Consider the following 461,373-nt stretch of genomic DNA (forward strand, 5'->3'; position numbering starts at 1 on the left):
ATGGGCTGATCTGTTGCGGGTGGTCGGCGGGTAACAAAAAAGGATCCCCCGCCTCGGCATCTAGCTATCAATGAGGTTGTTATATTCGTTGGCGGGTGTTGCGGGTGTTTTTTCGGAAACTATGACCCTCTATATCACACGTTTTTTCTCTCTCCCTCTCTTATACGCATACATAGGAAAAAAAGTCTGTCGCACGATGGTGGGTTTTCTAAATTAACCCCCGCAACACCCGCCTCTCTGTTTTTTATTATTCATATCTGCTTAAATATAAATAAATAACAACGTTCTTCAGCTGGCGGGTGTTGTGTTTTTCATCCCCCGCCCATCCCCCGCCGTCCCCCGCCAACACCCGCCAATAAGACTATCCCCGTTAAAACAGGCGGGATTACGACACTCCTCCTCTGTTTCCGGTAAGTAAGAACCAGTATTAACCACCGGAGCAAAGTATGTTTCTCGAAGGCATCCGACATTTACTGGGGTCTAGCAATGACCACGATGAAGATAGCGAACAGCAGGCGCTGTACGTTTCTACCGATTTGAACGCGCAGGTACTCACACTCCAGGAGCAGGACGTTAACCATGACGGGCAAACCTATCGTCAGTTAACCCCCGACTATTTTGCTTGGCTCCGTTCCCGCATGCAGACCGCTCAGTCCGCGCACCGGAATAAACGGATCTCAGACAAAAACTGGAACATACTCCGAGAACGCTTCAATCCCATTCAGCACCATGCCATTGAGATGTTCGGGCAGGATGCTCTCAAAACGGCCTGTGAAAATTTCAACTCAAACCGTTATCAGCCTCCGCAGGATTTTCTGGAGGAACGGTGGATCTATCCACAAAACGAAACGCTTAAATTTTCTGCGGACGTTAAATCAAGCGCCGTCGCCAAAGTAGATGCAATTCGCTCACAAGCCATGGATCTCGGATGGACGGAACCTCAGCTTTATCAAAATCAAGGCCGCCACCGATTTCCCTGCGGCGGTGATTATGGACTCATCTGTTTTGTCGGTAGCGACCGGAAAATTGGCGAGGTGACCGAATCCTACATTGGGATTGTTCACGGCATAGGCACCGCCCGAGAGCGTGTGTTGAAATTTCATAACTCCAAGGTAATGCAACCATGGATGAAAAAGGTGGAGGTACCCCATGTCCACTAAGCCCTATGCAAACGCAGAAGACGTCCTGCCACTAGAATTGCTCCAAGAGATCCAGAAACATCATTCGGGTATGCTTTGGATTCCCGCCGCCGAGTCATTTTACCGCCAACGCCGCAAACTGGTGATTGCTCTCAAGGATGAAGGCATCAGCACGGAGGAGATTGCCAACCTTGCCGGAATTACACCGCGCCGGGTGAACCAGATTCTGGCCCAGCACAAAAAAGAGCAGGCCGTCCGACACATTGACCCGGCTTCCGGTAAGTAAGCGTTGAGGTTCGATACGGGGCTAAATTTCTCTCCCGCCCCGAACCCCGGATTATCAAAACGAAAATACAAAATCGGAGATTTACCGTTGGCCATTTCAAAAACAGATAAAGGCAGCTTGGATCGCTGGCACCGGAATGAGGGAAAAACCGAAATGTCCGACGCGATGAAAAAGAAAGCGGAATCCATGGAAGGCAACCTGCAGACCCTCAAGCACGGCATCTTTGCCGACCGCTGCCTGACGCCCGAAGAAAAGGTCATGTTCGACCACATCATCGAGAAGCTGCACGGCGACTTCCAGTTCAACAAATCCAGCGACTTCCTGCAGGTGGAACTGGTGGGTATCTATTCCGTAAAGCTGGTCCGGGCGCAGATTGAAGGTAACACACAGGCCGCCGAAAGTCTGGACCGGATGATCCGCTGTCACATGAAGGATCTTAAAACCACCAAGATTGCCCGGGAAGGCGAAGAAGCCAAAGGGCCGACCACGTCTCCCTCGGACTGGGCCACCGCACTATTGGAAAAGGTGGAGGAAGTCGCCGAGAAAAAGAGCGCTCCCCGTAAAAAGAGGAAAAAAACTGCGGATAACACCAAAGCCGCCAAAAAGAAGACCCCCACCAAACGGGGCGATGCGGAGGCTGAGAATGAGTGAAAGTGCGCATAACTCTGGTTCTAGGAAATTTTGCTTAACCAATATTTCCCGGAATGCGCCGCTGGGGACATTGTTTCATGGTTTCCCATGGTCCGGACATCGTCAGAGATCATCAGGACATGGTGAGTCATGGTCCAAACATGATCAAACATCATCGGGGAATCGTCGGGAATTATCAGCATATCGTCGGCTGGCATCGGGAATTGTGTGCTTTGAGCTATACTCTCTCATACTGTCTCTATGCTGTAAGCAAAAGAGAGCGGCCTCAACCGCTCCCGGAAACAATGCCGAATTGCCCAAGGTTACAGTCGCTCCAACGCATCCTCCAGCTGGCCATCAACCAGATGGGTGTAAATCTGCGTGGTGGAAACGTCCCGGTGCCCCAGTGCCCGCTGAACAACCAACAGGTCGTTGGTGGCCTCGTAAAGGTGCGTGGCGAACGTATGCCGCAATCCGTGAGGGGAAACCTCTTTCTGGATTCCGGCCTTCTTCATCCAATGCGCGATGCGGTTGGCCATCTGCCTTTTGCAGAGCCGCGTCTTTCGATTGGAGATCAGCAGCGCATTGCACTGCGGTGTGTTTTGCCGGGATCGTTCTCGCATATATCTTCTCAGCAGGATGCGGAGGTCGGTCTTTATGAATTTGACCTGTATCACATTTCCTTTGGCCCGCACCCGTAGCTGTTTGGCATCGAGGTCGATGTCGTTGACCGTCAGCGCCGCCAGCTCACCGATGCGGATCCCGGTGCCGAGCAGGATTTCAATCATCACTCGATCCCGCAAGCTCGCAAAGCCAGTCCTCGATTTGACTTCCTTCAGTAAGGCTTTCTTTTCCGCGCCAGTCAGGAAAACAGGCGGCTTCTGCGGGAGCCGCTTCATACGCAGGGACCGCGCCGGATTGTCCGGCGTGATACCCATGTCAGAGGTCCAGCCAAAGAATGAACGCACTGCCGCTTTCATCCGGTGCAGGGATGCGGGCGACCGCTCGCCTTTCGGGGACTGCAATACCGCGTCCGACGAAAAGACCCGATCCAGCAAAGCAGGCGTTGCTTCGGAGCATCGCGACAATGCGGCCACACGCGCCACAAGGCGCAGGTCTCTTCCGTATGCGGTAATAGTTCCTTCGGCACGGCCTTCGGCGGACAGGTGCGCACAAAAGGCCGCGATTGCGGCCTCTGCGGTTACTTCTGGTTGTAACGCGTGGTTATTCACCATCGCTGGCCTCCTCGGCCTTGTCGCGTCCCATCGGGGTGCTCTTCGGAAGCGGGAGGTCTTCAATCTTTCCCGTATCCTTCGCCCAGACCAGCATCATGCGAAAAACCCGCACGGTCTTGGCCACGGTGCGCTCGGCCCGTGCTTCGCCGTTGCCCCGTTTCAACAGCTGGTCGGATTTCAGGAATTTGCCGACCTGCGGAACGCGAAGGCTGGCCAGCTTTTTGTCGGAGCCGAAATACTCCTCAATCAGAGCGAGATCTTTCGCGTAGGTGTAGAGCGTCCGCTCCTTTTTGCCCAGCCCGCGCAAATGCTCGATAAAGGCTTCGGTTGCTTCGTGAATAGTCATCTCTGTCATGGCTTTGTCTCCTTTGTGGTTAAGTCGGGGCGGTTACCCCATGAATTCAATCACCTGCTGAAGAAGCTCTTCAACGTGCCCGAGCGAACCGACGTGCGCCCAATTGACCGTGTCGGTTTCCGCCGCCACGTTCACCTTTTCCTGAATGAGCTTCAGGCTCTCATCAATGTTCGCCTGCCGCTTCGCAAAGGCGGTCCGAGGGGTGTCGCTGTTCTTGATCTTCTGCATGGTGTTTCTCCGTTTTCTGCTCTCGCGGGCTTCTCCCGCAACGCCAGCACTAACGCTCTTATCCCGTTGCACATCAAGTCATTGAGACGAGTAATGTGCATTTAAAACAAACCATAAACCCAAGGAGACCAAGACGATGAAAAAGTTGATCGTACTCGTTGCCATCACCTGCGCGGCTGTCGGCCTGTTGGCCGGATGCACGACCTATGAGCCGCCTGAAAAGATAAAGTCGGCCACAGCGACGCTGAACCGCTACACGCCCGAATACGTCCGCGAGGCCAACAAGGCGCTCACGGAATCGAACCACCCGGATGCGGAGCGGTTGACCGGCATCGGCCAGCGATTGGAAACGGCGATTGATTCGCTCGACCGCTGGGCCAACGAAACTAATACGGAGGCGACACCGTGAAACAGATCCTCGAACAGAACAGCGATGCCGTGCAGCAGGCTGGTCAGGCGCTGGTAGATATCGGCTCCGAACTGGCCGCCGGAAAGATTGATTCCGCCTTTAACCGTTTGGCAACGGAGCAGCAGAAGTATGCCGAATGGGAAGAGCTGGATCAGGCTGCGTTGGACATTGAAGATGCCATCGCCAACCGTAAGAACTCGCTGGCGGTTCAGCAGGTGCTCACCGAACTGTTGACCGCTGTGCTGGGTTCTGCCCTGCGTGTGGGCATGTAAGTATGGCACTGACGGCCAGAGAACGTAAACTCGCGGAAACACTGCGTGATCCCGTGTTGTGGGGACAAGCCTATCTCCACAACCGGGACGGCTCTGGCCGTACCTATTGGGACCACCAACTCGAAGACCTGCGGAGTTCCCATAAAAACATCATCCACCTGGATGGTCGCGATGTCGGCAAATCCATAGTGCTGTCAACGGATGCGCTGCATTACGCATTCACGACCCGGGGTGGACAGGGCCTTATCGCCGCGCCGCACCAAGGGCACCTCGACACGTTGATTGAAGAGATCGAATTCCAGCTGGACCACAACGAAGACCTGATGAACAGCATCGCGCTGACCAAATACGGAAAACCGAAGATCCAGCGCAAACCCTACTTCCGAATCGAATTCACCAATGGCTCGGTGATCTATTTTCGTCCTGCAGGCGCGTATGGCGATGCGTTCCGTTCTCTCCACGTCAATCGCGTATGGGTCGATGAGGGTGCGTGGTTACCGGAACGGGCATGGAAGGCCCTGCGCCAATGTCTGAAAACTGGCGGGCGCTTAAAGATTTATTCCACTCCCAACGGTCTGCGCAACACGACCTATTATCGCCTGACGCTATCGGAGCAGTTCCAAGTGTTCCGCTGGTCATCTTGGCTGAATCCTCATTGGAACGCCGAACGCGAAGCCGAACTGCTGGAGTTCTATGGCGGGCGCGATACCTCCGGCTGGCAGCATGAGGTCGCGGGGGAACACGGCAAGCCGTCCTACGGCGCGTTCAATATCGAGCAACTCAACCTTTGCCGACAGGAGCTGCTGGAATATCAGAAGATCACCATTACCGACGCAGAGCTCCGGGACTGCGAAACCGAAGAAGCCGCCTATGACCGGCTGGAACTGCTGCTGAACCTCATGCCTCGAACCGGGCTGTTTTGGATCGGCGGCGACTTGGGCTATACGAACGATCCAACCGAACTGGTTGTTTTTCAGGAGGTGGAAGTTGGCGATCGCACCATCTTGAAGCTGGTGCTACGGCTTCACATGAAGCATGTATCCTATCCGCATATCGCTCAGACCATCGCCTTGTTGGAACGCTATTTCACTCCGGCTGGCATCGGCGTGGATAATGGCGGTAACGGCTTGTCCGTCGTCCAGGAGTTGCTGACGCTCGACAAATACAAAGAGTTACAGCTCGAAGAGCGCCTCAAAGGTTTTGATTTCGGCGGTATGACACGGATCACACTGCGTGATGGCAAGGAGATCAAAAAACGCACCAAGGAGCTGATGACCAACCTTATCAATGGGTCTCTCCAACGCAAGCAGCTTATCTTTCCGTCGGACGATCTGGAAATTGAAGACCAGTTCACCACGCAGACCTACACCTTACGCGACGGGAAAATCATCTATTCAAAGGGCAACGATCACATCATCGATGCCGTCCGCTGCGCTATGCTGGTTCGGGAACTCGGCGATCTGGATGCAGGAACCGAAGAAACCGTCTTTATCAAACCCGTCCTGACTGATCCGGTTTTTGTTTAACGCTCCCTCCGACACTTTTTCCGCCGCTCCGGTAAGTAACCGATCAAGGCATTGTTTCGCCCGTACGGGGCAAATGTGCACGATGAACCCCGCGACGGAGAACAGGATGGAAGCAACAGCAGAACAGCAATCTAATGGCGACGTGTTAACACCGATGGCTACGGCGGCGGCGCTGGACAGCTCAGCCTTCAGTACGATCAGTGCCAACAATGCGGTTCCGGCTTCATGGGAAGATCGAGCGCGAAAGGCGTGGGAATATTATCTGGAAGAGCCGCTAGTGAAAAACTGTGTTAACTCATGGCGCACCTTTGCTGTGGGGGATGAAATTAAAATCTCCAGTGATGACGACAAGCTGAAAGATGTCGCGTTGGACGTCGCAGGAAAACTGGGAGTATCGGAATTCATCAAAGATATGATTCTGCAATTACTGGTCAAAGGCGATGCGGTTGGTTTCAAACGATACGGCGAAACGGGCAATGATACGGAAGAGCTGGTTTGCGTTAACCCGGTATCCGTGAAGGTTAAATATGCCCAAGGCGAGCTGATTGAAGCCAAGCAACAACCGGAAAATAGTGGCGGCGACTCAATTGATCTTCCTGTTGATCAGACCATCCATCTGAAATGGGATGCACCAGCTTTTTCTCCCCGGGGTAATTCGCTGGTGCTTCCGGCGTTCCAATCCATTGAACTACTGCGAGACTATCGCAAGGCCGAACAGGCCATTGCCAAACGATGGACTACCCCGTTCCGAATGCTGAAGGTCGGCGGCGCATTCGGCCAAAAGATGGTGATGCCTGACCAGCGCATGCTCGAGCAGGTGCGCGACATGGTCAATAAGATGGATATGAAAAGCGGCCTCGTTGTTCCGTTTTACGTCAATGTTGAGACCCACGGGACCGACGGACAGGTGCTGAATGTCGAAGACAAGGTGAAGGAAGTCAAAGAGGATATTGTTGTAGCTCTCGGCCTTTCCCGCTCATTGGTAACCGGTGACGGCCCCAACTTTGCCACCGCCTCCGTCAGCATGCAGAAAATGATGGTGATGATCCGGGAAATTAAACAGGCCGCCCGGAAGCTGCTAGACTGGGTCTTCGACGATTGGATGGAGCAGAATGGATACGATGACAAATCGCTTCAGTTCATTTTTAACGATCTCGATCCCAGCGACGCCGTCGATTTCAAGAAGCTGCTTATCGAGCTGTATGACCGCAAATTGATCAGTCGCTCCAGCCTGCAGCTCAAGATGGATCTGGACCCGGCCATTGAATCGGCCAACCGGGAAAACGAACAGAAGGTCATTGATCTGCTGGATGAAAAGCAAGTGAAGCCGATTAACGATATGGTGGTCTCCGGTATCATGAGTGTTCCATCCGCCCGCAAAATGCTCGGAATTCCAAATGAAGAAGCCGATATGCCGGGCACGGAGACAGCTCAGGCGTCGCTAAATGCACAGGCCGACAGCCTTTGTGATGAATGCACCCACTTCAACTCAGAGACCAACCACTGCCGGGTACATAATGCAGAGCGGAGTTTTGACGCACCTGCCTGTCGGTTTATGGATTCACGGGAGGCTTAACCATGCCCTCCGATCTTAAACAGCGGATCCTGAAAGCTACGGAGAAGAGTCTGAAGACCCGCAACCGTTACAGCGATTCCGTCACCGCGCAACTTACGCAGGCACTGAAAAAGGCGGAGCAGGAAGTCGCGCAGGCGATTCTTAAATATAAATCGCTCGGCTCTCTCCCCGATAATCAACTGGCCCGGCTCTCCGGCCTTGAAAAACTGCAGGGCGAATTGGGAGACGTAACACGGACGCTCAAAAAACAGCAAACGCTGATCTTTCGCAAAAGCACCAAGGAGGCATTCAAGGGCGGCATTGCGGAAGGCATCGGAGAATTGACCTCTGCCCAGTTGCCGTTCTACGCCGACCTCACCCCCGGTGGTATCGACAAGTTGGCCACCAAAGCCTTCACCATTGTCGATACCAACGCGCTTGATTTTATGGCGCAATACAACCTGACGTTGGCAGGCGATGTAAACCGCGAGCTGGCTGACGGCATTCAGCGCACTATTTTGAATGGAATCGCCACCGGAAAAGGAGCGGATGATATTGTCCGGGATCTGGGTTCCGTAATTGTGGACAAGGATTCGTTCCGCCAAGCCGGAACCCGGGTATTCAGCAAAGCGCAGTACCGGATGGAAATGATCGCCCGGACAGAAATTCTGCGGGCGCATAACATGGGGCGGCTTAAATTTCATGAGCGGGTCGGTGTCCAGAAGCTCGAATGGATGACCATGGGCGACGAACGAACCTGCCCGGTTTGCGGGCCATTGAATGGCCAGACTTATCTTATCGACAAATTTCCCCAACAGCCTGCACATCCCCATTGCCGATGCACCAACATGGTCGCATGGCCCATGACGATCTGCGGTTCCGACATGTCAGCTCAGGCCGCTCCAACTGCGATTCAAGGCGATGCCTGCATTCTGCCCCCTCACGTTGTGGAAGGTATGGCCGATGCACAGGCTGCAGAGGAAAAGCAGCTCAAGCAGGTGTTTGAAAACGGCTCCGTGGATGGCCTCAAAGGACTGACGGCCAAACAGCTCCAAACGCTCGCCAAGGGAAACGGAGTGTCCGTCGCCCGTACTAAGGCCGATTTTATCAAGCTCCTCGATAAGGCCGACCCCGGCGTGGATCACAGCGGACTGGCTGGAGCTGCACTGAAGGCAAAACTGAAGGAGCACAAAATCGGCCTGCTACGCACGAAAGATGAGTTGATTGAACTGCTGTCCCAAAAGCAGGCGCAACTCAAACAGGCGCAGATGGTCGCCCAGCAAATGGCCAAGCTTCCGCCGGTCGAGGGGCTGGATGGCATGACAGCCAAACAGCTGAAAGAAATGGCCAAGGGCAACAGCATATCGCTGAATATGACCAAGCAGGAAACCATTGAACTGCTCGATAAACTCGAGCCTGGCATTGATCACACAGGGCTCAAGGGCCAGGAATTGCTCGCAAAGAAAAAGCAGCACGGCATCGGCATTCTGAAAAACAAACAGCAGCTGATCGACGCCCTCCAGAAGAAGGAGGGATCCGATCTAGCCGAATCGGCCAAACAGCAAGCGGTGGATGAAGCAAAAAAGCTGCTCATCAAAAAGCAGATGGAGCTGGTCAAAAATACCGTCTCCGGCGTTCAGGTACCGGATTCTCCACTCGATTACGGCCAGTTTATCAGTCAGCTGGGTGATGCAGAAAAAGCGCTATCCTCCGCGACGGATCTGTCTCAGGATCTGCTGGCAGGTCATGCAAAAGAGATCGCGCTCAAAAAAAAGCTATTTCAGGATCAGGTGACCAAACTCAAAGCGTCCGAGCTGAAAAATATTGCGAAGGAATCCAAACTGAAGCATTGGCAGTGGGCGGGCAAAGACGATCTGGTCACGATTTTTACCGAAACCGATCCAAGCAAAGTGGATTTTGCTAAGCAAAACATTGAAACCAAATGGTCAAAGTGGGCGGAAAAGTATAGCGGGAAGAAAAAGCTAAAACCCAAGGCTCCGGCAAAAGCACCGAACCCTAAACCCGAACCTCAGAAGAAACCCGTCTTTGCCAAGAAAGGCTCCGAATATGACGAAGCCGACCTGAGCTGGAAAAAGAAGCCCGCCAGTGCCTTTAAAAAATCTGGAAAAGCCGATGTCGGCGGTGCGCACGAAAAGGAATTCTGGACGGATGAAAACGGCGAGAAATGGCTATTTAAACCGGCGAAGAACTCCAGCGACAACTTTATCGCGCACGGAGAAGAAGCGGCGTACAAGATTGGCCGCCTAATTGACCCTGATGCCATTGAAGTACGAACCATTCAGCTCAACGGACGAACCGGCTCCATTCAGAAATGGCGCACCGACCTGAAAAGCGACTTTGATTTTCGCGGTGTACTTCCCGAAAACCTGTCCACGCTGGAAATTGAACAGCTCCAGCGTGAGCATGTGGTCGATTGGCTGATTGCGAATCACGACGGTCACTCTAAGCAGTTTATCCGTGCGACGGATGGACAGGTGTACGGCATCGATAAAGGTCAGGCGTTTAAGTTTCTGGGGAAAGACCAGCTATCACTCAATTACCATCCCAATCGCAACTGCGGTGAGGCAGAGCCGTTCTACAACACTGTTTTCCGTGCGGCCAAAGACGGCAAGGTTAACTTCGACCCCAACGTGACACTGAAATATATTCAGGAGGTTGAAAAATTTTCAGACGAGTCCTATCTCGATATGATCCGCCCCTACGCAGAGGGCCGATTCGGGAAAAACAAAGCCGGATTGAATCAGTTTTATGAACAGGCATTGGACCGAAAGCATAACCTGCACCGTGATTTTGAAAGCTACTATGGCGAGGTGCTTGGTCAAAAGGGATTCCGTTTTGACACAAAGAAGTCGACGGTCAGTGCAAAAAAACTCCTTCAGGCGGCAGATGAGGCCCTCATTGAGGATGCCGGAAAACTTGGCTGGCAGGGGAAAACACTGCCGTTCGACAGCGGCGACGTGGAAGACCAGAACGCATTGATCTTTACGGAAATGTTCAACGGCAAGCCCCGCACGGTCGTTAAAATGAAAATTCGCCCCGATACCGATGGAACCATCGTTTCCAAACTCCAGGGGCAACTGGACCGTGTTACGATTCCGAAAGGAAAGCCGCTTAAAGAAGATTCCTTTTACACGGATATTCTGGAGGCCGTTAAGAACGTGAATTACCACTCCACCCAAAGCGGAAAATACAATCAGACCAAGCTCGATAAGGCGATGATACTTCGGAACAAGCTGGGCCAGCTCGCGAAAAGCGATGATCCGAATGTTCGCAAGATGGCGGAAAATTATGTCAGCTGGCTGGATCAGCTCGATGATGCGGTTAAAAACAAAAAAATAACGAAGGGCACGTTTGAGCAATATCTGCCGGAAGCTCCCAAACCGAAGAAACAGAAGAAACCTGATTTCAAAGTGAAAAAAGGATCCGTTACGCACACCAAGCGCGAGATCAAGAATGGAGAGATTTTGGTGGATAAGGACGGGGTGAATAACTCCACTATATTCCGGGGCCGGTCTGTGAAAGGCGGCGTTCAATACACGGCGGAATTCGACGACGGAACCCGGATCAACTATCGCCCGTGGAAAGGTGACAACCTGTACGCCCAGCGTGGTGAAATGGAGATCACCATCGACGGGAAGGTTTCGCCCAACAAGATGGAATCGTTGATGGATAAGCTGGATCAACTGGGCATTGATGCTCGGGTAGCTTCGCCGGAAAATGCCGAACAGATGTATTTAGAAAAGATGGCATACATTCGCAAGGTGGATCATAAGGCTGACTTTAAACGGTTGCAGAAAGGACTGGATGATCGTGAGGCGTCCACCACCGAGCGGGTGCAGGCAATGCGGGAATATTGGCAAAAAGAACTGAAAGTCGACGATCTCACGAAACTTCCCGATTACGATCCAATGGGTGCGTATCAGGCCGGGTTTTTGGACCGAAAATTAAAAGGCGGTTACCGGAACCAATTCCGGTTCGACATCTCTGAACAGGAGCTGGAAGAAAAGATGAAGGGACACTCCCTTGTCCATAGTTTGACCAACAGCGAGAAAATGTCGGATTTCGTCGAGACGATCATGCAGAACAACGGTGCCATGGTCAGCACGGTTGAAAAGATGCGGATGGGGATTCCGCCGGGAGGCATGTCGCCGGTCGCTGATATGAATTCAGGCGGAGCTAGCTACTTTTTTACCCGTATCAAAAAGAATCCATCCAGCCACGCCCAACCCGCGCTCTATTTCAAAAAGAGTATGCTTCGCCGCATGGATGCGATCAGCTACAACCACGATGCCTACGGAAAGGTTGTTGATGGTTATGTCAAAACGCACCGAGGAAGCGACATCGCGGACTGGAAGCAATTCTCCAGCAACAGCGGCAATGAAACGATTTTTAAATATTCGGTGACGTTGCTGGACAACATTGAATACATCGTTACCCATTCAACAACAGAACAGAAAAAGGTGATTCAGAGTTTCGTCAATCGAGGCATAACCAAATTACCGGACGGACGAAAGATAGAGGATATGGTCCGAACGTCGGACAACTGGAGCAGCAGGAAATGAAAGAAGTGATCGCACAGGAAAAAGCCCGGATTCAAAACCTATTCCGGTTGTTTAATCAGAATGGCTGCAGGATGCAGGTCCGCGAACATGGAGGGGAAAACTTCATCGATACCATTGTCGCTGAATGGATCGTCACACGCATTGCCCCTCATTTTGATACAGCGGGGAAAATAACCCGAGTAGATTTCTGGCTGCTCTGGAAAGAACTCGGTTATTCCGAAGACCGGCGTTGCTGCCACACCACCAAGGTGATTGGTGTGGATGTAGACGATACGCTTCCTGTTGAAATTGACGGGCAAACCATCGATGCGTGGCTGATTGTTGAGCTGACCGATGAGCACAAGCGGATCCATCACATCGAGATGATCGAACCTGTCACCGAGCCGGACCATGCTGCCGATTGGAAACAATGGACAAAATACCGGTGTGACCATCCGGATCTGTTCAAACGAATTGACGAGAGCGTATTGGAAGAACACCTCGAAATTGCGGAGGATTGGGAATGAAGCTACGTTACATGATCGATTCCATTTTACCCGTTCCATCCAAGTCGGAATACCACCCAGTCGGAGTTTGGGTTCAGGGTTTCGGTGCCGGATTGGACATTGAAATGTTCTACCTGGACTCCAAGGATCCGGCCATCCTTGAGCGGCGAGAGGCTGCCGATTGGGTGATTAACCGCCTTGTCGAGAATGATATCAGGACTCTTCCTGATGATTTTCTGGAATACCACCAGCAACAACGCTCGCCGTATGACGGCACATTTTCTGAGATTTCCGAGACCTCAGAGTATCCATCCACTACGGCCTGTGGAGCTGCTTTGCTCGCCTCGATAAAAAAATAAGGCCACTCGTCCGACACTTTTCAAACTTCTCCGGTAAGTAACCGCTGAACAACCGGTCGCGTCTACACGCGCCGAACTTTACAGCGACTAACCGGAGATTTCAATGAAGACATTTGCGACCGACCTTGACCGGCTGGCGTTTCTCTTAGAAGCAGATGCGGCGCTCGCAATCGATCCCGAAGAATTGGGAACCGATGCCGCCGAACAGACAGCTCCTGAAGAGCAGGCTCCCGGGAAACGCCCGAAATACATCACCAATTACATCGGCAGTAAACAGAAGCTGGTGGATTGGATTTGGAAAAACACGCCCGACAAGGTCGGCTCGGTACTGGATGCCTTTTCCGGTTCTGCCGTCGTCGCCTACATGTACAAATCCAAAGGGATGCAGGTAACCACCAACGACCGGCTTCATTTTTGCCATCATGCGGCAAAGGCGATTGTTGAAAACAGCTCAGTCACCCTGACCGAAGCTGAAATGGATGCGCTGGTTGCCGACAACGCCAATGCCGGAACCTTTGTGCGCGACAATTTTAAGGGCATCTTCTTTGTTAAAGGTGTCCATGGGGTGATCGATGCGATTCGGGCCAACTGCGACAAACTTTCCGGCTATAAAAAGGATATCGCATTGTTTGCGCTGGGCAAAACCTGCGCCAGCGGCGGGTTCGGGCACTTTTCATCCTCTGCTGAGGGCGGCCAACGTAAGGATACGCCCGAACAGTTTAAGGCGCGGTACCGCAAGAATCTGGAGCGAATCAATGCGCTGGTATTCGACAACGGCAAAACGAACAAGGCTCACCATGGCGATGTGAACGCCATTCTGCCGAAGGTGAATGCCGATCTTGCCTATTTTGATCCGCCGTATGCGACTGAATTTTCGACCACCAACTATGAAAAAGCCTATCACTTTGTGGAAGGCCTCATGGTCTACTGGAAAGGCCTTGAAATCAACAAGGACAGTAAGACCAAGCATTATTCTACGGATCACCAGACTGTTACTAAAGGCAACTCCTCCGCCTTTTTTGAAACGTTCCTCGGTAACGCCAAACACATCAAACATTGGCTGATTTCCTATCGCGACCATGCTCATCCGAACGAATCGCAGATGAAAAAGATCATTGCGGGGCACGGTCGCTCATCCCGGATGCAGTCAAAGGATCACTCTTATTCAATCACGGCAAAGCGTGGAGCCGCATCATCGGCCAAGGAACGCCTGTTTGTTTGCGTGAAGGGAGCCTCGGCCAAAGCATCGGAAGAAAAGACCCAACCCATGGCCGCCGCTGCGAATTTCCACACATCTATTCCGGTGGAGCTTGCTTTGGACGAGGATGCTATGCGCTCAGAGGCGATGATGGGAGCTACTGGCGATCCCCAGTTCACCTTTATTCTTTGCCGAACCGGTACCAATCGGAATGGCGATCACTTTACTGCGGAAGAACTAAACCAACGTCACATGACGGCCATCAATAAGAAGGTCGACCTGCAGCACTCGCAGGATTTTGGCGATATTGTGGGCGGTATCGTCGCCGCAGATTATCAGGAAGATGAGCAAGGCGGGCGCATTGAATGTGTCGGCGAACTCTACGCAGCCGACACACCCAACGCGCAATTGGCCTACAAGCTCATGAAGCGCGGCATTATCACTCAGGTTTCGATGGAGTGTGATTACGAAGAAGGCGAATGCTCCGTCTGCCACAAGCGATTCAAAAGCAAAGCCGACTACTGCACCCACCTGCGTAAATTTAAAGGCCGCGAACTGAGCGGCAAACCCGTCTACGAAATCCTGCACGGCGTCACCTTTTCCGGACTAGGCCTTCTCGACCGAAAAGGAGCCGATGAGCAGGCCCGAATTCTACAGGTGGCGTCGGTTCAGGATCCATCTGATGAACAACAACCCCAAGGAGAATCCCTAATGGACGATAAAGACAAGAAACCCGATCTGTCGTCTTCCGATGCCGCGAAAAGCAAAGCTGCGGAAGAAACGCCGAATGCGGAGCTGGAAAAGGAAAACCGTGAGCTGAAAGCTAAGGTATCCGAACTTCAGAAGAAAATTGAGGAACTTGAAGCCGAGCAGAAAGCCGCTGCATCCAAAGCTCGTGCCAGCCAGTTGATCGGTAAGCTCGAAAAACAGGGCATGGACTTCGGCGAAGAGCGAGACAACGAACTCAACCGTTTGGCCGAACTCTCGGATGATGCCTTTTCCGCAACCGAGGCCGCCTATGCAAAAATGGCGAAAACGAACACTACAGAACCGCCGGATAAAGAGCCTCCTCCCAAGAAGGCCAAAGCCTCGAATGATTCGCCGATGCGAACGTCCGCCGGAGTCCGTCCGCACGATGTGGACGACCAAAAGCTCTCGCTCGAGGACCGCCTGAAAAACGGCTTCATGGCCGCCTATAACAACCGCGTCGGAAGCGAAGCAACCACCAACGCCTAACCCCAAGGAGAATCGATATGCCATTTATTAATCCAACCCATCCCGGCCTCGCATATGGCGATGGCTACATGCAGGGAAGCGGCGAGATCGGTCAGTTTGTAGCTGTGGCCGGAAACGACCAATTTGCCGTCAACACCGATCCGGAAGTTCGCTCGTTCGGAATGCTGATAAAGAGCTATGCCGACGGCGAAATGCCCGGCATTCACTGCAAAGGCGGCACGTATGAAACCGATGTTTTCGAAGGAACGATCAATCCCGGTGACGATTTGAAAGTTTCGGACCACGGTACGCTTGAGGGCGGAAACATTGCCGATGATGAACATGTGATCGCTCAGGCCATCTCCGTTCAGAGCGGCGTGCTGAAATTTAAACTGCTGATTTAACCAAGGAGCCTATTCAATGGAAAACGAACTTATTGATATTCACAGTCAGGAATACATGGAGACCATGGCGCAACTGATGACGGAAGCGCTGGAGTCTCCCGAGGGGATGCAGGCATTGGCCGCCGCTATCGCCGCGCCTATTGAGCAGGAAATCCGGCGTAAGGAGATTTCCTCCCTGTTGCTTACTCGTCACACCTTGCCCAAAGGTGAGCGTCCGCTGTACCAGAAAAAGCCAACCGTTAAGGCCCACTGGATCAGCAAAGATGGCGAAGCGCAGGAACAAGAAGTCGGTAGCGACGAAGTCGAATTCCCGACCAACCGAATCCACTCCAACCCGATGGTCGACATTTCCGTCCTCAAAAACGGCAACATCGGCACGCTGATGGATATTCAGACCAGCGCATCGGATGCCATTCGGAAAGAGATGGATAGCCGCTCAATCAACGTGTTATCCACTGCGGTTCCTCCAGAAAACACGGTGGAGGTAGTTGGCAATACGCTGACCGAAGAGGCGCTCAACGAAGCCATCTCTATTATTGAAGACCTGGAGCTGTCGGTAAAATATATCGTGCTGCGCGGTCGCCGTTTCAACGATCTACGCGGCTGGGATCTCGATCCTCAGACCAAGTTGGAACTACGCCAAAAGGGCGTGGTGAAAAACTATGGTACCGGAGGCATTCTGTTGACCGCCGCGATGCCGCTGGATGAAGTGCTGATCATTCCTGACAAGGAAGTTGGAAAACTCCCGGTCCGCGAAAAGCTCAAAGCGGAGTCGGTCGAAAAGAAAACGCGCTTCAAAACCGGCTGGCTGGTCTGGTCGGAAATCGGTCAGGGCATCACCCGCCCGGACATCATGGCGCGAATCAAACTGGGACTGTAGGAAAGGAGATCTTTATTATGGTTACGATTAAGAATGAACGCCCCGGCATCCTGATTATTCCGGATGCCGGACTGAAACTGCTGCCGGGAGAATCCATCACCGTTGAGCAGCGCACCGATCAGATCAAGCATGCCCTAAAGCAAAAGCTGGTGAAACGTTCAGAGGAAGAAACGGAGGCTCCGGAAGAAAAATCCGTCGACCTCAGCACAATGAACGCAACTGAAGCCATTGCCGAAGTCAATCAAATGGACGATCCCGATCTGCTTCAAGGGTACCTGCAGACTGAAAAGCGCAAAACCGTACTCGAAGCGCTGGGCGACCGGCTCGAAGAAGTGGGAAGCGAACGTGTTGCTGACTGACCTCATCAGCGATCTTCGTATTGACCTGTCCGATCCGGACGCATCGCTCTTTCAAGAGAACACCTTGGAGCGGTGCGTCCGGAAGGCGGTCTATAAGTTTTCTCGGGATGCGAAGCTAACGCTGACCATTTCCGGAGATAACATTTCACCGGATCCAGAGGGAGAAACGCGAGAGCTGCTTCTTTTGCTGGGCCAGATCCATGCCTGTCAGGTGATGCGGTCGGCCACGGCCAATGCTTTCTCTTTCTCCAGCGGTGACAAGAAGGTCGACAAATCCAAACAGCCGGAACACTGGGCCAAGTTGGAACTAGATCTACAAGCTGAATATGACCGTCGACTGGAAGCTTTAAATCCTGATATTCAGATTAATGACGATAACTACATGATCACGCCGGGACTACAACCTGTCATTTACGAACAAGGCATCTGCGTGGATGAGGGCTGTGAATGCTGCTGAGCGAGCAGGAAAAGGCGCAGGCCGTCCGTGATGTCCGCGAGTTGATCGTTTCTTCCGGCGTTACCGCCGCTGTGTTGCGCGTGGAGCCCTCAGAAAACCTGTATGGAAGCGATGACCAATCCTACAGCGAAAACGCCACCATCCCCGTGGAAATTGTCCACACGCCGCCCGAGGAACTGAGCGGTAAAATCGACGCGACCCTTTCCGTCCTTCCGGATGCCGATGTTTTGGCTGAAGATCGTCTTCGAATCGAGGATGTTGTTTATCGGATCCAAACCATTGCCGAAGAACATTTTTTCGGCACGACCACCCATCAATCCATTGAACTGGTAAAGCTTCATGGGCGTTAAACGAACCGGCGACTGGAATAAGGCAAAGGCCAAACTCAATGGTACGCTCGGTGCCCGTATCGCGGCGGCCCTGCAGCAGGCCACCATTCGCAACACCCTTTTCCTTGTTCGCGAAATCCAGCGCGGTATCCGTAGTCAGGCTCCTGGCGGCAAACCCTTCGCCAAACTGGCCGACAGCACCATTGACCGCAAAGGTTCCAGCAAAGCCCTCATCGACACCGGCTTTCTGATCAATTCCATCACCCAGAAAATCATGGCCGACAAAGCTTTTGTCGGCCTGCTCCGAGGCACCGTCAACAAAGACGGCGAGGATATGGTCAACATCGGCGCGGTAATGGAATACGGCGCGACCATCAACCATCCCAACGGCGCGACCATTATTATCCCCGCCCGCCCATTTTTGCACCCGGTTATGCAGAAGCACCGCAAGGCGATTGAGCAGAATTATCGGGAGGCTCTGCAGTCCCTTCTCTAAAGGAAATACTGGATTGACATTTGCTTAGCTCAATATAGGGTATACCCCTATACACTATTAAATTTGGAAAGGTATTCAGATGGCTCTCTGTGGAACAGATCAAAATAAAGAACGACTTATCAAGCGGCTCAATCGCATTGAAGGTCAAATTCGCGGTCTCAGTGGAATGATTGAAAATGATCGAGATTGCATCGATGTTCTCCGTCAAGTGGTTTCCGTATCAGGAGCCATTAAAGGTGTTTGGACTCAAATTGTTGGAGACCACCTGAAAGGGTGCATAAAAAACGCAACGCTTCAAGATGACAGTAGCGATCAGCTTATAGATGAGTTAGTCGATCATCTCAGCAAAATCAAATAATTGCCTCAAGGACATAAATCATGCACGAAAACGTATTAAAGCAGCTTCATCATGAGCACAATTTCGAAGGTGATGCTCAGGAAAATGAAAAAAAGACACTACAAGTAATTATCCTGACCGGGATAACGATGTGTGTAGAAATTGTTGCTGGAATCTTTACCGGTTCAATGGCTTTGCTGGCAGACGGCTGGCATATGGGAACTCATGCTTTTGCGCTGGGAATCACCTATTTTGCTTATGTCATGGCCAGAAAGTATTCCGGCTCTTCAAAGTTTGGTTTTGGCACCGGAAAATTCGGGATTCTATCCGCTTACACAAGCGCTCTGTTTTTGGGCGGAACAGCAATTTATATGATGGTTGAGTCGGTTGAGCGTTTTTTTCACCCCGTAAATATTGCATTTAATGAAGCTATTGGAGTCGCTCTTGTCGGGCTTATTGTCAACGTAGTAAGCGTATGGATGCTCCATGGTCAAGAAGGTCACCATCACCACCATGAACATGACCACCATCATGAGCATGATCATCACCATGATCACAACCTTCGAGCGGCATATTTGCATGTGATTGCAGATGCGTTGACTTCTGTTCTGGCGATTATCGCTCTGATTACAGGAAAGTATTTGGGATGGGTTTTCCTCGATCCCGTTATGGGTATCGTTGGAGGAGTCCTCATTGCCAAGTGGGCGTGGGGTTTGCTTCGGAGCAGCGCACTCATCCTGCTTGATGGAAACACTCAAAAAAACCTTCATAATGAAGTGGTCGAGGCGATTCAGTCTGATGGAGACAGTATTATTGGAGACCTCCATATTTGGCCGGTTAGCTCAAACGCTCTTGCCGCCACAATGACTATTGTCACAAAAGAAAAGCGTAGTCCCCAAGACTACCATTCGCGCCTATCAGAATTTTCAAAACTGAAACATACAACAATAGAGATTCATGACTGCACTGATGATTCATGCCGGTGCAGACAAATCTAATATTCAGATTTACAGTGTAGATCTTTGATAAGGAGAACGGTTCCCCTCAACAGGAAACCGTTCTCCTTTTTTGCATCAACTCTCCGACACATTCACGGCGTTTCCGGTAAGTAACCCTCCAGAAGCAACTGGAGAGCGCCGTGGGCACCATTCGAACCGTTACCGAAACCTTAATCAGAAAGATCAAAGCCGACATCCATCCGGGTGCGGTTTTGGTTTTGCCTGATGATCTGTTTGAGGTGCAGCGAACGCCATGCGTGATTCTTCAAGGCCCGAAGCTGACCGAAAATCGCCAACGGCGGAGCCTGAGCCGCCTGATAGATAAGGATATCGAAAACCTCTCCTATGAGGAGTGTGCTTTCCCGCGCCTCTACCACCTGGACTTCGACCTCATCATCACTGTGGACCGTGAATCCGAACTGCTGGATTTTCACGAAGCGGTTTCCCGATTTATTCAATGCACCCCGGTTTTGTCGATTGATGACAAGGGTGCCCTCAACCTGACCGAACTCGCGCCGCTTGGCGGCCTGATCCGGGTCAATCTTTCCAATCTTAAACAGAGCGCCGGGCGCATCCGCATCGAGGACTGCCCGGTATATGACGGCCAGATCCTCAACGGCCAGCTCATCAAAGACCGCACTTTCGAGTTTCACGGCAGCGTGAACGAAAAACGAACCTATAACCCTCAAGGAGATGTATTGTGATTGAAATCCATAACCTTCAGTTCCAACCGCTCACCTTCAATATGGCCGGGGAGAAAACCCTGCATCTCGGCTCGCGTGAGCGTACTGCGATTCCCGACAAGGAGGTGTCGCATGAAATCAGGCTGGCTGAAAAGCATGGCCTAATCCGCCTGCAGAAGCAGCCAGCCAAAAAACCGGCCCTCACTACAGAAAAGCCAAAAGCTGCTTCCACAGCAAAAACCACCAAGGGAGGAAAATAATCATGCCGAGCTATCTATCTCCGGGTGTTTATCCTCGCGAAACGGACTTCAGTTTTTATGTAAAGCAGATCTCCACCTCGTCTGCCGCCATGGTGGGCGTTGCTGAAAAAGGTCCGATCAATAAGCCGACACTGGTAACGAGCTGGGAGCAATTCCTGAAAACCTTTGGCGGCTACATCAACGAAGGATACCTTGCCTATGCGGCACGGGCGTTTTTTGATAACGGCGGATCTGTCCTGTACGTCTGCCGGGTGGCACACTATGCCGATCCAACGGACCGCAATACCCTGAGCGGTCAGAAAGCCGCCGCAAAGCTGGTCAGCCAAATGGACATGTATCTCTTGAATGGAGATCCGGACCCGCTCCCACCGCAGGAGGTGTATGATGTATTTGCAATCAATGAAGGCATCTGGGCCAATCGGCTGGAGGTCCAAATTGAAAACGTCGGCCTGTCCGGCGGTACGTTCCTCCTTTCGGTCATCTACAAAGGCGAGACCGTTGAGCGGTTTACTGATGTCAGCTCCGACGAAAACGCTACGGATTTCGTGGAACTGCGCGTCAATGGCGTCTCCGATTACATCACCATTCATGATATTTGGGAGCCTGTCGGAGATACGGGAATGGGAACGCCTCGTGGAGGAACCTATGCGTTGAGCGGCGGAGAAAACGGTGTAGTGGATATGGCCGACTCCGACTATATCGGCGATCCGTCCCAGCATACCGGCCTTTTTGCGTTTGATGAAGTCGATGCGCTGAACCTGCTGATGGTTCCTGGAGTGACTACCGTTCCGGTTATTAATGCAGGGATTGGCTACGCCGAAAGCCGCAAGGATCTTCTATTCATTGCCGACGCACCACCCATGTTGGAGCCATTGGATGTGGTGAACTTCCGTAAAGGACAAGGAACCTACACGCATGCGGCGTTCAATTCGTCCTATGCCGCGCTCTATTATCCATGGCTCGAAATCAGTGATCCGGTGACCGCTCAGAAAAAGAATATTCCTCCCAGCGGTGCGGTGGCCGGGTGTTGTGCGCGAAGCGATCAGAAGACGCATGTCTGGTGGGCACCTGCCGGAATCGACCGAGGCCGCATTTTCAACGCACTGACTGTTGCTTACAAAACCAGCCGGGGCGAACGCGATGTGCTGTATCCGGAAGGCATCAATACGATTGCCGTCTTCCCCGACACCGGCATCAACATCTGGGGACAGAAGACGCTTCAGAGCCAGCCGTCGGCTGTGGATCGAGTTAATGTGCGTCGTCTGATGATGTATATCGAAGAGGCGATTTCTGAATCCTCCCGTTTCGTGGTTTTTGAACCAAACAACCCGCAGACGTGGCGGGCGTTGGGTCGTTTAATCAATCCGTTCCTGCAGGACATCAAGGAAAAAGGCGGCCTGTACGATTACGCCTTCCAGTGCGATGAGGAAACCAATACACCCGTGGTGATCGACCGGAACGAAATGATGGCGCGGGTCTTCGTTAAGCCAACCAAGACGGCGGAATTCATCGAACTCAACTTTATCCTCTCCGGAACCGGAGCGGTCTTCAGCGAACTTATCCCATAAGGAGAACCGATTATGAATAGCGGAAATATGCCCAAGAGCCTCTATCAAAACTGGCAATTTGCCATCGAGGTAAACGGCTTTGACGTGGCCCTGTTCCACAAGGGACAGGAGCCGAAAACTGAATTTGAGGAGGTGGCCTTCGCCCCCGCCGGATCGATGTTCGATCAAAAAGTCGCCGGTCGGGTGAAGTTTGAGGATATCAGTCTCGAGAAAGGGATTCTCCAGGACGGCTCCGATGAAGCGGCCCGCGAATGGGTCAAAAAGCAGGTCGACGTGAACGCCGTCACCGGCGGACTGCCTGCCGACTATATGCGCGATGTCGATCTGGTGCGTTATGACCGGAGCGGTAACGAAACCCGCCGCTGGACACTGCACGGCGCATGGATCAAAGGCTTGGAATATGACGAGCTCGAAGGTGGCAACACGGAAAATACCTTCGAAAAACTCACCCTCTGCTACCAGTACTGGACTTAATCAGGAGTAAACCCATGTACACATTTGAATTACCCAGCGGCACCGAGATCGAACTCAAAGAGATGACCGGTGTTGAAGAAGAACTGCTGACCAATCAGCGCCTCATCCGAAATGGCGAGGCCATCAATCAGGTGCTGAAAAATTGCACCGTTCGGCTTGGTGATAACGACAAACCGAGCGTAAGCGATATGCTGGAACTACTGTCCGGTGACCGGCTTTTCGCTCTGGTCAAGCTGCGCCAGATTTCTCTCGGCGACGAGGTAGAACTGGAACTGGCCTGTCCGAACACCGGGTGTCGAATGAATAACTTTGTGACCGTCAATCTGGACGACTCGAAGGTTACGCCATACACCGATGAACGTGAGTTTTCATTCACGTTACCCGGGGCCAATAAAACGGTGCGGTTTGGACTCCTTGATGGTCACAAGGAAAAACGGCTGGCGGCGCTGCGTGAGCCGAATATTTCTTCGGCCATGCTGATTCGAATCCTTGAGATCGATGATAAAGCCCCGAGTAAAAAATCCCTTGCTGAAATGTCGATGCGTGACCGCAGTGCCCTGCGTCAGGAGATGGCGCGGGTGGATGCGGGGATTGATACGGCAGTGGAAGTCGAGTGCGACGGATGCGGTACCCGAATCCGTACCAGACTGGAATCCGAAGCGGCTTTTTTATTTCCCGGAGTTCGCTTGTAAGCGACAGCTTTTTTCTCGCTTACGGCGGACTCCACTGGAGCTATCAGGAAATAAGAGTGCTGCCGCTCCAGCTTCGGCAACAGTTTGTTGAAGCTTTGGAGCGGCAGCTTGATTTTGAACGGGAGCAAATGGATAAATCATGATGGGCAACGACCTCGGGCTGGGCTTGGTGGTATCCATGACGGATGCCTTTTCGCAAAACGCCCAGCGCATTGAAAATTCCATGGAAAGCCTCGACGGATCGGTCGCGGCGGCCAGCGAGCGCATGACCAAAAATCTGGATCGCATTCAAAAAGGTATGATAATGACCGGAGCCGGTCTTGCGCTTCTGGCCGCCCCCGCCGCGTTGGCTGCATCAACTGCTGCTTCCCAGAAAGCATTGGGCGAGCTTTCCTCGTTGGGAGTGAAAGACCTTGGAGCCATCGAGACCGCCGCCGAATCATTCACGAACAAATGGGCCGGATCCAATAAGGCGGAATTCATTACCGCTACCTACGATGTAAAGTCGGCTCTCTCCAGCCTCAGCGATGAGGCAGTCGGCGTTTTTACCGACATGGCCGGTCTCACCGCCAAGGCCACCAAGGCGACTACGCAGGAGATGGTCGGCACCTTCACCTCTGCCTACGGTATCTTCAAACCCATCATGACTGACATGACCGATATGGAATGGGCCACTGCCTTTTCCGGTGCCATGGCGCAGACCGTTGCCTCGTTCAAAACCAATGGCGGCCAGATGGCCGATGCCATCAAGAACATTGGTGCGGTCGCGGCGGCGAGCAAAGTCCCGTTGCAGGAACAGTTGGCAGTGCTCGGCCAGCTTCAAACCACCATGCCCGGTTCCGAGGCCGGAACGCTTTATAAAGCATTCGTCATGAAAGCTGCAGAGGCCGGTGATGAGCTGGGGCTGTCTTTCACCGGTGCATCCGGTCAGCTCAAAGGCGTGGTGCCGATTTTGCAGGAAATCAAAAAGCAGTTCCCCGACTTGTCGCAGGCCGCCGCACAGGTGAAACTAAAGAAAGCGTTTGGCTCCGATGAGGCTGTTAAGTTTGTGCTGCAGATGTCGGCGGGCATGGATTCGCTTGAAGGCAATATTCAGGCGGTTGGCAATGCTATGAAAACCGGAACGGTTGTCACCGAAAAGATGGCCTCCGCGATGAATCAGGACATCGGAGCGCAGTTTGGTTTGATCCGGCAACAGCTGTCCAACCTGCTGGAAATATTGGGAGCAACGCTGCTTCCCATTGTCTCACCGATCATGAACGGCATCTCGCGCATCATTCTACATTTTCAGAAAATGGCTAAATCAATGCCTGGAGTCACACGGGCCATACTCGCACTCTCCATGGCACTCGGTGCGGTGCTGGTCGTTGCTGGGCTGGTAACGTCGGCGGTCGGGCTGGTTGGACTCATGCTTCCGGCGGTGAAAGCGGGATTCCTCGCCATCAGTACCGCCGCCGCAGGAATGGGATCAACCATTGCCGCCAGCTTTTTTCCCGTTACCGCCGTGATCGCCGGAGTGGTGCTGGCGGTTTATCTGCTGAAAAAAGCGTGGCAGACCAACTTCGGAGGTATCCGCGATACGGTCTCCGGGGCATGGAACAAAATCAAACTGGTGTTTACGGGCATCAGATCCTTAATGTCCTCCCTCAGCGGTGGCACGGGCCAAATGTCGGCGGAGCTGGCTGAAAAGCTGCGCTCGGTTGGATTGCTCGGGTTCGTGGTGACGGTATTCAAAGTGTTCTACCGGGTGCGCGAAGGTCTCGCCGGACTCTGGGGAGCATTTGCTCATGCCTTCAGCCGAATCCGTTCGATCCTTGAGCCGGTTGCCAAGTCGCTGGGTTCGGCATTTGGCTCGCTCTTTAAGGCGATCTTTTCCGTCGGCGAAATTCTGGGTATCACCGCGAATGCTGCGGACGGATCAGGTTGGCGCAAATTCGGCGCGGTTATTGGTACCGTTGTCGGTGTGTTAATGCAGGGGCTGGCTTATGCACTTCGTATCGTCGCGTGGAATATCGGGATGATCGTCAAGGCGCTGACCATTGTCGTGCGGAGCGTCGTATGGGTTGGCAAAGTAATCGTCGGTTCACTGATTTACGCGATCAAATTTATCGGCAAATTCCTGCTGCCCGTTCGCATGATCGGGCAGGCATTTGTGGCTGCCGGAAAGATTATCTATTCGGTCTGGCAGATTCTGACCGGTGATGTCTCCCTGCTGGAAGGATTGAAGGCCATTGGTGGTGCGGTGTTTGGTTTTCTGGCGACACCGTTCCGTTGGGCCTTCGATGTGATTAAAGGTATCTGGAGCGGTATTGCCGGATTATTTCGGGGCATTGGACGATTTTTTAGCGCAATCGGATCCAGCATTCTGAGCACCTTTATGAACCTCCCGCTGGTCAGTACGATTCGGAATCTCTTTGCAACCGTGAAGGCGTTCTTTTCCGGTGATCTAACCTTTTTCGAGGCGGGTAAAAAATTGCTCGTCACGCTCGGAAAAGGGATCTGGTCGACTGTTACCTATCCGTTCAATATGCTCAAAAACGCACTCGGCAAACTGCGAAAGCTTCTCCCATTTTCTGATGCCAAAGAAGGACCGCTTTCCACGTTGACTACGTCAGGAAAAGCATTACTCGAAACATTGGCTGGCGGCATGGCCGCCGCGCAGAACGCGCCCACCAGTATATTCAAAACCGCGACCCAAGGGATTCTTGCATCGCTTTCCGGAGCGTGGAATGGGATACGGAATGTGGGTAAGGCTGCGATGATGCATCTAGCAGTTCCGATGAAAAACGGAAACTGGGGAGCATTAGCCGAAGGTGCGGTTCAGGCCGGAAGCCGAATCAAGGCCGCACTGAGTAATGTCATGCCGAAGTTGCCCATTCCTGACTTTGTGCGAAATATGCTCCCGCGCCCGGCACAACCTGCGATGCCGTCGACAAAGAATATTCAACCAGCCATGCCAATGGTCGCAACGCAAACGCCATCAATCATTCCTGCGACGCTTTCGGCAGTGCTGATGCTGACTCCGGTGTTGGCTTCCGCGATTCCGGATACGATGACCACCACGCTCTCATCCTCGGCTATTCAGTTGCCATCGCCGGATCCAATTGCCGTAGCCGCACAGGTAGACCCGCAGATCGGAGCCATTCCCTCCATCGAAACCCCGGGCGACAAACCGGCCACCGTGGGCAATGAAGTATTCCAGCCCATCCGTTTGCCGGAAGTCGAATCAAGGCAGCACAACCCCGAAAAGCTGGCCACCGTTCGGCAAAGCAGCAATACCCCACAAGCACAGGAAGGGAGCCGCCCGGATGTCGCGCAACTGCTCGAAGCTCTGCTGGGTAAAATCGATGCGCTGGCTGAACGCCCGATTGACGTATCGGTCGCCACCCATATCGATGGCCGTCAGGTCGCCGAGGCGGTTTACAAGAACCAGCGAGAACAGAAAATCAGAAATTATGGAACGTTGTGAGGTGATGTGTGAGTTGGGATAAACAACCGATCAAGGGCTATCTGGTCGATGCCGACACGGGTGAGCGACTGGAGTTTCAGTATAACCCGAATAATATCAGCGACGAAAAGTCGACCAGCTATGCCGCTGTCAAAATTCCGGGCATGAGCCATCCACGCTATCAGTATGTCGCCGGAGAGCCGCGTCGGATCGTTTTCAAGATCGAGCTATTCAAAGATTCGGTAAAGCAGAAGGTCGACTGGCTTCGCTCCCTGCAATATCCGGAGCACGCCGGAAGCATGCTTAAAAATGCCCCGCACCGTGTGATTCTCATTTTCGGCGATCTTTATCCCGGCGTGACCTGTATCGTTCGATCCGTAAAGGCCCGCTATTTCGGGTTATTCGATCAGACCAATCTTGCTCCGCAACGGGCCGAGGTGGATATCACGCTTGAAGAATACGTTGATCAATCCGTCAACGGATCGGAGGTGCGCTCATGATTCGCAAAGATTCCCGTTACGCCCAATCGATTCTCTATAAAAGCAGTGACGGCGATTCGCTCGGAATGCGTCGACGAATCGATACCACGCCCCGTTTCGACGACTGTTTTCATACCGTCATTGATGGTGATCGGATCGACCTTCTGGCCCACCGATACCTCGGCAATGCCAAGCTCTGGTGGATCATCTGCGATTACAACGATCTGTTTTTCCCGCTGGAGTTGGCGCTCGGGCAGGTTCTCCGTTGCCCCTCGAAAGATCACGTCAATATGCATATTCTGGACTGAGCACTTAATGGAGCGCTTCTCCCGCTCGCATATCAGCAGGAGACAACCGCTTCTTTTGATCGAACCGTCGTTTGTATTCCTCAACATCCCAGAGCCACGCTTCTTCAATCTCGTATTGGGTGTTGTAAAGAACCCAGATCAGGTAATCCCATTCGTAGTTGCTGGCTTTGCCTACCAATGTCACCTTTGATCCCGGTTTGCCACTGGGACGATTCGCTTTCACCTGATATCTCTTCCCGTCATGCACAAAATCACTTCCTCTAGAAACAGCGGTTTTGTCCTGCATATAAGCGGAATAATCTGCATCTGAGCATCCAACCAGCATCGCCGCATCATATTCAGACACGGTTGAAGTGATTGCTGGCGCGACCCCGTAGCGTTTTTGCCATTCCAAAGCAGTTGCAACTAATTGTTCGCGAAGTTCCATCCCTACATCTCCGTTTGTTGAAAGCAAAGCGGAGCTTATGAAATAACGCATTTCTTTTCAATGTTCACCAGCCCGAGATTGTATTCAGACACATCTCTTCCGTTTCCGGTAAGTAAGCAGAGAACGACCGGAGACGTGCATGGAACTCGATACTTTTAAACCAACCTATTTGATTCAGATTGAAGGGCAATCGCTCTCCAAAGACATCACGCAGGAAATCACCTCGTTTGTTTTTACCGACAACGAGGAGGAGCTGGATGTGCTGGAGTTGTCGATCAGCAACCGCAACCTGCAGTTTGTCGATGACCCGCTCTTTCAGGAAGGAAACGAGATCATTGCCCGTTTCGGTTATGTCGGGAACCTGTCTCCCCGCAAAAAGGCGGTCATCAAAGATATCGACTACGATTTCCCCGAAGGCGGTGCGCCCACCATTCGCATAAAAGCCTATGACAAAGGGTTCAAACTCGCAGGGAAAGAAAATCAAAAGGTCTGGCAAAAACCAGCTCCAGGCATTCTCTACTCCGAAATTGCCGAACAGATCGCCGCCGCGAACGCACTCAGCCCCGTCGTTACACCGACCGTTGGATATCACTTGCGTGTCATACAGAGCAATCAATCCGACGCCATTTTCCTGAAGGAGCTGGCGAGTAAAGCCCGCGATCAGAACGGTCAGGGAATTACGGGATACAGCTTTTTTGTGCAGGATGATGAATTGCACTTCCACCCCCGGGAGCTGGATAAAACTCCGTCTCTGACTCTGGAATACTTCACGGATCAAAAAGGCGTCCTGCGCTCATTTCGTCCGGAGACGCAGTCGCAGGGAGCCAAGGGCGCGGGCGTCGAAATAAAAACAGTCGGCGTGGATCCCCGCAAAAAAGAAGCGGTGGAGCATAAAGCCAACAATGAAACCACTCCTGAGCGAACATCGCTGGGCAAGCAGACCTATCTGGTGGACGGCAATACGGGCGAAGGCCGATTCAAAGAGCAGGAGACCGGTGCTGTTGTGCCGAGTTTTGAGCGTTCCGAGGGCTTTCATGAAGAACCGGCGCAGGAACCCGCACAGGACGTGGCCGAGGGGAAATTCAGGGAAGCCGAACTTAAGCAGGTGGAAGCGACTGCCGTGACCATCGGCATTCCCCGCTTACGGGCGAAAAATAACGTGGAGGTTAAGGGCGTAGGTCGGAAGTTTTCTGGTGTGTATTACTGCAACTCCGTCCGCCACAGCTTTGGTTCATCCGGCTACTCCTGCGAACTCAAACTCAAGAAAAATGCTCTGGGTAAAGGGGCTGGCGATAAGTCGGTGCTGACCACGGGCAAAACCAACGATCAAGAAGGTTCCGCAACCCCACAACCCGATGCCCCGGCGATGGTCACGGTCAACGCGGATTCTGGCGCAATCACATAGGAGTATATGACATGGAGAATGTTCAACAAATTATAACGACTGGCTCTCTTATTGGGTTTAATGATTCGCTGCAGGTGGAACTGTTGCCCGGTGGGCGGTGCGTCCGTCTAACGAATAACTTTAAGGTGACGTTGGCCGTTGGGCGAATGATCACAGTTCCCGCCGGATTCGAGACCGACTTTGCATCGGTTCCCCGCCTGTTCTGGCGAATCATTCCGCCATGGGGGCGCTATTCTGCTGCGGCGGTGGTACATGACTACCTTTATGCAACCGCATCGATCACCCGTTATGAGGCCGACCGTATATTCCTGGACTTGATGAAGCGGCTCGGGGTGCCGCTCTGGAAACGCCGTCTGATGTACCGAGCAGTTCGCCTCGGTGGCTGGGCTTCTTGGAAAAGGTTCCGGAGTCAAAACCGATGACTGCAACCAAGCCGTATTACGGCAAATATCGCGCGTTCGTGCGCGATAACCATGATCCTGAACGGTTGGGACGGGTACGGCTCGAAATCCCCGCTGTGTTGGGCACTGGCCGCGACAATTGGTCAGACTGGGCCGCTCCCTGTTTCCCGTATGGTGGGAACGACGATTGCGGCATGTTCCTCGTACCGGAAGAAGGTGCGTCGGTCTGGGCAGAGTTTGAAGGCGGCATCGTTCAATACCCAATTTGGAGTGGTGTATGGCTGGCGGGAAGCAATCCCGGCGAGCAACCGGAGGAATCCAAGCGCACCTGCAGCAGTGCATTCTGTAAAGATTGCGAGGACCAGCAGGAACACCAAGCGCATCCGCACGATCACCTCGAACATAAAAAATATCATAACCATCCGGAATATTACTGTCCGCGCTTCCGGGTGCTTCTGAAAACGGAGACCGGCCACACCATTCTCGCCGATGACCGTGATGGTGATGAATTGATGCGCCTGATTGATCGCGCCGGTCAAATCCTCACGATGGAGGCCAAAGTAAAGTCGGAGATGCAGCAAGGCAATGCCCTCAAGCGCGGAACTAAAGATGCTGAACGCGGCGACCAGCTCGACATTTCATCCCAGATTGTCGATGCAAAGGCGCGAATTCAACTGACCGATCTCTGTCGCCAGAAGATAGTTTTAGAAGCGTGGCAGGATGAGGAAAAGGTCCACATTCTTTCCTGCGACAAAGGCCGCTCCCGCTGGCAAAAGATTCTGATCGATACCACCAAGGGGCGCGAAAAGGTCCACATCTGGGGGCTTAACGGTACTCAGGAAATCCTGATCGACTCCACTGCGGGCCGGGAAATGATCCGTCTGAGTGATAAAGCAAAACAAACCGTCACGCTCAACGCCGCCTCGGGCACGGAGAGCATCAGCGCAACCGACAAAGCGGGCAGCCTCATTTTTATGGATGGAGTCGGCGGCAACATCATCATCCAATCCACCAGCCAAGTTTTGATTAACCCATAAGGAGTGTTTAAATGAACGAAACTAAACCAAGCGGACTAAGCGCGTCAGAAGAACTACTGGCCCGCACTTTTGAAACATGGCGAACGGAATTTCGCGGTATTCTCGAAACCCATCGTCAGGAAATTCAGGATCGTCTCGAAAAGATCGAACGCGAAATCGAGAAGAAATCCGATAAGGAAAATGTGGATGTACTGGTGCGCGGTATTCATTCGGACCTGCATCGCCATGCAGAAGAGATCGACCGTCTGCACAGCCGTATCAGCACAAAAGTGGGTGTGGATACCATGTGGAAAGTGCTCGGTCTCGCATTGGGGATCGGTACCGCTGTCGGCGGGCTGATTGGTTATCTCATCAATCTAATAATGAAGTTGAAATCATGAGCGCACCGCAGGCACGTCTAGGAGACAGCAGTAGTCACGGCGGTGTTATCATTTCAGCCGCCGTTCGCACCATGGTGAACGGCATCCCTGTTGCCCGCATGGGCGATCTACACGTTTGCCCAATTCCCGGTCACGGAGTTACGCCCATCGTAACCGGCAGCACAACTACGCTGACCGAAGGCAAACCCAATGCTCGACTCGGCGATCAATGTGGCTGTGGAGCTGTAATTGTCGCGGGTAGCCCAGACGATTTGCTTAGTTAACATCAGGAGTCAGCAACCATGAATCAACCGCCATCCATTGTTTACTGGGATGTTTTCCCGAAACTGATCCGTGTTTCCACATCCGATCTGCCTCAGTCCATTCCGCTTTCGTTACGGGGCGATGTGGAGGCGCCTCTGTTTTTTTCATCCAACCCCTTGATTGCCGATGTGGATGAATCCGGCGTTGTGATCTGTGGTATGCAGCCCGGTGCGGCGGTTCTGACGATCTGCCGCTCTGAGGAACTGGATAGCATCCGTTATGTGCAGGTGGAGGTCTACGGCGCACCGATCAGCAGTGGAGCGTTGCCAACATGAGTGAGTTGAATTACTGGGATATTTTCCCTCAGAGCATTCGTTTTTCAAAGAGCGATGAGATGCAGTTTATTCCGCTGTCGATGCGGGGTTCGGAGCGGTCGGTGGAGTTTGAATCCTCCAATCCTGCCGTGGCAGAGGTCTCTGAAGATGGTGTGCTGACCGCCGGAATGGAGGTCGGAAATGCAATGATCATGGTGCGGGACAGTGAAAATCGAAATACCCTGCGTTACCTGCAGGTGGAAGTGCGTGATTCGTCTTGGTTCGCCAATCATCCCGACTACGTTCTCGATCTTGGCGAAAATGTGACACTCCAAGGCTCTGTGATTGATGCCTTGAGCACAAATGCAGTTGCCGGTGTTTTGATGACCATTCGCCGCAATTCAGGGGGATCGATTGTCGCTCAGCAAATCACGGACAGTCGGGGTGAATATGAGGTGGAACTTTATGAAGGAGTCTATATTTACGAGGCAACCGCCCAGAATTATATCAGCTCCACCGGACTAATCAGTGTCGCGGCCAGTGGGAGTATTGGTCAGCACATCGTGATGTCTCCCGAACTAAACGGTCAGGTGGCCCGTATTGTTTTGCAGTGGGGAGAAACTCCCCGAGATCTGGATTCCCACCTGCGAGGCCCCCGACCTGGAGGAGGAAGCTTTCATGTCTCCTATTCAGATGACTATGTGGAAGATTGCGGCGAGTTGGATGTCGACGACACGTCATCGTATGGACCGGAAACGATCACGATGCTCCGGTTGGTAGCAGGGACGTATCTCTACAGCGTTCACGACTATACGAACAGGAATTCGTCAACCAGCACTGGGCTGGCGAATTCGAATGCGACGGTGAAGCTCTTTTTTCACGATGGTCAGGAACTAACTTTCAATGTGCCCGATCAGCCCGGGACACTCTGGAACGTATTCGAAATTGACGGCGCAACCGGAGTCATCACGCCTCTGAATGAAATGGAATTTGAATCCAATATCTAATGATGTTGGGCTATAGGAGAACACATGATCTCAGAAGAAGAACCCACTGGGCCATTGATTGAGCAGACCGATTCCGGCGAAAATCATTATATATTGAACACGCTGGCGGTTTGCCTGCACGGCATTCACACCGAAATTGCCGGAATAAGGACGCTGCTCGAGGCTTCATACAACGCGTCACAACTGCTGCAACAGCAGGCTCAGGAGGCGTTGGAAGCACACAAACAAAATACACAGGACTATCTGAGCCGGATCACAACCGAGCCAGCGCCCGATTTTTATCCGTTCGTTGACATGCCAACCGGAACAAATATTCGCGATCTCCCCGACGGGAACCGGCTCTTCACGCTGTCGGACGGCGTGATCTTAAAAACCAATGCCGACCATACACTTGCTGTAATCGTGGACGGCGAAGCTCGGCAAGTGATCCCTGACAATGGGGCTTGGGTTGAGATCACTCCCGGACAAGCCTTTGAGCTGCAGGGTGACTGGATAAAAACTACAGCAGCACAGGCGGGCATCGAAGGCTTGCCGTCAACCGCCCATGTTTCCCAGCTTGCTGAGAATCGTTTCAGCATTGAACTGCCGCCATACCGCCTCCTACTGGACCAATCGGCTCAAGCGCTTTCGGTTATCAATCCCTCCGGCACCATTGATCTGTTGGGGCTGGAGAGCATTTCGAGCGTGGGCGCGGAATCATCCATGCGCGTGTTGCCGGATGGATCAAAAGGCTTCACCTGTGCCGACAGTGGCCACGGTGGGCTGATTGAAAACGACGGTACCATCCGTCTCTCACTGAAAAGCGGCATCGATCTGATCATTCGATTTCCGCACGGCGATGCTGAGGTATTACCTGATTCCGAAAAAGAGAGGTTCTGCGAGCGATGAGTGACAACCATGATTTTCTAGGAACGGGGCTGAAATTTCCATTCAGCTTTAATACGCGCTCTGGCGGAGTAGATGTCTCATCCTCAACCGTGCGAGAACACGAACACATCCGCGAGAGCATCATTCAAATTCTCGGCACCCGACCCGGCGAACGGTTTATGAATCCGGAATTCGGATCAAAGCTGAAGGATCTGGTGTTTGAACAGAACGATTCCGTGCTGAAAGGTCTCATCCGCCACCACGTAAATGACGCGATCCGCCATTGGGAAAAGCGTGTCATCGTTACCGACGTTTCCTTTGATGACTCCAGCCAAAATACCGACAACCATCTGCTTCCAATCATTATCTCCTATCGAGTCATCCGCACTCAAGTGGAGGGAAATTTGGTGTATCCCTTTGTTCGTGAAGAAGTGGAAATATAACCCGACACTTAACTTGATGGTGTCCAACGTGTTGCTAATGTGTGAGTCGTAAAAACAAGGAGCTGCAACATGAAGAATACCAACGAATTACTCGAAAAGATTGCTCGCGACCACCTCGACATTGAAACCCTCGCCGAGCGCAAATCTGACACCCTTGATTTCCACGATATCAGCGTTTGGAACCTCAAAAATGCATTACAGGCCGCTTACGAAGCGGGACAACAAACCAGCGCGTCATAGAAACCCACGTCCGCCCTCCGACACATCCATTCCGTTTCCGGTAAGTAACCCGAGACGGAGGAATGATGAGTCGAGCAAGCATTGAATATAGCAATAAGGATTATGAATCGATCCGGCAGGAACTGCTGGCCAAAGTGCCGCAGTTGACGAATCGGTGGACGGATTTCAATCCTTCCGATCTCGGCATTGTACTACTGGATCTCTTCTGCGGGGTCGGCGACATGCTGGCTTATTATCTGGACGCGCAGGCTGCCGAGGCTTTTTTGCCGACCGCCCGTCAGCGTCAGAGTGTGATCGACCTTTGCAAGCACATTGGTTATCGGCTGGACGGCCCGGCATCCTCCACCACAACCATTCTATTTTTCCTGCCGGACACGCTGGATTTTGATCTGACCATCCCGAGGGGAACGTCATGTCGTGCTTTGGTTGAGGACGGCCACATCGATTTTGAAACAGCCGACAGCGTATTCATCCCCCGGGGAGAACATTCGGTTGAGGCTTTCGCTCGACAAGGGATTCGGAAAGTCCAGGAGCTGGAAGCAACCGGGCAACCGTGGCAGCAGTTTGAGCTGACCGGCAAGGCCATTGCTCAGGGAACCATCCGTGTAGAAATTGATGGTAAGCCATGGATGGAAGTTCGCCATTTTCAGGAAAGCGACGCAGACAGCTTTCACTTTATCACCGACTGTACGGCACTCGATGTCACCACGATTTCTTTCGGGGATGGGCAATTTGGAGCCGTCCCGCCCGCCGGGAAAACCATTTCTGTCAGCTGGCTTGAGAGTCTCGGCGCAGACGGAAACATTGCTCCCAAGCGGATCACACAACTGCTAACGCCGATCTACCATGAAAGCGTGCAGGTTCCCCTGAACATTTCCAATCCGGTGGCGGCAACAGGCGGTTCATCGCGGGAAACCATCCAGCATGCCAAAGTCCAAGCTCCCGCCGAGCTCAGTACGCTGTGGAAGGCCATCACGCTTCAGGATTACAAGGCATTGGCAGAAGGCTTCCCCGGTGTGGCCAAAGCCAAGGTGCTCGACACCAACGATTGCCAGAATATTCGTTATTACACCGTGCATCTGGCTGTTGCCCCCAATGGTGGCGGGCTGCCTTCCGGATTGTTAAAACTCGATCTGGCCGAGTTTCTGGAACGCCGGAAAGTGGCAACGGTTGAAGTTAAGTTGTTTGATCCGGTCTATCTTCCCATTCCCATTGATTGCACCGTTTATGTGTGGCCGGGCGAAGATCTCGCAGCCATTCAACGTCGAATCGAAACCGCGCTGGCTGACTTCTTTTCCTTTGACCGAGTCAATTTTGAGCAGGCTATCCACACCTCGGATCTGGTTGCCCTGATTGATGGCGTTCCAGGAGTCAGCCACCTTCATCTGCACACGCCTCCGACTGACATGGAACTGAAACGCGGTGAAATCCCTGTGCTTGGCACCGTGACGCTCGATATCCGGAGGGCGGAATAATGACGGAATGGTTCCAGCGCAACCTGATTGATCTGCTTCCGCCGCTTTATGCAGATGCGGATGAAGACCGCGACCTGCAGACCTTTCTTTCGTTACCGGCAGAAACGCTTGATGAATTGAAGGCTTCCATCGACCGTTTGCCCGGCATTTTTGATGTGGATCATTGCGATGAGCGGTTCCTTCCGCTACTGGCGTATTTGGTCGGCCACACTTACGATGGAACCGATGCGCCGAACAACCAGCGTCGCCTAATTCGTGAATCCATCGAAATTTATCGCCGAAAAGGAACGCTCCCGGCAATGGATCGAAGCCTTTCCGCTATTGGATGGGAAGGCAATATCGAGGAGACCTTCCGTCGGGCATTGCGCCTGAATGCCCGCTCCCGGTTAAACGCGGCCCGTTTGCCCGGTCAGGTATTCAGTCTGGGCGCTTACCGAGTCCACAGCTTTAATCTGGCAGAAGGTGTTCGTGAGGCGCTGAATTTTCATCACCCAGCAGGAACCCGAGCATTTTTCCTTCAATGGCTGGCTAGTTTTATTGAGCTGACCACCGATTTGAAATTTGAGAACGCAGCGCATATCCGCCGTGTGGCACTGGCCTTTCTGGATGACTCCTTTGTGTTGGGCCGCAGCCAACTTGGATCCTGCGACCACCTGACCAATAAGCAGCAGGTATTTAACGTGCTGCAGTTGACCAGCACGGTTGAAATGGCTCCGGAGATCGACCGGGCCGCCAATAAGGTATCTCGCTTCCATGGCCGTCAGGACAGACTCCGTCTGAATACTAAACGGTTGAACCGAGTAAAAACACCGAACCTTTCAGTCCGCGAGGATCGACTCTCGTTCTGCAATCCCATTTACACAGGGCGCAACTATTGGGCCGACATTGCCGAGGTAGGATTCCGCTTATCCGAAAACCATTTGAATCAACGAAAGATTCCCTTTGCTGAGGCTGAGGTGCGTTATTGTTTTCGACAGAAAGATATCTTCTCCGTTTTGCAGGCCGAATCCTCGCTGGTACTGCCGAACCAACAGGTGCTTGGAATCCGTTGTGAAGCAAATGCTCAGCCCCGCTTTAAACTCGGGCAGTCTCCCCTCAATCGTGAGATTCTGATCAACAGCATGGTCACCGGTACCGGAATCCACCTCATTGCATCCGTTGCCTGTCAGGCCGAAGTGACCGAGGCAACGGATCTGTTGAATCGGTGGTGCAGCCGCAAACCCTCCTTCGGTCTCAACGCAAACACACTGAACTCCCGTCGTTTGAGCAATGTGAATTTGACCGAAGAGCGGGCAACGCTGGAAGTTTACACGGACACGAATTTCGACCGCACCCGGGTCTCGCCCATGAGCCTGAACCAATGTGCTCTGAATACGACGGCTCTGCGTCTTTCCGTAGACCGTTCACGACCACTCAAGGTTGGGCGGGCAAAACTCAACCAATCGGGCTTCCGCCGCACGGAACCCGGATATCGCTGGCTGTTCCGTCAGCGGGATTTAAACGACGAACAAACCGCCTCTGTAGAGAGTGCAACGAATCAATACACCGTAACGAAATGGCCTGCTTAAGGAGGCATCATGGCAATTCACCTATATCTTGACGAACAACTGACTCAGCAGATTTCGGAAGGCGATTTCAGCAATCCGGACACCGATAATTATAACGGCACCGACGGTGAAATTAAAGACCGCCAGATCTTCGTGGCCAACGAACAATCCAAACTGGCCGCACCGATTGACGATAGTCAGACGGTCATCGAACTGGAGGAACCTCGCTTTGTCGATGCGGAATTTATCATTATCGGAACCGAACAGATGCAGATCCTCTCTGGGGGAGCAACCACCTCGCTGACCGTGCGCCGTGCGGTTTCCAATACCGTAGCCGCCGCTCACGCTGACGAAGCCGTCGTCTATTCTGGCTACGATTACACCGGGCTGGTCATGGACCCGATTGACGAATTCGAAACGGACGAATCGGTCTGGTACAAGCTCGCGCTGACACAAGCCGAACTCGATGCCGCCACGCAAAGCGCACCGCTCAACCTTGGAGCCAAAGCCCACGACCAAACGATTTCATTCTGGCGACGATGCACCGTGCTTCCCAACACCCCCGTCCAAAACAAAACCGACATCAAACTGCGTCTCACCGGAACCGAAAACCCCATTTTATAAGGAGCAACCATGGCTTATTTCAGCACTCAAGGAACCGCCAGCGGACGGCTGGATCTACTCAATCGAATCAAAGATTTTCTAGTCACTACGGTTGACTGGACATTGCACGATGATCAATCAGCCGACGCGAGGCCGTATTATGTGCTCAAGTCGGTCGGCGAATCCGGCGCAGAAGACATCTATCTAAGCTTTCGGATTGGAACCAGCTCTGGACGTATCGAAGTTTACGCATACCAGTATTGGGATAACACCACCCAGACGGGGGTCAATGGAGGCTATTCCAGCAGCTACACCTATCTCCGGGCTTCTGATACCTCCGATTTTATCTATTGGTTCTATGCCGATCTCGATCATCTGTTTGTGGTCAGCAAGATCGTCTCCACCTATTACGGCCACTACAGCGGCTCCATTAAACGCTTTTGGTCATCGGCGGTTGCCATAACCCAGTCCGCAATCGTCAGCGGAAGCGCCGTGGTTATGCCCGTTAATGACGCATCCATTTTTACGCCTGATCTGCATTACATCATCAAAGATAATGCCAATATTGAACGGGTTAAGATCACGGCAATTGATACCGCTTCTACCCCTAACACAGTCACCATTGAAGCACTCACGAAAGACTATGCAGCCGGATCAAAAATCGGAGAGGATCCGCAACCCGTCATCACCGGCTATTACAATATGCCATCGACCTTTTATGCCGTGAACAAATTCGACGGCTGGGCTTCCGCCACCGGACAAAAAGGACGCTGCGGAGCGGCTCACGGAAACCTGCAAGCAGATGCCGATCCGGAGCGCCGATATAACACCACGATTCTCTTTCCATGGCTGGTCAGCATGTACGGTTCCACCAGTTATCATGAACTACGAGGGGAACTCATTGAAATCTATTCCACCGGCGGCGGTAACGTAGCCTCCGAGGATACCATTGAAATCGGGCTGGATACCTATCGGGTGTTCAGCCTGTCCGGCGGTGGCTGGTGCGCAATTAAGGAGTAACTGCGATGGCAACCGCCCAAGGAAAAATCAAACGAACACTGACTGTAAGAGGCAGACGGATTCCTCGCTTTCAAATAACGCTTCCAAGAGGAAAAGCATTCAAGACAGGTGGGAGGATTCGCCGTGGCCGTGCATAAGGGAAAAATAATCCGGCCAGCTCCTGTAGGCGGCGGCATTCGACGGCCTCACTTCCTAGTGTCGCGACCGACGCTACAGGGAGCCTACTTTGACCTACTGGCCCCTCGGGATTCAAGGCGCTCGATTATGGTTCAAACCCAGACCTCCATCCGGGTCTCAAATCAGCGTAATTTGAAGGGCGGTGTGCAAAGCATCGTGATCAATCAGCTGAATCAGAATTCCGACGCATGGCAGGTTCTGGCGCAGGCGTTTCAGCAGTCATCTTCCGCAGCAGTGCGGATAACGCATCCCCGGCAACACTCATTGGACACCGCATTCCGGATCAGCTCTCCCCGGTCATTGGTTGCCGATTCCGCCCAGAACCTTAAGCAGACCGCCTCCTGTAAAGCAGAAGCCGGACTGACCGTTTTCAATGTGATTATTAACGAGCAACACGAGATTCAGACATAAGGAGAAAACCATGGCATTGGGACTCATTGTAAAATCAGGCCGCGTACTCACGGCCAAACTATTAATCGGACAGGTGGTGGAAGGCATTACCCACTGCGCAATCGGTGACGGAGATGAAACCTTCGTTGATCCGCAGAATCCGCCCGCACCAACTATCGAACAAACGGCCCTCAAAAATGAGCAGGTCCGTAAGCGGTACTACAAACGAACCTTCCTCAAGGAAGATGCAGAAGGCACATTGGTGGTTAATGGCGTTCGCTACCTGGAGACGGCGGAAGAGACCAATACCATCGGGATTTTCTTCCGTTTTGAGGAGGCCGAAGCCAATGGAATCACCATTCGTGAATACGGTTTTTTTGGCGGCGACGTGGAATATGTGGGCGGTGTAAGCGGTGATCTTGCCACGGGCGGCCCCTTTGATCAGGACTCCAACCCAATCGGCGAAGTGCTGCACCCGGGCTACCTCTATGAAGTGAAGAATATCCCTGATTTTAACAAAATTTCCGACACCCGCGTCGAGCTGGTCGGAATCATAAAAATCTAGGGCCATAGGCCCGTTTAAATTCGATCTGAGAACAGGCCTAACAACCAACAACTATTAACGATTAACTGGAGCAACGCGACATGAGTATCTCAAGAGAAACTTTCGACCCCACTAAAAATTATAAGCGAATTCGCTACCATCAGGACCGGGATCTGCTCGATTCGGAACTGAATGAACAACAAGAGCTGATCAACCTCGAGCGCCGCAAGATTGCCGACATCCTCTTTAAGGAGGGGTCGATTCTGAGCGGGCTAAATGTGACTGTGCAGGCCAACGAGCTGATTCTCACTCAGGGCATGATCTATATCGACGGCCATGTGGAAGCAATCAATGGAGGCACACTGACCTTTGATCCGGGTACCATAGACGGATCAGATTACGTTTATGCCGAACTGCTCAAGTATAACTATGGCTACACACAGGATGCCGCTCTGATTAATCCGGCGACCGGCGAACCGACAGCAGAGCGCGAAAAATGGGTGCTGGCCCTGAAGGCAACCGACACGTCCGGCCAGACGCTGCCCAACAATGTGACCGAGCGGAAGGTGGTGCCAATCTATAAGTTTGACCGCGCCAAGGGCGATGTAACAGCCACAGTGCAGGAAAAATCCAATCTCTTCCTGCAGGATCTGCTGGGCACGCTGCCCGGCAGCCGGATTACCGTTTCTTCCATCACCGAAGACCAGCTCTCTTTTGCCGCTGCAGAAGGATTGAACTCGCTCCTGCAAAACCTGGCGGAGCGTACCTTCGATCAGGCCGGGAGCTATCTGGTCGACGGCTTCGACAGTTTCCTCGGTGCATTGGATGAAAACGATGTGGAGGTAATTACCAACGCGGGCCGCGCCTATATTCAGGGTTTTCGGCATCAGCGAGATCTGCCGACCTCCACGCCGGTTCCGAAATCGGTCGCCATCAAATCGGTGCGCGGTGAACAAAAAACCTACAACATCAGCCAGCGGCAGTATCCGGTAAACTCCACCCCGCTCAAAGAGACGACGCAGGTGGAAGCCATCGTGGAGATGACCGCCAATGTGACCCGTGGTTCGGTTGGCGGAGGTGAAGACCTGCTCGATCCCAATCCGGTGGTTGATATTCTGGAAGTCAGCCAAGGTGCATCCATCTTTCAGGAAGGTGTGGATTGGCAGCAGTCCGGCAATCAGGTCGACTGGATCGGCTCTGGCAATGAACCAGCCATCGGCACCACCTATACCGTGCGCTGGACCTACACCAAGCAGATGATCAAAGGCGAAGATTATGTGGACGGGGGCTGGTTCGGCCTGAATGCTCATCCGGCGGCGGGAACGTATCATTACATTGTGACTGTATTCGATGGCTCCGGCGAAACGGCCTTTGATGCCGGGCGCGTACTTTCCCGGATGACGGAGGCCGGTGAGCTGAACAGCCTGTCATGGCTTCCGGTGAATGGAGCCAGCGGCTACAGAGTCTATCGGGCCACGATCAATGGTTCGCGTACTAGCTTTGAACGGATTAAAGAACTGGGAAGCGAAGCGGTTACCTACATCGATGACGGTGTGGATGAAGCTTCCGGCGTTAATCCTCCGTCGGCCAATACGGCGGCGGTTTCCATGTCTTCCTCTCAGATTGAACTGGGTAACCTCAACGTCGTCAACTTTGGGCGCGGCGCTTTAGGCGAGCAGCCGGTCAACGGATCGAACTGCAGTGTTGATTACGACTACTACCTCGGGCGCAAAGACATCATCTACGCCACCAGCCGTGAAATCAAACGCCTCGAAGGCGCACCGGCGGACTTCCCGAAACTGCCGATTGTCCCGGAGAACACGCTCGGATTGTGCAGCATCGACTGCCCGCCGAATTCGACAATCATGACCATTCGCAACTTCGGCCTGACCCGTATCACCATGGATCAGATCCACGAAATCATCAAAGATGTGGAGGATCTGAAATACAACGATGCGCAGTATCAGATGAATAACGAGCTGCAGAACCGCGATGCGCAGTCGAAAAAGGGAATCTACTCGGACGACTTTTCCAATACCGCGCAGTCGGATATTTATCACGCCGACTGGGATGCCCGGGTGAATGGCCTTGAAAAGTTCGCCTCTCCGGATCGAACGGCGGTTTCCGTCCCGCTTGAAGTGGATGAAGGCAACAGCGATGCCGAATTCTTCGGCAGCCTCGCGCTCCTGCCCGGAACGGAAGAAGTGCTGCTGGATCAGAGCGATTGGTCGGAGGAGCGCAACATTAACCCGTATGCGGTATTCGACAAACCGCCCGCCATGCTGCAGGTCACGCCGAACCTCGGTCGTCGCGGCCAGACCGGCGTTGCGGTGACCGGCATCAACTTCACGCCAAGCGGAACCGGCATTGTACTGCGGTGTGACGGACGGATCGTCGCCAGCAACCTGACCAGCGATGATGCCGGGCGCGTATCCGCATCCTTCACGATTCCGACGGAAACCCGCAACGGGAACCGGATCGTGGAAATGACGGACGGCCAGTACACCGCCCGCACCAGCCTGCAGGTGAACGATCCGCTGGTGATCACCCGTATTCAGCGTTTCATTCAAACCAACATCATCACCCGTATTGTCCGTGTTCCGGTGGTGCGGACGGTCTGGCGAACCCGCACGATCTTTGTGCGGCGCGATCCGTTGGCGCAGACCTTCAGCTTCACGGAAAACCGGGTGTTGTCGGCGATAGGCATTCAGTTCACGGAGCGTGACCCGTCTATTCCGGTTACGGTACAGATTCGCGGCGTTACCACGGGATTGCCGAACGACACCATCTTTGCCGAAAAGGTGATAGCTCCGGTGGAAATCAATCTCGGTGGCGAAACCAAAATCGCCTTCGATGATCCGTTCTATGCGGAAGCCAATACCAGCTATGCGGTCGTCCTGCTGACCAACAGCACGAACTACAAGGTGCGTACCGCCACTCTCGGAAAAACCGGTCGCTCGGGCATCATTACTCGTCAGAGCTATGCGGAAGGTGTGCTGTTGGAAAGCTCTAATGCCGAAACCTGGACTCCACTCAATGGTTCCGACCTCACGCTGAAGCTCTATGGTTATGAGTTCGAGAATGACGGCACAATTCAGTTTCAGCCGATCAACGGTGTGCAGTTCTCCGATCTGAATATTGATGAATATTCCGCCATCCCGGAAGGCACCAACCTTGTGTGGGAATATTCCACCGATGGCGGCCAGACGTGGGACGCGGTTGTTCCGGCAGAAGAGGAACGGTTGCCCAACCTGACGGACAGCGTATTGGTTCGGATTCGGTTCAGTTCCGGTATGAACAACGATACGCCAGCGCTCAACTTCCGCGATGTTAACCTGATCGGTTATCTCAACAAAACGACCGGCGTTTACCTGACCCGCGAGAACGAACTGACGCAGGGAGTGGAGTCGACGAAGGTGTATGCCCAAATGGATATCCCAAGCGGCACCAGTGTTCTGTGGTTCACCTCCAATGATGGCGGCGAAACATGGGAAGCTATGGCCATCGACGATACCCGGCCTATCGATGAAAACTGGACGGAATACACGCTGATCAGAACCTTCACCGATCCAGCGGGAACTAAAGTTCGCTATAAGGCAGAGCTAACTGGATCCGCGTTGGCTTATCCGAGGATTCACACCCTCGGCGCAACATTGAGCTAATGGAGGGCGCGAGATGATTGTTCAACGCCGGGGCGGGATGACCGAGTTCATCCCGTCTCCACAGGAAAAACGGGAAGGTTTGGTCCGAGATCACTCCTTCAATCTGATCGAGAACCTGCACAATCGGCTGCAGCGATTAGAAGCTGAACTGGACTTTCCGTTTGAAGAAGCCGAAGCCTGCTCCGCCTTTCTCGAAAAGCTGAAGCAGGATGAATCCCGCAACATCGCCATCCATAACGAGCTGCTATCGAAAGAGTAGCCATGCTTACCCGCTAACATATTTAATCCCAATGTGTTAGCGGGTTCTTTTCTGTGTTCTTTCACTTGCTATACCTCCGACACAGAGCGTGCATGCACACCACAAAGAGCGGGGTAACAGATTGCCCCGCAACGAGAAGAAACACGAGCGGAGGCACAGTATGGATTTGAGAGACCTTAGATTCGGGATTGAGATTGAAACCGTAAAACGAACCCGCGAGCAGATCGCTCGGGCAGTACACTCGGTGGTCGGCGGCACCGTCCGACACGTCGGTTATCCATCCTGCTACGACCCATGGGAAGTGAAAGACCTGCGGGGCCGTAAATGGAAAATCGTCAACGATGCATCCCTTTCCGGTGTTCCCAGCCACCTGCGGGCGGAGCTGGTCAGTCCGGTTCTGACCTACGACGACATTCCCCAGTTTCAGGAGGTGGTTCGGGCCGTCCGCCGAGCTGGCGGTCGGGTGAATACGCAGTGCGGCATCCACATCCATATCGATGCGGAACCGTTTGATGGCCGAAAACTGGGCAACCTCGCCAAGATGGTCTACAAGCAAGAACCGCTGATTCTTCACGCGCTCGGCATCAGCTCCAATCGCCTTAGCCAATATACCCGTCCGGTCTGCGACGACCTGATCCGCAGTATTGAACAGCACCGGCCAACCACCAAAGAGGAACTAAACCGCATCTGGTACGGCTACCACAACAGCCAGCCGCAACACTATGACCGAACCCGCTATCGAGGCCTCAATCTCCACAATGTTTGGTATCGCGGCACAGTTGAATTCCGCTGGTTCGAGTCCACGCTCCACGCCGGAAAGATCAAAGCCTACCTGCAGTTTTGCTTGGGCATCGCTGCCAAGGCCCTCAACGCCCGATCAGCATCCAGCCGAAAACGGGACTTCAATATTCAGAGTGCGAAATATGACTTTCGCGTCTTCCTGCTCCACCTCGGCCTGATCGGTGACGAATTTAAAACCGCCCGCCTGCACCTGATGAAAAACATGCCCGGCGATGCCGCTTTCAAACGTGGGCGACCACAGCCCACAGAAACCACAACCCAACCCACAGAGGCCGGATCAACATCCGGCCTCTCTGTTTAACAGGAGGAAACACCATGAAGATAAAGATCCATTCCATGGCTTTCGACGGGAAGCCGATCATCGACGACGGCAGAACCGTGCAGGCTCCGACCTGCCTCGAGGTCGCCGAACAGATGCACCATCAAACGCCGTTCACCACCGATCTGTCGCTGAGAGAATACCAGCTCAGGGTGCTTGCCAAAATCGAAGGCGACAACGCGAAGCCTCTACCGGACGATCCCGAGCAGGCCGCCGCTGAATTTTTCACCCGAATGGCGCAGCACGGCTGGGTGGAATTCCTGCCGGATGAGGACGCCATCGAGTCTCTGTATCCCGAGCTGTTTCAGGAGGCCGTGGAGACGGTGCGCGATTCCGGACGCACCAACATGTTCGACATTCCCGTGGCCATCGACCTGATCCGCGAGATGGGCTACCCCGAGGTGGCCCTCTGGATCACCGGCCACCTTGTGGAATATGTGGAGTTCATCATTGGGGAGCCGAAAATCTTCTTCCCTCAAACCGGCAACGGGAGCGACACACCATGTGCGGACAAGTAGGCATCATCTTTGGGAAGAAGCGCCGCCGGATCGCCGAGCGCGAATATTTGAACGAGGTATTCCGACGCATGTTGCTCAGCTCCGAGCGGCGCGGTCCGCATGCCTCCGGTGTCGCACTGCTTCAGACCGACGGCGACTTCCGGCTCTTCAAACGGCCATGGCGAGCGCATCGGGCCGTTCATGATCCGGCCTTCGGCGAAGTGTTAGACGAGGTGAATAATCGCACCACCGTCCTGATGGGCCACACCCGCTGGCGCACTCGGGGCAGTGAGTCCAACAGCCGCAACAATCACCCCATTCGGGCGGGAAGCATCATCGGAACCCACAACGGCACCATCTACAACGCCGACCAGCTGTTCTGCCGATTCCAACTGCCGCGTTATGCCGAGGTCGACAGCGAGCTGATTTTCCGATTGGCCGACTGCTTTGACTCAGAGCGTGGGTGGAACGATGTAGGCTTCCGCAAAGCCCTGCGCCGCTGTCGCGGGCAAATGAGCGCCGTGTTGGCCTCACGGTTCCGCCCCGGAACCATTACCGTACTCAAAGGGAACAAGCCGCTCACGTTGCGCTACAGCCGCAAGTGTCGGGCGGTGCTCTACGCCTCCGAGGCCGAGTTCATTGATTCTGCGCTCGATGACCGACGAGGCTGGCAGGATCTGGAAATTCCGCCGCTCACCATGCTGAGCTTCAATCATGAAAATCAGCAGGAGTGGGAGCGGCAGCCCTTCGAATTCATTTGTCAGGAACGAAAAGGAACATTACCTCAAGGAGTGATCGCATGAATACAAACCAACAGCTACGCCTATTTGTTTACGGAACCCTCAAACGCGGATACTGGAACCATGATCGGTTCTGCTCGCAGGCCGTCAGCATAGAACCCGCCACCACTTGGGGAAGGCTGTATCATCTGCCAGCCGGATTTCCCGCTCTGAAAATTCCTGACGGTTGTATTCTTGCACACGGAACCACCGATCCATTGGCCGATACTCAAATACTGAACAACATCAAATTACCGGAAACCGCCATGCAACGTCCGGATGGCGATTGGGATCTCATCCATGGCGAACTGATGACCTTTAACGAACCCGGCATTAATTTGCCGCCCATTGACCGACTGGAAGGATTCAATCCCCATGGGCACAGCATGTATAGAAGAGTTTTGGTGGCGATTAAAGAAAGGGATCGAATTTGTGCTGTGTGGGGTTATCAATACGTTCTTGATCACAAAGGCGTACGACTGGTCTCAGGAGACTGGACAGGGTTAGACATCGGCTAAACTCGGTCAAACTAGCAAAGATGAGTTGATTTTAGAGGCGCAATGCGTATCATCTATTCTTTTTAATAATTATTGAGTCGTGTTCTGGGTGGCCAGATCATGCCTGCTGGTAATGGAGCATATAATGGAAGACCGATGGTTATCTGTGGATGAGATTGGAGACTATCTCGGGGTTAAACGAGATACGGTTTATAAATGGATTGCGGACAAAAGTATGCCCGCCCACCGGATCGGTCGCCTGTGGAAGTTTAAAAAAGATGAAGTGGATGATTGGATTCGATCAGGTGGTGCAGGCACCGATCAATAAGATTAGTTCAAATCGCAAAAGTAATTCCATTTAAGGATGCTGAATGAAACAAAAACAACGAGCAATAGAAGTAATAGTATGAGTATTGCATCAGGAACGATTCAATACGAATTAGGGACGGAACCAGTGACTGGTTGCGGCCTGACCTATACTTCCGCCGAATTAGACACGGCTCTTTTAGGCCCCGTGTCAGAAGTTGTTTTTGATGATTCAGGGTTCGCAGAGATCTCGACTCTTTTGGCAGGCCTTGCTGAAACTGATTTTCACAAGAGTGAAGTTGAACGTATTTTATCGAACACCAAGCCTCCAGAAGACTGGCGCGTCGGCGAGGCATTGGCAGAATCTTATTTGACCCACCAAAAAAACTGCTTTTTTCCATGGCCGGATGGACGAGATGAACGAAAGACTGGTTCTAGTCTGCCTGGAGCTGATTTAGTTGGATTCCAATCAAACGGCACCGATGATTTTTTTGCATTTGGAGAAGTGAAAACCTCAACCGAGAATAAATATCCCCCTGGAGCCATGCATGGTCGTACTGGCTTAAAGCAGCAACTTGAAGACCTGAAGGATGATGTAAAAATCAGAGATGACCTTTTCAGATATCTTGGGTTCCGAGCGCAAAAATCGTCATGGGAAGATCGTTTTATTTCCCATGCCATTCAATCCGGCTGCGACCGAAAGGAGCTATACCGAAGCATCCGGCAATGGGCGGTCGACATAACCGTTGAACCTGCCTTGCTGGAAACCATTGACAAGGCTGCCTCCGAACCGCCTGCAGATTATGTCAACCAGCAGGGATGGGTGTTGATCGCTTTTCAAAACGCCCTGTACCAACTGCTTCATGCACCAAGCCTTGAGGCCGGAGTGGTCGATACCGTCATGGGCGGAGGCGACACCGATACGAATGCCGCCATTTGCGGGGCGCTATTAGGCGCTGTGTGCGGTCGGGAGGAGATTCCAGCCCAATGGCTCGATTGCCTGCAAAACTGCCGCCCAGAGGCCGGAAAGCCAAACGTCCGGCATCCCCGCCCGAAATGCTTCTGGCCCGTGGATGCGCTTGAGCTGGCTCAGGGCTTAATTGACTGCGCCAGACTTGCTCCCCGCAATAGCTGATCGTATTTATCGTTTTTTACTGAGTTATACCCTAAAGGGGTATATGGTGCGGACAGATAAGGAGATCGATATGGATGCACCTAAAACGACTCATCATGAAAATATGTCTCGCTTAGCTCGTGTTGAAGGGCAGGTAAAGGGCGTGTGCCGCATGATTGAAGCTGAAGAGTATTGCATTGATATAATTACGCAAATTGAAGCGGCGAGGTCGGCCTTGCATTCGGTGAGCAGGCTTATTCTTGAAAAGCATATTCGACATTGTGTCATGGATGCTCGTAATACACCGGAGCTGTTGGATCAACATATTGATGAGATTATGACAGCGGTAAAACGATTGTCGAAGTAGGAGATGGCCATGAATAAAAATCGGAGCATTGCGGAGAGCGTTCGACTTTGGATGATTGCGGTGGCAATTGCTCCTTTGATTATCATGGCGCTACAGGGCTACCATTGTGCCCGAGAGGCCGTCTTGGAGTTGAAGCATGAACAGCTTCAGGTGGTGGCGCAGGCTAAAGAACAGCGTATTCTCGATTGGATCCAAGAGCGTAGCCGAGAGCTGACGATGCTCAGCCGATTCGTTGCTCTGGACTTGCATGAAACCCCTTCCACAAACTGTCCTATCATTGAGGCCGCCATTGAATCCTCGATTCAATTAAATGATTCAGCATATGAAAGTATTGAGCTTTATTCCCGCGACTGGAAGCCGGTCTGGGGGCGCAGGAGTGAGTTGCATGATGAAAGCCTGCTTCTTCCTCCTTCATTTAGGGAAGAACTGGAAAAGTCGGAAGGAGCAGTTATTTCGAAGCCGCACATTCATGAGAACGGAATGATTGGCATTCATATCGGAGTGCCGCTGGATGTAGAACATGATTCTCTGGCTCAATATATTATCGCGGTACTTGAACTCTCCTCCACGGTTTACCCGGCGTTGGCTCCAGAGACCAGCAAGGCGACGGCGGTCCAATCATGTATTGTTTCTGAGGCCGGACTTTTATTAACGGGTGTTCCAGATGGAGTTGCTTCTGATGAAAGAGTGGTGAAACTACCTGAAGCGCTTATGAAGGCAGGAGATGAACCTACCATCTATCGAAATTTTGATCAGGAAACAGTAGTCGGAGTGGCAACCCAACTTGATGAATTAGGTTGGATACTGGTTACAGAAGCAAAGGCTAAGCATGCTTTCATGTGGTTGCACCACCTGAAAATCCGAGCCGTTCTTACCGGCATCATTGCATTAGCACTCGTGCTGGTATTGGCCGCAAAATCCGCTAGAAGAATCAGTAATCCGTTACGCCATATGGCAGACGTGGCACAATCTGTTTCTTTGGGGCAGCTTGATGCGCGAATGAAATATTTCCCGGGGCGGGAACATGTTCAGGTGGCAGATGCGTTTAATCAGATGTTGGATGAAATCGAGAAGGCCAAAGAGGCGCTGGCACATGCTGCCGCTCTGTCAGCTATTGGTAAACTGAGTGCGAGCATTGTGCATGAGATGCGGAATCCGCTATCCGCCGTAATGATGAACCTCAGTGTATTAAGAGGCGCGGTGCAGGATGATCCAGTTCACGCCGAACTGGCGGAAATCGCGGCAGATCAGGCGCAACGGCTGGAAACCATGCTGAATGACTTGCTGTTATTCGGAAAAAAAGTCGAACTCAATAAGCAGGCTGTTTCCGTCGATGATTTCTGCAAGGAGGTATCCGCATGTATTCGATCAGAAGAGGCCGATCACATTTCGTTTGAGGTCGTAAATAAACATGCCTGTCCGTTGTTTGTTGATAAGGAGCAGATGCTTCGGGCGGTGACCAATTTGGTCGACAACGCGCTGCAAGCGAGTCCAGTGAATGGCTCGGTGACCTTAACCGTGCGAGAGTCGGACACTGCTGAAATCCTTTTTGAAGTTCGCGATCAGGGCGAAGGAATTTCTGAGCGCGTTGGGGAAAAGCTGTTTGAACCCTTCTTCACCACGAAGAAACGGGGAACGGGGCTGGGCTTGCCCAACGTGAAAAAGATTGTGGAACTGCATGGAGGCGATATTTCATTTGTCTCTTCGCAGGAAGGATCTGTTTTTACAATACGTCTTCCCATGGGAGGTTCAGCGGATGAATAAGTTACTGATTATCGATGATGACGTGGCGTTGTGCCGTTCAATACAGCTCATTATGGGAGGCAAAGGGTACTGCGTTGAAGTGTGCTCTTCTGCAGAAGAAGGTCTGGCAACCATAAAGGAATTATGCCCAGACCTCGTTCTGCTGGACCTTGTACTGCCGGACGGAGACGGGCTTGAGGTGCTGGATCAAATCTCCAGCTCAAACCCGAATCTTCCAGTCGTGATTATCTCCGGACGACAGGACATGGCGGCGACCATCGAAGCGATGCGAAAAGGAGCGCATGATTATCTCCGCAAGCCATTCGACGTAAATGACGTGGAACTGGTTCTGGAAAAGGTAAAACGGGAATTCAGTCGTTCTCCAGAGGGAGAACAGACTGCACCCATCGAAACCAGAATCACGCAACCCGATGAAATCATTGGTAATGACCCCAAAGTTTTAGAGATCCTTAAGCAGGTCGGTCGTTTTTCGCGCAGTCAGGTAAACGTATTGATCCATGGAGAAAGCGGGACCGGTAAAGAGCTGGTGGCGCGGGCTATTCATGGAGCGTCCGCACCCGGAAAACCTTTTGTGGCGATTAATTGTTCCGCCATCGTGTCGACTCTGTTGGAAAGCGAACTGTTTGGGCATGAAAAAGGGGCGTTTACAGGAGCAGATCGGCAAAAACCCGGTAAGCTTGAGCAAGCGCAAAACGGCACCGTTTTCTTTGATGAAATTGGGGATATGGATCTAGACCTGCAGGCTAAGATCCTACGAGTACTCCAAGAAAAGCAATATGAACGGGTTGGAGGCAATCAGCCTTTATATTTTAAAGGGCGTGCTGTTTTTGCTACGCACCGTAATCTGGCCGAGATGGTTAAAGAAGGGACCTTCCGCGAAGACCTCTACTATCGCGTAGTCGTCGGAGAAATCCTTATTCCTCCGTTGCGTGAACGACAGGCTGATATCCCATTGCTGGCTCATCATTTTTTAAATCGGATCGGTCAAAACATGAACCGAACCATCGAGTGCTTTTCCGATCAAGCTCTTCAATTACTTTCGCAACATCCATGGCCCGGAAATGTACGAGAGTTGCAAAATGTCATTACGCGCGCTATTGCCTTGAGCGAGTCGCCTCAGATTCTTCCTGAGCATATTCATTTTTTAGGGGATTCTGCGTCTGAGACACCGTCTTCTGTAATCCAAAAACGTCCACTTCATTCATTGGCGGAAGAAGAGAAAGGGTACATCCAATATGTACTTGAAACCAAGGATTGGAACATCTCGCAGACGGCCAGAATTTTGGACATTTCCCCGACGACCTTGCGTAAGAAAATTAACGACTACAATCTAACGCGCCCCTCCAAATAAAAAGTAACCAGTTTCTGACGAGCTACTCCCCAGATTCTGACTACTTGGCCTATCCTGCTCGGGACTCTTTACGTGAAAAAACGTGGTTTTTCGAGCGTTTTACGCTGGCACACCTAGTGCTTAAGAGCTGGCAGGAGAAAGCTGATGAAAATAGTAATCATTGATAACGATACATCGATCCTGCGGAGCCTCGAGCTCGTGCTACGGGCCGACGGACATGAAGTGGTCACCTTTTCTAATCCAAAAGAGATGTTGTTTCATGTGATTAGAAAAGAGCGGGTCGATGTGTTGCTCACGGATTACTCAATGCCTGAAATGAATGGAGATGAGCTGATTTGCCGGTTGGAAAAAGATCCTTCATTCAGGTGCAAGATTATTCTGATGAGCGCCCATACCGATCTGGTCAATCAGATTGATTCCGAGGCGTTGCACATTGACCGGATTCTAGCCAAACCTATCGACATTCATCAGCTTAAAGATGCGATCTACAATTAGTCTAAAATAACCAAGGAGCAATCAATGAACCGTAACAAAGCAATCATCACGATCATGGCTATCGTCGTAACCGCAGGAGCAGGCGCATTCGCAGCCCCACAGACTGAATGCCCGGTAATGGGGGGCAAAATCAATAAATCGCTGTATGCGGATGTGAACGGCAAACGGATCTATGTCTGCTGCAAAGGCTGCATCACCAAAGTCAAAGCGGCCCCGGCCAAGTATATAAAGCAGCTGGAAGGCAAAGGCGTGGAATTCGATAAAGCGGCCCCGAAAAAAGAAGCCGCCTCCAGCAAAGGTGGATGCGGCGGCTGCGGATCCCATTAGAGAGTGTTTAATAGATATAAGTAACCAGTGAAGACAACAGGAGCTAACACATGAAACGCAGAAAAATTATGGCCATTCTTATTTCCACGATATTGGGCATTGGATTGATCTCAGCACAGGCGGCTGAAAAGAAAACGGAGCCTAAAAAGCAAACGACCTGTCCGGTGATGGGTGGAAAAATCAATAAAGCTCAATATGCGGATGTTCAGGGTAAACGCATCTATGTCTGCTGTCCCGGATGTATCGGCAAGATCAAAGCCGCCCCCGATAAGTACATTAAGCTACTGGAAGATAAGGGAATCGTCCTCGACGAAACTCCCAAGACGGGCAAGAATGAGAGCGAGAAAAAGAGCAATTCGCATGCTGGTCACCACCATTAACCAAGTTGGTTAAATTTGAGGGGGTTCCGCGAAAGCAGTTCCCCTTCATGATTGAACACAAAGGATGCCATGAAAACAAAAGCGATAGTCACATTCCTTCTTCTTTTCCCCCTGATTGTCCTCGCTGACAATCTCGGCTCCAACTTGACCTTGAGAGCTGTGTTACAGATTGGCGAAATGCAGAATCCCGGGCTTCAGGCCTCGCATAACCAATGGAAAGCAACTGAAGAGCAGATCGCGGTTAAAAAGGCACTTCCTGACCCAAGTATTTCGTATGGATATTATTTTGAACCGGTGGAAACTCGAGTCGGTCCACAAAACCAACGATTTTCTGTTTCCCAGAAGTTTCCCGGTTTCGGAAAACTTTCCTTGAAGAAGTCTATTGCCCAGCAGGAATCAAATGCCGTTCAGCAAAAGGTTCAGCAAACAAGATTGCGGCTAAATCATCGAATCACTAAAGCATACGCTGATCTCTATTATCTAAAACGCAGCATTGACGTGACGGAAGACCGCATTCGTTTGGTCCGGGATCTGGAGCAAATCGCCCGAACCCGTTATTCTGCCGGAGCACCACTGGGAGCCACTCTGCAGGCACAGGTAGAATTGGGGCGACTTGAAGATCAACTGGCAGCCTTAAATGACCAGCGAAAACCTCACTCAGCCCGACTTAACACATTACTTAACCGTCCCGAAAATGCGCCGTTGGCATGGCCTCAGAATGTTGACTACATGCCGGTGCTTTCATCGCCGGAAGAACTAAGATCATCGATTGCACGCTTTAATCCCGAACTTGGGGAATGGGATCAGCGCATTGAGCAGAGCGAACAACAAATCAAACTGGCGAAGCGCGAACGGTATCCAGATTTTTTTGTGGGACTGCAATATATACAAACGGGAGAGGCCGAGATGGCCGTACCCGATTCCGGGCAGGATGCGATTATTGGTTCTGTTGGAATAACCCTCCCGATATGGGCGGGAAAAAACCGCGCCCGCATTCAGTCGGCCTCCTATCAGAAAACGGCTGCCATGTTCAATCGTGTCGACCGTCAGCAGGAGTTGGAGTCCGCATTGCAGGAAGTCCTTTTTCAACTTCGGGATGCAGACCGTAAAATTAACCTTTATAAAGCGAGCTTGATTCCTAAAGCCCGCCAATCGTTAGAGGTGAACCGAAAAGGATATGAATCCGGCACCATGGAGTTTATCAACCTGATTGATGCGGAGCGGATGCTGCTCGAGTTTGAATTGTCCTATGAACGGGCACGCGCCGACCACCTGATTGCCCGAGCCAGACTCAGCCAGCTGACCGGGACTGATTTTCTGATTAACCAAAAGGAGGATTCCAATGAAAGCGTATCTGATTAGTGGTTTATTGGCTGCGGCACTCTTTATGGCCGGGTTGTCTTTGGCAGATCAGCCCACCCAGAGCACCTGCCCGGTGATGGAAGGGAATCCGATTGACCCTTCGTTTTTTGTTGATCATGAGGGTCAGCGTATCTATTTCTGCTGTAAAATGTGCGTCAACCTGTTTCAGGAAGCTCCTGAAAAATATCTTGCTAACCTCTCCGTGAATGAGGAGCTGCAGGAACAGCACTTAAGCGAAAAAGTTGAAGTGCATGACCACGCTACTGATCATCAAGATCATTCATCCTCATCCCGCTTGATCACATTTATTGGAAAGTTTCATCCGGTAGCGGTTCACATACCTATCGGACTTATTTTAATGGCCGCCTTGGCAGAAAGCCTATTTCTGTGCTTCGGATCCCACCCCCTCTTTCGAGGCGCGGCCCGTTTCAATTTACATTTAGCCCTGCTGGGAGCCGTGGCGGCTATCATCCTCGGCTTAGCTGCGGCTTCCGGGACCTCTTATCCTGCAGAATATGCTGAAGTACTGATGAAGCACAAAGTCGTGGCATTTATTACATTGGCAGCCTCCATCGTTGCCGCATGCTGCATGGAAATCGGCATTCGGAAAGAACGCCCGACATTCATTCTGGCCTATCGGGTATCATTAGTCTTAGCCGCTGTGCTAGTGGCGTTAACCGGCCATTTCGGAGGCATGCTGGTTTATGGACTCAATCATTTTTCGTGGTAGTTAATGGACAAAGGAATTCATATGAAACCAAATAAAACACAGATAAAGTTCGGATTGATTGCGGTCTTCGTTGTTCTGCTTACCTTTATGGTGGGTAGATGCAGCCGAGGGAAAGCGGTACACATAGAAGACGCTGGCGCTCATGAAGAGCATGTTTCGACTGAACCGGAAGTATGGACCTGCTCCATGCACCCCCAGATTCAACTGCCTAAATTTGGCAAATGCCCGATCTGTTTTATGGATCTGATTCCGCTTGAAGGCGGCGATGACGGCGGAGGAGAACGAGAAGTCAGGGTCAGCGAATATGCTGCTAAGCTGATGGAGCTGGAAACAACGCCTGCTGTGCGTCGTTTTGGAGAGGCAGAAATTCGGATGATCGGCAAGGTGGACTATGATGAAACAGGAACCTCCTACATATCTTCATGGATCGCAGGGCGCATAGACCGACTTTTTGTCGACTACACTGGTATCCCCGTTCAGAAAGGCGATCATCTCGCTGAAGTCTATAGTCCTGAATTATTCACTGCGCAGGAAGAACTCCTTCAGGCAATTCGCACGTTGGAAAGCCTAAAAGAGAGTCAGAGCAGCACGCTGATAGAAACCGCCAAGAAAACCATTGATGCCGCTCGTGAAAAACTGCGCCTTTGGGGATTCTCCGCAGAACAGATCGCTGAAGTGGAGCAACGCGAAACGCCTAGCGAACACATGACCATCTACTCTCCTGGAGCGGGCATTGTAATCCATAAAAATGCTCAGGAAGGAATGTATGTTCAAACAGGAACACGCATCTACACGATTGCTGACCTATCTACCGTATGGGTGCAGTTAGATGCGTATGAGAGTGATTTGAACTGGCTTAAATATGGCGGAAAAGTCGAATTTTCAACCGAAGCGTATCCGGGAGAAACATTCACCGGAACGATCTCATTTATTGATCCGGTTATTACTGCGTCTACCCGCACTGCCAAAGTTCGCGTGATCGTAGATAATCAAGAAGGTCGACTGAAGCCCGGAATGTTTGTTCGAGCACTGGCTCGGCCAAAAGTAGCAGCGGCTGGAAGAGTAATGGATGAAGGGCTCGCTGGTAAGTGGATCAGTCCAATGCATCCAGAAGTCATTAAAGATGAGCCCGGTCCCTGTGATGTCTGCGGGATGCCACTGGTGACGGCTGAATCCCTTGGATATGTTACCGAGAACGAAGGAAATGCTCCGCTACTCATCCCGGTGACTGCCGCCTTAAAAACCGGGAAACGAGCTGTAGTCTACGTAGAGATTCCGAATTCGGAAAAACCAAGCTACGAAGGGCGGGAAGTCGAATTAGGTGCGCGTCTGGGTGATTACTACGTGGTTGAAAGCGGTCTCGAAGAAGGCGACCTTGTTGTAACACGTGGAGCCTTCAAGCTGGATGCGGAACTGCAAATTCGTGCCAAACCCAGTATGATGAGCATGCCTAGTGAGAGCCAGAACGTTGATCATTCAACACATACCGATTCGCCTGTCGAAATCATCGTTCAGGAAACGCCTGAAGCCTTCACTCAACAGCTACAGCAAATGATTCAAAGCTATTTCACGCTACAGCAGGCTTTAGCGGGAGATGATCCCCAAGCGGCAACCATTGCGGCGGCTGCCACCAAAGAAGCGCTGGATGCCATTGATATGGGATTGCTTTCGGGCGATGCTCACATGATCTGGATGGATCATCTGAAAAATTTCAATGCGGCATTCCGCCCATTAAAAGCAGCGACGGAAATAGAGGACCAACGCGCAGCGTTTCTCTCTCTTTCTCAACAGTTGATTAAAACGGTTCAAACCTTCCCGGTCCCTGAAACTATATATCAGGCGTATTGCCCAATGGCATTTGATAATGCAGGCGCACAGTGGCTGCAATCTTCAGAAGAGGTATTAAATCCCTATTTCGGTGATATGATGCTTCGCTGTGGAGAAATTCAACAAACGTTTAACGACTCTACTCATAAATCTATGGAACAAGGCGCAACTGAGCCAGCGTCATCCGAACAGACACTTTGCCCCGTTATGGGCGGAGCCATCAATAAAGAGGTTTACGCCGACCATAACGGTTTGCGCGTATATTTTTGTTGCCCCGGTTGTGATACCACCTTCAAGGAAGATCCTGAGAAGTATATCAGCCAGATGCGAGCCGAAGGGGTAGAGCCAGCTAAAACAGAGGTTCCTCATGCTCACTAAAAAAGAACAGACTCGCGAACAAAAATCACCAGTAGGCCGTCTGATTCGGTTTTGTTTGGAAAATAAACTGATCGTAACCCTCTTTACGATGGCCGTTATCTTTGGCGGTCTACTCGTTGCTCCATTTGATTGGAAGGTCGGAGATCTCCAGCGATACCCTGTTGCGGTAGACGCCATTCCTGATATTGGAGAAAACCAGCAAATCGTCTTTACCGAGTGGATGGGACGATCCCCCGAAGATGTAGAGGATCAGATCGGTTATCCATTAACCGTTCAACTGCTCGGGATTCCGGGCGTGAAAACGATTCGTTCGTATTCCATGTTCGGCTTTTCCTCGATCTACATCATCTTTAAGGAGGATGTGGAGTTCTACTGGTCACGAACCCGCGTACTGGAAAAGCTGAATTCGCTACCTTCGGGAACATTGCCGGATGGTGTGCAACCGACGCTCGGCCCTGATGCTACAGCGTTGGGACAGGTCTATTGGTATACACTGGAAGGATTGGATCCAGACGGAAATCCAACGGGCGGATGGGATCCCGAAGAGCTCCGCACCACCCAGGATTGGTATGCACGATATTGGCTGTTATCTGCGGATGGCGTGGCTGAAGTGGCTTCAGTCGGCGGTTTTGTGCGCGAATACCAAATTGATGTGGATCCCGATGCGATGCGTGCCTACGGCGTGAGCGTAGATGAAGTCTACAAAGCGGTCCAAGGGGCCAATATGGATGTGGGCGCGAAAAACCTGGAAGTGAACCGGGTTGAATATTTTATTCGCGGCATCGGCTTCATTAAGAAAGTGGAAGACATTGAAAACAGCGTTATCAAAGTTAACGCCGATAATGTGCCTGTTTTAGTCAAACATGTGGCCAACGTGACGCTCGGCCCTGCCCAGCGTCGAGGTACGCTGGATAAAGGCGGTGCGCCAGCGGTCGGAGGGGTTGTTGTTGCACGCTATGGTGACAACCCGCTTCGAGTCATCGCCAATGTCAAAGAGAAGATTAAAGGCACTGCAGATGCACTCCCTTCCAAAGCCATCATCGATTTCAATAAGACAACCGATGAAGAGGTTATTGCATTTGGTATACAACAGGGATTTGACGCGTATAAGAACCATCAAATCAATCAACCGGAGTGGAAAGAGTATTTGCGCTCGGTTGAGCGTTCGGAATGGCCCGAATGGATAACACTCAGCAAAGTGACTGTGGTTCCATTCTATGATCGAACCGGACTGATTTATGAGACCCTCGGCACCCTGAATGAGGCAATCACGCAACAGGTATTGATCACTATTATTGTCGTATTGATGATGGTATTGCATCTACGTTCCGGGCTGGCTATCAGCACCATGCTTCCGCTAACCGTTCTATTTTGCTTCATTGGCATGAAGCTATTCAATGTCCAGGCCAATATTGTTGCCTTGTCAGGGATCGCCATCGCCATTGGAACCATTGTCGATATGGGGATCGTCATCTGCGAAAATATTCTTAAGCATCTCGATAAGGCCGATCCCGACGAATCCAAGCTTGAAGTCGTCCACCGAGCGGCTTCAGAAGTAGGAAGTGCTGTATTGACAGCTGTGCTGACTACGGTGATCAGCTTCCTGCCGGTCTTCACCATGATCGGCGCGGAAGGCAAGCTCTTCAAACCGTTAGCTTTTACGAAAACGGTGGCACTGGTCGCCTCCATTATTCTGGCATTAACTGTGTTGCCCGTGCTTTCACACACCCTGTTTTGCTGGAAACAGAAAAAGAAACAAAAACTCGTATCCCCCCGTGTTAAAAAACTCAAAAAAGGCATTCCTCTCATTGGGGTGATCACGGTCATTGCCTGTGTGGGTTTGTTGCTTACGCTAGAGTGGGAGCCACTGGGGCCAGAAAGAGGCACTTTCAGAAACCTGATTTTTGTCATCCTGCTCATCGGGGGCCTGCTTGGATTCTTCCAACTCTTCCAGCACTTTTATGCGCGCATCCTGCGGTGGTGCTTAGATCATAAGGCCTTATTCCTAATACTTCCTGTATTTCTATTTACCATGGGTATGACCAGCTGGCTGGGCTTTAGTAAAACCTTTGGATGGCTCCCAAATACCATCGAAAAAACAGCTCCAATTCAAAAATTGGCGCATTGGTTCCCCGGGTTCGGCAAAGAATTCATGCCAACGCTGGATGAGGGTTCCTTCCTCTTCATGCCCACCACCATGACCCACGCATCCATTGGTGAAGCTATTGACATTCTGGCCAAACAGGATATGGCCTTTGAGTCGATTCCAGAAATTGAGTCGGCGGTCGGAAAGCTTGGTCGCGCTGAGACGCCTCTCGACCCTGCGCCCATATCTATGATCGAAACGGTGATTAATTATATTCCCGAATATAGAACGGATAAAGATGGGCAGCGCATCAACTATAAATATTCAAAAGGAGAATTTGTCAGAGATGCTGATGGAGAACTTATAGAAGATCCCCGAGGTCGACCGTTCCGCCAATGGCGTGATCATATTCGTTCGCCTGATGATATTTGGGATGAGATTACTAAGGCCGCCAAAATACCCGGCACAACCTCCGCTCCCAATCTGCAACCGATTGCCGCCCGAATTGTTATGCTGCAAAGCGGGATGCGCGCTCCAATGGGCGTAAAGGTGCAAGGGCCAGATCTCGAAACCATCGAGGAAGTAGGGCTTCAGATTGAGAAATATCTAAAAGAAGTGCCATCCGTTGAACCGGCAGCTGTCATTGCCGACCGCATTGTGGGTAAACCTTATCTGGAAATTCATCCAGATCGAGAAGCCTTGGCTCGCTACGGCATTCCAATTCACAAGTTCCAGAATGTGGTCGAAATCGCCATTGGCGGAAAAAAGGTTACCGGGACTATCGAGGGAAGAGAGCGTTTCCCCGTTCGTGTTCGGTATGCACGTGAATTGCGTGATGATATTGAGTCTCTCGAGAAAGTACTCATTCCTGGCATGACCGGGCAGCAGATTCCGATTACTGAGTTGGCCGATATTCGTTATGTACGCGGCCCACAAAACATCAAGTCGGAAGACACCTTTCTCGTTGGCTACGTGGTCTTCGATAAAAAACCCGGCTACGCCGAAGTAGATGTGGTTGAACAGGCCCAAGCCTACCTTCAATCAAAGATCGACAGTGGTGAGCTTGAAATCCCCCGAGGTGTTAGTTATCGATTTGCGGGATCCTATGAAAACCAGCAACGAGCTTCTAAAACACTCGCGATGGTTTTGCCGATTGCACTCTTTGCCATCTTCATGCTCATCTACTTTGAGTTTAAATCCACGGCCACCACCTTGCTGATCTTTACCGGCGTCTTCATTGCATGGTCCGGTGGATTTATTCTGCTGTGGTTCTATGGACAACCTTGGTTCTTAGATTTCAGCATCTTCGGGGTTGAAATGCGCAATCTCTTTCAGGTGCACACCATCAATATGAGCGTGGCTGTCTGGGTCGGCTTCCTCGCACTCTTCGGTATTGCCACTGATGATGGCGTCGTCATGGGCACCTACCTCACACAACTGTTCAGGGAGAAAACTTTGCATACGAAACAAGAGGTCCGCGCCTTAGTCATCGAAGCAGGTAACCGACGAGTTCGAGCCTGTCTAATGACCACCGCGACCACGATTCTCGCTCTGTTGCCCGTTCTGACTTCAACAGGGCGAGGCTCTGATATCATGGTTCCCATGGCCATTCCAAGTTTTGGAGGCATGTTGATTGAAGTAATCACCATGTTGGTTGTTCCCGTGCTCTATTGCTGGATTCAGGAGCTTCGGGTTCGAAAAAACAAAAATGCATCGGAGGTATAAAGTGAAAGCGATACTACAAACAATAGCTCTATCTGCGTTTCTGATAGGCACACTTGGTTGCCAAACTTCAGGAGTTGTCCTGTCAGAAGAACAAAGCCCACACTGCCCGGACTGCAAATCAGTCACGACAACAGGCCCAATTAAAGGGACCCAAAAAACTGAAATGCACTGTCCGAGCTGCAAAACAAAATATATTGACAACAGCATTGGAGAATACGAGGACTATACAATCATTCACAGCTGCTCTAAATGCGGGATCAACGTCAAAGCATGCGAGCAGTGCAGCAAGGCATCTGGAATATAGCTAGTAATGTGATGCCATCTGCTACACTCCCGAATTGCGGAAGGTGGCAAATGGCTTTACAGAAACCGACAAGTAAAGAGCCAATAGCAATATATGAGCAATATGATCTTGTATTGCACGGAATACGGTGATATTAGATATGCAGATTATGAGAAAGTTAAGGGCCAATGTAGAAAAGATCGCGAGCGTCATGGTTATGGCGCTGTTGCTCTGCGTTTTCTTATGCCCTGTAGCTGATGCCTATGAAATGAGCCATTGTTCTGACAGCAGTCAGGAAATTGGACATTTAGATTCGCATAATGACCACCATCACCACGGCGGCCATCACCATCATTGCGAACTCGACGTTGCTCATCCTCACGAATTCTTTTCCAATACGACCTCAATAATGGTTCAGCAGGTCGAAAAAGTCGTTTTCGACTATATCGTGCAATTGTTTGAAAAGTCGGACTATAAAAGGACGTACTTGGATTCAATCGCCCGTGACAGTAGGCATACGTTTACAGTACGCCGCCTCAACAAAATTATACTCCGAGTGTGATACACATCGGCTGATTTTTTCCCATGGATTGAAGCTTTATGCTTTCAATCACCGAATGGGAATCAGTCCAGTAGTTGAAGAGTGAATAACAACTCTTCCTTCCCGCATCACACAATTTTACCGAAGACTCTGAACCTCAGCATTCAAGCAGAAATAAGCGCTGAGAATAACATCCGGTCAACCTGAACACCAGCTCCGGATCTAGAGTCGAAAATAATGAAACAAACGGAGTTTAATCATGTACAAGAATTATTTAGTTATAGCATTCGCGTCTCTTCTCGCACTGAACACTGCAATTGCATCCAATCATCAAGATTCAGAAAAAATAAAGATCGACGTAAACATCAATCCCGACAGAACGGTTCGAATTACCAATGCCTCTGCAATTCAAGAAGCTGGTGCGATAAAGGTTTCAGGGATTCTGCGGCCTAAAAGCTGGACCGCCAGAACCGTTGGACATGTGCATGTCAGCCTACTTGGAGCTGACGGTACTGTGGTGAAAACGTTTATCGTTGAGCCAAACAAAAAAGTATTCATGAGAAAAAGTTCTCACCGACCAAGGTTTAAGCTTTCCATTCCCGCAACTGATTCGACTATTACGGAGGTTGTTATGAAGCATCATAAAGCGACTTCCAGCAAGTGTTCTTGAAGCATTACATAAAGATCAGAGGTCAATAGTGATGAACGTGTTAACGCTGAAAATCACCGGCTTGGATTGTGCGGAGGAAGTAGGTGCGCTTAAAGCAACCGTTGGTAAGCTGGAGGGAGTCGATGAGCTTGCCTTTAACCTGCTAAATGGAACCATGACGGTTACCTACTCTGATGCCACCACCGCTGAAGAAGAGATCATCGCGGCGGTCTCTCAGGCCGGGATGAAGGTGCAACCATATCAACCTGGCATCGATCCAGATCAAAGCTTCTGGCAACAAGAGGGGCGCAAGATTATGTGCATCCTCAGTGGTGCTCTTGCTTTCTTTGGATTTGCCCTGCATGCGTTTCTTCACAAAAGCCTGCTCGACGCTTTGGCCGGAGGAGAAGGTGCTGAGCCTCACAGTATTCCGGTGGTCAGCATTTTCTCCTACCTTGGTGCGGTCATCGCCGGTGGATGGTATGTCTTGCCAAAGGCGATCAGTGCCGTGCGCAGGCACAGAGCGGATATGAATCTTTTGATGAGCATTGCAGTTATTGGTGCTATGTTGATCGGTGAATGGTTTGAGGCTGCTGCTGTCGCGTTCCTGTTTTCATTTTCTCTGCTGTTAGAATCTTGGAGCGTAGGTCGTGCCCGCAGGGCTATTAGGGCTTTGATGGATCTTACGCCTGCAACCGCCCGCTATATCTGCCCTTGCGATGGAGACATCATGGAAAAACCCATTGCCGATGTGCCCGTCGGTGTGACAGTGCTTGTGCGTCCGGGTGAAAAATTTCCGTTGGACGGGGTCATCAGTAAAGGAAGCACGACCGTCAATCAGGCTCCCATCACCGGCGAATCCATGCCGGTGGAAAAACAGCTGGGAGACGAGGTTTATGCGGGAACGGTGAATGAAGATGGTTCCGTTGAGTTCCGCTCGTCTAAACCTGCCAGTGAGACAACCATATCACAAATCATTCGTATGGTTGAAGAAGCCCAATCCCGCCGTGCCCCATCGGAGCAATGGGTAGAAAAATTTGCCCGCTACTACACTCCGGCGATGATTCTACTGGCCGTGCTCATTGCCCTCGTTCCCCCGGTCTTATTTGGTGGTGCATGGGGAGCGTGGTTCTATCAGGCACTGGTTATCCTTGTGATTGCCTGTCCGTGTGCTCTAGTGATTTCCACACCCGTCAGTATCGTGGCAGCGTTGGCGTCATCTGCCCGTGCAGGTGTATTGATTAAGGGCGGTGCCTATCTGGAGGCAGCCGGACGTCTTAAAGCCATTGCGCTGGATAAAACCGGAACCATCACGCACGGTAAGCCCGAGGTCCAGGAGATCGTTCCGCTCAATACCCATACGTGCAACGAACTATTGGAACGGGCCGCCGCTATGGAAGCGCATAGCGACCATCCGCTGGCACGGGCCATATTGCGTTTGGCGAAGAAGGAGGGAATTAATGTTCCTCCGGCAGAAGATTTTCAGGCAATCAAAGGTAAAGGGGCATCAGCAATCATTCATGGACGCGCCTTCTGGCTAGGTAGCCACCGCCTTCTACACGAAAAGAATATGGAAACCCCGGAGCTCCATCAGCAAATCGAGTCGATGGAAGATGCTGGTCATTCGATTGTGGTTATCGGTAACGATGAACATGTTTGTGGGCTCATTAGCGTCGCCGATTCGGTTCGTGAACATGCCGCCGAGGTCGTGAAAGGACTCAAAGCAGTCGGTCTTCAACATGTGGTGATGCTTACCGGTGATAATCAAGGTACAGCCGATGCCATAGCCAAAACAGTGGGATTGGATGACGTTCAGGCCGAACTGCTGCCGGAAGACAAGTTAAGGACGGTCGAAGGACTGGTACAACAATATGGAGACGTGGCCATGGTCGGCGACGGTATCAACGATGCCCCGGCACTAGCTGCCGCCAGTCTTGGGATTGCCATGGGTGCTGCCGGAACGGATGCAGCGATTGAAACGGCAGACATTGCCCTGATGTCCGACGACCTCACCCGCATTCCTTGGCTCATCCGGCATGCCCAGAGAACGCTGAATATCATTCGTCAGAATATCATATTTGCCCTCGGCCTGAAGTTAGTATTCATGGGGCTGGCCGTAGCTAATGTGGCGACCCTTTGGATGGCTATTGCGGCAGACATGGGAGCATCGTTGCTGGTAATCGGGAATAGCTTGCGATTACTCAGAATGAAAGCGGGGCATCAGAATGATCTCTAAACTAAACAAAGCCCTATCAGCAAAGAACATGGTCATGGTTCGATCTCTTGTGCTATTGATCGCTATGATGTTGGGGATGACTTCGCTGGGTCATTTTGAAAGCGATATCGATCACTCTCTTCAAACTGAATTGGGGCATGCTCTTGACTCGCAACGCCCGATGTCCTGCGAGTGTCATGAATGTGACAACCTTCCTTGTGGAATGGATGTTGAAATAGAATCAACATCACGATGTTCTGCGAGAATGGTAGCTATTCCAGAATCCAAAGTAACAGAACTCAGTTATAGAGAAGTCCCTCGGATAGCAATTCAGCCAATGCTCAGGGTTTCGGATAATATAATAGCCCTTCGAACGGTTCAGATGCTGATTTGATATCAGCGAAAATTCCTCAACCCAATACGTAAATGCACCTAACTTTTTAACAAAAGTTAACCAATTTTGATCAGGAGATTATATATGAAACAAATATACTTACTATTTTTCAGCCTAGCTTTAGCCAGTGTGGCGGCAGCTGAAGAATTAACATTGGACCGAGCTCTGGAACTGGCCCGGGAAAATTCGCTGCAATTAAAAGCGGATCAGAAACAAATTGAAGCCAATGAAAAAGCAAAGCTGGCAACCGGATTGTGGGACAGTCCTGAGCTGGAATTTGAGGCTGAAGGCGTCGGAGGCGATAACAACGGTTTCAATGATGCCGAGTACACGGTGGGACTGAAGCAGAGAATCCCGCTGGGAGGAAAAAACGACAAAGAACGTGCGGCTGCACAGGCGACGATTGATGTATCTACCCACGCATCGCGCCAAAACGTTCTGGAGCTGAATGAAAAAGTTCAGCGAACATTCATCGAGTTGATGAGCCAACAGGAAATCGGGAAAGTGCGCTCTGAACAGGAGCAGCTTGGGCGTGCATTTGTTGAGGTGGCTCAACGGAGGCTTCAGGCAGGAAGCGGTTCCGAACTGGAAGTAGTGCAGGCTCGGCTGGAGCTGAATAAGATCCGGCAGGCTCAATCGTGCTGTTTGGGAGATATAAAGGCGGCACAAGTAAAGTTGGCCTCGCTACTGAATGTTTCCACAAACGTGGTCTCGGAGGTAAGCATGCCTTACTACGAGCTGGAGTCCGTCGAGTCGCTCATGCTGGATAGGAACTTTCCGCTCCTCCGTCAGTATGAAGCTCAAGAAGAGAGAATTCGCGCTCAAGCCAGAAGGGCGGCGGCCAGCGATGTGCCTGATGTTACCTTTGGTGCCGGAGTCCGGTATGAAGCAGAGAGTGATATTAATTCATTTGTCTTCTCGGCTTCTATTCCGCTGACATTTAATCGCCGAGGCCGAACCCAGTCTGCTGCAGCGCTTTTAGAAGCCGAAGCGGTATGGACTGAACGGGCAGAGGCTCAACGCGAGTTGAACAGCGAGCTGAGTAGCCTTAAAGCCCTCTATCAGGGAACTGAAATGCAGGTCGATATTAGTAAGAAGGAACTGATCCCGGCTGCAGAGAAAGCCTATGAGCTAAGCCTTAAGGGATACGAAATAGGACGCTTCTCTTGGATGGAGTTGATTGCCGCTCAACAAAATCTGGCCGACATCAAAATCGCCTATATTGAATACCTGCGCGAAGCACAGCTCATCCGCGCTGACTTATCTAAATTTATAAAAGAAGGAATTTAACCATGAAAAAACTAACAATCATTACAAGCTCTCTTTTACTTGCCATGTCCGTTCTCGCTCAAAAACCCGCCTGTGACTGCGCCGACTGCAAAGAACAGGCTGCTGCGGCGGCGGCAGGAAAACAATTCACATTACCTGGCCTGCAAGGGCTAAACCAACCATCCACTGAAAATGTGAAGCTGCAGGAGCCTATATTGAGTAAAAATGCCGAACAGGAAAATGCAGAAGAAGCAACAGGTGCTGAGAAAAAAGGTGCCGAACCATGCGGAGACTCTTGTGATACTGACCATTCAGGTGTTGAGCATTCAGGCAATGAAGGCGAGCACGAGAACCATGAGCACGGAGCAGAATGCAGTCATGGCTCCGTAGCCGAAGCAACTGTACCTCATGACCACGATGGCGATGGCGTGCCAGATCACGATTCTCATGACGATGATCATGACGGTCATGACCATGGCGCGAACGATACGGATCATGATCCCCATGCAGGGCATGATCATGGCTCTAATGGCGATGCTGCTCATGATGACCACGCGGGGCATGATCATGGAGATCATGCTGACGGAGGCATTGAGCTTTCTGAAGACATGATCAAGAAAGTGGGCCTTAAACTTCTTGAGGCTGAAGGAGGAACCGTTGCGCTTTCATCCATATTTCCCGCAGAGATCAAGCTGAACCGGGACCAGTCGGCCTCTGTATCTCCTCGCTTCCCTAGCATTGTTCGGCAGGTTTTTGCTGAAATTGGAGACGAGGTTAAAAAAGGCGATGTACTGGCTTCTTTGGAAAATCGGGAAACCATGGCCGTTTATACGGTCTCGGCTCCACAGGATGGAATCATCATAAGTAAAGATCTTGCAGTTGGCGAAACTGCCGGGGTGGACTCGGTTCTATATAAAGTTGCTGATCTCTCATCGGTCTGGGCGGATATTAGTATTTTCCCGGAATATCAGCATTTAGTTCAAAAGAATACCGTCGCCACATTTGTTGCGCATGATGGCCACACAGCCAAAGGTAAGATTAAGTACGTCAGTCCGATTGTTTCGCACGAAACTCGTACGCTCACTGCACGCTGTGTACTAGAAGGCGCTACTGAAGATTTCAAACCGGGGGCTTTTGTGCGGGCTGAAATTGTGGTGAAGCAGGTCGACGCGAATGTGGTGGTCCCGCGCGAAGCAATACAGCGTATTGAGGGCGAATCCGTAATCTTTACGCCGAGTGAACATGGCTTTGTTGCAACGCCCGTTCAAACAGGAGCGGAAGATGACTTAAGCATCGAAATTCGCAGCGGTCTAAAGCCGAATGATCGGTATGTCGCCGTCGGAGCATTTGCCCTAAAAGCGCAGATGGTTACCAGCGGAATGGATCCCCATGCAGGTCATGGACATTAAATCATCTTTGACTGTTAACTGGAGATTTCCAAATGATTGAAAAAATAATTAATAGTGTTCTCAACAATAGAGGCCTCGTGCTTATTGCGCTGCTCGGCGTGATCGCGCTTGGCGTGTTCGAATACCGAAAGCTCGATGTCGAAGCGTTTCCGGATATTTCACCGATCATGGTGCCCGTTTTTGCTGAAGCCGAAGGTATGGCTCCGGAAGAAGTGGAGCAGTTAATCACGTATCCGATAGAAACCGCGATGAACGGCTTACCGGACGTGACCTTGATTAAGTCGACTTCGGCCTTTGGTATGGCTGTCGTGTACGTCTATTTCACCGACGATACCGACATCTATTTTGCCCGCCAGTTGGTTGCTGAACGGTTGGCATCTGCCGCTGCCGATCTGCCCGCCCTGCAGGAACCTCCCTCGCTGGGCCCGATCTCGACCGGGCTGGGTCAAATTTTCCTCTACTATCTGGAATTGGAAGAAGGAGCAGATACCAAAGGTCTTGATAAACTGACCTATCTGCGCGATCTCAATGACTGGGTGGTAAAACGGCAATTACAAACCGTAAATGGTGTGACTGATATTCTGAGCGCTGGAGGTTTTGTTCTTCAATATCAAATCCAAATCGACCCCTTCCTGCTGCATCAGTATGAGTTGGCCATTGAAGATGTAATGACCGCTGTCCAGCAAAACAACAGAAATGTGGGCGGGCAGTATTTGCAGATCAATTCGGAAGAGCACCTCGTCCGAGGTGTAGGATTCCTTAATGATTTGGATGATATCCGAGGGATTACACTCAAAACATTCGATGGAACTCCAGTCTCCATTGATGATGTGGCCGAAGTGGAATATGGCCACGAGTTGAGGCGGGGAATGGTTACTTTGGGAACGGGTGAAGAAGTCGTTTCCGGCATGGTGATGAAGCTTTTCGGAGCCAATGCCTCGAAAGTGATCACGGACCTGTATTCCAAGGTTGAAGAGGTTCAGGCAAGTTTGCCGGAAGGCGTAAAGCTGGTTCCGTACTATGAGCAGGCTAATCTGGTAAATAATTCAACCCGCACCGTAAATGTCGCCCTGCTTCAGGGAATGGTGCTGGTGCTGTTAGTGCTCTTTGCCTTCCTTGGCTGTTTCCGTGCGGCAACCATTGTTGCAATGGCCATGCCGTTCTGCGCCTTAGTCGCCATTATTGGCATGAACCATTTCGGCATTTCCGCGAACCTAATGTCTCTAGGCGGAATTGCCATCGCCTTAGGTATGTTGGTGGATGGATCCATTGTCGTTACAGAAAACATTCACCGGTTCCTCGGATTGAATCATGGAAAGAAAGCGGACCGGCTGAAATTGATTCATGCCGCAACGAAAGAGGTCGGTCGACCCATTGCCTTTGCGATCATGATCGTAATCGTTGTCTTCCTTCCAATTCTGTCCTTGGAGGCTACGGAAGGAAAAATGTTCAAGCCTTTGGCTTACACCGTCATGCTTGCTCTCGGCGGGTCCATCGTGTTTGCATTGGCGATTGCTCCGGTACTGTGTAGCTGGCTTCTCAACGAGAAACCCTATAAAGAGTCTCGTTTTTTCAAAGGGCTTAAAAACGGCTATCGCATCATATTAAGCGGCGCGCTTAAAGCTAAGATTCTGGTCTTTATACTGTTGGCCATGTTGCTGGCAGCATCTGGGTTCTTCCTACAACGTATTGGAACGGAGTTTATTCCCGTACTTGATGAAGGGGCAATCAGTATTGATGTGAGCATGGCCCCATCTATCGCGTTGGAAGAGGCAGAGCGAACAGTCCAGCGGGTGAACGCGGAAATCATGCAGGTAGAAGGAATAAAGGAGGCCATCGCAATGATTGGTCGACCGGAGGCGGGTAGCCACCCTCATCCTGTTAACTTTGCAATGATTCATGTGGAACTGGATAATCCGGAGGAAAAGCCTCGGGTCGTTGACGAGTTGCGAGAGCGACTGAAAGACTATCCAGGAATGCAGGTCAACTTTTCGCAGCCTATTCAACACCTGTTCGATGAAATGCTGTCTGGGTCTAGAGCTCAGCTCGCCATCAAAGTATATGGTGAAGGGTTAGATGAAATCCGAGAAACCGCTGAATCAATGCGCTCCGCACTTGAGGGTGTTGATGGACTTGTGGATTTATCTATCGAGCAAAGCTTCGGTCAGCCACAGTTTCAGGTGGTGTTGAATCACGACGAACTAGCTCGGCATAATGTGCCCGGCGAAAAGGTTCTGGAGCAGGTGGAAGCAGCAGTCGGAGGTGAGGTGATCAGCACCTTGTATCGTAATACTCGGCGCTACGGAATCCATGTTCGGCTTGCTCCGGAATTCAGGTCAACCCCTAAGCAACTAGCAGAGCTGTTCATTCGTTCTGATGACGGGGCGCTGCTTCGGCTGAATCAGCTGGCGGACATTCGGGAGGTCGATGGCCCATTGCAAATTAACCGGGAACAAAATCAGCGGCGCTGGATTGTGCAGGGAAATATTAGTGACCGCGCACTTAGTGCCGTACTCACAGATATTAAAGCAACCGTGGCAGAAAAAGTAGATGTCCCACCCGGTGTGTTCATTGAATACGGAGGTCAGTTCGAGCAACAGCAACGTGCCATGAAAAGGCTGATGATTATCGTTCCCGTCGTACTTGGGCTCATCTTCATCCTCCTGTGGATCACATTCCATTCCGTGCGACATGCCTCTATGATTATCCTGTGTGTTCCGATGGCTCTGATCGGAGGAGTCATTGGGCTATGGGTAACGGGACAATATCTCTCCGTCCCGGCATCCATCGGTTTCATTGCCCTGTTCGGGATTGCGATGCAGGACGCCATGGTGCTGTTGACCGACTTCAATGATCTCCGGAAGGAAGGACAAAGCATACACGATGCGGTTATCAATGGAGGTTTAATCCGTTTCCGGCCAGTTATTATGACAACGCTGACAACGTTGCTTGGCCTGACCCCATTGTTGATATCACAGGGATCTGGAGCAGAGGTTCAACGACCCTTGGCGGCTGTTGTTGTCTTTGGTTTGACCACTTCAACCTTTCTTACGCTATTCGTATTACCGTCAATTTATGAATTAGTGGAAAGGCGCATAGAACGAAGGGCACAGGGCTAAAAAAGAAGGAGGACAGGTAGGATTTCCTTATCTGTCTTTCCTCATTGTAATAATTATACCGTGATGGCAAGAGGGCCATTCGGTCTTTTGGTTAAAATAAAAATAAGGATAAGCAGATGAATAAACTCAGATTATTGTTGGTTGCGATGTTGGCCGTTAGCGCAGTGGCGCTAACTGGATGTGGAAAAAAGAGCGAGCCTTCCGCACCAGCAACTGAACACTCCGATCATGATGGGCACGATCACGGAGCGCATGATGATCACGCAGGACATGATCACTAAAAGTAGAGGTTGCTATATCGATTATCGATTCAAAGAGTAATCCGTATCATCAACGAACTAGGGGTAGAATCTAGGGCATCACTTGCCAGATTCTACCCCTTTTATTCGGCTTAAAAATGCGAGATACATGCGCAGCTTCTTGAACAGCATCCTTTCCCGTTCCGTGAGGAGGGGGCGAGTTATAAACGCGTAATCTGGTCACCGGATGAAGCGCATAAAACTTTCGGAGAAAACGGAGAAAGGAAATTTGGTTAAATGGCTTCCTGCGCCCTGAATTTCGGAGCCACGATCAAAAACTTGTAATCACATAATCTGGAACAATTTGCGAAAAGAGGTGGTTTATGGAGTGTTTCATGTTCGAGTCTCGCGACCTCCACCATCCTTCGCCAAGGCTTCGGCTGGCAAGCCGGAGAATTGGCGAAGGATGTCCGCTGAAGCTTTAGCGAAAGAGGACCTGGCAACCGTCTTCGCCAAGGCTGCCGCGGTCAAGAGCTCAGAAAGGATGTCATGCACTACGTTTATCTCATCCGAAGCATATCCAATCCCGATCAAACCTATATTGGCTTAACGGATGATCTCAAATCCCGCCTAAACAAGCACAATGAAGGCGGTTCGCCGCATACCTCAAAGTATAAACCATGGAACTTGGTGACCTATCTTGCATTTTCCACTCGAGAACAGGCCGCTGAATTTGAAGCCTATCTCAAATCAGGGTCTGGCCGCGCCTTCGCTAAAAAGCGGCTCTGGTGATTCATCCCGAGGAATAGCGATTAGGTTCGATTTCTCCTGGAGGGTGCGGATATTCATCCGCGCCAAAAATGACTGAAAAATCAGGGTGAAATGAATGTTTTGATAGCGACCGAGTAGGTCAACGAAGAGAGTTGAGAACGAAATTTGACGATGAGAGGCACGAAAACAGGTGAAAATATGCGATCCGGGCGCGAGGGAACGACCGTTCGATTTGAACGAAAGGTTCGGTTTTGCAGATAATCGGGCAGAGTTTAAGCTGCTGCGCGTTCGTACCACGCGAGTACGCCGCCGAGAGCTTCGTGCCGTACGATTTTGCCTTCGCTTGTGGGCGTGAAATCGGGGCGCAGAATATTGTTCCCGATGTCCTTGCCCTGATGCGGTCGCTCGTTGTTGTAGTAGCTCACCCATTTTCGGTTGATGTAGTCGAGCTGATCAAGGCTCAGGCAAAAGACAACGGCTTGCGCCAGCAAACGGTGAGCGAGCCGAATGGCGAGTCCCGAAGGGACGCTACTGTAAAGCAGAGCGCAACCTGGAAGGCACTGATGTTTGTACGTCCCAATGTAGCACTCGCAGAAGGCATTGGCCTGCGGCGAGCGTGGCGGTATTTTCAAGCACCTTACGCCCTCTGTTCGCCAAAACTCCTTAAACATCTTCCCGAATTTCTTGTCCCCGTCATGGATCAGGCATGTGGGTTTAACTCCGATTCCATCGAGCCACATCGCCGCGCTACGGATCTGAATCTTAAGCCAGTCATCATTGGGATGAAACGTGGGCGGCGTCATGAAAACGCGCCGACTACCGAGATGGATAAATACCAGCACGTAGGCGTCGAACTTGCCGAAAAGCGTGTAGATGGGCTTTGTGAAATAGTCGCAGGCAATCAACGTTTCCATGTGCGCCCCGATAAAGTCCGACCATGGAATCACGGGCTTGCTCTTTGTTTTCTGTGGCGAGGGTTCATGCCCCGCTCGCTTCAAAATATCGCGAATGGTCGTCAGCCCAATCTCAACACCCAGCTTCTTCAGCTCGCCCAGAATGCGCTTGTAACCCCACGCAATGTTTTCTGTAGCCAACTGAATCACCAGCTTTACAATTTCATCAGGGGTTTCCGGTCGGCCAGTCCTCTTTCCCTTATCCGGTTTGCCCGCCTTTTTGTTCAGCCAGCGACGGTAGGTGCTCGGCTTCACCACGCGTATCACATCCGCAATATCGTGATCAATTTTGGATCCCAAACGCAGCAATTCCGCTCGTTCGTCCGAAGATGGGATAATTCGCGGGTCATCAATGCGATCTCGGAGCATCTTGACCTGATACAACAGCAACTGAATTTGACCATCATGTTTGGGCATAAAACGGTGTGCCAAGAGCGTGTAAACCGCCCAAAACACATTAAACCTACCGCCAAATCTCTTCTTACTCATACCCAGCTAATCCCGCACAAATTCAACAACTTACGAGAGGTGCATACATTTCCGCACCCCTACGAATCCACAAAAACCGAAGATCATACGAGTTTTCGAGAAAGCGCACGACCAAAACATCCAACTTGCCCTATTCGGACTCGGTTTTTCAGCGTAAAAAATGGTGAGCGGAATGCGATCTACAACTCGTCCGAAAAAACGGAGAAAGGAAATTCCGTTAAATCGCTTCCTTTTTTTCGTTTTTGAGAAGGCCAAAAAATGTACCACAAACAACGTTAAATCAATGAGATACAAGGACGGTCAAAAACAGAGAACGGTTGTGTTTGGACTCCGCACCCTCCAGGCAAGGAACACTTCAAAGCGCTGGGCAATGATGTTGAGTTCACTGTGACCAATGCGTTCGAGGATTTTTCAGGGAAGTACGTTTAATCAAGTAGGAACCACGAATTGAACACCCATAGACACGAGTGATTTAACCGCGAAAAGCGTGAAATACACAAAAGGGTTTAATTTGAGATAATCGAAACGGCTGTTCAGGAAATCCGCTTTATTTTTCCCTTCTGGGTCTTATTGCAGGATAGTCGGTTATAGTAAAATAACGACAGTTCTTATTAGGTTTGAGGCGGGCTGGAGTTTGGCGTTGTTCAGTGCTTAATCCGCGAAGGAAGTATCCGGGAAGCTGCAGGGGGCGTGTTTTTCCGGCGTTTGAGAATTGCGATCATTTAAAATCGAGTCACTGGAGAACGTCTGTTGTATTTCCGGATGGTTGGGAAAGATGTTTGTTTTTTGGGGCCCCGGTGGAGAAACGCTGGAGTTTATGCCGTATGTCTGCGGTGCGTCGCCGGAATCCTGATGGCGGATTCAGTGGTGGTGTCGGGTTGATTTTCGTTGAATGGTGCACATTCGGGCGGTGTCGCACTGCTGATGAATCCGGGTGATTTTCCGGACCTGTTCGTCGGTCAGGTTGTTGATGGTGTGGTTCATCTGATCGACGGGCAGATGTCTAAGGGCATTGAGCGGGCAGTCGCTGAGTGCGCTGCCGAGCGGACATTCCAGGGTCAGTCCTTTGATCCAGATCCGCTTATCCAAGGGTGTAAATTTCATCATTCTGATCTCCTCTCCGACCTACAAGAGGAATTATAGATGGATTGTCGCGGCCGGCAAGAACGGAGTTTATGAAATGGAAAAGAAATATTTTGTGTATAAAACAGCTTAATAAGCGTTTCTGTTTTTCAGACGGCTGGAATCAGGCTTCCATAATCTCTTCGAGCATATTGAGAATTTCGGGGATATCGTCGCGGGTGACGGCAGAGAGCCAGATCTTCTGGGGATAGATCATAATATTGGGGCCGGCATCGCAGACGCCGAGGCATCCGGAATTGGAGACGCGGACAAAGATTTTCCAGCCGCGTTCGCGGATGGCTTCTTTGAGAAGGGGTTTCAGATCGGAATCGACGTCGTGTCCGCAGGATTTGCGGCCGTCGCTGCGTGTTTTATTACAGATAAAGAGGTGGGCTTTGTAGCGGGATTTTTTGATCTGCATGCTGTGTTTCTCCTGCTTGGTTTTAAATACCCGCTTATAATGATCACCATTTGTTGAAATAAAAGGTTAATACGTGTTTTTTTGGGGTGCGGCATGCGCTGGGCGGTTGACGCTGGATGGTGGAGCGGGTAGTTTGGCGCAAAACATGCATTTATGTAAATGCGATGGAACGGGAGATCCAGTTTTTAAGGTGCGCATGTTTGGTTGGAAAAAGACAGTGAGGGAGAATGCCATACCGCCGCCGATCGGGGTGGCGGAACTTGTTTTCTGTGTTTTTGACGAGAAAAAACGGATGAAGCACCGATTTTCTTCCTGTTCGGGGTCGGAGGCGGAACAGCGGTTCCGTTTTCTGAAGGATCCGGACGGTTCTATAGAGCATGCGTTACTGGTTGAGGCGGCGGAGAGCCGGCAGCCGGTGTCTATGCAGTTTGCGTATGATGCCGGGCGGAACAGTTATCTGCATATTCTTCCGTTTGAGCGGAAAACGGGAAAATGGTTTTTCGGCGCGGTTCAGGTCGGGATGGAGCGGCCGGATCCTGACCGGGGGGCATCGCAGTTTTCGGCGGCTCTGAGAGAACGCCGGGTCGGCCTGATTCTGGCGGATGGAAAACAGGCGGTTTTATCGGCGAGTTCGGTGCTGCCGGATGCCTTCGGGTATTCGGCCGAGGCGCTGAAGGGGAGGCCTCTTTCCGAGCTGTTCAGTGCATCGGATCTTCGGGAGCTGCAGCAGGGAGCAGCGAATACGAACCGGTCGATATTGAACGGGGCGTTCTATGCTCTGGACGGATCGAAGCGCGATGTTGAGGTGCTGAAATATTCTGCTTCGGATGATTGCGTGCTTTATGCGGTTATTGATGTGACGCGGGCGCAGCTGAATGAGGAGATTACGGCGGTTACGACGCGCGAGCGCCGGCGTATCGGTCAGGATCTGCATGATTCGATCGGGCAGGTTCTTACGGGGATCAGCCTGTTGAGCCGGTCGCTGGCGAACAGTCTGAAGCGAGCGGGCTGTACGGGGCATGAGGACGCGGTTCAGATTTCCGAGCTGGCGGATGATGCGAGCAATCAGATCCGCGAAATTTCCCGGGGGCTGATGCCGATGGAGGTGGTGAGCCGCGGGCTGATTCCGTCGCTTCGGGAACTGGCCCGGACGGTTCAGGAGAGCTGCGGCGTGGAGTGTGTAGCGTTTATTGATGAAGAGATCAGTTTCGGCGACGGTGCGGTGGAGACGCATCTTTTCCGTATTGCACAGGAAGCGGTGAATAATGCCGTGCGCCATTCCGGGGGAACCCGTATTGTGATCCATCTTTCCCGGGAGGACGGATATCCGCAGCTGGAGGTGCAGGACAACGGGCGTTGGCGGAATATCATGGAATCCGGAGGGGGGATCGGGCTCAAAACAATGGAGTATCGCGCTTCGGTCATCAACGGTCAGTTGAATATCGGTCGGGTTGAAAACGGGGGAACGAGTGTGGTGTGCCGGCTCGATGCGGATGAAGTGCTGGAAACTAAGGTGATGTAAGAATGGCGGCGAAAAATAAAAATAAACCGGGGCCGGGAAAACGTCAGGTATATCTGGTGGACGATCATCCGATCGTGCGGCAGGGACTGATTAAACTGATTGAGCAGGAGGATGCGCTGGAAGTGTGCGGTGAGGCCGGGAGTGTTTCAGCGGCGCTCGCTGCCATACAGGAACTTGAACCGGATGTGGTGCTGGTGGATATTTCATTGGAGGATTCCAACGGTCTGGAGCTGATTAAAACGATCGATGATCTCGGGCTGAAGATTCCGACGCTGGTGCTTTCGATGCACGATGAGTCGCTCTATGCCGAGCATGCACTGAAAGCGGGGGCCAGCGGATATGTCATGAAGCAGGCTGCGGCGACCACACTGGTGCAGGCGATTGAAAAAGTGCTCGACGGTGAAATTTATGTGAGTAAATCGATGTCGTCGCACATGCTGAAAATGGCCTTTCGCAGCGGCGGGGAAAAAAGCCGTGGGGGAACGGAGGCGCTGAGTCTGCGTGAACTGGAGGTGTTTGAGCTGATCGGCCGCGGCAACTCCACGCGGGAGATTGCCGAGCAGTTGAACCTGAGCGTGAAAACCATTGAGACGTATCGTGCGCATATCAAGGAAAAGCTTCATCTGCGCAGTGGTACGGAACTGATGCAGAAAGCGATTCACTGGGTGGAGAATGAATCGCACCGGTTCAACTGATTTGTTCGTGCTGCGCGGACCCGCGCGGTTTTCAATGCGGTATATTTTCGGGCTATCGGGGATTCCCCTATGGCCATACTTCCGTTTTCCCTAATTCATTTCTAGGGGTTTATACCATAGGCCTTTCAGCTGTCGCCTGTCTTGTGGAATTCTGCGGGTCAGGTAGCTTGAGAGACGTCAGCGGTTCCCGTAGTCCGGGACCGGCGGGGAGTTGGGCCTGATACGGGTTGCTGTCCGCATTCGATCGGGTGGCTTTGAGTGATTAAAGGACCGATGTGGCGCAAGTGACGGCCGGTCTGATGTGCTGCCTGCTCAACAAAAAGGAGAAAGTCATGGTTAAGCAGTTGAATAGGGTCCGTGTGCGCCTGTTTCCGGCAGGGTTGCTCGCGGTTCTTGTGTCGGCGCAAACAGGGGCGGTGGCGCAGGTGACTTCCGGGACCGCGGAGAACCGTACGCAGATTATTCAGCCGGAGGCGGAGATCAGGGCCTCCGAATATGTTTCCATTAATGTGAAAAACGCCAACATTGCGGAGGTGCTGAAAGCGTATTCGCTGCAGACGGGCCAGAGTATTGTGGTCGGACCTGATGTGGTATCCGACAGCGTGAACGTACGGCTGAATCATATTCCATGGAAAGAGGCGCTTGATGTTATCCTGAAACCGTATGGATTCGGTTATCGCGTGGTCGGTGATACGATTGTGATCAGCAAACTGGAAAATATTATCAGCGTGGAAGGCATTGAACCGCTGGTTTCGCAGGTCTTCCGTCTGGGATATCGCGATGCCTACGACATTCAGTCGATCATTGAGGCCCAGTTGAGCCCGCGCGGAAAATATACGATTCTGGAAACGAAGAGTCTGCCGGGCTGGGAGTTCGGCGGAGAGGGATCTTCAAGCGGAGCGGCCACGGAAGCCGGAGTACGTGCGCGCCGGGAGCGTAAGGAGATTCGGAAAAGTAAAACGATCGTGGTAACTGATGTGCCTTCGGCCATCACCAAAATTGAACGCATTATTGAAGAAATTGATGTGATGCCGGCTCAGGTTCTGATTGAGGCTAAGTTTCTTGAAATCTCAACGGGCGCCGGATCGGATATCGGACTGGATTATATTCAGGGGCTGGAAAATGTGGATGACTCGCTGCAGAGTTCCGGTTCTTCGCTTCAGCCGCAGGCGATCGATTCAGATGTGCTGAAAATGCTGAATGGTGTAACCGGGTATCCGAATCCGCTGAACACGGCGGCGGCCGGGGGATACGGTATGGATGAAGGGCTGCGCCTTTCGCATGCCATTCTGGGCGATTGGGGGGCAGAGATGCTGTTCCGTTTTATTGCCCAGGACGATGATTCCAACATTCTTTCCGCGCCGCGTGTATTGACGCTGAATAATCAGGAGGCGGCGATTCTGGTCGGGGAAAAGTTTCCGATCATTGAATCGCAGAACAATACCGGAAGCGGAAGTTCGATCACTTCCACCAGTCTGGATTATTATGAAAATATCGGGATCCAGCTGAATGTGATTCCGCAGGTTTGTGCGGATGATTATGTGAATATGATCGTGCATCCGGCCGTCAGCCAGATTCAGGGATATGAATCGGGACTGGTCACGGCCGGTTCGGGGGTGCAGTCCGGTACGCGTTATCCGATTCTGGATATTCGTGAAGCGGAGACGCAGATTATGATTAAAAGTGATCAGACGGCGATTATCGGCGGTCTGCAGGAGGAGCGCGATAAAGCGATCATCAGGAAGATTCCTTTCCTTGGCGATATACCGTTTCTGGGCCGTCTTTTCCGCCGCGAAACCCTTTCTAAAGAGAAAATCGATCTGCTTATTTTTATCAAGGCAACGGTGGTGGATAACGAATCCTACCAATTGAAATCGGAAGCGGAGCATGCCCGGCGGGTTAAGACGATGGACTTTGATCTGATGCAACCGGATGAGGCTGATTCCGTGGTGCCGGAACGCGTGACATCCGCACAGGACAGCGCGGATATTCTGGCGCTGGTTCAGGGTGGAAATTTTTCGGCGACCACCAATACCCCGGCTTCCCGATGACTGCACTGAAATCCTCTGAATTCACAGAAAAGGATTATACGGAATGATTATCGATCAACTCAGCGAAATGATGATTCGGAGCGGACGGGTCGGTGCATCGGAACTGGAGAAGGCCCAGGCGATTCAGGAAGAGACCGGCGAGGTTCTGACCGATATTCTGATCCATGAAAAACTGGCATCGCCGGAAGATATTGCGCTGACCTTTTCCGATCTGCTTAATATTCCGTATCTGGAACTGGGCGAGGATTTTCACCTGCAGCGGGATGAATATGACATGATTCCCGAGTCGGTGGCCCGCCGCTTCTGTCTGATTCCTCTGGTGAAAGAAGAGGGCGTTGCCATTACGTTGGTGATGAAAAACCCGCTGGATATGGATGCGGTCGATACCGTGCGTTCGCTGACCTCGTTTGAAATTCATAAGGCCGTGAGTACAGAGGAAAAAATCAAAGCGGTTATTGATAAGTGTTATCGCGAGGAGGCCTATGTTGAGGCCGGACTGCAGGACATTGTTGATGTTGAAGCCGCAGAGAAAAAGACCGGCGCTGAAACGCAGCGCGGAGACGTGGACCAACTGCTGGTTCATGCCAATGATGCGCCGGTGGTCCGCTATGTTAATCTGCTGCTGATGGAGGCGGTCCGCGACGGGGCGTCCGATATTCACTTTGAACCGGGTGAGCACAACTGCACGGTGCGTCTCCGGATTGATGGAACGCTGCATCCGGTTACTCCGCCGCCGCAATCGTTGTATCAGGCGATTATCACCCGCATCAAAATTCTTTCTGAGATGGATATTGCGGAACGCCGTCTGCCGATGGACGGGCGGTTCAAATTTAAATTTTCCGGACGTGTGGTTGATGTGCGTGTTTCTACTCTGCCGCTGGTTTTCGGCGAAAAAGTGGTGATGCGTATTCTGGATAAGCAGCGTCTGCTGCTCGATCTGGAGGACATCGGTTTTGAAGGTCAAAATCTCAAACGGTTCCGGGAGATTCTCGGCATGCCGAACGGGATTGTGCTGCTCACGGGACCGACCGGTTCAGGAAAAACAACGACCTTATACAGTGCGTTACAGATTCTCAAAAGCCCGGAGCGGAATGTCCAGACGGTGGAGGATCCTGTGGAATATCTGATTGAGGGTATCAACCAGATGCCGACGCGCCCCAAAATCGGTCTGACCTTTGCGGAATGTCTGCGGCATATTCTGCGGCAGGATCCGGATGCCGTGATGATCGGTGAGATCCGCGATGCGGAAACCGCCGAGATTGCCATGCGGGCATCGCTGACCGGTCATCTTGTTTTGAGTACACTGCATACGAATGATGCCACATCGTCATTCAGCCGCCTGCGCGATATCGGCATTCCGTCCTATCTCACAGCGGCAACGATGCGTCTGATTATTGCACAGCGGCTGGTGAAAACGATCTGTCCGAACTGTAAAACCGTCTATCAGCCTGATGATGCTGAGCTGGAGTGGGTGAAGCCGATCTATCCTGATGCGACGGACTGGACCTACTATCATGGAGCGGGCTGCAGTCATTGCCGTAACAGCGGGCTGAGAGGCCGCCGTGCGGTTTTCGAGTTTCTTGAGGTTTCTTCGGCCATTCGGGAGATGGTGCATGATGAGGTGGACGATCTTACGTTGCGCCGCAAAGCGGTCGAAGAAGGCATGCAGACGCTGGCGGAAAACGGATTTCAGCGTGTGCGCGAAGGGGTGACCACGATCGGTGAAGCGATCAATGTCTGTGTGGTTGAATAATCAGAGTCAGCATATGCCGTTATTTAATTATATTGCGAAAACGAAGGAGGGGCAGGAGGTCCGCTCCGCACTGGAGGCCGGAACACGCCTGGAGGCGTTGGAATCGCTTCGCAAAAAAGGACTGACGGTTATCGATTTATTTAATGCGGCGGAGGTTGAGTCTTCGGAGGCTGCTGCGGATGCGGGAACTGCGAGACGCCCGTTTGTCCTGCAGGGGAAACCGCACAGGAGTTTATCTTTTTCTTCCCGAGTAGGAATGACGGATCTGGCGGTGTTCTGCCGTCAGCTGGCTATTTCTGTAAATGCGGGGGTTCCGTTGCGCGATGCGATTGAAGGCATCGGTTTGGAACAGGAACATCCGGTTTTGAAGCGCGTGAGTAAAGATATGGTGCAGCAGCTGCATGACGGACAAAGTTTTTCTGAAGTGATTCGCCGTCATTCGAAGGTTTTCAACGAAATGTTCTGCGGGCTGATTAAGGTGGCGGAGGAATCGGGGAAACTGCCGGAAACACTGAGCCAGCTTGCCGCCTATCTGGAACGCACCGACCGTTTGCAGCGCCGCATCCGGGCCATGGCGGCCTATCCGGTTTTTATCGGCATTTTTTTTGTGGTGATCTGCCTGATTATGACTCTGTTTATTCTTCCGCGCTTCACCGAAATCTTCAGCGGACTGGGGGCGGATCTTCCGGTTTTCACGAAAATAATTTTTTCGGTGAATAATTTTTTTGCGGATCATTTCGCGGGGCTTCTGGTCGGCGTGTCGGCATTGATTGCAGGGCTGGTGTTATATGGCCGCACGCCTGCCGGTTCGTACCGTAAGGATCTGATCAGGCTGAAGCTGCCCTATGGCGGGAGCTGCCTTAAAAAATATATACTGGCCCGTTTCTGCCGGAGCCTGTCGATTATGGTGAACAGCGGGGTTCCTATTTCGAATGCACTTGAAATCTGTGCTGATGCAACGGGCAATCAGCTGATGAAGCGTAATGTGATGAAGGTGCGTGAACTGATTATGACGGGCAACCGGATTGCCGCCAGTCTGGATAAAACCGGTATTTTTCCGGGACTGGTTGTCCGTATGGTTTCAGTCGGTGAGGATTCCGGTCAGCTTCCGGAGGTGCTCGATAATGTGTCCGAACTTTATGAGGATCAGGTGGAGACCTCCATTATGACTTCCATGGCGCTGTTCGAACCTCTGATCATCTGTGTGTTCGGGGCCTTTGTGCTGATGCTGGTTCTTGCTATTTATCTGCCGGTTTTCACGGTTTCCATGAATATGAAATAAAGTAATGAGGGATATGATTTCCGGAGATAAGCAATGCTGAGATAGAGAGAAATAATGCGCCGGATTTAATCCGTGCGGGTATGGGGTCCCGCAGAGATGAACGTACGTAACGAAATGACAAGGAGAACAACATGAAGAATATGAAACGGAAAAAAGCAGGTTTTACGCTCGTTGAACTGATGGTGGTGGCCATCATTGTGGCTATTCTGGCAGCGGTGGCCATTCCGCTGATGACGGGTCCGACAGACCGCGCCATTGCCACCGAGGCGCAGGCGGGCTGCGGTACCATAGGAACAGCCATCCGGATGGCTTCTGTAGAGGGGATAGATATTTCTTCCATAGAGCGTATTAATGATCTGCCGGGAATCAGCGACGGGGATTTGGATGGGAATTATTATGATCATGCTGATTACAGCATTGTGGCCTATACTGCCAAAAACAATTATTCTGTCGCGGCGGCTGCGAATGAGGCGAAGGGCGGTGTTTTTGTTCAGATGAATGTTACACCTACGGGAACAACCTGGGATTACGAAGAACCCGAAGACGAGTGAATCGTTTAATTTTAACAGCCTCTCCAGCCCGGGATAGCCGGAGGACGGGGCTTTCTTAAAACCGGAAGCGGAGCGAATCTGTGAGTGGTGTGACCCGAGAAAACATTGCCGGCATTAATATTGCCGATGGTGTGGTGAGTGTGTCCCGGATCGTACGGAGGGGACGTCATAAAATTGCACTGACGCATGGGGGCTGGATGGAATATGCACCGGATGCCACGGAGGATGAAATTGTTCAGGTGATCCGTCAGCTCTGGAAAATGACCCGTATGCCGACCCGTACGGTCTGTGTCGGACTGCATACCCGTTCGCTCTGTTTGAAGTATTTTAAATACCCGGATCTTGCGCCGCGTGAGCTTGCCTCGGCATTGAATCTGGAGGCTGAGGAATCGCTGCAGCTTCCGCCGGAGGAGATTGCTCTGGACTGGCACCTGAACCGGCCGAAGAATGATCCGTATACCCGGTTGGGTGAACAGCTGCACGGGATGATGGTCGCGGTGGCGAAAAAGGAGGTCAACCGGCAGTTGAATCTGTTGAAAAAAGCAGGGCTGTTCCCGGTGATCACTGATGTGGGCTGCACGTCGCTTTGCAACCTGTTCCTGGCTTTGCGCGGGGATCGCGTGAACGAAAACAATGCGGTCTGTGTGGTTAATCTGGCGCGGTACAGCGCGGATATTTCCATTCTGTATAATGATCATTATATTTATCCGCGGACCATTATTTCGCGTTCCGCCGAGTGGTCGGGCAAGCTGCAGTATCTGATCGAGAATATTTCCGATGCACTGCTTTATTATCATGTGAAAGTTGATAAAACGCCGGTGGTGCAGTTAGTGCTTACCGGTTTTGTGCCGACGGAACCGGAGTTTGTTGCCCGGATACACGATACGATCGGACTGCCGACTGAAGTGTGGAGTCCGCTGAAAGATGATAATTTTATTGTATCGCACAAGGTGAGGTCGACGAAGCATCGTGATGTAATCTCCCCGCTGATGACCACCAGTCTCGGGCTGGGAATGAGGAATATCTGATGAAGCTGTTTATCAACTATACCTTCCGGAGCCTGGAAAAACCGGGTGCGGTTCCGGGCGTTGAATCCTGTGAACGGGAGGGTGTTTATGCCTGCTGATTTCAGAATCAATTTAGCCAAAGACCTGACGAGTACGCCTGAAGAGCGTGTCCGGTTTTATCATGGGATGCTGATCTATCAGATGATCTGCGCGGTGCTGCTGGTGCTGGTGGCTTATCTGGCCAGTCTGAATCTGACTACATTTCTGGAGAATAAAGCGCAGCAGCGTGAAATTCTGGCGACTACGGAAGCGGTTTACGGGGTTTCGAAGAGCGCTTTCAGAAATCCGGAGGCTGCTTATAACGAGCTGGATCTTTATTCCCGCCGAATTGAATCGCTGAAACGTCTACTGGGCCGGCGGATTCAACTGCTGCCGATTGTGCATAATCTGTTTCTGGAGCTTCCCGAGGGTGTGGCGCTGCAAAGTCTCTCGGCAGATACAGCCAAACTGTCCTTCGGCCTCGTTATGCCGTCGCCGACGGCTGAAAACGATGTGGTGAAGGAGCTGCGTGCGGGCTGGGAGCGTAACGAAGCGTTGATGCAGCGTGTGTCGAGTATCCGTCCGCTGACCGGAGAGCGCCGCATGGTGGGCGATCAATCGATGGTTTATATGCAGTTCGAATGTGTTTTAGAAAAGTAGGGTAGGAATGGACCTTGGAAAATTTAAAGCCGGCCGCAGAAGGCTGGCGGGATGGATTATTATCCCGCCGTTGCTGATTGTCGGGATTGGGCTGACCTCGTTTGCTTTGAAGCTGCAGTCGGAATGGCAGTTGGAGCGGACCCGGGTGCTGGCCGATCTGCTGCCACGGGTGGATGCGGCGCGAAAGGCGGCTGAGGAATTGATGGTTCGCTTCCGGACTTCGGAATCCGGATCGGTAAAAACCGAGGATGAGCTGATTTCATTTCTCCAGAATGCCGCTCAGCATGCGGGGTTTACGGTGGATAATCTGAAGGTGGAGCGCCGAGCATCGGAAATCAATGGGAGTGTTCCCGTCTTGTCGGCCAGTGTGCGGGGAACCGGAACGTTGCTTTCCGTGCAGCATTTTATGGGTGATGTCAGTTCGCGACAGCATCTGCTTTCGGAAACGTCGGTTCAGCTCAGTCAAAGTGGAAAGACGGCGGGGGAGGAGATATGCCGTGCTGATATAACCTTTGAACTGATTCTGTTCCAGACCGGGAAAACAGGCGGAGGGGTGTGATATGGGCATACGTGTTCAGGACATTCCGGAGAACGCTCCCTATAAAGAGGAAACGATCAAAGTGCCTGTGGTGCTTGCGGTTCTGCTTGTGGTGTTGATTGCTGTTCCGTTGGTTTTGTGGATCATCAGAATCAATGAAGCGGGGACGCGAGCCGCAAGTGGGGCCAGATATGATGCGCTTATTGCTGAAGTAAACCAGGGGATCCGGACGGTGAATGCGTTTCTGACCGATAATGAGGAGGAACTGGCCGCTATACGGGCTGCGCGGGAGCGCTCGGTGGTGACGCTGGTTGTTCCGGAAGTGGTGATGATGGAGGAACAGCAGAACCGCACTATACCGCCGCTGGATGTTGAGCTGAAAGGTATTTACTGGAGGGCCCGAGAGCCGCTCGCCGGCATTAATGGGGAACTCTATGGTGTGGGGGATGTGATTCAGGGATATGAAATCGTGCAGATTGATGAATTGTCCGTCCGGTTCCGGGGGCCGGATGGAACCCTTGTGGTGAAAGAAATCTATGACGGTCCGTTCAACAACCGGAACTAGAAAACGCTGCGGTTTTTCGCTGATTGAAATTATGGTGGCCGTGGTCATTCTGGCGGTGCTGGCGATCGGTGGCGCTGCATTGGTTCAGCGGGCGGGAATAACGGTTGCTGAGCAGAAAAATAAGCGCGTTGCGCTGGAGGCGGCCAATCGCCGGCTGGAGCAGTTGAGAGCGCAGCCGTATGATGTTTTAGATGATGGTCCTGTCGGTGCGGTGCGCTATGCATCGCGGTATGCGGATGGATCATTCCGCGTGGTGGATCAGAAGCCTGAGGAAACGGTTGCGATTAACGGTGTGCAGCGTCCGATATATGTGGAGCTGGAACGGGTCAGTGAAACAAGACCTGTCCGGGAATTTGTGCAGGCAACTGTATTTGTGGAATACCGGTCCGGTGAGGCGGTATCGCTGAGAACGATTCTGAGATAGCGTGACTATGAAACGGTTATGTCATGAACAAAAATGCGGAGCTGTCCTTCCGGCAGTCCTTCTTGTCATGATATTGACCAGCGTCATCGGGCTTGGACTAATGGGACTGGCCAACACCGCTGCCGTCGAAGCGGCCCGGCTCCGGAACCGAAACCAGGCTTTCTGGCTTGCGGAGGCCGGTCTGAGAGAGTTTGCGGCGGTTGTGGCGGAGCCGGAAAATTATAAACAGCTGGAGTATATCGGTTCGGGGCTGGTCGGTACGGATGTAATGAGCCGGACATTTCCGGGGTTCGGAAGGTATTCCATCGATATTTCGGCAGACGCGGAGAATCCGGCCGGAACGCTCAAACGATATACGGTTGTGTCTACAGGAACGGCGCTGGATGGGCAGGAGATCCGGATTGAGCAGCAGGCGGAAACGGCGACCTTCGGTATGTTTTCCTATTCGTCCCACAACGAGCAGGGTATTCGTTTTGATACCGATGATGTGATCGGTAAGGAGATGGAGGATCTGGATCAGAATGGGGTGCTGCATACAGACGATCAGTTGCACATTACCGGTTCGCCGGATTTCTGGGCGGCGGTCCGGTCTTCCGCCGGCAGTGTTGATTATAATGATTGGCGGCGGGGGAAGTATGTTGATCCCGAAGTATTTCATAACGGCCTGGATCTCGGTGTTGAAGAACTGGATTTCACACAGCAGAACTTCGATCAGATCCGAGAGCGGGTTCCGGCCTCCCTGCAGCTTACGGGTGATTATGCCATTACCTTTTCGGATAATCTTTATATGCTGGAAAATAAAGCAACCGGAAATGTTACCACCAATTATATTTCCGCACTTGGATCAGTTGATGAAGAGCGGGTTATCTATGTTACGGGCGATGTCGAGGTGAAAGGTGACGTCGGGACATCGGTCAGCGTGGCGGCTGAGGGATCGATCTACATTGTTGACGATCTGGTCTACACATCGTCTATTCCGTATGGGCATCATACGGAGTGGCCTTCGGGATATGAGCCGGATGAGGATGAAGTGCTCGGCCTGTTTTCGAGTAAGCGGGTTCAGGTTGCCGAGGGCTGGAAGATCGGCGATGTGGATATCCATGCCACAATTCTGGTTACGGAATATAAAGGGGGCAACGTGTATGGGGAGTGGGAGGAAACCTACGGCGGTTTCGGTGCAGCATGGGAGGGTTACGGCCGCTACGATTACAAAAGTGCATATGGAACGATTTATCTGTACGGAAGCCTGAGTAACTACCGTCGTTCGGCGGTGGGACTGGTTGGTGGAAAAGGATATATCAAGTCGTATCGTTATGATCCGCGCCTCGTTCGGGAACCGGCTCCCGGAACGCCGTTTACAGGTTATGAGTTTTCCGGATGGAGGATGTTGTGATGGGGGCGTTTTTCCGGCGGTACGCCCTTCTGATGTTTGTGATGGTGATCACTATCGGCTGCATGATTGCTGCCATTCAGACTTTTCTGGCCATTAATGTGCCGCAGGAAAAGCCGCCGGTCTTCGACAATCGGGGAATGGCGGAGCCCGAAACGGCTCCGGAACCGCCTGCCCGCAGATGGGAACCGGATTATACTGAATCCCGGCCGGAGGGGAGTGAACTGAGGTGAATGCAGGGAAGCACAGGTCGGGATTTACGCTCGTTGAACTGATGATGGCTATGCTGGCCGGTGTGGTTCTGGCGATGACGGTTTTTTCCATACTGATCTCGCAGCACCGCGCAATGGAATACAATGGCGAGTCGCTTAAAATACAGCGCGATGCATCAGTGGCACTGGCGATGATCGGTCGCGAGATCAGGCAGTCGCGCATTGAGGATATTCGGATCGATGGGGCCCGGTTCACAGCGGATCCGTATGCCTCCGGAAGCCGGCTTGATTTTGATGCCGGCGTAACGCGTAGTAATGCGGTTGCCGTATTTGTGTCCGGGAATAAGCTGATTGCTGATTCGTTAGACTTTCCTCTGGTTGAGGACCGGCTCACCGGTTTTACCGTCGATTTCACAGAAGGTCCGGCTGTTGATGTGGCCCTGCGGGTAAATGGTGGAAGCCGGGGAGGACAAACGCTGATACGCGGTACCTTTGTTCCCCGTAACTGAAGCGGTTACGGCCTAAAGCAAAACGCCTTCAGGCATAGCTCCTGCATCATCAGGATCCCACCATCGTCCCGGTTCGGTTCCGATATATTTAATGCTTTTGGTCGTCATTCGATTGCCGCGGCTTTTCACGCTTTTGACCGCGATGTCGGACGGATTGAATTTCTGCTGATGAATTCGCTGCCCTTTGGCCGGATTATATTTCACATAAATGGCCTCCGGAGTGCCGTCAGCCAGCAGTTTCAGTTTCGATTTCTCACCCTGGCTCATATAATATTCGCGGTTCATGATGGCCCCGCCGATTTTGAAGCGTTTCAGGTAAGTGATCCGGGCATCGGTATAGACACAGGTATACTGTTTATCGCGATCATAGATTTCAACGCGTTCCAGATTGCCGTCGATAAAGATTTTTTCCGGCGGCTGTATCACCTTGTACTGCCCGTTTTTCAGAATAACCAGCAGTTTATCGAGCGAGGAGCACTGCAGGATTTCCTCGCCCTTCACATTAGTGCCGATATAGCCGTTTTCATCCTGCTTAATCGAGAGTTCCGAGGCGGTCAGCTCGCGCACATCCGCCTCTTTGAAACTGGCGGCTTCCGTACGACGCGGATATTCATCCTTATAGGTTTTAATCAGGCGTTTAAGGTAGCGGATGGTATATCCGTTGAGGCCTTTAAGGTCTTTTTCCACCTGGGTGAGTTCTGCGAGAATCTCCTCGATATCCTTGCGGTTCTTCTCGATGTCGAACAGGGAGATGCGCTTGATGCGTACGCCCAGCAGCATTTCAATATCGTCGTCAACGACTTCACGCTTAAGCCGGTCTTTGAAGGGTTCCAGCCCTTTGTAGATCGCTTTATAAACCGCTTCATATGTTTTGCACTGCTCGATTTTTTTATAGATGCGGTTTTCTACAAAGATCTGTACCAGCGTCTTGTTGTGGAAATCATCGAGCAGTTTGGCCTGTTTCAGTTTCAGTTCGCCATCCAGGATCCGCAGCAGCTGCTGAACGTTTTCACGCAGCACTTCATCCACCGTCATTTCAACCGGGCGGTTTTCGCGCAGACAGATCAGGCGGCTGGAAACGGAAGTTTCGCACTTGGTGAAGGCATAGAGCGATTCAATGGCTTTTTCCTGCGATGCCCCCTGTGTAAGCGTCAGCTCAATTTCCACTTTTTCGGCTGTGAAGTCGTCAATGGCGCGGACCGGGACTTTCTTTTTCTTTACGGCATCCTCGATGGAGCCGGTCAGGGATTCCGTGGTCACACCATGAGGAAGAGCAGTGATGACAAGACGGTTATTTTTACGCGGCTCGATTTTGGCCCGCAGCTTAATTTTCCCGTTGCCTTTATTGTAGTCCGAAACATCCATGAGGCCGCCGGTCTGGAAATCCGGCAGCAGATTCAGTTCCGCCGACGCGCGTTTTTTCTCCCGGAGAATCTCAATTTCAGCTTCGAGCAGTTCGATAAAGTTGTGAGGAAGAATGCTGGTGGACAGACCCACAGCAATACCGTCCGCTCCCAGCATCAGCATGAGGGGCAGTTTACAGGGAAGGGTGACCGGTTCTTTGTTCCGTCCGTCGTAACTGGGAATCCATTCGGTCAGTTCTTTGTTGAAAATTTCATTGCGCGCCAGATTGGTCAGGCGGCATTCAATGTAACGGGAAGCGGCTGCGCGGTCGCCGGTGAAAATGTTGCCGAAGTTTCCCTGACCCTCAATCAGGTAACGCTTGTTGGTTAATGTTACCAGAGCATCGGCAATCGAGGCATCACCGTGGGGATGATACTGCATGGTATGGCCGACAATATTGGCCACTTTAATAAAGCGTCCGTCGTCTTTTTCCTTCAGCGCATGGAGAATACGGCGCTGCACCGGTTTGAGCCCGTCTTCCAGTGCCGGAATCGCCCGGTCGCAGATCACATAAGTCGCATATTCCAGAAAGTTGGAGCGAATCATCGTATTGAGCGGACCGTGTTCGGAATGTAACGGATCAAACTTACGGGGATCCTGCTCCGCTGATGTTCCGCTGTTTTGCGTCGGTTCGTTTTTTACCAGCTCCTTGCCGGAAGATTCAGGTTCAAACAGCTTTAATTCTTTGTCGGTATTTTTATTCATAATGGGCAGTACTCAAAGCGAAAGAAAAGGTATTCGATTTAAGAGAAAAGTCTACTCAACCCTGATTGTTCGCTCAATCCATTTCTAGGATCGGGTTGATTCGGCAGCGTTTCCTTATTATCAGAAGACAGCCGGTGGGCGTGCTGGAATTACTGAATGGATATTGGATAATTGTTATTAGACTTTTTATTTAAGTCTTATGGAATCGGTGTGTTCGTGATGTGCAACAAGTAAGACGCAATGTTGGGGTTGTTAAAAGAGGAAGGGGTGATAGTTTGTCAAACTCTAGATAGGCTTCCCGTTCGTTTTATTGTCAGGAGGCTGACAGATGGGAAGTTCATATGTAAATGCTTCATAAAGGTGAGGCATTCAAAAAAAGAAGGAGTGCATATGAGAAGGAAAGCTGCCGCAGGCGTTGTTGTCTTAGCAATGACGTCGTTCATATTTATTCAGTCTTCGGATGCGGGCTATAAGTGGGAAGGCTTCGACGGAGGCAATGCTCCGGGGTTCATTAAACTGGGCAATTATACGTGGAATGAACATAATTTTCCGGCTGACTATAAACAGTGGCGTGCCAGTGGATTCAGTTGGGGAGCCATTAAAATGTCTTCAAAAATAACCGTTCAGGGCCAGCGGTGCGAAGCTGGTGGATGGTGGCAGCAATGGGGGTGGAAAAACGCAACATTTGAGGCGCGTTGTCTTATTAGCGGTGCAACGGAGAGTTCCCGGAAATACAGCTGGGCCGCCTGGTGGGTGACCAACCTGAAGCAGACCTGGAACAACTATTATGAAGTTGATCTGATGGAATGTTGCGATACCGGGAACTATTTCAACTACTACTATCATTATGGAGATAATGGAGTTGTCGGTAAGCAGCGCATTATGCCCAATAGTTTTGACTGGCGCAACAGCTGGAATAACTATAAGTGCTGGCCCGGCCAGCCGGGAAATATGCATTACTACTTGAACGGAAGCTGGAAACAGATGCATGCCGGTGTTGACCGTCGGGGTGAGGAGGGGCAGCCGAAGTTCCAGAACCGTGTATGGCCGACCAGAGTTGTGGCCGATAATGCGGCTGTACAGAATGTCCCTGATCTTGTCGTGGATTGGTATCAGGTCTGGTACTAGGCGTAAGCCGGAATCACAATGGGTCTGCTTGGTGCAGGCCCGGTTGTACCCCTAAACTGATGTTTGAACCATCTGGGGATAAAGGGTGCAGTTTCGGTGTGGATATCGTGAAGCGCTATATAAAAAAATCCATTCTGGAAAAAGCATCTGTTGGATTAATGGTATTCATTTTTCTGAATGGCTGCCGGCCGGCGGATCAATCAAGTTCGTCTTCTGTATCCAAACCATCCATTCTGAATGGGCTGGATATTAATCAGATTGATCGGATTGTCATATCAGACCGAAAGGGAGGAGTGACCCTGCTCAAGAATGGGGCAGATTGGAACATAGGGCCGCCGGTCAGTTTTCCTGTTCATATTCCGATGCTGATTCAGTTTCTGGTTCAGCTGGAAGAAGCTGAATTAGAGCAACGGGTACATGTCTCGGAAATGGATTATGCCTATTTAAACCTGATTGATCCGGCAGCCGCAGGATCCGCTGAAAACCTTGACTCGATTCGGGTTGAGTTGTTTTCAAATTCAACCCATCTGAGCAGTCGGTTTATTCTGGGCGGCTTTGATATTCCGGACGACCGGAACACAGTGATGTTTTCCGGCGAGAAAGGTAGTGCGAGAAGGTTTATCCGACTGCTGAATGCCGCGGACGACGAAGTTTTTTTGAGTAAAACACCGCTCTTCTATGCTGTTCCCTCAAGTGATCTGTGGGTTATTCGAAAATTTTTTCCGTCCAACGGAATTCAGCAGATTGTCGGGTTAATGGATGGCAAAGAACTATGGTCGATATCTCGCGGTTCAGCTTTCGGGAAACTGAAAATTACGGGGTTACCTAAAGAGCGGAAACTGGATATCAAACAGGTGAACCTCTTCAACAGCTTTTTGAGTGGGGGAGTGTTCGCCGGAATCGTACCTCAAGGTCGTGAAGCCGAATATATGGAGCGGGATGAAAAACTGGAACTGCACGTTGTCAGCTTTGACGGCAGGCGACATCAGGTTGTGGTCGGAAAATTAATTGAGCCGATAGACTACCGCGATCCTTCACAAAATCTTGCAGAGGGTGTGATCACCTTTGCAACACCTCAAAGTCCTGAACAGGTTGGCGCATACGCGGTTCAGATGACGATAGATGCTCCGGATTCTATTCTGCAGGAGCGCGAGTTAATCCCCCTTTTTGAAGACCGTGTCATCATATTGGAAAGCCAGGATATTGCTCCTTTGTTGCAACTATTTCCTTCAGCTGAAAACTAGACACGTGGAAATAATTTATGAAACGAAAAACAATATATTTAACCGGATCTGTCTTTATTGCGTTGTTGGTCATTCTGCTGGGTGGAAACAGCTCTACACAGGGGCCTCATATCGAAGAGCCGGATGCTGAGGTAAAAGAGCGGACTTCGTCGAGGGCGTGGAAACAAAGCAGGTGATCGCTGAAAAGGGTTCGGAAGAGGAACTCATTGACAAAGAGGCGGAAGCAGCGGCTCTGCGGGAAGCCTGGATACGCGAACTGATGGTTCACTATGGCCAACCGCGGGAATTTTTCGATGAGCAGACGCTTTACATGATTGCTGCGTTTCAGATGGGCGATGAGGCGTTAGTGAATGCCCGCATGCTGGAGTTGTTGGAAAAGGATGTCTCTTCGGCGCTTTTGACAATGGCAAAGCTTGACGGCTCTTTTATGATCTTCGAAACAGAGCTTCCTTACACCGCGGTTTCTGACTACCTCCTGGATAATTATTCCCCGGATGAAGGAATGAATTTAATGGGTCAACTGCTGTTTTCTTCTCAATCGATCCGGGAGGTCGGTTCCTGTTTTTTTCAGGATTGGGCAAAGCGGGATCCGGACGGTCAGTTGAAATGGATTGCCGATAATCCCTCCTTTAACAGTGAATATATTTTTGTGGATTATCTAAAACAGGAGATGCCAGGTGAGAATGCTGCAAACATTGTAACGGCTATGTTAAATCTCCCGCTGGATGATGCTCGTGCCGATTTCCTGATTCGTGAGTCCATTCAGCTGATGGCGGTCGAGCAGCCCATGGCGGCATCGGAAATCTTAAATCAGCTCCCGGCAGATGACCCGCTTTATTTTGATGCTGTCGGACTCCTGGCCAGCAGTGCCGCCCGTGAAAATGGGTTGTTGGGAATGGAGTGGGCTTCCTCTATCCCTGATCCTAATATGCGGCTCGGTGCGCAGATTTCGGCAGGAAGCTCTTTTCTGGCAAACGATCCGGATGGGTTTTATGCGTGGTTTAAGAATGCTGAATTTGAAGATGCTCCGGAGACGCGTGATGAAATTTTGAAACAAATGGAAACGGCCGCTGAACTGGAGAAAAGTTATGTTCCTGACGATCCGGCCGCAGGTACAGACCGGCGAGGGTTGCCAACAGATCCGGAGTTGCGCGGCCCCGTGCCGGGCCCCCTGCGTGGAAACTTGCCGCCGACTCAGCAGTAGCCTTTGCGGGTTATTACCTTAAAACCCCCAAAGCAGCGGAGTGTTTCTGAGAAAATTTATGAGGATAAACGCACATAAGGTTTCTATGTGATAGGAGCATCACAGCCTGAATGTAAGGACTCATAAAAAAGGAGGATCGTATGAAAACGTTAAAGCTTAAATCAATAGCTTTACATACTGCAATTCTCATAGCTGCCGGGGCAGCACCTGTTGTACAGGCCGGCTATAAATGGGAAGGCTTCAACGGAGGCAATGCTCCCGGCTTCACCAAACTGGGTAATTATACCTGGAATGAAAAAAATATGCTGACCGACTGGAAGCCGTGGCGCGCGGGCTCTGCCAGCTGGGGGGGGCATCTCGATGTCTTCCAGAATCACAACTCCCGGAGTGCGCGGTGAAGGCGGCGGCTATTGGATGAACAGCGGCGGATGGGCTAAAGGCACCTTTGAGGCCCGGGCCTGTGTTTCAGGCAATACGGCCGGGAACAAGTATGTCTGGGCTGGATGGTGGATATATAATGATCGGCAGACCTACAATAATTACTTTGAAGTCGATATGATGGAAACGGGGCACACCGGGAACTTTATGAACTATTACTGCCATTGGTCGAATAACACCGTGGTCGGAACGTTTTATACCAACCCGAACAGCTTTAGCTGGAGAACCAATTGGCATAATTACAAGTGTTATACGGCTAATCCGACGCACGTTTATATGTATCTGGACGGGGTGTATAAAATCGGACATGTCGGAGCAAATCGTGTTGCCGAATTGGCCCGCCCGAAATTCCAGAGCCATGCGTGGCCGCCTGCGGCGATCGCCGACAATGCCGGCGTGCAGAATCTGCCGACCATGTTTGTCGATTGGTATCAGGTCTGGTTCTAGACGGTAAATTAACATGAACGTAATGGGCCCGAAGGTTTTTCGGGTCCGTTACCTTCGTCAAAGGATTGGCGACCCGATAGAGACTCTGCCATAAGGCTGGAAATGTGATGATAAAAGTGGAAAACCTATGCCAGACCTTCGGAAATAAGAAGGCTGTGGATAACCTGTCTTTCACAGTAGACAAGGGGCAGGTTCTTGGTCTGATCGGTCCTAACGGTGCCGGGAAGTCAACGACCATGCGGATGATTGCAGGCTACCTTCGGCCGGCCTCGGGCCGGGCTTCGCTCTGCGGAATTGATGTTTGGTCCAACCCGATTGAGGCGAAGAACAGGCTGGGTTATCTTCCGGAAAGCGCACCCTTGTTCGATGACTTGACCGTCAATGAATTTTTGCTTTATCTGGGTACAATTCGCGGTATGGGAAAGACGGAATTAATGAACGCCTGTGACCGTGTGGCCGATCTGTGTTTTCTTGGTGAGGTGAGGCACCAATTGATCGATACGTTGTCTAAAGGCTATCGCCATCGTACCTGTCTGGCGCAAAGTATTCTGCACGATCCTCCGGTTATTATCTTTGATGAGCCTACTGATGGATTAGACCCCAATCAAAAAGAAGAAATCCGCAATCTCATCAACCATTTCCGCCAAAACAAAGCCGTGATTCTTTCTACTCATATTCTCGAGGAGGTCAGTGCTGTCTGCACTGACATTCTACTAATCGATCAGGGGAAGAAAATCTTTGAAGGCACTCCGTCAGCATTTAAAGCCCTGACACCTTCCTATGGGAACTTACTCATCTGTTGCCGAAAACCCATTCGAGAAGAGATCCGGAAAAATCTGAGTTCCTTGAATGTTGTTAAGAGTGTGAAGTGGTCGGAAAACGTCCCGGCGCAGCTGATCATTGTCCCGGCTGAGCTTGCGGCGGAGGGTGTCGAACATTTAACGAGAGAAATCATCGATTGCTGCAGGCACTATAAAACGGGTGTGCTGGAAATTCGGCGGGATGAAGGCAGTCTTGAAAAGGTTTTTCGGGCCCAAACGGGGCATCGAACCCGGAAATGTATTGAACGGATTTAATTGATGAAGGTTTCTGTAAGGGCGCCAAGCGGGATTTTCCGCAAAGAGGTCAAAGGTTTCTTTATCACGCCGATCGCTTACGTATTCATTGTCGTATACGTCAGTTTATTGGGGCTTTTGACTTATGTTCAAGGGTGTTTTTTTGAAATTGGTGAGGCTTCATTAACGTATACTTTTTTTAAATGGCATCCGTGGCTCAACGCCTTTTTGGTTCCTGCTATTGGTATGCGGGTTTGGACAGAGGAGTCGAAGCAGAATACCTTAGAACTTCTGCTTACTCATCCTGTGACTCTTCCGCTTCTGATTCTCTTTAAATACCTGGCTGCATTAGTGCCTTTATTGACCGCACTGCTGTTAACCGCCGCCAATGTTATTACAGTTGAATATCTGGGCTCGCCGGATTACGGGCCGGTTTTAACGGCCTATCTGGGCAGTTTTCTTATGGCTGCCGCTTTTTTGGCCGTTGCCTGCTGTTGTTCATCCCTTACCCGTAGTTCCGTTGTTTCATTTATTATCTCCTGCTCGATCTGTTTTCTTTTTCTTATAATCGGTTCCCGCCAGATGGGGAATGGATTGGTCGATATTTTTCCTCAAAGTAAATGGCTGGTTGATGGTATTGCTTCGATTGGGCTGCTTCAGTATTTCGATACCTTTCAACGCGGAATATTGGATTTCACCTCGATTGCTTGTTTCGTGGCCATCATCTTTTTTGCGCTGACTGCAAACTATTATATTTTGGCAAGGCGTGAGGGGTTCGGAAAACGAAATATATTCGGCCGGTTCCCCTCTATCGTCATATTACTGCTTATGCTTTTCGGTATTGGAATCGTGTCATTGCTGTTTAAGCAGGTCGGACTGCGCGTTGATCTCACTGCAAATAAAATGTATTCGCTTTCGGAGGGTTCTAAAAAGATATTAAGTGCACTTGAGCGCGATGTAACGATCCGTTTTTACGTCAATGAATCCGCCAATATATTGTCGCCCAGAATGCGTAATTATTCTAGGCGTGTGGCAGATTTCATCAGCCTTCTGGAACACGAGAGCAAAGGAAAAGTTAAATTTGAGCGTTACGATCCTGTGCCTGATTCAGATGCTGCCGTTTCTGCAGAAATGGATAATATTCATGGGACTCTTTTGCCTTCAGGGGTTGAGGGCTATATGGGACTTGCTTTTGTTTGTCTGGATCAAAAAAGTGCAATCCCCTTTCTTGATCTATCCCGTGAGCCTTCTTTGGAATACGACATCATCCGAAAAATCCGGGATGTTTCGAAGTTATCGGGCCGGAAAACGATCGGCGTTTATGGAACGGTCCCCATTTTCGGGGTTCCGGATATGTTTCCGCAGTGGCAGCTACTCGATGAACTGAACTCATACTACAATATTATTCAGCTGTTCGGAAATGAAGCTGTCATTGATCCTGATATTGATGTTGTCCTGATTGTGCATCCTCTTGGTCTTAATTCGGTTTTTGAAAAAGCGCTGGACCGTTATTTGCAGGGTGGGGGGGATATGATGGTCATGTTTGATCCTGTCGCGCTTTCTTTCATGTTTTACCGCCAGAGTCTCGTTGAGCAAAATGCCTCATCTTCCTGGCCTCGGCTCGAGGCGGCGGTTAACCTGCACTTTTCTCATACAAACGCGGTGTTGGATATGACTCTACGCTCCGAAATGGACCGTGGCGAAGGTTTGGAAGAGCTCAATTTCATTCTTTCTCTGTCGGCACAGCAAATGAATGCAAAGCATCAAATATCGGATCGGATTAATCAGCTGATTTTACCGACCACGGGTTGTTTTCATGGAACCCCTCCGCGAGGAATAAAAAAAACGGTGTTGATGCAGTCGACCGCTGACTCGGCTTTGCAACACGTTCGCAGTCTCCTGAATGTGTCACGCATTGAAGCTGAAACAATGAATAGGACTTTTTCACCCGACCCGGAACAATACGACCTTGCGGTTTTGCTGGAAGGTCGCTTCCCTTCGTTAATGACAGGAAAGGTGGAGAGTGAGGCCCAACCTGCACGTATAATCGTTTGGGGGGACAGTGACTTTGTTTCTGATCCTTTTACCGGTGAAACTGTAACTATTCAGGGTAGAGAAGTGTTCTACCCCAAAAACAGCAATCTCACACTTGTGCAAAATGCAATCGACTATCTATGTGATTCGGCGGAATTAAATGCGGCGCGAAGCAAAACACGTAATGCACGACCGCTAACCAGATTGATCGAACTGGAGCGTTCTGCTGAAAAAAAATATATCAGCCGCATTCAGGAACTCGATGTGCTTTCTGCCGCCCTAAATAAAGAGCTGGAGCACTCCCGGCTGATCACTTCAGCCCGATTAGATGGCACCATTCGGGATAAGGCAACCCGGCAGCGCATTCAAACGCTCGAGAAAAAGATGAGGATTGCCAAAAATGAATTACGTATTTTACGTAAAGATCTCCGTCTGGAAATTCAGGGGATCCGCAATCGCGTCATTATTTTCAATGCCATACTTATTCCGTTATTCTGGTCGTTCGTGGGGGCTGGAATTTTGATGCGCCGGCACTGTAAAACGCGTCCTCGTGCGCTATCCCGAGAGTAACCTATACCCGATTCGAAATAAAAGAAGGACGATTCTTTATCCGTCGGGGTGCGGCAAGTGCTTTTTCTTCAAATCAACAGTTCCAGGAAAGCCGTTTGGGGGCTGAAAGGTCTGCTGGAGGCACAAAATTATTTTGGCGCTCAGTGCGGGTGAGGTCAGTTTAGCATCTCCGCATCGAGGACCAGATTATCCATGATAAAATCGCGGCGATCGGGAGAGTTCTTGCCCATATAGAAAGAGAGAATCTCCGGGATGGAATGATCGCCGTGCACGTTAACTTGCGATAGACGCATGTTTTCCTTGCTGATAAAATCTTTGAACTCACCGGGTGAAATTTCGCCGAGCCCTTTGAAGCGGGTGATTTCGGCACCACGTCCTAGTTTTTTGAGTGCATTTTTTCGTTCCTCTTCTGAATAACAGTAGATCGTTTCCTTCTTGTTCCGCACGCGGAAAAGCGGCGTTTCCAGAATCTTCAGGTGGCCATTGCGTACAAGCCCTTCGAAAAAGCGAAGGAAAAAGGTAATCATCAAATTACGGATGTGCAGGCCGTCAACATCGGCGTCGGTGGCCAGAATGACATGGTTGTAGCGCAGGTTATCAATATTCTCCTCAATATTGAGGGCCCGCATCAGGTTGTAGGTTTCCACATTTTTATAAAGGGCATCGCGTTTCAGGTCGCACACATTCAGGGGTTTGCCTTTGAGGGTGAAAATCGCCTGGGTGTTGGCGTCGCGGCAGGAGACCAGCGAACCGGCGGCGGACTGACCCTCGGTGATGAAAATCTGCGATTCGAGGCCTTTATTTTTGGCCCGGTTGTAATTATGTTTGCAGTCCTTCAGCTGGGGAATGCGGATGGAGACTGACTTGGAACGTTCGCGCGCCAGCTTTTTGACGGAGTTGAGTTCTTTGCGGAGTTTTTGCGTCTCTTCAATTTTACTGATCAGTTTTTTGGCTTCTGCCGTATTGCGGTGCAGACTGTCCGAAACCGCCTGCGAAATCTGTGCCACCAGATCGGAGCGGATTTCGGAATTGCCGAGTTTGTTTTTGGTCTGACTTTCAAAGATCGGTTCTTTCAGGCGGATCGCCACGGCACCAAGCACGCCCTCGCGCACATCGTCGCCGGAAAACTTTTTGCTGGCATAATCGTTAATTCCCCGCAGCAGACCTTCGCGGAAGGCGGAAAGGTGCGTTCCGCCATCAGAGGTAAACTGGCCGTTGACGAAAGAATAATACTCTTCGGAAAAACGGTTGGTGTGCGTGAACGCAAATTCCAGTGTTTTATCCGTGTAGTGGAAGGGCGGATAGATTTTTTCGTACTGGCTTTCGTCGCGGATGAGATCAAGGAGACCGCCTTTACAGTGATAGAGCTCACCGTTAAACCAGATTTTAAGCTGCGGATTCAGATAGGCATAAAACCGCAGGCGTCGGGCAAGGTGGTCCGTGTTGAATTTATATTTTTTGAAAATATCGGGATCCGGTGAAAAGGCCACAAAGGTGCCGTTCGGTTCTTTGGTTTTTCCCTTTTCTTCGCGTACCAGATTGCCTCGTTCAAATTCCGCCTCCACAAATTTTCCGTCGCGATGCGAACGTACAAGAAAATAAGTGGAAAGGGCATTCACCGCTTTGGTGCCGACCCCGTTCAGACCGACCGAAAACTGAAATACATCATCATTATATTTAGCGCCCGTATTAATTTTAGAGACGCAGTCGACCACTTTACCCAGCGGGATACCGCGGCCGAAATCGCGGATCGTTACCATATCGTCTTCAATTGAAACATTGATGCGGTCACCATGGCCCATAATAAATTCATCAATGCCGTTATCGATTACCTCTTTGACGAGAATATAAATGCCGTCGTCATAGTGTGCGCCACTGCCGGTACGGCCGATATACATACCGGTACGCAGACGAATGTGCTCAAGCGACGACAGTGTCTTAATTTTATCTTCTGTGTATTCGATCTTTTTTTTGGCAGCCATAGGCCTGAATTCCTCTAAAACCACAAGATATGGATATGAATTGACTTAAAACCCGCAAAATCTAGCAATTCACTGAAACTCCTTCAAGCGGATCACCCAAAATTCCGCCGGACGGGCAGGAGTTCACTTGCAGCTGGAGATCCGGTTGTTCGGGTAGGGGCTTTACTTCGGGTATCGGGAGCTTAGGATGCTTTTATAGATCCCGGGCGGGCCGGAGTTTTGGCTTATTCATGATGAGGACGGTATTTGCATACGTTTGGCTTCGGACGGAAATAAGCGGGATTTGATGTTGAGCAATGGGGCGTAAACGAAAACGTGGAATGTCGGTGGGGTGTCTGTTTTCCAGGTATTGGAAACGGATCGGCATCGCTCTGCTGATATACTGGTTTCTATTGGAGGGCCGGTTTTATTTTCCGAAGTTTCCGCGTCCGCCGAAAGGGGTTCAGCCCATCGAGGTGCAGATGAAAACAACGTCCTACTGTCATTGCCGGAAATGCTGCTCCTATAAGTGGTTTCTGTTTATACCGTACCGGAAAACCGGGGCATTCACGTTCCGGATCAAACAGGTGGGCGTTACCTCCTCCGGTGCGATTACGCGGCCGGGAACCCTTGCGGCCGACACTTCGATTTATCCCTACGGTACCGTGATGTACATTCCCGGATACGGTTATGGAGTGGTTGAGGATACCGGCGGAGCGGTGCAGGGGAAACACATTGATCTCTATCGACCGAATCATTGGTTGGCCCGCGCCTGGGGGGTGCGGCACAAAAAAGTGAAAGTGTGGCTTTCTCCGGCAGCGGAAAAAGCGGGGGAGGATGAAGAGAGGAATAAGATTGCTGAATGAATTCAATTGTTTTATAAAAAAAATTGAATACAAAAAAGAGAGGGATACCCATGAAGAAGAAATTCGCTGTAGTAGGATTGGCTACACTTATCACCGCGGCAACTGTGGCGGCCGAAACCCGTTTCCCGCTTCGTCTGGATATTGATGTGTCCAGCAGAACCAGCATGGATAAACTGGGTGCCGGAGCCGATGGCGAGGTGAAGGTTGAAAAAGTGCAGTTGCGCGTGAAGGTACGTCAGGCGGGAGGGAAGTCCTGGCCGGATCCGGTAACCGCCGAACTTTATGTGATCGGTAAGCAGATTCAGACCGGTTATTTTGCCGTGATTGATGTTGTTAAAGGTGAATATACTTTTAATTCGGCAAACGACAATGCCTTTGAGTTTCAGAGCAAGCAGTATTCGCTTCCGCGCACCAGCGGGAATATCAATATGGGCGGAACCTATGAAACGTATCTGGTGGTGATTGCTGATAAGGACGGAAATGTGATCGATAGCCGTTCCGGGCGGCACATCAGAGATAAAGGCATTGCCTTCATCCGTGAACAGGGTCCGAAGACGCTGTTTGATCGCGATTGTAACGTAATCGGTGAATTCAAGCCGAACCGTGAAGGCTTTTCGGCGGCCGCGGCCGCTGCAACGGATCCGGGCGACAATTATTAAACGAATTTTCAGATCGATGAAAAGCGGCTCATCGGGCCGCTTTTTCTGTATTCGGACTCCAGAAGAACAAAAGCGCTAAAGTCGCCTTGCGTTACCGGTGCCGGTTCCGGTATGAATACCGACCGCTTTTTTATGCTTTAAGGGCTCATAGCTCAGTCGGTCAGAGCAGGAGACTCATAATCTCTTGGTCGGGGGTTCAAGTCCCTCTGAGCCCACCAACATTCAAGGTCAGCCGAAAGGCTGGCCTTTTTTTGTGTTTTTAGGAACGCGAATGTGCGGGCCGGATTTGGCGGTGGATCTCTTTTTTCTTTTTCATTCCTCTTTATTTCAGCGCTTGTTACAATAATCTGATTTCGCTTGGAGGTGTGCGTGTCGGTGGGGTGAATGATCCTGATATCAGTTATACCAAACGTTAAAACTATCCGGTATAAATTTGATCCCTCGCAGAGGCGCTGAGGACGCAGAGAAATTCAGTCATAAATGGCTCCGCGCGCTCTGCGTCGCTGCGCGGAATAACGCTGTCGTTAAGACCGGAATGTTTTAGTAAATGGTATTATGTTCCATGCCCGTCGATAGGCCGGTGTGCAGGATCTATCTCCTGGCTGCTTTCAGAGGCTGAACGGGAATGGCGACATTGGAGGAGGGGCAGGGATGGTTGTCAGAATGGGCAGAGTGACTGCGGGCCGTGAGATAGGGGTTGAATAACAGAGGTATCCGATATGAAGTATAAATGGTTGTTTGCATGTTTGGGTTTGATGGCGGGAGTTGCGGTGATGGCGCAGGATGAAATTAAACTTTGGGACGGCGATATGCCGGGGGCGGTGCGGAAAAAGCGGAAGAGCTGGCACCGGATAAAGGGGATGGTGTGATCCGTCTGACGAATGTCAGTGAGCCGATGCTTCAATTGTTTCTTGTGGATTCCGAAAAACCGGTGCCTTTTGTGATTGTCTGTCCCGGCGGCGGCTATTGGATTCTCAGCATGAATTCTGAGGGAACGGAGATTGCGGAGTGGCTGAATTCCATAGGGGTTTCGGCGGCGGTATTGAAGTATCGGGTTCCGGACAATCGTGCCGGTGCGCTGGCGGATGCGAAACAGGCCGTGAAAATGGCTCGTGAACATGCTTCGGACTGGAAGATCAATCCGCACAAAGTGGGTATGCTGGGCTTTTCGGCCGGCGGGCATCTGACGGCGGCGTGCAGTTCTTCTGACGTGCGTCCGGATTTTTCAGTGCTGGTTTATCCGGCTTATCTTTTTAAAGAGGGCGGGATTGACCTGGTGGATGAGATTCCGGTTGATGCCGAAACGCCGCCGGCATTTGTGGTACAGGCGAAAGACGATAAAAAATATTATCGCAGCACGTTGGCGTATACAAAGGCTCTGGATGCGGCTGGTGTGGAGGTGGAATCGCATCTTTTTGCGCGGGGCGGGCATGGTTTCGGCATGCGTGATCGGGGGCATCCGGTGCATACCGTGTGGCCGGTACTGTGTGAAGCGTGGATGCGGGATATCGGAATTTTAGAGCCGTAAACGGAGAAAGAATATGAATCGCAGGTTTTTTATCGGTGCAGTGGGCGCGGCGTCCGCCGTTTTGGGAACGGGCCGGGTCGGCCGGATTTCTCCGAAATATGTTTTTTTATTGATCGGTGATGGTATGGGTGCGGCTCAGCGCGAGGTGGCGGAGCGGTATGTCCGTTTAAAATACCCTTCGCGTAATCCGGTTCTGTCGATGAATCGTTTGCCGGTGCGGGGGCTGACTTCTACCGAGGAAATTACGGGGAAGGTAACGGATTCCGCGGCATCCGGTACGGCGCTGGCCTGCGGGGAGAAAACGGTGAACGGTGCCGTCGGTATGGGACAGGACTTGAAGACACCGTTCCGGTCGATGGCATATGATGCGCAGACGGCGGGCAGAAGGGTGGGGATTGTAACGTCGGTGCCGATCGATCATGCCACCCCGGCCTGCTTTTATGCTCAGGTGCCGAAGAGGAATATGTATTACGAAATTACGGAGCAGCTCCCGCAGAGTGGGTTTGATTATTTTGCCGGAGAGCCGTTGCTGGGGAGGGGAAAAAGCGGGGATAAAGCCTCTCCGGATCAGCTGCTTGAGGCCGGGGGATATCGACGGGTTACGAGCCGTCAGGACTTCGATGCGCTTAAACCAGGAGATGAAAAGATCGTTGTTGAGCATAAAATGGGCTATGCCATTGATGGGAAACAATCGCTTTCGCTGGCTGACCTGACCCGTAAAGGTATTGAGCTGCTTGATGGCGAATCGGGTTTTTTCATGATGGTTGAGGGAGGAAAAATCGATTGGAGCGGTCATGCGAACGATCTGCCGACCAATATTCATGAAACGTTGGCGTTTGATGACGCGGTGACCGTTGCGGTGGAATTTTATGAAAAACATCCGGCAGAGACGCTGGTGGTTGTGACGGCGGATCATGAAACGGGCGGGCTTGAGCTGGCGTCTGACGCTCCGGATCTTGTTGAGGCCATTGATGCTCAGGAGTTCCGGGGACAGAAGTATATGGATGATGTTGCGGAATGGAAAAAGTCGGCTTCTGTTTCTGTGGGCGACGCTTATGAGCGGCTGGTGGATTGCTTTGGGCTTGCCGGTCTTTCGCCGGAAGCGTCCGGGCATATCCGCAAGGCGGTGGAGCAGACATTTAAGAACGGTGAAAAAGATGGCCGTGATCCGGAAATCCAGAAAATGTACGGAAAACGAAATGCGGCGGTAATCAGCTGTCAGCATGCACTGGCTGAACGCGCCGGAGCGCGGTGGACCAGTTATCAGCATACGAGTGCCCTGGTGCCGACAACCGCTGTTGGCAATGGCGCGGAGCAGTTTAGCGGCAGATACAGCAACGCGGATATCGGCCGGCGGTTGAAAGTGCTTATCCAATCCTGAATTTATTCGGGATTGGCGTTGTGCGGGTACAGAACATGTGAATCGCGACCGCAGTTGCGAGGAGATTTCGACGAAGGGGCATAATATGCCTTCTATGGGGGAGGGGTTCTGTTATCTCAAACGTTTGTGTTGACCTAATTGACAGGTAACTGTCTGTCCATTTTTCAGCTGGGACTCCGTCATCATAAAGAAGTGTTAATGTAAACATAGAACGGAGAAACTGGAGATGAGGGGTTTTATAATCAGTGTACTGCTGCTGTTGGCCGGTAGAGGGATGGCGGAGGAAAGTGTGTTTAATATTCTGGATTTCGGTGCGCAGAAGGGGCAATGGAATATGAGCACTGAGGCTATTCAGAAGGCAATTGATGCCTGCCATAAAGCCGGAGGCGGAAGAGTGCTGTTTCCGAAGGGCTATTATTCCACCGGCACGCTTTTTCTGAGGAGCAATGTGCATCTCGATTTTGAGGATGGGGCAAAACTTTACGGCAGTACCGATATTAAGGATTATGCGGAAGTACCTGTTGCTACTGAGGAACCGCAATTTTCAAAATGTCTGTTTTATGCGGAGGAAGCGGAGAATATAACGATCACAGGGGTGGATACCTCGGAGATCAACGGCCGGGGCTATTATTTTCGCTGGGCGCCGGAAAGACCGAAACTGTTCCGCTTTGAGCGGTGCAGAAATATTCGCGTGGAAGATATGACCATTAAAAATTCCGGTTCGTGGTGCATCTATTTCGGGGGCTGCGATACGGTCCGGATGACGCGGGTGTCTATTTACAATAAGGAAAATCATAACAACGATGGAATGAACTACGACGGGTGTTCCAACGTCTGGATCAAAGACTGTAATCTGCAGGTGGAGGACGATGCAATCTGCCTGAAAAGTTCAATCAATCGTACATGCGAAAATATCAATGTGGAAGGCTGCAGTGTGAGCAGTTATCATGCGGCACTTAAATTCGGTACTGCATCGGGATGGGGATTTAAAGATGTCACGGTCAGGAACTGCCGGTTTTATGATTGCCGTTACGGTACGATTAAATTGCTGATGGTTGACGGCGGCTATATTGATAATGTGCATATTTCCGATATTGATCTGTTCAACTGTGCTGGGCCGATTTTTCTGCGGCTGGGGAATCGGGGACGGGATTACACCCGGTCGATTCGTCAGGTTTATGATGCTGATGTGAAGCCTGAGGGCCGTCCGGTGGGTACGTTGAAAAATGTCTATATAGGAAATATCAGCGGTCGTCTTTATGGACGTAACGATGCGGTGGAGGGGATTATGTTTACCGGTATTCCCGGTCACTATATTGAAAATGTAACGCTGGAAAATATCGACCTCACTTTTTCGGGTCACGGTAATCTTGATGCCAATGTGGTGGTCCCGGAGGATGAGGCTCGGTATCCGGAACAGTCGTTTTTTGGTGCACTGAATTCATACGGTCTGTTTATCCGCCACGCAAAAAACGTAAAGTTGAATAACGTCAAACTGCGGTTGCGCGGCCATGATTCCCGTCCGCCCATTTATTTGGAGGATGTGCGTGGCGGGGTATTCAGTAACGTGAGTGTTGAAGTGAGCGGAAATGTCACGGATGTGGTGATGCAGAAAAATGTGACCGGTGTGAAAAAGCTGGATGCTGTTCGTGCCGTTCCTGTTGCGTTCTAATATTGATCAGTTCCATAGTTTTCCGGGATAAATTCCGCTTTCGTGCATGGATTTCAGGGCCTGGACGACGGCGGGGCGGTCTTCGGGATAGGTGACGCCGAACCACCGGGCATCGGAGCTGAGTATTTTAATCCGGGTTTCGCCGTTGTGCATCATGCGTGTGACGATATCGGGAATATACCATTCTGATTTCTGTTCGCAGCCTCTGTTCTGCAGGAACTCGATAAACTTTTCTTCCAGGGACTGGAAAAACTGCGGCGCAAATCCCCAGAAGTTCATGGAGACGATTTCATTGCCGGTCATATCGAAGGCGGTACCGTTTTCAATATATTGAACGGTGCCGGCTTTATTGGTGATAATTTCGGTGCGCTCGGTGATTTCAGAAAGATAGCCGTTGTCTGTTTTGCAGACGCCGCGTGAAACCGATCCGTTGGGGGAGAGCGTGTTTTTCAGCCGATAGCCAACCATGCAACTCTCGTTTTCTTTCAGGGCCGGGAACGCTTCTGTGATGGTCCTGTAGGCTTCGGCACCATAGAAATCGTCTGCATTCTGTACGCAGAAGGGTTCGCTGATGAGATCTTTGGCGCAAAGTACGGCCTGTCCGGTGCCCCAGGGTTTGGTGCGGCCTTCGGGAATGGAAAATCCGGCGGGCAGATCGCTCAATGACTGGAATGCGTACTGTACATCGATTTTTTCGGTGAATTTGCTGCCGACCTGTTCCTTGAAGGCGTTTTCGAAATCGCGGCGGATCACGAAGACGACTCTGCCGAAGCCGGCCTGGATGGCATCGAAAATAGAATATTCCAGCAGGGTTTCGCCGTTGGGACCTACGGGGTCGAGCTGTTTAAGCCCGCCGTAGCGGCTGCCCATGCCGGCGGCCATAATCAGTAGTGTCGGTTTCATAATCGTCCTTTCGTTCTGAATCTGAGTGTCGAAGGTTGAATGTCAGGACAGGCTAGCAGTAGTGGCCGGTTGCGGAAAGGCACAAGAGGTGCAAAGGTTTTCCAGAATTGGACTTGCCCGGAAGCAGGGAAGTTACTACGTTTTTGCCCTTCATTTTTAAGTGCACGGAGGAATGGCTGAGTGGCTTAAGGCGCGCGATTCGAAATCGTGTGGGCGGAAACGCCTCGGGGGTTCAAATCCCTCTTCCTCCGCCATTTTTCACCCCGCAGGTTCTGTCGAGCCGGCGGGGTTTGTTTTACCGGTGCCGGGGGGTGCTGTAGTAGGGATAGATCGCGGGGTCGGTGGCGGGCTTGATCTGTTTCCAGTGTTTGTAGGACCAGAGCCAGAATTCGGGGTGATTGCGGATTTGTGTGCTGATCACATCCATGATCTGCTGGGTAAGATCTTTAACGATTTTCCGGTGGTCGGCCTGTTTGTCAAAAACGGGCGGGGTAATGACCGGTCCGGTGTGTGCTTCATATTTTCCGTTGCCGACGGGATGGCTGAAGGCGAAAATGATGTCGGTACCGGTGCGGTAGGCCAAATAGGCCGGTGCAGAGGAAACGGGTGTAGGCATGCCCAGAAAGTCGACCCAGATTCCTCCGTCTTTTTCCGCAGTATTCTGATCGAGAACAAATGCGGCTTTGCCTTTGTTTCTGAAGCGATTGATGAGTGTGCGTGTGGCTCCTTTGCGGGGAATGACGGTCATACCGGTTTTTTCGCGGAGGCGGTTCAGTAGGCGGTCGACGGCTGCATTTTTGGTGATGGCGGCAATGCTGGCGACATCGATGCCCAGCAGCCCGCTCTGCAGGCCGATCAGTTCCCAGTTTCCGGTGTGGGCGGTGATGATGATGTGTGCACGCTTTTCAAAGTACGGGCCGTCGGCCGGTATGAAGCATTGGTATTTTTCTGTGCGGGATGGTGTGAAGCGTGAAAACCAGAAAATGTCGCCCATAGTCTGGGTGAAGCTGATGAATGACTGGATGAGAATACGTTTTTTTTCGGCGTCGGTTTTGGAATGGCCGAATACGGTGTTGAGGTTGGCCAGACCGATGGTCCGCTCTTTTTTTGCAACATAGTAGGTCAGGGTTCCGGTGATGCGGTAAATCTGTACGATGCATTTTCGGGGGAAAAGGGGGATCAACAGGGCCCCTGTCCGGAAGGCAAGAGTTTCCAGAGGTCTTCGGATTCGGCGTCGGATTTTTCTGCGGATCGTTTTTAGTGAGCTCATTTCGGGAGTTGTCAGGAATGGGTCATTCTGTTTTCAATACATATCTAAAGCGAACTGAATTGGTCTTATTATTTTGTGGTGAAATATTACCGGAAGACTATGCTCCGATGCAATCAGGGAGAATTAAAATGAAAAAGATTCAGTTACTGTTTGTGTATGTTTTTGGTTTTCTTCTGGCAGCTCCTGTTGTTGCCGCTTCTATCGAGTATTCCGTGGATGATGTGGTTTTCGAGGGATATATGGATCGGGCCGGTCCGGATGCGCCGCTGGTGGTGATTGTTCATGACTGGGATGGATTGACGGAATATGAAATTAAACGCGCAGGTATGCTCCGGAAACTGGGCTATTCTGTGTTTGCGGTCGATCTCTATGGAAAAGGGGTGCGTCCAACTGAGATTGCGGACCGTAAAAAATGTATGGCGATTCTTACGGATGACCGCCCGAAAATGCGTTCGTATATGAAGGGGGCGCTGGAATTTGCGGAGGCGCAGGGGCTGAATACGGATAACTGTGTGGTGATGGGTTACTGTTTCGGCGGTACCGCTGTGCTGGAGTTTGCCCGGTCGGGCGCGGATGTGAAGGGGTTTGTGACGTTTCATGGTGGGCTGGGTCTGCCGGAGGGACAGGATTATTCCAGGGCGACAGGAGAGTATCAGATTCATCATTCGATTACCGACGGTATGCCGCCGTTTGCTGCGCTGGCGGAGGCCCTGGAAAAACAGGGGCTTTCTGCGCAGTTGATATCGTACACGGGGGCGCCGCATGGGTGGACCGTGTTTGGAGGTTCCCGCTACCGTGAAAAGCCGGATCGGGAATCGTGGGCCCATTTTCTTCGGTTTTTGGAGGATGTATTGAAATAAACAGGAGCGACGCTGTCGCTCCATAAAACGAAAGAGATCGCATGAAAGCACATACAGCAAGTTTGATAAATGCACTGGTTTTAATCGCCTTCGGGCTTTGGGCCTATTTCGGCTCGGAAACACCTTCGCCAACGGCCTTTATTCCTGTCGGATTCGGGGTCGTTATTCTTGCTCTCTATAAGGGAGTGAAAAAGGAAAATAAAATGGTGGCGCATATTGCGGTGCTGCTGACGCTGGTGATTCTGATTGCGTTAATCAAGCCGCTTACGGCGGCGCTGGGACGTCATGATTCTGTGGCGGTGGTCCGTGTGGTGGTGATGATGCTGACATCGGCACTTTCGATGTTTTTCTTTGTTAAAAGCTTTGTAGATGTACGCCGTGCGCGTGCTGCAAAAGCTGGAGGAAAGGAGAGGTGATGCTGCCGTGTCCCGGTGATAGCTTCCCTTTCTGGCAATGTCTGTTGAACGGCGAAAGAGATGAATTAAGGGATTGCTGAGGTGGTGCGGGTCGAGACAGTCGCTGTCAGAATTTCATGAAACTGCTTCCGACGAAGTGACGAACTCATCTGCTTAATTGAGCGGGCCGCCTATCCGGGCGGTCTTTCTGTTTAAAAAACGTCTTACGTAAAATAGCATTTATGAGGGGGTTGTGAGAACGGTTAAAAATAAGTTCAAAAAACGGTTGCGAGAAGGGCAATTCTGACTACTATCCGTCGCCCTGTTCACAACACGTTAGCTGTTTATGAGGCTGACCGGTGAGCGGGAATTTGTTCTTTTTAAACCTACGAAGTTTTGGAATTCACCGAGGCGTTTCGTCTGTTCTGAATCTGCGCAAAACGAGCTGTTAGCCGTTCATGCAAGGATCAGAATTCCTTTTTGGGCAGTACAGATTTCATCATTTCAACGGGGTTTAAAATAATTTGATTTTCGGGTTGATCAGAAAGCTTTGATCGTTACTATAGCCCGCCTTGTTCGAAACAAGCCGGCCGTTGAGACACACGGTGCTGGCTGAGCAAGGGCCGCTTTTAAGTGGCGTAAAATTGTTCTTTGAGACATCTGAAAACTTCGGGATTGCCGAGCGGAATTGCAATAATGCAGACCGGCTGATGTGTGTTTTAACATGCTATGTTGAGTAGGTGGAATTGCTGTCGATCAGTTATTCTTATAGGTTTTCGGGGTGTTGAAAATAATTTGATTTTTGGGTTGATCGAAACATAACGATCATTATTATAACCCGCCTTGTTTGAAACAAACGGTTCGCCGGATGTGACAGACAATTGATCTTTGAAAACAGAATAACTCATAAGTATATGACAACATGTAAGAAGCATCGCTTCGATTCAGAAGTGGTGCGGTTTGTTATAGCCAATGCTTTGAAACTTTGTCGATTGCCCTCCGGGGCAAGCGAGTTTTAAATATGCGAATAATTATACGAAACAGGATTTGAACCTGATCATTTTTTAAACAATTTGATGGAGAGTTTGATCCTGGCTCAGAACGAACGTTGGCGGCGTGGATTAGGCATGCAAGTCGAGCGGGATTCCATTTTTTCAATTCTTCGGAAGAGAAGTTATGGATGAGAGCGGCGAACGGGTGAGTAATATATGGGTAATTTGCCTCTTTGTTCGGGATAGCCATCGGAAACGATGATTAATACCGGATGTGTTCAGGTGCTGCATGGCACCTTATATAAAGGCGGGGATTCTTCGGAACCTGTCGCAAGGAGATAAGCCCATATCCTATCAGCTTGTTGGTGAGGTAACGGCTCACCAAGGCTTACGGGTAGCGGGTCTGAGAGGATGATCCGCCACACTGGAACTGAGACACGGTCCAGACTCCTACGGGAGGCTGCAGTCGAGAATCATTGTCAATGCACGAAAGTGTGAACATGCGACGCCGCGTGGAGGAAGACGGCCTTTGGGTTGTAAACTCCTGTCAGCAGGGAGGAAGGATGGTTTCCCTAATACGGAGGCCATTTGACAGTACCTGCAGAGGAAGTCACGGCTAACTCTGTGCCAGCAGCCGCGGTAATACAGAGGTGGCGAACGTTGTTCGGATTTACTGGGCGTAAAGGGTCCGCAGGCGGTCCTGTGTGTCGGATGTGAAAGCCCACGGCTCAACCGTGGAATTGCATTCGAAACTGCAGGACTAGAGTACTGGAGGGGAGAAGGGAACACTTGGTGTAGCGGTGAAATGCGTAGATATCAAGTGGAACACCGGCGGCGAAGGCGCTTCTCTGGACAGATACTGACGCTCATGGACGAAAGTTAGGGTAGCGAAAGGGATTAGATACCCCTGTAGTCCTAACCGTAAACGGTGTGCGCTAGGCGTGGGTGGCTTTACCCCCATCCGTGCCTGAGCTAACGCATTAAGCGCACCGCCTGGGGAGTACGGTCGCAAGATTAAAACTCAAAGGAATTGACGGGGACCCGCACAAGCGGTGGAGCATGCGGCTTAATTCGATGCAACGCGAAGAACCTTACCTGGGCTTGACATTCAGCTGCATACGACCCGAAAGGGACGTAGCCTTCGAGGGTGCTGAACAGGTGCTGCATGGCTGTCGTCAGCTCGTGCCGTGAGGTGTTGGGTTAAGTCCCGCAACGAGCGCAACCCCTGTGTTTAGTTGCCATCAGTTCGGCTGGGAACTCTAAACAGACTGCCTGTGAAAGCAGGAGGAAGGTGGGGATGACGTCAAGTCAGTATGGTCCTTATGTCCAGGGCTGCACGCGTGCTACAATGGGATGTACAATGGGAAGCTAAGCGGCGACGTGGAGCAAATCCTCAAAACATCCCCCAGTTCGGATCGTAGTCTGAAACTCGACTGCGTGAAGTTGGAATCGCTAGTAAAGGCGTATCAGCTACGACGCCTTGAATACGTTCCCGGGTCTTGTACACACCGCCCGTCACATCATGGAAGTCAGTTGCACCCGAAGTCGTTGATCCAACCCGTCAAGGGAGGAAGGCGCCTAAGGTGTGATTGATAACTGGGATGAAGTCGTAACAAGGTAGCCGTTGGGGAACCAGTGGCTGGATCACCTCCTTTCTAAGGAGAAGGCCGGTCGTAAGACCGGACCTAGGGTATCATCCTTCGGGATGCGGTACGTCGAAAGGCATACCACAAGGTTTAGGCATAACAAACCGCACCATTTCTGGAGCGAAGTGCTTCAAAATCGATTCTCTTATGAGTTATTCGGCGAGAATATGGACCAAACTGGGGGTATAGCTCAGCTGGGAGAGCGCCTGATTTGCATTCAGGAGGTCATCGGTTCGATCCCGTTTACCTCCACCATTTTTGAAATGGGGCGTGTAGCTCAGTTGGTTAGAGCGCATCCCTGATAAGGATGAGGTCACAGGTTCGACTCCTGTCACGCCCACCATTTCCATGGTCCACTCGTATAACATTTTTCCGCATTGAGCGGAGTGTTCTTTGACAATTGCATAGTATTGAATAACTGCAACAAGCGCATGTATACTTTATATATGTTACTTATTTATTAGTAACCTTGATTTGATCAAGCTACTAAGGGTGTACGGTGAATGCCTTGGCTTCAGTAGGCGATGAAGGACGTGTTAAGCTGCGATAAGCGTCGGGGAGGGGCAAAAACCCTTTGATCCGGCGATCTCCGAATGGGAAAACCCGGCAGGTGTAATGACCTGTCATCTGCGTATGAATAAAATAGTGCGTAGAGGCGATACCCGGTGAATTGAAACATCTTAGTAACCGGAGGAAAAGAAAACAACAGTGATTCCGTAAGTAGTGGCGAGCGAACGCGGAACAGCCCAAACCATCCTGTTTACAGGGTGGGGTGTGGACCACAATGTGGGACTTTAATCGATAGCAGAATCAGCTGGAAAGCTGAGCCATAGCGGGTGACAGCCCCTTAAGCGAAATCGTGATGAGCCCTAGTGGTATCCCGAGTAGGTCGGAACACGTGAAACTCTGACTGAATACAGGAGGCCCACCTCCTAAGGCTAAATACTAACTGAAGACCGATAGTGAACTAGTACCGTGAGGGAAAGGTGAAAAGAACCCCTGGAGGGGAGTGAAACAGAACCTGAAACCGTGCACTTACAAACTGTGGTAGCCCTTCGGGGTGGCCGCATGCCTTTTGCATAATGAGTCTGCGACTTACCGTATGTGGCAAGGTTAAGCATCTTCGATGTGGAGCCGAAGCGAAAGCGAGTGTTAATAGCGCGTCATAGTCGCCTGCGGTAGACCCGAAACCTGGTGAGCTACCCATGGGCAGGATGAAGCTTCTGTAATAGGAAGTGGAAGACCGAACCAGTACGTGTTGAAAAACGTTTGGATGACCTGTGGGTCGGAGTGAAAGGCTAACCAAACCAGGTGATAGCTGGTTCTCCCCGAAATACCTTGAGGGATAGCCTTGAGTGGTAGCAGATGGAGGTAGAGCACTGAGTACTCGATGGCCCCTCCCGGGGTACTGAGAGTTTTCAAACTCCGAATACCATCTGTGGAATCTCAGGAGTCAGACTGCGGGGGATAAGCTCCGTAGTCGAGAGGGAAACAGCCCAGACCGCCAGCTAAGGCCCCTAAATGATAGTTAAGTGGAGAAGGATGTCAGATCTCGAAGACAGCCAGGATGTTGGCTTAGAAGCAGCCACCATTTAAACAAAGCGTAATAGCTGACTGGTCGAGAGGTTTGGCGCCGAAAATGATCGGGGCTCAAACTATCTGCCGAAGCTGCGGGTTTTAACTACTGTTAAAGCAGTAGGGGAGCGTTGTGTACCGGGCTGAAGGGAAGGTGGAAACCGACCTGGACTGTACACAAGTGATTATGCAGACATGAGTAACGATAAGTGTGGTGAGAATCCACACCGCCGAAATCCTAAGGTTTCCTTCGGAAGGTTCGTCCGCGAAGGGTTAGTCGGCCCCTAAGGCAAGGCTGAAAAGCGTAGTCGATGGGAAACAGGTTTAATATTCCTGTACCGCCGTACATGAGTGAAGGAGGGACGCAGCAGGCTAGGTCAGCCGGCGATTGGAAATGCCGGTCTAAGGATGTAGGGTATTGGATAGGAAAATCCGTCCATGTTCGCCTGAGATCCGATGGGACTCCGAGCCCTTTGGGCAAAGAGGATTGGCTGATGCTGTACTGCCGAGAAAAGCTTCTAAACGTTGAATGTAAGGTGACCGTACCAAAACCGACACAGGTGGGAGGGTAGAGTATACCAAGGCGCGCGAGAGAAAAGTTGTTAAGGAACTCGGCAAATTAACCCCGTATCTTCGGAAGAAGGGGTCCTCGAGTTGGCCAGCAATTTACTTGTGATGTTAATTCGAGGCGCAGTGAAGAGGCGAAGGCGACTGTTTATCAAAAACATAGCACTATGCGAACTCGCAAGAGGAAGTATATGGTGTGACACGTGACCAATGCCAAAAGGTTAAGGCAAGGGGTTAGATCCTGTATCGAAGCTCTGAACCGAAGCCCTGGTGAATGTCGGCCGTAACTATAACGGTCCTAAGGTAGCGAAATTCCTTGTCGGGTAAGTTCCGACCTGCACGAATCGTGTAACGATCTTCGCACTGTCTCAACAACAATCTCGGTGAAGTTGTAGTTCCGGTGAAAATGCCGGATACCCGCGGCAGGACGGAAAGACCCCGTGAACCTTTACTGTGACCTGACATTGGGTTTTGGTACTTCATATGTAGGATAGCTGGGAGGCTTTGAAGCGGATTCGTCAGGATCTGTGGAGCCATTGGTGAAATACCAGTTTTGATTTATTGAAATTCTAACGCTGAACCCCTGAATCGGGGCAGCGGACAGTGTCTGGGAGTCAGTTTGACTGGGGCGGTTTCCTCCCAAAGAGTAACGGAGGAGCACAAAGGTACCCTCAGCACGGTCAGCAATCGTGCGAAGAGCGTATAGGTATAAGGGTGCTTGACTGCGAGACCCACAAGTCGAGCAGGTGCGAAAGCAGGTCTAAGTGATCCGGCGGTAGCTAGTGGTAGCGCCGTCGCTTAACGGATAAAAGGTACTCCGGGGATAACAGGCTGATGATTGCCAAGAGTCCACATCGACGCAATCGTTTGGCACCTCGATGTCGGCTCATCGCATCCTGGGGCTGGAGAAGGTCCCAAGGGTTGGGCTGTTCGCCCATTAAAGCGGTACGCGAGCTGGGTTCAGAACGTCGTGAGACAGTTTGGTCCTTATCCGCCGTGGGCGCAGGAAGTTTGAAGAGATTACTCCTTAGTACGAGAGGACCAGGATTAACATGCCTCTGGTGTTCCAGTTGTCGTGCCAACGGCATCGCTGGGTAGCTACGCATGGGAAGGATAAGCGCTGAAAGCATCTAAGTGCCAAGCCCCCTCTAAGATAAGACTTCCCTTTGGCTTTATGCCATCTCAAGGCTCGTTCAAGACTAGGACGTTGATAGGCTGGGTGTGAAAGTGTGGTGACGCATGAAGCTGACCAGTACTAATTAGCCGTGAGGCTTGATCTTAATTTTTTCTTCCTTATGGAAGGGAAAGGTTTTATGCCCGCTGTTTGCAAAAGTCGGCGCGGCAGACAAACCGTAGAGTTATACATGTCGTTGTTGTCGTTATTTCAATACTATGCAGTTGCAGATTTTTTGATGATTTTCCGGTTGCCATAGCGAGGAGGAAACACCTGTTCCCATTCCGAACACAGAAGTGAAGGGCCTCAGCGGCAATGGTACTAGGGGGCAGACCCTGGGAGAGTAGCACGCAGCCGGATTTATTTTTTCTTCCGATATACAGGAAGTATTTTTCCTCCAATGTATTTGGAGCACGGGTATCAGGCGGCCCCGGCTGCTTAATACCAACCTTATAACACTATGAGCGTCCACTGATTATGGGCCGTAGCGATAAGGTTTGTTCTTTTAGAATTTATTTTTGAAATAACGGTTGACTCGATAGCGAAATTTGCTACCTTGTTCGGCCCTTCAGCAAAAAAAAAGCTGAAGTTGATCTTTGAAAACAGAATAACTCATAAGTATATGACAACATGTAAGAAGCATCGCTTCGATTCAGAAGTGGTGCGGTTTGTTATAGCCAATGCTTTGAAACTTTGTCGATTGCCCTCCGGGGCAAGCGAGTTTTAAATATGCGAATAATTATACGAAACAGGATTTGAACCTGATCATTTTTTAAACAATTTGATGGAGAGTTTGATCCTGGCTCAGAACGAACGTTGGCGGCGTGGATTAGGCATGCAAGTCGAGCGGGATTCCATTTTTTCAATTCTTCGGAAGAGAAGTTATGGATGAGAGCGGCGAACGGGTGAGTAATATATGGGTAATTTGCCTCTTTGTTCGGGATAGCCATCGGAAACGATGATTAATACCGGATGTGTTCAGGTGCTGCATGGCACCTTATATAAAGGCGGGGATTCTTCGGAACCTGTCGCAAGGAGATAAGCCCATATCCTATCAGCTTGTTGGTGAGGTAACGGCTCACCAAGGCTTACGGGTAGCGGGTCTGAGAGGATGATCCGCCACACTGGAACTGAGACACGGTCCAGACTCCTACGGGAGGCTGCAGTCGAGAATCATTGTCAATGCACGAAAGTGTGAACATGCGACGCCGCGTGGAGGAAGACGGCCTTTGGGTTGTAAACTCCTGTCAGCAGGGAGGAAGGATGGTTTCCCTAATACGGAGGCCATTTGACAGTACCTGCAGAGGAAGTCACGGCTAACTCTGTGCCAGCAGCCGCGGTAATACAGAGGTGGCGAACGTTGTTCGGATTTACTGGGCGTAAAGGGTCCGCAGGCGGTCCTGTGTGTCGGATGTGAAAGCCCACGGCTCAACCGTGGAATTGCATTCGAAACTGCAGGACTAGAGTACTGGAGGGGAGAAGGGAACACTTGGTGTAGCGGTGAAATGCGTAGATATCAAGTGGAACACCGGCGGCGAAGGCGCTTCTCTGGACAGATACTGACGCTCATGGACGAAAGTTAGGGTAGCGAAAGGGATTAGATACCCCTGTAGTCCTAACCGTAAACGGTGTGCGCTAGGCGTGGGTGGCTTTACCCCCATCCGTGCCTGAGCTAACGCATTAAGCGCACCGCCTGGGGAGTACGGTCGCAAGATTAAAACTCAAAGGAATTGACGGGGACCCGCACAAGCGGTGGAGCATGCGGCTTAATTCGATGCAACGCGAAGAACCTTACCTGGGCTTGACATTCAGCTGCATACGACCCGAAAGGGACGTAGCCTTCGAGGGTGCTGAACAGGTGCTGCATGGCTGTCGTCAGCTCGTGCCGTGAGGTGTTGGGTTAAGTCCCGCAACGAGCGCAACCCCTGTGTTTAGTTGCCATCAGTTCGGCTGGGAACTCTAAACAGACTGCCTGTGAAAGCAGGAGGAAGGTGGGGATGACGTCAAGTCAGTATGGTCCTTATGTCCAGGGCTGCACGCGTGCTACAATGGGATGTACAATGGGAAGCTAAGCGGCGACGTGGAGCAAATCCTCAAAACATCCCCCAGTTCGGATCGTAGTCTGAAACTCGACTGCGTGAAGTTGGAATCGCTAGTAAAGGCGTATCAGCTACGACGCCTTGAATACGTTCCCGGGTCTTGTACACACCGCCCGTCACATCATGGAAGTCAGTTGCACCCGAAGTCGTTGATCCAACCCGTCAAGGGAGGAAGGCGCCTAAGGTGTGATTGATAACTGGGATGAAGTCGTAACAAGGTAGCCGTTGGGGAACCAGTGGCTGGATCACCTCCTTTCTAAGGAGAAGGCCGGTCGTAAGACCGGACCTAGGGTATCATCCTTCGGGATGCGGTACGTCGAAAGGCATACCACAAGGTTTAGGCATAACAAACCGCACCATTTCTGGAGCGAAGTGCTTCAAAATCGATTCTCTTATGAGTTATTCGGCGAGAATATGGACCAAACTGGGGGTATAGCTCAGCTGGGAGAGCGCCTGATTTGCATTCAGGAGGTCATCGGTTCGATCCCGTTTACCTCCACCATTTTTGAAATGGGGCGTGTAGCTCAGTTGGTTAGAGCGCATCCCTGATAAGGATGAGGTCACAGGTTCGACTCCTGTCACGCCCACCATTTCCATGGTCCACTCGTATAACATTTTTCCGCATTGAGCGGAGTGTTCTTTGACAATTGCATAGTATTGAATAACTGCAACAAGCGCATGTATACTTTATATATGTTACTTATTTATTAGTAACCTTGATTTGATCAAGCTACTAAGGGTGTACGGTGAATGCCTTGGCTTCAGTAGGCGATGAAGGACGTGTTAAGCTGCGATAAGCGTCGGGGAGGGGCAAAAACCCTTTGATCCGGCGATCTCCGAATGGGAAAACCCGGCAGGTGTAATGACCTGTCATCTGCGTATGAATAAAATAGTGCGTAGAGGCGATACCCGGTGAATTGAAACATCTTAGTAACCGGAGGAAAAGAAAACAACAGTGATTCCGTAAGTAGTGGCGAGCGAACGCGGAACAGCCCAAACCATCCTGTTTACAGGGTGGGGTGTGGACCACAATGTGGGACTTTAATCGATAGCAGAATCAGCTGGAAAGCTGAGCCATAGCGGGTGACAGCCCCTTAAGCGAAATCGTGATGAGCCCTAGTGGTATCCCGAGTAGGTCGGAACACGTGAAACTCTGACTGAATACAGGAGGCCCACCTCCTAAGGCTAAATACTAACTGAAGACCGATAGTGAACTAGTACCGTGAGGGAAAGGTGAAAAGAACCCCTGGAGGGGAGTGAAACAGAACCTGAAACCGTGCACTTACAAACTGTGGTAGCCCTTCGGGGTGGCCGCATGCCTTTTGCATAATGAGTCTGCGACTTACCGTATGTGGCAAGGTTAAGCATCTTCGATGTGGAGCCGAAGCGAAAGCGAGTGTTAATAGCGCGTCATAGTCGCCTGCGGTAGACCCGAAACCTGGTGAGCTACCCATGGGCAGGATGAAGCTTCTGTAATAGGAAGTGGAAGACCGAACCAGTACGTGTTGAAAAACGTTTGGATGACCTGTGGGTCGGAGTGAAAGGCTAACCAAACCAGGTGATAGCTGGTTCTCCCCGAAATACCTTGAGGGATAGCCTTGAGTGGTAGCAGATGGAGGTAGAGCACTGAGTACTCGATGGCCCCTCCCGGGGTACTGAGAGTTTTCAAACTCCGAATACCATCTGTGGAATCTCAGGAGTCAGACTGCGGGGGATAAGCTCCGTAGTCGAGAGGGAAACAGCCCAGACCGCCAGCTAAGGCCCCTAAATGATAGTTAAGTGGAGAAGGATGTCAGATCTCGAAGACAGCCAGGATGTTGGCTTAGAAGCAGCCACCATTTAAACAAAGCGTAATAGCTGACTGGTCGAGAGGTTTGGCGCCGAAAATGATCGGGGCTCAAACTATCTGCCGAAGCTGCGGGTTTTAACTACTGTTAAAGCAGTAGGGGAGCGTTGTGTACCGGGCTGAAGGGAAGGTGGAAACCGACCTGGACTGTACACAAGTGATTATGCAGACATGAGTAACGATAAGTGTGGTGAGAATCCACACCGCCGAAATCCTAAGGTTTCCTTCGGAAGGTTCGTCCGCGAAGGGTTAGTCGGCCCCTAAGGCAAGGCTGAAAAGCGTAGTCGATGGGAAACAGGTTTAATATTCCTGTACCGCCGTACATGAGTGAAGGAGGGACGCAGCAGGCTAGGTCAGCCGGCGATTGGAAATGCCGGTCTAAGGATGTAGGGTATTGGATAGGAAAATCCGTCCATGTTCGCCTGAGATCCGATGGGACTCCGAGCCCTTTGGGCAAAGAGGATTGGCTGATGCTGTACTGCCGAGAAAAGCTTCTAAACGTTGAATGTAAGGTGACCGTACCAAAACCGACACAGGTGGGAGGGTAGAGTATACCAAGGCGCGCGAGAGAAAAGTTGTTAAGGAACTCGGCAAATTAACCCCGTATCTTCGGAAGAAGGGGTCCTCGAGTTGGCCAGCAATTTACTTGTGATGTTAATTCGAGGCGCAGTGAAGAGGCGAAGGCGACTGTTTATCAAAAACATAGCACTATGCGAACTCGCAAGAGGAAGTATATGGTGTGACACGTGACCAATGCCAAAAGGTTAAGGCAAGGGGTTAGATCCTGTATCGAAGCTCTGAACCGAAGCCCTGGTGAATGTCGGCCGTAACTATAACGGTCCTAAGGTAGCGAAATTCCTTGTCGGGTAAGTTCCGACCTGCACGAATCGTGTAACGATCTTCGCACTGTCTCAACAACAATCTCGGTGAAGTTGTAGTTCCGGTGAAAATGCCGGATACCCGCGGCAGGACGGAAAGACCCCGTGAACCTTTACTGTGACCTGACATTGGGTTTTGGTACTTCATATGTAGGATAGCTGGGAGGCTTTGAAGCGGATTCGTCAGGATCTGTGGAGCCATTGGTGAAATACCAGTTTTGATTTATTGAAATTCTAACGCTGAACCCCTGAATCGGGGCAGCGGACAGTGTCTGGGAGTCAGTTTGACTGGGGCGGTTTCCTCCCAAAGAGTAACGGAGGAGCACAAAGGTACCCTCAGCACGGTCAGCAATCGTGCGAAGAGCGTATAGGTATAAGGGTGCTTGACTGCGAGACCCACAAGTCGAGCAGGTGCGAAAGCAGGTCTAAGTGATCCGGCGGTAGCTAGTGGTAGCGCCGTCGCTTAACGGATAAAAGGTACTCCGGGGATAACAGGCTGATGATTGCCAAGAGTCCACATCGACGCAATCGTTTGGCACCTCGATGTCGGCTCATCGCATCCTGGGGCTGGAGAAGGTCCCAAGGGTTGGGCTGTTCGCCCATTAAAGCGGTACGCGAGCTGGGTTCAGAACGTCGTGAGACAGTTTGGTCCTTATCCGCCGTGGGCGCAGGAAGTTTGAAGAGATTACTCCTTAGTACGAGAGGACCAGGATTAACATGCCTCTGGTGTTCCAGTTGTCGTGCCAACGGCATCGCTGGGTAGCTACGCATGGGAAGGATAAGCGCTGAAAGCATCTAAGTGCCAAGCCCCCTCTAAGATAAGACTTCCCTTTGGCTTTATGCCATCTCAAGGCTCGTTCAAGACTAGGACGTTGATAGGCTGGGTGTGAAAGTGTGGTGACGCATGAAGCTGACCAGTACTAATTAGCCGTGAGGCTTGATCTTAATTTTTTCTTCCTTATGGAAGGGAAAGGTTTTATGCCCGCTGTTTGCAAAAGTCGGCGCGGCAGACAAACCGTAGAGTTATACATGTCGTTGTTGTCGTTATTTCAATACTATGCAGTTGCAGATTTTTTGATGATTTTCCGGTTGCCATAGCGAGGAGGAAACACCTGTTCCCATTCCGAACACAGAAGTGAAGGGCCTCAGCGGCAATGGTACTAGGGGGCAGACCCTGGGAGAGTAGCACGCAGCCGGATTTATTTTTTTCAGCCCCGATTATTTTAATGATTGGGGCTTTTTTATTCGTATACGTCTTTTCCGGAGTAAGCGTCTCTTCGGCGACCGCCTTGACAGGATTACGAAATCGTATTTGCGAGGATTGCTTGTATGCGTCTTTTCGATCACCCTATTGACAATGGCTATGCGGTTTGTTTCCGGGCGGCGGCCCAGCGGGCTGGTGTCCAGTTCGAAACTTCGGACTGCTGCATGGTCGGCAAAGCGTCGAGCAGTTCTTTGAAATATTCGGAAGGATTGATTCCCGGTTTTCGGCAGGTTTCAACGAGGCTGTAAATGACCGCGCTGGTCTGTCCGGAGCTGGGGCTTCCGAAGACAGAAAGTTCTTTTTCCCGATCGCTGCAGGACGGATGGCGTTTTAGACGAGATTGTTGTCGATTTTTAGGGTTTCGTGTCCGAGGTTCAGGTTGAGGGCGCCCGGCGGTAGAGTGAGTAGGTGATGGCGTTGCCGAAGTTGTGCGGCAGTTGCCGGAACCCTTCGGCTTCGAGAACAGGTTTAATCCTTTACAGAAAGGGTGCTGAGTATGTCTTGCGATAAGTGTTATGGTCGGGTTCGGGAGGGCACGCAGTTTGTTTTCAATCAGGTGAAGTTTCGCGATGCGTTGTACGGTGTGCTCTGCCGGCGGGTTTCCCGGAATGTTCTTGAACTTACGGCGGGCGTATACCCGGCTGGCTGCATGTATGATGGCCGCTTTTTCTTCGGCATGCTTTGGGCCATTAAGCCGGTCTGGGTTCGCTCCGTAGCCGTCGGTTTACAGCATCCGGTGTAACCGGAACGCATAGAGTAGAGATAGCTCGCGGAACGTATATGTTTTTTATGATCAGAGGAGCTTTGTTTGCAGTGTTTATGTATTCCTTTGCGGATCGGAATCATGATGCAGCATGACAGAATGTCTGGAAGGTATTCCGTTCGGCACCGGAGGTAGGCTCTTCTGCTTGGCGGATTGGTTTTGTGTATTTTTTAAGTCTTTTAACAAAGCGGCTGTTCAGTAAAGGGTTTGTTTGTCCGCACAAATGACTGTCTGTTGCATAAAAGCATGATATGTCTCTGTGCAGTCATTCGTTTTCTTAGTCTGCGACAATCTGCGGTTGTGGCTCCTTGGCAGCCTTCCAGAGGCTGGAGATGCAGGCGGCACTGGAAATTTCGAGGTTGATGTGGCTGAGGCCGTCGAGGCGCAATTGTGAAGCCACAGTCCGCAGAGCGGTGTCAGGCGTATTGCAGTCGGAGCTGAGGTGGGCGAGGAAGACATGCTCGAGGTGCTCGGTGGCACTTTCCGAAATCAGCCGTGCGGCATCCATATTGGAGAGGTGACCCTGGCGGCTGCGAATGCGCTGTTTCAGTGCCCAGGGGCGCGGAGCTTCGTGTAGAAGATCCTCGTCGTGATTGGCTTCAACAATGATGGCCTGGCAGCCGCGCAGTTTTTCGCGTACCAGCGCGGTGGGCATGCCGAGGTCGGTGACGGATGCAACTGAGACGCCGTTTGCTGTGAGGCGGAATCCGACCGGTTCATAGGCATCGTGCGGGACGGAGAAGGGTTCTATGGTCATATCGCCGATCCGGAAGGGGGATCCGGTCTGAAACACTTTTACGTTAATTTCATCGGATTTGGGCTGGCGACGGATGCCGTTGAGAGTCCCGGCGTTGGAATAGACCGGAATCCCATGGCGTTTCTGAAGTACACGAATACCGCCGATGTGGTCACCGTGCTCGTGAGATACGCAGATACCGTTAATGCTTTCGGGAACCACACCGATCTGATCGAGCCGGATGGCCATCTGTTTGGCGCTGAGGCCTGCGTCGATTAAAATACGGGTTTTCTCTGAAGCGATATAAATAGAATTACCAGAACTTCCGCTGGCAAGAACACAAACTTCCAAACTCATGAGGCTGTTACTCCAACTGTTTGCGACATGATAGCGAAGACCACACGCGTGACAAAATCATTCGGCGATTAATACGTGGTGTACAGGAAAAGTGACAGAGTTTGGAGGAGTGGGTGAATCCGGAAAGCTGTAAAACCGTTCTTTGCCCTTCATATTTTTTTCTAACATGGCTTGAGATATGCAAGTTAAACGGTACATTTCAACGCATGGCACAACCCGGACTAGTTTTAAGTCAGGAAATGAAGATGCAGCAGGTACTTGCTCCGCATCTCTTCCAGTCACTGGAAATCCTGCAAATGCCGCTTCTGGATCTTCAGCAGATGATCAAACAGGAGCTTTCTGAAAACCCGACGCTTGAAGCAACGGCAGAACAGGCTGATGCCCAGATAGAGATTGAGCAGGGCACCAAGGATGTCGACAGCGAACAGTTCGATAATGAATTTGAGAAGCTGGCGGCTCTGGGTGAGGAGTTCGATAGCTATCAGGACCGCGGTCAGGTTTCGGGCAGTAGTGATGCCGAGGAAAAATATCAGTACATGATGGATTCGCTATCTGAATCTTCGTCGTTGCATGATACCCTGCTGGACCAGCTTTCTCTTTCGAGTCTTGACGAATATGAGCGGAAGATCGCCGAGATCGTGATCGGCAATATTGATGACGACGGTTATCTGCAGCTGGATGTTGAAGATCTGCTGGCCTTGCCGAATTTTCCGGAAGAGACACTGACCAAGATTCTCGATACCATTCATGATTTTGATCCGGCCGGTGTGGGTGCACGTGACCTGCGCGAATGTCTGTTGCTACAGCTGAAGCGCCAGGGACGGGAAGAGACCCAGGAATACCAGATGGTGGACCGGTATCTGGATCTGGTCGGTCGTCATAAGTATGAGGATATCGCCCGCGCCATGGGACTGACGGTTGACCGTGTGAAAGAACTGGCGGCGTTGATTGGTAAATTGGATCCGAAGCCGGGGCGTAATTTTTCTGAAGAACGGATTGAATATGTGACGCCTGAAATCATCGTTGAGAAAAAAGACGGTGAATATGTCATTACGCAGAATAAGAAGCCGTATCCGAATCTCTTTATCAGCCAGAAATATCTGGCAATGCTCAAGGATCCGAATACCTCGAAAGAGGTGAAAAGTTATATCCGCGAGAAAATTGCGAAATCCAAACAGTTTATCCAGAGCATTGATCAGCGCATGGACACGATTTACCGGATTGCGGTCGAGATTGTCCGTATTCAGCGCGATTTCTTTGACTACGGAGTTTCCCGTCTGAAGCCGTTGAATATGAAAACGGTGGCTGAGCTGCTGGACGTGCATGAAACCACGATCAGTCGGGCAACAGCCGGAAAATATATGCAGACACCGCGCGGTCTGCTGAGTATGAAATATTTCTTTAAACCCGGTGTGAAAACGGCCAGCGGGGAATCCATTTCTAATGAAAGTGTGAAAGCCGCGCTGGCGGATATCGTCCGTGCCGAGGACAAGAAGAAGCCGTATTCCGATGCAAAGCTGGTAAAACTGCTGGAAGAGCAGGGGATTAAGATTGCACGCCGCACGGTTGCCAAATATCGGGACCAGCTCCGCATCCTGCCTTCACACCTGCGCAAACAGCACTGACGCATTTCAGTCTTTTGATGGGCGATTGTCGATTTCCGATGGAATAGTTCTTTTGTTCAACGGACCGGATATTGATCCTTTATCGCCAATCGCCAATCGCCAATCGCCAATCGCCAATCGCCAATCGCCAATCGCCAATCGCCAATCGCCAATCGCCAATCGCCAATCGCCAATCGCCAATCGCCAATCAGCAATTGGCAACTGCGTTAAGCTTCCTTATGTTTCTTCCGGTAATTGTATGCGGAGGTCTGGATAATCATCAGCACGTTACTGGTGGTCCAGTAGAGCGTAAGGCCGGACGGCATGCTGTAGAAGAGGAACAGCATCATAATCGGCATCATGTACATCATCATCTTCTGCTGTTGCTGCTGTTCCGGAGTGGCTGCCGCATTCGGTGTGGAAAGCTTCTGCTGGAAGATCATCGAGATCGACATCAGGACCGGCAGAATATTCAGTGATCCGATGAACGGAATGCTTCCGGCAAACAGGTTTTCCGGTTGGCTGAGGTCGGCAATCCACAGGAATCCGGCATAACGCAGTTCGATGGCATTGCGGAGTACGGTAAAGAGCGCGAAGAATACCGGCATCTGCAGCAGCATCGGCAGGCATCCGCCCATCATGGCCATGGGGTTGAATCCATGTTCCTGATAGACTTTCATGGTTTCCTGCTGGATGCGCTGAGGCTGGCCTTTATATTTTTCCTGAATCGCTTTGATTTTCGGTTGAACGACCTGCATCTTTTCCGAATTTTCGCGCATTTTCTGTGTGCTCTTATGGGTGAGCGGCCAGAAGAGGGTGCGCATCAGCATGGTCAGTAGAATAATGGCTAGGCCGTAGTTGTGTACAACGGCGTTAAAGAGGTTGAGAGCCCAAAGCAGAAACTGGCGGGCCGGCTCCATGATCCAGTTCATGAAGCTCCAGAATCCGATCGTCTGGAATTCCATTACTTTTTCGAATTTATGCCCGGCATTTTTGAGGATCGAAAAGTTTTTGGGACCGATGTAGCAGGTATATTTCAGGTTCAGGGTGTCGCCGGCACCGAGTGCAACGGGCTGGAAATCGAGGGAGGTGGCAATGCTTTCAGGAACGACGCTCTTCTGGGTGATATCCCGCCGGGCGAGGATCGACATGGTGGCCACCGGTTTATCCGGGCTGATGATCTGAACGAAAAATTTATTTTTTGCAGAAACCCAGTTCACTTTCTCGTTAAGCATGCCTTCGGGAATGACATCGATGGATTCCGGTTTTCCGGCTTTTTTAAAGATCTTCTGCACTGCCGTTCCGCCGAAGCCTTTGGCTTTGCCGTAGTAGCGGATCCCTTCGCTCTCGGAGTAGGAATCAGCTCCGATAATGCTCAGGCCTTTCATCGATTGGGTGTCATCCGGATTTTTCATATTTCCGGTGAGCAGACGCAGGGCGGGAATGTTCCAGGGATTGGATGTTTTATTGATGAACTGATCCTGCACTGTCAGCAGGTAGTTGTCGCCGATGGTGATGGTCCGGCGGAATTCCGAACCGGTGTTCCAGGCTTTGGAAAAAATCACGGATTTTCCGTCAGCGGATTTTGTGATATTGAGGGAGTCACCGGCGCCGATACCGCTCAGGCCGGTATAGGCGAGGGCGACGCGGTCGGAAAAGTCGAGGGTGACCGGTGCGCTGTTTTCTTCGTTCACTTCCGGATAGTTGACCAGCGTTGCCTGTTTGATTCCGCCGCCGATGGAACTGAGTTTAAGTTTAAGCTGTTCGTTTTCCAGCGTCTCGATGGTTTCGTTGAGCGGTACCGTGGTGTCGATTTCAGCAGCTTCTACCTTTTGAGACTGTTCGGAAGGCGCGGCGGCAGAGAGCGCGGCGGCTTTTCCGGTGGACGGCGTTTCCGCCGGCTGTTCAGCCGGAACGGGCTGCGGTGCCGGAAATTTAGGCGCGATGAAGGTGCGGTCGATAATCATCCACAGCGGGATGAGCAGGGCCAGCAGTATGACGGGGATCAGATCTTTTTTATTCATAAATTTCTCTCTGGATAATAGATGGGATGAGCGGATGCCTAAACGGTTGAGCTGGTTCTCAAACGTTCAGAAATCCTATCATCCGTTATTCCTGTTTTTTCTTTCGGGTACGGGGTCAATACCGCCGGGATGCAGCGGATGGCATTTACAGATTCTTATCACCCCGAGCCAAAGACCGTAAACCATACCATGTTGCCGCAGTGCTTCAATGCAATAGTGCGAGCACGTCGGCTGGAAACGGCAGCGCTGACCGAGCCAGGGGCTGATGATCAGCTGATAGCCGCGGATCAGCAGAATCGCCGTGCGGGCCGGCAGTTGAACAAAGCCGTCGGGCCGGAGGTGACGAGGCGTTTTTTTACGGGCGGATGGTCTGGCTTCAGTGGAGTTTCCATCCATTGGAAGCCTCCAGTTCGGCTTTGGCGCGGCGAATATTTTCAGGGGTGATCAGTCCGGCCCGCTGGATCAGTTTGAGCATTTCACGGACCACCTGGTTCCAGTCTCCGGAAAGAATAGGGCGGCGGGCCACAAAAATAACGTCGGCTTTTCCGGAGCAGTAAGGGCGCAAATGGCGCCAGGCTTCGCGCATGCGACGGCGGGCAAGGTTACGTTTATTGGCACGCAGATGCACCTTTTTGCTGGAAACGACGCCGATGCGCAGATCGGCATCGTCGGCTTCACGCAGCCAGAGCACCATAAAGCGCCCAACCCATTTCTTTTTCCCGGAAAAAGTTTCTGAGAAAAGGGATGAATGAGTGAGACGCTTCGACTTGTTCAAAGAACGATCAAGCCCGCTTCGAGGCGGGCTTGAGTCGATAGAACCATCCGACTCCCTCTGGAAGGGGTTCGGCATATCGTGTTCCGGTTAAACTGCGGTGAGGCGTTTGCGGCCTTTCTGGCGGCGGCGTTTCAGAATTGCGCGTCCATCTGCAGTGGACATACGCTTACGAAAGCCGCACTTGCGGGCACGCTTGATTTTAGATGGGTTGTATGTACGTTTCATCGCTCTAAATTCCTTTTTGTTCTGAAAAGCAGGGTAAACTACCAACAATTCGACGGTTGTCAAACCCTAACGCCGATGAAAAGCGGTGTGAAAGAGACTGTTGAGACGTTGAGGTTTCCGAATCCGGTTTCGTTCGTCGCGCCCTGTTTCCCGTTGCAATAGAGGGTAATCTGTTCCATCCTGCGCAGACTATGAAAAAAGAAATCAATTTAAGCGGGGGCATCGATCTCGATGCTGTAGTGGAAACTTCGGGGAAACGGATTGATGGGCGTGCAGCTGATGAGCTTCGTACTGTGAAGTTTACGAAGAATTTTATTACATCGGCCAAGGGGTCGGTGCTGATTGAAATGGGAAATACGCGTGTGATCTGCACGGCGAGCGTTGATGAGAATGTACCGGGCTGGATGCGGTTTCAGAAAGTGCCGGGTGGCTGGGTGACGGCGGAGTACAGCATGCTGCCGGGGGCCACGCAGGATCGAACGCAGCGTGAATCCGCCAAAGGGAAAATCGGCGGGCGCACCATGGAAATCCAGCGTCTGATCGGCCGCTCATTGCGGGCGGTTGTGGATCTTAAAAAACTGGGTCGCCGGCAGATTTATCTTGATTGCGATGTTATTCAGGCCGATGGCGGAACGCGCACGGCATCGATCACCGGAGCCTATGTGGCGCTCAAGCTGGCGGTTCAGCGCCTGATGAAAGACGGGTTGCTTAAAGAAGACCCGGTTACTGAGGGGCTTGCGGCGATCAGTTGCGGTATTCACAAAGAACAGCCGATTCTTGATCTGTGCTATCTCGAAGACTCTGCCGCCGAGGTGGATGCCAACTTTGTGATGACGGAGTCCGGAAAAATTATTGAAATTCAGGGCACGGCCGAGGAGACGCCGTTCAGCAAAGATGAGCTGCTGCAGATGATGGCGCTTGCGGAAAAGGGGATCGGTGAACTGACCGCTCTGCAGAAAGCGGTGCTGAACTGATTTCCAAGGTCTGGAATTTACAGCGCCCCGTCGAATAGGGTACGTATGATAGAGCATTAAGTAATGAGGTAACGGACACATGAAGATTTTGATCGCATACTCCAGTCGAACCGGCAACACGCGGAAAGTGGCTGAGGCCCTTCATCTGGAACTTCCCGGGGCGGATCTCTGCCCGATCAGCAGTTCACCGAATCCTGAAAAATATGACATTGTATTTGCCGGATTCTGGGTGGAGGAGGGCGATGCAAATGATGCCATGAAAGAGTACCTGAAACAGCTCGGCGGAATTCCGGTTGCATTGTTCGCCACACTGGGGGCCTATCCGGATTCGCAGCATGCCGCAGACTGTCTGGAGGCTGCGGCGGCGCAGATCCCGAATGGAAATGTTGTGGACCGTTTTATCTGTCAGGGCCGGATTGATCCGATGATGATCGAGTGGATGGAACAGCTTCCGCCGGATGATGAAAATGCACCGACCGATTCGCGGCGCCAGCTCTGGAAGGATGCTGAAGGGCATCCGAATGATCAGGATCTGGAGAATGCCGTGGCATGGGCGAAAGCCGTGCTTGAAAAAATGAAAGCCGGGGCCTGATATTCCGGGTTCCGGAATGCAGAAAGGCGCGCCCTGTTTGAGGGTCGCGCCTTTTCTTTTTTCGAGTGTGGAGTGGAATTACCACATGTTCACGATGACGGCGGTGGCGAACTCGGAACAGGTGAGCCATTTGGCGTCGTGCATCATACGGGCGAAATCGCCGGTCACGGTTTTGCGGCGGATGGCTCCGTCAACGCCTTCCAGCACGAGGTCGGCGGCTTCGGTCCAGCCCATGAAGCGCAGCATCATTTCAGCGGAAAGGATGAGCGAGCAGGGGTTGACCATATCTTTCCCGGCAATATCTGGAGCCGTGCCGTGGGTGGCTTCAAAGACCGCTTTGCCGTCGAGATAGTTGATGTTGGCGCCGGGAGAGATGCCGATTCCGCCGACACATGCGGCCAGTGCGTCGGAGCAGTAGTCGCCGTTGAGGTTGAGTGTGGCGATGACATCGTAGTCCTGCGGTTTGAGCAGGATGTTCTGCAGGAAGGCATCGCAGATGCAGTCTTTGATCTCGATTTCAAAACCGGTGCTCGGATTTTTCAGTTTGTAGGTTTTTGTTTTTTCGTCAAATTCCGCTCCGTATTCTTTTTCGGCCAGTTCGTAGCCCCATTTCAGGAAGGCGCCTTCAGTAAATTTCATGATGTTGCCTTTGTGGACAATCGTCACGGATTTGCGGTTGTTGTCGATGGCGTAGTCGATGGCGGCTTTGATCAGGCGGGTGGAGCCGTCGCGCGAGACCGGTTTGACGCCGATACCCGAGGATTCCGGGAAGCGAATATTGGTTACGCCCATTTCGTTCTGCAGAAAGTCGATGACTTTTTTTACATCGTCGGTGCCCTCCTGCCATTCAATACCGGCATAGATGTCTTCCGAGTTTTCGCGAAAAACAACCATATCGACTTTGTCGGGGGCATACATTGGAGAGGGGACGCCGTGGAACCAGGTGACCGGTCGCTGGCAGACATAAAGATCGAGTTCCTGACGCAGTGCTACATTCAGGCTGCGTCGTCCGCCGCCGACCGGTGTGGTGAGCGGGCCTTTAATGGCAACGCGGAATTCATTAATCGCCTTGAGAGTTTCGTCCGGAAGCCAGGTGTCGTTGCCGTAGATCGCGTTGGCTTTTTCACCGGCATACACTTCCATCCATTGGATTTTACGTTCGTTGCTGTAGGTTTTTTCAACAGCCGTATCGATCACTTTGATCATGGCCGCAGTGATTTCCGGGCCGACACCATCGCCTTCAATAAAAGGGATAATCGGGTTGTTCGGAACGGCGAGATGGCCGTCGGCTCCCATACCGATTTTTCCGCCGCCGGAAGGTACTGCAATCTTGTTATAACTCATTAGAAAATCCTCAATTTTGTATCCAGTGATTGGAAATAAACTAAATATGATAGTTTTGTGGATGTAAATGCATTTCGTTGGGCGGTTTTCGGCGGGCTGATAATAGCTTGGCTGGAATCGGAATCATCATTCATGGGTGTTGTCCAGCCACTGGAACATGACCAGGGCGTCCGCATAACCGTGAACGGGGTGATTGAAGGCGCTGGGCAGGCGGCCGACGATTTCAAAACCGAGTTTCAGCCAGAGGCGTACGGCCCTTCGTTAGTGGAGGCCACGAAATTAAACTGCATGGCTTTGTAGCCGGATTCCAGCGCGGTTTTTTTTGAGTGTCGGCACATGGCGGTGACCACCCCTTTGCCGCGTGCGTCGGGGGTAACCATATACCCGCAATTGCAGACGTGTGCACCGGGACCGGGATGGTTGGTTTTCAGGTAGTAGGTGCCGAGGAGGGTCCGTTTTCTTCAGCGACCCAGGTTTGACGCGGAAGTTCCATCCAGAGTCTGTATGCCGTGTCCCGGGAGATATCCCGCGGATAGGCATAGGTTTCGCCGGCCGCGGCGATGGTATGAAAAACAGACCGGATGGCCTCGAAGTCTTTGGGGGAGGTTTTTCGTATGCTCAGGTGCATGACTACCGCATCCGGTAAATCAGGGCGGTGCCGATAAAAAAGAAGGCGATAATGGCGGACCATGCACCGATCCAGGGTTGGATGTACAGCTGTTTGGCGAGGTATTCCATGGTGAACTGTGTGGCATAAAAGGTGAAAAAGAGGCCGATGGCCATCATGATGCCTGAGAGTGCGCCTTTGCGTCCGGTGTGTGTGCCTACGGGAATGCCGATCAGCACGGCAATGATGCAGATGAAGGGCATAGTCAGTTTGTGGTGCAGGTCGACGAGATCGCTTCTGATTTCGCGCAGAGAGAGATGTTGGTGGGTTCTGATATATTCGTAGAGTTCAAGCGATGACTGGTGGGCGGAGTCTTTGGCTTCGCGCATGAATTCTTCGGGGCGTTCTTTGAGATAACGCATTTCCAGCGTCTGAAACGTTTCGGGCGGGCCGAGTCGGGTGTTGTTTTCATCGAAACGCTGTATTTCACCATCTTCGAACCACCAGCGGCGGTCGAGCCAGTGGCCTTTTTTTGCTGTGATTTTTTCGCGGTCCGAGCCGTCTTCGCGTCGAATCCGCAGCGTGATGCCCTGCATGGTGTAGGAGCGGGTATCGAAGCCGACGATGTGCCATTCGTGTCCGAGTGTCGGGTTTTTATAGGCGATATTTTCAAAATAGACATCATCGCTGGCTTTGGTTTTGCTTTCCAGTAACTGATGTGCGCGGTAGGCATATTTCGGTCCGGTATACTCGTTCACCACCGCGGTGAACAGGAAGCAGAAGAAGCCTAACAGCAGGTAGGGGCGTACGATGCGGTAGATGCTGACCCCGCTGGCGCGCATGGCCACAATTTCGCTGTGGCGGGTCATTTGTGAGAGGCTGTAAAGGGTGGCCAGAAGCAGGCAGATGGGCACAATGAAAATGACCATGGAAGGCAGCTGCAGGCTGTAGTAGTGCAGCATAATGCGGCCGACGTCCCAGAATCCGGTTCCGCTGGAGGCGGACAGGATTTTGTTGAAATCCTTCATGGTGTCCATGAGATCGCCGATGATAAATAGCAGTGCAAACGCGATCAGCAGATAGATCAGCGGCTGAAACAGATTCATGAACAGGTATCGGGCGAGAATTTTCATACGATGGTCCCGATAACGTAGCGGATAAAACGGTGTGATCGCAAGCGTTGAAAAGGGCGGGACGTATGTGTAGGGTTTCTTCGTTTAACAGGAGTTTGATTTATGCTTTTTTCAGGATTCAGCGATCAGAGCCGTGCACATGATCCGGCGACTATTGTGATTTTCGGGGCGTCCGGCGACCTGACCCATCGTAAACTGATTCCGGCGCTTTTTGTGGCCTATATGCAGGATCTGCTGCCCGAACAGTTCCGCGTAGTCGGTTTTGCGCGGCGGGATTATAACGATGATATATTCCGTGATATGATGGCTGATTCGATTCGTAAATTCACCCGGCTTCCGGCCGGTGAAGAACTGATCCGCCGTTTTGTTGCACATCTTGATTATCATCGGGGCGACCTCTCCAGTCCGGATGCCTACGTGGCACTGAAAGAGCGCCTGGCCGGAGAGGCCTATCCGGAAAATCATCTGTTCTACCTTTCCATCATTCCGGATCTGTTTCACACCGCAGTACATAATCTTCAGGAAACCGGCATGATCCGCGATCCGGAGGATGAGCATTGGACCCGTGTGGTGATTGAAAAACCGTTCGGAAAGGATCTGGAATCGGCGATTGCGCTGAATAAGGAACTGCTCGAGCATCTGGATGAAACGCAGATCTATCGCATCGACCACTATCTCGGAAAAGAGACGGTGCAGAATATCCTGTCGTTCCGCTTTGCCAACGCCATCTTTGAGCCGGTGTTCAACCGTTCCTATGTCGACCATATCCAGATCACGGCTTCCGAGACGGTCGGGATGGAAAAAGGGCGGGGCGGTTATTACGACGAATATGGTGCGCTGCGCGATATGGTGACCAATCATCTGCTGCAGCTGCTCTGTCTGGTAACGATGGAGGCGCCTGGTGATCTTTCCGCCGAGTCGATCCGGAATGAAAAGGTAAAACTCCTGAATGCCACGAAGCTGGATATCCGGAAGGATATTTCCGATGCCGTCTGTCGTGGGCAGTATGCGGAGGGCGTGGATTCGGACGGAAATAAAATTAAGGGGTATCTGCAGGAAGAGCGGATTGATCCGCAGTCGAATACGGATTCGTTTACGGCTCTGCGGCTGAGTATTAACAACTGGCGCTGGGCCGGTGTGCCGATTCTGCTGCGGACCGGAAAGCGCATGGCCAAAAAAACCACGGAGATTGCGGTGCAGTTCAAAGTGCCGCCGCTGCAGCTTTTCCAGCAGGTGGAATGCGAGGGCGATGTCTGTGACATTACGCGCATTAAACCCAATACGCTGATTTTCCGCATTCAGCCCGATGAAGGGATTTTCCTTAAAGTGGGGACCAAACGTCCCGGTATGCGGTTTGTTGTGGAGGATGTCGATATGGATTTCTCCTATTCCGGAAAATGGAACCAGTCGCTGCCTGAAGCGTATGAACGGCTGCTGCTGGATACGCTGCATGGTGATTCCACGCTGTTCACCCGGTCTGACGAGGTGGCGGCCGAGTGGCGTGTGGTTCAGCCGATTCTCGATAATCTGGATCAGCTTAAACCGTTTGCCTATCCGCCTGGAGAGTGGGGGGTGAAAGAAGCGGACCGGCTTTTCGATGGCGTGGAAGGGATGTGGCGCAACGGTAAATCGGTGAAGGTTTCCGGGGCGAACTCGGCATTGGATAGCGCGAAGCTTTAGCATGAATGACCGCAACGTTTATATGGTGTATGTTACGGCCGGCGACGATGCTGAGGCCAAACGCATTGCCCGTGCGGTCGTGCAGGAGCGGTTGGCGGCCTGCGCCAATATTCTCGGCGGTATTCAGTCTGTCTATTCATGGAGAGGCGATATCTGTGAAGATCATGAAGTTGCGCTTATCCTTAAAACATCGGGTGAATGTAAAAATGAACTCATTTCCCGGATTCGAGAAATCCACTCCTATGAAACGCCCTGTATTGTCTTCCTGCCCATCAGCGATGGTCATCCCGCTTTTCTGGACTGGATAGACGGGGAAACCCGGGGGAATGGTTTCGGGGCGGCCGGGGATGAATCTATTCTGTTTTTCGGCTGCTGGAGCCGTCAATCGTCGGGGTATTGCCGTGCGGCAGCGGAGAGCTGGCGGGGCGGGATATAGCTTTCGGAGTTATGTACGGCATGCATAGCGCCCGATCCTGCTGGAAACCAGCGCAATGTATCGGCTTTTTTTCCCAGCGGCTGAAAATGCAGTCGGGCCAGTTTTTTGTAAAACCGGTCGGCCTCTTCAGGATACCGGTCTTTGAGCCAGACCCCGGCGCTCCAGAGTATCATGGCTTTCTGATGCCGGTTCCAGGCGAGGGCGGCGGCATCGCCTGCATGATCCGCCGCGGTTTGGCGGTAGTGAAAGCGGCGGTTCGGAATCGGTGCGGTTTCATCATAAAGCGGCCGCAGATTTTCCGGTGCGACGGCGGATTCGTGCTCAATTCCAATGGTGGAAAAGAAGCCCTCAACGATGGTGTAGTCGGGGTAGAGTTCGGTGCCGCAGAGTTCCATACCTTTCCATCGCATGATACGCGCCGCATGGTAAAGGTGTGCTGCACGAGTATTCCAGTTGTTCCAGAACGAGCGGCTTTCTTTCAGAGCATGCAGATAAGTCTGCAGCATATAGCCGATTTCCGTGGGGTAATAGGGCAGTGCATCTTCAGGACGCCCTTCGCGGAAGAGGCGTCGGGCCAGCAGATAGGAGAGGCGGAGCTCAATGGAACGGCGCGCGGTTTCTGTCTGCAGCCAGGGTTCGATCTGCCTGGCCGACTCCTGAGAGGCGGTGCCCCGGAAGGAATCCACATAACGTTGGAGGTCGGCGGTTTCCACATAGCGCTCGGCGATCAGTGCGGCATCCGGATAGGCTCCCGCTGCAACGAAGGATTCGAGGGCGTCAAGCATCTGACCCCGGTCGGCATACAGGGTACCCAGACTTCCATGCAGGGCTGATGCAGGGGAGACGGTTCCTGTATAATCGAAGTGATAGATGATGCGCCGGCTTTGTTCCAGTCCCTTCAGCCACTGCTGCAGTTTCCGGATGGCTTCGTCGGTCCGACCGCTGCGCTGGGCGAGACGGTAACGCAGCCAGTTGGCCAGGATGTCATTTCCCGGGCAGTGTTCAAGATAGGCCGATGCCTTTTCGGGTTCGCCGTTTTTATACATAAACCAGGCCAGACGAGGAGTGATTTTCAGAGCCGGATGATTTTCCAGCGTCCGGATAAATCCGGTTTTGCCGATGTTGAAAAGCGCCATGGTTTCGAGGACCGCCATGGAGGGGTTGCTGAGCTCTTCCAGCGAAGCCTGTATTACATCCAGCCGCAGATGATTCATACAGTGATTCAGACGTGCGGAATCGCCGCTTCGATGGTAATAGCCCGTTGCGGCCAGGCCCCGTTCAATGCGTTCCGCCAGATTGGTTTGGCAGAGGTAGTCACGTTTATACGAGGCATGGGCCAGACCGATGGAATGATGCGCCGGCATTTCGCGGGCGGCATTCCGGCATGCGGTGTAGCAGGTTGTCGCCCGCTTCGGTTCGCTCTGTACGCCGGCGAGGTTGCCGAGCATGTAGTAGACCCATTCCGTGCGGAACTGCCGGTTGCTGATATCGAGTCCGAGCAGTTTTCGCCAGGCCTGCGGAAAAGCAACGTCTTCATCGGCGCGGAATTCCGCAGTGCCTTCGAGGTAGAGCGTAAATTCCTGTAAATGTTCGGGTACATCGGGGGGCGGAACGTTTGTTTCAGCGGCCCGTACGGCTTGGGCATAAACCATATATTCGGTCAACAGGTTCTGCCTGCCAAACAATTCGGCCTGTTTCATGAAATCCAGTTCTTCCGCCTGCAGGGTGGTGTATGCACCTTCCGGAAAGGGTTCTTTATCAATCAGACCGTATTCCAGCGCAATCAGTTCGAGTTCTCCGGCCGGATTCAGGTCGGCTTCAAACCGGTCGTTGTAATCGCTCAGATAACTCGAAGGGAAAAAGGGGCCGCATGCAAAAACAGGGAGTGCAGCAGTCAGCAGCAGAAAAAGTGGTTTCATCATTTCAGGTGTACCTCAATATGCGGGAGTTGTCGGGTGGAGAACCAGCCGATCCGGATTTGTGATCCAGGTGCAGGAACCGGTGCGGTCAGTGTGGCCGGCAGCAGGCCGGCTTTTTTTGCGGGGGATGTTGCGGTGCGGTAGAGGTCGTACATTCCTCGCGGGTTGTTCCAGTTCAGTTCAAGTTCGGCTTCGTGCGAATGAATGATATTTCCGTTAACCAGACTGATTTCAAACGTGGTGTCGCTGATGGGAATAAATATGCAGGTCAAATCGTTCTGCGGGAGTCTGCCGTGCTGAATTTCGGCAAGTGCAGGGCGGGGCAGACAGAGCCGGTCGCCATCTACCGGGAGACGGAACCAGATGAGGCTGCGCGCATATTCCAGAGATCGGAATTGATGAAGCTGATGGATCAGGTCGCGGTGACGGGCGGCGATTCGGCGTTTTACGGTGTTGTGTCTGCCGGAAGGCCCTTCGGCAGTCAGATAGAGAAAACGCCCGGTGTCCGGATCAAAATTCAGTTCATAGGCGTAACACGGCAGGGCAATGGAGTAGGGGCGGCCGAGTTTTTCAGCGCGGCGAATGGCCCGGTCTGCCGTTGCGGGGTTCATCAGTTCTGCATGGCGGTTCATATGATCGGGAACGTCGAGGCCATGGACCTGAAGGACATAGTAGTCGCAGTTTAATGCAACGCGCTCAAAAGCGCGGTTGTCCAGATGAACCGGAAGTGCCGTGACAGACAGTATTTTTTCCGGCAGCTGCGGTCTGATTTTTCTGAGCAGATCGGCATATTCTGAAAGGCGGCTTTCCGGACAGTCGAGATCGAGCTGCAGTTCCTGGAAATCCGGAAGTTCTGTGCAGAGACGGATGAGTTCGGTTTCGAGATCGCTGCGGTTGAATGCGCTGAGCGGAACACGGATGACCGGCACAAAGGTATGTCGGGTCTGCTGAAGCGGTTTCCAGGGAATCGGAATTAAGGTGCTTTGCCCGGAGGCCGGAATTTCGGAGACGATCGGATAGAGTGTGGTCGGGGATTCGTTCGTGACCGCCATGAGCACATTGCTGCTCCACTGCTGCTGCCAGATATAGAATGCATCGGCGGAGGCGGTGTCCGTGAACAGAGCCAGCAGGGAAAAAAGGAACAGGAGCGGTTTCATGACGCTAAGCTAATTGCAACAACCGTGCATGGGGAGGAAAAAACTTGCTCAATGCTTCCAATGATTGGAAGTTATGCGGCCTTATGTCTACGCGCTATAAAATTACAGTTTCTTACGACGGCACCCATTATTCCGGCTGGCAGGTGCAGCCGGATCACCGGACGGTGCAGGGCGAGCTGGAGCGGCTGCTGGCCGAGATGACGAATCAGCAGCATGTTCGTGTTGAATCGTCCGGCCGGACTGACGCCGGAGTGCATGCCCGTGCGCAGGTGGCGCATTTTGTTCTGCCGAAAAAAGTGGATACCCGGTATTTTATGCGCGGCCTTAATGCGCAGCTGGACCGGGACATCCGTGTGACGTCGTTCCAGCAGGTGCCCGACGATTTTCATGCGCGCTTCAGTGCTGTCGGAAAAGAGTATCGTTATTTCATCTACAATGGATTGATTGTTCCGCCGACCAAGCGGTTGTACCGTCTGCAGGAGGGCCGCCCGCTCGATGTGGAGCGCATGCGTGCCGCGGCGGAACTGCTGGTGGGGGAACACGACTTCGCCGCATTTTCAGCCAACCCGAAACGCGAGCTCAATGGAACCGTTCGTACCATTCATTCGTTCAAGGTCCGCAAGCATGGTGCCGATATTACGCTCGAGGTGCAGGGCAACGGATTTCTGTATAAAATGGTCCGCAGTCTGGCCGGTATTCTGATTGATGTCGGGATCGGGCGCCGCGAACCCGGGATTATTAATGAAATTTTTGCGCACGGCAAACGGACCGCCGTGGTGCAGACCGCCCAGCCCCAGGGGCTGTTTCTCTGGAAAGTTTTCTATTAAGCATGTTTTGCAGGCAGGCCGCAGTAAGAGCCCTGTAGTGATTTCAGCTCGGCGTATTTCACCGGGAATCGGGTCCTGATGGTTTTTCTGATGTGTTGCTGAATGCCCGTCGCCGGGCGGAGTCGGCTCTGGCGGTAATGTTATTGAAGCAGAGGAGAAGTTCCGTGAACGGTTGCGCACTTTCATTGCATGAATCATCCGATTTTACCGAGGCCGGTTTTGACATGGGGGCAGGGGACAACTATGGTTTGCGACTTTGATTCGGGTCTCTTTGAGGCCGTTAAAAGTTAATGGTTATTGGTTATATGGTGAGAAAGCGATCCGAAAACGAATAACGATGTGCGATCAACCGGAACCGATGGGTTCCCCATACGGAGGATTTTGAGATGAGAGTTAAGGCATTCAAAGCGTGGCGTCCGGCGGAAGGTAAAGCGGAGCGCGTGGCATCGGTTCCCTATGACGTGGTGGATACGAAAGGCGCAGCGGCGCTGGCGGAAGGCAATCCGGAGAGCTTTCTTCATGTGGTCCGCGCAGAAATCGATCTGCCGGAAGGCACGGATCCGTACAGCGATGCGGTGTATGCGCAGGCCAAGGCGAACATTGAACGTTTTAAAAATGACGGGATTCTGATCCGCGAAGAAGAGCCGGCGTTTTATCTCTATTCCCAGCAGATGGGCGATCACCTGCAGTACGGTATTGTGGCGACCTGCCATTTCGAAGATTACGAAGAGGGAAAAATCAAGATCCACGAAAAGACGCGCCGGGTGAAAGAGGAGGATCGCATTAAATATGTGGATACTCAGAACGCCAACACCGGGCCGGTCTTTCTGGCCTACCGCGATTCCGAAAAAATCAACGCGCTGGTGGAAGTCACCAAAAGTACCGAGCCGCTTTATCACTTTACTGCGGAAGACGGCGTGATCCATACGGTCTGGAAAATGGGCAATGTGGCGGAGCTGGAAGCGGCCTTCGGCGAGATTCCGGCGACGTATGTGGCGGACGGGCATCATCGTTCGGCATCGGCCGCGAAAGTCGGTGCGATGCGTCGTGATGCGAACCCGAACCATACCGGTGACGAACCTTACAACTATTTTCTGGCGGTGATGTTCCCGGAAAGTGAACTGAAGATTCTGGCCTACAACCGGGTTATTCTTGCGCTGCCGGGTACGGAAGAGGAGTTTTTCCGTAAGCTGGAGGAAAAATTTACGGTTGAGAAAAACGGTAAGGCCGTTCCGGAGAAATCCGGCGAGATCTGCATGTATATGAAGGGGGAATGGTCGACGTTGACGCCGAAAAAGATGCCCGATGCCTCCGATCCGGTGGCGTCGCTCGATGTGAGTATTCTCCAGAATGATGTGCTGGCCCCGATTCTGAATATTGAAGATCCGCGTGAAAGCAACGACATCGATTTTATCGGTGGAATCAAGGGTACCGAAGAGTTGGAGAAATGGGTCGATGCCGGCCGTGCGGTGATGGCGTTTTCGATGTACCCGACTTCGATGGAGCAGTTGTTTGCTGTGGCCGATGCCGGCATGCTGATGCCGCCGAAGAGTACCTGGTTTGAACCGAAGCTGCGTTCCGGTCTGCTGGTGAATACGCTGGACTGATTTGCATGGTGCAGTCGAAAAGCCGCGGATGAAACGGAAAATTACGGATTGGATTCCGGATTGATGTTTAATCGGCGGCTTTTCTGGGTCAGGGCAGCGTCTGCCGAGGGGCAGGATGGCGTTGAATTTCCGGTCGGCAGGATCTATGCTGAAGTTCAATCTGCTAAATTAAGGGTGATTTATGAGAAGAATACCGAATGCTCTCGGGGCACTGATATTGCTGTTGTTTATTTCCGGCTGTTCCACGGTTCCGATTACAGGACGTAAACAGTTGAGTCTGGTTTCCGATGCTCAACTCATTCCTGAAAGTGCCGCGAGCTATGAACAGGTCATCAAGGAAGGTCCGCTTTCGAAAAACAAAGAGCAGACAGAAATGATCCGGCGGGTTGGTGCGCGTATTTCTGAAGCCGTCGAGCAGTATTTTGCAGAGCGGAATCAGTCGGATGTAGTGGCCGGTTTTGACTGGGAGTTCAATCTTATTGAAGAGGATGTACCCAATGCCTGGTGTATGCCCGGCGGAAAAGTGGCGTTTTATACCGGCATCCTGCCGTATACGCAGGATGAAACCGGCGTGGCGGTGGTGATGGGGCATGAAATCGCGCATGCCATTGCCCGGCATAGCAACGAGCGGGTCAGTCACCAGATGGCGGTGGCGGGAGGGGGCATCCTGACGGCCTGGATGGCGAAGGACAGCGAATATCAGGAAGCGATTCTGGCGGCCTATGGCATCGGAACACAGCTTGGCGGCATCCTGCCGTATTCCCGCCTGCACGAGAGCGAGGCCGATCACATGGGGCTGATTTTTATGGCGATGGCCGGATATAATCCTGAGGCGGCGGTTGATTTCTGGCAGCGCATGGCCGAAGCGGGCGGGGAGAAACCGCCGGAATTTCTCAGTACGCATCCTTCGGACGAAACCCGCGTCCAGGACATTCGTGAACATCTACCGGAAGCAATGCAGTATTATCGGCCGAGGCCGTAGCCTGATCCGGAACATTCTGTCGAATAACCGGATTGTGTTTGTGCGTGTACAGGAGCGGTAAAATCCTGTGCCGGGCAAAATGCATTAAAGTTCGAGCCCTGATGGTTGAGTCGGGGCTTTTTTGTTTTCCAATGTCCGGAAACCGCTATCATCCCGCGCATGTCACTTTATAATCCAGATACAATTGCAGCGATTGCCACACCGCCCGGGGAGGGCGGAGTCGGTATTGTGCGGATTTCCGGCCCTGATGTGTGGACGATTGCGGATGAACTTTTCCGGCCGTTGGATAAAACGCCGGTTTCGCGGCGCGACCACGGCACCTTTGCCTATGGGAAAATCATTGATTCCGCCGGAGCGGAAATTGATACCGGCCTGGCGCTGATCATGCGGGCGCCGAAAAGCTATACCTGTGAGGATGTGGTGGAAATTCAGGGGCACGGCGGAGCGGTCGGTATGCGCCGTATTCTGCGCCGTGCGCTCGAGGCCGGTGCGCGAATGGCGGAACCGGGTGAATTTACGAAACGGGCTTTTTTGAACGGGCGCATCGATCTGCTGCAGGCCGAGGGCATTTTTGATTTGATCCGTGCGCGGTCCGACCGTGCAGCATCGGCGGCGCTTGAACAGATGGAAGGGAAGCTGAGCCGGCAGTTTAATGTGATCTATGATGCATTTCTCGAAGTGGCTGCCAATCTTGAGACGACGCTCGATTTTGTGGAGGACGAGCTTCCGGATGATGTTTTTTCAGGAATTGCCGATCTGCTGGATCGCACGTTTCAGTCACTGGACTGTCTGCTGGATACGTGGGATGAAGGCCGTTTACTGCGCGAAGGTGCGCGGGTGGTGATTCTCGGGCGGCCCAATGCCGGTAAATCGACGCTTTTGAATGCGCTGCTTGGATTTGACCGGGCGATTGTTTCGAGCACGGCGGGTACGACGCGCGATACCATTGAAGAAGGGTTTGTGCTCAACGGTATTCCGCTGCGGATTATTGATACGGCGGGACTTCGGGAAACCGATGACGAAATTGAGGCTGAGGGTATTCGCCGCGCAGAGGCGCATTTGGAAGAGGCGCATCTTTCGGTGTATCTGATCGATGCGTCGCAGCCGCTGCATGATGAGGATAAGGCCCGGCTGAAAAAACTGGTTCCGGAACGCAGCGTCGTCATCCTCAACAAGATTGATCAGGGCAATCTGGTTTCAGATTACAGGTTTCCGGTTTCACGGGTTGAAACCTCGCTGAAAACCGGAGAGGGCATTGAGGCGTTGAAAAAGGCGATGGCTGAAAAGCTGGAGCTGGGAGCTGATTTGACGGCCCCGCCGCATGCGGTAATCTCGGAACGTCACCGTCATCTGCTGGTGGAATCCCATCGTGAAGCACAGCAGGCGCGGGCTTTTCTGAATGAAAATGTGGAGGAAAATGCGGTGCTGGCGGCGGAGCATCTGCGTACAGCACTGGAATATCTGGGTCAGGTGACCGGCCGGACGTACCACGAAGAACTGCTCGATAACATTTTTTCGCGCTTCTGTATTGGTAAATAAGGTTGAAAACTCGCCGTATAGGGGTAGATTTTGCACCCTTTGGAATTTATGAGGATTGAGTTATGAGCAGAAGTTTTGCACCGATAGTGAAATGGGGCACGGATAAAAAATATAAGAAGGTCGATGATTTTCTGTTGCGCCCGTCGGTTGAAGAAAAGGCCATGGAAGCGGCGGCGCGGATTCTGGCTGATGTGAAAGAGCGCGGTGACAAGGCCGTGATTGACTGCGCACGACTGTATGACGGTTCCAATATGTCGACCCGCCGTATTCGCGTGACGGACCAGGAAATCGCGGATGCTGAACGGCTGGTGGATGACGAGTTCAAGGCGGCGGCGCAGGAGGCGCATAAGCGCATTACCGAATTTTCGATCGGCGGTTTGCGTGAGGACTGGCAGATGGCTACGCCGAAGGGGGGGATGCTGGGCGAAAAGTTTGTGCCGTATGATCGCGTGGGAGCCTACATTCCGGGCGGTGCGGCGCCGCTGGCTTCGACGGCGCTGATGACGCTGACATTGGCGAAAGTGGCTGGAGTGCAGGAGCTTGTGGCCTGTTCGCCGGCGGATAAGGACGGCAATCTGAATCCGTATGTGCTTTATGCGCTGAATCTGGCCGGTGCGATGGAGATTTATAAGGTTGGAGGTGTTCATGCGATCGGCGCCATGGCGTACGGAACAAAATCCATTGCCAAAGTCCGGAAAATTGTCGGGCCGGGCGGGCCGTACGTGACGGCGGCGAAACGTCAGGTGTATGGAGATGTGGCGCTTGATATGGTGGCGGGACCGAGCGAAATTGCGGTACTTTGCGATACCTCTGCGAATCCGGCACACGTGGCGGCGGACCTGCTGTCGCAGGCGGAACACGGTACCGGTTCTGAAAAGGCCCTGCTGGTGACGACGTCGCAGAAACAGGCCGAAGCGGTCCGTGCAGAGGTGCTCCGGCAGGCGAAGGAGCTGAGCCGTACCGAACCGGTGGAACAGGTGCTTGAAAACGGTATGCTGCTTGTTGTGGTGAAAAGTATGAAAGAGGGCATGCTGCTGTGTAACCGGTTTGCGCCGGAACATATGGAGCTGATCTGTAAAAATCCGGAAAAATGGGCGGATAAGGTCCATAATGCCGGTGCGCTGTTTATCGGTGAGTGGACGCCGGAGTCGGTGGGCGATTTTGCGGCGGGGCCGAGTCATGTACTGCCGACGGGGGGTACGGCGGCCTATTTTTCCGGTTTGACGGTGGAGGATTTCCGCCGGCGCGTCAGCCTGATTCAGTTTACGAAAGAGGATCTGGAAGAGACGCTTCCGGTGGTTGAGGCCTTCGGGCGTATTGAAACTCTTGACGGTCATGCCCGTTCGGCAACGATTCGTTTTGAAAAATAAGAAAGCTGAAATGAGCGATTTAATCAGAAAATCAGTACAGGCAATGGAGGGCTATGTTCCCGGCGAACAGCCGAAGGAGGCCGATATTGTTAAGCTGAATACGAATGAAAATCCGTATCTGCCGTCACCGGATGTGCAGGATATTTTATCGATGATTGATATTTCGGTGCTGTCGCGCTATCCGGACCCGGTATGTCTGGAGCTGCGTAAAGCGATTGCGGAGCTGCATGGCTGCGATGTGGACCATGTGTTTGTGGGCAACGGTTCGGATGAAGTGCTGGCGCTCTGCATCCGGGCGTTTGTGGAGCGTGATGGATCGGTCGGTTATTTTGATCCGTCGTATTCACTCTATCCGGTTCTGGCGGATATTGAGGATGTGGAGAAAAAGCCGGTGCCGCTGGATGCGGAGTATGGCTGGCAGATGCCTGCGGATTATTCGGCTTCGCTGTTTTTTCTGACGCATCCGAATGCGCCGACGAGTTTTTCGTATGACCGGTCTTCGATTGAAGATTTTGTGAAGAATTTCGGCGGAGTGGTGCTGATTGACGAGGCGTATGCCGATTTTGCGGCAGAGAACTGCATGGATCTGGCACTGAAGTATGACAATGTAATTGTGGCGCGTACGCTGTCGAAGTCCTATTCACTGGCTGGGATCCGGCTGGGTTACTGCGTGGGTTGCGCGGAGCTGATCGGCGCGATGTATAAAATCAAGGATTCGTATAACGTGAATTACCTGACGCAGGAGATTGCACGGGTGGCAATTCTTGATCAGGCAACGATGAAGGCCAATGTTTCGGCGATTATCGAGACGCGCAGGATGGTGACGGAGAAACTGGAGGCGTTCGGTTTTGAGGTGGGGAAATCGGAGACAAATTTCCTGTGGGTTAAGCCGCAGGGCATCAGTGCGAAGGAGCTGTTTGAAGCGTTGCGGAAGAAAAATATCATTGTGCGTTATTTCGGGAAGGATGAGCGGACGAAGGATTATCTTCGTGTGACGATCGGCACGGCCCCGGAGATGCTGAAGTTTCTGGATGCGACTGAAGCTGTTCTGAATGGAGTTGAATGATGGCTGGAATCTGTGTGAACAGAGCGGATAATCTGAAACAGTGTACGTGTACCTATGATTGTGATAAAAAGGGCATGTGCTGCGAGTGCGTGGCATATCATCGGGCAAAGAATGCTATTCCGGGTTGTTTTTTTTCGAAGGAAGGCGAGGCCGGGTGGGATCGTTCGGTGGAAAATTTCTGCAGGGATTGCGGACACTGATTTCGAGGGGTCTGAGCGTTTCCGGTTGCTTGACTGAACCGGGGCTTCGGGCATAATGCAACGCTTTAATTAGACGGACGTTTATATGATTAAGGTATCTGGGGTTACGAAAAAATATCCGGCGCGACTGGCGGTGGATAATATTTCGTTTGAAGTGGGCCGGGGAGAAATCGTCGGCTTTCTCGGTCCTAACGGGGCGGGGAAAACGACGACTATGCGTATGCTGACCGGCTACCTGCCTATGAATTCGGGGACCATTGAAGTCGCTGGATTTGATATTTCCAGGGAGCCGCAGGAGGTCCGCCGGCGGGTCGGGTATCTTCCGGAAAGCTGTCCGCTTTATCCTGAAATGCGGGTGGATGAATATCTGAAATTCCGCGCGTCGCTCAAAGGCGTTAAAACTTCGATTCGTCGGAGCAAGGTGAACGAAGTCAAGGAGCTGTGCGGACTTACAGAGGTTGGAAAGCGGATTATCGGTCAGCTTTCCAAAGGATACCGGCAGCGTGTGGGGCTGGCCGACAGCATGGTTCATGACCCGGATCTGCTGGTGCTGGATGAGCCGACGGTGGGACTGGACCCCTTTCAGATCCGGCAGGTCCGAGATCTGATCACTCATTTGGCGGAGCGGCATACGGTGCTGCTTTCCACCCATATTCTCCAGGAAGTGGAGGCGATCTGTGAACGGATCCTTATCATTAACGAAGGGCGGATTGTGGCGTCCGATACTGAGGAGAACCTGCATCGGCAGCTGCAGGCCTGTTCGATTATTGAAATGGAGATCATGGCTGAAAAAGAAGCGGCGGTGGAGGCGGTGAGCCGACTGGATGGACTGGATGTGCGCAGTGCGAATGAGCTGGCCGACGGCTGGCTCTGGCTGGAAATCGAGGCTGATTCGGCAGCGATGCGTGTGGATCTCTATAATCTGGCGGTGGCCAGGGGCTGGGCTTTGCGTGAACTTTCGGAACAGCAGCATTCGCTGGAAGATACGTTTGTTCAGATTACGAGCAGGAAGGAGGGGAAATAATGAGTGTCTTTCTCTGCTTATTGAAGAAAGAACTGCGTACGTGTTTTTATTCTCCGATTGCCTATGTGGTGATGTTTTTTTTCTGGATTCTGACCGGCGGCAACTTTTACTGGCTTCTGATTAATCTGGCGCACGGGGAATCGCTGACTACGGCTTCGCAATGGATGTTCAGCGGTTTTGTGCTGCCGTTTGCGATTCCGGTGATTGTTCCGCTGATTACGATGCGTCTTTTTGCCGAGGAGCGTAAACTGGGTACACTGGAGGCGTTGCTGACCACTTCGGTGAAGGTCCCCGAACTGGTGCTGGCAAAATTTTTCGGAGCATTGGTTTTTTATATCGTATTGTGGCTTCCCTCAATAGCTTATACTTATTTTCAGATCAAAACGGCACCTGCTGAGGTGACGGGATTTCCGGACCTGGGTGCACTGCAGGCGGGTGCGTTGGGTGTCATCCTGGTGGGTGCGCTTTACATTGCGATTGGTTTGTTTATGTCCACATTGACTTCGAATCAGATTGTTGCGGCGATCAGCGGGTTCGCGATTCTGATCGGATCGCTGTTTGTGTCGATGTATATGGCCTACACGGCGCAGAGTCAGAGTATCCGGATTGTCGGACAGTATTATTCTTCGTTTGCTCACATGATGGAATTTTCGCGCGGTATTGTGGACAGCCGGGTGGTGGTGATGTATCTGAGTCATGCTGCGTGGTTCCTGTTTGCTGCAGTACGCGTGGTGGAAGGTCGACGGGTTTAGGCGCATTGATATGAAGCGATTTCTTACCAATTTAAATTCTATTGTGGCGGTTCTGCTGGCATTTGTGCTGGTTCAGATGATCAGTTTTCTTGCGATGCGCAATCCGGTGCGGATGAATCTCAGCGGCAGGACCTATTATCAGCTCTCCGAAAAAACACGGAATCTGTTGCGGGACCTGGAGCATGAAGTCAGGATTACAGTTTTTTTTCAGGAAGAGCATGCGTTGCATGATGATGTGAAAAATCTGCTCGCGGAGTATGAATATCATTCGCGCAACATCCGCGTGGAGTGGGTGGATCCGGCGCGGGATGTGGCACTGACTAAAAAACTGGCGGGGCAGTATAATCTGACTGAAGCGCAGGTGGTGGTGTTTGATGTCGGCGAGAGTTTCCGTGTGATTAAGCAGACCGATATTGCCGAAATGAAGCGTGTCAAAGGAATCAAAGAGCCGGTGATTACGGCGTTCAAGGGAGAGCAGGCTTTTACCAGTGCAATTTACGGTCTGATTCAGGGAGATACCCCTAAAGTCTATTTCCTGGTGGGGCATGGTGAGCAGCGTATTACGGATTTTGATCAGATGGCCGGTTATTCCGATATCGGAACGGCACTGCTTCAGGATAATCTTGAGGTTGAGGAGCTGATGCTCAGCGGAGAAAAGGGCATCCCTGAGGATGCGGCGGCGCTGGTGATTCCCGGACCTTCGAAAAAGATGAGTTCGATCGAAGTGGAAATGATAGAGGATTACCTGAGCCGAAGCGGGCGGGTCTTTATCCTGCTTGATGCGCTTAAAGAAACGGGGCTGGAGTCGATGCTGGAGCGCTGGGGGGTTGAACTCCGTAATGACATCGTGGTGGACCCGGAAAATACGCTGCGCGGCAGCGATGTGCATATTCGCCGGTACAATGCCCATCCGATCTGTATGGAGATGAATTCGATTGTGCAGTTCATTCTGCCGCGTTCGATTATGCCTTCGGAACAGGCCGGTGGTTCATCGGAGGACCGTCCTTCGGTGGTGCCGTTGTTTTTTACCTCTGAAAAGAGCTGGTCGGAAATGCAGGTGGAGGAATCCACCGCCAAGTTTGAGCCGGAAAAAGGCGATATTGCGGGAGATGACAGTGAACGGCCGATTTCGCTGGGTGTTGCGATTGAACGCGGGGCATCTGAAACCATGCTTGATGTGCAGATCCGGCCGTCCCGCATGGTGGTTTTCGGGGATTCTGATTTTGCGGGCAATGGCAGTATGGTGGGCGGAAATAAGGATCTGTTCATGAGTGCACTCAATTGGCTGCTTGAGCGGGAAGAACTGATTGCCATTGCGCCGAAACCGATTGAAGAGGTTCGTCTGAGCCTTTCGCGTTCCGAGCTGCAGAAACTGTTCTGGATTAATGTGGCCGCCATTCCCGGAGTGGCGATGGTGTTGGGCCTGCTGGTCTGGGCACGCAGGAGGAAATAGGACGTATGAAAGGGAGAACCACATTTGTTCTGCTGATCAGTATCATTGTGCTGGGCATCATTATCTGGGCCCAGGAAACCTGGCGTGCCAAAACGCCGTATCGTGAGTTGAAGCAGGTCCGGTTATTCAATCTTGATGCTCAGACGCTGCAGTCTATTGAATTTACGGTTTCCAATCAGACAGTTCGCTGTGTGCGGGAAAACGGTATCTGGTTGGCGGGCGAAAAGGACGGCAGTATGGGGGCCGCCGATGAAGCTCTCATCCACCGGATGATTGCCGGACTGAATTCGTTCGGAAAAGGAACGACCATTACAGAAAAGCAGCTGTCAATACGCGGTCTCGATCCGGCTGAATACGGGTTTGATGCACCGACTGCCGTGATCACTTCCGTTGATCACCAGGGCGGGCACAGCTGGCTGGTCGGAAAAAAGTCAGCGCTGGGGGGAATGGTATACGTCAAAAGCAGTGCCGATGAGAATATCTACACGATTCCGGATAAGTTGCTGCTTGTGATCCCTAAATCGCCGGATACGCTACGCGACCGGGTTCTGTTTCCCGGCGATGCGGCGGCCGTACGCCGGGTTGAAATGCGCGGGTCGAATGGTTTTGTGCAGTTGGTGAAAGATCCCAAAGAAGGCTGGCGGGTGCAACAGGCGGTCAATGCACCGGCAGACCCCAAGGAAGTCGGTCTGTTTATCAATAAAATCTACAGTTTCAGAATTGAGCAGTTTATTCAGGATAATGTTTCTGATTTTTCCGTTTACGGTCTGCAGGGTGATACGCAGCAGATTTCCGTGATTCAGGCTGACGGGGCTTCGCGCCTGCTGGTTCTGGGGATTGATAACCCGGATAAGCCCGGCTATATCTATGCCCGTCGGGCTGATGATACGTCTGTATTCACGGTGTCGGCCGAGCTGCGTGATCTTTCGAACGTTCCGGCTGAACAGTTCCGCGATGCCGGCGTTCTGTCGGTTCCGCCGAACAGCATTTCCTCCATCAGTATTACGCATGGTGAGGATCAGCTGAAAATGGAATATGACGGTTCCAGGGATTGGAATATTACGAGTCCTGTGGTCTGGAAAGCTGAACCCAAACCCATTTCTGACTTTGTGACGCTCTGGGTGAATGCGGTGATTCATGAGTTCGAAGTTGAGGCCGTGGTGGGGGCACCGGACTGGATTGTTGAATTCGGTTCGATCGAATCCGGATTCACTAACCGTCTGGAAATCTTCTCCACGAAGAACAGCCGTGAAGGTCTGCTGGTACGTATCGACGGTGAGCCGGATCTTTACCGGATTAATCTGCAGAAGGTTCCCGACACGGTAATTGATCCGCTGATCTATAAAGACCGGAATGTCTGGAAACTGGATGCGGATCAGATAAGCCGTTTGTCGCTGCAGACGGAATCCGGAAGCAGGCAGACCATTGAGCGGGTTGAGGATGACCGTTTTATTCCGGTTGAAACCAATGGCAATGTGCGGGTGAATGAAGAGGGTGTGGCTCGGCTGCTGCGGGGACTGCGGCAGGTGAATACTTCCGGGTACATTACCTATAATCCCCGCGATCTGGATATTTACGGGTTGGAGAACCCGGTGGCGGAACTGCATATCGGTCTTAGCGGAACCAATCAGCTTGGTCGTGTTCTGCTGGTCGGGCGGGAAACGCCCGAAGGATATTATTCCATGGTGAAGGGGCGTGATGTGGTCTTTTTCCTGGATAAACCTTCCATTGAAATTCTTACATCCGATCTGCTCATAGAAACGGAGCCGATTGCTCCTTCATCGGAATAAATGGTCAGTCGTTCCATCAGTAGACGTGCAGCAAAGATTACCTATCGGGTAGTCACAAAATTTGTCCGCTTTTTATGTGTGCTTGCTGTTCTGTTGCTCTGTGTATTTGTTTTTCTCCGGATATACGGTGTTCCGCAGCCGGTTCTTCGGCATATTATTAAACGGGTGAATAACGCCGGCATTCCAGTGAGTGTTGAAAGTGTGCGGCTCACATTGCGCGGCTGGCAGGCTGTAAATGTGAAGTATTACAGTCGGAATCCGCACGATCTGGAACCGCTTTTCCGTGTGCGGGAAATGTTTGTTTTACGGCGGGATATGTTCGGGGATGAGGATTGCGGGAGCTGGAAAATTGATGTCGATGCCCAGGATATCCGCATTACGCCATCTGTCGAGTGGGGGGTCGAACTTCCTGTGCTCAGCCCTGTGCGTCGTGTGGATTCCGCACGCCTGACTATTGAGATGTTTCCCGAACGGGTTGAGTTCTCGGATGCCCGGATGTCGTGGCTGGGCATTGATTTTGCTGCTGAAGGGGTGCTGATCAAAAAAGACGGCTCCGAAACGCTGCAATCGGGGCGTTCTGCAGGGGATATTCTGAAACGTTTTTTCCCGAAGTTTGTCAGCGCGGAAGAGGTCCAGGCGTTGGAGAATCGGTTCAGAAGCTTCAAAATTCATGGCGATGCCGGGCTGGATCTGAAGTTTGTCGTGGATGCGAGAGACTATGCGAGGAGCACATTTGACCTGGTTCTTAATGCCCGGGATCTTGAGATCAGGAAGGTTGATTTCGACGGGTTGGAGTTTGAGGGTTCGTATCATTATCCCGATCTGATTGTGAAGCGGATGGAGGTTGAACGGAACGGGCAGATGATTTCCGCCGAGGCCTCTTACAATCTGAAAACGGGCATGATTGAGGGCGGTATCGGGAACCGTATTACCAGCAGTAAACTGCTCCTGCTGGCTCCGCAGCCGATCATGGATTTTCTGGTAAAGGCCCAGTTGCAGATTGAAGAGCTGCCTCAGTTTCAACTGCAGGTGGACTCCTGCAGACCGGAAGAGCTGATGAACTCGGTTTCCGGTTCGTTTGCGGTAAACGATGTTACGTATGCGGGGCTGCTTCTTGAAGCTGTCCGAGGAGATTTCCGCCGTAAAGATGAGCTGTTTGAAATTACGGGGATTCATGCGGCGATCGACGGACAGGAGGAGCGGGCGGCGGAAGTCGGAAGTTCTATGCGGGGCGGTTCTGTGAACGGCCGGGTTCAATGGGATGCCGGCCGTCATCGGTTCGGTGTGACAGCGCAGGGAAGCTTTGACCCGAATCTGCTGCTGAAGCCGTTGTCGATTGTGCGGATTGCCACCAATGTGATCGACCGATTTTATTTTCCGGAGGAGCAGCCGGAAATTTCGCTTGAGCTGGGTGCTGACTATACGGACTGGAAAACCTTTTATCTGGATATTCACGGTGTGGGTCGGAATGCCGGTTTTGAAGAGGCATTGATTCCGCAGATCAATATTTCGGCGTTTTACAGCAATGCGGTGCTGACGCTGGATCCCATTGCCGTTATGGATGGAGTGGATTTTCTGAAGGGATCCGCCGCCGTTGATTTCAGGCAGGATTCCGTAACTTTCGACGCCTTCGGCAGCATTAATCCGGAACTGGTGGAGCGGGCGGTTTATCCGGATTTCGGGCTCTTCGGCAGGCACCTGAAACCCTCAGGGGATACGAAGATTAAAGCCAAAGGGATTCTGGAATGGCAGACGATGCAATTCACCGATTTCGAAGCGGAGATCGAGGCGGAACGGTTGGATATCCCGATTATCGTTGGTTTGGACGATGTTTCTGCCACAGTTATCGGAGAGGGCCCTAATATTATCGTAACGAATGCCACGTATGGACTGTATGGAGGAAAAGGAAACGGTACGTTTTCCATTACGCTTGATCCTTCGCGCACCAACTTGCCGTATGTCGTGGATATGGAGCTGGACGGGATTGACTATAAACAGATGCTTGAGTATGCGGGAAAAAAGTGCGGCGAGCGCACAAAGGGAAAACTTTCGGCCAAGGTTGCTGTGACGGCCGATATGAAACAGCATATTCTCGATTCAGCTTCGGGATCCGGACATGTGGAACTGGAAGAGGGTGAGCTGGCGGATGTGCCGGTTTTTAAAGGATTTTCAAAAATGATGCGCGTTGTTTCTCCGGGCTTCAAGTTTTTCTCGATTACGCGTTTCAGTATGGATTTTACGCTGAATAACGGACTCATCCGAACCGAGAATGCGTTGTTTTCCGGCGATGTATTTCATGCTTCGGCGCATGGGACCTACGGACTTGCTGAGGGCTATAATGCAAAAGTTCAGGTGAATATGCTGAGTGACAAGGGGTTATACAAAGTGATCCGAATGATTACATCGCCGATATCCAGACTTTTTGAATTCAGGCTGACCGGTCCGCTGGAGAGTCCGTCCTGGAGCCTGAACAATTTCAATCCGGCCATGGGGCATTCCGGAAAAGATGCGTCGAAGCACGCGGAATAGAAGATACAGGAAATAAAGCGAGGAATTACGATGCTACATCCAAGTTTCTGGGCCGCTCTGCTGGGCTGGCTGGTTGCCCAAACAGCAAAAATGACCGCGTGCCTGATTGAATCGAGACGGTTGGATTTCAGCTATATGGTCAGTACCGGCGGCATGCCGAGTGCCCATTCGGCTATGGCGGCATCGTTGGCGACATCGCTCGGTTTATGTGAAGGGTTCGATTCGGCCGTCTTTGCATTGGCGGCAGCATTTGCTGTGGTGGTGATGTTCGATGCTCAGAGTGTGCGCAAGGCGGCAGGGGAACAGGCTAAAGTTCTGAACCAGATTGTCGATGAACTGCTGCATGAGCACCATCTTTCCGAAAGTAAACTTAAAGAGTTGCTGGGGCATACCCGGTTGGAAGTGCTCATAGGATGCATTGTCGGTATTTTTACCGCTATGGCGGCTTTCCGCTTTATTCATCCTTAGATTGCGGAGCGGTGGAGTAAATAAAAAGGCGGCCGGGTGGCCGCCTTTCAGTCAGTGCCAACATACCTGTTCAGCCTGCGGAAATGGCATCGACCGGGCAGGAGTCCATACAGGCTCCGCAATCCGTGCAGGTGTTTACATCAATAACAAACTGGTCGTCGCCCTGGCTGATGGCCTCAACCGGGCAGGTGGATTCGCATGCCCCGCAGGATATGCATTCGCTGGAAATTACATGAGCCATGTTTCTGCTCCTTCTTTGATGGGTTCTATGGATCTCGTAAATCGTGGCAATATAGCAGTAAAAATCTTGATTACATCAACAATTGTAAGCCATAAACGTGTTTATATATAGATTCAATTTTAAAAAGAAAGTTGCAGCAGATGAGTTTTGATGAGCAACAGCTTCCAGAGGAAGTCAGGCAGTCGGTTGAGGAAGCGTGGCCGCTTTTTGTGGAGTTTCTGAAAAAGAAAGATGCTCGGGTGACCCAGGCCCGGAAAATTGTGCTGACTCAGGTTTTTTCGCGGCATGACCATTTCTGTGCTGATGATCTGGCGGCGGAGCTTTCGAGCGGTATGAATCATGTCAGCCGTGGCACGGTGTATCGTACGCTTGCGTTAATGGAGGAGGCCGGACTGGTCCGGGTGATCCGGGATACGGATGTGCATGCCCATTATGAGCATACGTTCAACCATCCGCATCATGAGCATATGATCTGCGATAAATGCGGGCAGTTTATCGAATTTGCCGATGATGAAATCATGGTCCTTATAGAAAAAGCGTGTAAGGAGTATGAATTTGAAGAACGAAATCACCGGATTGTGATTTTCGGCACCTGTAAGGAGTGCAGAGCAAAAGAGGGCTGAGATCCTCTTTTGCTTTTTTCAGAGGCTCAGTACGTCAGGCCCGTTGCTGCGCTGCAGCAATTTCGGCCTTGAGCTCTTTGAGTTCGCAGGATGGGCACATGACTTTTTCACCTTTATAAACAACACAGTCATGTGATCCCGAGCAGCCGGGCTGCTTCTTGCGAAGTGTATTAATGGTGGCCAGAATGCCCAGCGGTACTGCAACGAAAAGTGATACAACGGCAAATAATGTTAAAAATGTAGTCATATTTTACTCGGTTAATTAGTCTGTCCGTTACTTGAGCGGAACTTGACTCTTACCGTTCGCCGTTTAATACTTCAACCCCTTTATATAGAGAAAGAATTGCGTACTGCCTGTGCGTTTTTTGCGGAAATCATTTTTATGAGTAAAAAAAAGCAATCGAACGGGAATGCCGGCCCATCGCGTAAATACGACTATATCGGAGTTGAATCTGATTTCTATTCATCGGCGTCGCCCTCTGAACAGCCTCTGTATCAGGAGCGGCATGAAACATCAATGAGGCATGTCCGGAAGACCGGTCGGCATCAGGCGGTGCAGGGGCACCGCAAGGAGAATATCGATCCTCGGGAAAAAATGGCACTGCTTGCTATTCTGAAAGCCATGATCCTGCTGGTACTGCTTATCATCTTTTTCTTTGTGCTCTGGAAGGGAACCGGTATTTACGAAGAAAGTCTTCTTCTGAAGCATCAGGAGCAGCATGAAACCTCTCCTGTGATGGAGGAAATGACGCTTGCTGAAAATGTCGGAATTGAGAATCAGGACAGTCGGAAACAGTTTGCCGAGCGGGTTGAGATGTGGAAAGAAGCATCAAGACTGGTGCGCTCGGCTGATCCCCTGGTGCAGCGGAATAACTATGATCTTGCAATTGAGCGCTGCCAGCAGGCGTTGAAAATAAACCCCGTACATATGGGGGCTCTGGAACATCTGGGCGAACTGTATTTTGAGAAGGGCATGTACATCGAAGCTGCCAATTCCTATATCCGGCTGCTCAGTATGGATCCATCGCGTTCAGAGTTGAAAGTGAGGCTGATCCGGGTGCTGGATGCACGTGGAGATGCCGATGCCGTCGTTTTTCTGGCCCGATGGTTTCTTGAAGAAAATGAATACGATGAGGAAGTGGGTCGAAGTCTTGCAAATGCACTCTTTATGAATGAACAGTTCGAAGATGCCATTGCCGCTTATGAGCGTGTGCTGAATTCGACTCCGTCCGACACCGCCTCGCTGGAAAAAACGACCGATGCTTATATGTATCTGGAGCGGTATGAAGAAGCGTTGGAAACGCTGGAGTTGCTGCGGGTGCAGAATTACCGGAATCAGGCGTATTATCAGAAAATGGCCGTGTGCCATGCGCAACTGGGCCATGCCTATGAAACGGTTCAGACTTTGGGGAAAGCCGCTCATCTTTTTGGGCAGTCCGTGGTTATCGGCTGGGTACAGGATCCGCGTCTCGATCCCGTTCGCGAGGATCGTCAGTTCCAGGTATTTGCGGACAGGGTTGGTGGAGAGGAATTCCGTAAATGGCTCGAAAAAGTGGCTCGGAGTATGGAAGCTGATAAGAATCCGACCGTTGCTCCGCAGTTGTCGCTGCCGAAACAGGATGGTCTGAAGGCCGAAATCCTGACGTCGCCGCAGCAGTAACCGTTTTTTCCGTATTTTGAAGATTCTGTTTATTACTTTTGGAAAACTGACGCTGGAGGATGAATCCTGCCGGCCGGCAGCCATGTTACGTGCATTGGCTGAAGCGGGGCACCGGATTGATATTATTGCGTCGTATTTCGATCTGCCTCCGCATCCCAATATGCGTGTTCTTGAAGGAGATGCCGGCACCCCGGTTTCGTTCAGAAGATTGCGTGTAGCCTTGTTTAAAGCGACCGGATCCATGAAATACGATGCGGTGCACGCGATTGATTATGCAGCGGTCTGGGCCATGCGCGCCTGTACCTTACGGCGGCTACCGTATGTCTACGATGCGGCACGGACGTTTACCGGAAAGTCAGCTCGTCCGCCTTCCAGACGCTGGAAATGGTTCCGCACTCACTATGTCCGGGTAGAGAAAAAACTGCTGGCCCGTGCTGCGGTAGTGCTGGTTTCCTGTCCGACGCTGGAGGCGGAGCTGAAAGCGTTGCAGCATACCGCCCCGATTGTGCGGATTGAAGATATTCCGGTTCAGTCGCTGTTCAGCGGCCGTGAGACGACGGATCGCGCAGTGCTTTTTTCGGCATTTGCGCAGGAGACCTCAAGTGTTGTGGCGGTGTCGGTTTCGGCGTTGACAACATCCGAACTGCGCATGCTTCTGATCGCCGCCCGCAAAGTGATGGATGCCGTTCCCGGGCTCTCGTTTGTGTTCAGAGGAGCGGGGGAGGAGGCACCTAAAATGGCGGCGAATCTTGATATTGAAGGGCGCTGCCGTTTTCTTGATTTTACTGAAACCGGTCTGTTTCTGGATATTCTGAATGCGGCTTCTGCAGCTCTGTGGCTGCCTCCGCCGAACCGGCCGTATTGCGATCCGGCCATTTTTACGCTGCTTCATTCGCCGGCTCCACTCGTGGTGGTTCAGGAAGAAGATTACGGCGGATTTTTGACGGAAGAAAATTCGTTTCCGGTTGTACGCACCGCCGATGCTATTGCCGAGGGACTTCTGCGTGTGATTCGTGAGCCGCTTTTTTCTCTCCGGCTGGTGACCGAAGCGCAGCAGCTGATTGCGGACCGCTATTCGTTCTCTACGTTCAAGTACAATGTCCGGATGATATATCACGAACTTTTAAGCAGAAAATAGGAGTACAGCATTCCGCTCAACGGTCCAGCCCAGACGCGTCGGCCCATGGTCGGGATTGCTCTTGCTACGGCTGCCGGAATGCTGGCTTCATCTACCGGTATTTTTCCGCTGTCTTTACTTTTTTCCGCAGCCGCTTTATCGGTCGGGACAGCCTTCATATTTATGCGGAAATCTGAGGTGCCGATCTTTGCTGTTGTCGCTCTGACGGCGGCTCTGCGTTTCGGCCTGACCGATCCTGATCTGGCTGCGGATTCGATCAACCGCACTGAAATGCTCAATGTGCGTGCCGGTGTGAAAGGGCGTATTGCTGGAGAACCGCGGTTTTATGCCTATCCAGATGGAGTTGAGGGGACGTGGACTTTCCCGGTCCAATGTCTGGAATATGCGGTTTCCAACAAGTGGAAAACCACCAGCGGCAGTATTGATCTGCAGATACATGCTGCACCAGTGAATATCGATTTTGAGACGGGGGATCTGCTTCTGGTTCATGGATGGCTGGCCGAAAAGACGTTTCCCGGCAAAAACCGTCTGGAGCTTGAGGTCAAGGCCGGTAATTGGAAGCGGCTTGAGCGCGGCGGCGGATTTTCGCCGGGGCGATGGGGGCGGTCCCTGCGCGATTCCCTGGCGCCGCGACTGGAGCAGGGGATGAGGAGGATGCCTGTGCAGCTTGCGGTACTTAAAGCGCTGGTGCTGGGTTTTCGCGAGGATGTGCCGCGCGAAACGATTGATGTTTTTAAGCGCACCGGATCGATGCATATTTTTGCCATTTCCGGCCTGCATGTCGGTATTGTGGGATTTCTGTTGGCACTGGTGCTCAAAATGCTGGGGTTGCCCCGGGGTAAATTCGGTCTGGTGCTTATTCCGCTGCTCGGGCTTTATGTGCTTTCCACCGGCATGAAATCGAGTGCGTTGCGCGCACTGCTCATGGCAGCGGTTTTCCTGTTGGCTCCGCTGTTTAAGCGAAAGCCTGATATTCCGAGTTCGGTTGCTTTTGCTGCTGTGGTCCTTCTTTATTTCCAGCCTTTGGAAATCCTGTCGCCCGGTTTTATCTTTTCGTTTACAGTGGTGTCGTTTCTGGTGATGGCATTTTCTGCTGTGCCGCGCCATTGGGTGCAGGGCCCATGGATAAAAACCTATGCGGTTTCGCTGGTGATTACTTCGGTTGCGGCAGGTTCGGCCGCGATTCCGTTGACGGCGTTGTTTTTCGGTCGGTTTTCGCCCATTGCGCTCCTGGGTAATCTGATTGTCGTACCGCTGACTTTCTGTATTGTGTTGTGCGGATGGCTTTCGATTGTGCTGCCGTTTGTATCTTCGGTGTTCAATCATGCGGCGGCCGTTTTTATTGATCTGCTACTCGGAAGTGTGCATCTTCTGGACTGGATTCCGGGGGGGAACCGGGCGGTGGAGCCGCCTTCGCTTATTGCAGTACTGCTGTGGCTTGGCAGTCAGGTTGCAATCTTTACAGCCTGTACCACCCGACGACAGCGCGAAGTGGCTATCGGTTGTGCTTTGTGTGCCGTGTGTCTTGTTCTGTTCGGTGGATGAATCGGCAGCAGTAGTGGAATTGATGATAGTTTTGTGTCCGAAAATTTATTTACATGTCGATTTGTTACTGTTAACAAATTTTCCCCGTTTCCTGGGGGCATAAATGGAGAGGCTGATGCAACGTTTGATGAAAATTGCCGCTGTTGCGGTGTTTAGTGTGTTGACTGTACAGGGGGCTGAAAAGCCGAATTTCCTGGTTATTCTGGCGGATGATCTCGGGTATATGGATGTCGGATTCACGGGATCGAAGGAGATTTTCACGCCTCGTCTCGACCAGCTTGCTGAAAACGGCATTGTCTGTGAAAACGGATATGTGACGCATCCGTACTGCGGTCCGTCGCGGGCGGGGCTGATGGCCGGGCGTTATCAGGCGCGGTTCGGGCTGGAGATCAACATCACGTATTCTCCGTATGATCTGCACAGCGGATTCCCGCTTTCGGAAAAGACCATTGCGGAACGTCTCAAACCGGCGGGATACCGCACCGGCATTATCGGAAAATGGCATATGGGGGCATCTCATCCGTTTCATCCGAACAATCGTGGATTTGACCATTTCTACGGTTTTCTGTCTGGTGGACACGACTATTTCCCGGATAGCGTGACGACTGCGTTTCCGCTGTTGCTGAAGAACGGAAACCCGCACTACAGTGCCAACGAGGGTTGCTATCTGCCGCTGATGCGCAATGATCAGGCGGGTGAATTTGATGAATATCTGACGACGGCTCTGAGTCGCGATGCGGCGGAGTTTGTTAAACAGGGCGATGAGCCTTTCTTTCTTTATCTGGCCTATAACGCGCCGCATGGACCGCTGCAGGCTCCGAAGGAGACGATTGCAAAATATACCCATATCAAAGATTGGAACCGGCGGGTTTATGCGGCGATGATTGATGAAATGGACCGAGGCATCGGTATGGTGGTGGATGCGTTAAAGGAAAGCGGAAAATTTGACAATACCGTGATTTTCTTTCTTTCCGACAACGGCGGTGTAACGCCGAAGCCGGGGCATGAAAATGAAAACTGGGCGAACAACGGGCGGTTTAAAAAGGGCAAGGGGAGTATGCATGAGGGCGGAAGCCATGTGCCGTACATTGTTCACTGGCCGGCCGGTATTCCAAAGCCGGGGAAATTTGATGGCTTGGTTTCTTCTCTCGATATTGCTGCAACGGCTGTGGCTCTGGGCGGCGGTGATGCATCGGAACCGAAACTCGAAGGGGTGAATCTGGCGCCATATCTTTCGGGCAGAAAAAAAGGGTCTCCGCACGATGCGCTATTCTGGCGGGTGAGAGACGGCATGGCCTGGTGTGTACGCACGCCGACCGGGAAATATCTCAAGGAAAACTGGGGCGGGGAAATGGTGGCACTCTACGATATGGAAAATGATCCGTATGAGACCACGAACCTGCTGGGCAAAGCGCCGGAAAAGCAGGCAGAACTTGCGAGACTGTGGAACGAGTGGAACGCCGGCAATACAGCTAATGTTTTTCTGCAGGCGGGAGAGTACCAGAAAAAACGGCTGCAGATGTATGAAGAGCTGTATCAATCGCAGCTGGAAAAAGCGAAGAAAACGAAACCGGTGGTGATCCAGTGATTGGATCGGCCGGGATAACCCCGAAATGCACGAAAAGGGATGTGTTTCGTGTATTCAGTGGTCTGTGTATGCTCAGTTCGGTTGTTCTGGCGGATCCGCCGGAAGGAAAGGAGTGGGTGGTGTTTGAGCCGATGACCGATGAGTTTGATGGGGATTCGCTCAATCCGGAAAAGTGGTATGATCACAATCCCACGTGGAGCGGCCGCCCGCCGACATTGTTTCATCCGGATTGCGTAGCTGTTTCGAACGGAATGCTGCGGATCAGTGCCTTTGATTCCAAGGCATCGGCCCGGCGTAAGCTTCCTTCCGGATTCACCCATATTTCCGGGTTTGTCCGGAGTAAAGATCGCTGCCGGTTCGGTTATTTCGAAATGAGGGCCAAACTGATGCCGTCAACCCAGGTCAGCTGTTTCTGGCTGACACACGCGGGGCGCGAGGAGTGGTCTGAAATCGATATTGTTGAGGTAGCGGCCGGAACGGAGAAGTATGGATCTTTGCTGCAGCCGAATGTCCATTATTTTCGGGGGCCTCACTATCAGGGGACGCTGGAACACCATCTGAAGGATCCGAGTTATCATGATCTCGGTGTTCCGCTGAAGGATGATTTTCATGTTTATGCCTGTGAGTGGTCGCCGACGTTTATCCGGTGGTATTTTGATGGGAAACTGGTGCGTGAACGGCACAACGATATGTATTTTCAGCCGTTGGAAATGAATCTGAATGTTGAGGCCAATGAGTGGTTTGGCGGATTGCCGGACGATGCCACGCTGCCGGCTGTGTATGAAATTGATTATGTCCGGTCGTGGCGTCAGAAAGAGTATTAATCAGTAGGGAGGACGAGAGCCCGTGCGGCTCCTGATGTATATCGTTCTCCGGATCTATGGAGACTGAAAAATGAAAAAAATAGCAGCAATGTTTGTTCTGTTGGTATTGGCGGTTTCGGCAGGAGCGGAAAAGCGCCGGCCGAATATTCTGTTCATTATTACCGATGATCAGTTTAAGGAACAGTTCGGATTCCTGGGCGGGAAGGCACTGACCCCTCATATTGATCGTCTGGCCCGGGAGGGGATGTATTTCGAAAACGGGTTTGTTTCATCCAGTGTCTGTTCGCCCAGCCGCTACACCTGCATGAGCGGCCAGTTTGCGAGTCGCTGTCCGCAACCGTATTTTAAAGAGGGAACGACTGAAGATGGTGTAACGCGCATTCTCTGGAATCTGGGTTTTGTGGACAACCAGCCGAATGTCCCGCGTGTGCTGCAGCAGGCCGGCTATAAAACCGGTTTTACCGGAAAATGGCATCTGAACGGAACGATGCACCTGATCAATAATGATATTCCGAAGGGGGCTGACCCGTATGATCCCGAAATTAAAAAGATCATGCATTCCAATCAGGAGATTCTCTGTAAGGAGATCAAACGTTTCGGTTTTGATTTCACCCAGGCCGTTTACGGCGGTAATCCGAATGATGATAAGACGCTGGTTGCAACCGGCTGTAACGTGCACAACCAGGAATGGAATACCAAAGCCGCCATTGATTTTATCGAGCAGAATAAGGATGAACCGTGGTATCTTTATTTTGCTCCGACGCTGATGCATGTGCCGGATACTTTTGCTTCGCTGACCGGTGACCCGCGTAAAAGCGGTATGGGCATTCTGGATGAACCGATTACGGGTGTTCAGCCTTCCCGCGAATCGGTGCTGGAGCGTACTAAAGCAGCCGGTATTCCGGATCGTAACCGTGCGGCGACCTGGCTCGATGACGGCATAGGAGCCATTCAGGATAAACTCGAAGAGCTGGGGCTGACAGAAGACACACTGATTATTTATTTCAATGATAACGGCATGGAATATCATTCCAAAGGCACCTGCTATCAGGGTGGTGTCCGTACGCAGATTATGGCCTATTGGCCGGGTGTTATCGAGCCGGGCTCGCGTCCGCAGGAACTGGTGCAGAATGTGGATTTTGCTCCGACCTTTTTTGAAATGGCCGGAATTGAACCGCCGGAAGATATGATTCTCGACGGAGAAAGTCTGCTGCCGATCCTGAAGGGGGAATCGCCTGAAAACTGGCGTGAAGCGGTTTACAGCGAAATCGGATTGACCCGTTCGGTGAGCACGAAAGAGTGGAGCTATGTTGCTTTTTATGTTCCGCCGAGCCTGCAGCGCACGAAAGAAGAGCGTGTGAAGGAGGCCCGGGAATATTATTACGGTCCCATGCTCAAAGAGCATCCGTGGATGGCGGACGAATATCCGTTCCTGGAAGATGCGCCGTATTTTCAGCTGGGCATGAAGCCGGGCGGCTTTGCTTTTGAGCGCTGGCAGTTGAAAGATCCGGAAAATACGCCGTGGGCCTCGAGTTATTTTGATCAGGATCAGCTGTTTAATATTCGGCAGGATCCGACCGAGACCAAAAATCTTGCAACGAATCCGGAATATAAGGCGCAGCTGGAAAAAATGCAGAAACTGCTGGTGGAATATCTGGAGGATGTGCCGGGCACCTATCCGGGGCTGAAGGATTAAACCGGCTGCAGGCGGCATATAAAATGACAGAACTCCGGGAGCTCCAGAGCAGCGTTCTCCGGAGTTAAATATTGGAGAAATGATGAAAAAACGATGTTTATTGCCGGTTGTAATGGCCTGTGTGGCGGTATCCGGTTTGGCTGCAAAGAAGCCGAATGTAATTGTGTTTTATACGGATGATCAGAAAATGGATTCATTCGGGTTTATCCGCGGGAAGGCACATACACCGAATATTGACCGGCTGGCGGAAACCGGGGCCTATTTTGCCAATGCCTATGCATCGAGTTCCGTTTGTTCTCCAAGTCGTTATTCCGTGCTGACCGGGCAGTATGCCAGCCGGTGCAGCAGCGAAGTGTTTCGTCGGAGCACCAGCGCGGAAGGGGTTACGAAAGTCCTGTGGAACATGTCGATCGGCGATGACCAATGGACGTTTGCGAAAGTGATGCAGCAAGCCGGCTATAAAACCGGCATGGTAGGTAAATGGCATGTGGGCCATAGTAATAAACATGGGGCCCGGAAGCAGGTGCCGAACAGCGATCCATCCGATCCGGAAACCATTGCGGCGCTGAAGCATAACCAGAAAGTGGTCTGTGCCGGCATTCGGGATAAAGGTTTCGACTACGCGGGCGGGGTTTATGCCGGAAATTCGAATGATGATAAACAATTGATCAAAACGGGTTGCAATGTGCATGCGGTGGAGTGGCAGACGAAGCATGCGCTGGAATTTATTGAGCAGAATAAGGATGAGCCGTTTGTGCTCTATTATGCATCGACGCTGATGCACAGTCCGCATCCGCATGAGTCGCTGAAAGCTGATCCGCGTTTAAGCCCCGAAGGTCTGTTGCCGGAGCCGATTACCGGAATTATGCCCTCGCGCGAAGATGTAATCAGACGCGCTGAAGCGGCGGGGGTTACTGATCCGAAACTGCAGGCGGCGACGTGGCTGGATGATGTGGTTGGAACGGTATGGAACAAACTGGAAGAGCTGGATCTGGCGGATAATACGATGATCATCTATTTCAATGATAACGGCACCGATGACAGTGGAAAGGGTTCGTGTTATCAGGGAGGGGCACATGTTCCCATGATTGTGAATTATCCGGGGGTAGTGAAGCCGGGCACGTATGAACACCTGGCCTCGAACATTGATATTGCTCCGACGATTTTCGAAGCCTGCGGGGTGAAAGCTCCGGCCGATATGGTGCTGGACGGAATGAGTGTGCTGCCGGTGGCGAAGGGGGAAAAAACGGCGTGGCGGGATGCGCTTTATCTGGAAATCGGTCTGACGCGGGCGGTTGTGAGCGGGGATTATAAATATATCGCATTCCGTATTCCGGAGAGCTATCTCGAAAAACCGCTGGAAGAGCGGCTGGCGGAGCATAAAGCAACCTTGGCGAAGATCAATCAGCAGCACCCCTGGACGGTTGGCAATAAAATGTGGCAGCTCGATCCGGAGGCGAAATATCTCCAGATGGGTATGGCGCCGGGGGCGACTTTATGGAGAAACTTCAGGTTTCCGGCTGGCCGCCCGCACCGTTTGTGAAGAACTACTATGATCCGGATCAGTTGTATGACTTGAAACGCGATCCGCGTGAGACGACCAACCTGGCCGGTAATCCGGAATATCAGGCCAAGCTTGAGCAGATGAAGAAGAAGCTTAAAAAAATGCTGCAGAATGTGCCGGGTACGTTTGCTGATCTGAAACCGGAAGAATAAGGAGAAAATAATGAAATTGCTGATGTTGTCTGCCGTTACGTGTCTTGCTGCCGGAGCCGGAGCGATGGCTTCCCGTGAACCAGCACCACCGCCGCCTCCGGTTGAAGCTCCGGAAGGGTATAAGTGGGTGCTGAATGAAGCGTATAGCGATGAATTTAATGGAAGAAAGCTGGATGATGATAAGTGGCATGATCACTACCCGGGCTGGAAAGGGCGTGTGCCGGGGCTGTTTGTTCCGGAGACGGTTCGGGTGGATGATGGGTTCCTTCAGATTAAAATCGGACTGCTTGATCCGCCCCGCGGAGATGATGGAGAATGGTGGATTGCCTGCGGCGCAATTCAGTCGAAAGGACAGGAGGCAAGCTATGGTTATTATGAAACCCGCATGAAAGCTTCCGGCCTGCGCACGTCATCCACCTTCTGGCTGATGAATCCGCGGGAGAGTGCGGAAAAGGCGGGCAAGCGGACGGAGCTTGATATTCAGGAATGTATCGGCGATGCACAGCGTTGGCCGGATTTTAAACATCAGTTCCGCTCCAATACGCATGTTACCTTCCTGAATGAGGAAAAGGTTGATGGGGAATATCCAGTGGTGAAGAAGGGGGCTTCATACGATATCGGCAGTAATGTGGATGAGGACTTCCATACCTACGGCTGCTGGTGGGTGGATGCAAAAACCATGCATTTTTATCTCGATGGGGAGCATGTGCAGACCATCGAAGTTTCAACGGAAAAGGATCCGGCGCCGTTTGATCAGAAAATGTTTATAAATCTGGTTTGCGAGATTTATGACTGGGAGGTGCTTCCGGAAAAGGAACAGATTCTGGATGATTCAAGAAACACCACCTATTACGACTATGTCCGGGCTTATACTTTGGTAAAGGATGATGCGGAGTGAGAGCTGAAGTTGCGGCAGCGGCGATGTGTGCCGCCGGATGGGCGGCGCAGGGTGCAGTGAGTCGGAATTTTTCGGCGGACTGGCGGTTTTTTCCGGGTGATGCTCCGGAGGCAATGGCGGCCGTGTTTGATGATTCGGCATGGCGCAGACTTGATGTTCCGCATGACTGGAGTGTGGAGCATGCTTTCAGCACCAATGAGACCGGCGGCTGTACGGCATTCCTGCCGGGCGGTATTGGCTGGTACCGCAAAAGCTTTGAAATTCCGGAATCGGGAAAGGGGAGGATTTACCGGATCGATTTTGACGGGGTTTACAATAATTCCGAGGTCTGGGTTAACGGACATTATCTGGGAAAGCGGCCGTACGGGTATATTCCGTTCAGCTATGAGCTGACTGAATATTTAAACTATGGCGGGAAAAATGTGGTGGCCGTACGGGTGGATCGCTCTGCCTACCTGGACTGCCGGTGGTATCCGGGATCCGGGATTTACCGCGATGTGAAACTGGTTTCGCATGAGCCGGTGCATATTGAGCAGTACGGGTTGTTTGTAACGACGCGGGGCAACCAGGTGTATGTTGAGGTTGCACTGAAAAACCGGAGCACTGAAGCAGTGCCGGTTCTGGTGAAGGCGGATCTGCAGAATGCGGAAGGGAAATCCGTCGGTTTCCGGACGTTGAATCAGGATCTGGCGGCCGGAGCTTCGGCCGTCGGAACGCTGGAGTTTACCGTTGAACATCCTGAACGGTGGGATACGGACAATCCGTATCTTTACCGGGCAGAGGTTGAGTTGGTTGCGGAGAATCGGGTGCTGGATTCAGCAACGACGAGTTTCGGCATACGCGATATTCATAACGATCCGGACAAGGGCTTTTTTCTGAATGGAGAACATACGCTGATTAAAGGGGTATGTCTGCATCACGATGGAGGAGCCGTGGGAGCGGCGGTTCCGGATGCTGTTTGGGAACGTCGTCTGCGTTATCTGAAGGAGGCGGGCTGTAATGCCATTCGGACGGCCCATAATCCGCCGTCGGAAGCTTTTCTGAATCTGTGCGATCGTATGGGCTTTCTGGTGCAGGATGAGGCGTTCGATGAATGGTTTAATCCAAAAGACAAGCGCCATAATTTCAATGCGAAAGATGTGGATGATTTAACCCGGGGGTATTCGGAGGTTTTCGGAGAATGGGCCGAGCAGGATATCAAAGCCATGGTGCGGCGAGATCGGAATCATCCGTCAATTATTCAGTGGAGTATCGGCAACGAGATTGAGTGGACTTATGCGGGATATGCCGATGCAACAGGCTATTGGGATAAGGAGAATGATGTAAGTTACTACTGGGATCTCCCTCCGTATTCGGCTGAGGAAATCCGGGAGCGCTTTTCCGTTTCGCAGAAACGTCAGGGGCAGCACATTCTGGCGGAGCAGGCGGCCGATCTGTCGCGCTGGATTAAGGCGCTTGATACCAGCCGTCCGGTAACGGCGAATATGGTGATGCCTTCAGTCAGTCATTTTTCGGGATATGCCGATGCGCTGGATATTGTAGGCTACAGTTACCGTACGGTACTTAATGAGTGGGGACATAAACACTATCCGGAAAAAATGATCTGCGGCACCGAAAACTGGGTGCAGTGGGAAGAATGGAAAAGTGTGCTGGAAAATGAGCATATTGCCGGGGTCTTTCTCTGGACGGGAATCGACTATCTCGGCGAATCAAAAGCCTGGCCGAAGCGTTCGACGGCCAGTGGAATGCTGAACACCGCCGGATTCCGCAAACCGCGTTACTGGTTCTTTAAGACCTTCTGGAAAGAGGATGAGCCGATGGTTTATATGGCCGCTCAGCCGCAGGCTGCTTCCAACTATCTGCTGAAGGATGGTGAGGTTGTTGAGAATCCGGAAAATCCGCGCGATAAAAAATGGTGGTGGCCGGAGGTTTCCAACCATTGGAATTTTGAAGCCGGTGAATGGGTTTATATTGAGCTCTATTCCAACTGCGAGGAAAACGAGCTGTTTCTGAACGGTAAATCGCTGGGCGTCCGGAAACTGGCGGATCATGAAGACCGTCTGCTGAAATGGATTGTTCCGTTTGAAGAAGGATCGTTGAAAGCGGTTGGTCGAAACGGAGGACAGGTTGCCGCGATTCAGACGTTGCATACGGCTGCCAAAGCGGCTGAAGTTCGACTGAAGCTGGATAAGGAAAGTTTGCGCGCCGATGGTCGGGATGTGGTGCATTGTGTGGCTGAAATCGTTGATGAAAAAGGACGGCCGGTTCGGCATCTGGCGCATCGGGTCAGATTTTCCGTGGAGGGCGATGCCCGCAATATCGGCGTCGACAATGGAAACTCTTCAAGCGTTCAGCCTTTTCAGTCCGACAGCTGTGAAACCGATCAGGGCAGAGTCCTGATGATTCTTCAGGCGGGAAAAACAAAAGGCGATGTGGTGGTTGAAGCTTCTGTTGAAGGACTAAAGGGAGCAACGGTTCATATTCAACAGCAATAGGGCCTAAAACGTCCGGTTCATTAGAAACTCGGCAATGCTTTTCAGGGCGCTGGTGTCGCGGTCTAGCTCCATCAGTGCCGCAATGGCATCGAAGGTCAGTGAGCGGACTTTGGCCTGAGCGGTGTCCATGCCGTGTACGGCGGGATAGGTCATTTTATGCTGTTCAGCATCGGAGCCGGCCGGTTTCCCGAGGATTTCATCGGTGGAGATTTCATCGAGAATGTCATCGGCAATCTGGAAGGCCAGGCCGATTTTCCGCCCGAAACGGCTGAGCTGTTCAAGTTCTTTTTCGGTTGCGTCGGCGGCAATGGCGCCCATACGGACGGAGGCCTGAATGAGAATGGCGGTTTTGTTCAGATGAATAAATTCGACAAGATCAGCATTCGGGGTTTTGCCTTCTGCGGCGAGATCCTCCACCTGTCCGGCAATTACGCCGCGTGAGCCGGCGGCACGGGCGAGTTCAAGGCCGAGCCGGGAATTGCCGTGTTCTGCGAGGAGTTCAAAGGCCATAATCATGAGGGCGTCGCCGGCCAGTACCGCGTTGGCTTCGCCGAACTGAATATGGCAGGTGGGTTTTCCACGACGCAGATTATCGTCGTCCATACAGGGAAGGTCGTCGTGAATCAGCGTGGAGCAATGGTAGAGTTCCACGGAGACTGCCGCTTTTATTATCTCCTCGGTTGTTTTCCCCAGCGCTTCCGCTGCAGCGATGACAAGGATCGGCCGGATGCGTTTTCCGCCGTTGAGTACGCTGTAGCGCATGGCCTGGTGCAGAAGGGTTGGACGAACGTCTGCCGGGGGGAGTAATTGATCGATGGTGCGGTCGACCAGAGCCTGTTTCTCTTTAAGGTAATTGGTAATCATGGGGGCTGTGTATAGGGAAATTTTCAGAGGTTGGAAACTTTCAATCTCCGGAAAACTATTCCGGTGCAAAAGCGCTGAGCAGGGTTCCCCAGCTGTCGGCCCCGCCGTCAACATCGTTACGCAGGGTGTCTGAGAGACCGAAAAAGGTGACGGCGGCGGTTTGCGTCAGCGGGTCGCGCCAGACATGCACCACCGCCTGACGGGAGGCGCGGATCTCGTCGTCTTTCAGTCCGTTCCCATTCATATCGGTTCCGGACTGGGCCAGCAGCAGTATGGTGTAGGAGGTGTCGCGCCAGCCGAAGAGGCGATAAGTATTGGCCACGACGGAATCTTTCTGTGCATCGGTCAGCAGGCCCCAGTCCGGAAGGTTGTCGGCGAGTGCATAACCGGCATGTGAGCGGGTTTCCCATTTTCGGCCGGTTTCCCGGGCCAGATTGGCTCCGAGAATTTCCGCCTGTGCGGCTGTGATTTCTGTAGCATCGTCGATAGGGGCCTGCCAGAAGGCAGTGGCCAGAACGTTGGAATGAGGGGAGTTTATATTAATGCAGCCGGGGCGAACGGGCGTGTTGGTCAGATCCTCCGGAGTGTGAAAATAATCCAGCACGGGATCGGGGGGCTCGCCGGCGGCGTAAAGGCGGACGGTATCCCACGGTTTTCCGGTTGAGAGATGACCGAATTCTGCGGCGTTGGTCATGGGTTGGTTGGCGACATAAAACTGAATGGTGCTCTTGTCGGTCAGATCGCTTTCTTCGCCCCAGTCATCAATATCATTGACCGCGTTGGGGGTAGCATCCATTTCCAGCCAGTGAGCCGGAAAATCATGGTTGATTCGCGGATCACGGCAGCTGTATGCAACGCCGGAATCTGAACTCTCTGCCGATGCAGGGAGCTCCAGTTCGATATTTTCGACGCGGTCCACGGGTTCATCGGTATTGATTTCAACGGTTTCATTAAGGAAATAGAGTGCGGTTGGATCGGTGTCTTCGTTTTCACCGAAGGCAATCCCGAGTTTCAGGGTTGTGTCGTAATCGAATGCAAAGAGATATTCCGTGAAGGCACCATCGGTACTTGAAGATACCTCGGTTAAAGGAAAAATCACCGCTTTGGACATGTTGGTGTAAGCGACGACGAACGTGGTGTAGAGCGATTGTCCGGTAAAATCCTCTCCATCGAGAAGTTCGATGCTGCCCGCTTGCGAATCGGTGGATGAGGTTTCGGTGATGTCCGCTGCGGTAATATCCAGGAATATCTCCTCCGGCGGATCCGGCTCAAACGGATACCAGGTTTCAACGTACAGTTCGCCGGAAATTTCGTAATGAACATTGGTCGGATCGATGACATTGTGCTCGAATACCACATTATCAAGCCGGATCTCATTGATCATGGGAACGGCTTCGGGACTTGAACCGTGTAGATCGCGTGGAATACGGTCGGCATCTATATAGTCGAAATAGTTGTCTGCCAGCTGTTCCGCTTCTTTGTCCGAAAAACCGCACTGTTCCGTTAATACTTCTTCCAGTGTGTCGGCATCTGTATCTTCCGTCAGCAGCAGTGTGTTCATGCGGTTTGAAGGGTATAGTGAGTATGTGTTGAACGATGCGATATCGCCGCCGATGACTCCGCCGCGTGCGGATGTGTTGAGGGTGAGGATATCGCGCAGGGATTCAAAACGTTTCCAGGCGGTATCGCGGTTATGGATAAATGCGGTGCCGGTATCCGGTGCCGGGGTTTTGTTTCCATCGGCATCAATCAGCTGGGCAGAGACATTGAGTTCGTTCAGCAGTTCAGGAGAGAGCATGAGTTCTGCGGGTGAACGTCCGTCACGGCGCTGCGTTTTTACATTGCCGATGCTGTTGGCATCCAGCAGACCGGAGGTGTTCACGACCACATAGGCTATGCGTCCGATCTCGGTGCCGTCTACAGAAACCGGAATCCATTCCGCCGTGGACCGTGCATTTTCATATGCGGTTCTGATCGGGGGATTGCCCAGCGGAAGGTAGTCCTCTTCGGTGGAAAGGTTCACGCTGCCGGAAATGAAGAAACCGGTGCCGTTGCCGGAGCCGAAGGCTAAACGGTGGGGATAGTTGGTGCCGAAGGTAGCGTCGATATTTTCCATGGCATCCGCAAGCGCGGTGTGGAGCAGCTGAGTGGTGCGTGCGTTTTCCAGATAGTGCCGGCCGGCGAGCCGGTCGGTCCGGCTGCGAGCGGCAAAGGCCAGGATCATGACGGTGAGCAGCGCAAGAAAACCCAGGGCGATGATCAGGGCGGTACCCTCTTTGGTTGGCGGTCGACGGTTCATTCAAACTCCAGCAGGGATGTTCCAAGGTTCGGAATATGAATTCTGCGGGTATAGACCCGTTCGTGGATGGCGAGAAAATATTCCGCTTCGTCGTCGCCGCGTGTTTTATAAATACGCATAGCCTGCCGCATGTCATTGGCGGAACACAGTCCGATGATGATGTCAACGAAGCGCGGCGGAGCGGAGTTGGATTGATTGCCGTTAATGCGGAAATTCATAAAGGTGAGCACCGCCTGTGCGGTGAGGCCGTCGGCATCTTCGAGTTCCTCGGTATATTCCCGGTCCGATTGAAAGTCGGGTTTTGTGCCGTCGTAGTAGTCAGATTGCCGGATCAGGTTTTTGCGTGCCGCCTGCGTGCCGACCTGCGAATTGGCGATATATTCAAAAACAACGCGTCGGTTAAGAGCGGAAACCAGATCAAGACTTTGCCTGGAGCGGATCTGAACGGGGGCGAGATCGCGCGGCATTCCGAGAAGCTGGCGGCGGGTGGCAGTGGAGATGAAGTAGAGAGCGTCGCCGACGGATACGGAATCGACGCGGAAAGGGACGTTGGTGCGGATAAGGGCCTGGCTGATGTCGGTCTGCAGATTATCGAGCACGAAGCGGGCGGCTTCATCGAGCAGTGCATCATGGCTTCCGCGTGTGACTGCCGAGGTGCTGGTGGTGAAGATGCGGGAAATCATCAGCACCACGAGTGTGAGGATGACCAGGGAAACCATGAGTTCCAGCAGGGTGAAGCCGTTTCTGGAGGAGCGGGGCGGCATTATTTTTTCCTCCAGTTGTAAATCCGGGTCTGGAAAATACGCGGGTTTCCTTCGGCGGTGTAGCCGGGCCAGACCTTCAGTTCTGCGGTGATGCTGTTCCGGTTGTGGGCAAGGTCAAGCTGATAGGTGACGGTGAACCGCTCAGCGGCGGTGCCGTTCCGTCCTTCAGCAAAGGAGGTGAAGCGGGCGGTGCTGCCGGTTTCAATGTCGACTGCTGTCCCGTCGTAATCGGGCAGCGTGATGGATTCGGGTAGTGATGACAGGATATTCCAGTCGACGGAGTGGAGAGGGTTGAGTACCAGGTCAGCAAAGCTGACAATGTGCAGGTCGTCGCGGGTGCGGTGATGGGTGTCGAGGGTGGATACAAGCAGACCGATGAGGCTGACGACACCGATGCTGATGACGAGCAGGGTAAGCAGGATTTCCATGAGGGTGAAGCCGTATTTTTTCATTCTGCGGTATCTCCCAGGAGTTGGAAGTCGTCGTCGGTTTCTCCGTAGCGGGTGTCCAGAATCATGCTTTTCCCAAAGGTTGTAAAATGAATCTGTTTGCCGGAACAGGGGTTGAACACTTCCGGTCGGCCGTTAATGACCGTACCGGGGGCAAGATGAATGTGGTGACTGGCAGAGGCGATTTCGCCGGTGGGTTTGAAGCCGAGAGTGATGTAGATGGTGTCGCCGATTTTGAGTTCGTTGTTTTTGTTGAGCGCACCGTCCCAGGGATCGTTCCCGATTTCAAAAATATTTTCTGAGGAATTGGCATCGGGGTCGATAAGAATGCCATCGGGAAGCCGTTCCCAGTCTTTGACAAAATAGCCGTCATTCCGTGTAACCGGGGGGGTGGAGATATCGATGGCGAAAACGGCGTAGCTTTGGTAGGCCTGCTCCGGATCGGTGATGTCGTCGTGAAAAATGAGATAGGTGGGTTCTTTATGTGTTACGGCGTGCTGGCGTGCTAGTTTAGCGGCGGAGTGCAGGGCATTGGCGGCGGCTTCCAATCTGCTCTGGCCGGTGATGCCGGAGAGCATCGGCAGTGTGATGACAGAGAGGATGCCGATGATCATAATAACGACCAGCAGTTCGGCCAGAGTGAAGGCGTTTTTTGATTGGGAAGGGGAAATCCGCATGGGTGCAAAGATAGCGGTCGGACGCAGGGTTTCCAAACTTTGGAAGAGGTATTTTTTACACGATGGGGGAATAAACGTGAGGGGGTCTTGACTCCGTTTGGTGCTCTGTTAAATATAGACCGTTTTTAGTTCTATAGGCCTTTCAAAAACAAGGAGAAATACAAATGGCTCAGAAGAAATATGTCTACTTCTACGGAGTGTCCAGAGAACTCACGGAAGGCGACCAAAGCATGAAAGCAGTTCTCGGCGGTAAAGGGGCTAATCTCGCCGAAATGGCAAACGCCAATCTTCCGGTTCCTCCCGGCCTTACCATTACCACAGAAGCCTGTGCCTACTATTCCAAAACCGGTGGTAAATATGCTCCGGAGATGGAGACTCAGCTGAAAACCCAGTTGCAGAAGCTCGAAAAAGTGATGGGCAAAAAGCTGGGCGATGCCAGGGATCCGCTGCTGGTATCTGTGCGTTCCGGTGCCGCGGTTTCTATGCCGGGCATGATGGATACGGTGCTGAATCTGGGCCTGAATGATAAAGCGGTACTGGGCTTTATTGAACAGTGTGGAAATGAACGTACCGGCTGGGACTGCTACCGCCGCTTCATTGATATGTTCGGGGATGTGGTGATGGGGCCGTATACCGGTCTGACACACCATGATTTTGAAGTGGAGCTTGAAGCGCTTAAGAAAAAATATAAAGCCAAGGAAGATACCGACCTGACAGCGGAACAGCTCAAAGAGCTCACCGAGATTTATAAAAAGGTTTATCAGAACAAAGTGAAAAAACCGTTTCCGCAGGATCCCTGGGAACAGCTCGATCTCTCCATCCGTGCCGTATTCGGCTCCTGGGGTTCGGAACGTGCTGAAAAATACCGCCAGATCAACAAGATCACCGGCCTGATGGGAACCGCGGTCAACATCTGCACGATGGTCTTCGGTAATATGGGGTCCAGATCCGGTACAGGGGTGGCGTTTACACGCGATGGCGGAACCGGCCATAGCAAAGCGATGGGGAATATCTGGTCGATGCTCAGGGCGAAGATGTCGTTGCGGGGATTCGTACACCGAAACACCTTGATGATATGCCGAATGAGGAGGATCCCGTATGGAAAAAAGTCTATGCGGATCTGCAGAAAATCATGACGCGTCTGGAGAAACATTATAAATATCCGCAGGACGTTGAATTCACCGTGCAGGAGGGTAAGCTGTATATGCTGCAGACCCGTAATGCAAAACGTACCGGTCTGGCCGGGGTGCGCTGGGCGGTTGAAATGGCCACCGGACAGGATGTCTTCACCGGCGAAAAACAGCCGAAAATCCTGAGCCAGAAAGAAGCTCTCCTGACCGTTACCGGCGAAGACCTCGAACAGCTTCTGTTCCCGATCTTTGATATCGAGGCGGAGAAAAAGGCCAAAGTGGTTACCACAGCTCTGCCGGCAGGTCCGGGCGCTGCCGTGGGTAAAATCATGTTCGAAGCCGCAGAGGCTGAAGCGGCCATCGAAAAGAATGCCGATGAAAAAATCATTCTCGTTCGCCACGAAACCAGCCCGGAAGATGTCGGCGGTATGTGGGCGGCACAGGGCGTATTGACTTCAACCGGAGGGATGACATCGCACGCCGCGGTTGTTGCGCGTGGCTGGGGAAAATGCTGTATCTGTGGTGCAGGCGACCTCAGGATCGACTACAAAAAGAAAACGATCACCGTCGGTAAAAAAGTTTTCAAGCAGGGAGACTGGCTCTCCCTGAACGGCTCTACCGGAGTTGTTTATGAAGGGCAGATTCCGACCCAGGTCAGTCCGGTTGTATCGGCGGTCGTTGATGGAAAAGCCTCTGCTAAAAAAGATCCGATTTACAAAATGTATGAGCAGATCTCCAAATGGTCGGATAACAACCGGAAGATGAATGTGCGTACCAATGCCGATTCGCCGGCCGACTCTGCTGCTGCCCGTGCATTCGGTGCCGAAGGAATCGGACTCTGCCGTACCGAGCACATGTTCTTTGAAGGTGATCGTATCTGGGCTATCCGGGAGTTCATTCTGGCGGATGACGAGAATGCCCGCAAAGCGGCACTTGCCAAACTGCTGAAACATCAGCAGAAAGATTTCGAAGGTATCTTTAAGGCGATGGACGGCCTGCCGGTAACCGTTCGTCTGCTGGATCCGCCGCTGCATGAATTTGTACCGCATACGAAGAAAGATCAGCAGGAAATGGCTAAGCGGCTTGGAGTTCCGGCCCGTAAGGTGACGCAGCGTGTACAGGAACTGCATGAGTTCAATCCGATGCTCGGTCATCGAGGATGCCGCCTGTCGATCACCTATCCGGAACTTTGTGTGATGCAGACCAAAGCCATTATCGGGGCCGCCTGCAAAGTAGCCAAGCTCAAGAAGCCGGTTAAAGTGCTGCCGGAAATCATGATTCCGCTGATCGGAACCAAAGCCGAGCTGGACTTCCTCGAAAAAATTGTTCGGGAAAACGCCGAGGAAATTATTGCGAAGACCGGAGCCAAAGTGAAATACATGGTTGGTACGATGATCGAGATTCCGCGTGCGGCGCTTACGGCAGACGAAGTGGCTGAAACTGCAGAATTCTTCAGTTTCGGCACCAACGATCTCACGCAGATGACCTTTGGTTACAGCCGGGATGACATCGGATCTTTCCTGCCGGATTATCTCAATGAGAAAATTCTGCCGGCCGATCCGTTCCAGACGCTGGATCAGAGCGGTGTCGGACAACTGGTTAAACTGGGGGTTGAGCGCGGTCGTGAAACGCGTCCGGACCTCAAATGCGGTATCTGTGGTGAACACGGCGGCGATCCGGAAAGTGTAAAATTCTGCGCGAAGGCCGGGCTCAACTATGTGAGCTGTTCCCCTTACCGAGTACCGATTGCCCGTCTTGCAGCAGCACAGGCGGCCATCAAAGGCTAAACGTCCAAAACCATACCGGGAGCTTGAAATATTCAGCTCCCGGTACAGCTGAGGCCTGTCTACGCGACGGGCTTTTTTTCTATGTCAGATTTGTTTTATACCTTCGAAGGTATGGTAATATTTATTTAAAAATAAAGGGAATTGATGGGTTTAACTTTCACACCTTCGAAGGTGTAAGGTTTGTTCTGCTTCAAGCTGCCATTTTATGTACACGCCGGTCGGAATGACGGGCGATGGCCTGGCGCAGTCGGAAGTGTGATCCGCTTTCCAGTTTAAGGAACATTTTACGCCCTTTACGTGTGTGGAGAATATAGACGGGGTGTTTAGAGCGTTGGCGGTTCATTAACTGCAGACCATTGAGCAGCATGTTGCTTAGTGAAATTTCATTTCGAGTGGCTAGGCGAAGATAACGTACTGCTCCAAGATGTACCCGGGTTACGGGAAGCAGGCCTAGAAAGCGACGGATCAGGTAATCACCGTACAGCTCATATGAAAAGAGTGAGCCTGGGGATACCGGTGCGATTTTGGTTTTTCCTATCGTTTGGTTCGGCATTTCTGTTTCCTCATAAGGTGGATAGCTAATAAGCAGTCTTTATGCCATAACTATCTGAAAATGCAGGGGTTGCGCTGTGCGGGAAATCAGCGCTTTTTGAAACAGAGTGCAAGCAGGTAAGCGATACCGGTAAGGACGATAATGGTGGCACCGGCTGGAAGGTCGGGACCATAGCTCAGCCCCAAACCGCTGAACGTCAGTAATGCACAGATTCCGGCGGCCAGAGCCATCATTGATCCCATGCGCCGGCAGAATCGTCCGGCAATTGCGGCCGGCAGTGTCAGCATCACGATCACCATCACAATGCCGACGATCGAAACCATCAGGACCACGGTCAGGGCGGTGAGGGCAAGCATCAGGAAGTAGAAAAGCTGGGTGTTGATGCCGCGCAGCCTTGCAAATTCCTCATCGAAACAGACCGCGATAAACTGTTTGTGGAAGAGCAGAGCAATAGCAGCAATAAACAGATCAAGTCCGGCAATCGCCAGCAGGTCGCCGGAGGTAACGAGCAGGATATTACCGAAGAGATAGGACATCAGATCCTCGCTGTAGCCCGGTGTTTTGGCAATGAAAAGAATGCCGATGGCCATGCCCATACCCCAGAATGCACTGATGACTGTATCGATGCGTTCTTTGGCCTTCATATTCACCCAGCCGATAATAAATGCAGCGAGCAGGGCGGCGAGCAGGGCTCCAAACAGAGGGGTCATAAACTGCCAGTTGTGTACTGTCTGCAGATAACGGGCGCAGCCCATGCCGCCGAGAACGCAGTGCGCAATTCCGCCGGCCAGATAGGTGATGCGGCGTGTCACAACGTATGTGCCTACAATTCCGCTGGAAATGCTGACCAGCAGTCCGGCGAGAAAGGCATGTTGCAGAAAACTGTGCTGGAACAGGGCCTGGAAAAATTCACCCATGGTCGTGCTCCTGATCGTGGCGGACGGCGTGGACATGCTCGCCGTACATATCATGAATAATGTTTTCGTTGATTTCAGAAACCGGATGGATATGCACCTCCCGGTTCACGCAAACCACTTTTTCGACATAGCGCGAAACATAGGCGACATCATGTGAAACCACAATGATGGTCAGCTCTTTATTGAGCTCCTGCAGCAGATCGTAAAGCTCCTGTTCCACATAGTCATCCAGACTCGATGTCGGTTCATCAAGCAGCAGCAGTTTCGGTTCGGATACCAGTGCCCGCGCAATCAGAACGCGCTGCTGCTGTCCTCCTGAGAGTGCGGCAAGCGGCCGGTTCTCCAGTTTATCCAGGCCGACGCGTGACAGCATGGTTCGCGCAGCTTCGCGATCGGCTTTTGAATAGAAGCCGAAATTCCGGGTTTTTCCCAGTCGGCCCATCAGCACGACATCAAGTGCGGTCACCGGAAACTTGGAGTCGAGGTTGGCATACTGCGGCAGATAGCCGATCCATTTTCTTCCAAGAGCTGGTGTGCGGCCAAACACGGAAACGGATCCGGCCTGCGGTTCCAGCAGGCCGAGTATAATTTTCAGCAAAGTGGTTTTACCGCCGCCGTTGGGGCCTACTACCGAGATGAATTCCTTTTCTCCAATGGTCACGTTTACGTTTTCCAGTACGGTCACCGGGCCGTAGGAAAAGTTTACCTGTTCAATCTGGATGGGAAGACTCATTTAATGTGGACCAGGGAATATACGGATAACACAGGAACGGATAGGTTCAGTGAGCTCCGAAATTGAAAGCTATTTATACGATGCTTCAATAGCATCCGCTATTTGATGCAGGTTGGCAACTACATCTTCATCCAGTGGATCCAGCTGAACCACGTGGCCGCCGATGGCATCGGTGACGGCCCGAGCACTTTCGACGGGAAACTGTTTCTGTACAAAAATCACTTTCACGCCGTCGATTTTAGCGTTTTCAATCAGATCAGTCAGCTGTCGGGGCGATGGGGCTTTTCCGTCGAGTTCAATAGCCTTCTGTTCGAGGCCGTACTGTTCTGCAAAATATCCGAAGGCCGGATGGAAAACGTAAAAGTACCGCCCCTTATAGGGCGCGAGTTTCTTTTCGGTTTCCGTGTTCAGCGTATCCAGGGTTTGGATCAGCGCATCATATTTTTCCGGATCAGCCAGTCCCATCGGTTCAAGGGTTTCATACATTGCCGAAGCGATGATTGCGACATTGCGTGTACTCAGCCAGACATGAGGATCTTTCTGGCCATGGTCATGGGTACATTCGCCCTCGTGGTGGTGTTCATGGCCCATACTGCGTTTTTCGATGCCGGAATCAGTAGCCGAAATGTTCAGATTTGGATAAAGCGGTCGGATTTTTTTCAGCAGGGCCTGCTCAAACGGGACACCGATCGTAAACAGGATATCGGCTTCTCCCAATGCCGCCAGCTGCCGTGCAGTCGGTTCATAGGAATGGGGCGACTGCCCTTCACCGACCAATGTTTTAATTTCGACATTTTCGCCAGCCAAAGCTTTCAGAATACCGGCCTGTGGCCGGATACTTACAAATACGGTTGTTTTTCCGGTTTCCGGCGGCCGGTCCGGGCTGCAGCCGACCAGAAAAAGGAGGGATAAAATTAAAGTAGTACCTTTCATGTGCGGTATTGATACTCACTCATCCCCGAAAGACAACAATTCTTTACGGATTTTCTCGGTCGGATTCGAGAGCCGCAGCCGTTTATTCCGCCCCGTTTCGCCCGAAAGGATTTCAATGGAATTCTTCGGGATTTTCCAATGTTTGGAAAGAAATTTGATCAGATAGGCGTTGGCTTTTCCATCCACCGGCGGCGCCTGAATACGCACCTTCAACGCATCGCCCATACGCCCCGCAATTTCATCTCTTGACGCCCGGGGAACCACGCGGACATTCAGTACCAGATGATCCCCTCTGTCTTCAAACCACGGCATATACACCTCCATACATCCCTGCATCTTCAATAAATCCATGGCGAAGGCAATCTGTTTTCCGGGTATAAACTGCGGGTATGGGTTTACTTGCGAAGATCCGCATTTAAATGCTCGGAAAATAGTTTTTTACACATATTATACCAAGAATGAGTTATTATGCGCACAGCAACGACGGACCGCCCTCCGGCTGGCAGCCGCTGGAGGAGCATCTGAAAAATGTTGCCGACCGGGCTGCTGAATTCGCCAAACCCTTCGGCGGCGAGGAGTGGGCGAGACTCGCCGGACTCTGGCATGATTTAGGGAAATACCATCCCGACTTCCAGCGTAAGCTGAAGGGGGAGAACATTCGTGTGGTGCATTCGGAAGCGGGTGGACATTTGGCAATGCTGAAAAAGTGGCGTGGAGTGGATGTCATTCTCTCTTGGCTGATTATGGGGCATCATGCGGGCTTGGCGGATTATTCTTCTGCGGAAACGGGTGCAAAAGGACTGGAGTCTAAAATGCGAGATCCACATCGCTCGGATATTGTGTTGAATCAAGTTCCCGAATCCATTTCCAACCAGATACCGCCGGCCAACCCTTCTATGTTTGAGAATCGAGTATTGCCCCCGGATCAGGCTTTTTTGATTCGTATGCTCTATTCCTGCCTCGTAGACGCCGATTTTCTCGATACGGAAGTGTTCATGGATGCATCGCGCAAGGCCGCGCGCCCAAATGATTCGCCGAGTATGGATGCGTTATTAGTCTGTTTTGACGCGCATATGGCACGATTCGAAGGAGCGGAAGGTGCGGTGAATCAATGCCGGGCGCAGGTGTTGGCACAGTGCCGTACGGCTGCTGAGCAAGCGGGGACATTTTCGTTAACGGTTCCGACGGGTGGCGGAAAGACGCTTGCGTCGCTGGCATTTGCGTTGCGGCACGCGGTGGAGCATCAAAAGCGTCGCATTATTTATGTGATTCCCTACACGAGTATCATTGAGCAAACCGCCGAAGTGTTTCGTTCAATTCCTGGTTTCGAGGATGTCGTACTGGAACATCATTCGAATCTGGTTTTTGATGACGATCAGGAAATCGCGGAAAAACGCGCACGACTCGCGATGGAAAACTGGGATGCGCCCATTGTGGTGACGACGAATGTCCAGTTTTTCGAGTCATTGCATGCGAACCGCAGCAGCCGGTGTCGCAAATTGCATAACATTGCAAACAGTGTGGTGATTTTTGATGAAGCACAATGTTTGCCTCCCGCATTTCTGCGACCCTGTGTGTTCGCGATTCGAGAATTAGCTCGGCATTACGGTGTCACGCCTGTGCTTTGCACCGCAACGCAGCCCGTCCTTACAGAAACTAAATCGTTCGATTTTGAATTTACTGAAGGTTTTGATCAGGTCACTGAAATTATCGACAAACCGAATGCGTTGAGTCAGCAACTTGCGCGCGTTCAGGTGGAAGTGCTCAATGAATTGAACCCGATTGATCTTGCTACACTGGCTGATCAGTTAGAGTCGGAATGCAGTTCGTTACTCTGCATTGTAAACCGCAAGGCTGATGCGCGGACACTTGCCGAGCTGCTTCCCGGGGAAAATACCATTCAGCTTTCGACCAACCTTTGCGCGGCCCACCGGTTCGAGGTGCTGGCGGAGATTCGCCAACGGTTGAAGTGCGGTGAGTACCTGTTGGTGATCAGCACGTCATTGGTCGAAGCGGGGGTTGATCTTGATTTCCCGGTGGTCTACCGTGCATTGGCCGGCCTCGACTCCATTGCTCAAGCCGCCGGACGATGCAATCGCGAAGGAAAGCTGAAAATGGGCCGCACGGTCGTTTTTATGCCCGGAAAACAGCCCGACTACGTAAAGCCCGCCGCATCGCTCGCGCTGAACTACTTGAAACCCGACCGCTTGAACCGCATCTTTTTGCCGGAAACATTCCGCTCCTATTTCAAGCAATACTTTTTTATGAAAGGGACGCAGGCGCTCGATCAAAAAGGCATCCGTGAGCTCTTACCGAATGAGACAACCGCGATCCGCTTCCAGACCGCGGCTGAACGGTTCCATCTCATTGATTCCGATTGGCAGCTTCCCGTCATTATGCCTTTCCGCGAAGCGGTGGGGTTGGTCGATCGGCTTTTGTCTCACCAATGGGAGGCCAAAGCCATCTGCCGAAAACTGCAACGCTATACCGTCAACATTTCCAAGCGCGTGGTGGATCAATTGGTGGATCAGGATTACGCGCGGCCCGTGGAAGGGTTTGAGGGAATGATTTTTCTGCACACCAAGCAACTCTACGACGAACGTTTCGGCTTTATTCCACCCGACTCGATTGAGGCGTTTGATCCTGAAACCAATATTATTTAGGAGAAATGACGATGAAGAAAAGTAAACCCTTCCGGTTGCGAGTGAGCGGCGAAAACGCCTGCTTCACCCGCCCGGAAATGAAAGTGGAACGCGTGTCGTATGATGTGATTACGCCATCGGCGGCGCGCGGTATTTTCGAAGCGATTCTGTGGAAGCCCGCGATCCAGTGGAATATTCGGCAGATCGATGTGCTTAAACCGGTGAAGTGGGAATCGGTGCGGCGCAATGAAGTGGGAAAAAAGATGGGTAAGCCCTCAGCGGCTCATATGACGGGCGGACGGCATAAGCCGTTGGAACTCAGTGTTGAAAAGGAGCGCCAGCAACGCGCAGGCCTTTTTCTGAAACATGTTGAATATGTGCTTCATGCTGACTTTGAAATGACTGCAAAGGCAGGCGCTGACGATACGGTGACTAAATTCGAGCAGATGTTTTTGCGGCGGGCGTTGCAGGGCCAATGTTTTCAACAGCCCTATTTCGGATGTCGCGAATTTCCGGTCGACTTCGAATTGATTGGGTTGAAGGATGAACTGCCTGAGCCAATTCAGGAAACACGCGATTTGGGGTGGATGCTCTATGATTTGGATTATCGCGGAAAAGAGCCGATGCCTCAGTTCTTTCATGCACAACTTGTGAACGGATCTCTGGATCTGCGGGATGTGGAGGTGCGGTCATGATTCTGCAGGCGTTGGCTCAATATTACGATCGGCTGCTGCATGATCCGAACATCAATATCGCTCCTCTGGGGTTTGAGCAGAAGAAGATTGATTTTTTAATTCTGCTTACAGAAGAGGGGGCCTTCAGTGCTCTTTGGGATTTGCGGGAAGGAACTGGAAAAAAGAAGCAGGGCCGAATGACGCGTGTTCCAAAGGGCGTCAAGCGGACTGTCGGAGTCGAGGCGAATCTGTTATGGGACACTGCACCCTATGCGTTGGGCCATTTGTTGCGCTCCGATAAGAAAGCGAAGTTGGCCTATCGCGGCAAGGGCGCTGTAAAGCGGCTTGACCTCTCCAAATCCAAAAAAGAGCTGGCGAAGATGAAAGCGCGCCTGCCCAAACAATACGCGGCTTTTGTTGAGAAAATTGAAAAAAACTTTGAATACTGTGACGACGCCGGCATTCGGGCGGTATTGGCTTTTTTGCGAATCGCGGAATTTGATGCATTATTCGCACATCCGCTGTGGCAGGAAGTGGAAGCGAGTGGGGGAAATCTGACCTTCGCGCTTGAAGATGGTGAGATGATTTGTCAACGCCCGGCGGTGGTTCGGTCGATTGTTGAGCAGGCGAAACCGTCTACAGGCGGGCAGGTGTGTGCCGTGCGGGGCGAACCCGATGAACTGGCGGAGTTGCATACGGCCATCAAAGGGGTGTGGGGCGCACAATCATCCGGAGCCAACATTGTTTCGTTCAATTTGGATGCCGTGAGTTCGTTCGGGAAAAAGCAGGGGCATAATGCACCGATAGGGAAGCAGGCGGAATTTGCCTATACCACTGCGCTTAATTATCTGTTGGCGAGCGACCGGCAGCGGATGCAGGTGGGCGACGCAAGTACCGTTTTCTGGGCAAGAGATCCCTCGGATTTCGAACAGACCTTTATTTCCTGTTTTGAACAGCCCAAAAAAGGCGAAGAAGCAGTGAAGTACGATAAAATCCGTTCCCTGCTTCGTTCAGTCAAAAGCGGTGTTCCGGCGGAGGATGAGACGCATCCCTTTTATGTATTGGGTCTCGCTCCCAATGCAGCTCGTATTTCGATTCGGTTTTGGTATGAAGGTAATTTGAAGCAGATCAAAGAGCGCGTGGCTCGTTTCTTCGAAGAAATTGAAATGGTTCGATCTAAACGGGATCCCGAGTTTCTTTCACTCTTACAACTGCTCAGCTCCACCGCTATGGAAGGGAAGATCGATAATCTGCCGCCGAATATTGCAGGTGATTTTGCGCGTGCAGTTTTCATGGGTGGAAATTATCCGCGTACGCTGCTTTCGAACGCGGTTCGACGCTGCAAGGCGGAGCAGCGCGTTACATACGCACGGGTTTCAATCATTAAGGCGTGTTTAGTACGAAACGCGCAGTTTTCAAATTTAACTAACCAGGAGGTCTCAGTGGCATTGGATAAAACATATGACGACATGGGCTATGTGTTGGGGCGCTTATTTGCTGTGCTCGAACGTATTCAGGAGAAAGCGCAACCGGGGATTAATAAAACGATTCGGGATACCTATTTCGGCGCCGCGACCAGTTCTCCGCAGATCACATTTAAACGATTGGATGAACTGTCGATTCATCATCTCGCGAAGATTCGTAACGGCGGGCAGCCCATTGTGTGGTACGAGCGTTTGAAGCAGGAAGTTTACGCCCTGATTCCCGCATCAGGAATCCGTAACCAGTTGACCCTGGAGGAGCAGGCCCGTTTTGCGGTGGGCTACTATCACCAGCGGCAGGATTTTTTTAAAGGTAAAGAAACAGAAGAGACAGGAGAAGAAGTATGAGTGAATTGATTAAAAATAGGTATGAATTTGTACTGCTGTTTGACGTGAAAGACGGAAATCCTAATGGCGATCCGGACGCGGGCAATCTGCCGCGCGTCGATCCGGAAACAGGCAATGGCCTGGTTACGGATGTTTGCCTGAAAAGAAAAGTACGCAACTATATTCAGCTGACGCAGGGCGATAAGCCGGAGATGAAAATCTTCATTAAGGAAAAGGGCATTCTCAATACGATGATCGATGCTGCGCATGAAGATGATTTCGTGGCAAATAAGGAAAAGGCGGGCGATAAAACCGAGGCGGCCCGTCTGTTCATGTGCAGAAACTATTTTGATGTCCGGACCTTTGGTGCCGTCATGAGCACCGGGAAGAATGCCGGACAGGTGCGCGGCCCGGTTCAACTGGGATTTGCCCGCAGTAAGGATCGTATTTTTACCGGAGAGCACACCATCACACGCATGGCGGTTGCGACGGAGGCTGAGGCCGAAAAACAGAAGGGCGACAACCGAACCATGGGCCGCAAGTTTACCATTCCTTACGGCCTCTACGAAGTGCATGGCTTTATCTCTGCGCCGTTGGCGAAGCAGACCGGATTTTCCGAGGAGGACCTTGAACTGTTCTGGAATGCGCTGATTAATATGTTCGATCACGACCGCTCCGCCGCGCGGGGCGAGATGGCTCCCCAGAAGCTGATCGTTTTCAAGCACGCTTCCGAACTCGGCAATGCACCTGCGCAGAAGCTGTTTAATCTGGTGAAGGTGGAAAAGAACTGTGGCGAAAGACCGCCGCGTTCGTTTGCAGACTATGATGTGAAAATCGGTGAGGCACCCGAAGGCGTGGATCTGATTGAAATGCTGTGACGCCAGTCGTGCGGCTGGCGATCTGAAATATAAAATTTGAAATCTGATATCCCGCTCGGCGGGTGTGAAATCTCAGATCTGAACGTTGAAATCCCATAAAGCGGGGTGGAGCGACTGATGAAATATGAGAATTTCGAGGATGTTCCGGTTTGGCGGGATGGAATCAAGTTGACGGTTAAGGTGTTTGAGGTGACGCGCGATTCATCCTTTCGCGGACAGGGGGATATTGCCAATCAGATTCAACGTGCGGCACTGTCGGTTCCGAATAATATTGCCGAAGGCTTCGAACGGGGCACGACGTCGGAGCTGTTGCAGTTTCTCTATTATGCCAAGGGATCTGCCGGGGAGGTGCGTTCGATCTGTCATGTCATCGAAAGAATTAAGGTCTTCGGCCATTTGAAATCTCAGATTTCAGATTTAAAATCGCTGGCGAGAAATATTTCTCGCCAGCTCGGCGGCTGGGCCTTTTCGCTGCAGGAGTCGGATATTAAGGGCACGCGGCATATGACGGAAAAGTCGAAGAGGATCTATCAGCAGAAAGACAAGGCGCAGGCATTTATGGCTGATTTAAAAAAACAGCACGAAGAGCGGTTGGAGCAAATGAAGCGGGAGCGGGGAGGGGGGTAATGTTTTCCGATTCCGATCTCCTCCCGCTCTCGGCGCTGCAGCATTTCATCTACTGTCCGCGCCAGTGTGCATTGATCCATCTGGAGCAGCAGTGGAAGGAAAACCGTTTTACGGCCGAGGGTCGTGCGCAGCATGATCGGGTGGATCGGCCGGAGCATGAAACTCGCGACGGTATCCGCTACGAATATGCTACGTTGTTGCGTTCTCTGAAGCTGGGTCTCATTGGTAAGGCTGATGTGATTGAATTTCATGCCGACAAAGTCTATCCCGTTGAGCACAAACGCGGTCGCCCGAAACCGACGCATTGCGACTGGGTTCAGCTTTGTGCGCAGGCTCTCTGTCTGGAGGAAATGCTGGATGTGGAGATTCCGGAAGGCGCGATTTTCTACGGTCAGCCGCGTCGCAGACAGCCGGTGGAATTTACGCCGGAGCTGAGGAGCGAAACCGTGCAGACGGCAAAGGCGCTGCATGCGTTGATGGTGTCCGGGAAAACACCGCCTGCCGTATATGAAAAAAAGAAATGCGATGCCTGTTCGCTGTACGAAATCTGCATGCCGCAAGCGCATCGGCCTGTAGCAAGCTACTTGGCCAATGCACTATCTCAAAGCTGAAATTTCATCTCTCAAATCGCCGGAGGCATCATGAAAAAACATCTCAACACCCTCTACGTCACCACCCAGAATGCTTATCTGCATAAAGAAGGGCAAAGTGTGGTGGTAAACGTGGAGAAAGAGGCCCGGTTGCGTATTCCGGTGCATACGCTCGATGGCATCGTCTGTTTCGGTGCGGTTTCGATGAGCCCTTTTCTGATGCATCACTGCGCGGAAAACCATGTGGCGGTTTCATTTCTTTCAGAATACGGGAAATTTCTGGCCCGTATTCAGGGTCCGGTTTCGGGCAACGTGCTGCTACGGCGTGAGCAATACCGTGTGGCCGATATTCCGGAACGGGCGGCAGATATTGCACGTCATATACTCATTGGAAAAATTGCCAACGCCCGGGCTGTTCTTCGCCGTGCTATGCGGGATCATGGGGACAATCGGGAACTGAAAACCGCAGAATGCCGGACGACTCAGTATCTGCGCCGGTTGGAATCGCCAATGTTGATAGAAGAGCTGCGTGGAAACGAAGGTGAAGCGGCGGCATCTTACTTTTCCGCTTTTCCGCAACTGGTTACCGTGAAGAGCGAGGCGTTTCAGTTCAGTGGACGCAATCGCCGGCCGCCGACGGATCCGGTCAATGCCATGCTTTCGTTTGCTTATACGCTGCTGGTGCATGACTGTCGTTCGGCGCTGGAAGGCGTCGGGCTCGATCCCTGTGTGGGCTTTCTGCACAGCGACCGTCCCGGTCGGCCCAGCCTTGCTCTGGACCTGATGGAGGAGTTTCGTGCCTTTCTGGCGGATCGGGTCGTGTTATCGCTCATCAACCGCCGTCAAATCCAGGCAAAAGACTTCAATGACTCCGCCGGCGGCGCGGTGACCATGTCCGATTCTGCCCGCAGAACCCTGCTCGGGGCCTGGCAGAAGCGGAAACAGGAAGAGATCACTCATCCTTATCTGGAGGAAAAATGCAAAATCGGACTGCTTCCGCATCTGCAGGCACAGCTCTTGGTCCGTTATCTGCGCGGAGACCTGGAAGCCTACCCGCCGTTTATCTGGCGATAAAGAATATGAAAAATAAAATTTCAGATTTGAAACAACCCGGAGGGCCTTATGCTTGTTCTTATCACCTACGATGTATCCACTCTCAATAAAGCCGGACAGCGGAGGCTTTCCCGGATCGCCAAAACCTGCCTCGACTACGGTCAGCGTGTCCAGAACTCTGTTTTTGAATGTCTGGTCGAACCCGCCCAGTGGACGTCGTTGCGGGCGGAACTTCTCAGACTCTACAGCCCTGAAGAGGATTCACTCCGGTTCTATTTTCTCGGGAAAAACTGGGAGAACAGAGTGGAACACCATGGCACCAAAGAAACGCTCAATCTGGAAAGCGGAACACTGATTATCTGATTGTGCGAACCTTAAGTTTACACTGAAATACCGGCAGGTTCGCCGAGGACATAATGCTTTTATTGTTAAGGTGTTGTGTGTTTTTGCTCTTTGAAATATGAATAGTTGAACTGTTTTGAGAAGACGTTCGCGGAAAACCGGATATCGACACCGGCGAATCAACAGGATAGAAAGAAACCGTCGCGCCCCACGCGGGGCGCGTGGATTGAAACAAACAGCATGTGCTTGACCATCGTGCGGTTGAGTCGCGCCCCACGCGGGGCGCGTGGATTGAAACCAGCGGCGGGATGGATAGACGCTCCGTCGGCAAGTCGCGCCCCACGCGGGGCGCGTGGATTGAAACACCGCTACACCGTTCTGACAAAACACCTGAAGTGTCGCGCCCCACGCGGGGCGCGTGGATTGAAACAAGTACCGGATGGAATTTGAAGAGTTCGTGCCGGGTCGCGCCCCACGCGGGGCGCGTGGATTGAAACAACGTCACCGATGAAAAACGAACCATTGAGACCGTCGCGCCCCACGCGGGGCGCGTGGATTGAAACATCTGGCGCATGCGCTGTATACCGAGTCCGGGGTGTCGCGCCCCACGCGGGGCGCGTGGATTGAAACGATACCATGCCGGCCGAAGCCGTTAACCCTTATGTCGCGCCCCACGCGGGGCGCGTGGATTGAAACCGGTTATGTATCTGACAGAACTATATACGAAATGTCGCGCCCCACGCGGGGCGCGTGGATTGAAACATGTATATATCGAGCTGCAGGATGAAGCGGGCAAGTCGCGCCCCACGCGGGGCGCGTGGATTGAAACCTTCTGCTGCAGATTGGTTCCATCAGTAAACGGTAAGTCGCGCCCCACGCGGGGCGCGTGGATTGAAACCCATGCCGCTGACACCGAGGGCATGATCGTTTAGTCGCGCCCCACGCGGGGCGCGTGGATTGAAACTGTATCGAAAATACTGCTGTACTCGTTTGAAACGGTCGCGCCCCACGCGGGGCGCGTGGATTGAAACCCACAAAATGCTAAGTGTCTTTGCTGCCATGTTAGTCGCGCCCCACGCGGGGCGCGTGGATTGAAACAAACGGTGCCTCAACCACGGAAACTATGTCTTCGGTCGCGCCCCACGCGGGGCGCGTGGATTGAAACAAGCGCATCTTCAACGCCATCGCAAACCGCAGTGGTCGCGCCCCACGCGGGGCGCGTGGATTGAAACCGCAGAACTTGCAGAAATGCAGGGCAAGCTTGACGTCGCGCCCCACGCGGGGCGCGTGGATTGAAACGTTGCACGCGGAACCGGCGACAATCAGGTTGTTGGTCGCGCCCCACGCGGGGCGCGTGGATTGAAACCGGAGCCGGTTGGCTCTAGGTATCCGATAACTCCGTCGCGCCCCACGCGGGGCGCGTGGATTGAAACTCTGCACCCGCGAAGTGCAGAAATCAATCAAAGAGTCGCGCCCCACGCGGGGCGCGTGGATTGAAACATAAAATGTACGCAATCAAAAATATCAGCTCCGTCGCGCCCCACGCGGGGCGCGTGGATTGAAACAACGTCTTTCACCGGCGCATACAGCCTGAATATGGTCGCGCCCCACGCGGGGCGCGTGGATTGAAACCGGCCAAAGGGCAAGGGGGAATATTCGTTAAGGAGTCGCGCCCCACGCGGGGCGCGTGGATTGAAACCGTCTGGGGCGGTTGGCGGATTTGACGTGGGCTGTCGCGCCCCACGCGGGGCGCGTGGATTGAAACCGTTATATACCCCGAATATTACAGCGTCTACGGCGTCGCGCCCCACGCGGGGCGCGTGGATTGAAACCGGACTGAACCGCGCCTGATAATGCGGATACAAGGTCGCGCCCCACGCGGGGCGCGTGGATTGAAACAGTGTCAGACGTTAATGCAACCGATCCCGCCGGAAGTCGCGCCCCACGCGGGGCGCGTGGATTGAAACGTATGAAAACAGAAGAAATATTGACATTGATTTGTCGCGCCCCACGCGGGGCGCGTGGATTGAAACTCCCCGGCGTTCCCGTGGATTTGATTTTGCGGAAGTCGCGCCCCACGCGGGGCGCGTGGATTGAAACAAACGAAGACCAGAAAGCGGAGGCGATTTATAAGGTCGCGCCCCACGCGGGGCGCGTGGATTGAAACGAGTATTACGAAGAATTTGAAAAATGGATGGTGAGTCGCGCCCCACGCGGGGCGCGTGGATTGAAACATTGTACTGCCGCTCAATTATCGCCCGGGCACCGTCGCGCCCCACGCGGGGCGCGTGGATTGAAACAGCTCGTCAAGTCCGTCACGGATCTCGGTCGCATGTCGCGCCCCACGCGGGGCGCGTGGATTGAAACACCTCAATCGCACCGTCATCACCGGCGCTGAAGTCGCGCCCCACGCGGGGCGCGTGGATTGAAACTGTTCCAGCAGCCAGGCATCAATGGCCGCCTGAGGTCGCGCCCCACGCGGGGCGCGTGGATTGAAACTCGCCGACATGCTTGTTGTAATACCCGGCAATCGTCGCGCCCCACGCGGGGCGCGTGGATTGAAACCCGGCATCATGGTCCGTCGACGCCGAAGATGACGGTCGCGCCCCACGCGGGGCGCGTGGATTGAAACTAGATCGGCGAGGCGGCGGATTTCGTCGAGGATGGTCGCGCCCCACGCGGGGCGCGTGGATTGAAACAGCTTATCGGCGCAACAAATACGGGGCGTAAATTGTCGCGCCCCACGCGGGGCGCGTGGATTGAAACGGTAAAGGACTTATTAAATCCAATACCGGTACCAGTCGCGCCCCACGCGGGGCGCGTGGATTGAAACGTCGAGTTCGTCGCGCTCGATGCAGGACAGCGGGGTCGCGCCCCACGCGGGGCGCGTGGATTGAAACCGGTAATTTAAGCTCGTAATAATCGCCGGCCGGAGTCGCGCCCCACGCGGGGCGCGTGGATTGAAACCGATCGGCTCCAGCTGCTTGTGTATAATGTGCGGTCGCGCCCCACGCGGGGCGCGTGGATTGAAACATAACCGTCAGGCGGTTGCGGTGATCGATATAGTGTCGCGCCCCACGCGGGGCGCGTGGATTGAAACGACGGCGTCGTAGATACAGGTGAAGGTGATGGTGTCGCGCCCCACGCGGGGCGCGTGGATTGAAACGAGCACTGATCAGGATAGTCCTCAAGGTAACGTGTGTCGCGCCCCACGCGGGGCGCGTGGATTGAAACGTGTCCGCGCATCGTGACCAATGCAGGTTGTCTCGTCGCGCCCCACGCGGGGCGCGTGGATTGAAACTGAATCATTTCTTCGGTCACATCATTCTCTTTCAGTCGCGCCCCACGCGGGGCGCGTGGATTGAAACGACAAAGTCGCCGAATCTGCCCGTAAGGCCGGGTCGCGCCCCACGCGGGGCGCGTGGATTGAAACATGCCCATTAAGAGTCAAATGATTGACCATAGACGTCGCGCCCCACGCGGGGCGCGTGGATTGAAACTGTTTCTTTTGCCGATCCAACCTCTCGCAAACATCGTCGCGCCCCACGCGGGGCGCGTGGATTGAAACGATTGGAGATTACAATGGCTGAATTAAGATGGGGTCGCGCCCCACGCGGGGCGCGTGGATTGAAACTGTGCCAGATACCACCGACTCCTTTTATCTCTGCGTCGCGCCCCACGCGGGGCGCGTGGATTGAAACCTGATGTTGCGGCGGCGACGGCGTCGGCCAGGTCGTCGCGCCCCACGCGGGGCGCGTGGATTGAAACCTGAACAACCGGCGGCGCATTGTTCGCGGCAGTTGTCGCGCCCCACGCGGGGCGCGTGGATTGAAACCTTTGGCCGGATCCGGCATTCCGGCGGTTGCGGCGTCGCGCCCCACGCGGGGCGCGTGGATTGAAATCGCGTTGATCTGGATTTTGAAGATCTTTAGGGAAGAGTATGGTTTGGAACCAGATCTTGAGCTGGTGCGGGGTAAATATTAGAGTGGTTGATTCAGATTCCGGGAAGGAAGGGTCGTGGTATGAGTGAACATGAATTTTCGAGAGTGGCAGTTTTAAAGGGCGGGGTTTCGTCGGAGCGTGGGATTTCGCTGAAGTCGGGGGCGGCGATTGCGCAGGGGCTGCGTGATGGCGGGTATGATGTGACGGAGATTGATATTCAGTCTGAGGATTTTCAGATTCCGGATGGGATTGATGCGGTGTTTGTGGCGCTGCACGGCCGGTTTGGAGAGGATGGCGGTATTCAGCGGAAGCTGGTTGAAATGAAGGTGCCGTTTACGGGTTCGAGTGCGGAGTCGAGCCGTATTTCGTTTGATAAAATCCTGACGCGTAAGGTTCTGGAGCAGCATGGTGTTCCGGTGGCACCGGGTGAGGTGGTGACAACTTTAGAAGGATGGAAAACGGAGGTTCCTCTGGTGGTGAAACCGCCGCGGGAGGGTTCGAGTGTGGGGTGTCATCTGGTATTTGATGAGGCGGATCGGGAGGGGGCTTTTGCGGATGCGCGGCGGTTTTCGGATGAGGTGCTGGTGGAGACGTATATTCCGGGGCGTGAGTTGACCGTTGGGGTGGTGAACGGGCAGGTGCTTCCGGTGGTGGAGATTATTCCGGAGTCGGAGTGGTATGATTTTGAGGCGAAGTATGTAACGGGTGATACGCGTTATGTCTGCCCGGCGGAGCTGGGGGCGGAGATTACGACGGAGCTGCAGACGCTGGCGTTGCGGACTTTCCGGGCATTGGGGGCGGATACGTTCGGGCGGGTGGATTTTCGGCTGTCGTCGGAAAACCGGCCGTATGTGCTGGAGCTGAATGCGATTCCGGGGTTTACGGCGACGAGCCTGCTGCCGAAGGCGGCGGAGGTGGCCGGCATCGGTTTTTCCGAGCTTTGCTGTAGCATCATGGAGCGGGCTCATCTATAGTGCCGGGATTGATTCAGGGGCTGGTTTACATGGCGGCGGTAAAGAAGAAAACAACACGGAAAAAAGCACATTATGTGCGGGCGAAAAAGCGCGGGGTGGATGGTGGAACCCGGGCGCGCCGTACCGTTTCGATTGTTTTTCTGTTATTGGTTGTCGGGGCGATCGGCTACGGTATTTTTTCAGGCTTTAAATGGATCGGTTATAAGCTTTATGCGGGCAATCCGCGTTTTGAAATCCAGCATCTGGAGATCTCCAGCAATGGAAAGCTGAAGGAGGATTTTATCCGCGAAACGACAGGACTTCGTGAGGGGATGAACCTTTGGGAGCTGACGTTCGGGGAGATTGAGGAGAAACTGCTGGGGGTTTCGCAGGTGGAGTCGGTCCGCCTTGAACGTAAGCTGCCGCATACGCTGATTGTGGAGGTGAAGGAGCGCGTGGCTGTTGCCCGGATTGAAGGGGTTAAAAAGCGCGGGCTTCCGTTGCGTGTTGATCGCTATGGCTATATTATGCCGCCTTCGATAAAGTCTAAGGATCTGCCGCTGATCAAGGGACTTGATTCTGAACTTGTTATGGGAGAGCCGGTGGGGGTTACCGATGTGGATACGGCGTTGAAAATTATCGGTACCTGTGAGAGCTCGGGTTATTTGAGGACTTATATCCGGATTGAGACGCTGGACCTGAAATATTCGGACTTTATTGATATGCGGCTGCACGGGGATATCCGTGTGAGGATGCCGCGGTTTTCGCTTAAACCCAAACTGCAGAATCTGGCTACGATAATTAAAATCGCCAATGGCCAGGGGCAGCGGGTGAAGGAAGTTGATTTAACGCTTGATTCGGCCAAAGTGCCGGTGACCTATTATTGACCGGTAAACGATGGCTCTTGACGCAACGGCAGTTCTGGAAATCGGTACAAGTACCGTTCGCACCATGGTGGGCGAGGTGCGGGATGATGATGTGGTGTCGATTATCGGCATCGGTGAAACGCAGGCGCGCGGTATCCGTAAGGGTGAGATTTATAACCGCGATGATGCGATCAAGTGTGTACGCAAAGCGATCAAAGCGGCCGAGGAAAACCGGCGTAAGAGTATTCATTCGATTATGCTGATCACCTCGGGAGGGCAGGCGATGGCCAAAAAGAGCACTGGTTTTCATCGACTGGTGGATCCGCTGGAGAACCGGCTGTCGGAAGTGGATGAGCACGATCTGGAAGAGGTTGTGGAAATCGCACGCAAGGTGGCGTTGCCGGATAACCGCATTAAGCTGCATACGTTGCAGCAGTATTTTCAGCTTGATGATACGGTTAATATCACCAATCCGATTGGTATGGCCGGCGAGGAACTACGGGTGGATATGCTCACGATCCATGCCAAACGCAGTGCTGTGGATAATTTCCGTAAACTGGTGGACGACGCGCCGATAGCCTGCACCGATGCGGTGTTCAGCGGGCTGTGTGCTGCGATAGCGGTGGTGACCGAAGAGCAGAAAAAAGCCGGTGTTCTGGTTATAGATATCGGCGGCGGTACAACGGATTTTACATTGTATCATGACGGTTTCATTCAGGCGGCCGGTTCGTTTGCGGTGGGCGGAGACCATGTGACCAACGATATTTCCGTAGGGCTGCAGATTCCGTTGGGGCAGGCGGAGCTGGTGAAACAGAAGGACGGCAGTGCGCTGACTAATCTGATGGAGCGGGATCATAATATTTCCATTCCTGCGGCGGCCCAGGGCTTCAGTGGGAAAATGGTGCGGGCGGTGACGCTGAATACGATCATTAATGCCCGTATGGAGGAGATTTTCACGTTGGTGAAGGAAGCGGTTGAAGTGCAGTCGCCCAATGTTCCGCTGAGTGCCGGCGTGCTGCTTACCGGTGGAGGTTCATTCCTGAACGGGGCGCGAGATTTGGGACAGAAGGTTTTTAATGTTCCCTGCACGCATGGGAAACCGTTCAATGTACATGGGCTTCCTTCGGCCAAGGATGCGCCGCTTTATGCCTCGCATGTGGGGGCTATCCGTTATGCTGCATCACTTAACCGTCCTGTGGAAAAACGTTCGTTGGGACGAACGCTGCTGAACCTGTTCTGGGGAGGAACTGATGAGTGATCATATGACGGGACCGCATCGGGTCCCGGTTCCCAAGATGCTCGTGATGGGCGTGGGTAGCAGTGGAGCCCGGGCTGTGGCGGCTATGGTTGCTTTAAATCCGGAAATTCAGGCCGTTGCCATCGATACCGACACCAAGGTGCTGGATGCGCTGGGTATGTCGAATATGATCCATGTGGGTGCCACTATTACGCGCGGGCTCAGTTCCGGCGGGGATGTGGAGCTGGGCCGACAATCAATTGAAAAGGATTCTTCCAATATCCGCAAACAGCTCAGGAAGGTTGATCTGCTTGTGATTGTGGCGGGCTGGGCGGCGGAACCGGATCCGGTGCGGTGCCGGTGATTACCCGTATTGCGCGCGAAGCCGGCGCTTTGGTCCTGACGATGGTAACCATGCCCTTCAAATTTGAAGGAGTGAAAATCCGCCGTATTGCAGAGGATACTCTGACGCGTATCCGAACACATTCAGATGCTATTATCCAGATTCAGAATGAGCGTCTAGTGAATCGTTCCGATGCGGAACTTCCGGTGGAACAGGCGTATGCCCGAAGCCATCAGGTGATGATGGATGGAATTTTTTCAATCAGCCGGCTGTTGAACTGTCGCGGCGTGGTGGGGCTGGATTTTGCGTGTATTCATACCATGTTGAGAAACTGCGACGGCTTCTGCCATTTTGCGAGTGCCGACAGTACCGGAGAGGGCCGGGCTGATGCGGTGGTGGAAGCGTTGACCACGCATCGTCTTCTGAATAAGGGACGCATGCTGGAGGCCGCAGAGGGTATTGTGATCGGGCTGACCGGAGGTACAGATCTGAAACTCGTAGAGGTCGATGGAATCCTTTCCAAACTGCAGGAAAAACTTCCGGACGGCGTGTGGATCAATTTCGGGGTGGCTATTGATCCGGCGTTTGAGGGCCGTCTTTCAGCTATTGTTCTGGTGGCTGAAACGTGGAAGGAGCCGCTGGTGGATACTCACCGTCAGCGGGACCTGTTCTATAGGAGCAGCAACCCGGCGCAGGGAGAACTCCTGCTGGAATCTACCGGAAAAGGGGAATTTATTCATACGGATCCGACCATTCACAATAACGAAGATCTGGATGTGCCTACCTACATTCGCAGGGATATCAAACTCCCCAGATAGGCGGAATAAGTACTTGTCAGGTTTATTAACTGTATGGAAATACCTTCGAAGGTGTGGAAATTAATACCGGAAAATATAACAAATATTCAGTATTATTATCACTCCTTCGAAAGTGTTGTGGAAGCAGATGCGTCTACTGCATAAAAAAGTTGCTGGCTTTTTCGTGTCCAATAGTGCTGCTGTCCCCGTGTCCCGGAAAAATCTGAATTTCATCGGGGAGCTGTTTCAGTTTCTTCAGTGAATCTTTCATCTGTTTCGGATTTCCGCCGGGAAGATCGGTGCGTCCGCATGAACCTTTAAACAGGGTATCGCCTGTGAGCATGATTCGGCTTTCAGGAAACAAGAGACAGCATCCCCCGGGTGTGTGGCCAGGTGTTTCCAGGCATTGGAAATGGAGGTCGGCTATGGTGTGATCGGAGGAGCCTTCCAGCCAGTGGATGTCGTCTGTTTCGGGTTTGCGTGGTTTCGGATAGTAGGGTGCGCCCTGATTCCGGTCGTCGAATGCCCATGCCCAGTCTTTGGAATGTACGTAAATGGGTGCGGGATGTCGGTCGTACAAATCCGCCAGCGCATTGATGTGGTCATAGTGTGTATGAGTTAGTACATAGGCGGCGACTTCAAGGCGGTGTTTTTCCAGGCATTGAAGAATATATTCGGCATCGAAGCCGGGGTCAAAAATAAGAGTTTTGTTTTCGGCGTTCCAGATGAGATAGCACATCTCCTGATACGCCCCGGTGGGAATGGGCAGAATATTCATCGGTTTTCGGTAGGGGTATTTTTCGCTCCGCCGGGCTTGCGGGTGTAGACGCAATGAATGACCATATTGCCTTTGAGTTTGCCGGAATTTTTTCCGGCGGGCTGGACGGTCAGAGAACGGACATCGTAACGTACACCCTGTTGCTGAAGTTCGGTCAGAAAGTTAACCAGCGATTCGAGTGTACCATCCCATACACAGTTGATGGGCAGTTCAAAGAGGTCGCCGGTCGGGTTTTCGGAGCGTGGCTGGTTACGGGTAATGTGAAGTCCGTGTCTGCCGGCAATCGAGTTGATGCTTTTCATCAGTTCCGGTGAAACGGAACGCTGTTCAGTATCGAAAACGCGGAGATCCTTCTGGCGTTCGTTGAGTTCCTCGATCCAGTTCTGCTGCATGCGGATACGGGCTTCGTCCAGCAGAATCTGCTGTTTAAGATTTTCAATCTTGGTTTTGTTGGTACGGTGCACCGCCATTTTATTGTGAATAACGATGTAGGTCAGTCCGCCCATAATGAGGGTGAGGGTGGCGACGCCGAGAATCATTTCCCGTTGTGAGATTTTCATGAATTCTCCTCCTGCCGTGAGAGGGGAAGAGTCACCGAGAAGACAGCACGCCGGACGCCTTTTGTGGTTTTTTCAGTCACGGATTCATTTCGTACTCCATCGAACAATTCGGATTTGTTCAGAGTAGCGAAAAAATCGGTAATGATACTTTTATCGCGCCCTGTGCCGCGAAGGGTCACCCCTTTGTCCTTGGAGTAGTTATAAGAGACAAATTCTATATCACCGGCGGGCAGCAGGCGGGTGGCTTCACGCAGGCATTCGAGCGAAGAGTAGGTCCGGTCTGAAGCGGCTTTGAGCTTTTCGAGTTTATTTTTATTCTGTACGGCCTGCGCTGCCAGCGGAGCAATGGCATCCGCCTGCTTCTGTATTGTCGCCAGCTTCATGTCGCGCACTTTGAAGATGCTCAGGAAAATGAGCAGTACCGAGAGCCAGACCGCAGCAATACTTCCGGTCAGAATGGTAAACTGTTTACGCATTCTGCGGTTTTTTTCCTGCTCAAGCCATTCCGCGGGAATCAGCTCAATCCGTGATTCTCCACTGAGCGTCCTGCGCAGAATCCCTTCGGAAAGTGGCGGAAGTTCGGGCAGTGTACTGTTTTCAATCTGTACGCCGGTTTTTTCAGCAAGTTTATTGAGAAAGGGCTGCGGCAGACGTTCGAGCGTCCAGAAATGTATGCTTTCCGGGCCCGGCAGGTCGTATTCGGCATCAAGTGTGGTCAGGGTATAACTGAATTCGTAGACCAGTTCATCAATCACATCGGGATCGTCCGGACTTCCGGTCAACGGACGGAAGGTCAGAGGCTGTCCGTGGTGCAGCACTGCGAGAACGAAGTCGATTCCATCGGCAATTATGATCATTTCGCAGTCGCTGCCGGTCAGGCGGTTTTCATGCTGCAGCAGATCCAGCCAGCCGAGAATCCGTGCATCGATGCTGTGAATGCGTGTTCCGTATTTTTCAAATACCTCACCGATGCGATTAATCTGTTCGCGCCGTACGGCGGCCATCAGTACCCGGGAAGTATCGGATCCGACGCTGAGTGTTTCGTGGGAGACCGCAAGCAGATCAATCGGGAAGGGCGAAATTTTATCGACCTGAAACCCGACCATATCGGCCACTTCGGCCGGATCGGCAGAGGGAAATTCCATGGTACGCATCAGCAGATCGGAGGCCCGCAGGGCGATCGTGACTTCGCCTTTCAAGTGGTTCGATAGATTCGGGAACTCGTCGGTCTCAGGCTGCTCCGCTGTAAGGGCCTCCGGCAGATCGATATCCAGCCGGTTCTGACTGACCGGTTCGGTACCTTCCTGCGAAATCTTCACAGAGGTCCATTCAATTCCATCGGGTGTGCGGCATACCGCTGTCACCGTTTTTTCCCGGAACTTATTTATTTTGCTTAACAGGTCCTTCATTCCAGTAAACTACTACGGAGTCCTTGCTTTTCATGAGGAAGATTGCCTCGATCTGATATTGCTGACCGTAAATATCTCCCACAGACGTTACCTTCACAAAACTACTTTGCAATTTAAATTTGCCGGGATCGGCACCCACCTGTTCCAGCGAACGAATGCCGTCATCAAGCGTGCCCGCTTCCATATCCTCGCCCATGCGTGCTTCGAATACACTTTCGAGCTCCCAGTCCTCGTATTCCGAGAAGCTGAGCAGCAGGTCTTCCGAAGCCGTATTCAGATTGACTTTTCCGTCGCCCCAGACGGTGAGAATGTCATAAATGCCGAAAATTTCGTCACTTTCCTCGTCGGCCGGCTTGCCGTAAAGAATTTCAGGGCCCCAGTTTTTGATGAGCAGCAGTTCCTCGACGCTGTCAAGCGGGCCGTTTTTTACCGGGTAGCCGGCCTCCTGATAGAAAGGGTCGTCGGATTCAGCGCCATTGAGCTGATGATCGTCACTGGTATCGGTCCAGTCGATCAGACAGTCGATCATGGCATCCCAGTCGGTATTGGGAATATTTGCCATCTCGAAAATATCCAGCCACTGATCCCGGGTTAAAAGATTCACATTACGGCCTGCCTCGGCGGATTCGATTCTGATGGTGAACTGACTGCCGTCATCGAACGGAATTGTACGGTTTACTGCCAGGCCGCGCTGGACAAAAAGGGCATCCTGCATGAAGCCGTTTTTGTCCTCGTCCAGATCCTCGATTTCGAGCTGTTTGGCTTTGGCCTGCTCATCGAGGATGGCCCGGGCATATTCCAGTCCTGAGTGGGCCATCATTTCCGCACGCCACTTTTTACGTTTATGCGAAACCAGCATGGCCTCCAGATTGACCTCAAACGAAAATGATCCGACGATAAGCCCTAGAATCATCAGCACCATAATGGCCACCAGCAACGCCGCGCCTTCCTGTTGTGTTTTCAGATGGTTGATTGGTTTCAGCATCAGACTATTTCAGGGATGGACCTGTGATTTTATCCTGTACCGATTCCGCCACGGGGATTTCCAGTACACGCATGAAAGGTATGGGATCTTCATCTTCATCGTCGGAGGCGACATAAACGGTGATCTGAATCCGCTCCGGTACGGAGTTCTCCTTTTCCCATTCTTCGGTCCATTCCTCATTTTCAAAATCCCAGACCAGGATTTCCAATCCCTGTACGGCTGAGGAGACCAGAATCGGTTCGGCGTCAAATTCACTTTCTTCGTCTTCAACATCGGGAACCGCCGGCATTGCTGTTGCAAACAGAGCTGGAGCCCCGGATTCCTCGTCGATATATATTCTGAGCCGGTGCGGTCCGCGGGCAAAGGGTGAATCGTAGGGCATCATCGCTCCGCTGGAAGTTACAAAGCTGATGGAGTCCGCCGGCAGACCGCCCGAGGAATCTTTTTCGAAAGTAAACGCATAGGTTTTCCGAGGGTTGAAAAAATAGATGGTTGAGTTCAGGGCGGCTTTGATCTGCTGCATGGCGAAGTCGCCATGTTTGATTCCATCCATCACCTCAATTCCGCGTTTCCAGCCACGTACGGTGCCGCTGAAGGCCTGAAAGGCGATGGACATGGCAATCACCAGCAGCGTCAGCGCCACCAGTAATTCCAACAGGGTGAACCCTCGGCATTTATTCAGATGGATGATTTCCGGTTTCACTGTTCTGGTTTCAGTTGGTCTGGCTGGTAACCACTTCGGCGTTCGGGGCATAACGGAACATGGTGATTTCTTCAAAAGCGGCGCGGCCTTTTTCCGACCAGGTCACCCGCAGGGTTTCGAGAAAAAGGCCGGGGCGCTCCTCTTCATCGAAAAACTTAATTTCACGGAACCAGGTATAGCCCTCCACGTCTTCAAATTCGCCTTCTTCGGTCATTTCTTCCACATCGACTTCTTCAATCGGATAAAGCATATCAATCTGCTGAATCAGACCGCGGGCCACATCGCGGTTACGCGCCGTTCGAACTACGGAAAGGCACTGCGACATCGCGGTCATCAGTGCCGAAACGCCGACGCTGAGGATCACCAGGGCCAGCAGGACTTCGACTAAAGTAAGTCCCGATTTGGATTTGTGAGCATGCTTCATAAAGACCACCGGAATCATCCCAATTTGACGGGATGATATAAAGACAAACATGCACTGGTTTTTATTACCTGTTATTCGCGGTTTGCTGAAAGTGCCGCAATCTGCAGCAGCACATTACAGACCGAGAGGTATTCCTGGATGTCCACATATTCCTCCACCTGATGGAATTTATGCGAACCGGTGCCGAGGGTGACGGTCGGGAGTCCTTTTTCGTTAAAATTATTGGCATCCAGTCCGGCGTCCATGATCAGCGGCTGCGGTTCCAGACCGGCCTGTTTTACGGCCTGGGAGGCAATCTGTACGCAGGGTTCGGATTTTTTCAGTTTGAAGGCGTTGTAATCCGAAAGAACCGACCACTTGATCCGCCCGCACTTTCCCTGCTCGTTGGTTACGCTTTCGGCCGCTTTTTCAAAGTTCTCTCTGTAAACGCTGATAATCTGTTTCAGAAAGGCAGGGCTGTGGCTGCGGCACTCGCCGGTCAGGATACAGCGATCCATCACCTGGTTATTCGCCTCACCGCCCTGAATCGTTCCCAGATTCGACGTGCCGGTTCGGCTGCCTTTCACAATTCTGCCGAAATATCCCTTCTCTGCAATACGAGCGATGGCCTTCGAAGCGATCAGTCCGGCAGAAATGCCCTTTTCGGGTTCGAGTCCGGCGTGGGTGGAAATGCCGGTAATTTCCGCCGTCCAGCGCACAGCGCTCATGGCGCCGATAACGATTTCATTTGGAAACTGTCCGTCCAGATTAAAACCCATTTCAGGTTCCCCGAGATCCGAGAAACGCACCATGCGTGAGCCGTGCAGGCCGTTTTCCTCGGCAATCGGAAAAAGAAAGGTGGTCGGCGGGTGGGGGAGGCGGTTTTTCAGCAGCGTTTCGCACAGGGTTACGATGGCCGCACAACCGGAGCGATCATCTCCGCCCAGGCCGGTATTGCCTTTAGCCACGATGCGGTTGCCTTTGACAACCGGTACGGAGCCTTTGCAGAGCGGAACGGTATCCATGTGGGCTGAAAACATAATCCGCGGTGCATTTGCCGTACCCGGCAGTTTTACAATCAGGTTGCCGGTTTCAAAACCGTCGCCCAGTCGTTTGTGGGCATCATCGGTTTTAATCCAGGCTTTTCTGCAACCGGCCGCCAGCAGTTTTTCCGTAATGGCCTTGACCACTTCGGTTTCCTGTCCAGTCGGCCCTTCAACCGCAAGCAGATCCATCAGGTGTTCCATGGCCCGTTCTTTATCAATCATGACACGCTCCGTTTTATCAGGGGTTCACTTTAGCTGAAGTCGACCTAACCGTGAAAGAAGACTTCGCGGTGGATCTGCGAAAGAGGAATTCCGTTTTCCTGCAGCCAGGCCGCGGTATCATTGACCATGCTTTCGAGGCCGCAGCTGTAGTAGTGCATGTTTTCAGTCCTTGGAAGATCCGGCAGCAGATCAGTCAGACGGCCGTGATGATGTTCCGACGACGCCTCGCGCGAAACCGCCAGCCGGGTTTCAGGGCAGAAGGTCCGAAGTCTGGAAAAACCGAAAGCATCGGCTGTGCGTCGCACACCGTAAAGTATCGCTGCCGGGGGGTGGTTGAATGTTTCCATATAAGCGATGAACGGCGCAATGCCGGTTCCGGTGGCCAGAAAAACAAACGGGTGGTTGCCGATCTCCTGGCCGGGCCGGAACCAGCCGAACGGCGGGGTAATCCGGACCATCTCACCGGGTTTCCGTTTCCGCAGCCAGGGAGAGACCTCGCCGCCATCCATTTCGCGGATCAGAAAACGCAGTATGTCCTGATCCGATCCCGAGGCAATAGAGTACGGGCGCGACTGATCCTGTTCGGTATAAACCGCCACGCAGTCGCCGGGCGTGAACTCCATACCGTTACGCTCCACCAGCAGTTCAAACAGATCGTCATTGATCGTATGGACTGCGATAACACGGTGTTCTGAATGTTCCAGGTTAATCATAAAAAACCTCACGCAAATGTGCGCGAGGTTATCCAATATCCGTGCACAAATTGCAACACCGTCTAAACAACGGGATTCAGCGTTTTCAGTTCTTCATAGAGTTTGCGGGTTTCCGGCATATCAATACCGGCCGCTTCAGCGGCGCGGATCGGGTTCCCGTAAATGGCTTCGATTTCCATGGGATTACCCCGGTCGAAGTCCAGTTTCATGCTGGGGGCATAGGGTTTCATTTTTTCAGTATTCTGCATCATTTTGACCATGAATTCCGGCTCAATGGGCCGACATACCGCCTGGGCCGCCGCAGCGGTTTCATGCATCAGTTTTTCGCAGATCCGTCGTTTTTCGGGATCATTCACCAGCTCGTCGGTCAGACAGTTGCAGGCCACCGACATGCCGTTGAAGGGAATATTCCAGATCAGCTTTTTCCAGCGGGCGAGGGCTAGGTCGGCAACAGGCTGAGTGGAAATACCCGCTGAGCGAAGGTCTGCGTCAACCTCTGTCAACCGGGGGTAATCCCGCCCGGCGCTCCGTCGGCCCGGTATTCACCGAGTGTAATCATGCCGTAATCAAGGTGGTTGATATGTCCGGGGGCCACTTTGTTTGAACAGAGGAAACAGAGACCGCCCAGAATGCGTTCGTTGCCGACGATTTGCGCGATATCCTCTTCGCTGCCGAGTCCGTTCTGCAGAGTCAGCACCAAAGTGTGTTCTCCGACCACGTGGGGCAGAATCTGCTGCAACGCCGCGTTGGCCGTGGCTTTCAGCGCAATAATCACCACATTGCAGGGCGGCAGGTCTGCGGGGTCGTTATAGGCATGTACCTCGGGAAGCTCAAAACTGCCGTTCACGGAATCCACCCTGAGTCCATGGTTTTTCACCTGATCATAGTCAGAATGAACAAGAAAATGAACGTCGAATCCGGCACGCTGAAGTAGACCGCCGTAGTAGCCGCCCACTGCGCCCGTTCCAATGATTGAAAACTGATTTTTCTTCTGCATCCGTACAGGGTGCAGAACTTTGAGTTCAGAAAAAAGAAAAACCGGTATCCTTTGAAATACCGGTTTTTCCAGCTGTTCTGCTGTGCAGACGTATCAGTTTTCCTGAAGCTTGAGCTTCTTGCCGGAACGAATCCATTCCCCCAGGATGATTTTGCAGTATGCACCCGTTGAAAGCTGCATCGACGCCGCGCGCCGCTCCAGCTCCTGTGCCATCTCCATTTTCATGTTGATACCGATGGTTTTTGTTCCTTTTCCTGCTGGATTAGTAGCCATTGTACTATCTCCTTTCGTGATAATCTTGTATCATAATTTAATTCTTTTCTTGTGCAATAGAAATTATGCGTCAATAAATTCTTATTTTCCTAAACATGCGCAGATAATACTTTGCGTTGTATGACACGGGGAATAGATAAGCGTTGAATTATTTCCAAAGTTATTATTCAGAAATAGAAAAATTGTGGTTTATAAGCCCGTTCGGCGTTGGCGAACCGCTTCGTAAAGAAGAACAGCGGCTGCTGTGGAGACATTAAGAGAATCATTTTTTCCAAGCATTGGAATCGATACCGCGTGGTCGGCCTTCTGAATCCATTGCTCCGTCAATCCTTCATCTTCCGCGCCGACCACCACCGCCGTTCCGCCGCGCATGTCGATTTCGGTATATTCCGTCTCGGCATCCGGCACTGCGGCCAGAGATTGTATGTTTTTCTTTTTCAGCCATTCGAACATTTCCTCCGAAGAAGCTTCGGCCACCGGCATAAAGAAAATGGTTCCAATACTGGCGCGGATTACATTGGGGTTGTTCAGGTCGGTTTTATGATCGCAGGCGATGACCGCATCAACGCCGGTGGCATCGGCGGTACGCAGAATCGTACCCAGGTTTCCCGGTTTTTCCAGATCCTCAGCAATCAGAATCAGGGGATTTTCAGGAAGCGTCAGTTCGTCGAGTGTTTTTCCCACGAGCGGGGAGAGGGCCATCAGTCCGTCCGGGGTATCGCGGTACGACATTTTCCGGAATGCGGTTTCAGAACATTGGAAAACGGGAATGCCGGCCTGACGGATCTGTTCAACCAGCAAATCCTCGTCCGTTGCCAGATAGAGTTCGGGGCAGAAATAGAGTTCGGTGAATTTCCATCCGCTTTCAAATGCCCTGCAGATTTCCCGGAAGCCTTCCACGACGGTCTGCTTCAGCTCTTTTCGGTGTTTGGCTTTACGCAGTTTTACAACGGTTTTTACCCGTGGATTTTTCAGGCTTTCAATTGTCAGGACGTTTTCCATGCTTCCACCAGATGTCGGGCAAAAAGAGGAAGCTGCGGATCACGCGCACCCATACCGAGAATGGCGGTTCCCGCTTCGGCAACCTCTTCGAGCCGTCGTTTAAGAGCGGGATAATCTGGCACAGCCTCGGCCGGAACGCCAGCCGAATTGAGCCGTTCCACCAGATCTGTCGATGTAACGGAACGGGTAACGGTTCCGCCCGCATAATAGACCGGCAGGATAAAAATGGAGCCGCCGTTTTTTTTCCAATGATTCGAAAATACTGCGGCAAAATCGCTGAGTCCCTGAGCCAGCGGACCGAAACCGTGCGGCCGCCAGAATACATGCACCGTTCCGTAGGCTGATACCGCAGCTGAAAGTGCGGCCGATATTTTTGCCGCATTGTGGGCATAATCATCGATCACCGTAATTCCATCGGTTTTTCCTATAATTTCGAGCCGCCGTTCAATACCCTTGAATGTTGAAAGTGCCTGGCGGACCGCAGTTTCGTCCATACCGAGTGCCAAACAGAGTTCGAAGGCGCAGCCGGCATTTTCCTCGTCGTGCTTTCCAAGGGTGGGAACCGGGATCCGCCGTCCGGTTCCGCGAAGGGTGGTTCCTGAAGTCTGCTCCTCGAAGCGGTTGAACATGGCGTTGAGTTCATCCAGTTCATAATGGTCGCGCGAAATATTGGTGATGATGGAATGGTCGGGGTGGAAGTTGAGGAGCGATTTGTCTGATTCATCGGCTTCGATGATCCATAGACCGGCATTTCCTTTCCGGATATTTCCTGGGATGGTACCTGTTTTCCAGTTAAGCAGCGCCGCGCCGTTGTAAACTGTTGGATCCAGCCCGAGGCTTTCAAAAATCCAGCCGAGCATGCCGGTCGTTGTGGTTTTTCCGGCTGTTCCGGCGACGGCGATCAGTTTGTTGTCGCCAATGAGTTCTTTAAGAAATTCGGAGCGGTGGAGGATCGGAATTTTTAACTTCCCGGCCTGTTGCAGGTCAGGATTTCCGGGTTCGATTGCGGTACTGTAAACAACAGCATCGGTTTTTTCTGTGAGGGCCGAGCCATCCTGTGGATAAAGCCGGATACCGATCTGTTCCAAACAGCGGAAAATGCGGGAGGCGGAAGAATAAGCACGATCAGAGCCGGTTACGCAATATCCGTATTGTGCGGAAAGCTGGGCGAGGCCGTTCATGCCGACCCCGCCGATACCTATGAAATGAATGCGTCGCATCGACGTTGTTATTGGAGTCCCTGCTGGGTCATTTCATCCATCAGAGCCTGTATTTCTTCAGACGTTGCTGAGGGGGCAGCCTGTTCCGGCTGTTCGGGTTGCTGCCTGATTTCTCCTTCTTTCAGCGGATCTTCAATATAACGCAGTTCACTTTCGGACCACGAACCTTTCCAGTCTTTCTGACGCAGACTGGTCCCTTTATAAAGGCGTTCAGTCTGATCCGTCATCGCGGCGACATCGTCAATTACGTAGGGGGTCATGAGCACGACAAGTTCGCGCTGTGTTTCCGATTTGCTGACGGAGCTGAACAGGTAGCGTCCGAGGAACGGGATATCGCCCAGCAACGGAATTTTGGTGACATCATCGCTCACTTCAGTCTGGATCAGACCGCCGAGAGCAACGGTTCCGCCGTCCGGTACCGCAATGGAAGCACCGAATTCCCGATTGAGAATGACCGGCACATCGTTGCCGTCAATCGTCACGCTGCCGCCGATCTGGTCGGCCTGCTGCGTGAGTTCCATCACGACAAAGCGCTGCGGATTAATCCGCGGTGTGACCGTAAGCTGGATACCGATGTCTTTATATTCATAGTTTGAACTCGTTGTACCGGCACTGTTGTTATAGGTGGAGGTCGATGTTACCACCGGGCGCTGTTCGCCGATGCTCAGCGTGGCTTCGGTGTTATCGGTTGTCATAATAACCGGTGTAGCCAGCAGACGGGCATCGTTATCGGTCGCCGCCAGGTTGATGGCCGTCTTGGTATCAATGCCGGTAATGTTCTGATAATAGGTCAGTGCGCCGGCAGCAACAGTTCCGAGGCCGTTGGTACTGACGAGCGAGCTGCCGTCCCATGCGCCGACTTTATTGTTATCGGAAGCCTGATAGAGCCAGTCGATTCCGTGACGGAGGCTGTCGGTGAGGCCGATTTCAAAAATGGCGGCTTCAATAATCACCTGTTCAAGCATGATATCGAGTTCGCTGATCAGTTGTTTAATAACAGCAATATCGCCTTTGCTGCCCATAATAAGAATGGCGTTGGAACGTTCGTCGGCCAGCACCTTGGTATCCTCGGAAAGCCGATTCAGATTTTCGATGGAAGGGGCGCCTGCCGGAGCGGCATTCGGGGTAACGGAGGTGCGTGAACTGCCGGAGGTGGATCTTGCGTTTGATGTACGGGATGTGCCGGAGCTGCGGGAACCTGAAGAGGAGGAACTGCGGGAACTTCCGCCGGCCGCGCCGATCAGATCATTGATGGTTCCGGAGAGGTCGGAGGCATCGGCATATTCGAGATGAATGACTTCAAAAGTGGTAGCCGGTTCTACTTCGATATCGAGGACTTTGATAATTTCATCGAAGAAATGAAAGTTTTCGGGCTGGGAGAAGACGATGATGATGTTGGTTCGCTCGTCCGCAAGAACTTTTACTTCGCCCTGTATGATCGTGGTGGAACCGCCTTCGGTCTGCCCGATTGAGGCCTGAGTGGGTGCCGCCGCCGCGTTACGGTTGTTGGCCGCCCCGGCGCGGATGACACCGGGCGGAGTCCGCGCATAGCGGTTGCCGGTTGTTGTTGAGGTCGTTTTGGCCTCGTCGCTTTGGGCTGCATCGATGATTTCGGTGAGCTTGCTGGCAATTTCCTGTGCTTCCGCATGCTGAATCTGATAAATACGTGATTCCGGCTGAACGGAGGCCTGGTCGATGAATTCGATAATTTCGAGGGCCCGTTTGATATTGGCTTCGGTATCCGTGATCATCAGACTGTTGCTCCGTTGCAGCGCCATGATTTTTCCATATGCATGCATGACATGCTGAACGGCAGCCTGAACCTCCTTGATTTCCACATTCCGGAGGGTGACGATTCGCGTAACAAATTCACTGCTGGAACCCAGAGGAGTGTTCGGGTCCATCTGGATATTCAGTCCCTGTCCGGTCAGATCGCCGGCCGTGGCCTGGACCACTTTCACATATTTATCACCCATGGGCACAAGGGCGATGTTGTTCATAGCCAGAATGGCTTCAACCACCTTAATGGCTTCGGAAACAGGGATTTTCTTTTCAGAACGCAATGTGATATTGGCCTTAACGGCATCGGTTTTGAGGTAGATTTTGTCCGTCCAGCGACAGTATTCCTCCATTACGACTTCCAGCGGAGCTCCCTCAAACGCAAAATTGTACATTGCGTTTTCCAGTCCGGGAGCCACCCGAACGGGGCTTTGCGCAGGTTGAACGGCCGGCGCGGTTTCTGCCGTCGGGAGAGGTTTTGCCGAGGTCGTTGAAGCGCCCGGTACAGGCCGCATGGAAGGCGGTGCGGCAGGAGGAAGTCCCTGCCCATAGATAGGCCGGACGGTCAAAGTAGACGCTGCAATAGCCGACAAAAAAAGAGTTTTGTAATTCATAGGCGTAATTATAATCCGCATGTATTCGATTTAGTGCAGTCTAGTTGCCTCTTTGAAGAAAGCAAGGCGCAGGCACAAAAAAACCGCCCCGTAAGGGACGGTTTTCAGGGATCGCACACGTACGATCCATCTGACTGATTGTTGGAAGCGGGAGACTATTTTTTATAGACCGCGCGTTCAATGTAGCCGGTGTGGAGCAGTTCATGCGCCTTGTGGCTGCAGGGTTCACCGAGGAAATCTTCGTAAATGCGGGTGATTTCCGGGTTGTGATGCGAGCAGCGGACGGCTGATTTTTCATCGTCGGTATAGATACCCTGAGTACGCTGCAACCGGATTTCGTCGGTCGCGCCGTGCGGCTGACCGCCGCCGCCGATGCAACCGCCGCGGCAGGCCATAACTTCGATGAAGTGCCATGGGGGAGGCTCGCCGTTGGCTTTGGCTTCGCGGACACGGTTGAGAACGGCTTCGATGTTGCCCATCTGGTGAGCAATAGCGATGCGGACCTTGGTGCCTTTAATGTCGATTTCGGCTTCCTTTACGCCTTCGAGACCGCGGCATTCCATGAAGTTTACGTCGGCGAGGTCCTCCTTCGTAATCAGGTAATAAGCGGACCGCAATGCGGCTTCCATAACCCCGCCGGTTACACCGAAGATCGTACCGGCACCGGAGTAGGTGCCGAGCAGGCTGTCTGCCTTTTCTTCCGGCAGAGACCGGAAGTCGATGCCGGCCTGTTTGATCATCCGGGCCAGTTCGCGGGTGGTGAGTGCCACATCCACATCCTGGAATCCGGTGGAGTTCATATTGTCATCCCGGCCGACTTCGAATTTTTTGGCCGTGCAGGGCATAATGGAAACCACGAACATGTCTTTGGCCTCGATTTCCGCTTTTTCAGCATAGTAGGTCTTGGCCATGGCGCCGAGCATCTGCTGAGGCGATTTTGCCGAGGAGAAGTTCGGGATAAAGTCGGTGGCGAATTTTTCCATGTAGTCGGTCCAGGCCGGACAGCAGGAGGTGAGCTGCGGAAGTTCGCCGCCTTCGGTGAAACGTTTTACAAACTCGGTACCTTCTTCAAGAATCGTGAGGTCGGCCGAGAAGTTGGTGTCAAATACAGCATCAAAACCGAGACGCCGCAGAGCTGCATAGAGCTGACCGGTCGCCAGCTCGCCGGGTTCCATACCGAAAGCTTCGCCGATGGCGACGCGTACGGCCGGGGCCACCTGGACCACGCAGTGTTTCTCGTGCTTCTTGATTTCGTTCCAGACCATTTTGGTTTCGTCTTTTTCGTAGATGGCACCGACCGGGCAATGTGCAGAGCACTGGCCGCACTTGATGCACGGGGACTCCTCGAGATTCACATCCGCCGCCGGAGCAAGTCGGGTTCCGTCGCCGCGGCCGATAAACTCCAGGGCATAAACTCCCTGCATTTCCTGGCAGACCAGTACGCAACGGCCGCATTTGATACATTTTTCCGGGTTCAGCACGATGGACGTTGTCGAGGTGTCCGGCTCGATATGTTCAACCCGTTTTTCAAACGGAATTTCGCGAATACCGAAATCTGCGGCAAGGGTCTGCAGTTCGCAGTTGCCGGAGCGGCCGCACTGGAGGCAGTCATTCGGGTGGGTGGAGAGGATCAGTTCCAGGACCGTGCGGCGGACTTCCACCACTTCCGGATCGTGGGTCAGCACTTTCATTCCCGGGGCAATGGCTGTGGCGCAGGCGCGGAGCATTTTCGGTGAACCTTCCACTTTGACCACGCAGATGCCGCAGGCGGCCCAGGCGTCGAGGTCGGAATGGTAACAGAGTTTCGGAATCTGCACGCCCACTTCTTTGGCTGCATCCAGGATGGTGGTGCCTTCGGGGACGCTTACGGGGATTCCATTGATTTCAGCTTCAATCATAGACATTTTTATCTCCTTATCCCTTCAGGATGGCGTCAAATTTACATTTTTCGAAACACTGGCCGCATTTGATACACTGTTCCTGGTCGATGATATGCGGGCTTTTTACTTCTCCGCTGATACAGCCGACCGGACAGACGCGGGCGCAGGCAGTGCAACCGATACATTTTTCGGCATCGATGGTGTAGGACATCAGATCTTTACATTTGCCGGCGCGGCACTTTTTGTCGTTGATGTGTTCGAGGTATTCCTCCTCAAAATAATTTATGGTCGACATGATCGGGTTCGGAGCGGTCTGTCCGAGGCCGCAGAGCGACGCTTTGCGCATGGCCTGGGCCAGCTCTTTGAGCTTGTCGAGATCCTCCATTTCGCCCTGACCTTTGGAGATCTTGTCGAGAATGTTGTAGTTGGTGCGTCCGCCGATACGGCAGGGGGCGCATTTGCCACAGGATTCATCAACGGTGAATTCGAGGTAGAATTTAGTGACGTCGATCATGCAGTCGTCTTCGTCCATCACAATCATACCGCCGGAGCCCATCATGGAGCCGATGCTCATGAGGCTTTCATAGTCGATCGGTGTGTCAAGATAGTCGGCAGTGATCACACCGCCGGACGGTCCGCCGGTCTGGGCCGCTTTGAATTTTTTACCGCCTTTGATGCCGCCGCCGATATCATAAATGATTTCGCGCAGCGTGGTGCCCATCGGGACTTCGATCAGTCCGGAATTGTTGATTTTACCGGTGAGGGCAAATACCTTGGTTCCTTTTGAGGTTTCGGTGCCGATACTGTTGAACCACTTGGATCCTTTGAGGATGATCATCGGAATGTTGGCCCAGGTTTCGACGTTGTTGATGACGGTCGGTTTGCCCCAGAGACCTTTGACGGCCGGGAAGGGCGGGCGCGGAATCGGCATGCCGCGCTTGCCTTCGATGGAGGCGAGCAGGGCGGTTTCTTCGCCGCAGACAAAGGCACCGGCACCGAGGCGCAGCTCAATGTCGAAGCTGAAGTCTGAGCCAAGGATGTTTTCACCGAGCAGACCGTATTCGCGGGCCTGAGCAATGGCGTTTTCGAGGCGTTCAATGGCCAGCGGATATTCGGCGCGGATGTAAATAAAACCCTGGTTGGCTCCGACAGTGTGGCCGGCAATCGTCATGGCTTCGAGTACGGAGTGGGGGTCGCCTTCGCAGGTGGAACGGTCCATGTATGCGCCGGGATCGCCTTCGTCGGCGTTACAGACGACATATTTCTGATCGCCGGGGGCGTCTTTGGTGAAGCTCCATTTCATACCGGTTGGGAACCCGGCACCGCCGCGGCCGCGCAGTCCGGCATCCTTCAGTTCCTGAATGACCTGGTCCGGAGTCATGTCGAAGATGACTTTTTCCAGTGCGGCATAGCCATCGCGGGCAATATATTCATCGATATATTCCGGATTGATGACGCCGCAGTTACGCAGGACGATGCGCTGCTGTTTCTGGTAGAAATCTATATTGGCAGAGCTGGTTCCGGACGCCTGATTTTTGTCGTAGAGCAGTTCCTTAACCTGACGCCCTTTAATAATGTGTTCCGCCACAATCTGTTTGGCGTGTTCCGGGCCGACTTTAACGTAGAAGGATTCGTCGGGCAGGATTTTAACGATCGGGCCCTGTTCGCAGAATCCGAAACATCCGGTTTTCACGAGCTGGGCTTCGGTTTCGACGCCCTGGGCCTTGAGTTCCTTTTCGAGCGCTTCATAGAGTGCGACGCCTTTGCTGGATTCACAGGCCGTTCCGGCGCAGACGAGAATATAGTTTTTAAATGCCATGGTTATTCAGTCCCCCATCGATGATGTCCTGTGCCGGTTTGTCGAAGATATGATCCGAAACCAGCGATTTGCCGATGATATGTTCGTTAACGATGCGGCGGGCGACGTCCGGATCGACATTGCCGTATATGACGCGCGGCATACCCGGAACCGCAACCTCTACGGTCGGTTCGGAAAAGCAGAGCCCCATGCAGCCGGTCTGTGTGATCCGGGTGTCATTCACATTATGTTTTTCGAGTTCGTCAAGGAAGGCATCGAATGCCTCCTTGGCTCCGGCCGCAATGCCGCAGGTACCCATTCCGATGACAATCTGCGCATTTTTATCCCCGTCGCGCTGGGTCATCTCTTTCTTTTTTGAATCGCGCAGACTGCGCAGTTCATCGAGTGTCATTTTAGCCATTGTTCCCACCTTTCGTTGAAAAAGTCCTATCGGAGTTCCTCTTCGTTGCTTTGTATAAACTGTTTGAGCAGGGCCATATTTTCCGAGGTATTCAGGTTGCCCAGGGCGTCGACGAGATCGTTTCTGCTCACTGAGTAGTGTTTTTCGTTCCTGCGGTGTTCTATGGTCAGATTTCCTTCAAATCCGTAAGTCATCAGGGAAACGGCGGCCGGGGTGAAGCTGCCGAACGCTGGAAGATCCACGTTCCGGGGATCGAGGTTGCAGGTCACCGTAGTACCGGTACCTTCTTCTGATTCGATCTCCGCCGATCCACCTGTCATTTCCGCCGTCTGGAACAGGAAGGGGAGGCCGAGGCCCACTTTGCGATGCCGGTGTTTGCCGTCCGACCAGAACGGATCTTTGGCTTTGGCCAGCGTTTTCGCATTCATTCCTTTTCCGTTGTCCTGAATAACGATCTTTAAATGGGTGTCCGTCTCCTCGACCTTAAGGGTTATTTCACTTGCGCCGGCCTCGAACGCGTTCTGCACCAGATCGGTGATCAGATCGCAGAGGGTGGCATGCATTGTTTACTTTCCTTCAAACTGGTCGATGATCTTTTTCATGTCCTTGGTGTCGACATCACCGAAGACTTCGCCGTTAACCGTGAGCACCGGGGCGAGGCCGCAGCAGCCGATGCAGCGGACCGCTTCCACCGAGAACTCGCCGTCTTCGGTGACGGAGTTGAGGCCGACGCCGAGAATACGCTCGCATTCTTTGATCAGATCTTCGCCGCCTTTGAGATAGCAGGCAGTACCCATGCAGACTGCAATCTGGTTTCTGCCGGGTTTGGTGAGTTTAAAGAAATGATAGAAGGTGATGACTCCGTAGATTTTGGCCACCGGAATGTTGAGAGCGTCCGCCACTTCGAAGGCCGCCTGACGCGGAATGTAGCCGAACTCCTCCTGAACCCGGTGCAGAATCATAATCAGATTACCCGGTTTTTTCTTCCACTTTTCAATGAAAGCGTCGATGGCCGGTGTGAGCATTTTTTCTTCAGCAGTAGCGGTCATAGTCTCTACCCTCCAGTAGCGTCTGTTCGTACGTTAAAATGATCTTCCCCTGGCTGGTCCCGATGCCAGCCTGCGGCTGTTTTCCCCGGTTGTCAGCCCCGGCTTGAACCCCCCGGTCCGTGACGCTTTTTGAGACCCCATCTCAAGAGCGCCGCCGTATTCTTTCGAAAGGCTTGAGCAATAAAGACTGATAGGTAGTAGGTAAATAAAAAAAACGGCTTTGACGTTGTTTATACAATGTTTCGGTAATATTAATTACAAAAACAAGTCATATAAATGTTGGTTAAAGTTATATGAATAACAATAAATGGAGTTTCCAATGATTGGGAATCAGGAAGTTATTCGGCGGCTCGCTAAATACCGTAATGTGATGCGTAAGATGAAGGCGCTGGGTCTGGTGAAGGTGTTTTCCGATAATCTGGCCGATGCCTGCGGTGTGTCGGCCTCGCTGGTCCGGAAAGATTTTTCCATGTTTAATATTACGGGAAACAAGCGCGGGGGATATCGGATTGACGACATTGTGGCCCGGCTCAATGTGCTGCTCGGAAAGGATAAAAAACAGAAGATTGTGATTATCGGTTGCGGAAAACTGGGTCAGGCCCTGATGAATCATAACGGATTTCCAAGGGTGGGCATCCGGGTGGCGGCGGGTTTTGATTCCGATCCGCGGGTTCTTGATGCAGAAGCACCCATTCCGATTTTTCATATCAAACGTATTCGTGAATTCATTGACGCCAATAAAATTAAAGTTGCGGCGCTGACCGTGCCCGAACCTTCGGCACAGAGCATGGTGGAAACCCTGAAAAAAACATGCTGTTGCGGAGTGATTAATTTTGCACCGATTGCATTGAAAAGTGACGACGATATTCTGATTCATAACATCAATATCGAGCAGGAAATCGAAAACCTCTTCTACAATATCCATTTTGCCGAAATGCAGCGTTCAGGAAAAGAATAGAACGGCTGCCGGGATTCGGGGTGTTTTCTGCGATGACGGATTTCATCTTTCCAGGGATTAGGATAAGTGTACGCTAACTTAAGTGAGGAACAGTATGAAAAAAATATACTGGGGAATTATCGGTTGTGGAGGGATTGCGAACAAGTTTGCCGATGGGCTGGCCGTACTGCCGGGGGGCGAACTTTATGCCGGGGCCTCGCGCACGCCGGGCAAAGCGGAGGCGTTCATTGAAAAACACGGAGGGACGACGGCCTATACGGATTACAGCGCACTGGTAGTCGATCCCCGGGTGGATGCGGTCTATGTGGCCACCACGCACAATTTCCATTATGAAAATGTAAAGCTCTGCCTTGAGCACGGGAAACATGTGCTCTGCGAAAAACCGATGACGCTGAATGCGCGGCAGGCCGGTGAACTGGCGGAGCTGGCCGCGGCGAACGGCCTTTTTCTGATGGAGGCGATGTGGACGCGTTTTATTCCGGGGATCCGGGAGCTTCAACGGCTGCTGAAGGAAGGCGTGATTGGGGATGTCCGTTCAGTTCGGGCCGATTTCCACATCGGAGGACGGGCATTTCCGAAAGACGGACGGCTGTGGAACCGCGATCTGGCCGGCGGGTCGCTGCTTGATCTGGGCATTTATCCGATTACTTTTGCCGATCTCGTCATGGGCGGTGATCTGCCGGAAACGGTCAAAAGCGATGTCTTTATAGGTAGGACCGGCGTGGATGATCGGTCGTTCTATCAACTGACGTATTCCGGCGGACGTTTTGCGCAGCTCAGTTCGTCATTCACATCCAGTGCGCCGGTTGAGGCGGTTATTGCCGGAGATTCGGGCTTTGTCCGTGTGCCCTGTTTTTTTCATCCGGTCGAATTTGAAATCTGCCGCTTTGGTGAAGAGCTGGAAACCCTGAGGTTTCCGTTTCCCGACAAAGAGGGTTTTAAGTTTGAAATTGAGGAGGCTATGAGCTGTATTGCCGCCGGAAAAACTGAGAGTGAGATCCATCCTCTTTCGAAAACGCGGCAGATGCTGGAGCTTATGGATACACTTCGTGCACAATGGAATTTAAGTTATCCCGGAGAATAATCCCAAAACATAAAGGCAGAGGTGAATATGAATGTTTATCCGTTAAAATTTAAGCCGGTATATAAAGATTATCCGTGGGGCAACCGTCGTCTTCCGGCTCTGTTTGATCGCGATGAACCGGCCGGTATTTATGCGGAATCGTGGGAGATTTCGACGCACCGTGACGGCGAGAGTGTGGTGGTGAACGGGGCGCTGGCCGGGAAAACGCTGTCCGAAGTACTTGCCGTTTCCGGAGCAGATATTCTGGGCGACCGGGTTGAGGGAAACGATTTTCCGCTGCTGATTAAGTTGATTGACGCGGCCGAACCGCTGAGCGTGCAGGTGCATCCGAATAATGGAAATGCCGAAGTTGTGCAGGGCGAACCGAAAACCGAGATGTGGTATTTTCTGAACGAAGAGCCCTCGCGTATTTTCTGCGGACTCAAGCCCGGCACAACGCGTGAAGATTTTGTCCGGGCCATTGAAGAGGAATCGTTCGATGAGATTCTGCGCGTTGTTCCGGCGAAGAAAGGCGGTGCGGCGTTTGTGCCGGGCGGACGTGTGCATGCTATCGATGCCGGATGCCTGATTCTTGAGATTCAGCAGAATTCCAACACGACCTATCGCGTGTACGACTGGGGACGCGTCGGTAATGATGGTAAACCGCGCGAGTTGCATATTGATAAAGCGTTGCAGGTCATCAATTTTGAGGATTGCGAAGATCCGGCCTGTCAGCCGGAGGTAACTGCACCCGGAGTTCGGACTATCTGCACGTCCGATTTTTTCCAGCTTGATGAACTTACAGTAGAAGAGGCTATGAAGGAGCATGCCGACGGTTCGAGTTTTCATGCCCTGTTTTCGGCCGACGGCGGATTTGAACTTCACTATGACGACGGAAAGACCGAGCCGGTCGCCCCGGGTGAATCCGTTCTCGTTCCGGCGGCGCTGGGACCCTACAGCCTGAAGAGCCCGAAAAAAACCGTGGTGCTGAAAACCACGGTTCCGGCTTAGCGAACTGTGCCGTCCGTTGTTATTTGACGTTAAGTGTAAATGACCAGCTGTAGTGGCCGGACGGAATCTGATAATGCGGCAGCGGCTCGGCTTTAGGTGACCAGGAGTCGGTGCCGCCCACGCCCATCTGCCTGTGATCGATATTCAGGGTGTAGAAATTCTGTTCAACCAGATCGTAGGTGTGACGTGCCTGATCGAGATTTTCAATCGACCACGGCCAGATGGAAAAGCCCATCAGGTGTTCATCGCTGTCAATACGCAGTGTGGAACCCTTTCCTGAGAGTTCAATCCAGCGGGTATCTGAACGGTTTCCGTTTTCCTGCGGCATGACGTATTCAAAGGACATTTCCGCCGTCGGTTTGCTGTAGCGGCTGACTTCCGCACCGGTTTTGCGGTCGCAGTAGTTTTCCCACGGGCCGCGTCCGAACCAGGTGGTATGGGTAAACTGTTTCGAAACGCCCATGGTGAATCCGATGCGCGGAATAGTGGGCAGCGATGGATCGGACCGCAGGTCCATGCCCACCTCAATTTCGCCGTTTCCATGGAACGTGTAGGTGAGGGTCAGATCGGTTTTATCCGCTTTTTTAACCACCGTGATTTTTGCTGAATATTTATCGGTTTCCTGAAGTTCCACCGACTCGATTTTGAGTTTCCCGGAGAGTTCCTTCCAGTATTTTTTCTTTTGATGGGTTCTTCCGCCTCGCAGATCGTTGTCGGTCTGCGGCCGCCAGAACGAAGGGCGCAGCGGACTCTGAATCCAGGCTTCCCCGTTTACGGTCAGACGGGTCAGTTCTCCGTTTTTCCTGTTTACCCGGGCGATATAGTCTTTTCCTTTAAGTTCAAGGATATCGTTCTGCTCTTTGATTTTCAGTTTTTCACTTTTCGGGGCCGGCTCTGCCGGACTCTGCAACGGAAGCTGGAACTGAGCTTTAGCCACTTCAAATCCACTGGGGCACCAGAGGCGCTCCCGACCTTCGTGGAGGCTGAGGCGCAGCCAGTATTCTTTGCCTGGTTTCGGGGTCGGCATGGTGAAGGGGATGGTGAGCTCTTTACTTTTGCCGGCCGGAATATCAACAGCCGTGAGAGCGCCTTTTTCAAGGATTACGCCTTCTTCAGACAGGTTCCACTGAATGGAATAGTTTCTGGTGTTGGTGAAGTTGAAGCGGTTGTTCAGTCTGACCGTTCCGGTTTCCAGGTTGACGGCTTCGAAGGTGACCGGCTGGAAAACCGTTTTGCATTCCCAGGTTTTCGGATTGGGTGTTCGGTCGGAATTAATGATGCCATTAATACAGAAGTTCCCGCTGTTGGGCTGATCGCCGAAATCGCCACCATAGGCATAATAGGCCACCCCGTTTTTGTTGGTTGTGAGCAGTCCCTGATCGATCCAGTCCCAGATATAGCCGCCCATCAGGTTGGGACGGGAGCGGATGAGGTCCCAGTAGTCGGTCATGTTGCCGAGTGAGTTCCCCATGGCGTGGGCATATTCGCACTCTACAATCGGGCGGGTAATATGCTCGGCATCGGCCAGTCCTTTCAACTGGTCAACCGAAGCATACATACGGCTGATGCAATCGACATATTCCGGGTCATCGGGATTGGCCATGATACCCCATTTTTCGATCTGACCGTTTCCTTTGGGGCACCAGCCGGGGTGTTCCGGCTGCCCCTGTGCACCTTCGTAATGGATAAAACGAGTGGGATCATAATCGCGGATCCAGCCCGCCATACCGGCATGGATGGGACCGGTACCGGATTCATTTCCGAGTGACCAGCTGATAATAGACGGGTGGTTTTTATCGCGTTCGACCATGCGGATGACGCGGTCGGTGAAGGCGTGCTGCCACGATGCAATATTGGTCAGTTTGCCGCGTTCACCATGGGTTTCAATATTGGCTTCATCCATTACATAAATGCCGTAGCGGTCGCAGAGGTCATAAAAATACGGATCGTTTGGATAGTGCGAAGTACGAACCGCATTGATGTTAAACTGTTTCATGAGCCGGACGTCGGTCTCCATGTCTTCGCGAGTCAGTGCCTTGCCTTCAATATGGTCATGGTCGTGACGGTTGACACCCATCATTTTAACCGGTGCGCCGTTTACCAGCAGGACGCCGTCATCGGTGATTTTCACGGTGCGGAAACCCACTTGTGTACTGCGTGCTTCCACCGTTTTCCCCGAGGCATCGTTCAGCGTGAAGACGAGGGTGTAAAGATAGGGATCCTCTGCCGACCATTTCCGGGGATTGGACACCGTGGTTTCCATTAATCCAAACGGAACGGTGTCGCGCTGCGGATACCATTCGTTGACAATTTCATCCGCACCGATCGAAAGGGGTTCTGAGAGAACCGCTTTGCCGTCGGCATCATGAAGCTGTGCGGTCAGTGTCCAGTTTTTGAGATTTTTATTGTCCGTCAGAATGCGCGGGCGGATCCGCAGGCGGCCGTCAGCGTCGGCGCGGATGGCAAAATCGTTCAGTGCCGTTCGCGGCTGGGCGAGCAGCATGACTTCACGGTGGATTCCGGAAAGTCGCCACATATCCTGGTCTTCGAGGTACGAGCCGTCAGACCAGCGGAAGACCTGAACGGCCAGCCGGTTGGAACCGGTTTTAACGAGGTCTGAAATATCGAATTCCGCAGGCAGACGACTGCCCTGGCTGTAGCCCGCAAGTTCGCCGTTGACCCAGACGTAAAATGCTGAGGAAACGCCGCCGAAATGGAGAATGATCCGTTCATTTTTCCAGTCTTCGGAAAGATCGAAGTCGCGGATGTATGAGCCGACCGGATTAGTGCGGTCGATGTGCGGTTCGTCGGCGGTGAAGGGATATTCGGAGTTGGTGTAGATCGGCTGACCGTAGCCTTTGACCTCCCAGCTGGAGGGAACCTTAAGAACGTCCCAGCCGGAGGCATCGAAGCCTTTCCTGTAAAAATCGGAGGGGCGTTTTTCAGCGTCTGGAGTGAAATGAAACTTCCAGTTGCCATTGAGCAGCCGCATCCGCGCAGCGGTGCGGTCACCGTTGAGGGCATCATCTGCGGAACGGAAGGAATAGGAGGTAGTACGCGGGCGCATTTTGCCCTTTTCGATCATGCGTTCGTTTTCCCAGTCGTTTGGAAAATGAGCGGCAGCGGCGGCCGTAGCAGTCAGTGCAAGTATGGCATATAAATGGTTCTTCATCGCAATCTCCTGAATTAAAGCGCATAGGTATATCGGATCGGTGAAATGAAGACAACAGGAGTATCGGAAATATGAGTATTTTAACCGGGTTCTGACGTCTTTCCTGTTGATTCGAAAAAGTACGGAACGTATGATTATGAATCTTTTTTGCGGTGTATTATATGGAAAATTTTATAAAAGTTATTCTGCTGGCGGTCATTCAGGGCGTGACAGAGTTTCTGCCGGTCAGCAGTTCCGGGCATTTGGTGCTGTCGAAACACTTTCTGGGGCTGGAAGCATCGGGTGGCGCATCGCTTGAAATTGTGCTTCATGCGGGGACTCTGATTTCAATTCTTGTTTTCTACCGGAAGCATCTGGGCGATGTCATTGCCGGTGTTTTTAAAGGCGAAAAGGAATCCGTCCGTTTTGTACTGCTGGTTCTGCTGGGCTGCATTCCGGCCATTATCGTCGGGTTCTCGCTGAAGGATCAGCTGGAGGACGCCTTTGCGCATCCGGTCTATGTTTCGTGTGCGCTGATGGCCACAGGGCTGTTTCTGATTGCTTCGCATTTTCCAAAGGGTGGAAATAAAAAGGTGGGCTGGTTGTCGGGGCTGGTTATCGGTATTGCTCAGGCCTGTGCTATGATGCCGGGCGTCAGCCGTTCGGGTTCAACGATCGGCATGTCACGCTTTCTCGGGATCGAGCCGAAACTGGCGGCGGAATATTCTTTTCTCATGTCGGCCCCGCTTCTGGCCGGGGTGAGTCTGCTCTATCTTTTAGACTGCTGTAATGAAGGAAATACTTCGGGGAATACCGTGCCTGAACTGATCACCGGGTTTGCGGTTTCCGCCGTTGTCGGCTATTTTTCCATTAAGTGGCTTGTTTCGCTGCTGCAGCGCGGGCGGTTCTGGCGTTTCGGTATTTATTGTTTCAGCGTCGGCATCATTACGCTGTTTCTGGTCTGATAAATTCCGTGTTACAAATCCATCTTTGCACTTGCGCATTCGATAAGTTCACATCTATAGTGCGCCGATCTTCAGGGCAGGGTGAAATTCCCGACCGGCGGTGACAGTCCGCGAGTTTTCCAGGGTTTGGAAAACAGGAGGCAGTGAAATTCTGCCACCGACAGTATAGTCTGGATGAGAGAAGATGCGTGCGTAGCTGTGTCTATGCAAAATCCCCTGAAGGTGTAAGGTGTTTGGGGTTTTTGACATTAGGAGCAGTTATGAGTGAGAGTTTATTCGATCCGATTGAGGATGTGATCGAAGCCTTCAGAAATGGCGAGATCATCGTGATGACCGATGATGAGGATCGTGAAAATGAAGGCGATCTGATCTGTGCAGCGGAAAAAGTCACCCCGGAAGTGATCAATTTTATGGTCACCCACGCCCGCGGTCTGGTCTGCATTCCGATGGAAGAGCAGCAGCTGCGTAAACTGGGCCTGTCACGTATGACGCCCGCCCATTCATCCGATAAATATTATACCGCATTCATGGATTCCGTGGATGTGCGCGACGGCACCACAACCGGAATCAGTGCTGCAGACCGGGCCCGTACCGTCCATGCGCTGATTTCCGAAGACAGCCAGGCGCAGGATTTCATTAAACCCGGTCATCTGTTTCCGCTCAAAGCTGTCAAGGGCGGCGTGCTCGAACGGGCCGGCCATACGGAAGGTACGGTTGATCTTGCCCGCATCGCAGGATTGAAGCCGGCGGGTGTGATCTGTGAGATTCTGCGTGAGGACGGCGATATGATGCGTCTGAAGGAACTACGTAAATTTGCCGATAAACATGGGTTGAAAATGACGTCGGTTGCCGAGGTGACGAAATACCGCTATGTACACGAAAAACTGGTCAATATGGAGCGGGAAATCAATATGCCGACTGAAGCAGGGCCGTTTCGTATGCGGTTGTACAGTTCGTTCGTTGATCATAAAGATCACCTCGCATTGGTCTGCGGGGATGCTTCAACCGGAAAAATCCCGCTGGTGCGTGTGCACAGTGAATGTCTGACCGGCGATGTGTTCCATTCCCAGCGGTGCGATTGCGGACAGCAGCTGCATACCGCCATGCAGGAGATCCAGAAGCATGGCTACGGTGCAGTTGTGTACATGCGTCAGGAAGGGCGCGGCATCGGCCTGGCCAAGAAGCTGCATGCGTATGAGCTGCAGGAGCAGGGCATGGATACTGTGGAAGCCAATGAACACCTCGGTTTTGATGCAGATCTACGCGATTACGGGATCGGTGCGCAGATTCTGAATGACCTGGGGATGAACAGAATTAATCTGCTGACGAATAATCCGGCTAAAATTACCGGTCTGGATAAGTATGGAATTAAAGTGGAAAAACGCGTGCCGCTGATTTTGCCGCCTAGCCGGTTTAATGATTTCTACATGGCTACGAAGCGCGATAAAATGGGGCACCTGATTTAAGGAAGAGTTATGGGAAAAGGTATTTCAAAAACAATTGAGCCGATCGGTGGTATCGGCGCGAATCAGATTGTCGGCGATCTGGATGCTGCCGGACTGCGCTTCGGTATTGTAGTGGCGCGATTCAATGATCAGCTGACCGATGAGCTGGCGCGCTCGGCGTATCGGTGTCTGGTGCAGAACGGGGCAAAGCAGGAGACGATAGATCTGGTACGCGTTCCGGGAGCTTATGAAGTTCCGGTGATTGCGGAAAAGCTGGCGGCGTCGAAACGATATGACGCACTGATTGTACTCGGCGTGGTGGTTGAGGGCGAAACGCAGCATGCGCAGATGATTATTGATACTACCGGGCAGACGTTGCTCGATATTGCCTGCCGTTATCAGTTGCCCGTCATTAATGAAATTGTCGGAGTCCGCACCTGGGCACAGGCGGAAGCACGCTGTCTCGGTGGTGAAAACACCCGCGGCTGGTATGCCGCTGAAGCGGCCATTGAAACGGCACGCGTTAACAGGAAACTCGGGTAGACCATGCAGAAGAAAAAAGTTAACGGCCGCCGCGAAACCCGCGAATGGATTGTGCAGTTTCTCTTTCAGCTCGATTTCAATCCGGAGCCGATTGATATCGCGCTGAAGGATTTCTGGGAGGATAAAGAACCTATTGAGCGCGAGAAAACCTATGCCGAGGAAATTATTAAAGGTGTAGTGCAGCATAAAGAAGAGCTCGATGAAAAACTGTCGCAGTATGCCAAGCGCTGGAATTCCGACCGTATGGGAGCCGTCGACCGTACGGTTATGCGCGTTGCTCTGTTCGAAATGCTGTACCGCGAGGATGTTCCGCCGGTGGTTTCGATTAATGAAGCGGTGCATTTTGCGAAAGACTTCAGCAGTTTCCAGTCGGGCCGTTTTGTAAACGGCGTGCTGGATCGAATCCGTAAGGAAATTGATCGCCCGGCGCGTACGACCTACAAACCGCGGGGTGGCGAATAATGGCAGGATGGCTTCGTGCGCTGAAAAAAACACGCGCGATCATCGGTCGGGTTTTCTCTTCCGGAACCAACCTCGAAGAGATGGAGGTTGAAGAGATCGAGGAGATTCTGCTTCGTTCAGATGTGCCCGCGCGCCTGACTATGGAAATCGTCGATGAGCTGGAGTTCCCGACGCGGAAGGCTTCGCGCCGTGAACGACTCACCGATATGCTGATTAAAGAGCTCGGAGATACGCCGGACTTTCACTGGCCGTCCGATAAAAAGCCCTACGTTCTGATGCTGCTCGGGATCAACGGTTCAGGCAAAACCACTACGGCGGCCAAACTGGCGAAAAAAGCAATCAATGAAGGCCGTAAACCGATGCTGTGCGGATCGGATACCTTCCGCGCGGCCGGGTCCTCGCAACTGAAACTCTGGAGTGAGAAAGTCGGGTGCGATTTTGTCGGCGGTGAAATGGGGCACGATGCTGCGGGTGTGGCTTACAACGCCGTCGAAGCGGCCATCGAAAAAAACTGCGATGTCGTTATGGTGGATACCGCCGGGCGGATGCATACGAAAACGCCGCTGATGGATGAACTGCCGAAAATGTGCCGCTCCATGAACAAGCGCCGTGAAGGAGCACCGGATGATGTCTGGATGGTACTGGATGCTTCGCTGGGCCAGAATGCGGTCATACAGGCCAAACAGTTTAATGAAGTGGTTCCGCTGACCGGAATTGTCGTAACCAAACTGGATGGTTCATCCAAGGCCGGTTTTCTCTTTTCCGTGAAAAGCGAACTCAATGTGCCGATTCTGTTCACCGGCCTCGGCGAAGGCGAAGATGATCTCGTTCCCTTCAACCCCGAAGAATTCGTGAACGCGCTTTTTGATGAGCCGGACGAGGAATAAATCCACAGATTCCTCTGATTATAAGGATTCTCTTTAAATGAAAGATGAGCAGACTCAAGCAATTATTGGAGCGGCTATGAAAGTTCACCGCGAACTTGGTTGTGGTTTTCTTGAGCAGGTTTATCAATGCGCCCTTGCTGTAGAATTTGAGAAGCAGGGGATTCCATTTCAGTGTGAAGTTCAGCTACCTGTTCATTATTCAGGTATTGAATTAGATTGTAGCTATCGTGTTGATTTTATTTGCTTTAATGACGTGCTTGTTGAATTGAAGGCTCTTTCTCAACTTAGTGGAATTGAAGATGGTCAGGTGATTAATTATCTAAAAGCGTCATCAATGAAACGAGCTCTACTCATTAATTTCGGAACGAAGAGTCTGGAATTTAAACGGTTTGTAAATTAATCCCCATAATCCGTGAAATCTGTGGATAAAGATCAAATATACATGATGCGGGCGATAGAGCTGGCGCAGCAGGGCGAAGGGCTGACCCGGCCGAATCCGCCGGTGGGGGCGGTGTTGGTTCAGGAAGATCAGGTTATTGCCGAGGGATGGCATAAAAAAGCCGGAACAGATCACGCGGAGCGGGAATGTCTGAATAAGGTTCGGGGCGATTTTGGGTCGGCTACACTTTATGTGACGCTTGAACCGTGTTCAACGCACGGAAAAACGCCGCCGTGTACGGATATTATTCTGGAAAAAGGGGTCGGCCGTGTGGTGGTTTCGGTGGTGGACCTGAATCCGGCACACGCGGGACGCGGCCTTGACATTCTTAAAGAAGCCGGTGTTGAAGTGCTTTCAGGCGTCTGCGAAGAGGCCGGGCGCGAACTGATTGCGCCGTTTGAAAAATTTATTACGACGGGTCTTCCTTTTGTTACGTTAAAGCTGGCATCGACTCTCGATGGAAAAATTGCGGATTCCAAAGGCGATTCAAAATGGATTACGGGTCCGGAAGCCCGCGAGCGCGTGCAGGCGATGCGTCGTCGTGCGGATGCCATTATGGTTGGAGCGTCTACGGTCCGTGCAGATGATCCATCGCTGATGCCGCGGCCATCCCATGGTCGAAAACCGTATCGGGTGATTATCGGTGCCGGTATTCCAGAGCATGCCAAGGTCCGGAACGATGAGTTCGCGGAGCGTACCCTGATTCGGGAAGGCGACCTGAAGACCGTTTTAAAGGAGCTCGCGGAAAAGCAGGACGTCATGCATGTGTTCTGCGAGGGGGGCGGTAAACTGGCGGCCGGTTTGATTGAGGCCGGGCTGGTGGATGAATTCGCCTTCTTTATGGCTCCGAAACTGCTGGGTAGTGATGGTCTTCCAAATTTTGGAAAAACCGGGGCGCTGATGGCGGAGATGACGAATCTGAAGTTCCAGTCTCTGGAACGGGTGGGGAATGATATACTGATTAAAGCAATACCGGAGGATTGAATATGTTTACAGGAATTGTACAGCGATTGGGAAACATCGTGGATATCAAAATGGAAGGCACCGCAGGACGCATTACGATGGTGCCGAACCGTCCGTTCGACAAGCCGGTCGGTCTGGGCGACAGCATTGCCGTGAATGGTACCTGTCTGACGGTTGCCGATATGGATGGCGATAAACTGATGTTTGATGTGCTGGGCGAAACGTTTGATAAAACCAATCTGGGGGAAAAAACACCGGGCGATGTGGTGAATCTGGAACAGGCGCTGGCGCTGGGCGACACGCTGGGGGACATATTGTGACCGGTCATGTGGATGGGACCGGTACAGTGGCAGATGTCGAGGAAGTGGGCCGGGATAAAAAGTTCACGATCGAATGTTCCAGAGACATGCTGATGCTGATGGTTTATAAAGGGTCGATTGCTATCGACGGTATTTCGCTGACGGTGGCTGAGTTGACGGATAATGGATTTATCGTTCATATTATTCCGCACACACTGCAGGAAACCGATATGTCGGAATTCAAGGTGGGTACCAGGGTCAATCTGGAAGCGGATATTCTGGGTAAACATGTGCAGCGTATTCTGGAATTCGGCGGTGGACAGGATTACCGCCTTAACCTGAATGGAGAATAATGCGTTTTTTAAAAGTCAGTCTGGTTGTCGTTCTTTTTCTTTCGGGGCTTTCTGCGGAAGCCAAAAAAATCTTTCTGGTGATTGATGATGCCGGGCTGGCGCTGCACGAAACGCAGCAGTTTCTGGATATTCCGATTCCGATGACGATTGCTGTCCTGCCGCACCAGAAGCAGACGAAGCAGGTCTGTATTGCGATCGGCCGGGACAGGAGGAAAGAGATTATTCTGCATCAGCCGATGGAGGCTTATAACAGCGATAAGAATCCGGGAGTCGGTGCAATTTTGAACACAACACCGCCTTCCGAGGTGCGTAAAATCCTGAATCAGAATATAGGTTCTGTTCACGGGGCGGTAGGCATGAATAATCATATGGGTTCGCGAGTGACGGAAAATCCGGAGCTGGTCCGTGAGGTGCTTCGGTTCTGTAAAGCGCACGATATGTTTTTTCTCGACAGTAAAACCGCCTACAATTCGCAGGTGCCGCGTGTGGCCAGAGATAACGGGATGCATGTGGAGCAGCGACATGTATTTCTGGATATCAATCACGATCGGGCCTACATCCGGCGGATGTGGGGCAGTGCCGTTAAGAAGGCCAAAGCAAACGGCTATGTGATTGTGATTGCCCACGTGTGGAGCAATGAGAGTGCGGCGGCGATTCGTGACAGCTATGAGGGGCTGCTGAAACAGGGGTATACTTTCCACAAACTTTCGGAGCTTTACGAATGAAGATTCCTGCCGTTGGAAACCGGTCAGTATTGATTACCGGCTGTTCCTCGGGGATCGGTCGGGCAACGGCGGAGATGTTACGTTCAAGAGGCTGGAAGGTTTTTCCGACTGCGCGAAAAGCGGATGACATTGATGCGCTGAAACTGGCCGGTTTTGAGCCGGTTAAACTGGATGTCACATCCAGCGATTCCATTCAGACCGCGGTGGAGTGGGTGCTGGTGAAAAATGACGGTATGCTCGGTGCTGTGGTCAACAATGCGGGGTTCGGCATGCCCGGTGCGATTCAGGATCTGACGCGCGATGCCATGCGTCGGCAGTTTGAAGTGAATGTGTTCGGTCTTCAGGAGCTGACCAACAGTCTGATTCCGACATTCCGGAAACAGGGCTATGGCCGGATTGTGAATGTCAGTTCTGTTGTCGGACGTTTATCGCTGCCTTTTATGGGGATCTATTCCGCCTCAAAATTTGCGGTTGAAGCTATCAGCGATGCTCAGCGTGTGGAGCTTTCGCCGGATTCCATTTCTGTTTCTCTGATTGAACCCGGTCCGATTCAAACGCGTTTTTCGACCAACTGTGCCGGCGAAGGGGAGGAGCGGCTGGATGTGGATTCCTCGAAATTCGGGGAGGCGTATAAGCAGTATTTCAGAAAACGCCGGAATGGCGGGATGGCCGAAGACCGGTTTCGGCTTCCGCCGGAAGCGGTCGGAAAGAAGATCGTCCATGCCTTGGAGGCTGAAAAACCGAAGATTCGTTATAAAGTGACGATTCCGGCCTATGCCGGTGATTGGGCCGCCCGTTTGCTTCCGGCCTCGTGGATTGACCGCATGATGATCGGGCATGTGAAGAAGCGATTTGGTTGAGGGACGGGCTTGGCAATGCGGTTCCCTTTTTTATACTGCGTCCTGTTAAAGGAGGCTTTATGAATCGTTTTTCTTTTCTTTATCTGGGGACATCGGCACTGCTGTCCGGGTGTTCATCGATTTCTGTGAGCCGGGATTATGATGTGGCTTTTGATTTTTCGAGGCTGAAAACCTTTGCCTGGCAGCATGCGAAACAGCCCGAAACCGGAGTGACGAGGGTGGATAATGATCTGAATGACAGGCGTATCCGTGCTGCAATCAATGCAGAGCTGAAAGCGAAGGGTTTCTCATTGGTGGAAAACCGGGAGGATGCCAGTTTTCTGGTGGCATATTACATTGATTTTCAACAGCGGATTGAAGGACGCGGAACATTCAGTATCGGGCTGGGTCGGAGTGCATCTGCCCGGGGCGGAGCTGTCGGCTGGAGTTCGGGGACGAATATTTCAGATTATGAAGAGGCCCACCTGACCATTGATTTTATAGATCCGGAAACGGGGCTGACCGTCTGGAGAGGCTGGGGGCGCCGGCGGGCATCGAATTCAGGTGATCCGGATAAAATCACGAAAAAAAACAGCGATACGGTGGGCCGGATTCTGAAAAGATTTCCGCCGAAACAGAAGGAGCGCTAACGTTTCCGGGCATCGGAAATATATTTCAGCATCTGTTCGCCTTTGGTTTTATCGCCGCTGTTGACGAGTTCCCGGGCTTCCCGCTCGGCATCGTTCCATTTTTTCTGTTTGGCGTAGGCGAGAGAAAGCATGTAGCGCGCATCGGTAAAGGAGGGGTCGAGATTGACGGCATTATTGCAGGCGGTTGCGGCGTTTCCGAAATCGCTCTGCGCATAAAAGGCCAGGCCCATGTTATAATACGCTGTTTTCTGCTTAGGATCAGCCATGATGGCTTTTTTGAACTGGACAATGGCTTCGTCGTATTTTTTGGCACTGTACAGACGGGATCCTTCCGCAATATAGCGGGCGGCTTCCGCCGGATTCACCCGGGTGGCGGTATTGCCGTTTTCCGGTGCGGAAACGGGTTTCCCGCCAAGACGGGCGATGGCTTCGTTTGCGGCTGAAACGTGACTGCCTTTGCTTCCGGCTTTGGTCAGGTATTGTTTGTAGTAGTCCAAAGCTGCCGCATTGTTTTTGACATACCACTCGTAGATGGAGGCGAGGTTGTAAAAGGCCGGAGCATAGTCGGGATAGGCTGCGGCCACCTGTTTCAGGCGGGCAATCGCGCGATTACTATCTTTGGTCTGGTGCAGAATGGCCAGAGCCAGTGCATTCTGAGCGGCGGGATTCTGCGGATTGAGGGTTGCCGATTTGGTCAGTTCCTTCGTGGCTCCGGCCCAGTTCCGTTTGCGCAGTTCAATCATGCCGAGAATGGCCAGGGCTGTTTCATTTTTCGGATCGTTGCCGAGTACGTTCTGGAGGGCAATTTCCGCTTCATCCAATCGGCCGCTGTGGTAGAGGGCAATTCCGAGATTCAGGTTGGCGCCTGAAAGATTTTCGGTCAGATTCGCGGACTGACTGAACGCATCGGAGGCTGCGTCTGCTTCACCCAGTTCCCAGAGCACGAGCCCAAGCTGATTCAGTGCCGTTGATTTTTTTTCGTTTTCGGAGGTTCGGTTGATCGATTTTTCCAATAGTGAACGTGCCCGAACCAGATCCCCGTCCTGCCACGCCTTCATGGCTTTGGCATACTCTTTTTCGCCTGTTTTCGAGCCGCATCCGGCAAACATGATCAGTGCGGCAAAAATGCCGGCAGTTGCGTATATAACCTTCTTAATTTTCATTACTCAGAAATTCCTTTAACCCACACCTTCCGTGTGCGGGGACCGTCAAATTCACAAAAATAGAGACTCTGCCACGTTCCAAGCTGGAGTCTGCCTCCGGAGACAATCACCTGTGCTGAACTGCCCATCATACTCGCTTTTACATGTGCCGCCGTATTTCCTTCAAAATGGCGGTAGCCGCCTTCCCAGGGCACCACACGGTCCAGCACCAGCTCCATGTCCGAAGTAACATCGGGGTCTGCATTTTCATTAATGGTAATTCCCGCCGTTGTGTGCGGGATAAAAACCGTGACGATCCCTTCTTTCAGCCCCGACTGAAGCACATATTCGGCCACCTGCCGGTCAATCTTTACAAAGTCTGTTCTGGCTCGCGTCTGGAGGGAAAAGCTCTTCATGCCTACGAACATATCCGAACCCTGCAGATTTAGAAGCGGAAAGTTTTCGAAGGGGCTGAAAAATGATGTCCGGCGATCCTGGCCCGGCCTCTTTGCAATACCATTGCGCCTTTCGGAAGCAAAAGAATGGAGGGGGATTTTTAGCGGCAGGATGACTTTGATTCTGCCGGGTATAACGCTTAAATGAGGGCATGAAAGGGATCGGATAATTGGGTTTTCTTGAGGGACATTATTTGACGTTGGGCGGAATGGCGGTGCTGCTGTTGTGCTCCGCTTTTTTTTCGGGGACGGAAACGGCGCTGTTTTCGCTGAGTCGCGATCAGATTAAGAAACTGCGTGCCCATGGGCATCATATTGACCGGTTGTTGGTGCTGCTGCGGGATAATCCATCGGGGTTGCTGGTGGCGATTCTGTTCGGTAATCTCGTCGTGAATATTCTTTTTTTCTGTATGAGTGCGGTGTTTGCACTGGAAATCGGGGAAAAATACGGGGAGTGGTGGCAGGCGGTCATCGGGTTCGGGGTGCTGGTTACTGTTATTCTGACCGGTGAGATTTTTCCGAAAGCGGTGGGCATATCTTTCCCGGAGCGCATCGTGCGGCTGAATTCGCCGCTGCTGCGTTTCTGGTTTCATTTTATGGGGCCGGTCCGGGTGGTTCTGGAAATGATTACCCGGAAGATGGAACCGGCTGAAGAGCATGACAACCGGATTGATTCTCAGGAACTGAAAATGCTGATCGAAGTGACGCATCACGATCCGACCTTCGGAAAGCAGGAAAAGGCGATTGTAGAGGATATCGTGAATCTGCCGGAAATCCGCCTGCGCGAAATTATGGTACCGCGCGTGAAGCAGTTGTTCCGTCGGGCTGATTCTCCGGCCGGTGAGGCATTGGCCGAGGCCGCGGAACAGGAGCTTGAACTGATTCCGATTTATGAAGAGGACGAGGATAATATTGTCGGCGTGGTGGAAGTCCGGGATTTGCTGATCAATACCGATCCGGAAAAGCCCCTTCGTTTTTTCGGACGGCCGGTACGCTTTGTTCCGGAAACGAAACGCGCGGATGCTATGCTGCGGGAATTTCTGAATGATGATCTGAGGATGGTCTGTGTGGTGGATGAATACGGCGGACTTGCGGGGACTATTGTCCTGGAAGATCTGCTGGAAGAGGTGATCGGGGAATTCGATGCGATGGAGGATTCTCCGGTTGAGCAGCTGAGTGAAACGACGTACCGCCTGCAGGGAAACCTGGGTATTCGGGAATGGCGCAGCCTGTTTGTCGGATTTCTTCCCGAAGAGATGATGCGCGATCTGGCACTGGATACCCTGAGCGGCCTGGTGGTCTCCCTGTTGAAGCGACTTCCTGGCGCCGGTGATGTGGTTGAAGTGGGCAATCTTCGGTTTACGGTGGAGCAGGTGCGCTCAAACCGTATTGAAACGGTTTTGCTGGAACTGGTTACATCCGATGACGGGGGTGACGCATGATCGGTATGATCTTTGTAATTTTCCTCGGTTTTACTTTTTCCGCCCTTTTTTCGGGAGTGGAAACCGGGGGGTATATGATTAACCGTATCCGCCTCCAGAAACGGGTGCGTGAACGGAAGACCTCAGCGATGATTCTGCAGAATATGCTGGCTCAGTCGCATATTTTCATTTTCACGGTACTCATCGGGAACAATCTTGCGGTGTACCTGTTGTCGGCCGCAGTAACCGATCTTTATATTTCCGCCGGCATTTCAGCCGGGAATCTGCTGCTGGGTTTTATTCCGTGGAATGCCGAAACCGCTGCGACTCTCACGCTGATGTTTCCGCTGTTTCTCTTTGCGGAAGTCGGTCCGAAAAATCTGTTCCGAAAAAAGGCCGATGTGCTGATGTATCGTTTTGCCGGCCTGATGAAACTGCTGGTCTGGTTGTTCTATCCGTTCACCTGGCCGCTTAAAAAGATATTCAGTCTGCTGACGCACGGTTCGAAAGATACAGGCCGCGATCTGCATCGGTTGTCGCCTGATGCTCTCAAAGAATATTTTTCAACCAGCGAGCGGGAGGGGGTTATTTCCTCGGATCAGGGGCGGATGGTGGATAATGCAACCACCATGCACAGCATCCCGGTGCGTATGCTGATGTCGCCGATGAAGAAAGTGCCCACTCTTCAGGACACTGCCACGGTTGCTGATTTTAAAGAATTAATCGCCCGGCGAGAAACTTCCGATGCGGTATTGATGCACCGGCATATGGCTGTGGGCACGATCACCATGTTTTCGGTGATCAATCGGCATCTGGATGATGACGAACTGCTCAAACCGTATGTCGATGATCTGCTGCAAATCGAGGAAAGCCGGAATCTGAAATCGGCCTTCTACCGTCTTCGGAAACATCCGCGTCACAGTGCCGTCGTTATTGATGCCCGAGGACATCCGGTCGGATTTATCCGGCTCGAAGATATTGCGCGGTATATTGTGAAAAAATAGAGGATCGAAACTTAGTTTCCGGATGGCGGAATGGGTTCTACAGGCAGCCACGCCAGTACGCGTTGGATGGCTCGGTCCCAGTAATCCCAGTCATGTGCTCCGGCCGTTTCCTCGTAGGAGAGATGAAGCCCTTTTTCCGCGGCCGCTTCGCGGAAGCGTACTGAATCCCCGTAGAGCCAGTCATCGACTCCGCAGCACACATGGAATTCTGTTTCGGGTACGGTTTTCAGATTCCGGACAAGATGAATCAGATCGTTTTCAGATCCAGGAACTTTTTCTATGGAATCAAAAACGGCGCCGAAGGTACGCAGTTTGGATTTGTCCCATTCATCGTTGATATGTGCGGCCAGATCGAGCGCCCCCGAAAGGGATGCCGCATGTGAAAAAAGATCGGGACGTCCGAGAGCCAGTTTAAAAGCGCCGAATCCGCCCATCGATGTGCCGGCCACAAATGTATTCTTCCGTTCATTGGAAACCCGGAACCACTGGAGGATGCGGATGGGAAGTTCTTCGGAGAAAAAGGTCCAGTAGTCTGAACCGTGGGCCATATCGGTATAAAAACTTTTATGGGCATCGGGCATGACCACCACAAGGTTGAGGTCCATGACATAGCGTTCAATGGAGGATCGCCGGATCCAGGATGTGTGATCGCCGGACAGACCGTGGAGCAGATAGAGTACGGCCGGCGGTGTTTTCCAGGCTTCGGAACGTTCGGGAAGAATGATGTTCATGCCGATCGACTGCTGGATCGTGCGGGCATAAAAGTGAGTTTGCAGCAGGGCCATGTTGAACTCCTGTAATGTTTGAACGAATGGCGGAGACCGGCGGAAGGCAATGTGGATATCACTAAAATGGTGCCTTATTACGAATGCCGGTCTGAATCGGGTCGTTAATGAGCTTGATCTGCATGAAATCAGTAAAACGGATTCATTCGGCACTTTCCAAACCTAAATTCTTTTTAGTAACTTCCGTTCCGAGGTTTTATGCATTCATCTACCAGAAAGATATTTCTCGGCCACGTGGTCCTTTTTGCAGGGGGATTAACTGCAGGCAGGGCAGAGGCCCGCGCTCCTGCCGGAACGGTATCATTGAGCTATATTGCCCGCCTGTATTCCATGAAGATCAGTATTTTGGGAAAAAAGATCCGCATGGAAAATAAATATAACCGGGTCGAAATTGAAACCAACAGCCGGCGGGCCTACATCAACGGAGTCATGATCTGGCTCCATGAACCCTGCCGAAAACAGGGCAGCGGCTGGGCGATCCGGGAGGTTGATTTTAAGAAGGGTATTGATCCGGTTCTCCGCACCTATGCCTATGCGCCGAAACGCATGCCACGGTTGGTTGTGCTGGATCCGGGGCACGGCGGGAAAGATACCGGATCGATCAGTCCGAAGGGATATAAAGAGAAAGATATTGTGCTCGATATTTCCCATCGCATTCGGAAGCTTCTGGAAGACAGAGGGATCCGCGTACGGATGACGCGCACCGGGGACACCTATCCGCAACTTGATGCCCGTACCACCTATGCCTATAAAAACGGTGCTGATCTTTTTATCAGTATTCATGCGAATGCCGCCGGCGCTACCTCTGCGAGCGGGGTGGAAACATTCATTACCGCAGCGGCCGGATATGATTCGAGCAACCACTATGGCCAGGCCGGCGATAAATTTGCGTTTAAAAATAACACCTATGATGCACTCAATGCTTCGCTCGGGTTTTCCATTCACAGCAATGTTGTGAAAATGACCGGGCGTGATGACCGCGGGTTGCGCCGTGCCCGCTATTCGGTGCTCAAGCATTGTGCCTGTCCGGCTGCTTTGGTGGAGTGCGGGTTTCTGACCAATCCCGACGAAGAATCGCTGCTCAACACGTCCAGTTACCGGGAGCGATGTGCGCGCGGGATTTCCAATGGCGTGCTGGGTTACTTTACACTGATCAAGCGTGCTCTCCGTTAATGCGGAAAATTCAGAGCACCTAATACGTATTATTTCTGTACGCCTTTTGCTGTTGCAACCCGATGGCGAAGCGCGTAGCTTGGTTTTTTGTTCGCTGGGGGAGCCTCCGATGGTTCGGGGCTGAGATTCCAACCCTTGGAACCTGCGCGGGTTATGCCGCGAAGGGAAGCGATGCTTCTTCCTTTCCGGTCCGCATATTGATGAAAGATTGGTGGTGTATCTTGAGCGGTTACGGTAAATATTTTCCGAGGTCTGAAAAAGTCTATGTTGAAGGTTCGCGTCCGGATATCCGGGTCCCGTTCCGGAAAATCAAGCTGCACGGAGATAACGAAGACCTCAGCGTCTACGACGTCAGCGGTCCGTATACCGATGCTTCCTACGAACCCGATCTGAAGCAGGGGCTGCCGGCGATTCGCGAACAATGGATTGCTGAACGGGGAGACGTTGAGCCGCATACTGCCGGCGTTAAGATTTTGACTAATCCGGAAAAGGCTTTTAAAGGGCTTCAGCGTCAGCCGTTGCGTGCCAAAGAGGGTGTTTCCGTTACGCAGCTGACGTATGCAAAGAACGGCGTCATCACTCCTGAGATGGAATTCGTGGCGATTCGCGAGCGGGTTGAGGCTGAGTTTGTACGCGAGGAGGTGGCCGCCGGCCGTGCGGTTATTCCGCTCAATATCAACCATCCTGAAGCCGAGCCGATGATTATCGGCCGCAAATTTAAAACCAAGATCAATGCCAATATCGGAAATTCAGCGCTCGGATCGTCTATCGAAGAAGAGGTTGAAAAAATGCGCTGGGCAACGCTCTGGGGAGCCGACACCGTGATGGATCTTTCCACCGGTACGGACATTCACGATACACGTGAATGGATTGTCCGCAATTCACCGACACCGATCGGAACCGTTCCGCTCTATCAGGCCCTTAAGAAAATCGATGACAATGCCGAGGGCCTCTGTTGGGAGCTTTATCGCGATACGCTCATCGAGCAGGCGGAGCAGGGGATTGACTACTTCACCATTCACGCGGGCGTGCTGAAAAAGGACATTCCTGCCGCCAAAGAGCGCAAGCTCGGCATCGTCAGCCGCGGTGGTTCCATTATGGCCAAATGGATGGTCGATAACGATGAGGAAAACTTCCTCTACACCCATTTTCGCGAAATCTGTGAAATCATGAGGGCCTACGATATCACCTTTTCACTGGGCGACGGTATGCGGCCGGGCTGTATTGCCGATGCCAACGACGAAGCGCAGCTGTCCGAGCTGAAGATACTCGGCAAGCTGACGAAGATTGCGTGGGAATACGGCTGTCAGGTGATGATTGAGGGTCCGGGCCATGTGCCGCTCGATAAAATCAAGGTCAATATGGATAAGCAGCTTGAAGACTGTTACGAAGCACCGTTCTATACGCTCGGTCCGCTGGTGACCGATATTGCCGCCGGCTATGACCACATCAATTCCGCCATCGGCGGTGCGGTGATCGGCTGGTACGGCACGTCGATGCTCTGTTATGTCACGCCGAAGGAACACCTTGGTCTGCCGAACCGCGACGATGTGAAAGAGGGGGTCATTGTGCATAAAATCGCCGCTCATGCCGCAGACCTCGCAAAAGGCGTTCCCGGGGCGATGGAGTGGGACGAAGCAATGCGCAAAGCGCGCGGTGAATTCCGCTGGGTGGACCAGTTCAATCTCACGTTTGATCCGTTGCGGGCCAAGCAGTATCGGCTGGAGTCATTGCCGGAAGAGGAGCGTGATAAAACCGACCAGCATTACTGTTCCATGTGTGGTGAGCGGTATTGTTCCATGCGGATTTCTGCGCAGATTCGGAAATCCTAGTTTTCCGGGCGGTGGATACTCAGCGGTGAAGCTCGTTGATCTTTGCAAGCTCTGCCGCACCGGGGCAGAGCTTTTCTTCATCAAGATCACGCAGCGGAGTCGTCGTTGTGTTCATGGTTTCGTGAATCTCCTGTGAGCCTTCATCCATGAAGAGAATGCCGGTGAGCACTTTGTCCTGCGCCTTATATTCCTGCATCATCGTCAGGGCGGAAGTACGGCTGTGCACATCGTGTTTGGAGTCCATTTTGTGCAGGTTGATCATGGAGCCGTCATGCATAGTGACATGCTCGTCGGTGCCTTCGTCATATTCAGCAGTGATTTCCTCCGCATGGGGCACATAGTCCACGGTGTTGGTGGAGGCCATATGCTGGCGGATGTAATCGTAGGCTTTGGTGGAACCCGGCACATTGTTGAATGTGACACACGGTGAGATTACATTAATGAAAGCGAATCCTTTATGGGCAATTGCCGCCTGGATAATCGGGATCAGCTGTTCTTTGTCCCCGGAGAAGCTGTTAGCCACAAAGGTGGCTCCGAGCTGCAGCGCAATAGCGCAGAGGTCAATTGGTTCAAGAGCATTGGGCTCGCCTTTTTTGGATCTTGATCCGATATCCGTGGTGGCGGAATCCTGCCCTTTGGTGAGTCCGTAGACGCCGTTGTTTTCGCAGATGTACACCATATTGACGTTGCGGCGTACGGCGTGAACAAACTGGCCCATGCCGATCGAAGCGGTGTCGCCGTCTCCGGAGACGCCGATGTAGATCAGCTCGCGGTTGGCCATATTGGCCCCGGTAGCCACGGAGGGCATTCGGCCGTGAACCGAGTTGAATCCATGCGAATTGCCGAGAAAGTAGGTCGGTGTTTTCGATGAACAGCCGATGCCGGAGAGTTTGGCCACACGATGGGGAGGGATCGACATTTCAAAGCAGGCCTCGATAATGGCATTGCTGATCGAATCGTGACCACAGCCGGCGCACAGTGTGGAAACGGCGCCTTCATAATCTTTAGTAGTATAGCCCAGGTCGTTTTTGGGCAGGTTCGGATGGCGGAATGCCGGAATTTTATAGCTCATGATCAGCTCCTAGTAAAAACGACTGCGGCGGCGCGGTGAAGTGGTGGTCTGCAGAATCCAGTCGCGGATTTCATGACGGATGAAGCGGGCGGTAATGGGGCTGCCGTCGTAGTGCAGCAGCGGAACGAGGCGTTCCGGATCAAAATCATATTCATTGATCAGCAGGGTACGCATCTGGGCATCGCGGTTCTGTTCGACCACGAAGACATATTCATGCTCTTCAATAAACTGTCCGACTTCATCGGAAAACGGAAACGCCTGTATACCCATGCTGTCGAGAGAAATACCATGCAGGCTGTTCAGGTGGTGCAGGGCTTCCAGCGTTGCAGCTTCAGAGGTGCCATAGTGGATTACACCGACTGTGCACGGTTTGTTGGTTTTGCGGATGATCGGTTTCGGGACGTATTTGCTGGCGGTTTTCCATTTTTTCTGGAGGCGCTCCATGTTTTCAACGTATTTTTCGCCGATTTCAGTATAAATTGCATATTCGTCTTTTGAGGTGCCGCGCGTGAAAAAAGATCCTTTGGTCGGATGGGTTCCCGGATAAGTGCGGTAGGGTATGCCGTCGCCATCCACATCCAGATAACGTCCGAAACGCTCGGTCATCTTCTCCAGATCCTCTCTGGTGTAGACTTTGCCCCGGTCATATTTCCGGGCATCGTCCCATTCGAACGGATCGGACATGTTGTCATTCATTCCGAGGTCAAGGTCGGAAAGGAGAATGACCGGGGTCTGGAACCGTTCCGCCAGATCAAACGCTTTGGCGGTATATTCAAAGCATTCTTTGGGGGTTGACGGGTAGAGACAGATGTGTTTCGTGTCGCCGTGCGAGGCATAGGCCGCGGCCAGTACGTCCGACTGCTGCGTGCGCGTCGGCATTCCGGTGGAGGGGCCCGCGCGTTGGACATCGATCAATACCGAGGGAATTTCGGCAAAATAAGCCAATCCCAGAAATTCGTTCATGAGCGAAAGCCCGGGGCCGCTGGTGGCGGTGAAAGCGCGCGATCCGTTCCAGGAGGCGCCGATTACCATGCCGATTGCCGCCAGTTCGTCTTCAGCCTGAATAATTGCGTAGTTTTTGCGGCCGGTTTCCGGGTCTATACGGAATTTGCGGCAGTAGCGTGCAAAGTTGTCGATGATGGAGGTGGAGGGGGTGATGGGATACCAGCCCGCCATGGTGGCACCGCCGTAAACCGCGCCGAGGCCGCAGGCTTCGTTGCCGTCAATCAGGATTTTGCTGCCCACGTTATCGCGACGTTCAATCCGGTAGGCAATGGGGCAGTCATGCATTTCTCTGGCCATATTATAGCCGGTGGTGACTGCGTTGACGTTGGGTTCGATCAGCTTCTCTTTCCCTTTAAACTGATCGCTGATCAACTGTTTAAAAACATCAAGTTCCATATCGAACAGAGCGGCGAGTGCGCCGACATACATGATGTTGCGGAAGAGCTGGCGGTGGCGGGGATCGTCATACAGTTCCCGGCATTTTTCGGTCAGAGGAATACCGATAAAGTCGATATCATCGCGACGCAGCGATGGCGGCAGCTGTTTGGTGGAGTCATAAACAAAGTAGCCGCCTTTTTCCACTTCGTTAATATCACGCTCCATGCTTTGCGGGTTCATGCCGACCATAATGTCGATGCCGCCACGGCGGCCGAGAAAACCGTTTTCGTTGATGCGCACTTCGTACCACGTGGGCAGGCCCTGAATATTCGAGGGAAAAATGTTTTTAGGACTGATCGGAATACCCATACGGAAAACGGCGCGACTGAACAGCTTGTTTGCGCTGGCCGAGCCGGTACCGTTGACGTTGGCAAATTTAATGACAAATTTATTGATGATGATGTCGCGTTTCATTGCTGTGGCTCACTTCCAGGGGTTGGAAATCATTTCGCTTCTTCGTTTTTCCGGTCGTAGGACTTGGGGGCCATATAGAGGAATTTCTGCATATCCCAGGCTGAGGTGGGGCAGCGTTCCGCGCACAGCCCGCAATGCAGGCATACATCCTCGTCTTTCACCATCACACGGCCGGTCTTCAGGGTTTCCGAAACAAAAATCGGCTGTCCGAGATTCAGTGCCGGAACGGTCAGACTGCGACGGAGTTCCGCCTCTTCTTTATTCTGTGTAAAGGTGAGGCAGTCGACCGGGCAGATGTCGATACAGCCGTCGCATTCGATACATTTTTCTGCGGTAAATACGGTTTCGACATCGCAGTTGAGGCAGCGTTCCGCTTCCTCGAATGCAGTTTGGGGATCAAATCCGAGTTCCACTTCAATCGTATGGCTTTTGATGGCTTCCTGCAGATCAAGGTGGGGCACGGCATGCCGTTCCTCTTCGGTGACCGAGCTGGCGTAGCTCCAGTCGTGAATACCCATTTTCTGACTCAGGAGGTTTGTGCTCGGATCCGGCCGGTCTCTCAGGTCTTTACCGTGAAGGAACATATCAATTGAAAGTGCGGCCTGATGGCCCTGTGCAACGGCTGTGATGATATTCTTGGGGCCGAAGGCGGCATCTCCGCCGAAAAATACCATAGGGTTGCTTGATTGATAGGTCACGTCGTCCACGATGGCCATATCGCGTTCATTAAAATCAATGCCGATATCGCGTTCAATCCAGGGGAATGCGTTGGCCTGGCCGATCGCCAGCAGCACCAGACTGCAGGGGATGGTCTCCTTACGCCCGACCGGAGTGAATATTTCGCGACCATCTTCATCGATGGAATAATCGATGACTTCAAACTTCATGGCTTTCAGTTCGCCGTCTTCCACAACGTATTCAAGCGGGTTATGGTTTTCAATAATCGGAATACCTTCGGCCTGCGTATCTTCAATTTCCCACGGCGAAGCTACCATGGCGGAAATCGGGGTGCGCAAAACAACCTTAACGTTTTTGGCGCCGAGACGCAGAGCCGTGCGGCAGCAGTCCATGGCGGTGTTTCCGCCGCCGATCACAATGACGTCTTCGGGGGCTGATGTGACGTGACCGAAAGCCACCTGGGCCAGCCACTGTACACCGACCAGAATCTTTTTGCCGCCGTCCTTTTCCCAGCCCGGCAGTTTGAGCTGTCGTCCGGTCGGAGCTCCGGTTCCGACAAAGACCGCATCGTAGCCTTTGTCGATCAGCGCTTTCATGCTTTCAATGCGGGTGTTGAAGTGGGCGTTTACTCCCATGTTGAGAATGTAGCCGGTTTCTTCTTCGATCACTTCTTCCGGGAGCCGGAATGAAGGAATCTGCTGGCGCATAAACCCGCCGGCGTTGCTGGTGGCTTCAAAAAGATCGATTTCATAGCCGAGCGGCATGAGGTCGCGGCATACCGTAAGTGAAGAGGGACCGGCGCCGATTACGGCCAGTTTAAAGCCGTTTTTCGTTTCAGGGATTTCCGGAAGCCGGTCCCTGATGTCTTCCTTCATGTCGGCACAGACACGCTTGAGCCGGCAGATGGCCACCGGCTTCTCTTCAATTCGTCCCCGCCGGCAGGCCGGTTCGCAGGGTCGGTCGCAGGTTCGGCCCAGAATTCCGGGGAAAACGTTCGACTCCCAGTTGATCATATAGGCATCGGTATATCGCCCCGCCGCAATCAATCGGATATATTCCGGAACAGGGGTGTGCGCAGGGCACGCGTATTGACAATCTACTACTTTGTGAAAGTACTCCGGGTGGCTCGTGTCTGTGGGCTTCACTCTGTGTTTCTCCATGCTGCCTGAAAATATGGGGTATTACACTCCAGCTTAACAGGCATTGCCTTAGTTTAGGCAATATAAATCACAGAGTTCTGCGCATTTCAGCATTAAAATACCTAAATCTGGAAAAAATGATCAACTATACCGCAATGGGTATTTTTATATCGGTTGAATTCGGCTTTTTTCTAGGAAATTTGAATATTTTTTTCTGTCTTCTCCTTTGGGTTCATCGAGGGCTTTTTATCCATAAAGAATGACAAAGCAGCCGAGTCAGCAGGCTGATGGTGGTCTGAGCGGCCGGATATCGGAATTTCAATGCTGAAAAAGGGCTCAAATAGATATTTTGTTATCGAAGGGTAGTCGTGCGGTTGCGGTCAGGGCCCGGAAGTCTTCCGGGCGGACAGGAGGGTGGAGAGTGGAGGGGTTTCCCATTGTCTGTTTTGTCGTCTGAATAACCCGCATTTTTCCCAATGACTGGAAAATTATGTTCAAATTAATGAATAAACCCTTTGACGGGGGGGTGTCTTGGTGGCATAAAATCCCACGAAAGGGAGCAAGGTGGAGTAAGTATCATGGAAGCGCAACAGAATATGCCGGCACTGTTTGTGGGATCGTTCACGCATTCCCTTGATGCCAAGCGGCGTATGATTTTTCCGTCGGCCTGGCGGAATCTGGCCGGTGGTTCAAACCAGTTGTTTGCTTTTCCGCATCCGGAGGAGAAGTGTCTCTATCTGTATACGGCGGCGGAAATGATGCGGAGGATCAATGAACTGCGGAACAGCGGTTCGATCGATGCCGGTGATCAGCAGGCCATCCGGTCGATCACGGCCGGTGCGGAACTGCTGACGTGGGATGCGCAGGGGCGCATTCGGATCGGTGAAAATCTGCTGGCCCATATAGAGGTGAAAGAACAGTTGGTGCTGGTTGGTGCACTGACACGTATCGAGCTGTGGAGCTCTGAGAATTTTGATCTGGCACTGCCGCAGGAGTCATCTGCGGCGGAGAATGTATTTTTTGGTGGATATTAAAACAGGAAAGGATGGATTGCCGAATGCGGGAATGTGTACGCGGAGCGGCAGTTTTCGGGAGATAAGGAATGAGTATGCTGGATGTGGCAAAATACCTGAGTTATTCGCGTTCGATTGATAATTCAAAAGACCGGGAGCGGATTTTCAGCCTGAAGCAGGTGAACTCCGGACATCTTTTTTCCTGTCTCTACAGTTCTCATCGTCATTGGTGTTTCGGCCGGAAGCCGGTCGATAATGAACAGTTTTCAACGTTTGGAAAAGGAGTCTAGTGCATATTCCCGTGATGCTCAGCGAGTGCCTTGAGGCACTTATTACGGATCCGAAGGGGATCTATGTGGACGGGACGCTGGGTAACGGCGGGCATTCGGCCGAAATTCTGAAAAGGCTGGACGACGGAGGAACGCTGATCGGATTTGACCGGGATACGGATGCCATTGAGCGGGTGCAGAACAGGTTGTTCAGCGGTGAGGGGAAGCGTGTGGAACTGATTCACGATAACTATGCAAATATGGCGCTGCAGCTCGATCGACTCGGTGTGGGCAAGATCGATGGGTTGCTGCTTGATCTCGGCGTCAGTTCTTTTCAGCTGGATGTGGCGGACCGGGGTTTCAGTTTTCAGCAGGATGCACCGATCGATATGCGTATGGACCGGACGCAGGGCCGGACCGCCGGAGAGCTGGTGAATCATGCGCCGGAAAACGAGCTGGCCGAGATTATCTATCGTTTCGGCGAAGAAAAGGCCTCGCGCCGAATTGCCCGAGCCATAGTCGGGGCGCGCTCGAAAAAGGACATTGAAACGACGCTGGAGCTGGCCGCGATTGTTGAAAAGGCCAAGGGCGGACGAAAAGGTAAAAAAACGCATCCGGCGACGCAGACTTTTCAGGCGTTGCGTATGGCGGTGAATGATGAACTGGCGGGTATTGAACAGGTGCTTGAAACGATGATTGAGCGGGTTGTGGAAGGCGGGCGCATGGTGGTGCTTACGTTTCACAGTCTGGAAGACCGGATGGTGAAGCAGTTTTTTGCGCGGCATGTGCCGCGGGAGGAGTCGTTGCAGCAGGGCGGAGTGAAAAGAATCTATGAAGAGCCGCCGGTGAAATGGATTTGGAAAAAACCGTTGATGGCAACGGAAGAGGAGCAGGCCGTTAATCCTCGGTCGCGTTCGGCAAAGCTGCGCGCCGTGGAGGTGGGAGTATAAAATGGCTGTGAAAAAGCGAAAGACCGCAAAAAAGAAAATGAAGCAGAACCAGGTGCAGGTGCCGTTTCCGGTACTGCTTGCCAATGTGTTGGTGCTGGTTGCGGTTATGGGGTTGAGCTACATGTGGCTCTGTTCGCGCTGTGATGCGCTCGGGAAAGAGATTAAGGCCAAAGAGGCCGAGCTGGCCCGGGCGAAAAAACGTTTGGTAAACGAGCAGGACCGCTGGTCCACCACAACGTCACCGGCCAATCTGGAACGGGCGATTAAACGGCATCGGCTCAGCATGTCCATGCCGGATCTCAGTCGCGTGGTTGAGGTGGGTCATTGGGATGCGGCAGCGCGGACGGCAATGAACGGCGGAGTCCGCCACAGTGTGCAGTAACTGTCCGAGGAAGAAACTTTTCACCAGGAAAGGGAACAGGAAAATGGAAACTGAAAAAGTAAACGTACTGTATGACGAAAACGGCCAGGCGGTTCGGGTTCAGTTGGACTTCGACCTGTACCAGTGGCTGATCAATCAGGTTGCGGAACCGGAGCAGTCATTTGCTGCTGCGCGTTAGGCATCGCCACAGGAAAAAGGGCCTGCATGGGGTATGCAGGCTGAACAGCGGAATTTTTGAATAATTCATTTCCCGCGATGCGCCTTAGCGCATGGCGGGTTTTTTCAGCTTAGAGGGAGTGGATATATCGAATGGCGGAAGTGCGGTTCAGGGGACGGGTAATCGTTCTGGTGAGCGTGGTGGTACTGGTGTTTGCCGGCATCGCCAGTCGCCTTGCCGTGCTGCACCTGCGGCCTGCCGAATGGGTGTTGGAACCTATTGAAGAGGGCCGGATGTACGAAACCAAGCCGATGGGAAGCCGGGGTCGGATTGTTGACCGTAACGGTGAAATTCTGGCGATGGATCTGGCGGCGTATCATGTTTATGTCGATCCGAAATATATTGCAGCGCATGGCGATCCGGACACTGTCTGCCGGTATCTTGCGCAGGAATTCCGTATTCCTGAGTCAGAAATACGGGAGAAGCTGGTCCGGACCAACCGGGAGTATGTACGCATTAAAAAATTTGTTCCCGGTCATAAGCTGAAGCGGTTCACGCGAAAAAGTCTGGGGTTGATGTACACGCCGCCGGCAGACGGCAGTGGCAGTGAGACCAATATTTATCTGCGAGGTGTCGGTCTGGAGGAGGCGCCGATTCGAAATTATCCGAAAGGCCCTCTGATGGCGCATGTGGTCGGTTTCGCGAATCAGGAAGGTGTGGGGTCTGCCGGCATTGAGCAGCAAATGGATGTCTATCTGCGCGGAAAAGAGGGGCTGCGGATCAGTAAAAAAGATGGGCGCCGCCGCGAAATCTATAAAACCCGCACCGTTGATATTAAACCCGAGGACGGGGCCACCGTTATGCTGACGCTCGATCAGCAGCTTCAGTATGTGGTTGAAAAAACAGTGGAAAAAACGTGCCGGGAATTTAATGCAAAAGCGGCCTGGGCCATTGTGCAGCATGTGCGGACCGGTGAAATTCTGGCGATGGCCTCGTTCCCGACCTATGATCTGAACCGTTATGCCAGAGCCCCGGCGGAGTGGCGGCGTAACCGGGCTGTGAGTTTTAACTATGAGCCCGGTTCCACGATGAAGGCGGCGGTGATTGCCGCCGCGCTGGATAACGACATTGTGAATGAAGACGATATATTCGATTGCGAAAACGGTTATTGGGTCTATGGCGGGAAATCGCTGCGCGACAGTCATGGTGAAGGTGAAATCAGTGTTGCGGAAATCATCAAGGTTTCGAGTAATATCGGAACGGCGAAAATTGCTCTGAAGATGGGGAATCAGCTGGTGTATGACAGTTTGAAAAAGTTCCATTTCGGCGAACGGTTCAATGTTGGTATTCCGGGTGAAGAGGCCGGAATTTTTTATTCGCCGAAACATTGGTCGAAAATATCCGTTACCCGTATCGGTATGGGACATGAGATCGGCGTGACGGCCCTGCAGATTGTGTCGATGATGAGTGCAATTGCCTACAACGGTGTGCAGATGCAGCCTTATCTTGTCAGGAAGGTGGTAGGCTCCAGCGGAGAAGTTCTTGAGGAAAACAAACCGAAAGTGCTCGGCCGCCCGCTCTCTCCGACGGTGGCGCGGCGTATGCAGAAACTGCTGGCCAGCGTGGTGATGGATGAAGGCGGCACCGGAAGCAAGGCCCGGGTGGAGGGATACACGGTGGGTGGTAAAACCGGAACCGCCCAGAAAATACGGCCCCGGGAAGAGGGGGCGGATACTACGCCAAAAATTTCACGTCTTCATTTGTTGGATTTCTTCCGGTTGAAGCGCCGGAGCTGTGCATTGTGGTTGTGGCCGATGATCCGGGAACGTATACGGATACGGGAAGGAAAACCGGATATTATGGAGGTGCGGTCTGCGGGCCGGCCTTTAAAGAGATTGCTGAGTTCGCGGTGCGATATCTTCGGATTGCACCCGATGGAAACCGAATTTATGTGGCGGGGCCGGACGACGAATGAAATTGAAGAATCTGCTGGATAAAATTGAATCGGTCGGATTTTCGGGCGATGCGAAGGTTACGTTCGAGGGCGTGGTCTACGATTCGCGCAAGGTAAAGCCCGGCGATCTGTTTGTGGCGGTTGCCGGGCATCAGGTCGATGGCGCGGAGTTCATCACACAGGCGGTTGCCGCCGGTGCGTCGGTGGTGGTTTCGGAGAGCTGTCTGAATCTGGGTTCCGGGGTGGCGCATGTGCAGGTTGCTGATTCACGAAAAGCGCTGGCCGAAATTTCGGCGTTTTTTTACGGTGATCTTTCCCGGAAAATGAAAGTGATCGGCGTGACGGGAACCAACGGGAAAACCACAACCACATATATGATCCGCGAGATTCTGCGCGAAGCCGGACATAAGACAGGATTGCTGGGAACGGTTGCGTACGAAATCGGCGGCCGGTCCATTCCCGCTTTGCGTACAACGCCGGAAGCGCCGGACATCCATTCCTTGTTTGCCCGGATGGACGAGGCGGGGTGTGAGTATGTTGTGATGGAGGTGTCTTCGCATGCGCTTGCGCTGAAAAGAGTGGAGGGGATTACGTTCAGTATTTCTGTGTTCACCAATCTGACTCAGGACCATCTGGATTATCATCATGACATGGAGACCTATTTTGACGTGAAAGCGGAACTGTTCCGGACTATGGAGAAGAAAAGGGGCGGTTCGGCGGTTATTAATGTCGACGATTCCTGGGGGCGCAGGCTGATCGGTGAAAAGCAGATTGAAGCGGAAATTGTTTCCTATGGATTTCATGAAAAAGCCACTGCGTCGGTCGCGGATGCATCGGTGCGGGTCGACGGCACGCGCTTTCATGTTTCCACTCCGTGGGGCGATGCGGCGATTCATCTGCAGCTGCTGGGGCGGTTTAATATTCACAACGCGCTGGCTGCTCTGTGCGTCGGTGGTCTATGCGGGATTGATCTTAAAACCGTGGTTCGGGCGTTGGAGAAAATCGCTGCGGTTCCGGGACGGCTGGAGGCGGTGCCGAACCGAAAACATAAAAATGTATTCGTGGATTATGCACATACGGATGATGCGCTGAGCAATGTTCTGAGTACTCTGCGCGAAATCTGCAAAGGGAAGCTGGTGGTGGTGTTCGGGTGCGGCGGAAATCGAGATCGGGGTAAGCGGGAGAAAATGGGACGTGTTGCCGCAACGCTGGCGGACTTCAGTATTGTGACTTCCGACAATCCGCGCGACGAGGAGCCGAAAACGATTGTGGCGGATATTTTACAGGGTTTTGAGCGACAGGAACGGGTTGAAGTGGTGCTTGACCGCCGCGATGCCATTGCAAAAGGCATTGCCATGCTGGGGCGTAAAGATGTGCTGCTGGTAGCGGGAAAAGGTCACGAAACCTATCAGGAAATCAAGGGTGCGGTTATTCCGTTTGATGACCGTGAAACCGTCAGGGAGTTGATCGGGTGATGCGTAGTTTCCGACCAGGAGAATTATCGCAGTGGGTTTCCAGACTCTGGAAAAACGGTATGCCGGCGCAGCGTATTACCGGCATCTGCCACGATACCCGGAAAATCCGTCCCGGAGAGCTTTATGTGGCGATTCGCGGGGCGCATTTCGACGGGCATGAATTTGTGCAGGCGGCTAAGGAAAAAGGCGCGGCCGGGGCTTTGGTGGATGACTGTTTTCCGGGATTGGATCATTTCCCGCTGCTCCAGGTGTCCAACACGATCAAAGGGCTGCAGGATATGGCGGCCGGATATCGGAAAGAATGGGTTTCATCCACTGTCGGGATCACCGGGAGTGTTGGAAAAACCACCGTGAAAGAAATGTGTGCCGATGTGTTGTCGATGGATGGTCCGACGCACCGGACCGCCGGAAACTTCAATAACCACATTGGACTTCCGCTTACCATGCTCGATATGCCGCAGCAGGCGCGGTACGGCGTTTTTGAAATCGGAATGAATCATCCCGGCGAGATCGGTCCGCTGACCGATTTACTCCGGCCGAAATACGGCATTATCACCACCATCGGAAATGCGCACCGGGAGGCCTTTCAGTCGCTGCAGGAAATTGCAAATGAAAAAATGAAGCTGGCTGAGCGGATATTGGATTCCGGACTGCTTTTTCTCGATCGCGATTCCCGATGGTTTCCGATGATCCGTCAGCATACAACGGCGGAGGTTGTGACAGTTTCGTTTGAGGGTGAGGCCGATTATACGGGGCGGTATGCCGGTGAGCGTTTGATGACGGTGGACGATTATACTTATACGATTCCGAAACCCGGTGAATATATGATGCGGAATGCGCTCTTTGCTATTGCTCTGGGGCTTCAGCTGAAGCTTTCGCCGGAGGAGATCAATGCAGGCCTTTCCCGCTTCAAAGCTCCGCCGATGAGGTGGGAAAAATTGATCGTGCACGGTATTCATTTTGTCAATGATGCCTATAATGCGAATCCGCTCTCGATGCGGGCCAGTCTGGAAACCTTTGCCCGGATTCCGGGGGTCGGCCGGCGCTGGGCGGTGATTGGCGGAATGCGCGAACTGGGGGCGGTGTCTGAGGAGGAACATGCTGAATTGGGCCGCTTTATTGACGGGCTTGGTCTTGACGGTGTGATCACGGTCGGAACGCTGGGCGCGCAGATTCAGTGCACCCGTGTGCCGTTTTTTTTCCATACGCAGGAAAAAGCTGAAGCCGCCGCGGTATTAAAAGAACAGCTCTCTGCCGGAGCGCATGTGCTGCTGAAGGCTTCGCGGGGGGAAGAGCTTGAAAAGGTGATTGGTTTTTTTGCTGAACTATCCGGTCCGGAAGGCTGAGCGCATAAGGAGTGTTCCGAAAGGCGTCTGCTCTCCGGCCTTGTTTTATTTGAATGAAATTTTTGAACTGAAGGAAAACTGTAATGCTGTACTATCTTTCGCTGCTCGAAGGGGCGCTTTCTGAGCTCCGCCTTTTTCAATACATCACCTTTCGCACACTCGGTGCGGCTTCGACAGCATTTATACTTTCACTGCTTCTGGCTCCGGCGCTGATCCGGCGGCTGAAGATCGTCAACTTCGGCGATCTGGTTGAGGATGAACGGGTGGGGGCGCTGGATAAGAGCAAAAAGGTGGGCACGCCTACGATGGGCGGGCTGCTGATCATTCTTTCCACAACGGCGGCGACCCTGCTTTGGGCGATTCCCGCGAATACGTATGTGCTGATTACACTCGGAACGTTTGTGCTGATGGGGATGATCGGCTTTGCCGATGACCTGTTGAAAATCAAACGCCGCAACGGGCTTAGTGTAAAAATGAAATTCGGCGCTCAGCTGCTCTGGACGGTTCTTGTTTTCGCGGTGCTCTGGCTGGTGCCTGAAACGCGGGAGCGTGTGACGGATCTGATGATTCCTTTTTTCAAAAATCCTGTTATCCAGTTGTCAATGGTTCCGGCCTTTCTTTTCATGTTCTTTGTGCTTGTCGGCGCATCGAATGCTGTGAATCTGACGGACGGACTCGATGGCCTGGCTATCGGGTGTTCAAATTCCGTGGCTGTGGCGTATCTGATTCTGACCTACATGGCGGGGCATTATAATTTTGCCGAATATCTGCAGGTACCTTTTGTGAAAGGCAGCGGAGAGCTGACGGTGTTCTGCGGGGCACTGCTGGGTTCGGGGCTTGGGTTTCTGTGGTATAACTGTCATCCGGCTAAAATTTTTATGGGCGATACGGGATCGCTTGCACTCGGCGGGGCCATTGCCATGCTGGCGATTCTGATTAAGCAGGAACTGCTGCTGGTCATTGTCGGCGGTGTATTTGTGCTGGAAGCCGCCAGTGTGGTTATTCAGAGCGGCTGGTTTAAATATACCCGGAAAAAATACGGTGAAGGGCAGCGGGTTTTCAAATGTGCTCCGTTGCACCATCATTTTGAATTTGTTGAAAAAGAGCGGGCGATGGATCAGAACCGTCCACCGGAACTGGTCGAAACAGTCATTGTCACCCGTTTCTGGATTCTCTCCATCATCTTTGCACTTATCGGCGTTGCAACCCTGAAGATTAGATAATGCAAGCGTATCAGACAGCATTGATTCTTGGATACGGACGGTCGGGCCGGGCGGCGGAGGCGTTGTTGCAGTCGGAGGGATGCGTGACGACGGTGGCTTCGGATGACCGGATGGATGACGCGGCATTTTTCCGGCATCTGGAAAAGTCGGATTTTGAAGTCTGTATTGTCAGTCCCGGTTTTGCGTTGGAACATCCCTGGATGATTGCAGTGCGGCATGCGGGGATTCCGCTGCTTTCGGAGCTGGAGCTGGGATGGTCGCGGTATAGGGGGAGGACGATTGCGGTAACGGGATCGAATGGAAAAAGCACGGCGGTGAAGTGGATCTGTGAAAGTCTGGTTGCATCCGGTCTAAAAGCGGAGATCGGCGGTAACTACGGTATTCCGGCGAGCGAAGTGGTCGCGGAGCATCCGGATCTGGACTGGCTGGTGCTGGAGGTCAGTTCGTTCCAGCTGGAAACCGTGCAGGAATTCGATGCTGATATTGCCGTTGTGCTGAATGTGCTGCCGAACCACCTGAACCGGCACGGTACGATGGAGCGGTATCTGGAAACCAAGGCCCGTATTTTCGGTACATCCAGAGCCGGTGGTATCTGTGTTGTTCCGGAGCAGCTGAAAAAATGTTTTATGAATGCTGTTCCGGTGGAGCGAAACTGGGTGACGTTCGGTGAAGGCGGGTTGTTCCGTTTTTGCGCGGGGCGTATTTTCAAGGGGCAGAAAAGCGTGCTTGATCTGCGGGAGACCCTGTTTGATACGCCGGTCATCGGTGGTTGCACGGGTGCCGCGGTAACGGCGGTTTTTGAAGCGGGCGGTCTGGATGCAGGAGCGCTTGAGCGGACAGCGAAGATTTTTAAACCCTTGCGCCATCGGCTTCAACGACTGGGTGAGGTGAACGGGGTGGTTTATGTAAATGACTCCAAGGCGACCAATCTGGCGGCTATGGCGGCGGCGGTTGGCGCGATCGGCCGTGATATCCATTTGATAGCGGGTGGTTTGCCGAAGGAGACCGACTACACTTTTGTTAAAGAAATACTGGCGGAACGGGTAAGGACGATATACGTTATCGGACAAGCATCTCGAGCGATGTTTGAGGCTTGGAATACGGTTTGTCCGTGCGTGGAGTGCGGTACACTTGAAGGGGCTTTCCGCAGTGCCGCGCAGGCGGCTGCAGCCGGTGACACCGTGCTTCTTTCACCCGGTTGTGCAAGCTTTGACCAGTTCGACGGGTTTGAGGAACGTGGTGAATGTTTCGAAAAGCTGTTTAATGGTGTAAAACATGCTTGATTGGTGCTTCGTTTAGGAAGGTAAACAGCGGGCGTCTGGAACGCCGGAACAGGAGTTTAACATGAAAATCGGATCTTCATTTTTTATGGCCGTAGCCGTATTGAGCGCATTGGCGCTGACGCAGGGCTGTGTAACCACTGAATCGCAGGGCAGTGTGCGTGGCCCGGGGGCAAAAACCAAGGGCCCGTTCTGGCATAACCATAAAGGTAAGACAGCGGCTGAAGGAACAGCGGTTGCTCTGGAGCCGTATGACACCTTCGATGACACCAGTACTGACCTATTTACTATAGACGAAGTCAGCACCTCCGATTATCAGGGCGGTCCGAATACCGGTGCGTCATCGTATGGCGAAACTGAAATCTACATTGTTCAGAAAGGTGATGTACTCTCCCAGATTGCTGTGGACTGCGATACCACGACCGCCAGATTGGTGCAAATGAACGGTCTGACCAATCCGGATGTGCTTTATGTGGGCCAGGAACTGCGCGTTCCGGCAGGCAGCAAAGGTACAACCTCCAAACCGACCGGAACCGTAAAATCCGGCGGAGTATACATTATCCAGAAGGGGGATACTCTTTCAGAAATCGCACTGGCAGCCGGTGTCACCATTAATGACCTGCGGGCCGTTAACGATCTGAAGGGGGACATGATCATGGCTGGCGAAGAGCTGAACATTCCGTCCTATGGAAAAGTTCCAAGCAGCACTAAGAGGGCGGCGTCTAAAACCTCCACCGCCTCCACCAAAACCTCCAAGCCTGAGCCGGAGCCTGAACCTGCAATGACGGCGGAACCGGAACCGCAGCCGCTGGCCGCGCTTGAAGATCCGGCCCCGGCCCCGGTTGTTGAAGTAGATAACATTGTGGTTGATGAAGTCATGTATCCGGGCGAAACCCTCGACGATAAGGCACGTCAGTATGGTGTTTCTAAGGCCGAGATCATGCGTCTGAACGGTATTACCGACGAATCCCAGGTTCGTGAAGGTCAGACTATCCGTATTCCGGTTGCCGACTAAAAACTGTTTGGCGGGAATCAATGCGCAGAACGATTTCGCTGTTTATCGCCATTGTATTGATTCTTGTCACTATCGGCATTCTGATTCTTGCGAGCGCAAGTTCGGCGAAGTATGACGATGCCACTTATTTTGTGCGCCGTCAGCTCATGTGGCTGGCGGTTGCTTTTTGTGCGGCTGCAGTGGCTGCGCGTTTCGATTACAGTAACTACAAAAAACTCGCCCTTCCTCTGGCCGTATTTTCGGTGTTTCTGCTGATCCTGGTCCGTATTCCGGGCATTGGAAACAACATCAACGGAAGCTGGCGCTGGATCAAGCTCGGTCCCGTTTCCGTTCAGCCATCAGAAATCGCCAAGGTGGGAATGATTATACTTTTTGCCTGGTGGCTGGCCCGGAATCAGCGGCGGATCGATGAATTGAAACGCGGTATTCTGATTCCGTTTGCCATGCTTGGAATCTTTGCTGTGCTGTTGGTGGTGGAACCGGACTTCGGTACCACCATGCTGGTTTCATCGGTTGCGGTCAGCATGATGTTTCTCGGTGGGGTAAGTATTGCGCCGTTGCTGATCAGCGGGGTTGCCGGGTTGCTGGGCGTGGTCATTCTGATTTTTATGAATCCGGAACGTATGAGCCGGATTCTCGCGTTTCTGGATCCGCAGAAATATGAACAGGACAAGGCGTGGCAGCTGATCAATTCCCTGCGGGCTTTTGCCGGGGGAGAGGTGAGCGGTGTCGGTTTCGGAAACAGCATGCAGAAATATCACTATCTTCCTGAAGCGCACACTGACTTTATTTTTCCGATCATTGGAGAGGAACTCGGTCTGATTGCATCGCTGATCGTTGTTTCCATGTATCTGCTGCTCTTTATTTTCGGTCTGCGTATTGCCTTCAATGCCAAGGATGATTTCGGGCGGCTGCTGGCCTACGGAATCACATTGATGATCACCATTCAGGCACTCATCAATTTTGCGGTGGTGACCGGAAGCGTACCGACAAAAGGGCTGGCGCTGCCGTTTATCAGTTACGGAGGGTCGAGTTTAGCCATCTCCGGGGTGATGATCGGCATCCTGATCAATGTGGCGTATGCCGGCATGAAAGCACCATCCCAATCTGCACGTAACCCCTTTAGAGATCGGGTAAGGAAAATTTAGTTATGAACGATGAATATGAGTTGCTCGACAGCGGAAACGGAAAAAAGCTGGAGCGTTATGGTAATGTCATTCTTGAGCGTCCGGCCGCGCAGGCGGTATGGGCTCCGCAGTTTCCCGACCGCTGGGAAAAAGCAACCGCGCGCTTCGACCGCGTCGGCGGTCTGAACTGGGAGGGGCGCAACCGTATTTCAAAACCATGGAATGTGGATATTGCCGGTGTCACAATGAAACTGTCGGCCACCGATTTCGGGCATATTGGTGCTTTTCCGGAAACCCGCACGCTGTGGCTCTGGATCCGGTCGACGCTCAAAGAGCAAATCCGGAAAAAGGGCCGCGAACTGAAGTTTCTGAATCTCTTTGCCTATTCCGGCGGGGCCACGCTTGCGGCGGCGCAGTCCGGGGCGCAGTGCTGTCATCTAGATGCTTCAAAGGGAATGGTGGACTGGGCGCGGGAAAATGCGGCTCTGAATCATCTGACTGAAGCTCCGATCCGCTGGATTGTGGATGATGTGATTAAATTTCTGCGGCGGGAGGTCAGGCGGGGTAACCGGTATGACGGAATTCTGCTGGATCCGCCGTCGTTCGGCCGGGGAAAAAAGGGGGAGCTGTATAAGATTGAAGACCAGCTGATGACGACGCTCGACCTGGTGGATCAGGTGCTTTCGGATGATCCGGCATTTGTGATTCTGACATCGCACACCCCGGGTTTTTCTCCGATTGTTCTGCGCAATCTGCTGGCGCAGTTTCATGAGGACGGCATCTTTGAATATGGTGAAATGCTGCTGACCGGAAAGCCGGAAGTGAATGAGCTGCCGAACGGAAACTGGGCCCGCTGGATTAATGAATGAGATTCAATATAGTGCCGCTGAACTGGATGATCTGATTCTGTTTGCAGATAACCACCTGCTGGCCGTGAACAAGCCGGCGGGGCTGTTAACGCAGGACAGCGGAACGGGGCTGCGAAATCTCGAAGACTGGTCTCGGGAATGGGTGCGGGTGGATAAAAACAAACCCGGCGCAGTTTTTCTGAATGCGGTACACCGGATCGATAAAGTAGTGAGCGGCGTTGTGCTGTTTGCCCGCACGAGTAAGGCGCTCGGCCGGCTCAACGAAGATGTCCGTAAACGCAATGTGAAAAAGGTTTATCATGTACTGGTGGAAGGGGCGCCGGGGAAACCGGCGGATAAACTGATCCACTGGTTGAGTCACGAAAATCATAAGGCCCGCGTTTGTCGGGAGGGTGATAAAGGCGCGCAGCGTGCCGTGCTCTGTTACCGGGAACTTCCCGAGGGCGGTAGCTTTCAGAGGCTGGAGGTTGATCTTGAAACCGGCCGCTACCATCAGATCCGTGCGCAGCTGGCGGCCATCGGCTGCCCGATTGTCGGCGATGCAAAATACGGTTCAAAAACAAAGTCGCCCGACGGAACCATCGCTCTGCACAGCCGGGAGCTGCACGTGCTGCATCCGACCAAAAAAGAGTGGATCAGAATCGTCGCGCCGTATCCGGAAAAATCGTTCTGGAATTAAATCCGTTCAAAGCGGGCGACGGATTCGACGTGGTTGGTCTGGGGGAACATGTCGATGGGCTGGCAGGAGGCGAGCCGGTATCGGCCTTCTTCACAGAGCATTTTTCCATCGCGGGCAAGCGAAGCCGGGTTGCAGCTGACGTAGATAATGACCGGCGGCGCGATTTCCAGCAGCATATTTACCGCTTTGGGGTTCATGCCGGCGCGCGGAGGGTCGGTGATGACCACATCGGGGGAGCCGAAGGCCTCGAGTTCGGGCCTGATGGTTTTGAAATCCTTCATGTCGAGCTGGATGAATTGGCAGTTTTCGACGCCGTGGCGTCCGACGTTTTCGCGGGCATCGTTTACGGAACTTTCAACCAGCTCAACGCCGAGCACTTTTTGACAATGGCTGGAGGCGAAGAGGGTGATGGAACCGGTTCCGCAGAACAGATCGTATACAATGTCCTTTGGTTTCAGTTGTGCCTGTTCGAGAATCAGATTGTACAGTTTTTCGGCCTGGACGGTGTTGGTCTGGAAGAAGGAGTTGGCTGAGATTCGGTAGGTGTAATCGCCGAGCGTATCCTGAATATAACCGGGGCCGTGGAGGATGTATTCCTTTTCGCCGAAGGCAACGGTGTTTTTGGCGGAGGTGGTGTTGTTGACGAAGGTGGTCAGCCGCTCGCCGAGTGCGTTCAGCAGTCGGCCGGTCAGTTTCTTCATCAGTTGCGGGTTGTGCGATGAGGTGACGAGATTGACCATGAATTCGCCGGTGTGTCCGCCGTGACGGACGACGAGGTTGCGCAGTTCGCCGGTATGGGTGTGGGTGGAATAGATCGGTAGCTCTTCTTTATGTTCGAGACAGAATGCGCGGACGGTGTTGAGCGTCAGGTTCATTTCCGGGGTGGAAAGGTCGCAGTGGTCGATATCGATGGCTTTCGAGAAACAGCCGGGGGCGTGGAAGCCGAGTGCAAAATCGAGCGGTTTTTCATGTTTGCCGGGTTCTGTACCCATTTCATCGGGCGTGAGATAACGCAGGTCGGTGAACGAAAAGTCCATTTTGTTACGGTAGCCGAACAGTTCGGGAGCAGGCAGACAGTCGGCGCATTCGATCGTTTTGAAGCCGCCGAGGTGGTTGAGGGCATCCTGCACCTGTTTGCGTTTGAGCCGGAGCTGTTCGGTGTAATCCATGTGCTGCCATTTGCAGCCGCCGCAAAGGCCGAAGTAGGGGCAGACCGGGTCGGTGCGGTGGGGGGAGGGCTTCACCAGTTCGCGCATGCGGGCCACGAGATATTTTTTTTTGATTTTAAAAATCTCGGCTTTCACCGTATCTCCGACGGCGGCGGGGCCCTGCACAAATATGGACATGCCGTCATCCAGCCGCCCGAAGCTCTGATTCTTGTCGCCCAGGTCGATAATTTCGACCTCCACCATCTGTTTCTTTTTATACATAGCGCGCGAGACCATAGTGGAGCGGGGCGGCCGGGGCAAAAATAAAGTCGGGCGGAATTCAGATTGAAGCAGAACGGCAGGGGCGTATTCTTTCTGTTTTAACCATGGGGAAATTATGGAAACGATTAAAAATATTATGACACGCAGGAGTATCCGCAGCTGGACGAATGAGCCGGTTGCAGAGGAAAAACGCAAGGTGATTCTCGAAGCGGCGATGAATGCGCCATCCGCCGCCGATGCTCGGCCCTGGCACTTTGTAACGATGGATGATCCTGAAGTCATCCGGCGGTTTACGAATATGGGGGGAACCGAAATGTTGGAACAGTCGACGTTTATGGTGCTGGTCTGCGGAGAGCAGGCAAAGGAAATCTACCCGGGTTTCTGGCCGCAGGATTGTTCGTGTGCGGCGCAGAATATGCAGCTGGCCGCGCATGATCTCGGTGTCGGCTGTGTGTGGATTGCTGTGCATCCTTTGGAAGAGCGGGAAAAAACGTGCCGTGAAATTCTGAATATTCCGGAACAGATTACCCCGTTTGCGCTGCTGGCCATGGGTATGCCGGCGGAGAAGCATGAGCCGGAGTACCGTTATGACGTGGAGCGGATTCATTCCAATAAATGGTAACCTTTTGCGGTTTTATTTTTGAACACAACGTGGAATGATCCGTCAGAGTTTGAAATTAACAATTGGAGAATAAAAATGGCAGAAGGCGTAATTGAACTGGACGGCAACGGCTATGAAGAAGCGACCAAGAGCGGCGTCGTATTAGTTGACTTCTGGGCACCCTGGTGCGGTCCTTGCAAAATGCAGACCCCGATTCTGGAAAAAGTTGCAGCAGAGGTTGGCGACAAAGCGATCATTGCCAAAGTCAACGTCGATGAAAATCCCGAGCTGGCTGCCAAATACGGCATTCGCTCCATTCCGACTTTGATTCTGCTGAAGGATGGAGAAAACAAACAGCAGTTTGTCGGCCTCCAGCAACAGGCGGCACTGGTTTCGGCCATTGAAGCTGAACAGTAGAGTTTCCATCGTCTGGAAAATAAAAATCCCGTCTTGCCGACGGGATTTTTTTTGTTATCGGAGCTCGACGGAACCTGTCTGCTTCTGAAGTAAAAAACCGGCGAATTCCGATGGAATTCGCCGGTTGTAAGATTGGTCGGAGTGACAAGATTTGAACTTGCGACCTCTACCACCCCAAGGTAGCGCTCTAGCCAGGCTGAGCTACACCCCGACACTTGAAAAGTGATCAAGAAGGCGCAGAAAGTAGCACGGTGCCGCAGGAGCGTCAATGTCCGGATGAGAGAAAAAGAAGCTCACCTGACCCATTGCCGCTTTATGGCGCGTCGATGGTTTTTTTCCGGGCAGCGGCGGTCTGCTCTTTCAGCTTCTGTTTCATGATCCGGCGTTGTTCCGCAAGATCTTTTACCTTCCCGCCGATATGTTCTTCGCCGCGTTCGCGGGCGAGAGCGATCTGGCGTTCGCGTTCCAGGAAGCGGGCTTTCCGCTCGGCGGAATAGCGGTCGTGGCAGTGGGGGCAGCTGACGCCTTTGACGTAAAGCTCGCTTTTTTTATCATCTTCTGTGATGGGCATACGGCAGGCGTGGCATTGATCGTATTCGCCTTTTTCAAGGTTGTGCTTTACGGCCACCCGGTTGTCGAAGACAAAACATTCCCCATTCCACATGGATTCTTCTTCCGGAATTTCCTCCAGATATTTCAGAATGCCGCCTTTTAAGTGATAGACTTCCTCAAAACCGAGTTCTTTCAGGTAGGCCGTGGATTTTTCGCAGCGGATTCCGCCGGTGCAGAACATGGCGACTTTCCGGTGTTTGGAGGGATCTAGATTTTTTTTCACGTATTCCGGAAATTCGCGGAAAGATTCCGTGTTTGGGTTTACAGCGTTTTTAAAGGTTCCGATACCTATCTCATAGTCGTTCCGGGTATCGATCAGCAGGGTTTCGGGATCGCTGATCAGTTCGTTCCAATCCTTCGGTTCCACATAGGTACCCACTGTTTTGCAGGGGTCGATCCCTTTAACACCGAGGGTGACGATTTCTTTTTTAAGCCGGACCTTGGTGCGGTAGAACGGATTGGTTTCGTCATATGACTCTTTGCTGTCGATATCCGCCAGCCGTTCATCGGCTCTGAGGTAAGCGAGCAGTTCATCGATCGCCATACGCGATCCGGCAACGGTGCCGTTAATGCCCTCGGCTGCCAGCAGCAGCGTTCCGCGGATTTCGCGGTCCGTCATAAACTGCAGCAGAGGTTCCCGGAGCGATTCATAGTCATTGAGTTTAACAAACTTATACAGTGCACATACAACAATCGGTTTCATGGCGCGCGCTTTTAAAGATCCGGTTCCGAAATTTCAATGAACAATAGTGGAAAATAAGCCGGCCTCATGCCCAAAGGAAGGGTATTGCTATAAGATTGTTGAATGGATGAAGAATATGACGGCGAGGGTGAGGTAGAGCCCGCCGGCGCAGGCCATCGGAATCCAGACGAGAATGCGGTGTTTGAAGTGGATCTGCATGCTGCGTTCGACAAACCAGGTGAGCGCGAATCCTGCAGGATAGAGAAAAATATAGGGGACAGTCAGAAATCCTTTAAGTTCCTCGAGAGTCCGGAAGTCGCCATAGATCAGTAGGATACGGTGGATGAGGATCAGAAGGGCCCAGCTGATAAACAGACCGGAAGTCGCAATGTAGATTTTTCCGTATGGACTCATGATGTATACCTTGTCTGGATTTTAAAAGTATCCGGTGCCGTGAGTTTGCGCACGCATTTTTTTTATTCCGGTTCTCCATCTTAGCCTGGGGCTGTTTTTAACAACAGAACGTCGAATTCTTCCGGAGCATGAGCGTGATCTTGATGTGATGTGCGGTGACGGGTGTGATGATGAAAAAAGAGATTCCCGTTGAGGAATAGCGCGGGATGAACCTAACTTCTTTAAACGAAACCGGCACATTGATCGTTGAGGTGCAGTGTGCATGTATCGACGCGATGAATTCCGGCGATTTTAGGAAAGAGGTTATGGGCTGCTGAGTCCGGCTGAGAATTTTTTTTGATCTCAAGGGGCTCAGTTTTCCGGACTGTTCCGGTCTCGGGGTGCTGTTGTCCTGTATGCGTCGGGTTCGCACCGGCGGTAAAAGACAGGTGCTGTACAGTCTTCAGCCGAAGGTGCGGAGTTGGTTCATCCGGAACGGGGTTTGGCCATTACTGAAACCCGGGATGACGCATCGGCCATATGATTGAACCTTTCTGAATAAACTACGGATGCGGAGGCTGCTGCAGCGCGGCCTCCTTCTGTTCGTGTTAACTGTGCGGATGGTTTCCGGGTGAGACCGTCAGCACTTCCAGGGCTGCGTCGGTGGTGTCATAAAGATCAAAAATCCGGGTCATTTTCACCAGCCGGAACATGGCCAGGACCTGTTCGCCGACGTGGGTAAGGACCATTTGATTTTCGCTTTCCTTAACTTTGCGTAACAGTGAAAGCAGGGCACCAAGGCCGGTGGAGTCGATGAATTCCACATTCCGGAGATCCATAATGACGTTGAATCCCGGAGTGATTTTTTTTCCGCTGATTTCTTTGAATGCAGGGACCGACTGCACGTCCAGCCGGGGCTGAACCGGTTCAAGTACGATGATTTTACGTTGTTCTATACGGGAGGATTTCATTCGGTGTCTCCTTTTTCTGAGCGATTGAATGTAAGCAATAGCCGGTTCCAGCCATTGTAGCGGGAGTACTCAATCCGGTCGGCGATCTGATTGATAATATGCCACCCGAATCCACTGGTGGATTGGCCGGAGAAGTCGGGGGCGTGAATGGCATCAATATCGAAGGGTTTACCTTTGTCGTACAGGCTGAATGCAATGCTGGCGGGTTGAGAATTTACATGAATCTGAATGGGCTGGTGCTTTTCCGCTTCATAGGCGTGTTTGATAATGTTGATGAGTGCCTCGTGGAGTGCGGTGATAATGTCGTTTTTTCTCTGTCTGGAAATATTATCCTGCGAGGTACTTCTCAACTGTTCGTTGATGAATGCATGAAATTCATCAATAGTCTCTTCGCCATTGATCATGGTCAGGATGTGCGGGGACTGTTTCCCGAAGGTGGGTTCATGCTGGCCGGCCAGATACCGCCGGAGCACGTTGCAATCCGTTCGGAAGCTTTGTGCTGCGGTATAAAAGGATTCCGAGCTGAACTGTTGGTCTGCGGAGCTGTCACCGATGTGGTAACGGTCGACTTCCGCAAGCTGGAACAACCCGGGTTTTCCTCTGAGATATAACCTGCGCCAGTCTTCATTCAGGGCAAGAATTTCCTCGGCGTTCCGCGGGGCGAGTCCTACCCAGTGCAGCTGGCCGAAGGCAATATCCGGCAGGGCAGGGAGGAGACGGAGCAGGGGAAGGATCTGCGCATTTCTGGATTTCGGATCGGCCCGGGTAGTCCACTGATGAAATGAAAACGTTTTCCAGAGTGCGGGATCGGTTTCGGTCGGAATTTTTACACACTGAATGCGTCGGATCGGCAGCTGCCTGTATTTCATAAGACGGACCAGAGCGATCAGTAAAGTGAGCGGCCATGTCAGAAGCAGTATAAGCAGAGCCGCAATCCGGCCGGCGATACCAACGGTTAAACGGCCCCGTCCTTGCTGGTGGTTAGCTGCGATCGGAAAGCGGTCGGAAACCGCCGATGTTTCCGGATCTTTGTAGGCCAGATGGTTACGGTCGATCACAGCCTTTTCGAGTTCGAGTTGGCTTTCTATGCAGGTGTCTTTCATCACGCAACATGCTTTCAGTGTAGTTTGCTTTCGAATAATGCAACGTTCCGCAATGCTGACATCCGGACCGATAACGGAATTTTTTTCGATCCGGCAGTTTTCTCCGATCCAGACCGGAGGCTGAAGCCTGACGGAGGGGTGTATCACGCTTCCGGCACCGATCCATAGCCCTTTTTCCTTTTCGGGCCCGTAGACGAATTGCCCGGGAAACTGATGATGCAACAGGATTTTCGAGGAGGAAAGCAGATGATGTGATGAGCGGCAGTTGAGCTCGGGGCCGTATACAGGTAGAGAGGGAACGTTCTCGCGCAGGAGAAAATCAGCCAGTTCGTCCGGCGAAGCGGCGGTGCAGTGGTTTAGACGAGACGGGGTTAATGAGGCCCATCCGGTCCATACGCCGTTCTCATCCATGAGGAGTGCGGAGCCGTTGGCATGCATACGGTGCAGGTGTTCCGCGTCAAACGGAGGCAGGCGAAACAGATCGCCCAGAAGATATGCGCCCCGGATATCAAGCCTTTTCAGTCGCTCGACAACTGATGCGTTCCGGGAAATGTCGATAAGGCGGATTTTCAGTCCCCAGCGAGTTCCATTGCCGAAAAAAGCGGCGGCAGCATCCGGTTTGTCGTTGATGATGATAACCAGGTCTTCAATGCCCAGGTCGCTCAGTCGCCCGGCAATGCGGTCGGCCATATTTTTTCCGGACAGCGGCAGCAGATAGGCCGGAATATGCTCTGTAATGGGGGCGAGTGAAGTGTCGGCACAGAGTGCCGGCAGTACGGCCGTGCGGAAGGGGGAATCGGCAGAGCCGGAAGAGGATGCTTCAGGCATATCAGTAAGCTCCTTTATCTGTAAATGCTACGGGGATGGAAGGGAGCCGGGGTTTAATATTCATCCGGATAGAGGTGAGCTCTGGTTTGGTGTCGAGTCGGCGGTGATCGGCATCTGTGTGCGGATTAGTGTCCCGAGACCGGGCGATGCACTTCGTCAGCAAAACTTCAGTCTGGTACTGATTATCGTTCATTTTCCGGCCTGTACGTTTTCTGCCGAGCTGTAAAAACCGCATTTGGAGTGTTTGGGTTGAGCGGTCTGCGAAAAGACTGTTTGTTTTTTTTCATATATCGGAATGATTTATCCCCGTTGGTGTGCGGTAGCGTATTATATTGTTGTGAACCTCTGTAAGCAATTAGTGTACTAAAATTAATACAGTAGGAAAACGTCGAAATGAGGGGACGAGCCGTGTCTTTCCGGGGAGGAGCTATATCGGCGGAATGAGATGAATATCAGAAATGAAAACAGAGAATTACAGCATAAAGGGTTTTCTGCCCTGCGGGAGGCGGTCGGAGCCCCTTCCGTTGATGTTTGTTTTTCTTGGTTTGGGGAACGGTTTTGGGCAAGATGCGCCGTCTTACGATTTCCAAGGGGAACAACATGACTGGATTAAATGATGATGGCGGGTTGCCGAAAATTACATTGCCTTCAACCGAAGGGGCTTCCGGCGGCGGGTTTGATGGCGGTGGGGTAACATCCAATGCCGATCTGACGGCTGAGGCCCGGGAGTCGCTTAAAGGTAACTGGGGGATGGCGGTTCTCGGCTACGTTTTATACACTGCGTTCTCATTTTCCATTTCTTTCTTTATCATTGCAGCCACGTTTTTTGTGAGCGTGGTTGCCGGGTTGGGCGGTGGAGATGTTAAAGCCGCTGCAGACCTGATCGGTGGAGTGGCCCAGCTTTTTCAGTTTTTTGTGATGCCGCCGGTAGTTATTGGGTTTTATGCGTATTACCTGGGAATTGCTCAGGAGGATGCGGCCCATCTGGAACTGTTGTTTGTCGGGTTTAAGCGGTTCTGGAAATCGCTGGGCGTCTACTTTTTCTATATTCTGTTTATCTATCTGTGGATGCTGCTGCTGATCATTCCCGGCTTTATTAAATGTTTCAGTTATTCGCAGGCTTTTTTCATTATTGCCGACGATGAGGATTGCGGGCCGTTGGAGGCCATTAGACGGAGCAGGGAAATGATGGCGGGGAACAAATGGAAGTTTTTCTGCCTCAACCTGCGGTTTATCGGATGGGGTTTGCTGGCTTTGCTGACGTTCGGTATCGGGTATCTGTGGCTGGTTCCGTACATACAGACCTCGCTTGCAAAATTTTATGAAGATGTAAAATGATGCTTCCAATACCGTGTTACCACATTTTTTAATCCTTTTAACCCGATAATATCTATGTCTGAACCAACCATTGGAACTTTTGAACTGCACGGCACCGATCCTTCCTGCAAAGCGCGGCGCGGAACCTTTCATACCAAACACGGCAGGGTGGAGACGCCTGTTTTTATGCCGGTGGGCACCCAGGCGACGGTTAAAGGCATGTCGCCGGCGGAAATGCACGAGCTGGATTGTGAGATTCTGCTGGGCAATACCTATCATCTGAATGACCGGCCGGGCCCGGACCTGATTGAGCGGATGGGCGGGCTGCATGAATTTATGGGCTGGGACCGCGCAATTCTGACCGACAGCGGCGGCTATCAGGTCTTCAGTCTCGGTTCGATGAATAAAATCACGGATGAGGGCGTTTCGTTCCGGTCGCATTCCGATGGACGGAAGCATTTTATCGGTCCGAGAGAATCGATGGAGATTCAGCGTAAGCTGGGGTCGGATATCGCGATGGTTTTTGATGAGTGTCCGCCGTATCCGAGCGAGAAGGAATACGCTTGCAAAGCCGTACGCAGAACCCTAGATTGGGCGGCTATTTGCAGGGAAGCGCCCCGGGCGGAAGGCCAGCTGTTTTTCGGTATTGCGCAGGGGAGTGTCTATGCGGATTTGCGCGAGGAGTGTGCCAAGGCGCTGGTCGATATGGAATTTGACGGCTACGCCATCGGCGGTGTGAGTGTCGGCGAACCGGATGAGCTGATTATCCGGGGAGTGGAGGACACCGTGGATCATCTGCCGAAGGAGAAACCGCGCTACCTGATGGGTGTCGGCGAAATGGCCCAGATGGTGGAGTCGGTGGCACGGGGTGTTGATATGTTTGACTGTGTGATGCCCACCCGCCAGGCCCGTAACGGCACGGTTTCCACCCGGCGTGGACGCTATCCTGTGAAAGCGGCCCTCTATAAGGAGGATACCCGCCCGTTGGAGGAAGGATGTACCTGCTATGCGTGTAAAAACTTTACACGTGCATATGTGCGTCATCTGCTCAATGTCGGCGAGATTCTGGGGCTGAGACTGGTAACGATGCATAACCTGCATTGCTATCTTGAATTTATGAGAGAGATGAGAAAATCGATTGAAGAAGGCCGTTTTGCCGAATTCCGTGCGGAATTCCATGCCGGCTATTCGGTCATTTGCGAGGACCACGTTTTAAACGTAAAGGAGAACAACTAGATGAACCTATTACCCCTTACCATCGCACAGGCTGAGGCGGCTCCGGCGGCTGCCGGATCGCCGCTGCAGTTCCCGATCATGATGGTTATTCTGTTCGCGATCATGTATTTCATGATGATCCGTCCGCAGAAGCGCCGCGAAAAGGAACGTAAGGAGATGATCAATTCGGTGAAGAGCGGCGCCCGCGTACTGCTCACCAGCGGAATCATCGGCGAAGTCGTCAACGTGAAGGAAAATACGCTGATCATCAAAATTTCGGACAACACCAAAGTTGAGTGCGTTCGCGCGGCCATTTCCCAGATTCTGGAAAAAGGCGAAACTCCGGCCGAAATCGAAGCAACGAAGTAGGAAAGGTTTCTGAGATGGACAAAAATAAACTCTGGAAATGGATCTCTCTCTTTTTTCTGACCGGTATGTCGGTCTGGATGGTGGCGGATCTTGGGGTGACCTGGGGGCTGGACCTGCAGGGCGGTTCCAGTTTCACGATTCAGGTCGATGAAGATGATGTGCGCCAGAAGTTGGTTGAAGGCGATGAAACAATTTCTTCGGTCGATCAGCTTAAAGATTCGGACGTAAAGAAAAAGGTTCAGGAAACGCAGCAGATTGCGGTTGAGATTATCCGCAACCGTATTGATGGGCTGGGTACTGCAGAACCTGAAATTTATCCGCAGGGAAATGACCGGATTGTGGTTCGTCTTCCCGGTGTCGATCCGGAAACCCGTGCAGAAGCCAGAGCGCAGATTTCACGCGATGCGGTGCTGAGCTTCAAGCTGGTCCATAAAGACAGCGCGCAGTGGGTCGCGGAAGTTTTCGGTTCCGGTCAGATGCCGCCCGGTTTTAAAATGGGTGGGCAGGACAATGCGGGGATTTTCCTGGTACGCGATCGAGAAGCCATGGCCGATGAAGAGCTCGACCGCGAATTCTTCAAGCGTCTGCGCCGGTTCGGCGACAAGCCGGCTGACTTTATGCTGATGGAGGACCGTCACAAGGATAATTCCAAAATTTACCGTCCTGAATATATTGAGCGCCGCCGCCAGATGGGCGGAGACCGTGTGCAGAATGCATCGGTTATGCCGGATCCGATGACCGGTCTGCCGACGATCTCACTCGAATTTGATTCAGAAGGCCGCAACGAATTCGGTCGTATTACGGAAGAAAATGTAAACCGGCGTCTTGCGGTGATTCTTGATGATAAACTGTATTCTGCGCCGAATATCAATGAAGCGATTTACGGGAATGCATCGATTTCCGGAAGTTTCAGTAACGCTGAAGCCCGCAAACTGGCCAATGTGCTGAAAGCCGGGGCTCTGCCGGGCCGGGTGAAAATTGTGGAAGAACGTACGGTTGCTCCGACTCTCGGCCATGATTCAATCAGCAGCGGGATCAAAGCGATTATCATCGGTGGAGTTGCCGTGCTGGTCTTTATGGGCGTCTACTATCTGATTCCGGGGATGATTGCGAACTTCTCGCTGATTTTCGTTCTGCTGCTGCTGCCGATCGGCATGGTGGTTTCATCCGGATTTCTCGGTGCGGCCACGGGATCGCTGCAGGGCGGGGGAATCAGTCTCCCGACGCTGACGCTTTATGGTATTGCCGGTATTGTGCTGACTGTCGGTATGGCGGTGGATGCCAACGTACTGACCTTTGAGCGTATGCGTGAGGAATGGAAAGTCGGCAAGTCCGTTTCCGGCGCCATTAACGCCGGTTACAATAAAGCTTTCAGCACCATTCTGGATGCGAACGTTACGACTCTGCTTACCGCCGTTATTCTGTTCTGGCAGGGTTCCGGTCCGATTCGCGGCTTTGCGGTGACGCTGAGTGCGGGTATTATTGTTTCGATGTTCATCGTGCTGGTCATTACCCGTCTTGGGTTTAATACGTTGGCGGATAACGGTATGCTCAAGAGCATTAAGATGCTGTCTATTCCGGGGCTGCAGAATGCAAACTTTAATTTCCTGGGCAGCCGGAAAATCGCTGCAGCTGTGTCGTTGCTGATTATTATCGGTTCGTGGGGCCTTTTCTTTAAGAAAGGTGATGCGAACTTCGGGGTCGATTTTAAAGGGGGGTCCGTGATTACCTTTGAATTCGACCAGAAGCAGGATATCGAAGTGGTCCGCGCTGCACTGAATGATGCCGGATTTCCGACGGCGGGTATTGCCTATCAGGCTGATGTCAGCGGCGGGGAAGTGCTGGAACTGAAAATCAGTGATTCCGGTGAAGAAGCGGAGCCGGCCCTTGAGGCGGTTAAAGCTCTCGACGGCGGCTATATTGATGTTAAAAACGACAGTGTAGGTTCGCAGATCGGATCTGAGCTGAAGCGTAAGGGGCTGATGGCCATTATCTGGTCGCTGGTCGGCATCATTATCTATATTTCGATCCGCTTCGAATTTGCTTTTGCCTGCGGTGCCATTACTGCATTGGCGCATGACGTGCTGATTACGGTCGGGCTCTTCTGTGCGCTGGGTAATGAGCTGAGTATGCCGATTATTGCAGCCCTGCTGACTATTGTCGGTTACTCGGTGAACGATACGATTGTGGTGTTTGACCGTATTCGGGAAGATCTGAAGCTGGAGAAGGGCAAATCCTATCAGGAAATTGCGAATCTCTCCATCAACCAGACCCTCAGTCGTACGCTGCTGACCTCGGTGACTACGTTGCTCACAGTGATCATGCTGTTGCTGTTCGGCGGTGGTGCAGTACAGGATTTTGCACTGGCACTGACTATCGGTATTCTGGTGGGCACCTATTCTTCAATCTTTGTGGCCACACCGGTGGTTCTGCTCTGGCACAAGGGAGAGAAAAAGGTTCAGTAGACTTCGGGTACTTAATTATTCTATCCTGTGGGCGTTCCGTTGACCGGGGCGCCCTTTTTTAATAATGACTGAAAAAAGACACAGATTAGCGTTTCCGATCATGAACTTTCTGCTTCAGCGGGTGGTGGTTCAGGATCTTCCGGCTGATAGCCATGAAAACCGCACACGCCTCGGCATGCTGGCCGGGTGGGTGAGTACGGTGATGAGTGGGTTCATGGCGGCGGCAAAGTTTTTTCTCGGTTTTATCTCCGGGTCGGTTTCGATGATGGCCGATGCCACAAACAATCTGACGGATATGGGCAGTTCGCTGGTGATTGCCCTGGGTTTTCAGTGGTCGAGAAAACCGCGGGATGAGGATCATCCTTTCGGTCATGGACGAATCGAGGCTGTAGCCACCCTGGTGCTGGCGATTGCGCTGATTCTTGTGGGGGCCGAGGTTGGACGTTCGGGCATTGAACGACTGGTGAATCCGAAACCGGTTGAAGCCCCGTTCTGGGTGCTGGTGATGGTCGGGCTGACGGTTGCGGTTAAGACCTGGATGGCGGTTTTTGCGCGGCAGCTTGCGCGGCTTTCAAAATCAAAAGTATTGGAGGCCGATGCCTGGAATCATGCTTTTGATATTGTCTGTACGCTCATGGTTCTGGTGGCTCTGCTCAGTTCCGGATACGGGTGGGGGGCTGTCGATGGTTGGACGGCAATCGGTGTGGCGGGGTTTATTCTCTACACCGGAGTTTCATATGCGCGGGAGGCGATCGATATTCTGCTGGGTAAAAAGCCGGATCCTGAAACCGTACGTGAAATTCATGATGCTGTGCTCGATGTTGACGGTGTGATGGGGGTGCATGAAATCATGGTGCATCACTACGGTGATGTGAAAATGGTATCTTTTCACGTGGAGGTGGATGCCAATATCAGCCTTGTGGATGCCCATCTGATCTCGGAGGAGGCGGAATCGGCTGTGGAACGGAGCTTCAGGTGGCGGGCTCTGGCTCATCTCGATCCGGTGGATCGGTCCCATCCGTTTTTTGATGTGCTCAGCCGCAGTGTGCATGAGTTTCTGGAGCAGGAACACTGTCTGGTGGATGTGCACGATCTGCGCGCGGAAGGTGATGCGGAGCCGTTCAGTATTTCCTTTGATCTGGTTACTGATATGGAAACGTCCCGCACTGAGTATGATGGGATTTATGATCGGGCGGTCCAATGGCTGGAAGAGCGCATCGGACGGCAGGTGAACCGGGTTGAGATCGGTATTGAAGCCGCTGTGGAAAGTGCTCCGATGGTCCGCAGGGCATTCCGGCTTCCAGACGCAGGAAAATGATCCATTGCGTATTTGCTACGGTCTTTATTGCTGTTATGATTTGAGATCACTTTGATGATTTGATTTAAGCGGAGAAAAATATGGCGCAGAAACTGGGAGATACCACCTGGGTAAACGAACTTATTCCGGATCTTGAGGTACGGAAAAACCAGTTTGTTGTTGATACAGATGAGGTGGATGATGAACTGATCGAAGTTTTTGTCGATGAACTGCATCGCCTTTCCAATGAACTGAAGGAGGGGCTGTCTTCGGAAAATGCCGAAATGGTCCGTATTGCGGCGCACTCCATTAAAGGTATGGGCGGTACGATCGGTCTGCCTGAGATTTCCGTGCTGGGGCTGGAAGTTGAAAACTGTGCAAAGGAAGAACGCCTCTCTGATGCGCGCCGGCTGGTGACGGCGCTCGGGGATTGGATGAAAACGCTGGATTAACGCCGAATGATTTCATCATCTCAGGATAATATGCAGAATTTGCCCTCTTCCCGGCTGGCTCAGAAGTTGTCCGGCCGGGTACTTGTTGTGGATGATGAACTGCCGAACAGGCTCTACCTCAGGAAACTGCTTGAAACCAGAGGGTGTGAGGTTTTTGATGTCGATGAGGGACCGGCTGCGCTTAATATTGCCATCCGGCAGGCACCGGACCTTATTCTGGTCGATGTGATTATGCCTGGAATGGATGGTTTTGAACTCTGCGATCTTTTGCGGAAGGAACCCCGTACCTCCCATATCCCGGTTATCATGGTGACGGCGAAGTCGAAGATTGAAGACATTGAAACGGGATTTGAACTCGGTGCGATGGATTATATCCGGAAACCCTTTAATCCCCGTGAGCTGGTTCTGCGGGTCGGCAATGCGCTGGCGCTGAAAAAAAGTAATGATGAGATTACGATCTGGAATAAGCGCGTTTCGCGCGATCTTTCTCTGGCGGGGGCCATCCAGCGGTCGCTCTTTTCCGATATTCCGCATTTTTCTCAGCGGTTTGAAGTCCGGATTGCTTATGAACCCTGCATGGATGTCGGGGGTGACGCGTTTGATATCATATCGCTTCCGAACGGAAAGCATGCGGTTTATGTGGCGGATGTGTCCGGGCACGGCGTGGCACCGGCTATGATTTCTTCGCTGTTGAAAGCCACGGCCAGCGAAATGATTCATCGGTATGCTGACCGGGGACCTGCGGAGGTGTGTAATGCTCTGAATATGATGTTCCGGCGGCGGATTGATAATCCCTCCTATTTTGCAACTCTGTTTATGGCCATTCATGATGCGGAGACGCTGGAGTGGCGGTGTATGAACTGCGGTCATCCGAATCCGGTGCTGATTCGCGACGGTGAATATATCAGTCTTGGTCGTGAAGGCGATGGCGGGGGGGCTCCGGTGGGTTTTCCTTTCGGGCCGGAACGTCCGTATACGGAAGACGATGAGGTGATCATTAAAGACGAGGGAAACTCCTTTCTGCTTCTTTACACCGACGGTCTTATGGAAGCGCGCCACCGCGAGAGCGGCGAGGAGTGCGGCGATTTCATGAAGAAGACTTATCAGAAAGTGGTCTCTCAGCCGGAACATCCCAATAAAGCAGTACGTCTGCTGCGTGAACTGGAGGGGTATGATTTCGATATTGCGGCTGACGACTGTACGGCCATATCGATCCACATGCTTGATCCGCGGCGCATTGTGCTTGAGCAGACTGTGCCGCGAAATATTCATCTGGTATCTGAGGTTGCCCGCCAGTCTGAAGCCGCGGTGACCTCGGTCGGTATTTCGGTGAATACAGCGGCCATGCTGCGGTTGCTGGTGATGGAACTTGGTGCGAACCTGGTGGACCATAGCGGGCTGGATGAAGATGATTCGTTCTGGCTGCAGATCCGGGTGGATGGAAAAACCTGTCAGGTGGTACTGCGTGACGAGGGCGCGGAGTGGGATCTGGAAGAAGCGCTGAACCGGAAACTCGATGATTCCTACATGGGCGAGCGCGGGCGCGGACTGGCTATTACCAATACGATTACCGACCGGATTGAACGTTATCGGGTTCAGACACAGAATCTGACCTATTGTACCATTGTTGACGAGGAACGCGATTCATAATGGAACGTCCTGTATACAGAGCCCGGCGGGAGTTGTTTGATCGGATGGAAATTCCGATCACAAAGGCTGATGCACATATTCTCAAGTTTAAGCAGCGTTCGCGCCTGCTGGTCTGGGAAGGGATGCTTCGCAGTCTGCTGGTGGTAAAGCGGACGATGGATATTCTGGGTAGTACTGTGGCGATTCTTGTTCTGCTGCCCGTTTTTTTTCTGGTGGCGCTCTGTATTCTGATGGAGGACGGCTTCCCGGTGATTTATGTGCAGAAACGCGTGGGGTTGAATGGACGTGAATTCCGGTTCTATAAATTCCGTACCATGGTCCGCAATGCCGATGCATTGCGCGCGGAGCTGGAAGAGCAGAATGAACTGAGCGGAAGAGTTACATTTAAAATGAAAAACGATCCACGTGTATTGAAAGTCGGGCGCTTCCTCAGACGTTCGAGCATAGATGAAATTCCTCAGTTTTTCAATGTGCTCATCGGGGACCTTTCTCTGGTTGGGCCTCGTCCGCCGTTGCCGGAGGAAGTGCGGAAGTATACACTGTCGGAACGGAAGCGGCTGCATGTTAAACCCGGGCTGACGTGTCTGTGGCAGATCGGCGGGCGGGCGGATGTTCCGTTTCATGAACAGGTCGGCCTGGATATGCAGTATATACAGAGTCAGAGTTTCTTTAAAGATATGATAATCATGTTGAAAACGATTCCCGCTGTATTATTCGGTCGCGGGGCATATTAGGGAGGTACTTGCGTTATGTTGGTGAATTGCGAGAAACAGAATGAAATAGGAGTCGTGCGGGTCAGTAAAGCCCTCACGGCGGCGACGGTCGATGCCTTCCGCGATCAGTTTAATCATTGGTCTTCGGCGGAGACCGATGTGAAAAACTATGTTATCGATCTGGCCGAAGTGGATTTTATGGATTCCGCCGGACTCGGTACACTGATTGCCGTATTGAAGCGGGTTACTGAACAGGGCGGGGATATGAAAATCGCCAATCTGCAGAAGAAGCCGCGTATGGTTTTTGAAATAACACGGGCGTATAAGGTGTTTGAAATTTATGAGTCCGTCGAAGATGCTATCAAAGGTTTCGAGTAGAGTGCTGACCGATGATCGCCGTAATCAACACCTCCATCCCATGCACATGGGCAGGGGATATCAGCGAAAAGCCGTGGGCGTTGCTTCCCATTGCGAACCGGCCGCTGATTGATTACTGGCTGGAAGCCTGCACAGAACAGAATATCCGGTCGGTTCATATTGTTCTGCATGATGGTGCGGAAGAGGTGGAGCGCTTTGTGGGGTCCGGCTCCCGCTGGAATGTGGTCGTTGAATATGTTTTTGCGCGAAGCACCGAGACGCCGGTCGATTATCTTCGTTCGATTTCCGGATACTGGAAAAACGGACTGCTCTATTTCGGCGGGCCGTTTTTTATGCGCCGGCGGCAGGCGTTCACTCCGGAGCATTTCAGCCGGTTGCCGGCCTGCTGTCATGGGCCGGGCGATCCGCCGGTTTTTCTCTATGGTCGGGATGAACACGATGTGAACCTGCTGCTGGACGGCGGTTCCCCGCCCGGCCGCGGGCTTGAGGAGGTGCATGTTCATCCTTATATTATTGAAACAATCGAGGATTATTTCGATATCAATATGAAACTGGTTGCGGGGGAGTTCACGCGCTACGTCACGGCCGGATTCGCTACGCCCGATAAATCCTCCGTGGGGTTTAATGTCCGGACGCCCCCGTCGAGTTACCTGCGTGCGCCGATCATTGTCGGCGATGACTGTCGTTTCGGGGCGATGACCACCATTGGTCCCAAAGCACTTGTGGCGAATCATGTCATCGTGGATGCATTCAGCGAGCTTTCCAACTGCCTTGTGCTGGAAGATACGTATATCGGACGGAATCTTGAAATCCGCAATAAAATTGTGGCGGGCAACCGGGTGATTGATCCGAGAGACGGAACGTGTATTCAAATTGATGATTCGTGGTTGATTGCGCGGAACCGGCCCGAGCTGCTGACCGAAGATGTGGTACGGCTCACTGTGCTTTGGGGAGTGGCGCTTGTGCTGGCAACATTGCAGTTGATTCCGTTTCTGGTGTTGTATCCTCTGATCAGGCTGACCGGGATTGCCGGTTTCAAGAAACAGCAGTTTCATGATCCGCACACCGGATATATCGCTCTCCCGGTTTTCGGCAAAAAAGCCAACCGAAAGTCGATGCTTTACCGTGTTTTCCGGGCGCTGTCGCTCGACCGCTTCCCGCTGATTCTGCTGGTTTTGCGCGGGCGCATGTTTCTGAGCGGACAGCCGCCGCTGCGGCATCCGAAGGATGATGAAGTTGTGAAGCAGCTTCGTCGCTATTATCCCGGGGTCTTCTGCTACCGTGATTATAATCTTGATTCCGACCTGCTCACGGATGCGCTTTGGTATGCACACATCCGTTCGTTGTATGAGGATCTTAAAATTCTGGTGAAAGCGCTCGTCAGTCGTTTCCTTACAGCTGGTCGTCAAATTCCGGCGGATACCGAGTGAGCCGTGCTTCCAAACATTGGGAAATCCGCCCGGCCGATGAGGGGCGGGTCCGGCAGCTCAGTCTGAAGGCTGAACTGCCGCTTCCGCTGGCCCGGGTTCTGTTGCTGCGCGGTTTTCAGACCCCGGATGAGCTTGAGGCCTTTCTGAATCCGAAACTGGCTGATCTCTCCGATCCGTTTCTTCTTCCGGATATGGAAAAGGCGGTGTCCCGGCTTTGGCAGGCTTTTGAGTCCGGAGAAACCATTACGGTTTTCGGGGACTATGATGTGGATGGCGTGACATCGGCGGCTCTGCTTACCCGTGTTTTTGTTGAGCTGGGAGCAAAGGTGGTACCATTTATTCCTGACCGTCTGGATGAGGGATATGGACTTTCCACCGAAGCGTTGGAGCGCTGCATTACCTCGCATGAATCCTCTGTGGTGGTGTCGGTGGATTGCGGTGTCAATTCGGTGGACAGTGTCCGGATGGCTCAGGCGAGGGGAGTGGATGTGATCGTGACCGACCATCATGAACCTGCAGAGGAGACGGCCCCGGCTTTTGCTCTCATCAATCCCAAACTCGGCGAGGTCCGGTCGCTGGAAATGCTTTCAGGGGTCGGTGTGGCATTCAAGCTGGCGCATGCGCTGGTTAAATACGGTCGGGAGTGCGGCCATTCCGCAGCGGTTACGTTGAAGCTGCGTGAGTATCTCGATATTGTTTCATTGGGCACTGTAGCGGATATCGTACCGCTGCGTGGAGAAAACCGGATTCTGGTGCGCCATGGCCTGGCCCAGCTGGGCCGCACGCGCTGGCCGGGACTGGAGGCCCTGAAAAATGTGGCTGGGATGAAAGGGGAACCGGAAACCTATCATCTGGGTTTTCAGCTCGGGCCGCGCATTAATGCTTCGGGCCGGATCGGCCAGCCGATGGAGGCGCTTTCTCTGCTGCTTACTCCCGATCCGGCGCAGGCGCAGCGTACTGCGCAGGTTCTCGATCGGACCAATGCGGAGCGCCGGAAGATTGAGCGGGAAATGGCCGATGAGGCGTTTGAAGAAATCGACACGTATTTTGATCCGGAGAAACACTATGGTCTGGTGGTGGCCCGCGAGGGGTGGCATCCCGGTGTGGTCGGGATTGTGGCTTCACGAGTGTCCCGCCATTATAACCGGCCGGCTATCATCATGGGGATTGAAGAAGATGGGCATGCGCGCGGATCGTGCCGGAGCATTACGGAGTACAACATGCTCGACGGGCTGCAGGCCTGTGCGGAGCTGCTCACGAAATTCGGCGGCCATAAAATGGCGGCGGGGCTGGAGGTAAAGTCGGGGCAGCTGGATGCGTTTAAGGAGCAGTTCAACCGCGCGGTTTCCCTGGCTCTGAAAAAGGTGGATCTGACTCCGGTTCTGCAAATTGATGCTGTACTTAACCCGAACGATGTAAATGATGAATTTTACAATGAGATGAAAAAACTGCGGCCGTTCGGGCAGGATAATCCCGAACCGGTCTGGGCCATGGAAAAGATGTCGGTTTCGGGGGCGCCGCGTGTGGTTGGAGAAAATCATCTGAAGCTGTCTCTGGTTTCGGCTGGATGCAGATTTGATGCGATTGCATTTAATTTTCCGCTGGAAAACCTGCCGTCCGGAAATATAGACGTTGCATTCATGCTCAAAGAAAACTGCTGGATGGGGAATACCACGCTGCAGCTTCAGGTTCTCGATATCCGTTCCTCACGTTAGTGGGATTCCTGAATCATTTTTGAGGCCGCTATTGTTGAGATTCTGTTTTGATTGCTTGCCTGCTGCTATGGGGTCTGTCAAAATTGCGCGCAATACGCAGGGGGCACAGTTTACGTAAGGAAATAGCGTGGAAGCACTACAACAGATTTTCGATTCAATTTTACAGAATGCGGGGGATTTAAGTCCGTTTCTTGTGGTCGGGATATTGATACTTGCCGGTTTTGCGGGCAATTATTTCGGGAAATTTTTAAAACTCCCGCATGTGACCGGAAATATTCTCGGCGGCATTATTATCGGTCCAACCTGTCTGGGATTGATCGGAACCGATGAGCAACTGCATGATCTGCAGCCGATTGCAACGTTTGCAATGAGTCTGGTGGCTGTGAGTATTGGTGGACATTTGTCGTACCGGCGTATTCACAATTCACTTCGGCGCATTATTTCCATTTCCATGTTTGAGGTGACGTTTTCGGTTATTACCGTAATTATTGCGGGAAAGCTGTTCGGGATGGATTGGCCGACGACGCTGCTGCTTGCCGGGATCGCGGCTTCCACGGCGCCGGCTACGACTATTGCTCTGATCCGGGAATCGCGTGCAAAGGGGCCGTTTGTAAAAACGCTGATTTCGGCGGTGGCACTGAACAACATTCTCTGCATCCTCATTTTTGTGATGATGCGCACATTTGTGTCGGCTTATTTTGAGAGCGGGGAAACCATTGGAAAAATTGATGATGCTCTGATTCTTTCAGCCTATCATCTGCTGGGAGCTGTGGTGCTGGGACTGGGGATGGGATGGATTACCAGAATACTGGTTTCAAAGCCCCGTTTTCATGATTTTACGACTATTCTGCTGGTTATTATGCTGCTGGACGGATTGGCCGCATATCTGACCCTGAGCCCGCTGCTGGTCTGCCTTTTCTTCGGGGTGTATCTGGGCAATAGTTCTGAGGTGGCGGAAAAGCAGCTGAGCACGCTGACTCCGCTGGAGCCCACGCTCTACGTCATTTTCTTTACACTGGCCGGGGTGTCGCTGCATCTCGATGCTCTGATGGCGGTGGGCCTGGTGGCTATGGTTTATATCGGATCGCGCATGCTGGGAAAAACACTGGGGGCCGCAATCGGGGGGATTGTCGGCAAATGTTCAAAGCGTATGTGGACGAATATGTCGTATGCGCTCTATCCCCAGTCGGGCATTGCTATCGGTCTGGTGGTGCTGCTGAGCGACGATGCGTTTGTTCCTGAAGACATCCAGCAGGCGGTCGGTGCAATTATTCTGGCCGGCGTGACGGTGGCCGAAATTATCGGACCGTTTGCGACGAAAGCGGCACTGTCGCGCTCGGGTGAAGCAAACCGCGATCGGCAGCGTCTGGTCGAATTCCTGGCCGAGGAGTTTATCATGGTTAATCTGAAGGCGCTGGATAAATGGGATGCCATCCGCCAGATGGTCGCTTTTCTGATAAAAACGCATCGGGTTGAGCATATCAGTCAGGAAGAGCTGTATCAGTCCGTTGTTGCGCGTGAAAAGGAGATGTCGACGGCTATGGGAAAAGGTATTGCCATTCCGCATGGTCATATTGAAAAAGGGCCGGCTATTCAGGGTGTTATGGCGATTTGCCGGGAAGGGCTGGAGTTTGATGCCCCCGACAACGGCCCGGTTAAACTGATCATGCTGATCATTACGCCGAAGGATAAAAAGGATATGCACCTGAAAGTGCTTTCCAGTCTTTCCGCCATGATTTCGGACGATGCAATCCGTGATCGTCTGATCTCCGCAATGAGTCCTGAAGATGCCATGGAAGTCATCGAATCCAAAGAAGCACGGGACTATAATTATTTTCTGGAATAGCACCGGGGACAAAAAGAGAGGCGGTGTAAGGAAAAGAGGAGGGAAACCTTACACCGCCCAAGCTGTGCCAAAGCACATGCTTATAATCAACGACGGAGCTCATTCTTTATTGTGGACAAAGTAGCGCTTTTTTTTCAGTGGCGGGAGACAGGCTGATCCCGGGTCGGCAGCGGCTACTCTGAAAATACATGATGCCATATGGAGCTTCCACCGAGCATAAAGTCCAGACGCACAGAGTTTTCCGACCATTTCAGATCTGGGTGGTGTGTTTCCGGCGGCATGTTGGTATAGGCAGGAATGTAGTACAGGCTGTTCCAGTATTTCTGGTCGGTGTCGCGGAAGTAGATTTTATACGAAGGCTGATGGTCGAAATAAAATTCGGTTTTCAGACGCGCTGTTCTGGAGCCGTCCGGTGAAGTCACAATCAGGGTGTCTTCACTGGGCGGGGTGAGAATCCGATAGGCAATGAATACCACAAAAAGTGCAAAGATAACTTTTCCCGGATTTCTAACATCAAATGCCGGGCGCTTTCTGTAGTTGCGTTTCATAGGGAAAAAATAGGTTAACGGTGCGAAAGGTTGAAGACAAAACAACACTCTTTCAGGCGGTTTCCGTATTGCGCTGATTCAGGAAGGGGAGTTGGGCAGGGTAATCGTAAAAATACTTCCATGAGGCGAGGTTTTGAGCTGAACCGATCCGTTGTGAAGGCGGACGTAGGCTTGTACAAGGCTTAATCCGAGTCCGTTTCCGGGGATGGTTCTACTGGAATCACATCGGTAAAACCGGTTGAAGATATGTGGAATATTTTCTTCGGCAATACCCTCCCCGGTATCGGCGATACTGAATCGCACAGAATCCTTTCTGTTTTCAAGAGTGACCCGAATAGATCCGTTAATCCGGTTGAACTTTATGGCATTGTCCAGAAGATTTGCGATGCTTCTCTGGATTTTGCTTCGGTCGGCCCGGATCGCAACCGCTTTGGAGGGGATCTTATTTTCGATAGAGATATTTTTGTTTTTAGCGGAGACAGAAAAAATATCAATGGATTTGCGGAGTTCCTGACCGAGGTCAACGGTTTCGTAGTTCAAAGTCAATACGCCGGTTTCTGCACGTGAAACATCAAGGATGTCGCTGATAAGAGGTGCCAGCTGTTCGCATTCCATGATTACGGAATCGGCGGTCTGTTTGTATTCAGCCGCCGTTGCTGTTTCCCAATCCTGGGTTTCCATCAGTCCTCTGATACGGGTAAGAGGTGTGCGGATATCATGTGCTATGTCGGTAGTTACGTTGCGCAGTTCCTGTACCAGCTTTTCAATGTGTTCCGCCATATTGTTGAATGAATTGCACAGTTCTCTGATTTCCGTTCCTGCATTCTGAATCTGCACCCGCTGCTTCAGGTTTCCTCTGGAAAATAAGGCGGCCGCGTCTGAAACCTTTTTCACCATACGCATTGTGTGATGGGACAGTTTGAATCCTGCGATGATGCTGAAGGGGATGAACAGGGCCAGTAAGACCAGAAAAAGCAGGCTCAGACGCTTCAGCTCAGCAATTCCGTTGGCAAAGTTGCTGTGCAGGAGCATGATGTTTCCGTCATACATTTTTTTCATCACGGCCTGTCCCAATCCCGGGGTGGATAGGTGAGCGATGTTTTTCTGACCAAGGGCGGTACTTTCGGTTTTCAGCATATTTTCTGGGACCAGACCGGCTTTGCCGTTAAGTATGCGGCCTGCGGAATTCAGAATCAGAAGATCGATGTTTTCTGCTGAGGTATGGGCCATGGGATTTTGAATCTTCGATTCGAGAGACTGAAAAATATCGGATAAGGATTCTGAATGGGCAACCCACATATCACCTTGTGCGGAAACGAGTATTTCCAGGTGGTTTTGTCCGGTCGAAGCCTGAACTTCATAGCCGGAGCCATCGTGCAGATCTTCCTGCTCAATACGACCGATCAGGGCTTCCGGGAACTTCCGCCGGAATGTGGTTATGTATTTTTCCGGCCAGCCGGAGGCTGGAAGAATGCGTGATTCGTCCGGGTGTTCTGCTCCCGTGTATTCTTCGGTGATAAACAAGAGGATTTGTTCCAGGTGAATATGGGTTTTAGAGCGTGACTGGCTGTAAACCGCGAACAGTCCGATAAGATAACCGGAGAGAAGCAGTAGAACAGTGATCTGCAGACTGTAGACCGCTGTCCGGAACTGAAACGATTGTGTTTTTTTATTACTGGACCATAAGGGCATAGCCGCATCCCCGGATAGTATGGATGAGTTTAGGTTCATACGAGCGATCTATTTTTTCCCTTAATTGGCAGATGCGGCTTTCAACCACATTGGTCAGGGAGCCGGCGTTAAAGTCCCAGACTTCCTGAAGAATGGTATCTTTCGAAACGACTCTCCCGTTTTGCCGCATGAGATAGACGAGCAGGGAATATTCCAGGGGTTGAAGGATAATCTCATGGCTGTCCCGGTATACTTTGCCCCGAACAAGATCAACCTTCAGGTCAGCTACACAGAGAGAACTGGTTATTACCGGCTGGGGGCGGCGAAGCCGGGCTTCAATACGGGCAAGCAGTTCAGCGAAAGAAAAAGGTTTGCCTAGATAATCATCCGCTCCGTCCTGAAGTCCCTGTACGCGGTCTTCAATATCATTTTTGGCACTCAGTATAAGAACCGGTCCATCCCGGCCGGCCTGTCTGAATTTCCGGATAATTTCAATTCCGTTCATTCCCGGCAGCATTAGATCGATAATCAGCAGAGCGTATGTTTGTTCAAGGGCCAGGCGCAATCCCTCACAGCCTTCGGTGGCATGGTCGACCATGTATCCGGCTTTTCGCAGCCCTTTCAGGATGAATGCTGCAATTTTAAGATCATCTTCTATCAGTAAAAGGTTCAGACCGGTTCCATGCATACGAATGGGACTATCAGATTGGAAGCTCCGGCGCAATGTTTGCAATATGACGAAATGGTTATTTTCAAAATATTGTTTTCCAGCTCCGAAATCATACAGCTTCAGGCATGAATTCACTGTGTGGATTCCGGGTGTCTGAAATCAAATAAGACCGTTGGAGCTCAATATGAAATGCCGGAAAAGAATTCTTATCATCCGCCTGAAATCTATAGGGGATGTTATACAGACTCTGCCTGCAGTGCGCATGGTACGGGAAAATTTTCCCGATGCACATATTTCATTTCTTGTGTGCCGTTCAAATGCATCTCTTATTCAGGGATTTCAGGATGTGGACGAGATTATTGAAATAGATCGGAGCAGAATGAAACGGGGGATATTTGCTTTTATAGCGGAGCTTTTCCGAATTATTCACAGGATGATAAACGGAAGATTTTCGCTGGTAATTGATCTTCAGGGCTATGGAGAAACCGCACTTCTTTCCCGGATTACCGGTGCGAAGGAGCGATGGGGAATGGTTTATAGCCGAGGTCGAAAATGGGCTTACACCAAATGGGCAAATAGAAATAAACATGTTCATGCGATCGAGAAAAACATACAGCTTTTGACGGCATGCGGGCTGAAACCCGGAACGATTGAAAACCATTTTGTATTGCCGGCGTCTTCACGTGAGGCGGCGAAAAAAGTTTTCATATCCAGAGGACTGGATCTTGATAAACCTCTGCTTTACATTCAGGCGTTTACCAGTACTCCCAGTAAAAACTGGCCGTTGGAAAAATATTTGGCAGTTGCAGAAGACTGGAGAGCGTGCGGGGGACAGGTTGTGTTTGGAGGCGGAACTGCTGATGCCGTCGCTCTTGCTCCGGTAAGTGCTGCGGGTTTCGAGGTTTTTACCGGTTTACCTATACTGGTGTCAGCGGGATTGATGTATTGGTCTACATTGGTTCTTGGCGGTGATACGGGCATGCTGCATATCGCCAACGCGATGGGGAAGCGGGCCGTTATGCTGATTAAGAACTGTCATCCGGGAAGGGCGGATTTATATCAGCATAAGGAGTGGGTTATTGATCCTTCCGGATGCGGTTCGCTATCGGAAATTGCGGTTGAAAAAGTGATCGATACATGCAGAAACGGATTTCCCATGAGTTATGTGCCCGGGATAAGTCTGGCCGTTTAAAAAAGACGAATCTTTCCCCCGTAAATCTGTTCGGTCATTCAGCCCCCGTTTCTCCGGGGGAGACATCCGGAGTCGGTTCGGTCATTTCGGTCTGCTGTTGATCGCCCTTGAAGAAACGGCTGACATTCCAGATGCGGTCGGTGTCGCGCCAGGTGAGAATGGCCATGGCGGAGAGCAGCAGAATGGCAAAAACATTAACCAGCGAGGCAACCACTTTCGGGGGAACTTTACGTTTGGTAATGCCTTCCCAGAGGGCGAAACAGATGTGGCCGCCGTCGAGTACCGGAAGCGGCAGCAGATTGAGTACAGCGAGGTTTATGTTAATGAACCGGATCAGCCCCAGCGTGGTCAGGAGCCCGATCTGCAGGGAGACAAAGATCATCTGAAAAATCGAGACCGGTCCGCCGAGTCCGCTGGCGGCCTGTTTGGATTCACTGGGGGTTACCAGCGCTTTAAGCAGCCGGAATATAGAGGATGAGTCGCTGGAGATCTGCTCAAGCGGATTGCCGGTCAGCGTCCACGGGAGCCCCATTGAACCTCCGAACTGAATGCCGATCATAACCATATCGTTTTCTTCGTTGTATTCCGGGGTAACCGGAATGGTGAGCTTTTCACCGGCGCGATCAACATACATCATAATTTCGGTGTCGGGATTCTGCTGAATCAGTTCCCGGAAATGCTCCACACCGGTTACGACGGTGTTATCCACTCGATAAATCATGTCGTTAGGCTGAAGTCCGGCTTTTTCGGCCGGCATGCCTGAGACAACGGAGAAAATCTGGCAGGGCTCGGCCTGTCTGACGCCGTCGATCAGTTGTTCCGGATTTTCTTCCGGATGGTTGACCGCAAGCTGAAGGGTGCGTTCCCCGTCGGTTTCATTATAGACAACAAAATCAACGCCTTTTCCTTTACCACTGCCCAGCAGGCTTTCCACCTGGGTATCATACCAGCTCTTAACTTTGGTTCCGTTCACCGCGCGGACTTCGTCGCCGGCACGCAGGCCGGCCTCATAAGCCGCACTGTCTTCCGCCACTTCCGCAATGAAAACCCCGTTTTCCTCCCGGATCTCCTGCCGGGGAAGCAGCATGACACCAATGCCGAGAATCAGTGCAAAGATGATATTGCAGGCCGGGCCGGCCACTGCGACGGCGATTTTCGCCCAGGGGGAGACATCAGGCAGTTCTTCTCTGGGGGTTTCTTCATTATCACCCTGTACTTTTTCCATGCCGGCCGGATCAAGCTGCGGCAGGGAGACATAACCGCCCATGGGCAGTGCTCCGATTTTGTAGACGATGCCATCGATTTCTTTTTTCCAGATTGCCGGTCCCATACCGATAGAGAACGCCTCCACTTTTAGACCGCATTTTTTGGCAACGATGAAGTGACCCCATTCATGGACAAAAACCGTGATTCCGAACAGGAAAACCATCATGATGATTATGAAAATGATACCGAGCATTGAAACGTTCCTTTGTTAACAAATGTAGAAATTAAGACAGTGCGAATTTCATGAAGATATAAAGAAGAGGCGAAGCGAACAGAATGCTGTCGATCATGTCCAGAATGCCGCCCAGACCGTAGACCATGGTATTGGAATCCTTCACACCTACCGCCCGTTTAAACATGGATTCCACCAGATCGCCGGCTGTGCCGACAACGGGAATCAGAATACTGAGAATCAGAGCGTGGCCCAGGTTGAAACTGAATGCGCCGAGTTTTCCGCCGGAGAGGAGAAGCCACAGCATGTTGATGACGAGGCAGAAAATAATACCGCCGAACAGCCCTTCCCAGCTCTTGTTCGGTGAAATAACAGGGGAGAGTTTATGTTTTCCGAATTTGGTGCCGAAAAAGTAGCCGCCGGAATCCGACAGTTTCATGCAGGCCAGCAGATAAAGTCCGGCCCATGCCGGTTGAGTTGCATCGCCGCTGAGAAAGACGCGGATGAAAAAACTCCAGAGAAACGGCACATACATAAAGCCGAGCAGGGTGCCCAGTGCATTGTCGAGGCCTTCGCGCATGTCGGGGTAGGCCAGTATGCGGAAAAAGATGGAAATCACTGCCAGCAGAATGGTGAGCCAGAGCAGGGTATCGTGCGGCAGATAGCTTCCGGTCAGCGTAGTCAGGTCCGGATATTTATTCATATACTGCCAGGTGGCGGCCACAAACAGGATTCCACAGACGGTCCCCCATTTTTTTGACGCTTTCAGACCGCCGGCCTCAAGCATGTTGTAGAATTCCCAGGTGGCCACACCGCAGACTGCAGAGAGTACAATAAGGCAGACCCAGTGGCTGGAAGGCACCACACTCATCAGGAAGACGAGAACGGAGGCGATTGAAGCACCTATTATAATCCGTTTTTTATCCATAAAGAACTCCGGTCACACTTTCTTGACTCCACCATACCTGCGATCCCGATTGTTAAAAGCTTCCAGTGCAAGGAAAAACTGCTCTTCGCGGAAATCGGGCCAGTAGGTGTCGGTGATGTAAAATTCGGAATAGGAGAGCTGCCAGAGCAGAAAATTGCTCAGCCGCAGTTCGCCGCTGGTACGGATCATCAGTTCCGGATCAGGCACGTCCGGAAGGTCGAGATGATTTGCAACAGTCTCTTCATTGATATCCTTCACCTTCAGGAGCCCCGACTGTACCTTTTCAGCAATTCTTCTGGCAGCCGTGGCGATTTCATTACGCGAGCCGTAACTCAGGGCGATAACCAGGGTGTGGTCGGTATAATGCGCTGTGGCATCAATGGTTTTCTGTACCCGCATGCGGACCGGAAAGGGGAGGCGTTCAAACTGCCCCATCACACGCAGGCGAATTTTATTATCGTGAAGCTCCTGCTCATATTCATTCAGGGAATGAATCAGCAGTTTCATCAGGCCGTCCACTTCAGCCGGCGGGCGCTTCCAGTTCTCGGTGCTGAAGGCATAAACGGTAATGAATTCAACCCCCGCCTGAGCCGCAGCGCGGAGTACAGCCCGAACGGACTGCGCGCCCTCTTTATGCCCTTCGATCCGCGGAAGTCCGCGCTCCTGCGCCCAGCGCCCGTTGCCGTCCATAATGAGGGCCACGTGGCGCGGAATTTTTTTCAGGGATTTGAAATCGAGATCCATAAGGGGGTTATGTGTTAAAACCCGGTCCGGGTCAGCGGTCCAGAACCAGTGTGCTGGAGCGTTTTGGACCGACGGAGAGAATGCTGACTTTGACGCCGGTAATCTCTTCGATGTATTCGACATATTTTCTGCACTGCTCGGGCAATTCGTCCCAGCTTGTGCATTCCGTGGTCGGCGTGTTCCAGCCTTTAAACTCTTCATAGATCGGTTTGCACCGGGACAGCTTACTGATCGAAGCCGGAACGGTTTCGATGCGTTCGCCGTCGCATTCGTAGGCCACGCAGACTTTAATGGTTTCCAAGGCATCGAGAACATCCACTTTCATCAGGGCCCATTCGTCGATGCCGCTGACCATGGCGGAATATTTGGCAACAACCGCATCAAACCATCCGCAACGGCGCGGGCGGCCGGTGGTGGCGCCGAATTCATCACCGATCTTGGCGAGGTGCATGCCCATATCGTCAAACAGTTCGGTAGGGAAAGGGCCTTCCCCGACACGGGTAGTGTAGGCTTTGACGATGCCGATGCAGCGATCGATGGCACCCGGAGCAATCCCGGAACCCGCCGGAGCCCCTCCGGCCCCTGTACTTGAGGAGGTTACGAAGGGGTAGGTGCCGAAATCAACATCGAGCATCACACCCTGCGCACCTTCGAAGAGAATTTCATCGTCGTTTTTAACCGCTTCGTTGAGCATCGGAATGGTATCGCGGATAAACGGTTTCAGATAATCGGCGGCCTCGGAAATGTCTTTAACAACCTCTTCGATATCCAGCGGTTCGCCGCCCATGGATTCGATGAGGGTATTCTTTTCAGCCGTCAGTGTACGGACGCGGTCGAGAAAGTCAGCTTCAAGGATGTCGCCGATACGCAGGCCGATGCGCTCGGCTTTATCCATATAGCACGGCCCGATGCCGCGCTTCGTGGTGCCGATTTTTTTACCTTCTTCCAAGTTGCCTTCCTTGGTGCCGTCGAGCGCTTTGTGGTAGGGCAGCACAATGTGTGCGCGATCGGAGATGAAGAGGCGGTTTTCGAGTTTAATGCCGCGTTCGACGAGTTCGGAAAGTTCACTCTGCAGGCCGACAATATCGACGACGAGGCCGTTGCCGATGACACATTTGCAGTGTTCGCGGAGGATGCCGGACGGGGTAAGGTGGAGGACGTATTTTTCGTCGCCGATTTTTACAGTATGACCGGCGTTGTTACCGCCCTGGTAGCGGACCACCCAGTCAACGTCGGCGGTCAGAACGTCAATGATTTTTCCTTTTCCTTCATCGCCCCACTGGGAGCCGATTAATACAGTTTTGGACATCTTTCAGCTTTCTCCATTAGTAATTATCCGGTTATCGGAAGATCCGCATCATTCCGCCTTTTTTCTGATAACCACTAAAAAAGCCCTCTCATCATAAGGGGGCTTATGAAGCGTGGAACTTAGGGAAACGGGGTGTTCAGGTCAAGTTTTGAGGGATTCGAATGCGCCGGATTCAGGGTGGACACGGACAGAATCATGGGTAATACTGGTCATGAATTCTGGCAGTGCTGCTGGGTTGCAGTACAAAAAATAAAATCCCTAACGAATAGGAGAGATTATGTTTCTTGAAGTTTATGCCGTAAAACGCAGTGAGTATACCGAAGCTACAGGCGTTTCCCAGGTTCCGGAAAACAAGCGCCTCATTGAAATGACCGGTGCGCGTGTGCGTCATTCAAGCCTCTTTCCCGACCGTGCGGAAATCATTCTTCCGAGCAAGTCCACTTTTCTTGCTGCTGAAAGTTATGAAGAGATTGTGAAGCGTATTGCGGAATCTACCGATGGTATTTCGCGCGTAGTCGACTGATCTTTTCAGGTATGGACGCCGGCCGGTCCTGGTGACCGGCTTTTTTGTGTCCTGAGCCACCGTTTTCGAATCAGCCGAGGATTTTTCGGATCGCTTCTATATCGGCCTGAATCTGCTTTTTCAGGGCATAGGCATTTTCGAAAACTTCGTCGCCTCGAATATATTCAATGTAGCTGACTTCTACGTGCTGATCGTAAAGATCGAGCCCTTTTTCATCAATCAGGTGAACTTCAAGTACCTGCGGTTCATTTTCGTGGAAGGTTCTGCGGTGTCCGATATAGGCTGCGGCGTGGTAGAGGTTCTGTCCGACCCGCAGTTTGGCGGCATAGATACCGCGCGGCGGAAGCATTTCATTTTCAGGGGCGATATTGGCGGTAGGATAACCCAGTTTTCGGCCGATTTTTTCGCCGTGCATCACTTTTCCGATGGTTGAAACCGGTCGGCCGAGCATGGCGGTGGCATCGGCCAGATGGCCGAGACGGATGGCCTCGCGGATGCGGGTACTCGAAACCCGTTCACCGTTCCATTGCACTTCCGGCAGAGTGGAAAACCAGATGCCGCGTTCTGTGCAGAGTCGGGTCAGCAGTTCTGCATTTCCGGCGCGGTTGCGGCCGAAGGTCCAGTCTTCGCCGACCGAAATGCCGGACAGATGGGGGATGCAGGTGCAGAGGTTTTCAAAAAAGTCGAGCGGCTCCTGTTTCATAAACTCAAAAGTGAACGGCTGGAGAATGCAGCCATCGACACCGAGTTTCTGCAGATAGAGGCTCTGCTGGACGGTGGTGAAAATCAGCGGAGGAGCGCGATCCGGCATCAGCACTTTTGCGGGATGCGGATCAAACGTGAAAACCCAGGTTTCGCCACCGATGGCGCGGGCCTGTTCGAGCGCTTTTCCGATTACGGCACTGTGGCCGATATGTATGCCGTCGAAGCTGCCGGCAGCCAGAACGACCGGAGTGTTTTTTTCGTGAAACTCTTCCAGTGAATGGATAATTTTCATTTAAGTAAATCTTCCAGAAGGATCATTTTTTCGCAGAGTGTCTCGCGATCGCACGCAAGAATTTCGTCCAGTGTATAGGCCTTGTCAACCGAGAGCGGGCCGGAGCCGGTCCGGCGCAGGGCATCGAGGCTTCCGCCGACTCCGAGGGCATTGCCGATGTCGAACGCGAGGGTTCGGACATAAGTTCCTTTTGTGCTTTTCACGCGGAATTTAACCAGAGGATTTTCAAACTCCAGCACATCGAATTCGAAGACTTCGATTTTACGGGGTTCGCGTTCAATTTCCTGTCCTTTGCGCGCCATTTTATAAAGAGGAACGCCGTCCTTTTTAATGGCTGAAACCATTGGCGGGATCTGCTCGATCGGACCCATAAACTGTTCGGCAATCACGTTTTCAACCATTTCGCGGGTGACGTGCGAAGCGTCTTTTTCTTCGAGAATCTCGCCGTCGGCATCCTGCGTATTGGTGGTCACACCGAGGTGCAGAGTGCCTTCATAGACTTTGTCGCCGTTCATGATGCGGTCGGACAGTTTGGTACCTTTTCCGATCAGCAGTACCAGCAGACCGGTGGCGAGGGGATCGAGCGTTCCGCCATGGCCGCATTTGCTCAGTTTGAAATAGTTGCGGATTTTTGCGACGACGTCGTGTGAAGTCCAGTCGGTCGGTTTATCGACCAGCAGAATGCCGTCGTATGGATCCGGAGCGCGGCGCCTACGATTTCTCATGGTTCTCTTTGTCGTCTTTAAACGCGTCAGGATTTTCTCGTTCCATTTCATCAAGCATAGCGAGAATGTGGTCGCCGCCCTCGATCGATTCATCGAGGATAAAATGGAGACGGGGCGTGTACTTGAGTTTCACACGCTTCACCATCATGCGGATGATTTCCTGTCGGTGGCGGTTGAGATAGTTAATCATTCCTTCGCGCTCATCCTCGTGTCCGAAAATAGAGACGAAAACATTGGCATCGCGCAGGTCCGGAGCGCATTCAACGCGTGTGACCGTTACCGCGGAGGCTTCGAAGTCCGACCCGGCATAATTGCGGTAGAGATCTTCCGCAATTTCGCGTTTCAGTAATTCATTTACTCTGACTAAACGTGGTGTTCCCATAATTTCCTCGAAAAACGCGCTACTATAGGGCTCCTGCGGTGAAATGCAATGCAGGTATTTTCCCTTTTTCGGTGGATGCGGCTTTCCGGTTCTATTTTCTGCCCTGTGGTTTCCAGACTTTGACGTCTTTCCATACCCGTCCCCACTGCAGTGCTTTTTTGTGTGACGGGAAGTGGAGATCGATGTGATGGCCTTTGACGGCGCCGCCGATGTCTTCAACGCGACCCCAACCGTAGTCCGGAATATACATGATGGTGCCGAAAGGATAGTAGCGGGTGTCGGCGGCGATAGTTCCCCAGTCGGCTACCGTGCCGGCGGCGGTGATTCCGACCGCTTTCGGTGCTCCTTTGTTCGGGCCATAGGCGACAACCGGCTGAAATTTCCAGTTCCGCTTCCAGCCGCAGCATTTGCCGCAGTTGCAGTAGCCGGTGGTTTCCATATGGATGATTTCCGGTTTCTGGCTTCGCGGAATCCGGTAGCGTTTACTGTTTGTTGCGCACCCGCTCAAAAGAAGAACGAGAACAGGCAGAATAAATTTGATCATGAAACATCTCCTGACCAGATGGTTTCCAATCCCCGGGACGTTTGCAACAGCAATTCGCCGTGATTGCCGTAGCCGGCGAGGGTGCCTTCTTTGTACGCCGCGCCGTCGTGTACCTTTAACGGTTTCCCAATGGGACCCGCTTTTTCAGTCCAGGTGTTTCTCAGGCCGGGAAAACCGCCGGATTGCCATTCCCCGATCCAGTGTTTTAAATAGGGGAGCAGTTCCTCCAGCGTTCGGGACAGATCGCCGGCCTGTCCGGTTTCGATCAGCATGGAAGTGGCAGGACGGTCAATGGCGCCGGCTTCTTCGGAACTCATGTTTACATTCAGTCCAATCCCCACAATGATTCCGCGTCGTGCCGGTGCGTCGACGCGTTCGGAAAGAATCCCGCAGATTTTACGGTTTCCCACGAGTACGTCGTTGGGCCATTTGGGTGTGGCGGCAATATTCCGGCCGTTCAGGAAATCGGTGATGCCCAGTGCGGCGGCCATGGTGGAGGAGGCCACTTCAATGAGTGGGCAATCGGTTTCAACAAACAGCGAAAAGCAGAGATTGGTATCGGGAGAGGAGATCCACCGGCGCTCGGATCTTCCTCTACCCGCTGTCTGGTCGCGGGTTGCAAAAACGGTCCCATTGGCGGGCGGAGAATTCCTATAAAAACGCTCCTTCATATAGGCATTTGTGGAGGACAGGCGGTCGAACCACTCAATACGGTAACTCATTTTCATTAATCCTTTATTTAGATTGGGTTCTATTAATTGGAATTGCTAGCCTTTATCCGTTTTTCACTAGGCATATAAATGGGAAATCCGTATACATGGAGCTCATTTTATCAAAATCAAGGAGATGATAAAGATGGAACTACTGATGCAAGGGGTTACCCTGATGGTTATCGGTATGGCAACGGTGTTTGTCTTCCTCGTTCTGTTGATCGCCGTAATGGGTGCCTCAGCAGGATTCTTCAAGAAATTCGGCCATCTTTTCCCTGAAGAGGTGGTGGAAAGCAAGGCACCTGCGGCGGCAACTGTAGATCCTTCGGAGGAAGTCGCAGCCATTATCGCAGCTATTCGGGCCAAACGGGGTTAACGGGAATTGTAATTTAAGTAATCAGGAGATATATCGTGGCAAAAAAAACTATTCATATCATGAACACTGCGTTCCGCGACGGCTTCCAGTCCGTCTACGGCGCCCGCGTTTTTACCAAGGATTTCATGCCGGCTGTAAAAGCCTGTTGTGAAGCCGGACAGACTCATTTTGAAGCCGGCGGCGGCGCACGCTTCCAGGCTCCCTTCTTTTACTGTAATGAATCGGCGTTCGACATGATGGACACTTTCCGCGAAACGGTGGGCCCCGATGCTGACCTGCAGACGCTGGCTCGCGGTATCAATGTGGTTTCGCTTGACTCGCAGTCGCGCGACATTATCGATCTGCATGCGAAGATGTTCAAAAAGCATGGTATGACCACGATCCGTAACTTCGACGCTCTTAACGACGTCAACAACCTGATCGACTCCGGCAAGTCCATCATGAAACACGGCCTCAATCACGAAGTGGTGGTGACGATGATGGAACTTCCGCCCGGCTGCACCGGCGCGCACGACGTTGAATTCTACATTAAAACGCTGAAGGATATTCTCGCCGCTGAAATTCCGTTTACCAGCGTCTGCTTTAAAGATGCTTCCGGCACCTCGGCACCGAAAAAAGTCTATGACACCATTAAAGAGGCCCGGAAAATTCTGCCGGGCGACACCAAAATTGCTTTCCACTCGCACGAAACCGCCGGCGTGGCCACCATGGGTTACGTGGCAGCGATTAAAGCCGGTGCCGATCAGGTCGACTGCTCACTGGCTCCGGCTTCCGGCGGAACCTGTCAGCCGGACGTTTCCACGCTGTGGCATGCGCTGCGCGGCGAAGATTATGAACTCGACGTGGACATCGATAAAATGATGGAAGCCGCCAATGTCTTTAAAGAATGCATGGAAGATTACATCATTCCGCCGGAGGCTCTCGCTGTTGAACCGCTGATTCCATGGTCTCCGATGCCGGGTGGAGCCCTGACGGCCAACACGCAGATGATGCGTGATAATAATCTGATGGATAAATATGAAGACTGTATCAAAGCCATGGGCGAAGTGGTTCGACGCGGCGGTTTCGCCACGTCCGTTACGCCGGTTTCGCAGTTCTATTTCCAGCAGGCATTCAACAATGTCATGTTCGGTCCGTGGGAAAAATTTGCCGATGGTTACGGAAAAATGATCCTCGGTTATTTCGGTAAGACTCCGTGTGAGCCTGATCCGGAACTGGTGAAACTTGCTTCTGAAAAAATGGGGCTTGAACCGACTACCGAAAATCCGGTTGATCTCAACGATGCCGATCCGAACAAAGGGATTGAAGCTGCGAAAAGAATGCTCGACGAAGCCGGTATTACCGATCATTCCGAAGAGAATATTTTCATCGCCTCCTGCTGCGAACAGAAGGGCATTGATTTCCTGCTAGGTAAATCCAAGGTGAACGGGGTTCGTAAAAAATCGCTGATGCCGAAAGAGAAAACGTCTGAACCGGGTGGTGACGGCGGGTACACGGTGTCTGTCAATGGCAAGAAATTCGCAGTGGAAGTCAAAGGCGATTCCGCCATTGTTAACGGAAAATCGTATGACATTGTTGTGGAAGACGGCATTGAAACGTCCGGTACAGCGACGGTTGCGCATGAGTCTGCGGATTCCATCGAAGTCACCGCTCCGATGAATGCCAAAGTGATCAAGGTGCTTGTGAATGTCGGCGATCATGTGAATGAAGGCGATGTTCTCTTCATTGTTGAAGCCATGAAGATGGAAGTGGAAGTGAAAGCCTCCGCCTCGGGTACGGTTTCCGCCATAGTCACTGAAGCCGGTGCATCGGTATCTTCCGGCGAAGCCCTGGCATCCATCAACTAAGTTTCACAGCGAAGGAGAATTCCGACATGAAGAAATTCATCACAATGGGGCTTCTCGCTGCCGCCGTTCTTGGCGGAGCCGCCCGTGTGCAGGCTGCTGACGATGCGGCTGCACCGGCGGAAGCAGAGAAGACCGAGAAGGGGATTTCCATTGCCGAAGGGTTTATGAAACTCGGCAGGGAAACCGGAGTCTATCGTTTTTTTAATCCGCAGACAGCGGAGGAAAAGCACGATGCGTATGTTGCGGCACTGGAGAAAACGGTTGATGCGGAAATAGCCGCCGGCCATTTCCACGGTGCTATGGAGGAAATTCATAAAGCGCATGGCGTGGATCAGGAGCTGCTTGATCAGCTGACGCAGGAAGTGAAGGATGCTGAAGCTGAAGGTTATCATGCGCCGGCGTCGCTGCCGGAAGGTGCAGGACAGTTTGTTATGATCCTCGTGGGGCTGCTGCTGATTTTTCTGGCCATTAAGAAAGGCTTTGAGCCGCTGTTGCTGCTGCCGATCGGTTTCGGGGCCATTCTGACCAATATTCCGATGGCTGGAATTTCCGCAGGTCCGATGCCGGGTCAGCCGGGCGGGTTCCTGTATTATTTCTATACGGTGGGGGTGGAGTCGGGTGTGTTCCCACTGCTCATCTTTATGGGTGTTGGTGCCATGACCGACTTCGGTCCATTACTGGCGAATCCGAAAACCGCGCTGCTGGGTGCGGCCGCGCAGTTCGGGATCTTTGTTGCGCTGTTGGGGGCCATGGCCTGCGGAGGACTGTTTAATCTGCAGGACGCAGCGGCTATTGGTATTATCGGCGGGGCAGACGGACCGACGGCGATTTTCCTGGCGTCGCGGCTTTCACCGAATCTGCTTGGTGCGATTGCGGTGGCGGCGTACTCTTATATGGCACTGGTGCCGATTATTCAGCCGCCGATTATGCGCATGCTGACGACCAAGGAAGAGCGGGCCATTGAAATGAAGCAGTTGCGTCACGTCACCAAAACCGAGAAAATTGTATTTCCGCTGCTGGTGCTGATGCTTTGTCTGCTGCTGCTGCCGTCAGCTACGCCGCTGATCGGGATGCTGATGCTGGGTAATCTGATGAAAGAGTCCACCGTGGTGGATCGTCTTTCGGATACCGCCCAGAATTCGCTGATCAATATTGTAACGATCATGCTCGGTCTGGCGGTCGGTTCTAAACTGGCGGCGGATAAATTCCTGAATGTGCAGACACTGGGTATTCTGCTGCTCGGTCTCGGTGCATTTGTTATCGGAACGGCTGCCGGTGTTATTATTGCCAAGATCATGAATAAATTCAGTAAGGACCAGATCAATCCGCTGATTGGTTCTGCCGGTGTTTCGGCGGTGCCGATGGCGGCACGTGTATCCAACAAGGTCGGTCTTGAAGCCAACCCGCAGAACTTCCTGCTCATGCATGCCATGGGTCCGAATGTGGCCGGTGTAATCGGTTCTGCCGTGGCGGCCGGGGTGCTGCTGGCCCTCTGTGGATAGTATTTCCCGGTATCGGAAGTCTGAAGGGTCGCCAAACGGCGGCCCTTTTTGTTTCCCGATGCCGGGAGTTTTTGGCAGGATTTTCTAAACACGAAAACGGGGACAGGAGGTTTCAATGATCAATCTACTCATGACGGCGGCATTGGCTGTTTCTTCTCAGGTGACAGATGTTACGGTATTCAATGATCGTGCGCAGGTGGTGCGTTCGGCGGAGGTTGAGCTGGAGCAGGGAATGACGACGATCCGCTTTGGTCATCTTCCGGAGGCGATTGATTCGCGCGGGATACAGGTGACCGGTGACGGCGATGCGACGGTGCTGGATGTGCGGTTTAAAACCGAGAATTTTGAGGATATTCCGGAAGAGGCCTGGAAAAAACTGTCCGATGAAAAAAAGCGGCTGGAGATGGAGGCGGAAACTGTCCGGCAGACCATTGAGCGGTTTGATGCTTCGAAAGCATTTCTGAATGCGATCAGCAAAAAGGTGACTCATGCTTCGGAGAAAGAGGAGGGAGCCGCTTCGCTTGATCCGGGCAGTTGGGAAAGTATGCTGGCGCTCTACAGCTCCAAAAGTGAGGAGTATGACGAAGGTCGCCGGCTTGCGCTGGAGAAACTGGAAGGTATTCAGAAAGCTCTGGATAAGGTGAATGCGGATATCCGTGATGCCGGAATGCACCAGCGTAAAAAACGGCGTGTGGTTGAGGTGGATCTGGAAAGTTTCAGTGCCGGTAAAGCCATGCTGAATCTTTCCTATATTGTATACGGACCGAAATGGGTTCCTGCCTATGATATCCGTGTCGATACTGAATCCCGCAGGATGGAGGTGAAATATTTTGCGCTTGTGAAGCAGAATACCGGTGAAGACTGGGGGGATGTGGCGTTGAAACTTTCCACGGCCAATCCCGGCCTCGGCGGTCAGCATCCGGAGCTGGATCCCTGGAGGATCCGTATGGATTCACCTCACGCGGCTAAATCCCGGGCCCACAGTTTTTCTTCCGCCGCAATGCCGGAACTGGCCGGGCGGGCGGATAACTTTTATCAGGGCGACAATCTGTTGTATGACGTAGACTCGCCGAATGAACAGGCAGCGTCTGTTCCGATGAAGCCGCGTACATCTTCGGTTTCGCACAAGGGGGCATCAGTGGTTTTTGAGGTGAAGGGCAGGAGCGATATTGCGTCGGACAATGTGGAGCATCGCGTGGCAGTGGCCGCGGTCGAGCTGCCGGCGACGTTCCGTTATTCTTCGGTCCCGAAACTCAGTCCGTTGGCTTATTTGAAAGCCCATGCGGAAAATTCAGGGGCGCATCCTTTTCTGGAAGGGAAGGTGAATGTATTTCTGGATGGAAATTTTGTGACGTCTACGCAGATGGAACTGGTGGCTCCGGGCGAGGAGTTCTGGGTGTTTCTCGGTGCGGATGAAAGTATGAAGGTGGAGCATAAGCTCATTAAAAAATATCAGAGCCGGGAGGGCTTTGGCGGAAAGACGGTTCGGCATACGTTTGAATATCTGATGACCGTTAAAAATACCCATCGCGTGCCGGAAGAGGTGGTCGTGATGGATCAGCTGCCTATTTCGGGCAGTGAGGGGCTGGAGGTGAAACTGATCGAGCCGAAGTATTCGAAGGATACGGACGCGCTTAAAATCGACGAGGAAAAGCGGATCAGCTGGATTCGTACCGTGCAACCTGGCGAAACGTGGGAAATTCCGTTCCGTTTCTATGTGGAAGCTCCGCGTGATATGAATATTTCGGGGCTGGAATGATTATTCCTTTCCATAAAATGCAGGGGGCCGGGAACGATTTTATGGTGATCGATGATTCCGGCCTGCAGTTTCCTCTGGCGGATACCGAATTTATACGGCGGATTGCAGCGCGCCGTACCGGTGTCGGCTGTGACGGAATTCTGTTGATTCAGCCCTCTGAGACGGCCGATTTCCGGATGCGGTTTATCAATCCTGACGGCGGTGAAGTGGATATGTGCGGAAATGGTGCGCGGTGTATTGCACGGCGGGCGTATGATCTGGGCATTGTATCGCCGGAAATGGTTTTTGATACCGGGGCGGGAAGGGTTGAGGCCCGGGTGCTGGATGAGCAGGTCCGGGTGGGTTTAACCGAGCCGGAAGATCTGAGGCTGGGACTGGATGCCGGACTGGATCGGCCGGTGGATTTTATCAACACCGGTGTGGAACATGCCGTCGTCTGGGTGGATGCTCCAGCTGAAACCGATGTTTCGGTGCTTGGAGAAAAAATCCGGTATCATCAGCTGTTTATGCCTCGGGGAACCAATGCCGATTTCGCGAAGGTGGAGCCGGATGGGTCGATTACGCTACGCACCTATGAGCGCGGGGTTGAGGCGGAAACACTGGCCTGCGGAACCGGCGCGGCGGCGGTCGGGCTGATCGGAGCTGAACGGGGCTGGGTCAGTTTGCCGGTTCGCGTGCATTGCGCCGGCGGGTATGATCTGGTAATTGATTTGTTTTGCGGTAAGGTCACGCTGACCGGTGACGCGGAGTATGTTTTTGAAGGGACGGTCGAATATGGAGATCGGTTTTAGCCTGGGGTCCAATTTATACAATCGGAAGCGGTTGCTGATGCAGGCGAAAAATCTGCTGCTGTCCGCTCCGCGTACCTCATTTACGGCGCAGTCGCCGATTTATGAAACCACGCCGGTGGATGTGAAGCCGGAGTATCAGGATATGGCGTATCTGAATTCGATTGTTCTGGTGGAGAGTGAGCTCCCGCTGGACAGCTGGCTTTCCTATATCGGGAAAATTGAGCATATGCTGGGGCGCGAACGGAATATTGAAGACCGTAATGCGCCGCGTCCGATTGATGTAGATATTATTTATGCCGGGAATTCGATTATTGACAGCGGCGGTCTTGAAGTGCCGCATCCGCGCTGGGCGGAGCGCGAGTTTGTTGTGCGTCCTCTGGCGGATGTGCGTCCGGATATGGTGCTGCCGGAAGCCAGTAAATCAGTTGTGGAGATTCTGGCAACACTTCCGCCGGACAAAGGACTCCACGTTTTTGACGAACGTTGGTAAACGGGATTTTTCTAATGAAATGGACGGCCTCAAAAATCAGGGCTCTTAAGGGCGAACAGAAAATTGCCATGGTCACGGCCTACGACGCACTGACCGGTGCGCTGGCGGATGATGCAGGAATTCCGGCCATTCTGGTGGGGGATTCGCTGAGCATGACAGTGCTGGGCTATGAAACCACACTGCCGGTAAGTATGGAGGAAATGCTTCATCACACGGTTGCGGTCTCCCGCGGGGTGCAGAATGCATTGGTGATTGCGGATATGCCGTTTATGTCGTATCAGCCGTCGGTGGCCATCGGACTGGAAAATGCCGGACGGTTTCTGAAGGAGGCGCAGGCCGATGCGGTGAAGGTTGAGGGGGGGCTGTCCGTGGAGAGCTTATTGAGTCGCTGGTGAAAAACGGAATACCGGTCTTGGGGCATATCGGGCTCACGCCGCAGAGCATCAAAGAGATGGGCGGCTACAGAGTGCAGGGGAAAACCTCTGAACAGGCCCGGCAGCTGATGGATGATGCCATGGCGGTGGAACAGGCAGGGGCGTTTGCGCTGGTGCTCGAATGTGTGCCTTCGGATCTCGGAACCATGATTTCGCAGGCTCTGTCCATACCTACCATTGGCATTGGTGCCGGTGCCGGGTGCGATGGCCAGGTGCTGGTTTTTACCGATCTGCTGGGCATGAGTGGAAAACCGGTGCCGAAGTTTGTGAAAAAATACGCTCATCTGAACGGTATTATTTCGGAAGCGCTGGCGAATTATAAAGACGAGGTTGAAAAGGGCATTTTTCCTGATGATGAACACGCCTATTAGTCAATCGGAAATGTATGCGGTTCTGACAGGAGATATTGTGGGGTCCTCTGCGCTTTCTCCGGAGGAGCACCGGCAGGTTGTACGAACCGTTAAGGCGGTGTCTGAGGTGTTTCCGGATGCGGTGATCGGCAGTGTCGACTTTTTCAGCGGGGACAGTTGGCAGCTGCTGGTTTCCGACTGCAGCAGATCGCTGGCGGTGGCGTTGTATGTGCGTGCCGGACTGAAAAGGGAAAAACGCCTCGCGGTTGACAGCCGGATTTCCATTGCCTGGGGGAAGTGGATATGGCGCAGGTGGATATGGAGAGGATGTCGGAATCCACCGGCGATCTTTTTACAGCGTCCGGCCGTGCTCTGCAGGAACTCAGAAAAAACACGTTGATGTGTTTTTCTCTTCTGAATAATGAATGTCTGACGCGATCTATCGGCTGTGCTGTCGGTCTGCTGGATGTACTGGTCCGGCAGTGGAGCCGGGAACAGGCGCGTGCGGTGGCGGAATCGCTGAAAGGCAGCACTCAAACGGAAATCGCTTCGGCATTCGGGGTGGGCCAGTCATCCATTAATAAGTCATTACAGGCCGCACATTGGGCTGAAATTTCATCAGCGCTGGGTTCCATCGGAAGCATAGCGGCTTTGGTTGCGGAAAATAATCACCCATAAGGGTGATAAAAGTATATTATCACCTTAATAGGTGATAATTTGGACTCGGATTGCAGGAGAAATGGAATGAAGGAAGCTGTAATTGTGCTGGTTTCGGCTCATTTTATAGCCGATTTTCTACTTCAGTCGGACGGCCTCCAGCAACGCAAAGACCGGTTTCTGATATTGCTTCTGCATGCTGCATGGGTTGCGGTTTCAGGATATCTGCTGTTGCAGCAGTGGTCGGCCTGGATTCCATTTCTGCTGATATTTGTTTTTCATGCTGCAATTGATGGGATTAAACGGCGGTTTCAGGATACGGTCCGTGTTTTCTGTCTGGATCAGGCGGCTCACATCATTTCGGTATTTTTCGTAGTCTGGTTTTGCAGAACCGCAGGGTGGATGCATGGTTTTTCGGGCAAAGGACTGACCTTGATTGTTCTGGTTGCAGGGTTTGCTGTGTGTGTGCCCGGTGCCGGTTTTCTGGTGGGGAAAGTGGCAGGAAAATTACAGGCCGAAAATGCACTGGCTGAAAAGATTATCGGACTCATAAACGGGGGTAAGCTGATTGGTCAGCTGGAGCGCGCGTTGATATTCATGCTGGTTATGATCGGTCAACCGGGCGGAATCGGGTTTCTGGTTGCCGCGAAGTCGATTCTTCGTTTCGGTGAAGCGAAGGATGATCAGAAACTGGCGGAATATGTGCTGATCGGAACGTTGCTGAGTTTCGGACTGGCCATTGCCGCCTCCACACTAACAAAATATATACTTGAGGATGTCAGTTCATGAAGATTGTTCAGTTACCGGATGAAATGCAGCGGATCGCGCTGGAGATAAAGCGGACCGGGAAAACCATTGGTTTTGTTCCAACGATGGGTTTTCTGCATGAAGGGCACCTTTCGCTGATGCGTCTGGCCCGCCGGAAGTGCGATGTGCTGGTGGTCAGTATTTTTGTAAATCCTGCACAGTTTGGTCCGAATGAGGATCTCGAGGCTTATCCCCGCGATTTCGAGCACGATGAAAAACAGTGCGAGGCGGAAGGGGTCGATATCCTGTTTTATCCGGAAGCCGGGAAAATGTATTTTGATGACAGCAGCTGCTGGGTGGATGAAAATGCGTTGAGCGTTGGACTTTGCGGCGGTTCGCGGCCCGGGCATTTCCGCGGGGTTTGCACGGTAGTGGCCAAGCTGTTCAATCTGGTGCTTCCGGATCGGGCGGTCTTCGGGGAAAAGGATGCTCAGCAGCTGCGGGTGATTGAACGGATGGTCCGGGATCTTAATTTTCCGGTTCAGATCATACGTGGTCCGATTGTGCGCGAAGCGGATGGGCTGGCCATGAGTTCGCGAAACAAATATCTTAATGCGGAGCAGCGGCAGCAGGCACTCTGTCTGAAACAGTCCCTTGATCTGGCCCGTTCGATGGTCGAGGACGGCGAGACTTCGGTTTTGAATATCAGGCAGCAGATGGAAGTCCTGATCGGTACCGTTTCGGAGGCGGAAATCGACTATATTGAATTTGTTGATGATGAAACCATGGAGCCTATGGAGTTCCTCGGGTCGAAAACTCTGGTGGCGCTGGCGGTGAAAATCGGTGCGACGCGACTAATTGATAATGCTGTGATTGATTTGTAGTCCGCTACCGGAGAGGCGGTTGCAATACCTTCTGTTTTTTTTAATCATTTCTGTTTGAAAACCATGGGCGCATCATTACATTGGTGTCCGCTTTTGAAACAAAAGGTGCGGTAGCCAAGCGGTTAGGCAGTGGATTGCAAATCCATCTAGATCGGTTCGACTCCGATCCGCACCTCCATTTTTTCAGGTCGCTTAATCGATAACCAGGAGAAGAAAATGTCGGTTCCACAAGATCTGTTCTACGCCAAGTCCCATGAATGGGTGTCCTTAGAAGACGGTATTGCAACAGTTGGAATCACTGATTTTGCACAGAACCAGCTCTCTGATCTCACCTTTGTTGAACTTCCCGAAGTCGGTACAACGTTCGAAGCCGGGGATGAAGCTGCAGTGGTTGAATCGGTGAAAGCGGCTGCAGATGTATATGCTCCGGTTGGCGGCGAAGTGGTGGAAGTGAACAGCGAGCTCGAAGACACTCCTGAACTGATTAACAATGATCCGTTTGATAAGGGCTGGATTTTTAAAATCAAAGTGAATGATGAATCGGAAGTCGATAACATGATGGATGCCGATTCCTACGAGGAACTCTGCCCTTCGGAATAATTTTTGCTCACATAGGAAGTTTACGGGAGGACGGTTGTCCTCCCTTTTTCGTTTTGAACAACGTATTGCAGGCTGCCGGCCTGCTTTCAGCTGAAAATGATGAACGCATGGTCTGTCAGTTTTAATGAGCCGGTCCCGTATCAGAAGGGGCTTGATCTTCAACACCGTTTACTGAAAGCACGGCAGGAAAACCGGATTCCCGATACCGTGCTCCTTCTTCAGCATACCCCGACGGTTACACTGGGTAATCGCGGGCGGGATAATTACCTGCTGAAAACCGAAGCTGAATACAAAGAGCTCGGAATTGAACTTTTTCATGTGGAACGCGGCGGCGATGTCACGTTCCACGGTCCGGGGCAGTGGGTCATCTATCCGATTCTTTATCTGGGGGGAATGAGGCGGACTCTCACGGTTACCTTTTTAATCTTGAGGAAACCGCTATCCGGACCTTGAGCGATTACGGAGTAAAGGGTTTCCGGCGCGAGGGAAAGTCCGGGGCCTGGACCGATGCAGGTAAAGTGGCGGCCATTGGGTTTCGGCTTAAAAAGTGGGTTTCTTTTCACGGGATGAGTTTTAATGTCAGTAATGATCTGATGGGATTTAATACTATTGTTCCGTGTGGACTGGTCGGAGAGCCGGTGGCCACTCTCAGGACGATTCTCGGGAAAACCTGTCCCGAAATGCCGGCGGTAGGAAATTCGCTGCTGAACCATTTTTCCGATGTCTGTAATCGTAAACTCGAGCGGTTTAATGCAGGCGATGTGCTGCCGGCGGAGCTGGCCGAATTAATCAAAAAGTAAGGTTTTTAAGATGAGTGAAATTCCAATGTGTCCGGAATGTAATTCAGAATATGTTTACGAAGACCGGGATATGCTGGTCTGCCCCGATTGCGCATATGAATGGATTCCGGGCGATGAAACGGCCACGGCTTCGGACGGCGGTCTGGTGGTTCTGGATGCCAATGGCAATGCGCTGGCGGACGGCGATGATGTAACCATTGTTAAAGGGTTGAAGGTCAAGGGGCTCAGTCTGATCTGAAGGCAGGAACCAAGGTTAAAGGGATCCGTCTTTGTGAGGGGGACCATAATATTGACTGTAAAATCGCAGGTTTCGGAGCCATGAAGCTGAAATCCGAGTTTGTGAAAAAGGCTTAGTGTCGCGGCATCAGTAGTTGGTTGGGTGCTGTTCCGGGAAAATTATCCTGGCGATTAGGGATTGAGCATATCGCTCCATGCTTCGATCTGTTTCATGGCATGATGGTCGGTGAGATCGATGTGGATCGGTGTGAGGGCAACATAGCCGGATTCAACGGTGCGGATGTCGGTGTCGACGGCATCGTCCAGCTGATCGAGTTCCCCATCCAGCCAGTAATAAAGATTTCCCCGGGGATCCCGGTGTTCGGAAAATTTTTCGATAAAGCGGGAGCGTCCCATTCGGGCGGATTTCATTCCTTTTAATTCGGAAAGTGGAACGTTCGGAATATTGACGTTTAAAAGGGTTCCGGGTGGAAGTGGATGTTTTATTATGTTTTCAACGACGTCCGCAACGACTTTTTCGGCGGTCTCCCAGTGGGGATCACAATAGGTACAGAGGGAGAATGCGATGGCCGGTACGCCGAGAATGGCCGCTTCGCTCGCGGCCGAAACCGTGCCGGAATAGAGTACACTGATGCCGGTGTTTGAACCGAAGTTGATTCCGCTGACGACCAGATCGGGCGGGTCGTCTTTATACAGAAAACTGACGGCCAGTTTTACGCAATCGGCGGGAGTCCCGTCTACGGCGATTCCGAAATGGCATCCGTTTTTCTCGACGGGAATGGTGCGGATGGGGTCAAAAATCGTGATGGCGTGTCCGGTGGCGCTCCGTTCGGTATCGGGGGCAACCACATGAAGCGTTCCTGTATTCTTCAGTGCGTTATGCAGGCTCAGAATGCCCGGAGCGTGGATGCCGTCGTCATTACAAAGGAGGATCTTCATGGAGCGAATATGCAGGTCCGATGATGAAACTGCAAGAAAGGACGGTTGCATCTGCCGGTTGCTCTGTTCATGCTGTCCGCATGAATTTAATCCTTCTCCAACCGGTGGAAATTGATGCGGAAAACCGCGTGGTTTTAAACGATGAGCGCGCCGTGCATATTCGGAATGTTTTGAAGGCGGAGGGCGGGAAGAAACTGAGGATCGGGCGGTTGAACGGTCCGCTGGGCATTGGAACGGTTGAGATGGCGGATTCGCAGCAGGTTGTTCTGTCGTGTGTATTTGAGGAGAATCTTCCGGAGAAGCCGCGGGTGGATCTGCTGCTGGCGATGCCGCGCCCGAAGGTGTTGAAGAGGATGTGGGCACAACTTGCGGCCCTCGGGGTGGGGCGGATCGTGCTGGTGCGTGCGGAAAAGGTGGAACGGTACTATTTTGACAGTCATGTGCTTGAACCGGATTTTTATAACCGGAGACTGATTGAGGGCCTGCAGCAGGCCCGATGTACGCATCGGCCGGGCGTTCAGATTGAGCCGCGTTTCAGGCCCTATGTGGAGGATCGGCTGGAAACCGATTTTCCCGGTCAGTGTAAACTGCTGGCAGATCCGTCCGGAACAACGCGGATTCGCGATCTGCAGCCTGCGGAGAACTTCGGCCGTATTTTGCTGGCCGTCGGTCCGGAGGGAGGCTGGACTCCTTATGAGCTGGATATGCTGCGGGCGCGGGGATTTGAATTGATTGGAATGGGGAATCGTATTCTGCGGACAGATACGGCAACAATTGGGCTGTTATCGGTACTGAACGAATATCTTGCCGGGAGTTGAAGATGAAAAATTTAATAAAGTGGATTGCGATTGGTTTCGGAACCGGGCTGAGTCCGGTCATGCCGGGTACGGTTGGGACGTTGGTGGGGCTTCCGCTTGCCTGGTGGGTGATGCGGTTGCCGGAAATCAGCACGCAGATCATCATCTGTGCGGTTTTAAGTCTTCTCTCCGTTCCGATCTGTGAAGTGGCGGAGCGGGTAATCGGCGGAAAGGATCCGGGCTGTATTGTGGCGGATGAGTATCTGACACTGCCGATTACAGTGATCGGCCTGACCAGTCCCTGGGCACTATTGAGCGGATTTGTTTTTCACCGTATTTTTGACATCACTAAACCGCCGCCGATCAAGCAGCTTCAGCATATTCACGGCGGTTTCGGAATAACGATTGATGATTTTCTGGCGGCGCTCATTGCGCTGGGCCTGAATCATGCGTTATTCCGCTTTATCGGTTAGGGCTGTTCGATACTGAGTATGAGCGCCTGATAGTCTTCATCGTTGCGCAGACGGTCAAACTCTTCATCGTTCATATAGTTGAGTGCCTGATTCGGATCTGAAAGCTGAGCGGCCCGCTGGAATGCGGCAATGGCGGCTTTATCGTTTCCTCGCCGCATTTCAACCCGGGCAAGGAGCTGGTAGAGTGTAGCATCCTTTCTGATCTCTTCGGTCAGGGTATAGAGCTGTTCCGCAGCCAGGTCCCAGTTTCCGATTTTGGTGAGATAGAGGGCAAAACTGTGGCGGGTATCGCTGTCCTCCGGGCGGAGATCGAGATATTCTTCATATGCATTGACGGCATCGGACTCCTTATCCATTTTGCGGTAGAGCAGGGCCTGGTTTTTAAGGGCTTCCGGATAGGCCGGTTTCAGTTCCAGTGCACGCCGCAGATATTCTTCGCCTTTGTCATATGCTTTAGCTTCAATACAGGCGGCGCCCAGATTGTTCAGCACGTCGTAGCTCAGATCCGCATCGGAGGCGTCTTCGAGCAGGGCGAGAGCCTGGTCGAATTTTTTCTGCTTAAAATAAGCCATGCCGAGCGGGATTCTGACCCCGTCGAGATCCGGCAGAATTTCAAGAACGTTTTCGTAATGTGTGGCGGCTTTGTTGTATTCGCCGATTTCCATGGCCTGTTCGGCCAGAATAATATTATAGGCCGCTTTTTTAACCCATGCGGAGTTAAACGGACGTTCGCCTTCGCCGTTCCAGGTCGGATCGGCATAATGGCTGGGGAAATCCATTACCCATTGTGATTCGGCGGGAAGGGAGTAGCGCGGGATATACTCCTGGGTAATCGGTGCCGGCGCTTCGGCTTCGCGGAGGATTTCCATATATTCGCGGACCACTACGAAGACGAGAGCCACGCCCAGCAGCAGTACCACCATGCCGAGCGAGAAGCTGACCATCTGGTGCCGGCGGATTTCGCGATTACGTTCCGCAATCATTTCCTGAGAGACCTGCGGCGTATAGTCATCGCGCTGAGAGGTGTCTGTTGCGTAAATATCCTGAAGGTGCTGACGTTTTCCTGGTTCCATAATAAAGCGATATCCTTTTTGGCGTAGAGATTGCGGATTCTCCATATCAGACGTTTTTTTGCAATTCAAATCGCGGTGCAGGTTATGTTGGTAAAGGGTGCGGCAGGAGAAGAATTTCTTGGTTTTTTCGTCCATTCCGATGTGGGTTGGTGCTATAAACACAGGCTTTGAGTAATTTGAACCCAGCGGGATTCCATGGATTGGAACCCGGTAGAAAAGGAAAACCCATGTCGAGTACCATCGGAACCCTGTATAAAGTATCCACATTCGGTGAGTCGCACGGAAAAGCGGTTGGTGCCATTGTTGACGGCTGTCCGGCAAACCTTGAGCTGAGCGAAGCGGATATCCAGCCGCAGCTGACGCGTCGTCGGCCGGGGCAGAGTGCCATGACTACTGCCCGCGACGAGGCGGATAAAGTGATTATTCTTTCCGGCGTTGAAAACGGAAAAACGCTGGGCACACCGATCGGCCTGATGGTGAACAATAAAGACCAGCGTCCTGGCGATTACGGCGAAATGAGCAACGTGCCGCGTCCGTCGCACGCCGATTTTACCTATCAGGTGAAATATGGAAACCGCGCGGCCAGCGGCGGCGGACGTTCCAGTGCACGCGAAACGATCGGCCGTGTTGCAGCGGGGGCCATTGCGGAGAAATGGCTGAAACAGCAGTTTAACACCGAAATTATTTCCTGGGTGAGTTCTGTGGGCGATATTGATGCCCGGGATATGAGCACGGAAAATCTGACCCGTGAGCAGATCGATTCCAATATCATCCGCTGTCCCGATGAGGCGGCAGCGGAGCAGATGATTGCGCTGGTGAAGAAAACTGCTGCCCGAAAGGATTCTGTGGGCGGTGTTTTAACCTGTGTGGTCAGAAATGTTCCCGTCGGTCTGGGTGAACCGGTTTTTGAGCGTATGGAGGCTGTTCTTGCGCAGGCGATGCTTTCGATTCCGGCAACCAAAGGATTCGAGATCGGTTCGGGATTTGCCGGGGCCCGTATGTTCGGTTCCGACCATAACGATCCGTTTGAACTGAAACCGGATGGTCGTCTGGGAACATCAAGCAACTTCAGCGGCGGTGTTCAGGGCGGAATTTCCAATGGGGAACCGCTGGTGTTCCGTATTGCGTTTAAACCGCCGGCCACCATCGGCAGAGCGCAGGATACGGCGACGTTTGATGGAGAGGCGACGGTGCTTGAAGCCCGGGGACGTCATGATCCCTGTGTTGTGCCGCGTGCGATTCCGATTGTTGAAACCATGACGGCGATTACAGTCATGGATTTTGCGCTGCGTCAGGCCTATCGTCAGGCGTAGTTCCGGAGTATGGAAAATGTCCGCCCCCCGCTACAGTGCGTCCCGTTCGTTTCATGTGATGACCAAGCCGATCGGCCCGCTGTGTAACCTCGATTGCACATACTGTTTTTATCTGGAGAAAGAGAAACTCTTTCCCGGAGAGGAAAGCTACAGAATGAGCGATGAGGTGCTGGAAACCTATATCCGCAAATATATGCAGAGCCAGCATACGCCGGAAATTTCGTTTGCATGGCAGGGCGGTGAACCGACCCTGATGGGGCTCGATTTTTTCCGGAAAGTGGTGGCCATTCAGCGGCAGTATGCCGGTGGGCGTGCGGTACATAATGCATTTCAGACGAACGGGATGCTTCTGGATGATCAGTGGTGTTCTTTTTTTGCGCGGGAAAATTTTCTGGTTGGACTGAGTATTGATGGGCCGGAGCATATTCATAACCGCTATCGGGTGAACAAAGGCGGAAAAGGTTCGTTTTCAAAGGTCCTGCAGGCTCTGGAACGGTTGAAAAAACACGGGGTGGAATTCAATACGCTCACCTGTGTGACGCGGCAAAGTCCGGATGAGGCCGTCGAAATCTATGAGTTCCTTAAAGAGCAGGGCGTTACCTTTATGCAGTTTATTCCGATTGTGGAGCGGACGGGGGACCGTGCGGCTCATGATATCGGGCTGGGGCTGGCGGTGCCTCCGGATCCGACTTCGGAGGAAAATCCGGATGCGCTGATGCCGTGGGCGGTTTCGCCGGAGGGGTTCGGGCGTTTTCTCTGTCGTATTTTTGATGCGTGGGTGAAAAAGGATGTCGGCCGAGTTTTTGTGAATATATTTGATGTTGCGCTAGGCGCCTGGTGCGGGGTTGAGCCGAACCTGTGCACCTTTTCGAAGCGGTGCGGTCAGGCGGTGGCGATGGAACACGACGGTGGGGTGTATTCCTGCGATCACTATGTCTATCCGGATTATTTTCTGGGTAATATCATGGAGAAATCGCTGGAGGAGATGATCTATTCTCCGAAGCAGGTGAAATTTGGAAAGGATAAATCCGATGCTCTGCCGGCGTACTGTAGAGCGTGTGAATTCCTTTTCACCTGTAACGGAGGCTGTCCTAAGCACCGGTTTATTAAAACTCCGGAGGGTGAACCGGGGTTGAACTATCTGTGTGCAGGTTATAAAACGTTCTTCAAACACATTGATCCTGTTATGAAGGATATGGCGGAGCTTGTCCAAAAAGGGCGCCCGGCGGCAGACATAATGGGTGTCGAACAAAAGAGGAAGCCAGTTGCTGAAATTGGAAAAACGCTGTCTTTTAAGGGTCGGGGACAGGTCCCGGAGGCTGGAAACGTAAACCGTAATGATCCGTGTCCGTGTGGCAGCGGGAAAAAATTTAAGAAGTGCTGTGGAAGGTAGTATGAGCGAAAAGATGATATCCGCCGATGAGGCGAAGCCGATTCTGGTTAACGGCGAAGAGATCAGCGATGGGCTGATTCAGCAGGAACTCCAGATGCTGCGTGAACGCTATTCGCAGGAGATGTCCTATACGGAAATGGACGAGAAGGCGGCGAAAATTGAGTCTGATGCACGGGAAAATGCTGTGGAGCGGATTTTGCTGATGCAGAAGGCGCGCGAGGAAATTAAAGATCTGCGTCCCGAGGAGGTTGAAGCGCGGTTTCTGGCCTTGCGGGAGCAGCACGGCGGGGAAGAGGAGTTTTCTAAACGGTTTGAACTGACGGATGAGGATGTCGCGAGAATCAAGGAGGATATTGCTGATGGCGTACGCCTTGAAAAATATTTTGAAAAAATCTGTGCAGGCGTTGAGCGTCCGGTAGAGGCGGATTCGCGGGCATATTATGAATCTCATCAGGAGGAATTCAAGATTCCGGAGCAGGTGCATGCGGCGCATATTGTTCAGCACCCTTCGCCGGAGCTTCCTATGGAGCGGGTGAACGCCGATCTGCTGAATGTACTGGAACGTCTGAAAAAAGGTGAGGATTTTGATGCGTTGGCAAAGGAATTTTCTCATTGTGAAGACGGACAGCATGATCTGGGCTGGTTTGGACGCGGGCAGATGGTGCAGTCGTTTGAAGATGTGGCCTTTTCCACGCCTGTTGGCGAATTCAGTGATATTTTTCAGACGGAGTTCGGGTATCACATTCTGATGGTTCGCGGTTATAAGCCGTCGGAAATCCGCCCTTATGAAGAGGTGCGGTATGATATTGAAAGCATGCTTTTTGATGAGCGTAAAAATGAGGCTATCGGTGTGGTGGCGGATGAATTACGTGCTGAAGCTGAAATTGAAAACCTGGTGATTGTTGAGGATTAAATGACGGCCGGTCTTTCACAATTTGGATTTATTGGACCCGGAGGTCCGGAACTGATCGTGGTGATGCTGGTGCTGATTATGGTATTCGGGGCCAAGGATGCGCCGAAGATTTTCCGTAAAATCAACGAGTTCATGAGCACGGTCCGGAATACTGCGGATAGTTTTAAACGTGAGATTATGTACGGAGATCTTACTGCCGAGTCCGCTGCGGACGACATGTCGTATGAGGACGATGATTACGACTATACCGCAGATTATCCCGGTGAGGATTATGACGATTCCGAAGAATTGAAGGAACAGGATTATTCCGATGAAACCTTCCAGCATCTGGAACAGGATTTAGAGGATGCAGGTGCTGAAAAAATGACCGGGGAACCGGCCGACGGAGCTGTGTCTGAAAAATCAGGGGATGACGGGGGAGACGATGCTGAAAAAGCTTAAGTCACTCACAGGAAAATTTCGTTACGATGACTCTGAGATGCCGTTTCTGGAGCATCTTGAAGAATTCCGCCGGATGATTATCCGTGTAATTGCCTCGCTTGCTGTCGGTATGGTGGTTGTGCTGCCGTTTGCGGATCATCTGATCGGTGTGCTGCGGGCACCGGCTGAACCCTATATTATTAAAAATGCCGAAGAGGTGCTGAGCGAGGCGGAGGTTCGGCTCCGGATCCCGGCGGATGCCATTTCAACGAATACGCTGTATATTGCCGAGGACGGTTCCGGCTATTATGATGTTAAGGCCGAAGTGGCCCTTAATGAGGGACAGGAGATTCAGACCGGTGGCATTCGTCTGCAGTTTTCCGAACCAGCGGCGGCGATTAAGATGTGGCTGACCGTGACCTTTTTCGGCGGGCTGCTGCTGAGTCTGCCGTTTGTCGTCTTTTTTATCGGTCTGTTTGTTATGCCGGGCGTACGTGATGTGGAGCGGAAAGTGATGACCCGCATTTCCCTGTTTTCAGGAGGGTTGTTTGTGGCCGGCATTTATATGGGGTATAAAGTGACGCTTCCGCTGGCTCTGGGGCTGATGCTGAAAATCGGCGGTCAGCTGGGCGGCGAATCGATCTGGTTTTATAACAAATATATCGGTTTTGCATTGCAGCTGCTGCTGGCGTTCGGTGTGGCGTTCCAGATGCCGGTAGTGATTCTCATTCTGGGTAAAATGGGGCTGGTCAGTTCGAGCAGTCTGCGAGCTGCCCGGCCGTACGTTGTTGTCGGAATTTTTGTGGTGGCTATGATTCTGACTCCGCCGGATGTGGTTACCCAGATCCTAATGGCGGCTCCCTTGATTTTACTGTACGAGTTCTGTATATGGTTCCTTTATTTCAGTGGAAACCGCGACCTCCCGCCTCGTGAAGAGAAGACGGCGGAAGATGCCGATGCAGAGCCGGAACCAGAAAAAACTGTTGTTGAAGACGAGCCGGCGGAGCCGTCGGACGAAAATGAAAATCAAACGAAGAAAGATTTAAGCGAGGAGTAAGCGAAATGCATACATTGGCCTTTGGCATGCCGGGCGGACCGGAACTTTTAGTGATTCTGTTTATTATACTGCTGTTGTTCGGTGCTAAAAAACTGCCGGAGCTCTCCCGGTCTCTGGGTAAGAGTCTCGGTGAATTTAAGAAGGGCCAGAAGGAGGGTTCCCTGCCGGACAGCACCGAGGACGAGGTGGAAAAAAAAGAAATTTCCACGTCAGATGAGGATGACAAGGAGTGACGATTGAGCCGTGAAATGTGCGTTTCCTGAGGTTGGAAATCACGCTTCACGCTTCACGACTCAAACGTATTCATGAGCGAACGACAGCTTGCAGAGCTTTCTCCGGAAGAGCAGCGGGAAAACGGGAAGGCGATTCTTGCCCACGTTCTTCCCTTCGCCATCTGGCTTACCATGATGGTCTGGTTCAGTGACTACAACGCCCGCACCATCGGCGGACTGGTTCTGCTCGTGGTATTCCGCCCCTGGCGGTGGTATCCGAAACTCAACTGGAAAAATATTCCGGCAGCCATCGGTGTCGGTATTTTCATATTTATAGTCTGGGTGGGGTTCGAAACGCCGTTTGTTCAGCAGAAGGCACCGGCGGTTACCGAGTGGTATGACCGCCTTTTTGTTGATCCGATCATGAAGCCGTTTAAAACGCGGGAGTTGTATGAAATTCCGCTGTCTGCGGAATCTATGGAGATTCAGGAGGCTGTGGCGCTGGGGGAAACGGTTGAACGGACGAAGCTGCCGTATGAGGTGATCCAGAAGGGCAGACATGCCGGGCTGCATGAATATGATCCGCGTGTGACAGGATGGTTCGCGTTCTGGGTACATATGTTCGGAACATCCGTGATTATTGCGATAATTGAGGAGTTTTTCTATCGTGGCTTTTTATATCGCTGGATGCAGGGAAGCCCGTTTTTCAACATTGATGCCGGAAGTTTGAGCTGGCCGATGCTGATTCTTATTTCTCTGTTTTTCAGTGTGTCGCATTTCGAGGTGGGTGCGGCTGTTATCTGCGGTCTGACCTATGGGCTGCTCTATATAAAAACGCGCGATATCTGGGCCGCGATTATCGCTCATGGAACCACCAATTTTGTGTTGGGGCTCTATGTTCTGAAATACGGGCAGTACCACTTCTGGTAGTTGAATTTTCAGTGCCCGGATGATTGGCGGTTTTTGGCTAAAAACCGCTTGCAAAGCCCCGGGGGCTAATCTATCTTCCCTGCTCGCTTTTAGCGGAAAGATGACTGAGTGGCTTAAGGTGCTGGACTGCTAATCCGGTGTACTCCTTACGGGGTACCGAGGGTTCGAATCCCTCTCTTTCCGCCATTATTTAAACCGCCGGTTTTGCCGGCGGTTTTTTTTATCTGCAGGACGACGAAGCTTCGCCATATGAAGGTAAAGAGTTTGTTGGGCTGACAATTCTTCAAAGCCAAAATTTTTGTTTGAGAAAACGAGCCGGCGGTGTTTTTTCGAAACCGCGCCGCATCTGGAAGAGGAATGCACCGTGTGTGAATGACTGGACATTCGGGTGAAGATCTGGCAGGCCGGTTCTGGAGAATAGACATCCTCTGACGGTTGAGTATTATGCAGTCAGCCAGCAACTGATCGGTAATGCATGTCTTCTTTTTCGGCAGGAGAGAGTATTTACACTCAGTTGGGGAAATGATCTGTCCGTGTATTTCCCGGCCGAAAGTGGAATCTGTGAAGTATATTATTGCAGTAACACGATGCGGAGAAATGTATCCCAGGCAATCGGGTGGCTGTAACGGATAAAACAGGGCAAGAAATGATCCGGTACAGTGTTTCCGGTTCTTTTTGAGGAGTGTTTGAAAAAAGTTTTTAAGAGATTTCGGCAGAACGGTATGGGGATAAAATCTGTAGACAAACCTTTCCGATACCCGTAAGCCTAAGGGAAATTGAGCCTCTCCGGTTCTCTTTTTTTTCAGTACAGATTCTGCGGAAGACCCTCTTTTGTTATGTCATCAGTGTGGATCGGGCAGAGGTATTCAATTCTAAGGGGAGCACATGCCGGAGGGAATATACTGCTAATATGTGGGAGAAAAATTAAGGCCCATAGGCGAAATCTCTGTATGTTTATACCATCAGATTCAGTAGAGCAGGAGGGTACTGATGGGTATGAAGAGGGATAATAAAGTCAGGGGTGTTGTCAAGGGCGCACCAAGCGGTTTTGTGATCAGTCTGGGGATTCATGCTGCCGCATTTTTTCTGGCAGGTCTTTTAGTGGTGTTCACCGTGGTGCAGAAGGAAGAGAAAAAATTTGTACCGCCGAAACCGGTGGATCGTCCGAAAATGAAGCTGAAAAAGCCGAAGGTGAAGGTGAAAAAGTCATCAAAGCCGAAGTCGACTCAGCGTATTGTGACCAAAGTGCAGAAGGCGAGTATGCCCGATATACAGCTTCCGGAAATGAGTGGAATCGGTGACGGGCTTGCAGGGGATATCGGCGGATTTGATATCGCGCCTAATCTTGAAGAGGTTACGCTGTTTGGTGGCGGCCAAACGATCGGTAATGATTTTGTCGGCACATTTTATGATTTTAAACGAGACCGGCAGGGCCGCCCGAGGAGCTCCACGGATCCCGACAGCTTTACATCGGATGTCGCCAGATTCATCCGCAGCGGCTGGCGGACATCCATGCTTGCTCAGTTCTATCGCTCTCCGAAAAAGCTGTATGCTACCTCATTTATGGTACCCACCGTACGTTCTTCCACAGCGCCGACTGCTTTTGGAGAACCGGAGACCGGAGGCTGGTGCTGGATGGCGCATTATACAGGTCAGCTTGTTCACAAAGACGGCATCACTTTCCGTTTCCGGGGGCAGGGCGACGATATCCTGGTGGTGCGTGTGGACGGCAAGGTAGTACTGAATGCCAGTTGGCCGGGTACTGCCGAGGAGATTTCCAAATGGCAGTCAAATGATGCAAAGAACCGGACCTATAGATTGGGAAATAATGCAGCGGTTATCGGGGACTGGATTACGTTGGAACCCGGTGTTCCTCTCGATATGGAAGTCATCTGCGGCGAAGTACCCGGCGGTCATTTTGATATGATGCTGGTGGTTGAGGAGAAGGGCGTTGAATATGAACTCAATTCGCAGCAGGGGCCCATTCTTCCGATGTTTAAAACGGCGGAACCTAGTCATGATCTGCGGGATCGGATTTACGAACATCTGGTGGAGGGTGAGTGCTTTATCGAAGGCGGACCGGTGTTCAGCGATTTCTCTTCGGGCGGCGTCAGCGAAGTTCCGGAAGAGGTTATTGAACCCGCCGTTGCTGTTGAGGAGGAGCAGGAGGAACCGGTCGTTCGGATATGGACTTTCAGAAGCGGCAAAACCATTGAAGGTGAATATGTTAGTTCCATCGGGGACAAAGTAGTGCTGAAAAGTACTCGCGGTAAGCAGATTAAAGTGCCGGCGGCTGATCTGAGCGGGGAGGATCTGGAGTTTATTGCGCTCGCCAATCCGCCAACGTTAGATATCGGATTCACGAAGCAGAGTTCGCAGCGGATTATTGAGACATCTCCGTTTCTGGAAGAGGAGGCGCCGCGTATCTTTGATTGGACATTCGGCCTGAAGATCAGACAGGTGAGTGCCAGAGAATACGGTTATCCGCTTACCGTGGAAATGTTTGTCATCGGTGAACAGTATCTCGATGCGGATAAGTTCATTCTGCTGGATCGTCAAATCACTGAATTTACCCCGACAAAAGAAAACGGTATGGCGCACGTCTTTAAAAGTGGCAATCCCGTGGAGCTGATTCACTACAACATGCACTCTCAGCAGTTCGGGCATAAGTATATGGGGTATCTTATTACGGTTACCGATGCCCGCGGCGAAATTATTCAGTACGAAACATCGAACAGCTGGCTTTTTCAGGGGCTGGAAAACCTGAAACAGATTCCGGTTGGCCGTTTCTTCGATAAAACCTGCCGGCGGGTGCATCCGTCCGGTCCGAAGCGGGATTATTAATCTGCGCTACATCGGCTTTAAAATAGGGGGGTTCCGGATCGTGGAACTCTCTTTTATTGTCCTGAATTGGCTTGAGTCAAAAGGTCAAATCACTATGGTTGCGCTTCTCTTTTTTTGACCAGAACAGGATAAACAGATGAAAGAAATCAGAATCGGTATTCTCGGATTCGGTACAGTCGGTGCCGGTGTAGTGGAAGGCATACAGAAAAACGGAAGTTTGATGGCCAAGCGAACCGGGATTACGCCTGTGATTGCTAAAATTGCCGATCTTGATATTACAACGGATCGCGGAGTCACCGTTGCTGACGGTGTGCTGACTACTGATGCGATGGCGGTTATTGCCGATCCGGAAATTGATCTGATTGTTGAACTGGTGGGAGGAACGACGATTGCCCGTACTTTTACGCTGGAGGCGTTGAAACAAGGGAAACCCGTGATTACCGCCAATAAGGCCTTGCTGGCGGATCACGGAGAGGAAATTTACAGAACCGCGCTGGAGAATAATACGGGAATTTATTACGAAGCGGCTGTTGGAGGCGGCATTCCGATTCTTCGGTCCCAGCGCGCTGGGTTGGTTGGGAACCGCATTGAGAGTATCTACGGAATTCTCAACGGAACCTGCAACTACATCCTCACGCGGATGGAGCGCGAGGGCCTTCCATTCGATGAAATCCTGGCTGATGCCCAGGCTCTCGGTTATGCCGAAACGCCGCCGGATCTGGATATTGACGGAATCGACACCGCCCATAAAGCCGTCGTACTGGCATCGATGGCCTATGGCGCGCCCGTGCCTATGTCGGCCTGTCCGACCAGGGGAATCCGGGGGTTGGCCGCTTCGGAAATTGAAAATGCGGATGATCTGGGCTACCAGATCAAGCTGCTGGCAATCATCAAAGATAATAACGGCGAAGTTGAGCTTTCCGTGGAACCGACTCTGGTTCCGAAAGAACATATGATTGCTTCGGTTGCAGATTCCTTTAATGCCGTCTTCGTGAAAGGCGACATTGTGGACGATACGATGTATTACGGTCGAGGTGCGGGGCGGTTGCCGACCGGTTCCGCCGTCATCGGCGATATCATGGAAGCGGCGTCCGATAAACTGAACCAGGTTGGCTCACCGGTCAGTGTCACCATGATGCTGCAGCAGTCGGAGCTGAGGTACTGTTCCGCCGATAACATCGAAAAACGCTGCTATATCCGCCTCTGTCTGGAAGACAAACCGGGGGCCATGGCCAAAGTGATGAAGATTTTCGGTGAACATAATATCAGTATTGCATCGGTGGTTCAGAAAGAGCGCCATGAAAGCGGCCGTGCTCCGGTAGTGATTCTGACCCAGAAGGCCAAAGAGTCGGAGTTCGTCGGTGCGATGGAGCAGATCCAGTCGCTGGATGTTTCCTGTGCCGAACCGATTCGTATGCGTCTGGAAGATTTTGAATAATTTATGATGGACCCCGAGCTCGTGAAAGGCGGATTGCTGTGCAGTCGGGGTTGAAGGCGGGTATAATATGAAAGTGGTAAAGTTCGGCGGTTCCTCCGTCGCGAATGCAGAACAGATTTCCAAGATCATCGATATTGTTGCGGCTGATGCTGACCGCCGTATGGTGGTGGTCTCCGCTCCGGGTAAACGGCACAGCGATGATACCAAAGTGACCGATCTGCTCATTGCGCTTGCTGAAAAAGTGATCGCAGGTGAAGACCATGAATCCGCTCTGAAGGAAGTGGTCGATCGTTACGGCGAGATACAGAAAGAACTCGAACTGCCGGAAGCGGTCATTGCAACCATCGAGTCCGATCTGCGCGGGCGCATCGAAAACCGCAGTTCCAATGATCTTCAGTTCATGGATACGATGAAGGCCTCCGGCGAAGACAATAATGCTAAAATTATCGCTGAAGCTTTTACCAAAAAAGGCTATCCGGCAAAGTACGTCAATCCGGGTGAAGCCGGGATGCTGCTGTCCGATGAATTCGGCAATGCCGAAGTGCTTCCGGAATCCTTTGAAAATCTGGCCAAACTGAAATACGAAGCCGAAATTATCATTTTTCCGGGATTTTTCGGCAGTACCAAAGGCGGAGAAGTGGCCACATTCCCGCGCGGCGGATCTGATATTACCGGGGCGATTCTGGCTGCTGCCGTGAAGGCCGATGTGTATGAAAACTTTACTGATGTGGATTCGGTCTGTGCGATGGATCCGCGGATTATTGAAAACCCGCCGGCCATCGACTGCATGACCTACCGCGAAATGCGCGAACTGGCCTATGCCGGCTTCGGTGTTTTTCACGACGAGGCCATTATTCCGGCCGTTCGCGCTGAAATTCCGATCTGTATCAAGAATACCAATAATCCGTCCGCACCGGGCACCATGGTGGTTCCATCACGCAAACCGGAACACGGTTCGGTGGTCGGTATTTCCAGTTCCGACGGGTTCAGTGCCATTTATATTGATAAATATATGATGAACCGCGAGGTCGGTTTCGGCCGTCGTCTGCTGCAGATTCTTGAAGATGAAGAGATTTCTTTCGAGCACACGCCGTCGGGAATCGACAACATGTCGGTCATTCTTCACACCTCTATGCTGGCCGAAAAAGAATCCACAGTGCTCAGCCGCATCAAAAATGAACTGAAGCCGGATAAGGTCGTCATTGAGCACGGTCTTGCGCTGGTTATGGTGGTGGGCGAAGGTATGCACTACACTCCTGGTATGGCTGCAAAAGCCACCGAAGCTTTCCATGCCTCCGGCGTAAATCTGGAGATGATCAATCAGGGTTCATCTGAAATCAGCATGATGTTTGCTGTAAAAGATACGGATCGCATTATTGCCATCCGGGCTCTGGGCGCGGCCTTTTTCGGCGGATAGTTTCCAATCTATGGAAAAGGAAAACGGGTTCCCGACGATTGGAACCCCGTTCTTTTTTCAGATGTAGCGTTATACCATTTACTAAAACATTCCGGTCTTAACGACAGCGTTATTCCGCGTAGCGACGCAGAGCGCGCGGAGCCATTTATGACTGAATTTCTCTGCGTCCTCAGCGCCTCTGCGAGGGATCAAATTTATACCGGATAGTTTTAACGTTTGGTATTCTTCCGTTTCCGACCGGATCAGCCCGTATTTTTCATAGCGGCAGCGATGCCGGCAATGGTGACCATCAGGGCATCTTCGAGCACCTTGGGATGGGTTTCGTCTTTTTTGATTCGGCGCATCACTTCGCCCTGCAGCAGATTCAGGGGGTCTGCGTAGGGATTGCGGACAAGTACGGATGAACGTAATCGTTCGCGTTCAACTTTAACCGGCAGATTTTTTACAATATGTTCCGCTGTCTTCTGGGTCAGGGCAAGCTTTTCACGGAGCGCGCGGCCGAGTGGTTTGAGCTCTGCTGATGCCAGGCAGTCGTCATAATATTCCGCGACGCGTGCGTCGGCTTTACACAGGACCATATCGAGCATATCCATAAAAAAATAGAAAAACGGCCACTGCTCAATCATTTCCTGCAGGAGCGGTTCTTTGCCGTCGTCCACGGCGGCCTTCAGCGCTTCACCGATGCCGAGCCATGCCGGAAGCAGCAGGCGGATCTGCGTCCAGGCGAAAACCCAGGGAATGGCACGCAGACTTTCAATGCCTCCGTCGTTTTTCCGTTTAGCCGGGCGGCTGCCGATATAGAGCCGTCCGAGTTCCTGTTCAGGCGTAACCTGCCGGAAGTATTTTACAAAATCGGGATGACCTCGCACGATATCGCGGTAGGCGGTGCACGAAATATCCGACATCCGGTCCATCAGTTTCCGCCATTCCGGCCGGGGAACCGGCGGCGGGGCCAGAGTAGCCTCGGTGACGGCGGCGGTGTATTGCATCAGGTTGAAAACAGCATTGTCCGGAATGGAGTATTTCTGCTGAATGACTTCGCCCTGTTCCGTAACCCGCATTCTACCGTCAACGGTTCCGGGAGGCTGAGCGAGCAGAGCATGCTCAACGGGGCCGCCCCCGCGGCCTACCGAGCCGCCGCGACCGTGGAACAGATTCATCCGGATGCCGAATTCCCGGGCAACACGGGTCAGTGTTTCCTGAGCTTTGTACTGTGCCCAGGTGGCGGCGAGTTTGCCGGCATCTTTGCCGGAGTCGGAATAGCCGATCATCACTTCCTGATCGCCCTGAATATCGTTGGCATACCACGGGATGGAAAACAGGCGTTCCATGGTTTTTCCGCAGTTTTCCAGATCGGCCAGTGTTTCAAAAAGCGGAACGACGCGGAGCGGGCGCGCTATACCGGCTTCTTTCTGCAACAGGCGAACGGCGAGTATGTCCGAGGGAAAACCCGCCATGGAAATGACGTAGGCCCCTAGTCCGTCGCGCGGAAGTTTTGCCACCACTTTCAGGGTATTCATCAGTTCCTGCTGCTCCGGAGTGAAAGGCATATCGGCCGGAATCAGCGGACGCCGGTTCCGGCATTCTTCAATGAGGAACGCCTGGCGTTTTTCCTCGTTCCATTCTTTATAGGACCCGAGTTCGAGATATTCTGTGACGGCATTAATGACGTCCTCATGGCGTGGAGCTTCCTGCCGGATGTCGAGCCGGGCGAGCGATAGCCCGAAGCAGGTCACCCGGCGGATCAGGCTGAGAAGGCTGCGGTCAGCGATCAGATCGCCGTTATTCTCTTTGAGTGAGCGATAGCATATTTTGAGCTCTTCGAGCAGTTCGTCAGTATTGTAATAGATATCGGTTTTCGGAATGCTTTGTTTTCCCGCGAGCCGGTCTTCGCACCATTTTTTGGTCAGATGCATTCTGCTGCGAATGCCGCGCAGGAATACCCGGTAGGGTTCACGTGCATCGCCCACACAGCAGGCGCGAAGCTCCTCGCTGCAGTTTGTCATGGAAAGCCGCTGAATGAGTTCGTTGATTTCCCGATAGTATAGATCGGCCGCCATCCAGCGCGAGCGAAGGGAAACCTCGTGGGTCACTTCAGCGGTCACATTGGGATTGCCGTCACGGTCGCCGCCCATCCAGGAGGCGATACGGATCGGGCAGCAGTCGATCGGCAGTTTTTCACCCAGTGTCTGTTCCGCAATGTTATCGAGGCTGCGCATGTAGCGGGGCACGGCTTCCCAGAGAATTTCCTCAATAATCGCCATGCCCCATTTGGCCTCTTCAACCGGGGTGGGGCGGGAGCGTCGGATTTCATCGGTCTGCCAGATGGCGGTAATCAGAATTTCGAGGTCTGTACGCAGTTGTGCCTGTTCAAACGGGGTCAGATTCAGTCGGTCCTGTTTGGCCAGCAGACTGGAGATCGCCCCGTTTTTCTGGATCAGTGTGCGCCGTTTGACTTCGGTCGGGTGAGCGGTCAGCACCAGTTCGATCTGCATGCTGCTGAGTGTTTCAAGAATCTCTTTTTTCGGGATGCCCTGTTCCACGAGTTTGGGCAGCAGTTCTTCGAGCATGTTGTACTGATCGCTTAACGCATTTTCGGCATGGTTGCGATGACTGCGCATGGAGTGGTAGTTTTCTGCAATATTGGCCATATTCAGAAAATGGCCGAATGCCCGGGCGAGGGTCAGGGTATCTTCATCATCCAGACCTCGGATCAGTTCACGCAGCCTGCGGGCGGCGGCTTCGTCCTGATTATTCCGAGAGGCCTTTGAAAGTGCACGGATTTCCTCGACCAGTTCAAACAGCCGGTCTCCCGCCTGGGTTTTCAGGGTGCGTCCGAGAATTTCGCCCAGCAGGCGGATATCTTTGCGCAGCGGCGTCTGTTCATCTTTCAGAATTACCATGGGTTTTCTCTCGCTTGAATTCCGTGAAAAGGTACCGGGAATCAGTCAGGTTGCAATTTTAAATAGTATTAAATCGGTTCTGTATTTTGTATGGGCCTGCAGGGCGGGGTTCTTGACGTGTCCGGGCAATTCCGATTCTATGGCGGGCTTATGAAGGCTGCTCAGGTAAAACAACGTACCGTATTGGTGACCGGATGCTCGTCGGGAATCGGCGAAGCGACGGCGTATTTTCTGCGTGATCAGGGCTGGACGGTTTTTCCGACGGCGCGGAAAGCCGAGGATCTTCAAAAGCTGAAAAATGCGGGATTTAATGCGCTGGAGCTGGACCTCAGTAACAGTGAATCGGTGCAGGTCTGTGTAGCAAAGCTGCTTGAAAATGTTCCGGAGGGGCTGGGAGGGCTGGTGAATAATGCCGGAATGGCCATGCCGGGAGCCGTCGAAGACCTGAGCCGGGAAGCACTGCGCCGTCAGTTCGAGGTGAATGTGTTCGGACTGCAGGAATTGTCCAACGGGCTGATTCCGACCTTCCGGGAACAGGGGTGGGGGCGAATTGTGACGGTCAGTTCGATCTACGGTGTAATTGCCGCTCCCATGGTGGGGAATTATTGTGCGTCCAAATTTGCGGTTGAAGCACTGGCCGACGCGCAGCGTGTTGAGCTTTCCGGAACCGGTATTTCGTTGAGTCTGATCGAGCCCGGGCCGATTGTTTCCGCCTTCCGCCGAAACGCCGCCGCCGCGCTGGAGGAAAATGTGATTTCCGATGATGTGCGTTATGCGGAAAATTATCGCAAAGAAGCGGCGCGGCGCAAAAAACAGTATAAAAAAGTCGATTTTATAAACCGCCCGCCGCAAGACGTGGCAAAGAGGATTTTCCATGCGCTGGAAAGTCCGCGGCCCCGTCGCCGTTATGTCATCACCCTGCCGGCGCACATCGGGGCATTTATGGCGCGGTTTGTTCCTGCGGCGCTGATTGATCGGGTGATGGCTCGGGAGCTTCCTCGATAAAGGGGTCGAGGACCCAGCGTTTATTATACCAGAAATACTGCTCCGGCCGTTTCCGGATCTCTTTTTCATACATGGTCATGGTCAGCTGCGTCATCCGCTGCCAGTCGTCCTCGCGGCTGAGCGATAAATCAGGTTCGATGGGATCGAAAAGAATGCAACGGTGCTGGGTCCAGCTTTCGCGGTAGCAGATCATAGGAAAAATCGGGACTTTGGACTGGCGGGCGAAGAGGGCCATGCCGCCGTTCATATTGGCTTCTTTGCCGAGAAACTGAACGGAGATCCCTTTGGTGCGTGACCGCAGGTCATTGGTCATGGCCAGAATTTTTCCGGCTTTGAGATTTTTCATCACTTTTCTGAGCAGCAGTACGTCATCACGCGGGAGAGCTTTACTGCCGGTTCCGCCGCGCAGTTCGTTGAGAAATTTATTGAAAAGCGGGTTGCGCTGTGTGCCGACAATGAAAAACAGCGGGACTTCATAGATTTCGGATGCACGGCCGCCCAGTTCCCAGCTGCCCATGTGCGGGGTTACGCAGATGGCGCCCCGGCCGGTTTTCATGTGCTCGTGCAACCGGTCGGACGCTGTATGAAAGTTGCTGTGTTTCCGGAACTGTTTCGGTGTCCAGAAACGATGGCGGAAAACATCGACCATATTAAAGAACATGTAGCGCATGGAGAGAAAGGCGATGCGGTTGACCTTTCTGGAGGAAAGTTCATCTCCGAAGACTTCGCGGATCCGTTTCTTTGCATTGGCGACACGCCAGCGAACCACGTAGAACGCAAACCAGCCGAGGCCGGCACCGAGGGCGAGGGCGAGGCGGTAGGGCAGGATGTTGAAACAGAACTGGAAAAATTTCAGCGCGGCGTATTCGGCAATATGTTTGGGACGATAAGTCATAGGGGAAGGATAGTAGGTGAGCGTCGGCTTGTTTTCAATCCAACAGGAGGATAGGCTTTTGTCATGAAAAAAAGATGGAATGCTCTGCTGTGTGTGCTGTTGATTCTGGCCGGATGCCGTTCCTATGAACCCGCATCGTTTTCCGAGGGAGTGATTTGTAATCCGAATGTCGGATGGAACGGATATTCCATACGTGTTCCTTCCGGGGTGGAGCGTCTGCAGCCGGCGAGCGAAGAAAACGGGTCGGGCCGAGAGGTGGAGATCCGTCAACGCTACCGGGAAGCGAATGCGCGCTACGAGGCCGATTACCATACGTCCTGCTTCGAACAGTTTCTTTTTGAAAATCCGGCACGGTCTTTTTATCTCAGTTTTATATCGGAAACCTATGGGCTTGCCAGAGGCTGGAGCAGTCTGACGTCGGTCGAAAAACAGTATATTATTCAGAAAATGATCAACCGGAAAAAAGTGGTCATCAATGATACAGCGGCGTATTCCGAACAGCTTGAAATCAACGGGCAGCGCGGGTGGTATATCAGCGGAAGCCGCAGACCGTATTTCCGGAAACATGCCGAGCCGGCTGCGTATGAAGGGATATTCCTGATCGGAAATCTGAAAGAGGTGTTCTGGATCGAGGCCTTCGGCGCGCCCGCTGCGCGTGAGGACATGAAAAACCGGGTATTTGAAATGGCGGAAAGTCTGGTTGTGAAGTAGCTGTATTTCAGGATCCGGATAGCAGGGGTGGGGTTAAACATTGTTTACCATGTCTGAATGGCCTAAATTACAGCGTCAGTTTTATGGATAACAACTGGATGGGAAGATGTCGAAACGATTGCTATTGCTTCTGCTGTTGCTTGCGGCCGGGTTTACTGTACGGGCCGGAGAGGTGGAGGATGCGCTGAAAACAGTGGAAGCTCCGGGCGGTGAATATGTCCGAATGCCGGCCCGTTATATTTTCCGGCACCTGGAAAAAACAGCGCGCAACAGCGGAATTCCGGTTCTTGGCGGCTTTGTGATTGAACCTCGGCTTGAAGGTGTGGATCAGCAGAAAATCAATGTTTCGTTTGGCGGAATGAATGTGCTGCAGGCGTTGCATACTATGGCGGAAGCCACCGGTTCCCTGCTGGTTTTTGAAAACAATGCGGCGGTGTTTGCGGATGCGCGTCTGATTGAGGTGAAAACAGAGGATGTTCCCGCCGGGCCGGTTGTAGAGGAAAGGAAGACCGACAGCGAAGTTGCCTTTTCCGACGTGGATTCGGCACTGGTTTTTGTGGAAACCGGATCGGCGCGCGGATCGGCTTTTATTGCGGAGCAGGACGGGAAAACCTATTTGTTCAGCAATCAGCATAATTTTACAGGTGCCACGCAGCTGGAACTGATTTCAATGCATCAGGGCCGGATCCGTTTCGGCAGTTTTGAATTCAGCCGCAGTCGTGATCTGGTCCGTTTTGAACTGAGCCGGGAAACGGTTGAGGGGCTCGGTGTATTGAAGCTTTCGGAAAAGAATCCTTATATCGGTCAGAAAATTGTGGTGTACGGCAACAGTGCGGGCGGGAATGTGGCGACGGAACTGCGCGGCAAAGTGCTGGGTGTCGGTCCTCGCGATATTGAAGTGGATGCGGAGATAGTTTCGGGGAACAGCGGCAGTCCGATTATCGATGAGCAGGGGAGCGTGGTTGGTGTGGCCACTTATGTTGCCTTCCAGCTGAAATCTGACGGGAAGGATCTACACAATGAAATTTTCCGGGGAACGCGGTTTCGAAAAGCGCGGCGTTACGGCGTTCGTATTCCTTCTGACGGGTGGGTAAAAGTGGATATACGGCAGTTCCTGAACCAGACCTATGTACAGGAGGATTTGAAAAACTATCTTGATGTGCTCTATACGCTTGAGCAGTTCTGGAACGGAAACGATGATTTCGAAGAGGCGGCAGGCCTGATTCTGAGCAGCTATTCCACGCTAAGCACACGTGTGAATCCGCCCTATGAATTTCACGCTCCCGGAGTTGAGGAGCAGGTGCGCATGCTTGTGAAAGCGTTTAAAAGGAATTATGAAGAATTTGTGGGTGTTGTGGCGGATATGGATATGGACAGGCGTGAACTGGCACGACTAACCAACCCGAACAACAGGTTGAGTGTCTCCAAAGTTGAACAGCTGGATTACCATATCCGTACAACGTTGCTTGCCCAGGCACGGCAGAAGTATGAAGAGATCGGCCGGTATCAGTGGATGAGTGAATATCTTGAAGAGAGTGCAGCTCCGCTGGAGCAGCTGGCCGGTGAGCTGATTCGTGTGCTGGATCAGGAACAGGGATTCCGTGAACGTATTGAAGCGGTAATGTAGGGGACATGATGAAGTACTGGTATTCTGCTTTTTTATTAATAGTGTTGATAGCGGGCTGTTCTACGCCGGAGCCGCCGGCCGAACCGGTGGTGGATCCTGCTGAAGCGATGGAGTTTCTGGAACCCGGGTTGCGTCCCGAGGTGCTGCTGTTTCCGGAATATATGCTCATGGAGGAGTATGAGCTTAATCAGCACGGTCGTATTCCGGAAACGAATCTGATCGGTGCAGGATTGCGTGCAAACCTCAGTCTGACCACGGTGAGAAAAGCATATAGTGATGTCCTTGATTCCAAAGGGTGGAATGTTTCCGGTATGGAAATCGGCAAACAGTTTTTCCGGCTGATGGCCCGGCTGAAAGATCAGGAGGTTGAAATCCGGGCGGTTCAGGGGCAGGGGCCTACGGAGGTATTTATTCTCTACAATCCCGGAGAAACGGACGATACAGAAACATTTACTGGAGAAACATTATGAATACATTAGCGATTGGTATGCCGGGCGGTTCCGAACTGCTGGTTATCCTTTTTATTATTCTGCTGCTTTTCGGTTCAAAAAAACTGCCGGAGCTTTCCCGTTCGCTCGGAAAAAGTCTCGGAGAATTTAAAAAGGGAAAAGAGGATCTCGAACGGGAGATCCGCAGTGTTGAAGAGGATCTGAAAAAATCCCCCGAAATCAAAGAAGAGCCTGTTGCAGTCAAAACCGGCAGCGAGGAATAAAACTGTCGGCCGGCCTTGAAAAATCCGGCGCAGTTAAATCAGAGAGCGAACCAGAGGAACCGGATCGTTCATGATGGCGTCGAGAACCAGACAGGCTGCACCGAACACGGAATCATTATCGCGTCCGGTCACTTTGATCCGGACATTTTTACGCGGCTGTTTCAGAGCGCGTTCATCAACAACGGTTCGGGTTCGGTCGAGCATATGGGGCAGGATAGGGCGCATTGCGCCGCCGAGCACTACGGTATCGAGATTGAACAGGTTTACCAGATTGGCAATGCCGAGCCCCAGCATTTCAGCCATTTCATCCACGACCGGAGTCAGCTTTTCATCCCGATCCCTCAGGTCTTTGGAAATCCGATCCAGATTGATGGACTGTAGACCGGCCTTGCGGGCAAGGGCGGTGATGCCCACTTCGGTCACCCAGCATCCCCGGTCACCGCAGGTACAGGCTTCGCCGTCAGTGCGTATTTTCATATGCCCGGCCTGTCCGGCAAAACCGGAGCTTCCGTGGAACAGCCGTTCTTCAAGTATGAGTCCGGCGGCCATGCCGACGCCGATGCTGAGATAGGCGAGATTGCGGGCTTTAGAACGATCGGCGTAGGTGTGATAACCGAGTGCGGAGGTGTTGGCCTCGTTGTCGAGATAGACCGGGATACTGAATTTTTTTCCCCAGAGCTGTTTAAACGGAACATCGCTCCAGTTGAGCGTCGGGGCATAGGTGAGCACACCGTTTTCGGAATCCACAAGTCCGGCCAGTCCAAGACCGATACCCAGCGGATTGCGTCCTTCAGCGATGCCCCAGTCGAGCGCATCCTGCACGAGCTGTTCGGCCAGTTCAATGCATTCATTCTGCGATTGTCCGGTAGAAATTCCGGCGGACTGTTCCCAGAGAATTTTTCCGTTGAAATCGGCAGCGATGACAATGATGCGGTTGATGTCGATTTCCGCACCGACTGCAAATCCTCCGAGAGGATCGAGCTCAAGCAGCAGGCCGGGACGTCCCGCCCCGGCTCGACGGAATTCGGTTTCCACCACGAGTCCGGCATTGAGCAGATCGGTGACGATGTTGGAGGCGGTATTGCGGGTCATTCCGAGTTCTTTGGCAAGATCGGCGCGGGCAAGCGTTCCTCGTTCGCGAAGCAGTTTGAGAATGGCTGACATATTCAGCCGCCGTACAGTGACCTGATCCGCTTTTTTATGGTTGACCCGTTGCATTGAAAATGTCCCCTGTGAACGAAAAGAATAATATAGGTGCTGCCGCTTTGAATGAGAAGCGATTTCCGATGATGGGAATAAATTGCGGTTGTGCGGGTTATTCCGCGGCGTTGGCCCACTCTTCCACTTCGGGATCAAGATAGGCATTTTCCATAAGTTCTTCGGCCCAGTGTTCGCCCATGGCGGCGATATGGCGGAGTAGGCGGAAGGCCATTACCTGTACTGCGGGTACCTCGGAATAGAGGGAATTGTTGAGGCAGCGCCAGTGCGAGGGGATAATTTTGCGCGGATCGTCCACCTGCCGGTGACAACCTTCACAGATGAATACACAGCCTTCGACGCTGGGCTCTTCATCCAGCGGCGGAACTTCGTGAACCTCGAGTTTAACACCGTTTTTCCCGCAGAGTTCGCAGTGGGAACGGGAGCGACGGACGAGGTCCTTTGCATAGCGTGCCAGGAGGTTCTGGCGGTAGAATTTTCCCTTGAATCCCGTGGACATGGTTTTTCCTTTTTCAACAGATGAAGCGAACAAGATAAGGGATATTTTTACAATGTCTGGAAAAAAAGCGTATTTTCCGCAGGTACTTACAGCGAAAAAACAGTTGCGGCCGCTTAACAATCCTTCAATACTGTTTTGGTACAACAGAGTGTGTGGAACGGGTGTTCCAATAACTGGAAATTACACAGGAGACAGAGAAATGAAACAACTCGCCTTTGGCCTTTTGGCTCTCGCCGTATGCATCGGATTTACCGGTTGCAAATCTGCCCCTAAAGCAGACTCGGATAAAACCATGTTTGACTATATGCAGGAAGAGGTTGGAAAGATTTCTGAAAAAGGCGGTATGGCTTCTGTCGGTCTCGGTGAATCCCGCAACACCCAGCTTGCCATCACCAAAGCAAAGCTTGAAGCGCGTAAGAATCTGGCTCAGCTGGTTCAGGTGAAAATTGAAAATCTGGAAAAAGCTTTCATCGAAGAGGTGGGCGAAGCGAACACCTCTGAAATCAATGAACTGTTCAGTTCGGCCACCAAACAGATCACTGCGCAGGAGCTGCAGGGAACTGTGCCGAAAATGCAGAAATATGAAACCAACGACGGCGTCACCACGGCGTATGTGCTGATGGTGCTGAATCCGGATATCATCCCGGCCACACTCCAGAAAAGCGGGAACAAGCTTTATGAGCGCTTTCGGGCATCCAAGGCTTTTGAAGAACTTGACAAGGAGATTAAAGAATACGAAGAGGCAGAGCGCCAGGGCATGCTCGGCATGTAATCCACTGAAAAGCTAAAGTTTGAAAACGGGGCTTGAATCTGTGATTCAGGCCCCGTTTAACTATCCGCTATGAAAATTTTAGGAATTGAAAGCTCGTGCGATGAAACTGCAGCGGCCGTGGTTGAAAACGGCCGGCATGTTCTCTCCAACGCCATTTACTCCCAGATTGCCAAACACCGGCCCTACGGCGGAGTGGTGCCCGAAATAGCATCGCGCAATCACGTGGCCAAACTGCCGTCGATTATTGAAGAGGCGCTGGACGGGGCGGGCGAAACCTACGATTCCATTGATGCCATTGCGGTGACGTACGGGCCGGGGCTGGCAAGTTCGCTGCTGATCGGTTTTTCCGCGGCCAAAACGCTGGCGCAGCGGCTGGATAAACCGCTGATCGGGGTGAATCATCATGAAGGGCACCTGCATTCGGTGTTCATGATTGAAAATCCGCCGGCGGAAGAAGAGGCTTTTCCAATGCTTGGACTTCTGGTTTCCGGCGGCGACAGCAGTATGGTGCTGATGAAAGCTCCGGGTCGTTATGAAATTATCGGCAGTACGATTGACGACGCTTCCGGCGAAGCGCTCGATAAGGCGGCCGCCATTCTCAAATTGGGCTATCCCGGTGGGCCGATCATTCAGAAAACAGCCGAAGGCGGTGATCCGCATGCTATCAAATTTCCGCGCGGGCTGGAAAGCCGGGACCGGGGAAAATGGGTTTATAAATACGACCGCGATCTCTGCTTCAGTTTCAGCGGTTTGAAAACGTCGTTGCTGACTTATGTGAAAAATCTTGATCATGAGCCGGAAGGGCAGGAACTGGCGGATATTGCCGCCGGTTATCAGGAAGCGGTGGCCGATGCTCTGACGATGCGGGTTGAACGCGCGCTTGAGCGGTTTGAGATCAGAAGTTTTTCCTGCGCCGGCGGGGTTTCGATGAACCGGGTGCTGCGTGAAAAACTGGCGGCTCTTTCTGAAAAAACCGGCGTTCCATTGCTGCTCTGTCCGCCGCCGCTCTGTACCGATAATGCGGCGATGATTGCCGGAGCGGCTTATGAAAAGGTCCGGCTGAATAAAGCGAAAGAGGAGCCGCTCGACGTCAATCCTAATTTACGTCTTGCCGACTGGGAATAGTGTGGATGGCGGCGTTCCCGCCGTCCGGTGATGCGCCTTAGATCTGTATAGTCCATAACACAGCAAGCTTGCCTTGCTGCAGGGGAAGCCGTATGGTTTGCGGCCAATTTTTCAGGAGAGAAAACATGAGCGAAGAAATTTCCGGAAACGAATACCGCCAGCAACGTATTGAAAATATGAAAAAGCTTGAGGAGGCCGGTTTCCCGGCTTTCGGAAAAGCGTTTGAGCGTACGGCGCGTCTGGCGGAACTGCATGCAGATTTCGAACTGGATAAAAAGGTGAAAGCCTGCGGCCGGATTGTGGCGATTCGAAAAATGGGGAAAATGGCGTTTGCTCATATTTCCGATGGCTCAGCTAAATTCCAGCTCATGGTGAAAAAAGATCTGCTGGGCGATGAAAAATTTGCGGCGTTTAAACTGCTTGATCTCGGCGATTTTGTGGGTGTGGAAGGCGAACTTTTCATTACCCGCACTGAGGAGGAAACGATCCGCGTGAGTGATTGGACGCTGCTTTCAAAAGCGCTGCTGCCACTGCCGGAAAAATTTCACGGACTTACCGACGTGGAAACGCGTTATCGTCAGCGTTCTCTCGATCTGATTTCCAATCCGGAAGTGATGGAGGTTTTCAAAAAACGCACGCAGATCTTAAAGGAGATCCGAAACTTTCTCGACAGCCGGGGCTATTTTGAGGTGGAAACGCCGATGATGCATCAGATTGCCGGCGGTGCGGCGGCCAAGCCGTTTAAGGCACATTATAATGCGCTGAGTACGGATGTTTATATGCGGATTGCCCCCGAGCTTTATCTGAAGCGTCTGATCGTTGGCGGCATGGACCGCGTGTATGAAATGAACCGGAATTTCCGTAATGAAGGACTCGATCGCACGCATAATCCGGAATTTACGGCGCTGGAAATTTATGAAGCCTTCGGCGATATGCGCACGATGCAGGAGCTGATCCAGTCGATGTTCACGCACCTGGCCGAAACCGTATTCGGTAAAATGGAATTTGACTGGATGGGCAATACCATCAATCTGGCGACGCCGTGGCGTGAGGTGCCGTATTATGACCTTATCAAAGAACATCTCGGTGATGACTGGTTCGAGAAAAACCTTGATGAAGCGCGGGCCAAGGCTGAAGAACTTGAAGTGCATATCGAAGAGGATATGGATTTCAAACAGGTGACCCATGAGATTTATGACAAGACCATTGAGGGAACACTGATCCAGCCTACCTTTATTACCCGTCTGCCGAAGGAGCTGGTTCCGCTGGCCAACCACTGTGCCGACGATCCGGAACTGGTCGATGTGTTTGAACTGATTATTGGCGGTAAGGAAATTGCTCCGGCCTACAGCGAGTTGAACAACCCGATCGAACAGCGCAAACGCTTCGAAGAACAGGCGGCCGGCGATGGCTCCAAAATCGACGAGGACTTTCTTGAAGCGCTCGAATACGGAATGCCTCCGACCGGCGGTATGGGGATCGGCATCGACCGTCTGGTCATGCTGCTGACCGGCTCCGATGCCATCCGTGATGTAATCCTGTTCCCGCAGCTCAAGCCGCGTACGTAATCGCATTCAGGTTGATTGAATGCTGGAACCGCAGTGTCGACGTGATGGTGGAACAAATGCGGTTTCAGTAATTTTCTGCTAATGCCGGTGGAATGCCGTCAACGGTTTCCGCCGTACGAAGCGATCAGATGGTGAATTGCTTTCTGATGAGCAGCAGGGATATGCTGGTCAGTGAAATCAGCAGAATACTGCTGGGTTCGGGGATCACCGATGCGTTGAGGTTGTCGAACTGCACGTTGAACGCGGCGTCGGCTGCTCCGTCATTATCATAGTAATTACCCTGTACTCCATAAGCGGTGATGGCGCTTAAATCCAGCCCGGCTACGGTTCCGCCTGAAGAGATGAGTCCTTCGCTGAAATCCACCCGTACTGTGGAGAATGAACTGGTATTGAAATCTGAGCTGGAAAAGCTGAAGCGCTCCCGGGTTCCGTCGGCATCCAGTAAAAGTACCTGAATAACGCTGGCTTCATTGCCGGACAGCAGGCGGGCGGTCAGTTCCAGAGAAAGGGTTCCGGAGAGATCCAGATTCAGGCCGAGTCGTTCGGCACCCCCGCTCACGGTCGGGCTTCCGCCTGAGAGCGGGAGTACTTCCTGTCCGGAAACACTGCCGTCTGTAAAGGACTGAAACTGGTTCACCGGGGAGCTCCACGTTGTACCCGGATAGGAATACTGCAGTGGATTTACTGTTTTAAAATCTGTGATCAATACATCGGATAAAGCTCCGGTGATACAGAATGCGGCAATCAAGAATGCGGGAGTTCGTGGGTTTATGCGGGAGCGGGATTTCATGACAATCCTCCTTTTTTGATAATTAAGAGTTTTAAAAGCATTTTGTATACCTCGATACGCAAAAAAATAAGATTTACAGTTGGCGACCGGAATGCCGGAGGATATTGAGGGGAGGAGAATGAATGATGTGCGGATGCGGCAGGTGTTACGTCGGGTTTAATTTTGTTGTTAGTCTTTCTGTATTAAAAGAATAAGCTTTTTAAGCATTGGGGTGGTTTTGTCTTTTTCCAGTCGGGGGTGCATGCCTCCGAACATTTTATACTGTTTTTCTTTGGAAAGCATAACCTGTTGTTTTCGGACGATGACCGATCGGTATCCCCGGTCGGCGGCGACGATTCTCAATTCTGCGATGAGCAGAAGACGCTGCACCTCCTGCGGCAGTTTTCCGAAGCGGTCTTTAATTTCGCGCTTCATCCGGCTGATCTCCTGTTTAGTAGCCAGGGCCGATATACGCTGGTAGAGGCGCAGGCGGAGGTTTTCGTCCTCAATATATTCATAGGGAATGTAGGCCCCGTTTTCGGCATTTCCGGATTTCGGGGAAAGATCGAGGAAATCGATCTTAACGGTGACATCCATTAGCGGAGGCGGTTTTCTTCCCTGCATGATGGCAATAGTGCGTTTGAGCAGTTGGCAGTATAGATCGAATCCGACGGCGGAAATATGACCGCTCTGTTTGGCCCCGAGCATATTGCCGGCACCGCGCAGTTCGAGGTCGCGCAGGGCGAGACGGAAACCGGAGCCGAGGCCGGTATAGCGTTTGATCGCATTCATGCGGTCGCGGGCGGCGTCGATCAGGTCGCCGCCGGGGGTAAGCATCATAAAGACAAAGGCTTTGTGGTTGGAGCGACCGACGCGGCCGCGCAGCTGGTAGAGATCGGACAGGCCGAAACGTTCAGCATTTTCCACAATCATTGTGTTGCAGTTAGGAATATCGACGCCGCTTTCGATGATGGTGGTGCAGAGCAGGACATCGAACCGGCCCTCTACAAATGCATGCATGATTGCAGACAGTTCTTTTTCGCCCATCTGTCCGTGGGCGACGGCAATCCGGGCTTCGGGGACCAGTGCCATCAGTTTGGTTTCAACGGTGTGGATGGTTTTGACGCGGTTGTGCAGGTAGAAAATCTGGCCGTTGCGGTGGAGTTCGGCGCGGATGGCTTCGGCGATAATTTCCTCGTCGTAGGGAATGACATGCGTGTCGACCGGCTGTCTTTCCTGCGGCGCGGTTTTTATGGTGCTGAGGTCGCGGACGCCGGTGAGGCTCATGTAGAGTGTGCGGGGAATCGGTGTGGCGGACATGGTAATGACGTCGACCTGTTTGCGGAGTTCCTTCAGGTGTTCCTTGGCGGTGACGCCGAAGCGCTGCTCTTCGTCGATAATCACCAGTCCGAGGTTTTTAAAGTTCACGTCTTTGGACAGAATACGGTGGGTTCCGATGAGAATGTCAACCTCTCCTTTCCGGGTTCGGGCAAGGGTACTGTTCTGCTGGGTTTTGGTGCGGAAGCGGCTGACCATGTCGACGGTGACCGGGAAGGCGGCCATGCGTTCAACGAAAGAATCGAAATGCTGTTGAGCGAGAACCGTTGTCGGTACGAGTACTGCCACCTGCATGCCATCCATAACTGCTTTAAATGCTGCCCGCATGGCGACCTCGGTTTTTCCGAACCCGACATCGCCGCAAAGCAGGCGGTCCATCGGCCGCAGTTTTTCCATATCCCGTTTAATTTCATCGGCGGCTGTCAGCTGGTCCGGTGTTTCAGTATAGGGAAAGGCGGCCTCGAATTCGGCCTGCATGGCGGTGTCTTTGGAAAAACGGAACCCTCGTTTCGCCTGCCGTTCGGCCTGGGTCTGCAGCAGTTTCGCTGCAAGATCCTGTACGGCCTCTTCGGCCCCGGCTTTATCATTCCGCCATTTTCGTCCGCCGAGCGTATGAGGCTTCGGCGCGTTTTTACCCATCCCTTTATAGCGGGTGAGCAGGTGGGCCTGGGTGACGGGAAGGTAGACCTTTTCGCCTTTGGCATATTCGATGGCGAGCACTTCCATGCTTTTGCCGGAGAAGGTGGTTTCGACCATGCCGAGGTATTTTCCGACGCCGTGCTCGACGTGGACTACGAAATCGCCGGGCTGAATGTCGGCGGCCTCGTTGACGCGTTCCTGTTTCCGGAAGCGTCTGGCGGTTCGTGCATGGGCACTGCGGTTGGTGTGGTAGGCATAGAAATCGGCTTCGGTGATCAGCAGAATTCTACGGTCATAGTCGACCGCGCTTTCGTGAATGACGCCTTTGTGGAGTTCCAGCGCCTTGAATCCTTCGAGGTCGGAATAAAGTTCGACGAAACGGTTCAGAGTTCCTTCTGTTTCAAAAAAAAAGTGGATTTCCCAGTCACTGGAAGCTTCTGCACAGCGCTGATCCACGAAGCGACGGCGTGCCTGTTCGGCTTCTTTGGGATGGATATCAAAAGAAACGGAAACCAGGTTGGTGTCGTAATGGGAGAATCCGGTATCCAGTGTGGGGGTGGGTGACCGGCCTTTTCCGGTTTCCGGACCAGGGTTTACAATCAGGGCATCCGGAGGCAGTAGTTCAGTAAGCGGAACGGTGTCGTTTCCGGCAGGGCCCGTGTTGAGCCGGGGCAGTTGAACGGTATTGATTTTTTCGATGGAACACTGGGTCTGGTCATCGAAAAAGCGGATGGAATCAATTTCGTCACCGAAAAATTCGATGCGTACGGGGCGGGGCGATCCAGGAGGCCAGCAGTCGAGAATACCGCCGCGCAGTGCGGCTTCGCCCTGAGTGTAGACTTCTATGCCGAATTCATATCCGGCTTCGGTCATCCACTCACAGAGGGTGCCGGGATTGCGGTCTTCACCGAGTCTGAGGGTCTGGACGTCCTGCCCGGGTTCTCCGGACCGCGGGACTTCCTGTTCTATGGCCTGCGGACAGGTGATCATGATGAAGCGCTGTTTTTCGGCAAGAAGCTGGACGAGTTTGAGGTGTTCGCCGAAAACCGCAGGATCTTTTTCCATCGGCCGGAAGAGGTGAACCGCTTTTTTTCTGTCGTTGGAAATCAGCGATAGGAACGATTCATAAAGGCGTTCCATTTCCCGGGCGTCGGCGGCGATCCAGAGGATATCTTTTTCCAGCACCTCGAAAAGGTCGGCACATAAAAGGGCCTGGGCGCTGATCGGAGAGTCGGAAATCTGCAGTTTTCCGGTGCCTGCGCGTTTAAGCACCTCCCGGTTTACACTGAGGGTGTCTGCTCTCATTTTCGCTACGGTCATGAGTAAAATGTATTGGAGTGGGCAGGGTATTGAAAGTTTGGATTTCTGTAGTTCTCTTCCGGTCCGTTTTTTTTTATTCTCCGGTGTAAAACAGAATATTGCGGTTTGGGAAGGGTGGACTTTATGGCGTATACCGTTATTATCGTCCGCTTGTTTTCTGGAGAAGAAACGGATCATGGCTGATAAGAAAAAACTGAGTGATATTTCGTGGAAGGCGTTCAAAGCGCTTTCACTTACGGAAAAGGGCTGCTATTTCCGGGGGAAGCATACGCTGATTGCCCAGCAGTTTACGCGCAGTGAAATTGAGGAGCTCTGTAGGCTGGCAACACGGATTAAGCGGATTAATAAACGCCGTGCCGGAGCAAATTTTCTCAGGGGACTGCTGTCCGACAAGCGGGCGATGCTGTATTTCGCCCAGCCGTCGTCGCGCACATATCTTTCACACAATGCGGCCTGCCAGATTCTGGGGCTGAATACGATGGATGTGCGTGATCAGAAGACGTCTTCCGAGGTGAAAGGGGAAACGCCGGAGGATACCATCCGAACGTTCAGTTCGTATGCGGATATGATTATCATGCGTCACCCTGTGGGCGGTTTTGCGGAGCGCGTTGCCTGGATGATGGCGCATACAAGGCGTGAAATTCCTATTCTGAATGCCGGATCGGGGGCGGATCAGCACCCGACACAGGCGTTGCTGGATATTTATACACTTCAGCGTTCTTTTGAAAAAATCGGCGGGATCGATGGAAAGCACGTGGCGTTTGTGGGGGATCTGGCAAGAGGGCGAACGGTGCGTTCGTTGGCCTGGCTGTTGACTCTCTATAAGGATATGCATCTTTATTTTATTGCGCCGGATTCGTTGCAGATCGGACAGGATATTCTCGATCAGCTGGATGAAGCGGGCACAAAATATGTGGTAACGGAGGATTTCGAATCGGTCATGCCGAAGGCCGATGCCATTTACATGACAAGAATTCAGGATGAATGGGATGTGGACGGCGAAGGCAGTACCACAGAGGCTTCGAACTATTATATCGGTGCGGAGCATATGGATATTATCAAGGATACAACGGTGATTCTGCATCCGCTTCCGCGCCGGCAGGAAATCAGCACGGAAATTGATAATGATCCGCGTGCGGTTTACTGGCGGCAGATGCGTAACGGCATGTGGATACGTGCGGCACTGATTCTGAAGACATTCGGTCGTGAAGATGAAGTCAATCGCTACTACGACGATTATTAACATAAATGAAATATGACGGCTGATACGTGAAAGATCACGTTTTCACGACTCATGAGGAAAATAGTATGGAACATCTGATTTCTCTAAAACTGTGGAGTCCGGAAAAAATCCGGCAGGTGCTGGATCTGGCGAAGGACGTGAAGGCGAATCCGGAAAAATACCGGAATGCAATGGCCCACAGAAATCTGCTGATGATTTTTGAAAAACCGAGTCTGCGTACACGCCTCTCTTTTGAATCGGGAATGACCCAGATGGGCGGACACGCGATCTATTATGATCTGTCTACGTCACCGATGGGTAGTGGAAAGGAGACCATCAGTGATTCGATGCGGACGGCGTCTCGTTTTGTTGATGTGGTTATGGCGCGCCTGTTCAAACATGAGGATCTGCTGGAAATGGCCGAGCATGCCACGGTGCCGGTAATCAATGCGCTGACCGATGACAGCCATCCGTGTCAGATTCTGGCCGATCTTCAGGCGATCGAGGAGAAAAAAGGCAGGGTTGCCGGACTGAAGCTGGCTTATCTGGGCGATGGTTTCAATAATGTGACGCATTCGCTGATGTATGGCGGTACCAAAATGGGTATGCATGTTTCCGTGGGGTCTCCGGCGGGCGAGGAATTTTCGCCGCGGGCCGATGTGGTGGCCGATTGTGAAGCGTTTGCGAAAGAATCCGGCGGTTCGGTTTTTGTTACAGATGATCCGGCGGAGGCGGTACGGGATGCCGATGTGGTTTATACGGATTCGTGGATGAGCTATCATATTCCGAAGGAGCAGGAGGAGGAGCGCGTTGCCAAATTTATGCCGTATCAGGTGAACAGTGCGATGATGGCTCACGCGAAACCGGATGCCATTTTTATGAACTGTCTTCCGGCAATTCGCGGGTGTGAGCAGACCGCCGAGGTCATTGACGGCCCGCAGTCCATTGTTTTTGACGAAGCGGAAAATCGTCTGCATGCGCAGAAAGCGGTGATTCTGACGCTGTGCGGTGCGGCCTGAACTCCGGTATGCGGATCCTGATTGTCAAAACCAGTTCGCTGGGGGATCTGTTTCATGCATTGCCGGCAGTACACCTGCTGAAGGTGACATATGATGCGGAAATTGACTGGGTGGTAAACACTCAGTATGTGAGGTTGGCAGAGTGTTTTTCCGATGTCCGTAAGGTGATTTCATTTCCGCGCGAGGGCTGGTTTTCGCATCTGGGACAGTTCAAAGCGGCGTTGCGGCAGGAGACCTATGATCTGGTGGTTGATCTGCAGGGACTGCTGAAAAGTGCGTTGATCTGCCGGATGGCGAAGCGGTCGGAAGGGGCGAAAATACTCGGTCCTTCATTTCAGCGTGAGGGGGCACGTTTTTTTTATTCTTCGGTTGTAGGAAAGAAAAACAAGCAGCGCCATGCCGTCGAGGAAAACCTTGATGTACTCCGTTTTCTCGGAAAACCGGATTCTCCGGTTGAATTCCCGATCCGGTTTCCCGATGTTACCTTCCCGTGTCTGGAAAAAAGGCCGGCAGTGGTTTTTGCGCCGTGCTCCCGGCACGAAGCCAAAAACTGGCCGTGGAAACGGTTTGTGGAACTGGGGGCGCATCTGGAGTGTCAGATCATACTGGTCGGTTCTCCGGATGATGTGGAGACGTGTGAGAAGATTGAAAATCATCTGCCGGAAGGGGCGTGTACCAATCTGTGTGGAAAAACATCATTGCTTGAACTCGGCGGTATTTTGCAGAACGCGGATCTGGTGGTGACGGTTGATTCGGGGCCGATGCATATGGCGTCGGCGGCGGGCACGCCGTGTCTCGCTGTTTTCGGCCCGACGGATCCGGCACGGGTGGGGCCCTTTGGCGGGCAGCACCGGGTATTACGGGGTTCCACGGTACGGAAATATTCAAAGCAGGATTTGGACAGTATAAGAATGGTGGAGTCCATTGATGTGATAAAAACAGCAGGGGAAATGCTGAACAATGAAGCTGTGGGATTATGATGCATTTATTCTCGATCTGGACGGCACCCTGATTGATTCGGGGAAATATCATGCGCAGGCGTTTGCTGATGCGGTTTTTGCGCAGAGCGGTTATGTGTTGAAGCCGCACGAACACCATGAGTTTTTCGGTAAACACAGTGTCTGGTTTGCAGCGGTTCTGAATGAACGCTATGGTTTGAATCTGGATCCGGAATCGGTTCTGAAACAGAAACGTCGGCGTGTGCGGGAAATTTTTGTTGCAGAGCTTTTTGAGGGGGCACGGGAGTTTCTGGATTTCTGGAAAGGGAAAACACCGATGGCACTGGCCACCAATTCTCCGCTCAGCTTTGTGGAACCGGCTTTGCGGGATGCGGAGCTCCTGCACTATTTTGAGGCCATTACTACAGCTGGAGATGTTAAACATCGAAAACCCGATCCTGAAATTATTAAGGAGAGTGCACGCCGGCTCGGGGTGGAGCCTCCGTCCGTTCTGGTGTTTGAGGATCAGCTGATCGGGATCAAAGCGGCACGGTCGGCCGGTGCTAAAGTGATTGCCGTGGATAATGGGCAGCCGGTGAATTATCCGGTGGATGTGGCGGTCCATACCTGGAACGATCTTTTAAAACTTTCGGAGTTGCATAGATGGAATCCCAATTGATTATTTTTGATCTTGATGGAACGTTGATTGATGCGCGGGGGGATCTGACCTCTGCAGTAAACCGGATGCGGGCGCACTTCGGGCTGGGAGCGCTCTCTCTTGAAACGGTCAGCGGCTACATTGGAAACGGCATGGTCCGGTTGGTGGAGCGTTCGCTGCAGGATTCAGATGTTTCGACAGAAGAGGGGATGAAGATTTATCCGGATCTATACCGTTCCGATCTGACAACACACACGGCGTTGTATGAGGGGGTTGCGCAAGGGATTCCGGAGCTGGTACAGGCCGGGCACCGTGTGGCGCTGATGACCAATAAACCCGGGGATATGAGCCGGGCAATTCTGGAGCATTTCAACCTTTCAGCATATTTTTCCGCTATTATCGGCAGTGGTGATGTGCCGAATCTGAAACCGGAGCCGGATGGGGTTTTCCGGTGCCTGGAAATTTCGGCGATGGAAAAATGCAAAGCATGGATGGTCGGGGATCACTATACGGATCTGGCGGCGGCGGAAAATGCGGGCATCCGCAGTGCGTTAATGGAATACGGTTTCGGGGAGGCGCGGGGCCATAAACCCGATGCACAATTTTCTTCGTTTCCTGAATTGGTCGGGTACTTTGTCTAGCCTATGAAAACGTACCTGTCAGAAATTTTCAGCTCGATTCAAGGTGAGGGTCCGTATGTCGGCGAACGCCATCTGTTTGTGCGGTTCTGTGCATGTCATCGGAAGTGCGTTTATTGCGATACGGATACGTCGCTTTCTGATTACTGTATTGTGGAGCGACGTCCGGGCTCCGGTGAATTTGAGCAGATCAAAAATGCGATGTCGGTGGAGCAGGTTTTTGAGCTGATTCAGGAAGTAGATGCCAAAACGCGAAACAACCGGATTTCCATCACAGGCGGGGCTCCGCTGATGCAGCACCGGTTTCTGCTGAAACTGCTGCCGATGCTGAAAAATGCCGGGCATAATATTTATCTGGAAACCGCGGGCGATCTGCCGAGTCAGCTGAAAACGATTATTGAGTTTGTTGATGTCATTGCCATGGATGTTAAACTTGAAAGTGTTACGGAGGAACCGGCAACGTATCCGGCCCACTGGCAGTTTCTGAGTATCTGTCGCGATTACAAGGTGGAGACTTTTGTCAAGCTGGTGCTTTCAGCGAATACCCATGAGGGTGAGCTGATTGAAGCGGCCAAAGGAATCCGGAAAGCGGGCGGCGAAGATACGCTGGTGATTATTCAGCCGATGACCAAATCGAGCCGGACCGATGCTGTTCCTTCCGGTGCGCAGCTGTTCCGGTGGCAGGATAAAGTGGCGTCTGTACTGCCGAATGTCCGGGTGATTCCGCAGACCCATAAAATGCTGGAGATGCTTTGATGGCGAAAAAAGCGATAGTTTTGTTGAGCGGTGGATTGGATTCCGCCACGGCGATGGCGATGGCGCTGCATGAGGGTTATGAAGTGTATGCGGTTTCATTTCGTTATGGTCAGCGCCATTCTGTGGAACTGGACTGTGCGGTTGAACAGGCGGCGGAGGGGGCCCGGGAGCATAAAATTGTGGATATTGATCTGAGTTCGTTCGGAGGTTCGGCACTGACCGATGATATTGATGTGCCGAAGCATGAAGCGGTGGAGGATCTGGGCGATGAGATTCCGGTTACCTATGTTCCGGCGAGGAATACGGTTTTTCTTTCCTATGCACTGGCCTGGGCGGAGGTGCTCGAAGCATATGATATTTTTATTGGAGTGAATGCGCTGGACTACAGCGGTTATCCCGACTGCCGGCCGGAATTTATCGAGGCGTATGAAAAAATGGCCAACCTCGCCACGGTGGCCGGAGTGCAGGGTCGTAAACTGACGATTCATACACCGCTCATTGATCTGACCAAGGCCGAAATTATTCAGCGCGGGCTTGAACTGGGTGTTGATTACGCTAAAACCACGAGCTGTTATGATCCCGCGCCGGATGGAAAAGCGTGCGGGCATTGCGATTCCTGTCTGTTGCGCAAAAAGGGTTTCGCCGATGCCGGAGCCACGGATCCGCGCCCCTATGTAGAGGATTGATTTATGCCGAAAATGACTATTTCGAAAGAGTTCAAATTTGATTCCGCCCACTTTCTGCCGTATGTCCAGCCGGATCATAAGTGTGCCAACATGCACGGACATACCTATTATATCGAGATCCATTGCGAAGGAGAGCTCGATCCGAAACTCGGGTGGGTTATTGATTTTAACGATGTAAAAAAAGTCGTGGACCCGCTGATCAGTCAGCTGGACCACAAAGTGCTTAATGATATTGAAGGGCTGGAAAATCCCACAGCGGAAATGATTGCCGTCTGGTTCTGGAAAAAAATAAAACCGGATCTTCCGAAGCTGGTAAAAGTGGTGGTAAAGGAAAATCCCACCAATGTCTGTATGTACTCCGGAGACTAGGCTTCGGCTGAATCAATTTTTACCGAAGAAGTGATTCCTCCGCGGGCGGTGAAATCGCCGTTCACCACGAGCCGTTTCGGCTGGAGCTCTTTTTCCAGATCCGTGTAGATTCTGTTTACAATTTCTTCGTAGAACGTTCCGGTCTGACGGAAGGAAAAGAGGTAGAGCTTCAGCGATTTACTCTCAACACAGATTTTATTCGGGATGTATTCGATGGTGATTGTGGCAAAATCGGGCTGTCCTGTAATCGGGCAGAGGGAAGTGAATTCCGAGGTTTTGAAGGTAATCCAGTAGTTGCGCCCCTGATTTGCGTTTTCAAAGGTTTCCAGTTTTGCTTCATCCGGTGAGGTCGGGTAGCGCGTTTCGCCTTTTTTCAGCAGGGTGAGTCCGGTCAGTTTAGTTTCGTCTGTCATAATGTCCCATCTTTGGAAAAATTCGCGCGTCATCCTATCCAAACCCCGGAATCGGGCAAGCCCCATTTTCAACGGTTTGCGTATTGTGCGGTCGATAACTTAGGCAAGATGCAAGATTGACCGGATTCACCGGTTTTGGTCTTCTCTGCGGAATTCGAAAGGGAAAAATGTTTAATAGCGAACCCAGAAATATCGGCAGCATGCTGGGAATTACTCCTGCTGTTAAGTTTTTGCTGATTCTGAATATCGGACTGTATATTTTTGATGCGGTCATCTCCATGGGGGCTTCTGAGCGGATTCTGCAGGGCTGGTTTACACTGCGGGCCAACTGGTGGGAAACGTTCGAATTCGGCCAGTTGTTTACCTATATGTTCATTCATGCGGGCACGACGCATCTGCTGGCCAATATGATGGGCCTGTTTTTCCTCGGTCCTTCTGTGGAGCGTACAATCGGCTCCTATAAGTTTTTCATTCTTTATTATGTCAGCGGTATTCTGGGCGGTCTGGGCTGGTCCATGATCGCCGATCCGGTTCTGGTTCAGGATATTTACGGTAATGTTCAGAAGCTTTATCCGATGTGTGCCGGTGCTTCCGGAGCAGTTATGGGCATTCTCGGAGCATTTGCGGCGCTCTATCCTCATGCAAAGCTGCTTTTGTGGTTTGTGATTCCGGTTCGTGCCTGGGTGCTGGTGCTGATCCTTACGCTGTTTGAGCTGTGGGAGACCATTCATTCGGATCATCCGCTGATTGCCGGAATTGCCAATGCCGCGCATCTCATCGGCGGAGTGGCCGGATTTACCTACGCGTTTTCTCTGAAACATCCGCATATGCTGAATGACCTGAAGACAAAACTTCCGGATCTCGGCAGAAAGAAGCCGAAATCACGCACAAAGTCTTCAGCTCAGCCGTCGCTCTCAAAAGCAGAAGTGGACGCTATTCTCGACAAGATCGGGAAGCAGGGTATGGGCGCGCTCACTCCGCGTGAGCGTGAGTTGCTCAAGCGGGCAACGAGAGGATAAGATTCAATCTGCAGAGAGCGCCGGGAAAATGGATGATTCTGTGAGTTCTTCGTGGTAATTTATTTTTCTTTGAGCGCCTGAATCTGGTCCCGCAGTGTGGCCGCCCGTTCGAATTCCAGTTTTTCGGCGGCTTCCATCATTTCCTGTTCTAACTGGTGGATGGTTTCGGCCACGGAATATTCCACACCTTCTTCGGCGACAGCGGCCTCGACGGTTTCCTCGGCAGTTTCATAGATCGTTTTCAGGCTGTCCTGAATTTCTTTTTTAATGGCCTGCGGAACAATGCCGTGCTTTTTGTTATAAGCCAGCTGTTTAGCCCGACGTCGGTCACACTTGTCGAGCATGCGCTGCATGGAATCAGTGATTTTTTCCGCGTACATAATGACCCGGCCATCGATGTGTCGTGCGGCGCGTCCCGCAGTCTGGATAAGCGAGGTTTCCGAGCGTAGAAAACCTTCCTTGTCGGCATCAAGAATAGCAACGAGAGAAACTTCGGGAGATCAAGGCCTTCGCGCAGCAGGTTGATGCCGATCAGGCAATCCACGGTTCCGCTGCGCAGTTCACGCAGAATATCCACCCGTTCCAGCGCATCGATTCCAGAGTGAAGATAGGAAACTTTCAGTCCGGTTTTTTCAAGGTATTCCGTCAGGTCTTCGGCCGTTCGTTTGGTGAGGGTGGTCACCAGTGTACGTTCGCCGCGCTCAGCGCGGATGCGGATTTCTTCCATCAAATCATCAATCTGATTTTTCAGCGGGCGCAGTTCCACCGGGGGATCGACAATGCCGGTCGGGCGGATAATCTGTTCCACCGGTGTTCCGCCATGTTCCAGTTCATAGGGGCCGGGGGTGGCGGAAAGAAAGATGATCTGGTTGGTTACGCTGATAAATTCATCAAAATTCATCGGTCGGTTATCCAGAGCCGATGGCAGACGGAACCCGTGTTCCACCAGCGTACGTTTGCGGGACTGGTCGCCGTTGTACATGCCGCGCACCTGCGAAAGGGTAACGTGCGATTCGTCAATGATCGTGATGAAGTCGTCGGGGAAATAGTCGAGCAGGCATTCCGGGCGCTCCCCTGCGCAGCGGCCGGCGAGGTGGCGGGAATAGTTTTCAATACCGCCGCAGAAGCCGATCTCCTTGAGCATTTCCAGGTCGTATTCCGTGCGCATCTTGATCCGCTGCGCTTCAATCAGCCGGTTTTCCTGTTCAAATTTTGCAATCTGCTGCTCCATTTCCTGGCGGATGGCCACGAGTGCCGCGTCGATTTTGGTCTGCGGCATGACAAAGTGTTTGGCCGGGGAGACCATGATGTGGTCATAGGTTTCGATTGTATCGCCGGTCAGCGGATCCACTTTTCTGATGGTTTCGATCTCATCGCCCCAGAATTCGAGGCGGATGCCGTAATCTTTGGCATAGGAAGGAAAAATATCCAGGGTATCGCCTCGCACGCGGAATTTGCCGGGACCGGGTTCATAGTCGTTCCGTTCATACTGAATATCGACCAGTTTTTTCAGAATGGTATCGCGGTTCAGCTCCTGGCCTACGTTTGCGCTGACCACCATTTCCTTATAATCTTCCGGCGAACCGAGGCCGTAGATGCAGGAGATGGAGGCAACGATGATAACATCATCGCGGTTCAGCAGGGCATCGGTGGCGGCGAGACGCAGGCGTTCAATCTCATCATTGATGGAGGAGTCTTTTTCAATAAAGGTGTCGGTCTGCGGAATGTAGGCTTCGGGTTGGTAGTAGTCGTAGTATGAAATGAAATATTCGACGGCATTGTTCGGAAAAAAGGCTTTGAGCTCGGCATAAAGCTGGGCGGCCAGCGTTTTGTTGTGTGAAAGTACCAGCGCAGGACGTCCATACTGCGCAATCGTATTGGCAATGGTGAAGGTTTTTCCCGAGCCGGTTACGCCTTCCAGGGTCTGGAATTTCCGGCCTTCAGAAAGACCCTTAACCAGTTTTCTGATGGCTTCCGGCTGGTCGCCGGTCGGTTTGAAATCGGCTGCGATCTGGAATGATTTGTCCATAGGGGTCAAACTATATACGTCTCACTGAAAAAGCCAATTGAAAGGGGATGAGCATGAAAAGATTCCTGTTGTTAGTGGGAGTGCTGCTGCTTGCCGGTTTTGTGCCGGCCGTAGAGCGGCCGAACGTAGTGATCCTGTTTGCGGATGATATGGGATTCGGCGATCTGGGAGCGAATAATCCCGATTCAAAGATTCCGACGCCGAATTTTGACCGGCTGGCCGCTGAGGGTATGCGCTTTACAGATGGTCACAGTTCGTCGGGCATCTGCACGCCAAGCCGTTTTGCGCTGTTGACCGGAATGCATCATTGGCGACGTTTTCACGGGATTACGCAGAGTTTTGATGACAGCGTTTTCAAACCCGACGATTTTACATTGGCCAAAATGTTCAAAGCGAAAGGTTACAATACGGCAGCTATCGGAAAATGGCATCTGGGCTGGGGATTTGATGAGATAAAACGGCAAGGAGCCAAGCCGATTGTTGTGGAGCTGGGCGGTCGGAAAAAGAAGGCGTATACTCCGGATGCTTTTGACTGGAGCCGTTCAGTACCGCGCGGCCCGCTCGATCAGGGATTTAATTATTATTTCGGTGACGGTACCATTAATTTTGCACCCTACTGTTTTATTGAAAACGACCGGGTGGTTGAGGCGCCGACGGTCATGATGGATACGGCTGCCTTTGACCCGATTCCTGAAGGTAACTGGGAATTCCGTCCTGGACCGATGGTGGAAGGGTGGGATCCCTATCAGGTGCTGCCGACACTGGCTGATAAAGCCGTTGCCTGGATTGAAACGCAGAAAAAAGAACAGCCGTTCTTTTTATACATGGCTTTTCCATCGCCCCATGCACCGATTATACCTAACGATGAATTCCGTGGAAAATCGGAGGCCGGCCCTTATGGTGATTTTGTCTTTGAAACCGATGCCATTGCCGGGAAAATACTCCGGGCTCTGGAAAAGAACGGTTTTTCTGAAAATACGGTAGTGGTATTTACTGCGGATAACGGAGCGGAAAAATATGCGTTTGAGCGTTACCGCAAATACGGCCACTGGAGTTCCGGCCATCTGCGCGGGTTGAAGCGCGATGTCTGGGAAGGCGGGCACCGGGTGCCTTTTATCATAAAATGGCCGGGACGGGTGCAGGCGGGTTCGGTGTCGGATGAAACCGTGAGCCAGGTTGATCTGGCGGCTACGTTTGCGGCAATGCTTGATTATGAACTGCAGTCCGACGAAGCAATTGACAGTTATGATCTGTCGCCGGTGCTGGATGGCGAGGATTTGAAAGAGCCGCTGCGGGTTGCTACTGTTCAGAATACCAAACCGAATCTTTTTGCCATCCGGAAAGGGGACTGGCTGTTGATTGATGCGAAGAGTGGGACTCATTCGAAGCCGCCGGAGTGGTATGTAAAGGAAATGGGCTATATCAGCGATACTACGCAGGGACTGCTGTATAACCTGAAGGACGATCCGTCCCAAAAAAACAATCTGTATGCTGGTCATCCGGAAAAAGTGGCGGAAATGAGGGCGCTGCTGAAACAGTATCGCTCCGGAAAAGGCTGTGCACCGCATGCGGAATAAAACAGGGCCGGCTCAGTCCCGGTGCGAACGGAGGGCGGAGTCCCCGGCGCAATGTGCCTATCAGTCGTATATAATTGACGCAAACCCCGATATTTTTATTGCCGGCGATTCTGCATGTTGATGGGTGAGTATAACGGAGGTGTTGCGGATGCGTTTGTATGGATTCTTTTTGCTGTGGTTGAGTGTGTGTGCGGGAACTGCCGTTCCGGCATCCACTTATGTTGACCATCAGGGAGTGATGCGCTGGACGGAGACGCAGGAGGAAGTCTGTGTGTTCGGGGTCAATTATGCGCCGCCGTTTGCCTATTGGGAAATGCGTCAGCCGATTGGTTATGACCAGCACCGGGCGATTGATGAGGATGTGTATCACATTGCCCGACTTGGAATTGATGGTTATCGCGTACACGTCTGGCCGTCTTATATCAGCGATGAAGAGGGGAAACTGATTTATAATGAACACTTTGAGTTATTTGACTATCTGCTGTTCAGGCTGAAAGAACGCGGGATTAAACTTTTCATTACACCGATGTATCTGTCCGGGACGCATGGAGGGTTTCCGAAAAAATTCGGGGGGAAGATCGGCTGTCTGTCGAATCCCGAAGCTTTTCCGGTGCAGGAAAATTATCTGGCCCGGTTTGTGGCACATGTGAATCCGTATACCGGGGTGGCGTATCAGGATGATCCCGATATTCTCGGGTTTGAGATTGTCAACGAGCCGGCACACTGGAAACGACCGGATTTGACGGAGGAGTATATTGACCGGATGGTTGAGGCCATCCGGTCGGCCGGATGTGAAAAACCGCTGTTTTACAATATGACCACCAGTGCCGCGCAGATTGACGAAATTCTCAAAGGGAAAATCAACGGTGGTACATTTCAGTGGTACCCGACCGGACTGACGTCCAATCATGATCTGAAAGGGAATCTGCTGCCGAATGTGGATCGTTACGTCATTCCGTTTGCGGACCGGCTTGAGGGGCTGGCAAAATTTGTGTATGAATTCAGTCCTGCCGATGTCGGGGCATCGTCGCATCTGTATCCGGCGATGGCGCGCAGCTTCCGTGAGGCGGGGTTTCAGTTTGCGGCGCAATTTGCCTATGATCCGATGCATGCGGCGTACTGCAATGTGGCGTATCGTACTCATTTTCTGAATCTGGCCTATACCCCGAAAAAGGCCATCGGTATGCTGATTGCTTCGGAGGCCTTTCATGCGGTTCCTCGCAATCGGAGTTACGGGCGTTATCCGCAGAATAACCGTTTTGAAGCGTTTCGTCTGAGTTATCCGGATGATCTTGCGGAGCTGGTGACGGACAAAAAGTTTCTTTATTCCAATGATACCGAAACCGAACCGCCGAAGCCGGAATTACTGGAAAAGGTGGCCGGAACCGGTTGTTCTCCTGTGGTGGAGTATGATGGAACCGGAGCCTATTTTTTCGATAAACTGAGTGACGGCGTGTGGCGAATGGAAATCATGCCGGATGCCGTCTGGTTGGAAGATCCGTTTTTTGTTCCGTATATTCAGCGTGAAGTGGCGGTTACTGTATGGAATGAACGGACGGTGAAGCTTTCGCTTCCGGATCTGGGCGGGCGGTTTTCGGTCTGCGGTCTGAATGAGGGGAATACAATGCTGAAAACGGTGGAAAACGGTACGTTTTCTGTTGAGCCGGGGAGTTATCTGCTGGTTGGAAATGGTGTGACGACCGATTGGGATGCGGACGATCGCTGGCAGAATATCCGGCTTGGAGAATTCCATGCTCCGCAACAACGGCAGGTTCAGAGTACGGTGCTGCATACCCCGCCGGTGACCACGGAGGCCGGAACGGCGCTTCCGATCTCCGCCCGGGTGATTACGGCGAAACCGCCGGAAGCGGTGGAGTTACTGATGTATGAGGTCGGACGTTCGGCCCATCGTTTTCCTATGCAAAAGATTCGCGGATTTGAATATGAAGTGAAGCTGCCTGCCGATTTGTTGAAAAATCCCGGCGTTCTTCGATATTACATCTGTGTGAAAGAGGGGGAGAATTGGCAGACATTTCCATCGGGAACGGTGGGTGGATTTCCGATGGAGCGTAGAATTTATCAGGGCGATCGACGGATCGATAAAGCATCGTATACGCTCCGTGTTGTTGGAAAGGATTCGCCGGTTTGTCTTTTTGATGCTGAACGCGACTGGCATGAAATGACCAAGGCGCACCGTCAGCACCGGTTTGATCTTTATCCGGCACCGGTTCCGGGAAAAAGTCTGATTAAGCTGAATGTTCAGGGGAAAAAGTCTGAAGAGCAGGATCTTTCTGTGCGTATGTACTGTCGTCCGCATTTGCGGAACCGGCTGAAATCGCTTGGATTCCAGGAGACTCTTGCGCTTTATGGCCGAGCATTGAATGACCGGCCGTGTACGGTTCAGCTGGCACTGTTGATGGAGGATGGTTCCTGCTACGGAGCGACAATGACCGTTTTTCCTGAATGCGGAACATACCGATTGCCGCTGTCCGATTTGAAGCCGGTGAAAACGGTGCTGTTGCCGCGGGCGTATCCGTCCTTTCAGCGCTACTGGTTTGAGCTGGAAAAAAGCCCCGGATTGGATCTGGCGAAGGTGGAAAGTATTCAGCTGTCGATCCGTCCCGGCCCGGAGGAAAAGGCGCTTTCATCCGGGAGCGGAGTGGCCGTTGGCTGGATAACGGTCGAATAAAGCGTATTTTCCGGTTGGAATTCCAAAGAGACTCAGCGTCGTGCTGTTTTCGGGTTTTCCCAGATTTCGTCGGAAATGCCGTCGAGTTTGGAAGCATAGCGCGCGAGAACAAAGAGGGTGTCGGACAGCCGGTTGAAATAAGCGAGCAGGGTGGGATTAACGTCGGTGGTTTCGCGCAGGGTGACGAGCCGGCGTTCCACTTTGCGTGATGCAGCGCGGGCGACGTGCAGATGGGCAGACGCTTTTCCGCCTGCGGGCAGAATGAAGTGGGTCAACGGTTCAAGTTGTTCCTCTGTGGTGTCGATCAGTTCCTCCAGTTCGGTGATGTTGTCATCGGAGATAAAGGGTAGTCGTTGGTCCAGGCCGACGTTGGTGACTTCGGACCCGGCGACCAGCAGGAGACTCTGAAATTTTCTGAGGATTTCATTAAGTTGAGTGTCGGCAATATAGGCGCGGGCCAGACCGATGGCGGAATTACATTCGTCAATGGAACCCTGCACTTCCATCTGCGGATCGTTTTTCGGTACGCGGGTTCCGTCAAAACGTCCGGTTTCTCCTTTATCTCCGGTTTTGGTGAAAATCTTCGGCATCATCTTTCTCCAGTTTTAACGTTCGGAATGTTGACCTCAGAGAGTATGGCGAACGCAGAATTTTTAAATCAAATATGAAAAGGAATTAAACACTCAGGCCGTGGATAAATTTTCGCAGAACCTGCTCCGGAACTTTGCGGTAGTTGCGGTGTCCTTTTTTACGGAAAAAAGAGCCGAGTTCGGCTTTGGTAACATTGAAACCGGCTTTCTTAAAAACCGCGAGTACACCCTCTTCTTTGAGTTCGAGGGCAATACGCAGTTTTTTCAGAATTTCGTTGTTGGAGAGAAATTCCTGTGGTTCGGGAGCTTCTCCGGAAGGCCGGGGGCCGCGGTTTTTAATGATAAGGCCGTCAAGAAAGCGACACAGATCGATATCGCTGAGTGCACTGTGGCCTGATTCATCTTCGCGTTTCAGCCAGTTTGTCACTTCATCAGCCGCTGTGGGCCGGCCGGTGAGGGCGATGGTTTCCGCGACGTCGGTGTCGCTGATATTAAACGCATAACGTAAACGACGAAGCGTATCATTGTTGGTCATGGTCCTGGGCTTTCTTGCGGCGGGCCTTGCGAATCAGCTTCATGGCTTTGAAGCTGATCAGTTTTCTGGACTCTTCATCCCAGAGATGGATGCGTAGCGATTTGAGACTTTTTCGCACACCGAGCGGTTCGATGTGCTGGAGCTTTTGGATTTCATCGTGGCAGGGCTGCAGATTGTAGTTCGGGATGGAGGGGTTCAGATGGTGGATATGGTGCAGGCCGATGTTGCCGGTGATCCATTGAGCCACCTTGGGCAGTTTATAGTATGAGCTGCCTTCCAGCGCGGCTTTAACGGAATCGCGGACATCGTTGCGGTCCCAGTAGACCTCTTCGTATTGGTGTTGTACGTAAAAAAGCCAGACGCCGAGTGTGGCGGCAATGATGGTGATCGGCAGGTAGATCCACAGGAAGGTGGTATAACCGATCGTCATGCCGGCGGTCAGAAATATCAGCAGCATGGTGAGGTTGGTAATGTAGACGCTCATCCGGCCTTTGTGCTGGATCCCTTTCTGAGAAAACCGATGGAGGATCAGAAAAACATAGGATGGGCCGACGCCCAGCAGAAAAAACGGATTGCGGAAAATCCGGTAGATGATCCGCTTTATTTTCGGGGCTTCGATATATTCATCAACCGTCAGGGTCCAGACATCACCGACGCCCCGTTTGTCCAGATTGCCGGCGGTGGCATGATGGCGGATATGGGCTTTCCCCCAATCTTTGAACGGAGTGGAGCAGAGTATGCCGGTTATATAACCCACCAGGGTGTTGGCCCAGTTGGATTTAAAGTAGGAGGAATGACAGCAGTCGTGGAAGATAATGAATATCCGAACGAGCAGCGGTCCGGCGATCAGGATAGCCAGAATGCCGACCCAAAGCGGCAATGCGGTAGTGAAGGCGGCAATGGCCAGCGCCCAGAGCAGGGCGTAGGGGATCAGGGTGTTAATCATCTGCCAGGCGGCTTTTTTCCGGCTGGGTGTGGTGTATTTGAGAATAATTTTATTCAGTTGCTGTCGGGTGACAGGCTCTTTGGATTGCTGTTCGGTCATGGTGTTCATTCTTGGATAAAACCTCCGATCTGTTTAGTTACAGATAAAAGATTCTGTTCAATCTTTAATCTACATGAACGAGTGTATCTGGCGAGCTAATAATGAGAAGTGGTTGAAACGTTTTTGGTTTTGCCTCCGGAGGGGCATTCCGCTTAACTCCGGGCTTCGAATAAACCTAACGAAACAGATTCCCTATGTTTGAAAATTTAAGCTCTGCATTGCAGAAGACATTCAAGGATTTACGCGGCTACGGCAAACTGACGGAGAAAAATGTCAGGGACTCGATGCGCGAGGTGCGTATGGCTCTGCTTGAAGCGGACGTCAATTTTAAAGTGGCGCGTGATTTTGTTAAAAAAGTCCAGGAAGAGTGCATGGGCGAGGAGGTGATGGGCAGCATTACGCCCGGTCAGCTCGTCGTTAAACGTGTGCAGGATCATCTCGAAGAACTGCTTGGTGGAGCACACAAGGAATTTGACCTCACCGGAAACCCGGCGTCGGTGATGATGATGGGACTGCATGGTTCCGGTAAAACGACGTCTTCCGGTAAACTGGCTCTACGCTGGAAAAAATCAGGTCGACGTGTTCTGCTGGTGGCCTGCGATATCCGGCGCCCGGCTGCGGTGGAGCAGCTTATGATTCTGGCAGGGCAGGTGGGGTGCGATGTGATCGGTCCCGAGCCGGGCGAAACGGTCCCCGTGCTGGGGAAACGTGCGGCGCAGTATGCCAAAGACCATAAATATGATGTGGTGATTTATGATACCGGCGGCCGGTTCCAGGTGGATGATGAGCTGGTGCAGGAACTGAAGGAATTCAGTGAAAATACTCAGCCGAAAAACCGGGTGCTGGTGCTTGATGCCGCCATTGGTCAGGAATCGGTGAATGTGGCGGAAACCTTCCGTGATGCCGTGGGGCTGACCGGCCTGATTCTGACCAAGCTGGATGGTGATGCGCGCGGCGGTGCGGCACTTTCGGTTCATGCAGTGACGGGCTGCCCGATTCTGATGACCGGTTCCGGTGAAAAAATGGAGGATCTGGAGCCGTTTTATCCGGACCGCATGGCTTCACGTATCCTGGGTATGGGCGATGTCGTCAGTTTTGTGGAGAAAGCACAGGGCGTTATCGATGAAAAAGAAGCGCTGAAAATGCAGGAGAAGCTGGCGAAAAACCAGATGGACCTGGAGGATTTCCTTAGCCAGATTCAGCAGATGAAAAAACTGGGTTCGATGAGCAGTATTTTCGATATGATGCCGGGCGACGCTCTGAAGATGGACCAGAAGAAAAAAGAGGCCATTGCCGCAGCTTCCGAACAGGAAATGAAAAAGTTTGAATCGATCATTCAGAGCATGACGCCGTGGGAGCGGCGTAATCCGAAGAAGATCGATCGTTCCCGCCGTATGCGCATTGCGGCGGGTTGCGGCCGCAAGTTCCAAGATGTCAACCAGTTGCTTAAGCGGTTTGAGCAAATGGGTAAAATGGGCAAGCAGTTCAAAAAGATGGAAAAAAGGTTGCGGCACCTGAAGAAGTTCACTACAAAGTAGCCCCTTTATCCGGAAAACCGGGTTAATTTTCTTAGGAGAGATAATAAATGGCAGTGAAAATTCGACTTCGCAGAATGGGCAACCGTAATGCTGCATTCTATCGTGTAATTGTTCAGGATGGTCGCTATGCACCGACCGGTCGTTTCATTGAAACGCTGGGATGGTACGATCCGAAGCAGGAAGGTAACAACTTCTCGCTGAACATCGATCGTGTAAATTACTGGCTTGAAAACGGTGCGCAACCTTCTGATACCGCCGCGAGTCTGATCAAAAAAGCGGAAGCGCTTCCGGTTGAAAAAGCAGTCTCCGGTGAAGTGACCGAAGAGGAAGTTCCGGCAGCAGCCGTTGAAGCGGAAGAAACTTCAGAAGAAGCGCCTGTCGCTGAAGAAGCAGAAAAAACTGAGTAATGAAGCAGATTCTTGAAACCATCGCCAAATCGCTGGTCGATGCGCCGAATGAGGTGCAGATCACGGAAATTGACGGCGAAAAGACCCTGATCTTCGAGCTGCGTTGCAACGCGAAGGACGTGGGTAAGATTATCGGAAAAAGCGGCAAGACGGTAGGTGCTATGCGCACGATACTCAATTCCATGGCTGCCAAGCAGGGGCGGAAAGCCATGCTCGAAGTGGTTGATTAGGATTCTTCCGATGTTTGGAAGTTCAGAAGGGCGTTCTCTCCGGACGCTCTTTTTTTTATGTGTATCGGATGGTGAAAAAGGAGCAGGTGACTCACGGATCTTGATTGCCGGTCTTCTTTCGGTGTATTCAGGAGCTTAAATATGTGTGATGTACTTAAAATTGATGTGATTACGCTGTTTCCGGGCATGCTGAAAGGTTTTCTCGAGGAGAGCATGATGAAGCGGGCGGCGAAAGCCGGGCTTGTGGAGTTCAGTATTATCAATCCGCGTGATTTTGCGGCCGATAAGCATAATACGACCGATGACCGTCCGTTCGGCGGCGGTCCCGGTATGGTTATGAAATGTGAGCCGCTTTTTGCCGCTGTCGAATCGGTGAAAACGCCGAAAAGCCGCGTAATTTTTATGACTCCCTCCGGCACGCCGTTTAAACAGACTGACGCTGAACGGATTTCCAGGGAATGGACACATCTTATTTTCATCTGCGGACATTATGAGGGTGTGGACCAGCGGGTGATTGATGCGCTCGTGGATGAGGAAATTTCCATTGGGGATTATGTGCTGACCAACGGTGCGTTGTCGGCGGTGGTGGTGATTGATGCAGTGGTCCGGCTGCTGCCCGGAGCCCTGGGGGCCGGCGAGATCGCAACCAAAGATGAATCGTTTTCGTCGGGCCTGCTGGAATATCCGCAATATACCCGCCCCCCGAGTTCCGAGGAATGGAGGTGCCGGAAATCCTCTTTTCCGGTGACCATCGGAAAATTGAGCAATGGCGCCGTAAGCAGGCGCTGAAACGTACAGAAGAACGCCGGCCGGATTTGTTGACACCTGCAAAGGAAAATGACGAAAACAACACTTGACCGGACCGTCCAGTCATATATTATCTGGCGCTCTTTGAATAAATCCAGAAGTGAGAGAGTTTTATGAACACTGTAGAAAAAATTAGCCGGGAACAGGCTAAACAGGATCGTTTTCCGAATTTCCAGATCGGTGACACCATTAAGGTTCACTATAAGATTAAAGAAGGCGATAAAGAGCGTATTCAGGTATATGCCGGCACCGTTATTGCCCGTAAAGGCAGTGGCGTTATGGAATCGATCACCGTTCGTCGTGTTTCCTACGGAGAAGGTGTTGAACGTATTTTCCCGCTGAACAGCCCGAATATCGATAAAATTGAAATCGATCGTCACGGTAAAGTGCGTCGTGCAAAGCTGTACTACCTGCGGGATCTCGCCGGTAAGAAAGCCCGCATTAAAGAACGCCGTGTCTAATCATTTCCGATTCCTGGTTGCCGGTTTCGGGTTTACTGAAAACCGGCTGTCTGTAATCTGAAATCGATGATGAATCATCCCGATGTTCTGCTTTATGAAGAAGAAGCCTGGGCGTCGGGTTTTCTGCGTCTTGCCGGTATTGATGAGGCAGGTCGCGGTCCGTTAGCCGGGCCGGTCGTTGCTGCTGCGGTTATTTTTGATCCGGACTATATCCGGGCTGAACTGGTTTCAACTTTTGGGAAACTGACCGACTCCAAAGCGATGCCGGAAAAACGGCGCGAGGAATTTTTCCGGATCCTGGAAAGTTGCGATCATGTCCGAATCGGTGTCGGTATTATTGAGCCGGCCGAGATCGATGAAATCAATATCCTGCAAGCCACCCATAAAGCGATGGGACTCGCGGCCGCTCAGGTGGAGGCCGATTTCGCGTTGGTGGATGGATTGCCGGTTAAAGGGCTGCCCTGTGAACACAGATCAATCGTTAAAGGCGATGCGCTTTCCATTTCCATCTCTGCTGCCAGCATTATTGCGAAAGTGACGCGAGATCGCATGATGGTTGCATTGGATGAAGTGTATCCTGAGTATGGATTTGCCGGCCACAAGGGATACGGAACGAAAAAACATCTCGAAGCTCTGCAGAAATACGGCGCAACGCCGGTACACCGGCAGTCCTTCCGTCCTGTAGCGGAACTGAGGCAGGGTGAGTTATTCGAATAGGTTGCTGAGGGCTTCCGTTCCTATTTCTTCAAGCCATGCGGTTTCGGTATCCAGCATGGCTTTTTTCTTTTCCGGCGTATCGTCTTCGGCGCCGGAGAGGTGATCAAAGCCGTGGGCAATGTAGAGAGCGAGCTCGTAGTCGGCTCCTTTTTCTTCTGAACCGCGCTGCACGGCCCGGTCGACATTGACAATCAGGTCGCCGGTATAGCCTTCGTCTTCACCGGGAACCGGGTCGTAGCGGAAGCTGATGACGTCGGTGGGGCGTTCCTTGCCAAAGTATTCTTTGTTGGCCGGAACAATGCCTTCATCGTCGGTCAGCACCACGCAGACTTCATTCCATGGATTGGATGTGCGCGGTTCCAGCCGTTCTGCGAGCCACTCAGCCAGCTTTTGAATTTTTTCCGGATTCAGTGGATGGTTTGTCTGTTGATTTAGCAGTGTTATTGTCATCGTCTTTAGGATAGGGGATTCGGCCGTGAAGCATGTTGGATAGTGAAAAGATAAAGGACTGTTTCACTACATTGATCTGCGCTATAGTTAAATTTGCAAAGTCCAGCTGTCCATCGCGTATTTTCATGGAGAAGATTTCATCCATCAGATTCGAGATTTTCTGAGGGGTCGGTTTTTCGATGGAGCGGGCGGCGGCTTCGGCGGCATCGGCCAGCGAAAGAATGGCCATTTCCGGGGTGACAGCGGGAGCACCGCCGTAGCGGAAATCGGAGTCGTTGATGACTTCGCTCATGGAGCTTCCGGAGCCTTCTTTGGCGGCCTGTTTGGCTTTGTGGTAGAAGAAGGAGATCAGGCCGTTTCCGTGGTGCTGTTCGATGGCGTCGAGAATCGGCTGCGGCAGTTTGTGGCGTTTGGCCAGCGTAAGTCCTTCTTTTACATGTGATGAGATAACCAGAGCACTCATGTGCGGGGAAAGTTCGTCATGCGGATTTTCCTTGTGCTGGATATTTTCGGTGAAAAATTCCGGTTTGGCCATTTTGCCGATGTCGTGGTAGTAGGCACAGACGCGGATGAGCAGGGAATTGGCACCGATAGCTTCGGCGGCGTTCTGGGCCAGCGTCGCGACCATCAGGGAATGATGATAAGTACCCGGGGCCTGAATCGCCATTTTCTGCAGGAGCGGGTGGCCCATATCCGAGAGTTCGAGCAGGGTAATGTCGGTTGTGATTTTAAAGAGTTTTTCAAACAGCGGAATCAGCAGAAGCGTCATCACCGTGGCGATCAGTCCCGAAATGACGGAGGTGATGATTTCCTTGATCATGACCGGCATATCCGGACGGTTCAGGATGGCGGAGACGAGCACAAACAGCACTTTTACGGCACAGATCCAGATGCCTGCGCGAAACAGGCTGGAGCGTTTATGGATATTCCGCACGCAGCTGGCGGCGGTGATGGTTACAATCATGCCGAGTGCAAAAACATTGAACTGTTCGCCGTAGAGAACAGCGGCGGCAAAGCTGCACCAGAAACCGAGCGTTATGGCAGCGCTTCCGCCAAGCAGAATGCCGGCAAGCAGGACTGCGAGGCCGAAGGGGACGCCATACATGAGTAGGGAGTGGGAAAAGAGGCTGTAGGAGACGGAGAGGTAGGTGAGCAGCCGGGCGAGTCCCAGTGTGATCAGGGAGAGAATGACGAGCAGGAGCACTTTGTCGGGCTGCCGGATGAGTTCGGCATGGGTGGTGCGCAGAATGACGGCCGTGGCAATGAGGCCGGCCAGAAGCATAATACTGTTGCCGAGTACTTCGAGAGCCTGTTCCCAGATATCCTGTTCGGCAATTCGCTGTTTGGTGTGCTCATTTAACAGTAGCAGGGTCTGTTCATTGGCTTTTTCTCCGGCCCTTGCGATTGTTTTGCCGGCGGGGATTTTCTGAATAACGGGAGGGACGAGGTCTGCGGCGGCTTTGCGGGCGGTTTCGGTAGCTTTCCGGTCGTAATGCAGGTTTTCATCAATAAAATACGGGAGTACACGGTTGAGTACTTTCCGCTGGGCGGCATTGTTCAGATTTTCCGTAACGGTCCAGACGGCTGTGCGGGTGGAGTAAATGTCCTGTTGCGCGGCTGTGCGGGTTTGTTTGCTGATGCTGGTGACGATGGTCAGCGTGTTGCCGTTTTTGTTGTTGAAAAGGTTGATGCGGGATTCGTCGGAAATCACACCGACAGACATGACATTCCGTATTCCCCGGGCCGTTTCTTCCTTTAAAACGGGAATGCTGTTTGTGGGGAAGAGGGAAATGAGGTCCTGAAGTTTTGTTTTCGAGCCGGAGAGGACTTCAGTGAGTTCGGCGGAAATCGCGGACTGGCGGTTGGTGTTTGCACTGTGATATGCGGTGAGCAGGTTGAAGAAATTATCGGTATTCTGCACTGCTTCTTCGATGGTGTTTTCCTCGAGAATAAATACACCGGGTACCGCATCGGCTGCGCTCTGTTTGTTGAGTGCGGTTTCGTTCAGATTTTCGCAATAGAAATCGACAACGGCTACGACGGGCGTCGTGATCTCCTGACCCAGGCTGATCATGGGAGTATGGACAACCCCCTGGCCGTAGAAGAGCCAGGTGATACCGAGCCAGAGCAGCAGGCCGAGGCCGATGGATTTATAGGGAATCTCCTGCTTGCGTTTGACTTCAGTCTTGCGCTCGGCAATTCCTTTTTTCTTTTTGTCTTTGAAGCGTTTTTTCACGGCAGTTCTCCGTTAAGGCGGTCAGGCTTTTCGTTTTTTCTGATAGGCCTCGATAACCTTCTGTACAAGCGGGTGACGCACAACGTCACGCTCGGTGAGGTCACAGATTTCCAGTCCCTGAATGTTTCCGAGTATTGAACGGGCCTCTTTCAGGCCGGAAGTTTTATTGCCGGGCAGGTCGATCTGTGTGAGGTCGCCGGTGATGGCGCACCTGGAGTCGAATCCGATACGGGTGAGAAACATGAGCATCTGCTGCGGTGTGGTGTTCTGGGCTTCGTCCAGAATCACAAAGGCGTGGTTGAGAGTTCGCCCGCGCATGTAGGCCAACGGTGCCACTTCAATAATGCCGCGCTCAATATAGGTTTCGATGGACTCGGCCGGAAGCATGTCGTGCAGTGCATCATACAGGGGCCTTAAATAGGGGGCCACTTTCTGCTGAAAATCTCCGGGGAGAAATCCGAGGTTTTCACCGGCCTCGATGGCGGGGCGGGTCAGGATAATCCGGCTGACATCCTCCCGCAGAAGAGCAGAAACGGCCATGGCCATGGCGAGGTAGGTTTTTCCGGTTCCGGCGGGACCGATCCCGAACGTGATGGTGTTCTTCAACATGGTATTGAGATAAATCTGCTGGCCGAGAGTTTTGGGAAATACGGCCGGTTTGCGGGGGCTGACATCTATGCGGATGCTGGCGAGTTTCTCGAATACCTGTTCTTCTCCGCGTGTAAGCGCGTCATAGGCATAGCTGACGGCATGCCGGTCGAGGGGGCCGCGGTTCCGTGCTTCGCGGAGGTGTTCGATGAAGCCGGCAATAAGGGATGCCTGGTGTTCCGGTCCCAGAACGGTTGCATCCAGATCGCGCAGTACCAATTGAAGCTGGTGATCTTTTTCAATGAGGTCGCTGAGCGGTTCTATAACAGCACCGATCTCACGGGCTTCACTGGCATTATTAAAATGTACGGTAGTTGTAGTCATATCATCAGAGGGGTGCGGGCCGGATCACAGTCCGGTGCCTGAAGGGGCGGGATCGAAAACCGGCCTACTCGGCAGGCGGCCATGTTTTTTTTGAAGTCATCGTCGGGAGTTAAGGCGATTTTGTGGATGCCGTCAACCCTATTGGCGGAGTTCCGGAGGGAGGAAAAAGATCTAATTATTTGAAGGGTTGGAATGCTTTCTGCTTAAAAGGCAGACTCTTATTTTTAATGGAAATCAATGAATCAAGGGTAGGGTAAAATGAACCGGAAAACTGCAGTAAAGCTTAGTCTGGCAGTGGGAGCCCTGTTTTCGCTGATGTTATCCGGATGTGCACCTGTGACTCTGTCCAGTGAACCATCCGGGGCCTATGTATATGAAAAAGGCGGAGAAGAGAAAGCTCTGGGAACAACACCGTTTAAGGTGAATCTGGTAGCCAATCAGAAAGAACTGGTGGTTCGAAAGAGCGGTTATTTTTCCAAAACGATTGTTCTTTCTCCAATCGATCCGGAAAACATTACTGTTGAACTGCAGCCTCGTAATAAAGTGCTGCTGCGTTCGAATCCGCCCGGAGCTGATCTGTTCGTGGACGGCAGGCGTGTCGGTCGCACACCATATCGGGTGGATTACAAAAAGCCCTGGAGAAAATTCGAGATCCGTTCGTCCGGTTATGCTTCGCAGGTCTGCACGATCCCGGATGATCCGGAAGGGGATATTGTGGTGGATCTGGTGCGTGATAAGTCACTGATGATTACGAGTAAGCCCAAAAATGCCGCTGTCTATACGGAAGATGGAGAACTGCTTGGGAGAACGCCGCTGGGTGTTCCGGCGGAAGATACACTGGTTCTGGAGCTGCGCAAAGAAGGCTATTATTCCAAAACCTTCACGGTGAATGAGGAAACCGTCAGTCCGTTAGTGGTTGAACTGGAGCGTGAACCGATTGTGATCATCTATACGGAACCTGAAGGGGCCCGGGTTAAACATCGCGGTGTTACACTCGGAGTGACTCCATTCCGGCACTTGGTTGAAGAGGATATGGAAATCGAACTGATGTACGATCGGTACAAAACCACCGAGATCACCATTGCTCCGGATTCACCGCGGGAAGTCCGTGTTGAGCTTGAAAAGGAGCCTTATGTCACGATTAACAGTAATCCGGAGGGCGCTAAACTTTACCGTTCCGGCGGTATTGAACTTATCGGTACTACTCCGGTGGAAGTGCTGGTGAGCAAGGATACTGCATTCGAAATGCACAAACCCGGTTACGATATCAAGCCGTTCACTCTTTCGCCGCAATCCAAAAGCACGGTCACGGTGCCGCTGAAGAAGACGGTCGGTAATGTAGAGAAAATTGTTGAAATCGACAGTGTGCCCAGCGGAGCAAAGGTTTACCGGCCGGGCGGAGCAGAATTTATTGGAACAACGCCGCTTGAGCTGCCGGTACGTGGGGAGCGTACGTTTGAACTGCAGCTCGACGGATTTAAAACCAAGATTGTAACCGTTGCGCCGGATTCGGCAGACAGCGTAACCTTTGCATTGGCTAGGGATGAATCGGCGAGGAATGTCACGGTCAGCGACCCCTTGTTGAATACCCCTTCATCCTTCTAGCCAATGCACTTATCTAAACGAAAAGCCCCGCTTCGGGGCTTTTTTTGTTTGTTTGTGTAAAAAATACTATTGATATTGAGTATAAATAACTGAAACGCAGTGGATTATCGTAAAAATTAGCATCAAAAAAACTTTCAATCGGGCTGTTTTGTGGGATTATCCGTTGATTCTCCGGTTTCGGCCGGGAGCAGAAGTGTGAAATGGGTAATATTTTCGTACTTTTTAAAAACTAGGGATGTTAACAATCAAGGAGTAATCTCACATGAGCAAGAACATGGTTACCATCGATGGTAATACTGCTGCAGCACATATTGCATATGCGTTTTCCGATATAGCGGCTATTTATCCAATCACCCCTTCCTCCAACATGGGAGAGTATTCGGACGAATGGGCAGCACAGGGAAAGAAAAACCTTTTCGGCAAGACAGTGGACGTAGTGGAAATGCAGTCCGAGGCCGGAGCCGCCGGAGCTGTTCATGGATCGCTCAGTGCCGGTGCACTGACCACCACCTTTACAGCATCGCAGGGACTGCTGCTGATGATTCCGAACATGTATAAGATCGCCGGCGAAATGCTTCCGACCGTATTTCACGTGTCTGCCCGTTCGCTTGCCGCGCAGTCGCTCTCCATTTTCGGTGACCATTCCGATGTCATGTCGGTCCGCAACACCGGCTGGGCTATGACCTGCGGAAATTCCATTCAGGAGACGATGGATATGGCCACCATTGCGCATCTGTCGACCCTGAAAGCACAGGTTCCGTTCCTTAACTTTTTTGATGGTTTCCGTACTTCCCATGAGTTGCAGAAAGTCGAAAATATCGAATATGACGATCTTAAAGAACTGGTAGAGCTGGAATACATTGAACGTTTCCGTGCCCGCGCACTGAAACCGGAAAACCCGACCGTGAAAGTTGCGGCGCAGAATCCGGACGTTTATTTCCAGGGACGGGAAACTTCCAATAAATACTACGATGCGATTCCCGAAATCGTTCAGGAATACATGGATAAATTTGCGGCTAAGTTTGGACGCAAATACCATCTGTTCGACTACGTCGGCGCGGCTGACGCTGAAAAAGTGATCATTGCCATGGGCTCTGCCTGTGATACCATTGAGCAGACCATTGAAAAGCTGAATGCCAAAGGCGAAAAGCTGGGCCTCGTCAAAGTGCGCCTCTACCGTCCGTTTTCCGCGAAAGCTTTCGCAGGCTGCATTCCGGAAACTGCGAAAAAAATCATCGTGCTTGACCGTACTAAAGAGCCGGGTGCACTCGGTGAGCCGCTTTACCTCGACGTGGTAGCGGCACTGGAAGGAAAAGGCTGTAAGATCATCGGTGGTCGTTATGGTCTTTCTTCGAAGGAGTTTTCACCGGCTATGGTGAAGGCGGTTTATGATCATGCGGATAACGGTGCATGGCATAATTTCACGGTAGGTATCCATGACGACGTCACCAATCTGTCCATTCCGGTCGGCGAAGAGCTGAATATCGAGCCGGAGGACGTGAAGTCTGCGGTCTTCTGGGGCTTCGGATCTGACGGAACCGTCGGTGCATGTAAAAACACCATTAAAATTATCGGCGACAACACCGATATGACGGCTCAGGCTTATTTTGTGTATGACTCGAAGAAATCGGGCGGCGTGACCACCTCTCATCTGCGCTTCGGTGAAAGTTCGGTCAACTATCCGTATCTCATTCAGAATGCCGGATATGTGGCCTGTCATAATGTATCCTACATCGGCCGCTATGACATGCTCGGTGCACTGGCTGAAGGTGGAACATTTGTGCTGAACTCGGAAATTCCGACGTCGGAAGTTTTCAACCACCTCACGAGGGAAGAGCAGCAGATCATCATCGACCGCAAGATCAACTTCTATAACGTGAATGCACTGAAGATTGCTTTGGAAGTCGGTCTTGGATTCCGGATCAACACGGTCATGCAGACGGTATACTTCAAACTCTCCGGTGTTCTTCCGGAAGATGAAGCTATTCAGCTCATTAAGGACTATGTCAAAAAGACTTTCGAACGTAAGGGAATGGACATTGTTGAAATGAACTGGAAGGCAATCGATGCTGCGGCTGCTGCCATCGAAAAAGTAGAGGTTCCGTCTGAAATCACTGAGTCTTATGTGCTGCCGGACCTCATTCCTGCTGATGCATCCGACTTCACGAAAGACGTTATTCTGCCGACCATGCAGCAGAAGGGGGACAGCATTCCGGTTTCGAAGATGACCTTCGACGGAACGCTTCCGACCGGTACCACCAAGCTGGAAAAACGCGGGATCGGCCCGCGTGTTCCGAAATGGATCAGCGACAACTGCATTCAGTGTAACCAGTGTGTCATGGCCTGTCCGCATGCCGTGATCCGCGCCAAGCAGATTGTTCCGGCTGAGCTTGAACATGCACCGGAAACCTTCAAGACGGTTAAGTCCAAAACGAAAAACGAAAATGATCTGGAATACAAGATTCAGGTCTATATCGAAGACTGCACCGGTTGCGGGGTCTGTGTGGAAACCTGCCCGGCAAAAAACAAAGCGCTGGAATTCACCACTCTCGACGACGAGCGGGCCGCCGGCGAAGTGGAAAACACCACGTTCTTCGAAAATCTGCCGGACAACAACCTTGAAGGTGTCAAGGTTGATACCGTTAAAGGCATGCAGATGAAGAAGCCGCTGTTCGAATTCTCCGGGGCCTGTGCCGGTTGCGGCGAAACTCCGTATGTGAAGCTGGTTTCGCTGGTTTGCGGTGAACATATGATTACCGCAAACGCCACCGGTTGTTCCTCGATTTACGGAGGAACATTCCCGACGATTCCATACTGCACCAACAAAGACGGCCGCGGACCTTCCTGGGCGAACTCGCTCTTTGAAGATAATGCGGAATACGGTCTCGGTTTCCGGATTGCGGTGGACAATAACAGGGCACTGCTTCGCAATGCCGTTGCTGCACTGTTGGAAGTCGGTACTACGGCTGATCTTAAAGCTGCGCTGGAAAAAGCAGTGGAAATCTGCAAGGACAATGTGATTACTGACGAAGCTATTGCCGCGCAGAATGCTGTAAAAATGCTGCTCGACAGTGCCATGGCTGAAGCTTCTGCTGAAGCGGCCCCGCTGATTCGTAAAATCAAGGAGCTCGAAGATTACTTTGTAGATAAAGCTGTCTGGATTTTTGGTGGTGACGGCTGGGCCTACGATATCGGATACGGCGGTCTCGACCATGTTGTGGCTTCCGGCAAGAATGTAAATATTCTCGTGCTGGATACTGAAGTGTACTCCAATACCGGCGGTCAGGCCTCCAAGTCCACGCCGATCGGTGCGGTGGCCAAGTTCGCTACTGGTGGCAAACGCGCCGGTAAGAAGAATCTCGGGTTCATGTGCATGAGCTACGGTACGGTTTACGTTGCTCAGATCTCCATGGGTGCCAATCGCGTTCAGACACAGAAAGCCATTCAGGAAGCTGTTGCCTATGATGGACCGTCCATCATCATTGCCTACGCTCCGTGTATTGCACACGGCATCGATATGATGAAGACGCAGACCATTGCGAAGGAAGCGGTTGAATGTGGTTACTGGCCGCTCTATCGCTACAACCCGGAAGCCGAAGAGGGGTCCCGGTTCATCTGGGATGCACGTCCGCCGAAAGGTGATTTCCAGGAATTCATCCGTAATGAACGCCGTTACACGACGCTGCTCAAAACGGCGCCGAATGAAGCGGAAGAACTGTTCTCTCTGGCAGAAAAAGATGCGAAGAGACGCTGGGACTTCATGCAGGCCGTTGGCCCGATGATGTAACCTCCATATCCGGATTAAGGAAAGCCCGCCCTCGACGGCGGGCTTTTTTTGGGGCCCTTCCTGTGACGCTGATCCGGACGATCTGGATTATATCGTTAATGTTCCTGGGGTGTTTGCTCTGGGAGAGGGAGGCAGCCCGGTACGCCCGTACAGAATGGAAGGTTATGTGATCGCCGGGCGGATGAGCCGGATTCATCCGCCGGACTATAAAAACACCGGCAGATTCGGCCGGTGTTTTTCTGTTTGGAATGGCAGGTATTATTTCCAGAGATCTTCGCCGTATTCCCAGCCTTTACGGACGGGCTCTTTCAGATAGCGGTTCAGTTCCGGACGGTTGGTGATTTTCATGTTTTTTGAATCCCACTCGATTTTTCCGCCGTGGTTGGCGGCAATCAGACCGAGCAGCATAATTTCAGTGAACGGTGCGGCATAGTCGAAGTTGGCTCCGCATGCGGGTATATTGCCTTTGACGGCTTCGACGAGTTCTCTGATCGGACCACCTTTGACACGTGGAATGACTTCGTCCGGATAGCCGGCTTCTTTGAATGCAATCTGCGCCTCTTTGCTGGCCAGACGCGGATTGTTGGAGCGGTTATCGGTGTAGCCGTTGTTTTTTGTGCCGAAATAGTAGGTTCCGGCTTGGGGTTTGTTGCCGGGCCAGGACCAGTCTGCCGGGACTTTCGGTTTAAAGTCATCTGTCGTGCCGTTATGCCAGTAGAAGGTGCAGGGGGCTTTATCGCCACGGCGCTGGAATTCAAATTTAATACTGCAGCCGTCTACAACCATCCATTCGTTACCGCCGGCGGTTTTTACGGCTTCAACCGAAACCGGTTCATAGAGATCAAGAAGCCATACCGGAGCGTCGGCTACGTGGCAGAACCAGTCCCCGAATGTGCCGGTTCCGTAGCGGTTGAATCCGCGCCAGGTTTTGGGGTGGTATCGGTGATGGAAGGACGCGGGACCGGTTGGGCCCTGCCAGAGATCCCAGTTGAGTGTTTCCGGGATTGGATCTTTTGTGGGCGGCAGAGATTCCGGACGGGAGAAAAACTGGTTGCCCCAGTGGGGGCCGCCAATAAAGCTGTGCGCTTCGGTAATCTGACCGAAGATGCCGTGATCGTACCATTCCTTCAGCTGGCGGATACCGTTGAAGGTGTGCCCCTGATTGCCCATATTGGTGAGAACCTTATACCGGTTTTTCGCCTTCTTCAGCGTGCGGGCCTGCCATACATTATGCACCAGCGGTTTCTGGGTGAAGACGTGCAGGCCGCGCTGCATGGCTTCCATTGTGGCGGGAAAGTGAGTGTGGTCGGGTGTGTTGACGCAGACCATATCAAGGTCTTTGCCGATTTTGTCCAGCATGATGCGGAAATCGGTGAATTTCCGGGCCTTGTCAATTTCAGGAAATACGCCGGCATGCTGCGAAAACTGTGCGGAATCCACATCGCATACCGCCACAAGGTTCTCGCCGCGTGTTCCGCCATAGGCCTGCTTGGCAATATTTCCTGCACCGATCATGGCTACATTCACTTTGTTGTTAGCGGATTGGCCGGCTTTGCCGATGCTGAACATCGGGATTGCGGTGGAAGCGGCGGCTGCGGTTTTCTGAAACGTCCGCCTGTTCAGGTTCTGCATGATGGTCTCCTTTGTGTTTCCTCTTGAAATAAACAGCACGCACAGTCTGTTCGGATTTAATAATGTTTATCAGACTGGTTGCAACGTGCCGGGTTCAGAAAGAAAACGTTTGCCCGGTTAGCGGATGGACAGGGCCTTTTGGTTAGGTTTTTGAGAAAATACTTAATCAGAAAGTCCGGACCCTTCTAGAGTGGAAGGCGGTTCTGTTTCTGTTCTGTGTGCTGGATATCTCGATGCGGGACAGCTGGTTTCGCAACGGTCGGATAATCATCACGGATAAGCTCCTAACTGCCATTCGGTGGTGTTGAATTCGGGCAGGGATGGCCGGAATTCAAGGGGAATTCTTATGACGTCTGGAAAGAAGGGCATCTAATGCTTCAGGAGGATTATCCAGTTCCGCAATTGAGGCGGTTTCGGAAGCTCCGGATGCAATCCACCAGCTTACCAATAGAACCTCGTCCTGAGTCAATGGAGTGCGCCCGTAAGGAGGCATGAAGGCGTTGGAGGAGGGGGTAAGGGTGATACGGTAGTGTACCTCGCTGTCTTCAGGACTGCCGGGAGTAATACCTGGCATCCCTCCGTCACCGCCGGCGAGCAGCAGTTCATAGTCATCCATGCGGAAGCCGCCCTGTTCCCGGGCTTCGCTGTGGCAGAAGTAGCAGTGTTTTTCAAAAATCGGTTTAATGATCTGTTCATAGGCGGAGGCATCGGCTGTAATTGCGGTTTCATCGGGCTTGCTGCTGAACAGCATCCGGAATGATAGCGGCAGTTTGGCGTAGAGGTAATCCTTGCCGTGAACCATCGAAGCTCCATGGTGGCTTCCGATGGAAAGTATTCCTATCGACAGTGAAAGGGCAGACAGATAAAGCACTCCGGATCCTGTATGCGGATGGTTGAGATGGATGGTCTTTAAAACCAGTGTGAGAGCAATGAGAACCGTTGCAGCTATTTCATTTTGCATGTGTTGTTTCAGCAGTTCACCTGAGTCGCCTTCCCCGAGGGCCAGTGCATAGCCTAGGATACATGCTGCAGTGCCGAAGAGGAGGCACAGAAAAAGAATCACCAGCCCTGCTTCCCGCAGATATTTCATGGCATCAAAACGGCTCAGCAGCTCAAGGACGGGGACAACCAGAAGCAGGGCGATGGGAAAGTGGAGAACCAGAATATGAAACCGCCCGATTGCGGCTGCAGTGTCGCTTTCGGGATTTCCGGACAATGGAAATAGAACAGGAAGCAGAAGAATCAGTATCGAAAGAGAACCGAAAACGAGTGACAGTTTTAATCGCATACGCCGACCGGTTAATTGTTCAAGGTTTCATTCATTGCCTTTGTTTGTTCCATATGGGTAAGGAATGGGTCAAGTCCCCGGTATTTCTCACAGAACCGTTCCGGATAGATTCAAACGGCAGCATTTCGAAGTGTGCCGTCCGATATGTTCTGGTTCTGTAATCTGCCGGGGAATGAATTCCGCTTTTTCCCGGCGGATTTGAGATGTTTTTCTTTTCTGCTGATGCTTAAACATACCTTGATTCCGTTCCGACAGTGTTTTTCAGCGGGCGCGGATTGTACTGAAAAACGGCCGTGAAGTTTAACCGGTCGGGATTCCGGAGCGGTTGGTTGAGTTATAACCGGTCGGCATATTTGGTGCGGAACGCTTCCACTTCGGCCATTTGGGCTGCGGGCAGTTTATGTTCTTTCAGAAAGTTGTACGCACGGCGGCCGATCAGGAATGATTTGCTTTGGAGCAGTGGGAGTGTATTGGAGATCACCTGCGAGGAGTCGAAATTGTGTTCCGTCATCAGATTGAGCATGAGATGAACTTCATAATAGCTTCCCAGGTTCGGAAGCTGTCCGCTGAGCCGGTCATAAAATCCATCCGGAGCCGGAAGGTCGATGGAGGCCAGCGAAGAGAGGTAGAGTACCTGTTTTTTGGAATCACCCAGCGGAAAAAGTTCGCTGATGGCTTTATAATAGGTTGTAGGACCCTGACTTTGGAAATAGCTGATGGCGGCACTGGCGAGTTCGGTTGTGCCGTGAAGCGCTAGTGCTTTGATCTGTTTCTGTATGGCAGGGTCGCTGATGTTTCGTTTCGCGAGTGCTTCAACAGCGAATGCCACTTTTGAGCTGTTGCTGTTTTTCAGCATAGTGAGCAGCTGTTCGGTGCCGATGGTGTCGGCGGTGATATTCCTGATTTCCGTCTGCATGTCGCCGTGCACCCAGTGCCACAAGGTATAGCAGGTGTAGACTGCGCCGGCTACAAAGGCCGATTTGTCAGAGAGCAGTGTTGCGCTGGAGGTGCCGTCGGTGTCCGAATTTTCATTCATCATGGCATCGACGGGCGAAACGATGTCTGCGGCGCTGACATCGGCAAGTGTGGAATACGGATCGTTCAGAATTTTTATCAGTTTGGCGTGATCGGCCTCAGTAAACTGTTCATGCCCCATTTTTGTGAGGTTTCCTCCCTTTGGGAATTCGTAGCGGAGAAATTCACCGTACACGTTCCAGACAAGTCGAACGGTGATTACTTCGCATTGGCCGTCGCCGCAGATCACGGAATCGACATCGGCATAGTATTCCCTGATAAAGCCGTTTTTTTCCTGAATCTGGAAAACCGGCTGAATTCGCGGTTCCTGGACTTCGAAACCGGGATGAAGTACAAGCGCCTCAAACGGCTTTGCCGCGTGCGAAACGAAGGCCAGCAATGCGGCCGCTAAAAACGGTGTGATAACTTTTAAATTCATCCTTCAAGCCTACTTAAAATTGAGAATAAACATATACTGCTTTAGTCCTATATTATGCACAATAACGTCACGAACCTGATTTATTGGACCGTTTATGCCATCTGAAAGTCCGTAGAAACTGAAATTTTCTGCCGCCCTGGAGGAAATAAAAGGAAGATCAACAAAAAGGGTTGCGCAATTTGCGCTGAAAGTTAGTATGGAATCTGCTTATTGAACAAGTATCTAACTGGCAGACCGGTATTGGTAAATAAGAGTACGAATGGGTGCTTCAATTTGGCGGAACGATCCGTCTGAGAACTATTGAGGGGTAAAGATGCAAAAACGTTTTTTTGCTAAACATGCAAAGTCGAGTGCGGCTTTGGTGAGTTTGGGGATCCATGCGGTCCTGATTGTAGTTGCGCTGTCCTTTGTTGCGGTGACCGTGATTAAGAAGGAAGAGCAGAATTTTGAAGCCAAGCCGGTAAGTCGACCGAAGATGAACCTGCGAAAGCTTCAGGTTCCGGTGAACATTAAAAAGAAGAAAGTGCAGAAGCCCAAGCTGCGTAAGCGCATTGTGGTGCAGCCGAAGCTGAATCAAAGTGTGCCGGATATAAAAATGCCGGAAATTACCGGAGTTAAGGGCGGTATGGGTAACGCTGTCGGTGACGGTCTCGGCGGTGCCGGTGCTCTGGGCTTTTCTATGCCGGAAATTGAAATTTTCGGGGTTAAGGGCAAGGGAGAGAAAATAGTTCTGATTCTCGGAGCCGATGCCGAAATGATGTCCGATGAAATGGGCGGTATTCCGGCGTACACCATTATTAAAGAAGAGATGATCCGTATTGTGGATGAGCTGCCTCCGACCGCGCTGTTCAATGTTATGATCTACGACTGGAAGGAGGTTACTATGGCCTTTCCGGATATGGTTCCGGCAACCGATGCTAATGCCCAGAAAATGCAGAAGTGGCTGGAGCCGCTTAATGCGGTCCGCAAAGGAATGGGGGATAGAGATTTCGGTATGCATACGTTAGGCCCGGGCGGTACCGTTACTTCAGAAAAGCTGGTTTATGGAAAATTTGCGGACCCCACTAAGGTCGGAGCAAAAAAAGGAGCCGAAGTAGATGTGAGGGCTTGGTACCGGGCAACAATGCTGGCACATAAAATGGGGGCTGATACGATTTTTGTTCTGACCGATGATTGGGACCTTCAGCGTGTGGCAACCTCTAAATCTATGTCGCGTGAAGAGTGGGATAAAACAACGGCCGGTAAAAAATGGAAAGAGTGTCATAGGAAGGGGCTCAAACTTCTCGATGAGGAGAATAAGAAACGGCGTGACGCTGGAAAGCCTCCTAAAGCGCTGAACCGTAACGAATGGGCCATTAATGGGGAATATTTTCCGGATATTGAGCGTCCACCGACTCCGGAATGGTACAACTTCACCCCGAAAGATTTTGCAGAAGCTTTCGTGCTGAATCGTGCGGATAACGCGAAGGACAGCATTGCAACAACAAGTGGTCTGAGAAAAAAGAAAAAAATAGACTTCTCACTTAACGTCATTCAATTTGTTCCGAAAGGAAAAAATCCGAGCGGAACCTCTGCGAACAACTTTAAAAAGCTGACCAGCCTGTGCAATGGCGAATACCAGACCATTGCCGGTATGGATGAAGTTAAAAGTTATGTAACCGCCGATTCTGAATAGTTTTTTTTCGTAGTCTCTGATAACACCGGCTGTTAATTCGGCCGGTGTTTTTTTTCTTTATCGCCTCATATACACCGATACCTTAATATAACAGGGATGCCTAAAACTGTTGAAATTGCCCTGGCTATGGATTACGCAAACCCGTTTGTCCGCAAAGCGGTCGAAGGGATTGCCCGTTATGCTTTTCATTCGGGAAACTGGCGTTTCTATGCCCCGCACGGAGCTCCCGAAGTAACATTGGGTGAGCTCAAGGGGTGGAAAGGCGGCGGGGTGATCGGCATGCTGGACCGGCAGTCGGTTGCCCGGTTGAGAAAACGCGGTATTCCTGCTGTAAACATATTCGGGCGGTTTAGCGAACTGCCGGAAACTTCTGTTGTTGTGGATAATCAGGAAATTGCGGAAATGGCGGCGGAATATTTCATACACAAGGGGGTACGGCGCTTTGCCATTACCGGTCGACGGGTATTCGGCGATGCAACACTGAAGTATCAGGCTTATCTCGGAACATTGGCAGAACATGGCTTTCAATGTCTGGAACTGAAGTCCCGTCAGGCGATTCAGAATATCGGGACCGAGATCCGGACTCTGGAAGGGGATGGACCCGTCGGGGTATTTGCCACGGAAGATCCGGTGGGGCGCGTGGTGATCGACGCCTGTGCTGATCATGGGCTGCGTGTTCCTGAGGACGTTGCTGTACTGGGAGTGAACAATGATCTGTTTGCCTGCGAAATGCTCCATCCGCAGATGTCGAGCATTGAACTCAGTCCGGAGCGAGTTGGCTGGCAGGCCGCCAGAATGCTCGATGAACTGATGCAGGGAGGAGATCTGCCCGAAGAACCGGTACGGATTTCGCCGGAGCGGATTGTTGAACGGCATTCAACCGATTTGGTTGCTGTGGGGGACCGGGTGGTTGGAGATGCTTTACGCTTTATTCGTGATCATGCTCATCAGCCGATTCTGGTTGATGATGTTGCCAAAGCCGCTCATGTGGCCCGCCGTACGCTTGAGCATAAATTCAGGAATCTGCTTTCGGTGTCGGTACACGATTCTATCCGAAGAGAACGTATTGCTCGCGCCTGCCGTTTGCTGAAAGAGACGGATATGCTGGTGGAGGAGCTGGCCGAATCGTGCGGTTATACTACGCGGGAACGGTTCAATCAGGCCTTTAAAGCTGTTACAGGAATTACGCCTTCCGGTTATCGTAAACGCTTTCGTTTTATGGATTAATGGCGGGTTGGTTTGAGCAGCGTGTATTTTCCAGGTTAACGATGCAGGCGATCGGCGTGCTGTACATGGGTAGGTTATGAGACGGGAAGACCCTCCGGTTTTTTCTCTGATTTCTGCATCTGATGAAGAAGATTGTGTTTGCCGGTTGTACCAGGAGTTCCTGTTCATGAAGTACTATTTGCGCATATCAGCCGTAATAATGCGCGATATGCGTATTTACCAATGAGGGCGGGAATTGTAGGGTGTTTGCTGTATTTTTTAAACATGGAGAGATCTGATGAGTAAGCTTGAAGTGAAGCCGGCCGAGGAGTGCCGTTATGATATTCTTTCGTTGGGCGAAGTGATGCTTCGTCTTGATCCGGGGGAGGGCCGGATTCGTACTGCCCGCCAATTCCGCGCCTGGGAGGGCGGAGGCGAATATAATGTGGCACGTGGTCTGCGCCGCTGTTTCGGGCAGCGTGCCGGTGTGGTTACCGCTTTCGCGAAGAATGAAGTTGGGCTGCTGATGGAGGATTTTATCCTGCAGGGCGGAGTGGATACGTCGCTCATTAAATGGATGGATTATGACGGTATCGGTCGGACTGTTCGCAACGGACTGAATTTCACGGAGCGCGGTTTCGGCATTCGCGGTGCTGTCGGTTGCTCGGATCGTGGTAATACAGCGGCTTCGCAGCTCAAAGCCGGTGATATTGACTGGGAATATATCTTCGGTACGCTGGGCGTTCGCTGGTTTCACACGGGGGCATTTTCGCGGCTCTTTCCGAAACCACGGGTGAAGTGGTGATTGAAGCGGCGAAGACCGCGAAAAAATATGGAACGATTGTGTCCTACGACCTTAACTATCGGCCGTCGCTCTGGAAAGGTTTCGGTGGGCAGGAAAAATGCCGGGAGATCAATCGCGAGATTGCAAAGTATGTTGATGTTATGATCGGTAACGAAGAGGATTTTACGGCCTGTCTCGGTTTTGAAGTTGAAGGGGCGGATGAGAATCTGACCGATCTGGAAGTCGGCGCTTTTCAGAAAATGATCAAAAAAGCGGTTGCTGAATTTCCGAATTTCAAAGCAACTGCAACAACGATGCGCGGAGTGAAAACCGCCACGGTGAATGACTGGGGTGCGATGTGCTGGATCGACGGCGAATTCTATACGTCTACGCATCGCCCGGAGCTGGAAATCATGGACCGTGTGGGCGGGGGCGACAGTTTTGCATCCGGTTTTATTTACGGTATGATGATTCTGAAGGATCCGAAGATGGCGATTGAGTACGGTGCAGCTCACGGTGCTCTGGCAATGACCACGCCGGGTGATACCACCATGGCGTCATTGAATGAAGTCGAGAAAATTGTGGCCGGTGCCGGTGCACGGGTGGATCGGTAATGGCGACATGCATGGCATCATGGTAAAGGAGAAAGATAATGCTTAACGAACTTTTAAAACGGCCGGTTATTCCGGTGATTGTGATTGAGGATGCAAATGATGCGGAACCGCTGGCGGAGGCGTTGCTGAACGGGGGGATGGACGTCATTGAAGTGACCTGCCGTACGGCGGCGGCAGCAGAAGCCCTGGGGCGGATTAAAAAGGCTTTTCCGGAAATGCTGCTGGGTGCCGGAACCGTGGTGACGGAAGAGCAGGCGAAAATGTGTATTGATACGGGCGTGAGTTTCGGTTTGGCGCCGGGGCTGAATCCGGAGACGGTCAAATTTTTCCAGGCCAATCAAACCCTCTTTATTCCGGGGGTGATGACACCTTCGGAAATTGAGAAGGGGTTGGCACTGGGGCTGAAAATGCTGAAGTTTTTTCCGGCCGGTGCGGCCGGCGGGGTGAACATGCTGAAAAACCTTGGAGCGCCATATGCGCCGCTGGGGGTTCGTTTCTGTCCGACCGGCGGGCTGAATCTGGATAATATGAATGATTATCTGTCATTGCCGGTTGTGAGTGCCATCGGGGGCTCCTGGCTTGCGACGAAACAGCAGATTGCGGATAAACAGTGGGGTGTGATTACCGCACAGGTTAAAGAAGCGTTGGCCCAAGCGGCTGAAGTGACTGCATAACGTCTTTTTAAAGCTACGGAAATAAACCGCCGGTCTCTTGCGTGGAGGTTGGGCGGTTTTTTCGTGAACGTAATGTGTTATAACCTGCTCCTGCTCATAAGTTGCTGACATTTCAGTGTCAGATTTCGGTCTCATCTACAAAGGAGTGTTCGATGTTCATTATGCACAGTACCATGAAGGAGCAGGGTGCGGATTGTCTGGATGTGAAAATGTATGAAGACAGCCGGAATGAGGCGAGCCTGATTTCGCATACACAGGTTTGCCGGGATGAATCCAGGAGGCTGGCAGAATGTATTCTGTTCCGTCGGAGGGTCGGCATATCAGCTTGAAAAGCGATTATTCAAAAGCGGTTTTAAACTGCTCAAACTGTTGTTTCAGATCGCAGAGTTCCTGTCGGAGCGCTGCGATTTCTTTTTCCAGCGTTTGGATACGGTCTTCCCGTGTCGGTTCCACAGTGTTTCCGGGGAGGGAAGGTTCCTGCGGGGATTCTCCGATGGCGGGAAGGGGAGCGAAGAGGTGGGCCCAGCGTCGTTCGCGTTTGCCGGGTTCTTTTTCCAGCTGGATGACAACAGGTCCGCTTTCGCAGGTTCCGAGATCATGCAGGGTTTCCTCGACTTCGGCGGCATCGGCAAAAGGATGGAGACGTGAAGCGTGAGCCCGCAGGTCTCCCGGGGTCTGCGGACCGCGGATGAGCAGTTCGCAGATAATGGCCATTTGAGCCGGTGAAAACGTCCAGTGGTCGTGAAAGCAGTGGCGGTATTTCAGGGTCCGGCTTCCGGAGGATGAAACCTCGACGGCCAGCCGGTGTTCGACGCGCAGCTCATAGATGGTTCGGGTGATGGTTTCCGAGTCGAGTGCCATGACGGGATTTCGATTGTTTTTCTGGTTGCAGGCATTGGTGAGGGCGTTGAGGGTGAGGGGATAGTACTCCGGTGTGGCCATCTCTTTTTCGATCAGGCAGCCGAGCACGCGTTCTTCGACGGGATTGAGTTGCACTTCCATGGGAAATCTCCATTAAACAGCACTCCAATTTAGCGGATATGTGACGTTCTTTCAATATCAGGAAAACTTGAATCATGGAAAGGGCGTTGATGATGAAAAAGGGATTGGTTGTCGTAGGAGTAGTATTGCTGGGCCTGGGGGTGTTTGCGGGGCGGCCGAATATTGTCTGGATTTTTTCAGATGATCACTCGTATCAGACGATCGGTGCATACGGCGGGCGTTTGGCGTCGTTGAATCCTTCGCCGAACATTGACCGCATTGCCGAGCAGGGCATACGTTTTGACCGTGCGTACGTCGGAAATTCAATCTGCGCCCCGAGCCGTGCGACGTTGCTGACCGGTAAGCACAGTCATATGAACGGGAAGTATGTGAACTGGAAGACGAATCCGTTTGATCACGATCAGCAGCAGTTCCAGAAGATTCTGCAGAAGCATGGCTATCAGACGGTCATGATTGGGAAGATTCATCTCAATGGAAAGATGCAGGGATTTGACTACTGGGAGGTGCTGCCGGGACAGGGAAAATATTACAGTCCTGATTTTATCACGGAAAACGGAACCACGAGATATCCAGGGCGTTATGTAACGGATGTGATTACAGAACGTGCGCTGAACTGGCTCGAGAATGGGCGGGATAGAGATAAACCTTTCATGCTGATGGTTCACCACAAGGCGCCGCACCGGAACTGGGAACCGGTGGATCGGCATATGAGCAAATATGCCGATATTGAAATTCCGGAGCCGGAGAATCTTTTTGACGAGTATATCAGCCGTGGAGCGGCGGCGAACGGGCAGGATATGAGTATTGATCAAACAATGACGCTCGATAATGATCTGAAAGCAGATGGAGAGAAATACGCGGGGAATTCCCGCTATGCCGCCCGGCAGAAATGGTTTGCGGAACATCACCCCGAAGGGCGTGAGCTTGTGCAGTGGAAATATCAGACCTATATGAAGGATTATATGCGCTGTACGTGGGCGGTGGATGAAAGTGTCGGTCGGATTCTGCAGGCGTTGAAAGAGCAGGGGCTGAGTGAGAATACGATTATTTTCTATTCATCGGATCAGGGTTTTTATATGGGTGAACACGGCTGGTTCGATAAGCGGTTTATGTATGAAGAATCGTTCCGCACACCGCTGCTTGCAATGTGGCCGGGAAAAATCAGACCAGGATCGGTTAACAGCGATCTGGTGCAGAATATTGATTTCGCAGAGACCTTTCTGGATCTGGCTGGTGCGCCGGTGCCCGATGACATGCAGGGACGGAGTCTGGTACCTTTGCTGAAAGGGGAGACGCCGGATGATTGGCGGGAGTCGTTATATTATCACTACTATGAATATCCGGGAGCGCATTCGGTACGCCGGCATGAAGGGGTTTTTGACGGGCGCTGGAAGCTGATTCGGTTTTATGGAAAAGATGTACCCGACGCAGAGGAATGGGAGCTTTATGATTTGCAGAATGATCCGGCGGAGATGATGAATGTGTATTCCAATCCGGAGAATTCCGTGCAGATTAAGCGCTTGAAGAACGAACTGAACGTTTTGAAGAAGCGGTATGAAGTACCGGATGAAATGTTTGATGTGGAGTCCCTTAGAAAGAAATAAATCTAAATAGGCCCGCCGCTTTAATTTCAGTTGAACGCGCCGCCAAAAACCATTTCAATCTCCGAATCGTTCTGAAAATATCGAATTTGGAGAAACATGGAATTATTACGCATAGCTCACGCTCTTGATGCGGAGTTGATTTACGGGCCCGACGGCTGGGAGCACATACCGATTGAATCCGTTTTCGCCTCGGATCTCATGAGCGATGTGCTGATGAGTGATCGAGAGGAGATGCTATTAATTACTTCGCTTTCGACCGAGCAGTCGATCCGTTCCGCCGGCATTGTCGGTGCGAAAGCGGTTGTGATTGCCAATCATAAAACGGTTGCTGCAGGCATGATTGAACTGGCGGAAGATCAGGAAATCGCTCTGTTTGTTACGCGTCATCCGAAGTATGAAGCCTCGGTTTGTATCGGGCGAATTATGGAACCCTGATGAGCAGTGGAGCCAAACAGCCGCTTCAGTCTTCGCTCCGGGTTCAGGAGCTGCTTTACGGTCTCCGGATCAGTGAGGTGATGACCCATAAGGTTTTTGCTGTTTCCAGAAACTGCACCATGCGTGATGTTCGCGTGATTATGCGGAATAACGAAATCAGCGGAGTGCCCGTTGTGGATAACAAACGGGTGGTCGGCATTGTAACGATGAACGACCTGATGAATGCGCTCGAAGAAGGGGCGCTTGATGACTGCGTGATTAGCTGGATGTCGGGCGAAGTTCAGACGCTGGCTGAAGATATGCCGCTTTCATTCGCTATTTCCGCCTTTGGGAAATTTTCATTCCGTCAGTTTCCGGTGGTGAATAAAGCCAATGAACTGACGGGCATTCTGACGTTCCGTAACATCAACCATGCATTGATTCGGGAACTTTCCCGGCAGCTGCGGGAAATGGAACAGCAGAGCGAAAATCCGCCGGAGCCTGATTCTCTTCAGCTTACCAGAGTGTATCAGCTGGCCCGCTATGATTTTGAAAACGGCGGCAAAGCATCGAGTGCCATCAAAAAATTTCTGCAGTCACGAGGTGTTCCGCCGAAGCTGGTTCGCCGGGTTGCGGTTGCCGGCTATGAGCTGGAAATTAATCTGGTCGCGCATTCCATTGGCGGGATGCTGGGATTTGATATTAATGAAGAGCGCGTTAAAATTTCATCGCATGACCGCGGGCCGGGTATTGAAAATATTGAAGATGCGCTGACTGAAGGGTTTTCAACGGCCAACGAGTGGATTCGTTCGCAGGGATTCGGGGCAGGTATGGGGTTGCCGAACGTGAAACGGGTGGCAGATAAATTTGCAATCGAATCCGCTGTGGGAATGGGGACGATGGTGCAGGCTGTTATTTATTTGAAACAGGAGAAGGCACATGAAGATCAGTGATATTGAAGCTCTGGATCAGTTTACCTGTCTGCAGGATACCTATACCGATGTTGAAATCGAAGCGGGGTATACTTCTGATTTGCTCAGCGATGTAATGGCCCATGCGGAGGAAAAATCGGTGTTGATCACGATTCAGGCCCATAAAAATACCGTGGCGGTTTCTTCGCTGGCAGGTGTTGCTGCCATTATTATCTGCAACAACCGTCCGGTTCCGGAAGATATGATTTCTGCTGCCGCCGAGGAAGGGATTGCCGTTTTTAAAACAGCGGGGAATCAGTTTGAGACCTCCGCGCTGATTGCCCATTACCTCGGCGGGACTTCGGCTGCGTAGGGACGGACGATGAGCTATCGAGCGGATTTTCATATTCACAGCTGTCTGTCTCCCTGTGCGTCGCTGGAGATGTCGCCCGCCGCCATCGTGAAAGCGGCAAACGCTGCGGGACTGAATGCGCTGGCATTGACCGATCACAACTGCACCTTCAATCTTCCGGCATTCGGAGCCGTCTGCGACCGTCTCGGTATGGAATGTCTCTATGGGATGGAGGTTACTTCTGTTGAAGAAGTGCATATACTCTGTTTATTTGATCGCCTTGAAGTGGCGATGAAAATGGGGGCTCTGGTGTATGAAAGTCTGCCCGATATTCCGAACCGGCCCGAAAAATTCGGAGATCAGCCGATTATTGACGAAGAGGAAGGAATCCTGGGGTTTGCTGAAAAGTTTCTGATCAGCGCATCAGGATTTGATGTTTCAACGCTGGTGAACGAGGTACACGCGCTCGGCGGGCTGGTGATTCCGGCTCACATCGACCGGTTGGTCTACGGCATTATTGCCCAGCTCGGTTTCCTGCCGGACGAATCGTTTGATGCTGTGGAGTTGACGGCCTGTGGCGATCCTGCATTGGCGGGGGGTACCCCGTTATCCGAAGTTCGGATTCGCACTGCTTAAACATGTTGGGTACGGCGCACACCGATCTGGAAATAGGAAGTCTTTCGGTTGATGCGGTGCGCTCCGGGCTACAGCATACGTGAGTGTTATTTTTTCTTATCTTTCACAAACATGGCGTTCCCGTTACCGCTTTTCCGACGTTCGATTTCGAATAGGCCTATGCCTTCGTAAAGCAGAGGAAATGTTTTATAACCGTATTCCCGGGGATCGAAGTCGGAATATTGACGTTTGATCAGGCTCCCGCAGGTTGATGCTCTTGCCCAGCCGTCATCATCCGCGGTTTCTGCAACAGCATCTCTCAGCGTCTTCACCAGCTTGGTATTTTGTTTTAAGGTCTTCTGTTCCGTCGTTTTTGCGGCGGCTTTCTTCGGCGCTTTTTTTGCACTTTTTTTCGGAGGCTCTTCCTCTTCTTCTTCGGTATTCAGCAGTTCGGTGAGAATGAAGTCGTCGCAGGCACTGCGGAATGCTTTCGGGGTTTTCTTTTCTCCGACACCGAATACATAAATCTGTGATTCTTTCAGGCGGGAGGCGAGTTTGGTGAAATCGCTGTCGGACGTGATAAGCGCAAAGGCGTCATATTGGTTCGAATAGAGCAGGTCCATGGCATCAATAATCAGCGCGGCATCGGAAGAGTTTTTACCCTGAGTGTATGAAAACTGCTGCACGGGATTAATGGCCAGGTCGTTAAGCGGCTGTTTCCAGTTTACAAGATGTTTGCTGCTCCAGTCGCCATAGGCTTTTTTTACAACGATATGACCGTGTTTGGAAAGTTCGGTCATTACCGCACTGAGCACTTTGTATGAAGCATTTTCGGCATCAATCAGTACCGCGATCTTTTTATCCGTATTCTTATTCATGGGCTTGGCCTTTCGTTGAAGAAAAAGATGATATCGTATGATTTAATCCATTTTCTTTACATTGTGAAGCATGGTTAAAAATGGAATGATAAGCAGAATTAAGCGAGGTTTAAATTCATGCGTACGCCGATCTTGAAGGAGTGGGGACTGAAAGCGGAACCTGTATTTCTGGCGGCAGGGCCGTGCAGTGCTGAAAGCGAACAGCAGGTGCTGACCACTGCCCGGGCGCTGGCGAAAAAAGGGGTCGGGTTTTTCCGTGCCGGAATCTGGAAGCCGCGCACGCGTCCCGGGAGTTTTGAAGGAGTTGGTCCGGCGGGACTGGTATGGCTGGAGCAGGTTCGTGCGGAAACGGGGCTGAAGGTCGGGACTGAGGTTGCAGAGCCGGCACATGTGGAGGCCTGCCTGGAACACCGGATGGATGTGCTCTGGGTTGGTGCGCGAACCACCACCAACCCTTTTTCGGTGCAGGCTATTGCAGATGCGCTGAGGGGAACGGATGTTCCCGTTTTTGTAAAAAATCCGATGAGTGCTGATGTGGCCCTGTGGCTGGGGGCTCTAGAACGGTTGGCCAATGCTGGATTAACCCGGCTGGGGGCCATTCACCGTGGGGTCAGTTCGCCGCTTGAAATGCGTTATCGCAATGCGCCGGCCTGGAAAATGCCGGTTGAGCTGATGCGTCTTATGCCGGAAATTCCGATGATCTGCGATCCCAGTCATATTTGCGGCAAAGCGGAGCTGATACCTGCCATCGCCCAGGAGGCTATGGATCTGCTGTTTGACGGACTGATGATCGAGGTGCATCCGAATCCGTCTGAAGCGCTTTCCGATGCGGCTCAGCAGCTGACGCCGGAAGAGTTTTTTCTGTTGATCGATAAACTTCAGCTGCCTCAGGAAAAAAGCGGGAGTACAGCATTCGTCAACCGCATGAGAAAACTGCGGGATGGAGTTGACGAGCTTGACAGCCGGATGCTGGAACTGCTGAGCAGACGTATGGAGACTGTACGTGAAATGGGGAAGTTGAAGAGTGAACAGAATGTTTCGACATTGCAGCCGGAGCGTTGGGCGGAGATTCTGGAAGACCGTCTGAAACGGGGCAGACAACTCAATCTTCCGGAAGCCTTTGTGCAGCAGCTGATGCAATCGGTTCATGAGGAGGCAATCCGTCAGCAGGAAGCGGATCGAATCGGACTCTAAGTCGGGAAGTCAGCTTCGGTTTTCCTGGTATTCCGCGTACTCCTCCGCATCAATTGCGCCGTCGCTGTTCGAGTCAATGCGGTCAAAATAGGTATGTAACCGGCCGATCACTTCGTCTGCTGTCAGTTTACCGTTGCGATCAATATCATACCTGCGGAGCATGGCGCGATATGCGCTGGAGCTCCTGGTGGTCGAACTTTCGCCTGATGGAGATTCCGCCGGGGTGACCAAGGGAATCTGACGACCGAAAACCTCGCCGCCGAACCGGTCCTTCTGCAGATAAACCAGATAGTTCTGGGTAACTTCTATATTGCGTTTGTTTCGGTGTACGGAATAAGTGACCTGCAGGGTCAGCGGTTTATCAAGGTCGAGTTTACGTGCCTGCAGCATAAATTCACGGGGTTCGGTATCGGTGGCTGCGACAGTGACGCGCGCGGCGGAATTAATGGATGGAGCAACCACTCCGGAAGGTGTTTTCAGCTGGTATTTCAGCGGTTCTCCGAGATTGTTCCATTCAACGTCGAAGAGCGGATCGATGTGGAAGCCGAGATAAAGCTTGCCGTCGCCGGACTCAAGCAGCGCCTCGCTGCCCTCGACCCGCGCTTTAACAAAATAGGGCTGTCGCGTTTGACCCGGTGTGATTTCCAGAGGCTGTAGGCGGTCTTCCATACTGACTTTTACACGGGGGACCAGTTGGGATTCCCTTATATTGACCGGTTCAAGAGTCGGTTCGGGGAGAGTCTCGATATCAAAGGGCTCTGTGACCGGCGAACTCAGTTCGGTCAGTTTTTCGTACAGGCGGGCATGGTCGGCCAGTGTGCCGGAAAAAATTTCCTCCCCTGAACCGGAGAAGATGAAGATTCCGGTTCCGTTTTCACCGGCGAGCCGATATGCCGTATCATTGTCCATCGTATCATAAAGCCAGGGCACTGCGGTGCCCAGCTGTTCTTTAGCCACCAGTGTGTGCTGTGCCCGGGCCCGAAGGGTGAAGGGTTTAATATACCCGTTGTTTTCTGGGTGCCTGAGATATTTGTAAATATAGTAAAACCGGATACCCTGGGGATAGAAATCACGCGCGGCGGCTTCGATGAAGCGGTAATGCTGTATGAAAACATCGTCGGTCAGATCGCCGAGCACCAGAACGGTGTAGGGAGCTTCGGAAACAATGCTGCGCAGTTTGATTTTCGGACTGTCTTTTCCGCGATGGACGTAAACATCCGGAAGGGTGCGTACTTCAGGCTCGCTGTCCTGTTCGGAAACCGTTTCTTCCGAGTCCTGGAGCTGGAGTTTTCGGGCTGCTTCTTCCAGCAGTTCGCGGGCTTCTCCGGCGGAATTTATAATCCGGGAGGAGGCATCATTGCCGATATTTTCAAGGCCCTTGGAGCCCCGGTTTTTAGCAAATACTGCATTAAGTACAACCGTGCGAACTCCGGCGTGGCTGGCGATGGCTCCGGCGCCACGCGGAGAAAAATTCTTTTCAAAAGTACAGTTTTCAACCACCGGAATAAACGGGCCGGAAAAACCCAGCGCTCCGCCGTTATTACGTGCGGAGTTCTGGTCGAAGCGGCAGTCGGACAGCGTTAATGCAATGTTCGATGCATCCGAACAGACGGCGGCGATCGCCCCCCCGAAGTCGTCGGTCGAGTTATAAAGAAAGCTGGAATTCCCGATCTCAACCTGTCCGTCTTCGTTCACGAAAACTGCACCGCCGGGTTTCGGAGCAAAATTGGAAGAGAAAGTGGAATCGATGATTTTAAGGCTGCTTTCTCCCTGTGAAGCAATCGCCCCTCCCGTATCGGCGGAGTTGGAATAGAAGGTGCAGTTGGAGAGCATGAGTTCACCCCCGCTGAGATGGACGGCCCCGCCGGATTCTGCTCCGTTCTTTTCAAATATAGCATTAAGAACCTGAATGTTTCTGCTGCCCGGCACCACACGCAGGCCGCCGCCGAAGCGGTTTTCTTTAATCGAATTGGCATTTCCTCGCTGAATAATAAAACCGTCTATGAGGGTATTCCCGGAGGCGGTAAGGACATGATAGGCATTATCGGTTGTGGAGCCGATCCGTCCGATATCTCCACTGAGCACGGTCCGGTTCGCCCTGGGGATGCGCTGGTTCAGATTGGTTTCGTTTCCCCGGAACCCCCCGTACAGTGCTGTGTTTTCCGGGATCCGAAATGTGGCATCTCTGCTGCTGCCTTCAGGTTTATAGTGTCCCGCGCGAACCCAGATCTGTCCGCCACCGTTGGTTGAAGCGGCTTCCAGTGCACTGTTCAGGGAGGGAAAGGCGCTGAACCACGATTCGCCGGAAGGAGATTCGCCTTGAAAACCGGAATCCACATAATAGGTGGCTGCCATTGCACAGAAAGTCAGACCGGTCGAGAGAACCGTGAGTATCTTTTTTATGGTTGAGACTATACACATACATAGACTGTCTAACATGAGCAGTGAACGCCTCTCAAATCAAAAGGGTTTACTCTTCAGATAAATGATCGGAATGGTGCGATGAATGATTGGGAAATCTGGGTTGAAAGGGCATGATTCCTTTAAAATCGACTTGCCTTGTTTTATGAGGAATCGATACATTCCGCGTTCTTCCACACGGAGAGATGGTCGAGTGGTTTAAGGCGCCGGTCTTGAAAACCGGAGAGGTGCAAGCCTCCGGGGGTTCGAATCCCTCTCTCTCCGCCATTTTTTAGAAGCACTTTTTCAGGGTGTGAATGAAGAAAGGCCCCTCCAGCAGAATCTGTGGGTTCGTTACAGCTCCGGGAGCTCACCCATGGTGTGAAACAGGGCGGTTTCAACCACTTTGTAGCTTCGGAAACCGAATGCTTTTCCCGTTATCGGATTTACTTTGCGGTTCAAGCTTTCGGTGTCGTCCGGTGAACAGGTCTTCCTGGCTTTGAACCAGTTCATGATCAGCGGCTGTGGTGCCGCCGAATCGTTCAGATAAATTTCCTGAAGGGATGGAGTCCGGAGCGCATGGCGCAACCGCCTGACCTCGTCGATTCCCACCTGGTTCAAGGTCTTGTTCTGGTGGTAAACCGCACATAGCAGATAAGTTGTCCGATGTGTTAATCATTTGTTTTTACCTTCAGATTCAGCAGAAGCCTCCTTTTTTTATTTTACTGGTCTCCATATTTAATATATACTTAAAATAAGTACATGATATGAGGTAATAATGAAGAGGTTGGTAGGAGTATGCTGGATGTGCTGGGTTGCGATGATCGCGCAGGCCAATGATTTTAAAGTCGCGGCGAATGACGGAGCGATCACGATCACAGGGTATACCGGTGATGGCGGTGATATCACCATTCCGGATGTAATAGATGGGTTGCCGGTTACCCGCATCGGGGACCGTGCGTTTTACGATTGCACCGAGCTGACCGGGGTGACGATCTCTTCCAACGTTACAACGATCGGATATTCCGCATTTAAGGATTGTACCGAGCTGACCACTGTGACGATCCCCTCCGGCGTCAGTACGATTAATAATTCGGCTTTCTACAATTGTTCGAGTCTGACCAACATGGTGATTCCCGTTGGCGTCACCCGCATTGGCGAAGATGTGTTCTACAAATGTTACAGTTTGGTCCGTGTGACGATTCCTGCCGGTGTGACCACAATTCAAAGGGGCGCATTTTATAACTGCTCGAGTCTGACCGGTGTGATGATTCCTGAAGGAGTTACTTCTATCGGGCATTCAGCGTTCGACGGTTGCTCCAGTCTGAGTAGCGCTTCGATTCCCTCCAGCGTCACCTCTATTGGAGGTTACGCATTTTACGGATGCTCCAAGCTGACCCGTGTTGTGATTCCCGCCGGTGTTGTCTCTATTGGGGATTATGCATTCGACCGTTGTTCAAAGCTGACGAATCTAACGGTGGATGAGGAAAACCCGAACTACAGCAGCGAGGACGGTGTGCTCTTCGATAAATTAAAAACCATGCTGATCAAATATCCCGGAGGCAGGAACGGAGCCTATGTGATTCCCTCCGGCGTCACCACGATTGGGGATTCCGCGTTCTCCTATTGTTCCGGGCTGACTCATGTCACGATCCCCTCCAGTGTTACAACGATCGGGAGCTCTTCTTTCAATCATTGCAAGGGACTGATGGAGGTGACTATTCATCCCGGGGTTACCACGATTGGGAGTTCTGCGTTTTACTGCTGTTCCGAGTTGACCCGCGTGACTCTTCCATCGAGCGTTATCACGATAGAGGACGTGGCGTTTGGGCATTGTGACCGTTTGGCCCATGTAACGATTCCCTCCAGTGTTACTACGATTGAGGATCAGGCGTTTTACCAATGCGTCGCGCTAACGGAGGTTACGATTCCTGCCAGTGTTACTTTGGTTGGGAGCAGTGCATTCAGTGGTTGTTCCGGGTTGACGAGCGCAACTTTTTTAGGTCATGCCCCGGCCGTGGGCTATATGATTTTTTATAACACAGCGGGTGATTTTACGGTCTATTATTATGCGGGGCGCACGGGATTCTCCACTCCGTTTTGGGAGGGGTATCCATCTTCAGAACTGGATATGCCGCCATTGTATGGGTTTGATCTGTGGGCAGAAGAACACGGTTTGGTTGGAGGCCGGGGAATGCTGTTTCGTCAGGATCGGAATGGCGACGGCATCCCCAATGGGCTGGAGTACACATTTGGAACGAATTGTCCCGCCACGAGTTCTTTGGTGAAAATTTTCCGGACAACGAATGGTTGCATGGTGGTGGAAACCCCGAAACAGGAAGAATCTACACAGCCTTATGTGACGGTTCAGGTTCGGGGCAGCACAAACCTTGTGGACTGGACGTTTCCGGTTGCTCCGACCAATGGTGCTCCTGCCGGATATGAGTGGTTTTCGGGGGATGATGCTGAAAAAGTGTTTTTCAAACTGGAGGCTGTATTGACGGAATAATTTGCGGGTTCCGTTCGGGTGATTTTTAAATCTGTTTGTCGACCGGAGATATTCCGTGAAAATGGTGCACGGGACCGTGGCCGGAACCGATGTCGTAGTCCGCTCCGCCGGCGACGGCGTTGCTGATGTATATTTTGGCCCGGCGGGCGGCTTCCTGCAGTTCGAAGCCGCGGGCGATGTATGCGGCCAGTGATGAGGAGAGGGTGCAGCCGGTTCCGTGGGTGTTGCGGGTACGGATGCGTTCTGACTGGAGTCGCAGGATTTCCTTCTTTTCAAAATCGTACAGGACATCCGTCAGCTTATCACCGTCGAGGTGGCCGGCTTTGAGCAGGACGGAAACCTGATAGCGGTCCGCAAGTTTTTCCGCATAACGCGGGAGCTCATCCTCGTTGGTGATCGATTCGTCGAGCAGGATTTCGCCCTCCGGAATATTCGGCGTAATGATGCGGGCTTTGGGAATGAGTTTTTCCCGCAGTGCGCTGAGGGCCTCGTTCTGCAGCAGGATGTCGCCGGACGTGGCGACCATGACGGGATCGAGCACCACATTTTCGATAGCGTACCGGTCCAGTGCACGGCAGACGACGTCGATAATTTCCGCTGAATGCAGCATGCCGATTTTGATGGCGTTCGCGCCGATATCACTCAGCACGGCCTCAATCTGTTCTTCAAGAATCTGCGGAGGAACCGGGTGTACATTGCTTACGCCGACGGTGTTCTGAACCGTGATGGCGGTGATGGCGGTGGCGGCATAGGCTCCGCAGGCTGAAATGGCTTTGATGTCGGCCTGAATGCCGGCGCCGCCGCCGGAATCGCTGCCGGCAATGCTGAGTACGGTGCTGTATTTCATGATGTAACTCCGGTGCGGTTCAGATAATCATCGATCAGAGCGCGGGCGATGGTGGATTTTGACGGAATTTTGTCGGGCAGGTTTTCTGCGGTGTACCAGCCGGCATCTTCGATTTCCTCCGGATCAATCCGAATTTCACCGCCGGCATAGTCGGCCGTAAAGCCGATCATGAGCGAGTGGGGAAAGGGCCAGGGCTGACTGGAGTGGTATCGGATATTTTTGATTTCTATGCCGGTTTCTTCCATGACTTCCCGGGCAACGCACTGTTCCAGATTTTCGCCCGGTTCCACAAAGCCGGCGACAACGCTGTAGAGTCCTTCAGGGAAATGGTGACCGCGCGCCATCAGCAGTTCATTGCCACGGGTGACGGCTACAATCATACTGGGCGAAATCCTCGGGTAGTTCTGCAGTCCGCATGTCGGACAAATCATAGCCCGTTCTTTTTCGGAAGGCTCGGCTTTCGTACCGCATCGGGAACAGAACTGATGGTTTTCGCGCCAGGTTAGGATCTGCGAGGCATAGCCGATGAGTGAATAGAGCTCGCCTTCAATCTCGCCATGGAGCGAACGGATATCGCTTATTTCATATGCCGCCGGCACATCAGTATTTTGATCCAGACGGGCCGCATAGCAGGGTTCGGTACCATACGTTCCCAGATATACCGCATTTTTAAGCAGGGGGCTGTCAACGCTCAGAACAGGGATAAGACGTGCCAGGGTCAGAATCCCGTTCCCGTTGCGGAAGAGAAACGCCCGGACTTCGGGAGGTGTAGGCAGTTCCGGTTGAATGGCTGGATAAAAGTTCATACGGATAAGATTAAATTATTTTGTTCGCAAGGCACGTATAATCTATTTCGAATTACGGAGGAATTGAACAGGAGTTCTGGCGATCCGCAGGTTCTGTTTTCTGTTTTGAAAATACAGCGGAACTTCTGAAGGGTTGGAGAGGCGTAAGAAATCCGTAGAACAGAAAGCAGGTTGGTTTTCTTTCGTTATTATCTGCCGATCGAAGTTTTTACAAAGCGATCCCTCCGCCCGGCGGGCGCGGTGGAATATCTCATCATGATGTCCATTGTGAAAAAGGGGCGATGAATGGTTCTGCTGTCTCCTGTGCTGTATTCGTTGCCATCGAAGTGCCGGTGATTACACACGCTCGGGACTCGGTGTGAGTATATCGTTGAGCAAGATGGAGATCTTTGGCGGTAGTTCGGCTTTTTGCCGAAAAGCGTGGCATGCACGACGTCAGGAAGGTCATCAGCGGAGCACTGACGGGATTGCAGCGTGCCTTTCAACTTCAATATTCCTGCCCTGAAGGAAGTTGTGCATCTGTTAGAAAAACGGTCGAAAAGTACCGGGAGAAAGTCGGCAGATCTGCCGACTGAATGGAGGATAATCTTCCCGATGGCTTTGCGGTTTTCGGCCCTTTCCCTGAATCAGAGTTTCAGCCGGCTGTTATATGCTGAACTGGAGCTGGCGCACTGTCATAACGCTTATAGCGACTGAGTCCTTTTCTGATATGAAATTTCATTAAAAAGATTGGGGTATAAAAGGTTATTAAAGCAATGATATATATAACTTTTAAAGAATAATTGACACTGGGTTGAGGTGGTGTAATCTGATTTTTTATATTTTTAGTTTTTCTTAACGAATAAGGGTTGGGTTTTCGATGATGAAGAAGCGAATGGTCTTAACGGTTGGCGGTTGTTTTTTGATGGGATGGGCGACATTATCTGCTCAGAGACCGGTTTTTGACTGGATCGGGTCAGACTCAAACGGTTGTCCGTCTATGCGGATGGAGGGACGGGTAGATAAACGTATTGAGATACAATACTCCACGAACTTATTGTCCGGGTGGACTTCTCTTGATTGTCTTTATCCGGAAAGTAATCAGTTTTCCTATGTACACACGTCAGGACAACAGGATGTCGGTTTTTACAGAATGCTTGAATTTCCCGGAACTAACCAACCTGCATGGTCGCAGGAAAGCGAGCTGAATGGTTTTCTGTCTGAATCCGGCACTTTTGATTTGCAGTGGGAAGAACCGGTAAGCGGATATCCCATTACCGAGTACGTGATTTATCAGGATGGAATTGAATTGGATACCGTTGACGCCCAAACACGTTCGTATCAACTATCCGGGGCGGCTCCCGGTGATGTGTATGAAATTTCTGTTATGGCACGGAATTCGAACGGTGATTGGTCAGAGGTTCAGTTGTCCAGTACAGTAACCGTGGCTCCGACTGATCCCGTGAAGATTGCACCGTCATTGCCGGTTGGTGCCATTGGATCGTTTAGTTCCCGTGTTTCGTTTCTCTATCAGGGAGATCATCCTGTTCAATTTGAAGTTCAGGAAGAGGCGTTGGATACCAATCGGCTTTCTGTGGTGCGCGGATGTGTGAAAGACCGTTCGGGACAACCTTTGGCCGGGGTTCGGGTATCGCTTCGCGATCGTACAGAGTCCGGATATACCTATTCACGAGCTGATGGAATGTTTGATTTGGTTGCAAATGGCGGTGGAGCTCTGTTCGTGGATTATGAACGGGAGGGGTTTTTGTCCGCTCAACGGACAGTCAGAGTGGGGTGGAATGAAATCAAGGTCGCTCCGGATGTCGTACTGATCCCATTGGATCCGGTGGCAACTCCCGTTGAGTTTGGAGTATCTGCCAGGGCTCAGGTCGCTGAAAGCAGTGTTGTTACGGATGAAGACGGTGCGCGTCGTGTAACGGCCATTTTTTCAAAAAATACGGAGGCTTTTGCCGTTCTGCCTGACGGATCTACAAATTCTGTCGACCAGCTGACGGTCCGTGCCACAGAGTATACGGTTGGTGACAGTGGGCCGGAAGCCATGCCCGGTGAGCTGCGTGCGCCCATGGCTTATACCTACTGTGTGGAATACAGTGCCGATGAGGTGATGGACGGTCGGATCGAATTCACGCAGCCGGTGGCAATCTATCTTGATAATTTTCTCAATATCCCGGTCGGTCTGCCGATTCCTGTGGCGTGGTACGATGATGAAACCAAAGCATGGATTGCTGAGAAAAACGGAAGTGTGGTTGATTTTCTTGGTACGGATGCCAACGGGCTGGCACAGATTGACTGCGACGGGGATGGTATGGCCGAATCACTTTCCGGTCTGCTGGCTGATGGATATACAGAAGATGAATTGCTTCTTCTTGCCCGGACACGTACTGCCGGCTCCTACTGGCGCACGACGGTGACTCACTTTACGCCTTATGACTGGAATTATCCATACGTTTCTGAGCTCTCCAGCGAGGAGAGACCGCAACCTCTGGATATAAAACAACAGCAGACGGTAAGTGATGCTTCAACAGATCCAGGCCACGGAACAGTTGCCATCGAGAATCGCAATTTCAACGAAGCACTGGCGGTCCCCGGAACCCCGTATAATCTTCATTACGAATCGTCGGCGCATCGCGGTAATACGCTGGAAATCCCATTGACCGGCGAAACGCTTTCGCCGGATGTGAAGCGGGTGGATCTTTCGGTTCGGATTGCAGGCAAGACGTATACGTATGAATACGATCCTGCCACCAATCTTAACTTTTCTTTCCAGTGGGATGGGTTGGATGCATATGGTTATCCGTGTGCTTCTGCAAGGGGTAAGTTTACGTTGTCTTATTTGGCGCATGCCCGATATTCGATTTCTAATTCCGAAGCTCAGGAAATATTCGGCCGTAGCGGCATGCCTCAGAATGTGATTACGAATCAGCAGGGCGAAGTGCTGACGCGTCAATTGATTCCTTCATCTGTGCAGAAGAGGTGTTTAATTGAAAATCCGGAAGGAATTGATCGCACGGATTTCGGGGGGTGGGCGCTGGATGTGAACCACCAGTATGATCCGAAAAGCGGCATACTGTTCTATGGAGACGGCCGCCGCGATACGCCGAAAAGTCTGCACGCATTAGATTTCTTAGATGGAGAGAGCCGTGGATTTTGGTATGGCAATGGGGATATTGTAAGCGCGCCGGACGGCACAGTTTATCTGTCTGAATTTGGGGCTGTTTACCGCGTGAAGACAACCGGCGAAACCAACCTTATCATTGGCGGAATTTATCTGTGTTCAATCGGTGAACCCGGAACGGATTGGTATTTAAGTGATCGTGTTTGTCTGGCCGTGGACTCCGCAGGCGTTCTGTATTTCTCGGATACAAGTAAGGGCCTTATTTGTCGATGGACTGAAGATCAAGGGGTTGTGCCGATTGCCGGAGGGGGAACGTCTGACGCCGATGGAACGCCCTGTGATCAGATTCGTCTGAATGATCCCGAGGCGTTATACGTGATGGATGACGGTTCTGTTTTTTATACAGAACCGTCTTTGAACCGTGTGCGTTGTATTTATCCGGACGGGAAGGTGTACACTGTCGCCGGAGACGGAACCGATGAATATCGGGGGGATGGTTCAGCGGCTCGTCTGGCAGGACTTCCAGGCCCTTGCGATGTCGCAGCAGCTTCCGACGGGTCTTTGTATATTGCGGGCCCATCGGCATCTGTTTCGGGAGAGCTGTATTACCTGAGAAAGGTGGATCCGCAGGGCATCATTCATACGGTTTTCGATCCGCAGATTGATGGCACTGGAGGTTCTATCTCGGCAATTTGTATCGACGTTGATGATGTGGTCTGGTTTTTGGAGGACTGTTCGAATGGCACGAAGGTTTGGCGTTTAGATTCGGGCGGTGCGCTGCTGTTTTACGACGGAACGATTACCGAGGATACATTCAATACAATCACAGCACGTTCTGATGGTGATATTTTACTCGGCGGCGAGAACTTTATCAGAAAGCTGTCCGGTGATTTTTCTGCAAATGAAGTTGTTACAAAATATTCCATAAAATCTTCGAGTGGATCTCAGCTGTTTTGTTTTGATATCCATGGCCGCCATCTCTTTACACTGGATGCCCAAACAGGACAAAAGCTTTATTCTTTTGAGTACGATTCTGCCGGCCGGCTGCTGTCGATAACGGATCTGGATGGTCTGAAAACGGTTATTGAAAGAGATGACTCCGGATCTGCTGCGGCGATTATTGCTCCGCACGGTCAGCGGACGGAACTGGAGATGAATACAGAACATCAGCTGATCGCGGTTCGCAATCCTGCGGGTGAAGAGGTGACGCTGGCGTACAATGAAAGCGGATTGCTTACAGATGTGATCAGTCGTCGTGGGTATCGCACGCAGATTGAATATGATGACACCACCGGGTTGCTCAACGCAGTGATCGATCCGGAGGCAGAACCTCAGACGGTAGAAACGCTCTTTACGTCCGGTGCAACCCAAACGGTTCGGCAGGTCACTGCTGCGGGGATTACCAATCTCTATACCTCCGTCCAATATAATAATGGGGAGACCGTTCGAATGATTGTAAATGGTGCGGGACTGACCAACCGGACGGAATCGACCGATATGAAATCGACTTCGGTTGCGGCTGATGGAACGCAGGTGTATACCGAATATGCCCCGCACCCCTATTTTGGAATGCGGGCGAAATACCCGGCATATACGCAGACCACCCTGCCGTCCGGGCGTACGCTGAGTGTGACGTCAGAGTGGACGGCGGTCTATGTGTGCGATACCGATTTTCTGGCACTGGATTCATCGCTTAAAACACAGCGTATACAGGATCGGGTGACCCGTTTCGAATATGCCCGGAGTAATCGCACGTCGATTGTTACCTCTCCGGAAGGACGTATTTCCCGTGTGGAATCTGATGAAAAGGGCCGTCCGGTCCTTGTTCAGGATCCCCGCCGCTGGCCGCTGATCAATGAATACGACGACGAAGGACGTCTTGTTGAAATCCGTCAGGGCGAAGGGGAGGAACTGCGCCGCACGACGTTCCAGTACAATGAGGCCGGCTGGCTGGAAGTTTCCAGAAATGCACTGGAACAGGGCATAACCAACACCTGTGATGCCGTCGGACGCGTGATCCGCACCGATCGTGCCGACGGAACCGACACACAGCTCGGGTACAACAAATCCTCTGTTCCGGTCTGGATCCAGCTGCCGAACGAACAGGTTCACACCTACACCAACAGTCCCGTCAACATCCGGTCGCGTTATACCCCGCCAAACCTGGACGGACAGGATTTCACAACCCGATACACACACGACGACGACCGCCGTCCGACTTCCACCGTCAAACCTGACGGCACGGTAATCACCAATCAATATGACGCGGCGGGCCGGCTGGTTGATATTCAGGCCCTGCGCGACGGCACGCAGCTGCATCACACCGAACGGATCTTTGATCCGGAAACCGGCCAGCTGTCGGAAGTCCGTCAGGGCACGGAATCTGTGGCCTACGCCTTCGACGGCTCGCTGCTCACCAACGTCACACTCAGCGGTGCAGTCAACGCACAGCTGGGGCTGGACTACAACGACTACTGGGAACTGTCCGGCCTGACCCTCAACGGCGAGCTGCTGGCCGACTATGAATACGACCTCGACGGACTGCTCACCCGAGCCGGCGCGCTCGACTATACCCGCCATCCCGACAGCGGCGACCTGACCGGTTCGTCCTGCGGCACCGTCAGCGATTCCATCGAGCTCAGCCTCTTTGGTGAAACGACGAACTACACGGCCTCCTCCGGTTCAGCGCAGCTCTACACCGCCGCCTGTCAGCGCGACGCCCTGGGCCGCATCGCCTGCAAAACCGAAACGATCGGCGGAACCGTGCAGGTGATCGACTATCAGTATGATGCCGTCGGACAGCTCACCAACGTCCTGACGGACGGGGTCTCTACCGAAGCCTATCGGTACGACGCCAACGGAAACCGTCTTGAAGCCGTTGTGGACGGAGTCACCGCAACCGGCGAAGTCGATGCACAGGACCGCATGACCCGCTATGGCGGCACCGCATACACCTACGATGCCAACGGCACGCTGGTTTCATCCTCCAATGCAGTCGGCGTCACCGAATTTAAATATGGCCCCTTCGGCGAACTGCTGCAGGTCGATCTGCCCGACGGCACCTCCGTCGAATACGAAACCGACGCGCTGAATCGCCGCATCGGGCGCAAGGTTGACGGTGAAGTTACACAACGCTGGGTCTACAAAGACGCGCTCAATCCGGTTGCGGAACTCGACGGGGATGGTAATGTCTTAGCTACTTTTATTTATGGCGCAAAAGCAAATGTGCCGGAACTGATGATGAAGAATGGAACAACCTATCGGCTGATAACCGACCCAGTCGGATCGGTGCGGCTGGTCGTCAATACAACCGACGGCACCGTCGCCCAGCGCATTGACTATGACAGCTTCGGGCGCGTCACGCGCGACACCCACCCCGGCTTCCAGCCCTTCGGATTTCAGGGCGGCCAGACCGACTCCGTCACCGGCCTCGTCCGCTTCGGCGCCCGCGATTACGATCCCACCTCCGGCAGATGGCTCTCTAAAGACCCCATCGGGATTAGTGGGGGCCTCAATCTATATGTCTTCTGCGGAAATGATCCTGTAAACAAGATTGATCCGATGGGGCTCTGTGAGACGGAGTCTCGCAAGTTTTCTATTGCCAGCATATCGGCGATGCTTGTGCTTGCTGGTGAAATCGATGTCGGAATCATTTGGGATAATGCTGGTGATGGTGGCTTGTATATCCGTTTTGCTGGTGGCATTGGTATTGGTGGTGGAATCGACAGTACGTTGTTGGACTGGATTGCCAAGGGTGCCGGAGCAATTTCTTCTTCTGAAGGAGGGGTCCGAGATCAACGGGGTGTTTCAGATTGGTATGCAAAAGCTCATGTTATAGGTGGTGTGACTCAAAATATTGAGACACAGGAGACAGAGTTTAGCATTGCTGCTGAAGCGGGAGGGGGAGTTCTCCGAGACAATACTATCGTCATACCAATCTGGTAATACTGCTTTGTTTTTTTTGGGGGAGTTATGGAATCAAAAATCGAAAGTGTTTTGCGATGGTATAAAGGGCTGTCCCTACTTGGTTTCGCAATTGGTATTGCTGGATTGGCACGTCTTGTCCTTGAAATTGATCAAGTTCCCGAATGGTCAAGAGTGCCAGTAGCTGCTTGTGTGAGCTTCACTTCGTTAACGGCTATATTGGGAGCAGTGCTTCTGTTTCGCTTAAGCAATAAAATTAAAAATAAGCATCCTTATCACCTCTGTGTAAAAAGGTCTTATTTTCTTCTTTTGTTCATACCATTGGGCCTGCTTTTTGGGATTTTCTCCATTTGGCAATTGCGACGTCCTAAAGTGAAAACCTTTTTGTGTAGGGGGTCAGATCTGCACATATAACATTTTGTTGACATGTTTGTGATTGCGCGTAGGTTTCTTTCGTTATGGCGAGACCTTTGAGAGTTGATATAGAGGGGGGCACGTATCATGTGATGAGCCGTGGAATTGATCGGTGCGTGATTTTTAAGTGCGATAAGGACCGGTACCATTTTTTGGATATTCTGGCTTCGGCTCAGGAACGCTTTCGGTTGCAGATATATGCTTATGTTTTGATGGATAATCATTTCCACCTGATCGTTTGTACGCCGGATGCCAATTTGAGTCGTGCTTTGCAGTGGATAAAAGTTTCATACAGCATGTGGTTTAATGCGAAGTACCATCGAGTCGGTCCTTTGTTTCAGGGGCGTTTTAGAAGTGAGCTTGTGGACTCCACTGAAAGCTGGTTGGTGGAGTTGAGTTTGTATGTCCATTTAAATCCAGTGCGCATAAAGGCGTTGAGTTTGGATAAATTGAGAAAGCAAGCTGAGGGGGCGGGCTGGGTTAAGCCGTCTGAGGAAGAGGCGCAGCGGCGGTTGGATGCCTTGAGGGGATTTCGATGGAGTTCGTATGCGTATTACGTGGGTATTCGACGAAAGGTTCCGGAATGGTTGAATATCTCTGAGATTCTTGACCGCGTTTCCAGTCGGGGTGCTCGTGCAGAATATCTTCGTTTAGCGGAGGCGCGTGTCGCGCACGGACATGAAGAGCGGTTTGAGAATCAACTCAAGAACCGCTTGGCTATTGGAAGTGAAGCGTTTCTGGAGCAGATCAAATCAATATGTACAGCAACAGACCGGGATATTGCCGGCAACAGAGAGTTACGCCAACGGGTTTCCTGGGAACGGGTGATTTCGGAGGTGGAGCAGATCTGCGGAAAGAGCTGGGAGGAGCAGCAGGCTCGAGGTGAGTGGGGGCGTTTTTTGGTTTATTGGGGGGCGCAGAGATTTGCTGGGATGACCTTGAAAGAGATTGCCGGTAAATGTGGATACCGCGATTATAGTGCAGTGAACATGGGGCTTCGGAGATTTATCATGCGCTCAAAAGCGGATTCTCAGATACAGTATGCGATGAAGAGGCTTGAAAAAGTGTGCAAAGTGCAGACCTGACCCCTTGATTCCCTTGATTCGTAGATGAATCACTAGCAGTTCTGGATGCGTGGGCGCAGTTGGTGAAAGAGAATGAGCCCAAAGGGTCAGTCCGATATTTCAATCCAAAGGGTCAGTCCGATATTTCAATATTTTTTAATTTCATCTTAAGCACCGCAACCTCTCCGTCCCCGCCATCCACTCGTTTAATGAGCGCTGAAAAATTAGTCGCCTTACCCATATGGAGCTGTTTCCTGATCCACTCATTCGTCACACACGTATTTTTTCTGAGCAACCAGGCCAGTACACATTTTTCCGGACAGCTTTTCCGCATTGCGGGCAGACTCTCGCGGTTAACCTCTATCGCCTCCAGTCCGGCCTTTAACAGTCGACCAGCTGCCAGCTCATCATGCTGCCTGGATGCCGACCCATCAAAAGAAGCACGCTTCCCCTTTACCCCGATGACGGCATCCAGCTTTTCAAGCAGCTCATCCCGAAAAGTATCCGAACCAAAGTACCAGCCCCGTCTGATACGCCGCCATGCTGAATCAGCCTCCATGGGATTATCCGCATGCGCTATCTCAAAAACCCGCTTCTGCATCATTGACCGAAATGCCGCATGGCCGGTGCGATCATCAGCAGCCCCCATAGTACCCAGCAACCGATCCACACATAGCCAGGACGGTCTTTGAGTACGCCGGAAATACAACGGATAGCTGCTCCAGGAATAATCTGTTAATTTCCCGTTCGTTAAATCAAACAACTTTGCCCGCGCAGGATTCAGGTGGATATAACTGCCCAGCGTCTGAAAATATTCTCCGGACGAACCGTCTACCAAAAGGGCTTTATACCGCCCCTGAAACAGATGGCCCCATTGTTTATGCCGCGAATTAAAGCGTTGGGTATACGTGCCCTGCAGCCACTTCATGCCTGCAACAAGGTTGGCCTCCGGAGTTTCAAGCAGCAGGTGATAATGATTACCCATTAAAACAAAAGCATGTATCCGCCAACCGCAGCGGCCACATGCCTCATCCAGCGTATCCAGGAATATCTCACGATCCTTATCATCCAGAAAAACAGAATCACCCCGGTTTCCCCGGCTCATGACATGATAGATCGCTCCCTCAAACTCTATACGCGGCTTCCTTGGCATAAGGGATTTATACCGAATCAATTCTCAGCAGGCAATTGGGGAATATTAAAATATCGGACCGACCCCTTTACCAAATATCGGACCGACCCCTTTACCTTTATCTTAAAATATCGGACCGACCCCTTTATCGGACCGACCCCTTTATCTTAAAATATCGGACCGACCCCTTTATCGACCCCTTTATTCGCGGACCGACCCCTTTATTCGGACGGACCGACCCCTTTATTCGGACCGACCCCTTTACCTTTAATATCGGACCGACCCTTTTACACCCAGCGCATCGACTACAACAGCTTCGGCAGTGTTCTGCAGGACACCAATTCCGGTTTCCAGCCCTTCGGGTTCCAGGGCGGACTGACCGATCCGCTCACCGGCCTCGTCCGTTTCGGCGCCCGCGACTACGATCCCGCCTCCGGCCGCTGGCTCTCCAAGGATCCTTTCCTTTTCGACGGTGGTCTGAACCTCTATGTTTTCTGTGGGAATGATCCGGTCAACTTTATGGATCTATTCGGGTGGGCGCCGGGAGACGTATATTCTTTTATAGATACTGCTGCTACGGCAGCCTGTCGTGATATTTACGGTCTATCAGTGGAAAATGACGTTGAAATGGGCGGATGGATTATACCTGTGGATGGAGGCTTCACTTACATGCCTCCTGTTTCGGGAGAAAAGCATTTGGTTAACTTGGGCCCAAAACCGAAGGGTGTTGTGGGTTGGTACCATTCCCATGGACGTGAATCTGGCCCAAGATATGATGATGAAAACTTTGGTGGCGGCGATCAGGCATTACAGGCGCATCTCGACCTTCGATACGGATATGTCGTTACTCCCAGTGGTAAAATAATAAAGAATATATATAGAAGTAAGGAGAACTTTCCGAGAGAAATAGGACAGGTCAAATAAAGGTGCGCAGAATGAGGCTGAAAAATACTGGAGTTATGATTGTTTCTTTTTTGTGCCTACTGGTTAGCATGGCCAGTTCCATGGAGGATATTAATCCTGCAGTCACAACCAATACTCTCTTGGGAGTTTGGGAAGCAATTAGTGAAAGAGATCAAAGTGTATATCAACTTGAGATCTCAGAGAACAAAGGTTGTTTGGTATTCGCTGTGCGCTATCTGAAAAATGCAATGACTTATCATCTGACCAAACGGTGTGTTGAAGAAGATGGATTCGTTAAACTTGAGTTCGCCAATGCTGCCGGGAGGAGGATTACGGTTAGCGGAAAAGGGTATGCTAGGGAAAATGAAGGGATACTTGAAGTTCAACTGGACATGAATCCCGGTGGTAAGCCCAACATCTGGAATCTGAATTTCATCAGAATAAGCGGTAACCTCACCTATGTGGAGATGCTGGGAGAATTATCCCGAAAAGCGAGCGAAAGCAGGAGGGCTTCCGGAAAAACGGCTCGAAAGTGAGGGGAAGGGGGCCGGGTCTCGGATTTAAGTCTCTCTCGGTTATCCTGTTTGGTGCGCGAAACCGATGCGTTGAACCGGAGGGTCGGGCGCAAGGTTGGTGCTGAAGTCGCCCAAAGGAGGGGCGATGTGAGTACGCCATACAGCAGCTATCGATGGTGCTAAAACAGCGGCTCGCACGGGTTCAGGCAGGGCTGCTATGGGCACTGTCGGAAAGGTAAATGGTGTTGTTACTGTCGGTGCGACATCATATCTGTAAGTGCTCGAATTATTGCCTCAGGACGAGCTTTGATTGGTGTGGCGATGGGACCCGGCGCATTGCTCAAATCCTATGGGACAGCCAAACCGCCCGGGCGCATGTGTGCCGCGCCGGAACAGGCCTATCTGCCGGGGTTCAGCTGAATGCTGTGGGACAGCCATATGTATAAAACGCGAAACCATCGTTAATCTTTAACTGGAAATCGGAACTGACTATATGGAGCAGATATGGAAAACCTTAGCAAAACCGGCCGGTTACCATCGGTTATCGCCCTCTATGGGATGATAGTGGTTTTGTAATAAAAATCTATGAGGAATTTTTTTGGCGAGCATAAACTGAAAGATAATTTCTGATGTAGCGAAAGATGAGTTTACTCTTGGTTGTAAGATCTCATTATTGCAGAGTGTGCGTTTTGTTTAAAACTAAGGGGAAGTATGATGCGACAGGGGATTCTATTGCTGGTACTGTTTTTGGGTCTGTTTTCAGCAAATCACGTTACGGCCACAGCGTATTTTGTTAATAAACAGGGGAGTGATACTTTTTCCGGGCGGTATGCGGACGAGGCTTTTTTAACGGTTCAGCGCGGTTTGGATGTTCTGGAAGCAGGAGATACGCTGACGATCGGACCGGGTGAATATGCGGAGAGCGTTGAGCGGGAGGATCTGGGGTCTCTTGCGGTTGATACGGTAATTCGGGCGGAATTTCCCGGGACTGTATTTTTGCGGGGTGATGTTCCCGCACCGGATTTTAAGCCCGTTGCAGGCTATCGTTTCGTGTATGCGGCCCCCTTCGCCCAAACCCCTCAAAGTGTGTTTGAACATAATCATTTGCGCGTTTTATTTCCCAAAGCCAATGTGTCTGAACTCGAATTTGAACCGGGTTTTTTTCATTACGATGCCGAACAGCAAATGCTCTATATTTCCAACCGGAATTTCAGTGGGCCTGAACAAGGGCGTTACACCATTTCCATTACGGATACCCATGGATTTGCGCTGAAGAGGGCCAAACGTGTTTTGATTGAAGGCATCTCGACGTCCGGCTTTCATCCGGGCTGGGGTATTTTATTAACTGATCCCGAACAATGCGTGGTCCGCGACTGCCGGAGTTATCTGAATACGGGGGGCATTCAGCTGGGGCCCGATTCTGACGTTATTGGTGATCCGGCGGGTTCCAATAATCTGATCGATAATTGCACCTGCTATGGCAACAGCTTTGGCGGCATCGTTCGGTACGGGGCTAATAATGACACCATTCAAAACTGTTATACCTACAAAAATATTAAAGAGGGTTCTGAGCATTTCGGTATTATGCACTACTCCACAATGCATGGTGCCCTGCAGTTGAAAAACAACCGGTCGTGGGGCATAATTATGAGTTTTCTGTGAAGCCCGGGGGGCAACAGGAGCATCTCGAAAACTGTGTGGGGCTGGGCTACATTCGAATCAATAATGAAGCCATGCATCATAACCTTCTGCCCGGTCAGAATGAATACGGTCAGGATCAGGTTTCCTTCGATAATATCCTTGTGGAACAGGAGGAGGCATTGGATGAAAATCTCGAATTTGCTGATCCGCTCAATTTTGATTTCCGTTTACAGGCCGATTCCCGTTTTCGGAATACGGCTCCTGATGGAGGCGATCGCGGCCCTTATTCTTTTGCGGAAAATATTTTTTATCTGGCTCCAACGGGATCGGATCAGGCCGACGGGCTTTCCATGCGAACTCCCTGGAAAACACTCGCGTATGCTTTGAGTCAACTCACCGCAGGTGATACCCTTTATCTGAGCGAAGGTTCTTATGCCGCACCGCTCTCATGGGAGCCGTCCGGCGATGGCTCTTCGCCGATAAAACTGGCAGGACGCGGCCATGAAACTGTAAGCATCACCAATACATTTGCGCTGGCCCGCGGAGCCGGCATCAGCATGGAACGTCTCTGTTTTTCGGGCGGCGTATCGCTTGATCAAAGTGTAGATATCTCCTTTAACAACTGCACCTTTTTTGATGAACCCTCCGGAGTTCAGGTTTCATCCGTAACGAACCTGTTCCTACAGCATTCGGTTTTTGTATCTGTTCCGGTGACGGTAACACATAGTGAGGGGCTTTTTCTGACGGCAAATATTTTTGCAAATACAACGGGAGCAGCTCTTCAGCTCGATCGTAGCGCAGCAGTTGGTTATACGGATTACAACAACTACACGGATTCTTCCGCCTGCTGGCAGGTAAACGGCATTTTAAAATCACTCGATGATTTGCAACCGGAGTATGAAAGCTGTTCGCGGGCATTGCCGGCGGAATTCAGTATCTCCGAAGGCGGATTTCCGGTTCTGGGCAATCCTGTCCCTTTCAAAAGTATTGGACCCGCAAGCACAGCAATCGGCCATTATTATGAATATTCCGAGTCCGAGGCGGCGGTGGACCTCATCGGTCCTTTTCTTCATTCTGCATACGACACTACAGCCAATCTTGAATGGTGGTGTTCATATCCCGCAAACTTTGAAATCTCCTGGGGTGAAACACCGGCCCTTGAGCATAAAATCGATTACTACGAAGGCAACCACGAGCGCTTCAATACCATCAGCTTAACGAATCTTACGCCGTCGACCACGTATTATGTAAAGATCGATAGAGTTTCTTCGCTTTATGGCGAACAGGAGTTTCCGGATTACATGCCCACCAATACGGTCCTCACGTTTACCACGGCCGCTGCTCCAGCACCCGCCCGCACCTTATATGTGGCTCCCGACGGACATGATGCAAACGAGGGAACTGGCCGGGAAACCGCATTTAAAACATTAGCTCATGCGGCTGATGTGGTGGCTCCGGGGGATACTGTTTTGATTGCGGGAGGCGAATACAATGAAACGATACGCATGCGGGTCTGCGGAACGCCTGAGGCACCGATTATATTTAAAAGTATTCCCGGCGAAAGAGTGGTTCACGTTTCTGAAAATGTTCCTCGTGCGTTTGAACTTATTTCCAAGTCGGATTACCGAGTGGATGGCATTTATTTTGATGCCGACACCTGGCGGGAGGGGTTCGTCATTCGCTACAGTCCCCGCGTTCATATCAGCCGCTGTTTCAATGCGATGGTCTACGCCGTTGAGTGTCCTGATCTGCGGGTGAAAAACTCGGTATTACAAGGTGGCTGGTCTTCTCTTTTTATTGATGGAGTCGGTGAAGTCGAGGGTCGGGAAAATAAAGCACCGGCTATCATTGAAAATAACGTTTTTATTATGACCATTCTGCGGCAGGTGGAATCTGACTGGCCGCTCATTTTACGGAACAATATTTTCTGCGAATGTCTCCGTGGAAAAGCGCATCAACAACTGTTGCGGGTTTCTGCAGGGGATCTGCTCAAGGATGAAGGCAATAACTGTTTTTACGTTCGCTGGCCCGAACATGAAAAACTGGCGATTAATGATATGCCGCTTTATCAGTTCCGCGCCCGGACCGGTACAGACTCCTTTGCTGATAACCCGATGATGAACGGGGCCCGCGGTTTTGTGCAGGGCTGGTTCCATTTTGACATGAACAATTTTGATGATTTCTTTGCCACAAATCCTCGGGTTGTTGCTCGTGATATCGGCCTTCAGCCTGCCGCGTTTTCCGATATTACCTTAAACTCCTCCAACTGGCCTTATTCTTCCGACTGGGCAGCAGCATTCATTGATGCGGAAACCGCCGCCGATCAGCTCAGTGATGCGGAAGCGGTTGCCGCTTATTTAAACCTCATCGAAACATTTGCTATGAGCGATCGTTTGAAATCTGAGGTTCTCACCAAAGCTTCCTGTTGTGCTCAACGTTCGGGGGACTACACTGGCGCCATGGAACTCGCCGAACGTATACCGGAAGAATGTCTTTCCATACATCGTCAGATGGAAGTTCTCCTCGAACAGGAGGCGTATGCCGAACTGCTCAATCGTTTTACTGATGAGGCTATGGAACGACGATCCTTTCATTTGAGTTACGCTTATCCTGAACTGGAAGATATTATGGGCGACCTTCTTTATTTCCGGAGTCTGGCCTATGCCCATACCGGCGACTTAAGTGCTGCAGAAGCGGATCTGAAGGTTATGAATGACAAACGAAGTCAGCTCGACTACAGCAGTGGTGAAGCGATTCATGACGAGGCCTGGCTCCGGTTAGGCAATTTTTACCGCACCTTCCTCATCGATGATGATCAGGCACTGTCCGCTTACTTAAAAGTCTGTTCCCGCACCACGCCTGATAATGAACCGAAGCCAGTTTCCACCGGTGCCTCTGACACGATAATTCAGGCCACTGAAGCGGCGGCGTCGATTCTGCGGGCTCAGGGAAAAGAAGAGGAGGCACTGGAACTGGAAGAGCGTCTTGCTGCGGCCCAAACCCAAGCGTCCGAGGCCGGTCTCGGAATATCAGCCTTTTCCGGAGCGGGACAAACCCTGACATGGCCGGAAAACAGCATCCAGCTCCACGGGGTGGTAACTTATAACGGTCAGTTGGAGCTTCCGACCTCCATTGAAACGAGCTGGAGTCTGGTTTCAAATACAGGTACCGGGACGGTTGTTTTTGCCGATGCGACTGCGCTGACCACCGAGGCCGCTTTCACTGCTCCGGGCTACTATACCATCCGGCTGACGGCAACCGATGGAACTCTCAGTCATACGCATGACAGTCTGATTACTGTGAATCCATCCTCAGGGCTGCTGGATGATGAACTTGAAGAAAATGACGAGGCTGCGCAGGCCCGTACCGTGGCTGCCGGTCATTATGCCGGGCTTCAGGCCCACGATACTGCTGATTGGTATCAAATCGTTCTCCCAGTCGATTCTACGCTGACGATTCATCTTACCTTTGCGCACAGCAAAGGCGATCTTGAGCTCTTCCTCTATCAACCGGATGGAACATCTGTGATTGAAAAATCAGAAACCGGCAATGACAATGAAACGATTATTCGTGCTCTTTCTGCAGGAACCTATCTCTTCAAGGTATTTCCCTATATGGGGGAAATGAACTATACCTCTTATGCGATGGATATTTCTATTGAGCCCGAACCTGATCCGTTGGACACCGATGGTGATGGCCTTTTGGATGCCTGGGAAATCCGCTATTTCGGTCAGCTTTCCGCAGATAATGGAGGGCCATTGGAGGACTGGGATGGTGACGGCATGAATAATCGTGATGAAAGTTATGCGGGAACCGATCCGACCAATGCTCTTTCAATTTTCAAAATTGTTGAAGTGAAGAACATCTCAGAAGAGGCTCTGGAGCTTTCCTGGAACAGTGAATCGAATAAAACTTATCAGATCTGGAGTGCTCCCGGCATCGGGCAGGATTTCCAGTGGACCCTCTACACGAACATTCCCGCGACTCCGCCGTTGAATACCATCACAACTGATGTCATGCAGGTACAAGGGTTTTATAAAATTGATACGAAATGAGGGTGGATTTATAATGTTTATACAACGGCTGCAGCTGTTGAAAATGGCCGTTTTTCTGTGCGGGAAGTTTGCGGACTTTTGGCAGGGCATCGCGGTCGTCAAAGGGCGAGGCATTATGGGCGGAAGAGCTTCATCAGCACAGGAACCGATGACGTTTCTGTGAGTGGCGGCTTCTCTCTGCTGTGTCAGGTTAAGCTGAAATTCCGTCGGGGATGATGGATGCTCCTCTGCGGCGGAAATTTATTTCACTGCGGGAAGAGGCATATCAACCGGAGTACTTTCAGCTTCGATCTGTGCGAGAAGCTGCTGTTTTTCCCGGAGGCTTAACAGTCCATCATTGCTGACGGCATAGTATGCGGCCTCCGGATCGGATTCATACCAGACTTTTGCCGTGTACCGCATGAGATCATAGCGGCTGCTATCATTTATGCTGGCGGCAAGGTTGAATGCGGATTCCGGGTTCCGGTTGACGAGCGGATAAACTGCACCTCGGACGGCCTGTGGATAAGAGACTGTATTCTTTAATGTTGAGATCCAGCTTTCAACTCCTTCAGGATCGTGTGATGCCCAGATGCGGGCGATCTCCTTTGCATTTTCCGGCTGGGTGGTTTCGGGAAATCGTTCCAGTGTCTGAGCTGCAGCGACAGGGTTTTCAGTTGCCATATGAATCGCAATTTGTGAAAGCAGTTTTCGGCCGGATGCTTCGTCGCATTGTATCGCATAGTTAAAAGCGCCTTCCGGATCTGTTTCAAGCCATGCATCTACGGCAGTTGCAAGGGCTTCCTTTTTCGCCGAAGGATCCGCCAGCTGTTCCGCCCAGGCTACTGCCGACTGAATATCTGTTTGGGCCAACAGTTCGGCATATTGGCAGGCCATCGTGGTTTTAAGGTTTCCCGGAGCCATATCGCTGATTAGAAATTCCGCTTCATTCGGGTTCTGCTTCATATAGGTGACCATCAAATCGCCGTAAAGGCTTTGAAGCTGACGGTTGACCGGTTGTGTTTCAAGCCAGTCGAACACGGCATGGATATCTTTTTCCGCCCATACTTCGGCAATTTTAGTCAAGGCAAGATCTCTTCCATGACCTAAAGGCAGTTGTTCCGCAGATTCCATGGCGGTTTCGGGAGCAATTTCCGCGATACCGGAATAGATCGATGCCAGCAGATATTCCCGTTCATAATTGTTTTCCACCTGCTCCAGATAACCCAATGCTTTTTGCAGGTCGGTTTCTGCCAGGGTTCCAAGGGTGATGGCCAGTAAATCCAGCCGGATTTCATCATCCTCGATGTTCTGTGCATATTCCAAAGCGGTCTCCGGATCACTGTCCGACCAATACTGAAGTGCAAGGCTTAGCAGGGCATGATGTTTTCGGCCGGCTGCTGAATGCTGCAATTCATTGACGATGACTTCCGGATCCACCTGATCAATCAGTTCCTCCACGCATTTATCCAGGTTTCTGATGCGATTCCGAAGGTATGCTTCCTCCGGTGCATTTTTGATGGACGGCGATTCAGTGCTCTGGGTTAATTGCGGTGTATTTTCCGGCTGTATTTGTTTTTCTGTTTTCGTATTGGCTAATAGGTAGCCGATACCGATGCCGGCGACAAAACAGGTGGTTCCGATTCCTACTGAGATTTTTCGTCTCATATCTGATGTCTCTGGCCTGATACGAACCCGGGAATGTTCCGGGTATTAAGAAAAGATAGTGCAGGTATCCTCCGGGATACCTGCACAAGCGATTAAGTAACAACAGTAGTTACACTACTGATAGGTAACTTCCAGATACGGGCTGTTGACTCCTTCCGAAGAGGATGCCCAGATATCATTTCCTCCGCCATCCATGGTGACCACGAAGGTAATTTCGCCGTTTCCAATGGAGGTTCCAAGGTCGATTTCCACGGTACTTCCATTCGCAAACGATCCGGTTACGCTACCGAGTTGGGCTCCCTGTCCCGGAGCGTTTGCTGCTGTCAGTGTATTTTCTGTCCAGGTAAGGTTGCTGTTGCCCTGATAGACGCGCACAGTTCCGCTGCCGGCCTCGGTCAGCTGAAAGACCAGTTTGGCTTCCGACACGGTTCCGGTGATTCCGTCTACATCAAACTTCAGGTAAGAAACGCGGTAGTTCGGTTCCACCTTCAGATTAGTGTCGTTGAAGACCGTGCTGCCCTGGATATAGGCATCCTGCGTCGGTGTTTCAGTAATCGTTCCTCCGCCGGTGCTGCTGCCGGAAACGGTAAAGGTTTTGGATCCTCCGCCACCGGAAATATTCTGAGTCCAGTCGGTGCCGACCGGACGGATATTGGCTTTCCAGATGTAGCCGGTACCTGCAGTGAGTGCCGTTCCGTTATAGACGGGAACTGTAACGTTGATTGTGCCGCTTCCTGCTGAAACAGTGGTTGTTTTACTTCCCCGCCAGCCGGTATCCCAGATTTCAATCACGATATCGCGATCCGTTGTGGCGGAGTAAGGGACGTTTACGTTATATGACGCTGCTGAAGAAACCGTATCCGGCAGAGCTGTATAATCTACGCGGTCTGCCGCAGGAACCGTTCCGCCGTTGTCGTCCGGAGTGTTGGTGACATACTTAGCCCAGAACCCATCTTCGTTCCATCCGGCATCCTGAACATTCAGGATCCACCAGATTTCAACGGTATCGGAAAAGTCTACACCGCCGGGGGTAATGTTTGACCAGTCCGGATGATAAGGTTGGTTGTCGCAGATGTAGTCTGCTTCTGTCCAAAGGTTTTTAGCTGTTGTATTCGGGTTTGTTGATGCTTTTGCCTGTGAAAGATATTTTGTATCCGCACTGTTATATTTCGGCGTATCATACGGGCCGTTATCTGCCCAGTCGGCATTTACTGTGCCGTTGCCGTTATCTATATAATAGTAATCGGCTTTGTCCTTTACATAAGCTAGATCCGCATCAGCCGTCTGATCCTGATTCCAGTCGCTGTGCTGTACTACGATAACGTTTGCTTTGATAGTGGATTCGGCAATGCCGTCACTAATCAGAGCGGCAATCCAGTCGGCTGTGATGTTCGATTGTCCTGCTTCTGCCACCCATACTTTTCCGCCGTTTTGAAGAATGGGTTTTGCTTTGTTTTTAATCCGGGTCACAGAACCCCACCAGTCGGAATGGGCATCCGTCCAGTCGGTATTTTCCACTCCGAAGGCCATACTGAACAGAGAGCCGGATTCGATGAATGTTCCACCTTGAACACCATATGCGCCCTGTACGGCAAAATAATTCACTGCAGCGTGGTCTGCATGCGCCAGCATACAGCCGGCCGCTGCTTGGGCATGAATATCATCGGGATCGGGCTTGCTGTCATACTGACAGATCAGCAGGTCCTTACTCGTATCGAAGTAGGGTCTCGCATACGTTGCCGAGATTGCGCACGCGGCGCTGAGCAGCATAATCGTTAGCTTCTTCACTTTGCTTTCCTTTTGGGTTTGTACTCCCGGATGACCTTCATCTATGTCATCACCTCTCTCCCGAAAAGGTGATCCGAAATTTATGTAAAAAGGAATATTAAAATAATTTACCCTATTCAGCTGAAGTGGTTCCTAATACATACTCTTTTTTTGAGGAAATTTTTTATACTCTTTGTGCTGTCTTTATTCAATCTTAATTTTACTTTTTTAAATGGGTGTGGCCGGTGATCTGAAGGGGCGGGGAATTGCTGGATGATTTAAGCCTTCTGAGGAGGAATTTGAGGTCTTTACCAACCTGTTCTGCCGGTCTTTTTCAACAAAAGGCATGGGCGCGGTCCTGGTACTTACAGTGTGAAACTGATTACCGGGAAATTTTTGAATGGCCGTATTTCGTGCGTTTCAGATGAAGAGCAGGGGGGATTTGCACCGTTCGCTATCCCTGGAATAAACGGGCATCAATCGGCCGGACTAAAGAATCAGCATGCAGTCGCCGTAGCTGAAGAATCGGTATTTTTCCTGAACGGCGGTTTCGTAGGCTTTAAGCATGAGGTCGCGGCCGGCGAAGGCGGACATCATCATGAGCAGGGTGGATTTGGGCAGATGGAAGTTGGTGAGGATGGCGTCGACGTGTTTGAAGTCGTAGGGCGGGTAGATGAAGATATTGGTTGATCCCTCGGCCTTTTCAAGGGTTGGAAGACTTTCCAGCGTCCGGACGGAGGTGGAGCCGACAGCGACGATGCGGCCGCCGGCTGCGCGGGCATTGGAAATGGTTGAGGCGGCATTTCCGGAAACGACGTAGCGTTCGTGATGCATTTCGTGGTCGGTGATATTTTCGGCGGAAACGGGGCGGAACGTACCTAGCCCGACATGAAGGGTGAGTTCGGCTTTGGCGATGCCCTTTTTTTCAAGGATCTGGAAAAGTTCCGGGGTAAAGTGCAGGCCGGCGGTGGGTGCGGCGGCGGAACCGGGAGTTTTGGCGAAGACGGTCTGGTATCGGTTTTTGTCTTCGGCAATCTGCTCGGGGGTCTGCTCTTTTCGGGCAATGTAGGGAGGCAGGGGGGGAGGCCTTCTTCGTCGAGGATTTCCATGAGCGGACGGTCGGAGTGGATACTGAGGACGGCTTCGCCCTTTTCTCCGTCGCGGAGCATTACGGCGGATGCCTTGCCGGAGCAGAGGGTGAGGGTATCACCGATTTTGGGACGGCGGGAGGCTTTCAACAGGACGTTCCACACATTGGAATCAATTTCTTCGAGAAGGAGCAGTTCCACTTTTCCGCCGGAGGTTTTGTGGCCGAAAATGCGGGCAGGGATGACTTTGGTGTTGTTGACGACAAGAACATCAGGTTCGCGGAGGTAGTCGACGATGTCGCTGATCTTCCGGTGTTCGACTTTTCCGGTATCACGGTGCAGCACCATCATACGCGCCAGCTCGCGGCGTTCGGGCGGGTGCTGGGCGATGAGTCCGGACGGCAGATCATAGTTGAACAGGTTGGTTTTCATCTGATAACTTCCTAAAAACCGCAGAAGGATACGCATCCCTCGAGGAAAATAAAGATGAAACGATTCACGACTTTATGGCACCGGCAGGCATTTACGCTCATCGAACTCATGGTGGTGATTGCCATTATCGGCATTCTTTTCACACTGGTTTCTCCGCAGATCGGTAAAGCACGGCTGAGAGGGAAGCTGACGCAGCAGGCACATCATGCAAAATCGATTGTGGAAGCGATCACGGCCAAAGAGGCGGCGAGCCGGTTCAGTCAGGGCTGGCCGCAGGAAGCTGAGTACACTTCTTCAACCGCTTTTCTGAAATCACTGGTAGAGGAGGGTTATCTGGATGTGGATTATGCCTTTTTTGCGGCACCGGGAATGACTCCGGCCCGCAATGCGGCTGAATTTTCGGCTGATAACAATGCGTGGTGTATTCTGAAAGGTGTGAATGATACGACGCCGGGCAACACACCGGTCGTTTTCCTTCGTAATGTGAACACGGCAACAGGATTTCTTCCGGATGAAGTGCCTTTCGGAAATAAGGGATTTGCCTATGCCACCAAGAACGGGGAAGCCGTAATTATCGGCGAGGGGGAAATCTCCAACGGAGACTGGGGATCGATTTTTGTGTTTCCGGACGGGGTGACAGTGGATGTGCTTTCACCCTGAGTAAGAAAGTGTTTTGCAATGAAAGCTCCGTTGGGTATGTTCCGCGGAGCTTTTTTGGAACTGAATTAGGAGAGATTGAATGAAGATTCTGGTTGTCGGTAACGGCGGACGCGAACATGCACTGGCCTGGAAATTGGCGAATGACAGTGCGAAACCCGAAATTTTCTGCACGCCGGGTAATGCCGGTACCGCTGAACTGGGAACAAATCTGGATTTCGGAGCGACTGATCTGGAGGGGATTAAAGGCTGGTGTCTGGAGCATCGGCCGGATCTGGTGGTGATCGGCCCGGAAGCACCGCTCTGTGCGGGATTGACCGATATTCTGGAATCGGAAGGGCTCCGTGTGTTCGGGCCGAGGAAGGCGGCCGCCGAGCTGGAAGGTTCCAAACAGTTTGCCAAGGAAGTCATGAAAGCGGCCGGTGTGCCGACTTCCGCCTATGAAACCTTCACCGATCCGGACAAAGCGTGCGCCTATGTCCGGGAACGCGGGGCTCCGATTGTGGTCAAAGCCGACGGTCTGGCAGCGGGTAAAGGCGTTACCGTGGCTGAAACAGTCGAACAGGCTGAAGCGGCCATTAAAGATGCACTCGAAGGCAATGCGTTCGGCGATGCCGGTTCGCGCGTGGTGATCGAGGATTTTCTTGTCGGCGAAGAGGCGTCTATTCTGGCGCTGATCGATGGTGAACATGTGGTGATGCTGGCGTCGTCGCAGGATCACAAACGGATTTTTGAAAAAGACCAGGGTCCCAATACCGGCGGTATGGGGGCGTATTCGCCGGCCTCGATCGTGAACGACACTGTATTGAAAAAGGTGAAGGAAGAGATTTATGACCGCACGCTGGCCGAATTGAAAAAGCGTGGCATTACGTATAAAGGGGTACTCTATGCGGGCCTGATGATTGAAAACGATCAGCCGAGCGTGGTGGAATTCAACTGTCGTTTCGGAGATCCGGAAACACAGGCGGTGCTGGCCCGTTGGGATGGCGATATGCTGCCGGCGATCAACGCTGTGATTGACGGCACTCTTTCGGAAGATCTGATTTCGTGGAAAGACGAGCACAGTGTCTGTGTGGTGATGGTGGCCGGAGGCTATCCGGGAGCCTATGCCAAAGGGGATGAAATTCAGAATTTGGGGAAAGCCAATGCGGTGGATGATACCGTGGTTTTTCATGCCGGTACTGCACTGGAGGGTGAAAAAGTGGTAACGGCCGGCGGGCGCGTTCTCGGCATTACTTCGTTGGGGCATGATCTGCTGGATGCTCTTTCAAAGGCCTATATTGCGGTGGAGACCATCAGTTTCAAAAATCTCTATTACCGTAATGATATCGCTCACCGGGAACTGAAGCGTCTGGGTATCGATTTTAATAACGAATAGGAGATTAATTGTGGCAGCAAATAAAAAGTCTACCGTGGCTATCGTCATGGGCAGTAAAACGGACTGGCCGGTCATGGAGTTCACGCGTAACACGCTGAAAGAATTCGGTGTCGAAAGTACCGTAAAAGTCATGTCTGCGCACCGCACCCCGCATGAAGCGGTTGCGTTTGCGGAAAAAGCGGCGGATAACGGATATGAAGTCATTATCGGCGCCGCCGGCGGGGCTGCACATCTCTGCGGGGTGCTGGCAGGTCACACCGTTCTTCCCGTGATCGGGGTGCCGGTTAAGGGCTGGTCACTTGACGGAATGGATTCCCTGCTTTCAACCGTTCAGATGCCTAAGGGGGTGCCGGTCGCCACGGTTGCCATCGGTAAGGCCGGGGCCATCAATGCCGCGATTCTGGCGGTTCAGATTATGGGCGGGGCTCATCCGGAGCTGCGTGCTAAAATGGTTGAATACAAAAAGGCTATGGCCGAAGAAGTTATCGCGGCCGATGCTGAACTTCAGAAGGAGATTGGCGGCTGATACAATATGTATAGTCGGACTCCCGGGGAGTCCTTGCATATCCGATGGTTGGAATTTTTCAACCATTGGATTTTTTGTGTCAGTATAGCAGCTCAGCCGTGGATGTGCTTTGAGCATGACCGGATACGGTTTGTCTCATCACGAATCGTTTTTGGGATCCGACCCTGGTCGGAAGGTGTCGGAGAAAACCGGCTCCGGTATCATCGAACGGTGGCGGGGTTTTCCGTGGATTATTCCGCGATTTTATCCCAGAAGCCGCGAGGTTCCTGACTGATCCGCCAGAAGGCGATTCCCCGGGTGGGGCGTGAGGCATAAAGGTCCATTTTTGCGTTGAGTGACGGCATGGATTCAAAGTGGACATTGATAGTGACGTTGGTGGTGTATGAATAGGAGCCGCCTTCTTCGGGGGTGCTCTCCGGTCGGGCTCCGCGAATGCGCAGGTCGGTCCAGATTTCAGGATTGCGCATGGCTGTGGCGGTTTTTTCCTTCTGCCAGGAGCGACCGTAGAGCGGAATGCCCATGACGAGCTTTTCGCCGGGGATGGTCGCGGTGGCGTAGTCATAAATATCCCGGCACCAGGGCAGGGAGGCGATGGGTCCGGCCGGGCCGCTGCGATAGTGTTCGTCATAAGCCATGACCACCACGCGGTCAGCCACTTTTCCAATGAATGGATAATCGAAGGGATCTTTCGGATTTTTCTTTTTGTGGTCCGCCCAGCGGGCCATTACCGCAACGCTGAACAGCTTGTCTCTCGGCAGGGCTTTTTTGACGGCGATAAGAAACTTGAGATAGTTGGCGCGGTCTTTGGAGCTGATGGCCTCAAAGTCGATCTGCAGACCGTCGAACGGTTTGCAACGCTCCGCAATTCCATCAATAATGCGCTGACGAAAAGGGAGGTGCGGATCAAGATAGAGATGGGACAATGTGGTGTTCCACGGCATCGTGATAACGAGATGATAGCGCGTTCCGGGGGCTGCTCCGGGGAGATTCGGAGGGGTCATATGGCCGCCGGTGAGGTAGCCGTCGGGGTCGACCGATGCGCTGAAACAGCCGATGTCGGTGATGGGCGATCCGATCGGAAAATATTTTTCCTCGCCTTTCATGAGATAAGCCCAGGTTTCATCAAATCCGGCCCGGGCGGAGAGTGCGGTAAAGAGGAGCAGTAGGGTAAGTCTGAAAATATTCATGCACCCACGGTATGCGGGTGCATGAAACGTGTCAAGAATCTCTCTTTATGCCGCACCGGCTTTGGAGTTATTGCCGTTATTGGACATGCTGACTTCAGAGCCGACCTGTTTGAAGGGGAAGGTCAATGTGATGGCACAGATACCGGCATCGCGCTGTTCGATTCCGGATGTTCCGCCGAGCATGGAGAGATATTTGCGGGCAAGCGTTAATCCATATTTTATATCGATCACTCCCTCGGATTCGTTTCCGAAAATTCCGGCCAGCAGTTTATCGTCCACCTGCTCCGGCGTATAAGCCAGTTCAAAGGCGATACTGACAGATTCCGCATCGGATGCCGTTTGTGTTATATGCAGACCCAGCCGGCCTTTACGGGTTTTTCGCAACGCGTAGCCGAGCAGAATCACAAGAATTTTTTGCACCTTGTCTTCGTCTGCTATAACCAGTTTCGGTACGTTGTTTGAGTCCTGATATTGAGCAAAGCTCAATGCGAAAAACAGGTTTTTCGCTTCTGCATGTGCGGTGTACTGACGTTCGATTTCATTCAGCATGGTATGCAGATCAAACTGCGTCTGACGGACCTGAATGTCACCATGACTCAACTGGTTCAGCTCGGCGCGGTAGTTTAATGAATCCATCAGTCCGTAACAGCTACGGCCGGCGTCGGCAATCTGAAGTCGCTGTTCCGCAGAAAGATTATTTGATTTTTCCAGCTGGCCGGCGGTTTCCACTACGGGTTTCAGAGCGTCATTAACCATATCGCTGAGTTCGTTGATGAGTCTGCTGTTGGTCTGGGTGACAGCCTTTACCTCTCCCAACGATCTGTTGAGTTCTGCCTGATAGGCCTGTTCTGTTTCTGCCAGTTTCTGTTCCGCTTCTTTCAGCCGTTCGGAAATGGCATTCTGTTCCTTTTTCAATTTATCGAGAGCTGCGTCGCGGTTTTTAACGGTGGCTTCCGATAGTTTGAGTTCCGTAATCAGGTCCGCTTCTTTCTTCTTAGCTTCCTCGATTTCCCGCTTGAGGGCTTTGGTTTTTTTTCTGAGAAGCTCGTCGCTGTCCTGCAGTGTGGCACGGAATGTAACTTCAAGCTCGCGCAGTTTTTTTTCGGTTTCATAGCGATGGTCGGTTTCATCGCGAAGGGTGGCATTGAGTTTTTCAAACTCAATTTCGTTGGCTTTGATCCGACCCTGCAGCTCTGTTTCACGTTTGCGGAGCATCTGCTCTGATCGCTGAAGCCGTTTTATTTCTGCTTTAAGATCTCCGGTCTGCTGGGCAACAAGACCTTTCTGGCCATCATATATTTCCTGCATCTTGCTTTGTGCAGCCTTATAGGCGTCGACCACTTTACGGTATTCTCTTGCAGCTTTTTTCAGTTCACTGTTACGGGTTTCCAGGTTTTTCGCGAGTTCATTTTTCTCGGCCATCAGACCTTCGATTTTGACCTTCATGTCCTGAGCGGCTTTTTCCATGCTTTCCAGTTTTTTCCGGAGATCGGACGTTTCCGAGGCAATCATTCTGGAGCGGCTTCCGGAGAGCTGCTGTACTTCGGCCTGTGCTTCTTTAAGTTCTGCTTCGAGCTTCTGTTGTTTCCGTCGGGCTTTCTCCATAAAGTTTTCACGAACGCGCACCTGCTCTTCGAGACGGGCTTTTTCCGCTTCAAGTTCATTTGCTTTTCTGCGGATTTTGACTTCACCCAAGCGGATGTCGGCGATGGTCAGGTTCATTTTTTCGCGTTCCTGATTAATCAGCTCCTGCTGTTTCTGCGTGAGCTGTTCCATCTTCTGTTCGATTTCGTTTTTCTTATTTTCGGCCCCTTCGCGGGCCTGAAGCTGTTCTGCGTAATCTCTGCTTTTCTGGTTCAGCGTCCGTTCCAGCTCTTTGATCCGCTTTTCCTGATCCTTTTCATGTTTCCGCATGGCTTTTTCGCGCATTTGAGTCTGAACCAGTTCCTGTTTAATCGCATGGGTCTCTTCTTCCAGCCGCTGATTGAAATCTTTGCGCAGGGCTTCAAGTTCATTCATGCTGTTCAGCAGTTTGTCGGCTGCCGCTTTACGTTCAGCAACCTCTTTCTCAAGTTCCAGAGCATGCTGTTCCGTTATGCGTTTGACCTGCTCCTGCGTGCTCTCAAGAAACTCTTTGGTGCGGGCCAGCTGGTTTTCAGCTTTTTTACGCCCGCTATGCTCCGCTTCGAGGCGGGTCTGGTGTTCTTCATTCAGTTTGTCGAGTTCGCGCTCGTGCTGTTCTTCAATTTCCGCAAGTCTACCACGCAGTTTATTCAGTTTCTTCTGCAGGTTGTTTAACTGAGTTTCACTGTCTTCACGGCGGGCGGTTTCCTGGGCATAGTGCTCTTTGATTTCAGCCAGATTCTCTTCGAGTTTACGCAGTTCATCTTCCTTAATCTGCAGTAGTTCTTCCCATTTCTTGCGTTTATCCGTTTCCGAGTTGAGTTCATTCAGGCGTTTTGAGAGCTGTTCTTCAAGCTGCTGCTGCCGCGAAAGCAGTCCCTGTTCACTGCGGCGGAGATTTTCCTCCACCTTTCTGGCCTCGGCCAGAGCCTGTTCAAATTCCTGCTCTCTGGCAGCCCGATCGTCTTCGAATGTATCCAGTTTGCGCTGTACCTCGACCAGTTGTGTTACATAGCGGGCATTCTCTTTTTTGGAATCGGCCAGTTCGTTCTGTGTATTAACGAGTTTGGTTTCCATATCCATCCGTTCGTTCAGTGCGCGTTCTTCACGCTTTTTCTGACTGGTGATATTGAACGAAAGGCCGATCACTCCTTCAACCAGGCCGTCTTTGGAGACCAACGGGATCTGGTTGTTTTCCATCCAGCCCTGCTGACCCTGTGTATTGTATTTGCGTTCGCAACGTTGCAGGGTTCCGGTTTTCATGGCCTTGATGGCCAGTACGTCGTAGTCTTTAGGAGTTCCCGGCATAACCTCGTAAATGGTCTTTCCGATCCATTCCTCCTGGGCGATACCCGTGCGTTCGGCCAGTTTTTTACTGGCATAGAGATACTGGCAGCGGGTGTCTTTGACCTGCACATCGGCCGGCAGCGAATCCAGAATACGCTGCAGAAACAGAATTCGGCTGTTGCGTTCGGCCAATTCACGTTTATGGGAGCTTATATTACGCTGAACCCCCAGATGCCCACGAGGTTTCCATCCTCAATTATGCCTCTGACTTCATGCACGAGATTGACGCGCGTACCATTGGCATCGAGGCGGATCGATTCAATGTTTACGGCCTTAAAATCATTCCGTATAAATTCCTCCAGAGTTTTCAGGTTCCGGAATAATCCGCAGCCATCCTCCATTTCACCGATGGTTTTTCCGACCAGTTCATCGGGTTCGACACCGTAGAGTTTAGCAAAGGCTTCGTTGCAGTCCCCGAGAACCAGGGTTTTCATGATTTTTTCAGCGATACTATCCGGATTGGTATTCAGCGAAACAGGGGACTTCGGTACAAGGCGGTAAAATCCTTCGGAAGAGGATAACAGGTAGTTTTTAACCCGTCGGGTTTCTGCCTCATGATCCGCAAGGGTTTTATGGAACGGTGTAATATCACTGACCCAGAAGATATAACTTTCAACATCCTGACGCGTATTACGTACGCGCCGACCGCGGCAGATAACATGCGATATGCGGTCGCGTGAACGCTGGAACCGGAACCGGTGCTCAAATTCGCTCCCGTCCTTTTCCGTAAAGCGCCTGCAGGCTTCAAGAAACCCGGTGCGGTCGTCCGGATGAACGGCACAGTGAATGCCTTCTTTCATGGCTTTCTTGGGATACAGGCCTGACATTTCCTGCAGCGCCTGATTGATGTAAATGCATTTTCCGGCGCGATCGAGCTGAAACATGCCCACGCCGGCCTCAAAAAGTATGCCGTCATAGCGGGTGTTCGTGGCCTGATGGCTGTTGATTTCCGCTTCGAGCTTTTCGTTGGAAGCTGAAAGCCGGGTGCGGGCCACCTTCAGCTCCTCAGCCAGATTATCGAGTTCTTGTTTGGTATTTTTGTATCGCCGCTGAAACAGCAGGAATATCGAAACTGCAACCACCAGAAGAATACCGATAAAAAGATAGGATGTAATATTCAACTGGAGAGGAACGATCAGTGCATCCACCCGCTGGGCCTGGCCTGTGCGGGGTAGAAGCAGAATGCTGAACATCAGAGCCGCTCCTGTATATTTTAATGCTGCTGGTCGTTTTTTTACTGAAAAAAAATTCATGGGTCCGCCTTTTCAAATCTACTATAAAACCAAAAAGTAAATAGCAGATCATATGCCAATGATGTCGTGCAGCTGTCGAGAAAAAGAGGGTATGTCGGTGGAAGCGACAAAAAACGGCATGCCGTGAGGCATGCCGCTAACACTAAAGGAGAAGAAATGTTTTCAGGGCCCGGAATTTTCCGGAAATATGAACTTATTTGCGTTTCTTTTTGTTGTTTTTCTTCGTGGAACCGGGGTTCTGCTCCGGGGCATCCTGTTTCGGGATTTCCCCGGTTTCGGGAACGGTCGGGTTTCGGCGCAGCATCAGCATGGCTGCTCCGACGAAGGCGATATAGCCGGCAACGGCACCGGTTGAAGGTGTGCTGCCGTTTTCCGGCGTTTCAGTAGAAACGCCTTTCTGCTGCATAATCAATGCAAGAGAGGAGTTGCCTCCTGCAGCTGGAACAGAAGCGGGAGCAGCTGCTGGTGTCGGAGCGGATGCGCCGGTGCCTGGGCTGCGCATGTTTTTCAGTAAGGATTCCAGTTTGCGGGGCTGGGCACCGGTCGATGAAACGGTGGATGCGGCGGAAATGCGGTCGATGGCCGCAAGCAGCTGTTCCTTGGTTTTCACTGCGGAATCGTTGCGTTCGTCTTCGGCACGCACAATGACCAGTTTTTCCTGGATAATCGGTGTGGTGAGACGGCAGCCGGGTGCTGCAACAAGCCGGTTGTTTTTAATCATGGCTTTAATGGCCTCTTTCTTGTGGGCCACGGGCATGGTGTATTCAAAACGGAGTGTTCCGGCGGCACCGAGAATAATTCTGCGGCTGGGGTCGGCATTAAAAGTCTTGAACGGATCCTGTTTGGTTTCAATACGAACCGTGCCGCTGAGAATATGGATTTCGGCGGATCCTCCGGATTTGGCCTCTGTTCCGATTTCAAGTCCGGTGATCCGGTAGGAGGAATTGTCCTGAAGAAAAACCTGGCCGGTACCGGTTCCTGCTTTGCCGATACAGAGTTCGCCGGAGATATTGGAGCGCCCTTTTAGGGTGACCGATCCTTTGGAAGCCGATGTGCCGAAGCCCTTGGCTGAAAGTGCCAGGCGACCGTTGATTGAGACATTGTCATGCAGCGTCAGGCCGGCAAATCCATCACCGGAGGCAGGAATGTTTATGGTGCGCTGATGCGGGACCTGACTCCACAGGTTGATGTTTCCGTTGCCCTGCAGGATGAGCTCCTGACCGTATAGGTGCATGCCGTGGTTGAGCTGCACTGTGCTGTCGATGTTGATTACGCTGATCGGTTCGCGAAAATGGGCCGCTTCATCCTCGCTCGGGACATGGTTCAGTTTCCATTTATATTTATCGGTCCAGTTTTCGACGTTTTCTCCGCCGCGCCATTGGTTGATCTGCTGTGCTACGACCGGGGTTCCTCCCAGAACCACGGCTGCTGCCATTCCCATTAGTCTCAGTTTTTTCATTATTTACCTCACTTCTTCCCTAACAGTGGTTGCTACGGAGTAAAGCAGGTTGCGTGCCTATAATTTAATGCTTCGGAAATTATTGTTATTTGCGCTGAAATCGGCGTGCGACAAATATGTGGCACGCAGTTTGCTACTAAGCTTCCGTAATTTCACACGTGAAAATGAAGGTTGGGTAGATGAGCAGCGTAGATAAAATTATGGTCTCCAAAGACAACGGCCGCCTGCAGATTCCTTATAAGGATTATGTTGCGCTCATGGAGAGAGTTAAAGAAGGACAGCGAATCCGTGAGGTGAAGAACGCTGTGCTGGCCGACTTGAAGCGGGTACTGGGGGGCACAGTTACCGCTGTCGAGGTTCAGAAGAAAGTTGCAGCTGCACGGAAGGATATTCCGACAGTTGCACAGGTAAACCGTAAAGCCGCTGAGAAAGGTTCGGACAAAAGCGGCTCCGGGACTCCGTCTGTCCGTCCGGGAACCAAAGCCGCCGCGGAGCCGGGCGGAATTCCGGAAGGTATGGAAGTGCCGCCCATCAAAAAAGATGTCTCTGCACATTTCAATAAACTCGATGAGTCCGGTCGTCTGTTCAGTGTTTTCAAACAGTATTATGCTTTCCTGAACGATGCCTGCGGCGGAACTGTGCGGGTGACGCTGAAGGATGGAATCTGCAGTTTGTGGAATTATGATGAGTGGGAAGAGTTTGCCTATATTGATATTTTCGAAGGGCAGTTGAGAGTCTCACTCGATCAGCGATACACCGATGCCGTGAAGTCGCTCAATCTGTGCGAAGCACCCCGCCTGCTTTCCAGTCGGCTGAACCTGGTCTGTGTCCAGGTCAACGATCTGAATAACACCATGCTCAAAGTTATGGCTAAAGCCTTCGAGGAGGTTGGCCTGACAGCGAGTTAGGAATAGGGAGAAAAACATGAATAAGAAAACAAACATCATAATGATTGTGGCTGCGGCCATAGTGCTTGTGGCACTGAACGTGGGAGTGTTCATAGCTGCAGGCAACGGTGCCATTTCGCCGATTAACAACATCCTGTTGTGGGGCGGATTTGTGGTGCTGAATGTGGCATCTATACTGTGGGCTATCAGTCTGCTGGGTCTGCAGCCGCTTGTGGTAACGTGTTCCTATGTGGCCGGTGGCGCATTGGCCTATTTCGGCGTCCGGAATATGACGGAGATCAGTGTAGCCGAAGTTACCACTGCAGGGGCCACCTACGGTGCATTCGGTGCGCTGGCTATCGGCAATGCTACAACGAAGGTGCGTCTGGCCTTTTTCAATAAAGGACAGGTTCCGTTTATTTTTGTAATCATCAGCCTGCTGGTGATCGATGCCGGGCTGAACAGTCAGATTTCAAGTGCAGGTGTTCCGGTATTACTGAATGCGGTCGCGCTCCCGTTCATTGCGGCCGGAGTGGTCGTCGGATCAATCTGGAGCATCATGAATAAATTCGGTGTAGGTAAAAAAGCGACCGACGTACTCGCTGAGCGTGATGCAGCTGCCGCATTGGGGGCAACCGCCACAAGCGAACAGCAGATTGTCATTCCGACATCTGAAACAGCACAGGCTGAACCTGTGGCTAAGCCTCGGCCGGTGAAGCAGAAACCGGCTCCCCGGAAAGAAGCGGAACCGCTGATTGCCCCGGCTGTTAAAACGGCCTCTAAACCGAAGCCGAAAGCCGCGCCGAAACCGAAACCTGTGCCTGTTGTGGCTGAAGCCGCTCCGGCTCCGTCGAAACCGGCAGCGAAAGAAGAACCGTTTTTCCCGCTTGAACTCGATAAAGACGAGGAACTCAATCTGACCGAGAAGGTTGAAAAACCGGAATTCGATATTCCCGTATTCGATGCCGCGCTCTATGCCTCCGGATCGCAGGAAGACAGCGATGACGGTGGAGTGATGGTTCAGGAGCCGGCAGTCTCCGTAGAGACCCAGCCCGGAAAATCAGTTGTCGATGAGGTTCCCGAAGTGGACGTCAAATCCGAGCCCAAGACGGAAAAATCCAAAGGGGATGACTTCCTGGGCGGGCACCTCGACCTGTTGAACAGATTGAAATAAGCGAAATTAAATATAACGGATAAAAATAAGGAGTAAGCCATGGATAACGATAACGTACAGATCTTCTACGATGGAAACGGAAACGCAGTTGCAGTTCAGATGCCGATCTCGGACTACGAGAAAATCATCAAAAGTGCTAAAGACGCAGTTGAAGCCAAGGATGCCATTGCGAAGGCTGTAGACGCACTTCAGGGCGTTCTCTAAATCCGGGTTCCATAACCCGCTCGATAAAGTTTTCCAATACCTGCAGGTAGCAGGGGTTGGAAAACTTTTTTTTTGCTTTTTTGATATTCAGTACGGATATTGGATGCGTGTCCATGTTCGCCAGGCGGACAACGTCATTTTAAAGAAGAGTAGGAGGGCGGAGTAGACATCATGGGCGGGTTCAACAAGCTTCAGGGCATTCTGGCGGTTGCAACGGTTCTTCTGGCCGGGAGCATGAAAGCTCACGCGATTCTGCAGCCGGCCAGCGTCCGGATTGATCGGCTGGTTAATGATAAGCTGACTGAATGCAATATCCGGCATTCGGAAATCTGTACGGATGAAGTGTTTCTCCGCCGTGTTTATATCGACATGATCGGCACGCTCCCGACCGTGGAGGAGGCTGAACGGTTCCTCTCCAGTAATGCGCTCAGTAAGCGCGAAGCCTTGATTGAAGAACTGTTTGAACGTCCTGAATTTTCCGATTACTGGGCCATGAAGTGGTGCGATCTGCTCCGCGTAAAGGCTGAGTTTCCCAGCAAGCTCTGGCCGAATGCGGTGCAGGCCTACCATCGCTTCGTCCGGACCGCACTCAGGAATAATATGCCCTATGATGAATTCGCACGGCTGATGCTCACCTCCAGCGGAAGCAATTTCCGCGTGGCACCGGTCAATTTCTACCGAGCCATGCCGCAGCGCGACCCCGAACAGATTGCCGGTATTGTTGCGTTGACTTTTATGGGCATGCGAACCGATGCCTGGGAAGAAGAAAAGCTTAGGGGCATGGCCGCTTTTTTCGGGAAAATTGGATACAAAGGTACCGCGGAATGGAAAGAGGAGATTGTTTTCTATGACCCCTCCAAAACCTACTGCTATCCCGATTCCGAAAAACCGGTGCCCTGTGTGCTGCCCAATGGTACCGTGGTTGAAGTCGGTGACAATGAAGATCCGCGCATGGTATTCACGGACTGGCTGATCGGCAGCCGGGTGTTTGCCGATAATATGGTCAACCGCATCTGGTATTGGCTGCTGGGACGCGGTATTATTCATGAACCTGATGATATTCGGCCCGATAATCCTCCGCAGAATCCGGAGCTATTGGCGTTTCTCAGTCAGGAGTTGGTCGACAGCGGCTACGATCTGCGTCACATCTACCGGATTATTCTCAACTCTGCAACCTATCAGCGCTCATCACTCCACAACGATTCAAACCGCGACGATCTGGAACATTTTTCGCATTACTATATCCGCCGTCTCGATGCGGAAGTGCTGATTGATGCCATTTGTCAGATCACAAAAACGACCGAGTCCTATTCATCGGATATTCCCGAACCCTTTACCTTTATTCCGGAAAATCAGCGCGCCATTCGGATTTCCGATGGAAGCATCACCAGCCCGTTTCTGGATCTGTATGGTCGCCCGTCCCGGGATACCGGCTTTGTATCGGAACGGAACAATACCCCTTCCGCCGCGCAGAAACTGCACCTGCTGAACTCCTCGCATATACAGAATAAAATTCACAGGAATAAAGCGCTGCTCGGCATGCAGTACAAAAAGGTTAAGGGGAAAAAGAAACCGCAGGTTCAATGGAAAAAACCGGAGGAAGCCGTTGAGCAGATGTATCTGACCATTCTTTCCCGTTATCCCACGGCGAAGGAAACGAATGCGGCGATTGCCTATATACGGGAAAGTGGGCTCAACCGCTATGACGCTTCGGTGGATCTGGTCTGGGCACTGCTCAACAGTAAGGAATTTATTTTCAGGCACTGAGTCTGAAGGAGGCCGGGAATGACCATGAAAAACGGAATGCAGAGTTCACGTCGTGAAGCCATGGCGCTTGCGGCCGGAGGCCTGGGCGGGCTGATGCTCGGGGCTCCACTGCAGGCTTCAGCAATGAAGGAAGGAAAAGCGAAAGCTGTCATTCAGATCTGGATGTGGGGAGGTCCTTCGCATCTGGATACATTCGATCCGAAACCGGAGGCCGGGGCCGATTACTGCGGGCCTTACACGGCTCCCATCGAAACCAATGTCAGCGGAATCCGCATCTGTCAGGCGCTGCCGGAATTGGCGAAACACGCGGATAAATATGCCATTATCCGAAGCATGACGCATGGGATTAATGCCCATGAAACCGCATCCTACGTCACGCAGACCGGGCGTCCGGTCGGCGGCGATACCTTTCCCTGTGCCGGTGCTGTGGTTTCGCGCTTCAAAGGGGTCGATGCCGGGTATAAAGGGCTGATGCCGCCTTACATCGTTCTGACCAAACCTCAGGGCCGTTTCTCGGAGTCGGGCTTTATGGGGCTGCGCTATAAACCGTTTGCCACCGGCGGCCGGCCGAGCCAGACGCCTTTTACCGTTGAAGGCATTATTCAGAAGGGCATCACTCAGGCGCGTCAGGAAAGCCGTCGCGACCTCCTTGCCGCGCTCGATACCTTCGGCCGGAGGACTGCAGATAATCCACAGATCAGACACATGAATCTGTGCACCGATCAGGCCTACGAACTGATTCTCGGTGACGCCGGGAAAGTGTTCGATGTCAAAGATGAAGATCCGAAGCTGCGTGAACGGTACGGCCGCAGCGACTTCGGAGCATCCTGTCTGATTGCCCGGCGATTGGTGGAGCAGGGCGTGAAATACGTCACCATTAATTATAATTATTCGCCCAACTGGGATTCGCATAAAAAACATTTCGAGGTGATGCGTACACGCCTGCCGGAATTTGATCGCGGCATGGCCACGCTACTGGATGACCTTCATCAGCGTGGTCTGCTCGATTCCACCATTGTGTGGGCCGGTGGAGAATTCGGTCGCGGTCCGAAAATTCAGTGGGAAGCCCCCTGGAACGGCGGCCGCAGTCATTATGGAAAATGTTTCAGTCACGTGGTTGCCGGAGGAGGATTTCAGGGGGGGCAGGTCGTTGGCGCTTCTGATGAGACAGGTTCAGAGGTAGCAGACCGGCCGGTCTATCCGTGGGATCTGATCGGTAGCATCTATGAACAGCTGGGCATTGATCCGAATGCAAAACTGCCGCATCCGCAGGGGATCGATGTCCGCGTGTGTGCTACTGAGGCCGACGGCATCACCATCGGCGGGCGGCTTCGGGAAATTATGTCATGAAAAACGGATGGAAATGCTGGATTCCGGCCCTCGTACTGTGTGTAGCGCGTGCGGCACAGGCATCGAATGAACCGCACATTGGTTTTGCGTATCCGGCCGGCGCGCAGCAGGGCACTTCCTTTGAAATGCTGATCGGCGGGCAGTATTTCAAAGGAGCAACCAATGTATTTGTCAGTGGCGAAGGGGTGTCCGTTGAGATTCTGCAGTTTTCGGTCCGCTATGAGCCGCGACGGATCAATAATCTTTTCAATAACTATGAAAATACCAGAGCCTCCCTGGAAGAGGCGAAAGAAAAGGGCGATGCAGAACAGATCAAAAAGCTGCAGCAGCGCTTTGATCGTGCAGAGGAACAACTTCGGGTGGCCGATGCACCGCCCGGTATAGATCGATTCGACCGCAAGGCGATGCGGAAATATTACAGCTTCGATAAAAAGGAGCAGTTTAATCCCCAGCTTCAGGATCGTCTTCGGGTGCGGGTGAGCGTTGCGGAAAATGCGCCTCCCGGCGAGCGGGAGCTGCGCGTCTATACGCCGGCAGGGCTTTCCAATCCGTTCTGTTTTCAGGTCGGTACGCTGCAGGAGGAATGTGAAATTGAACCCAACGACGACCACATGAAACCGGATCTTCAGACAATTCCCGTTCCGGCCGTGATTAATGGTCAGGTGCGGCCCGGCGATATGGACCATTTCCGGTTTCGAGCGCGAAAAGGGGACTCCATTGTGGTCGATGTAAATGCCCGAAGGATTATTCCCTATCTGGCCGATGCGGTACCCGGCTGGTTTCAGGCGGTGGTTACGCTGTATGACGAGGACGGCAACGAAGTGGCTTATCAGGACGACTATAAATTCAATCCGGATCCGGTGCTGTTTTTTGATGTTCCGAAGACGGGCGCCTACACACTTTCAATCCGGGATGCCATCTATCGCGGCCGCGAGGATTTTATCTATCGCATCGCCATCGGCGAACTGCCGTTTATCACCTCGATTTTTCCGCTGGGGGCCCGGAAAGGAGAGCGGGTGGATATTGCGCTCACCGGGCGTAATCTTCCGAAATCGCGGCTGACCGGAAAGCTGCCGGACGACGGCAGCGAACTGCGGCATATTTCTGTCCGGAAAGAGGGCTACCGCTCGAATCAGATGCCCTTTGCCATCGGGGAGCTGCCCGAAATTTTTGAAGCAGAGCCGAACAGTGCGCCGGCCGAAGCGGAACCCGTGGAACGGCCGGTGCTGATCAATGGTCGTATCCAGCAGCAGGGCGACCGCGACCTCTACAGTTTTCAGGGTGAAGCGGGCGATTCGGTATCCGTTGAAGTCATTGCCCGGCGGTTGAATTCACCGCTGGATTCCGTCATCAGCCTCTCGGGGCCCGGGCTTGTCCGACCGGGGCGAAACGACGATTATGTGATCAAAGACAAAAGCCACCTCTATCTCGGAGCAGGGCTGGTTACGCATCACGCCGATTCCTATCTTACGCAGAAGCTTCCGGAATCCGGAACCTACTATGTTGAAATTGCCGATGCGCAGGGCAACGGCGGGCACGACTACGGCTACCGCCTGCGGATCAGTCAGGCCAGTCCCGACTTTTCTTTGTATATGGAGCCTTCCGGCCTGCACATCGGTCCCGGAGGAACAGCAGTCTTTACAGTCAGGACCATCCGCAAAGACGGCTTCCGGGAACAGATCACACTTTCGGCGGACGAGCTTCCCGAAGGATTTGTTATGAGCCGCGCCGAGATTGCCCCCGGTTCGGACCTGGCCCGTTTCACTATCACCGCACCGAAAAAGATGACCGGAAAACCGGTCAGTCCACGCATCACCGGAACCGCGATGATCAACGGGAAAGCCGTATCGCGCCCGGCGCTTCCGGTCGATGACCAGATGCAGGCGTTTCTCTATCGTCATCTCGTTCCCGCCCGCGAACTGGTGCTGGCCCCGGTTGAAAAACGCCCGCCCGTTCTCTTTCATGCAAAAGTTCCCAAATCCGGAATCATTGAGTTGGTCGCCGGTCGCGAAACCCGCATCGGTTTTGAGGGCACCATTGTTGGAAAACAGCGCGGTTACAGCGTTAAACTCGATCATCCGCCCGAAGGATTCTCCACCGCGAAAAACGGATGGATCGGAAAAAAACGCATCAAAACCAAAAAGAAAGATGGTCGGGATGAATGGCATAAAACCGATGCCTGGGGCACCATCATGATCAAGGTCGACGATTCCATCGAACCCGGCACCGAACTCAGTCTCGTGGTCTCCGCCGAAGTTAAACGCGGCCAGGAAAAAATCTACTATCCCGCCCCTGCCATTCCGGTCAAGGTGGTTGAGGAGAAAAAGTAATTCGATGAAGTGAATCTCTTTATCTGCTTTGACCGTAGAGAGCAGGCCGGACGGTGATTGATGTGCGCAGAAAACCGGTATGTGGTCAGAAATATAGAGACGTATAATCATCTCTGTGAATGAGAACCGGATGTGCACATATGGAGTCGTGGTGCCGGAAAAATCGATCGGGGCCAGTTTTGCCAATGAACCGTTGAGTGAGTTTGGATTCTGGGCGGATTGGGAGGTGGAGCCGAAGTGGAATCTGTGCAATGCACCGACGTCGGAGCAGGGAAAAGTGAAATCGGTCGGGGAATTTCTGGAGGGCCCGGACCGGGTGCTGGTCTGCACGCATCAGACGTTCCGTTTTGCGGTGGATGAATTGGGGTATGAGGCGTTCGATGACTGCCTGCTGGCGATTGATGAATTTCATCATGTTTCGGCTAATCCGGACAATAAACTGGGGGCGCATCTGTCGGAGTTTATTATCCGCGATAAGGTGCATATTGTGGCGATGACGGGTTCCTATTTCCGGGGGGATGCGGTGCCGGTGCTGCTGCCGGAAGATGAAGCGAAATTTGAAACGGCGACCTATACGTATTACGAGCAGCTGAACGGGTATGAGCATCTGAAAACACTCGATATCGGCTATTATTTTTATTCGGGAACGTATGCGGATGAAATCAGGTCGGTTTTGGATCCGGCTGAAAAGACCATCATCCATATTCCTAATGTAAATTCCCGGGAGAGCACGAAGGATAAGCATAAAGAGGTGGAACACATTATCGGGGAACTCGGGGAGTGGCTGGGCGAAGATCCGGAGACGGGATTCCAACGGGTTAAAACGGCCCGTGGCCGGATATTGAAAATTGCGGAGCTGGTTGATCAGGATAATCAGGCACGGATTCAGCAGAGTCTGCGAAATCCGAAAATAAAAACGGACCGGGATTATGTGGATATCATCATTGCGCTGGGCATGGCCAAGGAGGGGTTTGACTGGATCTGGTGTGAACATGCGCTGACGGTGGGCTATCGGGCGAGTTTAACCGAAGTGGTTCAGATTATCGGTCGAACCACGCGCGATGCCGAAGGTAAAACGCGGGCGCGGTTCACCAATCTGATTGCGGAGCCGGATGCTTCTGAGCTGGCGGAGCCGGATGCTTCTGAGCTGGCGGTGGCGGAAGCGGTGAATGATACGCTTAAAGCGATTGCGGCGAGCCTGCTGATGGAGCAGGTGTTAGCTCCGCGATTCAATTTCAAGCCGAAAAATCCGGGCAATGGTCCGGAAGAGGGTTTTGATTACGGAGAAGGCGGTTATAAATCCGGAGAGTGTAATGCCGGATATAATAAGAATACCGGTGAAATGCAGATCGAAATCAAGGGGCTGGCCGAACCAAAGAGCGAGGAGGCCCAGCGGATTTGCAAAGACGATTTAAACGAGGTCATCACGGCGGTTGTTCAGGATAAACAAACGATTGAACGCGGTCTTTTTGATGAAGAAATGGTTCCGGAAGAGATTACGCAGCTTCGGGTCGGTAAAATTGTCAGCGAAAAATATCCCGAATTGGATGCAGAGGATCAGGAGGCCGTGCGACAGCATGCGGTGGCGGCATTGAACCTGACGCAACAGGCAAAGAAAGCGCTTACAGATGTGCTGGGAGGGGGGGGCGGTCAGGAGGAGTCGCCCAATACCGCGCTCATTGACGGGGTGCGGAAGTTTGCCATGGATGTTCGTGAGCTGGATGTGGATTTGATTGACCGGATTAATCCGTTCAGTGAAGCCTATGCCATTATGGCCAAGACCATGAATGAAACGCGTCTAAAAGAGCTCAAGGCCATTATTGCGGCAAAAAAGGTGAACCTTTCGATGGAAGAGGCGCGGGACCTGGCTCGTCGGGCGTTGAAGTTTAAAACTGAACGCGGTCGCCTGCCGAGCATTACTGCGGCGGATCCCTGGGAGAAACGGATGGCTGAAGGTGTTGCGTTTTTAGCGAAGAAAAAAGCGGAGGCGGACAATGGGCCAAGCTAAAAATCAGTTTACGGAAGAAGACGATGCGTTGCTCGGGGCCTTGGGGGTCGATGTTGAGGCAAAGAAAAAGACCAGGTACACCAAGGAGGAGGAGCGGGTTATTGCGGGATTTGAGGAGATTCAGCGTTTTGTGGAAGAGTCCGGGCATCCTCCTCAGCATGGAGAAGATCGGGATATTTTCGAACGCCTCTATGCCGTGCGGCTGGATCGTCTGAAGGAGCTGAAAAAATTTCATACACTGCTTTTGCCGATGGATCATCAGGGGCTTTTAAGTGCAAAAAAAGAGTGTCCAGAGGAGCCGTTGGATAAACTGAACGATGACGAACTGCTCGAGGCATTAGGGGTGGAAACGCCGGTGGGTTCTATTCAGCAGCTGAAGCATGTTCGTTCGAGCAGGGAGATCCGTGCGGCCGAGGAGATTGCCGGCCGGGAAAAATGTGAAGAGTTTGATGCGTTCAAGCCGCTCTTTGAACAGGTTCGGGAAGAGCTGAAAGCGGATATGCGGCAGATGATCCGATGCAATGATAAAACTGATGTGAAAGTTGGTGATTGGTTTGTTGTGGATGGACTGACGGCCTATATCGAAAGTGAAGGCGAGGCATTCATTACCGGAGAAGGACGGGAAGATCGGCGTTTGCGGGTGATTTTCAGCAATGGAACCGAAAGCGGGATGCTGCGACGTTCGTTTCAGAAACTTTTATGGGAGGATGATACTGCCCGGCGCATCGTGATTCCTGCCGATATGGGGCCGTTATTCGGAGATCGTGTATGCGAAGAAGATCAGGCTACAGGTGTGGTCTACGTACTTCGAAGCCAATCAAAACTTCCATACATTGTCGAAAACCGGGAGTTGATTCATAAAATCGGATTCACGACAGGAAGCGTGGAAAAACGGATTGCAGATGCGGCAAACCAGGCAACCTATCTATTGGCGGAGGTGGAAGTGGTTGCGACCTTTGCTCTTTATAATGTGAATGCGGGCAAACTGGAAAATGTGTTTCATAAACTGTTTTCACCCGCCCGCCTTGATATCGAAATAAAGGACCGATTCGGAAAACCGTTCCGGCCTCGGGAATGGTTTTTAGTGCCTCTTCATATCATTAAAGAAGCGGTGGATAAGGTGATCGACGGAACTGTTGGGGACTATAAATATGATCCCCGAAAGGCCGAATTAATTATGAATTAATTGTATAGTCCGCATGGACACAAAGTATGCAGTATGCCGTCTCCGGCGGGGAACAGACTTTCCTTTCTCTTTGAGTCGTCACTGATGCCGAAGGAGATGGTCTGCAAAAACGCTAAGTGTCACCCTTCGATTCAGATCAGCTGCTGATTTCTTCTTTTTTTTGAGGTGCTGTTTCCCGGCATTGTCAGTTGGTCTGAAGAGCGTTGAAAAACGGCGGCGGGCAATGCGGTCCATCTGTGACAGAAATACTTTTTAAATGGAGCGGCCAGATTTCATCAGGTAAAGAGACGGGCTGCTTGAATCATTACCATGTTCTGCCTGTTCGTCCTTTGTTGAATGTCAGGCTTTACGTCGGGCTGCCTCCCCGCCTAAGGTCAAAGTTCCTTTTAAGTGGTCAGGAGATTGTGATGGAAGCGGAAACAGCATTCGCACCGGCGGAACGCGCGCCGTATGAAGAGATAAAACGGCAGTATTCATTGCTTTCCGGGTTGCCGTTTGTGCGGGAGTTTCTCGATGCGATGCCCAATGTAGCTGTTGTTTTGAATCGTGAACGACAGATTGTTTTTGCCAATGCGCAGTTTCGAAACTTTGTCGGGATTGAGATCGAAGAGGGTTTCGGGCCTGACGAGGCGGATCGGGCTTTCCTCGGGAAGCGCCCGGGCGAAGCGGTGGGGTGTATACGGGCCTGTACAACGGATGGGGGATGCGGAACGACGGTTTTTTGTCAGACGTGTGGAGCCGTTCATTCCATTTTAAACAGCCAGAGAACGCATGCTGAGGATGTCCAGGAATGCCGTATGGTGCGAGAAACACCGGCGGGTCAACTTGATCTGCGGGTCTGGTCGCGTCCGATTGATGTGAAAGGCGAACATTTTACCGTTTTTTCCGTCGTTGATATCAGCGATGAAAAACGACGCAGAGCTCTTGAACGGATCTTTTTTCATGATGTGCTCAATACCGCCGGAGGTTTGAAAGGTCTTTCCGAATTGTTAATCGAAGCTGATTTTTCCGGTGAAGAGTTCAAGGATGTTTCCTATATGCTTTTAGAGGCAACAGAGCACCTGCTAGAGGAAATCTCGTCTCAAAGCCAGCTTCTGGCGGCGGAAAACGATGAGTTGCAGGTATCGGTTGAAAAGATCCAATCTCTGGACCTCCTTTCCCGAATTATTCGCCAGTTCCATTCGCACAGCAATGCGCAGGACAAAGAACTGCGCGTAAGTAAGTCGGCGGAGTTTTTTGAATTTACCTCTGATCCGGTGCTGATCCGTCGGGTATTAATGAATTTGACCAAAAATGCGTTAGAGGCTGTGGAAGAGGGAGAGGCCGTTGTTTTGAACTGCTTTACCGAAAGCGATGAGGTTTGTTTTTCGGTTCACAATGACGTTGTGATGCCGGAAAACGTATTCCGCCAGTTATTCACCCGATCATTTTCCACCAAGGGCAAAGGACGCGGTCTGGGGACGTACAGTGTGAAGCTGATTACGGAGAAGTTTTTGCGTGGCCGCGTTTCATTCATTTCGAATGAAGAGCAGGGAACGGTTTTTACGGTACGCTATCCCAGAACGTTAACTGGATGTGAAGGCTCGTAGCATTAAGCGTTAACGCTGAACCCGGAATCGATGGTCCGACGGGGTTTTAGTGGGAGGTAAGAAACCGCCGACTTAAGGATGCGCATCAGCTTATTTGTCGGTTTTAGATACGGGTTTTCCGGCGGGGCGGGCGTCTTCTTTTTTTGATTGCTGGCGGTCGGCGGAGGGGAGATCGATGTCCATAATGAAGCCCTGTTTGCTGAGGATGAGCAGGCGCTGTTCGTTTTCGATTTTCACAGAGTAGGGCAGCATGTGCAGCTGGAGCAGAACCTGAATCTGGTTGGGGGAGAGATGCAGGCCTTTGTATTCGGTGGGCAGGACAAAGTCGCAGCCTTCTTTCCAGCCGGAGCAGCCGTAAGCGGTTTTTCCGCGAATCACGGGTTTCCCGCAGACGGGGCAGTCGCCGAGTCGATCAATCTCGATTTTTTTGGAGGTGCTGGATTTAATCAGACTGCGGGTGTAGCCGATGATGCCGTCCATGAAATCGCCGGGCTGTGCTTCGCCGCGCTCGATCTGTTTGAGTTTTTCCTCCCATTCGCCGGTCATTTCGGGGGATTTGAGCAGCGGGTCCTGAATGAGGGCGATGAGGCAGCGGCCCATGTCGGTGGCACGGATCTGTTTTTTATCGCGCCGGATATAGTTGCGGCGCAGGAGGGTTTCGATGATGGCGGCGCGGGTGGCGGGGGTGCCTATGCCGCGTTCTTTGAGGGCTTCGCGCAGGGAGTCGTCGTCTACCCATTTTCCGGCAGCTTCCATGGCGCCGAGCAGGGAGTTTTCGTTGAAGGCTTTGGGCGGTTTGGTTTTGCCTTCTCGCGTGGAGGGTTCGTGGGGGCCGGTTTCTCCTTTTTTAAAGGCGGGAAGCTGCTGGTCATCGTCTCCGGCGTCGGGCTCCTTTTTCTTCTTTTTCTTTTTCGGGAAGAGGGCGGTCCAGCCGGGGTCGACGATGATGGTGCCTTTGGCCTGAAAGGGGACTTCGGCGCTTTCGCCGTCGACGGTGGTGATTTTTTTGATGCAGACGGGATAAAACGCGGCGATAAACTGGGTGACGATGGCGTTGTAGACGACCTGTTCGTTGGAGCCGAGCGATCCGGGCATCATGCCGGTGGGGATGATGGCGTGGTGGTCGGTGACCTTCTTGTCGTCGACGATACGTTTGGTAAAGGGCAGTTTGGAAAGGTCCAGCACTTCAATCTGTTCTTTCCGGAGTCCCTTCAGTTTTTCAAAGATTCCGGGAATCCTCGGTTTCATGTCGGCACTGAGATAGCGCGAATCGGTTCGCGGATAGGTGACGAGTTTGGATTCGTAGAGATTCTGCGTGGCGGCCAGGGTATCGGCGGCGGAGAGACCGTGGCTTTTGTTAATTTCGCGCTGCAGGGTGGTGAGGTCAAACAGCTGCGGCGGCTGTTCCTTTTTCTGGCGTCCGGTCACTTTGGTGATGGTGAAGGGCTGTCCGGTTATTTTATCGAGCAAAGCCTGGGCGTCATTTTTCCTGTCGAACCGGTCGCCGGTGAATTTGAAGGTGGTTTCCCGGTATTGGGTGGTGAGTTCCCAGAACGGCTTAGGACGGAATTTCATGATTTCGTCGTCGCGCTGAACAATCATAGCAAGGACGGGGGTCTGCACGCGGCCGATGCTCCAGAGTACGCGGTCGTCTCCGGCGGAGAGTCGGCCGTGTTTGACGGTGAAATAGCGGGTGGCATTGAGGCCGACAATCCAGTCGGCTTCGGAGCGGCAGCGGGCGGCCAGGTAGAGCGGGTCGTAGTCGTGACCGTCCTTGAGGTCTTTGAAGGCTTCCTGAATGGCGTCAGGCGTGAGTGAGCTGAGCCAGAGGCGTTTGATGGGTTTGTCTTCGCAGTTGCTGAGCGAGAGGATGTAGCGGAAGATGAGTTCGCCTTCGCGGCCGGCGTCAGTGGCGCAGACAATTTCCTCGGCTTCGCGGCAGAGGTTTTTAATGATTTCAAACTGTTCCGAAACTCCGGGGTTTTCGATGAGTTTAAGTTTAAAGGTGTCCGGAATAAAAGGCAGTGAATCGAGACGCCATTTGCGCAGTTCGGGGTCGTATTCGCCGGGATCGAGCAGCGTCACGAGATGTCCGAAGGCCCAGGTGATAGCTATACCCCGGCCTTCGATACAGCCGTTTTTTTTGCCGGTGATTTTAAGCACCGATGCAATATCGCGGGCGACCGAGGGTTTTTCTGTAATGACAACTTTCATGAAAAGTACTGGGTATTTCGTAAAGCGTAATTGGCTTGGAATTAGACATCTTGTACATTGGCGGCTGTCTGTTCAATCAATTATGGAGTCCGGTATGGTTCGAAAGTTGTTAGTTGTTCTGATTGCTGTCTTTTTGGCAGTGGTCTGGGTGCGGGCTTCGGACATTACGGTGCTGACGGAGGAGCCGGTGGCGGAGTTTGCGCTGCCGGACGGGTCGGTGCTGAAGAATGCATTTGTCTGGCGGCGCAGTTCAGAGGGGCTGATGATTGTGCACGACGGTGGGCAGTATTTTCTGAATTTCAAACTGCTGCCGGATGACTGGAAGGCTGCGTATCTGGGAGAACCGAAGTCGTCTGTATCCGGGGAGACAGAAGCGCAGCTGCCGGACTATGTTCTGAACGATCCGCATGGACTGCAGCAGATTCTGGAACGGGTGCCGGAACTGACTCCGGTCGGGCTTCGTTTTGTGCTGCGTGAAGGCGCGGATGAAGCATCGGCGGGGACGGCTTTCGGGATGGCGATTCTGCAGAGTCTGCTGGATGAAAAGTTCGATACTGCGCGGCGGCTGATGCTGATCAGCGAAGAGCTGGGGCAGGAGATTGAGGGTGTGGGACGTGATGATGTGGCGAAAACGTGTCCGGTCTGTAATGGCGAAGGACGGGTATTTCTGGAGTGTAAAGCGTGTGGCGGTAGCGGAAAATGTGCCCGTTGCGGCGGCGAGGGCGAACGCGAGACGGGGATCGGTAACCATACGGTTCGCTGTACGGCCTGCCGGGGAACAGGGGATTGTCCGGTCTGCGGCGGAGCGGGCGGTAAAACCGTGGTATGCCGGGCGTGCGGCGGACGCGGCCGGATCCTGAAGACCAAATACTGCGAAGTCCGGCTGAACCGTTTGGTGCAGACGGCCAACCGCATGGCGGATCCGGACTGGACGCAGACGGTGGTGCAGGCGGATCGTGCGCATGTACTGAAAACGCTGGAGCGGATTCCCGGGTTGGAATACGGGGCGGCGCGTTTTTATGCTTCAGATGCTTATAACGGAGCTATGGATACCAATATTGTGCTGGCCTGTGCGGTGCATTCCATTCTGAATAAAGAACTGGAGGAGGCGGAGCGTTTTCATCTGATCATTCAGGCGAACTACGGCGGAGATGAAATTTTTGAGCTGAAGAATTATCTGAATATCTGCAGCGTCTGCGACGGGAAAGGCTATCTGGTCCACGACTGCAGTGTCTGCAACGGAAGCGGAAAGTGTCCGCGTTGCGGCGGGGACGGTTTATGTGAGAGCCTGTTCGATGACCGGACGTATCCATGCACAGCCTGTCGGGAAAATAAAGGAAAGTGCAGGGCCTGCGGCGGAACCGGCGAAAAACGGGTACGTTGTTCTGCCTGCGGGGGTTCCGGCCGAACGATCGATGAAGAGCGCTGCCGGATCCGGCGCGAACTGCTGATCCGGGAGCTGAACGGCTATTACCGCGAACACATGCAGCAGTAAAAAGGTTGTTTTTTTACTGTTTCGGCATGTTGCGCTGCATATTTCCGATACAGCCGGCATCAATTACGTTGGTGTAGCCTGCTGTGATCAGATTTCGTTTCGCCACGGCTGAGCGGTTTCCGCTGCGGCAATAGAGAATAATCGGGGCCGCTTTGTCGGTGGTGTGCTGAACGATGCGATCGACTATGGTATCGTGGGGAATATTGCCTGCGTCTTTTACGTGCCCGCGCTCGAATTCGCCGGCAGTGCGGGTATCAATGATCAGTGCCCCGTTTTTTATCACATCGGGAAGATTACCGCGTTTGTCGCCTTTGCCCCCGTACAGCAGATTTACGGCAAGAATGCCTACGACGATGGCAGGAGCATTTTTCCCAGTGTTCGAATCATGGGTGCACCCCATGATGATGGAGTGCACCGTCGTTTCCCACAGGAATTCCGAGTCGGACCATTTCAGAGCTCAAGGACTTTTTCGAGTCCTTTGGACGAATCAAAGTTGAGGATGCGTCCGTCGAGATCAAGCTGAACCGAGGAACCGTCGGCGGTCAGTTTCACTGCGGAATCCGGGTGTCGTTTTTTCCAGACATTGGACAGAGCAAAAGCGCGTTCCAGTCCGTCGCCGCGCTGGAAATTCCAGACTTCGTCGGGCTGGGCGATGCGGGAGCCGTCGTAGATCGATTCATTTTCCAGATGCTGCAGGGTCTGGATGAGGTCGTCGTCGGACAGATCCGCCGTGGCTTCAATCACAACCGGATTGCGTTCAAGTCCGGCCTTGATAAACGGAGCCCAGTCGGTGACGGATAGATCGCGGCTGGCGTAGAACGCGAGATCGGCCACCGGATGGGTGTTCCGCAGGCCGCGGATATATTCGATGATCTCCTCGCGGCCGGTGCCGACGGGAATGTCGATCGGGCCGGGGCTATTGAAGGTTTTGGTTTTATCATCCGGGAGTTCCGGTTCGAGGTGTACAAAATCAACCAGCCCTTCAATGACCGACATTTTACGGTCCATATCGCGCGTGCATTCAATTCTTTCCGCAAGGGCTTTCATGCTTTCTTTGTCGAAATGTGAAATGGGATTGCCTTTAAGGAAATCCGCCAGTTTGGTGAGCTGGATGCGGTCCTGGATGGGCTCGGTATAGAAGTCGTATTCATCGATTTGCTCGAGCAGTTTGTCGCGGGTTCGGTCGTCGGAGACTTTGTAGGGACTTCCGTGCTCGTAGGCATAGGCTCGCTCGATCGGCAGATACTGCTCTTTGCCATGACGCAGATATTTAATCTGGAAACATTTCTGGAATTCGGAGCGTTCGCGCAGGAAATTGGCCAGAATTTCAAAGGTTATTTCGGTAGTGGTGAATGCATCGAGCTTTTCTTTGAACCGGTCGAAGCTCTCTTTGGTAATAGTGGCGTTGTCGTAAACGGTATGGATGTAGCCGGTGCTGTTGGCCACGATGGTCACCTGTTCGTTCCGCAGGGCGCGTTGGGCCTTGGCCGTGAGGTCGGTACCGTTGAACCACATGTTTTTGGTGACGAGGCGTCGGTTGTTGGTCAGTACGCCGTCGTTTACATTGATGAAGTTCTGGGAATGCAGCGGGGTGGCGATCAGGAAAATATCCTCCAGCGGAATATCGCAGATAATAAAGAGGGCGGCGGCATAGAGAGTGGAAAGGGAAACACATTCTCCGGCACCGACGCGGTAGTTTTCCTTGTAACGGAATGCATCCATCGCTTCGAGGGTTTCCGTTTTCCAGAAAGGAATCACGTTGGAATTGTATTTATCCAGTCCGAAGTGTTTGCGGATATCGAGTGAAAAGTAGTGTTTGTCGCCTTCATAGCCGAACAGGGCATTGGACTGACTAATGATCTTTTCGTCAATGTACGGTTTGAAGCGCTCCAGTTCCTTTTCCTTGGTGGTGAGTCCCCAGGTGTCGAGGTCGAGGTTGAACTCATAGTTATCGATAATGAACTGCTTGAGCCGCTGGATTTTTTTGTAGGGCTTCATTTTATCCAGTTTGGCGAACCATTCGTGCTCTTTCCATTTCCAGATTCTGGGCGACATGATATTGGCCAGTACCAGACTGTAGAGCAGTTCCGGGAAAACAAAAATCTCCATGTCCGACAGGGAGATCGCGGATGAATACTTCTCGAGTTGATCTTCAGGAATCTTGGGATATGTGTTCATGGCGGGGCATTGTATGGAGTGAAAACGGCTTGAAAAGGAAACAATGCTATGAAAAACGATTATCTTTTCGGTGCTGCTAGGTGCGGTAGAATCCCGCTCGGTGTGTTTTCTGCCGTTCGGCAATGAATGCGGAGGCAGGGATTTCTGCTGCTGGAAACGAAAAAAGGCGCCGGGCGGCGCCTTTTTTTCATGTGTTTGCGGGCTTGAAAGCACCGCGCACCCGAACGGGGTGTCTATAGTTTGCTCTCGTTTTGTTTTTGGTATTGCTGCATAGGCATTCTCCTTTTTCAGGTGAAGGACTCTTTTCAGATCCGCCGGGGCTCAACGTTCAGCCACTCCTGGACAGATCTGAGATTCAGGCGGCACGTTTTTCCCGCAGTTTTCCTGCTTCCAGCGGAGGTGTAAAATGCACCAGCTTCGGAAGCGGGGCTTTGCGGTCACCCAGGTGCTTGAGCCGTTTCCATTTGCTGAACACTACCCAGCCGGCTGTTTCTGCAAGCATGCATGCAGGTGCCAGGATCAACAGCGAACGCATCAGCAGTTCGCTGACGGGGGTGGCTGCTGCCGGATTTTCTGCTGTCAGCATATAGCTGACGGCGGTGGCTCCGACCGAGTACAGCGGAGCCCAGAGCAGGGCGCCTCGTGCGAGGGCATCGCTCAGATTGCGTTCTGTTTCCCGTTCCATTAGTATTTTTGTATTCATTTTTTTTCCTATTTTAACAGGGGTGTGGTTATTTCCGGATACAGTTCACCTGTGTGAGCTGTAAGGTTTAGATGGAGGGATGCTCGGGCTACGGGGCCGGTGGTCACGCGCCGTGTGACCCCTCCTTATTCAGATGTCCCGATCGTTGGATTCGCGTCAGCGTTGTTGATCCGCCGAAAGGGAATTCGAGGTTTGTTGTGTGTGTTGAACCGGACAGATCGCCATACCCAGATTATTCCACATGGGCATCCAGGATTCTGTTGCGCTCATGGCTTCCGCCACCGGTTCTTTCAGGTTGCGAATACGTTTCATGATGCCCTTCAAAGGGCTTTTCATTTTCATGACTGATCTCGCTTTTTTCATCATCGTTTTCAAATATGACCACTTTAGTCAAATATTGCCCGCCCTGTATGCATTAGCCGTGCCATTAAATTTTTAATTGTGTAAAGGTCACGGAAACAATAGGATAACGATATTATAGTTTTTTAGAGGGACGGGGTTTGTGTACATATATGTTGTATCGGTATATTTTGCGTTCAAAATTGTATTTATTTTGGCGGCTGGTGGCCGGGTGTGGCATATGATCTGTTCTCGCTCGGAACTGGAGTTCCATAATGACTGTTTTCGTATTCGTATTTGTGATTTAGCTTTGTTGAGTATTGGGAGGCACGAAACCGCGTGTTGATTGAAGGAGAAGGAGCATATGATGAAAAAGATGGTTGTTGGCTGCTGTGTTTTTGCATTGGTGATGGGAACGGTTGCGGAACGGTATTCATTTGTCGGGCACCGGGCGCAGGGCATGGGGGGCGCGAATGCGGCATCAGTGAATGATACCTCGGCGCAGTGGCATAATCCTGCTGCGTTCGGTTTCTTTAACCGCGATGCAGATGAAGTGCCGGGGTTGCAGACCAATGTGATTTCCAATCTTGTGGTAGAGGTCGAGCAGGTCACGGTTTCCAATCAGGTTCCGTCCGCAGCATCCGGCTCCGGAACAAACAGCGTGACTGCGATCGATACCCCTGTGGATTATTCGTTGATGACAGTGAATGTAACCAATTCCTATTATACCTATACCAACGAGGTTGTGGAAGCCATGGTGGTTCCGGATCGTGCGCGGGCTGACAATATGGAGCTTGAAGAGAACGACTGGGGATGGAACATGCTGGGAATCGGTGCCGGCTACACGATGACGGAGGATATGCCGGAATATGTCACGGCGCTGGCGGAGATTGATTTTGATTTGTTTGACGGCGGGGGCTGGACGGTCTTTCGTCAGAGCTGCCGGAACAGGTGGATACACTGCTTCAGTTGAGCGGCGTACTCTTTGGCCTTGGTTCTAATCCCGACAATGCCTTTTATGTGGATGCAACGGCGGGGATGAGTTTCCGGTTCGGTAATTTCGGCGTGGGTGTGCGGGGCTTTGCGGAAGCGGCCGGCTTTATTGATTATATGGATACACAGCGGTTCGGTGTGGAGCAGTCCCTTGCGGACTTTAATACCGCCCTTGATGATGCCGCACTGGAGGACGGGTTTTCCGCTTTGGGTTATACCTATGAATCCATCAACCCGGGGGATCTGGCGGCGAGCGGTATTTCAGGCGACCAGGAGGCATATCTTGATTATAAGCTGACTCAGCTTAAAAATGACGGCTATCTTTCGGAGAAACTGATTGATGATGCTGTGGAAATGGTAAATCTGATTAAATTCGGAGAAAATCCCAATGATCCCGGCAGCGACAGTTTTGAAAACAATCAGAGTACGGTGACTGCCCGGGGATTCGGGTTGCTTGAGGTTCCGTTCAGCTACGGCCATGCCTTTAACGATCATCTTTCTTTCGGGATCACAGCCAAGGCGATGTACGGCACTGTTACGGGAACCAAAATTCGTTTTGCTAATGGGGATGCTTTTGAAGATTCGCTGGATAATATGGAGGAGAATACAGAGGCCTCATTCAATTTCGGCTTGGATTTAGGCGTGCTGTATCGCATGAAGATGCTGCAGTTCGGTGTGGTCGCGCACAACATCAATGCGCCGAAATTCAAAGGTTTTACTGATGAAATCCAGCTGACGGATGACGAAGGAGATCCGGTAGGCAGTCCGATTAATATACGTGTTCCGGATTATACCATCGATCCGCAAATCACACTGGGCGCGGCGTTTGTGCCTTCCAGGCGGTTTATGATTGAGATGAATTATGATCTGCTCGAAACCGGAACGCTGATGGATAATTATGATATTCAGCGGCTCTCCTTCGGTACCGAGCTGGATATCTGGCTGCTGGCATTCCGTCTGGGGGCCTACAACAATCTGGCGGCGGATTGGCAGGATTGGATTGCCACAGGGGGGATTGGTCTTAATCTGTGGGCCATGCGGTTTGATGTCGGCGGCGCGTATTCCATTGGCGCGAACGCGGAATATGAAGGAACTGAAATTCCTGAGGAAGCGCGGCTCTATGCAGCCGTCTCAATGGAATTTTAACATGCAGGAGGGGCGGAGTTTCTTCGCCCGGGTGCGCCTTGCTTAAACCAGCCCCTGCTTCTCGAAAGCCTGATAGATTTTCCGTCCGAGCCAAGCGTCGGTGGCGGCATACGTCTGCTGGGATTCGGTCAGTTCATTGCGGGCCCAGTTGGAAACCTGCTCTTTTTTCGAAATGCGGAAATTAAACAGAATAGCGGTGAGTCCGCGCAGACCGAGGTTTTTTATGCCGGCCTGTTTGGCGGGGGTGGCCAGTTCCACGAATCCGGCGGGGGAAAACGGCTGCAGGGCCTGAAGCTCCGAAACATCGCGTTCGATGGCGACACCGGCTTTGACAATATTCGGTGACGACAGTACGCGGATGAGATTCGGGGTGAGGCCGCACTGCTGAATCTGGAAGAGGTATACCTCGTTTTCGGTCGCCAGCTGGAGCAGGGAGGGATCATAGCTTTCCCCTTTACGGAAGGCCGGCCGGGTTTCCGTGTCGAACCCGAGCAGGGTTTCGTTTAGGAGTTTCCCTGCGGCTTCATCGGCCTCGGTTTCGGTGTTCAGCAAATGGATCGGTCCGTCATATGAACGCATGGGCAGTTCATTGATGGCGGCTTTGGTCATATGTTTTTTATCTGGAAAATCGTTCATGTGTTCCTAACCACTACTTTGTACTAATCAACACTAATTTCAGGGAACAGGGAAACTGATTAGTCAAAATAAGTGAAAATCATCGGTTTTTATGGTCCTGTTCCTTGCGCCATTGGTCGGCGACCCACAGGGACTGTTTTGCCAGGCCCATCAGGATTTTACAGTCGGGAACGGTCAGTTTGCCCCGGTTGAAGATGCGGCGCAGTCCCATCATCATATGGTCGAGTTTCTGGTCGTGTACAAATTCGGTTTCAATCATCATTTCACGCCAGATATCAAACATACGTTCGCGCAGGTCGGAACTGGCTTCTTCTGCAGATTCTTCCGAAGGCCGGAAAATGCCCAGCGCGGTGTAGATTTCGTAGCAGCAGATATAGACGGCATGCGAGAGGTTCAGCGACCGGTAGAGTTCGTCGGTCGGAATCTGGATAATATGGGTACAGAGAGCGAGCTCTTCATTGAAGAGTCCTTTATCTTCGCGCCCGAAAACCAGCGCGATTTTATGGTCCTTTGCACTTTCCAGTGCGATGGGCGCAAAATCGCGGGCAAGATACGCCGTGTCGCGATAAAATCCGGTTCGGGCCGATGTGCCGGCAACGACCGTGCAGTCGGCGACGGCTTCGCGCAGGGTATCAAACTTCCGGATGGACTCGAACTGTTCGCGCGCATTGCAGGCCAGTTTGCGGGCTTCGTTCCAGTCGGTTTCGGGTCTGGCATCCACGACCGCCAGATCGGTAATGCCATTGTTGTTAATTGCACGGCAAACCGCACCGATATTTCCTCCGTGTATCGGATTTACGAGGACAACTCTAATGTTGTCGAGTGGATTGGAGTTTGTTTCTTTGTTCATAATAATGGGTTATTCAATCATGAGTGGGTGAAAGGGGGAAGGGGCGAGTGGGGGATTATTTAATGATCCAGTCATCTGCCCCATCGATCATTCGAACAAGCTGTCCGATGATATGATCACATTCTTTATCCAATGTTTGGAACGTTTCTTTATCGATGTAGCTGCACTTCAGGGAAAATTCCGGCCGAACCTGAGTCTCGCAGGCCTCGGCTTCACAATCAGACCGTTTTTCAATGAATGCGGCTTTATATCTTCGCTTTCTCCACGCTGCGGAAAGGTTTGCGCATACAGAACGAGACGAACGCCTGACCTGATCGGTCAGTGAGTACTTCTCCTCTGCAGGAAACGATTTGGTGAGCTCAAAGATCTCCATCGAAGCATGAAAAGCATTCTGGTAAACCTTCAAGTCTCTATGGTTACTGATTCGTTCTCCCATGGTACACCCTCTCTGCGATTCACCCATTCTCCCCGTCGATAAAACTGCGGAGCAGTTTTATCTCCTCTGCCCAGATTTCTTCATGAATGGTTTCGAGGATCAAAGGGATTCCATCGAAGCGGGGATCGGCCATGATATACTTAAAAACGTCCAGTCCCAGGAATCCCTGCTCGAGGCTGTGGTGACGGTCAACGCGGCTGCCGAGCTCTTTTTTGGAGCCATTGAGGTGCATGCCTTTCAGATAGTCGAAACCGATGAGGGCGTCAAATGCTGAAAAAAACGTGTCGCAGTTTTCCGGGGTCCGGAGATCGTAGCCGGCTACAAAACTATGGCAGGTATCGATGCAGACGCCGACGCGCGACTGATCCTTTACCTGATCAATAATTTCAGCCAGGTGCTCAAAGGTATAACCGAGGTTGCTGCCCTGACCGGCGGTATTTTCAAGAACCGCGGTAACACCTTCAGTTTGATCAAGGGCCAGATTAATGGATTCCGCGATGGTGCTCAGACATTCCGGTTCGGAAACTTTTTTAAGGTGGCTGCCGGGATGAAAGTTAAGCCGGTCTAGGCCGAGCTGTTCGCAACGGCGCATTTCGTCGATGAAAGCGGTGCGCGATTTGGCGAGGTTTTCGGCGTCGGGATGGCCGAGGTTGATAAGGTAGGAGTCGTGCGGCAGAATCTGGTGCGGTCCGAATCCGTGTTCGGCGCAGTTGGCCCTGAAGGCCGAAATACTTTCTTCTGAGAGCGGTTTGGCAACCCATTGACGCTGGTTTTTGGTGAATAGCGCAAAGGCATTGGCCCCGATTTCGACCGCATTCAGGACCGCATTTTCAACACCGCCGCTGGCGCTTACATGGGCTCCGACATATTTCATGCTTCCTGCTTTCCGTTAAAAAGAGCAAAGATCAAACCATATTCGGGAAGGTGAGAAAAGCCCCCATCGGGATGGATCCTTTTATTGGTCGGAATTTTCGGGTTTTGTGAAAAGTAGGGCTTTTGACCGGTTGAGGTCTTCCTCGATTTTCGTAAAATTCTAACAAAATGGCGAAAATGAAGTGCATGCGGGGGGTGGAAAATACGGAAAATTGTCCTAAATGCCGAAAACGTGATGATGCTTATGGCGTTTTTTGAGTTTTTTTAATTGTGTACTGGTTCGGTCATATTTACATTTTGGCGATTATTTAACGAGGAACTGAAAACTATGGATACAAGTAATTCGAATATTGAGAATGTCGATTACGATAAACAGGACTGGCTTGATGCGCTTCACGAGATGCTCGAGAACGAGGGCGCAGACCGTGTGAAGGACATTCTCTACGACCTGCAGGTAGAGGCTCACCGTATCGGTGTGCGCCTCCCGTTTTCCGCCAACACTCCTTATATTAATACTATTCCGAGGGATGAACAGCCGGCTTATCCGGGCGACCGTGAAATGGAGCGTCGTATAAAGTCGCTGATCCGCTGGAACGCTATGGCCATGGTGGTACGGGCCAACCGCGAGGAAGACGGAATCGGCGGGCACATTTCGAGTTACCAGTCCATTGCCACCTTGTACGAGGTCGGTTTCAACCATTTTTTCCGCGGGCGTACCGAATCGTTCCCGGGCGATATGGTTTATTTTCAGGGCCACTCCTCGCCAGGCGTTTATGCGCGCGCCTATCTTGAAGGCCGTCTGAATGATGACCATCTGAAAAACTTCCGGCATGAACTTCACGACAAGCCGGGCCTTTCCTCTTATCCGCATCCGTGGCTGATGCCCGATTTCTGGCAGTTCCCGACCGTATCCATGGGGCTGGGGCCCATCACCGCGATCTATCATGCGCGGTATATTAAATATCTCGAAGACCGCGGTTTGCGTGAGCCCACCGATCAGCGGGTCTGGGCTTTTCTGGGCGACGGCGAAACCGATGAGCCGGAATCGCTGGGAGCATTGAAACTGGCGGCCCGCGAAAAGCTTGACAACCTGACCTTTGTCGTCAACTGCAACCTGCAGCGTCTTGACGGTCCGGTTTCAGGAAACAGCAAGATTATCCAGGAGCTGGAAGCCACATTCCGCGGTGCCGGCTGGAACGTGATTAAAGTGATCTGGGGCGACAGCTGGGATCCGCTGCTGGAAAAAGATGAAAGCGGCATGCTCGTGAAACGTATGGGCGAGGTCGTAGACGGACAGTATCAGAAATACACTGTTGAAGATGCCGCGTATGTCCGCGAACATTTCTTTGGAAAATATCCGGAAACCGCAGCACTCGCAGAGCATCTGTCGGATTCCGAAATCAAACGCATGCGCCGCGGCGGTCACGATCCGGTCAAAGTTTATGCGGCCTACAAAAAGGCGGTTGAAACCAAAGGACGCCCGACCGTGATTCTTGCCAAAACCGTTAAGGGATACGGCATGGGTGCCGCCGGTGAGGGACAGAACATCACGCATTCGCAGAAAAAACTCGGCGAGGATGCGCTGCGTGAATTCCGCACCCGTTTCGGTCTGCCGATTTCCGATGAGGAAATTAAGGATGTGCCGTTCTACCGTCCGGCCGATGACAGTCCGGAAATGGAATATCTGCGCCAGCGCCGTGCAGCACTCGGGGGACATGTTCCGACCCGTCTGACCGAATACACTCCGGTTGAGATGCCGGCCGATAAAATTTTCCAGGAATTCGATGCCGGATCCGATCGTGCCGTTTCGACCACCATGGTGTTCGTCCGTGTACTTTCGAAACTGTTGTCCGATAAAAATATCGGAAAACTGGTGGTGCCGATCATTCCGGACGAAGCCCGTACATTCGGTATGGATGCACTCTTCCGCCAGGTCGGTATTTATGCCCATTCCGGCCAGCTGTACGAGCCGGTGGATGCCGATAACCTGCTGTATTACAAGGAAGCCAAAGACGGTCAGATCCTTGAAGAGGGGATTACCGAAGCCGGTGCGTTTTCCTCGTTTATTGCCGCGGGTACGGCCTATGCCAATCACGGTATCAACACGATTCCGTTCTACACCTACTATTCGATGTTCGGTTTCCAGCGTATCGGCGATTCCGCCTGGCTGGCCGGTGATTCCCGTTGCAAAGGCTTCCTGATGGCTGCAACGGCGGGTCGTACCACACTGGCGGGTGAAGGACTGCAGCACCAGGATGGGCACAGTCATGCTCTCGCGCTGACTTATCCGAACGTGGTGGCCTACGACCCTGCATTTGCCTACGAGCTGGCACTGATCATCAAGGACGGTATCCGTCGTATGTATGTGGATAACGAACAGGTCTACTATTACATCACCCTGATGAATGATAACTATTCGCAGCCGGCCAAGCCGGAGGGCAGCGATGAGGGCATTCTTAAAGGGATGTATAAGTTCCAGTCTTCGGAAAAAGCTCAGGCGCAGATTCTCGGTTCCGGAGCCATTCTGCCGGAAGCGATCAAAGCTGCGGAACAGCTGAAGAAAAAATATAAAATCGAAACCAACGTCTGGTCGGTTACCAGTTATAAAAATCTGATTAACGATGCGCTCGACGTTGAACGTGAACAGGTGCGTAACGGAAACAGAGACGCGAAGGCCTACATCACGCAATGTCTGGAAAATGAAAACGGTCCGGTTGTGGCCGCTTCGGACTATATGAAATTGCTGCCGAATGCGTTGAACAAGGCGGTTCCGGGAGGCATTGTTTCGCTGGGTACCGATGGTTACGGCCGTTCCGATGGACGTGAAGCATTGCGGAAGCATTTTGAAGTGGATGCGAATGCCATCACCTTTGCCGTACTTTCCGAGCTGGAAGCCCGAGGCGAATTTGATAAGAAGAAACTCGATAAAGCCCGCAGGGATCTGGGCATTGATCTCGATAAACCGAATCCGCTAGGAGAATAAGAATCATGGCACTTGAATTTAAACTTCCAGAGCTTGGAGAAAATATTGAATCCGGAGACGTGGTTAACGTGCTCGTCGAAGTCGGCGAAACGGTAACCGAAGGTCAGTCGCTGGTTGAAATTGAAGCGGGCAAAGCCAGTATGGAAATACCAGCACCGGCCGCCGGTACCATTTCAGCTATTCATGTTGCCGCGGGCGATACCGTTGAGGTAGGCCAGCTTGCGTTCACGATTGATGACGGAGGTGCTGTGTCACCGGCCGCTGAAGAAGCTTCGGCCGAAGAACCGGAAGCGGAAGAAGCTCCGGCAGAAGACGGTCCGGCGGAGAACGAAGCGGAATCTGCTCCGTCCGGCGGCGGAGATACCGTTGAATTTAAACTCCCGGATCTGGGAGAAAATATTGAGTCGGGCGACATTATCAATGTGCTTGTGGCCGAAGGCGACCGCGTGACGGAGGGGCAGTCGCTGCTGGAAATTGAAGCGGGCAAAGCCAGTATGGAAATCCCTGCTCCGGTTGCCGGGGTGATTAAAGCCGTGCATGTGGCTCAGGGCGACACCGTAAGCGTCGGCACGCTTGCCTTCACCATTGAATCGAGCGGAGCAGCACCGAAAGCTGCTCCGGCCCAGGAGGCGAAACCCTCTCAGGCCGCTCCGGCAGCGCCGGCCCCGAAACCGAAATCCCGCGAGCCGGAACAGCCGGTTGTGGTACGTCCGCCGGAACCGAAAAAACCGGAGCCGGTTAAACATCAGCGTCCGGTCAATGCGGTTTCCGCGGCCCCGAATGTTCGCCGTCTGGCGCGCGAACTGGGTGTGGATATCCATATGGTCAAGCCGTCACGCGAGGGCGGTCGTATCAGTATGGAAGATGTGAAGAACCACGCGAAAGGCACCATTGAAAGCGGGGGTGGTGGACGCCGCTCAAGCGTTCAGGGGGCTACCCGTGTGGAAAAAATGTCGGGCATCCGTAAGGCGACCATGAACCACATGGCGCATTGCTGGGCTACAATTCCTCACGTTACTCAGCAGGACTGGGCGGACATCACGCATCTCGATGAATTGCGCAAAAAGTTTGCAAAGAAGGCGGAGGCACACGGAGCCAAGCTGACTGTTACAGCCATTCTCGTGAAAGTGGTGGCATCTGCGCTGAAAGCATTCCCGAATTTCAACTGCAGCATCGATGCGGATAATGCAGAAATTATCTACAAGGATTTCTACAATATCGGGATTGCTGTTGATACGGATAAGGGACTGATGGTTCCGGTCATTCGTGATGCCGATCAGAAAAATATGATCGAACTGGCCGGTGATCTGGGGGCGATTGCTAAAAAAGCCCGTGAAGGTCAGATTGCGCTGGAGGATCTGCAGGGCGGAACCTTTACGATCACCAATCTTGGCGGAATCGGCGGAACCTTCTTTACGCCGATTGTGAATTCGCCGGAAGTGGCGATTCTCGGTGTCGGCCGGGCCGTCAGGCAGGACGGCCGGATGATGATGCCGCTGTCGCTGTCCTATGACCATCGCATCATCGATGGTGCAGACGGTGCGCGCTTTATCCGCTGGATTGTGGATGCACTTGAAGAACCGCTGCTGCTTGCTCTGGAAGGCTAAGTATTGCATTAGCCGCCCTGATGTGGATGATAATGGCCATGGATTCAACCATGGCCATTTTTAATGCCTGCATCACAGTGCTGGACTACGAAACCACCGGCTCGGTTCGTGGCTTTCCGACGGAACCGTGGCAGATCGGTATGGTGACGCTGAAGAATGGAAAAGTTGATCCGGATTCCATGTTTGAGAGCTGGCTGAAGATTGATCCGGAGCGGCCGTTTAATCCCCATGCACCGGGGCGCCATGCGCAGCTGCGCGGTGAGCTGGCTGAAGCTCCGACGCCGCAGGAACTCTGGCCGTCGGTCAAAAAAAGGCTCACCGATTTTCCGCTTTGTGCACATAACATCGGAACCGAGAAAAAATTTACACGGCTGATGGCTCCGATGCATCCGTTCGGAATCTGGATTGATACGCTCCGGATTGCCCGCAAAGCGTGGCCGGGCTGTACGTCCTACGCGCTGGAAGATCTGATTGTTCTGCTCGGTCTGAAACAGAAGGTTGATGTGCTTTGTACGGGAAAAGAGGCACATGATGCGCTATATGATGCGGTCGCTTCCGCCAGGCTCCTCGAATACCTTCTGGAACAGCCGGGGTGGAGCAATCTGACCGTCGGGGAGCTGGCCGCTTTATAGGGTTCATAACCGCCCCGCCGCATATTCAAAATACGACAGGGGGAGTCTGCATTCAGCCCAGCAGCATTTTTTCGGTAGTTTCCCAGTCAATGCACTGGTCGGTGATGGAGAGGCCGTATTCAAGATCGCCATTAATCTTCTGGTTACCTTCTTTGATGAAACTTTCCACCATGACGCCGGTGATCGGGCAGTTTTCCCGGGTGCGCTGTTGTTTAATACTTTCCCAGACCTTGATCTGATTGCGGGCCACCTTGTTGGCATTGGCGTGGGAGCAGTCGACCATCAGGGACGGTAAAAGCCCGGCGTCTTCGAGTTTGCAGGCGGCATAGGTGACTTCCGGGTATTGGAAGTTCGGGCCTTTACCTCCCCGCAGCACGAGATGCGTATTCGGATTGCCGGAGGTAGTGACCACGGCAGTGTGCCCGTCCTGGTCGATACCGAGAAAACTGTGCGGATTGCTGGCGGACTCAATGGCATTTATGGCAATTTCGATGTTGCCGTCGGTGGCATTTTTGAAGCCGACGGGCATGGAGAGTCCACTCGACATTTCGCGGTGCGTCTGGGATTCCGTCGTACGTGCGCCGATGGCCGACCAGCTGACCAGATCAGCCGTATACTGTGGAACAATCGGATCAAGAAATTCGGTTGCAATCGGCAGACCGAGATCGGCAATATCGAGCAGCAGCCGCCGCGCGGTGCGCAGGCCGTATTCCATATCGTTGCTGCCGTCGAGGTGGGGATCGTTGATGAACCCCTTCCATCCGATGGTGGTGCGCGGTTTCTCGAAATAGACGCGCATGACAATAAAATAGCGGTCTTTCACTTTTTCCGCTACTGCAGCCAGGCGTTTGGCATAATCGAGTGCGGCTTCAGGATCGTGGATCGAGCAGGGGCCGATAACGATCAGCAGACGGTTGTCTTTGCAGTGAATAATGTCACGAACCGTCTGGCGGTCGGACAGCACTTTTTCAGTGAGTCGGTCTCCGAGGGGGAGCTCCTCTTTCAGTTTTGCCGGCGCAATGAGTTTTTTCAGTTCGGTTACGCGCAGGTTTTCGGTGAGATAAATTTCGTTTTTCATAAGGAGGCGGAATTAAACACAAAGGTTCAGGGATTGAAAGTCCCTTCTTGTTTGCATTTTATGATGTTTTCCTGACGGTTTCTCAGTATTTCCTTGTTGGTCCAGACGCCGTGCGGATCACGGTAGGGCAGCCCGCGTGAGGTTTCGCGGATCATTCGGATTTCATGATCCGGCAGGGGAATTTCAATATCGGTTTCGCGCAGAGCGGCGATGGTTCCTCCACGTGCGCGACCTACCGGATCGGTTTCGCCGACAAAAAAGCCGGCTTCCAGCAGTCCGGAGCGGACGGGGATTGCCGCGCAGTAGGTTAAAAGCGCAGCGTCCGGTTTCATGACCCGTTTCAGTTTGCGGAAAAAGTCGACGGTCCAGAGTTCGGCATTGCGCTGTGTGGAAAACGCGTCGAGGAATACCAGATCGTATGTTGTATCCGGAAGTTTAGTGATGGTATATCGCGCATCACCCCAAAGGATCTTAATTTCCGATTTCCGGTTAATGATTGCGGATTGGTTGCGATGGAGATCGGTCAGAATTTTTTTCCAGTCACAGGAATCGGTTTCTGAAGTCTGGATATTTTCGGCGGCAGCACCGACGACGCGGCGGTCCATTTCGAGCGCGGTGATGTTCAGTGTTCTGTCCAGGTGCGATGCCCGTTCAAGGGCTGTAAGGCTGTTGTAGCCGAGTCCGAAACAGATATCCAGAAGCCGGACTTCTTCGTTTTTCAGGCGCGTTTCCAGTTTTCCGGGTACGAGATATTTTTCTTCCGCCTCGAGCCGTGCGCCTTCGGGGGTGTGGTAATGCTCTTTATAGTCATCGTTCCAGAACGTGATGGAGCCGTCTTTGGTTTCGACGGACTTTAAAGATGTCGGAGCTTTCGGCTTCGTTGCGCATCTGTCGGCTTTGTTTCCGAGGAAGAGATCGCCCTGTTTCCATTCGCGGCAGGTCATCTGTTGAACAACGTAGTCACGGAACTGACCTTTGGCCATGTGCCATCTGGGGGTGATGAGTTCGTCGTCCAGTGTGTCGGTGGTCAGTCGCATAATCGGGATATGCGGCGGCATACGGCGGATAAAATCCATCAGGTGTTCAGCAAAATCATATTCCATCAGAACGGGCAGGGGCGTCAGGGCGTGTTCAAGCGCCAGAGTCGTTCCTTTTTCGATATGCAGATTATGAATTTTTACGGCATCAATCGGAAGTGCTGCGAGCGTGTCGGCCGTCTTCCGGAAATCTTCGGCGGTTTCGCCGGGCAGACCGAGAATGGTATGGACGGCGACTTTAATGCCGAGGTCATGCAGATTTTTTATGGCGGTTTCGCTGGAGGCCCAGTTGTGGCCGCGGTTGATACGGTCGAGCGTACGGTCGTGAACGGTCTGTACGCCGAGTTCGACCCAGACTTCGATGTGTTTGTTTAATTCCACGAGAAAGTCATAGGCCTGCGGTGTGAGGCAGTCGGGGCGGGTTCCGATGCTCACAGCGGTGAAGTCGAAGGAATCCAGCAGGTCGAGATAGAGCGGCTGCTGACTTTCGCCGAAGGTGGCGGAAAAGGCCTGAATGTAGGCCATGTATTTCTTCGCATTATAGCGGTCGCGTGCAAAGCGAATGGCTTCGTGCATCTGTTCTTTGACGGTGCCCGCACCGATGGTCTGTACCGCCGCCGAGCCGCGCACATTACAGAAGGTGCAGCCGCCGGAGCCGTCGGCTTCGCGGTTGGGGCAGCCGAAATTAAAGTCGATCGGCACGCGGAACAGCGGATCGCCATACCGTTCTTTCATGTAGTCTTTGTATTGAAGGTAGGGTTTGCTCATCGATCAAACAGGAGGCGCTGACCGCGGACGGCGGTGTTGATTTCGCCGTTGGCGTAGGCGACTTCACCATTCACGAAAGTGGTGTCGATGGAGGATTTGAAGGTGACGCCTTCGAAGGGCGACCAGCCGCATTTATATTTAATGTTGTCTTTGGTGACGGTGTACGGTTTTTCGGTGTCGATGAGTACGAGGTCGGCCCAGTAGCCTTCGCGGATAAAACCGCGTTCCAGACATTGGAAAATCCGGGCCGGATTGTGTGCGGTTTTTTCGGCCACCATTTCAAGCGGGAAGAGTTCCACAGCTGTGGTTATGGCACTTTGAATCAGCGGAAGTCCGGAAGGGGCGGATCCGTAGGGGTTCAGTTTCTCTTCATAAAGGTGGGGCGCATGGTCGGTGCCGATGGTATCAATCACGCCGTCTTTTACCGCCTGACGAAGGGCGGCGCGGTCGGCTGGTGTTTTGATGGACGGGTTGCATTTGATAAACGCCCCTTTTTCAGCGTAGTCGTCGGACGAGAACCAGAGCATATGGGGGCAGGCTTCGCCGGTGATTTTTTTATTTTCCGCGGCACCGGCTTTGAAGAATTCGAGTTCTTTTGCGGTGGTCAGGTGGAGTACATGAATCTGCGAGCCGTATTGGGTGGCGAGTTCACAGGCGAGTTTGGTGGAGACATAGCAGGCTTCTTCGGAGCGGATTTTCCAGTGTTCCGTAAACGGGATTTCTTCGCCGAATTTTTCACGTGCGGTTTTTTCGTTTTCACGGATGGTGTTGGTGTCTTCGCAGTGCAGGGAAATCGGTACTTCCACTTTCCCGAAGATATTTTCAAGCTGTTCGGTGCGGTCGACGAGCAGTCCCCCGGTGGAGGCTCCCATGAAAAGTTTGACGCCACAGACGGTTTGGGGGTCCATGGCGAGCAGTTCGTCGATGTTGGTATTGGAGGCACCGAGGTGGAAGGAGTAGTTGGCGATGCATTTAGTGGCGGCCACTGCAAATTTATCTTCAAGTATTGCATTGGTGATGGCCGCCGGTTTGGTATTCGGCATTTCCATGATGGAGGTGACGCCTCCGGCGACGGCTGCACCGCTTTCGGAATGCATATCGGCTTTGGCTTCCAGCCCGGGTTCGCGGAAGTGGACGTGACAGTCGATCATACCGGGAAGCAGAGCTTTTCCGGCAGCGTCGATGACCCGGCAGGCGTCGGCTGGCAGAGCGGGGGCTATGTTATCGATACGACCGTTTTTGATGAGAACGTCGCCTTCGCAGATTTCGCCTTCATTAACGATGCGTGCGTTGGTAATAAGTGTCGTTTGCATGCGGGGCAGGATACGGAAGCGCTGAAGTTTTTAAATCACGAAATAAACAAAAACGGTTCTATTTTGTGCGATTTGCGGATTTTACGGTTTTTCCGATGAGAACAGACCGGCGGCCGGTGCCGATGTGGATAATATAAAGTCCCGTCAAAATTAATCGGAGTCATCCGGCCGGAGAATTCGCGTATCATTTCAGCCTTTTGATGAATGCCCTTGTTTCGTGGAGTTCAAAGTGTTGACTGAAAAGCGATAAAATGGATGATGCCCCCTTTGTTCCAAAGATTGGAATCGTTTTTGGATTGGCTAAAACGGCATTCTATACCAAATTAGTCCCAGTTAACCGAGAGGCACCATTTATATGAGTAATTTCGTTCAACCCCGTATAAGTGACGAAGAAGCGCTGGACATGCTGAAGAATATGTCGACGGCGGAGCTGATGTACCGCGCGGATCAGATCCGCCGGGCACGCCACGGTTCGAAAACCTACTATGTGCACAGCCACAATCTCAACCCGACGAATCTCTGTGTGGTTGAATGCAATCTCTGTTCATTCTGGCGTCCGGAAGGGGCGAAGGATGCCTATATCACAACGCTCGATGATGCACGGAAAAATCTGGAACGTGCGCAGAACTGGAATCTGACAGACCTGCATATTGTCGGGGGGATGATTCCGGAGCTGGATATCAACTATTATGAAGACCTTTTCTCCCTCGCCCGGGAAATGCTGCCCGGCGTGCTGCTGCAGGGCATGACTGCGGTTGAGATTCATTGGATTGCCGGAAATGCGGGAATTTCGGTCCGTGAATGTCTTGAGCGGCTGAAAGCCTGCGGCTTCGGATCGATTTCCGGTGGAGGGGCGGAAATCTTTCATCCGGATGTACGGAAGAAAATTGCCACGACCAAGATTCTGGCCCAGCACTGGCTGGAGGTGCATGAAACCGCCCATGAGCTGGGGATTCCGACCAATGCCACCATGTTGTTCGGTCATATTGAAAAAGACGAACATCTGATTGATCATCTTTCCAGACTGCGGAACCTTCAGGATAAAACCGGCGGTTTTCAGGCCGTGATTCCGCTTCCGTTCCAGGCCAATGGAAAAGCACTGGGTATTAAACATACCGTCAGCGGCGACCGGCAGGTCCGCGTGGCGGCGCTGTCGCGGATTTACTGCGACAACTTCCCGCATGTCCGCATGCTGGTAAACTATATGGACCGCAAACTTCTTGGTGTATTGACACACAGCGGTGTTGACGACATCGGAGGAACGAGTCTGGAAGAACGTATTGCCAAAGAAGGCGGTGCGCCGCAGAGTCAGAAATTCTTTACCGCGAAAGAAATGGAGGAATTTCTGCTGAATCATGGCCATACCCCGATTCTGACCAACAGTGTGTACGATGAACTGATTGCCGATGAAGGCACCATGAAACATACCGGGAATCGGGCCGACAAACCGGTTGAAGCCGCCCCCGCGATTGCCAATCGTTGGAAACCGATTCTCGACCGTGTCGAGGCGGGAGAGCGGATTAATGCGGAAGAAGCGGCAATTATTTATGATGAAGCACCGTTCCAGGAGCTGGGCCGTGTGGCGGCGAAACGCCGGCAGGATGCGGTGCCGGGCAATATTGCCACTTATGTTTTTGATAAAAATCTGAACACGACCAATGTCTGTGTGGTGGATTGCAAATTCTGTGCGTTTTATACCAAGCAGGAAAAACCCGATGCCTATGTGAAATCGCCGGAGCAGATTGTGGAGCAGGTGAAAGAGGCCGCCGAGGCGGGTGCCACTCAGATCCTGATTCAGGGCGGTCTGCATCCGGAACTTAAACTGGAATATTATGAACAATGTCTGCGCGGCATCCGAGACAATGTCGATATCTGGATTCACTCGCTTTCGCCGACTGAAATTGAGTTTATGGCGGCGATGGAGCATATTTCGATCAAAGAGTGCCTGCAGCGTCTGAAAGATGCCGGGCTGCAGTCGTTGCCGGGTGGCGGGGCGGAAATTCTGAACGACGATATCCGTAAACGTATCAGTCCGAAAAAGACGCGCTCCCAGGCCTGGCTGGATCTGATGGAGGATGCGCATTCGATTGGTCTGAAAACCACGGCCACGATGGTGTACGGTTTCGGTGAGACTACGGAGCAGCGGATTGAGCATTTTATGAAAATTCGCGACCTTCAGGATAAAACCGGTGGTTTTACGGCTTTTATTCCGTGGAGTTTTTCTGCGGATCATACGGATCTTGATTGTCCGCGTCCTCAGAACGGAGTTGATTACCTTCGCCTGATTGCGATGGCACGGATTATTCTGGATAATGTGCCGCATCTGCAGGCGGGCTGGGTGACGGAAGGCCCGGATGTTTCGCAGCTGGCGCTTCAGTACGGAGCCGATGATTACGGCGGTGTGCTGATGACAGAAGAAGTGGTCAGTGCCACCGGTGTTGATTATAAGGTCGACGAGGATCTTGTTCTGTTCCTGATCCGTGAGGCGGGCTATGTTCCGGCGCAGCGAACCACGCAGTATGAAATGATCAAAATCTACGACGAGGCCTCTGCAGAACCGACTGAAGCAGAAATGGCTGTCGCCTACGTGGAGTAAAAAGAGGTGGCAAAGAATGTGCTCGGCGGGGAGCTGATTCCCTGCAGTGTGGATCCGCTTACGGGATTTTTCCGCAATGGAAAATGCGATACCCGGGCGGAGGATCAGGGAATGCATACCATCTGTGTTCAGATGACCGATGAATTTCTGGCTTTTTCTAAATCGGTTGGAAATGATCTGTCAACGCCGATGCCGGAATATGGGTTTCAGGGATGCCGTGAAGGGGATTTCTGGTGCCTCTGTCTTTCCCGCTGGATTCAGGCGTATGACGCCGGTTATGCCCCGCAAATCCGTCTGGAATCCACTCATGCCTCGGTGCTTGAGTTTCTGGAGCTTGATATCCTCGAAAAGTTTGCTGTAAAACCGGTTTAATACGGTTTACGTATTCCGGCCGACAATCGGCTGCCCGGATGCTGACGGCAGTGGTGTAGTGTTTTTCCAGCTCCTGTGTTAGTTGGCCGACTTGTTGCTTGTATGGCGGCACGGGAAATCGGGTTAATACACAATGATATCATTTTCAACGGCCATTTTTTTTGATGCGTTTCTACATCTGGAGATCTACGTTTTAGCCGCTCTGGTGTTGTACTATGTATTGCGCAAACAGGCCGACGGGCTGTTCAGAATTAAATATATGAAAGTCGTATATGTGATTCTGATGGTTTTTATTGCCCATACTTCTCTCGGAAAATTTTCCTGGTCGCCGTGGCCGTTGACGCTTGTTCTGCTGCTGGCTCTTTCTGTAGCGCTCATTCTGGCTTTTTTTGAAGTGCAGCCCCGCGAGGCTGCTGTTGCTTCCGGAATTCTGGTGATCATCTGTATGGTTGGTGTAACTTCGGTTTCCACTGTTTATTCGCTTATTTTTCCAAAGTCGCCCACGTTTTCACAATACATCGGACTGGATTCGCTGTTTAAGGAAATCACGGTCAGAAACAGAAGTGTTGCTGATTTTGATCCGGAGCAGGAAACGGTGGTTTCTGAAGCATTGCTGGTTCAGCACAATGTATTCGAGTTGCTTGACGTCAGTGTTGAAGATTTAAATGCCATGCTCCGGACCCGTCAGGAAAAAACAGCTGCGAGTCGGGTTCTGAGGGAGCGGATGGCTGTGGCGATGGCCCGCTCCGGATTTGCAGTGCGGCGTGATCTGTTGAAGGCAATTCTCTCCGCCGATCCGCAGCAAACCATACTGATGGCTTCATTTTTTGCCGGAGTTCAGCAGGAGCCGGGCGGGGCGGATCTGATGCAGCATGTGCCTGAGCTCTTGCAGCAAAGTATTGAAAATGTGGATGGTTTTCCGCTGACGGATGATCAGCAACGCCGGTTGCTCGACTATATTGAATGTATTCACACCGAAGGGATTTCATCCACCATTCGGCATGCCAGGACGGATGATGGTTTGAGATCGGGGGATGCCGGTTTTTACGGGTCTGTTCTTGCTGCGCTGGTACAGGCGGAATTTGATATTCCGATGGATCGTCTGATTACCGATTCTCTGGCCCGGGCGATGTTGAGTCCCTCGTCGTTAAAGGGGATGGCTTCCAGCCATTGGAAACGGCTCGGAAAAGATCCTCAACTGGAATGGGAGCTGGCCCTTTCGGAGGCCGAGCCGGAAGCTGATAAAACACATAATGAACCAGCAGAAGTCGTGGTGGAGGAAAACCTGTATATTCGGGTAACCACTTCGATGGGGGTGGTGATGATTCCGGATGACATCGACAGTTGCGATGCCTGGATTGCCGCCGCCAATCAGCTGAAAATTCGTGGGTTTGTTTCGCTCGATGACGAAGTTGTAATTCTTAGCACAACGGGAGAAATCGTCCGCAAAGGACAGCAGTGGTATATTGAATTTCAGGATTTCACCTATACCTTCGATATCACCCGGATTGAGCGGAACCGGGTTTATATGACCGCCGGTGAGCGAATTGAGAACAGCGTGGCAGTTTTTAACTGATTGCTCGCGCAAGCTCTTCTATTTTTTCCGCAGCGGCGCCTTCGCAGATCCAGGCCAGGCCATAGGTTTTCTGCGGTTGGGCCGGACGGATGGAAAACTCCGCTTTGGAATAGTCAAAGTAGACCGGGCCATCCGGAGACCGGAGATACCCTTTCACACGATAGACCGCATCTTCGTTTTCCAGAATCAAGGTTTTGAATGGTTCTGGATCAGTTGCCGAGGGTAGATCCAGAACGAACGCTGCATAACGCGGATCGCGGCATTTGGCATATTCTCCATGCAGTTCCGCGTGCGAACCTCCGGTTCCGAAAATTGAAAAATCGGCTACGGCGCGTTCGCATCGGCACAGCTGGACCCCGGGGTTGATATTGAGCACCTCGGCTTCGGTTTTGATCAGCTGTTCTTCATCAAAAAGGTCGCATTTGTTGAGCAGTATCAGGTCGGCGGCCTCCACCTGATGAATAATATTCGGCAGTGTATGGATCAGCCGGAGAAAACTGCGCGGTTCCACAATGCTGATGATGGAGCTTAGCTCAAAATATGCATCAAGACCGGTTTCTTTGAGCATATCGGCAATGACCCGGGGATCCGCCATGCCGCTGGCTTCAATAACGACGCCTTCGGCATCGCTATGCTTTTTATAGATATTCGTCAGCTGTCCGATGAACTCGGTAACCAGACATTTGCAGAATATACTGCCTCCGGGAATAGAGACCACGTCGGGATTTTCGGCTGAAACAATAGCTCCGTCCACATCAAGAGCGGAGAATTCGTTGACCAGATAAACCCATGGGCGTTCTTTGTTCTGTTCGACAATCCGCTTAAGCAGGGTTGTTTTTCCGGTGCCGAGAAATCCGGTGATCAGGCAGATGGGAATCATGGCATTAACTCCGTTGGAAAGATTCAGCATCGAACCCCGGAACAAACCGGTTCGCGGTCCGATGCCGGGCGGGGCTATTCAGCCGCTTCTTCAATGGCATTCACCAGTGTGGTGATGTCGGGAATAATCGAAGCAAATTTCGGTTCACCGTTAATGCAGATGGTCGGCAGGTTTTTAACACCCAGTTTGACCATCATACCAATGCCTTCGCGCACCTTGATTTTATGTTCGTTGATGCAGCACTTTACCGAGGTTTTTTCGGCGGCTTTATTGACGGCTTCCATCATGTACTGACACGGTGCACAGGAGGTGGAATCCAGTGTAATGACATCAAGAATAACACCGTCGGTCGTCTGATAGTCGGGAAGTTGTATGTCGTCAAAGGAATCGGCTTCTTTGGCCTGCAGTGTCTTTGCGGTTTCGCGTGCATATTCGTCGTGAACCATATCCGCAACCGCCTGGAGATTTTTAACCGGAACGGCGTAAGGCAGGTCGCACCCCGGAGCCAGGATGAATCCCTTGTTTCCGCTTTTTTCCATGATGTCCAGGACTTCCAGTTTTGCATCTTCTTCGTCTCCCAGCAGGAGGACGGAGGTCAGCTTAATGTTTCCGCCGAATGATTTCCCCTGGGCTTCACAGAGTTCACGCAGGTGGGCCATATCGATCTGTTCATCCACCGAAATGTTGTCGGCCGTGGTTTGGGTCATAACTTCAAGGTTGCGGGTCACATCGCCGCAGACAAAGATGGAGGATATGCCGCCGTGCTCACGGATGTGGTCGTACACCGCATTCATAGCCGGAGTTACGAACTGCTCAAAATGGTCCGGAGAAATCTGACTGGTCATCGGATCCACCACCGCAATCACGTCGGCTCCGTGATTAAGATAGATGTCTGCTGATTTTTTGCAGACTTCCGCGCAGTAACTGATCACCTTGATCACTTCATCCTCTTCGTCGTACATATCGAGGAAAATGTCATTGCCGAGCAGATGGAGGGCCAGAGTGAACGGGCCGCAGATCAGACCGTAGAGGGCCGTGTCGTCACCGATATCTTTTTTCAGGGTTTTCAGTGCTTCCACAACAATCGGGAAGCGGCCTTTGGTTTCATCGATTTCAGGCAGATCGGCAATGGTTTTACCCATAGCCAGCGGATGGCTGGTGACTGCCGGCGGAACCTCGTCGGCCCAGTGGAGGTCACAGCCGAGAATTTCCGCTTCAATCTGCAGATCGAACATCACCGGAAGTCCGTCCGGCTTATAAAGCGATTTTGCTTTCTTGAGTCCTTCAACCAGCAGATCGGCCGAGGTGAGATATTCGGTTGCCGATTTGCCGATAAGGAAGCCGCCGTGGCAGCCGACAAACGGCAGCCATGCCGGACGGGGAGTTTCTTTGCCAGCAATTGCGTCTAATAGAATCTGTTTACCTGTCATCGCCATACTCCTTGTTTAAATGGATGGAACAAGCATAGGGGGAATTTAAATTCCGTATAGGTCTTTACGGATATTGAATACGACAATCTTGCTGATGGAGTCTGATTAGGTGTCCGGGGCGGCGCGGACGATTGTCTCATTATGGGTTGCAACGATCCGGGAGCCTGGAGAAAGAACAAGAAAATCTTCGGAATCCCATTCGCCCAGCAGCATGCGTTGAAGGAGGTCAAGGTTTCCGGGCACTTTTTCAAAACGCCAGCCCTTGGAGGCCGCTTCTTCTCTGGCGGTTTGTTCAAAGCTGTCGTCGGGTTCCACTCCCATTTCAATAAATGTGATTTGGGAATAGTTTTTTTTAGTATCGCACAGCTCCTCCCAGAGAAACTGTGCATTGTCTTCTCCGTATTTTTCGACCAGCTGGTCGTAGGTCAGGTCCATGCCGAGCTGGGTCGGGATTGCGATATCTTTCAGGTCGTCAGCAACATAGTCGCGTTCAATCCAGCCAGTGGTTTTGAAATAGGTGCCGGGGTTTTCATTAAAATATTTCTGATAGCGCTGCCGGCTTCCGAGAAACAGCGTGATGCAGTCATGCGCCCGCGGCAGTACGACGGGAATCGTACGGGCTTTGAGGCCGTTGAGGCCGTTATTGCAGAGGCCGTACCCCATAATGACCGCGTCGTAATCCTCCTGCGATGCCTGGTCTACAATGGTCTGAATCCGCTTTAGCATTTCCTCGGCGGGAATATCGTGCAGTCCTTTCTGCAGAAACTGCACATCAATATCGTGCGGGGTATTCTGCAGCAGGAATTCCATTTCCCGGAAAAAAATTTCGCAGCTGATCAGTTTAAACTTCATAGCGGTTTGTCATTCGTCTGGCGGTAAAGAGCCTCAACAGGTGCACAGAAACGAATGTATTCCGGTTTCTGCACGGTTGATTATACCTGACTTTCGATAGTTGGAAAGTCATCGGTTTCCAGATTGGGAATGGCCAGAGCTTCCTGATAGTGGTTTACAAAATGGTCGGTTTTGTTGAGGGTAATGACAGTGGGACGATCGATGATGTCGAAGCATTCCGTTGTTACGTTCCTGTCCAAAACGGCAAGAGTTGCGCCGGCCAGAGAACCGTTTCCGATGATGTCATATTTTGATCTGTCAATATCCGGAAGCAGTCCGATACAGATCGCATTTTCCAGGTTGATATATTTGGCGAATCCCCCGGCCAGGATAATGCGGTCCACATCGTGTACGGTTTTGCCCAGTTCGACCAGCAGCGACTTGAGTCCGCCATAGATTGCTGCTTTGGCCTTCAGAATTTCAGCAATATCCCCTTCGGTTATCGTGATGGATTTCCCGGTGGCGGAAAACGGCGGAGAAACCAGGGTGCATGCATGCATCCCGGCTGTTTTTTCATAGCGATGCTGCTGCTTCAGCATTCCGATGTCAAAACGACCGACCCTATTGATAAGACCGCAGCGGAACCCTTCTGCAATAAAGTCAATGATTGCGGAGCCGCAGAGTCCTATGGGCTTCGTTTCGCCGATCACGGTGAGTTTAAAATCCAGCTTATCATCAAATTCAATGGTGTCGATGGCACGATTGGCAGCCCGGGCGCCATGCAGCAGCCCGGCGCCTTCAAATGCCGGACCCGCCGCCGTGGCACAGGCGGTCATTTTGCCGTTCATATAAGCCACCATTTCACCATTGGTTCCGATGTCGATCAGCAGGGTCAGATCATCGCTTTCCCCGTTTTCGGAGGGGGTCATCATGGTGCGGTGGCGGAAAATATACAGGTCGGATGTAATGTCGCCGCCGACATATCCTGAAATCGCCGGAATGTCCTCCACCAATGCTTCAGGATGCATATCGATGTCCAGTGCTCCGGCGGTGCTTCTGAAAAAACGGCTTACAGGTTCGAAAGGAAGTACGCCGATGCTTTCCGGGGATACTCCGAAGAAAATATGCATCATTACCGTATTTCCCGAAAGTACGAGATGATGCAGATCGGATGTTTCCGTGCCGGTTCTGTCACAGAGCCGGTGGATCAGAGGATTCAGGGTATGTTCAATCACCAGATGCTGGAGTTTTTCCAGTTCGCCGGGTTTTGAGCAGAGCGAAATACGCGAAACCACATCATCGGCCTTGAGAATCTGCTGGTTGTACTGCGATTCGAGGGCTGCTGTTTTTCCGGATTCGAGATCGATCAGAGCGGCGGAGACGGTTGTTGTGCCGACATCAACGGCCAGTCCGAACCCCTGCTTAAACCGGGGCGCGAGGGGGTGGGGCGGCAATTCCATGTCATCCGCAATACGGGCGCCATCGAATGAAATCACAGCCGTGTCGGGCAGAAAAATTTCGGCATCAGAATCCAGCACATAGGTCATGCACGAAAGGGCTTCACGGCACTGACCGGCAGTGACGGTGATTTCTGCGTCGAAGATGCGGTAGCGGCCTTCGCCCAGCAGTACTGAGCAACTGGAGCAGGAGCCCTGTCCGCCGCATCTGGCTTCAATCGACCAGCCCGCCTGGCGGGCGAGCTCCATGACCGTTGCTTCCGGCTGATTTTTAACCTCTACTGTGCGGCCTTCAAAGGTGATGCGTACTGCCATAAAATATCCTGATCCGGATGCAGCTGTACTGCCCTAAAAAAGCCGTCGCGAGGCGACGGCTTTTTTCAGCATACCAGCATGATGGTAATTAGGCGGCAATGCCGAGGACTTCCTTGGCGGTCAGCACGCAGGTGTTGGCATCATCGGAATAGCCATCGGCACCGATTTCATCGGCATAATCCTGAGTCACCGGAGCGCCGCCGATCAGAATTTTGGCTCCGCAGCCTTCAAGACCGGCAACCACTTCCTTCATATAAGGCATGGTGGTGGTAAGCAGAGCGCTGAGCAGGACCAGCTGGGCACCGTTATCGACGGCTTCTTTGTATTTATCAACATCGCAGTCAACCCCGAGATCCATTACTTCGAAACCTGCACCCTTGAGCATCATGGCGCAGAGGTTTTTACCGATGTCGTGGAGATCACCCTTAACGGTTCCGATTGCAACTTTTCCGATCGGCTCATGGCCGGCGGCCTCCAGCAGCGGTTCGAGCAGATCGAGTCCGGCCTGCATGGCCCGGGCGGCAATCAGCATTTCCGGAACATAGGCTTCATTCCGGGAAAAACGATCTCCGATCTCCGCCATGGCCGGAACCATGGATTCCATCAGGATCTCTTCCACATCGGTTTTACGTTCAATTTCAGTCTGAACAAGTGCAGCGACATCTTTCCGTTTTCCCTTCAGCACCGCCTCAAAAAGTTCTTCATTCCTAGCCATAGTATCCTTCCCTCGGATTCATTGTTTACATCATTTCGATATTCCCGTTTTACGCTTATCGGACTGGCGGTAATAGAAGATTTACGGTGTTAAATGGTTCAATATTGCTGAAAAAAACCGCTCCCGATGGTCGGAAGCGGTTTTTCGTGTAAATTATCCCCCATGAAGTAGAGGTTTTTGGGGTTTCCCGTTCTGTAAAAACTAAAACAATCCTGTCACTTTTCCGGTATCCGTATCTACATCAATCTTCCGGAAACCCGGATTGCTTCCGGTGCCGGGCATCAGTTTGATATCGCCGGCGACCGGGACTATGAAACCGGCTCCTTTATAGGTCAGCACATCACGGATGGGTAAACGCCAGCCGGTTGGAGCTCCTTTAAGGTCAGGGTCGTGCGACAAACTTAAATGGGTTTTCACCATGCAGATGGCCATTCCGACGCTTTCCGGATCGTTCTGCATGGTTTCGATTTTCCGGTTCGCGGTTTCGGACCAGTCCACACCGTCGGCACCGTAGAGTTCGGTGGCGATTTTATGCACGCGGTTTTTCAGCGGCATGTCCAGATCATAGAGGAATTCAAACCGGTTTTCCTCTTCACAGGCTTCCACCACCGCCGCAGCCAGTTCAACCGCACCTTCGCCGCCATGTTCCCAGTGTTTGGAAACCGCACAGCGGGCTCCGGCTTCCTCGGCGATACGTCGTACCAGATTATGCTCCGCTTCGGTGTCCGTGTAAAATCCGTTGATGCAGACCACGGGACTTGCACCGCTTTTTTTAACGATGTTGATATGGGCCTTGAGATTTTCACAGCCTTGTTCAAGCAGGGTAAGTTCTTCGTGGGTG

Annotated in this window: 393 protein-coding genes, 10 tRNA genes, 6 rRNA genes, 13 pseudogenes, 1 CRISPR repeat array and 2 riboswitches (1 of these 425 only partly in view); of the genes and pseudogenes, 295 read left to right on the forward strand and 127 right to left on the reverse strand. The window is 52.1% G+C overall.

The window, feature by feature from the left end:
• Positions 1–446 precede the first annotated feature (446 nt).
• From EGM51_00940 to EGM51_00950, 3 genes are all read left to right on the forward strand, one after another.
• Positions 447–1,160 carry a hypothetical protein gene (locus EGM51_00940; GenBank protein QBG46045.1) on the forward strand — a complete coding sequence of 238 codons (714 nt, stop codon included), beginning with the start codon at positions 447–449 and terminating at the stop codon, positions 1,158–1,160.
• On the forward strand, positions 1,150–1,425 hold the full coding sequence (locus tag EGM51_00945; protein QBG46046.1) for a helix-turn-helix domain-containing protein: 276 nt from the start codon (positions 1,150–1,152) through the stop codon (positions 1,423–1,425). Before EGM51_00940 ends, EGM51_00945 begins: the two co-directional genes overlap by 11 nt.
• An 87-nt stretch (positions 1,426–1,512) precedes the next feature.
• Positions 1,513–2,076 carry a hypothetical protein gene (locus EGM51_00950; protein QBG46047.1) on the forward strand — a complete coding sequence of 188 codons (564 nt, stop codon included), beginning with the start codon at positions 1,513–1,515 and terminating at the stop codon, positions 2,074–2,076.
• Positions 2,077–2,378: 302 nt separating this feature from the next.
• Here EGM51_00950 and EGM51_00955 read toward each other — a convergent pair whose 3' ends face one another.
• Genes EGM51_00955 through EGM51_00965 form a run of 3 tightly spaced genes read right to left on the reverse strand, consistent with a single transcriptional unit; the run spans position 2,379 to position 3,873 of the window.
• A complete protein-coding gene (locus EGM51_00955; protein ID QBG46048.1) occupies positions 2,379–3,290 on the reverse strand; it encodes an integrase in 912 nt (303 codons plus the stop codon).
• A complete protein-coding gene (locus EGM51_00960) occupies positions 3,280–3,645 on the reverse strand; it encodes a hypothetical protein (GenBank protein ID QBG46049.1) in 366 nt (121 codons plus the stop codon). The genes EGM51_00955 and EGM51_00960 overlap by 11 nt, the downstream gene beginning before the upstream one ends.
• A gap of 33 nt (positions 3,646–3,678) precedes the next feature.
• A complete protein-coding gene (locus tag EGM51_00965) occupies positions 3,679–3,873 on the reverse strand; it encodes a hypothetical protein (GenBank protein QBG46050.1) in 195 nt (64 codons plus the stop codon).
• A gap of 136 nt (positions 3,874–4,009) precedes the next feature.
• Between EGM51_00965 and EGM51_00970 the strand changes: the two genes are divergently transcribed.
• The 24 genes from EGM51_00970 to EGM51_01085 all read left to right on the forward strand — a co-directional run bounded on the left by EGM51_00970 (position 4,010) and on the right by EGM51_01085 (position 27,647).
• Entirely contained in the window at positions 4,010–4,282 is a 273-nt protein-coding gene (locus EGM51_00970; GenBank protein ID QBG46051.1) for a hypothetical protein, read from the forward strand.
• Positions 4,279–4,554: a hypothetical protein gene (locus EGM51_00975; protein QBG46052.1), complete on the forward strand. Its 276-nt coding sequence runs from the start codon at positions 4,279–4,281 to the stop codon at positions 4,552–4,554. Before EGM51_00970 ends, EGM51_00975 begins: the two co-directional genes overlap by 4 nt.
• A gap of 2 nt (positions 4,555–4,556) precedes the next feature.
• Positions 4,557–6,080: a hypothetical protein gene (locus EGM51_00980; protein QBG46053.1), complete on the forward strand. Its 1,524-nt coding sequence runs from the start codon at positions 4,557–4,559 to the stop codon at positions 6,078–6,080.
• Positions 6,081–6,186: 106 nt separating this feature from the next.
• A complete protein-coding gene (locus EGM51_00985) occupies positions 6,187–7,656 on the forward strand; it encodes a phage portal protein (protein QBG46054.1) in 1,470 nt (489 codons plus the stop codon).
• Between the two features lie 2 nt (positions 7,657–7,658).
• Positions 7,659–12,218 (forward strand): phage head morphogenesis protein, encoded by a 4,560-nt coding sequence (locus EGM51_00990; GenBank protein ID QBG46055.1) that lies wholly within the window; start codon positions 7,659–7,661, stop codon positions 12,216–12,218.
• Positions 12,215–12,724 (forward strand): hypothetical protein, encoded by a 510-nt coding sequence (locus EGM51_00995; GenBank protein QBG46056.1) that lies wholly within the window; start codon positions 12,215–12,217, stop codon positions 12,722–12,724. The genes EGM51_00990 and EGM51_00995 overlap by 4 nt, the downstream gene beginning before the upstream one ends.
• Complete coding sequence (locus EGM51_01000) at positions 12,721–13,062, forward strand: hypothetical protein (GenBank protein QBG46057.1); 342 nt, start codon at positions 12,721–12,723, stop codon at positions 13,060–13,062. The genes EGM51_00995 and EGM51_01000 overlap by 4 nt, the downstream gene beginning before the upstream one ends.
• Before the next feature lie 103 nt (positions 13,063–13,165).
• Positions 13,166–15,496 (forward strand): DNA methyltransferase, encoded by a 2,331-nt coding sequence (locus EGM51_01005; GenBank protein ID QBG46058.1) that lies wholly within the window; start codon positions 13,166–13,168, stop codon positions 15,494–15,496.
• 17 nt (positions 15,497–15,513) lie between these two features.
• Positions 15,514–15,879, forward strand: a complete 366-nt coding sequence (locus EGM51_01010) for a hypothetical protein (protein ID QBG46059.1) — start codon at positions 15,514–15,516, stop codon at positions 15,877–15,879.
• Positions 15,880–15,895: 16 nt separating this feature from the next.
• Positions 15,896–16,759 carry a hypothetical protein gene (locus EGM51_01015; protein ID QBG46060.1) on the forward strand — a complete coding sequence of 288 codons (864 nt, stop codon included), beginning with the start codon at positions 15,896–15,898 and terminating at the stop codon, positions 16,757–16,759.
• 17 nt (positions 16,760–16,776) lie between these two features.
• Entirely contained in the window at positions 16,777–17,118 is a 342-nt protein-coding gene (locus tag EGM51_01020; GenBank protein QBG46061.1) for a hypothetical protein, read from the forward strand.
• Positions 17,105–17,575, forward strand: a complete 471-nt coding sequence (locus EGM51_01025) for a hypothetical protein (protein QBG46062.1) — start codon at positions 17,105–17,107, stop codon at positions 17,573–17,575. The genes EGM51_01020 and EGM51_01025 overlap by 14 nt, the downstream gene beginning before the upstream one ends.
• On the forward strand, positions 17,566–17,925 hold the full coding sequence (locus EGM51_01030) for a hypothetical protein (GenBank protein ID QBG46063.1): 360 nt from the start codon (positions 17,566–17,568) through the stop codon (positions 17,923–17,925). The genes EGM51_01025 and EGM51_01030 overlap by 10 nt, the downstream gene beginning before the upstream one ends.
• On the forward strand, positions 17,915–18,400 hold the full coding sequence (locus tag EGM51_01035; GenBank protein ID QBG46064.1) for a hypothetical protein: 486 nt from the start codon (positions 17,915–17,917) through the stop codon (positions 18,398–18,400). Before EGM51_01030 ends, EGM51_01035 begins: the two co-directional genes overlap by 11 nt.
• A gap of 79 nt (positions 18,401–18,479) precedes the next feature.
• On the forward strand, positions 18,480–18,758 hold the full coding sequence (locus EGM51_01040; GenBank protein ID QBG46065.1) for a transcriptional regulator: 279 nt from the start codon (positions 18,480–18,482) through the stop codon (positions 18,756–18,758).
• A gap of 20 nt (positions 18,759–18,778) precedes the next feature.
• A complete protein-coding gene (locus EGM51_01045) occupies positions 18,779–19,735 on the forward strand; it encodes a cation transporter (GenBank protein ID QBG46066.1) in 957 nt (318 codons plus the stop codon).
• Positions 19,736–19,875: 140 nt separating this feature from the next.
• Positions 19,876–20,439, forward strand: coding sequence for a hypothetical protein (locus EGM51_01050; GenBank protein ID QBG46067.1), 564 nt, complete (start codon positions 19,876–19,878; stop codon positions 20,437–20,439).
• Complete coding sequence (locus EGM51_01055) at positions 20,436–20,678, forward strand: hypothetical protein (GenBank protein QBG46068.1); 243 nt, start codon at positions 20,436–20,438, stop codon at positions 20,676–20,678. Before EGM51_01050 ends, EGM51_01055 begins: the two co-directional genes overlap by 4 nt.
• 2 nt (positions 20,679–20,680) lie before the next feature.
• Positions 20,681–22,246: a phage tail protein gene (locus tag EGM51_01060; GenBank protein ID QBG46069.1), complete on the forward strand. Its 1,566-nt coding sequence runs from the start codon at positions 20,681–20,683 to the stop codon at positions 22,244–22,246.
• A 12-nt stretch (positions 22,247–22,258) separates the two neighbouring features.
• Positions 22,259–22,720 carry a phage tail protein gene (locus tag EGM51_01065; protein QBG46070.1) on the forward strand — a complete coding sequence of 154 codons (462 nt, stop codon included), beginning with the start codon at positions 22,259–22,261 and terminating at the stop codon, positions 22,718–22,720.
• 14 nt (positions 22,721–22,734) lie between these two features.
• Positions 22,735–23,412, forward strand: a complete 678-nt coding sequence (locus tag EGM51_01070; protein ID QBG46071.1) for a hypothetical protein — start codon at positions 22,735–22,737, stop codon at positions 23,410–23,412.
• Positions 23,413–23,554: 142 nt separating this feature from the next.
• Positions 23,555–26,881 (forward strand): phage tail tape measure protein, encoded by a 3,327-nt coding sequence (locus EGM51_01075; protein ID QBG49215.1) that lies wholly within the window; start codon positions 23,555–23,557, stop codon positions 26,879–26,881.
• Positions 26,882–26,889: 8 nt separating this feature from the next.
• A complete protein-coding gene (locus tag EGM51_01080) occupies positions 26,890–27,360 on the forward strand; it encodes a hypothetical protein (protein QBG46072.1) in 471 nt (156 codons plus the stop codon).
• The gene (locus EGM51_01085; protein ID QBG46073.1) at positions 27,357–27,647 is read left to right on the forward strand and encodes a hypothetical protein; all 291 of its coding nucleotides are present in this window, start codon (positions 27,357–27,359) and stop codon (positions 27,645–27,647) included. Before EGM51_01080 ends, EGM51_01085 begins: the two co-directional genes overlap by 4 nt.
• 4 nt (positions 27,648–27,651) lie before the next feature.
• Here EGM51_01085 and EGM51_01090 read toward each other — a convergent pair whose 3' ends face one another.
• The gene (locus EGM51_01090) at positions 27,652–28,074 is read right to left on the reverse strand and encodes a hypothetical protein (GenBank protein QBG46074.1); all 423 of its coding nucleotides are present in this window, start codon (positions 28,072–28,074) and stop codon (positions 27,652–27,654) included.
• A gap of 139 nt (positions 28,075–28,213) precedes the next feature.
• Between EGM51_01090 and EGM51_01095 the strand changes: the two genes are divergently transcribed.
• From EGM51_01095 to EGM51_01290, 40 genes and pseudogenes are all read left to right on the forward strand, one after another.
• Positions 28,214–29,479: a phage late control D family protein gene (locus EGM51_01095; protein QBG46075.1), complete on the forward strand. Its 1,266-nt coding sequence runs from the start codon at positions 28,214–28,216 to the stop codon at positions 29,477–29,479.
• Between the two features lie 11 nt (positions 29,480–29,490).
• A complete protein-coding gene (locus EGM51_01100) occupies positions 29,491–29,901 on the forward strand; it encodes a DUF1353 domain-containing protein (protein QBG46076.1) in 411 nt (136 codons plus the stop codon).
• Positions 29,898–30,917: a baseplate assembly protein V gene (locus tag EGM51_01105; protein ID QBG46077.1), complete on the forward strand. Its 1,020-nt coding sequence runs from the start codon at positions 29,898–29,900 to the stop codon at positions 30,915–30,917. Before EGM51_01100 ends, EGM51_01105 begins: the two co-directional genes overlap by 4 nt.
• Positions 30,918–30,928: 11 nt before the next feature.
• Positions 30,929–31,297: a hypothetical protein gene (locus tag EGM51_01110; protein ID QBG46078.1), complete on the forward strand. Its 369-nt coding sequence runs from the start codon at positions 30,929–30,931 to the stop codon at positions 31,295–31,297.
• Positions 31,294–31,560: a PAAR domain-containing protein gene (locus EGM51_01115; protein QBG46079.1), complete on the forward strand. Its 267-nt coding sequence runs from the start codon at positions 31,294–31,296 to the stop codon at positions 31,558–31,560. The genes EGM51_01110 and EGM51_01115 overlap by 4 nt, the downstream gene beginning before the upstream one ends.
• 18 nt (positions 31,561–31,578) lie before the next feature.
• Positions 31,579–31,875, forward strand: coding sequence for a hypothetical protein (locus EGM51_01120; protein QBG46080.1), 297 nt, complete (start codon positions 31,579–31,581; stop codon positions 31,873–31,875).
• A complete protein-coding gene (locus EGM51_01125) occupies positions 31,872–32,861 on the forward strand; it encodes a hypothetical protein (GenBank protein QBG46081.1) in 990 nt (329 codons plus the stop codon). Before EGM51_01120 ends, EGM51_01125 begins: the two co-directional genes overlap by 4 nt.
• A gap of 24 nt (positions 32,862–32,885) precedes the next feature.
• Positions 32,886–33,749, forward strand: a complete 864-nt coding sequence (locus EGM51_01130; protein ID QBG46082.1) for a hypothetical protein — start codon at positions 32,886–32,888, stop codon at positions 33,747–33,749.
• Positions 33,746–34,171: a baseplate protein gene (locus EGM51_01135; GenBank protein QBG46083.1), complete on the forward strand. Its 426-nt coding sequence runs from the start codon at positions 33,746–33,748 to the stop codon at positions 34,169–34,171. Before EGM51_01130 ends, EGM51_01135 begins: the two co-directional genes overlap by 4 nt.
• Before the next feature lie 305 nt (positions 34,172–34,476).
• Positions 34,477–35,886, forward strand: a complete 1,410-nt coding sequence (locus tag EGM51_01140; protein QBG49216.1) for a baseplate J protein — start codon at positions 34,477–34,479, stop codon at positions 35,884–35,886.
• Positions 35,886–37,454, forward strand: coding sequence for a phage tail protein (locus EGM51_01145; GenBank protein ID QBG46084.1), 1,569 nt, complete (start codon positions 35,886–35,888; stop codon positions 37,452–37,454). The genes EGM51_01140 and EGM51_01145 overlap by 1 nt, the downstream gene beginning before the upstream one ends.
• A 9-nt stretch (positions 37,455–37,463) precedes the next feature.
• Complete coding sequence (locus EGM51_01150; protein QBG46085.1) at positions 37,464–38,057, forward strand: hypothetical protein; 594 nt, start codon at positions 37,464–37,466, stop codon at positions 38,055–38,057.
• A 9-nt stretch (positions 38,058–38,066) separates the two neighbouring features.
• Positions 38,067–39,056: a hypothetical protein gene (locus EGM51_01155; GenBank protein ID QBG46086.1), complete on the forward strand. Its 990-nt coding sequence runs from the start codon at positions 38,067–38,069 to the stop codon at positions 39,054–39,056.
• 264 nt (positions 39,057–39,320) lie between these two features.
• Positions 39,321–39,644 (forward strand): hypothetical protein, encoded by a 324-nt coding sequence (locus EGM51_01160; GenBank protein ID QBG46087.1) that lies wholly within the window; start codon positions 39,321–39,323, stop codon positions 39,642–39,644.
• Between the two features lie 10 nt (positions 39,645–39,654).
• Positions 39,655–40,188: a hypothetical protein gene (locus tag EGM51_01165; GenBank protein ID QBG46088.1), complete on the forward strand. Its 534-nt coding sequence runs from the start codon at positions 39,655–39,657 to the stop codon at positions 40,186–40,188.
• An 80-nt stretch (positions 40,189–40,268) separates the two neighbouring features.
• Positions 40,269–43,829, forward strand: coding sequence for a DUF4815 domain-containing protein (locus EGM51_01170; protein QBG46089.1), 3,561 nt, complete (start codon positions 40,269–40,271; stop codon positions 43,827–43,829).
• Between the two features lie 13 nt (positions 43,830–43,842).
• Positions 43,843–44,088, forward strand: coding sequence for a VrlD (locus tag EGM51_01175; protein QBG46090.1), 246 nt, complete (start codon positions 43,843–43,845; stop codon positions 44,086–44,088).
• A 160-nt stretch (positions 44,089–44,248) separates the two neighbouring features.
• The gene (locus EGM51_01180; protein QBG46091.1) at positions 44,249–45,190 is read left to right on the forward strand and encodes an amidoligase; all 942 of its coding nucleotides are present in this window, start codon (positions 44,249–44,251) and stop codon (positions 45,188–45,190) included.
• Positions 45,191–45,441: 251 nt separating this feature from the next.
• A complete protein-coding gene (locus tag EGM51_01185; protein ID QBG49217.1) occupies positions 45,442–45,726 on the forward strand; it encodes a DUF5049 domain-containing protein in 285 nt (94 codons plus the stop codon).
• Positions 45,711–46,508: a glucosamine 6-phosphate synthetase gene (locus EGM51_01190; GenBank protein ID QBG46092.1), complete on the forward strand. Its 798-nt coding sequence runs from the start codon at positions 45,711–45,713 to the stop codon at positions 46,506–46,508. Before EGM51_01185 ends, EGM51_01190 begins: the two co-directional genes overlap by 16 nt.
• Positions 46,505–47,002 carry a gamma-glutamylcyclotransferase gene (locus tag EGM51_01195; GenBank protein QBG46093.1) on the forward strand — a complete coding sequence of 166 codons (498 nt, stop codon included), beginning with the start codon at positions 46,505–46,507 and terminating at the stop codon, positions 47,000–47,002. The genes EGM51_01190 and EGM51_01195 overlap by 4 nt, the downstream gene beginning before the upstream one ends.
• 124 nt (positions 47,003–47,126) lie before the next feature.
• Positions 47,127–47,309, forward strand: a complete 183-nt coding sequence (locus tag EGM51_01200; GenBank protein QBG46094.1) for a helix-turn-helix domain-containing protein — start codon at positions 47,127–47,129, stop codon at positions 47,307–47,309.
• Between the two features lie 645 nt (positions 47,310–47,954).
• Positions 47,955–48,422, forward strand: a pseudogene (locus EGM51_01205) (ADP-ribosylglycohydrolase family protein).
• 43 nt (positions 48,423–48,465) lie between these two features.
• Positions 48,466–48,768, forward strand: coding sequence for a transcriptional regulator (locus EGM51_01210; protein ID QBG46095.1), 303 nt, complete (start codon positions 48,466–48,468; stop codon positions 48,766–48,768).
• A 3-nt stretch (positions 48,769–48,771) separates the two neighbouring features.
• The gene (locus EGM51_01215) at positions 48,772–50,532 is read left to right on the forward strand and encodes a HAMP domain-containing histidine kinase (protein QBG46096.1); all 1,761 of its coding nucleotides are present in this window, start codon (positions 48,772–48,774) and stop codon (positions 50,530–50,532) included.
• The gene (locus EGM51_01220; GenBank protein ID QBG46097.1) at positions 50,447–51,883 is read left to right on the forward strand and encodes a sigma-54-dependent Fis family transcriptional regulator; all 1,437 of its coding nucleotides are present in this window, start codon (positions 50,447–50,449) and stop codon (positions 51,881–51,883) included. Before EGM51_01215 ends, EGM51_01220 begins: the two co-directional genes overlap by 86 nt.
• A 144-nt stretch (positions 51,884–52,027) precedes the next feature.
• Positions 52,028–52,378: a response regulator gene (locus EGM51_01225; GenBank protein ID QBG46098.1), complete on the forward strand. Its 351-nt coding sequence runs from the start codon at positions 52,028–52,030 to the stop codon at positions 52,376–52,378.
• A 24-nt stretch (positions 52,379–52,402) separates the two neighbouring features.
• Positions 52,403–52,705: a hypothetical protein gene (locus tag EGM51_01230; protein ID QBG46099.1), complete on the forward strand. Its 303-nt coding sequence runs from the start codon at positions 52,403–52,405 to the stop codon at positions 52,703–52,705.
• Between the two features lie 50 nt (positions 52,706–52,755).
• Positions 52,756–53,022: pseudogene (locus EGM51_01235) on the forward strand (hypothetical protein).
• Between the two features lie 132 nt (positions 53,023–53,154).
• Positions 53,155–54,447, forward strand: coding sequence for a TolC family protein (locus EGM51_01240; protein ID QBG46100.1), 1,293 nt, complete (start codon positions 53,155–53,157; stop codon positions 54,445–54,447).
• A complete protein-coding gene (locus EGM51_01245; protein ID QBG46101.1) occupies positions 54,428–55,177 on the forward strand; it encodes a YHS domain-containing protein in 750 nt (249 codons plus the stop codon). Before EGM51_01240 ends, EGM51_01245 begins: the two co-directional genes overlap by 20 nt.
• 21 nt (positions 55,178–55,198) lie before the next feature.
• On the forward strand, positions 55,199–57,382 hold the full coding sequence (locus EGM51_01250) for a DUF3347 domain-containing protein (GenBank protein QBG46102.1): 2,184 nt from the start codon (positions 55,199–55,201) through the stop codon (positions 57,380–57,382).
• Positions 57,372–61,193 carry an efflux RND transporter permease subunit gene (locus EGM51_01255; protein ID QBG46103.1) on the forward strand — a complete coding sequence of 1,274 codons (3,822 nt, stop codon included), beginning with the start codon at positions 57,372–57,374 and terminating at the stop codon, positions 61,191–61,193. Before EGM51_01250 ends, EGM51_01255 begins: the two co-directional genes overlap by 11 nt.
• Before the next feature lie 443 nt (positions 61,194–61,636).
• Positions 61,637–62,038 carry a hypothetical protein gene (locus EGM51_01260; protein QBG46104.1) on the forward strand — a complete coding sequence of 134 codons (402 nt, stop codon included), beginning with the start codon at positions 61,637–61,639 and terminating at the stop codon, positions 62,036–62,038.
• Between the two features lie 238 nt (positions 62,039–62,276).
• Entirely contained in the window at positions 62,277–62,687 is a 411-nt protein-coding gene (locus EGM51_01265; GenBank protein QBG46105.1) for a hypothetical protein, read from the forward strand.
• Positions 62,688–62,718: 31 nt separating this feature from the next.
• Positions 62,719–64,902 carry a heavy metal translocating P-type ATPase gene (locus EGM51_01270; protein ID QBG46106.1) on the forward strand — a complete coding sequence of 728 codons (2,184 nt, stop codon included), beginning with the start codon at positions 62,719–62,721 and terminating at the stop codon, positions 64,900–64,902.
• 457 nt (positions 64,903–65,359) lie between these two features.
• A complete protein-coding gene (locus EGM51_01275) occupies positions 65,360–66,565 on the forward strand; it encodes a TolC family protein (protein ID QBG46107.1) in 1,206 nt (401 codons plus the stop codon).
• A 2-nt stretch (positions 66,566–66,567) separates the two neighbouring features.
• Positions 66,568–67,953, forward strand: a complete 1,386-nt coding sequence (locus EGM51_01280) for an HlyD family efflux transporter periplasmic adaptor subunit (GenBank protein ID QBG46108.1) — start codon at positions 66,568–66,570, stop codon at positions 67,951–67,953.
• Positions 67,954–67,985: 32 nt separating this feature from the next.
• Positions 67,986–71,072: an efflux RND transporter permease subunit gene (locus EGM51_01285; GenBank protein QBG46109.1), complete on the forward strand. Its 3,087-nt coding sequence runs from the start codon at positions 67,986–67,988 to the stop codon at positions 71,070–71,072.
• Positions 71,073–71,860: 788 nt separating this feature from the next.
• A complete protein-coding gene (locus EGM51_01290) occupies positions 71,861–72,103 on the forward strand; it encodes a GIY-YIG nuclease family protein (GenBank protein ID QBG46110.1) in 243 nt (80 codons plus the stop codon).
• A 251-nt stretch (positions 72,104–72,354) separates the two neighbouring features.
• On the opposite strand, the gene EGM51_01295 is transcribed toward EGM51_01290, so the two are convergent.
• The 3 genes from EGM51_01295 to EGM51_01305 form a co-directional block, all read right to left on the reverse strand.
• Complete coding sequence (locus EGM51_01295; protein QBG46111.1) at positions 72,355–73,524, reverse strand: integrase; 1,170 nt, start codon at positions 73,522–73,524, stop codon at positions 72,355–72,357.
• A gap of 861 nt (positions 73,525–74,385) precedes the next feature.
• Complete coding sequence (locus tag EGM51_01300; protein QBG46112.1) at positions 74,386–74,631, reverse strand: hypothetical protein; 246 nt, start codon at positions 74,629–74,631, stop codon at positions 74,386–74,388.
• Between the two features lie 139 nt (positions 74,632–74,770).
• Complete coding sequence (locus EGM51_01305) at positions 74,771–75,067, reverse strand: (2Fe-2S) ferredoxin domain-containing protein (protein QBG46113.1); 297 nt, start codon at positions 75,065–75,067, stop codon at positions 74,771–74,773.
• Positions 75,068–75,212: 145 nt separating this feature from the next.
• On the opposite strand from EGM51_01305, the gene EGM51_01310 reads away from it, so the two are divergent.
• From EGM51_01310 to EGM51_01375, 14 genes are all read left to right on the forward strand, one after another.
• Positions 75,213–76,589, forward strand: a complete 1,377-nt coding sequence (locus EGM51_01310) for a PAS domain S-box protein (GenBank protein ID QBG46114.1) — start codon at positions 75,213–75,215, stop codon at positions 76,587–76,589.
• A gap of 2 nt (positions 76,590–76,591) precedes the next feature.
• Positions 76,592–77,284 carry a response regulator transcription factor gene (locus tag EGM51_01315; protein ID QBG46115.1) on the forward strand — a complete coding sequence of 231 codons (693 nt, stop codon included), beginning with the start codon at positions 76,592–76,594 and terminating at the stop codon, positions 77,282–77,284.
• A gap of 275 nt (positions 77,285–77,559) precedes the next feature.
• The gene (locus EGM51_01320) at positions 77,560–79,335 is read left to right on the forward strand and encodes a hypothetical protein (GenBank protein ID QBG46116.1); all 1,776 of its coding nucleotides are present in this window, start codon (positions 77,560–77,562) and stop codon (positions 79,333–79,335) included.
• 43 nt (positions 79,336–79,378) lie between these two features.
• Entirely contained in the window at positions 79,379–81,088 is a 1,710-nt protein-coding gene (locus EGM51_01325) for a type II/IV secretion system protein (protein ID QBG46117.1), read from the forward strand.
• A complete protein-coding gene (locus EGM51_01330) occupies positions 81,069–82,370 on the forward strand; it encodes a type II secretion system F family protein (protein ID QBG46118.1) in 1,302 nt (433 codons plus the stop codon). The genes EGM51_01325 and EGM51_01330 overlap by 20 nt, the downstream gene beginning before the upstream one ends.
• Positions 82,371–82,501: 131 nt before the next feature.
• The gene (locus EGM51_01335) at positions 82,502–82,921 is read left to right on the forward strand and encodes a type II secretion system protein (protein ID QBG46119.1); all 420 of its coding nucleotides are present in this window, start codon (positions 82,502–82,504) and stop codon (positions 82,919–82,921) included.
• Positions 82,922–83,001: 80 nt separating this feature from the next.
• Positions 83,002–83,949, forward strand: coding sequence for a hypothetical protein (locus EGM51_01340; GenBank protein QBG46120.1), 948 nt, complete (start codon positions 83,002–83,004; stop codon positions 83,947–83,949).
• 87 nt (positions 83,950–84,036) lie between these two features.
• The gene (locus tag EGM51_01345) at positions 84,037–84,627 is read left to right on the forward strand and encodes a hypothetical protein (protein QBG46121.1); all 591 of its coding nucleotides are present in this window, start codon (positions 84,037–84,039) and stop codon (positions 84,625–84,627) included.
• 7 nt (positions 84,628–84,634) lie between these two features.
• Entirely contained in the window at positions 84,635–85,186 is a 552-nt protein-coding gene (locus EGM51_01350) for a hypothetical protein (GenBank protein ID QBG46122.1), read from the forward strand.
• 1 nt (position 85,187) lies between these two features.
• Positions 85,188–85,730, forward strand: a complete 543-nt coding sequence (locus tag EGM51_01355) for a hypothetical protein (protein QBG46123.1) — start codon at positions 85,188–85,190, stop codon at positions 85,728–85,730.
• Positions 85,702–86,154, forward strand: a complete 453-nt coding sequence (locus tag EGM51_01360) for a type II secretion system protein (GenBank protein ID QBG46124.1) — start codon at positions 85,702–85,704, stop codon at positions 86,152–86,154. Before EGM51_01355 ends, EGM51_01360 begins: the two co-directional genes overlap by 29 nt.
• Positions 86,155–86,221: 67 nt before the next feature.
• Positions 86,222–87,547 carry a hypothetical protein gene (locus tag EGM51_01365; GenBank protein QBG46125.1) on the forward strand — a complete coding sequence of 442 codons (1,326 nt, stop codon included), beginning with the start codon at positions 86,222–86,224 and terminating at the stop codon, positions 87,545–87,547.
• Complete coding sequence (locus tag EGM51_01370) at positions 87,532–87,777, forward strand: hypothetical protein (protein QBG46126.1); 246 nt, start codon at positions 87,532–87,534, stop codon at positions 87,775–87,777. Before EGM51_01365 ends, EGM51_01370 begins: the two co-directional genes overlap by 16 nt.
• Positions 87,774–88,265, forward strand: coding sequence for a prepilin-type N-terminal cleavage/methylation domain-containing protein (locus EGM51_01375; protein ID QBG46127.1), 492 nt, complete (start codon positions 87,774–87,776; stop codon positions 88,263–88,265). The genes EGM51_01370 and EGM51_01375 overlap by 4 nt, the downstream gene beginning before the upstream one ends.
• A gap of 12 nt (positions 88,266–88,277) precedes the next feature.
• Here the strand turns inward: EGM51_01375 and EGM51_01380 are convergent, their stop codons facing one another.
• Positions 88,278–90,374, reverse strand: coding sequence for a DNA topoisomerase IV subunit A (locus EGM51_01380; GenBank protein ID QBG46128.1), 2,097 nt, complete (start codon positions 90,372–90,374; stop codon positions 88,278–88,280).
• A gap of 390 nt (positions 90,375–90,764) precedes the next feature.
• Between EGM51_01380 and EGM51_01385 the strand changes: the two genes are divergently transcribed.
• The 7 genes from EGM51_01385 (at position 90,765) to EGM51_01415 (ending at position 98,494) form a co-directional block, all read left to right on the forward strand.
• Entirely contained in the window at positions 90,765–91,502 is a 738-nt protein-coding gene (locus tag EGM51_01385) for a hypothetical protein (protein QBG46129.1), read from the forward strand.
• A 59-nt stretch (positions 91,503–91,561) separates the two neighbouring features.
• Complete coding sequence (locus EGM51_01390) at positions 91,562–92,746, forward strand: hypothetical protein (GenBank protein ID QBG46130.1); 1,185 nt, start codon at positions 91,562–91,564, stop codon at positions 92,744–92,746.
• Between the two features lie 172 nt (positions 92,747–92,918).
• Positions 92,919–93,950, forward strand: coding sequence for a hypothetical protein (locus EGM51_01395; protein QBG46131.1), 1,032 nt, complete (start codon positions 92,919–92,921; stop codon positions 93,948–93,950).
• Between the two features lie 140 nt (positions 93,951–94,090).
• On the forward strand, positions 94,091–94,348 hold the full coding sequence (locus EGM51_01400) for a hypothetical protein (protein ID QBG46132.1): 258 nt from the start codon (positions 94,091–94,093) through the stop codon (positions 94,346–94,348).
• Entirely contained in the window at positions 94,311–94,835 is a 525-nt protein-coding gene (locus EGM51_01405; GenBank protein ID QBG46133.1) for a hypothetical protein, read from the forward strand. The genes EGM51_01400 and EGM51_01405 overlap by 38 nt, the downstream gene beginning before the upstream one ends.
• 104 nt (positions 94,836–94,939) lie before the next feature.
• Positions 94,940–95,911, forward strand: a complete 972-nt coding sequence (locus EGM51_01410; GenBank protein QBG46134.1) for an ABC transporter ATP-binding protein — start codon at positions 94,940–94,942, stop codon at positions 95,909–95,911.
• A 3-nt stretch (positions 95,912–95,914) separates the two neighbouring features.
• A complete protein-coding gene (locus tag EGM51_01415; GenBank protein ID QBG46135.1) occupies positions 95,915–98,494 on the forward strand; it encodes a hypothetical protein in 2,580 nt (859 codons plus the stop codon).
• 155 nt (positions 98,495–98,649) lie between these two features.
• Here the strand turns inward: EGM51_01415 and EGM51_01420 are convergent, their stop codons facing one another.
• A complete protein-coding gene (locus EGM51_01420; protein ID QBG46136.1) occupies positions 98,650–100,476 on the reverse strand; it encodes a type IIA DNA topoisomerase subunit B in 1,827 nt (608 codons plus the stop codon).
• Positions 100,477–100,772: 296 nt separating this feature from the next.
• Between EGM51_01420 and EGM51_01425 the strand changes: the two genes are divergently transcribed.
• The 6 genes from EGM51_01425 (at position 100,773) to EGM51_01450 (ending at position 106,561) form a co-directional block, all read left to right on the forward strand.
• Positions 100,773–101,321 (forward strand): hypothetical protein, encoded by a 549-nt coding sequence (locus EGM51_01425; GenBank protein ID QBG46137.1) that lies wholly within the window; start codon positions 100,773–100,775, stop codon positions 101,319–101,321.
• A gap of 50 nt (positions 101,322–101,371) precedes the next feature.
• Complete coding sequence (locus EGM51_01430) at positions 101,372–101,980, forward strand: hypothetical protein (protein QBG46138.1); 609 nt, start codon at positions 101,372–101,374, stop codon at positions 101,978–101,980.
• Positions 101,981–102,121: 141 nt separating this feature from the next.
• Positions 102,122–102,198, forward strand: a tRNA-Met gene (locus tag EGM51_01435).
• 650 nt (positions 102,199–102,848) lie between these two features.
• Complete coding sequence (locus tag EGM51_01440; protein QBG49218.1) at positions 102,849–103,508, forward strand: alpha/beta hydrolase; 660 nt, start codon at positions 102,849–102,851, stop codon at positions 103,506–103,508.
• A 13-nt stretch (positions 103,509–103,521) separates the two neighbouring features.
• Entirely contained in the window at positions 103,522–104,889 is a 1,368-nt protein-coding gene (locus EGM51_01445; protein QBG46139.1) for an alkaline phosphatase, read from the forward strand.
• Positions 104,890–105,115: 226 nt separating this feature from the next.
• Positions 105,116–106,561 carry a glycoside hydrolase family 28 protein gene (locus tag EGM51_01450; GenBank protein ID QBG46140.1) on the forward strand — a complete coding sequence of 482 codons (1,446 nt, stop codon included), beginning with the start codon at positions 105,116–105,118 and terminating at the stop codon, positions 106,559–106,561.
• Between the two features lie 6 nt (positions 106,562–106,567).
• On the opposite strand, the gene EGM51_01455 is transcribed toward EGM51_01450, so the two are convergent.
• Positions 106,568–107,464, reverse strand: coding sequence for a nucleotidyltransferase (locus EGM51_01455; protein QBG46141.1), 897 nt, complete (start codon positions 107,462–107,464; stop codon positions 106,568–106,570).
• A 166-nt stretch (positions 107,465–107,630) separates the two neighbouring features.
• Between EGM51_01455 and EGM51_01460 the strand changes: the two genes are divergently transcribed.
• Positions 107,631–107,718: transfer RNA gene (locus EGM51_01460), tRNA-Ser, on the forward strand.
• 41 nt (positions 107,719–107,759) lie between these two features.
• Here the strand turns inward: EGM51_01460 and EGM51_01465 are convergent.
• Entirely contained in the window at positions 107,760–108,734 is a 975-nt protein-coding gene (locus tag EGM51_01465) for a hypothetical protein (protein QBG46142.1), read from the reverse strand.
• A gap of 128 nt (positions 108,735–108,862) precedes the next feature.
• Between EGM51_01465 and EGM51_01470 the strand changes: the two genes are divergently transcribed.
• The 13 genes from EGM51_01470 to EGM51_01530 all read left to right on the forward strand — a co-directional run bounded on the left by EGM51_01470 (position 108,863) and on the right by EGM51_01530 (position 122,772).
• Positions 108,863–109,594, forward strand: a complete 732-nt coding sequence (locus EGM51_01470) for a dienelactone hydrolase family protein (GenBank protein QBG46143.1) — start codon at positions 108,863–108,865, stop codon at positions 109,592–109,594.
• A 41-nt stretch (positions 109,595–109,635) separates the two neighbouring features.
• Positions 109,636–110,010 carry a hypothetical protein gene (locus EGM51_01475; protein QBG46144.1) on the forward strand — a complete coding sequence of 125 codons (375 nt, stop codon included), beginning with the start codon at positions 109,636–109,638 and terminating at the stop codon, positions 110,008–110,010.
• A 1,052-nt stretch (positions 110,011–111,062) separates the two neighbouring features.
• Positions 111,063–112,644: ribosomal RNA gene (locus EGM51_01480) — 16S ribosomal RNA — on the forward strand.
• 162 nt (positions 112,645–112,806) lie between these two features.
• Positions 112,807–112,882, forward strand: a tRNA-Ala gene (locus tag EGM51_01485).
• An 11-nt stretch (positions 112,883–112,893) separates the two neighbouring features.
• Positions 112,894–112,970, forward strand: a tRNA-Ile gene (locus EGM51_01490).
• 129 nt (positions 112,971–113,099) lie between these two features.
• A 23S ribosomal RNA gene (locus EGM51_01495) occupies positions 113,100–116,050 on the forward strand.
• A 138-nt stretch (positions 116,051–116,188) separates the two neighbouring features.
• Positions 116,189–116,303 (forward strand): 5S ribosomal RNA (gene rrf / locus EGM51_01500).
• A gap of 421 nt (positions 116,304–116,724) precedes the next feature.
• A 16S ribosomal RNA gene (locus tag EGM51_01505) occupies positions 116,725–118,306 on the forward strand.
• Between the two features lie 162 nt (positions 118,307–118,468).
• Positions 118,469–118,544: transfer RNA gene (locus EGM51_01510), tRNA-Ala, on the forward strand.
• 11 nt (positions 118,545–118,555) lie between these two features.
• A tRNA-Ile gene (locus tag EGM51_01515) sits at positions 118,556–118,632 on the forward strand.
• 129 nt (positions 118,633–118,761) lie between these two features.
• Positions 118,762–121,712 (forward strand): 23S ribosomal RNA (locus EGM51_01520).
• A 138-nt stretch (positions 121,713–121,850) separates the two neighbouring features.
• Positions 121,851–121,965 (forward strand): 5S ribosomal RNA (rrf, locus tag EGM51_01525).
• The 16S, 23S and 5S rRNA genes sit together here with 4 tRNA genes alongside, the layout of an rRNA operon.
• Positions 121,966–122,526: 561 nt before the next feature.
• Complete coding sequence (locus EGM51_01530) at positions 122,527–122,772, forward strand: hypothetical protein (protein ID QBG46145.1); 246 nt, start codon at positions 122,527–122,529, stop codon at positions 122,770–122,772.
• A gap of 298 nt (positions 122,773–123,070) precedes the next feature.
• Here the strand turns inward: EGM51_01530 and EGM51_01535 are convergent, their stop codons facing one another.
• Positions 123,071–123,886: an MBL fold metallo-hydrolase gene (locus EGM51_01535; protein QBG46146.1), complete on the reverse strand. Its 816-nt coding sequence runs from the start codon at positions 123,884–123,886 to the stop codon at positions 123,071–123,073.
• 206 nt (positions 123,887–124,092) lie between these two features.
• Between EGM51_01535 and rpoN the strand changes: the two genes are divergently transcribed.
• Positions 124,093–125,511, forward strand: coding sequence for an RNA polymerase sigma-54 factor (gene rpoN / locus EGM51_01540; protein ID QBG46147.1), 1,419 nt, complete (start codon positions 124,093–124,095; stop codon positions 125,509–125,511).
• 206 nt (positions 125,512–125,717) lie between these two features.
• Here rpoN and yidC read toward each other — a convergent pair whose 3' ends face one another.
• The 4 genes from yidC to EGM51_01560 all read right to left on the reverse strand — a co-directional run bounded on the left by yidC (position 125,718) and on the right by EGM51_01560 (position 128,514).
• Complete coding sequence (gene yidC, locus EGM51_01545) at positions 125,718–127,514, reverse strand: membrane protein insertase YidC (protein QBG46148.1); 1,797 nt, start codon at positions 127,512–127,514, stop codon at positions 125,718–125,720.
• Between the two features lie 78 nt (positions 127,515–127,592).
• A complete protein-coding gene (gene yidD / locus EGM51_01550; GenBank protein QBG46149.1) occupies positions 127,593–127,910 on the reverse strand; it encodes a membrane protein insertion efficiency factor YidD in 318 nt (105 codons plus the stop codon).
• The gene (gene rnpA / locus EGM51_01555; protein QBG46150.1) at positions 127,891–128,364 is read right to left on the reverse strand and encodes a ribonuclease P protein component; all 474 of its coding nucleotides are present in this window, start codon (positions 128,362–128,364) and stop codon (positions 127,891–127,893) included. Before rnpA ends, yidD begins: the two co-directional genes overlap by 20 nt.
• Positions 128,365–128,376: 12 nt before the next feature.
• Positions 128,377–128,514, reverse strand: a complete 138-nt coding sequence (locus EGM51_01560; protein QBG46151.1) for a 50S ribosomal protein L34 — start codon at positions 128,512–128,514, stop codon at positions 128,377–128,379.
• A 191-nt stretch (positions 128,515–128,705) separates the two neighbouring features.
• Between EGM51_01560 and rph the strand changes: the two genes are divergently transcribed.
• Positions 128,706–129,488, forward strand: a complete 783-nt coding sequence (gene rph, locus EGM51_01565) for a ribonuclease PH (GenBank protein ID QBG46152.1) — start codon at positions 128,706–128,708, stop codon at positions 129,486–129,488.
• 79 nt (positions 129,489–129,567) lie between these two features.
• Complete coding sequence (locus EGM51_01570) at positions 129,568–130,080, forward strand: flavodoxin (protein ID QBG46153.1); 513 nt, start codon at positions 129,568–129,570, stop codon at positions 130,078–130,080.
• A gap of 78 nt (positions 130,081–130,158) precedes the next feature.
• Here the strand turns inward: EGM51_01570 and EGM51_01575 are convergent, their stop codons facing one another.
• The 3 genes and pseudogenes from EGM51_01575 to EGM51_01585 all read right to left on the reverse strand — a co-directional run bounded on the left by EGM51_01575 (position 130,159) and on the right by EGM51_01585 (position 133,164).
• The gene (locus EGM51_01575; protein ID QBG46154.1) at positions 130,159–131,424 is read right to left on the reverse strand and encodes an NADP-dependent isocitrate dehydrogenase; all 1,266 of its coding nucleotides are present in this window, start codon (positions 131,422–131,424) and stop codon (positions 130,159–130,161) included.
• 126 nt (positions 131,425–131,550) lie between these two features.
• A pseudogene (locus EGM51_01580) lies at positions 131,551–132,046 on the reverse strand (GNAT family N-acetyltransferase).
• Between the two features lie 8 nt (positions 132,047–132,054).
• Positions 132,055–133,164: a YjgP/YjgQ family permease gene (locus EGM51_01585; protein QBG46155.1), complete on the reverse strand. Its 1,110-nt coding sequence runs from the start codon at positions 133,162–133,164 to the stop codon at positions 132,055–132,057.
• A 102-nt stretch (positions 133,165–133,266) separates the two neighbouring features.
• On the opposite strand from EGM51_01585, the gene zwf reads away from it, so the two are divergent.
• Together zwf and EGM51_01595 are read left to right on the forward strand one after the other, a co-directional pair.
• On the forward strand, positions 133,267–134,844 hold the full coding sequence (gene zwf, locus EGM51_01590; protein ID QBG46156.1) for a glucose-6-phosphate dehydrogenase: 1,578 nt from the start codon (positions 133,267–133,269) through the stop codon (positions 134,842–134,844).
• 1 nt (position 134,845) lies between these two features.
• Complete coding sequence (locus EGM51_01595) at positions 134,846–135,280, forward strand: divalent-cation tolerance protein CutA (protein QBG46157.1); 435 nt, start codon at positions 134,846–134,848, stop codon at positions 135,278–135,280.
• On the opposite strand, the gene EGM51_01600 is transcribed toward EGM51_01595, so the two are convergent.
• Positions 135,226–137,202, reverse strand: coding sequence for a hypothetical protein (locus EGM51_01600; GenBank protein QBG46158.1), 1,977 nt, complete (start codon positions 137,200–137,202; stop codon positions 135,226–135,228). The genes EGM51_01595 and EGM51_01600 overlap by 55 nt on opposite strands.
• Entirely contained in the window at positions 137,199–138,356 is a 1,158-nt protein-coding gene (locus EGM51_01605) for a DUF3142 domain-containing protein (protein QBG46159.1), read from the reverse strand. The genes EGM51_01600 and EGM51_01605 overlap by 4 nt, the downstream gene beginning before the upstream one ends.
• Positions 138,357–138,439: 83 nt before the next feature.
• On the opposite strand from EGM51_01605, the gene truA reads away from it, so the two are divergent.
• From truA to EGM51_01670, 13 genes are all read left to right on the forward strand, one after another.
• Positions 138,440–139,183, forward strand: coding sequence for a tRNA pseudouridine(38-40) synthase TruA (gene truA / locus EGM51_01610; GenBank protein QBG46160.1), 744 nt, complete (start codon positions 138,440–138,442; stop codon positions 139,181–139,183).
• A gap of 386 nt (positions 139,184–139,569) precedes the next feature.
• Positions 139,570–140,790 (forward strand): DUF1015 domain-containing protein, encoded by a 1,221-nt coding sequence (locus tag EGM51_01615; GenBank protein ID QBG46161.1) that lies wholly within the window; start codon positions 139,570–139,572, stop codon positions 140,788–140,790.
• Between the two features lie 181 nt (positions 140,791–140,971).
• On the forward strand, positions 140,972–141,772 hold the full coding sequence (locus tag EGM51_01620; protein QBG46162.1) for a M48 family peptidase: 801 nt from the start codon (positions 140,972–140,974) through the stop codon (positions 141,770–141,772).
• A gap of 159 nt (positions 141,773–141,931) precedes the next feature.
• Positions 141,932–143,311 (forward strand): tRNA uridine-5-carboxymethylaminomethyl(34) synthesis GTPase MnmE, encoded by a 1,380-nt coding sequence (gene mnmE / locus EGM51_01625; protein ID QBG46163.1) that lies wholly within the window; start codon positions 141,932–141,934, stop codon positions 143,309–143,311.
• Between the two features lie 62 nt (positions 143,312–143,373).
• Positions 143,374–144,681, forward strand: a complete 1,308-nt coding sequence (hisD, locus tag EGM51_01630) for a histidinol dehydrogenase (protein ID QBG46164.1) — start codon at positions 143,374–143,376, stop codon at positions 144,679–144,681.
• Positions 144,647–145,747 carry a histidinol-phosphate transaminase gene (gene hisC / locus EGM51_01635; protein QBG46165.1) on the forward strand — a complete coding sequence of 367 codons (1,101 nt, stop codon included), beginning with the start codon at positions 144,647–144,649 and terminating at the stop codon, positions 145,745–145,747. The genes hisD and hisC overlap by 35 nt, the downstream gene beginning before the upstream one ends.
• A complete protein-coding gene (locus tag EGM51_01640) occupies positions 145,744–145,947 on the forward strand; it encodes a hypothetical protein (protein ID QBG46166.1) in 204 nt (67 codons plus the stop codon). Before hisC ends, EGM51_01640 begins: the two co-directional genes overlap by 4 nt.
• Positions 145,948–146,032: 85 nt before the next feature.
• A complete protein-coding gene (locus tag EGM51_01645) occupies positions 146,033–146,971 on the forward strand; it encodes an ATP-binding cassette domain-containing protein (GenBank protein QBG46167.1) in 939 nt (312 codons plus the stop codon).
• Positions 146,971–147,723 (forward strand): hypothetical protein, encoded by a 753-nt coding sequence (locus tag EGM51_01650; protein ID QBG46168.1) that lies wholly within the window; start codon positions 146,971–146,973, stop codon positions 147,721–147,723. Before EGM51_01645 ends, EGM51_01650 begins: the two co-directional genes overlap by 1 nt.
• Complete coding sequence (locus EGM51_01655; protein ID QBG46169.1) at positions 147,668–149,176, forward strand: hypothetical protein; 1,509 nt, start codon at positions 147,668–147,670, stop codon at positions 149,174–149,176. Before EGM51_01650 ends, EGM51_01655 begins: the two co-directional genes overlap by 56 nt.
• A 5-nt stretch (positions 149,177–149,181) precedes the next feature.
• The gene (locus EGM51_01660; protein QBG46170.1) at positions 149,182–150,966 is read left to right on the forward strand and encodes a DUF4340 domain-containing protein; all 1,785 of its coding nucleotides are present in this window, start codon (positions 149,182–149,184) and stop codon (positions 150,964–150,966) included.
• On the forward strand, positions 150,967–153,495 hold the full coding sequence (locus EGM51_01665) for a hypothetical protein (protein QBG46171.1): 2,529 nt from the start codon (positions 150,967–150,969) through the stop codon (positions 153,493–153,495).
• A 30-nt stretch (positions 153,496–153,525) separates the two neighbouring features.
• On the forward strand, positions 153,526–153,963 hold the full coding sequence (locus EGM51_01670) for a divergent PAP2 family protein (protein QBG46172.1): 438 nt from the start codon (positions 153,526–153,528) through the stop codon (positions 153,961–153,963).
• A 70-nt stretch (positions 153,964–154,033) separates the two neighbouring features.
• On the opposite strand, the gene EGM51_01675 is transcribed toward EGM51_01670, so the two are convergent.
• The gene (locus EGM51_01675; GenBank protein ID QBG46173.1) at positions 154,034–154,204 is read right to left on the reverse strand and encodes a 4Fe-4S dicluster domain-containing protein; all 171 of its coding nucleotides are present in this window, start codon (positions 154,202–154,204) and stop codon (positions 154,034–154,036) included.
• 140 nt (positions 154,205–154,344) lie between these two features.
• Here EGM51_01675 and EGM51_01680 point away from each other — a divergent pair, with 140 nt between their 5' ends.
• On the forward strand, positions 154,345–154,827 hold the full coding sequence (locus EGM51_01680) for a transcriptional repressor (protein QBG46174.1): 483 nt from the start codon (positions 154,345–154,347) through the stop codon (positions 154,825–154,827).
• A 34-nt stretch (positions 154,828–154,861) separates the two neighbouring features.
• Here EGM51_01680 and EGM51_01685 read toward each other — a convergent pair whose 3' ends face one another.
• Positions 154,862–155,074: a hypothetical protein gene (locus tag EGM51_01685; GenBank protein QBG46175.1), complete on the reverse strand. Its 213-nt coding sequence runs from the start codon at positions 155,072–155,074 to the stop codon at positions 154,862–154,864.
• 135 nt (positions 155,075–155,209) lie between these two features.
• Between EGM51_01685 and EGM51_01690 the strand changes: the two genes are divergently transcribed.
• From EGM51_01690 to EGM51_01735, 10 genes are all read left to right on the forward strand, one after another.
• A complete protein-coding gene (locus tag EGM51_01690) occupies positions 155,210–156,487 on the forward strand; it encodes a tetratricopeptide repeat protein (GenBank protein QBG46176.1) in 1,278 nt (425 codons plus the stop codon).
• A gap of 16 nt (positions 156,488–156,503) precedes the next feature.
• On the forward strand, positions 156,504–157,625 hold the full coding sequence (locus tag EGM51_01695) for a hypothetical protein (protein ID QBG46177.1): 1,122 nt from the start codon (positions 156,504–156,506) through the stop codon (positions 157,623–157,625).
• Between the two features lie 45 nt (positions 157,626–157,670).
• Positions 157,671–159,170: a ComEC/Rec2 family competence protein gene (locus tag EGM51_01700; protein QBG46178.1), complete on the forward strand. Its 1,500-nt coding sequence runs from the start codon at positions 157,671–157,673 to the stop codon at positions 159,168–159,170.
• Positions 159,171–159,273: 103 nt separating this feature from the next.
• Positions 159,274–160,758 (forward strand): sulfatase, encoded by a 1,485-nt coding sequence (locus EGM51_01705; protein QBG46179.1) that lies wholly within the window; start codon positions 159,274–159,276, stop codon positions 160,756–160,758.
• Between the two features lie 68 nt (positions 160,759–160,826).
• Complete coding sequence (locus EGM51_01710; protein ID QBG46180.1) at positions 160,827–161,582, forward strand: glycosyl hydrolase family protein; 756 nt, start codon at positions 160,827–160,829, stop codon at positions 161,580–161,582.
• Positions 161,583–161,652: 70 nt separating this feature from the next.
• Positions 161,653–163,278, forward strand: coding sequence for a sulfatase (locus tag EGM51_01715; protein QBG46181.1), 1,626 nt, complete (start codon positions 161,653–161,655; stop codon positions 163,276–163,278).
• A 79-nt stretch (positions 163,279–163,357) separates the two neighbouring features.
• Positions 163,358–164,821 carry a sulfatase gene (locus tag EGM51_01720; GenBank protein ID QBG46182.1) on the forward strand — a complete coding sequence of 488 codons (1,464 nt, stop codon included), beginning with the start codon at positions 163,358–163,360 and terminating at the stop codon, positions 164,819–164,821.
• Positions 164,776–164,994 (forward strand): DUF4976 domain-containing protein, encoded by a 219-nt coding sequence (locus EGM51_01725; protein ID QBG46183.1) that lies wholly within the window; start codon positions 164,776–164,778, stop codon positions 164,992–164,994. The genes EGM51_01720 and EGM51_01725 overlap by 46 nt, the downstream gene beginning before the upstream one ends.
• Positions 164,995–165,004: 10 nt before the next feature.
• Complete coding sequence (locus EGM51_01730; protein QBG46184.1) at positions 165,005–165,892, forward strand: glycosyl hydrolase family protein; 888 nt, start codon at positions 165,005–165,007, stop codon at positions 165,890–165,892.
• A gap of 23 nt (positions 165,893–165,915) precedes the next feature.
• Positions 165,916–168,387 (forward strand): glycoside hydrolase family 2 protein, encoded by a 2,472-nt coding sequence (locus EGM51_01735; protein ID QBG49219.1) that lies wholly within the window; start codon positions 165,916–165,918, stop codon positions 168,385–168,387.
• 3 nt (positions 168,388–168,390) lie between these two features.
• On the opposite strand, the gene EGM51_01740 is transcribed toward EGM51_01735, so the two are convergent.
• The 5 genes from EGM51_01740 to EGM51_01760 are packed head-to-tail and all read right to left on the reverse strand — an operon-like array spanning position 168,391 to position 173,440.
• Complete coding sequence (locus tag EGM51_01740) at positions 168,391–169,365, reverse strand: polyprenyl synthetase family protein (GenBank protein ID QBG46185.1); 975 nt, start codon at positions 169,363–169,365, stop codon at positions 168,391–168,393.
• On the reverse strand, positions 169,307–171,550 hold the full coding sequence (locus EGM51_01745) for a hypothetical protein (GenBank protein ID QBG46186.1): 2,244 nt from the start codon (positions 171,548–171,550) through the stop codon (positions 169,307–169,309). Before EGM51_01745 ends, EGM51_01740 begins: the two co-directional genes overlap by 59 nt.
• Positions 171,547–172,314, reverse strand: a complete 768-nt coding sequence (locus EGM51_01750; protein QBG46187.1) for a prepilin-type N-terminal cleavage/methylation domain-containing protein — start codon at positions 172,312–172,314, stop codon at positions 171,547–171,549. The genes EGM51_01745 and EGM51_01750 overlap by 4 nt, the downstream gene beginning before the upstream one ends.
• The gene (locus EGM51_01755) at positions 172,314–172,766 is read right to left on the reverse strand and encodes a hypothetical protein (GenBank protein QBG46188.1); all 453 of its coding nucleotides are present in this window, start codon (positions 172,764–172,766) and stop codon (positions 172,314–172,316) included. Before EGM51_01755 ends, EGM51_01750 begins: the two co-directional genes overlap by 1 nt.
• Entirely contained in the window at positions 172,763–173,440 is a 678-nt protein-coding gene (locus EGM51_01760; protein QBG46189.1) for a prepilin-type N-terminal cleavage/methylation domain-containing protein, read from the reverse strand. Before EGM51_01760 ends, EGM51_01755 begins: the two co-directional genes overlap by 4 nt.
• A 164-nt stretch (positions 173,441–173,604) precedes the next feature.
• On the opposite strand from EGM51_01760, the pseudogene EGM51_01765 reads away from it, so the two are divergent.
• A pseudogene (locus EGM51_01765) lies at positions 173,605–176,357 on the forward strand (pyruvate, phosphate dikinase).
• Positions 176,358–176,547: 190 nt separating this feature from the next.
• On the opposite strand, the gene EGM51_01770 reads toward EGM51_01765, so the two are convergent.
• The 5 genes from EGM51_01770 to EGM51_01790 all read right to left on the reverse strand — a co-directional run bounded on the left by EGM51_01770 (position 176,548) and on the right by EGM51_01790 (position 179,805).
• Positions 176,548–176,910: a hypothetical protein gene (locus EGM51_01770; protein QBG46190.1), complete on the reverse strand. Its 363-nt coding sequence runs from the start codon at positions 176,908–176,910 to the stop codon at positions 176,548–176,550.
• Between the two features lie 86 nt (positions 176,911–176,996).
• Complete coding sequence (locus EGM51_01775; GenBank protein ID QBG46191.1) at positions 176,997–177,827, reverse strand: metal ABC transporter permease; 831 nt, start codon at positions 177,825–177,827, stop codon at positions 176,997–176,999.
• The gene (locus tag EGM51_01780) at positions 177,820–178,560 is read right to left on the reverse strand and encodes an ABC transporter ATP-binding protein (GenBank protein ID QBG46192.1); all 741 of its coding nucleotides are present in this window, start codon (positions 178,558–178,560) and stop codon (positions 177,820–177,822) included. The genes EGM51_01775 and EGM51_01780 overlap by 8 nt, the downstream gene beginning before the upstream one ends.
• 69 nt (positions 178,561–178,629) lie before the next feature.
• Positions 178,630–179,493, reverse strand: coding sequence for a cation ABC transporter substrate-binding protein (locus tag EGM51_01785; protein QBG46193.1), 864 nt, complete (start codon positions 179,491–179,493; stop codon positions 178,630–178,632).
• A 15-nt stretch (positions 179,494–179,508) separates the two neighbouring features.
• Positions 179,509–179,805, reverse strand: a complete 297-nt coding sequence (locus EGM51_01790) for a YggU family protein (GenBank protein QBG49220.1) — start codon at positions 179,803–179,805, stop codon at positions 179,509–179,511.
• Positions 179,806–179,951: 146 nt separating this feature from the next.
• On the opposite strand from EGM51_01790, the gene EGM51_01795 reads away from it, so the two are divergent.
• The 13 genes from EGM51_01795 (at position 179,952) to EGM51_01855 (ending at position 196,266) form a co-directional block, all read left to right on the forward strand.
• The gene (locus tag EGM51_01795) at positions 179,952–182,156 is read left to right on the forward strand and encodes a CRISPR-associated endonuclease Cas3'' (GenBank protein QBG46194.1); all 2,205 of its coding nucleotides are present in this window, start codon (positions 179,952–179,954) and stop codon (positions 182,154–182,156) included.
• Positions 182,157–182,167: 11 nt separating this feature from the next.
• A complete protein-coding gene (cas5c, locus tag EGM51_01800; protein QBG46195.1) occupies positions 182,168–182,830 on the forward strand; it encodes a type I-C CRISPR-associated protein Cas5 in 663 nt (220 codons plus the stop codon).
• Positions 182,827–184,638: a type I-C CRISPR-associated protein Cas8c/Csd1 gene (gene cas8c, locus EGM51_01805; GenBank protein QBG46196.1), complete on the forward strand. Its 1,812-nt coding sequence runs from the start codon at positions 182,827–182,829 to the stop codon at positions 184,636–184,638. The genes cas5c and cas8c overlap by 4 nt, the downstream gene beginning before the upstream one ends.
• On the forward strand, positions 184,635–185,495 hold the full coding sequence (cas7c, locus tag EGM51_01810) for a type I-C CRISPR-associated protein Cas7/Csd2 (GenBank protein QBG46197.1): 861 nt from the start codon (positions 184,635–184,637) through the stop codon (positions 185,493–185,495). The genes cas8c and cas7c overlap by 4 nt, the downstream gene beginning before the upstream one ends.
• Before the next feature lie 117 nt (positions 185,496–185,612).
• A complete protein-coding gene (locus EGM51_01815) occupies positions 185,613–186,122 on the forward strand; it encodes a four helix bundle protein (protein QBG46198.1) in 510 nt (169 codons plus the stop codon).
• The gene (cas4, locus tag EGM51_01820; protein QBG46199.1) at positions 186,122–186,733 is read left to right on the forward strand and encodes a CRISPR-associated protein Cas4; all 612 of its coding nucleotides are present in this window, start codon (positions 186,122–186,124) and stop codon (positions 186,731–186,733) included. The genes EGM51_01815 and cas4 overlap by 1 nt, the downstream gene beginning before the upstream one ends.
• Before the next feature lie 30 nt (positions 186,734–186,763).
• Entirely contained in the window at positions 186,764–187,786 is a 1,023-nt protein-coding gene (cas1c, locus tag EGM51_01825; protein ID QBG46200.1) for a type I-C CRISPR-associated endonuclease Cas1, read from the forward strand.
• 48 nt (positions 187,787–187,834) lie between these two features.
• Complete coding sequence (cas2, locus tag EGM51_01830; protein QBG46201.1) at positions 187,835–188,128, forward strand: CRISPR-associated endonuclease Cas2; 294 nt, start codon at positions 187,835–187,837, stop codon at positions 188,126–188,128.
• 179 nt (positions 188,129–188,307) lie between these two features.
• Positions 188,308–192,009: a CRISPR direct-repeat array (repeat unit 33 nt; unit sequence GTCGCGCCCCACGCGGGGCGCGTGGATTGAAAC).
• 120 nt (positions 192,010–192,129) lie between these two features.
• The gene (locus EGM51_01835; GenBank protein ID QBG46202.1) at positions 192,130–193,023 is read left to right on the forward strand and encodes a D-alanine--D-alanine ligase; all 894 of its coding nucleotides are present in this window, start codon (positions 192,130–192,132) and stop codon (positions 193,021–193,023) included.
• The gene (locus EGM51_01840) at positions 193,023–193,889 is read left to right on the forward strand and encodes an FtsQ-type POTRA domain-containing protein (protein ID QBG46203.1); all 867 of its coding nucleotides are present in this window, start codon (positions 193,023–193,025) and stop codon (positions 193,887–193,889) included. The genes EGM51_01835 and EGM51_01840 overlap by 1 nt, the downstream gene beginning before the upstream one ends.
• 10 nt (positions 193,890–193,899) lie before the next feature.
• Positions 193,900–195,126 (forward strand): cell division protein FtsA, encoded by a 1,227-nt coding sequence (ftsA, locus tag EGM51_01845; protein QBG46204.1) that lies wholly within the window; start codon positions 193,900–193,902, stop codon positions 195,124–195,126.
• Positions 195,119–195,469, forward strand: coding sequence for a hypothetical protein (locus tag EGM51_01850; GenBank protein ID QBG46205.1), 351 nt, complete (start codon positions 195,119–195,121; stop codon positions 195,467–195,469). Before ftsA ends, EGM51_01850 begins: the two co-directional genes overlap by 8 nt.
• Positions 195,460–196,266 carry a hypothetical protein gene (locus EGM51_01855; protein ID QBG46206.1) on the forward strand — a complete coding sequence of 269 codons (807 nt, stop codon included), beginning with the start codon at positions 195,460–195,462 and terminating at the stop codon, positions 196,264–196,266. Before EGM51_01850 ends, EGM51_01855 begins: the two co-directional genes overlap by 10 nt.
• Before the next feature lie 133 nt (positions 196,267–196,399).
• On the opposite strand, the gene EGM51_01860 is transcribed toward EGM51_01855, so the two are convergent.
• The 18 genes and pseudogenes from EGM51_01860 to EGM51_01945 all read right to left on the reverse strand — a co-directional run bounded on the left by EGM51_01860 (position 196,400) and on the right by EGM51_01945 (position 214,097).
• Entirely contained in the window at positions 196,400–197,023 is a 624-nt protein-coding gene (locus EGM51_01860) for an MBL fold metallo-hydrolase (GenBank protein QBG46207.1), read from the reverse strand.
• Positions 197,020–197,583, reverse strand: a complete 564-nt coding sequence (locus EGM51_01865) for a hypothetical protein (protein ID QBG46208.1) — start codon at positions 197,581–197,583, stop codon at positions 197,020–197,022. Before EGM51_01865 ends, EGM51_01860 begins: the two co-directional genes overlap by 4 nt.
• Positions 197,580–198,947: a hypothetical protein gene (locus EGM51_01870; protein QBG46209.1), complete on the reverse strand. Its 1,368-nt coding sequence runs from the start codon at positions 198,945–198,947 to the stop codon at positions 197,580–197,582. The genes EGM51_01865 and EGM51_01870 overlap by 4 nt, the downstream gene beginning before the upstream one ends.
• Before the next feature lie 16 nt (positions 198,948–198,963).
• On the reverse strand, positions 198,964–199,977 hold the full coding sequence (locus EGM51_01875) for a hypothetical protein (GenBank protein QBG46210.1): 1,014 nt from the start codon (positions 199,975–199,977) through the stop codon (positions 198,964–198,966).
• 4 nt (positions 199,978–199,981) lie between these two features.
• Entirely contained in the window at positions 199,982–200,731 is a 750-nt protein-coding gene (locus EGM51_01880; GenBank protein ID QBG46211.1) for a prepilin-type N-terminal cleavage/methylation domain-containing protein, read from the reverse strand.
• Entirely contained in the window at positions 200,691–201,155 is a 465-nt protein-coding gene (locus tag EGM51_01885; protein QBG46212.1) for a prepilin-type N-terminal cleavage/methylation domain-containing protein, read from the reverse strand. Before EGM51_01885 ends, EGM51_01880 begins: the two co-directional genes overlap by 41 nt.
• A gap of 20 nt (positions 201,156–201,175) precedes the next feature.
• Positions 201,176–202,351 carry a M20/M25/M40 family metallo-hydrolase gene (locus EGM51_01890; protein QBG46213.1) on the reverse strand — a complete coding sequence of 392 codons (1,176 nt, stop codon included), beginning with the start codon at positions 202,349–202,351 and terminating at the stop codon, positions 201,176–201,178.
• A gap of 44 nt (positions 202,352–202,395) precedes the next feature.
• Entirely contained in the window at positions 202,396–203,064 is a 669-nt protein-coding gene (locus EGM51_01895) for a hypothetical protein (protein ID QBG46214.1), read from the reverse strand.
• Positions 203,065–203,126: 62 nt separating this feature from the next.
• Positions 203,127–204,061, reverse strand: a pseudogene (locus EGM51_01900) (putative 2-dehydropantoate 2-reductase).
• Positions 204,062–204,154: 93 nt separating this feature from the next.
• Positions 204,155–204,334 carry a hypothetical protein gene (locus EGM51_01905; protein QBG46215.1) on the reverse strand — a complete coding sequence of 60 codons (180 nt, stop codon included), beginning with the start codon at positions 204,332–204,334 and terminating at the stop codon, positions 204,155–204,157.
• Between the two features lie 189 nt (positions 204,335–204,523).
• Positions 204,524–205,336, reverse strand: coding sequence for an RNA methyltransferase (locus tag EGM51_01910; protein ID QBG46216.1), 813 nt, complete (start codon positions 205,334–205,336; stop codon positions 204,524–204,526).
• Positions 205,321–206,556 (reverse strand): hypothetical protein, encoded by a 1,236-nt coding sequence (locus tag EGM51_01915; protein QBG46217.1) that lies wholly within the window; start codon positions 206,554–206,556, stop codon positions 205,321–205,323. Before EGM51_01915 ends, EGM51_01910 begins: the two co-directional genes overlap by 16 nt.
• Positions 206,557–206,564: 8 nt before the next feature.
• On the reverse strand, positions 206,565–208,970 hold the full coding sequence (gspD, locus tag EGM51_01920; GenBank protein QBG46218.1) for a type II secretion system protein GspD: 2,406 nt from the start codon (positions 208,968–208,970) through the stop codon (positions 206,565–206,567).
• A 134-nt stretch (positions 208,971–209,104) separates the two neighbouring features.
• Positions 209,105–210,853: a 2Fe-2S iron-sulfur cluster binding domain-containing protein gene (locus tag EGM51_01925; GenBank protein QBG46219.1), complete on the reverse strand. Its 1,749-nt coding sequence runs from the start codon at positions 210,851–210,853 to the stop codon at positions 209,105–209,107.
• A gap of 10 nt (positions 210,854–210,863) precedes the next feature.
• Positions 210,864–212,648, reverse strand: coding sequence for an NADH-quinone oxidoreductase subunit NuoF (gene nuoF / locus EGM51_01930; GenBank protein QBG46220.1), 1,785 nt, complete (start codon positions 212,646–212,648; stop codon positions 210,864–210,866).
• Positions 212,638–213,048 carry a (2Fe-2S) ferredoxin domain-containing protein gene (locus EGM51_01935; protein ID QBG46221.1) on the reverse strand — a complete coding sequence of 137 codons (411 nt, stop codon included), beginning with the start codon at positions 213,046–213,048 and terminating at the stop codon, positions 212,638–212,640. The genes nuoF and EGM51_01935 overlap by 11 nt, the downstream gene beginning before the upstream one ends.
• A gap of 26 nt (positions 213,049–213,074) precedes the next feature.
• Positions 213,075–213,611, reverse strand: coding sequence for an ATP-binding protein (locus tag EGM51_01940; protein ID QBG46222.1), 537 nt, complete (start codon positions 213,609–213,611; stop codon positions 213,075–213,077).
• A gap of 3 nt (positions 213,612–213,614) precedes the next feature.
• On the reverse strand, positions 213,615–214,097 hold the full coding sequence (locus EGM51_01945) for an NAD(P)H-dependent oxidoreductase subunit E (protein QBG46223.1): 483 nt from the start codon (positions 214,095–214,097) through the stop codon (positions 213,615–213,617).
• 307 nt (positions 214,098–214,404) lie between these two features.
• Here EGM51_01945 and EGM51_01950 point away from each other — a divergent pair, with 307 nt between their 5' ends.
• From EGM51_01950 to EGM51_01960, 3 genes are all read left to right on the forward strand, one after another.
• The gene (locus EGM51_01950; GenBank protein ID QBG46224.1) at positions 214,405–215,055 is read left to right on the forward strand and encodes a redox-sensing transcriptional repressor Rex; all 651 of its coding nucleotides are present in this window, start codon (positions 214,405–214,407) and stop codon (positions 215,053–215,055) included.
• 94 nt (positions 215,056–215,149) lie between these two features.
• Positions 215,150–216,139, forward strand: coding sequence for a Gfo/Idh/MocA family oxidoreductase (locus tag EGM51_01955; protein ID QBG46225.1), 990 nt, complete (start codon positions 215,150–215,152; stop codon positions 216,137–216,139).
• A 27-nt stretch (positions 216,140–216,166) separates the two neighbouring features.
• Positions 216,167–217,129: a mannose-6-phosphate isomerase gene (locus EGM51_01960; protein QBG46226.1), complete on the forward strand. Its 963-nt coding sequence runs from the start codon at positions 216,167–216,169 to the stop codon at positions 217,127–217,129.
• A gap of 19 nt (positions 217,130–217,148) precedes the next feature.
• Here the strand turns inward: EGM51_01960 and EGM51_01965 are convergent, their stop codons facing one another.
• Positions 217,149–220,301, reverse strand: a complete 3,153-nt coding sequence (locus EGM51_01965; GenBank protein QBG46227.1) for a DUF4981 domain-containing protein — start codon at positions 220,299–220,301, stop codon at positions 217,149–217,151.
• A 161-nt stretch (positions 220,302–220,462) separates the two neighbouring features.
• Here EGM51_01965 and EGM51_01970 point away from each other — a divergent pair, with 161 nt between their 5' ends.
• From EGM51_01970 to EGM51_02025, 12 genes are all read left to right on the forward strand, one after another.
• The gene (locus EGM51_01970) at positions 220,463–221,245 is read left to right on the forward strand and encodes an undecaprenyl-diphosphate phosphatase (protein ID QBG46228.1); all 783 of its coding nucleotides are present in this window, start codon (positions 220,463–220,465) and stop codon (positions 221,243–221,245) included.
• 63 nt (positions 221,246–221,308) lie between these two features.
• A riboswitch (FMN riboswitch) is annotated at positions 221,309–221,435 on the forward strand.
• 70 nt (positions 221,436–221,505) lie between these two features.
• Positions 221,506–222,711, forward strand: a complete 1,206-nt coding sequence (locus tag EGM51_01975; protein QBG46229.1) for a bifunctional 3,4-dihydroxy-2-butanone-4-phosphate synthase/GTP cyclohydrolase II — start codon at positions 221,506–221,508, stop codon at positions 222,709–222,711.
• 9 nt (positions 222,712–222,720) lie between these two features.
• Complete coding sequence (gene ribH / locus EGM51_01980) at positions 222,721–223,233, forward strand: 6,7-dimethyl-8-ribityllumazine synthase (protein ID QBG46230.1); 513 nt, start codon at positions 222,721–222,723, stop codon at positions 223,231–223,233.
• Positions 223,234–223,236: 3 nt separating this feature from the next.
• Positions 223,237–223,695 (forward strand): transcription antitermination factor NusB, encoded by a 459-nt coding sequence (nusB, locus tag EGM51_01985; protein ID QBG46231.1) that lies wholly within the window; start codon positions 223,237–223,239, stop codon positions 223,693–223,695.
• Positions 223,695–224,582 (forward strand): signal recognition particle-docking protein FtsY, encoded by an 888-nt coding sequence (gene ftsY / locus EGM51_01990; protein ID QBG46232.1) that lies wholly within the window; start codon positions 223,695–223,697, stop codon positions 224,580–224,582. The genes nusB and ftsY overlap by 1 nt, the downstream gene beginning before the upstream one ends.
• 37 nt (positions 224,583–224,619) lie before the next feature.
• Entirely contained in the window at positions 224,620–224,982 is a 363-nt protein-coding gene (locus tag EGM51_01995; GenBank protein QBG46233.1) for a GxxExxY protein, read from the forward strand.
• Positions 224,983–225,003: 21 nt separating this feature from the next.
• Positions 225,004–226,005 carry a bifunctional diaminohydroxyphosphoribosylaminopyrimidine deaminase/5-amino-6-(5-phosphoribosylamino)uracil reductase RibD gene (ribD, locus tag EGM51_02000; GenBank protein ID QBG46234.1) on the forward strand — a complete coding sequence of 334 codons (1,002 nt, stop codon included), beginning with the start codon at positions 225,004–225,006 and terminating at the stop codon, positions 226,003–226,005.
• Positions 226,006–226,007: 2 nt separating this feature from the next.
• Positions 226,008–226,304, forward strand: a complete 297-nt coding sequence (locus EGM51_02005; GenBank protein QBG46235.1) for a hypothetical protein — start codon at positions 226,008–226,010, stop codon at positions 226,302–226,304.
• Positions 226,298–226,636: a hypothetical protein gene (locus EGM51_02010; protein ID QBG46236.1), complete on the forward strand. Its 339-nt coding sequence runs from the start codon at positions 226,298–226,300 to the stop codon at positions 226,634–226,636. The genes EGM51_02005 and EGM51_02010 overlap by 7 nt, the downstream gene beginning before the upstream one ends.
• Positions 226,636–227,361, forward strand: a complete 726-nt coding sequence (locus EGM51_02015) for a divergent polysaccharide deacetylase family protein (GenBank protein ID QBG46237.1) — start codon at positions 226,636–226,638, stop codon at positions 227,359–227,361. Before EGM51_02010 ends, EGM51_02015 begins: the two co-directional genes overlap by 1 nt.
• Positions 227,358–228,221 carry an SDR family NAD(P)-dependent oxidoreductase gene (locus EGM51_02020; protein QBG46238.1) on the forward strand — a complete coding sequence of 288 codons (864 nt, stop codon included), beginning with the start codon at positions 227,358–227,360 and terminating at the stop codon, positions 228,219–228,221. The genes EGM51_02015 and EGM51_02020 overlap by 4 nt, the downstream gene beginning before the upstream one ends.
• Before the next feature lie 59 nt (positions 228,222–228,280).
• Positions 228,281–228,850 (forward strand): DUF4136 domain-containing protein, encoded by a 570-nt coding sequence (locus EGM51_02025; protein ID QBG46239.1) that lies wholly within the window; start codon positions 228,281–228,283, stop codon positions 228,848–228,850.
• On the opposite strand, the gene EGM51_02030 is transcribed toward EGM51_02025, so the two are convergent.
• Together EGM51_02030 and EGM51_02035 are read right to left on the reverse strand one after the other, a co-directional pair.
• The gene (locus tag EGM51_02030; protein QBG46240.1) at positions 228,847–230,013 is read right to left on the reverse strand and encodes a tetratricopeptide repeat protein; all 1,167 of its coding nucleotides are present in this window, start codon (positions 230,011–230,013) and stop codon (positions 228,847–228,849) included. The two genes, EGM51_02025 and EGM51_02030, sit on opposite strands and share 4 nt — an antisense overlap.
• Positions 230,013–230,408 carry a YjbQ family protein gene (locus tag EGM51_02035; GenBank protein QBG46241.1) on the reverse strand — a complete coding sequence of 132 codons (396 nt, stop codon included), beginning with the start codon at positions 230,406–230,408 and terminating at the stop codon, positions 230,013–230,015. The genes EGM51_02030 and EGM51_02035 overlap by 1 nt, the downstream gene beginning before the upstream one ends.
• A 209-nt stretch (positions 230,409–230,617) precedes the next feature.
• Between EGM51_02035 and EGM51_02040 the strand changes: the two genes are divergently transcribed.
• Together EGM51_02040 and EGM51_02045 are read left to right on the forward strand one after the other, a co-directional pair.
• A complete protein-coding gene (locus tag EGM51_02040) occupies positions 230,618–231,889 on the forward strand; it encodes an HlyC/CorC family transporter (protein ID QBG46242.1) in 1,272 nt (423 codons plus the stop codon).
• Entirely contained in the window at positions 231,886–232,872 is a 987-nt protein-coding gene (locus EGM51_02045) for a DUF21 domain-containing protein (protein ID QBG46243.1), read from the forward strand. The genes EGM51_02040 and EGM51_02045 overlap by 4 nt, the downstream gene beginning before the upstream one ends.
• Before the next feature lie 11 nt (positions 232,873–232,883).
• Here the strand turns inward: EGM51_02045 and EGM51_02050 are convergent, their stop codons facing one another.
• Complete coding sequence (locus tag EGM51_02050; protein QBG46244.1) at positions 232,884–233,657, reverse strand: esterase family protein; 774 nt, start codon at positions 233,655–233,657, stop codon at positions 232,884–232,886.
• A 198-nt stretch (positions 233,658–233,855) separates the two neighbouring features.
• Between EGM51_02050 and EGM51_02055 the strand changes: the two genes are divergently transcribed.
• Together EGM51_02055 and thiC are read left to right on the forward strand one after the other, a co-directional pair.
• Positions 233,856–234,830, forward strand: a complete 975-nt coding sequence (locus tag EGM51_02055) for an N-acetylmuramoyl-L-alanine amidase (GenBank protein QBG46245.1) — start codon at positions 233,856–233,858, stop codon at positions 234,828–234,830.
• Positions 234,831–234,916: 86 nt separating this feature from the next.
• Positions 234,917–235,014, forward strand: a riboswitch (TPP riboswitch).
• A 16-nt stretch (positions 235,015–235,030) separates the two neighbouring features.
• Positions 235,031–236,662: a phosphomethylpyrimidine synthase ThiC gene (thiC, locus tag EGM51_02060; GenBank protein ID QBG46246.1), complete on the forward strand. Its 1,632-nt coding sequence runs from the start codon at positions 235,031–235,033 to the stop codon at positions 236,660–236,662.
• 19 nt (positions 236,663–236,681) lie between these two features.
• Here the strand turns inward: thiC and EGM51_02065 are convergent, their stop codons facing one another.
• From EGM51_02065 to EGM51_02075, 3 genes are read right to left on the reverse strand one after another with little or no spacing between them, the layout of a single operon-like run.
• Entirely contained in the window at positions 236,682–237,734 is a 1,053-nt protein-coding gene (locus EGM51_02065; protein QBG46247.1) for a 2-oxoacid:ferredoxin oxidoreductase subunit beta, read from the reverse strand.
• Positions 237,735–237,743: 9 nt separating this feature from the next.
• Positions 237,744–239,591, reverse strand: a complete 1,848-nt coding sequence (locus tag EGM51_02070) for a 2-oxoacid:acceptor oxidoreductase subunit alpha (protein QBG46248.1) — start codon at positions 239,589–239,591, stop codon at positions 237,744–237,746.
• Between the two features lie 29 nt (positions 239,592–239,620).
• Positions 239,621–241,414: a 4Fe-4S dicluster domain-containing protein gene (locus EGM51_02075; GenBank protein QBG46249.1), complete on the reverse strand. Its 1,794-nt coding sequence runs from the start codon at positions 241,412–241,414 to the stop codon at positions 239,621–239,623.
• 572 nt (positions 241,415–241,986) lie between these two features.
• Between EGM51_02075 and EGM51_02080 the strand changes: the two genes are divergently transcribed.
• From EGM51_02080 to EGM51_02140, 13 genes are all read left to right on the forward strand, one after another.
• Positions 241,987–242,442, forward strand: a complete 456-nt coding sequence (locus EGM51_02080) for a hypothetical protein (GenBank protein ID QBG46250.1) — start codon at positions 241,987–241,989, stop codon at positions 242,440–242,442.
• 68 nt (positions 242,443–242,510) lie between these two features.
• A complete protein-coding gene (locus EGM51_02085; GenBank protein ID QBG46251.1) occupies positions 242,511–242,711 on the forward strand; it encodes a hypothetical protein in 201 nt (66 codons plus the stop codon).
• A gap of 14 nt (positions 242,712–242,725) precedes the next feature.
• The gene (gene rsmH / locus EGM51_02090) at positions 242,726–243,640 is read left to right on the forward strand and encodes a 16S rRNA (cytosine(1402)-N(4))-methyltransferase RsmH (GenBank protein QBG49221.1); all 915 of its coding nucleotides are present in this window, start codon (positions 242,726–242,728) and stop codon (positions 243,638–243,640) included.
• Between the two features lies 1 nt (position 243,641).
• Entirely contained in the window at positions 243,642–244,022 is a 381-nt protein-coding gene (locus EGM51_02095; protein ID QBG46252.1) for a hypothetical protein, read from the forward strand.
• 309 nt (positions 244,023–244,331) lie between these two features.
• On the forward strand, positions 244,332–246,176 hold the full coding sequence (locus tag EGM51_02100; protein ID QBG46253.1) for a penicillin-binding protein 2: 1,845 nt from the start codon (positions 244,332–244,334) through the stop codon (positions 246,174–246,176).
• Entirely contained in the window at positions 246,151–247,608 is a 1,458-nt protein-coding gene (locus EGM51_02105) for a UDP-N-acetylmuramoyl-L-alanyl-D-glutamate--2,6-diaminopimelate ligase (protein QBG46254.1), read from the forward strand. Before EGM51_02100 ends, EGM51_02105 begins: the two co-directional genes overlap by 26 nt.
• Positions 247,608–248,954: a UDP-N-acetylmuramoyl-tripeptide--D-alanyl-D-alanine ligase gene (locus EGM51_02110; protein QBG46255.1), complete on the forward strand. Its 1,347-nt coding sequence runs from the start codon at positions 247,608–247,610 to the stop codon at positions 248,952–248,954. Before EGM51_02105 ends, EGM51_02110 begins: the two co-directional genes overlap by 1 nt.
• 83 nt (positions 248,955–249,037) lie before the next feature.
• Positions 249,038–250,177, forward strand: a complete 1,140-nt coding sequence (locus tag EGM51_02115; protein QBG46256.1) for a phospho-N-acetylmuramoyl-pentapeptide-transferase — start codon at positions 249,038–249,040, stop codon at positions 250,175–250,177.
• Positions 250,177–251,460 (forward strand): UDP-N-acetylmuramoyl-L-alanine--D-glutamate ligase, encoded by a 1,284-nt coding sequence (gene murD, locus EGM51_02120; protein ID QBG46257.1) that lies wholly within the window; start codon positions 250,177–250,179, stop codon positions 251,458–251,460. The genes EGM51_02115 and murD overlap by 1 nt, the downstream gene beginning before the upstream one ends.
• A gap of 61 nt (positions 251,461–251,521) precedes the next feature.
• Positions 251,522–252,472, forward strand: a complete 951-nt coding sequence (locus EGM51_02125; protein ID QBG46258.1) for a LysM peptidoglycan-binding domain-containing protein — start codon at positions 251,522–251,524, stop codon at positions 252,470–252,472.
• Between the two features lie 20 nt (positions 252,473–252,492).
• Positions 252,493–253,620 (forward strand): putative lipid II flippase FtsW, encoded by a 1,128-nt coding sequence (gene ftsW, locus EGM51_02130; GenBank protein QBG46259.1) that lies wholly within the window; start codon positions 252,493–252,495, stop codon positions 253,618–253,620.
• A gap of 2 nt (positions 253,621–253,622) precedes the next feature.
• Complete coding sequence (locus EGM51_02135) at positions 253,623–254,468, forward strand: hypothetical protein (GenBank protein ID QBG46260.1); 846 nt, start codon at positions 253,623–253,625, stop codon at positions 254,466–254,468.
• Entirely contained in the window at positions 254,461–255,147 is a 687-nt protein-coding gene (locus tag EGM51_02140) for an RluA family pseudouridine synthase (protein QBG46261.1), read from the forward strand. The genes EGM51_02135 and EGM51_02140 overlap by 8 nt, the downstream gene beginning before the upstream one ends.
• On the opposite strand, the gene rlmD is transcribed toward EGM51_02140, so the two are convergent.
• Entirely contained in the window at positions 255,144–256,577 is a 1,434-nt protein-coding gene (gene rlmD / locus EGM51_02145; GenBank protein ID QBG46262.1) for a 23S rRNA (uracil(1939)-C(5))-methyltransferase RlmD, read from the reverse strand. The two genes, EGM51_02140 and rlmD, sit on opposite strands and share 4 nt — an antisense overlap.
• Before the next feature lie 115 nt (positions 256,578–256,692).
• On the opposite strand from rlmD, the gene EGM51_02150 reads away from it, so the two are divergent.
• Together EGM51_02150 and trxA are read left to right on the forward strand one after the other, a co-directional pair.
• On the forward strand, positions 256,693–257,199 hold the full coding sequence (locus tag EGM51_02150; GenBank protein QBG46263.1) for a nitroreductase family protein: 507 nt from the start codon (positions 256,693–256,695) through the stop codon (positions 257,197–257,199).
• A gap of 75 nt (positions 257,200–257,274) precedes the next feature.
• Positions 257,275–257,595, forward strand: a complete 321-nt coding sequence (trxA, locus tag EGM51_02155; protein ID QBG46264.1) for a thioredoxin — start codon at positions 257,275–257,277, stop codon at positions 257,593–257,595.
• 133 nt (positions 257,596–257,728) lie between these two features.
• Here the strand turns inward: trxA and EGM51_02160 are convergent.
• From EGM51_02160 to EGM51_02170, 3 genes are all read right to left on the reverse strand, one after another.
• Positions 257,729–257,806 (reverse strand) — tRNA-Pro (locus EGM51_02160).
• 102 nt (positions 257,807–257,908) lie between these two features.
• The gene (locus EGM51_02165) at positions 257,909–258,910 is read right to left on the reverse strand and encodes a rhodanese-related sulfurtransferase (protein QBG46265.1); all 1,002 of its coding nucleotides are present in this window, start codon (positions 258,908–258,910) and stop codon (positions 257,909–257,911) included.
• Positions 258,911–258,997: 87 nt separating this feature from the next.
• A complete protein-coding gene (locus EGM51_02170; GenBank protein QBG46266.1) occupies positions 258,998–259,303 on the reverse strand; it encodes a hypothetical protein in 306 nt (101 codons plus the stop codon).
• A gap of 323 nt (positions 259,304–259,626) precedes the next feature.
• On the opposite strand from EGM51_02170, the gene EGM51_02175 reads away from it, so the two are divergent.
• Positions 259,627–259,830 carry an anti-sigma factor antagonist gene (locus EGM51_02175; GenBank protein ID QBG49222.1) on the forward strand — a complete coding sequence of 68 codons (204 nt, stop codon included), beginning with the start codon at positions 259,627–259,629 and terminating at the stop codon, positions 259,828–259,830.
• Between the two features lie 60 nt (positions 259,831–259,890).
• Here EGM51_02175 and EGM51_02180 read toward each other — a convergent pair whose 3' ends face one another.
• Positions 259,891–260,253, reverse strand: coding sequence for an anti-sigma factor antagonist (locus EGM51_02180; GenBank protein ID QBG46267.1), 363 nt, complete (start codon positions 260,251–260,253; stop codon positions 259,891–259,893).
• Positions 260,250–262,184, reverse strand: coding sequence for a hypothetical protein (locus EGM51_02185; protein QBG46268.1), 1,935 nt, complete (start codon positions 262,182–262,184; stop codon positions 260,250–260,252). Before EGM51_02185 ends, EGM51_02180 begins: the two co-directional genes overlap by 4 nt.
• Positions 262,185–262,751: 567 nt before the next feature.
• On the opposite strand from EGM51_02185, the gene EGM51_02190 reads away from it, so the two are divergent.
• From EGM51_02190 to EGM51_02245, 12 genes are all read left to right on the forward strand, one after another.
• Positions 262,752–263,522, forward strand: coding sequence for a DUF975 family protein (locus EGM51_02190; protein ID QBG46269.1), 771 nt, complete (start codon positions 262,752–262,754; stop codon positions 263,520–263,522).
• A 54-nt stretch (positions 263,523–263,576) separates the two neighbouring features.
• Positions 263,577–264,737 carry a tRNA guanosine(34) transglycosylase Tgt gene (locus tag EGM51_02195; protein QBG46270.1) on the forward strand — a complete coding sequence of 387 codons (1,161 nt, stop codon included), beginning with the start codon at positions 263,577–263,579 and terminating at the stop codon, positions 264,735–264,737.
• Entirely contained in the window at positions 264,738–265,085 is a 348-nt protein-coding gene (yajC, locus tag EGM51_02200) for a preprotein translocase subunit YajC (protein ID QBG46271.1), read from the forward strand.
• Positions 265,086–265,099: 14 nt separating this feature from the next.
• Complete coding sequence (secD, locus tag EGM51_02205) at positions 265,100–267,550, forward strand: protein translocase subunit SecD (GenBank protein ID QBG46272.1); 2,451 nt, start codon at positions 265,100–265,102, stop codon at positions 267,548–267,550.
• Between the two features lie 64 nt (positions 267,551–267,614).
• On the forward strand, positions 267,615–268,868 hold the full coding sequence (locus tag EGM51_02210) for a cation transporter (GenBank protein QBG46273.1): 1,254 nt from the start codon (positions 267,615–267,617) through the stop codon (positions 268,866–268,868).
• A gap of 80 nt (positions 268,869–268,948) precedes the next feature.
• On the forward strand, positions 268,949–269,299 hold the full coding sequence (locus EGM51_02215) for an Hpt domain-containing protein (GenBank protein QBG46274.1): 351 nt from the start codon (positions 268,949–268,951) through the stop codon (positions 269,297–269,299).
• A 6-nt stretch (positions 269,300–269,305) separates the two neighbouring features.
• Positions 269,306–270,949: a response regulator gene (locus EGM51_02220; GenBank protein QBG46275.1), complete on the forward strand. Its 1,644-nt coding sequence runs from the start codon at positions 269,306–269,308 to the stop codon at positions 270,947–270,949.
• Positions 270,950–270,993: 44 nt separating this feature from the next.
• Positions 270,994–271,683 (forward strand): sugar transferase, encoded by a 690-nt coding sequence (locus tag EGM51_02225; protein ID QBG49223.1) that lies wholly within the window; start codon positions 270,994–270,996, stop codon positions 271,681–271,683.
• 15 nt (positions 271,684–271,698) lie between these two features.
• Positions 271,699–272,040 carry an anti-sigma factor antagonist gene (locus tag EGM51_02230; GenBank protein ID QBG46276.1) on the forward strand — a complete coding sequence of 114 codons (342 nt, stop codon included), beginning with the start codon at positions 271,699–271,701 and terminating at the stop codon, positions 272,038–272,040.
• A gap of 11 nt (positions 272,041–272,051) precedes the next feature.
• A complete protein-coding gene (locus EGM51_02235) occupies positions 272,052–273,470 on the forward strand; it encodes a hypothetical protein (protein QBG46277.1) in 1,419 nt (472 codons plus the stop codon).
• Positions 273,467–275,185: a single-stranded-DNA-specific exonuclease RecJ gene (recJ, locus tag EGM51_02240; protein QBG46278.1), complete on the forward strand. Its 1,719-nt coding sequence runs from the start codon at positions 273,467–273,469 to the stop codon at positions 275,183–275,185. The genes EGM51_02235 and recJ overlap by 4 nt, the downstream gene beginning before the upstream one ends.
• Positions 275,186–275,312: 127 nt before the next feature.
• Entirely contained in the window at positions 275,313–277,031 is a 1,719-nt protein-coding gene (locus EGM51_02245; GenBank protein ID QBG46279.1) for a hypothetical protein, read from the forward strand.
• A 173-nt stretch (positions 277,032–277,204) separates the two neighbouring features.
• Here the strand turns inward: EGM51_02245 and EGM51_02250 are convergent, their stop codons facing one another.
• From EGM51_02250 to EGM51_02260, 3 genes are all read right to left on the reverse strand, one after another.
• Positions 277,205–277,579 carry a hypothetical protein gene (locus tag EGM51_02250; GenBank protein ID QBG46280.1) on the reverse strand — a complete coding sequence of 125 codons (375 nt, stop codon included), beginning with the start codon at positions 277,577–277,579 and terminating at the stop codon, positions 277,205–277,207.
• Between the two features lie 78 nt (positions 277,580–277,657).
• Positions 277,658–279,310 (reverse strand): HAMP domain-containing protein, encoded by a 1,653-nt coding sequence (locus EGM51_02255; GenBank protein ID QBG46281.1) that lies wholly within the window; start codon positions 279,308–279,310, stop codon positions 277,658–277,660.
• A complete protein-coding gene (locus tag EGM51_02260; GenBank protein QBG49224.1) occupies positions 279,252–279,923 on the reverse strand; it encodes a response regulator in 672 nt (223 codons plus the stop codon). The genes EGM51_02255 and EGM51_02260 overlap by 59 nt, the downstream gene beginning before the upstream one ends.
• A 181-nt stretch (positions 279,924–280,104) precedes the next feature.
• On the opposite strand from EGM51_02260, the gene EGM51_02265 reads away from it, so the two are divergent.
• Positions 280,105–281,112 carry a glycosyltransferase family 9 protein gene (locus EGM51_02265; protein QBG46282.1) on the forward strand — a complete coding sequence of 336 codons (1,008 nt, stop codon included), beginning with the start codon at positions 280,105–280,107 and terminating at the stop codon, positions 281,110–281,112.
• A 34-nt stretch (positions 281,113–281,146) separates the two neighbouring features.
• Here the strand turns inward: EGM51_02265 and rseP are convergent, their stop codons facing one another.
• From rseP to EGM51_02285, 4 genes are read right to left on the reverse strand one after another with little or no spacing between them, the layout of a single operon-like run.
• The gene (gene rseP, locus EGM51_02270; protein QBG46283.1) at positions 281,147–282,571 is read right to left on the reverse strand and encodes an RIP metalloprotease RseP; all 1,425 of its coding nucleotides are present in this window, start codon (positions 282,569–282,571) and stop codon (positions 281,147–281,149) included.
• A 31-nt stretch (positions 282,572–282,602) separates the two neighbouring features.
• Entirely contained in the window at positions 282,603–283,478 is an 876-nt protein-coding gene (locus EGM51_02275; protein ID QBG46284.1) for a hypothetical protein, read from the reverse strand.
• Between the two features lie 12 nt (positions 283,479–283,490).
• Complete coding sequence (locus tag EGM51_02280) at positions 283,491–284,222, reverse strand: isoprenyl transferase (GenBank protein QBG46285.1); 732 nt, start codon at positions 284,220–284,222, stop codon at positions 283,491–283,493.
• 31 nt (positions 284,223–284,253) lie between these two features.
• On the reverse strand, positions 284,254–285,531 hold the full coding sequence (locus EGM51_02285) for an adenylosuccinate synthase (protein ID QBG46286.1): 1,278 nt from the start codon (positions 285,529–285,531) through the stop codon (positions 284,254–284,256).
• A gap of 277 nt (positions 285,532–285,808) precedes the next feature.
• On the opposite strand from EGM51_02285, the gene EGM51_02290 reads away from it, so the two are divergent.
• The gene (locus tag EGM51_02290; protein QBG46287.1) at positions 285,809–286,054 is read left to right on the forward strand and encodes a hypothetical protein; all 246 of its coding nucleotides are present in this window, start codon (positions 285,809–285,811) and stop codon (positions 286,052–286,054) included.
• Positions 286,055–286,124: 70 nt separating this feature from the next.
• Here EGM51_02290 and ribF read toward each other — a convergent pair whose 3' ends face one another.
• From ribF to EGM51_02315, 5 genes are all read right to left on the reverse strand, one after another.
• On the reverse strand, positions 286,125–287,051 hold the full coding sequence (gene ribF / locus EGM51_02295; protein ID QBG46288.1) for a riboflavin biosynthesis protein RibF: 927 nt from the start codon (positions 287,049–287,051) through the stop codon (positions 286,125–286,127).
• Complete coding sequence (gene truB / locus EGM51_02300; GenBank protein ID QBG46289.1) at positions 287,048–287,776, reverse strand: tRNA pseudouridine(55) synthase TruB; 729 nt, start codon at positions 287,774–287,776, stop codon at positions 287,048–287,050. The genes ribF and truB overlap by 4 nt, the downstream gene beginning before the upstream one ends.
• The gene (rbfA, locus tag EGM51_02305; protein QBG46290.1) at positions 287,763–288,158 is read right to left on the reverse strand and encodes a 30S ribosome-binding factor RbfA; all 396 of its coding nucleotides are present in this window, start codon (positions 288,156–288,158) and stop codon (positions 287,763–287,765) included. Before rbfA ends, truB begins: the two co-directional genes overlap by 14 nt.
• Before the next feature lie 91 nt (positions 288,159–288,249).
• Complete coding sequence (locus tag EGM51_02310) at positions 288,250–288,702, reverse strand: hypothetical protein (GenBank protein QBG46291.1); 453 nt, start codon at positions 288,700–288,702, stop codon at positions 288,250–288,252.
• On the reverse strand, positions 288,699–289,430 hold the full coding sequence (locus tag EGM51_02315; protein ID QBG46292.1) for a biotin--[acetyl-CoA-carboxylase] ligase: 732 nt from the start codon (positions 289,428–289,430) through the stop codon (positions 288,699–288,701). The genes EGM51_02310 and EGM51_02315 overlap by 4 nt, the downstream gene beginning before the upstream one ends.
• Before the next feature lie 127 nt (positions 289,431–289,557).
• On the opposite strand from EGM51_02315, the gene EGM51_02320 reads away from it, so the two are divergent.
• The 16 genes and pseudogenes from EGM51_02320 to EGM51_02395 all read left to right on the forward strand — a co-directional run bounded on the left by EGM51_02320 (position 289,558) and on the right by EGM51_02395 (position 301,003).
• Positions 289,558–289,788, forward strand: a complete 231-nt coding sequence (locus EGM51_02320; protein QBG46293.1) for a hypothetical protein — start codon at positions 289,558–289,560, stop codon at positions 289,786–289,788.
• 35 nt (positions 289,789–289,823) lie between these two features.
• A complete protein-coding gene (locus tag EGM51_02325) occupies positions 289,824–291,635 on the forward strand; it encodes a biotin/lipoyl-binding protein (GenBank protein ID QBG46294.1) in 1,812 nt (603 codons plus the stop codon).
• Positions 291,636–292,066: 431 nt separating this feature from the next.
• Positions 292,067–293,137 carry a sodium ion-translocating decarboxylase subunit beta gene (locus EGM51_02330; protein QBG49225.1) on the forward strand — a complete coding sequence of 357 codons (1,071 nt, stop codon included), beginning with the start codon at positions 292,067–292,069 and terminating at the stop codon, positions 293,135–293,137.
• A 115-nt stretch (positions 293,138–293,252) separates the two neighbouring features.
• On the forward strand, positions 293,253–294,896 hold the full coding sequence (locus EGM51_02335; protein QBG46295.1) for a mucoidy inhibitor MuiA family protein: 1,644 nt from the start codon (positions 293,253–293,255) through the stop codon (positions 294,894–294,896).
• Positions 294,893–295,687, forward strand: coding sequence for a diaminopimelate epimerase (locus EGM51_02340; protein QBG46296.1), 795 nt, complete (start codon positions 294,893–294,895; stop codon positions 295,685–295,687). Before EGM51_02335 ends, EGM51_02340 begins: the two co-directional genes overlap by 4 nt.
• Entirely contained in the window at positions 295,647–296,177 is a 531-nt protein-coding gene (gene folK / locus EGM51_02345; protein ID QBG46297.1) for a 2-amino-4-hydroxy-6-hydroxymethyldihydropteridine diphosphokinase, read from the forward strand. Before EGM51_02340 ends, folK begins: the two co-directional genes overlap by 41 nt.
• A gap of 14 nt (positions 296,178–296,191) precedes the next feature.
• Positions 296,192–296,982 (forward strand): annotated as a pseudogene (gene panB / locus EGM51_02350) (3-methyl-2-oxobutanoate hydroxymethyltransferase).
• Positions 296,963–297,361, forward strand: coding sequence for a hypothetical protein (locus tag EGM51_02355; GenBank protein QBG46298.1), 399 nt, complete (start codon positions 296,963–296,965; stop codon positions 297,359–297,361). The pseudogene panB and the gene EGM51_02355 overlap by 20 nt, the downstream one beginning before the upstream one ends.
• Positions 297,361–297,639 carry a hypothetical protein gene (locus tag EGM51_02360; GenBank protein ID QBG46299.1) on the forward strand — a complete coding sequence of 93 codons (279 nt, stop codon included), beginning with the start codon at positions 297,361–297,363 and terminating at the stop codon, positions 297,637–297,639. The genes EGM51_02355 and EGM51_02360 overlap by 1 nt, the downstream gene beginning before the upstream one ends.
• A gap of 66 nt (positions 297,640–297,705) precedes the next feature.
• Positions 297,706–298,407, forward strand: a complete 702-nt coding sequence (locus tag EGM51_02365; protein ID QBG46300.1) for a DUF3307 domain-containing protein — start codon at positions 297,706–297,708, stop codon at positions 298,405–298,407.
• Positions 298,404–299,249: a pantoate--beta-alanine ligase gene (locus EGM51_02370; protein QBG46301.1), complete on the forward strand. Its 846-nt coding sequence runs from the start codon at positions 298,404–298,406 to the stop codon at positions 299,247–299,249. Before EGM51_02365 ends, EGM51_02370 begins: the two co-directional genes overlap by 4 nt.
• 104 nt (positions 299,250–299,353) lie before the next feature.
• Positions 299,354–299,427, forward strand: a tRNA-Cys gene (locus EGM51_02375).
• A gap of 38 nt (positions 299,428–299,465) precedes the next feature.
• Complete coding sequence (gene gcvH / locus EGM51_02380) at positions 299,466–299,849, forward strand: glycine cleavage system protein GcvH (protein QBG46302.1); 384 nt, start codon at positions 299,466–299,468, stop codon at positions 299,847–299,849.
• A 96-nt stretch (positions 299,850–299,945) separates the two neighbouring features.
• Positions 299,946–300,302 (forward strand): hypothetical protein, encoded by a 357-nt coding sequence (locus tag EGM51_02385; GenBank protein ID QBG46303.1) that lies wholly within the window; start codon positions 299,946–299,948, stop codon positions 300,300–300,302.
• Complete coding sequence (locus EGM51_02390; protein ID QBG46304.1) at positions 300,299–300,649, forward strand: hypothetical protein; 351 nt, start codon at positions 300,299–300,301, stop codon at positions 300,647–300,649. Before EGM51_02385 ends, EGM51_02390 begins: the two co-directional genes overlap by 4 nt.
• Before the next feature lie 10 nt (positions 300,650–300,659).
• A pseudogene (locus EGM51_02395) lies at positions 300,660–301,003 on the forward strand (alkylphosphonate utilization protein).
• A 54-nt stretch (positions 301,004–301,057) separates the two neighbouring features.
• Here EGM51_02395 and surE read toward each other — a convergent pair.
• On the reverse strand, positions 301,058–301,825 hold the full coding sequence (gene surE / locus EGM51_02400) for a 5'/3'-nucleotidase SurE (protein QBG46305.1): 768 nt from the start codon (positions 301,823–301,825) through the stop codon (positions 301,058–301,060).
• A 20-nt stretch (positions 301,826–301,845) separates the two neighbouring features.
• Between surE and EGM51_02405 the strand changes: the two genes are divergently transcribed.
• Together EGM51_02405 and EGM51_02410 are read left to right on the forward strand one after the other, a co-directional pair.
• Positions 301,846–302,643, forward strand: a complete 798-nt coding sequence (locus tag EGM51_02405) for a 16S rRNA (uracil(1498)-N(3))-methyltransferase (protein ID QBG46306.1) — start codon at positions 301,846–301,848, stop codon at positions 302,641–302,643.
• A 2-nt stretch (positions 302,644–302,645) separates the two neighbouring features.
• A complete protein-coding gene (locus EGM51_02410) occupies positions 302,646–303,095 on the forward strand; it encodes a phosphatidylglycerophosphatase A (protein QBG46307.1) in 450 nt (149 codons plus the stop codon).
• On the opposite strand, the gene EGM51_02415 is transcribed toward EGM51_02410, so the two are convergent.
• A complete protein-coding gene (locus tag EGM51_02415; protein ID QBG46308.1) occupies positions 303,092–304,435 on the reverse strand; it encodes a tetratricopeptide repeat protein in 1,344 nt (447 codons plus the stop codon). The genes EGM51_02410 and EGM51_02415 overlap by 4 nt on opposite strands.
• Between EGM51_02415 and aroC the strand changes: the two genes are divergently transcribed.
• The 11 genes from aroC to EGM51_02470 all read left to right on the forward strand — a co-directional run bounded on the left by aroC (position 304,396) and on the right by EGM51_02470 (position 316,105).
• Positions 304,396–305,481 carry a chorismate synthase gene (gene aroC / locus EGM51_02420; GenBank protein QBG46309.1) on the forward strand — a complete coding sequence of 362 codons (1,086 nt, stop codon included), beginning with the start codon at positions 304,396–304,398 and terminating at the stop codon, positions 305,479–305,481. The two genes, EGM51_02415 and aroC, sit on opposite strands and share 40 nt — an antisense overlap.
• Before the next feature lie 16 nt (positions 305,482–305,497).
• Positions 305,498–306,874, forward strand: a complete 1,377-nt coding sequence (locus tag EGM51_02425; protein QBG46310.1) for an anaerobic sulfatase maturase — start codon at positions 305,498–305,500, stop codon at positions 306,872–306,874.
• Positions 306,819–307,787: a hypothetical protein gene (locus EGM51_02430; protein ID QBG46311.1), complete on the forward strand. Its 969-nt coding sequence runs from the start codon at positions 306,819–306,821 to the stop codon at positions 307,785–307,787. The genes EGM51_02425 and EGM51_02430 overlap by 56 nt, the downstream gene beginning before the upstream one ends.
• Positions 307,788–308,228, forward strand: coding sequence for a twin-arginine translocase TatA/TatE family subunit (locus EGM51_02435; GenBank protein QBG46312.1), 441 nt, complete (start codon positions 307,788–307,790; stop codon positions 308,226–308,228). It abuts the gene before it with no gap.
• Positions 308,197–309,264: a twin-arginine translocase subunit TatC gene (tatC, locus tag EGM51_02440; GenBank protein QBG46313.1), complete on the forward strand. Its 1,068-nt coding sequence runs from the start codon at positions 308,197–308,199 to the stop codon at positions 309,262–309,264. Before EGM51_02435 ends, tatC begins: the two co-directional genes overlap by 32 nt.
• A gap of 5 nt (positions 309,265–309,269) precedes the next feature.
• On the forward strand, positions 309,270–309,497 hold the full coding sequence (gene tatA / locus EGM51_02445) for a twin-arginine translocase TatA/TatE family subunit (protein QBG46314.1): 228 nt from the start codon (positions 309,270–309,272) through the stop codon (positions 309,495–309,497).
• Positions 309,498–309,569: 72 nt separating this feature from the next.
• The gene (locus EGM51_02450) at positions 309,570–310,406 is read left to right on the forward strand and encodes a CAAX prenyl protease-related protein (protein QBG46315.1); all 837 of its coding nucleotides are present in this window, start codon (positions 309,570–309,572) and stop codon (positions 310,404–310,406) included.
• A gap of 94 nt (positions 310,407–310,500) precedes the next feature.
• A tRNA-Ser gene (locus EGM51_02455) sits at positions 310,501–310,592 on the forward strand.
• 804 nt (positions 310,593–311,396) lie between these two features.
• Positions 311,397–313,250, forward strand: coding sequence for a hypothetical protein (locus EGM51_02460; GenBank protein ID QBG46316.1), 1,854 nt, complete (start codon positions 311,397–311,399; stop codon positions 313,248–313,250).
• Positions 313,251–313,386: 136 nt separating this feature from the next.
• On the forward strand, positions 313,387–314,688 hold the full coding sequence (locus EGM51_02465; GenBank protein ID QBG46317.1) for a homoserine dehydrogenase: 1,302 nt from the start codon (positions 313,387–313,389) through the stop codon (positions 314,686–314,688).
• A 67-nt stretch (positions 314,689–314,755) separates the two neighbouring features.
• Positions 314,756–316,105 carry an aspartate kinase gene (locus EGM51_02470; GenBank protein QBG46318.1) on the forward strand — a complete coding sequence of 450 codons (1,350 nt, stop codon included), beginning with the start codon at positions 314,756–314,758 and terminating at the stop codon, positions 316,103–316,105.
• A 242-nt stretch (positions 316,106–316,347) separates the two neighbouring features.
• Here EGM51_02470 and EGM51_02475 read toward each other — a convergent pair whose 3' ends face one another.
• On the reverse strand, positions 316,348–319,008 hold the full coding sequence (locus tag EGM51_02475; GenBank protein ID QBG46319.1) for a phosphoenolpyruvate carboxylase: 2,661 nt from the start codon (positions 319,006–319,008) through the stop codon (positions 316,348–316,350).
• 90 nt (positions 319,009–319,098) lie between these two features.
• Between EGM51_02475 and EGM51_02480 the strand changes: the two genes are divergently transcribed.
• A complete protein-coding gene (locus tag EGM51_02480; protein ID QBG46320.1) occupies positions 319,099–320,013 on the forward strand; it encodes an SDR family NAD(P)-dependent oxidoreductase in 915 nt (304 codons plus the stop codon).
• Here the strand turns inward: EGM51_02480 and EGM51_02485 are convergent.
• Positions 319,949–321,475, reverse strand: a complete 1,527-nt coding sequence (locus tag EGM51_02485; protein ID QBG46321.1) for a hypothetical protein — start codon at positions 321,473–321,475, stop codon at positions 319,949–319,951. The two genes, EGM51_02480 and EGM51_02485, sit on opposite strands and share 65 nt — an antisense overlap.
• A 250-nt stretch (positions 321,476–321,725) precedes the next feature.
• On the opposite strand from EGM51_02485, the gene EGM51_02490 reads away from it, so the two are divergent.
• The 3 genes from EGM51_02490 to tatA (EGM51_02500) are packed head-to-tail and all read left to right on the forward strand — an operon-like array spanning position 321,726 to position 323,958.
• The gene (locus EGM51_02490) at positions 321,726–323,246 is read left to right on the forward strand and encodes a serine protease (protein ID QBG46322.1); all 1,521 of its coding nucleotides are present in this window, start codon (positions 321,726–321,728) and stop codon (positions 323,244–323,246) included.
• A gap of 5 nt (positions 323,247–323,251) precedes the next feature.
• Entirely contained in the window at positions 323,252–323,716 is a 465-nt protein-coding gene (locus EGM51_02495; protein ID QBG46323.1) for a hypothetical protein, read from the forward strand.
• Complete coding sequence (gene tatA / locus EGM51_02500) at positions 323,713–323,958, forward strand: twin-arginine translocase TatA/TatE family subunit (protein QBG46324.1); 246 nt, start codon at positions 323,713–323,715, stop codon at positions 323,956–323,958. Before EGM51_02495 ends, tatA (EGM51_02500) begins: the two co-directional genes overlap by 4 nt.
• Before the next feature lie 33 nt (positions 323,959–323,991).
• Here tatA (EGM51_02500) and EGM51_02505 read toward each other — a convergent pair whose 3' ends face one another.
• On the reverse strand, positions 323,992–325,323 hold the full coding sequence (locus EGM51_02505; GenBank protein ID QBG46325.1) for an ROK family protein: 1,332 nt from the start codon (positions 325,321–325,323) through the stop codon (positions 323,992–323,994).
• Positions 325,274–325,675: a phnA protein gene (locus EGM51_02510; GenBank protein QBG46326.1), complete on the reverse strand. Its 402-nt coding sequence runs from the start codon at positions 325,673–325,675 to the stop codon at positions 325,274–325,276. Before EGM51_02510 ends, EGM51_02505 begins: the two co-directional genes overlap by 50 nt.
• Positions 325,676–325,874: 199 nt before the next feature.
• On the opposite strand from EGM51_02510, the gene EGM51_02515 reads away from it, so the two are divergent.
• From EGM51_02515 to lysS, 3 genes are all read left to right on the forward strand, one after another.
• Positions 325,875–326,447: a hypothetical protein gene (locus EGM51_02515; protein ID QBG46327.1), complete on the forward strand. Its 573-nt coding sequence runs from the start codon at positions 325,875–325,877 to the stop codon at positions 326,445–326,447.
• A gap of 69 nt (positions 326,448–326,516) precedes the next feature.
• Positions 326,517–327,572: a tRNA (adenosine(37)-N6)-threonylcarbamoyltransferase complex transferase subunit TsaD gene (tsaD, locus tag EGM51_02520; protein ID QBG46328.1), complete on the forward strand. Its 1,056-nt coding sequence runs from the start codon at positions 326,517–326,519 to the stop codon at positions 327,570–327,572.
• Positions 327,573–327,664: 92 nt separating this feature from the next.
• Positions 327,665–329,140 (forward strand): lysine--tRNA ligase, encoded by a 1,476-nt coding sequence (lysS, locus tag EGM51_02525; GenBank protein QBG46329.1) that lies wholly within the window; start codon positions 327,665–327,667, stop codon positions 329,138–329,140.
• Between the two features lie 124 nt (positions 329,141–329,264).
• On the opposite strand, the gene EGM51_02530 is transcribed toward lysS, so the two are convergent.
• Together EGM51_02530 and mfd are read right to left on the reverse strand one after the other, a co-directional pair.
• Complete coding sequence (locus EGM51_02530) at positions 329,265–329,930, reverse strand: hypothetical protein (GenBank protein QBG46330.1); 666 nt, start codon at positions 329,928–329,930, stop codon at positions 329,265–329,267.
• Between the two features lie 168 nt (positions 329,931–330,098).
• A complete protein-coding gene (gene mfd, locus EGM51_02535) occupies positions 330,099–333,383 on the reverse strand; it encodes a transcription-repair coupling factor (GenBank protein QBG46331.1) in 3,285 nt (1,094 codons plus the stop codon).
• On the opposite strand from mfd, the gene pyrB reads away from it, so the two are divergent.
• The 8 genes from pyrB (at position 333,382) to queD (ending at position 339,492) form a co-directional block, all read left to right on the forward strand.
• Positions 333,382–334,449: an aspartate carbamoyltransferase gene (pyrB, locus tag EGM51_02540; protein ID QBG46332.1), complete on the forward strand. Its 1,068-nt coding sequence runs from the start codon at positions 333,382–333,384 to the stop codon at positions 334,447–334,449. The genes mfd and pyrB overlap by 2 nt on opposite strands.
• A gap of 65 nt (positions 334,450–334,514) precedes the next feature.
• Positions 334,515–335,447 carry an ornithine carbamoyltransferase gene (gene argF / locus EGM51_02545; protein QBG46333.1) on the forward strand — a complete coding sequence of 311 codons (933 nt, stop codon included), beginning with the start codon at positions 334,515–334,517 and terminating at the stop codon, positions 335,445–335,447.
• An 8-nt stretch (positions 335,448–335,455) separates the two neighbouring features.
• Entirely contained in the window at positions 335,456–336,427 is a 972-nt protein-coding gene (locus EGM51_02550) for a glycosyltransferase family 9 protein (GenBank protein QBG46334.1), read from the forward strand.
• Entirely contained in the window at positions 336,408–337,064 is a 657-nt protein-coding gene (locus EGM51_02555; GenBank protein QBG46335.1) for an HAD family phosphatase, read from the forward strand. Before EGM51_02550 ends, EGM51_02555 begins: the two co-directional genes overlap by 20 nt.
• Positions 337,049–337,684 carry an HAD family hydrolase gene (locus tag EGM51_02560; protein ID QBG46336.1) on the forward strand — a complete coding sequence of 212 codons (636 nt, stop codon included), beginning with the start codon at positions 337,049–337,051 and terminating at the stop codon, positions 337,682–337,684. Before EGM51_02555 ends, EGM51_02560 begins: the two co-directional genes overlap by 16 nt.
• A gap of 3 nt (positions 337,685–337,687) precedes the next feature.
• Positions 337,688–338,437 (forward strand): 7-carboxy-7-deazaguanine synthase QueE, encoded by a 750-nt coding sequence (locus tag EGM51_02565; GenBank protein ID QBG46337.1) that lies wholly within the window; start codon positions 337,688–337,690, stop codon positions 338,435–338,437.
• Entirely contained in the window at positions 338,437–339,123 is a 687-nt protein-coding gene (gene queC, locus EGM51_02570; protein ID QBG46338.1) for a 7-cyano-7-deazaguanine synthase QueC, read from the forward strand. The genes EGM51_02565 and queC overlap by 1 nt, the downstream gene beginning before the upstream one ends.
• A 12-nt stretch (positions 339,124–339,135) precedes the next feature.
• Positions 339,136–339,492: a 6-carboxytetrahydropterin synthase QueD gene (gene queD, locus EGM51_02575; protein QBG49226.1), complete on the forward strand. Its 357-nt coding sequence runs from the start codon at positions 339,136–339,138 to the stop codon at positions 339,490–339,492.
• Here the strand turns inward: queD and queF are convergent.
• Positions 339,489–339,905, reverse strand: coding sequence for an NADPH-dependent 7-cyano-7-deazaguanine reductase QueF (gene queF, locus EGM51_02580; GenBank protein ID QBG46339.1), 417 nt, complete (start codon positions 339,903–339,905; stop codon positions 339,489–339,491). The two genes, queD and queF, sit on opposite strands and share 4 nt — an antisense overlap.
• Before the next feature lie 167 nt (positions 339,906–340,072).
• Here queF and EGM51_02585 point away from each other — a divergent pair, with 167 nt between their 5' ends.
• Complete coding sequence (locus EGM51_02585) at positions 340,073–340,924, forward strand: rhomboid family intramembrane serine protease (GenBank protein QBG46340.1); 852 nt, start codon at positions 340,073–340,075, stop codon at positions 340,922–340,924.
• A 59-nt stretch (positions 340,925–340,983) separates the two neighbouring features.
• On the opposite strand, the pseudogene uvrB reads toward EGM51_02585, so the two are convergent.
• Positions 340,984–342,953: pseudogene (gene uvrB / locus EGM51_02590) on the reverse strand (excinuclease ABC subunit UvrB).
• 53 nt (positions 342,954–343,006) lie between these two features.
• On the opposite strand from uvrB, the gene EGM51_02595 reads away from it, so the two are divergent.
• Together EGM51_02595 and EGM51_02600 are read left to right on the forward strand one after the other, a co-directional pair.
• Positions 343,007–344,530 carry an arylsulfatase gene (locus tag EGM51_02595; GenBank protein ID QBG46341.1) on the forward strand — a complete coding sequence of 508 codons (1,524 nt, stop codon included), beginning with the start codon at positions 343,007–343,009 and terminating at the stop codon, positions 344,528–344,530.
• Positions 344,531–344,678: 148 nt separating this feature from the next.
• Positions 344,679–347,219 carry a membrane or secreted protein gene (locus EGM51_02600; GenBank protein QBG46342.1) on the forward strand — a complete coding sequence of 847 codons (2,541 nt, stop codon included), beginning with the start codon at positions 344,679–344,681 and terminating at the stop codon, positions 347,217–347,219.
• 32 nt (positions 347,220–347,251) lie between these two features.
• On the opposite strand, the gene EGM51_02605 is transcribed toward EGM51_02600, so the two are convergent.
• The 3 genes from EGM51_02605 to EGM51_02615 all read right to left on the reverse strand — a co-directional run bounded on the left by EGM51_02605 (position 347,252) and on the right by EGM51_02615 (position 349,398).
• Positions 347,252–347,812: a cob(I)yrinic acid a,c-diamide adenosyltransferase gene (locus EGM51_02605; protein QBG46343.1), complete on the reverse strand. Its 561-nt coding sequence runs from the start codon at positions 347,810–347,812 to the stop codon at positions 347,252–347,254.
• 82 nt (positions 347,813–347,894) lie between these two features.
• The gene (locus EGM51_02610; GenBank protein ID QBG46344.1) at positions 347,895–348,344 is read right to left on the reverse strand and encodes a DUF1456 family protein; all 450 of its coding nucleotides are present in this window, start codon (positions 348,342–348,344) and stop codon (positions 347,895–347,897) included.
• Complete coding sequence (locus tag EGM51_02615) at positions 348,331–349,398, reverse strand: fatty acid desaturase (GenBank protein ID QBG46345.1); 1,068 nt, start codon at positions 349,396–349,398, stop codon at positions 348,331–348,333. The genes EGM51_02610 and EGM51_02615 overlap by 14 nt, the downstream gene beginning before the upstream one ends.
• Before the next feature lie 185 nt (positions 349,399–349,583).
• On the opposite strand from EGM51_02615, the gene EGM51_02620 reads away from it, so the two are divergent.
• The 6 genes and pseudogenes from EGM51_02620 to EGM51_02645 all read left to right on the forward strand — a co-directional run bounded on the left by EGM51_02620 (position 349,584) and on the right by EGM51_02645 (position 353,549).
• Complete coding sequence (locus EGM51_02620; protein QBG46346.1) at positions 349,584–350,927, forward strand: signal recognition particle protein; 1,344 nt, start codon at positions 349,584–349,586, stop codon at positions 350,925–350,927.
• 47 nt (positions 350,928–350,974) lie between these two features.
• Positions 350,975–351,334 (forward strand): 30S ribosomal protein S16, encoded by a 360-nt coding sequence (locus EGM51_02625; protein ID QBG46347.1) that lies wholly within the window; start codon positions 350,975–350,977, stop codon positions 351,332–351,334.
• Positions 351,334–351,564, forward strand: coding sequence for a KH domain-containing protein (locus tag EGM51_02630; protein ID QBG46348.1), 231 nt, complete (start codon positions 351,334–351,336; stop codon positions 351,562–351,564). The genes EGM51_02625 and EGM51_02630 overlap by 1 nt, the downstream gene beginning before the upstream one ends.
• 141 nt (positions 351,565–351,705) lie before the next feature.
• Positions 351,706–352,421 (forward strand): annotated as a pseudogene (gene trmD / locus EGM51_02635) (tRNA (guanosine(37)-N1)-methyltransferase TrmD).
• Positions 352,422–352,484: 63 nt separating this feature from the next.
• The gene (locus EGM51_02640) at positions 352,485–352,832 is read left to right on the forward strand and encodes a 50S ribosomal protein L19 (protein ID QBG46349.1); all 348 of its coding nucleotides are present in this window, start codon (positions 352,485–352,487) and stop codon (positions 352,830–352,832) included.
• Between the two features lie 69 nt (positions 352,833–352,901).
• Complete coding sequence (locus EGM51_02645) at positions 352,902–353,549, forward strand: ribonuclease HII (protein QBG49227.1); 648 nt, start codon at positions 352,902–352,904, stop codon at positions 353,547–353,549.
• On the opposite strand, the gene ybeY is transcribed toward EGM51_02645, so the two are convergent.
• From ybeY to EGM51_02660, 3 genes are read right to left on the reverse strand one after another with little or no spacing between them, the layout of a single operon-like run.
• Entirely contained in the window at positions 353,538–353,999 is a 462-nt protein-coding gene (ybeY, locus tag EGM51_02650) for an rRNA maturation RNase YbeY (GenBank protein QBG46350.1), read from the reverse strand. The two genes, EGM51_02645 and ybeY, sit on opposite strands and share 12 nt — an antisense overlap.
• Entirely contained in the window at positions 353,929–356,235 is a 2,307-nt protein-coding gene (locus tag EGM51_02655) for an HDIG domain-containing protein (GenBank protein ID QBG46351.1), read from the reverse strand. Before EGM51_02655 ends, ybeY begins: the two co-directional genes overlap by 71 nt.
• Positions 356,236–356,256: 21 nt before the next feature.
• On the reverse strand, positions 356,257–357,207 hold the full coding sequence (locus EGM51_02660; GenBank protein QBG46352.1) for a PhoH family protein: 951 nt from the start codon (positions 357,205–357,207) through the stop codon (positions 356,257–356,259).
• 258 nt (positions 357,208–357,465) lie between these two features.
• Here EGM51_02660 and EGM51_02665 point away from each other — a divergent pair, with 258 nt between their 5' ends.
• Together EGM51_02665 and nifJ are read left to right on the forward strand one after the other, a co-directional pair.
• Complete coding sequence (locus EGM51_02665; GenBank protein QBG46353.1) at positions 357,466–358,812, forward strand: PEGA domain-containing protein; 1,347 nt, start codon at positions 357,466–357,468, stop codon at positions 358,810–358,812.
• 262 nt (positions 358,813–359,074) lie between these two features.
• Positions 359,075–362,599, forward strand: a complete 3,525-nt coding sequence (gene nifJ, locus EGM51_02670) for a pyruvate:ferredoxin (flavodoxin) oxidoreductase (GenBank protein ID QBG46354.1) — start codon at positions 359,075–359,077, stop codon at positions 362,597–362,599.
• A gap of 258 nt (positions 362,600–362,857) precedes the next feature.
• Here the strand turns inward: nifJ and EGM51_02675 are convergent, their stop codons facing one another.
• The 3 genes from EGM51_02675 to EGM51_02685 form a co-directional block, all read right to left on the reverse strand.
• On the reverse strand, positions 362,858–364,222 hold the full coding sequence (locus tag EGM51_02675; protein QBG49228.1) for a Gfo/Idh/MocA family oxidoreductase: 1,365 nt from the start codon (positions 364,220–364,222) through the stop codon (positions 362,858–362,860).
• A 340-nt stretch (positions 364,223–364,562) separates the two neighbouring features.
• Positions 364,563–365,519, reverse strand: coding sequence for a hypothetical protein (locus tag EGM51_02680; GenBank protein ID QBG46355.1), 957 nt, complete (start codon positions 365,517–365,519; stop codon positions 364,563–364,565).
• Between the two features lie 334 nt (positions 365,520–365,853).
• Positions 365,854–366,972 carry a hypothetical protein gene (locus tag EGM51_02685; GenBank protein QBG46356.1) on the reverse strand — a complete coding sequence of 373 codons (1,119 nt, stop codon included), beginning with the start codon at positions 366,970–366,972 and terminating at the stop codon, positions 365,854–365,856.
• 313 nt (positions 366,973–367,285) lie between these two features.
• Here EGM51_02685 and EGM51_02690 point away from each other — a divergent pair, with 313 nt between their 5' ends.
• The 4 genes and pseudogenes from EGM51_02690 to eda all read left to right on the forward strand — a co-directional run bounded on the left by EGM51_02690 (position 367,286) and on the right by eda (position 371,925).
• Positions 367,286–368,647, forward strand: a complete 1,362-nt coding sequence (locus tag EGM51_02690; GenBank protein ID QBG46357.1) for a hypothetical protein — start codon at positions 367,286–367,288, stop codon at positions 368,645–368,647.
• A 96-nt stretch (positions 368,648–368,743) separates the two neighbouring features.
• Positions 368,744–369,874 (forward strand): helix-turn-helix domain-containing protein, encoded by a 1,131-nt coding sequence (locus EGM51_02695; GenBank protein QBG46358.1) that lies wholly within the window; start codon positions 368,744–368,746, stop codon positions 369,872–369,874.
• Positions 369,875–370,151: 277 nt separating this feature from the next.
• Positions 370,152–371,251: pseudogene (locus tag EGM51_02700) on the forward strand (sugar kinase).
• 38 nt (positions 371,252–371,289) lie between these two features.
• Positions 371,290–371,925, forward strand: coding sequence for a bifunctional 4-hydroxy-2-oxoglutarate aldolase/2-dehydro-3-deoxy-phosphogluconate aldolase (gene eda, locus EGM51_02705; protein QBG46359.1), 636 nt, complete (start codon positions 371,290–371,292; stop codon positions 371,923–371,925).
• A 336-nt stretch (positions 371,926–372,261) separates the two neighbouring features.
• On the opposite strand, the gene EGM51_02710 is transcribed toward eda, so the two are convergent.
• Positions 372,262–372,927 (reverse strand): DUF480 domain-containing protein, encoded by a 666-nt coding sequence (locus EGM51_02710; GenBank protein QBG46360.1) that lies wholly within the window; start codon positions 372,925–372,927, stop codon positions 372,262–372,264.
• A gap of 74 nt (positions 372,928–373,001) precedes the next feature.
• Here EGM51_02710 and EGM51_02715 point away from each other — a divergent pair, with 74 nt between their 5' ends.
• The 6 genes from EGM51_02715 (at position 373,002) to EGM51_02740 (ending at position 376,927) form a co-directional block, all read left to right on the forward strand.
• Positions 373,002–374,531, forward strand: coding sequence for a DUF4976 domain-containing protein (locus EGM51_02715; GenBank protein QBG46361.1), 1,530 nt, complete (start codon positions 373,002–373,004; stop codon positions 374,529–374,531).
• 96 nt (positions 374,532–374,627) lie between these two features.
• Entirely contained in the window at positions 374,628–374,966 is a 339-nt protein-coding gene (locus tag EGM51_02720) for a hypothetical protein (GenBank protein ID QBG46362.1), read from the forward strand.
• The gene (locus tag EGM51_02725) at positions 374,966–375,898 is read left to right on the forward strand and encodes a CBS domain-containing protein (GenBank protein ID QBG46363.1); all 933 of its coding nucleotides are present in this window, start codon (positions 374,966–374,968) and stop codon (positions 375,896–375,898) included. The genes EGM51_02720 and EGM51_02725 overlap by 1 nt, the downstream gene beginning before the upstream one ends.
• The gene (locus EGM51_02730; protein QBG46364.1) at positions 375,885–376,229 is read left to right on the forward strand and encodes a hypothetical protein; all 345 of its coding nucleotides are present in this window, start codon (positions 375,885–375,887) and stop codon (positions 376,227–376,229) included. Before EGM51_02725 ends, EGM51_02730 begins: the two co-directional genes overlap by 14 nt.
• 9 nt (positions 376,230–376,238) lie before the next feature.
• Positions 376,239–376,844 carry a PHP domain-containing protein gene (locus tag EGM51_02735; GenBank protein QBG46365.1) on the forward strand — a complete coding sequence of 202 codons (606 nt, stop codon included), beginning with the start codon at positions 376,239–376,241 and terminating at the stop codon, positions 376,842–376,844.
• Positions 376,781–376,927, forward strand: a complete 147-nt coding sequence (locus tag EGM51_02740) for a hypothetical protein (GenBank protein QBG49229.1) — start codon at positions 376,781–376,783, stop codon at positions 376,925–376,927. The genes EGM51_02735 and EGM51_02740 overlap by 64 nt, the downstream gene beginning before the upstream one ends.
• A 3-nt stretch (positions 376,928–376,930) precedes the next feature.
• On the opposite strand, the gene EGM51_02745 is transcribed toward EGM51_02740, so the two are convergent.
• On the reverse strand, positions 376,931–377,701 hold the full coding sequence (locus tag EGM51_02745; GenBank protein ID QBG46366.1) for an NYN domain-containing protein: 771 nt from the start codon (positions 377,699–377,701) through the stop codon (positions 376,931–376,933).
• 117 nt (positions 377,702–377,818) lie between these two features.
• Between EGM51_02745 and EGM51_02750 the strand changes: the two genes are divergently transcribed.
• Entirely contained in the window at positions 377,819–378,895 is a 1,077-nt protein-coding gene (locus EGM51_02750; protein ID QBG46367.1) for a 3-deoxy-7-phosphoheptulonate synthase, read from the forward strand.
• A 9-nt stretch (positions 378,896–378,904) separates the two neighbouring features.
• Here the strand turns inward: EGM51_02750 and EGM51_02755 are convergent, their stop codons facing one another.
• Positions 378,905–381,334, reverse strand: a complete 2,430-nt coding sequence (locus EGM51_02755) for a hypothetical protein (GenBank protein QBG46368.1) — start codon at positions 381,332–381,334, stop codon at positions 378,905–378,907.
• Positions 381,335–381,495: 161 nt separating this feature from the next.
• Here EGM51_02755 and EGM51_02760 point away from each other — a divergent pair.
• Positions 381,496–381,583, forward strand: a tRNA-Ser gene (locus EGM51_02760).
• 66 nt (positions 381,584–381,649) lie between these two features.
• Here the strand turns inward: EGM51_02760 and EGM51_02765 are convergent.
• The gene (locus EGM51_02765) at positions 381,650–381,916 is read right to left on the reverse strand and encodes a hypothetical protein (GenBank protein QBG46369.1); all 267 of its coding nucleotides are present in this window, start codon (positions 381,914–381,916) and stop codon (positions 381,650–381,652) included.
• A 157-nt stretch (positions 381,917–382,073) separates the two neighbouring features.
• On the opposite strand from EGM51_02765, the gene EGM51_02770 reads away from it, so the two are divergent.
• On the forward strand, positions 382,074–383,804 hold the full coding sequence (locus tag EGM51_02770) for a leucine-rich repeat domain-containing protein (protein QBG46370.1): 1,731 nt from the start codon (positions 382,074–382,076) through the stop codon (positions 383,802–383,804).
• Between the two features lie 25 nt (positions 383,805–383,829).
• Here EGM51_02770 and thiD read toward each other — a convergent pair whose 3' ends face one another.
• Positions 383,830–384,651, reverse strand: coding sequence for a bifunctional hydroxymethylpyrimidine kinase/phosphomethylpyrimidine kinase (gene thiD / locus EGM51_02775; GenBank protein ID QBG46371.1), 822 nt, complete (start codon positions 384,649–384,651; stop codon positions 383,830–383,832).
• Positions 384,648–385,457, reverse strand: coding sequence for an NAD(+) diphosphatase (locus EGM51_02780; GenBank protein QBG46372.1), 810 nt, complete (start codon positions 385,455–385,457; stop codon positions 384,648–384,650). The genes thiD and EGM51_02780 overlap by 4 nt, the downstream gene beginning before the upstream one ends.
• A gap of 859 nt (positions 385,458–386,316) precedes the next feature.
• Between EGM51_02780 and EGM51_02785 the strand changes: the two genes are divergently transcribed.
• The 3 genes from EGM51_02785 to EGM51_02795 are packed head-to-tail and all read left to right on the forward strand — an operon-like array spanning position 386,317 to position 393,995.
• A complete protein-coding gene (locus tag EGM51_02785; GenBank protein ID QBG46373.1) occupies positions 386,317–392,517 on the forward strand; it encodes a hypothetical protein in 6,201 nt (2,066 codons plus the stop codon).
• A 27-nt stretch (positions 392,518–392,544) separates the two neighbouring features.
• Positions 392,545–392,910: a hypothetical protein gene (locus EGM51_02790; GenBank protein ID QBG46374.1), complete on the forward strand. Its 366-nt coding sequence runs from the start codon at positions 392,545–392,547 to the stop codon at positions 392,908–392,910.
• 44 nt (positions 392,911–392,954) lie between these two features.
• Entirely contained in the window at positions 392,955–393,995 is a 1,041-nt protein-coding gene (locus tag EGM51_02795) for a hypothetical protein (protein ID QBG46375.1), read from the forward strand.
• Between the two features lie 112 nt (positions 393,996–394,107).
• On the opposite strand, the gene EGM51_02800 is transcribed toward EGM51_02795, so the two are convergent.
• Positions 394,108–395,127: a transposase gene (locus tag EGM51_02800; GenBank protein ID QBG46376.1), complete on the reverse strand. Its 1,020-nt coding sequence runs from the start codon at positions 395,125–395,127 to the stop codon at positions 394,108–394,110.
• 153 nt (positions 395,128–395,280) lie between these two features.
• Here EGM51_02800 and EGM51_02805 point away from each other — a divergent pair.
• The 4 genes and pseudogenes from EGM51_02805 to EGM51_02820 all read left to right on the forward strand — a co-directional run bounded on the left by EGM51_02805 (position 395,281) and on the right by EGM51_02820 (position 402,220).
• Positions 395,281–395,631: pseudogene (locus tag EGM51_02805) on the forward strand (RHS repeat-associated core domain-containing protein).
• Between the two features lie 410 nt (positions 395,632–396,041).
• Positions 396,042–396,545, forward strand: a complete 504-nt coding sequence (locus EGM51_02810) for a hypothetical protein (protein ID QBG46377.1) — start codon at positions 396,042–396,044, stop codon at positions 396,543–396,545.
• Positions 396,546–397,235: 690 nt separating this feature from the next.
• Complete coding sequence (locus EGM51_02815) at positions 397,236–398,186, forward strand: hypothetical protein (protein ID QBG46378.1); 951 nt, start codon at positions 397,236–397,238, stop codon at positions 398,184–398,186.
• Positions 398,183–402,220 carry a hypothetical protein gene (locus EGM51_02820; GenBank protein QBG46379.1) on the forward strand — a complete coding sequence of 1,346 codons (4,038 nt, stop codon included), beginning with the start codon at positions 398,183–398,185 and terminating at the stop codon, positions 402,218–402,220. Before EGM51_02815 ends, EGM51_02820 begins: the two co-directional genes overlap by 4 nt.
• Positions 402,221–402,460: 240 nt before the next feature.
• Here the strand turns inward: EGM51_02820 and EGM51_02825 are convergent, their stop codons facing one another.
• The 3 genes and pseudogenes from EGM51_02825 to queA form a co-directional block, all read right to left on the reverse strand.
• Positions 402,461–403,867 (reverse strand): hypothetical protein, encoded by a 1,407-nt coding sequence (locus tag EGM51_02825; GenBank protein QBG46380.1) that lies wholly within the window; start codon positions 403,865–403,867, stop codon positions 402,461–402,463.
• A gap of 114 nt (positions 403,868–403,981) precedes the next feature.
• The gene (locus EGM51_02830; protein QBG46381.1) at positions 403,982–405,655 is read right to left on the reverse strand and encodes a hypothetical protein; all 1,674 of its coding nucleotides are present in this window, start codon (positions 405,653–405,655) and stop codon (positions 403,982–403,984) included.
• Between the two features lie 468 nt (positions 405,656–406,123).
• Positions 406,124–407,154 (reverse strand): annotated as a pseudogene (gene queA / locus EGM51_02835) (tRNA preQ1(34) S-adenosylmethionine ribosyltransferase-isomerase QueA).
• A gap of 54 nt (positions 407,155–407,208) precedes the next feature.
• On the opposite strand from queA, the gene EGM51_02840 reads away from it, so the two are divergent.
• The 3 genes from EGM51_02840 to purE all read left to right on the forward strand — a co-directional run bounded on the left by EGM51_02840 (position 407,209) and on the right by purE (position 409,715).
• Positions 407,209–407,814 carry a type II secretion system protein gene (locus EGM51_02840; protein QBG46382.1) on the forward strand — a complete coding sequence of 202 codons (606 nt, stop codon included), beginning with the start codon at positions 407,209–407,211 and terminating at the stop codon, positions 407,812–407,814.
• 79 nt (positions 407,815–407,893) lie between these two features.
• A complete protein-coding gene (gene purD, locus EGM51_02845) occupies positions 407,894–409,189 on the forward strand; it encodes a phosphoribosylamine--glycine ligase (GenBank protein QBG46383.1) in 1,296 nt (431 codons plus the stop codon).
• Between the two features lie 46 nt (positions 409,190–409,235).
• Positions 409,236–409,715 (forward strand): 5-(carboxyamino)imidazole ribonucleotide mutase, encoded by a 480-nt coding sequence (gene purE, locus EGM51_02850; protein QBG49230.1) that lies wholly within the window; start codon positions 409,236–409,238, stop codon positions 409,713–409,715.
• Between the two features lie 230 nt (positions 409,716–409,945).
• On the opposite strand, the gene EGM51_02855 is transcribed toward purE, so the two are convergent.
• The 4 genes from EGM51_02855 to EGM51_02870 form a co-directional block, all read right to left on the reverse strand.
• Positions 409,946–410,902 carry a hypothetical protein gene (locus EGM51_02855; protein QBG46384.1) on the reverse strand — a complete coding sequence of 319 codons (957 nt, stop codon included), beginning with the start codon at positions 410,900–410,902 and terminating at the stop codon, positions 409,946–409,948.
• A gap of 45 nt (positions 410,903–410,947) precedes the next feature.
• Positions 410,948–414,043, reverse strand: a complete 3,096-nt coding sequence (locus EGM51_02860) for a PAS domain S-box protein (protein QBG46385.1) — start codon at positions 414,041–414,043, stop codon at positions 410,948–410,950.
• Complete coding sequence (locus EGM51_02865; protein ID QBG46386.1) at positions 414,022–415,125, reverse strand: PAS domain S-box protein; 1,104 nt, start codon at positions 415,123–415,125, stop codon at positions 414,022–414,024. The genes EGM51_02860 and EGM51_02865 overlap by 22 nt, the downstream gene beginning before the upstream one ends.
• A 193-nt stretch (positions 415,126–415,318) precedes the next feature.
• Entirely contained in the window at positions 415,319–416,584 is a 1,266-nt protein-coding gene (locus EGM51_02870) for a hypothetical protein (protein QBG46387.1), read from the reverse strand.
• Positions 416,585–416,763: 179 nt separating this feature from the next.
• Between EGM51_02870 and EGM51_02875 the strand changes: the two genes are divergently transcribed.
• From EGM51_02875 to EGM51_02910, 8 genes and pseudogenes are all read left to right on the forward strand, one after another.
• The gene (locus EGM51_02875) at positions 416,764–417,492 is read left to right on the forward strand and encodes a hypothetical protein (GenBank protein ID QBG46388.1); all 729 of its coding nucleotides are present in this window, start codon (positions 416,764–416,766) and stop codon (positions 417,490–417,492) included.
• A gap of 16 nt (positions 417,493–417,508) precedes the next feature.
• Positions 417,509–418,645, forward strand: coding sequence for a hypothetical protein (locus tag EGM51_02880; protein ID QBG46389.1), 1,137 nt, complete (start codon positions 417,509–417,511; stop codon positions 418,643–418,645).
• A 375-nt stretch (positions 418,646–419,020) separates the two neighbouring features.
• Positions 419,021–420,616: a DUF1553 domain-containing protein gene (locus EGM51_02885; protein QBG46390.1), complete on the forward strand. Its 1,596-nt coding sequence runs from the start codon at positions 419,021–419,023 to the stop codon at positions 420,614–420,616.
• An 18-nt stretch (positions 420,617–420,634) separates the two neighbouring features.
• Positions 420,635–421,966, forward strand: coding sequence for a DUF1501 domain-containing protein (locus EGM51_02890; protein QBG46391.1), 1,332 nt, complete (start codon positions 420,635–420,637; stop codon positions 421,964–421,966).
• The gene (locus tag EGM51_02895; protein ID QBG46392.1) at positions 421,963–424,296 is read left to right on the forward strand and encodes a hypothetical protein; all 2,334 of its coding nucleotides are present in this window, start codon (positions 421,963–421,965) and stop codon (positions 424,294–424,296) included. Before EGM51_02890 ends, EGM51_02895 begins: the two co-directional genes overlap by 4 nt.
• A gap of 145 nt (positions 424,297–424,441) precedes the next feature.
• Positions 424,442–426,304, forward strand: a pseudogene (locus EGM51_02900) (DEAD/DEAH box helicase).
• Positions 426,291–427,490 carry a GIY-YIG nuclease family protein gene (locus EGM51_02905; GenBank protein ID QBG46393.1) on the forward strand — a complete coding sequence of 400 codons (1,200 nt, stop codon included), beginning with the start codon at positions 426,291–426,293 and terminating at the stop codon, positions 427,488–427,490. Before EGM51_02900 ends, EGM51_02905 begins: the two are co-directional and overlap by 14 nt.
• A gap of 407 nt (positions 427,491–427,897) precedes the next feature.
• Positions 427,898–429,079: a HAMP domain-containing histidine kinase gene (locus EGM51_02910; protein QBG46394.1), complete on the forward strand. Its 1,182-nt coding sequence runs from the start codon at positions 427,898–427,900 to the stop codon at positions 429,077–429,079.
• Between the two features lie 90 nt (positions 429,080–429,169).
• Here EGM51_02910 and topB read toward each other — a convergent pair whose 3' ends face one another.
• Positions 429,170–431,293: a DNA topoisomerase III gene (topB, locus tag EGM51_02915; protein ID QBG46395.1), complete on the reverse strand. Its 2,124-nt coding sequence runs from the start codon at positions 431,291–431,293 to the stop codon at positions 429,170–429,172.
• 94 nt (positions 431,294–431,387) lie between these two features.
• Here topB and EGM51_02920 point away from each other — a divergent pair, with 94 nt between their 5' ends.
• Complete coding sequence (locus EGM51_02920) at positions 431,388–432,788, forward strand: hypothetical protein (protein ID QBG46396.1); 1,401 nt, start codon at positions 431,388–431,390, stop codon at positions 432,786–432,788.
• A gap of 13 nt (positions 432,789–432,801) precedes the next feature.
• Here the strand turns inward: EGM51_02920 and EGM51_02925 are convergent, their stop codons facing one another.
• The 4 genes from EGM51_02925 to EGM51_02940 all read right to left on the reverse strand — a co-directional run bounded on the left by EGM51_02925 (position 432,802) and on the right by EGM51_02940 (position 436,011).
• Complete coding sequence (locus tag EGM51_02925; GenBank protein QBG46397.1) at positions 432,802–433,203, reverse strand: rhodanese-like domain-containing protein; 402 nt, start codon at positions 433,201–433,203, stop codon at positions 432,802–432,804.
• 35 nt (positions 433,204–433,238) lie between these two features.
• The gene (locus EGM51_02930; protein ID QBG46398.1) at positions 433,239–434,966 is read right to left on the reverse strand and encodes a hypothetical protein; all 1,728 of its coding nucleotides are present in this window, start codon (positions 434,964–434,966) and stop codon (positions 433,239–433,241) included.
• Between the two features lie 355 nt (positions 434,967–435,321).
• Positions 435,322–435,669, reverse strand: coding sequence for a hypothetical protein (locus EGM51_02935; GenBank protein ID QBG46399.1), 348 nt, complete (start codon positions 435,667–435,669; stop codon positions 435,322–435,324).
• A gap of 156 nt (positions 435,670–435,825) precedes the next feature.
• Positions 435,826–436,011, reverse strand: coding sequence for a hypothetical protein (locus EGM51_02940; GenBank protein ID QBG46400.1), 186 nt, complete (start codon positions 436,009–436,011; stop codon positions 435,826–435,828).
• Between the two features lie 361 nt (positions 436,012–436,372).
• Between EGM51_02940 and EGM51_02945 the strand changes: the two genes are divergently transcribed.
• The gene (locus tag EGM51_02945; protein ID QBG46401.1) at positions 436,373–436,981 is read left to right on the forward strand and encodes a hypothetical protein; all 609 of its coding nucleotides are present in this window, start codon (positions 436,373–436,375) and stop codon (positions 436,979–436,981) included.
• Positions 436,960–438,147 (forward strand): type IX secretion system membrane protein PorP/SprF, encoded by a 1,188-nt coding sequence (locus tag EGM51_02950; protein ID QBG46402.1) that lies wholly within the window; start codon positions 436,960–436,962, stop codon positions 438,145–438,147. Before EGM51_02945 ends, EGM51_02950 begins: the two co-directional genes overlap by 22 nt.
• 42 nt (positions 438,148–438,189) lie before the next feature.
• On the opposite strand, the gene EGM51_02955 is transcribed toward EGM51_02950, so the two are convergent.
• The 4 genes from EGM51_02955 to EGM51_02970 all read right to left on the reverse strand — a co-directional run bounded on the left by EGM51_02955 (position 438,190) and on the right by EGM51_02970 (position 440,943).
• Positions 438,190–438,783, reverse strand: a complete 594-nt coding sequence (locus tag EGM51_02955; protein QBG46403.1) for a 3'-5' exonuclease domain-containing protein 2 — start codon at positions 438,781–438,783, stop codon at positions 438,190–438,192.
• A gap of 79 nt (positions 438,784–438,862) precedes the next feature.
• Positions 438,863–439,633 carry an RNA methyltransferase gene (locus EGM51_02960; protein QBG46404.1) on the reverse strand — a complete coding sequence of 257 codons (771 nt, stop codon included), beginning with the start codon at positions 439,631–439,633 and terminating at the stop codon, positions 438,863–438,865.
• A 55-nt stretch (positions 439,634–439,688) separates the two neighbouring features.
• Positions 439,689–440,069 (reverse strand): four helix bundle protein, encoded by a 381-nt coding sequence (locus EGM51_02965; GenBank protein QBG46405.1) that lies wholly within the window; start codon positions 440,067–440,069, stop codon positions 439,689–439,691.
• Positions 440,070–440,088: 19 nt separating this feature from the next.
• Complete coding sequence (locus EGM51_02970) at positions 440,089–440,943, reverse strand: deoxyribonuclease IV (GenBank protein QBG46406.1); 855 nt, start codon at positions 440,941–440,943, stop codon at positions 440,089–440,091.
• Positions 440,944–441,270: 327 nt separating this feature from the next.
• On the opposite strand from EGM51_02970, the gene aceE reads away from it, so the two are divergent.
• Genes aceE through EGM51_02985 form a run of 3 tightly spaced genes read left to right on the forward strand, consistent with a single transcriptional unit; the run spans position 441,271 to position 446,164 of the window.
• Positions 441,271–443,925: a pyruvate dehydrogenase (acetyl-transferring), homodimeric type gene (gene aceE, locus EGM51_02975; protein ID QBG46407.1), complete on the forward strand. Its 2,655-nt coding sequence runs from the start codon at positions 441,271–441,273 to the stop codon at positions 443,923–443,925.
• A gap of 5 nt (positions 443,926–443,930) precedes the next feature.
• Positions 443,931–445,532 (forward strand): dihydrolipoyllysine-residue acetyltransferase, encoded by a 1,602-nt coding sequence (locus EGM51_02980; protein QBG46408.1) that lies wholly within the window; start codon positions 443,931–443,933, stop codon positions 445,530–445,532.
• A 20-nt stretch (positions 445,533–445,552) separates the two neighbouring features.
• Positions 445,553–446,164, forward strand: coding sequence for a 3'-5' exonuclease (locus tag EGM51_02985; GenBank protein ID QBG46409.1), 612 nt, complete (start codon positions 445,553–445,555; stop codon positions 446,162–446,164).
• A gap of 52 nt (positions 446,165–446,216) precedes the next feature.
• On the opposite strand, the gene EGM51_02990 is transcribed toward EGM51_02985, so the two are convergent.
• From EGM51_02990 to EGM51_03000, 3 genes are read right to left on the reverse strand one after another with little or no spacing between them, the layout of a single operon-like run.
• Positions 446,217–447,242, reverse strand: coding sequence for a 3-deoxy-7-phosphoheptulonate synthase (locus tag EGM51_02990; protein QBG46410.1), 1,026 nt, complete (start codon positions 447,240–447,242; stop codon positions 446,217–446,219).
• Positions 447,243–447,268: 26 nt separating this feature from the next.
• On the reverse strand, positions 447,269–449,047 hold the full coding sequence (locus EGM51_02995) for a TIGR01212 family radical SAM protein (GenBank protein ID QBG46411.1): 1,779 nt from the start codon (positions 449,045–449,047) through the stop codon (positions 447,269–447,271).
• On the reverse strand, positions 449,044–450,360 hold the full coding sequence (locus EGM51_03000; protein QBG46412.1) for a dihydroorotase: 1,317 nt from the start codon (positions 450,358–450,360) through the stop codon (positions 449,044–449,046). The genes EGM51_02995 and EGM51_03000 overlap by 4 nt, the downstream gene beginning before the upstream one ends.
• A 355-nt stretch (positions 450,361–450,715) precedes the next feature.
• Here EGM51_03000 and mqnC point away from each other — a divergent pair, with 355 nt between their 5' ends.
• The 3 genes from mqnC to EGM51_03015 all read left to right on the forward strand — a co-directional run bounded on the left by mqnC (position 450,716) and on the right by EGM51_03015 (position 454,904).
• Positions 450,716–452,956, forward strand: a complete 2,241-nt coding sequence (gene mqnC / locus EGM51_03005) for a dehypoxanthine futalosine cyclase (protein ID QBG46413.1) — start codon at positions 450,716–450,718, stop codon at positions 452,954–452,956.
• A 6-nt stretch (positions 452,957–452,962) separates the two neighbouring features.
• Entirely contained in the window at positions 452,963–453,328 is a 366-nt protein-coding gene (locus EGM51_03010; protein QBG46414.1) for a DUF2237 domain-containing protein, read from the forward strand.
• Positions 453,329–453,461: 133 nt separating this feature from the next.
• On the forward strand, positions 453,462–454,904 hold the full coding sequence (locus EGM51_03015; protein QBG46415.1) for a hypothetical protein: 1,443 nt from the start codon (positions 453,462–453,464) through the stop codon (positions 454,902–454,904).
• Here EGM51_03015 and EGM51_03020 read toward each other — a convergent pair.
• From EGM51_03020 to EGM51_03045, 6 genes are all read right to left on the reverse strand, one after another.
• Complete coding sequence (locus tag EGM51_03020; GenBank protein QBG46416.1) at positions 454,897–455,814, reverse strand: hypothetical protein; 918 nt, start codon at positions 455,812–455,814, stop codon at positions 454,897–454,899. The genes EGM51_03015 and EGM51_03020 overlap by 8 nt on opposite strands.
• Positions 455,815–455,858: 44 nt before the next feature.
• Positions 455,859–457,214, reverse strand: a complete 1,356-nt coding sequence (locus EGM51_03025) for a uroporphyrinogen decarboxylase (GenBank protein QBG46417.1) — start codon at positions 457,212–457,214, stop codon at positions 455,859–455,861.
• 105 nt (positions 457,215–457,319) lie between these two features.
• Entirely contained in the window at positions 457,320–458,066 is a 747-nt protein-coding gene (locus EGM51_03030) for a DUF1638 domain-containing protein (protein ID QBG46418.1), read from the reverse strand.
• An 80-nt stretch (positions 458,067–458,146) separates the two neighbouring features.
• Positions 458,147–459,817 carry a DUF4445 domain-containing protein gene (locus tag EGM51_03035; GenBank protein QBG46419.1) on the reverse strand — a complete coding sequence of 557 codons (1,671 nt, stop codon included), beginning with the start codon at positions 459,815–459,817 and terminating at the stop codon, positions 458,147–458,149.
• A gap of 88 nt (positions 459,818–459,905) precedes the next feature.
• Positions 459,906–460,532: a cobalamin-binding protein gene (locus EGM51_03040; GenBank protein QBG46420.1), complete on the reverse strand. Its 627-nt coding sequence runs from the start codon at positions 460,530–460,532 to the stop codon at positions 459,906–459,908.
• A 201-nt stretch (positions 460,533–460,733) separates the two neighbouring features.
• Positions 460,734–461,373, reverse strand: partial view of a formate--tetrahydrofolate ligase gene (locus tag EGM51_03045; protein QBG46421.1) — the 3' end only. Its footprint extends 1,124 nt past the window's final position; the window shows 640 of its 1,764 coding nt (coding positions 1,125–1,764); its start codon lies beyond the right edge, outside the window — the gene reads right to left on this strand; its stop codon occupies positions 460,734–460,736.

Source organism: Verrucomicrobia bacterium S94 (assembly GCA_004299845.1).
Classification (GTDB): Bacteria; Verrucomicrobiota; Kiritimatiellia; order Kiritimatiellales; family Pontiellaceae; genus Pontiella.

Bases quoted from the DNA above. Each gene is read 5' to 3' on its own strand.
- EGM51_02565 (QBG46337.1), top strand. From the start codon at position 337,688: ATGAAAACGTACCTGTCAGAAATTTTCAGCTCGATTCAAGGTGAGGGT.
- rbfA (QBG46290.1), bottom strand. From the start codon at position 288,158: ATGGGAACACCACGTTTAGTCAGAGTAAATGAATTACTGAAACGCGAA.
- EGM51_02095 (QBG46252.1), top strand. From the start codon at position 243,642: ATGGCTGTGAAAAAGCGAAAGACCGCAAAAAAGAAAATGAAGCAGAAC.
- EGM51_02045 (QBG46243.1), top strand. From the start codon at position 231,886: ATGATCGGTATGATCTTTGTAATTTTCCTCGGTTTTACTTTTTCCGCC.
- EGM51_02780 (QBG46372.1), bottom strand. From the start codon at position 385,457: ATGAACTTTTATCCAGCCATTCAACCGGAACTGCCTACACCTCCCGAA.
- ftsW (QBG46259.1), top strand. From the start codon at position 252,493: ATGCGCAGAACGATTTCGCTGTTTATCGCCATTGTATTGATTCTTGTC.
- EGM51_01675 (QBG46173.1), bottom strand. From the start codon at position 154,204: ATGGCTCATGTAATTTCCAGCGAATGCATATCCTGCGGGGCATGCGAA.
- EGM51_01325 (QBG46117.1), top strand. From the start codon at position 79,379: ATGATTATCGATCAACTCAGCGAAATGATGATTCGGAGCGGACGGGTC.
- EGM51_01300 (QBG46112.1), bottom strand. From the start codon at position 74,631: ATGATGAAATTTACACCCTTGGATAAGCGGATCTGGATCAAAGGACTG.
- EGM51_02795 (QBG46375.1), top strand. From the start codon at position 392,955: ATGGCGAGACCTTTGAGAGTTGATATAGAGGGGGGCACGTATCATGTG.
- EGM51_01730 (QBG46184.1), top strand. From the start codon at position 165,005: ATGAAATTGCTGATGTTGTCTGCCGTTACGTGTCTTGCTGCCGGAGCC.
- EGM51_01265 (QBG46105.1), top strand. From the start codon at position 62,277: ATGTACAAGAATTATTTAGTTATAGCATTCGCGTCTCTTCTCGCACTG.
- EGM51_02105 (QBG46254.1), top strand. From the start codon at position 246,151: ATGAAATTGAAGAATCTGCTGGATAAAATTGAATCGGTCGGATTTTCG.
- EGM51_01860 (QBG46207.1), bottom strand. From the start codon at position 197,023: ATGAATATTCTGCCCATTCCCACCGGGGCGTATCAGGAGATGTGCTAT.
- EGM51_01010 (QBG46059.1), top strand. From the start codon at position 15,514: ATGCCATTTATTAATCCAACCCATCCCGGCCTCGCATATGGCGATGGC.
- EGM51_01575 (QBG46154.1), bottom strand. From the start codon at position 131,424: ATGAGTTATAACAAGATTGCAGTACCTTCCGGCGGCGGAAAAATCGGT.
- tsaD (QBG46328.1), top strand. From the start codon at position 326,517: ATGAAAATTTTAGGAATTGAAAGCTCGTGCGATGAAACTGCAGCGGCC.
- EGM51_02885 (QBG46390.1), top strand. From the start codon at position 419,021: ATGGGCGGGTTCAACAAGCTTCAGGGCATTCTGGCGGTTGCAACGGTT.
- EGM51_01280 (QBG46108.1), top strand. From the start codon at position 66,568: ATGAAAAAACTAACAATCATTACAAGCTCTCTTTTACTTGCCATGTCC.
- topB (QBG46395.1), bottom strand. From the start codon at position 431,293: ATGAAAGTTGTCATTACAGAAAAACCCTCGGTCGCCCGCGATATTGCA.
- EGM51_01155 (QBG46086.1), top strand. From the start codon at position 38,067: ATGGCTTATTTCAGCACTCAAGGAACCGCCAGCGGACGGCTGGATCTA.
- EGM51_01935 (QBG46221.1), bottom strand. From the start codon at position 213,048: ATGGCTAAAATGACACTCGATGAACTGCGCAGTCTGCGCGATTCAAAA.
- EGM51_02355 (QBG46298.1), top strand. From the start codon at position 296,963: ATGATGAACACGCCTATTAGTCAATCGGAAATGTATGCGGTTCTGACA.
- queC (QBG46338.1), top strand. From the start codon at position 338,437: ATGGCGAAAAAAGCGATAGTTTTGTTGAGCGGTGGATTGGATTCCGCC.
- EGM51_01430 (QBG46138.1), top strand. From the start codon at position 101,372: ATGAAGAAGAAATTCGCTGTAGTAGGATTGGCTACACTTATCACCGCG.
- EGM51_01200 (QBG46094.1), top strand. From the start codon at position 47,127: ATGGAAGACCGATGGTTATCTGTGGATGAGATTGGAGACTATCTCGGG.
- yidC (QBG46148.1), bottom strand. From the start codon at position 127,514: ATGAATAAAAAAGATCTGATCCCCGTCATACTGCTGGCCCTGCTCATC.
- truB (QBG46289.1), bottom strand. From the start codon at position 287,776: ATGAGAAATCGTAGGCGCCGCGCTCCGGATCCATACGACGGCATTCTG.
- EGM51_02185 (QBG46268.1), bottom strand. From the start codon at position 262,184: ATGCCTGAAGCATCCTCTTCCGGCTCTGCCGATTCCCCCTTCCGCACG.
- EGM51_02335 (QBG46295.1), top strand. From the start codon at position 293,253: ATGATCAATCTACTCATGACGGCGGCATTGGCTGTTTCTTCTCAGGTG.
- EGM51_01745 (QBG46186.1), bottom strand. From the start codon at position 171,550: ATGAACCGTCGACCGCCAACCAAAGAGGGTACCGCCCTGATCATCGCC.
- EGM51_02370 (QBG46301.1), top strand. From the start codon at position 298,404: ATGAAGATTGTTCAGTTACCGGATGAAATGCAGCGGATCGCGCTGGAG.
- EGM51_01740 (QBG46185.1), bottom strand. From the start codon at position 169,365: ATGTTGACGGCGGGGCCGACAGCTGGGGAACCCTGCTCAGCGCTTTTG.
- EGM51_02085 (QBG46251.1), top strand. From the start codon at position 242,511: ATGAGTATGCTGGATGTGGCAAAATACCTGAGTTATTCGCGTTCGATT.
- EGM51_01040 (QBG46065.1), top strand. From the start codon at position 18,480: ATGGCTCTCTGTGGAACAGATCAAAATAAAGAACGACTTATCAAGCGG.
- rlmD (QBG46262.1), bottom strand. From the start codon at position 256,577: ATGTATAAAAAGAAACAGATGGTGGAGGTCGAAATTATCGACCTGGGC.
- EGM51_01585 (QBG46155.1), bottom strand. From the start codon at position 133,164: ATGAAAATTCTCGCCCGATACCTGTTCATGAATCTGTTTCAGCCGCTG.
- EGM51_01315 (QBG46115.1), top strand. From the start codon at position 76,592: ATGGCGGCGAAAAATAAAAATAAACCGGGGCCGGGAAAACGTCAGGTA.
- EGM51_02055 (QBG46245.1), top strand. From the start codon at position 233,856: ATGCATTCATCTACCAGAAAGATATTTCTCGGCCACGTGGTCCTTTTT.
- EGM51_01000 (QBG46057.1), top strand. From the start codon at position 12,721: ATGAAGCTACGTTACATGATCGATTCCATTTTACCCGTTCCATCCAAG.
- EGM51_01065 (QBG46070.1), top strand. From the start codon at position 22,259: ATGAATAGCGGAAATATGCCCAAGAGCCTCTATCAAAACTGGCAATTT.
- EGM51_02715 (QBG46361.1), top strand. From the start codon at position 373,002: ATGGAAAGGGCGTTGATGATGAAAAAGGGATTGGTTGTCGTAGGAGTA.
- EGM51_02840 (QBG46382.1), top strand. From the start codon at position 407,209: ATGAAACGATTCACGACTTTATGGCACCGGCAGGCATTTACGCTCATC.
- EGM51_01310 (QBG46114.1), top strand. From the start codon at position 75,213: ATGCATTTATGTAAATGCGATGGAACGGGAGATCCAGTTTTTAAGGTG.
- nusB (QBG46231.1), top strand. From the start codon at position 223,237: ATGCAGAAGAAAAAAGTTAACGGCCGCCGCGAAACCCGCGAATGGATT.
- EGM51_00955 (QBG46048.1), bottom strand. From the start codon at position 3,290: ATGGTGAATAACCACGCGTTACAACCAGAAGTAACCGCAGAGGCCGCA.
- ftsA (QBG46204.1), top strand. From the start codon at position 193,900: ATGGCTCTTGACGCAACGGCAGTTCTGGAAATCGGTACAAGTACCGTT.
- EGM51_01175 (QBG46090.1), top strand. From the start codon at position 43,843: ATGATTGTTCAACGCCGGGGCGGGATGACCGAGTTCATCCCGTCTCCA.
- EGM51_02510 (QBG46326.1), bottom strand. From the start codon at position 325,675: ATGTCCACGGGATTCAAGGGAAAATTCTACCGCCAGAACCTCCTGGCA.
- EGM51_01305 (QBG46113.1), bottom strand. From the start codon at position 75,067: ATGCAGATCAAAAAATCCCGCTACAAAGCCCACCTCTTTATCTGTAAT.
- EGM51_01425 (QBG46137.1), top strand. From the start codon at position 100,773: ATGGGGCGTAAACGAAAACGTGGAATGTCGGTGGGGTGTCTGTTTTCC.
- EGM51_03035 (QBG46419.1), bottom strand. From the start codon at position 459,817: ATGGCAGTACGCATCACCTTTGAAGGCCGCACAGTAGAGGTTAAAAAT.
- EGM51_01190 (QBG46092.1), top strand. From the start codon at position 45,711: ATGTGCGGACAAGTAGGCATCATCTTTGGGAAGAAGCGCCGCCGGATC.
- EGM51_02890 (QBG46391.1), top strand. From the start codon at position 420,635: ATGACCATGAAAAACGGAATGCAGAGTTCACGTCGTGAAGCCATGGCG.
- EGM51_01370 (QBG46126.1), top strand. From the start codon at position 87,532: ATGGAGGATGTTGTGATGGGGGCGTTTTTCCGGCGGTACGCCCTTCTG.
- EGM51_02920 (QBG46396.1), top strand. From the start codon at position 431,388: ATGGTTCGAAAGTTGTTAGTTGTTCTGATTGCTGTCTTTTTGGCAGTG.
- EGM51_01335 (QBG46119.1), top strand. From the start codon at position 82,502: ATGAAGAATATGAAACGGAAAAAAGCAGGTTTTACGCTCGTTGAACTG.
- EGM51_02645 (QBG49227.1), top strand. From the start codon at position 352,902: ATGAATCATCCCGATGTTCTGCTTTATGAAGAAGAAGCCTGGGCGTCG.
- rph (QBG46152.1), top strand. From the start codon at position 128,706: ATGAAAAAAGAAATCAATTTAAGCGGGGGCATCGATCTCGATGCTGTA.
- EGM51_01405 (QBG46133.1), top strand. From the start codon at position 94,311: ATGTCTTCCAGAATCACAACTCCCGGAGTGCGCGGTGAAGGCGGCGGC.
- EGM51_02470 (QBG46318.1), top strand. From the start codon at position 314,756: ATGAAAGTGGTAAAGTTCGGCGGTTCCTCCGTCGCGAATGCAGAACAG.
- EGM51_01420 (QBG46136.1), bottom strand. From the start codon at position 100,476: ATGGCTGCCAAAAAAAAGATCGAATACACAGAAGATAAAATTAAGACA.
- EGM51_01715 (QBG46181.1), top strand. From the start codon at position 161,653: ATGAAAAAAATAGCAGCAATGTTTGTTCTGTTGGTATTGGCGGTTTCG.
- EGM51_00995 (QBG46056.1), top strand. From the start codon at position 12,215: ATGAAAGAAGTGATCGCACAGGAAAAAGCCCGGATTCAAAACCTATTC.
- EGM51_02955 (QBG46403.1), bottom strand. From the start codon at position 438,783: ATGAACGATTTTCCAGATAAAAAACATATGACCAAAGCCGCCATCAAT.
- EGM51_01030 (QBG46063.1), top strand. From the start codon at position 17,566: ATGCTGCTGAGCGAGCAGGAAAAGGCGCAGGCCGTCCGTGATGTCCGC.
- EGM51_01020 (QBG46061.1), top strand. From the start codon at position 16,777: ATGGTTACGATTAAGAATGAACGCCCCGGCATCCTGATTATTCCGGAT.
- EGM51_02410 (QBG46307.1), top strand. From the start codon at position 302,646: ATGAAAAATTTAATAAAGTGGATTGCGATTGGTTTCGGAACCGGGCTG.
- EGM51_02695 (QBG46358.1), top strand. From the start codon at position 368,744: ATGCCTAAAACTGTTGAAATTGCCCTGGCTATGGATTACGCAAACCCG.
- EGM51_01960 (QBG46226.1), top strand. From the start codon at position 216,167: ATGAATGTTTATCCGTTAAAATTTAAGCCGGTATATAAAGATTATCCG.
- EGM51_01600 (QBG46158.1), bottom strand. From the start codon at position 137,202: ATGATGAAACCACTTTTTCTGCTGCTGACTGCTGCACTCCCTGTTTTT.
- EGM51_01950 (QBG46224.1), top strand. From the start codon at position 214,405: ATGGAGTTTCCAATGATTGGGAATCAGGAAGTTATTCGGCGGCTCGCT.
- tatA (QBG46324.1), top strand. From the start codon at position 323,713: ATGAATACATTAGCGATTGGTATGCCGGGCGGTTCCGAACTGCTGGTT.
- EGM51_02610 (QBG46344.1), bottom strand. From the start codon at position 348,344: ATGACCAACAATGATACGCTTCGTCGTTTACGTTATGCGTTTAATATC.
- EGM51_01560 (QBG46151.1), bottom strand. From the start codon at position 128,514: ATGAAACGTACATACAACCCATCTAAAATCAAGCGTGCCCGCAAGTGC.
- EGM51_01125 (QBG46081.1), top strand. From the start codon at position 31,872: ATGAGTGAGTTGAATTACTGGGATATTTTCCCTCAGAGCATTCGTTTT.
- EGM51_02340 (QBG46296.1), top strand. From the start codon at position 294,893: ATGATTATTCCTTTCCATAAAATGCAGGGGGCCGGGAACGATTTTATG.
- EGM51_02125 (QBG46258.1), top strand. From the start codon at position 251,522: ATGAAAATCGGATCTTCATTTTTTATGGCCGTAGCCGTATTGAGCGCA.
- EGM51_02725 (QBG46363.1), top strand. From the start codon at position 374,966: ATGAGCAGTGGAGCCAAACAGCCGCTTCAGTCTTCGCTCCGGGTTCAG.
- EGM51_02870 (QBG46387.1), bottom strand. From the start codon at position 416,584: ATGAAAAAACTGAGACTAATGGGAATGGCAGCAGCCGTGGTTCTGGGA.
- EGM51_02815 (QBG46378.1), top strand. From the start codon at position 397,236: ATGATGCGACAGGGGATTCTATTGCTGGTACTGTTTTTGGGTCTGTTT.
- EGM51_01120 (QBG46080.1), top strand. From the start codon at position 31,579: ATGAATCAACCGCCATCCATTGTTTACTGGGATGTTTTCCCGAAACTG.
- EGM51_02660 (QBG46352.1), bottom strand. From the start codon at position 357,207: ATGACTACAACTACCGTACATTTTAATAATGCCAGTGAAGCCCGTGAG.
- EGM51_02135 (QBG46260.1), top strand. From the start codon at position 253,623: ATGAACGATGAATATGAGTTGCTCGACAGCGGAAACGGAAAAAAGCTG.
- EGM51_02275 (QBG46284.1), bottom strand. From the start codon at position 283,478: ATGGATAAAAAACGGATTATAATAGGTGCTTCAATCGCCTCCGTTCTC.
- ribF (QBG46288.1), bottom strand. From the start codon at position 287,051: ATGAAAATTATCCATTCACTGGAAGAGTTTCACGAAAAAAACACTCCG.
- EGM51_01090 (QBG46074.1), bottom strand. From the start codon at position 28,074: ATGGAACTTCGCGAACAATTAGTTGCAACTGCTTTGGAATGGCAAAAA.
- EGM51_01755 (QBG46188.1), bottom strand. From the start codon at position 172,766: ATGAAAAAATACGGCTTCACCCTCATGGAAATCCTGCTTACCCTGCTC.
- EGM51_01400 (QBG46132.1), top strand. From the start codon at position 94,091: ATGAAAACGTTAAAGCTTAAATCAATAGCTTTACATACTGCAATTCTC.
- EGM51_01780 (QBG46192.1), bottom strand. From the start codon at position 178,560: ATGAGTCTTCCCATCCAGATTGAACAGGTAAACTTTTCCTACGGCCCG.
- cas1c (QBG46200.1), top strand. From the start codon at position 186,764: ATGAAAAAACATCTCAACACCCTCTACGTCACCACCCAGAATGCTTAT.
- EGM51_02940 (QBG46400.1), bottom strand. From the start codon at position 436,011: ATGAAAATGAAAAGCCCTTTGAAGGGCATCATGAAACGTATTCGCAAC.
- EGM51_01760 (QBG46189.1), bottom strand. From the start codon at position 173,440: ATGCGGATTTCCCCTTCCCAATCAAAAAACGCCTTCACTCTGGCCGAA.
- EGM51_01145 (QBG46084.1), top strand. From the start codon at position 35,886: ATGACGGAATGGTTCCAGCGCAACCTGATTGATCTGCTTCCGCCGCTT.
- hisC (QBG46165.1), top strand. From the start codon at position 144,647: ATGCCCGTTCGGCAACGATTCGTTTTGAAAAATAAGAAAGCTGAAATG.
- EGM51_02020 (QBG46238.1), top strand. From the start codon at position 227,358: ATGAAGATTCCTGCCGTTGGAAACCGGTCAGTATTGATTACCGGCTGT.
- EGM51_01365 (QBG46125.1), top strand. From the start codon at position 86,222: ATGATATTGACCAGCGTCATCGGGCTTGGACTAATGGGACTGGCCAAC.
- EGM51_01650 (QBG46168.1), top strand. From the start codon at position 146,971: ATGAGTGTCTTTCTCTGCTTATTGAAGAAAGAACTGCGTACGTGTTTT.
- EGM51_01905 (QBG46215.1), bottom strand. From the start codon at position 204,334: ATGGCTACTAATCCAGCAGGAAAAGGAACAAAAACCATCGGTATCAAC.
- EGM51_02465 (QBG46317.1), top strand. From the start codon at position 313,387: ATGAAAGAAATCAGAATCGGTATTCTCGGATTCGGTACAGTCGGTGCC.
- cas7c (QBG46197.1), top strand. From the start codon at position 184,635: ATGAGTGAATTGATTAAAAATAGGTATGAATTTGTACTGCTGTTTGAC.
- cas8c (QBG46196.1), top strand. From the start codon at position 182,827: ATGATTCTGCAGGCGTTGGCTCAATATTACGATCGGCTGCTGCATGAT.
- EGM51_01685 (QBG46175.1), bottom strand. From the start codon at position 155,074: ATGACTACATTTTTAACATTATTTGCCGTTGTATCACTTTTCGTTGCA.
- EGM51_00985 (QBG46054.1), top strand. From the start codon at position 6,187: ATGGAAGCAACAGCAGAACAGCAATCTAATGGCGACGTGTTAACACCG.
- nifJ (QBG46354.1), top strand. From the start codon at position 359,075: ATGAGCAAGAACATGGTTACCATCGATGGTAATACTGCTGCAGCACAT.
- EGM51_01385 (QBG46129.1), top strand. From the start codon at position 90,765: ATGAGAAGGAAAGCTGCCGCAGGCGTTGTTGTCTTAGCAATGACGTCG.
- EGM51_01720 (QBG46182.1), top strand. From the start codon at position 163,358: ATGATGAAAAAACGATGTTTATTGCCGGTTGTAATGGCCTGTGTGGCG.
- EGM51_01130 (QBG46082.1), top strand. From the start codon at position 32,886: ATGATCTCAGAAGAAGAACCCACTGGGCCATTGATTGAGCAGACCGAT.
- EGM51_02415 (QBG46308.1), bottom strand. From the start codon at position 304,435: ATGTGGATACTTTATACAGGGTTCCGATGGTACTCGACATGGGTTTTC.
- EGM51_01785 (QBG46193.1), bottom strand. From the start codon at position 179,493: ATGAAAGGTACTACTTTAATTTTATCCCTCCTTTTTCTGGTCGGCTGC.
- EGM51_02485 (QBG46321.1), bottom strand. From the start codon at position 321,475: ATGTTTCCGGAAATACGGTCTGCGGCTTCCGCTGATATACCACCCGCG.
- EGM51_01095 (QBG46075.1), top strand. From the start codon at position 28,214: ATGGAACTCGATACTTTTAAACCAACCTATTTGATTCAGATTGAAGGG.
- aroC (QBG46309.1), top strand. From the start codon at position 304,396: ATGTCGAGTACCATCGGAACCCTGTATAAAGTATCCACATTCGGTGAG.
- EGM51_01475 (QBG46144.1), top strand. From the start codon at position 109,636: ATGAAAGCACATACAGCAAGTTTGATAAATGCACTGGTTTTAATCGCC.
- EGM51_01735 (QBG49219.1), top strand. From the start codon at position 165,916: ATGTGTGCCGCCGGATGGGCGGCGCAGGGTGCAGTGAGTCGGAATTTT.
- EGM51_02255 (QBG46281.1), bottom strand. From the start codon at position 279,310: ATGAACCTAAACTCATCCATACTATCCGGGGATGCGGCTATGCCCTTA.
- EGM51_01345 (QBG46121.1), top strand. From the start codon at position 84,037: ATGCCTGCTGATTTCAGAATCAATTTAGCCAAAGACCTGACGAGTACG.
- EGM51_00960 (QBG46049.1), bottom strand. From the start codon at position 3,645: ATGACAGAGATGACTATTCACGAAGCAACCGAAGCCTTTATCGAGCAT.
- tatC (QBG46313.1), top strand. From the start codon at position 308,197: ATGACGGGGGAGACGATGCTGAAAAAGCTTAAGTCACTCACAGGAAAA.
- EGM51_01530 (QBG46145.1), top strand. From the start codon at position 122,527: ATGTCTTGCGATAAGTGTTATGGTCGGGTTCGGGAGGGCACGCAGTTT.
- rpoN (QBG46147.1), top strand. From the start codon at position 124,093: ATGGCACAACCCGGACTAGTTTTAAGTCAGGAAATGAAGATGCAGCAG.
- EGM51_02030 (QBG46240.1), bottom strand. From the start codon at position 230,013: ATGAAAATTAAGAAGGTTATATACGCAACTGCCGGCATTTTTGCCGCA.
- EGM51_00945 (QBG46046.1), top strand. From the start codon at position 1,150: ATGTCCACTAAGCCCTATGCAAACGCAGAAGACGTCCTGCCACTAGAA.
- EGM51_02385 (QBG46303.1), top strand. From the start codon at position 299,946: ATGATGAACGCATGGTCTGTCAGTTTTAATGAGCCGGTCCCGTATCAG.
- EGM51_01225 (QBG46098.1), top strand. From the start codon at position 52,028: ATGAAAATAGTAATCATTGATAACGATACATCGATCCTGCGGAGCCTC.
- EGM51_01290 (QBG46110.1), top strand. From the start codon at position 71,861: ATGCACTACGTTTATCTCATCCGAAGCATATCCAATCCCGATCAAACC.
- EGM51_02015 (QBG46237.1), top strand. From the start codon at position 226,636: ATGCGTTTTTTAAAAGTCAGTCTGGTTGTCGTTCTTTTTCTTTCGGGG.
- EGM51_02365 (QBG46300.1), top strand. From the start codon at position 297,706: ATGAAGGAAGCTGTAATTGTGCTGGTTTCGGCTCATTTTATAGCCGAT.
- surE (QBG46305.1), bottom strand. From the start codon at position 301,825: ATGAAGATCCTCCTTTGTAATGACGACGGCATCCACGCTCCGGGCATT.
- EGM51_01640 (QBG46166.1), top strand. From the start codon at position 145,744: ATGATGGCTGGAATCTGTGTGAACAGAGCGGATAATCTGAAACAGTGT.
- EGM51_02550 (QBG46334.1), top strand. From the start codon at position 335,456: ATGCGGATCCTGATTGTCAAAACCAGTTCGCTGGGGGATCTGTTTCAT.
- rsmH (QBG49221.1), top strand. From the start codon at position 242,726: ATGCTCAGCGAGTGCCTTGAGGCACTTATTACGGATCCGAAGGGGATC.
- mnmE (QBG46163.1), top strand. From the start codon at position 141,932: ATGTCACTTTATAATCCAGATACAATTGCAGCGATTGCCACACCGCCC.
- EGM51_00965 (QBG46050.1), bottom strand. From the start codon at position 3,873: ATGCAGAAGATCAAGAACAGCGACACCCCTCGGACCGCCTTTGCGAAG.
- EGM51_02225 (QBG49223.1), top strand. From the start codon at position 270,994: ATGGAAATTCCGATCACAAAGGCTGATGCACATATTCTCAAGTTTAAG.
- EGM51_02855 (QBG46384.1), bottom strand. From the start codon at position 410,902: ATGAATATTTTCAGACTTACCCTACTGCTCCTCTTTACCGCACTCTCC.
- EGM51_02875 (QBG46388.1), top strand. From the start codon at position 416,764: ATGAGCAGCGTAGATAAAATTATGGTCTCCAAAGACAACGGCCGCCTG.
- EGM51_02960 (QBG46404.1), bottom strand. From the start codon at position 439,633: ATGAACAAAGAAACAAACTCCAATCCACTCGACAACATTAGAGTTGTC.
- EGM51_01690 (QBG46176.1), top strand. From the start codon at position 155,210: ATGAGTAAAAAAAAGCAATCGAACGGGAATGCCGGCCCATCGCGTAAA.
- EGM51_02280 (QBG46285.1), bottom strand. From the start codon at position 284,222: ATGGATCTCGATTTCAAATCCCTGAAAAAAATTCCGCGCCACGTGGCC.
- zwf (QBG46156.1), top strand. From the start codon at position 133,267: ATGCTTTTTTCAGGATTCAGCGATCAGAGCCGTGCACATGATCCGGCG.
- ftsY (QBG46232.1), top strand. From the start codon at position 223,695: ATGGCAGGATGGCTTCGTGCGCTGAAAAAAACACGCGCGATCATCGGT.
- EGM51_02315 (QBG46292.1), bottom strand. From the start codon at position 289,430: ATGAAAATGAGTTACCGTATTGAGTGGTTCGACCGCCTGTCCTCCACA.
- EGM51_02615 (QBG46345.1), bottom strand. From the start codon at position 349,398: ATGAACACCATGACCGAACAGCAATCCAAAGAGCCTGTCACCCGACAG.
- EGM51_01415 (QBG46135.1), top strand. From the start codon at position 95,915: ATGAAGGTTTCTGTAAGGGCGCCAAGCGGGATTTTCCGCAAAGAGGTC.
- EGM51_01170 (QBG46089.1), top strand. From the start codon at position 40,269: ATGAGTATCTCAAGAGAAACTTTCGACCCCACTAAAAATTATAAGCGA.
- EGM51_02620 (QBG46346.1), top strand. From the start codon at position 349,584: ATGTTTGAAAATTTAAGCTCTGCATTGCAGAAGACATTCAAGGATTTA.
- pyrB (QBG46332.1), top strand. From the start codon at position 333,382: ATGGCTGATAAGAAAAAACTGAGTGATATTTCGTGGAAGGCGTTCAAA.
- EGM51_01725 (QBG46183.1), top strand. From the start codon at position 164,776: ATGGAGAAACTTCAGGTTTCCGGCTGGCCGCCCGCACCGTTTGTGAAG.
- EGM51_01965 (QBG46227.1), bottom strand. From the start codon at position 220,301: ATGAAGAACCATTTATATGCCATACTTGCACTGACTGCTACGGCCGCC.
- EGM51_01770 (QBG46190.1), bottom strand. From the start codon at position 176,910: ATGCCGAACCAAACGATAGGAAAAACCAAAATCGCACCGGTATCCCCA.
- EGM51_02405 (QBG46306.1), top strand. From the start codon at position 301,846: ATGATGAAACTGCAAGAAAGGACGGTTGCATCTGCCGGTTGCTCTGTT.
- EGM51_02165 (QBG46265.1), bottom strand. From the start codon at position 258,910: ATGAAACCGATTGTTGTATGTGCACTGTATAAGTTTGTTAAACTCAAT.
- EGM51_02730 (QBG46364.1), top strand. From the start codon at position 375,885: ATGAAGATCAGTGATATTGAAGCTCTGGATCAGTTTACCTGTCTGCAG.
- EGM51_00980 (QBG46053.1), top strand. From the start codon at position 4,557: ATGGCACTGACGGCCAGAGAACGTAAACTCGCGGAAACACTGCGTGAT.
- EGM51_01215 (QBG46096.1), top strand. From the start codon at position 48,772: ATGGCCATGAATAAAAATCGGAGCATTGCGGAGAGCGTTCGACTTTGG.
- EGM51_02360 (QBG46299.1), top strand. From the start codon at position 297,361: ATGTGTTTTTCTCTTCTGAATAATGAATGTCTGACGCGATCTATCGGC.
- queF (QBG46339.1), bottom strand. From the start codon at position 339,905: ATGACAGACGAAACTAAACTGACCGGACTCACCCTGCTGAAAAAAGGC.
- EGM51_02910 (QBG46394.1), top strand. From the start codon at position 427,898: ATGGAAGCGGAAACAGCATTCGCACCGGCGGAACGCGCGCCGTATGAA.
- EGM51_02630 (QBG46348.1), top strand. From the start codon at position 351,334: ATGAAGCAGATTCTTGAAACCATCGCCAAATCGCTGGTCGATGCGCCG.
- EGM51_01160 (QBG46087.1), top strand. From the start codon at position 39,321: ATGGTTCAAACCCAGACCTCCATCCGGGTCTCAAATCAGCGTAATTTG.
- EGM51_02450 (QBG46315.1), top strand. From the start codon at position 309,570: ATGAGCGAACGACAGCTTGCAGAGCTTTCTCCGGAAGAGCAGCGGGAA.
- EGM51_01250 (QBG46102.1), top strand. From the start codon at position 55,199: ATGAAACCAAATAAAACACAGATAAAGTTCGGATTGATTGCGGTCTTC.
- EGM51_01470 (QBG46143.1), top strand. From the start codon at position 108,863: ATGAAAAAGATTCAGTTACTGTTTGTGTATGTTTTTGGTTTTCTTCTG.
- EGM51_02770 (QBG46370.1), top strand. From the start codon at position 382,074: ATGAAGAGGTTGGTAGGAGTATGCTGGATGTGCTGGGTTGCGATGATC.
- EGM51_01570 (QBG46153.1), top strand. From the start codon at position 129,568: ATGAAGATTTTGATCGCATACTCCAGTCGAACCGGCAACACGCGGAAA.
- EGM51_02230 (QBG46276.1), top strand. From the start codon at position 271,699: ATGTTGGTGAATTGCGAGAAACAGAATGAAATAGGAGTCGTGCGGGTC.
- EGM51_02785 (QBG46373.1), top strand. From the start codon at position 386,317: ATGATGAAGAAGCGAATGGTCTTAACGGTTGGCGGTTGTTTTTTGATG.
- EGM51_01995 (QBG46233.1), top strand. From the start codon at position 224,620: ATGAAAGATGAGCAGACTCAAGCAATTATTGGAGCGGCTATGAAAGTT.
- EGM51_02430 (QBG46311.1), top strand. From the start codon at position 306,819: ATGATCCGTGTCCGTGTGGCAGCGGGAAAAAATTTAAGAAGTGCTGTG.
- thiD (QBG46371.1), bottom strand. From the start codon at position 384,651: ATGAAATACAGCACCGTACTCAGCATTGCCGGCAGCGATTCCGGCGGC.
- EGM51_01185 (QBG49217.1), top strand. From the start codon at position 45,442: ATGGCGCAGCACGGCTGGGTGGAATTCCTGCCGGATGAGGACGCCATC.
- EGM51_01240 (QBG46100.1), top strand. From the start codon at position 53,155: ATGAAAACAAAAGCGATAGTCACATTCCTTCTTCTTTTCCCCCTGATT.
- EGM51_02995 (QBG46411.1), bottom strand. From the start codon at position 449,047: ATGAGCAAACCCTACCTTCAATACAAAGACTACATGAAAGAACGGTAT.
- EGM51_02680 (QBG46355.1), bottom strand. From the start codon at position 365,519: ATGCGATTAAAACTGTCACTCGTTTTCGGTTCTCTTTCGATACTGATT.
- EGM51_02495 (QBG46323.1), top strand. From the start codon at position 323,252: ATGATGAAGTACTGGTATTCTGCTTTTTTATTAATAGTGTTGATAGCG.
- EGM51_02190 (QBG46269.1), top strand. From the start codon at position 262,752: ATGCGCCGTCTTACGATTTCCAAGGGGAACAACATGACTGGATTAAAT.
- EGM51_01955 (QBG46225.1), top strand. From the start codon at position 215,150: ATGAAAAAAATATACTGGGGAATTATCGGTTGTGGAGGGATTGCGAAC.
- EGM51_02065 (QBG46247.1), bottom strand. From the start codon at position 237,734: ATGAGCTATAAAATTCCGGCATTCCGCCATCCGAACCTGCCCAAAAAC.
- EGM51_02425 (QBG46310.1), top strand. From the start codon at position 305,498: ATGTCCGCCCCCCGCTACAGTGCGTCCCGTTCGTTTCATGTGATGACC.
- EGM51_01140 (QBG49216.1), top strand. From the start codon at position 34,477: ATGAGTCGAGCAAGCATTGAATATAGCAATAAGGATTATGAATCGATC.
- EGM51_02825 (QBG46380.1), bottom strand. From the start codon at position 403,867: ATGAGACGAAAAATCTCAGTAGGAATCGGAACCACCTGTTTTGTCGCC.
- EGM51_02895 (QBG46392.1), top strand. From the start codon at position 421,963: ATGAAAAACGGATGGAAATGCTGGATTCCGGCCCTCGTACTGTGTGTA.
- folK (QBG46297.1), top strand. From the start codon at position 295,647: ATGTTTTTGAAGGGACGGTCGAATATGGAGATCGGTTTTAGCCTGGGG.
- EGM51_03015 (QBG46415.1), top strand. From the start codon at position 453,462: ATGATATCATTTTCAACGGCCATTTTTTTTGATGCGTTTCTACATCTG.
- EGM51_01150 (QBG46085.1), top strand. From the start codon at position 37,464: ATGGCAATTCACCTATATCTTGACGAACAACTGACTCAGCAGATTTCG.
- EGM51_02710 (QBG46360.1), bottom strand. From the start codon at position 372,927: ATGGAAGTGCAACTCAATCCCGTCGAAGAACGCGTGCTCGGCTGCCTG.
- EGM51_01705 (QBG46179.1), top strand. From the start codon at position 159,274: ATGGAGAGGCTGATGCAACGTTTGATGAAAATTGCCGCTGTTGCGGTG.
- nuoF (QBG46220.1), bottom strand. From the start codon at position 212,648: ATGGCATTTAAAAACTATATTCTCGTCTGCGCCGGAACGGCCTGTGAA.
- EGM51_01465 (QBG46142.1), bottom strand. From the start codon at position 108,734: ATGAGCTCACTAAAAACGATCCGCAGAAAAATCCGACGCCGAATCCGA.
- EGM51_01330 (QBG46118.1), top strand. From the start codon at position 81,069: ATGTCTGTGTGGTTGAATAATCAGAGTCAGCATATGCCGTTATTTAAT.
- EGM51_01850 (QBG46205.1), top strand. From the start codon at position 195,119: ATGAGTGATCATATGACGGGACCGCATCGGGTCCCGGTTCCCAAGATG.
- cas2 (QBG46201.1), top strand. From the start codon at position 187,835: ATGCTTGTTCTTATCACCTACGATGTATCCACTCTCAATAAAGCCGGA.
- EGM51_02720 (QBG46362.1), top strand. From the start codon at position 374,628: ATGGAATTATTACGCATAGCTCACGCTCTTGATGCGGAGTTGATTTAC.
- EGM51_01135 (QBG46083.1), top strand. From the start codon at position 33,746: ATGAGTGACAACCATGATTTTCTAGGAACGGGGCTGAAATTTCCATTC.
- EGM51_02005 (QBG46235.1), top strand. From the start codon at position 226,008: ATGTTTACAGGAATTGTACAGCGATTGGGAAACATCGTGGATATCAAA.
- EGM51_02745 (QBG46366.1), bottom strand. From the start codon at position 377,701: ATGAATAAGAATACGGATAAAAAGATCGCGGTACTGATTGATGCCGAA.
- EGM51_02050 (QBG46244.1), bottom strand. From the start codon at position 233,657: ATGGCCCTGCTGCAAACTCACTTTTATGCCCGCACGATCCAGCAGTCG.
- EGM51_02625 (QBG46347.1), top strand. From the start codon at position 350,975: ATGGCAGTGAAAATTCGACTTCGCAGAATGGGCAACCGTAATGCTGCA.
- EGM51_02665 (QBG46353.1), top strand. From the start codon at position 357,466: ATGAACCGGAAAACTGCAGTAAAGCTTAGTCTGGCAGTGGGAGCCCTG.
- EGM51_01270 (QBG46106.1), top strand. From the start codon at position 62,719: ATGAACGTGTTAACGCTGAAAATCACCGGCTTGGATTGTGCGGAGGAA.
- EGM51_02220 (QBG46275.1), top strand. From the start codon at position 269,306: ATGATTTCATCATCTCAGGATAATATGCAGAATTTGCCCTCTTCCCGG.
- purE (QBG49230.1), top strand. From the start codon at position 409,236: ATGGGCAGTAAAACGGACTGGCCGGTCATGGAGTTCACGCGTAACACG.
- EGM51_01835 (QBG46202.1), top strand. From the start codon at position 192,130: ATGAGTGAACATGAATTTTCGAGAGTGGCAGTTTTAAAGGGCGGGGTT.
- EGM51_01915 (QBG46217.1), bottom strand. From the start codon at position 206,556: ATGCGACGCATTCATTTCATAGGTATCGGCGGGGTCGGCATGAACGGC.
- EGM51_01195 (QBG46093.1), top strand. From the start codon at position 46,505: ATGAATACAAACCAACAGCTACGCCTATTTGTTTACGGAACCCTCAAA.
- EGM51_02965 (QBG46405.1), bottom strand. From the start codon at position 440,069: ATGGGAGAACGAATCAGTAACCATAGAGACTTGAAGGTTTACCAGAAT.
- EGM51_01620 (QBG46162.1), top strand. From the start codon at position 140,972: ATGAGAAGAATACCGAATGCTCTCGGGGCACTGATATTGCTGTTGTTT.
- EGM51_01245 (QBG46101.1), top strand. From the start codon at position 54,428: ATGAAAGCGTATCTGATTAGTGGTTTATTGGCTGCGGCACTCTTTATG.
- EGM51_01045 (QBG46066.1), top strand. From the start codon at position 18,779: ATGCACGAAAACGTATTAAAGCAGCTTCATCATGAGCACAATTTCGAA.
- EGM51_02735 (QBG46365.1), top strand. From the start codon at position 376,239: ATGAGCTATCGAGCGGATTTTCATATTCACAGCTGTCTGTCTCCCTGT.
- EGM51_02800 (QBG46376.1), bottom strand. From the start codon at position 395,127: ATGCCAAGGAAGCCGCGTATAGAGTTTGAGGGAGCGATCTATCATGTC.
- truA (QBG46160.1), top strand. From the start codon at position 138,440: ATGTCTACGCGCTATAAAATTACAGTTTCTTACGACGGCACCCATTAT.
- EGM51_00990 (QBG46055.1), top strand. From the start codon at position 7,659: ATGCCCTCCGATCTTAAACAGCGGATCCTGAAAGCTACGGAGAAGAGT.
- EGM51_02330 (QBG49225.1), top strand. From the start codon at position 292,067: ATGATCCTCGTGGGGCTGCTGCTGATTTTTCTGGCCATTAAGAAAGGC.
- EGM51_01350 (QBG46122.1), top strand. From the start codon at position 84,635: ATGGACCTTGGAAAATTTAAAGCCGGCCGCAGAAGGCTGGCGGGATGG.
- gcvH (QBG46302.1), top strand. From the start codon at position 299,466: ATGTCGGTTCCACAAGATCTGTTCTACGCCAAGTCCCATGAATGGGTG.
- EGM51_03000 (QBG46412.1), bottom strand. From the start codon at position 450,360: ATGCAAACGACACTTATTACCAACGCACGCATCGTTAATGAAGGCGAA.
- EGM51_01790 (QBG49220.1), bottom strand. From the start codon at position 179,805: ATGCCGTGGTTTGAAGACAGAGGGGATCATCTGGTACTGAATGTCCGC.
- EGM51_01285 (QBG46109.1), top strand. From the start codon at position 67,986: ATGATTGAAAAAATAATTAATAGTGTTCTCAACAATAGAGGCCTCGTG.
- EGM51_01795 (QBG46194.1), top strand. From the start codon at position 179,952: ATGAGTTATTATGCGCACAGCAACGACGGACCGCCCTCCGGCTGGCAG.
- EGM51_02935 (QBG46399.1), bottom strand. From the start codon at position 435,669: ATGAATACAAAAATACTAATGGAACGGGAAACAGAACGCAATCTGAGC.
- EGM51_01700 (QBG46178.1), top strand. From the start codon at position 157,671: ATGGTCGGGATTGCTCTTGCTACGGCTGCCGGAATGCTGGCTTCATCT.
- EGM51_02210 (QBG46273.1), top strand. From the start codon at position 267,615: ATGACTGAAAAAAGACACAGATTAGCGTTTCCGATCATGAACTTTCTG.
- secD (QBG46272.1), top strand. From the start codon at position 265,100: ATGGACAAAAATAAACTCTGGAAATGGATCTCTCTCTTTTTTCTGACC.
- EGM51_01295 (QBG46111.1), bottom strand. From the start codon at position 73,524: ATGAGTAAGAAGAGATTTGGCGGTAGGTTTAATGTGTTTTGGGCGGTT.
- trxA (QBG46264.1), top strand. From the start codon at position 257,275: ATGGCAGAAGGCGTAATTGAACTGGACGGCAACGGCTATGAAGAAGCG.
- eda (QBG46359.1), top strand. From the start codon at position 371,290: ATGCTTAACGAACTTTTAAAACGGCCGGTTATTCCGGTGATTGTGATT.
- EGM51_01710 (QBG46180.1), top strand. From the start codon at position 160,827: ATGCTCAGTTCGGTTGTTCTGGCGGATCCGCCGGAAGGAAAGGAGTGG.
- EGM51_01060 (QBG46069.1), top strand. From the start codon at position 20,681: ATGCCGAGCTATCTATCTCCGGGTGTTTATCCTCGCGAAACGGACTTC.
- EGM51_02035 (QBG46241.1), bottom strand. From the start codon at position 230,408: ATGAAGAGCTTTTCCCTCCAGACGCGAGCCAGAACAGACTTTGTAAAG.
- queD (QBG49226.1), top strand. From the start codon at position 339,136: ATGACTATTTCGAAAGAGTTCAAATTTGATTCCGCCCACTTTCTGCCG.
- EGM51_01655 (QBG46169.1), top strand. From the start codon at position 147,668: ATGCTGCGTGGTTCCTGTTTGCTGCAGTACGCGTGGTGGAAGGTCGAC.
- EGM51_02690 (QBG46357.1), top strand. From the start codon at position 367,286: ATGCAAAAACGTTTTTTTGCTAAACATGCAAAGTCGAGTGCGGCTTTG.
- EGM51_02605 (QBG46343.1), bottom strand. From the start codon at position 347,812: ATGATGCCGAAGATTTTCACCAAAACCGGAGATAAAGGAGAAACCGGA.
- EGM51_02110 (QBG46255.1), top strand. From the start codon at position 247,608: ATGCGTAGTTTCCGACCAGGAGAATTATCGCAGTGGGTTTCCAGACTC.
- EGM51_01940 (QBG46222.1), bottom strand. From the start codon at position 213,611: ATGCATGCCACCCTCTGCGATCTGATCACCGATCTGGTGCAGAACGCG.
- lysS (QBG46329.1), top strand. From the start codon at position 327,665: ATGGTTTGCGGCCAATTTTTCAGGAGAGAAAACATGAGCGAAGAAATT.
- EGM51_02115 (QBG46256.1), top strand. From the start codon at position 249,038: ATGCTGTACTATCTTTCGCTGCTCGAAGGGGCGCTTTCTGAGCTCCGC.
- EGM51_02320 (QBG46293.1), top strand. From the start codon at position 289,558: ATGGAACTACTGATGCAAGGGGTTACCCTGATGGTTATCGGTATGGCA.
- EGM51_02480 (QBG46320.1), top strand. From the start codon at position 319,099: ATGGGCCTGCAGGGCGGGGTTCTTGACGTGTCCGGGCAATTCCGATTC.
- EGM51_02685 (QBG46356.1), bottom strand. From the start codon at position 366,972: ATGAATTTAAAAGTTATCACACCGTTTTTAGCGGCCGCATTGCTGGCC.
- EGM51_00970 (QBG46051.1), top strand. From the start codon at position 4,010: ATGAAAAAGTTGATCGTACTCGTTGCCATCACCTGCGCGGCTGTCGGC.
- cas5c (QBG46195.1), top strand. From the start codon at position 182,168: ATGAAGAAAAGTAAACCCTTCCGGTTGCGAGTGAGCGGCGAAAACGCC.
- EGM51_02985 (QBG46409.1), top strand. From the start codon at position 445,553: ATGTGGATGATAATGGCCATGGATTCAACCATGGCCATTTTTAATGCC.
- EGM51_02750 (QBG46367.1), top strand. From the start codon at position 377,819: ATGCGTACGCCGATCTTGAAGGAGTGGGGACTGAAAGCGGAACCTGTA.
- EGM51_01680 (QBG46174.1), top strand. From the start codon at position 154,345: ATGAGTTTTGATGAGCAACAGCTTCCAGAGGAAGTCAGGCAGTCGGTT.
- EGM51_01255 (QBG46103.1), top strand. From the start codon at position 57,372: ATGCTCACTAAAAAAGAACAGACTCGCGAACAAAAATCACCAGTAGGC.
- EGM51_02170 (QBG46266.1), bottom strand. From the start codon at position 259,303: ATGAGTCCATACGGAAAAATCTACATTGCGACTTCCGGTCTGTTTATC.
- EGM51_01880 (QBG46211.1), bottom strand. From the start codon at position 200,731: ATGCCCCGAACGCCGAAGTGGTTACCAGCCAGACCAACTGAAACCAGA.
- thiC (QBG46246.1), top strand. From the start codon at position 235,031: ATGAAAGATTGGTGGTGTATCTTGAGCGGTTACGGTAAATATTTTCCG.
- EGM51_02265 (QBG46282.1), top strand. From the start codon at position 280,105: ATGAAATGCCGGAAAAGAATTCTTATCATCCGCCTGAAATCTATAGGG.
- EGM51_01445 (QBG46139.1), top strand. From the start codon at position 103,522: ATGAATCGCAGGTTTTTTATCGGTGCAGTGGGCGCGGCGTCCGCCGTT.
- purD (QBG46383.1), top strand. From the start codon at position 407,894: ATGAAGATTCTGGTTGTCGGTAACGGCGGACGCGAACATGCACTGGCC.
- murD (QBG46257.1), top strand. From the start codon at position 250,177: ATGCAAGCGTATCAGACAGCATTGATTCTTGGATACGGACGGTCGGGC.
- EGM51_02285 (QBG46286.1), bottom strand. From the start codon at position 285,531: ATGTCCAAAACTGTATTAATCGGCTCCCAGTGGGGCGATGAAGGAAAA.
- EGM51_02215 (QBG46274.1), top strand. From the start codon at position 268,949: ATGGCGCAGAAACTGGGAGATACCACCTGGGTAAACGAACTTATTCCG.
- yidD (QBG46149.1), bottom strand. From the start codon at position 127,910: ATGGATGGAAACTCCACTGAAGCCAGACCATCCGCCCGTAAAAAAACG.
- EGM51_01275 (QBG46107.1), top strand. From the start codon at position 65,360: ATGAAACAAATATACTTACTATTTTTCAGCCTAGCTTTAGCCAGTGTG.
- EGM51_01115 (QBG46079.1), top strand. From the start codon at position 31,294: ATGAGCGCACCGCAGGCACGTCTAGGAGACAGCAGTAGTCACGGCGGT.
- argF (QBG46333.1), top strand. From the start codon at position 334,515: ATGGAACATCTGATTTCTCTAAAACTGTGGAGTCCGGAAAAAATCCGG.
- EGM51_02100 (QBG46253.1), top strand. From the start codon at position 244,332: ATGGCGGAAGTGCGGTTCAGGGGACGGGTAATCGTTCTGGTGAGCGTG.
- ybeY (QBG46350.1), bottom strand. From the start codon at position 353,999: ATGACAATAACACTGCTAAATCAACAGACAAACCATCCACTGAATCCG.
- EGM51_02235 (QBG46277.1), top strand. From the start codon at position 272,052: ATGATCGCCGTAATCAACACCTCCATCCCATGCACATGGGCAGGGGAT.
- EGM51_01075 (QBG49215.1), top strand. From the start codon at position 23,555: ATGGGCAACGACCTCGGGCTGGGCTTGGTGGTATCCATGACGGATGCC.
- EGM51_02515 (QBG46327.1), top strand. From the start codon at position 325,875: ATGAAACAACTCGCCTTTGGCCTTTTGGCTCTCGCCGTATGCATCGGA.
- mqnC (QBG46413.1), top strand. From the start codon at position 450,716: ATGAGTAATTTCGTTCAACCCCGTATAAGTGACGAAGAAGCGCTGGAC.
- aceE (QBG46407.1), top strand. From the start codon at position 441,271: ATGGATACAAGTAATTCGAATATTGAGAATGTCGATTACGATAAACAG.
- EGM51_02595 (QBG46341.1), top strand. From the start codon at position 343,007: ATGAAAAGATTCCTGTTGTTAGTGGGAGTGCTGCTGCTTGCCGGTTTT.
- rseP (QBG46283.1), bottom strand. From the start codon at position 282,571: ATGCTCGGTATCATTTTCATAATCATCATGATGGTTTTCCTGTTCGGA.
- EGM51_02755 (QBG46368.1), bottom strand. From the start codon at position 381,334: ATGTTAGACAGTCTATGTATGTGTATAGTCTCAACCATAAAAAAGATA.
- EGM51_01665 (QBG46171.1), top strand. From the start codon at position 150,967: ATGGTCAGTCGTTCCATCAGTAGACGTGCAGCAAAGATTACCTATCGG.
- EGM51_01390 (QBG46130.1), top strand. From the start codon at position 91,562: ATGTTTGAACCATCTGGGGATAAAGGGTGCAGTTTCGGTGTGGATATC.
- EGM51_01775 (QBG46191.1), bottom strand. From the start codon at position 177,827: ATGGGTGAATTTTTCCAGGCCCTGTTCCAGCACAGTTTTCTGCAACAT.
- EGM51_02140 (QBG46261.1), top strand. From the start codon at position 254,461: ATGAATGAGATTCAATATAGTGCCGCTGAACTGGATGATCTGATTCTG.
- EGM51_01595 (QBG46157.1), top strand. From the start codon at position 134,846: ATGAATGACCGCAACGTTTATATGGTGTATGTTACGGCCGGCGACGAT.
- EGM51_03030 (QBG46418.1), bottom strand. From the start codon at position 458,066: ATGAAGTTTAAACTGATCAGCTGCGAAATTTTTTTCCGGGAAATGGAA.
- EGM51_02905 (QBG46393.1), top strand. From the start codon at position 426,291: ATGGGCCAAGCTAAAAATCAGTTTACGGAAGAAGACGATGCGTTGCTC.
- EGM51_02640 (QBG46349.1), top strand. From the start codon at position 352,485: ATGAACACTGTAGAAAAAATTAGCCGGGAACAGGCTAAACAGGATCGT.
- EGM51_01110 (QBG46078.1), top strand. From the start codon at position 30,929: ATGAACGAAACTAAACCAAGCGGACTAAGCGCGTCAGAAGAACTACTG.
- EGM51_02070 (QBG46248.1), bottom strand. From the start codon at position 239,591: ATGAAACGCGACATCATCATCAATAAATTTGTCATTAAATTTGCCAAC.
- EGM51_01455 (QBG46141.1), bottom strand. From the start codon at position 107,464: ATGAAACCGACACTACTGATTATGGCCGCCGGCATGGGCAGCCGCTAC.
- EGM51_01910 (QBG46216.1), bottom strand. From the start codon at position 205,336: ATGGAAAACGTCCTGACAATTGAAAGCCTGAAAAATCCACGGGTAAAA.
- tatA (QBG46314.1), top strand. From the start codon at position 309,270: ATGCATACATTGGCCTTTGGCATGCCGGGCGGACCGGAACTTTTAGTG.
- EGM51_01085 (QBG46073.1), top strand. From the start codon at position 27,357: ATGATTCGCAAAGATTCCCGTTACGCCCAATCGATTCTCTATAAAAGC.
- hisD (QBG46164.1), top strand. From the start codon at position 143,374: ATGAGCAGAAGTTTTGCACCGATAGTGAAATGGGGCACGGATAAAAAA.
- EGM51_01260 (QBG46104.1), top strand. From the start codon at position 61,637: ATGCAGATTATGAGAAAGTTAAGGGCCAATGTAGAAAAGATCGCGAGC.
- EGM51_01885 (QBG46212.1), bottom strand. From the start codon at position 201,155: ATGTTTGTCTTTATATCATCCCGTCAAATTGGGATGATTCCGGTGGTC.
- EGM51_02435 (QBG46312.1), top strand. From the start codon at position 307,788: ATGACGGCCGGTCTTTCACAATTTGGATTTATTGGACCCGGAGGTCCG.
- cas4 (QBG46199.1), top strand. From the start codon at position 186,122: ATGTTTTCCGATTCCGATCTCCTCCCGCTCTCGGCGCTGCAGCATTTC.
- EGM51_01015 (QBG46060.1), top strand. From the start codon at position 15,896: ATGGAAAACGAACTTATTGATATTCACAGTCAGGAATACATGGAGACC.
- EGM51_01605 (QBG46159.1), bottom strand. From the start codon at position 138,356: ATGAAACCGCTCCTGTTCCTTTTTTCCCTGCTGGCTCTGTTCACGGAC.
- EGM51_01865 (QBG46208.1), bottom strand. From the start codon at position 197,583: ATGAAAATCTCACAACGGGAAATGATTCTCGGCGTCGCCACCCTCACC.
- EGM51_02025 (QBG46239.1), top strand. From the start codon at position 228,281: ATGAATCGTTTTTCTTTTCTTTATCTGGGGACATCGGCACTGCTGTCC.
- EGM51_02810 (QBG46377.1), top strand. From the start codon at position 396,042: ATGAGGCTGAAAAATACTGGAGTTATGATTGTTTCTTTTTTGTGCCTA.
- EGM51_01895 (QBG46214.1), bottom strand. From the start codon at position 203,064: ATGATTAACCTGGAACATTCAGAACACCGTGTTATCGCAGTCCATACG.
- EGM51_01970 (QBG46228.1), top strand. From the start codon at position 220,463: ATGGAAAATTTTATAAAAGTTATTCTGCTGGCGGTCATTCAGGGCGTG.
- EGM51_02250 (QBG46280.1), bottom strand. From the start codon at position 277,579: ATGAAACGCAACTACAGAAAGCGCCCGGCATTTGATGTTAGAAATCCG.
- EGM51_01535 (QBG46146.1), bottom strand. From the start codon at position 123,886: ATGAGTTTGGAAGTTTGTGTTCTTGCCAGCGGAAGTTCTGGTAATTCT.
- EGM51_02490 (QBG46322.1), top strand. From the start codon at position 321,726: ATGTCGAAACGATTGCTATTGCTTCTGCTGTTGCTTGCGGCCGGGTTT.
- EGM51_02600 (QBG46342.1), top strand. From the start codon at position 344,679: ATGCGTTTGTATGGATTCTTTTTGCTGTGGTTGAGTGTGTGTGCGGGA.
- EGM51_02310 (QBG46291.1), bottom strand. From the start codon at position 288,702: ATGATCAAATTTATTCTGCCTGTTCTCGTTCTTCTTTTGAGCGGGTGC.
- EGM51_01230 (QBG46099.1), top strand. From the start codon at position 52,403: ATGAACCGTAACAAAGCAATCATCACGATCATGGCTATCGTCGTAACC.
- EGM51_01355 (QBG46123.1), top strand. From the start codon at position 85,188: ATGGGCATACGTGTTCAGGACATTCCGGAGAACGCTCCCTATAAAGAG.
- EGM51_03040 (QBG46420.1), bottom strand. From the start codon at position 460,532: ATGGCTAGGAATGAAGAACTTTTTGAGGCGGTGCTGAAGGGAAAACGG.
- EGM51_01035 (QBG46064.1), top strand. From the start codon at position 17,915: ATGGGCGTTAAACGAACCGGCGACTGGAATAAGGCAAAGGCCAAACTC.
- EGM51_01360 (QBG46124.1), top strand. From the start codon at position 85,702: ATGACGGTCCGTTCAACAACCGGAACTAGAAAACGCTGCGGTTTTTCG.
- EGM51_03020 (QBG46416.1), bottom strand. From the start codon at position 455,814: ATGCTGAATCTTTCCAACGGAGTTAATGCCATGATTCCCATCTGCCTG.
- EGM51_02990 (QBG46410.1), bottom strand. From the start codon at position 447,242: ATGAAAAACGAAATTTATCTCACCGAAAACCTGCGCGTAACCGAACTG.
- EGM51_02970 (QBG46406.1), bottom strand. From the start codon at position 440,943: ATGAAATATGTCGGAGCCCATGTAAGCGCCAGCGGCGGTGTTGAAAAT.
- EGM51_01180 (QBG46091.1), top strand. From the start codon at position 44,249: ATGGATTTGAGAGACCTTAGATTCGGGATTGAGATTGAAACCGTAAAA.
- EGM51_01645 (QBG46167.1), top strand. From the start codon at position 146,033: ATGATTAAGGTATCTGGGGTTACGAAAAAATATCCGGCGCGACTGGCG.
- EGM51_01165 (QBG46088.1), top strand. From the start codon at position 39,655: ATGGCATTGGGACTCATTGTAAAATCAGGCCGCGTACTCACGGCCAAA.
- EGM51_01660 (QBG46170.1), top strand. From the start codon at position 149,182: ATGAAAGGGAGAACCACATTTGTTCTGCTGATCAGTATCATTGTGCTG.
- EGM51_02790 (QBG46374.1), top strand. From the start codon at position 392,545: ATGGAATCAAAAATCGAAAGTGTTTTGCGATGGTATAAAGGGCTGTCC.
- EGM51_02080 (QBG46250.1), top strand. From the start codon at position 241,987: ATGGAAGCGCAACAGAATATGCCGGCACTGTTTGTGGGATCGTTCACG.
- EGM51_02180 (QBG46267.1), bottom strand. From the start codon at position 260,253: ATGAAATCCTCCCGTATAGAACAACGTAAAATCATCGTACTTGAACCG.
- EGM51_02290 (QBG46287.1), top strand. From the start codon at position 285,809: ATGTTTCTTGAAGTTTATGCCGTAAAACGCAGTGAGTATACCGAAGCT.
- EGM51_01070 (QBG46071.1), top strand. From the start codon at position 22,735: ATGTACACATTTGAATTACCCAGCGGCACCGAGATCGAACTCAAAGAG.
- EGM51_01945 (QBG46223.1), bottom strand. From the start codon at position 214,097: ATGACCGCTACTGCTGAAGAAAAAATGCTCACACCGGCCATCGACGCT.
- EGM51_02945 (QBG46401.1), top strand. From the start codon at position 436,373: ATGATGAAAAAGATGGTTGTTGGCTGCTGTGTTTTTGCATTGGTGATG.
- EGM51_02980 (QBG46408.1), top strand. From the start codon at position 443,931: ATGGCACTTGAATTTAAACTTCCAGAGCTTGGAGAAAATATTGAATCC.
- EGM51_01220 (QBG46097.1), top strand. From the start codon at position 50,447: ATGGAGGCGATATTTCATTTGTCTCTTCGCAGGAAGGATCTGTTTTTA.
- EGM51_02530 (QBG46330.1), bottom strand. From the start codon at position 329,930: ATGAAATCCCGCTCCCGCATAAACCCACGAACTCCCGCATTCTTGATT.
- gspD (QBG46218.1), bottom strand. From the start codon at position 208,970: ATGCGGATTATAATTACGCCTATGAATTACAAAACTCTTTTTTTGTCG.
- EGM51_02460 (QBG46316.1), top strand. From the start codon at position 311,397: ATGGGTATGAAGAGGGATAATAAAGTCAGGGGTGTTGTCAAGGGCGCA.
- EGM51_01815 (QBG46198.1), top strand. From the start codon at position 185,613: ATGAAATATGAGAATTTCGAGGATGTTCCGGTTTGGCGGGATGGAATC.
- EGM51_02585 (QBG46340.1), top strand. From the start codon at position 340,073: ATGTTTAATAGCGAACCCAGAAATATCGGCAGCATGCTGGGAATTACT.
- EGM51_01100 (QBG46076.1), top strand. From the start codon at position 29,491: ATGGAGAATGTTCAACAAATTATAACGACTGGCTCTCTTATTGGGTTT.
- EGM51_01380 (QBG46128.1), bottom strand. From the start codon at position 90,374: ATGAATAAAAATACCGACAAAGAATTAAAGCTGTTTGAACCTGAATCT.
- EGM51_01105 (QBG46077.1), top strand. From the start codon at position 29,898: ATGACTGCAACCAAGCCGTATTACGGCAAATATCGCGCGTTCGTGCGC.
- EGM51_01670 (QBG46172.1), top strand. From the start codon at position 153,526: ATGCTACATCCAAGTTTCTGGGCCGCTCTGCTGGGCTGGCTGGTTGCC.
- yajC (QBG46271.1), top strand. From the start codon at position 264,738: ATGAACCTATTACCCCTTACCATCGCACAGGCTGAGGCGGCTCCGGCG.
- EGM51_00940 (QBG46045.1), top strand. From the start codon at position 447: ATGTTTCTCGAAGGCATCCGACATTTACTGGGGTCTAGCAATGACCAC.
- EGM51_02560 (QBG46336.1), top strand. From the start codon at position 337,049: ATGGAATCCCAATTGATTATTTTTGATCTTGATGGAACGTTGATTGAT.
- EGM51_02865 (QBG46386.1), bottom strand. From the start codon at position 415,125: ATGAATTTTTTTTCAGTAAAAAAACGACCAGCAGCATTAAAATATACA.
- ribH (QBG46230.1), top strand. From the start codon at position 222,721: ATGGGAAAAGGTATTTCAAAAACAATTGAGCCGATCGGTGGTATCGGC.
- EGM51_02150 (QBG46263.1), top strand. From the start codon at position 256,693: ATGGAAACGATTAAAAATATTATGACACGCAGGAGTATCCGCAGCTGG.
- EGM51_01890 (QBG46213.1), bottom strand. From the start codon at position 202,351: ATGATTGATAAAGAACGGGCCATGGAACACCTGATGGATCTGCTTGCG.
- EGM51_02555 (QBG46335.1), top strand. From the start codon at position 336,408: ATGAAGCTGTGGGATTATGATGCATTTATTCTCGATCTGGACGGCACC.
- EGM51_01210 (QBG46095.1), top strand. From the start codon at position 48,466: ATGGTGCGGACAGATAAGGAGATCGATATGGATGCACCTAAAACGACT.
- EGM51_03025 (QBG46417.1), bottom strand. From the start codon at position 457,214: ATGACAGGTAAACAGATTCTATTAGACGCAATTGCTGGCAAAGAAACT.
- EGM51_01005 (QBG46058.1), top strand. From the start codon at position 13,166: ATGAAGACATTTGCGACCGACCTTGACCGGCTGGCGTTTCTCTTAGAA.
- EGM51_01750 (QBG46187.1), bottom strand. From the start codon at position 172,314: ATGCCGCCCCGCTCCTCCAGAAACGGCTTCACCCTGCTGGAACTCATG.
- EGM51_01925 (QBG46219.1), bottom strand. From the start codon at position 210,853: ATGTCTATGATTGAAGCTGAAATCAATGGAATCCCCGTAAGCGTCCCC.
- EGM51_01875 (QBG46210.1), bottom strand. From the start codon at position 199,977: ATGCTGAAACCAATCAACCATCTGAAAACACAACAGGAAGGCGCGGCG.
- EGM51_01975 (QBG46229.1), top strand. From the start codon at position 221,506: ATGAGTGAGAGTTTATTCGATCCGATTGAGGATGTGATCGAAGCCTTC.
- EGM51_01450 (QBG46140.1), top strand. From the start codon at position 105,116: ATGAGGGGTTTTATAATCAGTGTACTGCTGCTGTTGGCCGGTAGAGGG.
- EGM51_02880 (QBG46389.1), top strand. From the start codon at position 417,509: ATGAATAAGAAAACAAACATCATAATGATTGTGGCTGCGGCCATAGTG.
- mfd (QBG46331.1), bottom strand. From the start codon at position 333,383: ATGATCCGTTTCTTCTCCAGAAAACAAGCGGACGATAATAACGGTATA.
- EGM51_02195 (QBG46270.1), top strand. From the start codon at position 263,577: ATGTCTGAACCAACCATTGGAACTTTTGAACTGCACGGCACCGATCCT.
- EGM51_02930 (QBG46398.1), bottom strand. From the start codon at position 434,966: ATGAACACATATCCCAAGATTCCTGAAGATCAACTCGAGAAGTATTCA.
- EGM51_01615 (QBG46161.1), top strand. From the start codon at position 139,570: ATGAGAGTTAAGGCATTCAAAGCGTGGCGTCCGGCGGAAGGTAAAGCG.
- EGM51_02505 (QBG46325.1), bottom strand. From the start codon at position 325,323: ATGCCTATCTTGATCCCGAAGTGGAAGAGTGGGCCAACGCCGCGGAAT.
- EGM51_02475 (QBG46319.1), bottom strand. From the start codon at position 319,008: ATGGTAATTCTGAAAGATGAACAGACGCCGCTGCGCAAAGATATCCGC.
- rnpA (QBG46150.1), bottom strand. From the start codon at position 128,364: ATGCCGAACCCCTTCCAGAGGGAGTCGGATGGTTCTATCGACTCAAGC.